The sequence below is a fragment of the Odoribacter sp. Z80 genome (genome assembly GCF_009935865.1).
Classification (GTDB): domain Bacteria; phylum Bacteroidota; class Bacteroidia; order Bacteroidales; family Marinifilaceae; genus Odoribacter.
Genome location: NZ_QWEL01000001.1, coordinates 57,672 through 426,904, shown reverse-complemented (window position 1 = coordinate 426,904; position 369,233 = coordinate 57,672). Strand labels below are relative to the sequence as shown.

The window sequence follows — 369,233 nt, the reverse complement described above, 5'->3', positions numbered from 1 at the left end:
CGTTTTTACGTGGATTTTTAGGTAAAATGCTGTTTTCCGGGGAGGATATTTATAAAAATATAAAGGTGTTGTCCGGAGGTGAGAAGATGCGGTGTATGATAGCCCGGATGATGTTGAATAACGCGAATGTTCTGATTCTGGACTCTCCGGCCAATCATTTGGATTTGGAGTCTATTCAGGCTTTTAACAATACGCTGGTTTCTTTCAAGGGGGTGGTTTTGATGAATTCTCATGACCATGAGTTTATTCAGACGGTTTGTAATCGGGTGATAGAGTTGACACCGGCTGGTATGATAGATAAGCGAATGGATTTTGATGATTATATTACGAATGAAGGCATCAAGGAGCAATTGGAGAAGATGTATCATTGAAACGGGACTAAAATTAAAATAATATGAAAATCAATCGTTTGTTATGGGGTATTCTGTTGTTCCTGGTTAGTTGTCAGGGAGCACCCCGCACTGCAGAGTATGTTGTGATGGCCAGTCAGGAAGTGATGGAAGATTCATCCTGGAATCTGGTGGCAGAGACGTTAAGAGCTAAGCATGAAGCTGTATTGTTGGCGTATCGTCATCATCCGGACGAGTTATTGCCTTCGTTGAAGCAATTGAATCCGCGCTATGTTGCAGTGGTGGAGAAACCGGAAAATCTGGGCCGGGATTATGTTATCGGGTTAAACCGGCTGAGCCGGCAGATAGATGAGGATAAATATGCGGATTTCCTGTGGGGGATTATAACAGGATATGATGCTGGGGCTGCCATGGAAATGGTGAATAACAGTACGGAACCTTTGGTGATTAAAGATGCCGTTGCTTCCATTATGGAGTTACACAGTGGTAAATGGTTTGACCGTTTCGCCTGGGTGGATGACCATCGGATGGGATTGTGGGGAGAGAAGAAAGCAAAAGGGGACAGTGTAGTCACTTATCAGTTGCCGGCAGACAAGAAGAATAATAGCCGGGTAAATCCGGTGGATGAGATGCAGACTTTTTATGATATTTATGCGGAATATGATCCGGATTTGATTGTGACGGCTGCCCATGCAACGGAACGGAACCTGGAAATGCCTTTTTCTTTGGGTAATATCAAGTCTCAGTCTGGAGTATTATACATGGATTTTCCCGGAGCTCCCCGGAACTTGACGGAGAGCGGGAAGCGAAGGGTTTATCTGCCTATAGGAAATTGTTTGATCGCTAATGTAAATAATACGAAAGAGAGTATGGCAGTAGCCTGGATGAACAGTGCCCATGCGGCTACTTTAGTCGGGTATGTGGTAACTACCTGGTATGGCCGTAATGGCTGGGGAGGACTGAAATATTGGTTGACAACGCCGGGCCGTTATACAATAGCCGAAGCTTTTTACCTGAATCAGCAGGATATGATGAATCAGTTGGTGCAATGGAATCCCCGGTTTACTGATCTGGAATATCCTTATGATGCGTCCGATGAATTTCAGGCAGGAACTCAATTAATAAAGGATTCGCTGGGAATAGAAGCGTCACTTGATATGCTGGGATTTTTACATGACCGGGATGTATTGGCTTACTATGGTGATCCGAAGTGGGACGTTCGTTTGCAGGAAATACCGGAAGAACATGATTTTACAGTCGCTTCGGAGATAAAAGGAAAGCAATGTATTGTCACCATTACTACTCAGGAGAATTTTAACCTGGAAAGAATGAAAGGAGATCATTTCAAGGAGGAGCATGTGAAGGATTTGCCGTTCAGTTATTTTTTTCCTGAGCGTTTGAAAAATCCTCGTCTGGCCGACGGACAGGAATGGAAAGTGGCTCTTGACGAGAATTTTCTGTTGGTTTATAATGCGGATTTTGAGCCTGGTAAGACCTATAAGGTGGTGTTGGATATTGACTAACAGGTTTAGTGAGATATAAAAATGCAGGTACTGATGTACTAATTACTAATTTTTATTAGTATATTAGTACATCAGTTATTATATGTACCTATGAAAACAGGAAGAACTTTTGTTGAAAAGCTTTTGAATGCTTCTGCCGGGAGTATTGTATGCCGTGAACCTGATTTGGTATTGAGTCATGATAATTCGGCCCGTATAAAAAAGTTATTCGAGAGGATGGGTGGAAAGGTGGTAAAGTATCCTGAAAAGCTGATGGTCGTACTTGACCGGAAAATGACCGGTACGACCGAAGAATTGATTCGGGATTATAATTCTATCCATCATTTTATGGAGGAGCAGCAAGCCGGCCGTTTTTTCGATTGCGACAAAGGAATTTGCCATCAGTTATTAGCAGAACAGGTAAAAGAGGGGATGTTGATTGCCGGTAACGATAGTCATACTTGTACTGCCGGGGCGTTTAACTGTTTGGCAGTGGGGTTGAATAAAACGGAAACGGCTGTTTTGTGGAAAACAGGGAAGATGTGGTTCCGGGTTCCTGAAACAGTAAAGATTGTCTTGAGGAACAGTTTACCGGAGGGAGTATATGCAAAAGATTTGGCTCTCTGGATTATAGGTATGTTACAGAATGAACATGTGGGGTACACTTGTTTGGAGTATCACGGAGAAGGAGTCCGTACTTTATCCATTGCTGACCGGATGACTATTGCGAATGTATCTGCTGAGATAGGGGTGAAAAGTGCCGTATTTCCCCCTGATGATGCTTTGGCTGATTATTTCGGAGACTATGCAGTACAAGGAGTTTGGGCAGATGCTAATGCTGCTTATAAACGGGAGTTTGAAATTGATTTGTCGGGTGTAATGCCTTTGGCCATGTCAGTAGGTCTTCATACGGAGGTTAAAAGTGTCCGCGAATGGGGAGCATTGTCTGTACAGCAAGGATCAATCGGTGCATGTGGTACCGGAAGGATAGAAGATATGCGGGTTGTAGCCCATATTTTAAAAGATAAAAAGTTAGCCCCGGGATTCCAATTGTCGGTTGTTCCGGCTTCCCGTGAGATTTATATGCAGGCCATAGAAGAGGGATTGGTTGATATGATATTCAAGTCGGGAGCTGCGGTGCTTGGAGCGAGTTGCGGTGCTTGCTTAGGAAGCAGTTCTATGGTTCTGGCTGATACCCGGCGTTATCTGACTTCCACGAACAGTAATTCTCAGCAACGTATGTTTTCGTTTGGGGTAGAAAAATATGTGGCTTCGCCGGCGACTATAGCCATGACAGCTTTGACAGGAGTGTTAACCTCGCCGGCTGAAGAGAGGGAAGCGGTTTATCCCTATTGGTCTGTTCCGGCAGAGCCTGTTTCTGTTCATGATTTCGACAATCGCTTGTTCGGAAACGTATGGAATTATAAGGAGATAGACCACATTACCACTGAGCAGTTGTTTGCTGAGCAGTGGACATATCGTATCTCTTCAGAAGATAAAAAGGGTATGCTTCCACATTTATTAGCAGGGTTGGATGTCACTTTTGCTAGCCGGGTGGAAACAGGACAGATTCTTATTGTCGGAGAGGATTTCGGTTGTGGGAAATTGATCGAACATGCGGCATCCGGGCTTGTTGCTGCAGGAATAGTGGCCGTTATAGCCCGTTCCGTTAACCGGAGATTTTTCCGTATGGCTTTGAATCGGGGATTACCCATCCTTATTGCTCCGGAGATTGTGGATAAGTATCATTCGGGCGATATTCTGATGTTCAATTGGGCTGACAGACGGATATATCTGAACCAGGAAGAGTACAATTTACCCGATGTAGCTCCGGAGTTTGAGGAAGCTTTGACACATTTGCTTTTACCCTAAAAGAGGTTTAAGCACTCCAAACAGGATGCAGGCAATCACCAAAGTGACAATAATATTGAAGGTCTGTGCAGTCAGGAAAGCCCAGAGAATATGACGGTTTTCACGTGATATGATTTCTTTAAGCCTCGTTTCCAGTCCTACGCATACGAAGGCCAGGCTGAAGAACAGAGTACTGAACATTTTAGCCACTCCGGGTTCGAGCAATTTCCCTTTCAGATTTACGTGGAAAAGGCCATTGGTCTGAAGAAGGCTGAACACTAAGGAAGCAGCTACAAAACCGATGATGAATTTGGGAAATTTTTCCCAGACAATGTCTAAGGAGGGTGAATGGCTGTTTTTTTCTCCCCGTGTAGACAGATAAAGCGCAATGAAGAAGGCAACAAAGCCAATCAGTACGTTTTGTGCGCCCTTGATGATGACGGCATGTTGATTGGAAAGCTCGCTGACGATTGCGCTGGAGGCGGCTACGCCGCTGGTGGTGTCGATTGTTCCGCCGATCCAGGCTCCGGCAACTTCCTGTACTACCTGAGGATTATCAAATAAGCGGGGCAAAAGAACCTGAGCCAGCCAAGGCATCAGGTAAATCATCGGAACCACGATAATAAGTACTAAAGACACGATATAAGACAATTTCTTATCGTCTCCGCCGGCCACTCGGGCTGCCGTGATGCAGGCAGAAACACCGCAGATGGAAACACCGCTGGATAAAATCATGGCGGAACGTTGGTCTACTTTCATCCGGCGGGAAATAAAATAAGCGAAAAACCAGACAATACTGACAACCAGAACGGCTTGTATCAGTCCCATTGCGCCCGATTTCATGACATCGCTGAACAGTATAGTCGCGCCCAGACATACTACGCCGATTTTGATGAAAAACTCGCTTTGGATAGCCGGTTTCATCCAGTTGGGAATATAAAAGACATTCCGGATAATCAATCCTAAGATAACGGAGAAAAACACCGATTCGAAACCATAATAAGATACCTGGGGAATAGCTGCAGTAATTTGTGCTATCAGGGAGATGCCGAAAATAGCCAGTAAGGATAAAATCAATCCTTTCAAGGGACGTCCCAGCATAATCCACCCTAAATAGAAGATAATGAGAACAATGACAAATAATTGAATGGCATTACTGAAATCTGTCCATGTGGTTAGCTGTTTGGGAATCTGAGGTAAATGCGAAGGTATGATAACGGACATAGCGAGTAGCAGAATACTGACGGCAACGACTACCCAGTCTTCGTGTTTGAATTGTGTAAGCCAATTTTTCATTTGAAGGATATTGGTTAATTTTATCATGATATATCTGGCACGAAGAAAACGATTTTCTATGATTTTTTATTACGTTTAAATGCTTAATTTTGTATTTGGCTGAAAAGGTCTGAAAGGTCCGGATTTGTTATACCTGTGATGAAAACGGGCAGCTTCAGGAATTGGTATACAGAGAATATCCATCGAATTCGTACTATTGGAATACTTTTGTGTTCGAGTATTGTTATTTGCGGGCAGACTGTCTTTTTGTCATTTTATTCGCTTTGGCACAACTATTGTGAAAATTGTAGCGTAAAATCGAAATTCAATAACTAAAAATACAACACTATGGCTACAGGAAAAATAGGTGTTTCAACCCAGAATTTATTTCCGATTATCAAAAAGTTTCTTTATTCCGATCACGAAATATTTCTTCGAGAAATTGTGTCGAATGCGGTGGATGCAACTCAAAAACTGAAAGTGCTGGCCTCTTCGGGAGAATTTAAAGGAGATGTTTCTAATCTGCGTGTACGGGTAAAAGCTGACAAAGAGGCAGGAACTTTGACAGTTTCCGATAGTGGTATCGGTATGACTCAGGAAGAGGTGGAGAAATACATCAACCAGATCGCTTTCTCAGGTGCGGAGGAATTCCTGGAAAAACACAAAGACGATGCAGCTACGATTATCGGGCATTTCGGGTTGGGATTCTATTCGGCCTTTATGGTGAGCGATAAAGTAGAGATCGTGACCAAATCCTATAAAGAAGGGGCGCAAGCCGTGAAGTGGACAGGTGAGGGGGACACCGAATATACGCTTGAAAATACAGAAAAAGCAGAGCACGGTACAGATATTATCATGTATATCAGCGAGGAAGAGAAAGACTTTCTCGAAGATAGCAAAATTCAGGAGTTACTGACAAAATATTGCAAATTCCTTCCGATAGAAATTGTGTTCGGTAAAAAGAAAGAATGGAAAGACGGTAAACAGGTGGATACCGACGAAGACAATATCATCAACGACACTACTCCATTGTGGACGCGGAAGCCTGCTGAACTGAAAGAAGAAGATTACCTGAAATTTTACCATGAGTTGTATCCCATGGCTCAGGATCCCTTGTTCCATATTCATTTGAATGTAGATTATCCGTTCAACCTGACCGGTATCCTCTATTTCCCGAAAATCGACAACAAGTTTGAAATTCAGAAAAACAAAATTCAATTATACAGCAATCAGGTTTTCGTTTCCGATTCGGTGGAAGGAATTGTTCCCGAATACCTTACTCTATTGCATGGGGTAATCGATTCGCCGGATATTCCCCTGAACGTTTCCCGCTCTTATTTGCAAAGCGACCGGAACGTGAAAAAGATTTCCAGCCATATCACTAAAAAAGTGGCTGACAGCCTGACCGATATTTTTAAGAATAGCCGGGAGGATTATGAGAAAAAATGGGACGATCTGAAAGTATTTATTCAATATGGCATGCTGACGGATGAGAAGTTTGCCGAGCGTGCTAATTCTATTGTTTTGCTGAAAGACACCGAAGGAAAATATTTTACTTTGGAAGAGTATGAGAATCTGGTTAAGGTGAACCAGACGGATAAAGACAATAACATCGTCTATCTCTATGCCACCGATGTTCAGGAACAGTATACCTACATTCAGGCTGCCAAAGACAAAGGGTATGATGTGCTGATTATGGACGGTCAGTTGGATACCCATTTCATCAACCACCTGGAACAGAAAAATGCCAATCATAAGTTTTTACGGGTAGACTCGGATGTAGTGGACAAGCTGATACCGAAGAGCGATGTGAAAGATACAGATTGGAGTGAGGCTGAGCAAGAGGAAATGCGGGATGTTTTCAATGCTCAGCTACCGACAGAGGGAGGGATGTTTATGGTTAATTTTGAAGCTTTGGGAGAAAGTGCTGATCCGGTGATTATCACCCGCTCCGAATTTATGCGACGGATGAAGGAAATGGCGGCTATGAATCCGGGAATGGGATTCTATGGTGCTATGGGGGACCAGTTTACGTTGGTTGTGAATACTGACCACAAATTGGTAAAATCTGTTTTGGCAGATGAACAAAAAAAGATGTCTGTTCAGTTGGAACCAATTGATTTTGAGATTAAAGAAAATGAAAGCAAACGGACTGAGATAGATGAATTGAACAAGGATAAGAAAGAAGAAGAGATTCCTCAGGTAGACAAAGACAGAAAAAAGGAGTATACGGATAAGATAAATGAGTTGAAGAGCCGCAAACAAAACTTACTGAAAGAATATGGCAAGGAAAATAAGATTGTGGGACAACTTATAGACTTGGCTTTACTGGCAAACGGCTTGCTGAAGGGCGAAGCGTTGAATCGGTTTGTAAAGAGAAGTGTGGATTTGATAAAATAAAAGAGAGAATTGATAAACAGGTCCGTTGACTTTAGTAGAGAAAGGGAAGAATTATGAAATACGTAGGAGCTCATGTATCGACAACCGGGGGTGTAGAAAATGCACCGTTAAATGCCCATCGGATAGGAGCCAAGGCTTTTGCTTTGTTTACAAAGAACCAGCGTCAATGGGCTGCGGCACCTTATACGGCGAATAATGTGGAGTTGTTTCATCAGCGGTGCCGGGAGTTGGGATATGATGCCAGTCACATATTGCCACACGACAGTTACCTGATTAATTTAGGCAATCCCGATCCGGATGCCCTGGAAAAATCCCGGGCAGCTTTTTTGGATGAGATGTTGCGTTGTGAGCAACTCGGTTTGAAGTTACTGAATTTTCATCCGGGCAGTTCCCTGAAAAAAATCAGTGATGAGGATTGCCTGAGGTTGATTGCTGAGTCGATAAACCGGACGTTGGATAAGACGACAAGTGTTTGTGCTGTGATTGAGAACACTGCCGGACAAGGATCAAATTTAGGATATAGTTTTGAGCAACTGGCTTATATCATTGAGCGGGTGGAGGATAAATCCCGTGTCGGGGTGTGTATTGATACTTGTCATGCGTTTGCTGCGGGGTATGATTTAAAAAGCGAAAGCGGTTTTCAGGATACTTTCGAGCATTTTGGGAATGTGGTTGGTTTTCAGTATTTGAAAGGCATGCATTTGAATGATTCGAAGAAAGGCCTGGGTTCTCGTGTGGACCGTCATGAAGTGATAGGCCAGGGGGAGTTGGGATTAGACACTTTCCGTTGGATTATGCAGGATTCGCGGTTTGACGATATTCCTTTGATTCTGGAAACGCCGGATGAGGAAAGATGGACGGAAGAAATACGGATGCTTTATCAGTTTGGGAAATCATGAGAATAGGACTTTTGTCCGATACCCATGGTTGGCTGGACGTTAAGATTGAGGAATTTTTTAAGGATTGTGACGAAGTATGGCATTGCGGGGATATCGGCAATATGGCTGTGGCGGAGCGATTGGCTACGGGATTTAAGTTGAGGGCTGTTTATGGAAATATTGATGGTGGGGAACTCCGGCAGATGTTTCCTGAGGTATCGGTTTTCGAAGTGGACGGGGTGAAAGTTTTGATGACTCATATTGGTGGTTATCCCGGGCGTTATGACACTCGTATTCGTGAGCTATTGGATCGGGATGTTCCTCAGTTATTTGTGTGCGGCCATTCTCATATCTTGAAAGTGATGTATGATAAGAAGCTGAAATGTTTGCACATTAATCCCGGAGCTGCCGGTAATTATGGGTTTCATAAGGTGCGTACGGCTGTGCGTTTTACTATTGAGAAAGGGAATATCAAGGATTTGGAGGTAGTTGAATTAAAAAAGGGGTATTGCGGGGAGGTATGAATAAGTAATTTTGAAGATGATGAAGAAGGTTTTGATTTTGAGTATCTTGCTGGGAATAGCCTTGTTTTTCCCGAAGCAAGGAACTGCCCAGAACCGGCAGAATCAGGTTCGGGAACAAAGTGTAAAATATCAGCGCCTGATGGCTTTGATTGACGCTTTTTATGTGGATACGGTGAATTTAGAGCGGTTGACGGAGGATGCTATAGTAAAAGTATTGGCTGAATTGGACCCGCATTCGGTATATATATCCAGGGAAGAAGTACAGGAAATGAATGAACCTTTGGAAGGAGGTTTTTTTGGTATAGGCATTCAGTTTAGTATTCTTAGGGATACTTTAATGGTTGTTGCAGTAGTTTCCGGAGGGCCTTCCGAGAAAGTCGGGTTGTTGGCCGGTGACCGGATTATTGCTGTGGATGGTGAAAATATAGCCGGAAAAAAAATCAGTAATAAGGAGGTCCGTTCTTATTTGAAGGGAGAGAAAGGTACGGCAGTCCAGGTAAAAGTATTGCGGGGAAAGGAGCCTTTGGATTTTAAGATTATCCGTGACAAAGTTCCGATTTACAGTATTGATGCGAGCTATATGCTGGACGAAACAACCGGTTATATTAAAATTTCCCGTTTTGCTGCTACTACTATAGAGGAATTTGAAACTGCATTGAAGAAATTGCAGGCCGAAGGCATGAAAGACCTGATTTTAGATTTGCAGGGGAATGGTGGCGGTTATATGGGGGCTGCCATAGGTATCTCCGATCACTTATTGGATAAAGGCAAGATGGTTGTTTATACGGATGGGTTGTCTTCGGGACGGCGGGAAGAGTATGCGACGGCAGCCGGTTTATTCAAAGAGGGAAGGGTGGTTGTATTGATAGACGGTAATTCTGCTTCGGCCAGTGAGATTGTGTCAGGAGCGATTCAGGATTGGGACCGGGGACTTATTGTAGGACGCCGTTCTTTTGGTAAAGGGTTGGTGCAGCATCAATATCCTTTGACGGACGGTTCAATGGTACGCTTAACAATTTCTCATTACTATACGCCTTCCGGACGTTGTATACAGAAACCGTATGGCGGAGGGGAAGAGGCCTACCGGGCGGAACTCTATAACCGCTACCAGAGCGGAGAGTTACTATCGGCAGACAGTATAGAAGTGAATGACAGTTTGAAGTATTATACTAAATTGGAACACAGGACGGTATATGGAGGCGGAGGTATCATTCCGGATGTTTTTGTTCCAATGGATACGACTGTCAATTATCTGTATTATAACCGCTTGATGGCTAAAAATGTAGTGGGTGAATATGTGACTAATTATGTGGACAAGAACCGGGGTGCATTGCAGAAAAAATATCCCGATTTTGATGTGTTCAATAAGAATTTTAGTGTGACCGATAAAATGATAGAAGAGATTGTGGAAGCCGGAGAGAAAGCCGGTATCTTTCAGGATAAGAAATGGTTTGAAGCGCAGTTACCTGCTTTAAAACGGCAGGTGAAAGCATTAATTGCCTGGGATAGCTGGGGAATGGACAGAATGTTCCAGATTATGAACGGAGACAATGAGTTGTTGAAGCAAGGGTTGAAGGTTCTTCGGGACGGGACATATGAAAGAGAATTGGGAAAGGATAAAAAGAAGGCCTATTGACGGAAAGCAGGTGTAGTTAATGTTTCCGGTTTCAGTAAATGGGAAGGCAGGTATTGGGGATGGGAGGACCGTGAAGGGCAAATGTCAATACCTCCCCGTCTGGTATATAAACAAGTGACAACCAGGATTTCAGGTTGGAAAAGTTCATAAAGTCTTTGGTAGACCATTTCGCAAATTTCTTCGTGAAAGTGGTTTTCGTTCCGGAGGGATACAATGTATTTCAGAAGAGAGGCCGGCGCAGGTGTCCGGTTGGCTTTCAAATGGATGTAGATGGTTCCCCAGTCCGGTTGCGAAGTGATTTTGCAGTTGCTTTTTAATAAATGACTGCCTACTTTTAATTCGCCCGGCACGGTAGTGATGTTTTCACTTAAATAAAGGGGATGTTCCTGGTAGATGGAAAACCGGAGGTCCGAAGTATATTCTTTGTTTTCCAAAATCTCAAATTCGGAGAAATCATTCGGCGGTAGGAAAGGGGTTGTTTTGTGGAAATATACTTTTACCGGAGTCTCCAGCAGGCAACCCAAGTCTTTTTCTATAGTTTGAGTAAATTCAGCAATTCCTTCTTCCGGGTTTTTGCCCAGGGAAGTCATATTATAAGAGCCCAGATAAAGTTTTAGTGACTTGCTTTCGACAATGAATTTGCTGGTAGAAGGGTATACAATTTTCAGTATTCCGGTAATTGGCATGCCGTTGTTCAGTAAGAAACTGGCTTCGTAGGCATGCCAGACATCATAACCACAGAATAATTTATCGGGTTCATAAATACCGTAAATTTCCCGGTTCAGGGAACGGGGGACGGCAACGAGGATTTCCGGAGAGTAAGATTTCGGATAGGATATGGATTTTCCTAATAGTTTGGCTTCTTCTGACATGGGAGTCCCTCTTAAAAATTCTGCATATTATAAAGTTTTGTATATATCCCGTTTTGTTTCAGCAATTCGTCGTGAGTACCTTGCTCAACAATCTGTCCTTCCTGGAAAACACAGATCAAATCTGCGTTTTTAATGGTAGACAGTCGGTGGGCTATGACGATGGAGGTCCGGTTTCTCATTAAGTTGTCGAGTGCTTCCTGTACCAGTTTTTCTGATTCTGTATCCAAGGCTGAAGTTGCTTCGTCCAGGATCATAATAGGCGGATTTTTCAGTACAGCCCGGGCAATACTGAGGCGCTGGCGCTGTCCTCCGCTCAATTTCCCCCCCCGGTCTCCAATGACTGTCTGATACCCGTTTTCCGTTTGCAGGATGAAGTCGTGGGCATTGGCAATGCGGGCTGCGTTTTCTACTTGTTCCTGAGTAGCATTTTCCACCCCAAAAGCGATGTTATTGAAAATGGTATCGTTGAATAGGATAGGGTCCTGATTTACATTTCCCATGAATTCCCGGAGGGTGTTGAAAGACAACTGCCGGATGTTTATACCATCTATGGTAATTTCTCCTTTTTCTACGTCGTAGAAACGGGATAACAAGTCTACAAAAGTGCTTTTCCCTGATCCGGATTGGCCAACCAGTGCTACTGTTTTACCTTTGGATATGGTTAGGGTGATGTCTTTTAGTACTTGTTTGTTTTCATTGTAGGAGAAGCTGACGTGGTTGTATTCAATTTTATCATTGAATTGGCGGAGAGACAGAGGAGATTCGGGTTCTTTTATGGAAGCTTCCGCCGCCAATATAACGTCAATTCGTTCCATGGCTGCGAGGCCTTTCTGAACGCTGTAATAGGCATTTGTCAGATTTTTTGCCGGATTGATAATAAGGTAAAACAGGGCGATATAGGCTATAAATTCTTCGGCAGTAAGGGAACCTTTTTGTTGAAGCACCAATGAACCGCCGTACCAGAGTATAATGACAATAACGATTGTTCCTAAAAACTCGCTCATCGGATGTGCTAAAGAACGTCGGCGCATCAGGCGGTTTTGGATTCGTCTGTAAGATTCGTTTTCTGCAGAAAATCTTTGTTCCATTTTGTCTTCGGCATTGAAGGCTTTGATGATTCTGAGACCGGAGAGAGTTTCTTCTATGAGCGCAAGGATTTCCCCCATTTTAGTTTGTCCTTCCCAGGACCGTCGTTTCAGGTTTTTACCTATTTTTCCGATCAAGGCTCCCATGATGGGTAATAATATGAAGACAAACAAAGTTAGCTGCCAACTCATAATAAGCATGGTTGCCAGATATACGATAATTAGTATCGGGCTTTGAAAGAGCATATCCAGAGAACTCATCACGGAGGCTTCTACTTCCTGAACATCCCCTGTCATGCGGGAAATAATATCTCCTTTCCGTTCTTCAGAAAAGAAGGGAAGGGGGAGGGATAAGATTTTCAGGTAGATTTTACGCCGGATGTCTCGGACTACCCCGTTCCGGATATAGATAAGCTCGTAGGCTCCCAGATAGGCGAATCCTGTTTTCAGTGCTGTTGCCAATACAGCTATGCTTCCTACGAACAATAAGGTTGCAGAAGGACCATATACATGTTTGATGAGGGTCACATAGTAATTGAACATGTGTTTCAGGCTGTGGGAATCCAATGCAAAAGGCACTTTGTCCAATACTTCTTCCTGATTGTTGAATATGATTCCCAGCACAGGAATCAACATGGCAATGGATAGGCTCCCGAACATCGCATGCAGGAAGTTGTATATTACGCTTTTGGCAACCCGGATTTTGTAGGGAGGAATAAATCTTTGGAGTAGGTGGATCAGATCGTGCATAGAAAAAGATTAAAGGGGGACAAAGTAACAGTGGTAACAAAGTCGGCAGGACCGGTTGAGGCTGGCGACTTTGTTACTTTGTGTTATTTAAATCCCAGTATAATTGGAGGGAGTGATTTGTTTTAATTGTTTTTTCAGTTCGCTGGAAATTTCAAGAGTATCGATAAATTCGGCAATGGATTCCTGTGTAATCCGGTTGTTTGTGCGGGTGAGTGCTTTTAGTGTTTCGTATGGGTTGGGATAACCTTCGCGCCTCAGTACGGTTTGGATGGCTTCAGCAACTACTGCCCAGTTTTTTTCCAGGTCTTTCTGGATGGCCTCTTTGTGGATAATCAGTTTGTTCAGTCCTTTCAGAGTAGATTTAATCGCTATGACGGAATGTGCCAAAGGTACTCCTATGTTTCTGAGGACGGTGGAGTCTGTCAAATCCCTTTGCAGGCGTGAAATCGGCAATTTATTGCTCAGGTGGTCGAAAATGGCGTTGGCTATGCCCAGGTTACCTTCCGAATTTTCAAAATCTATGGGGTTTACTTTATGAGGCATAGCGGATGAACCCACTTCTCCGGCTTTGATCTTTTGTTTAAAGTAAGTCATGGAAATATAGGTCCAGAAATCGCGGTCCAGGTCAATGATGATATTATTTAAGCGTCTGAGATTGTCGAACAGAGCAGCAAAGTTGTCGTAGTTGGAGATCTGGGTGGTATAGCTTTCCCGTTCGAGTTGCAGTTTTTCTGAAAGAAATTTGTTTCCGAATTCTGCCCAGTCTATTTCCGGATAGGCAATGTGGTGTGCATTGAAATTGCCGGTTGCTCCTCCGAATTTTCCGGATATGGCGACTTTTTTCAGTAACTCGAGTTGGCGGCGGAGCCGGTAGATAAATACGTTAAGTTCCTTACCCAACCGGGTGGGTGAAGCTGGTTGGCCGTGGGTTTTCGCCAGCATGGGGACTTCTTTCCATTCTTCCGCCAGTTCTTCCAATTTTGTAATCAGGTCTTCTATCACGGGATAGTAGACATCGTGGACGGCGTCTCTGAAAGAACAAGGAATGGCAGTGTTATTGATATCTTGAGAAGTCAGTCCGAAGTGGATGAATTCTTTATATTCCTGAAGGTTCAATCCGTCAAATTTTTCTTTGATAAAGTATTCGACGGCTTTTACATCGTGATTGGTGATTTTTTCAATATCTTTTATTTTCTGGGCATCTTGTAAAGTGAAATTTCTGTAGATTTCTCTCAGTTGTTCAAATAAGGTATGATCGAATCCCGCTAACTGGGGTAGAGGAACTTCGCAGAGGGAGATGAAATATTCAACTTCTACAGTTACCCGGTAGCGAATTAACGCGCTTTCTGAAAAGTAGTTGGCTAAATTTTCGACTTTATCTCTGTATCTTCCGTCTATGGGTGAAATTGCTGTCAATGGTTGCATAATAAATATCTGTATTATATTGGTTTCTGTAACTTGCACATGCCTGTTTTCAGACTGGACAAAAATATAAAAAATCAATGGAATAAACATGGAAAAAGTTTACAAACTCATTGGGGTGTGGTGGTTGATGTTTATAAAAATAGGGTTACATTTGTCTGTTGTATTTAATGATGGGGTTATGGGATTTATCAAAGGAATTCAGGTTTATGGAGAAGCTTGGAAAATTTTATTCAGCCGGCAGTTCCGTTATTTTTTGTGGTTTCCTGTGCTGATATTAGCGGGGTTGTTTTTCGGTGGCAACTGGCTCATCAATGAGTTGGGCAATGGCTTGTATGGTTTGGCAGAGCCTGTGTTGCAGGAGTGGATAAACGGTATTAGCTGGTTGCAGTGGATGGGCCGTGCAACAGAGATTGTGATAAAGGTCATCCTTCGTTTGCTTTATTTTTTCCTTTTCATTTCTTTCGGTGGGTATCTTCTTTTAGTGGTCATGTCGCCGGTGTATTCCTGGTTGTCGGAGAGAGCGGAGGTTTATTTGACCGGCAGGGACTATCCTTTCAGCTGGCGACGGTTGTTCTGGGAAATTTTCAGGGGTATATTGATTACTTTGCGGAATATGTTCTGGCAGTTATTGATTTATCTTTTCTTTTTGTTTTTTTCTTTTATTCCTTTGATTGGATGGATTTCTCCTTTGGCCCTGTTTGTGGTTTCGGCTTATTTCTACGGTTTTTCGTTTGTGGATTATGCCGTTGAACGGAAACGCTATAATGTCCGTCAAAGTGTTCGGTATGTAAACCATCATATCGGGATGGTCACCGGAATCGGAGCTGTTTTCGCACTTGCTTTGATGATTCCCTGGGTGAGTATTGTGGTTTGTAGCTTTGTTTCCTTGCTGTCTGTTATTGCCGGTACGATTGCTGTGAATAAACTTCAATCTCCGCTTCCGGAGAAGCAAGGGGATTGAAGTCCTTTATTTTCAGAATTGAAGCAGCATGGCGCCGCAAGAGTAGCCACCTCCGAAAACGGTGAGTCCCACTAAGTCTCCGGTTTTGATTTTGCCGATGTTTTCCGACAGGGAAATAGCACAACTGGGACTTCCCGTGTTGCCTCTTTTTTCAATATTCGTCAGAAAATGTTCTTCCGGGATTCCGGTTTGTTTGGAAATGTTTTTGATGATGCGTTGGTTGGCTTGATGAGAAGATATCCATTTCAAGTCGTGTATGGTTTTGTGGTAAGTTTTGGTTACTTGTTCCAGGGCTTCCACCATATAATGACAAGCGTTGATAAACACATCTCTGCCTTCCGGCATTCCAATTCCTCCGTTTCGGGGACGTAAATACACTGCTTCGGCTGCTTTTCCGATATGTCCTAAACCGCAGGTATATATATCAATGATTTGTGCATCGTGTCCTGTATAGTTTTTTGCAGAGATAAAGACGGCTACTGCTCCGTCTCCCCATAAATGTCCGCTTTGGGGGTCTGTTTCATTGGCATAAGCTGAATTGTGTTCAGAACCGATCACCAGGGCTTTTGATGCTTTTCCCATGGCAAAATATCCTTGTACTATTTCCATTGCGTTGATAAAGGAAGAGCAAGCTGAAGATACACTGACACATTTGGCTTTTTCAATGTTAAAAAGGCGTTGGACAGTATGTGCCGGTGTTGATACTGTATCATAGGGGGAATAAGTTGCTGCTACAATTAAATCTGTTTCTTCTATGGGATAGGGAAGGTCTTTTGCTGCGAGTTCCACCGCTTTGACAGCCATGGTATTTGTGTTTTCGTTTTCTTCGGCCTTGCTACGTGTTTTTATGCCTGTGCGGGAATAAATCCATTCTTCTTCTAATCCGTTTACTGCTTTGAAATAGGAGTTGGGTACGACGTTTTTGGGCAAGTAATGGGCAATCTTATTGATATACAATTCCATAGGTTAATTAGTATTTTTATTAGCTGTTTCAGGATTATTTCCTGTGCTAACAAGAAATATGCCGAATCAACTTTTGTTTAATATTCCGTTAAATAACAAATCAACATATTCCCGCAAGGATTGGTAATTTCTTTTTCTGTGCCCGATGATGATAAAAGGTTGTTCCAGGCTTTTGAACATAATGAGCAGGTTTTTGGCAAAGGAGGCCGGATCATTGATACTGAAAATGCCTTGTTCTTTACCGTTTTGTAAAATTCTCATCAGCAATTGCCGCTCTTTTATGTCTATTCCTTTTCTTAATTGTTCAACCCGCAGATTGTTAAAAATAAAATCGTAACGAATATATTTATTTTGTCTGACCAGATTATCAATGACATTGAAACGTGCTAAAATGTAAAGTTTCAGTTTGCGGTCGGGAGAAAGAGCTGAATCTGCCGCCTTCTGCAATTTTGCGTTGATGGTTTTTACCTGGTCTTCTACTACGTATTGATATATTTCTTCTTTGCTTTTAAAATGCATGTATAACGTACGGCGGCTCATGTTTGCGGCACTGGCGATATCGTTCATGGTTGCCTTGTATACACTTATTTCTGCAAAAAGAGATTTCGCTACATGGATGATTTTATTTTTGGTTCTACTTAATTTTGTTTTCATAGGGCTGTTGTGAAAAGAATTGCACAATCAGCGAAATTTTGTGCAATAATAGTTATTTTTGAAATATTTTCCTACAAAGATAACTTTATTTTGTCAAACCAGAGGCATTTTGTGGAAGAGATCATTGCCGGAAAAAGGACTTGTTTTTATGACAAAAATCATGTTTTTTGGGAAAACGTTGTGGTATATTTGTACGCTGATCCGGAGGTAAATGTTGCTCTTTCGGGGTTTATTAAAATAAATGACATGAATGTTATGAAAGTTTCTTTTTATAAGGAGAAGATATTTTCAGCCGAGTGGTTTCAGACGTATGCCACTCTTTTTCTGGGTTCTTTAGTGATTGCTACGGGGTATACTTTTTTTATGACTCCTTACAAGATTGTACCCGGTGGAATTTATGGTATATCGACTATATTGAATCATAAAGTGGGGTTTCCGATCGGTATGGCTGCTTTGTGTTTCAATTTGCCCTTGAGTTTGATCAGTATTAAGATTTTAGGCAAGCATTTTGGTTTGAGAACTTTTATTTGTTTTCTGTGGGTGGCTATGTTTGCGGACGGATTGCCCTGGATGTTGGAGCATGTATTCGGATATACGCATGCTTTGGCCATAGACCCGCTTCAATTGGTGCCGGAGGGAATAGACAATCCTGATGCTGCCAAGGAAGGAGTATTGCTGGCCAGTGTTTTCGGTGGGGTAGTCATAGGGCTGGGTGCCGGTTTGATACTGAAAACCCGTTCCTCCAGTGGGGGAACTGATGTGTTGGCTTCCGTTCTTCATAAAGTGACCCGAAAACCTTTGGGGATGATGCAGATGACGGTGGATTCCGTGATTGTGATTCTGGGTTTTATTGCTTTTCCGGACTGGAAGACGCCTTTTTATTCTTTGATAACTATTTTTATCATGGGAAAGGTGATTGATATTGTTCTGGGAGGGTATTCTAGTGATAAAACTTTTTTTATTGTTTCTGAAAAGACAGAGGAAATCAGGAAGTTTATTTTGTCTGAACTGCATCGGGGTGGTTCTATTGTTCCGGTAAACGGTATGTGGAACCGTGTGGAAAAAGAAATGATTATGACTGTGGTTCACCGGAAAGAGCTGTCTACCTTACGAAAGGGAATAGCCCATATTGATCCGAATGCTTTTACTATGATTTTAGATGCCAAAGAGATTCTGGGGCAGGGATTCAAAAGGTTTGAGGAATAATAAACCGGGTTATTTTTTACGGAACGGGGCGGTTACTCTTTCAAAAATGCCTTGGATGTAAGCGAGTGTCATTCCATAATTGCTTACGGGAATACCGGCGTTGATGGCAGGCTGGAGGAGGCAGTGCAGTTGCCGGGTAGTCATCATACAACCGCCGCATTGGATGATCAGGGTATAGTCGCTCCAGGGGGATTGAGGTGTTCCGGAACCGGCAACGAAATCGAAGTTCAGGTGTTTGCCGGTATATCTTTGCAGTAAAGCAGGTATTTTTATCCTTCCGATGTCTTCGCAGGAGACATGATGGGAACAGGATTCCAATAAAAGAATACGGTCTCCGTCCCGGAGCTTGTCAATGGCAGGGGTACCTTCAAGGTATTTTTTAAAGTTTCCTTTTCCGTGAGCTAATACTATGCTAAAGCTGGTTAAAGGGATTTCTGGAGGTATCAGGGCTGCGACTTCTTTGAAAGCCTGGCTGTCGGTGATAACCAGATCCGGCCGAAGGGAGGAACGGGTAAAATAGCTTTCTATTTGTTGGGGTTGCATCACGAGGCTGATGCATTGCCGGTCCAGGATGGTTCTCAGCATCTGGACCTGGGGTAAGATGAGGCGTCCTGTAGGGGCCTCGGAATCAATGGGGGTAACCAACATCACCATATCCCCCGGTTGAGTCAGGCCGTTCAGTAATGATTTTTGTCCGGCGGCGGGAATTATCCGGCTGATGGCTTTAATTAATGTGTCAGACCGGGATTCGTAAGCGGAAAAACGGATGACCGGAACGTTATATTGGGTGGTTAAAAAATTTTCAAGTTCTGTGCTGAGCGGCTGGAGGTCCGATTGGTTATGTACAATCAGAAAAGGTTGTTTGCCGGTTTGAAATTTCCGGATAAGCTCTTTTTCATATTTTCCGAACCGGTTGTGAGTAATAACCAATATCCCTGCATCTGCCTGTTGTATTGCCTCAAGAGTTTTTTCTATGCGTAGGGTTCCCAATGTGCCCTTATCGTCAATGCCGGCTGTGTCGACAAATATAACGGAAGCCACTCCCGGAATTTCATAGCTTTTTTTGACTGGGTCGGTGGTCGTTCCCGGTGTGTCAGACACGATGGCTTTGGATTGTCCCAGAATGGCATTGACCAGAGAACTTTTGCCTGTATTCCTTCTGCCAGTAATGACGATATGAACTTTATCCATGCTATTTGTATAAATTTATTTCATCCTCAGTAATGACAGGACTTCCTAAAATAATCAGGCGTTCGACGACGTTACGCAATTCGCGGATATTCCCGGACCATTCGTAACTTTTTAGTCTCTCCAGGCCTTCCGGAGTGATTTCTTTCCGGGCAATGCCCATGTCCGTGCAGATCGTTTCCAGAAAATATTTTACCAGTTCCGGAATGTCTTCGGGACGGTCTTTGAGAGAAGGGACCTCAATGATAATCACACTTAAACGGTGGTATAAGTCTTCCCTGAATTTTCCTTTGGATATTTCTTCTTTCAGATTTTTATTTGTAGCAGCAATGACTCGTACGTCTACGTTAATGTCCGTATCACTTCCGATCCGGCTGATTTTGTTTTCCTGGAGGGCCCGCAGGACTTTGGCCTGGGCTTCGAGGCTCATGTCGCCGATTTCATCCAGGAAAAGTGTTCCTCCGGATGCCATTTCGAATTTTCCTTTTTTTTGTTTGATGGCGGAAGTGAAAGAACCTTTTTCATGTCCGAATAATTCGCTTTCAATCAGTTCGGAGGGAATGGCGGCACAATTGACTTCTATGAAGGCTTTGTCGTGGCGGTTACTTTTTTCGTGCAGTTGGTGGGCTACCAGTTCCTTGCCGCATCCGTTCGGTCCGGTAATCAGGACACGGGCATCTGACACGGCAACTTTGTCAATCATTATTCTGATGTGTTCCAAAGACTGGGAGGTACCGATCATCTCATATTTTTTACTGACTTTTGTTTTCAGGGATTTTGTTTCCTGAAGCAATTGACTTTTGTCCGTTGCATTTTTTATGGTAATTAATATCCGGTTTAGGTCCAAAGGTTTTTCGATGAAATCGTAGGCTCCTTTTTTGATGGCTTCTATGGCTGTTTCTATCGTACCGTGTCCGGAAATCATGATGACCGGCGTCTCCGGTGTAAATTCTTTTATGCGTTGCAGGACCTCTATCCCTTCTATTTTCGGCATTTTAATGTCGCAAAACACTACTTCCGGTTTATCGGATTTTACGGCAACCAAGCCTTCCATACCGTTTTCGGCCAGTATGACTTCGTGGCCTTCAAAAGACAGGATGTCTTTCATGGAGTTGCGAATACTGCGTTCGTCGTCGATAACAAGAATTTTAGCCATTTGGATTCATTTATGAAATTTACAAAAATAAAAATAAAAGCCCGGAATAAAAATCCGTCAACCTGAAATTTTCCCGATTCCGAAAATGGAAGATTTCCGAATGTACAAATGTTTTCATAAATTTGTACCTATTCAGAACTGTTGTTTTATTTAAAATATGACTATGAAATATATCGGGACTCTGTTACTTGTTTTTTTCTTCCTGATCGGTTCTGACAGTTTGGGTCAGCGCAAGAAGGTCGGACTGGTTTTGAGTGGAGGAGGTGCAAAGGGGGTTGCTCATATCGGGGTTCTGAAAGTATTGGAAGAAGCCGGTATTCCTATTGACTATATTTCGGGTACCAGCATGGGGGCTATTGTCGGAGGGTTGTATGCAGTGGGGTATAATGCCAGGGCGCTGGATAGTATGGTACGGGTTCAGAACTGGCCTTTTTTACTGAGTGATAGAGTATACCGGGATAACCTTCCTTTCTCGGAAAAAGAGATCAATGGGAAATATCTGATTTCTTTGCCTTTGGCTCAGGGAAAAGGTTTGACTGTGCCGGCTGGTTTTGTGAGCGGGCAGAATATTTATAATTTATTTTCTGAGCTGACGATCGGCTATCATGATTCAATAGCGTTTAAAGATTTACCTATTTCTTATGCTTGTGTTGCCGCCAATATGGTTAACGGCAAAGAAGTAGTTCTGAAAAGCGGTAGCCTGCCATTGGCTATGCGGGCCAGTATGGCCATTCCCGGGGCGTTTGCTCCGGTTATTCTGGATTCGATGGTTTTGGTGGATGGTGGTATTTCCAACAATTTTCCGGTGGATGTGGCAAAGGATATGGGAGCTGAAATTACTATCGGGGTGGATTTGAGTATGGGATTAAAAGGAATGGAAGGGCTTAATTCTATTATGGGAATTGTAGACCAGTTGACTTCTTTTATGGGAATGCGGAGTTATAATAAAAACCGGGAGAGTGTAAATTTATATATGAACCCGGATTTAAAAGGATATTCCGCTGCGAGTTTTACTCCCGAAGCAATTGACTCCATGATTCTTCGTGGAGAACGGGTGGCCCGGGCCAATTGGGATAAAATAATGGAATTGAAAAAACAAATCGGGTTAGAGGAAGATGAGAGTGCTTCTCCTCATATCGAGAATCCTTTTTTAAGAACGGATACACTCCGTCTCGGTACTATCTTTATCGAAGGGATAAAAGAAACTGATGAGCGGTGGGTTCGCAGGCAAATCGGTATTCGGGAGTTTTCAACGATTACCTTGAAAGATTTGCACCGGGCCATTGCTTTTTTGTATGGGACCGGTGCTTTTTCGCATGTCAGTTATGTTTTGAACGGGGATGACTTGTATGACCTGACTTTGAAATTGAAGGAAAAACCGGCCAGTTCCCTGAATCTGGGTTTTCGTTTTGATTCGGAAGAGATGGCTTCGATTTTGCTCAATACAACTCTTTCCCACAGAACACTGAGAGGTTCCCGTCTTTCTTTAACCGGCCGTTTGAATAAGAATCCTTATGCTTTGGTGGAGTATTCTTTCGGGAATACCTTTCTGAGGAAGGTGGGCCTTTCTTATATGTATAAATACAATGACATTAATTTATATGAACGGGGAGTAAAGGTGGATAATCTGACTTTTTCCTATCACCGGGCGGATTTAAGCATGTCGGATATTTATTTGCGGAATTTTAAATTTTTGATTGGCTTGCGGTATGAGTATTTTCGTCTGATGTCTAATCTTTATAATTCCGATTATCTGCCGGACCGTATTTCTTCCAAGGGCTTTATCAGTTATTATGCTTCGGCTCATTTTGATACTTACGATAAAAAGTATTATCCGGATAAGGGAGTATCTTTTAAAGCGGAATACTCCTTGTATACTGATAATATGGTGAATTATGAAGGCAGGACTCCTTTTTCTGCTCTGATGGTTGATTTTGAACCTGCTGTGCGTCTGACCCGGCGGGTATATCTGATGCCTGCTGTTTACGGCCGGGTTTTAATCGGCCGTCATGTGCCTGCTCCTTATTTGAATTGCATGGGAGGAGAGATGGCGGGCAGATATTTTAGTCAGCAGTTGCCTTTTTATGGCCTCCGTCATCTGGAGTTGTTTGACAATTCGTTGTTGGTCGGACGTTTGGCTTTGCGTTATCGTCTGGGAGCCCGCCATTATGTAATTTTAACCGGAAATTATGCCCGTCAGTCTGAAAATTTCTGGGATATTCTGAAAGAAGGAAATAATATCTGGGGCGGGGGTGCCGGCTATGCATACAATAGTATTATCGGACCTATCAGTGTGACATTTGGTCTGTCGGATTGGGATACTAAGTTTGGCGTTTATTTTAATTTGGGGTATTATTTTTAATGATGTACGATTATGAAAAAATATATTTTTAGTTGTATTGTGCTGGGGGTGTTGTTGGGAGGTATGGGGTGTAAGAAAGCGGTGACGTATAGATATACCGAAGGGAAAATATACGGTACTTTTTTTCATATATCTTATGCTTCCCAGGAGGATTTAGGGCAGGTTGTGAGGCAGGAGATGGAGAAAGTGAATGAGTCTTTATCTATGTTCAATTCCCGTTCTGTGATTGCCCGGCTAAACCGTAGTGAAAGTGACAGCACTGACATGTTATTTCGCAGGATGTTCGATCAGGCTGTAAAAGTAAACCGAGCAACAGAAGGTGCTTTTGATATTACGATTGCTCCTTTGGTAAATGCCTGGGGATTTGGAGTGGAAAATTTTACTTTTCCGGATTCCGCTCGGATTGATTCTTTACTGCCTTTGGTGGGGATGGAAAAATTGGAGGTCGTGGATGGCAAGTTACTGAAAGCCTGTCCGGGGATGCAGTTGGATGCGAGTTCTATCGCCAAAGGATTGGGTGTGGATGTGGTAGCGGAATTTTTTGATTGTAAAGGGATAGAGGATTATATGGTTGAAATAGGTGGAGAGGTGAGGGTAAAGGGAAAAAGCAGCAAAGGGAGGGCCTGGCGGATAGGCATCGATCGTCCTGAAGAGGGGAACGTTGTTTCTGACCGTCCATTGCAGGCTATTGTGGAAATAACGGCCGGGGCTTTGGCTACTTCCGGAAATTACCGGAATTTTTATGTTCATGAAGGGAAAAAATATGCCCATACTATAAATCCTAAGACCGGTTTCCCTGTTCAGACCGAAGTGTTAGGTGCTTCCGTCTATGCCAGGGAGTGTATGGAAGCTGATGCTTATGCTACAGCTTTTATGGTGCTGGGATTGAAAAAATCGCAGGCTATTATAGAACGGACTCCTGGGATGGAAGGTTATTTGATTTATGAGGAAGAGGGAAAACTGAAGACATGGATGTCGGAAGGAATGAAGAAGCTCATGGAAGGGGCGGATTAGGAGAGAAATGTGCCGGAGGCAAGGGTGAAGAACTATGAAGAGAATCACGATATTAATCATTATACTGTTTGTAGCCGGGAGATTGTGGGCTCTGACCTGGAGTTTGGCGGTGGCGGATTCTGTTGTCAGGGATTCCTTGCAGACCGATTCTTTAGAAAAGAAGGAGGAAATGATATTGCATTCTTATACGGAGAAAGATACCGTTTTCCCCAAACTTTATCCCCTGACTTTTCGTCAAAAAATTCCTTTGGTATATTTGCCGGATAGCCTGATCAGAGATAGTCTGAGGTATGAATATACTAAAATAAAAGATTTTGCCTATCGGGCGAAATGGACCAAGGAATTGTATAAGCTGGTGTTTGTAAATCCCCGGCCCGGGCGTGTCAATGTGATGAGGACAGAGAACAGTGAACAGCGCTTCCGGCATTATGTCGGCAAACGAATCCATGATATTTCAATAAAGGTGTTGCCGCCCTACGGTACAAGTGTTTATGATACGACTTATTCCGAAGAGGATATGGGTTGGTTGAAGACACTGGCTAATAAAACCCATATGCGGACGGCTGAGGGGGTTATCCGGAAACAACTGACTATTAAGCCGGGGATGTTATTGAGGCCTTTTGAGCTGGTGCAAAACGAAATTTTATTACGTCATCTGGATTATATAGATGATGCCAATTTTATGATTTCGGAGGTTGCTTCGGATACGAATTCCGTGAATATTGTTCTGATATGTAAAGACCAGTTGTCCTGGGGGGCTTCGATAGAATCCAATTTCCTGAATTCGTTTGAGTTGGGGCTTGAAAACAAGAACTTTCTGAAATTGGGCCATGTGCTGAATTACGAGTTCAGTTATCGCGGAACGAAAGAAAAGAAGTGGGGAAATATTCTGGAGTACCGGGTGAATAGTATCTGGGGATCTCATATTGATGTCTGGGGATATTATCAGAATGATTATCGGGAAAAAAAGATTTTTGTGAGTGTGGACAGGGAATTTCTGACCTCCCGGATGAAATGGGCCGGCGGGGTGGCGGCGGGTCGGGTTTATTATTCGAATGATTTGCCTGACCGGAATATGAATCGTTTGGAAGAATTATTTAATTATCATTATCAGGATGTGTGGTTGGGAAAATCTTTTTTATTGCCTGTCCGTTATAGTTATAATCAAAACCTCTATTGGACAGCCCGTTTTTTTACGACTTTATTTAATAACAGGCCCGTTGTGACAGATGATACCAATCATCTGTATTATAACCGCCTGGATTATTTCGGGGCTCTCACTTACACTAAAATCAAATATTATAAGGCTAATCTGATTTATGATTTCGGTCGTACGGAAGATATTCCGACCGGTCTTTATTTGAGTGCTATTCATGGTTTTGAAAAAAGTGAATTTGCCAATTACGGTTATCTGGGATTGGAAGGCCGGTATTCGCATTTTAACAGAGTGACAGAACGATTGTATGGTATAGAGGCGGCTTTGGGGTCTTATATCGGAAAAAACGGGTTTGAAAGGGGAACGTTCAGTATAGGAGGTATGCATATCAGCGACCTTTGTGATTGGGGGAGTTTCAGGTTTCGTTTTTACAATGATGTGCATTATATGCGGGGAATCCGACGTTCTCCCGGGGATTATTTGTATATAGAGGAGGCAGATATCCGGGGTTTTTCTTCAGATACTTTGCGGGGGAACCAAAAATTGTCAGTCTCTTTAGCCACTACCTTTTTCCTGCCCTATATCAAGAAAGGGTTCAGGACCTCTGTTTCTTCTTTTGTCGATTGGAGTGTCATAGCTGATGAGGATAGGCATATCGCCCAGAGTAAATCCTACTGGGGAATCGGTGTGGCTTTGAATTTGAGAAATGATAATGTCGTGTTAAAGAATCTGACTTTCCGTTTTACTTTCTATCCGACTATACCCGAAGATGGCAGAAATATTCAGGCGATATTGTCCGGGCGAAGAAGAGGCGGTTTTTATAATTACCATGTAACAAAACCACAGGTGATACGGTATGAATAGAAAATAAATGGATTGATTTATGGGAGAGCTTACCTCGTCCGATATCTGGTTTGGTTTTATCATCACTTCAATAGCTTCCGTATCGACTTTTTTAGGAGCGATAACCTCGTTGTATTTCAGGCGGGTTAATCAAAGTACGTTGGCTGTAATATTAGGATTTGCGGCTGGGATTATGCTTTATACCGCATTTATGAAACTGATGCCTGATGCTGTAAGTATACTTTCTTCCCGTCTTTCGTACAGAGAAACAAAATTGCTTACGACTTGCTGGTTTTTTGTAGGTATCGTGTTGTTGTATCCTTTGGGATATTTGGTCTATATCTGGAAAAGGCAGGAAAAACGGCAGTATGATGAGTCGATGTTGCATTACCGCCGGGTTGCTATTCTGGTGGTGCTGACCATTACTGCACATAGCTTTGTAGAGGGATTGGCTACTTTTTTGTCTTATCTGGCAACTCCTTTGGTGGCTGTTCCGTTGGTGATATCAATTATTGTACATAATTTTCCTGAAGGGATGACTATCGGGGCTTTGTTTAATAAGATCAATACTACGATGGAACGGCGTAAAGCCGTGTATTATAGTATACTTGCTTCTCTTTTTGAACCGATAGGTGCTGTTGTGTCTTATTTTTTTATATTGAAATATTCCACACCGGTATTAAGCGGAATCCTGAAAGCTTTTCTTGCCGGTTTGCTGGTAGCAACGGCTTTAAACGAATTGATTCCTAATTCTCAGTTAAAAGGAAGCCGCCGTATTTCCGTCCAGAGTATTATTGTGGGAATGTTTATCATGGGGATGGTTTTAGTTGGCGGAGCTTACCTTTAATTTTGTTGTATACTGTTTTTTTTGTCTTTTTTGCGTTTGAACAGCCGTTTGAAGAAACCTTCTTTGGGGTTTTCTTCCGGTTCGGAGATGTGCTGTTTTTTTTCAAGTTTATGGTTTGTGATTCGGTCCAGAAGGTTCAGGTGTTCTTTGAATTCCGGTATTTCCATTTCCTTTTCCGTTTCATATACAGCCATAGGGAAGGAAAGGGTTTGCCACCTGCTGTATAGGGGGTCCTGGAGGCATTTTTTCATAAATTCTCCGAAGATGGGTAGGGCCATATTGGCTCCTTGCCCTAAACGGGTACTGTTGAAATGGATATTCATATCATTGGCACCGACTCTTATTCCCACCACCAAATGGGGATGATATCCGACGAACCATCCGTCAACCTGATTTTGTGTTGTGCCGGTTTTTCCGGCTAATTCGTTGCGCAGGCCGTAGGTTGTTCTTAGTCTTTTTCCGGTACCCTCGTTGATGACAGCCGTCAACATGTTGTTCATAAGGTTTGCTTCTTTTCCCGGCAGGGCCTGCCGGGAAGCAGGAGGTGTAGCCTGATAGATTATTGTCCCGTCGGATGTTTTAATGTTTTCCAGATAATAGGGGGATAAAAGTTTTCCGGAATTGGCAAAGCAAAGGAAAGGAAGTATCATTTCTTTTAAGGGAATGTCTGCAACTCCCAGGGCCAGAGATGGATAAGCAGGTAACGAGGAGGTGATGCCCAATTGTCTGGCATGGGAGATGACCGTATCTATTCCGGTTTGCAGGAGTACTTCGACGGCTATGGTGTTGATGGATTTGCTTAAAGCTCCCTTTAAGGTGTAATATCCTTCGTAGGTATTATCGGAGTTACGTGGGGTCCAATTGTCGTATTCCGGATAAGTTTTCTGCTCATTGGCATAATAGGCATCCGAGCGTGCTCCGTGAGCAATGGCTGCACTGTATACGACGGGTTTGAAAACTGACCCGACCTGACGGGGGGCTTCTACCTGGTCGTATTGGAAGTATTTGTAGTCTAATCCACCCACCCAGGCTTTAATTTTTCCAGATTGAGGTTCGACTGCAAGCAAAGCCGGATGCAGGATTTTAAGATAATGTTTAATGGAGTCTACGGAAGAAAACTCTACATTTATTTCTCCTTGGTAAGGGCTATAAATGAGCATTGCCTTTTTTTCATTCATGCGCTGAAGAATTTCCTTGTCGGTAAGTCCCTGATTTTTTAATCTTTTAAAAATGAGGCTATTTTGAATGGCATTTTTTAAAATGTGAGGATGTTTGTCCCAGGGTTCCTTTTTATTGAGGTGTGTGTAATAGCTGTCCTGCAGGTTGCGCATGTGAGCGGAAACGGCTTCTTCTGCATACCGTTGCAGTTGTGCATCCAAAGTAGTTGTTAAGTGGAGACCATCTTTGTACAGGTTATAGTCCGTACCATACGTTTCGTTATAAGCCTGAATGATTTCCTGGGCTTCCCGTCTGATTTTTTCTCTTAAATACGGAGCCAGACCGGAATAGTGGGTAACGACCTGATGCTGGAGTGCCAAGTCCGATTGTTTTAATTCTTCGCCGTTTTCTTCCGGGATAAAATGGTATTTTATCATTTGCTGAATCACTGTATTTCTCCGTTGTAAAGCCCTTTCGGGATGTAGGCGCGGATTGTAGCGTGAAGGTCCTTTCAGCATGCCGATCAAAGTTGCTGCCTGGGGAACAGTTAATTCGGATGCAGAGGTGGAGAAGTATTTCTGAGCAGCACTTTCTATGCCGAAAGTGTTTTCCCCGAAAGACACCGTATTCAGGTAAAGGGTTAGTATCTCATCTTTGGTATAGATGTTTTCCAGTCTGTGGGCGGTAAACATTTCTTTTATTTTTACAATAGGAATGAAGGTGACCTGTTGTTCCTCCCTCGGATAGAGATTTTTGGCCAGTTGTTGGCTGAGTGTGCTTCCTCCGCCTGAGTTGCGGTGACCCAGGAGAAAGGTTTTGAAAAACACCCTTAGCATGCTGATTTTATCTACTCCCTCATGTTCGTAAAAGCGGATATCTTCTGTGGCAATTAAAGCATTGACGGCGTTGGGGGATATGTGTTTAAAATTTACGTTGGTGCGGTTTTCAATGTAATATTTTCCCAATAATTCTCCGTCTTCGCTATAGAGGAGGGAAGCTTCGTCGTTCCGGATGTTTCTCAGTTCATGGTAATCAGGTAATTTGCCCCACAAACCGGAATAAACGGAATAGACCAGTAAAATACCGGTGAGGATTGTTATTGCTATAAGGATGAGAGCATATTTGAAAATTCTTCTGTTTCTGGTGGAACGGGAAGGCTTTTTTTTATTTTTTTTCTTGGGAGGCATAGATTGAAAAATTAGAAAGTTACGGTAAACGCGATGGTCAGATTACTTTACCGGGATTTTTTTTAATGAAATCATTCCAGGATTTACAGGTTTCTCCTTCGGGTAAGAGGGAATTACTGCTTTGTAAATAATGGCAATAGGCAATAGCGATAGCGTCTGTTTCATCCAGCATTTCTGACGTAGTCCGGATTGTCATGAATTTGGACAAGAGCAGAGCTATTTGTTCTTTGGAGGCTGTTCCCGAACCGGTAACGCTCATTTTTATTTTGCGGGGAGCATATTCAAAGATAGGAATATCCCGTTGGAGGGCTGCCGCAATTGCAACTCCCTGAGCACGTCCCAGTTTTAGCATGGATTGTACGTTTTTGCCGTAAAATTGCGCTTCGATGGCTAATTCATCCGGATGGTAGGCGTCAATGACTTGCAAGGTTCTTCTGAAGATTCGTTGCAACTTGAGATAAGGGTCCGTTAGTTTATCCATATCCAATACGCCCGACACAACGAGTTCCGGTTTTTGACGGTTGCCGGTAATTTTTATAATGGCATATCCCATAAAATTTGTCCCGGGGTCTATCCCCATGATGAATCGTTCCATATGCTTATATTTCGGTTAGCAAACTGCTGAAACAAACGTATTGCCCGGTAAAATTCCGGATAACCTTTTCTTCTAATTCTGCCAGACAGTGATGGAGAAAATACTGTTGTTGTTCCGGTGACTCAAACACCATCTGCAGGGAATAGGTTTTGCCTTCCGGTTGGTCTATTGATACTTTGCTGAAAATGATGTCATTACATAGCCTGTAATTCCGAAGAAGGGGAAGATAATCTTCTTTCATGAAAGAGAGCCATTCCTGTTCTATGGTATCGTTTATGATGTAACTGGTATTGTAGATGATTCGCATTTTTTACGTTTTTTACGTCAAGTCATTATAGAATGTTAGGGGATTTCGCGATACCGTTTGCCGGCTTCAATGCTGTATACACTTCCGGAATATTCCGATACCAGCAGTTTATAAAGTTCCCTGGCTTGGGAGAGGTCTTTCTGGCGGACGTGTATATTGGCCAGTTGGTAGATGGCTTCGGCCTGAATATGTGGTTCGTCGGAATGTTTTTTTAAACGGGTCAATAGTTCAATGGCTTCCGGATAAAGATTTTGTTCGCTCAGAATCTGTACTTTCTGTAAGGTTGCCCGGGCTGCAATGCCTGCTGCAGCGTATTGTGCCAGACTATCTAAAACAGGTAAGGCCTGGGCATGCTGATGTTTGTAGATGAGATATTCTGTACGGGCCAGTTGTATGAGTTCACTATTTTCGTCGTTTTCCCGGTAGTTCAGATTGATAAAGTGGGACATCAAAATGGCATCGTTGGAAACAAGTTTGGTGGTGGCTCCTTTCAGTACGTCAAATTGTGCTTTCGCCCATAACAGGTCTCCGGCATAATATGCCAGCCAGGCTTTTTTTAATTTGGCTTCATAGCCTATATCGTTGTTGGGGTTGGCCTTTTCTATCTGGGTGTAAAGAATCGTCGCTTCCCACGGATTGTCCATGAAAGCTAATAAGTCAGCCCGTTTGGATTTCAATTGGTTGAGGGTATTTGTATTGAGGTACCTGACTCCGATGCATTTTCGCAGAATGGCGTCGGCTGTATCGGGTTGTTGCAGCCGGTAAGCATACATATCCGATAACAGGAGGGCTACATCTATGTTGGCAGAGGTATAATGATATTCCTGTAAATAGTTTTCGCAATCCTGGGCAACCTGGTGGAAGAGGGAGGGTTCTGCATGTTCATGTTGGTATTTGGCATATTGGCAATTTAAAATTTCTTTGCGGGCCGAAATATAGAAGTTGTTGTTCTCCTTTCCTTTTTCCAATACTTTTTGATAAGCCTGGACGGCGATGTCGTACTCATTGGCATCGGCCGCATTGCGGCCTACGTTGCAGAATAAATGGAGTTTATTTTCTAATTTCTCATTCAATAAAATGGCATGTTGTAAGGCTGTCGGATAATTTTTCTTTTGTAGGGCATACCATACTGCCAGTTCGTCGAAAATAGGGTTATACTCTTTTTCTTTCAGGATTTCCGCCAATCTTTTTTCAATGGCCTGGTCGACATTGTTGACCATATCATAGGAACGGGCAAAATTGAGTTTGGAAGTGATGTTGTTGATGTTGTCCGGATGGAGTTGTAAATCCTTTAAAAACAAGGTAAGCATGTTTTCATAGTCTCGTTGCATCATGTAACAATCTCCTAATTCATTTGTAAAAGCATCGTGTTGTTGTAGTAATTCCTGTCCTTGGAGATATACTTTTATAGCCCATTCGTATTCGCGGATGTTTCGGAATTTGTACCCTAAGTTCCGGATGTCAGTGGCTTGCGGAATCAGTGCTTTAATTGCTTTTTCGTAATATTCCTGTGATTTTTTTGATTTTCCTTGCTGTTCATAGATGTAACCCAGATTCAGGAGAAAGTCTTTGTTTTTATTGTCTGTTTTGAGGTATTTTTTCAGCACTTCTTCGGCCCGGTTATATTGTTTACCGTTGATTAAGCATATAATGTGATAATCCAGATAGCTGGAGGAACGGGTCCGTTCATAAAGTTGCAGGAATAATTCGGCTGCTTTTTCGTATTCTTTATTTTGATAATAGGAATAAGCTAAGCGGGAATCGTTTTGCTGGGCCTGAACGGAAAATGAAAATAAAGAAACAAGAAGAATAAAAACAAATTTCATATCTCAGTCTGATCTTTTTGCAAAGATAAGTTTTTCATTGAATTCTTCTTTATCAAAAAAGGTAAAAGACCTGAATGCCTTTTACCTTTTTATTTTGCTTTCTGTTGGGATGGTTATTGAATCATGGAAGTGCCCATGAAATTTTGCAAGACTTCCGGCAGGCGGATGCCTTCTTCGCATTGGTTATTTTCCAGCAAAGCTGCTACAATGCGCGGAAGAGCCAGGGAACTTCCGTTTAAAGTATGGCACGTGGTTGTTTTTTTGTCTCCCTTGTCTTTATAACGGAGTTTCAGCCGATTGGCCTGGAACTCCTCAAAATTAGAAACCGAACTGACCTCAAGCCATTTATCCTGTGCTTTCGAATAAACTTCAAAGTCAAAAGTCAGTGCAGAGGTGAAACTGATATCTCCGCCGCACAGACGAACAATCCGGTAGGGAAGTCCCAGTTTAATCAAAATGCTTTCCACATGTTTGACCATACCGTCCAGTGCTTCGTAAGAGCATTCCGGACGGGTAATTTGTACGATTTCCACTTTATCGAATTGATGCAGTCGGTTTAATCCTCGTACGTCTTTACCGTAAGAACCGGCTTCCCGCCGGAAACATGCGGAATAGGCCGTATTTTTAATCGGTAGTTTTTCGCCTTCTACGATGGTATCCCGGTAGATATTGGTTACCGGAACTTCGGCAGTAGGAATCAGGTAAAGGTTATCTTCGTTGATGTAGTACATCTGACCGTCTTTATCCGGAAGCTGGCCCGTACCGTAACCGGAATCGGCATTAATCAATAAAGGCGGTTGTACTTCCTGATAGCCGGCTTTGATATTTTCTTCCAGGAAAAAGTTGATCAGGGCACGTTGTAATTTGGCTCCCCATCCTTTATAAAGCGGAAAACCGGCACCGGTAATTTTTACACCGGTTTCGAAGTCAATCAAATCATATTTTTTCGCTAACTCCCAATGAGGAATGTCATTAGGGGTTTTCCGGGGAATTTGTTCCACTATTTTTACGACAACATTGTCGGCATCCGATTTACCCACCGGAACGGAGTGGTGAGGCATATTAGGCAGACGTAACAGAATACCGTTGAGTTCTGTTCCTACTTCATTCCGACGGTTATTCAGTTCAGCAATAGAGGCCTTCAGTTCGGCAGTTTCTTCCCGGGCTTTTTCTGCCTCGGCTTTCTGACCGGATTGCATAAGTTGGCCGATTTGTTTGGCTATGTTGTTCATTTGAGCCTGCTTGTTCTCTGCTTCTTGCTGGAGTGATTTGCGAAGGTTGTCAAGTTCTATGATTTTTTCCACCAATTCCCGGGCATCAAAATTTTTTACAGCCAGACGCTCAATAACCGTATCCTTATTTTCCCGGATAAATTTCAGATTCAACATAATGTTATGATTTTAGATTCCAGATTCCAGATTATATGCCATCCCCAGGACTGCATGAGATTCTAAATCTTGGAGCATAGATTGTTTTCGGTTGCAAAATTATAAAAAAAACTCCTGTATTCGTGCAGAATACAGGAGTTGAATATGGTTATTTTTTTCAGTTTATTCTGCAATAGCTTCCACTGAAACGAACGATTTGTTGTTTCTTTTCTTCCGGAAAACAACAGTACCATCTATCAGGGCAAACAAAGTATGGTCTTTACCCATACCTACATTTTCACCCGGATTGTGTACGGTACCTCTTTGACGAACCAAAATATTTCCGGCTTTGGCAAATTGTCCGCCCCAAATTTTTACTCCTAATCGTTTGCTTTCTGATTCACGGCCGTTCTTGGAACTACCGACTCCTTTCTTATGTGCCATATCGTATAAATAATTTAGAAGTTACAATAATTAAAATGAAACCAACGAAATTTAAGCGTTGATAGATTCAATCTGAATCTGAGTCAGATATTGACGATGACCATTCTTCCTTTCGAATGTTTTTCTTCTTTTCTTTTTGAAGATGATTACCTTATCCCCTTTCAGGTGGCTCAATACTTTTGCGGTAACTTTAGCTCCTTCAACTTTAGGTGTACCGATTTTTACCTGACCGTCGTTGTCTACTAAAAGAACATTGTCAAATTCTACCTGAGCACCTTCTTCGGCTGTCAGTCTGTGAACGTAAACCTTGCGGTCTTTTTCTACTTTAAATTGCTGTCCTGCAATTTCAACAATAGCGTACATTTGTTTTATTGTTTTGTTGTTAATACCACGGGGTGGGTTCTGACCACTTATTATACCCCTAAGGAAAATTTGTGGTGCAAAAGTACAATTTATTTTGAAGTTGACAAATGATTTACGAATTTATTTTGGGAATTATTACACCCGGAGGATAATGTATGTTTGGGGTGGTGATAAATTTTCTATTTTTGCATAGAAATAAATAAAGTGAGGTTATGAAATATTTAGCAAGGTTTATTATGTGGTTGGCGGGCTGGAAATATAAGGGGGAGTTGCCGACGGAAAAGAAAGCTGTGATTATATCGGTGCCGCATACTTCCAATTGGGATTTTATCTGGGGGGAACTGGCTTTTCTGAGCCAGGGCATACCGGCTTTTATTTTGATGAAAAAGGAGTTTTTCTTTTTTCCTTTGGGGATGATTTTGCGGGCTTTGCGGGTGATTCCGGTGGACCGGGGAAATAAAGACAGCCAGTTGGTGGACCAGATGGTGAAGGAGTTTAAGAGCCGGGATAGCATGTATCTTTGCATCACTCCTGAGGGAAGCCGCAAGAAGCGGAAGAAATGGAAAAAGGGTTTTTTGGTTATTGCTAAAGCTGCCGGAGTGCCAGTGTATTTAGGGCGTATCGATTATAAGGAAAAATTTTGTGAAGTGGGCCCCTTGTTTTGGCCAACGGGACAACCGGATGCGGATTTGGAATATATTATGGGTACTTACCGGGATGCTCATCCGAAATTTCCGGAAAATTTTTCATGTGGAAACTGAAAATTTCGGAAATCCGGTAGCTTTATATGAAAAATTGGGGCGTATTTTGTTTGTTGATGGTGGTCGGCTGTTTCGGGCAGAAAGAGTCGGCAGAAGGGTCTGGGGAAAACAATGAGATTTTTTATATCATTGAAGATTCCGTTATCAGGGAAAAAGATACTGAAACTGAGCGAGGAATGAGGGAGATGGGGTTAGTCGACATTCAGGAAGTGGTTCCTGCAATTCGGGTATCTCTGGTGTATGCTACTTCGGATAATTTTGTCGGGAAGATTTTATACCGGGATATCCGGAAGGCTTTTATGTTGCCGGAAACGGCTTTGCGTCTTGCAGAAGCCCAGAAAAAATTGCACCTTGTCCGACCGGATTTAAATTTGCTGATATATGATGCTGCAAGGCCTATGGGGGTTCAGCGGGAAATGTGGGAAACGGTGAGGGGAACCGATAGGTATATGTATGTCAGCAATCCCCGGAACGGTGGAGGATTACATAATTACGGTGCGGCTTTGGACCTGACCCTTGCGGATTCTGCCGGAGTTCCTTTGCCGATGGGGAGTCCGTTCGATTATTTCGGAGAGGAGGCCCGTCCGGATAAAGAAGAGGAAATGTTAAGAGCGGGGAGAATAGCACCGGAGCATCTGTCTAATCGCCGGTTGTTGCGCAAAGTGATGCAGGAGGCGGGTTTTCGTGTCTTGCCCAGTGAATGGTGGCATTTTAATCTTGTCTCCCGGGAAGAGGCCAGACGGAGGTTTAAGGTGATAGATTAGGCTGTCTTTTCCTTTTCTATGATTGATTTTATATTTTGTACTAAAATTTTCAGGGCAACCGAATTAAAACCTCCTTCCGGAATGATAATGTCGGCATACCGTTTGGAAGGTTCGACGAATTCGTTGTGCATGGGTTTGACGGTAGAAAAATATTGGGTAAGTACAGATTCTATGCTGCGGCCGCGTTCTTGCACGTCTCTTAATAATCGGCGTCCCAGCCGGACATCGGCATCGGTGTCGACATATACTTTTACGTCCATCAGTTCCCGCAGGGCTTTGTTTTCCAGAATCAGAATTCCGTCTATGATGATGACCTGGGCCGGGTTGACTTTTACGGTTTGGTGGGTGCGGTTGTGGTTGACGAAAGAGTACACCGGCCGGTGGATGGGATGACCGTTTCTCAGGCTCAGAATGTCTTGGATCATCATATCCGTATCGAATGCATCGGGGTGATCGTAATTCAATTGGGTTCGCTCTTCGTATTCCAGTTCATCATGGGCTTTGTAATAATAGTCGTGGCATATCGTGATAACACTTTCTCCTTCAAACACTTCCTGTAATTTTTTCACTAAAGTTGATTTGCCGGACGCCGTACCGCCTGCTACGCCTATGATTGTCGTTTCCATGGTATTTATTGTTATTCTGTGGGCAAAAATAATAAAAAGTGGCATTTTTGCTGAGTTTTATCCATTTCAAAATGTAAATTTGTATGGAATAGAATGATTCACGGATGGAGAACTGAAAACAGGAAAGTGATTTATGAAGATTGCGTTGATACAAACTTCCCTGATCTGGGGAAATGTAGAAGAAAATTTACGGCTTTATGCGGATAGAGTGGCGGGTTGTAACGGTTGCGACCTGATTTTGTTGCCGGAAATGTTTACTTTTGGCAGTATGATGGCGAAGGTGCCTCGTGAGGTGGCGGATGTGGAGAAAAAAGAGGTGGCAGGCCGATTTCCGGAAGTACGGCAGAAAATGCAGGAGTGGGCGATGCAGAGGGATGCAGTTGTAGCCGGTTCTACGGTTTATGAGGAAAACGGGATTTATTACAATCGTTTGATTGCAGCTTTTCCGGATGGCCATAGCCTTTTCTATGATAAACGTCATTGTTTCCGTATGGGAGGGGAAAAAGAACATTTTTCCGGCGGTAATCATCATCTGGTATTTGATTTCCGGGGAGTTCGGATAGCTGCTTTCATTTGTTATGATTTGCGTTTTCCGGTGTGGTGCAGGAATACGGGGGGATATGACCTGGCTTTTTTTGTAGCCAATTGGCCGGAAGCCCGGCGACAGGCATGGGAGATTTTGTTGAGGGCCCGGGCTGTTGAAAACCAGGCATATATTGCCGGAGTGAACTGTGTAGGTTGTGATCACAACGGCATTCTCTACGCGGGAGATTCCTTCGTTGCAGATCCTTGGGGAAATATTCAGAAAAAAGCCCGGGAATATGAAGAAGAAACCGTCATGGTGGAGTGTGATATGGCTGCTTTACGGGACTATCGCCGCCGGTTTGCCGTTTTGGAAGACAGAGATGAGTTTGTCATTTGCTAATTTTTTATACTTTTGCAGACGTTTGCTAAAATCGTGGAATAATCAAATTATTGACATATATGAAATATTTATTATTTACAATTATCGGAGTGGCTATGGTATGTAATATGAAGGCCCAGGACAGGGTACTGACTATGGAAGAGGCCATATTGGGTTATGAACTTTATCCGAAGAATCTGTATGTTCAATGGCAGGGCGATAAGAATGTGCTGACTTATATTGAAGGAACGGATTTGGTGGGTGAGACTGCTGTGAATGGAGAGAAAAGTGTTCTGATGAGTGTGGAGGAACTGAACGGGATTTTAGGGGCGCATTTGAAGGGATGGCCGCAATATAGCTGGAAAGACGCTAAAACATTGGTGATTCGCCGTCAGGGAAAGATTTTTGAAGTGGATGTGGAAAAGAAAAAATTGTCGGCGATTTTTACTATAGCCCAAGGGGCAGAAAACGTGACTTCTAACGGTAAGGCTTTGGTGGCTTATACGAAAGGAAACAATCTGTATTATACAGATGCCAATGGCAATGAATTTGCTGTGACGAAAGATGAAAACCCTGATATTGTGAACGGGCAGGCGGTTAGCCGGAATGAGTTCGGTATTCAAGGGGGAATTTTTTGGTCACCGGATGGAAAGAAACTGGCTTTTTACCGGAAGGACGAGAGTGAGGTAGGCACTTTTCCTTTGCTGGATATCAATACGCGTACGGGTTCTTTGCGGGAGATAAAATATCCGATGACCGGCATGAAGTCGGAGCAGGTAAGCCTGGGAGTTTACGATGTTGCTTCCGGACGTACGGTGTTTATGGATGTTACAGATTTCGGAAGGGAACAGTATTTGACGAATATAGCCTGGCATCCGTCTTCTGCGTATGTTTATATCCAGGTACTTGACCGTTCTCAAAAGCATATGCGTTTGAATCAGTATGATGCGAAAACCGGAGCGTTTGTGCAGACTTTGCTGGAGGAAAAGAATGAACGTTATACCGAACCGTTGACACCGGTAGTTTTTCTGAAAGATGCCGGTTCGAAGACATTTATTTATCGGACCAATAACCGGGATGGTTATTTTAATCTGTATCTGGTGGATGCTGCTTCCGGTAAGGTGGTGAAACGTCTGACCGACGTCGATGCGGATGTGGAAATGGTGGGACAGGACGGAAAGTATGTCTACTATACTTCTGCCGAAGTGAGTCCGGTGGAGAACCATTTGTTCCGGGTGGATGTGAAGTCCGGTAAAAAGACCCGGCTAACCCGGGCAGAGGGGTGGCACCGTATTACGATGAGCGGTGACATGACGTATTTTGTGGATAATTACAGTAGTCTGAAAGTACCCCGGGTGATTCATCTGGTAGAGAATAACGGTAAAGTTGTGAAAGAACTGCTGAATGCTGAGGACCCGACTAAAGATTATAACTTTGGTGAGATCACACTGGGAACAGTTAAAACTGCAGATGGGAAATACGATAATTACTATCGCTTGATAAAGCCGATGAATTTTGATGCGACGAAGAAATACCCGGTGATTGTCTATGTCTATGGGGGACCGCATTCCCAGATGGTAAAGAATACCTGGCAGGGGGAATTGCGTCGTTGGGAAATGTATATGGCACAGCATGGTTATGTTGTGTTTGTGATGGATAACCGTGGAACTTCCAACCGGGGGGCTGAATTTGAGAAAGCTATCCACGGGCAATGCGGCCAGGCGGAGATGGCCGACCAGATGGAAGGTATTCGTTTTCTGAAGTCATTGCCTTATGTGGACGCGGAGCGTATCGGAGTACATGGATGGAGTTATGGTGGCTTTATGACCATTTCATTGATTACGAACCATCCGGAAGTATTTAAGGTGGCTGTAGCAGGAGGACCGGTGATTGACTGGAAATGGTATGAAGTGATGTATGGTGAACGCTATATGGATTCTCCCCACACCAATCCGGAAGGTTATGCTAAGGTGAGCCTGATAAACAAAGCCAAGGACCTGAAAGGAAAATTGCTGATTTGCCAAGGTGCGGTGGATAACGTAGTGGTATGGGAGCACAGTTTGAGTTTCATTCGTGAATGCATTAAAAACAATGTACAGGTGGACTATTTCCCGTATCCTTGTGCAGAACATAACGTGTTGGGAAAAGACCGCATTCATTTGATGCAAAAGGTCACCGATTATTTTGAAGATTATCTGAAATAAAACCGGAAAATGAGGACGGGAAAGTTGTTTTGCCCGTCCTTGTTATGTGAAAATAGAGCGTATGCGTATAGATATATTAAGTGTTGTTCCGGAATTGTTGGTGAGTCCTTTGAATCATTCCATTATCAGACGAGCTCAGGATAAGGGAATCGTAGAGATTCATATCCATAATATCCGGGACTGGTCGAAGGATAAATTCCGGAAAGTGGATGATTATCCGTTTGGAGGAGAGGCGGGATTAGTGATGATGATTCAGCCTGTATTTGACTGTATTCAGGAACTGACTTCCCAGCGGCATTATGATGAGATTATTTATACGGCGCCGGATGCTCCGACTTTCAATCAAAAGATGGCGAACGAATTATCTTTGAAAGAGAACATCATGATATTGTGCGGGCATTATAAAGGTATTGACCAGCGAATCCGGGAGCATCTGGTCAGCCGGGAGATTTCTGTCGGTGACTATGTGCTGACGGGTGGGGAGTTGCCGGCTTGCATCATGACGGATGCGATTGTGCGGTTGATTCCCGGGGCCATGAATGATGAAAGTTCGGCTTTGAGTGATTCGTTTCAGGATAATCTGCTGGCGCCGCCGGTTTATACCCGTCCTGCCGAATATAATGGCTGGAAGGTGCCGGATGTCCTTTTATCCGGTAACCATGCCAAGATACACGAATGGCAGGAAAAGATGGCTTATGAACGTACGAAAGCCCTCCGGCCGGATTTATTGGAAGAGTAATTTTTGTTGGAAAATAATTGTAGAACGGATAAATATTCTTACCTTTGCGGCCGATTCAAAATAATGTCTAACTTATTAGATAGGAAACAATTAAATTTATGTCAGAAGAACAAAAAGAGATGCAGGCAGAAGCTGCAGAAAAAAACGTAAAGAAAGTTGCTCCGGTAACAAGTGCTGAACCGGATGAAAATTTTGATTGGGATGCCTATGCTAACGACGCTGTCGTTCCTGCATCCGAAAAAGAGGCGTTGGCTCAGAAATATGCTGAAACTCTCTCCAAAGTGGGAGAAAAAGAAGTTGTTGAAGGAACTGTAATCTCTATGAATAAGAGAGAAGTGGTTGTCAACATCGGCTACAAATCCGACGGTATCATTTCCTTGAACGAATTCCGTTATAATCCGGAATTGAAAGTAGGTGATAAAGTTGAAGTTTATGTAGAAACTCAGGAAGATAAAAAAGGTCAGTTGACCCTTTCACACAAGCAGGCCCGCGCATTGCGCAGTTGGGACCGTGTGAACGAAGCTCTGGAAAATGACGAAATCATCAAAGGTTTTGTAAAATGTCGTACGAAAGGCGGTATGATTGTTGACGTATTCGGTATTGAAGCATTCTTGCCGGGTTCTCAGATCGATGTTAAGCCGATCCGTGATTACGATGTATATGTTGGTAAAACAATGGAATTCAAAGTGGTTAAGATTAACCAGGAATTCAAGAACGTTGTTGTATCACACAAAGCTCTTATTGAAGCTGAACTTGAACAGCAGAAGAAAGACATTATTTCTAAACTGGAAAAAGGACAAGTCCTTGAAGGTACGGTTAAAAATATCACCTCTTACGGTGTATTCATTGACTTGGGCGGTGTAGACGGTTTGATTCACATCACCGACCTGTCCTGGGGTCGTGTAAACCATCCGAATGAAATCGTTCAGTTGGATCAGAAACTGAATGTGGTTATTCTGGATTTCGACGATGAGAAAAAACGTATTGCCTTAGGTCTGAAACAACTGACTCCGCATCCGTGGGATGCTCTGAGCGCGGAACTTAAGGTTGGCGATACCGTTAAGGGTAAAGTTGTGGTGATGGCTGACTATGGTGCATTCGTGGAAATCGCTCCGGGTGTGGAAGGTTTGATTCATGTATCTGAAATGTCCTGGTCACAGCACTTGCGTTCCGCTCAGGATTTCATGAAAGTGGGTGATGAAGTAGAGGCTGTTGTGTTGACACTGGATCGTGAAGAACGGAAAATGTCTCTGGGTATCAAACAATTGAAGGCTGACCCGTGGCAGAATATTGAAGAAAAATACGGTGTAGGAACAAAACATACTGCAACTGTACGGAACTTCACTAATTTTGGCGTATTCGTAGAAATTGAAGAAGGAGTTGACGGATTAATCCATATCTCTGACCTTTCCTGGACGAAGAAAGTAAAACATCCGGCAGAATTTACCCAGATCGGTGCTCCGATTGAAGTCGTAGTATTGGAAATCGACAAAGAAAACCGCCGTTTGAGCTTAGGTCACAAACAATTGGAAGAAAATCCGTGGGATGTATTTGAAACCATCTTCACTGTGGATTCAATCCATGAAGGTACGATTACTGAAATCTTTGACAAGGGCGCTGTTGTTGCTCTGCCCTATGGAGTTGAAGGATTTGCTACTCCCCGTCATTTGGTAAAAGAAGACGGTTCTCAGGCTAAAGTAGATGAGAAACTGGAATTCAAGGTAATCGAGTTTAACAAAGCTGCAAAACGAATCATTGTTTCTCACTCTCGTGTATTCGAAGATGTACAGAAATCTGAAGAGAAAGCTAAGAAGAGTGCAGAAGAGAAGTCTACGAAGAAAGCCGTGAAACAAGTGAAGGATAAGCTTGAAAAAACCACTTTAGGCGACATCACTGAACTGGCTGCTCTGAAAGAACAGATGACTGCTGATGCTGCTAAGGAAGATTAATGGCGGATGGGTGATTTATGGCTGATGGCAGCAAAAGAAAGATAATTTTGACATCAAGACGTAAATCATGAAATTCGAGTTGACCATATTAGGGAGCGGTTCTTCCGTTCCCACTTCCAACAGAAACTCTGCCGCTCAGGTGCTTAATGTACTTGAGCGGCAGTTTCTTATTGACTGTGCGGAGGCTACCCAGCATCAGTTAAGGCGTTTTCATGTACCTTATAATAAGATTAATCATATTTTTATATCCCATCTGCACGGCGACCATTTTTTTGGTTTGATGGGATTTTTATCTACACTTTCTTTACAAGGGAGAAGGGGAGAGATGCATATCTATGCAGACGGGCGTTTGCAGGAGTTCCTGCAGTGCCAGATGAAGATTCTTCACAGCCGTTTTTTGTTTCCTGTTGTTTTTCATGCTTTGGGCAGAAGGGAGGAGACGATTTATGAAGATAAAGTCGTGTCGGTGACTTCCTTTCCTTTAAAACATCATTATGAGGCTCCTGTTTGCGGCTTTTTATTCCGGGAGAAAGAGCGTGAACGGACTATTCTGAAGGATATGGCTTCGGCCTGGCAGGTGCCGTTGTCTTTTATGCAATATTTGAAACAAGGGGCAGATTACATCACTCCGGAGGGAGAGATTGTTTCCAATGCCCGTCTGACGGTGGACCCGCCTCCGTCCCGTTCGTATGCCTATATGACGGATACCTTGTTCCGGGAACGTTTTGCGGCATATGTTCAGGGGGTGGATTTGCTTTATCATGAGGCGACTTATAGTAAAGCAGACGGTTTATTAGCTAAAGAGACTTACCATAGTACTGCAGAGCAGGCGGCAATACTGGCGAAATTGGCTGGGGCGAAGAAATTGCTTTTGGGGCATTTTTCGGCCCGTTATACTGACCCGTCGTGCCTGTTACCTGAGGCACAGGCCATCTTTCCGGATACTTTTATTTGTGCTGACGGTGACCGGTATGAAGTGCCGGCTGTAAAACGAGAAACCTATTTTAATGGATAGGAAATCAAAAATAATTGTAAATTTGAATATTATTAATAGAAAGATATGAATCATCTGGTGATTATGGCTGGTGGGGTGGGAAGCCGGTTTTGGCCGATGAGTACACCTGTCCGTCCCAAACAATTTATAGATGTGCTGGGAGTGGGAAAGACGCTTTTGCAATTGACTGCGGAACGTTTTGCAGGAATTTGCCCGATAGAAAATGTGTGGGTGGTGACTTCCGGAAAATATCGGGAGCTGGTGAGAGAACAATTGCCTGAAATTCCCGGGGAGAATATCTTATCAGAGCCGTGTATGCGGAATACGGCCCCCTGTATTGCTTATGCTGTCTGGAAAATCAAACTGAAAGACCCGCAAGCTAATCTGGTCGTTTCTCCTGCCGACCATCTGGTTATGGATGTGGCGGAATTCAGGCGGGTTATCCGGAAAGGATTAGATTTTATTGCCGAGTCGGACCGGATTCTGACTTTGGGTATATTGCCTGTGAGGCCGGAAACGGGATATGGGTATATCAAGGTAAAAGGAGCAGGAAATCAGGAATCTGAAATATTTGAAGTGGAAGGATTCCGGGAGAAACCGGAATTGGAGGTGGCAGAACAATATTTGAAAACGGGAGGATATTATTGGAATGCCGGAATTTTTTTGTGGAATGTCAGGACCATAGAAAAAGCATTCCGCCGATACCGGCCTTCGCTTGCTTCTTTATTTGATGATATTAGTATGTCTTTTAATACTGACGGAGAACAGGACATCATCAACGCCCGTTACCAGAAATGTGACCATATTTCCATTGATTATGCTATCATGGAGAAAGCGGAGAATATATATGTTTTTCCGGCGGATTTCGGGTGGTCGGACCTGGGAACGTGGGGGACTCTTTACCGGCAGATGCCGAAGGATGAGAAGCAGAATGCGGTTGTCGGAAAATCTGTCCGCATGATTGATTCCGCCAATTGCCTGGTGCATGTCCCGGATGGGAAACAGGTTATTGTTGAAGGACTCGACGATTACATTGTTGCGGAAAAAGAGGGGAACCTCCTGATTTGCCGTAAAATAAACGAACAAAGAATCAAAGATTTTTATAAAAGCGAAGGAGATTATTAAAAAATAAAAAAATGATAAACACGATTGATGTTCAACCTTCTGTACTCAATACTTTTCTGGCGGAAATCAGAAACCGGGATATACAGACAGACCGTATGCGTTTCCGGCGTAATCTGGAACGGATAGGGGAAGTGCTGGCCTATGAAATCAGTAAGACGTTTGCTTATTCTCCGGTGACTGTCCAGACTCCGATTCATTCGTGTGAAGTGATTTTACCTTCGCAGGAAGTAGTCATTGCCACAGTATTGCGTGCCGGATTACCTTTTCATCAGGGTTTCCTGAATTATTTTGACCATGCAGGAAGTGCTTTTGTGTCTGCCCGCCGTGCATATAACCGGACGGACGGCCAGATAGAGATCCGTTTTGATTCCATCTATACTCCTGACCTGACGGGCAAGCAGTTGCTATTGGTGGATCCGATGCTGGCAACCGGTAAATCGTTGGTGATTACTTACCGGGAGTTGTTAAAGCAAGGCGGACAACCTGTGCATACGCATATTGCTTCGGTTATTGCCAGCCGGCCAGGGGTGGAATATGTGGAAAAAGAACTGACAGGGGAGTCGCTGACTTTGTGGACAGCTGCATTGGACGAAGGATTGACGGAGAAATCTTATATCAATCCCGGAATCGGAGATGCCGGCGATTTGGCATTTGGTGAAAAGAAGTAGTTGAATGTAAAAGATTGTCATTTTACTTTTCACTTTTTACATTTTCAATTACCTTTGTAAACTATGGAAATGAACAGGTATTTATTGGCGGCGTTGTATGTCATGGCGGGATGCGCTGTGTCTGTGCCTTTGAAAGCCCAGCAGCATGGTGAGCTTTTGAAAGTGGAACGTTGCCGGCTGGTCATTACCCATACCGTTAAGGTGGTTTCTGTCTGTTTGGATGAAGAAACAGAGGAATCATTCCATTATAGTCTGCCGGCGGACTATTTTCTTTCTTCTTTTTTGCAAGTAGCCGGACAGGTTTATTACTATCCCCGGACGATAGATTCGGCAGTCGGTTCGTTATGCCGTACTTCATATAAAATCAGGGCCCCCGGAGAGTAAAACGGTAACAGAAACGGGCAGGGGATAACCATGTCCGGATGAAGGTACCGGTTATTTCCGGAAGAGAGGTGTCGAATGATTTTTTAATTTTAATTTCAAATTTAAAATGGGTTTTAATGATATTTTGAAAAAACTGTTCGGTAATAAATCGGACAGGGATATGAAAGAGTTGCTTCCAATTGTGGCGAAAGTGAATGCAGAGTGGGAGAAGATAAAAGGGCTGAGCCATGACGAACTTCGTGCGGTGGCAGAAGATTTGAAGAAACAGGTGAGGGAATACATTCGTGAAGAAGAAGAGGAAATTGCTTCTCTGAAACGGAAAGTTGATGAAGAAAAACCGTCGATAGAGGAGCGTGAAGAAATCTATGACCGTGTAGATAAACTGGAAGAGCGGATAGATAAGAAAGTGGAAGAAGTGCTGACTGACATTATGCCGCGTGCTTTTGCGGTTATGAAAGACACTGCCCGTCGTTTTAAGGAAAACAAGGAGATAGAGGTAATAGCTACTCAGTTTGACCGGGATTTGGCTGTGGCACATGATTTTGTTGAGATAGAGGGGGATAAGGCAATTTATTTCAATTCCTGGATTGCAGGTGGTAATGAGGTGACCTGGGATATGGTGCATTATGATGTGCAATTGATTGGAGGTTCGGTATTGCATCAGGGAAAGATTGCAGAGATGGCTACGGGAGAAGGAAAGACTTTGGTGGCTACGTTACCGGTATTCCTGAATGCCTTGAGTGGCCGTGGGGTGCATATGGTGACTGTGAATGATTATCTGGCCAAACGCGACTCGGAATGGATGGGGCCTCTTTATATGTTCCATGGTCTTTCCGTGGACTGTATTGATAAGCATCAACCCAATTCTCCCGAACGCCGGAAAGCTTATATGGCTGATATTACTTTCGGAACCAACAATGAATTCGGTTTTGATTACCTGCGTGATAATATGGCTATCAATCCGGAGGACCTGGTGCAACGGAAGCACAATTATGCTATTGTCGATGAGGTGGACTCGGTGTTGATTGATGATGCCCGTACGCCGTTGATTATTTCGGGTCCTGTGCCTAAGGGAGATGATCAGTTGTTTGACGAATACAAGCCGCGTGTGGAACGACTGGTGAAAATGCAGCAGGAGTTGGTGATGAAGATTTTTAAGGATGCCCGGGAATTGTTAGCCAGCGATGATGCAAAGAAACGCAAAGAAGGGGGAATATTATTGCTTCGGGCCCACAAAGGACTTCCTAAATACAAGCCTTTGATTAAATTCTTAAGCGAAGAAGGAAACAAGGCCATTCTGATTAAGACGGAAAACGAATACATGCAGGAAAATAACCGGAGAATGCCGGAGATTACCGATCCGTTGTATTTTGTGATTGACGAGAAACTGAATTCGATAGATTTGACGGATAAAGGTCACGATACGATTACTGCTGCGGGAGAGGACCCTAAGTTCTTTATATTGCCGGATATTGGCACTGAGATTGCTGAGATTGAGAAAGAAACGGGTGATGAAAAAGAGAAACTGGCTAAGAAGGATGAATTGATCCAGAATTATGCCATGAAGTCGGAGAGGGTTCATACAGTGAGTCAGTTGCTGAAAGCTTATACTTTATTTGAGAAGGATGTAGAGTATGTGGTATTGGATAATAAAGTGAAGATTGTGGATGAGCAGACCGGGCGTATTATGGAGGGACGCCGCTATTCGGACGGTTTGCATCAGGCCATTGAAGCGAAAGAGAATGTAAAAGTGGAGGCGGCTACACAGACTTTTGCAACCATTACGCTGCAGAATTATTTCCGTATGTATCATAAATTGTCGGGTATGACGGGTACGGCAGAAACGGAAGCGGGAGAATTCTGGGATATTTATAAGTTAGATGTGGTGGTTATTCCGACTAACCGGCCGGTGGTCCGGATCGATGCCAATGATTTTGTGTACAAGACCAAGCGTGAAAAATATAATGCGGTCATTGAAGAAATAGTAAAATTAGTAGAGGCAGGGCGGCCGGTGTTGGTTGGTACAACGTCAGTGGAAGTGTCCGAATTATTGAGCCGTATGCTGAAATTACGCGGGATTAAACACAATGTGTTGAATGCCAAATTACATCAGAAAGAAGCTGAGATTGTGGCTGTAGCTGGTCAGTCGAAAACAGTTACCATTGCAACTAATATGGCCGGCCGTGGTACGGATATCAAGTTAAGTCCTGAAGTGAAAGAAGCGGGCGGTTTAGCTATTATCGGTACGGAGCGTCATGATTCCCGTCGTGTAGACCGTCAGTTGAGAGGTCGTTCGGGGCGTCAGGGCGACCCGGGTTCTTCCCAGTTTTTTGTGTCTTTGGAAGATGATTTGATGCGTTTGTTCAGTTCCGAGCGTATCATCCGAGTGATGGACCGTTTGGGACACCAGGAGGGAGATGTGATTCAGCACTCTATGATTACCCGTTCTATAGAACGGGCACAGAAAAAAGTGGAGGAGAATAATTTCGGTATCCGGAAGCGGTTGCTGGAGTATGATGATGTGATGAATTCCCAGCGTACCGTTATTTATAAGCAACGGCGTCAGGCATTGCTGGGTGAGCGTATCGGAGTGGCTGTTGCCAACAATACCTACGACGTGTGTGAGTCTATTGTGATGGAATATCAGCCGGTAAATGATGCGGAAGGTTTTCGCCTGGAAGTGCTGAGGGTGTTGTCCGTTGATTTTGAAGTGGATGCGGAAGAGTTCCAGAAGGCCCGGCCGGATGAATTGACGGAGCAGCTGTACCGGTATGTGCGGGAGGCATATCAACGTAAGGTGGAAGCCATTGCCCAACAAGCTTTTCCGGTGATAAAGAATGTATTTGAAACGCGTGGAGATGTATTTAAAAATATAGTTGTTCCTTTTACTGACGGGGTGAAGATGTATAGTGTGGTTACTAATCTGGAGAAAGCCTATCGTTCCAACGGGGAGGATATGATGCGTTCTTTTGAGAAGTCGGTTATCCTGGCCCATATTGATGACGCATGGAAGGAACATTTGCGGGAGATGGACGATTTGAAACAGTCGGTACAAAATGCGGCGTATGAACAAAAGGATCCTTTATTGATTTATAAGTTTGAAGCCTATAATTTGTTTAAGGCCATGGTAGAGAAAATCAACAAGGGAATGGTATCTACTTTGATGAAAGGACAGATACCGATGCAGGAACCGGAGCATGTGCGGGAGGCGGAGCAGCGCCGCACGGATTTGAGCAGGATGCGGGAAAGCCGTACGGAGGCACAGGCTTCCGGGGCCGGTAACCGGGGACCTGTACATCATGAGCCGGTGAAAGTGGGACCGAAGGTGGGACGAAATGACCTTTGTCCTTGCGGAAGCGGATTGAAATATAAAAACTGCCACGGAAAAACGAGTAAGTGTTTTTAAGTTGCCAACTTTAAACAGACAAGGATGTTATCACTGTTCATTGATTGGGAGGTGAGTCCCGAAATATTTCATTTAGGCGGTATATCCGTTCGTTATTACGGCCTTTTGTTTGCTTTGGCTTTTGTTTTTGGGTACAAAGTAGAGGAAAGAATGTTTAAGTCGGAGGGATTGCCTATTGCTTGGTTGGATAAGTTATGGATATATGTAGCTGTTGCAACCATTGTCGGTGCGCGTTTGGGGCATTGTATTTTTTATGATTGGGCTTATTACAGCCAGCATCCCCTGGAGATGATTTTGCCCGTACGTTTTTATCCGGAATTTGAGTTTACGGGATACCAGGGATTGGCAAGTCACGGTGCTGCTATCGGAATTATTGCCGGATTGTGGTATTATTCCCGTAAGGTGAGTAAGAAATCCATTTTCTGGATTCTGGACCGGGCGGTGATACCCATTGCTTTGGCGGGATTTTTTATCCGGATGGGCAACTTGATGAATTCTGAGATTGTGGGAGCGCCGACAACCGTACCCTGGGGATTTCATTTTTTACACAACAATGATTTGCGATGGCTGGTTGAAAACAATACTATTGAAGAAACCTTGCGTCAGGCATGGGTAGCCAAGTTTGTTGTTCCTTTGGGGGTAGGTACTTCTATTGATGAACTCATGAAAAGCGGGATTGCTTTCCGGGATTCCGGGGGAGTATATTTAAGCCGGCATCCGGCCCAGCTGTATGAGGCTATCTGTTATTTAGTGAGTTTCGGAGTATTGCTGTATTTATACTGGAAGACGCAGGTCAGAAAAAAGATGGGATTTATTTTTGGAATGTTTCTGATACTTATCTTTTCTGCGCGTTTTGTCATTGAGTTTTTCAAGGATGTACAGGAGAATTTTGAGATTACGCAGGTGTTGAATATGGGACAGAGGCTGAGTATTCCTTTTATTCTTGCGGGGGTGTTTATGTTGTGGTATAGCAAAAGATTGCCGGATACCGGAACAAAAATCCCTGAAACAGGGAAGAAAAGTCGTTAATAGAGCTATTCTGATGTACAGGAAGGAATTTATGCAGGAAGCTGTCCGGTTGGCAGTAGAAAATGTGAAAAACGGCACTGGCGGTCCCTTTGGGGCGGTGGTGGTCAGAAATGGAGAGGTGATTGCTGCTGCGGCTAACACAGTTACTCTGGACTGCGATCCTACGGCTCATGCGGAGGTGAATGCTATTCGTGAGGCTTGCCGCAGGTTGGCTACGCATCAGTTGACCGGATGTGATATATATTGCAGTTGTGAGCCTTGTCCGATGTGTCTTGGAGCTATTTACTGGGCTCGTCCTGCTCGGGTGTATTATGCGGCTACGAAGGACGATGCTGCACAGGCGGGGTTTGACGATTCGTTTATATACCGGGAAATTGTGTTGCCACAGGAGGAACGTACCATTCCTTTCCGCAGGGAAAAATTGCCGTTGTCCGGAGAGGAATTCCGTTGCTGGACGCAGGAAGAGGATAAGGTGGCGTATTAATGCTTTGTCGGATAAAGCACTTTTATGATGGATATGATTGGAATTATAGTCGGAATACTGGCAGGCGGGTTATGCGTCTTTTTAGGTATGTACGGTGGCAGGAAGGCTTTATTCATGAAAGTGAATTGGTTGCAGGAGGAATTGGAAAAAACACGCAGGCAGGCCGGGGAACTGGGGGAGCAGCGATTGGCTGCTTTGCAGGAATCGGAGCGTTTGAGGGAGAATTTACGGCTGACTACAGAGAAACTTTTGCTCCAACAGAAAGAGACCGGCGGGATTCAGCAATTGATGGCAGACCAATTCCGGAATCTGGCTTCAGAGATTCTGGAAGATAAAGCCAGGCGTTTTACAGAGACCAACCGTGAAAATATCGAAAAAATACTGCAACCTTTGAATAAAGATATTGAGGAGTTCCGGAAGAAGGTGGATGAAGCTTATCATAAGGAGGCGACTGAACGTACTGTATTGGAACGGAGGATTGCCGAATTGGTTCAGTTGAACAACCAGATCCGCCTGGATGCAGAGAATCTGACCAGAGCTTTGAAGGGCAATACGAAAACACAGGGAGACTGGGGAGAAATGATACTGGAACGTATTCTGGAAAATTCCGGTTTGACCAAGGGGCGGGAGTACTTTGTACAGGAAACCTTGCGGGATGAATCGAACCGGGTGGTGCATGGGGATAGGGGCAATCTGATGCGTCCGGATGTGGTAGTGGTTTATCCTGATAATCGTAGAGTCATTATCGATTCGAAAGTATCTTTGACAGCCTATGTCAATTACTGTAACGCTTCGGGTGAGGAGGAGCGGGAGATGGCGCAGAAGGCTCATCTGCAATCGGTCCGCAAGCATATTGAAGAGTTGTCACAGAAGAATTATTGTGATTGGACGAACGGTTCTGCCGATTTTGTCATGATGTTTATCCCCAACGAGGCTTCTTATGTGTTGGCTATGCAGACGGACCCGGCTTTATGGAGTGAAGCCTATCGCAAACGGGTGCTTTTGCTGAGTCCGGCGAATCTGATTGTTTCCCTGAAACTGACGGCAGATTTGTGGAGCCGTGAATATCAGAACCGGAATGCCCAGGAGATAGCAGACCGGGGAGCCCGGTTGTATGATAAATGTATTGCCTTTCTGGAAAGTTTTACGGTTTTAGGAGACCATATCCGCAAGACACAGGATGTTTACGGCCAGGTATTGAATCGGTTGAAAGAGGGAAATGGGAATCTGATTACCCAGACTTTGAAACTGAAAGAATTGGGTGTGAAATCCCGAAAAAATGGAAAAGATATACCTGCCGGATTGATTTCTGCCGAGGAAAAAGAAGGCTGAAACAGTTTGTTCCGGCACTATGAAAAAATTATTTTTGTAGAAATCCTCAATTTTAAGTTATGGATATTGTAAAAGCAGAGTTTGTTGTCAGTAATTCTACAATGGTTAAATGTCCCCGGCCGGACAGGCATGAATATGCTTTTATCGGCCGGTCCAATGTCGGTAAATCTTCTTTGATTAATATGCTGACGGATAACAGGAAGTTGGCCAAGACAGCTGCGAGACCCGGAAAAACCCAACTGATCAATCATTTTCTGATCAATGATGATTGGTATATGGTTGACCTTCCCGGTTATGGATATGCCCGGGTGGGTGAGTCGCTGCGTCAGCAATTTGAAAAAATGATCCGGGATTATATTTTAAAGAGGGAGAATTTAGTGTGTCTTTTTGTGTTGGTGGATAGTCGTCTGGAGCCTCAGCGGATTGACCTGGAATTTATGGAATGGTTGGGGGAGAATGGAGTGCCTTTTGTCATGGTTTTTACAAAGGCCGATAAATTGACTGCAACGCAGAGAAGGGATTGTATTGCCAATTATCAAAGGGTTATGCTGGACACTTGGGAAACCACACCGATGGCTTTTATGACTTCTGCCGAAAAACATTTGGGACGGGAAGAATTGCTGGATTATATTGATGAGTTGAATAAAACGGTGAAGCTGTGATTTTTATGAAGTATGTGTTTTGTTTTTTGATTTTTTGTTGTCTGGGAGGGTTAGGCTGTTGGGGACAGGAACTCAGAACCGGCACCTATCCGGACGGTTCGGTCCGTTACAAAGGATATTTTTCGGACGGGAGGCCGGTGGGTAAGATGGTTCGTTATTATCCGGACGGGAAGGTGCAAGCTGAAATGGAATATCGTGGAGATACGGTGGAAGCTATCCTGTATAGCCGGGATGGTAAATATATGTCGACCGGAAAATATGTGAATAAGTTAAAGACCGGAGTATGGAAATTCCTGAAAGGAGATGATTTGCTGGCGGAGGAGAATTACCGGAATAATGTTTTGGATGGGGAGAGTCTCAGTTATTTTCAATCGGGGGAAATGGCCGGATGCAAAACCTGGAGGAACGGGAAACCGGATGGTGGATGGAAGTTGTATTATGAGAACGGACAGCTCCGGTTGCAGGCTTGTTACCATTTGGGAAAGATAGACGGTGAAGTGCGGAGTTATGACCAAAAGGGAGTTTTGCGGGTTCAGGGAAAATACCGGAACGACCGGAAAGAAGGGAAATGGGAATTTTATGATGAAAAAGGGGAATTGTTGAAAGTAAAAATATACCATAACGGAGTGGCGGAAGATGCTGCGGAGGAGGAGACGGAAGAAAGCCGTAAGTTGGATGAGATGATGATTTCCGGGAAAGAAATTCCCGATCCGGCTGTTTTTGCAGACGACCCGGAGGCTTATATGCGTTTGACTGGAATGAAGTAATATGGAAGCCTTTACTTTATATGATCTGAACAATCGGATAAAACAGGTCTTGAAAAGGGACTTTGCGGAAGCTGTATGGATTACGGCGGAGATTACTGAGATTCAGTTGAATAGTTCGGGTCACTGTTATTTGCAATTGGCAGATAAAAAGGAGGAGGACAGTAATATTGTGGCAACGGCCAGAGCAACTATCTGGGCTTTTGTTTTCCGTACTTTACGCCCTTATTTTGAGACGGTGACAGGGCGTAGTTTATCGAAAGGAATGAAAGTTTTGCTGAATGTGGAGGTGGTTTTTCATGAGGTTTATGGTTTCTCCCTGAATGTAAAGGATATTGACCCTACTTATACGGTAGGGGATTTGGAGCGTAAAAAGCAGGAGATTTTGTTACAATTGCAGGAAGAGGGGATTATGGATATGAACCGGGGGCTTGCTTTCCCCGCGTTGCCGAAGAATATTGCGGTTATTTCTTCTCCGACGGCGGCCGGCTGGGGAGATTTCAGAAATCAGCTGGAACAGAACCCCTATCATTATCGTTTTCATATCCGGTTGTTTCCGGCTGTCATGCAAGGAGAAAAAACAGCAGAGTCGGTCATTGCCGCTTTGGACCGGATTTATGAATATGAGTCTTTGTTTGATGTGGTTGTCATTATTCGCGGTGGCGGCTCTCAGACGGATTTGGGATGTTTTGACAGTTATGAACTGGCATCGAATGTGGCTCAGTTTCCTCTTCCTGTTATTGCCGGAATAGGTCATGAACGGGATGAGACAATCGTAGACCGGGTGGCTTATATGCGGGTAAAGACTCCGACTGCTGCAGCTGCATTTCTTATTGAGGCTTTTCAGGAGCAGGAAAAGTGCTTGGAGGACCGGAAGCATCGTTTCCGGATGGGAGTGCGGGAATTGATGCATCAGGAAGCAGTCCGGCAATTGACCGGAATGTCCGGATTGAAACGTTCGGTCCAGGCTTTGCTGGCCGGGGAGGGTACTTCGTTGAAAATATTGTCTCACCGGGTGGAGCGTGCCACTCAGTTATATATGGGCACCCGGCAGTCCGGTTTTGAGAAACTGAAAGACCGGTTGGAAAACAGGATTGTATTGTTGTTGGAGCGGCAAAAGGATTGCTTGCACCGTTTGAAGGAAGGGGTAGGGCAAAAAGCAGGCCGGATGCTGGAGGAGCGGCAGAGGCGCCTGGAGATGGTTATGACGATGGTGAAATATGTTGACCCGAACAGAGTGCTGAAACAGGGATATTCTATTACCCGTCTGAACGGTAAGGCTGTGAGAGATGCCGCTTTATTGAAACCTGGTGATTGTATAGAAACGGAAATGGCCCAAGGAAAAGTAAGTAGTAAGGTCATGGAAAAATAGATTTTTATTATGGAAGCTCAGAAATTGAATTACAAAGAAGCAATGGCGGAGATTGAGGGGATTGTAGCCCAGTTGGAGAATAATCAATTGGATATAGATGAATTGAGCAGCAAGGTGAAAAGGGTATCTGAATTGATCGCTTTTTGTAAATCCAAGTTGCATGAAACGGAAGAGGAAGTGGAAAAGATACTGAAAACAATAGATGCCTGAGTAACAAATGTTTGAGAAAATATGGAGTGTTTTGCTGGGAATGGTGTTTATTTTCCCGGTGTATGGGCAGGATGGTTTACGGCGTTTTTTGTCAACTCCGGGCCTGGAGCATGCTGCTGTCGGGATTTCTGTGCGACGCGTTGGAGACGGAAAAGAGGTGGCGGCTTATGCTTCACAGATGGCGTTGACCCCGGCTTCTGTTATTAAACTGATACCTACTTATCTGGCTTTGCAAATAAAAGGTAAACAGTTTCGCTATACGACTACAGTTTGTTATTCCGGAAAGGTACGGAACGGAGTGTTAGAGGGGGATTTGGTTGTTCAAGCCGGTGGTGATCCTTGTTGGAATTCCCGCTATTTTCTGCATCATGATTTGATGGAGACCGTATTCCGGAAAATAGAAGAACTGAAAATTCAGAAGATTCGGGGGAGAATTTTAGTGGAGGAGACTCCAAAAGAAGAGGCAATTCCGGGCTCCTGGTTATGGGAGGACATATCTAATTATTATGGGGCTCTGTGCCATTCTTTTAATTACCGTGATAATACTTATGTTTTGACTTTTCAATCCGGAGAAGCCGGTGAATTGACTCGTCTGACAGGCGTCCGGCCTGCTTTGCCCGGTATAGAGATTTGCAATGAAGTATATGCTTCTCCCCGGAATACGGACAATGCCTGGATATATGGAGGGCCTTACAGTTCCCTGATATGTGTAAAGGGGACAATTCCCTGCCGGAGGGAGGCTTTTCAGGTGAAGGGGGCGATGCATCACCCTGCACGGGTATTTGAACACGAGCTGAAAGAAGAAATGAAAAAACGGGATATTCCGGTTGCTGATGAAATCTTACCGGAAGGTGAGCGAGTGATGCTTCTTTCTTTGCAATCTCCTTATTTGGAAGAAATAGTATACCATACTAACAAATCCAGTATAAATCTTTTTGCTGAGGCGTTAGGTCGGTTAGCTGGAGCAGGGAAATGGCCGGAACAGGTGGAGTTGTCATTCCGGGAGGCAGGAATTTCCACTGCCGGGATGGTTTTAAAAGATGCCTGCGGTTTGTCTGTTCTGAATGCCGTACCGGCCCGGGTCTTTACAGATTTGTTATTGAAGGCTTACCGGGATGGGGAAGAGTCTTTTATACGTTCGTTGCCGGTGGCCGGCCGGGACCCGGGTCTGAACGCTTATTGCCGTCGTTTGCCTCAGCTTCAGGGAAAACTCCGGGCCAAGACAGGCTCCATGTCAGGAGTGCGTTGCCTGGCGGGTTATCTCATGACAAATACCGGAGAGACACTTGTTTTTGCGGTTTTAATCAATCATTATACTTGTTCTTCCTTGCAAGTCTGCGAAGCCGTCGGTCGCTTTTTAGCGGATTTTTTATGATTTTATTGCGGTAAAAACGATTCAGACCAGCAGATAGAGTCGTAAAGCATTTTTCTTTTTTCTTCGCCGCTTAAAGTATTTAATGTCGTATTCAGTGTGATATGCCTCATTTCCCATTGGGCAAGTGCAGTCATTGCTTGTTCTTCGATATTCCAATAGTCATTCAGACGTGTAAAATTACTTTCAGATACATCTCCGTCCAATATGGCATACGTTATATAGTTTTATGATTTAGGCCGCGAAATTATCTAATATTTTATTTGTTGCAAAATATAACTGATACAAATTTTGGACATAGCTTGTCCATTCAAATAATAGTTATACCTTTGCCGATACAAAGAGTTATCTGGCTGCATGGTATTGCAAATCATTTAAATCCGCACGATTGTTAGTTGTTACCTTTGTTTCCCAAATACTCTGCTAAAAGTTTATTTTTCAATTGGTTAAATCAGATCAGTGAAAATCTAAAATATGTTTTTGGAAAGTGCTAACCGGGCTGGCTGGATAGAAGTGGTGTGCGGGTCTATGTTTTCCGGCAAAACTGAAGAACTCATCAGACGATTGAAGCGGGCCCAGTTTGCCAGGCAAAGGGTGGAGATATTTAAACCGAAAGTGGATGTTCGTTATTCGGAGGAAGATGTGGTGTCGCATGATGCAACTGCCATCCGTTGTACTCCTGTTGAAAATTCCGGAACTATTCTGTTGTTGACAGGTGATGTGGATGTGGTTGGAATTGATGAGGCCCAGTTTTTCGATGCGAATATTGTGACGGTTTGCAAAACCTTGGCCGATCATGGTATCCGTGTGATCGTTGCGGGATTGGATATGGATTATCAGGGAAATCCTTTTGGCCCTATGCCTGCCTTGATGGCAGTTGCTGAATATGTAACCAAAGTACATGCGGTTTGTGTCCGTTGCGGGAATTTAGCCAATCATTCTCATCGGCTTTCCGATAGTGATAAGTTGGTGGTACTGGGGGAATTCCAGGATTATGAACCCATTTGCCGTCATTGTTTTAACGAATTGCAGGGGAAAGAGCGGGAGGCTAAAGTAGAGGCAGACGACAGATAAAGAGCTCTCCTTCCCGCTTATACGAAAACTTCCGGTCGGAGCAATATTCATAAATTTTCCGGATATTACTGAAACCTATTCCTAAGGAATCTTTTGCTATGTCGGAACGGGGGTGGTAGGTATTTTCAACGATGAGTTCCTCTTTTTCTTTGTAGATGCGTATCGTTAGTGGATTTTCGCGGGTAATTTCATTGTGTTTGATGGCATTCTCAACCAACATCTGAAGACTCATCAGCGGGATAACGCGTTCTTCTTCCGTTGCTGTTTCTGAGATAATTAATTTTAATTGTTCTCCTAACCGGATTTTTTGCAGAAAGTAGTAGTGCCTGATTAATACAATTTCTTCCCGGACCGGAACGAAGTTTTCTTTTCTTTTTTCGAGGACGTAGCGGTATATTTTCGAGAGTTTGAGTACAAATTCTTTGGCCAGGGCCGGGTTCTCCCCGATCATGGCATTCAGCGAGTTCAGCGAATTAAACAGGAAGTGGGGATTCACCTGGTTTTTTAGTTCCTGCAGATTCAGTTGTATGGTTTCCTGTTCCAGTTTCTTCCGTCGGTCATATTCTTTTCTCCATTGGTATTGTGAAATGGCCAGAAGGAGGCTGAATAGTATGACAGTCATAATAACGATGAAAATAGTATAGCGATGAAATTCGCCCATTTCTTTTTCGGTAATCAGATCGGGGACATTGATGATGACTACCCATTTTTCATTTCCGACGGTAATGGGATAAAAAATGCGTTCCACCGGTAAAAGGAGATACTGAGAATAGCCGGAATCCTGAAGGGGTTTATTGCTATTGAGAACTTCACGGAATTTTTGAAGGCTTTCCGTTTCTGCAACCGATTGGCCTATTTTATTTTCGTCCGGATGGACGATGGTGATGCCGTCACTGTTTACCACATAGGCATAACTTCGGACGGAGGGTTTTCTTGAAGCAAAATAGCTGTGCAAATCTCTTAAAGAGATATCCAATCCGTAAAATATGTTTTGGAGATTGTTGTGTAAGCTCCAGTAAAGAATACCGTTGTCATCGTATAATTTTCCTCCGGTCTGAGGTGTTGATATGATTTTTTCTAACGAGTTTTTTAATGCTGAATCTACCGGGATGGTTCCGCTGGAGTCAATGCAGGTAAAATTTCCCTGTCGGTCGGAATACCAGAGCCGGCTAATTTTGGGGTCCAGTTTTACCAAACCGTGTAATAATGCCTGTAATTCCGTATCGGACAAGTTCTTTTTTTCTATGGAATTTCGGATATGTTCGGATATATTTACAGTTTTCTCAAAGTCGAGGGCCAACAGGTCGGAGCGGTAATTTCCGATTTCCCTCAGCATAGCATTATGCATACTTTTGGCCGTGGTATTGATTTCTTGTCCCACCAACCATACGGCTATGGAGAAAACAGCCAATAAGGATATTCCTATAAAAAGAAGATTTCTTTTATGAAACATACCGGCCTGAGTTTTCATTTATAGTTGATACCAGGAGTAAAGAAGGATAAAAACAAGTGTGGCTAAACCTGTATAAATAATGATTCCGGAAAATCTGAGTTTTTCCGGCTGGAAAATAAGTTGTTTCTCCTGTTCGGTGCCAAATACCGGGCTTGTCCAGGATTGACGGCTTACTCTTCGCAGGAGGGAATAGAGCAGGAGTGCTCCTGTCAATCCGATGACCATGCCTGCCAGTAGGTCGCCGGGAAAATGTACTCCGATGTATGCCCGGGAGTAAGAATTCAGGGCAGCCCACAGAAGAATGAACAAACTTAAGCCTCTTTTTTTGAAAAATAGCAAAAGGAAAAAGGCTAAAGCAAATGAATTGGAGGCATGGCAGGAAGGAAATCCGTATTTTCCTCCCCGGTAGAAATCTCCCGGTTTTCTTTCGTGAAGGCGTATTTTTTCAATGGGATATTGTCCGTTTTTGTCTTTCAATTGCCCTAATGCTTCCATGAGCCTGATAGATTTTTCATTGTTTTCCTGAATCAAGGGACCGAGACGGGAAGGACGTGAACGCTGGACCTGCGGACGAATAAGGGTGGCACATACCTGGTCGGCAAAAGTAATGGTAAGGGCAATTGCAATAACTGCCAGGATGGTATATCGTAAACTAAAGTTTTTGAGCAAGACAAATAAGATGCTGGCATACATGGGAATCCATATCCATTTACCTGTGAATAACCACATGAAATGATCCCAGAAAGGAGCATGAACACCATTGATGGCAAGCAGGGCTTGTAAATCCCATTGCAGTAAATTATCGAGCATACAATGACAGTTGATTTGGCCTGACCCGGAAAAGTTATTTTTTTATTTCCAGTTTTTCCGTAATGATTTGTTCCAATTGTTCCTGAGGCCGTAGTCCGACTATTTTAAAGGGGTGGCCCGTTTTGGGGATGAATACCAGGGTCGGGATGCTGGACGCTTCAAACAACCCTGCCAGTTCCGGTTCTTTATCCACATCTATTTTGTAAATCTGTAATTTTTTTCCGTATTCTTTCTGGATATTTGCAAGAATAGGGGATAGTTTTTTGCAGGGAGGACACCAGGTGGCATATAAATCCAGAATGATGGGTTTATCTCCCGGATATTTGAAAGATTTTTCTTTTTTGAAATCCCAGATTTCTTTTTGAAATTCAGCAGTGGTCAGGGATTTTATTTCCTGTGCATACAGAATTCCTACACTTAAAAAGAAAAATACGAGGGAAAATATCATCCGTTTTTTCATCATGTAGTCAAGTAATTTATTAAAATATTTACGCTTGTTGCTGAGGCGAAGTTACAAAAAAAGAGCAGGTAAAACAATTATTCTTATCTTTGCATCAATTAAATTTGTCAGAAGAAATGATTGTTTTTCCGAATGCTAAAATCAATATCGGATTATTTGTTGTTGAGAAGAGGTCAGACGGTTTTCACAACCTGGAGACGGTGTTTTGTCCTATCGGTTTATCTGATATTCTGGAAATCCAGCGAAAAGAAGGAAAGAGTGGGGAGTATGAGTTTAAGAATACAGGAATCGAAGTAGGAGGGGTTCCGGAGGCGAATCTGATTGTCAAAGCTTACCGGTTGCTTGCTGAGGAGTATTCTTTGCCGGCAGTCTATATTCATTTACACAAAGTTATTCCCTTTGGGGCCGGGTTGGGCGGAGGGTCTTCTGATGCGGCTTTTATGCTGAAGGCTTTGAATGAGTATTTTGAGTTGAATCTTTCGCAGGAGAAAATGATGGAATATGCCTCCCGTTTGGGGAGTGACTGTGCTTTTTTTATAACCGGAAGACCGGCTTTTGCTTCCGGAAAGGGGGAAGTATTAGAGGAATTGTCGCTTGATTTGAAGAAATACCGGATTGTTTTGTTGAAACCGGAGTTCGGGGTTTCCACTCCCGAGGCTTATGCCGGGATTACACCTGCTCCCGCAAGATGTAATTTACGGGAATTGCCTGACTGCCCGTTGGACGCATGGAGAGATAAGGTGGGAAATGATTTTGAAAAAACAGTCGGAGCAAAATATCCTCGTATTATGGATTTGAAGCGGGATTTGTATGAAAGCGGAGCTTTGTATGCAGCAATGACGGGTAGCGGGTCTGCTGTATTTGGAATTTTCGCGCAAGAAATAGAGAGACAGGGCAAATGGGACGATTGTTGGTTTTGGCAAGGAGATTTTATTTAATCGTGAGATATGTTAAAAGCGAATTTAATTGTTATTTTAATCGGCATAGTGGCTGGTTTTACGGGCATTCTTCCCTTACTGAAAAGGAAGGCAGATAAGTATTCTTTGTTATCGGTATTCCTTTTGTTTTTTATGATGCCGTATATTGTGCAACATTTCACATTGCCTTGGGTTGCCTGGTGGTGGAAAGGAATAATTATTTCCTCTGCTTTGGCCTTACCGTTGGTGGTGGCGTTTGGCAGAGGAAATTCCCGTTGTTCATTCCCCTTGTTGGGGGCTTCCGTTGTTATCGGTATTCTTATTTCTTTATTGCAGCATTATTTGTTATAATACCTTTTTAAACTGAATGAATACAGAATGGCTGAAATGCCGCCGAAAATAAAGGCCAGTCCGGTCCAGACAATGATATTGAAAACGCCGAACAAAGGGTGAAAAATAATGAGGAAGGAAAAAATCAGGGTGAGTATGCCTCCGGTAAGTAACCATCCCCAGTTGGGCAGTCTGAGCGCCTGCATTTGGGAGGATTGGCCGATAAATCCGATGCCGGTGAACATGAGGATGAAGCCAACCAGATAGGGCAGTGCATCTATCGTCCACCCGAGATTGAACAGGAGGAAAAAACCGATGACCAGATCTAAAATACCGGCTGCAAGCCCCCAACCCCAGTTCCGATAACGGGTACCGGTGGAAGCAGATATGATTTCACCGATTCCGAAAAGGATGAACATGATACTGAAGTATACAGCCAGTGCAAAATAAGATTCCACGGGATGCCGGAATACCCAGATACCGCAAAAAATGGACAAGATACCGATAATCAGCATGAGCCACCAATACCGATTGCCGGGAATGTAAGAGTCTTTCGTTTCCATAACTTTTTTTTTTAGTATAGTTACTTAAACGGGAAGAAAAAAATAAGGTTCGTAAAAATGTTCTATAATGACATTCTTACGAACCTTAATGGGGCATAAGCCGAAAGGTTTATTTTTCGTTGTACAAGTGAACATCCATTTGCGGGAAAGGAATATTCAGTTTTTCTTCTGCAAATGTCTTGTATACTTTTTCATTCATGTCAAAGAATACTCCCCAATAATCGGAGGCATTGACCCAAGCCCGGACAACAATGTTTACGGAGCTTTCGCCCAAGGAGGTTAAAGCGATAAAGTAGGCGGGGTCTTTCAGGACTCTGTTGTCATTTTCTAACAACCGGACAATTATTTCTTTGGCTTTGTCATAGCTTTCGCCGTAACTGATACCGAATTCCCAGTCAACCCGTCTGGTTGCTTCCTTGGAATAGTTTTTCATGATACCGGTAGACAAGCCTCCATTGGGAATAATAATCACTTTATTATCTGCCGTTGTCATAATGGTGTTGAAAATCTGGATTTCTTTGACGGTACCACTTTGTCCCTGTGCTTCAATGAAGTCGCCGACTTTGAATGGTTTAAACAGTAGAATCATCACTCCTCCTGCAAAGTTTTGCAGGGTTCCGCTTAAAGCCATGCCGACGGCAACACCGGCAGAAGCAAACAGGGCAATGAAAGAACTGGTTTCTATTCCCAAAATACCAATCAGGACAATAACGAAAATAAAGTTCAGGGTGATGCTGACCAAGCTTCTGGTGAACGAGAACAGGGATGCTTCGACTTGCCTTTTTTCCATGATTCTGACCACCAGCCGGTTGATTTTTTTTATCAACCATCTTCCAATGAAGAATACAATCAGTGCAATAACCAGCTTACTCCCTAAAGATACACTGAGGTCAATCAGTTTTGTGGTTAAAGTATCCAGGGATAGTGTAGATAAACTTTCCATATTTTTAAGATTTAAAATGAATAATAGAACTTATTGTTTGAAAGGTTTATTTCCGGGCAAAAGTATAAAAATAACTTCAATGTATATCTATTTATAAAAAAATGCTTGCGAGAAATATAGCCAAGAATTTCTCGTGTTTTGGTGAATAATTGTATTTTTGTAACCGTTGAAAACTATAAAATATAGATATGAGTATAGAAAGTCTGTTGACGGCGAAGGTCATTGAAGCTGTAAAACAATGTTATGATGCTGAGGTGGAAAGTGATAAGGTACAGTTGCAGGCAACGCGCAAAGAGTTTGTCGGTGATTTAACGGTAGTGGTATTTCCGTTTACCCGTTTTTCCAGAAAATCTCCGGAAGAAACCGGTCAGGAGTTGGGTGAATATTTAAAGGAACATATTGAAGAAATAAAGGATTATAACGTTGTTAAAGGATTTCTGAATATTGAAATTGCTTCGGCTTATTGGCTGGAGGTGCTTAATGACGTTTCCCGGAATCCGAAATATGGCTATAGCCTGGAAAAGAGCGGACATTCCTATATGATAGAATATTCTTCGCCTAATACCAATAAACCGTTGCATTTGGGACATATCCGGAATAATTTACTGGGATGGTCCGTTTCTGAAATTCAAAAGGCTAACGGGCATGATGTAAAAATGGTGAATCTGGTGAATGACCGGGGTATTCATATCTGTAAAAGTATGGTGGCCTGGAAGAAATTTGCCAATGGGGCTACGCCGGAATCTGTGGGAATGAAAGGTGATCATTTTGTCGGTGATTATTATGTGCGGTTTGATAAAGAATACAAGGCAGAGGTAAAACAACTGATGGAAAGTCAGGGAATGGAGGAAGAAGAGGCGAAGAAACAGGCTCCTATCTTGCTGGAAGCGCAGGAAATGTTGCGGAAGTGGGAGGCCGGCGATGCTGAAACCGTGGCTTTGTGGAGGACAATGAATGACTGGGTGTTGAAAGGGTTTGATGAGACCTATAAGTTGATGGGTGTCGGATTCGATAAAGTGTATTTTGAATCCCAGACATATAAGAAAGGAAGGGATATTGTATTGAAGGGGTTGGCTGACGGGGTGCTTTACCGTAAAGAAACGGGCAGTATCTGGGCTGACCTGACCGGCGATGGTTTGGACCATAAACTTTTGTTACGGGATGACGGAACTTCTGTGTATATGACCCAGGATATCGGAACGGCTTATGAACGTTTTCAGGAATTTGACATGGATGAGATGGTTTATGTCGTAGGGAATGAGCAAAATTACCATTTTCAGGTTCTTTCCCTGATTTGCGGCAAACTGGGTTTTCCGTGGGCCGGTCAGATTAAGCATCTTTCTTACGGAATGGTGGAATTGCCGGAAGGAAAGATGAAATCCCGTGAGGGGACGGTGGTGGACGCCGATGATCTGATGCAGGAAATGATTCATACAGCCCGTGAGACTTCTCAGGAGTTGGGAAAATTGGAGGGCTATACCACTGAGGAGGCTGAAGAGGTATACCGGAAAGTAGCTTTGGGAGCCTTGAAATATTTTATTCTCAAAGTGGACCCGAAAAAAACGATGCTGTTCAATCCGAAAGAATCCATAGATTTTAACGGAAATACAGGTCCTTTTATCCAATACACTTATGCCCGGATTCAATCTGTCTTGCGGAAGGCCGCTGACTCGGGAGTAGTTCCGCAGGAGATAGATATACATATTTCCATTTCTGAAAAGGAACAGGAACTGATTAAGTTGATAGCTAAATTGCCGGATGTAGTGAAGGAAGCCGGAGTGACTTACAGTCCTGCTTTGCTGGCTAATTATTCCTATGACCTGGCTAAGGAGTTTAATCAATTTTATCATGATTTTTCTATTCTGAAGGAAGAAAAACTGACATTGAAAAATTTCCGTCTGCTTTTAGCTAAGGAGTGTGCGGTAGCTATTCAAAATGCGATGGGAATGTTAGGTATTGAAATGCCGGACCGGATGTAGGATAATGAATCTGACTAATTACCATAGCCATTGTTCTTTTTGTGACGGGAGAGCTCCCATGGAATCTTTTGTGGAATCAGCTGTGAAAGCGGGTTTTACTGCTTACGGTATTTCTTCCCATGCTCCGCTTCCTTTTCCGACCGCATGGACTCTGTTGCGGGAGAGAGTGGACGATTATTTGCAAGAGGTCAACCGTTTGCGAGGATTGTATGGGGGGCAGATTGAGCTGTATGCAGGTATGGAGATAGACTATCTGAATGAAGAACAGCATCCTGCCATTCTTTATTTTCAGCAATTGTCTTTGGATTATCGTATCGGTTCGGTACATCTGGTATATACGCCTGAGGGAAAGATCATAGATACCGATACCAGCGTTGAAAATTTCCGGAGACTTTTGGCAGAAGAGTTTCGCGGAGATCTGAAAGGATTGGTGAGTGCTTATTTTCTGGCTTCTATGCATTTGGTGGAAAAGGGAGGATTCGATTTTGTCGGGCATGCCAATAAGATTTTTTATAATGTGGAGCAATGTGAGCCTGATTTGACGCGTGGAAAGTGGTATCAAAAGAAACTGGAGGATTTGTTTGCGTTTGTGGCAGAAAAAGGGCTTTACATAGAAATTAATACAAAGTGTTATCCGCAAAGGGGATGTTTTTTCCCTTGTTTGGAAGACTGGAAGTGGTTGAAGCGGTGGAAAATCCCGGTTGTAGTAAATTCCGATACGCATTTCCCGGAGTTGGTGAATGCGGGTCGTAGGGAGGCTCTTCAGGCTTTACTGGAAAACGGTTTCCGGACTGTGGCGGAATTTCATGGGGGAGAGTGGCAGGAAGTGCCCATCAGCTTGTAATGCGATATGGAGGAAATAGATAAAAGCGATATGTCAACACTGGATCTGGATAAAACATTGGAACTGGCAGTCCGTTGGGCCCGGGCAGCAGGGAATATACATTTGTGCTATTTTAGGGGGAATGAATTGGATATACATACGAAATCGAATGTATATGACGTGGTTACGCGTGCGGACCGGGAAAGTGAAGCTTTTCTTATCGAAGAAATAGATAAGGCATTCCCCGGTCATGCGGTGTTGGGAGAGGAGAGCGGTGTGCATGCCGGGTGTGCTGAGTATCGGTGGGTGATTGACCCGTTGGATGGGACTAACAATTATAGTCAGGGATTACCTGTTTTTACAGTATCTATCGGTTTGCAATATCAGGGAAAAACGGTGTTGGGGGTGGTGTATGCCCCTTATTTTGATGAATTGTATACGGCTATTCATGGGAGAGGGGCTTTTCTGAATGGCCGGAAGATAGAGGTTTCTGCGAAGACGGATTTGGAACATGCTGTGTTGGGGACGGGATTTCCTTATGATAAGGATGTTAATCCGGATAATAATGCTTCCAATCTGGCTGCTTTGTTGCCTCATCTCAGGGGAATACGGAGAATGGGTTCTGCGGCTTACGATTTGTGTTGTGTTGCAGCCGGCTTTTTGGATGGATATTGGGAGCTGAGTTTGCAACCCTGGGATGTGTGCGCAGGAATGCTGATTGTAGAAGAAGCCGGAGGAGTAATCAAGCCTTTCCGGGAAAACCGGGGTATTTCTATTATTGCGGGAAATGCTGTTATTGTGAGTAAGATTGAAGAGAAAATTAAATAAGCAAATTAAAAGTGTAGCGTTTATGAGAATCAGATTTATTGTTTTGTCGGTATTGTGGCTGATAGGTGCTTCGGGGATGGCTCAGGAAGTTGCCATTTATCCTGTACCACAGTCTGTAATCCTAAAAGGACAAATGCCCTGGCCGGACTCTTATCGGATGGAGGGAGATACAGTTGCTCATTTCCATACGTATAGGCAATTGGGTACTATCCTGAAAAAAGGGAAGCAGCAGCATACGGTTGCTGTCTGTATCGGCAAAAGGGGAGAAAAAGCAGTTAGCAAATACACCCGGATGATACCCCGGCATCCTGAGGGATATTATCTGTCGATTGACAAAGACCGTATCGTATTGGCCGGAAATGATGAGCGCGGATTGTTTTATGCCATGCAAACTCTGAGGCAACTGGCCCAAGGGGAACAGCTTCCTTTGGCGGAAGTGAAAGACTATCCGCTTGTCCGTTTCCGGGGTGTTGTAGAGGGTTTTTACGGTACGCCCTGGAGCCATCAGGCTCGTATGCGCCAGTTGCAGTTTTACGGAGCCAATAAGATGAATACTTATATTTACGGACCTAAGGATGACCCTTACCATAGCTGTCCGGATTGGCGGAAGCCTTATCCTGAAAAGGAGGCCCGGCAATTGAAAGAGCTGGTGAAGGTGGCGAAAGAAAATGAAGTGGATTTTGTATGGGCCATTCACCCGGGACAGGATATCAAATGGAATTCGGAGGACCGGGAGATATTATTGGCTAAGTTTGAGTCGATGTATCAATTGGGCATTCGTTCATTTGCGGTTTTTTTTGATGATATTTCCGGTGAGGGAACTGACCCCCGGCGACAGGCAGAACTTTTGAATGAGATTGATGACCGTTTTGTGAAAGTGAAGAAGGATGTTACTCCCCTGATTATGTGTCCTACAGAGTATAATAAAAGTTGGTCCAATCCTGCCAGGGGGTATTTGAAGACTTTGGGTGAGGAACTGAATTCTTCTGTTCAGATTATGTGGACGGGGGACCGGGTGATTTCCGATATCACCAAAGAGGGGTTGGCTTGGGTGAATCCTCAGATCAGGCGTCCTGCTTATATCTGGTGGAATTTTCCTGTATCTGATTATGTCAGGGACCATTTGTTGATGGGGGCAGTATACGGGAATGACACAGAGGTGAAAGATGAAATGTCGGGTTTTGTTACTAATCCGATGGAGCATGCGGAAGCTTCCAAGATTGCTATATTCAGTGTTGCCGATTATGCCTGGAATCCCCGGCAATTCAATAGTCAGGCAAGCTGGAAGGCTGCTGTAAAAGTTTTATTGCCTCAACAATCGGAGGCTTTGCAGACTTTTGTCAATCATAATTCTGATTTAGGAGTCAACGTACATGGGTACCGACGGGAGGAATCGGTGGATATTCAGCCGGTGGCTGAACGTTTTTTGAAAGATTACCGGCAGGGGAAATATGGTCGGGATGATTTCAAGGCATTGGCAGATGAATTTGAACGTATCCTTGAGACTGCTGATTTGCTTTTAGTTGATGAAGGAAATAAGGAATTAGTAGCAGAAATGACTCCCTGGCTTTATCAGTTTAAGGTATTGGGTGAATCCGGAAAAGAGGCTTTGGCTATGGTGCAGGCAGTTGAAGAGGGAGATAAGGCTGTATTTATGAGGAAATACAAGCATTTGAGGGCTTTGCAGCAAAGAAGTTTTCAGATAGACCAAACATATAACCAGAATCCGTATCAACCGGGGGTAAAGACTGGTTCAAAGGTGATGCAGCCATTGGTTGATAGTATTTTTGTGCTGGCTACGCAGGAATTTAACCGGAAATCCGGTACTGCTTTGAGTAGTGAAGTCTTTACTTCTCCTCACCGTTCTTTCAGTACAGTGGCTCAGTTCAGGCAATTGCCGGTACGGGTGAAGACTACCCGGGTGGTGATGTCTCCTTTGCTGGAAGTGGTGAAGTGGGGGGCCGGAGAGTACCTGGGGGTAGAGTTGGATAAGGTTTATGATTTGCAGGCTTTAGATGCTGATTTCGGGGTAAAAAACAGTGCCGAATGGTTGCAATTGGAAGTTTCGGCAGACGGAGAGCATTGGACAACTCTTCCTGTCACACAGCAAGCTACCCAATTGAAAGCTGCTCTGAATTGTCAGGCCCGGTATATACGTTTGGTGAATAAAGAAGACCGGGTTCGGGAATCTTATTTACGTAAATTCATTGTAGTGACCGGAGGGAAATAGAATTGCACTAATATACAGATTATGTTACGAAAAATCAGAATAACGCTTGCTGCGGTTTGTTTTATACTTATCACACTTTTGTTTCTGGATTTTACAGGAACTCTTCATGCTGTGGTAGGGTGGTTGGCGAAAATCCAGTTTTTACCGGCAGTTTTGGCTTTGCATGTAGGGATTGTGGCGGGGTTGATTGTGCTGACCTTAGTTTTTGGCCGTATTTATTGTTCTGTCATTTGTCCGCTGGGCGTTTTTCAGGACATCATCTCCGGAATAAACGGACGGCGTAAGAAAAAGAAATATCGCTTTTCTTATTCTCCGGCTTTGTCCTGGTTACGGTATTTGGTGTTACTTTTTTTTGTAATCACCCTGGTTGCAGGTATCGGTTCGGTAGCGGCATTGTTGGCTCCTTACAGTTCTTATGGCCGTATAGCACAAAATCTGTTGGCTCCGTTTTGGCAATGGGGCAATAATCTGTTTGCTTATTTTGCAGAACGTGTAGACAGTTATGCTTTTTATGAAACGGAAGTATGGATCAGAAGTTTGCCCACATTTTTGGTTGCTTGTATTACTTTTGTTGTTTTGTTTGTTCTGGCATGGCGTAATGGCCGGACTTATTGCAATACGATTTGTCCGGTGGGGACTGTATTGGGTTTTTTGGCCCGGTATTCTTTGTTTCGTCCTGTTTTGGATCCGGAAAAGTGCAAAAAGTGTGGTCTTTGTTCCCGTTCCTGTAAGGCGGCTTGTATAGACAGTCAAAACTATCATATCGATTACAGCCGTTGTGTGGTTTGCATGAATTGTATGGAAGTCTGTAATCAGGGAGCTATCCGATACGGTTTACGATTGAAAAAAGAAAGAACTCCGGAAAGCAGGAAATCTGAAAAGACGGATGGGAGCAGGCGTGTTTTTTTAACCGGAATGGGACTTTGGGCGGCGTCAGCTGTTGCCCGTGCTCAGGAAAAAAAGGTGGATGGAGGCCTTGCGTTGATTTTGGATAAAAAGATTCCGGAACGGACAACTCCGATTGTACCGCCGGGTTCCCTGGGATTGCGGCATATGACGCAGCATTGCACTGCTTGTCAGCTTTGTGTTTCTGTTTGCCCGAACGGAGTGCTCAGGCCGTCTGCCCGTTTATCTGCTTTCATGCAGCCGGAAGTTTCCTATGAACGGGGATATTGCCGGCCGGAATGTGCGAAATGCAGTGAGGTTTGTCCTGCCGGTGCTATTTCAAAGATAACTCCTGCGGATAAATCTGCTATTCAGGTAGGACATGCTGTATGGATCAGGGAGAATTGTATACCTGTCAAAGAGGGTGTAAAATGTAACAATTGTGTCCGGCATTGTCCGGCAGAGGCGATCCAGATGGTTTTGTCTGATCCGTCCCGTCCGGAGTCTCCCCGGATACCGGTAGTAAACGTTGAGCGCTGTATCGGATGCGGGGCTTGTGAAAATCTTTGTCCCTCTCGTCCTTTCAGTGCCATGTATGTCGAAGGGCATGAAGTTCACAGAACGATCTAAAATATGAACGGATGAAAAAAGAAGATAGAAAACAAGGATTAGGCCGCCGGGAATTTTTGAAGCGTATCGGTATGGGAACCGTAGCTGTAACAGCTACAGTTTCCGGTTGTGATTCCAGGAACAATTCTTTATCCGGAAACCGGACAGTACAGCAAGAAATTCCTACCGATAAAATGACTTACCGGACTAATCCCAAGACAAAAGAACAGGTGTCTTTATTGGGATATGGTTGTATGCGCTGGCCGACTATCCGGAATGCCGGAGCTCCGGAAAACGGTGAAGAAATTGACCAGGAAACTGTCAATGCCTTGGTGGATTATGCCATTGCCCATGGAGTGAATTATTTCGATACTTCTCCCGCTTACTGCCGGGGACGCTCTGAGCGGGCCACCGGAATAGCCCTGAGCCGTTATCCCCGGAATAAGTATTATATTGCTACAAAGTTGTCTAATTTCGCTCCTTCGACCTGGAGCCGTGAGGCATCTATGGAGATGTATCGTAATTCATTTAAGGAATTACAGGTGGATTACATTGATTATATGTTGCTGCATGCTGTAGGAATGGGAAACGGTATGGCCGAGTTTGAGAGTCGCTATATGGCTAACGGTATGCTGGATTTTTTGATGAAGGAACGGGAGGCTGGCCGTATCCGTAATCTGGGATTTTCTTATCATGGAGATATCAGGGTATTTGATTACCTGCTTTCCCGGCATGAGGAATTTAAGTGGGATTTTGTACAGATACAGTTGAATTATGTGGACTGGAAGCATGCCAAGGAAGTGAATGCCCGTAATACCGATGCTGAGTATCTGTACGGAGAGCTTGAAAAGCGGGGTATTCCGGCAATTATCATGGAACCTTTGCTGGGTGGGCGTTTGTCGAATGTGCATGACCATATTGCAGCCAAGTTGCGGCAACGGGTTCCTGAGGCCAGCGTTGCTTCGTGGGCGTTTCGTTTTGCAGGGTCTTTCCCCGGAGTGTTGACTGTGCTGAGCGGAATGACCTATATGGAACATTTGCAGGATAATTTACGGACTTATGCACCGTTTGAGGCTTTGACGGAGGAGGATAAAGAGTTTCTGGAACAGACGGCACAGGCTTTACTCCGTTATCCGACTATTCCCTGTAATGACTGCAAATATTGTATGCCATGTCCCTATGGTTTGGATATTCCCGGTGTTTTGCTGCATTTCAATAAATGCATTAACGAGGGGCGTATGCCTTCTTCTTCACGCGATACCGATTACCGGAAAGCCCGTCGGGCTTTCCTGATCGGGTATGACCGTTCGGTTCCCCGGCTGCGTCAGGCCAATCATTGCATCCTTTGCGGTCAATGTGTGCATCATTGTCCGCAAGGTATAGCCATACCGAAGGAAATGCAGCGTATAGACAAATTTGTAGAGGACTTGAAACAAGGACGTGAATTTTAATGGTGGAAGGTAAAATCTTAGGAAGTCCGGAACAGAACAACCTGATGGAATGTCTGCAGACTGGGCAATGTACGTGTGTGGTCCGGCAGGGTGGAGAAATCCGGATGATGCAGGACCGGGGAGTGGTGGGGCTTTATCAATTGCTGGTGGGGGAACCGGGATTTCTGAAAGGGGCTTCCGTAGCGGATAAAGTGGTTGGTAAAGCGGCGGCGGCATTGATGATTATAGGGGGAGTAAAAGAATTATGTACTCCGGTAATCAGCCGTTTGGCCTGTGAACTTTTAGAACGAACGGAAATAAAAGTGACCTATCTTCGTTGTGTTCCCCATATCATTAATCGTACGCAAACGGACTGGTGTCCTTTGGAAACCCGGTGTGCTGAATTGCAGACACCCGAAGAATGCCTGGAACAAATAGAAGAGTTTATTAAAAATGTGCCATGAATGATGGTTCCGAAGTAAAATGAATTAAAAATAACGTATATGCAAACAACAGTAAGACTTTATTCGTGGGATTATCACCAGGCCAAAACCTATCTGGTTGCTTTCTTGTTTGTGGCAGGTAATCTCCTTTTACCCCAGATATGCCATCTTATTCCACAAGGAGGTGTGCGTTGGCTGCCGATTTATTTTTTCACTCTGATTGGTGCTTATAAATATGGTTGGCGGGTTGGATTGCTCACGGCGGTAGTTTCTCCCCTGGCAAATTCTTTTTTATTTGGAATGCCATTACCGGCTGTATTGCCGGTTATCTTGCTGAAATCCGTGTTGCTGGCTGTTTTTGCCGGATGGACGGCTTCCCGTTTCAAACAATTTTCGTTGTTGTTGCTGACTGTTGTTGTATTGGGGTATCAGGTGGCCGGAACACTCGGCGAATGGGCTATGACCGGTGATTTCCATCTTGCTGTGCAGGATTTTAGGGTTGGTTTACCGGGTATCTTATTCCAGATTTTCGGGGGCTGGGTAATGCTTCGTTTTTTGATGTGTAGATAAAAACGTTTTTCTTGCCCGGATTATGGCTACTTCGAGAGAGATGACTGCGGGGCCGGCATTGCCTCTGATATTTCATTTCACTATGCCTCTTCTGCTGGGAAATTTACTTCAGCAGACCTATTCGTTGGTGGATGCGGCTATTGTCGGGAAATATCTGGGAATAAACGCCTTGGCTTCTGTCGGAGCCAGTAGTTCCGTTATTTTTCTGATTTTAGGTTTTTGCAACGGTTGCAGTTGCGGTTTCGGAATTCCGGTGGCCCAGAAGTTTGGGGCCAGGGATTACAGCATGATGCGGCGTTATGTCGCTGTCAGCCTGAAACTTTCATGGATTTTTTCGGTGGCGATAGCTATCGTTACTGCTGTATATTGTTCAGATATACTGCGTATCATGCAGACTCCGGAAAGTATATTTGAAGGAGCTTATTTGTATTTATTGATTACTTTTTTAGGAGTTCCCTGTACTTTCCTTTACAATTTATTGTCCAGCATCATCCGTGCCTTAGGGGACAGTAAGACTCCATTCTGGTTTTTATTGTTTTCGACGGTGCTGAATGTCCTGTTGGATTTGTTTTGTATTTTGGTATTGGGATGGGGTGTTGCCGGAGCGGCGGTTGCCACTTTGATAGCTCAGGGAGTATCAGCCTTTTTATGCTACGTATATATGTACCGGCATTTCCGGATTCTGAGAAGCTCTCCGGAAGAAAGTCAGTTCCAGGTGAAACTGGCCCGCCATTTAATGAATATCGGGGTTCCTATGGGATTGCAGTTTTCAATTACGGCCATTGGCAGTATCATGTTGCAAAGTGCCAATAATGCTCTCGGTACGGCTTGTGTTGCGGCGTTTACTTCTGGTGTACGCATAAAGATGTTCTTCATTTGTCCTTTTGAAAGTCTGGGGATAGCCATGGCTACTTACTGCGGTCAGAATTACGGAGCGGGGAAGCCCGGACGTATCTGGAAAGGTATTAAGTCCAGTAGTGGAATGATGATGGTTTATGCTATGGCTACTTTTATTCTTTTAAGGTTCGGGGCAACCTGGCTTGCCTTGCTTTTTGTAGATTCTTCAGAGACGGAGATTATCCGGAATACCGAATTGTTTTTGCAGGTATCTTCTTATTTCTTTCCTGCATTGGGATTGCTTTGTATTTTACGTTATACCATCCAGGGGGCGGGCTATACGAACCTGGCTATGTTATCGGGGGTATCAGAAATGATAGCCCGGGCTTTGATAAGTCTTTATGCTGTGCCGGCATTCGGTTACATTGCAGTATGCTATGGAGACCCAACGGCCTGGATGGCTGCAGATGTGTTTTTAATCCCCGCTTTCGTATGGGTCTATCACAGGTTGAAGAAGATGGCATATTGCCCGGGAAGTGATAAGACAGCGGCTGATTGTTCAGGCTGAAACCGGAATTGAATTTTTCAATACGGAACTGTGAAGAATGCGTTGGGCTGTCTGATAGCCTTCATTGTAAATTTCCTGCACATGCTCAAGGTCGAATATGCTGTATTTGGTCATATTTTGAGGGGCAATGAAAATGTCGCACATATTTCTGTCAATATCGGTATTCCGGTCTAAACCCAAATGGAAGGACCGGATAGCCATACCTATCATGTTGGTGATTTTCTCGGAAGTGTCAATGGAGTTGATTTCCACCGCAATAATCTTTTCGCATCTTTTGCGGATAGGCCTTACCGGCAGGTTCATAAAAACCCCGCCGTCAACATATTCGACATGGTCAATCATCCTGGGGGTGAATACAACCGGAATGGAAGAAGAGGCAATAACGCAGGGGAGTAATTCTCCATGCTCAAAATGAACCGGAGTGGCATTCATAAAATCGCTGGCTGTAATCACAAGGGGGATCTTTAAATCTTCAAAGGTTTTTACTTGCAAGAATTCTCTCAGTTTTTCTTCCATTCCGTTGAGAATCATAATGCCTTTCTTAGACATGGTCAGCCGGGCAAAATGAAGTATTTTCTTGCCCAAAAAGAAATGGAGGCATTCTTCCGGTGTATGACCCGAAGCTATCATAGCCCCAATGATTGCACCTGCACTGGTGCCTGAGATAATATCCGGGTAGATACCATTTTCGTGTAAAGCCTGAATCACTCCAAGATGGGCAAATCCTCTGGCACCTCCTCCACTGAGTACCAGACCTATTTTATGTGTCGGTGAAAGCTCCATATGATGGTGAGTTTGAAACGATGATTTATACGGAATCGAAAGTTGTAGGTTCGGGATGGATGAAGCGTAAGAATAACCATTGTCCCGGAATAACAGCCGGGACAAATGGTCATGAGATTTTTATTTCCGGTTCAGGAGGAGCTGACGTTCGTTGGGAGCATTCCATTCCACTATAAGTTGCCGGAAGTCGGGATATTCTTCGGGGGTAATCATCGCTTTTTTTAGTTTCAGTTTCCGGTAAATTTTTACGGTAGAGCCGTTCGGTGTTATTGTTATGAATAGCTCTCCGATTTTATTTTCAATTTTCTTGTTTACAGCCGGAGTGCATACCTGAATCTCGGACGGGAGTTCAATAGTATACTGATATGTTTCTTCCAGGGGGGCAGGCACGTGAAGTCTGTTCCGGCGTTTACTGTTATATCGTGCATAGCCCGAATGATTGATTCCCTGATTTGTTTCCGGTAATGAGAGAATCAGATAACCGTTTTGTTCCTTTGGTTGCCAGTTGCTGTTGCCTTTGATAACTGTTTCCGTGGAGGAGGTATTTACTTCCGGGTCCTGTAGGGATGAGATGAAAGCAGACGGATTGACTTTAAAGTAAGGAATGTAAGTGGGACTGAACCCGGCCTCTATGCTGGCAGTTACCTGTTGTTCCGCAGAGAGGTTAAGGGTGGCAGTATATCGTATGCATTTCTCCCGGGATTGAGGAGTGATTTTTTCTCCGTCAGCTAATCCTGACAGGAATAAAGCGTCCTGAGAGGCATCTGAGGTATTGTGGATGTTTAACCAGTAACTTTTTCCTTCCGCTTCTGCCCGCACAACGAGTTGTTTCATGGTTTTCAGACCGCAGGCATCCGGAGCTATGTTCAATCCGTAAGCAGCAAACGGAGTGGCATGCAGGTTGCAGGCTTTCAGCAAAATGTTCAGCAGGTTTATTTTTTCTGCCTCCGTGCCGTAGGCTGTTTCAAGGACAGCTGACGCTGCCCGGAAGCGATAACCGGTTTCCTCGAGAGGAAGCGGACAGAAGGCAATTTGATTGCGGATATATGACAAAATGGTTTCCAATTTTTCAGTGTCGGAAGTACACTCCTTTGTTAGTTTTTTTGCCAGTTGCGTTATTTCAGCAGAAGGATCGGTATCGAATTGTTGATACAGACTTTGGAGGGCTTCCTGGATGGACGGATAGGTCGAAACGACCATAGCCGGCAGGTCTCCGTTCTGTATGTTCACTTCCGGAGCCTGAGGGCGGGCCGGCAGGTTAACGAATTTCCAGATGCATTCCCTTTGATGTTCTTTAATGACTTCAACCGGTCTTTGGGTGAAGGCTAAAGTTGCGTAGTGTATGGTCTTACTTACAGGAGCCTGAAGGGAGAACGTATATTCTTTTATCGGGGAAGTTTGTTGTAATTCCCGGCAAATATTGATTTCTGGTAAATATCCGGGTTCGGAAAGGATAGAGTAGTCCAGGTAGATGGTAGCTCCTAATTCCAGACCGGTGTGTACGATTACCATTTCTTTCAGGTGATTATAGGCCGGAGCTTTTTCAGCTTGCCGGGGGAGGACTTCTATAAAAGCATTTGCAGGAGTTTGAACAATGGTTCCGTCTTTCTGCTTGGTGTAGGATGCATGTATTTTTAATTTCTGGAACTCCGGATTATAAGTGATAAAAGTCTCGCCGTAAGTGGAATTCATAGCGGTATGGGTAAAGAGGGTCAACTCTTTGTAGCAACGGTATTCCTGACTTCCGTTTTCCCGTAGAATCCAGGTCTCTTTTAAATTCCGGAATTCTGCTTCTGCCGGATCTGCAAAACTTTGTCCGGTCAGAAACAAGCAGATAACTATAAGAAATGATATGGTATATTTCATGTTTTTGTTTTTTTAATCTGACTTATTTTATAATGAGATAGTTGCCAAAAGCCTTGTGTGCTTCTACTGCTTCCCGGAAACCTGTCCAATCGGTGGTCTCATACACTCTTTTCTTCAGGGTCAGTTTTTGATGGATGGCTATTTTGTTCCCTTGCTGGCGGATGTAACCTTCAAAATCGGCGGCAGGGCTTTGTTTTCGGGTTTGTGTGCTGTTCACTAACCGATAGCCTTTGGGGATTTCAATGGTTTCTTCCAGTTCTACCAGTCGCGAACAGGCATCTTTAAAACCATACCGGCGTTCTGGGAGAGAAGTATTGATGTATAAATAGCTCCGGACCTGATTATAAAGGTTGTTCATGGATAAGGGTTTAAAAAGCATTTCCCGGTTACCGGTAATGGTATAATCCGGAATTTCATAGCGGAAGACAATCCGGATAGGCCCGGCCTGATAATCCTTGGGATCCTTTCCCCAGTCCACGCTCAATAAGCGGGCTTTGGGCGATATGGCCAGAAGTTCTTTCTCCATACTGTTTTTCCATTCCGATTGCCATCCTAAGGTGAAGATGCGGCGGATTCTGGAATCAGACTGGCCTTCTGCTGTCACGATGAATTGTCCCGTTAATGTTCCTTGTTTGTTTAATTTTCCGTTGGCTTTGATACGGAAATAGTGATTTTCAGGAGCTGAAACCGGAGTTATACAGAGGTCCGAGCCTTCCGGGACTCCCGGCAGGTAATTCTGTTGTTGTTCTGCGCTGCTCCACAATTCCCGGCAAAAGGGTACCCAGGTGGGGTCCAAAGGCATATAAGTTCCGTTGCTCAACTTGACGACAGCTACACAGTGATTGAAGTGGTCTGCCGGTATACTTTCCACACGACTGCCGGCCATTGTCATTGCCGGGTAGGCTTCAAAGCCGGCCATTCTCAAGAAAGAAATCAGGGTACCGGCAATGTCTTTGCATACTCCGCAACGGTCGGTATAGTTCATCTGGGTATGATGGAGGGTAAACCCTTCGCCTTTCCCCATAGTGATGCCGGCATAGCGGATATTATCGGCTACCCAGTGGGTTAAAGCGGCAATTTTTTCCATTTCGCTTTTTTTGCCCCGAATCAGTTCGTTTACTTTTTTCTGGGCTGCAGGATAGGGGGCGAAACTTCCATAGTCTTCGTTGGTTTTGTGGAACCAGAGGGATTTTTCTTCCCAACGTGGAGTAGAAGACATCATCAATTTTGGGGCTGCATCATAGAAATCCACCATGTTCGATTCCCTTGGAAAAGGAGTCAGGTTATCTTTGGCAAAAGTAAATACTTTCCGGGTGTCATCGTAGCGGACAGAGGAGGAACATTCACCTTGATAGAATTGATATTGCATGTCTTTGTCCCGGGGGATAGATACCTGATAAATTTTGCGGAGGGTGGGGGTACTACACCAGAAAGGTACAATATCATAAAACTGGCCACGCATGGGAGGGATGAAACGTTCTTCTTCATTATTGCCGGTCAATAAAGCATAAGTGAAGCCTTTTTTGTCGATTTCATATTCTATAATATCGCCCGGTTCCAATTTACCGATTTCAAGCATAATTTGCCGGGCTCCCCAATATATGGCCCGTGCCGGTGCCGTGTAATCCTGTGCCTTTTGAATGTCTATGGGGTGGATTGTACCGTCTGCTTTGTGGATATTGGCATATTTAAATTGAGCAAAGGCAGTCAGCGGGTCATAATCGAAACAAATTACACGGTTATTCAGTGCACCCGGGACGGATTGGACCAGGATTGCTTTGTAAATGGAAAATTTACCGGAACCGGTAGGTGCCACGTTTACACTGGTGCTGTCGAGAAGAACTACTTCTGAATAAGTGCCATAAGGCTCTGCTTTTAAAGCTTTTTTTCTCAGACTTTCTTCCTGTTGGGCGTACAGGGAAAAATGAAAAGCCAGAAAAAAGAAGATTCCGGTAAATAGATGTTTCATGTTGAATGATTTTAAAAGATGTAAATTTAGCTACAATAACGATTCCGGCTGGAGCGTTCCGAAACAATTTATGCCGGAAATAAAAAGAAGTTGCCTGAATCCTGTGGAGTTTTCAGACAACTTCCCCAAGGTATGGCAGATTATCGGATTTCTGCTCCCAATAAGTGCTGATAAGCCCCCATCAGCTTATTCATGATTTTATCAATCTGTTTGTCGGTGAGGGTTTTTTCTTCATCCTGAATAGTGAAACTTACAGCGTAGGATTTTTTATCCGTACCTAATTTTTCACCTTCATAAACATCAAATAAACTGACTGATTTCAATAAACTTTTTTCAGTTCGCATGGCAATGTCCCGCACTTCTTTGAAACTGACTTTTTTATCTAGGAGCAAAGCCAAATCGCGTTTTACCGCCGGAAATTTCGGCATGGGAGTAAAACTGATGGTGTGGTTTTTCAATGCCTTCAATATGTTTTCCCAGGAAAATTCAGCATAATAGACTTCCTGGTCTATGTCTAATGATTTTAAAACTGAATGACTTAACATGCCCAGAGTTACGATGTGTTTTCCATTCTGAGAATAAGTCAGTCCTTCGCGGTATATATCCTCAGCCGTTTCTTCCATGTTAAGGAATTCCGGCTTGAATCCCATACGGATAAGAATCATTTCCGCGTAGCTTTTCATATTGAAGAAGTCGGTTTTTTCTTCTTTACTGTTCCAGGAAGCCTGAATTTTGTTTCCGGTGATAAATAAAGCAAGTTTATCTTCTTCCTTATATTGTTTGAGGTGGTTGTCCCCTTCTTTCCGGTGGAAAGTATAAGCCTTTCCGAATTCGAAAAGACGCAGGTTGTTGTTTTTCCGGTTGATGTTGTATGCGATGGTTTCCAATCCTCCGAATAGCAGGCTTTGACGCATAGCACACAAATCTGAGCTAAGCGGATTGAACAGCAGAACAGTTTGTTCGGGGTGATAAGTGCCCAGGTTTTCGAAATAAGAAGCTTTCGTTAATGAATTATTCATGATTTCGTGAAACCCATTGGCCACCAAAAGATCGGCAATTTTATTTTTGAGCTGAAAATCGTCTGGTTTTTCGGAATAACTCAAGGTCGAATTGACTTTTGCCGGAACTTCGATGTTGTTGAATCCATAAATACGAAGAATGTCTTCAATCACATCAGCTTCGCGCCGGACATCCACACGGTAGGGCGGGACCAGCAGAAGTAATCCTTCTTCATCTTCCCGCACAATCTTTATTTCCAGCGAATGCAGGATTTTTTTGATTCGGTCATGTCCGATAGCTTTGCCAATCAGGCGGTCGATGCGGGCATATTTTACCTCTACTTCAAAATCTTTGACAGGTTCCGGATAAATATCTATGATGTCAGAAGTAATCTTACCTCCGCCTAATTCTTTTATCAGTAAAGCTGCCCGTTTTAATGCATAAATAACGATATTCGGGTCGGTACCCCTTTCAAAACGGAATGATGCGTCCGTGTTGAGTCCGTGGCGCCGTGCCGTTTTCCGGACAAAAACCGGATCAAAACAGGCACTTTCCAGAAAGACATTGGTGGTCTGATCGGTGATACCGCTTTCCAGTCCTCCGAATACTCCTGCTATACACATAGGTTCTTCGGTATTGCAGACCATAAGGTCGTTTTCATTTAATTCCCGTTCTGTCCCGTCCAGAGTAGTAAATTTTGTTCCTGTGGGAAAACTACGGACAATGACTTTGTTGCCCTTGATTTTGTCTTTATCGAAAGAATGTAAAGGTTGTCCCAATTCAAAAAGAATATAATTGGTTACGTCCACCACGTTGTTGATGGGGTGCAGTCCGATGGCTTTCAGGCGTGTTTGCAACCATTCGGGGGATTCTTGTATTTTTACTCCTTCGATGCAGATTCCTGCGTAACGGCGGCAAGCTTCCGGACGTTGAACTTCTATGGATATCCGGGCTGTATTGCAGTCGGTTTTGAAATGGTCTACGGAGGGCAGGGTATAGGTAATGTCCTGTTTCTGTCCCAGATAAGCTGCCAGGTCCCGGGCAACCCCTAAATGGGAGGCGCCATCCACGCGGTTGGGGGTAATGTCTATTTCGATGGTATAGTCTGTGGTGATGTGGTAATACTCCGCAGCAGGAGTACCTACTTTTACATCTTCCGGTAAGACTATAATTCCGGCATGGTCATGTCCGATGCCGATTTCATCTTCCGCACAGATCATGCCCTCTGATTCCTGTCCCCGGATTTTTGATTTTTTAATTACAAATTCCTTGTCGCCATCATACAGGACCGTGCCCAAGGTGGCTACGATCACTTTTTGTCCGGCTGCAACATTCGGAGCTCCGCAGACAATGGGAGTGAGACATCCGTCTCCTAAATCTACCGTTGTTATATGCAGATGGTCGGAATCCGGATGAGGTTCACAGGTTTTCACTTCTCCGACAACCAGTCCTTTTAATCCTCCCCGGATGGATTCGAATTTTTCATAACCGCCGACTTCCAGTCCGATACTGGTCAGTATTTCACAGATTTCTTCAACATTTAAGTCTGTCTGAATGTAATCTTTCAGCCAATTTAAAGATATATTCATGGTGCTCTATTTACTCGTTATTTTATTTTTAACATTCTTTCAATCGGAAGTAAAGCTTTTTGCCGGATTTTTTCCGCAACCGTTACGATGTACTGCTCTTTTTCCAAAGCTTCGCATACGTTGGGAAGGGTTATTTTTTTCATTTGTCCACAGATGGTCTGCGGATGAACGGGAATGAATTCTTTTTCCGGATTGTCTTTTTGAAGCTTATGTATTGTCTCTGTTTCAGTAGCAATAATAAACTGTTTGGCAGGAGAATTTGCCGCATGTCTGATCATTCCTGCCGTAGAATACAGATAGGCTTGTGGCAGGTTTAAGATTTTCTCGTCATGCGAACAGCGGGATTCGGGATGAATGAGGATCTCGGCCTGCGGATATTCCAGACTCTTGTTCAGAATCATTTCCGTTGTAATCCGTTCGTGTACACAGCAATTGCCGTTCCATAATTCCATAGGCCGTCCGGTTACTTTGCTGATCCAGGCTCCTAAGTTCCTGTCCGGAACAAAAAGTATTTTTTTATCTGCCGGAATACTTTTAACAACCTCCAGGGCATTGGCAGAAGTACAGCATATATCGGTCCACGCTTTTACTTCTGCTGTGGTATTCACATAGCTGACAATAACTCCTTCGGGATTGTTTTTTTTCCATTCTCTCAGTTCGTATCCCGTAATGCTTTCTGCCAGAGAACATCCGGCCCCCAGAGCGGGTATCAGTACTTTTTTGCCGGGACAGATAATGGCTGCAGTTTCTGCCATGAAATGTACCCCGCAAAATACAATAATGTCTGCATTTGTTTTTGCTGCTTCTTGTGCTAATCCCAGGGAGTCTCCTAAATAATCGGCAATATCCTGAACCTCGGGACGAGTATAGTAATGAGCCAGAATAACAGCGTTTTTTTCTTTTTTCAGCTGTTCAATCCGGTGCATGATTTCTGTATTCGTCATAGTTTTTTGTTTTCGGCTTCAAAGATAACAAAGAAAGGCAAAAAGTAAAAGATTTAATTGTTCTTGATATTCATGCTGATGTCTAATGCCGTGACGGAGTGGGTGAGTGCTCCGACACTGATAAAGTCTACCCCTGTGGCTGCAACCTCTTTTAAACGTGGAATGTTCATATTCCCGGAAGCCTCGGTCTGAGCTTGGCCGGCAATGATTCTTACGGCTTCAGCCATTTCATCGTTGGCCATGTTGTCGAGCATGATGATGTCCGCTTTTACCGATAGAGCTTCCCGTACTTCCTCCAGGTTGGTGGTTTCCACTTCTATTTTTATTCCATCCGGAACATTGGCCCGGACAGCCCGGACAGCATTCGTGATTCCCCCGGCTACTTTGATGTGATTGTCTTTAATCATAGCCATATCGTAAAGTCCCATACGATGGTTGGTAGCTCCTCCGTCCTTGACAGCCATTTTGTCGAGAACCCGTAAACCAGGTGCGGTTTTCCGGGTATCCAGCAGTCGGGTATGGCTCCCATCCAGTTCCCGGACGTATTTAGCGGTTTCGGTAGCGATGCCGGACATCCGTTGGAGGATATTCAAAGAAAGGCGTTCGCCCAGAAGCAGGCAACGGTAGCTGGCTTCAATGCGAAGGATAATATCCCCTTTTTTCACTCGGTCTCCGTCTTGTACAAGCGGGTGCCAGACGATGTCTTTTTCGAAACGTTCATATACCCGGCGGGCAACGGAAAGTCCTGAAATCACACCGTCTGCTTTCATTTTCATTTCCGCTACGGCACGGGAATGAGCCGGAATAATGGAGTTTGTGGTTACATCACCTGTAGCGATATCCTCTTCAATGGCAAGGTCTATCAATTGGTCAATGAGTTGGTCGTATTGTATCATGATGATTTAGTTTTTTTGTTTGTGTGTATTAATGGGTAAGGTCCGGAGTTCCTTGTTTTTTTGTTGTACGATGTGGTAGAGATAAGAATCGTCGGGTTCCGGAAAGTCTTCCCTGAAATGGCCTCCCCGGCTTTCCTGACGGTAGAGGGCCGAGCGGATAATTAATTCGGCGACGGTGATCAGGTTGTGGCTGATCAGGTTGTAATACTCGTTTTCTTCCCGGGGTATTTCTGCTTTGTATAACTGTAATTTGTCTAATCCTTCGCGGAGCAAACCGGCATTGCGGATAATACCGGCATGTACCGTCATCAACCGGGAAATGTTTTTCTTCAACCGGATATAGAAAGAGGCGTGCTGATTGTTGCAATGATAGCGGGGAGAGAAATCCGGCCAGGCGGTTGCCGGTATTACCCGGCGGGAAGCTTCGACGGCTCTTCTTCCAAAGACCAGGCATTCTATCAGAGAATTGGAGGCCAGGCGGTTGGCACCCATGATTCCCGATGATGCCAGTTCTCCGCAAATATACAGATTGTTGATGTTGGTCTGTCCGTTCAAATCCGTCCGGACACCGCCAACCATGTAATGGGCGGCAGGTGCCACCGGTATGCGGTCGCACATGTCAATCCCCAGTTCCCTGCATTTTTCATAAATATTGGGAAAGCGATGTTGTATTGTTTGCTTGTCCAGATGGCGCAGTGACAACCAGACAAAATCCTGATTGTATTTTCTCATCTGACTGTAGATAGATTGGGCCACGATGTCCCGGGGGGCCAGTTCTGCCAGTTCGTGGATGGCCGGCATAAAACGTTCTCCCTGCTGGTTGATGAGATGGGCGCCTTCGCCGCGTACGGCTTCGCTGATTAAAAAGGCTTCTTCTGAGTCGGTGTAAATGGCAGACGGATGAAATTGAATGAATTCCATATCGGCAATTTCGCATCCGGCGTTATAGGCCAGCGCCAGTCCGTCGCCGATGGTTGTATGAGGGTTGGTAGTACGTTTATAGATGGCAGAAGTACCTCCCAGGGTAAGAAAAGTATGGGGGGCACAGAACAATTCTTCCGATTGGGAGACCAGATTCCAGGCCCGGACACCGTAACAGCAGTTGTTTTCCTGTAAGATGCCGATGACCGAATGGTTTTCATAAATGTCTATGTGGGGATTATTGATGACTTTGCTGATCATGAAACTGGTCACCATTCTTCCGGTGGCATCACCGCCGGCATGCAATATGCGTTTCCGGTGGTGTCCTCCTTCCAGTCCTAAAGCAAGGCTTCCGTCTTCCATGTCGAAATGCATGCCTGCTTCAATCAGTTCTTTTATGCGTTGGGGTCCCTCGTTCACTAAAATGTCTACTGCCGGATAATCACAAAGGCCGCGGCCGGCAATGATGGTATCCTCAAAATGCAGGGCCGGGGCATCGTCTTCATCCGTGACTGCTGCTATTCCTCCCTGGGCAAAGTAAGAATTACTTTCCGTAATGCCTGATTTGGTCAATAGAGCAACTTTCCCGTAAGCGGCAGCATGCCAGGCGGTATAAAGTCCTGCCAGTCCGCTTCCTGCAATGATATAATCGTAATGACGCATTTTTAGAATATGTAAATTAGTGCGAAAGTACCATTTTTTTGTAAAAAGGGGATTGCTTTGGGGGTTTTTTTAGGAATACCTTCGGAAAATTTTATTTTCCATTTTCCGGATAGTAAAAAAAATGGACAATGGTGTCAATTAATTATACAGAATATATATGAGAAGGATATATATTGTGTTGATTATTAGTATAATGTATCACTGGTATAGAATTTGTAAAAAGAGGAGACAGAATAAAAAGACAAAAGATGTTTATGAAAAATTATTTTAAGTTTTTTGTGCGCATACTGGCCCGGCATAAAAGTGTTTCAATTATGGCAATCGGTTGTCTGAGTATAGGGATTGCAGTAGTCCTGTTACTCGGCTTGTGGGTATTCAATGAGTTCAGATATGACCGTTTCCATGACAATGGGGAACATATTTTCAGGGTAGTTGAGATAAACAGGGATTTAAAACGGAGTACCGGAACTTTTCGACAAGTAGGCGATCGGATGAAAGAAGGGTTTCCGGAGGTAAAAGCCGTGTGTCGTATAGCAGGAGCAGGACTGGAGATTCGGATAGATAATGAATTGAAAGAGTCGGACCGGATGATTCAAACGGATGATAATTTTTTTACTTTTTTCACTTTTCCTCTGAGAGCGGGAGACCCGAAAACGTGTCTGGATGCTCCCAATAAAATGGTGATCAGTGAAAAAATGGCCCGGATGTGGTTCGGGGATAAAAATCCTATCGGGCAGCCGGTCAATCAGGGGGAATATACCATTTCTGCTGTGATGGAGGACATCCCTTATTTTTCTCATATACAAGCTGATGTTGTCGTTCCGTTTTACGGGAGGTGCCGTGATTTGAATTGCGGGGGTAATGTGTTCAAAACTTATTTGTATGCTCCGTTTTTGACGGACCGCTCGGGGTTGGAAAAAAAACTGACGGATTTATCGGATGAGAACATCCTGATGAAGGAGATGGGGGTTTTGGTCAAACTGGAACCTTTGAAAGATATCCACTTGGGGCCTTGGGGTTCAAACGGATCCGGAAACAAAATTTTGGTTTATGTGTTGGGGGGGATCGCTTTGGCTATTTTACTGGTAGCCTGTATCAATTGTATTAATTTGTTGATTGTTACTTCCTTTTTAAGAGCCCGGGAGATAGGCGTGAAAAAGACATATGGGGCAGACCGCAGAATGTTGATTTGGGGGTCATTGAGGGAAATATCGGGTTTTGTTTTGCTGGCGTTGGGAATAGCTGTTATTCTGGCTTTATTGGGATTGCCGTTATTTAACCAGTTGTCGGGGTGTGAGCTGAAATTGGATTTTACTTCCGGATTTTTGTATGTGTATTTGACTGTCGTTTATATTATTGCGTTATTGGGAGCGGGTTTGTATCCGGCGTTTTATATGACCCGTTTTAATGTTTTGCAGACGTTGAACGGAAAGTTTAGAGGTAAAAGGTTGTCTTTTTTGCAGAATTTACTGATTGTAGTGCAGTTTACGGTGTCCATAGCGTTTTTGCTTCTTATCTTTTTTGTACATAAGCAGGTAAATTACATGATTGATTACGATTTGGGATTTGATAAAAAGAATGTGATTTGCAGTTATGCTCCGATGGACATGGTATCACATTATGAAGCGGTCCGAAATGAGTTGCTGGGTGTACCGGATGTAAAGGAAGTGACAATACGTAATGCTTTACCTATGTATTGGGCCGACGGTTATCCGATTCAAAAGCAAGGTTCAACAGAAAGGGTACAATTTGAAGTGTGTGAGGTAGGTGATAACTATTTCGATATGATGGGAATCGAATGGATTGAAGGAGAAAATCCTTTCCGGAATCGGGAGGCCTATCATGATGCTGTGTTGGATGAAAATGCGGTGAAACAACTGGAATTAAAGGAGCCGGTGGGGAGCGTACTGGTGCTCTGGGGGCAAAATTTTACGGTCAAGGGAGTTGTTCAGAGCGTTTATTCCAAAAAAATGGATCGGAAATCTGATCCTGTTTTTTACATGCCCATATGGGAGTCGGGTTTGAATCGTTATGTGATTATGTGCAAGGTGGAGGGAAATCCCCGGGAAGCTATCCGGGCCATGCAGCGGATATGGGAAAGGTATTTGGGGGACCGGTCTTTTGCTTATCGTTTTTTGGATGACGAATACAGTGAATTGTATAGATCGGAAACCCGTCTTCAGGATATATTTTTTTGGGCGATGATTATCACTTTGCTGTTGAGTGTGACCGGTTTGTTTGCCATGGCTTATTATACGATGCTGGGACGGATGAAAGAAATCGGTATACGGAAAGTGAATGGTGCTACTCTGGGTAGTCTGATGTTTTTGCTGAATATGAATTTTATCCGTTTGACTGCTTTGTCCTTCGGTATAGCTTGTATTTTGAGTTACTATTTTCTGAGTTACTGGCTGGAAAGTTTTGTGGTGCAGACTTCCCTGAGTTGGTGGGTCTTTGCCGGAGCGGGGGGAATCGCTTTTTTAGTGACTTTATTGACCGTGAGTTATCTGACCTTCCGGGCTGTCCGGGTAAAGCCGGTTGAGGTTTTGAAAAATGAGTGAATTGTTGTATTTTTGCACCTTAAACCAATTAAAAATACAAGAATGATTACTAAAAATAAATTCGTCACTGTCAGTTATGAGTTGAGAACAGAGAAAGACGGAGAGTTGCTGGAAACCGCCGGAACGGACCGGCCCCTGGAGTTTATTTGCGGTCAGGGACAGACCTTGGAATATTTTGAATTGAATTTGTTGGAAAAGAAAAAGGGAGACCGGTTTGATTTTAAGATTCCGGCAGCGAATGCATATGGTGAGGTAAATGGAGATATGATTGTTGACCTGCCTAAGGAAATTTTCCAGGAGGTGGATGCTGCTGACATGGTAGTTGGGCATGTGCTTCCAATGATGGATAGTATCGGTCGTCGTCTGCAAGGGAAAATAGAGCAAATCGGAGAGGAAGAGGTGAGAGTGAATTTCAATCATCCTTTAGCTGGCAAGGACCTTTATTTCAAGGGAGAGGTATTGGATGTCCGGGATGCGACGGATGAGGAATTGGAAGCCCTTCACTCTCATAAATGCGGTGGTTGCAGCGGCTGCGGTTCGGATGGCGGTTGCGGGGGCGGATGCGACTCCCATGAAGAGGGATGCGGGTGTTGTCATTGATGTTTTTCTTTTCCTGAATTTTTATTATGTCTGGGAACAGTATCGGGAAAATATTCCGGTTGATGTCATTCGGAGAATCGCATGGCGTTGCTGTTGGGGGAGTAGTGGAAGGCTGTCCTGCGGGGGTGAGATTGTCGGTGAAAGCTATTCAGAGGGAACTGGGCCGGCGCAGGCCCGGACAATCGGATATTTCTACTCCTCGTCATGAAGAGGATGAGGTTGAGATTCTCTCCGGTATTTTTGAAGGGGTTACTACCGGTATGCCCATTGGTTTTTTGGTTCGGAACCGGAATCAGAACAGCCGGGATTATGACCATTTGAAAGGGCTTTACCGTCCTTCTCATGCCGATTATACGTGGGAGAAGAAATATGGCATCCGGGATTACCGGGGTGGCGGACGTTCTTCTGCCCGGGAACATATAGCGCGGGTGGTTGCCGGGGCCATTGCCAGACAAGTGCTTGCCCGTTACGGAATAAGTATTCAGGGATATACCTCTCAGGTGGGACATGTTGTTATGCCCTGGGGTTACAGCGAAGTGAAGCTGGAAGATGCGGAGATGAACATCGTCCGTTGTCCGGATGCCGGTACGGCAGAAAAAATGACCGCTTTGATCCGGAAGCTCCGGGATGAAGGAGACAGTGTTGGCGGGGTGGTCAGTTGCGTTGTCAAGGGAGTGCCTGTCGGTTTGGGTGAGCCGGTATTTGACCGGTTTCAGGCCCGTTTGGCTCATGCTATGTTCAGTATTAATGCCGTCAAGGGATTTGAATACGGAAGCGGATTTGCTGCAGCCGGAATGCGGGGTAGTGAGCATAATGACCCGTTTGTCATGAAAGAAGGAAAAGTCCGGACTGAAACGAACCGTTCAGGAGGAATACAGGGAGGGATCTCCAACGGGGAAGATATATATTTCCGGGTCGCCTTTAAACCGGTAGCGACGATTACCAAACGGCAGGATACAATCACCCGGGAAGGAGAGGAGGTGGAACTGGAAGCACACGGACGTCATGATCCCTGTGTGGTACCTCGGGCTGTACCGGTAGTAGAAGCAATGACTGCAATCGTTGTTCTGGATATGTTGTTGGAATCCCGTGTCTGAATGTGGAAATAATTTTTCCGAAAAAATCAGAATAATCTGGAAGAAAATATCTACTTTTGGAAAAAATTAAATTTTTATTGGATATGGCAAGTATAAGAAGATTAAAGAAGGATATTGATTATTTGACTTTTGCTGTTGTTAATGATAGCCTGAATTGTTTGGCTTATGGAAAAAGTGCGGATGAGTTGGGTGATGTTGTACAGCAAATCATTGATGCCCGGAACGATATGCGTCGCAGGGTAAATGCCGGAAAAGCAATTGCTAAGGGAGAAAGAAAAGCTTATTATCAGTCCATTTGTAAGGACCTTATGGTTAGTGTGGATGGTGCTTTTTCTAAATTGAGCGATCTGGTAAAAAAAGCATAATTCCGGCAGTTTGCTAAAGAATCAGGAAGGAGAGTGCCTTATAGGTGTTCTCCTTTTTTTAGTCGGTTAAATTTTTGTTCGGATGGTGTATGGATGTTATTGAGATACCGGGAATCGGAGAGATTAAGGTGAGACGGAGTGCGAATATTAAGTATTTGCGGATTCGGATGGCTCCGGGACGAGGAGTGTGGGTCAGTGTTCCTTATGGGGTGAGCCGGAAGCAAACCGAGAAATTCCTGAATGACAGCCGGGAGTGGATTTTGCAGAATTGCAAAGACATGAAAGTGTATGAGCAAGATACCGGGGTGGGACTCCGTATCGGTGCGGAAATCAAGACCAAGCTACATATCCTTAAAATAGAAGAGACGGAAGAAGAAAAACCGTTTTACCGGATAGAAAAAGAAGTAATTGCCTTATTTGTGCCGAAAAAGGTGGTGTTTGACCGGGTGGAAAAGGTCGTTCAACAGTTCTTGTTAGAAATATATGCCCTGGAAGCCAGGCAATATTTACCTCAGCGCGTGAGATTCTATGCAGCGAAATACGGATTTAAATTCGGAAAACTGACTTTCCGGAACAATATTTCAAATTGGGGCAGTTGTTCTTTTGAAAATAATATCAGTCTGAATATTAAGTTGATGAAATTGCCGGATGAATTGATTGATTATGTGATTCTGCATGAGTTATGTCATACGAAGGAGAAGAATCATTCGGCAGCTTTTTGGAAGACTGTCAAAAGTGTGTGTCCTGACTATGCTCTTTTGAGGGCCGGTTTGAGGAAGTACAATACCCGGGTGTAAAATACTTTATTTAACTTAAAGCTGTTCGTCTGGTTTTTGTTTTCACCGGATAAATCGTAAATTTGCTACTGATTATTGTTTTTTATTGCGTAAGCGTTTAGCAGAAAAAATATGATACAGGAAAAAATAAAAGAAATCAGGGAAGTATTGAAAGAGGTGAAATATCCGGGTACTTCCAAACATATTGTAGAGTTGGATATGGTTCAGCGTATCCATATTGAGGGCGATAAGGTGATGTTTCGTTTGGTTTTTCAGAACTCTAACGATCCTTTTGTTACTGCCATTGAGAAGAAATGCCGTGCTTTGTTGATAGACTATCCGGAAGTGGAAATTGAGACTGTGTTTATGCACGATCTGGAACGGCCCCTTTCTTTAGAAAAGGTCAGGCAGGTCATTGCGGTTTCTTCGGGAAAAGGAGGAGTGGGAAAATCTACGGTTGCGGCTAATTTGGCAGTAGCTTTAGCACAACAAGGGTATAAAGTGGGTTTGGTGGATGCAGATATTTTCGGACCTTCCATTCCGAAGATGTTTGGTTGTGAGGATGCCCAACCTTATATGCAACAGGTGGATGAACATGATATGATTGTACCGGTGGAAAAATACGGTGTAAAGATATTGTCTATCGGATTTTTTGTAGATCCGGCTTCAGCCACGGTGTGGCGGGGGCCTATGGCTTCAAATGCTTTGAAACAATTGGTGGAGCAAGGGTATTGGGATGAACTGGATTTTATGTTGATAGATTTGCCTCCGGGCACCAGCGATATTCATTTGACTTTAGTGCAAACGGTTGCCCTGAACGGTGCTATTGTCGTGAGTACCCCTCAACAGGTTGCTCTCGCGGATGCCGTTAAAGGTATCAATATGTTTGAATCTCCGGGAATTCTGGTGCCGGTGTTGGGTTTGGTTGAGAATATGGCCTGGTTTACACCGGCGGAATTGCCCGAAAACAAGTATTATCTTTTCGGTAAAGAGGGAGCCAAACGTTTGGCCGAGGAGAGGGGATTACGTTTACTGGGCCAGATTCCGGTGGTGCAGAGTATTTGTGATGGTGGAGATTCCGGAGAGCCAGTGGCTTTGAATCCAGACAGTATAACCGGAGCGGCTTTCATGCAATTGGCCAGAGAGGTAGTGGAAGCCGTGGAGGAAAATCAGGACCAGGCCAAAAGAGTGAGAATAACCAAACATTGATGGATATTGCGGGGAGTAATACCGGTGTGTATGAGATATTTTTTGTATATAATAGTGGTGTCGGTGCTGGTATTGAGCGGTTGTTCGGTGAAAAAGAATAATTTCTTTTCACGGAATTACCATCAAATGACTACGCGTTATAATGTTTATTTTAATGGGAATCAGGCTTTAAAATCTGGTATAAAAGTGATGGAAAACAGGCATAAGGAGGATTATACCAATTTATTGCCTGTTTTTGTCTCTAATAATGAGCAGACGAGGGCGTTGTGTGCTTCGGATATGGACTATGCTACCGAGAAGGCGGCGAAGGCGATAGATAAGCATTCTATTACGGCTAAACCCAGACGGCGCAAAAATAAGGATTCGAAGAGCTACCAGACTTTCCGGAAAAAGAAAGAATTTAATAAACAGCTGGATAAGTGTTATTTGTTGTTGGGAAAAGCTTATTTCTATAAGAAGAAATATGCTATGGCTAACAATACTTTCCGTTTTATTCAACGCCAATATGCTGATGATGAAAAAGTCATGACGGAAGTGGCCATCTGGATGTTCAGAAGTCTGACTGAAATGGGGAGGTATGAAGAAGCAGAGAAGGTGGGGGAACAATTGAAGGGAGCAAAGTTATCCCAGAAACAAAAAGAATTGGTGACGGCTTCCCGGGCAGATTTTTATATCCGTCAAGGCTTGTATGCAGAGGCTATACCGGAGGTGGAAAAGCTGATAAATTTGTGTAAAAACTGGAAACATAAACCTCGCTACCATTTTATTTTATCCCAACTTTATCTGAAAGAAAATCAGGATGCGGCGGCCCGGTTGGCCTTGAAGAAGGTCACTCGTTTTAACTTTAATTATGAGATGGTGTTTAATGCCAAAATTAATATGGCATTGGCTTATGAGCAGGGGAGCGGGATGGTGGAGAAGAAGTTGCAGAAGATGTTGCAGGATGCCAGAAACGAAGATTATCAGGACCGGATTTATTATGCCTTAGCGAATATTGAAGAAAAAAAAGGAAATGAAAAAGAGGCTGTCAGTTTATATTGGAAGTCGGTTCAGGCTTCTGTAAATAATGATAACCAGCAAGCCCTTTCTTACGGTAAGTTAGGGGATTATTATTTTAAGGAACGGGATTATCTGCAGGCCCAGGCGTGTTATGATTCCTGCTTGTATTTCATTGATTCCCGCTATGAGGATTATGAGTTATTGAAAAACCGTTTGACGGATTTGACGGATTTGGTGGGTAGTATACGTACTATTCAGTTACAGGATAGTTTGTTACGTATAGCCGACTTGCCTGAGGCAGAGAGAAATAGTTTGATTGATGATAAAATCCAACAGATTAAGGACGAAGAAGAAAGAGCGAGGGAGCAGGCCCGGCGGGAACAGGCGGAACGTCATTTTTTTGACCGGAATCAAATGCTTAGCCGGGGAGATGCTTTTTCGCAGAATAGTGGTAACGGAAATGACTGGTATTTTTATAATCCGGTGACCATAGCCTTGGGGAAAAACGATTTTAAGCGGAAATGGGGAAGGCGCAAGTTAGAGGACAACTGGAGGAGACAAAATAAGTCCATGGTTGAGTTTAACAGTCTGAATGAAGATCTGGCGGCAGAAGGAGAGCAGAAAAAAGAGAATCTGGATGCGAAGAGCCGGGAATATTACCTGAAAGATATTCCTTTGACTCAGGAAGCGCGTGAAGTGGCTGTAAAAAAAATAGAAGATGCTTATTATCAGGCTGGTGAACTTTATATGTATAAGTTTGATGATCCGGTCAAGGCAATGGAGTGTTTTGATGCTTATATCAGGCGTTCTCCGGCTAATAATAATTTGCCGATGGTATATTATCTGGCCAACAAAGCGGCTCAGAAAGCCGGTAAATTTGTTGAGGCCGAGCAGTATAAACGGCAACTGCTTACCCGTTTCCCGGAAAGTGATTTTGCCCTGGGAATCCAGGACCCTGATCATTTTCAGAAGGTGGAAGATGTGACAAAAGTAGTGGAACGACTCTATGAGCAGGCTTATCATTATTACCAGCAAGTTTTTTACGGTGAAGCTATCGGTATCTGTGATAATATCTTGAAGAATTATCCGGATAATAAATTGAAAGCCAATGTCCTTTTTCTGAAAGCCATGTGTGTGGTGAACACTCGTCCTGCAGAAGAAGGGAAGGCTGCGCTGAATCTGGTTCTGGAAGCTTCTCCGAACCGGGAGATACACTCTGTGGTCAATCAGGTTCTGGCTTCTTTAGCGAGCGGAGAAAGGCCGGTGAGGTATACTTCTTTGGAAATGGCCGAAGCCCGGTCTTTGCAGGCCCACCGGAATTGGCGGTTTGACGAAGAGGTACAAAGCGGAAGGAGCAGAAAGGAGGAAACTACTTATAAATTTGAAAAAGAACAGGCGCATAGTGTGATTGTCCTTCTTCCCCCGGAGTTTAATGTAATCTCTGAAACTCGTTTTAAAGCAAGGATGACATTTATCAATGCTTCCGAGGAGGCAGAAAGGGGAAAGATGGAGATGAAAAAAGAAGAGTTCTGGCACAGGCAGAATGGATTGAAAATAGGTGAGTTTCGGGATGCCAGCGAGGCTTTGAAATACTTGAACCGGATAGCTACCGACAGACATTTACTAAGGATCATCGGCAATGGGGTGTACCGGATGTTTGCTATTGACGAGAAGAACCTGAAGGTTTTGAAACGCCTGAGAAAAACGGATGATTACCTGGATTTCTTTACAGAAAATTATTTTGAAGACCGTCGTGAGGGAGAGATTCTGGCAGGGAAATGGGGTACTGTAGCCCATGTGTTCAGGTATGAAGCGAGGATTTCGCATGATTTTGTTCTGGCTGTCCCTTTTCGGGAAGTGAATATCCAACAGGTTGCTGAATTGCTGCGGAGGATAGAACCGGGCTTTACCCTGGTGAAAGAAGATTATAATAATCAGTTTGAATTGATTGTAGTCAAGAAAATCGGGACTAAAGAGCCAGCCTTGAATTATATGAATGCTGTATTGAAGGATAAAGCTGTATTTGATTATCTGGCCGGTACGAACTATGAGACTTTTATTATCACGGAAACCAATATGAAGGCTTTGACGGAGAATGAATATATGGAGGAGTATTTGAAATTTTTTAATGACAATTACCTGAAAAATGCGGGTGCAGTGGGTATTGAAGAGGGGGATTTTGTCTATAATAAAAGTGTGGCTCATAAATTTGTGCTTATTTATCCCAATACGATAGACCCTTATAAACTAAAGACCGTATTTGAGGACTTTAACTTTGCCGGTTTGGTTTTAAATAATTTGAAGTTTGATGAGAAGAATGATTGTATGGTGATTTCAGGTTTTAATAGTAAAGAGGAAGGGATGCGTTATTTCAATGCGGTGGTGAGTAACCGTAAATTGTTGAAGCCTTTACGAAATATAGATTATACGAATTTTATCATTACTGAAGTAAATTTGAATGCTTTGCTGGAGAAGAAAGGAATGGAATCTTATCTGGAATTTTTTAAAAAGTATTATTTGAATCTCTGAGTATGGAGTGGATTATTAAGGATTTATCGGATATAGAAAGGGTGGCGGAAGAGTTTCTGGCTTATACAGAGGGGAAGACTCTCTTTGCTTTATATGGGCCGATGGGAGTTGGCAAAACCACTTTTGTAAAAGCGGTAGCCGCTTGTTTAGGGGTGGAAGATGATGTAAGTTCTCCTACTTTTGCTATAGTAAACGAATATTTGACAAAAAAAGGGGAATCTGTATATCATTTTGATTTTTATCGCGTAAATGATGTATCAGAGGCACTGGATTTTGGCTATGAGGAATATTTTTACGGGGGTGGCAGGTGTTTTGTCGAGTGGCCGGAGAAGATTGAAGAGTTATTGCCTGAACATATCGTAAACTGCTATTTCTCTGAACATCCTTCCGGTAGTAGAATATTGAGGGTGGAGATGTAGACCTATTCGCATTGATTTGATATGGACACCAAAGGAAAAATGTCGGGAACCATTACTAAACAATGGTTCCTGTATGAGGAAAAAGAACTTTTTTCCGAGAAAAAGCAGAAGAAACTGCTCATCGGGATCCCGAATGAGCTGGATAAGGGGGAAAGCCGGGTTTGCCTGACTCCCGAATCCGTCCAGATTTTAGTGTCTATGGGACATGAAGTGTGGTTGCAGCGGAAGGCAGGAGAGAATGCACATTATACGGATTGTGAATATGCGGAAGCCGGTGCTGTTATTGTTGAGACATTGCCTGAAGTTTACAGGGCAGATATGGTGATTAAGGCTACTTCTGTTACTGTTGCAGATACGGCTTATATGCATGAACAGCAGGTGGTCCTTTCTCCTTTGAAATTGGGGGATTTGCGTAAGGATGCCATAACGGAGATGATGCAAAAGAAGATTACGGCTATCGGGTTTGATATTTTGAAGGATGCTGACGGGTATTTCCCTGTTGTACGGATTATGAGTGAGTTAGCCGGAAATTCTGCCATTATGATTGCCAGTGAATATTTGAATAATTCCAGGGGTGGGAAGGGGGTCCTTCTTGGAGGAGTGAGTGGTATTACCCCGACAGAGATTGTGATACTGGGTGCCGGAACTTTGGGGGAATTTGCAGCCCGTACGGCTTTGGGATTGGGGGCTACGGTGAAGGTTTTTGATCATTCGGTGGCCCGTTTGCGCCATTTGAATGAGGTATTGGGTCAGCGTGTTTATACTTCCGTATTTCATAAGCCCATCGTCGACCGGGCTCTGGCTTCTGCTGATGTGCTGATCGGGGCTTTGCGTTGTTTTGATAATGCATCCAATATCATCGTAACGGAAGAGCAGGTACGTTTGATGAAGAGAGGTGCTGTTATTGTTGACATGTCTATTGACCATGGGGGATGCATAGAGACTTCCGGTCCGACTACCCATGAAAAGCCGGTGTATACTTATGAGGGGGTTATTCATTATTGCGTTCCCAATGTATTGTCACGTGTTGCCCGGACGGCTTCTATTGCTTACAGTAATGTATTTTTGCCTTTGTTTCAGCGTATAGCCGCCCAAGGGGGGATATACAAGGCTATTCGTTATGATATGGGGATGAGGGAAGGGGTTTATTTGTATAATGGAATTTTAACGAAACAAGTTATTGGAGATAAATTCGGATTGTTATCCAGGAATATTGATTTATTAATAGCGTCTTTATAAAATGGTGCGATTTATTGTTTTTTGTTGTACTCTGGGGTGTTTGTTAACGGCCTGTTCGTCTCAATACTATGTCAGGCGGGGAAATAAAATTTATGATACTGGCCGGTTTTATAAGTCCGCAGCAAAATATGAGAAGGCTTATGAAAAAGCCAAACCGAAGGAATATCAGGCTAATGCTGCCATCCGTGCAGGGCAGGCTTATGGGCAGGTGAATCTGTTGAAGGATGCCTGTGCCTGGTACCGGAAAGCCCAACGGGTCCAAAAGGAAAATCCGGAAGTATATCTGAAGATTGCGGAATTGTATGCGCGGATGGAAGATGAGGAAAAGGCGAAGGAGTACTATCAGGAATATGAAACATTATTTGGTGACGGAAAAGGGAATGACGGACTGTATCGTCTCGGGCAGATTAGCCAGGACAGACTTCAGGAAGGAAGATATACGGTTGCTTTAAAGAAGGAGTTGAATTCCCGGAATAGTGATTTTTCTCCCATTTATTTTGCTGGTGATACTTGTACGGTTTATTTTTCCTCGACCCGGAAAAGCGACCCCCTCAGGAAGAAAATCAAGCGGGACCCGATCACGGGGGACGGATACAGCCATCTCTATAAAGCGGAATATGTCCAGGAAGTCCGGACTGTGGGAAAAAACGGCGAGGTGAAGGTGAAAAAATTTAAAGAACCGCGTTGGTTGAAGCCGGAATTATTACGGGATTCTTTGTATTCCAACCGCCATGACGGAAGCATCTGTTTTTCTGCTGACGGTCGTATTGCTTATTTTACCTCTTCCCGGATGATAAAAGGAAGTAACTCCGGCACCCGTATCTACCAGGCCGCTCCGGGAAGCGGAACGGACAGGAAGGACGGGGAAAAAATAAACTGGTCTTCGGTCTGCCTGGCTGGCATTTGTGGTGATTCGGTTTCCATGGGGCATCCGGCTCTTACTCCCGACGGTGCGAGGTTGTATTTTGTTACGGATGCTTTGCCCGGAGGATATGGGGGAAAGGATATTTGGTATGTAGAAAAAGAGGGTGAGAAATGGGGACTTCCGGTGAATGCCGGTGAGTTAATCAATACGGCCGGAGATGAAATGTTTCCGGTTGTGAGGGAAGACGGAACCTTGTATTTTTCTTCTAACGGACGTTATGGTTTCGGAGGATTGGACCTTTATAAAGTGGAGACGGAAGATGGAAAATCCCGGGTAGTACATTTGCCTGCTCCCTTAAATTCGGGTGCCGATGATTTTGGTATTGTTTTCCAAGCCGGAGAGGAGCATGGATTGTTTTCTTCCGGCCGGGGAGGACGAGGTGACAATATTTTCAGTTTCCGTTTCATACCCCAGCAATTGGAAGTGAAATTGCTGGCAGAAAATGCTGCTACGGAAATGCCTGTTTTTAAAGCGGAAGTGACTGTCACAGCAGACGACGGCTCTGTTACCTATCTGGAAACGGATTCTTCCGGAACAACGACTATGCCGGTGGTTGCAGATAAGGAGTATGTTTTTGTGGTTAGCCATCCCCAGTACCTGAAAGGGAAAGGAACTGTTTCTACTTACCGGGAAAAGGCCGACCGTCTTTATGAATTGAGTGTGGCTATGCAACCGATTGAGAAACCGATCGTCATTCCTAATATTTATTTTGATGTGGCGAAATGGGAATTGCGTCCTGATGCCCGTGAAAATCTGGAAGAGCTTTTGCAGATCTTAAAAGATAACCCTAATATTACCATAGAACTGTCTGCTCATACGGATATGGTCGGGAACGCCCGGGCTAATTTGCTTCTATCCGAGAACAGGGCACAGGCTGTGGTGGATTATCTGATAGAGAAAGGAGTTTATTGGGACCGGCTGGAGGCAAAAGGATATGGAAAAATGCGTCCCCGGCAGATCAATGAAAAAGAGGCCAAACAGTATGCTTTTCTGAAAGCTGGTGATGTATTGAATGAAAGACTGGTAGGCCGGTTACGGGGAGAACAGAGAGAGGTGGCTTTACAGTTGAACCGGCGTATAGAGTTTAAAGTAGTGAGGACAAATTATAAACCGGGTCCGAATTCCCAGTATAATCCTCATCGGAAAGCAGTTGCTGCAGAAGAGGGGGTAAAACAAATCGGGAAGACGCAGCTAAAAGACCTGAAAGATATAAAAGGTAAATTTTATACCCTCCAATTGGGAGTGTTCAAAAATATACCTGCTGTCATTCATCAGTTTCAGGTGGTATTTACCGAAAAAGTAAAGGACGGAAGTGTGCGTTATTGTACAGGGATTTATGATACGAGGGAGCAGGCTTCTAAAGCTGCAACAGCTTTGAAGAATCAGGGTACAGACTGTTTTGTGAGAGAATATACTCATTGAGTAGGACCAGGTTTCACGGCATTGCTACTGAGGTGAATAGTTTCAATAGGCTTTGATGGGTTTATTGGAAAAAACAGTTATAAATCTTTTGTATTATGTTTGCATTCTTGTAAAAATAGTTTGTATATTTGCTACGATACAAAGCGTTGTGTCGTTATGAATGAAATGATGTAAAGTTTATTCTTTTTCTATAGTAAAGTCGGCAAACTTTTTAAAGAGCAAGAAAGATGAACTGTATGTCACATATAAAATATGTGGCCGATTAGTTTGTCATTTGCTCTGGGAATTGCCGCCCCCTACTATAGAATGGTGAATAATCGGTCACTTTTTATTGTGTGGGCATACTATGGAAGAAACAAAATTAGTTAACAACACGAATCTGATCACCGAAGTGCTGAATTCAATGGTGTGTGAGAAGAGTGAAGTCATGTGGATTGTTCCGTTTAATGAGGAATTGCAGGAACAAATTGTAGATGATTTGTTTTCCCGTTATCCGGTTTCTGATAATTGAATGTAATAAGATTATCGTAAGACCCGGTGTTTGGGGAAAATATTGTATATTTACATCATGAAAAAAATACAGAAAGACCTCAGTTTGAAGCTTGTGAGATGTTCTGACAACGGGCGCAAGTATATTCTTGATTCAATGATTGCTTCTTTTAGAATAGAGGGTATTTCTATTCCGGAGAAACGGGTCCAGGCTGTTTTTAGCCGGGTGAATGAGCGGCTTAAAAAGCAGATGCAATAATATTCTCCATGTAGTGGTAGTTTTTTTCGCCGGCCTGTTGAACGGCGATTACGTAATCCTTGAAATTGATTTTTTCAAAGCGCAGGCCTTGATAACCTTGTTTGCGCACCATCAGATTTGCCAGTATGCGGGCAGTCCTGCCATTTCCTTCGCGGAAAGGATGGATAAAGAGCAATTCACCATGCACCCGGGCCACGTCCCTGATCAATGCAGTTTTATCCGTATACTGGTCCGGGAGTTGCAGGAGTATTTGATTCTCGAATAATTGCATGCTTTCTGGGATGAATTGAGCTGCCGGAAAAAGAAAACCTCCTTTGGACATATTTACTGTCCGATATTTACCGGCAAAGGAGTATAACTCTTCCAGGGCCAAACGATGTATCTTGCAGATATAAGAACAATCGAAATGTGTAGCAGAGGTCAGTTGTTCGGTGAGCATAATTTCTGCCAGAAGAAATCCTTCAAATTCAGCTTCAGCAATCTCTGCGGGAGATGTTAATCCCAGCAAATTAGGATATAATTGTTTTTCCTCTTCATTGGTGGTGTATCGGCTCATATCTATCTTTCTTACCTGACTGTAAATTTAAGAAAAATTGTTTTAGGGTATACAATATTTATTATGACTGATATTGAAGTGTTCATGTTTGATTTTCGGTTGACGTCTTGGTTGACATTAACTACTCAAAACGACCAAAAATGAAGACAAAAAGAAAAGCAGCTACTTTCGTAACTGCTTTATTTTGAGGTGGTAGCACCTGGAATCGAACCAGGGACACAAGGATTTTCAGTCCTTTGCTCTACCGACTGAGCTATGCCACCAACAACTGCTGTTTTGCGTGTGCAAATATATGGATTTTTAGTGAAACAACAAGAACTTTATGCATTTTTTTAATTATTGTATGTTGTGTTTGTAGTATTCATGGATGATTTGCTTTTGTTTCTGATTTTGGTGCATAAATATATCATGAGTACGATTAAAGAGACAGAGGCCATTGGGACTGCGGGTTGAAGAAGAAACCAGGCGGGTATTGCCGCAATTAGCAGAATAAGGTAAATTTTCAGATAAATCTGAATAAAGCGGGGGAGAATTTTCCGAATGATAAATGGTATGACTACAAGGTTTAGCGGATTGGCCCAGAGGATATTCCAGTTCGGAGCAGTGATGGGATGGGCGGTGAACCCTCCCAAAAATACAATTAAACAGCCTAATATACCGGAGAATAGAAACAAAAGTATGGCTATGGTATTGAGGAAGAAAGTACATTTTAGTTTTTGCAGGAGAAAAATAAGGATAAATGTACTTACGGCAAAGATAAAAATGGGATGTATATACCAGGGATAATCGTTTTTGGCAGGGGGAGCTTCATATAAAATCTCGGCTTTCCCGGCAAGCGGATGCTCACGGATAAAAGCTGTATTTAAACCTTGCATCAGATAGTCCGGAAGAAACATGGTCTGGTAGGTATCGGCCTTCCGGTTTCCTCCTTGTCCTAAAATTGAATGGATGCCCCATTGTACCCATGGAGAGGCTTTCAGGTATTCGTCCAGCAGATTCCAGAAACTTTTGCTCTTGTCTGCGATTTTCCATTCTATGGTGTCATGGATGCTTCGGGCTAAGATATCGCGGCTGCGGGTCGTACAATTGTCCCATAAAAAATTGTAGAGATAAGAGCGGTTTTCAGGGCGATAGTTTTCTAATAAAAGGTCGAACATTTTTTGTTTCTGAACAGAATCCAGGTGGAGTTTCTGGGAATAGACCGTGCGTTGCTCTTCCTTGTAAGAAGCCAAAAAATGAGGGAACTCTCCGACAGTAAGCTGATAGGGCAGTAATCCCTGTGCATATTTTAAATAAAAATGCGGCGTTGAAAAATCGAAAGTTCCGTAATTGAACACCAGGTCGGTGTGATTGCTGGAATCGTATACCCGAATGGCCGTGTGTCCGAAGAGAGAGTATAATTCGGTGCCCGGAGAGCACGTTAGTATACTGATTTCCGCTTCTTTGGAGAGTGGGAAGGCTTTACTTTCTCCATAGCCTATCATTATGACGGATAATAGTAGAGTCAGGTATTTCATCTTTATTTATCGTTTATATTTTCCTGCGGATATTCAATGTTACAAAGGAACAGGGCATGTCCGGGAACAGAAGTTCCTGCATTGCAGCGATTTCTGGATTCAATGATCCGGCGAAAATCTTCCAGGGTCGATTTTCCCTGGCCGATTTCTACCAAAGTACCTACGATGGCCCGGACCATATTCCTGAGGAAGCGGTTGGCTTTGATGGTGAATATCAGTTGCCGGCCGGTGTCTTCCCAATAGGCCTCATGTATATGGCAGAGATTGGTTTTGACGTCTGTATGTAATTTTGAAAAACTGGTGAAATCGGTATAATCGGATAATATACGGCAGGCTTCATTCATAAGCCTGATGTCCGGCAGAGGAAATAAATGCCAGGCATATTCGCAGGTAAAAGGATTTTTTTGTTTGTCAATGTAATATTTGTAAGTCCGGGAAAGGGCAGAGAAACGGGCATGCATATGCTCAGGTACCGGATAAATCCTAGAAGCAGCAATGTCTTTTCCTGTGAGCCGGTTTAGTTTATAAACCAAGTGTCCGGGATTTTCAATGGGAGAATCGGTGTCGAAATGGGCGACATAGAAAGAAGCATGTACGCCGGAATCGGTGCGGCCCGCTCCTGTTACTTCTATTTCCTGGCGTAGCAGGGTTGTCAGTGCTTTGTTAAGGGCTGCCTGAATGGTCGGTTGTCCCGGTTGAACCTGCCACCCGTGGTAATGACGTCCGTTATAAGACAGTTCTATAAAATATCTGTTCATTTTTCTTTTATCTTGGGCGAAGATAAGAAATTTTCTTTTGCGGTAAATCAGAGAAAAGAATTTGGCAACTTTCATCCGGAGAATTCGTTTATTTTAATGTATATTTGTGCAGACATCATTCAGTTAAGAAATATAAAAGTTGTCGGGTATATAGATATGGATATTCGGGAAAACTTAAAGAAAATATTAAATACTTTACCGGAAGGTGTGCAATTGGTGGCTGTTTCTAAAACAAAACCTGTGGAATCTATCCGGGAAGCCTATGCGGCAGGACAACGTATTTTCGGAGAGAACAGGCCCCAGGAAATGGCAGCCAAACACCAGGAGTTACCATCGGATATTCTGTGGCATATGATCGGACAATTGCAGGAGAAAAACGTTAAATATATTGCAGGTTTCGTGGATTTGATTCACTCTGTGGATAGCCTGAAGGTGTTGTCAAGAATTGACCGGGAAGCCGCCAAACATGACCGGGTGATAGACTGTTTATTGGAGTTTCACATTGCACGGGAAGAGACCAAGGCAGGTTTGAGATTGCAGGAGGCAGAGGAGATATTGAAGAGTGAAGTCTGCCGGAATATGAGAAATGTGCGGATTGTCGGAGTGATGGGAGTGGCTACTAATACGGATGATGAAGATATTATCCGGGAAGAATTCCATCATTTGAAAGAGATATTTGATGACCTGAAGAGAAAATATTTTTCCAAGGAAGCAAGTTTTAAGGAATTATCTATGGGGATGTCGGGGGATTATCAGATTGCAGTGGGTGAGGGAAGTACTTTGGTCAGGGTGGGAAGCTCAATTTTCGGTGAAAGAGAATATCGGACAAAATAAAGAAAGTTAATCATAAATATAGGAAAGATATGGCAAATTTGAAAACTATTTTTGTGGGATTGGAGTTGGGCAGTCCTGTTATTGCCGGAAGCAGCGGATTGACTGCTGATGTGAGTAAATTACAGGAAATAGCGGATAGCGGAGCCGGAGCAGTGGTCTTGAAATCGGTATTTGAGGAACAAATCAGACGTGAAGCTGCCCAATGCATCGGAGACAGCTATCCGGAAGAGGCGGATTATATCCAACAGTATGTGAGGGCACATGCTTTGCAGGAGTATATTGATTTGGTGAAGGCGGCCAAATCCCGGTTGAGAATCCCGGTAATTGCCAGCATAAATTGCTTAAAGGATGGGGAATGGGTCAGTTTTGCCCGGGAACTGGAGCTGGCGGGAGCTGATGCTTTGGAGTTGAACGCTTTTATTTTGCCTACTGATCCTTTTATGGAAGCAGCAGAGGTGGAGAACCTGTATTTTGATATTGTGAAACATGTGAAGGCGGTGGTAAAGATTCCGGTTATCATGAAAATCAGCCGTTATTTCACCAATCTGCCTGCCTTTGTCAGTAAGCTGAAAGGTTATGGCGCAGATGCTGTTACGGTATTTAACCGGTTTTATGAACCGGATATTGATATAGAGCATTTGTCTGTGGGGAGTTCTTCGGTGTTCAGTACATCTGCCGATATACGTGCATCCCTGCGTTGGACCGGGATTCTTTCCGGGAAAGATAAGAAACTGGAATTATCTTCCTCTACCGGGGTACACGGAGGAGATGCTGTTGTGAAACTTCTGTTGGCAGGGGCAACGACTGTTCAGGTATGCTCTGCTCTTTATGAACAGGGAATAGGGTGTATCGGTTCGATGAATGATTTTTTGAGTAGTTGGATGGATAAAAAGGGATTTAATACCATTGCAGAATTTCGGGGTAAACTTTCTTATACGGATGCCGAGCATGCAGACCGTTATGAAAGAGCCCAGTTTATGAAATATTTTAGTGATAGAAAATGAAAGCCGTCTTATTATTTTTAGTGGTGTGTGCTTGTGCCTGTTCGGTGAATCCATATTCGGGAGTACCGGAAAAGTACCATACCTTGATTGAACAGGCACTGAGTAAAGCCGGAGAAAACCGGACGGAATTGGAGAAAGCATTGCTGGAGGCTCCGAAGAAGGAAAAGGAAGGCATGGCTTTTTTAATTGCTTATATGCCGGACCGGGATTTGCAGGAGTTGAGTGCTGCTTTTTTGCTGGAGAATACGGAATATGCTTATAAAGCACGGGAAAAATATTCCTGGGCTCGGGCGTTACCGGACAGTATTTTCCTGAACGAGGTGTTGCCTTATGTTAGTTTGAATGAAACCCGGGAAAACTGGAGGAAAGATTTTTACGAACGCTTTGGCCAGTATGTGGATACGTGCCATAACCTGCAGGAAGCCATTGAGGCGGTTAACCGCCATATCCGGGATGAAGTGGGAGTGGACTATAATACCTTGCGGGAAAAACCGGACCAGGCTCCGTTTGAATCCATACGTCAGCAGATGGCTTCTTGTACCGGGCTTTCCATTTTATTGACGGATGCTTTCCGGGCTGTCGGCATTCCTTCCCGGGTAGCCGGAACTCCCAATTGGCACGATGGACGGGGAAACCACAACTGGACTGAAGTCTGGATGGACGGGAAATGGTTTTTTACAGAGTATTATTTCCCCGGACAGTTAGACCAGGCCTGGTTTTTTGCGGATGCCGGCCAGGCTTCGAAAGATGATCCTCAAAAGGCAATTTATGCATCTTCTTTCCGTCCGACAGGGATTTCTTTTCCTTTGGTATGGGACCGCAATATTCAATATGTGCCGGCGGAGAATGTCACGGAGCGGTACAATGAGCTTTATGCTTCACACTTGTCGGCTATTACAACCGGAGGCAATCATGTGCCGGTAAGGGTCAGTATGTTTGCGACCAACCAGTGTACCCGCACTTCTGATAGCCGGGTGGCTGTCAATGTGGATGTTTTTTGTGGAAAAATGCAAATGGGCGGGGGACGTACTTCGGGACCGTTGCAGGATATGAATGATGTGCTTACTTTTATGCTGGAAAAGAACAAGACTTATACCATCTGTTATACGGATGGAAAAGACCAGGCGAAAAGAGTGGAAGTGCAAGTAGAAACACAACCGAAGGATGTGAATTTATATATGCAATAGCAAAAGCGCGGGGAAAGGGATACTGTTCCTTTTCCCCGGCTTATTTCCGTTAAATGAATTGAAGGGTTTTAAATGAACCTTCCAACAAGTCTACCAATAATAATTTTCCGGACAACGTAGTTTTGCTTTCCAGGATGATTTTTAAGGTCTCTGCAGCCTGTATGGAACCGATTGTTCCCGGCAATGCACCAATAACACCCGAAGGTTGCTGAAAGCCAGCTATTTTTTCGTGATAAGGATAGAGATCGCGGTAATTTGGTCCTCCTTGATAATTAAACACGGAAATTTGGCCTTTAAACTCACAAATACTTCCATAAACGAAAGGTTTACCGGTTTCCATACACGCGTCATTAATCAGATAGCGGGAGGATAAATTATCTGTTGCATCTACTACAATATCATATTTTTCTATAATTTTGATTGCATTCTGAGCAGTCAGGCGGTGGGGTATGGCTATAAGGTGACATCCGGGGTTTAACGCTTTCAGTTTGTGTTCGGCGACTTCCACTTTCATTTTTCCTATACTTCCGGTATCATACAGGACCTGGCGTTGTAAGTTACTTTCTGATATGTGGTCATCGTCCATAAACCCCAATGTTCCGATTCCTGCAGCAGCCAGATAAAGAAGAATCGGGGAACCCAGTCCTCCGGCACCAACGACTAATACTTTGGCCTGCTTTATTTTTTCCTGGCCTTTTTCACCTATTTCTTTCAGCAGGATGTGACGGGAATATCTTTCTTGCATAGTTGTTTTTATTACATCCAGTTTTCCCAGTCTTTCCATACCGGTTCATACCCTTTTTGTCTGATGCTGTGGGCGACTTCTTCGGGAGTACGTTCGTCGCTGATATGAAATTGTTCCAGGGCCTGGGGATAGGTAAAATATCCTCCGGGTTCAGTCTTAGAGCCGGCGCTGAGCGAGGTTATTCCCAATGGGAGCATATTGTCCCGGAAGTAGGCTCCTTCCCGGGTAGATATGGAAATGTCCACATCATGGTCAAAGATTCTGAATGCAAAAATCAATTGTGCCAGTGCTTTGTCTTCCAAGATAACATTGGGTTGAAAATGTCCTTCGGAAGGACGCATGCGGGGAAAATTCACACTGTACCGGGTTTGCCAGTAATGTCGTTGCAGGTAGCGCAAATGCCGGGCCATCATCGTTACATCCGTTCGCCATTCTTCCAGTCCGATTAATACGCCCAACCCGATTTTATGAACTTTGGCTTGTCCCATGCGGTCGAATCCGTTTAGGCGCCATTCAAATTTTGATTTCATTCCTTTCGGGTGGTAAACATTATAGCGATTGCTGTTATAAGTTTCCTGGAAGCAGACAACCCCGTGCAGTCCGGAATGGGTAAGTCGTTCATATTCTTCTGCCTTAAGCGGCATCACCTCAATGGAAAGATTAGCGAACAGGGGGCGGGCTATTTGTAACGCCCGTTCCAGATAATCCACGCCGGCTTCTTTGGGATTTTCTCCTGTCACTATCAGGAGATTTTCAAAATCACCGAGTTTCTTGATGGCTTGCAGTTCGTTTAATATTTCTGCTTCACTGAGAATCACTCTTTTTAAAGGATTATTGTGATTAAAGCCGCAATATACACAGTAGTTCGTACAAGAGTTTGTAATGTATAAAGGTATGTACATGGAAATGGTCTTGCCAAATCGTTGCTGGGTGTATTTCTGGCTTAAAGCAGCCATCGGTTCCAGGTATTTTTCTGCTGCCGGGGAGATAAGGGCCATGAAATCCTCTACTTCCAGATGTTTCTTGCCCAGGGCCTTTTCTACATCTGCTGTTGTTTTGGAGTAGATTTCCCGGGTAGTGTCTTCCCAGACATATTTTTTTAGTTCTTCTGAAAACATGATATACGATGCATTTGCTCTTTGGGGTTGATGAATGTTGTTGCCGTTTAACCGAGGAATGTTGTCAGGGGACTGCTGGCCTCGGCGGATGCTTTTCCCGGTAATCCTGCTTCGAAGGCCATACGGCCTGCTTCTACGGCCTGTTTAAATGCTTCGGCCATTTTCACCGGATTGCCTGCGACGGCTATGGCTGTATTTACAAGTACAGCATCTGCTCCCAGTTCCATTGCCTCCATTGCATGACTGGGGGCTCCGATTCCTGCATCCACGACCACCGGGATATTGCTTTGTTCGATAATGATTTTCAGAAATTCCCGGGTTTGTAATCCCTGATTACTGCCGATAGGTGCTCCCAATGGCATGACAGTGGCTGCCCCGGCATCTTCCAGACGTTTACAGAGTACCGGGTCGGCCTGGCAATAGGGAAGAACTATGAATCCCATTTTAGCCAGTTCTTCCGTGGCTTTAAGTGTTTCCACCGGATCGGGCAATAAATAGCGGGGATCCGGATGAATCTCCAGTTTAAGCCAGTCAGTACCGAAAGCTTCCCGGGATAGCTGGGCTGCAAAAATAGCCTCCTTGGCATTTCGTACTCCTGAGGTATTGGGGAGCAATTGTATTCCCGGCCGAAGGATATGTTTCAGCATATCATCGTTTTTATCTTCCGCATGAATGCGTTTCATTGCTACCGTAACCAACTGACTGCCGGAAGCCAGGATAGCCTCTTCCATTTTATCATTGGATGAAAATTTTCCGGTTCCCGTGAATAGGCGGGAGGTAAAAGTATTATTTGCAATTTTTAAAGGTGTCATGAGATGTAGTATTTATGATATGAATAATTTTTTGTGTTTCAGAGTGCATGTTGTCGTTGTTTTTAATCAGTCCGGAAAGGGCAATGCCTTGTATTCCGGTTTGCATCAGAGGAGGGATGTCAGTTTCGGTGATTCCGCCGATGGCAAAGACGGGAAGGAACAGCTTGTTTTGCCGCATACACTCCAATAGTTTGCGGTAGCCTTCCAATCCCAGAACAGGACTGAGTTTTTCTTTGGTGGACGTATAGGAAAAAGGTCCGAGGCCAATGTAATCCACTTGTTGGAGGTGGCGCAGTTGTATGTTTTCCCAGGTGTTGCAGGTGGCACCGATTATTTTATCCGGGCCGAGGATTTTCCGGGCTTCCCGGGGGTCCATATCCTCCAGACCCAAATGGACCCCGTCTGCGTCCAGTTGCCGGGCAATTTCAACATGGTCGTTAATAATGAACAAAGCATTGTAGCGGTGGCAAATCTCTTTGATTAACCGGCCTTCTTTCAGGATTTCAGCGAATGGGGCGTTTTTCATGCGCAACTGAACCCATCGCATGCCGCCCCGGCATACCGCTTCAATTTGCTCACACAATGAAACATCGTTTTTAGGAGCGGTAATATACTGCAAATTCAACTCCATGGGAAAAGGTTTGGGACGGAAAGAGGCGTATGGTATTGTATGAAAGCCTAATTTACTGTCATTGCTTCTTATAACCCGGGTTATGTAAATCTGTGCTTTACTACATGCTTCGGTTAAAGGCAGACCTTGGGCAAGGAACGAAATTAAGGCTGCCGAAAGAATACATCCTGTGCCGTGCTTGCCGTATTTATCCCGGGGAACGGTAAAGCGGACAGTTTCTCCGGGAGTAATCAGGCAATCCGATACTTCCGTGCCGGGAGTATGTCCTCCTTTCCACAAAATATTCAGTCCGTGGTCATGGCAAACGGTTTGAAGGTCTGTTAGGGAAGAAGTGCCAAAAAGTTGATGCAGTTCTTCGGTATTGGGTGTAATCAGATATAACCTTTTCAGGACAGGAGCCAGCGTAAACCGTTCGGCAGAGTGGAAAATGTGACCTGCGGAAGCTTTGAGTATGGGGTCCCAGATGATTTTAATGGTGGGATAAGTGTCTTGCAGCCATGCCGTCAATTGTTCCAGCGTTTCCAGATTTTCAATCAATCCGATTTTAAGGTATTCCGGCAAATGCTTTTCAAATTGCAATTCACATTGTCGTTGAATTTCTGACAGAGGAATCCAGTGGGTGCCGGAATATTTATCTTCCTGTTGAAAAGTGATGGCGGAACAAATTCCCAATCCGTAACTTCCGGTGGCTTCACAAGTTTTCAGGTCGGCTGAAATTCCTGCTCCGGAAGAAGGGTCGAATCCTGCAATGCTCATCGTGAACGGAGTTTTCAGCCGGAGGAAGCGGGAGAGTGCCTCGTCGGGTTGTTCCCAAATATAGCCGAGTGCGGCAATTCCTTTGAATCCGGCCAGACGGCATGCATCTATGCGTTCGGGAGTGATTCCTCCCAAGGCAATGACATCAGCGGAAAGGCCTGACACATCCGGCAGGACGGGAAAACGGCTGTTATAGCCTTTTTTTGAAATGCTGTCGAATACAGGACTCAGGAAACAATAGGCAGGCCGGAACGGGAGATTTTGGATTTCCTCCACACTATGGCAGGAAATGCTGATGGGAACCCGAGGGTAGCGGTGGTAATTTTTTCCGTCTCCTCCCTTTAAATGGATGCCGTGTAAATGATAAGTCTCTGCCAGGTGATAATAATCGTGAAGTACTATCCGGCAGCGGTAGCCGGGCGCTATCTGCCGGATAAATTCTTCATAGCTTTCTGCAGTTGCACCGGGCTTGCGCAAGTGTAAAAGCGACAAACCGTGTGCAAACAGATTGTTGCAGATAACGGCTTCATCTTTCAGCCATTGCGGGGATGTAATAATGATTGTTTGCATCGTGTGCCGGTTGCTATTGTTTTCCGGTATTTATTTTTTCTCTTAGTTTTTTGCTGGCCCGCATGGAACAGAAGTGTTCTCCGCACATAGAGCAGAAATGAGCTTCTTTGTGTCCCTCTTCCGGCAGGGTTTCGTCGTGGAATTTTAAAGCTTTTTCCGAATCCAGGGCCAGGTGAAACTGGTCTTTCCACCGGAATTCAAAACGGGCTTTGCTCATGGCATAGTCATGGTAATAAGCTGCCGGGTGACCTTTGGCTAAGTCGGCGGCGTGGGCTGCCAGTTTGAACGTAATAACCCCTTCCTTGACGTCATCCCGGTTCGGAAGACCCAGATGTTCTTTCTGGGTTACGTAGCATAGCATGGCTGTTCCGAACCAGCCGATCATGGCTCCTCCGATGGCGGAAGTGATGTGGTCGTATCCCGGAGCGATGTCTGTGACTAATGGTCCGAGGGTATAAAAAGGAGCTTCGTGGCAGTATTTCAACTGCAATTCCATATTTTCTTTTATTTTGTGCATCGGGACGTGTCCCGGACCTTCTATAATGGCCTGGACATTGTGTTTCCAGGCTATTGCGCACAATTCTCCCAGCGTTTTCAGTTCTTCGATTTGTGCCGGGTCGTTGGCATCTGCTATACATCCGGGACGCAGGCCATCGCCTAAAGAGATTCCGACATCGTATTTTGCCAGGATTTCACAGATCTCTTCAAAGTGCTCATAGATGAAACTTTCCTGTTTGTGGGTTGTACACCAATGTGCCATAATGGAACCTCCGCGTGAAACAATTCCTGTGAGGCGTTTGAGGGTCAGAGGAACATGCTTCCAACGTAATCCGGCATGGATGGTAAAATAGTCGACGCCTTGTTCTGCTTGTTCTATGAGGGTGTCTTTAAAGATTTCCCAGTTTAATTTTTCGACGTCACCGTTTACTTTTTCCAGTGTCTGATACAGGGGTACGGTTCCGACGGGGACCGGAGAATTGCGGATAATCCATTCCCGGGTTTCGTGGATGTTTTTTCCTGTGGAGAGGTCCATGATGGTATCTGCTCCCCACCGGAAAGCCCATACGGCTTTTTCCACTTCTTCAGCAATGGAGGAGGTGACGGGTGAGTTACCGATATTGGCATTGATTTTTACCAGGAAATTCCGGCCGATAATCATGGGTTCGCATTCCGGATGGTTGATATTGGCCGGAATGATGGCACGTCCGGCAGCAATTTCCTGGCGGACAAATTCGGGCGTAATATAGTCCGGGATCCGGGCGCCGAAAGACTCTCCCTGTTCTTTTTTATATTTTTCACGTATTTGGTCTGCCAATTGGTTTTCCCGGATAGCGACATATTCCATTTCCGGTGTAATGATTCCTTGGCGGGCATAATACATCTGTGTGATTTGTTTCCCTTGTTGTGCCTGGCGGGGATGAACGTTGACATGTTCGAATCGGAGATGGTCCAGACTTTTGTCGGCCTGCCGCATTTTACCGTATTCTGAACTCAATTCTTTCAGTTTGCTGGTATCTTGCCGTTTTTCAATCCAGTTTTCCCGGAGCCTGGGGAGTCCTTTGTGTAGGTTTACCGTGTAGGTTGTATCGGTATAGGGACCGGAAGTATCGTAAACGACAACATCTTCATTTTCAATTTTACTGCCGTCCAGGTCCAGGGTTGGGGATAATTTGATTTTTCGCATAGGAACACGCAAATCAGGTTGTGATCCCGTGACATAAATTTTTTCTGATCCGGGTAACGGTCCCGTTGTTACGTCAAATGTTTCCATGATTGTATTTTATTTTATATTTCGACATTGTATTTTCGCTATCCGCCTTGTACGGCCTTGATGATAAGAATATGGCTGCCTTCACGGATGAAAGTGGTTTCCCATTGTGTTTTTGGGATAACGGTGTTGTCTATGGCTATCGCTATGTTTAGCGGTTGTATATCTTGCAGGGCAAGAAGTTGTGTCAGGCTTATTCCGGACTGGCATTCAACGGGGATGTCATTGATAAAAATCTGCATAAGCAATTCTTTCTTTTTATTTAAAGATTATCCGGGGGAAAGTAAAACGGACAGAAATAAACAGAATTGCTCTTGTTCCCTACGCCGGCATTACCCGGATCAGGTTCGAGGGTATAATCTCAGCCCGTAATGTTAAGGCACCCCTTTAATAATCCGTAGCAAAGTTAAACGAAAAAGATAAACCAGCAAATTTCTTTTATCTTTTGTGCAGAGATTGACATTTCGTTTCCGTACATCTGCATAAAGAAGGGGAAAAGTCCGTTTGATTATTCTTTTTTCCACTGCAACAACAGGAACAGTAAGCCCGGCATAAAAATAATCAGGGCGGCGATTTGAAGGGCAAAAGCAAGTGAAAAAGCATCGTTCAGCCATCCGATGAAAGGAGCCATTACCGCAAAAATCAAGCGGATGATAAAATTCCGGATAGATAAAACAGTGGCTCTCATTTCGGAAAAAGTCTGGCGGTTGATGTAGCCTTTCAGAATGGGAGTGGCAAAGCCCCGGACAATATAGAAAATGAAAAGCAAAAAAAGACTGAAATAATTGAGGCTATATGCAACAGACAAATATCCGCCGACAATAAACAACAAAATGAAAATATAGGTTTTATTTTCCCCCAATCTGGCATTTAAGGCATCTGAATACAGGGCTGCAATTCCGACAGTCAGATTAAGAATTGTCCATACGATTCCGAACCAGGCTGTCGGTAAGGCTATATGTATCAAGACGGGTTGTACGAACCACGCCATAGTGAGAGTAGCTGTGCCGATAATGCCTGAAAATATGATGTTATAACAAAGATTTTTATTGGTAATCAGGGAATAACGGATAATTGCTCCTATGTTCCGGATGGGATTTTCTATGTGTTTTCTGGTATAAAATTCCCGTAGGAACAGGGCTGCCGGGATTCCTATAAAGGCAACACCAACCTGGCAATAGAAAGGCAGGCGTAAAGAAGAGGTTGCCAATAAACCTCCGCATATTCCTGCAAATGCCTCTGAAAAGTTACCCACCATGGTGACTTTCCCTTCGTATTTGAGGTATTCGTCTTCCCGGTTGTATTTTATCATCGTATCGTATAATAAGGCCGAATCTGCACCTGAAACAAGGCTTTGTCCGGTTCCCAGTAAAATTTCAGCCAGAAGAAATGCATAAAAGGTATCTGAAAAGGAATAACAGACAAATCCGCCGAAAGCGATCAGGCAACCGCTTATCAGACAATTACGCCTTCCCCAGGCATCTGCCAGATAACCGGTTGGAATATCCAGACTGACCGAAACGATGGAATATACGCTTTTGAGTAAAAGAATTTCTTTCAATCCGAGCCCGTTTTCTTCGTAGAATAAAACGATAATGGGCATAATCAAGGTAAACCATTTGGATATCTTGACTAAATAAAGAGAAATAATATTTTGCCTGAATGCATTCACGAATAAGGCCTGTTTTATGTGGCAAAGATAAAGAAATGACAATAAAATTGCACATGAATTAAGAAAATGTGCAATTCCGTTTTGATTTTTAATATTAATATCTAATTTTGCTTCAAATTGAAACCATATAATCATTTTATTTATGAAAATTGAAAGGATTAGTGATATATATGAAGTGTTGAAAGGGTACACACATAAAAAACGTTTGGTCGTAGCCTATGCCAACGACAGTCATTCGGTGGAAGCTGTTCATGCAGCAGTTCAGGCTGGTTTGGTAGAAGGTATCTTAGTGGGGGATCGGGAAAGAATCTGTGAAGTTTGTCAGGAAAACGGTTATGATGTGTCCTGTTTCCGGATTGTTCACGAGCCGGCAGAGATGCGTGCTGCTGAAACGGCTGTTGCTATGGTGCGGAACGGAGAAGCTGATGTGATCATGAAAGGATTGGTCAGTACGGATAAGTATATGCGTGCTATCCTGAACAAAGAAAAAGGTTTGGTTGCACCTAATACCATTCTTTCCCATGTCACCGTAATGGAATGTCCGGCCTATCACAAATTGTTGACGATTAGTGATGTGGCGGTTATTCCTTGTCCGGATTTAAGCCAGAAAATGGCTATGATAAAGTATGTGACCAATACGGCAAAGGCCTTGGGGGTGGAGACACCAAAAGTGGCTTTGATTGCTCCGACAGAACAGGTGCTTCCGAAAATTCAGTCGACGGTGGATGCTGCTGTACTATCGAAAATGAATGAAAGGGGACAATTGACCGGGGCGGTGATTGACGGGCCTATGGCGTTGGATGTTGCGGTGGATAAAGAAGCTGCCGATATCAAGAAAATACGGTCGGTGGTGGCCGGTGATGCTGATTGTCTCATATTTCCCAATCTGGAGTCGGGAAATGTTTTTTATAAGACCAATAGTAAACTGGGAGGTTCCAGGCAGGGGGCCGTCCTGATGGGAGCCCAGGTTCCCAGTGTGTTGTCTTCCCGGGGCGATAATGTGGAGACCAAATTAAATTCTATTGCTTTGGCGGCAATTCTTTCTGCCTGAAAAAAATACTGCCATTTCGCAGGAGTGCGGAATGGCAGTATAAAAAATACCGGTATGCAGTTCCGGCTTAATTCAGTTGTCCTGTTTCTGCTTTTCGGATCATATCTTTGTTTGCTGTAATATATACCTCTACGCGGCGATTTTGTGCGCGTCCCTCGGCAGTATTGTTGTCTGCAACCGGTTGGTCGTAGGCAAGTCCTTCCGTTGTGATTCGGGAACGGCTGATACCTTGTCCTACCAGAAAATTGGCAACGGCCTCGGCCCGTTCTTTTGAAATCCGTTCATTCACAGCCCGGCTTCCGGTATTGTCCGTATGTCCGTAAATGGTGATGTCTGTGTCAGGAGAATTTTTCAGGGAATTGGCAAATTTAGTCAATGCCTCGCGGGAGGAAGCACTCAGTTCGCTTTTGTTGGTTGCAAAAAGGATTCCGTTATCAAAGGTAACTTTTATTGCCTGAAGGTTGTTGGCATCCTGTACTGTTTCCACTTTTGCTCCTTCGATAGCTTCCAATTCTTTTTTCTGTTTGTCCATGCGGCGCCCGATTAAAGCTCCTGTTCCGGAACCGACAGCAGCTCCGATAGCCGCTCCGATGGCTGCTCCTTTTCCTTTGCCGGCCAGGGCGCCAATACCAGCTCCTAAAGCTGCTCCGCCTCCTGCTCCGATGGCTGCTCCTTTCCCTGTGTTACTCATACTTGCACAACCGGATAGAAGGGTTTCTGAACAAATAACACTTCCTCCGAGAATGATTACTGTAATAAGATTTCTTACTTTCATATAGCGAATGTTTTAGAGTTTTAAATGATCAGTCCGCAAAGTTAAAAACTATCTTTGTAGTCTGCTGTATTTTAACGTCGGATTTTATACTTTTGTTCTTTAGATTTACAATATTCATATTTGTTTATTTATGGCAGTATATTTTATTAGCGGAATTGATACAGATGCCGGGAAATCAATTGTAACGGGTGTTCTTGCCCGGAGCCTCCGTCGGCAGGGAATCAGTGTAATTACCCAGAAATTTATCCAGACCGGTTGTACCGGTATCTCGGAAGATATTCTCAAACACCGGGAGATTATGGGAATAGAACCCCAGGAGGTGGATAAAGACGGGACTACCTGTCCTTATGTAATGACTTATCCGGCGTCTCCGCATCTGGCCGCTGAGATAGACCATGTGGTGATAGACACCGGAAAGATTCATCGGTCTACCGAGAAACTGGCTTCCCTTTATGATGTGGTGTTACTGGAAGGGGCTGGAGGATTGTATGTTCCGGTCAGCCGTGATTTTCTGACCATGGATTATATTCAGGAATATGCTTATCCTTTGATTTTAGTCTCTTCTTCGAAGTTGGGAAGTATCAACCATACCTTGATGAGCCTGGAATTGTGCAGATACCGGGGAATAGAGGTGAAATATGTCGTCTATAATGATTTCCCTAACGACAGCGAATGGATAAAAAACGATTCCATTACTATTATCCGGAAATACCTGGAAGAACATTTTCCTGCATGCCGCTTGCTGGAACTACCGGTAATAGAAGGAGAGCAATGGCCGGAATTGGAATTAGAAACAGGGAAGTAAGAAGTCCGGAGTGAAAAGAGTTGAATTGTTATCGCCGGCAAAAGACCTGGCTATCGGGATGGCAGCCATTCAGAACGGAGCGGATGCCGTGTATATCGGTGCTCCGGCCTTCGGTGCCCGTAAGGCTGCTGCCAATAGTATCGCTGATATTGCAGAATTGGTCAGATATGCCCATCGGTTTTATTGCCGGGTGTTTGTTGCCTTAAATACGATTTTGTATGACCACGAATTGGCGGAAGCTGAGAAAATGATCCGCCAGTTGTACGGAATTGGAGTGGATGCCCTCATTGTTCAGGACCCCGGAATTTTACGTCTGGATTTACCTCCGGTTTGTTTACATGCCAGTACTCAGATGCACAACTATGACCTGGATAGAATTAAATTTCTGGATCAGGTTGGTTTTCAACGGATAGTATTGGCCAGGGAGTTGTCATTGGAGCAAATCCGGGAAATCCGGAAAGAAGTAAAGGCAGAACTTGAAGTGTTTGTTCATGGGGCATTGTGTGTGAGCCTTAGCGGTCAGTGTTACCTCTCCCAGCACATGTTCGGCCGTTCTGCAAACCGGGGAGAATGTGCCCAGCCTTGCCGGATGAAATGGTCGGTATCGGATCAGTCCGGAAAAGTGATTTTGGACAATAAATATATACTGTCTTTAAAGGATTTAAATGCTTCTTCCTTTATCAAAGATTTAATAGATGCAGGGGTTGATTCTTTCAAGATAGAGGGACGTCTGAAAGATGAGAACTATGTAGCGAATGTAACTCATTACTATTCTTCGCTTATAGACAAATTTCCGGAAGTAAAAAGGATAGGTTCCGGAAAGAGCGTTGTTTCTTTCAAGGCAGCTCCTGAGCGGAGTTTTAACCGGGGATATTCCACCTATTTTTTGGAAGGACGCCCATCCGGGCTGGTTAATCCGGATTCCCCCAAGTCCATGGGAATGTATATCGGCAGAGTTTTGCAAACGAAGGGAAACAGAATCTGTGTAGAAGGAGAAGAGACCATAAATAACGGAGATGGTTTATGTTATCTGGATGGGGGAGAATTGAAGGGGATAAGGGTTAACCATGCAGATGGAAAATGGCTGGTATGTAATGAAGTTGTGAAAATAAAAGCGGGAACGGAATTGTACCGGAATTATGACCGTTGTTTTATTTTGCAGGTAGAAAAAATGAAATCCGTCCGGAAGATAGCTATCCGTATGGAAGTAAATGTTGTTGGGAGACATTTGGAAATTGGTTGTACGGATGAAGACGGGAATCGGGTGGTTGTGCGCTCCGAGGAGGCTTTTGACGATGCGAACCAGGTGGGGCAGTGTGAACGGTTGGTACAGCAATTGAAAAAATGCGGGGAAAGCAATTATGTTTGTGAAGGAGTTGAATATGTGGGTGAAAAGGTTTTGTTTGTACCTGCAGTTGCCGCAAATGCTTTGCGAAGGAGGGTATTGGAAGAGTTGGAGGGTTTGAGGGAGGAAAAGAGGGAAAGGCTGCTTCCCGGGAAAGAAGACAAACGGGCGGTTTATCCTGTTCCGGCCGACTGGCGTTTGAATGTTGTGAATCGGAATGCCCGGGCTTTCTATGCGGAACATGGTGTTGGTGAGGTGGAAGCGGGATTTGAGAAAAGCAGGATTTCAAAAGGGCGGGATTTGATGCATTCGCGGTATTGCATTCTTCACGAATTGGGGCGATGCAGGAAATTCCACCGGAATGCGGATATTCAGTTTCCTTTGTTTCTTTTTAATGCAAAGCACCGTTTTTTGCTGGAATTCGATTGTAAGGAATGTTTTATGAAAATAAAAGGTTCGTAGAAGGTAAAATGGATTCCCGGCATTTGTATATTTTTAATCCGGATTGTGAATTGGCAATTGCTAACGGCAGTTGTTTTTATACACCTTCTGCCAATGTGGTGAAGATGGGGGAAGATTTGGCTTTTTTGCCTGCCTGGTTGGGAAAGCCGGACGATATGGTGTTAGTAAAAGAATTGCCGGATGCTTCTTTCCGGAATTTTTTGTCGGAGGAGTTGCTGTTGAGGTGTTTGCCTGTACGGGAAAGTGAATTGGACCGTTATTCCGGATTGGTGGGCGTTCCTTGGGGAAAAAGTCCCAAAATATGCCATTGGCTGGAAAAAAAAGGACTGGGAGAGGGATGGAGACCGGAGCAGAAAGAATGGTATAGTAGAAAGAAGGCCAGGGAGGGTTTGAAGTTGTTGATACAAAATCTACCTTTCCTTTCGGAGGATATTTTGCCGCATGTCTGTTATTCTCTGTCCGAATTGGAACAAAAAACCGGAGAAGGGTATTGGCTGGTAAAAGCCCCCTGGTCTTCGTCCGGGAAAGGGCTGTTGACTTTAAAAGGAAGGCCTGGCTGTAAGGAAAAAGAGTGGTTGAAGGGAATGTTCAGGAGACAAGGGTATTTAATGCTGGAGAGGATGCTGGACAAGGTGGAAGATTTTGCGATGGAATTTCTGGCTGACGAACAGGAGGTGAATTTTATGGGGTGGTCTTCTTTTACAACAGGAGTGCATGGAGAATATACCGGAAATTATTTGGGCTCCCAGGAAAATATAGAAAACAAATTGGCTGCCTGCTTAGGCAGTGAGAAAATCAAGGCCATCCGGCAGGAGGTTCCCCGGATGTTAAGGAAGATATTGCCGGATTACCGGGGATATTTAGGGGTGGATATGATGATATACCGGGGGAAACAAGGAGATTATAACCTTCAACCTTGTGTAGAAATCAATTTACGGTACAATATGGGTATTGTAGCTTTGTTTTTGGCCCGGAATTATTTGTGTGAGGGAACTTGCGGTGAATTTACGATCCGGTTTTATCCGCAGGCGGGACAGGCATGGCAGAAACATCACCGGATGCTTCGGGAGTTTCCTGTGGTGTATAAAAATAACCGGATCAAGTCCGGTTATTTAAATCTTACTCCTGTGACCGAAGCCACTCATTTCATAGCTTCCCTTTGTTGTTACTGAATTTTGGTATCTTTGAGAATCACGTCATGCGCTCCTCCTTCTACGATGGAAGTGGATGATACAAGTGTAATTTTAGCTCTTTCCTGTAACTGGGAAATTGTGACAGAGCCGCAACTGCACATAGTGGATTTGATTTTTCCCAGGGTAATGGCCAGGTTATCTTTCATTTTTCCGGCATAGGGGACGTAACTGTCTACTCCTTCCTCAAATTTCAAAGCAGCCTTGGCATTGCCTCCCATGTCATAGCGTTGCCAGTTTTGAGCCCGGTTGGAACCTTCTCCCCAGTATTCTTTTACGTAGCTGTTGCCAATGGCTAATTTTTTGCTTGGACTTTCATCAAAACGGGCAAAATAACGGCCCATCATCAGGAAATCCGCGCCCATAGCCAAAGCTAACGTCATGTGATAGTCGTGTACCAATCCTCCGTCGGAACAGATGGGGACATAAATTCCGGTTTGTTCGAAATATTCCTGCCGGGCCTGGCAGACCTCTATCAGGGCGGTGGCTTGTCCGCGTCCTATCCCTTTTTGTTCACGGGTGATGCAGATGGAGCCGCCTCCAATGCCTACTTTTACGAAATCGGCACCCGCTTTTACCAGATACAGGAATCCTTCCTTGTCTACGACATTACCTCCGCCAACTTTCACTTCGTCGTTGTAGGTTTCTTTAATCCACCGGATGGTGTCAAATTGCCATTCGGAAAAACCGTCGGAAGAGTCTACAACCAATACATCTACGCCGGCATCTACCAGAGCGGGTACCCGTTCTCTGTAATCGCGGCTGTTGATTCCGGCACCGACCATGAGTTTTTTATGGCTGTCTAAAAGTTCATTGGGATTTTCCATGTGGTTGTCATAATCTTTGCGGAAGACAAAGTATTGAAGTTTTTGGGCTTCATCTATGATAGGCAGGCAATTCAGTTTATGGTCCCAGATAATGGTATTGGCTTCGCTCAGAGTAATCCCCAGTTTACCGACAATCAGGTTCTCGTAAGGAGTCATGAATTCGGACACGGGTTTATTTAAAGGGTCTGTTTTTAAACGGTAGTCACGGCTGGTAACCATCCCCAGCAATTTTCCGTTGGCAGTACCGTCATCGGTAATAGCAATACTGGAATGCCCGGTTGCCTCTTTCAGGTTCACTACGTCCTGGAGGGTAGAGTCAGGGCGCAGATTGGAATCACTTACTACAAATCCGGCTTTGAATTTTTTCACCCGGCGTACCATTTCAGCTTGATTTTCAATTGGCTGAGAACCGAAAATAAAAGATAACCCTCCGTTCCGGGCCAAAGCTATCGCCAGTCCGTCGTCTGATACAGCCTGCATTACGGCAGATACAAACGGTATGTTTAATTGAATCTTTGAAGTTTCTCCTTGCCGGAATTTTACGACGGGAGTTTTTAAAGAAACATTGTCGGGGGTACATTCTTTGGTTGTAAGAGAAGGAATTAACAGATATTCTCCAAATGTTCTTGATACTTCTTTAATGTAATGGGCCATATTCTGAGGATTTTAAAAATTGAGCGAAATTACTCAATTCTCTTCATATAGCCAAGGGGGGATCGTTATTTTTTCATAAAAGGAAATATGTTTTCATTTTCCTTTTAAAATTTGCTGGATTGCTGGCGTTATATCCTGGTTTTTATGAATGCGGACAGGACGTACGCCGGCCGCTTCTGCGCATTCGACATCGCGGGTGCTGTCACCGATAAACCAGGATAAGTCTTTGTCGATGTGGAATTCTTCGATGGCCCGGTTCACCATATAAGGGGACGGCTTCCGGCAAACACAGGTTTTTACGCTTTCGTGATGGGGGCAATAGTAAATTTTGGTGATGGCAATCCCGCAGGCTGCCAGCTCATCGCACATTTTCCGGTGGACGGCTTCGACGTCTGCTTTGGTATATATCCCTTTGGCTATTCCTCCCTGGTTGGTGATCACAAAGAGTAAATATCCGGCATCCTGAAGTTTTTTCATACCTTCAATCACTCCCGGATTGAAAACAAAATCCTGTGGTTTGTAGATGTAATAGTGTCCTTTATCCGAGTTGATGGTTCCGTCCCGGTCAAAAAAGACAGCTTTTTTTAAAGGTTGGGATTGTCCGAATCTTTTTTTCATGTCCGGTTTTACGTTGTATTCGGATGTTAAGTTTGCCTTTGAGGTCATTTTATTATTTTTTACAGGCAGGGAAGTTACAGATTGAATTAATGCATGATTTTAAAAATCAATTCTTTCAACAGTTCCCCATCTGAAATATTAGCATTACCGACTCCTTTTGCTTTCATGTCATATTCCCGGAGTAAAGAAATGATGCTTGCACATTTTACAGCATTGTATACCCTGCTTCCGTCTGTATAATCTTTCATAAAAAAAGGATGAACCCCAAGCAGGCGGGCCATTTCCTGTACATTGGGAGTGGATTTTTTCTGATAGTGATAGGTCAACAGGTTCAGAAAATAACGAAAAAGGGTCGTGATGGTCATGACCAACGGATTGTTTTTGGGATTTGCCTCGAAGTAATTAACAATGCGGTTGGCTTTGAGATGGTCTTTCCGGATGAGGGCACTCAGCAGTTCAAAGCTGTTGAAATCTTTGCTGATACCGGTATGTTCTTCAACTAAAGCTTCCTGTATTTCACCTCCGCGGGGGAGCAGGAGCACCAGTTTGTCTATTTCGTTGGCTACCCGGCTGAGGTCCGTTCCTAAGCTTTCTGCCAAAATGCCTGCGGCTTTTGTGGTGATTCCGTAGGAATTCTCTTTGCAGTAACTGATGATCCATTCCGGGACTTTGTTGTCATATAGTTTAGCCGATTCAAAATAGACGCAATGGGGGGTATTGCCTAATTTTTTGAATACACCTTTCCGTTTGTCCGGTTTTTTGTTTTTGTAAGCAAATAAAAGAACCGTGGATGGCTGGAAATGGTCGATGTAGGGAAGCAGATTATCAAAATCCCGGATGTTCTGGGCCTCCCGGATGATGATTACCTGATGTTCCGCCATCATGGGAAAACGGCGGGCTATATCAGTTACCGTACTCATATTCACGTCATTTCCGTAGAGTATGGTTTGGTTGAAAGCCTTTTCTTCTTCGGATAATACAGTTGTTTCCACCAAAGTAGTCAAGCGGTCGATAAAAAAAGGTTCTTCCCCGCAGAGAAAATAGATGGGCTTGTATTTTTTGTTTTTAATATCTTTCCTGATTTCGTCGAAAGTCATGGCGGTCATGTGCTAATGGAGTACATTGGTTTCGAATAGGTCAGGCAAAGTTAGAAAAACTTTTAACCTGTCGGCGTTGCGGATTTATTTTTGTTGTATTCTTTGAACGATTTCTTCTATTTCCGCATCTTCTCCATAAGGATCGTAGGCTGCTTTCAGGTTATTGCCGAATAGCAAAGCCAGGGATTGCCAGAAATAAGCGTTGACAGCTCCTTTGTATTCCCGGATATGGGCAAAGGAAGTGTGATTGGTTTCCCGGTATATTAGTCTAACTAAAATGCGGCCTTGGGTAACACTCAATTTCGTAAGCGGAGTTTTGAATGTTTTCATGAGCCGGGCATATTCTTCCCGGATAATGGCTTTCCGTTCTGATTCTTTGGTGGTGTGGGCGAGTTGTTCCTCTATTTCAGTGATTTTAGCTGCTGCCAGAAGAGCATAAGGATATACTTTTCTGACATTGTATTCCAAACGTGTATTCCGGCGGTTATACCTATCGTACCATTTCCGGCTGCGTGTCTTTGCCTGAACCACCACTTCCCGCAAAAATACCTGGGGAAGTGTATCTCCTTGTGTTACAACCGAACGTAAGGTCTGTGACTTTTGAGCCGATAAAGTATTTGCACAAAATATAAAAAGTATGGCGAAGAATATTCTCAGCATCCCAAAATATTTTGCTATTTTTGAAGCGTAAAAATACGAAATAATTGTGGACGAACAGTTTCAGGATTTATTTAAAATCAGAAGGAATCGTAAAAAAACGGAAATCGGTAATATTTTGATTGCCGAACCTTTCCTCCAGGGAAAATATTTTTCCCGTGCTGTGATTTATATAGTTGAGCATGACAGGAAAGGGAGTATCGGTTTTGTTTTGAACAAACCGATGCTTTATTCGGCTTCTGATTTGGTAGATGAGTTAAGTGGCGTTCATTTTCCGGTATATGTCGGTGGCCCTGTAGAGACCAATCAACTGTATTATATCCATACTCATCCGGAGCTTGATGATGCATTGCACATTGCGAATGGTATTTATTGGGGTGGTGATTTTGCCATGTTGACCCGGATGCTGAAAAAACAGCTGATACTTCCGGAAGAAATCCGTTTTTTTGCCGGATATAGCGGTTGGTCTGAAGGTCAGTTGGAGAGAGAACTGGAAGAGAATACCTGGATGGTGGGGGATATTACGCGGGAACAATTTTTTAAATTACAGGATAAACAGATGTGGGAACAGTCGATGAGTGAACTCGGAGGACGCTATCGGATTTGGGCGAACTTTCCGAAGGATCCCATTATGAATTAAAATGAATGTGAATAGCAGGCCGTTCTATCGCTGTCCTTTTGGGAGAGAGGAAAGTCCGGGCAACACAGGGTATCGTGCTTCCTAACGGGAAGATGTTTGTGAGGGCATAGTAACGTAACAGAAAAGAACCGTTCCTCAAGTTCAGATTTTGTTGGAATAAGGGTGAAAAGGTGGGGTAAGAGCCCACCGGTACTCTGGGCAACCAGGGTAGCCGTACGTCTCACGAGTTGCAAGGCCATGTATACCGGCGCATCAGGTTGACCCGACCGATGCCGGGGGGTAGGCTGCTTGAGCTGCAGAGTGATTTGCAGACCAGATAAATGATAGAAACCGCAAGGTACAGAACCCGGCTTACAGGCCTGCTATTTTTTTATTGAACAGATTAAAACGATTAAATATGAAGTCTATTCGCGAAATTTATAATATAGGTTACGGTCCGTCTTCCAGCCATACGATGGGTCCGAGCCGTGCAGCTGAGTTTTTTGATGGGAAACATCCGGATGCTGAGGCTATCAGAGTTTATTTGTATGGTAGTCTGGCTTTGACCGGGAAAGGACATGGTACGGACAGTGCTATCCTGAAAGTAGTGAAAAACCCTGAAAAAGTGGAGGTGCTTTGGTGTCCCAACGAAGTTTTACCGCATCATCCCAATGGAATGGTATTCGAAGCCATCAAACAGGGAAAGGTGGCGGAACGTTGGGAGGTATACAGTGTGGGAGGAGGAGCTTTGTGGGATGAACTTGGAACTTTTGACGGAGGGGATTTATATCCGAAGACAGGCATGACGGAGATTATCCGGTGGTGTCTGGATGAAGGATGTACCTTTGTAGACTATGTGGAAAAATATGAAGGGAAAGCCATTTTTTCTTATCTGGAGAAAGTATGGGAACAGATGCAGGCAACAGTGGAGAGAGGGTTAGATACGGAAGGAGTGTTGCCCGGAGCCTTGAAGCTGACGCGTAAAGCGAGTTCTTATTATATCAAAGCCATGCAATCTTCCGGTTCTTCCCAACCAATAGGCCTTCTTTTTGCTGCGGCTTTAGCGGTATCGGAGGAAAACGCGGGAGGGGGGAAGGTGGTGACAGCCCCGACTTGCGGAGCTTCCGGAGTTTTGCCGGCTATGATGTATTTTTTAAAGCATGACCAGAAAATGCCGGATAGCCGGATTATCCGTGGATTGGCAACGGCAGCCTTAATCGGAAATATTGTGAAAAGCAACGGTTCCATTTCCGGAGCCGAAGTCGGATGCCAGGGTGAGCTGGGGACAGCTTGTGCGATGGCTGCCGGGGCTGCAACACAGATTTGGGGCGGAACTCCCCGACAGATAGAGTATGCGGCAGAAATGGGGTTTGAGCATAACCTGGGGCTCACTTGTGACCCGGTAATGGGATATGTTCAGATTCCCTGTATTGAGCGGAATGCTTTTGTGGCTCAGAAGGCCAGGGAGTGTGCTTTATATGCTTTGTTTTCCGACGGACGGCATATGGTCAGTTTTGATGAAGTGGTCAAGACAATGATGGAAACCGGACGGGATATGCAGGCCAAATACCGGGAAACAAGCCTGGGTGGATTAGCGATGGTATGTACAAAAAGAATGGAAAGCAGAAAACAGAAAAATGAGGAGGGAAGCGCAACTAAAACAACTTTTTGACGTTAATTTATGGGGTCCGGATGACCCGGAAAAATAAAAGGATGAATGGATAAAGTAAGACTAAAAGTTTTGGGTTTGTCATACAGTATGTCGCAGGCGGGAGCCTATGCGTTGATATTGGCGGATGAAGGAGACCATTATCGTGTTCCCATTGTGATAGGAATGCCTGAAGCTCAGTCAATTGCTATTCAGCTTGAACGAATACATTCCCAGCGTCCTCTGACACACGATTTGATAAAAAATCTGGCGGATGCCATGAAAGTAAAGCTCAAAGAAGTATTTATTTACCGTTTTGATGCCGGTATTTTTTATTCGGAACTGTTTTTTGAGTCGAGTAAGAACATGATCAAAATTGATTCCCGGACCTCGGATGCTATTGCTTTGGCTTTACGTTATGGCTGTCCTATTTATTCCACACCGGAAATTATTGAAAAGGCGGGAGTTGTCGTGGTACACACTACGGATGAGCAGGAAGAGGAGGATGCCACTATTGTGAAGACAATAGAAGTCAATAATGAGATGGAGGAATATTCCGTTCAGGAATTGACAAAGATGCTGGAAGAAGCCATACAAAACGAAGAATATGAAAAAGCCTCAAAGATACGGGATATGCTGAGGGAAAAGAATAAATCATGAGGCGTAATGAATAATTAGAATAATCATGGAAAGTGTAAAGTTTGATTACAGCAAGATTTGCCGTTTTATCGGTAAAGAGGAAGTAAGTGTGTTATATCCTCAGGCCCGGCAAGCACAGAAAAGTTTAGAAAACGGAACCGCTAAAGGAAATGATTTTTTGGGATGGGTGAATTTGCCCGTAGATATTACTTCTGATCTTTTGGCGGATATTGAAAAAACTGCGGCTGATTTAAGAGCCCGCACTCAGGTGGTGGTGGTGATTGGTATCGGAGGTTCTTATTTGGGGGCCCGGGCTGTAATAGAAGCACTTTCGGATAGTTTTCATAATTATGGTAATGCTGATATGAAGGTGATTTTTGCCGGACATAATATTGGTGAAGATTATTACCATGAGTTAATGAATTATTTGAAAGATAAAGAATTTGGTATTTGTGTCATTTCGAAATCGGGAACCACAACTGAACCTGCTATTGCTTTCCGTTTGTTGAAGGAATTGCTGGAGAAAAAAGTGGGCCGGGAGGAAGCTGGCAGGCGGATTGTAGCTATTACGGATGCCAGTAAGGGAGCTTTACGGACTTTGGCCGACCAGGAAGGTTATAAGACTTTTGTGATTCCGGATAATGTCGGAGGGCGTTTTTCGGTCTTGACTCCGGTAGGTTTGTTACCGATAGCTATTGCAGGATTTGATGTCCGCGATTTAGTGAAGGGGGCTGTTGAAATGCGTCAAATGTGCCTGGAAGGGGAGCAGAATATAGCCGTTGAGTATGCGGTAGCCCGTACGGCCCTTTACCGGAAAGGATATGCAGTAGAACTTTTAGCCAATTTTAATCCGAAATTGCATTACATTACTGAATGGTGGAAGCAGTTGTACGGAGAGAGTGAAGGAAAAGAACACAAAGGGATTTTTCCGGCAGGGGCCGATTTTACCACGGATTTGCATTCGATGGGACAGTATATCCAGGAAGGAGTGAGAATGTTGATGGAAACGGTGATTTCTGTTGAAAAACCGGAATATAAAGTGGAAATTCCGTCCGATCAGGCAAATTTAGATAAATTGAATTTCCTGGCCGGAAAACGGGTGGATGAGGTGAATAAAATGGCTGAATTGGGAACCCAGATCGCCCATGTGGATGGAGGAGTGCCCAATATGAAGGTTTTAATGCCAGCTTTAAATGCTTTGTATATCGGGCAACTGTTTTATTTCTTTGAGTTAGCCTGTGGAATTTCCGGTTGTATGCTGGGAGTAAATCCTTTTGACCAACCCGGGGTGGAAGCTTATAAAAATAATATGTTTGCCTTGTTGGAAAAACCGGGATATGAAGAGGCTTCCAAGGCAATCAAAGCTAAGCTTTAGTATTTTGTATACAGAAGAAAAAGGGTGTCCGAAGCGGGAATGGCGGGACACCTTTATTTTTCGTGTATTTTTGTGTTAATCATTAAAGAAAATAGGATATGAAGACAATAGCTATTTTGTGTGGAGGAGGTCCGGCACCGGGCATTAATACAGTTGTGGCTACTGTAACCAAAGTTTTTTTGAAGGAAGGATACCGGGTAATCGGGATTCACGAAGGATATAAGGGATTGTTTGCTGAACAACCGGAACTGGAGGAGATGACCTTGGAGAAAGCGGACCAGATATACAACCGGGGAGGTTCTGTTATTAAGATGAGCCGGTTCAAACCGAAAGATGAGGATTTCAATACCCGTTTGTTTGTCCGGGAAAAAATAGAACTCTTAGTGACTATTGGCGGTGATGATACGGCTTCAACGGCAAACAGACTGACTAAATATTTGGCTGCAAACCGGATTAATATCCGTAATATTCATGTTCCGAAGACAATAGATAATGATCTCCCTTTACCGGAAGGAGTTCCTACTTTCGGTTTTCATTCGGCTAAAGAGATGGGGGTAAGTATCGGAAAAATCATTCAGGCGGAAGCGGCTACTACTCAGAACTGGTATTTATTGATGTCTATGGGAAGGGAGGCCGGGCATCTGGCTTTCGAGATAGGAAAGGGAATCCATGCCTCTGCCATTATTATTCCGGAGATGTTTACTCACACCGGAATCACGATTGAAAAGATCATCCGTTTGATTGTTTCTTCTATGGTAAAACGGAGAATTTTAAAACAAAAGTCGGGTGTGGCAGTGGTTAGTGAGGGGATTTTTCATTTTTTGAAAGAGGAGGATATAGCTTCCTCAGGTATTGTTTTCAGTTATGACACTCACGGTCATCCTGAATTGTCGGAAGTCAGTAAAGCCCATGTTATTAACGGAATTTTGAAAAAACGGTTGAAGGAGTTGGACCTGGCCGTTATCTGCCGTCCGGTTGAAGTGGGGTATTCTTTGCGTTGTGTAGACCCTTGTGCTTTTGATTTAACTTATTGTACAACATTGGGAACAGGTGTAAAAAAGTTGTATGAAGCGGGGTATACGGGGTGTATGGTGGCAGTGAACGAGCAGGATGAAATTATTCCGGTATATTTAAAGGATGTGGAAGATGAAAACGGGAAAATTCGTACCCGTTTGGTAAATATGAATAAGGAGTCTGTACGGGAGACTTTCCGGGAAAACATGTATTTCCTGACTTCGCAGGACCGGGAAGCAGCAAAAGAATGGCTTTCCTGTCCGGAAGAATATGAATATGAGCGTATTCTCGGATTGTAAAAAAACAAAGGTATGATATACATTCTTATACTTACCTTATGATTCTTTATTTTTGCGAAGCCCGAAATGTTTCTCATTCCGAAAAACATCCCGGGCTTCGCTTCCGGTTAGACAACATTGAAAGGTTGTATTGACACAAAGGGAATGCTCAGAACATGGGAAGCTGGTAGACGAGACCCAGTTCTATTCGCTGAGGGTTTCTGTCCGGCTGGTTGTAGATTTTTGCCCGGTCGGTAAATTCATACGAACGTCCGATATAATTCAGGAAAAAATGCAGGTTTTCTTCGAGAGGATAGTATTCCAATCCTGCCAGATATCCCCATGAGGTCCGGTATTTCCCTTTTTCCAGTCCCTGATTGGCTTTCAGGACGGAAGCAGTTTCGTACATGCCTTTTACAAAAAAATTCACTTTAGGGGAAAGACGGCAATTCAGATACAGAACCAGAGACAGGTAGCGGGTATTCAAAGCCCGGATGTCTTGGGTATCATCGGAGACAAGTGTGGAAATGATACCGGTTCTGTCTAAATCTTCATTGGAATACATAAAGTCGAAAAATCCGAGGAATTTGGGAGTTGAAAGCTCCGTTCCCAAAGCGTAGTAATACCAGTTTTTTTTCTTTGCTTCGTGAAAGATGGAGGCTGACCAGCGGGTTTTCAGCCGTTCTTCCCAGAAGTTACCGTTCCAGTTTAACGTATATCCCAATGGTGCTTTTGCTTGTTTTACATCCGGAACCTCACCGTAGAGTTCTTCAAAGGAACCGTTTCGTGAATCTACGACCTGGAAACGGAACTCCTGTTCGGGAGTAAGCCAATAGGAGAAATCTATACCTGTCAGAAAGTTAGTCATGTATTCCAGCATATCACAATATTGGTATACTTCTATCGGGTTGAGGTCGAATTCAAATCCACCGAAGGCCGTGCACTGTTTTCCTGCAAATACGGAAAGTTGTTCTGTGAGGTGAAATCCGACTGCCGCATAATCTATAGAAGCCGGCAGGTTATCCAAAGCCTGGGCGGAATTACCCCGGTTCAGTCTTTGACGGTAGCGGTAATAGATCCGGTCGGTGATGTTTCCCTTTATCTCTAACCGTAACTGGTTCATTGTAAAAGCGGTTTTTTCCGGTTTGTCGTAGTCTTTGAGGTAAATGTTGAAAGAACCTTGCATGTTCAGGAATACATTGAACCATTCCGCCTTTTTTTCTAATTTGAGGAGTTTGTCAAACAGGGTGGAAGTGCCGATGGTCGGGTCGGATTGAAACTCCAGATGTTGAGCCCGAAGGGAGAGAAACGGGAATATCAGGAGTCCGGCTATGACTAAAATTTTTTGCATGTTGTTTCGTTTTATGACCGGTTAGTAATTGTTGAAATAAGCCTGAATGGTTTTCGGGTCTTTGGTTTTGGTCAAAGCCAGCATCAATAGTATGCGTGCTTTTTGCGGATTGAGTTCCTGGGAAGCAACAAAATTGTATTGTGCATCGTCGATTTCTGCGTCGAGGGTGGTCGGACCGCTTGGAACCCGGCTGGAGCGGACGACAAGAATGCCTTTTTTGCTGGCATCGGCTAAAGCCGGAAGGAGGTTTTTGTGTATGTTCCCATTTCCGACACCGGCATGTACGATGCCTTGGTAATTGTTTTTTACCAAAGCCTCCAAAGCTTCGGGTTCTACGTTGGAATAACTGTAAATGATGCCGACTTTCGGCAGGCTTTTCAAATTGTTCACATCAAAAACCGATTGAGTGGTATGGAGTTTATCGGTGGTTTGGTTGTAATGGACTTTTCCGTTGAAAACATAGCCGAGGGGACCGGAATTGGGAGCCTGGAAAGTTTGCACGTCAATGGTATTCATTTTGGTGGCGGCATGAGCTCCGAGAATGCTGCCGTTCATGGCAATCAATACACCCCGTCCGGCAGACTCCGGGGCTCCGGCAGTCACTACGGCATTGTACAGGTTCAGAGGACCGTCAGCACTCAATGCAGTGGAAGCCCGCATGGCTCCGACTAAAACAACGGGTTTATTGCTTTTTACAGTCAGATTCAGAAAGAAGGCTGTTTCTTCCATGGTATCGGTTCCGTGTGTAATGACAACTCCATCTACATCCTGACGTTTTAAGAGAATGTTCAGATAATGTGCCAGTTTCAGCCATACTTCGTCAGACATGTCCTGCGAGCCGATTTTGACGATTTGTTCGCCTGTGATGCGGGCGATTTCTTTGAGTTCGGGTACGGCAGAGATGAGTTCGTTGATGGCTATCTGTCCGGCGGAATAGTTGCTGCCGGTGGCACTGTTACCGGCACCGGCAATGGTTCCGCCTGTGGCTAAAATGTGGATGTTGGGTAACCGTTGGGCAACTGCGACAGTCCAACTGCTCCAGGAAAACAAGAAAAAGAGGATAATAAAATGCTTTGTTTTCATAATGAATTGTTTGTTAGTTTGTAATATGGATATTTTCAGAATATGAGCTGGACCAGAAGGAGTCCGGTGGCTACGGCTGTGATGGTAGCAATGAGTCCCGGCATCATGAAAGAGTGGTTGAGTACATATTTCCCGATTCTGGTGGTACCGGTACGGTCAAAGTTGATGGCCGCCACTACAGTCGGGTAGTTGGGAATGAAAAAGTAGCCGTTGACAGCAGGGAACATGGCAATCAGCAGGTAGGGAGAAATGCCCAGGGCAATTCCTAACGGCATGAATGCCCGGACGGTGGCGGCCTGGCTGTATAATAATATAGACATGATAAACAGGGCAATACCGAACAGCCATGGCATTCGGGTGACGAGTTCTTCGATGGAGCCTTTTAGTTCTGTCATATTTCCTTGCAGGAAAGTGTCGCCCATCCAGGCGATACCGAATATAGCCACAACGGCCTGCATGCCGGCGGAGAATACACTCCCCTGGGTTGCTTTCAATACGTTAGCTTTGGTCAGCAATAAGATAAAAGCGGCAGCCGAAAGCATCAGAATCTCTATAATAGCAGACATTTCTACGCGAACGATTTTCCCGTCTATCCAATGGGAGGGACGCAATGTATCGAAAGAACCGAAAATGACAATGAAAACAGTGGCTAAGATGAAAATGACAACGGAAATAAGTGCCCGTTTTTTATGTGTTATATTCTGAGATTCATAGTGTTCTTGGTTTAACAGTCCTTCTTTTAGCCGGCGCTGGTATTCCGGGTCATCCTTCAATTCTTTTCCGATCCGCAGTGAGTACAAGGCTCCCAGAATAACTCCCGCTAAAGTAGCTGGTATAGTCACCATCAGAATGTTCAGAAGTGAGATTTCAAAGCCGCCGAGTAATCCCAACAAAGCTACGGTAGCTGCAGAAATAGGGCTTGCAGTAATGGCTTGCTGGGAAGCAATGACTGATATGCCTAAAGGACGTTCCGGCCGGATTTTAGTTTCCCGGGCAACTTCTGCAATAACAGGAAGGACTGAATAGGCAACATGGCCGGTACCTGCTACAAAAGAGAAAAAATAGGTAACGAGCGGGCTCAGCAGGGTAATCTGTGCCGGCCGTTTTCTCAGCAGGTGTTCGGCTGCTTTTACCATCAAATCAAGTCCTCCGGCAGCCTGCATACAAGCAGCAGCAGTAATAACAGCAACTATCATCAGCATGACGTCTATCGGAGGGGCTGTCGGTTGCAGTCCGAATATAAAAGTCAATATTCCTAAGCCAATGCCTCCCATTACGCCCAGACCGATGCCTCCCAGGCGTGCTCCGACGATAATTGCCGTTAAAACGAATGCCAGTTGTAAAATCATGTAATAAATTTTAGCTTTTTATTGTACTGAAAAATGATGGAAAAGTTTCATTCCAGGGGAATATAGACCGTTTACTTGTAGGATTCAGAAAAAATGCAGATATTCGCATATTATTTATAAAACAGTTGAAAATGAAAATATTAAAAAAGATTAAATGGGGAATTGGAGCCAGTATATTGGTTGTAGTTATGGGGTCTTGTGTCAAAGACCCCGATTTTGGGATGACAAATGCAGTTTGGTATATGCTTCAGAAAAATGTGATTCAGGGTGCGGATACTACAGCTACTTTTGCCCCTTACATCCAGCTTGCTGCGAATGAACAATTGTCCCGGGTGGTGGTAAGTAGTAAATCTTTCCCTCAGGGAGTACCGGGTAAAATTGTAAATTATTATTTCTGGGAATCTAACGTACAGAATTACGAATTTACTGACAAACCAGAAGTTGAGAATTATACCATATCGGCAACAAATGGGAGTGGTGCGGTTGCTTCTCATTCTTTTTCGATGGGTATGAATTTGGATAAAGTGAAACCTTTAGGGTTTCTGAAAACAGAATTTGCATACGATGAAGCAAAAGGATTGACGGTAAAATGGAATGCCGTGCAAGGTGCCAATTATTACGAATTATGGACCTGGTCGATAAAAAAACCGGAGTATAAAGTCCGGGCTTTTACTTTAAACGAGGGTGTGAAGGAACTGAATTTCAGTAATTACGATGCTCAGAGTAAAGGTTTTGAAGCTGGTGGGGCCTATGGTTTTGAGTTAGTGGCCTATATGGTAGTGAACGGACAAATCCAGATCAAATTGGTGCCTGAAGCGGAAAATCGTTATTATGTAGAGAGCTGGAAAAGATTACATTAATTCCGGTATATTTCAATTATACGCCGGAGTAAAGACTGGTATAACAAAAGTCTTTGCTCCGGCGTTTTTATTCCGGATTCCCGTTTTTTCGGTTTATCCTATATTTCCGACAACTGATATTCTCCGGCTTTGTCAAGCACTGCTTGTTGCAGTTCTTTCAAGGCTATTTCCGTTTCAGTAAACTCAATAATAGCCTGCGGAGGGTCTAAAGTAACCGTTGCTTTTACTCCTTCTATGCCGTTTAGGGCATTTTCCACATGGGTCCGGCAGTGATTGCACATCATACCTTCTACTTTAAATGTTTTTTTCATACCTTCAAGATTTATGGATTTTATTTTGTTTATAGGGTCCGGATTGGAAAAATCAGTATTTTTCATCTGAGGACAAGAGGGTAGGGAACTTATCTTTTTCCGTTTCAGCCGCAGGCTGTTGCCTACGACACTTATACTGCTGAGTGCCATCGCAGCTCCTCCTATCATGGGATTAAGCAAAAAACCGTTTACCGGATAGAGAATGCCTGCAGCAACGGGTACTCCGATAAGATTGTAAATAAAAGCCCAGAACAGATTTTGATGGATGGTTTTTACGGTAGCCCGGGACAGGCGGATGGTTTCCGGGATTTTGGTTAGATCCGAAGACAATATCGTTACCATGGCTGTTTCCATAGCTATATCACTGCCTTTTCCCATTGCAATGCTTAAATCGGCTTGTGCCAATGCCGCACTATCATTGATTCCGTCTCCTACCATTGCCACTTTCCGTCCTTTTTCCTGCAATTGTTTGATGAAGGAAGCTTTTTCCTGGGGATAGATACCTGATTTATAATGTCTGATATTGACGTTGCGGGCAATTTCTTTCGCTGCAGCAGCGTTGTCGCCTGTCAACATATAGACCGTTAGCCCCATTTCCTGTAATCCATGAATGGCTTGCACGGAAGTAGCTTTGATTTTGTCGGTGACTCCTATGACTGCAAGCGCCTGGTTGGAATTGGCAAACCAGATGACGGTTTGAGCATTATTGATCCACTCTTCGGCTTTTTCTTTTAATTCTTTTGCCAGAGAAATGCCATGCCCTGAAAGTAATTCTTCCGTTCCGGCGTAATAGGTTTCAGCATCCGAGATGCCCTTTATGCCTTTTCCCGGAATGTTTTCAAATTCCGTTATAAGTTGCGGGGAAGTCCCTTTTTCGAATGTTTTTACTATTGCTTCGGCAAGCGGATGTTCCGAAAGGCGTTCCAGACTGTACAATATCCCCCGGACTTTTTCCGTTTTCTCTCGCCATTCCATATTTACGACTACCGGATGTCCTTCCGTAATGGTTCCCGTTTTATCCAATACGATGGAATCTATTTTCCGTGCCACTTCCAGACAGGCCGCATCTTTTATCAGGATGCCCTGTTCCGCTCCTTTGCCGATACCTACGATAAGTGCCGTTGGAGTAGCCAACCCCAGAGCACACGGACAGGCAATAATCAGGACGGTAACCATGGACAGCAAACCATAAGTAAATCCTTCTGCAGGAAAGAATATCCACCACAGGAGAAAAGATAAAACGGCAATTCCCATAATGACAGGTACGAAAATTCCGGCAATCCGGTCTGTCATTTTCTGGACAGGAGCCTTACTGCCCTGGGCTTCTTGCACCATCTGGATGATCTGCGATAACATTGTATCGGCACCAGTTTTTTCTGTTGTGAAGCGGAAAGCACCTTTCTGGTTGATTGTCCCGGCATATACTTTCTCTCCTGGGTGTTTGTATACGGGAACAGGTTCTCCGCTAAGCATACTTTCATCAACATACGATGAACCTTCCGTAACGGTTCCGTCCACTGCAATGCGTTCTCCGGGTTTGATGACGATCGTGTCTCCTGGCCGGGCTTCTTCTACGGGGATGGTTTGTTCACCTGACGGCCTAAGAACAGTAACTGTACGAGGTTGTAACCCCATCAGTTTTTTGATGGCTGTCGTAGTACTCTGTCTGGCCCGTTCTTCCAGCAACCGGCCTAAAAGGATAAAAGCAATAATTACAGAAGCTGCTTCGAAGTAGAGATGAGGAGTAATTCCCTTATCTAACCAGAAACCAGGGAAAAAAAGATTGAAAACACTGAATAAATAGGCTATTCCCGTACTGGTAGCGACCAGGGTGTCCATATTGGAAGTTCCGTATCTGAGTTGTTTCCAGGCATTGATAAAAAATCTGTTTCCGAAGTGGAAAATGACCACAGAAGAACATATCCACAAAGCGTATTTCAGGTAGGGAAGCTCTGCAAAGAACATGTTGATAACTATGATAGGGAAGCCTAAGAGTAAAGCTCCTCCGGTTTCCCGTTTCAGTTGGCGGTATTTTTTTGCATTTATTTGTTCGGCTTCTTTATTCGCATCCCGGTTTTCGTCAATTAACAGATCATAGCCTCCGTTTTGTATGGCTGTTTTCAGTGAAGAGGCAGAACAGATGTCGGTTTCATAAACGACCTGTACATTCGCAGCTGCATAATTTACATTTGCCTCCCGTACTCCCGGCTGCATTTTCAGGATTTTATCCACCCGAACAGCGCAAGCGGCACAACTCATGCCTACTACCGAAAATATCTTTTTTGTTTCCATATAAACTGAACCAATTGAATGACGAAGTCCGGACTATCTATGATGTGAATACGTTTTTTGGAACGGGATTATTCAGTATATCCGGAAAAAGAAAGGATAAAAAACTCAAAGTCCGAACATCCTGAAAAAGACATTCAGACTTTGAGGAAAAGATTTTAATGGGACAACCGGACGGTTTCCATGGCTATTACCAATTCTTCATCCGTAGTGATAGTCATGACCTTGATAGCGGCATCCGGAGTACTGAGGGTTACGTCAGCACCACGGGTGACGGCATTGATTTTCTTATCTAATTTTATGCCCAGAAATTCCATATTTTCACATACGGCTTCCCGGATGTAAAAATCATTTTCGCCGATACCGCCGGTAAAGATAACCAAATCAACACCGTTCAGGATAGCAGCATAGGCTCCGATGTATTGTTTTACGTGGTAAGCAAATACGTCAAGGGCCAACTGGGCTCTTTCGTTCCCGTTTTCCCATGCGGTAGTCAACTCCCGGAAATCCGAAGAAACTCCTGAAATCCCTTGTACACCGGATTTTTTATTTACCAATGTATTGATTTCATTCAAATCTAATTTTTCCTTCTGTGCAATGTAAATCAAAGCTCCCAGGTCAAGGTCACCGGCACGTGTTCCCATCACCAGACCGGCAACAGGAGTAAATCCCATGGAGGTATCTACAGATTTGCCTTTATCTATAGCCGTGATGGAAGCGCCGTTTCCCAAATGGCAGGTAATGATTTTCTTATCCCGGATATCCCAGCCTAACAGATTACATGCTTTTTCGGCAACAAATTTGTGTGAAGTGCCGTGAAATCCGTATTTCCTTACGCCATATTTTTCATAATATTCGTAGGGAATACCATAGATATAGGCTTTTTTTGGTAAAGTTTGGTGGAAAGAAGTATCAAATACAGCAACTTGCGGGACTGAGGGCAATAATTGTTCCATGGTCTCAATCCCTTTCAGATTGGCCGGATTATGCAGGGGTGCAATTTCTCCCAAAGCTTTGATTTTAGCTTTTGCTTCCTTATCTATTTTCACACTCTCCGGAAAATATTCTCCTCCATGAGCTACACGGTGGCCGACTGCATTGATTTCATTCAGAGAACTCAGTACACCCAGTTTAGGATCCACCAATGTTTTCAGGATTAAATCCATCCCAATGCTGTGGTCCGCTATCGGTTGTTCTATGGCTATTTTATCCCGTCCTTCTGCTTTATAAGTAAAATTCCCGCAGGGAAGTCCGATTTTTTCGACAATACCTTTTGCCAGGATAACCGGCTGGGCGTCCATGCTCAGTAATTGATACTTGATGGAAGAACTTCCGCAATTCAGCACTAAAACATTCATTTTTTTAGAATTAAAATCTTTACGGCCCGCAGGTCGTAAAGATAAGTTAGTATTGGAATTAATTCAATCCGGCAGCCTGATTTACGGTAATGGCTACGAGGTTGACAATATCACTGACAGAGCATCCTCTGGACAGGTCGTTGATGGGAGCGGCCATTCCCTGTAAAACAGGTCCGACAGCTTCAATGCCTGCAATGCGCTGTACCAGTTTGTAACTGATATTTCCAACTTCCAGACTGGGGAAAATCAGTACATTGGCTTTTCCAGCGACAGGACTGCCCGGTGCTTTGCTGGCACCGACAGAAGGAACCAGAGCTGCATCCGCCTGCATTTCTCCGTCAATCATCACATCGGGAGCCATTTGTTTTGCCAGTTCTGTGGCTTTCACTACTTTGTCTACCAATTCATTTTTAGCTGAACCTTTGGTTGAAAAACTTAACATAGCAACGCGGGGTTCAATTTTGGCAATGGCCCGGGCCGTAGCAGCCGTAGATACGGCAATTTGTGCCAATTCCTCTGCGGTTGGGTTAGGCAATACAGCACAGTCTGCACATACAATTAAACCGTTTTCACCGTATTCGGGTTTATTGGTCAGAAGCAGAAAAGCTCCGGACACCACAGATATTCCCGGTAAGGTCTTTACGATTTGTAATGCCGGACGCAAAACATCTCCGGTGGCATTTTTTGCCCCGGCAACTTCTCCGTCAGCATCACCGCTTTTAATCATCAGTGTAGCTAAATAAAGAGGATCTGTTACCAGTTTCAGCGCCTGTTCTTTCGTCATGCCTTTGCTTTTGCGCAGTTCAACCAGTAAATCTGCATATTGTTCCTTTTTGGCGTGGGAGGCAGGGTCTACAATGGTTGCTTTTTCAATATGCTTTAATCCGTATTTTTCTGCCAAAGCTTTGATTTCTGCCGGATTACCAATCAGTATGATTTGAGCAATTCCTTCACCGATAATTTGATCGGCCGCCTGAATTGTTCTCTCTTCTGTTCCTTCCGGAAGTACAATTGTTTTACACTGTTTTTTTGCGTTTTCCTTGATTTGCTGTAAGAGTTCCATATATTTTATATTAAAATAGGATTGTTTCTGTTCTGTTTTGCAAAAGTAAAAATAAAATACCTAAAAAAGAAAAGAGCCGACTTTAAAAGCCAACTCTTTCCGTGTAAAATAGAATGTTTTTATTCACCGTCTTTGTATATGGTGATACAAGTATTGGCGTTACCTATATCCATTCCCACTGCCAACTGCGGATTTCTGAATATTTTTATTTCTTCAGCTTCAATGTTGCTGGGGATGTTATTGCGTGCTGCGCCGGCTTTAATCTTGGAATTCAAGCAATATCCCTGAGATGCGCATTTTTCCGGTTCCGGATAAACAATTACTTCCACTACGTCGCCAAACTCTTCTTTGAAGCAATCTACCAATTCCGTATAAAGTGCTCCACCTCCGACAAGGTACATTTTGGTACATTTGTTGAAATCATCGTCAATAAATGCCCGTCTCAAGTTAGGAGCAATAATTTCCTGATAATACATTCTCAGTACTTTTTCCCGGATGTCCAGGATATTTTGTTTTACCCGGTTGACCGTGATACTGCCTTGTTGGAAAGCCACATCGATCTGATGTTCTGTTTTCAGGTTCAGGTAAAAGTTCTTAGCCAGTTCATTGGCCAGCAGATTGACTGCGTGGCGGATACCGTGGGTACTTACAGCAGAACGGTTTATGATTCCGGCACGGGTAGACACAACAGCTTCACACGTTCCATATCCCAAACTGACGGTGAAAAAGTTCTCTTTTTCCTGCAGTTGTCCTTCACGGATAGCTATGGTACAGCCTAAAATTTCAGGGATAACCTCTACTTTGCCTACATTCACTTCCCGTTTGGTATTGGTCGGACCACCGAAAGTAGATGCATCGTAATTGATGATATGACGTCCCTGTAAAGTCTCCAGGGCTTTATCCCGGTAAAGCATATAGGTGGCAAACGGGAAGCCGGTTGTCAGGTAAATTTCTTCTTCTCCTTTGGGCTGAGTCAGTAATAATCCCGCTTTGCTTAATAATTTATATTCTTCATCGGTCGGAGCTGCATTAATATTTTTATGTGGGGAGTAACCTTCCACTAAAGCCAGGTTTCCGACAATGTAATCGGTATCATCAATATTGATTTTTATACCGTCCAGAATATTTTCCGCCACATTAGAGAGCTCTTGGTTAGTAGCCTCATATACACTGGGAAAATTGTAAGATTTCAGCATATCCTTTTATTGTTTAAGTTTATATTCGTACTTTCCATATAGACCGTACAAATCTATATAAAATATTTTAAACCTCAGTTTTTTAAATTTAATTTTCCTAAAAAAATATTTCTTTTCGCAGGGAATTTACGAATGACTATTATATAGAGGTCATTCTGATAGCGAAAATACGGTGATTTTAGAGTGTATCGCCTCAATTTTCCAGTTTAAAACGGATGCGCAAACGTTGGTTATCGTAGTCTGTACTAATGATTTTAAAGCGGCCTATTTCTGAGGTATTGCTGACGTGTTGTCCTATGCAGGCGCAAGTGTCATAGTCTCCGATCCGGACGATACGTAAAGTTTCGCTTGCACCTTCCGGCAATTTGCTCAAATCGATACCACGGGGCAGTTCGTGGCGGGAGACCAATTCTGCAGTAACAGGCAAATGACAGGATATGACCTCGTTCACTTTGTTTTCTATTTCCAGGATTTGTTCCTCTGTGGGAGAAGCGGTTAAAATATAATCACATTTGCTTTTTTTCCTTTCTATATGGGCATTGCGTGAACGTTCACAGCCAAATAACCGCACCATGGTCTGGTTCAGGATGTGTTCTGCCGTGTGCATGGGCGGATATTCCGTTTTGTTGTGTTCGTTTAAAATGACTTGTTCTTCCATAACGTATAGTAAATATGCGGGGGTGAAAATAGCAAAATATTCAGTAAGAAGAAAGAAGGGGGGAAAGGAATGATGAAAAAGAAAAAAAAATTATGGTATGAGCCTGCAGGATGAAATTAGTTTAGTTATCTTTGTTCCATAGTTAGAGGTGGGAAACATTTGTTAACCATTTCAAGTCTAATGAATTTAGTTTAAGTAAAACTGTAATTATGAAGTTATTAGAAGGAAAAACCGCCCTGATTACGGGTGCTTCCAGAGGTATTGGAAAAGCTGTAGCTCTGGCATTTGCAAAACAAGGAGCAAATATTGCTTTTACTGATTTGAGATATGATGAAAATGCCCAGGCTACGGAACGGGAAATAGAGGCTTGCGGAGTAAAAGCCAAGATGTATGCCTCCAATGCCGCTGATTTTGCGCAGACTGCTGCTACTGTAGAAGAAATAGCCAAGGAATTTGGCAGAATTGACATTTTGGTAAACAATGCCGGTATTACCAAAGATACTTTATTGATGAGAATGAGTGAAGAGCAATGGGATGCAGTAATTAACGTAAACCTGAAATCCGTATTCAATTTTTCCAAAACCGTATCGGCTGTGATGCTGAAACAGAAAAGCGGTTCCATTATCAGCATGAGTTCTGTTGTCGGAGTGAGCGGAAATGCAGGACAGGCGAATTATTCTGCTTCTAAAGCCGGTATCATCGGTTTTACCAAGAGTATTGCCAAAGAGCTGGGGTCCAGAAATATCCGTGCAAATGCGGTAGCTCCCGGATTTATTATTACCGATATGACTGCTCAGCTCCCCGAGGATGTCCGTCAGGAATGGGCGGCTAAGATTCCTTTGAAAAGAGGAGGTACGCCGGAAGACATTGCAGATGTATGTGTATTCCTGGCTTCGGATATGTCCAGATATGTGACCGGTCAGGTAATTCATGTCTGCGGCGGTATGAATATGTAATTAATTGTGGTTTTCTGATTTGTGATTTATGGTGCTTTAACCGTAGATCATAAATCAGAAATAAAAAATCAGATCAGGGTGGTATTTGAACATTCTCTATGGTGGTTATTACCTGCTATCCTCATTTCGTCAGCAGCGGCTTTTTTCAAATATAAAAAACTTACCGGACTACCGGATATTCCCCAAGGAGTAGCTGTTTTACTTTCTGCCTTACGGTTTCTTATTCTTTTATTTTTATCCGGCCTGATTTTAAATCCGGCGTTGTCTTTGTTGAAGCGGACGAAAGAGAAGCCTGTATTGGTGCTGGCACAGGATAATTCCGAATCTTTGCTTAAAAATAGGGATTCTTTGTATTATAACGGGGAGTACAGGGAATCTTTAGAAAAGACTGCGGCAAAATTGGGAGAGCAGTTTGAGGTGGTCCGACTTACCTTTGGAAACCGGGTGCAGCGGAATGGAAAGATTGATTTTTCCGAAAAGCGGACGGATATTGCTGCTGTGACCGATTACGTAAGACAAAATTTTATAAGCAGGCCTCCCCAGGCTATGGTTCTCCTCACTGATGGTATCTACAATGCAGGCATAAATCCGCGTTACCGGCTCCCTTCTTTTCCGGTATATACCGTTGCCTTGGGAGATACCATTTGTTATCCGGATGTTTTTATCCGGACACTGGAAACCGATAAATTCAATTTTGTGGGAACTGTTTTTCCGGTAAAAGCGGAGATTGGGGCGTTAAAACAAAAAGGAAAGCAGCTCAAATGTATCTTAAAAGAAAATGGGAAAGTGATAGCTGAAAAGAAGTTGTCCATTACCCAGGATAATTTTTTGGAAGAAGTCGTTTTTGAGGTGGAAGCAAAGCAGAAGGGAATAGCTCACTATACTGTTAGGGTTGAGACGGATTCTGAAGAACGTACCCTGGAAAATAACAGTTCGGAGACCTGGGTAAACCTGATAGACCATTCTGCCCGTGTTGCTATTTTTACACACTCACCGCATCCGGATATTGCGGCGGTGGTGAATGCTGTAAACGTATCGGGAATTTACCATTGTACCGTACACCAGTGGGAAGAGCGACCAGACACTTTAAAAGCCAATCTGATTATTTTGCATAACCCCGAACCTGGCCGACCGGTTTATGAAAAACTGATAAAGGAAGCGGAGCGCCGCAGACTTTCTCTGTGGTATATCCTGACCACACGGGAAAGTATCGGGAACATGGCCCGTTACAGTAAAGATTATTCGGTAGACTTCCATACGGATATGAACGAATATGCGCAGGTGGCTTTCCATTCTGAATTTCCTTTTTTTGAATTTACGGAAGAGGAAATAGCCGGTTTTGCGGACTATCCTCCTTTGATGGTACCTTTCGGGGAAATACATACAGGCAGTGGACGAACATTGTTCAGACAAAAGATTAAGAATACACCGACTTCGAATGGGGTGATCGGTTTTTATAACCGCAATGACAGCCGTATTTGTTATTTCTGGGGAGAAGGATTGTGGAAATGGCGGTTGTACTCTTACCGGGAAAACGGAAATCATGAGTTATTTAATACCTTGATAAATAAAATCGTAGGGTATCTGGCTGTGCAAAAGGGCAATGAACGTTTTATACACGATTTCAAACCCGTATACGAGGAACGGGAAGAGGTAATTGTTTATTCAGAATTGTACAATGATAGTTACGAGTTAGTCAATACTCCTGAGGTAAAGCTAAACTTGAAGTATGAAGACAAGGAGTTTACTTATTCATTCAGCCGCTATGGCGATAAATATAAAATAAATCTGGGCAATCTTCTTTCCGGAGAATACCACTACCATCTGCAAACCCATTTAAAAGGAAAGTCTTTTGAAAGTAAAGGGACTTTCTATGTCCGGAGTAATAATCCGGAAGGGAATGATGTGGTAGCCAATCCGCAACTATTAAAGGATTTGGCTGATGCTACGGGAGGGCAGACGTATGAAAAGACCGCCTGGAATGAGTTGGTAAACGACTTAAAACAGAACGAAACCCTGAAGCCTGTTTTCAGGAATGAGATAAAATATATTGAATTGGATAAATTGGAAATTTTAGGTTTTATTTTACTTCTGCTGATATGTACCGAATGGTTCCTGTTAAAATATTTCGCAGGTTAGTCTGGGGGAGCATGGTTCTTGCCGGAATATCCTGCAGGGGATACCGGCAATTGTCCGTGGAAGTCCTTCAACCTTCACTTATACCTGTTTCAACGGAAAAGCGTATTGCTTTGCTGGATAGGAATATCTGGCGAAAAGACAGTGTGGTGGTAATGGCAGGAGATATTTTCGGAGAATTGCAGCAAGATGTTTCCCGGGAGTTTTACCGGGGTATGTCGTACATAGCTGCCGGGAATGGTTTTTCCGATACCATCATTCGTTTGCCTCTGTCTTGTCCGGTCATCCTGGAGAAAGGGGAACAGCCGGTTGCTTTGTCCGCCGATACGGTATGGGACCTTTGCCGGAAATTTAAAGCCGACTATATTGTTTCCATAGAATCCTCTGCTTTTGTGGAACCATCCAACCGTTCGTTGAATTGGGAAAGGACAGTATATTTGTATTCTCCTTTTTCAGGCCAATTTTTGGATTCTGTTGTCTTGACCGGAAAATTCCGGGTCATGGAAAATGCCTATACGTTGTATGAGGATATTGTTATTGACAGTTGGGACCAGGGAGAGAATTATGCGAAACGGATTATGCCTTACTGGGCCGAGATGGTGCGAAGGGTGTATGTGAGGGGGAAAGTGCTTCGTCTGGGGTATTCCTATCTGAAAGCAGAAAAGGAAGAGCAGGCGTTGCAGGTGTGGGAAGGTGCTTTAAAACTTTCCGGCAGAATGGCTGTCCGGGCGGCAGTAAATATGGCCTGGGTGTATGAAAGGGCAGGACATTTTTCCCGGGCTATAAAAATATTGGAACAAATCAGCCAATCTGCCCAATCCGGAGGGATAAAATGTGAAGAATTGCAATATGTCAGGGAATATTTAAAAATACTTACCCGACGAATAGAGGATGGCGATTTGCTGGAGTTGCAGGCAATTCCGGCAAAATAAAAGCAGTAAGAGGAGGAGACTATTATGTTGGATATCTATAAAGCTTCGGCAGGTTCCGGAAAAACGTTTGCCCTGACTCTGGAATATTTTAAGATTATTTTTGATACTCCGCCAGAATATAAAAATATTCTGGCTGTCACTTTTACTAACAAAGCGACAGAGGAGATGAAGTCCAGAATAATCAATGAATTGCATTATTTGGCAGAGGGAAAACCGAGCAGTTACAGCACATTTTTGAAAGCAGAATGCGAGCTGACGGATGAACAGTTAAAGCATAAGGCAGCTTTGTTGCGGACCTTGCTTTTACATGATTACGGCCGGATAGCCGTTACTACCATTGACCGTTTCTTCCAACGCATTATTAAAACATTTACCCGTGAATTGGGTATTTTTCCCGGCTATAATGTGGAATTAGACAGTGATTATGTATTAACTAAAGCTGTCGATAAAGTAATGCAGGACATTAAAAATCAACCGGATCTCCGAAGCTGGGTGAGCGAATTGATGAGCAACAGTGTAGAGGAAGGTAAATCCTGGAGTGTGAAAGCTAAAATGGCGGAGTTGGGAGAAGAATTGTTCCGGGAAAATTATATGCTTTTCGATAAGGCCGTCCTGGAGAAATTTAATGATAAAAAGTTTTTAGGGAAATACAGGGATTTTCTGGCTTCTGTTGTTCAGGAATACGAAAACCGTCAAACGGAGATTGCCGGAAAAGCTTTAGCTTTGATACAGGAAAGCCAACTGAAGATTGAAGATTTTAAAGGGGGAAAAAACAGTTGTGTGTCTTATTTTAATAAGTTGGCGAACGGAAATTTTGACCCGCCTACCAAAACAGTCCTGAAAGGGTTAAACGGCATAGAAAACTGGGTCATGGAAAATTCCTCCCGTAAGCCGGACATCGAGAAGATTTTCCCGCATTTGTTTCCTTTGTTGCAAGAAGCCGTCCGTTATTATGAAACGGATTACCGGCGCTATGTTTCTGCCATACAGCTACGTGGAAACCTGTATCAGTTGGGGATTCTGAACGACCTTTACCGGGAAGTCAGAAACTATTGCAATGAGAAGGGAGTGCTTTTGCTGAGTGATACCACTCATTTACTGAATTTATTGATTGCGGATAACGATACTTCTTTTCTTTTTGAGAAATGCGGTAGTTATTTTAAACATCTGATGATAGATGAGTTTCAGGACACTTCGTCTATGCAATGGAAGAACTTTTATCCTTTGATGGTCAACAGCCTGGCGGAGGGATGCCGTGCCATGATCGTAGGGGATGTGAAACAAAGTATTTACCGGTGGAGAAATGGCGATTGGAGATTGCTGGCTTACGGGGTAGAACAACAATTTCAGAAATGGGGAGTAGAAAACCGGATATTGTGTGAAAACTGGCGCAGTGGAGGGGAAGTAGTGGAATTCAACAATACTTTTTTTGAAATTGCTGCCTCCGTTCTGACCGCCTTATATAAAAATGAAGTTGACGCTACCGATAAACGTTTGGGAGTTATTGAAAAAGCCTATGAAGGATTAAAGCAAATCCCCCGTAAAGAAAAAAACGGTTATGTTCATATTTCTTTCGGTCCTGACAAAAAGGCAGAAGAGGGGAATAAAACGATTATGGATAAGGTAGTCGCTACAGTCCGCGACATTGTACAAAGAAAAGGACAACTTAAAGATATTGTCGTTTTGGTACGTAACGGAAAAGAAGGAGCTTGTATTGCAGCCCATCTGATGGAGTATAATAAAGTGGCTGAAGTACCTGTTCGTTTTATTTCGAACGATTCTTTGTATATTTCTTCTTCGCCGTATGTTCAGTTCATTGTAGCTGTATTGAAATACCTGACCTCACCTTACGATATGGTGAACAAGGCGATGATTTTGTATTTTTATTCTGCTTTTGTGCAGGAAATCCACCGGGATAGTTTGCATGAAATTTTCAAAAAAGCCGGTGAAGAAGACCTGTTCGGGACATTGGATGCTGAATTTGGCGCTCATGCCAAACAGATGATGTTGTATTCTTTGTATGAAACAATAGAGACAATCATTGATAAATTCTCTTTGAAAAAGAAGCAGGAGGAGATTCCTTATTTAATTGCATTTCAGGATGTGATTTATGAATACGAACAAAATAATTCCAACAGCATTACCTTATTTCTGGAGTGGTGGGAAAAAGAACAGGGGAAACGGGTACTTTCAACCTCGGAAGAAGTTGATGCTATCCGGATTCTGACTATTCATAAATCCAAAGGCTTGGAATTTAAGTATGTCATCCTTCCTTTTTGTGAATGGGAACTGGACAGCGTCTGGCCGTTGAGAAGAATCTGGTGCAGTAACCATGAGGCCGGATTCAATGAATTGGAGTATGCTCCTTTAAATTACTCTTCAAAATTGTTGCATACCGTTTTTAAAGAGGATTATCTGGATGAACATTTAAAAGCATATATTGACAACCTGAACCTGTTGTATGTCGCTTTCACCCGCGCCAAAACGGAGTTATACGTATTCCCATATACTCCTTCGTTAAACAAGGACGGAAGTGTATCGTCAGGCGATATCGGTGCGTTTATTTATGGTGTAGTCAAACAGATGCCTGTTCAGGATAGTCGTGCGGAACAATCGGAAACCGATTTTTGTTGGGGAGAAAAACAAATACTGGCTACCGGGACAAAAAAAATTTCACAGCCTTTGACTTTACCTCATTATCCGGTATGGCACCCGGGAGACCGTATCAGCATAAAATACCGTTTCAAAGATTATCTGGATTCTGAGGAATCCAAACAACATGCGATTAGTGAAGGAAAGCTTTTACATGAGATTTTTAAATCGGTTATTTCAGCCGGAGATGTGGAAAAAGCAGTTCGTTCAGCCTGCCTGTCGGGGTTGATCCAACACCATGAGTTTGCCCGATATTGTACGACGGTTACCGGTTTTTTATCTACACCCCAGGCTTCTGAATGGTTTGACCCCTCCTGGCAGGTGATTGCTGAAAAAGATATCCTCTTTCCTGACGGCAGAAAAGTACGCCCCGACCGGGTAATTTTTTCAAACGGTCAATTGCGGATTATTGATTACAAGTTCGGCCAGGGAGAAGAAAGCCGGTATGTGAAACAAGTGCGTTTTTATTGCCAGACAATGCGGGAAATGGGGTATACCGATGTGAAAGGGTATATATGGTATGTCAAGTTGGGAAAGATCGTAGAAGTGTGATTATATGAGCAGTTTCAAACCGGAAAAATCCGGTCTGAAACCGCTCTTTCTGTTTATTGATATATCTTTGCCTGAATTTCACCACGCAGGACAAGCAGTCCGTTTAAGGCAAGCGCCCTCAGTTCATCTTCTCCGGCATAGATTTTGACCGGAGCTATGAACTCTACCATTTGTCGGATATAATCGGTGACCGGTTGTGCATAGGCAATGCCTCCTGTCAACAGGATTGCATCCACTTTTCCTTGCAATACTGCAGCCATAGCACCGATCTCTTTACCTACCTGATAAGCCATTGCGTTCTGAATCAATGCATAGTTAGAATCGGTTAAAGCTTTTTCTTTTACTGTAATCATGTTATTGGTACCCAGATAGGCTACCATGCCGCCTTCTCCTTTAATCATTTTTTTCACTTCGTCCTGGGATTTTCCACTGTAACAAAGTTTTATCAAAGCACCGGTAGGAAGACTGCCGGAGCGCTCCGGTGAAAACGGACCTTCTCCGTCCAGGGCGTTGTTGACATCTATTACCCGGCCCATGCAATGGGCTCCCACAGAAATCCCTCCCCCCATGTGTGCCACAATTAACCGGAGTTCTTCATATTTTTTCTTATTTTCCCTGGCATAAGTACGGGCTATTGCTTTCTGGTTCAAGGCATGAAAGATAGACGCCCGCTTAATGGCGGGATGTCCCGAAACCCGGGCAAGAGGAGCTAATTCGTCTACTACCACAGGATCTGCAATATAGGCTTTGATGGTGTTGTGAAGGTCTTCTGCAATACTTCTGGCAATCAACCCTCCCAAATTGGATGCATGTTCGCCCATTACCGGAAATTCCAAATCATGGGCGAGGGTGTCTGTTACTTCATAGATACCGGATTCAATAGGCTTTACCAGCCCACCTCTGCCTACTATGGCATGTAAAGTGTGAATATCTATACCTGCCTCTTCCAGTTCAGTCAGGATAATGTTTTTCCGGAATTGAAACTGTGAGGCTATTGTCGGAAAAGAACTTAATTCCTCTGCCGTATGCCGGAGTGTTTTGGAAAAAATTTCTTTTTCATCTTCAAAGACTGCAATCTTCGTAGAGGTTGACCCTGGGTTGATGGTGAGAATTAAAAATGACATATTTTCTTTGATTAATGAATTGTCTTACAAAAGTTGTAAATTGTAATCAAAAGTCAAAGAAAAATTTAAAATTTAAATCAAATTTCTTTAATTAACGGGTAACTAATAGTTTTTCATGGCAAGTAGATTGCATTTCAAATAAATCCCGCTGCGGCCATTGTCCGACCGTACTCATTGCTTTATCCACAGCCCGTGCTATGTAATTGGGAAAATGTGAACCTTTCCAGCTGCTGGTATTGGTTAAAAACACCCAGGAATATCCGTCTGATTGTTTTTTCATGAGAGCACTGGTACCGGCTAAAGTACCTGTCCGTACCCATTCGCCAGTGTTATTGGTTTCTATCCAGCCAATAGGAAGAGAGTGGGGAATACTTTGGGTCATGTACTGGATGGAGGCAGGAGTAAGTATGTCCTGAATGACCGGATTTCCATCTATAACGGCCAGGAAACGCAATAATTCAGAGGGAGATGCCACCCAGCCCCCGGCACCGTAAAGCTCTTCAATGTTGTTGCCACCATTGCTTCGGGGTACCAATTGTCCGCTTCCGTCACAAGCCGGAATTTCCTCTGCATTGGAAACTTCGTAGTACCTCACTTCATTCGGAAGTTTATCTTCATATAGATTTTTTCCCAAATGCATATCAAAACATCCTGCCGGCACCAGGATATGTTTCCGGATATAGCTTTCATAACTTTCGCCTGATGCTTTTTCTATAATCCGGGACAAGATTCCGTATCCGATATTGGAGTAAGAGGTGGATTCTCCCGGTGTAAATCTTAACCGCCGGGAAAGGACGAAACGAATTATCGTAGTCAGGTCGGCCGGAGGAGTCACATTCATTTTTCTGGCAATGTCCAGAGGACAAAACATGGGATCTCCATAGGTGTTGCTGTAACCTCCCTGATGGCGCAATAAATGCTCCACCGTTATTTTTTTCGTCCGTGAATCTTTGATTTCAGAAAAAATGGAATCGTTTAAAATCCCGGACGGTCCGAAAACAATATCATTGAGATGTAACTTTCCCTCTTCCTGCAGTTTCATGATGCCCACAGCCGTTATCAATTTTGAAACAGAGGCTATCCGGAAGACATGCATGACATCCATGGGTATATTTTGCTCCACATCTGCATACCCGTACCCTTTACAATAAATCAGGCGGTCGTCTTTCATCAGCGCAAAAGAAGCCCCTTTCAATTCCCATTTATCCATGAATTTCTGAATCAAAAGGTCAAATTTGCGGGTGATTTCCAGCTCGGAATCTTTATTGTTAATCACCTGATTCGTAGGTAATAAAATATCAGATGGTGAAGGTAAAAGTGAAGTATCTGACAAAGAATCTGGTTCTAATGCCAAGTCATTGTCTGCCGTATTTAATTCCCAAGGCTTAATAAAAATAGCTAAACCTGTTACAAGAATCAAAATGAGGTATTTCATGATTTTATATAGTCGCTTTTCAAAAATTAATTTTGCAAAACCGTCTTATCGGTCTTGTAGTGAGAGGTTTATTTTGCAATATTATAAAAAAAAAGATTTAAAAAAAAGCACAACTTTTCAAATCTTCTTAAAAATTCATAAAACGTTTCTAAGCATTCAATAAGGCAAAATAGTATTTCATCAGTTGACGTAAAAAAGGATGACTAACGTTGAAAGGTATATCATTTATCCGGTTAATGGGTAAAATAAGAGGAGAGGTACCGGTGAGGAAGGCCGATTCATACTGTTGAATATGTCCGCCGGCTATCCGTTTCTCTTCAACGTGAAGTCCGTATTTTTTACAGATGTCAAAAACCCGTTTCCGGCTGGTTCCGGGTAGTACATAGGCTTGAGGGGAAGTATACAAGGTTGTCCCTTTGATAAAAAAGACATTGGAGCGGGAACCTTCGGTGATATAACCTTCGCGGTCTGTCAATAATATTTCATATACATGGTTTTCTGCCATCAACCGGTTGGTCAGGGTACGTAAATCAGGATTCAGGTATTTTACTTCCGGATTCTCCCGGACAGCCTGGCAGGTAAGGGTTGGAACGCCCTCTGCATAATCCCTGGCGGTAGGATAGGAATGGGGAATCTGAAAAATATATTCATCTGTTTTGCCTGTTGTAAAATGGAGGACATATTTTAAATTCCCTTCCGACATGTTTTCCAGACTAATTAACTGGTCTAATTTAGCAGGAATATTTAAGTTTTCTGCGTCTATCCCAATATTTGATTTTTTTAATGAATTAGATAGTCTTAAGATGTTATCTTTTAAGAAGATGGGTCTTTTGTTGAAAACCCGTATTACTTCGTAGATACTCAATCCTGTTTCCAAAACTTTTTCTGAAAAACCAGAGGAGTCTTTTATTTCATTGTTTAGTAATATCATGATGTTATAAGTTTGTACAAAGATAGAATCTCGATTTCGGATTTTCAATAATTTGCTTTAATTTTGGCAACAGCTATGGAAAATAAAGAGCAAATCAGACGGATAGAATTTTTTTTGGAAGAAATTATTTTCGGAGAGTTGGGGAAATTGCAAAAAGCCGGGCTTTCTTATATGCAATTTGTCTTGATGGGACAGGCCATTGAAGTTTTAGGAAGTTTTCTGGATCACAAACCCATGAAAGCAAAGGGACAGTCTTCCATCCGTTTTGCTAATGGAATCAACCGTTTGTTCGGAGGGAGGTACCGTTTATTAAATGATAATTTTCTATTGTATGATAAACTTCGCAACCAAATGACTCATACTTTTATTCCTTCCCGGGACATATTGTTGTTACCGACAGCAGATGCTTCCGGAGTGTACAGGCATCTGGACTATATGGAAGGAAGGCTGGTATTGGTAGCCGATGTTTTTTATGAAGATATTTGTCTGGCTTGTAAACATTTAATTACTTTGCTGAGAGAAGGTAAGGTAAAACCTAAGAATATTGTTTTTGAATATCATGAGAGATAAAAAGATAGCTTTGATTGGGGCGGGGAATGTGGCTCACCATCTGGCTCCTGCATTACTTAAAGCAGGGGTGAATCTTTGCCAGGTTTACAGCCGGACAATCGAATCGGCCAGGGAGTTGGGCATAAAAACAGGGATAACCTATACGTCGGACGTACTGGCTATTTATCCGGATTGTGATATTTATATTTTTTGTGTCAGTGATGATGCCTTACTCTCTTTGTTTAAGAGTATAAGGATAAATAGGAATGCATTAATTCTTCATACTTCCGGAAGTTTGCCTCTGCAGATTTTCAAAAATCTGGCCGAGCGGTATGGGGTATTATATCCCTTGCAGACTTTCTCCCGGAAACGTGCCTTGAATTTTAATGAAATTCCGTTGTGTATAGAAGGTTCTGATGAGAAAGTTTTACGGGAAATCCGGGTTTTAGCCGGGCTTTTATCGGAACGGGTGGAAGAGATTTCATCCGAGAAACGGAAAACATTGCATTTAGCGGCTGTTTTTGCTAATAATTTTGTGAATCATTTTTATGGCATTGCCGGCAAGATGTTGGAAAAAGAAGAGTTGGATTTCAGTCTGTTGCGTCCTTTGATTTTTGAAACGGCCCATAAAGTGATGCTGCTTTCTCCGGAACAAGCCCAGACCGGTCCGGCCCGGCGGGGAGATGAAGGTATTTTGAACATGCATAAATCATTATTGAAAGATGAGCCAAAATTATTGAAATTATATACTTTAATATCGGATTCCATACGGGAAACCATCCAGAAAACTGCGGAAGCCAAGGTGGAACCGGAAAACAAACCGATGATGTTAACCCTTTGGTAAAATAATAATGATATGGGCTTTTTTAAAGACGATTTGAAAAAAGTGAGGGCTTTTATTTTTGATGTAGACGGCGTTTTATCTCATCAGAGTCAGAATCTCACAGCAGACGGAGAATTAATCAGGACCTCCTGTACAAAAGACGGATATGCCATTATGTATAGTGTCCGCAAAGGTTATATTGTTGCCGTTATTTCTGGCGGAGGAGCACCGGGAATCCGGGAACGCCTCGAAAAACTGGGAGTGAATTCCCGGGATATTTACCTGAAGGTTGCTAATAAAATGGAAGCTTTGGATGAGATACAACAGCGTTACGGCCTGTGTCAGGAAGAAATCATGTATATGGGAGACGATATACCGGATTATAACGTGATGACCCGGGTGGGTTTACCGGTTTGTCCTTTGGATGCATGTGAAGAGATCAAATCAGTTGCCCGGTATATCTCAGACATAAAAGGTGGAGACGGATGTGTGCGGGATGTGATTGGTCAGGTGCTGAAAGCTCGGGGAGATTGGATGGATACGACCTGTTATGTGAAAAGTATGTAATTTCAGAAAAATCGTTTTGTATGTGGGAAGTCTTGCGTTTAATCCGAATACGTACCATTGCTTTTGCTGCATTGACCATGTATACGATGAGATACATGGTGATTCTGCCTATGCTTGAATTAAACGGTTTCACTTTGCAGATGGCTGACTGGGCTTTTACCTTGCTGGTTGTTGCGGTTTGCTGTTTGGTTTCGGGGGCTTATGTGATCAATGATTATTTCGATACGAAATGTGACCGGATTTCCGGTTTCCGCACTGTGGTCGTAGGCAAAAGCATCAGCCGCCGTATGGCCATTACTCTGCATTCTCTCCTGAATGTCATTGCCGTAAGCATTGCTTTTTATCTGGGATTTGCTGTCGGAGTATGGAAAATAGGAATATTGTTTTTATTGGTTTCCGGTATTCTTTGGTTTTATTCTTCTACTTACAAAAAACATTTTATCGTGGGGAATGTGGTGGTTGGCTTATTGGCCGCTTTTATACCGGTAAGTGCCATCATTTACGAGATACCTTTACTTCATATGGTTTATGCTTCCATATTGATAGAAACAGATACCAATTTCCTGTATATGTTTAATTGGATATTTGCTTTTTCGTGGTTTATTTTCCTGAACACCCTGATGTATGAGATCAATAAGGATATTTTTTCAATAGAAGGAGATCTGGAAAACGGCAACCAGACGATTCCCGTAAGACTGGGTATTCCTGCTGCACGCCGGATTATTGTTGCATTGGCTGTTGTAGCAATGATTTCGGCCGGGGTATTTTATTACTGGGAGTTTACAGCTTCCCTGGCTATATTGGTTTATATTGTTGTGGCCATTTTGCTTCCCTACGCTTTCTATATTGCAGCCGTGAAGGGTCGTGTTGACCACCGTTGCCTGCAACTGCGGTTAATCCGTGTGATTATGATATTGTGCTTGGGTGTCAGCTTTTTTTTCAAACATTTTTTTCAACTTATTTTTGCAGACTAATGAAAGAATACAAGCTAATTTTGGCTTCTGCTTCCCCGCGACGGCATCAGCTTTTATGCGAGGCCGGTTTTAAGTTTGAAGTAAAGTTAAAGCACATTGAAGAAATCTGGCCTCAGGAGATACCGGCGGAGCAAGTCCCTGAATACCTGGCGGGCCTCAAAGCGGCAGCCTTCACAGGAGAACTGAATCCGGGTGAGTTACTGATTACGGCAGATACGGTAGTGTGCCTGGATAATGTGATATTAGGGAAACCCCGGGGGCGGGAGGAAGCAATCGATATGCTAAACCGGTTATCGGGACGCAAACATACAGTGGTGACAGGGGTATGCCTGACTACGGTCGAACGACAGCAAAGTTTCTCAGCCTATACCGATGTGTATTTTAAAGAGCTTTCCGAAGAAGAGATAACCTGCTATGTAGATAATTGTAAACCTTTCGACAAAGCAGGTGCTTATGGTATCCAGGAATGGATAGGGTATATCGGTATTCGCCGGATTGAAGGCTCTTTCTATAATGTAATGGGATTGCCTGTACAACAGTTATATGAAGTTTTGAAAAATTTTGAATGAGTAAAAATACATAGAGAAAAGTTCCTGAAATGATTACGCTAAATTTACACTAAGATGAAACAAAGAACACTACTTTTAATCCTGGTATTTTTGCTGGGAGGAATGATATGTCGGGCAGATGAAGGAATGTGGATTCCCATGCTGCTGAAAAAATATAACATCGAAGAAATGCAAAGGCAAGGGTTTAAGTTAACGGCAGAAGATATATATGCGGTTAATCAGGCTTCTTTGAAAGATGCTGTCGTCGGACTGGGATATGAGGAGATGCCTTTCTTTCATTTTTGCACCGGAGAACTGGTCAGTAAAGAAGGGCTGGTCATCACGAACCACCATTGTGCTTTTGATATGATTCAGTCGCACAGTAGCCTGGAACACAATTACCTCCGGGACGGATTCTGGGCCAAAAACCGGGAAGAAGAATTGATTAATCCGGGTATTACAGCCTCTATATTGGTAAGAATGGAAGATGTAACTGATAAAATCAATGCCGGTTTAAAAGAGGGGATAAGTTTATCAGAACAAAAACAAAAAATAGCAGAGATATGCCAGCAATTGGAAACAGAAGCTACGGAAGGTACAGAACTGAAAGCGAACATAAAACCTTATTTTAACGGGAATCAATATCTGATGTCAGTATTCCGGATTTTCAAGGATGTTCGTCTGGTGGGAGCTCCGCCCTCCGCCATCGGAAAATTTGGCGGAGATACCGACAACTGGATGTGGCCCCGCCATACGGGAGATTTTTCTGTTCTGCGTATTTATGCAGGTTCCCGGAATGAACCTGCTTCCTATGCCCCGGAAAATAAGCCTTACCAACCGGAATCTTTTTTTAAGATTTCGATGAAAGGTTTGAATGAGGGAGATTTTACCATGGTGTTCGGTTATCCGGGAACTACCAACGAATATTTAACGTCTTATGCCATTGAACAGATTCAGGAGGTAGAGAATCCTCATAAGATTGCGATTCGTACGGCTAAATTGAATGTTATAAATGCAGCGATGGAGTCGGATGAATTATTGCGTATCAAATACGCTTCTAAAGCTGCGGGAGTGGCGAATGCCTGGAAAAAATGGCAAGGGGAGATAAAAGGTCTGAAACGTTTCCGGACTGTAGCCAAAAAGCAAGAGGAAGAAAAAGCATTCCGTCAATGGGCCGGAACGCAGGAAGAATACGCTACTCTCCTGGAGAAATACAAACACCTTTACGGACAAAGAAAAGATTTGGTGTTGGCTGCTGCTTATGTTAATGAAGCCGGAAAAAAAGGAGCTGAAATTGTCGGATGGAGTGCTAATATCGCCCGGCTTTTAAAAGATTCTGCCGAAAAAGAACAGATTTTGATTTATGCTGACGAGTATTATAAAGATTATGACCGGAATACGGATAAAAAGATTTTATCGGAAATGCTCAGACTTTATAACCGGAATCTTGCCCCTGAATGGATTCCGGAGGAAGTACGTAAGGCTGCCGGAAAAAAAGGGATTGATGTATATGTGGACAAACTGTTTGAAACGTCAGTACTCGCAGACCGGGAAACTTTCGTTCAATTTTTAGAGAACAACCGGCTGAAAGCTTATAAGAAATTGCAGAAAGACCCGGCTTATCGTTTGTATGTTTCAATAGACCAATTGTACAAAAAACAAATTCAACCGGAATTGACGCGGATTGGAAATGAAATGACAGTATTGAATCAGAACTGGTTGGCTGCTTTAATGAAAATGCATCCCGAACGTACTTTTTATGCCGACGCAAATTCTACGTTGAGGGTAGCCTATGGAAAGATACAGGGATATGCGCCTTCGGACGCAGTGGGGTATGAATATTATACCACTTTGAAGGGAATCATGGAGAAAGATAATCCGGAAATTTATGATTATAACGTTCCTGACAAATTACGTGAGATCTACCGTAATCGTGATTTTGGCCCATATACGCAAGATGGGGAAGTGCCGGTATGTTTTATTGCGACTAATCATACTACCGGAGGAAATTCAGGTAGTCCGGTACTGAATGCCGAAGGACACTTGATTGGCCTGAATTTTGACCGTGCGTGGGACGGGGTTATGTCCGATTTGCAGTATGCGCCGGAGATATGCCGGAATATAGCCGTAGATATTCGTTATGTATTGTTTATCATGGATAAACTGGCCGGAGCCCACCATCTGATAGGAGAGATGCTACTTGTGGATGAATAACCGGAGAGTATGCCCGAAAGTTGTCCTGAAATATAAAATCTCAGGACAACTTTTTTTATTATTTCGTCAACACAAAACCGATTTTTAAGGTCTGAATATTATTCAGGATAGCAGATACCTGCATTTGAATGCCTTGCAGGGCTTTTTGTTGCTCTGTGGGCTCCATCTCCCCGAATCCCGGTATCATCTGGTCAGCAAGAAGTCCCGACAACTTATTTTTCAGAGGTGCCGTTTCCCAAAGTGTTCTCACATAGGTCTTGTCCAAATAGACAGTCAATTCTTTTCCGGATAGCAGATAATTGAAACTAATTGCCGGGATCATAGCTGCCCGTTCTCTCATGAAAGCGGCTATATCGTCTTTATCCAGTGAAACTTCCATCAGGTTTTCATTTTTTACGTAGCCGGCATGAATATGCAAAGGTTTACCGGCAGCATTCCGGGCTTTTACCAGTAATTGTTGGTTTGAAACAAACTCTATGCCAGTAAAGTAATTCCCCATTTTTTCTGTGGCCATTTCCAGGAAAAGCTGTTTCATTTCTTTTTCGGCTATGGCAAAATTTCCGAAACGGATGGTATCTGTGGCATATTTGAATTCAAGATAGGGTTGATTGTACTTCCAGTCTCCTATCATTTTATCCTGGCCTTCCGAGTGGGCTCCCTGGGTATCTGAATCATCTTCACATGCTGCAAAATGAACGGTTGTAAAAACCAGCATCATTAAATAAGTTATTCTTCTCATATTGTCTAATTTTAGTTTATTTTCAAAGTAATGGAAGCTCCGAAGCGGGCCGGAGCTCCTGATTGTCCCATGTCCCGGTAGGAGGGAAGTTTATTGCCGACAGGATTATTCAGCATATAGGCAAAAAAAGCTTTGTCCAATATATTTTTCCCCCAAATCCGGAAATCAAAGTATTTGCCGGAGATTCCCAATTCCATGTTCCACAAAAAATAAGGCATTTGTTTTAACAAATTGGCTTCATCGAAATATTGCTTTCCAAATCCGTTGACGGTGGTAGAAGCAAAAAAAGAATTACACCAGGATGTCCGAATGGCTCTATGATACGATAAACCGGTATAAGTTGTAAATTCCGGTGCCATCACAATATGATTGCCTTCATGGCTTTTTTCTTCATTGTTGTAATAGCGGGAATGACTGTAACCGGCAGATAAAAGATAGGTCAGGTCCGGTAAAAACTGCCAGCGAATATCCATTTCTCCTCCGTAACTATGGGCATCCCCGGCATTCTTTATTCCGGGTCCCATCATTCCCATAACGAAAATCTGCTGGTCTTTCCAATCTATAAAAAAAGCTGCCAGATTGATATGAAATTTCCCGTTACTGCTGAAGTATTTCATTCCCAGCTCATAATTCCATAATTTTTCTTCTTTATATCCCAACTTGACCATTTGTGAACTCATATCATTCACAATGATGTTATAGCCTCCCGCTTTATAACCTTTGGAAATACTGAGAAACAGAGAAAGATTGTCCTGACATTTCTGTAATAAAGAAAATTTGGGCAACCAGGCCGTAAATACCTTGCTTTCATCGGATTCATGATATTTTTCATAGGATGTTGCTAAAGTAAAAAGTAAGCTGTCTGCATAATCCAACCGGCTTTTTTCACAATCATATCTTAATCCTGCAGTAAAAGACATTCCGGACCAAAGTTCTTGCAGGGTAATCTGTCCGTAACCGGCCAGACCTGAGGTGACTGTATTGTTCTGGTATTTCGCTTCATCCAGTGCCATAGGTAACAAATAGGCTTTATCTTTTCCAAAAGCAGCCAGGTATTTATTAGTCAAATCTTTATAAAATCCGAAAACTCCGATGGTCCAATTCCAGCGGGATCCTGCTGCAGATTGCAGATTGATTTCCTGTGTGAACAAATTTTGTCCGGACTTTTTATTATTATTGAAAACATCCAGATAGGTAAAGTCTGCATCAAAAATCTGCTGGTCTTTGGTCCACGAATAAGAGGTAACTCCCTGGAAAATAAATCGGTTCCAGTTTTTCTTTACATTGGCATACCCGGAAAAAAGTTCCCGTTTGTAAGACGAAGGTGTATTGTAATTTACCAAATACCTGTTATTCTTCAGTGAATCCGCCACATAGTAAGCATACCCGCCATCAAAAGAATGGCTGAAATTCACCCCGAAAGCTATTTTCCAATCCCTGGCAGCATAAGCTATGCCATGGTAACGGAGGTTATAGGAATCGGAAGGATTGGATTTTCGGTTGTGGTCGTAATGATTTTTAAAATATCCCCCGGATTTTTGATATGCGAAAGATAATTTATTATAGACAATCCGGGAGGGCAGGTTGGCGACAAGTTGGTAGTTCCGGGAATTGTAGCTGGCATAACCGGCAGTTGCTTTCAGGGAAAAATCTTTAGCGGGAGCCTGGGTCGTAATATGAATCAGACCGTTAATACTGTTGCGCCCGTATAAAGTTGTCTGCGGACCGCGTAATACTTCTATACGCGAAATGTCATATAGTTCAAAAACAAAAGCATTTTTATCAAATACCGGAACTCCGTCAACATATAAGCCGACAGGAGGAGTACCGGAAACCGTGCCGACTCCCCGGATATATATGGGGGTAGAGAGCTTTAATCCTCCTTCCTGCATATAAAAATTAGGGACAATACCGGAAATATTCCTGAGGTCAGGCGTATTTTCTCCTGTCATAGAACGGGAAGTGATTACCGTCAGAGCCGTTGGAATATCCAAGGGTTTTAATTCCCTTTTTTCTGCAGTCACGACAACCTCCTGCAATTCCCTGACCGTATTAAAGGTTGAATCACCATTATGACTCACGGCAATATGTTGTGCATATACGCCCAAGCCCTTTATCAGTAATAAAAAAATACTGAGAATATAACGCATTGGAATACAATTTAAAAATGAGCAGAACCTATTTTTCCGGGATAGAAGACCGGAATATCAAATACAGGAAGAAACAGGTGGAGCCCTTAAAGTAAGTGCATTACAGACAATAAAAGCATAAAAGGCAGGAAAGAAGAAAAAGTTCTGACTTTTCCGGACTTCCGGAAAAACTACCGGAATCTTTTCCGGATGGAACTCTTCTTCTTCGTAAATATAGTTTTTTTCCTCGTGGCTGAAAGGAACCGGATATTCACAGACGATAGCCTCCGGGAGCAGGGTGATTCCTTCCGGATTTCCTCTGGTTCCCCTAAAATAAAAGCAAATTACCACAAATAGGGGAATCCAAAGATAGATGAATAAATGAGCCGAAATACTTAAAAAAAACATGTTGCAAAACTAAACATTAATTGAAAACATTAATCCTGAAATCCAAAATTTATTTCATAAAAATAATTTGTTTTTAAATAAAAAAGTATATTTTTGCATTAAATTTAAAATTATAATAATTACAATTTTGTAATGAATACATTTTGTAGTGCCTGCGAATATTTGGAAAAACATGGGATTAAACCTTCTTTACAAAGGATTGCCATAGCAGAATATTTGATGGAAAACCGAACTCATCCGACAGCAGACGAAATATATAATGCATTGTCCGTATCTGTTCCTACGCTTTCCAAAACGACAGTGTACAACACATTGAGATTATTTGCGGAGCAAAATGCTGTTCTTTCTTTAGTGATAGATGAAAAAAATGTACGTTTTGATATAGATACTTCCTGCCATGCTCATTTTCAGTGTTGCCGTTGCGGAAAGTTATACGATATTCCGATAGAGAATCCTGATTTGTTTGAACCATCTCGGTCCCGGGATTTTTTTATTACGGAAACTCATTTATATTACAGAGGATATTGTAAAGAGTGCAGAAATAAAACAATGGGATAAGTCCCCAAATTATATTAATCAATAAAAAAAAGCGTTATGAAAAAATTTATTTGTACGGTGTGTGGATATGTACATGAAGGTGAAGAAGCTCCGGAATTTTGTCCGCAATGTAAAGTTCCGAGAAGCAAATTTAAAGAATTAGTTGAAACAGAAGGGGCTCTAACATTTGTTGATGAACATGTTATCGGTATTGCAAAAGGAGTTGATGCAGAAGTATTGGAAGGATTGAAAGCTCATTTCACGGGGGAATGTACGGAAGTGGGTATGTATCTGGCTATGAGTCGTCAGGCAGACCGTGAAGGCTATCCTGAAGTGGCTGAAGCTTTTAAACGTTATGCTTGGGAAGAGGCAGAACATGCTGCTAAATTCTGTGAATTGCTGGGTGAATGCGTATGGGACACCAAAACAAATCTGAAAAAGAGAATGGAAGCAGAAGCTGGTGCCTGTGAAGATAAAAAAAGAATTGCAACACTGGCCAAGAAACTGAATCTGGATGCAATTCATGATACCGTTCATGAAATGTGTAAAGATGAAGCCCGTCACGGTAAAGGTTTTGAAGGACTGTATAACCGGTATTTCAAAAAATAACCGGTATTTTCGGACTTGAGTGGAACTCTTCTGCTAACGCAGGAGAGTTCTTTTTTGTAACCCTGCAAAAGCATTCACGTACTTATCATATTAAACCAGAACCAGTATGAAAAGGATTGTTTTGCTTCGCCACGGACAAAGCTTATGGAACAAAGAGAACAGGTTTACCGGATGGACCGATGTCGATTTGTCTGAACAGGGTATAAAAGAGGCAGTAAAAGCGGGTAATTTATTGAAAGAAAAAGGTTTTGTTTTCGATAAAGCCTATACATCTTATCTAAAAAGAGCCATAAAAACCTTGAATTATGTGTTGGATGCGATGGATTTGGATTGGATTCCGGTGGAAAAAAGCTGGCGACTGAACGAAAAGCATTATGGAGCCTTACAAGGTTTGAATAAAAGTGAAACCGCAGCAGAGTATGGTGACAAACAAGTGTTAATCTGGCGTAGGAGTTACGATATTCCTGCTCCGGCACTGTCTCCGGAAGATAGCCGGAACCCTCGTTTCGACCGGCGTTACAAACAAGTGCCCCCGGCAATGTTACCTTCTACGGAAGCTTTGAAAGATACCGTAGAAAGGATTTTACCTTATTGGAAAAAAGAAATTTTTCCTTCTTTGCAAGTAACAGACCAGATTTTAGTTACGGCTCACGGGAATAGCTTGCGGGGAATTATTAAATACCTGAAAAATATTTCCGATGAAGATATCGTCAACTTGAACTTACCTACGGCTGTTCCCTATGTATTTGATTTTGATGAAGAAATGCATTTGATCAATGATTATTTTCTCGGAGACCCCGAAGAAATTAATAAATTGATGAATGCCGTTGCCAATCAGGGAAAGAAAAAAGATTGATTCATATTTCTCAGGCAATGGTAATCTCTTGATCCAGATATACATCCTGAATGGCGTGCAATAAATGTATGCCATCCTGCATATTTTTTTGAAAAGCTTTCCGCCCTGCAATCAAACCCATGCCTCCGGCTCTTTTGTTTACAACTGCCGTAATGACTGCTTCCTGCAAATCATTGTCTCCCTGTGAAGCACCTCCCGAATTTATCAGCCCCACACGTCCCATATAACAATTCACGACCTGATAACGGCATAGGTCAATGGGATGGGGAGAGGCAAGCCGGTTGTACATTCGTTCGTCCGTTTTTCCGAAATGTAAAGCTGTAAAACCTCCGTTGGTGACCGGTAGTTTTTGCTTTATAATGTCCGCTTCTATGGTCACCCCCAAATGATTAGCCTGGCCGGTCAGATCGGCCGCTTCATGGTAATCTGTCCCTTCTTTTTTAAATGCAGGATTTCTCAGATAGCACCAAAGAATGGTGAACATCCCCTGTTGATGTGCGTATTCAAATGCCTTCGCAATTTCTGTCAGTTGACGGCGGCTTTCTGGTGAACCGAAATAGATGGTGGCACCGACTCCGATAGCTCCCATATTCCAGGCTTCCCTTACACTACCGAAGAGGATCTGGTCATAGTTATTGGGATAGCTAAGCAGTTCATTGTGATTTATTTTCACAATAAAGGGAATTTTATGTGCATATTTACGGGCTACGCTTCCCAAAACTCCGAATGTGGAAGCAATAGCACTACAACCACCTTCTATGGCTAACCGAACAATATTTTCGGGGTCGAAATAAAGCGGATTGGGAGCAAAAGACGCCCCTGCAGTATGTTCTATCCCCTGGTCCACCGGGAGAATGGAAATGTAGCCGGTACCAGCCAGACGTCCGTGGCTCAACAGACGTTGAAAGTTATTGAGTGTCTGCTGGGAGCGGTTGCTGTCTGCCCATATTCTTTCCACCGTATCCGGGGAGGGTAGATGCAATAAGAATGCAGGGACAGTTTGGCATGTATGCCCTAAATAATACTCTTGTTTCTCTCCCAATATGTCAGTAATCCTTACAGAATTTTCCATGTCCTTTTCTTTCATATTTACCCATTATCTACGTATTCTCTTTTCAAAGAGTTGCTGAAAAATGAAAACAGGGGGTTTGGTCTTTCTGCGTGAATATCAGAAAAAAGTCGGAAACGGTATAAATTTGTAACCTGTGAAAAATCAGCACCGTTTGAAAGAGCGTGGAACGTAAATCAGAAATATGGCAGGACGTTTGTGGATGTCCGGCTGTTGCTTTTTCCATTCCCGGACAGGCAGCGTTTTTATATACTCATTGGGGGTTGTGATATCACAGGCAATGGTCAGTAAAGTATCGGCATGCAGAGTCTGGAGCATTTCTTCAAACAGTTTCCGGTTTCTGTAAGGAGTTTCAATGAAAATTTGTGTCCGGTTTTCTAAAGCCGACTGTCTTTCATAATTTTTCAACGCCTTATTCCGCTCATTGTTTTTGACAGGCAGATACCCCTGAAAAGAAAAATTTTGTCCGTTTAATCCGGATGCCATGAGAGATAAAAGAATAGAAGAGGGGCCAACCAAAGGGATGACGCGATAATCATGCTGATGGGCAAGAGCCACCAGTTCCGCTCCCGGATCTGCAATGCCTGCACAACCGGCTTCAGAAATAATTCCTACATCGTTTTTTTCCAAATAAGCCAATATGGCTTCGGTATCTTTGGCGGAAGAATGCTCGTTTAATTCTAAAAATATCAACTCATCAATAACTATATTTTTGTCTATTTTTTTCAGGTAACGACGAGTGTTTTGGGGATTTTCGCTTGCGAATATCCTAATACTTCTGATAACATCAATTACTTCGGAGGGTATGACTGCCGCAATACTTGTTTCACCTAATGTATTAGGGAGTAAAAACAATTTTCCCATGAATGAATTACAATTTATTTCGTTCAAAGATAATACCAATTTTGCAATAAATATTATCTTTGTTGAGACAATTTAGAAAGCAATGAAATTAACAATTTTGGGAAGCGGGACGTCACAGGGAATACCGGTGATCGCTTGTAATTGTCCGGTTTGTCAGTCTGTGAATAAACATGATAAACGTTTGAGGTCTTCTGCCATGTTGGAAATAAAGGGCCGGAAGCTGATTTTTGATGCGGGTCCGGATTTTCGTTACCAAATGTTGCGTGCAGGAGTAAAAGATATCCGGGCAATTTTGTTGACTCATGGCCACAAAGACCATGTGGGAGGCTTGGATGATGTCCGGGCCTTCAATTGGGTAAAACAAGGCGGGGTGGATGTCTATGGCAATGAGGGTACCAAAGAAGTCGTATATAAAGATTTTTCTTATGCTTTCGCAGCTTTTCGTTATCCCGGAGTACCGGAAATCAATTATCATGTATTGGATGGCTCTCCTTTTTATATAGATGACATCCGGGTGATTCCCATACCGGTTTTACACTACAAAATGCCCGTATTGGGTTTCCGGATTCATCAATTTGCTTACATTACGGATGCTAAAACCATACCTTCAACTTCGATGGATTTATTGAAAGGAGTGAAATATTTAGTCATTAATGCCCTGAGAAAGGAAGAACACCTTTCTCATTTCAACTTGACAGAAGCGTTGAAAGTGATTGAAACCATTCAACCCCAAGAAGCCTATCTGACTCACATCGGCCATCAAATGGGACTGGCTGCGGAAGTAGCAAAAGAATTGCCCGTGAATGTAAAATTGGCCTACGATACTTTCACAACAGAGATTCCGGAAGACTAAAAAATGGAGATAAATTCTTTTTATAACAACTGATTTTATTACATTTGTGTGATTTTTTGGGAAAATGCAATAAAGAGTGCACTTGTCCTATTTATTTAATTGATTAACAGAAATTTAATATAGATGGAAAACGGCGGAGAAAAAATTATTAAAATCAACATTGAAGAGGAAATGAAGTCATCTTACATTGACTATTCAATGTCGGTGATTGTTTCGCGGGCTTTACCGGATGTGCGTGACGGCTTGAAGCCAGTACACAGACGTGTGTTGTTCGGCATGGATGAGTTAGGCTTGACATCCGGAAAACCTTATAAAAAATCAGCCAGAATCGTAGGAGAGGTACTCGGTAAATATCACCCGCACGGCGATAGTTCCGTATATATGGCTATGGTGCGTATGGCCCAGGAATGGTCTTTGCGTTATCCGCTGGTTGACGGCCAGGGTAACTTTGGCTCCGTAGATGGCGACAGTCCTGCGGCAATGCGTTATACAGAAGCCCGTATGGCGAAGATTACTGAAGATATGCTGGTGGATATAGACAAAGATACGGTGGATATGACAGATAACTTCGACGGTTCATTAAAAGAGCCGACAGTACTTCCCACCCGTATTCCTTATTTGTTGGTCAACGGAGCTTCCGGTATTGCCGTCGGGATGGCTACCAACATGCCTCCGCATAATATCAACGATGCCATTGATGCCATTTGTGCTTATATAGATAATAAGGATATCGATATTGAGGATTTAATCAAAATCATCAAAGCACCGGATTTTCCTACCGGAGGTACCATTTACGGGTATAGTGGTGTGCGGGAATCTTACCTGACAGGGCGGGGCCGCATTGTTATCCGGGCCAAAACCTCTGTAGAAGTTCTGCCTAACGGACGGGAAAAAATCATTGTGCATGAGATTCCTTATATGATCAATAAGGCGGAACTGATTTCCCGGATAGCCGACTTGATCAATGAGAAAAAAATAGATGGCATTTCCAATATTAATGATGAGTCTGACCGTGAGGGAATGCGGATCGTTATAGATGTAAAGAAAGATGCCATTTCCAATGTCGTATTGAACACCTTATTGAAACATACGGCCTTACAATCTTCTTTCGGTGTCAACAATGTAGCTTTAGTACATGGGCGGCCGAAATTATTGAATCTCAAAGATATGATCCATCATTTCGTGGAACACCGGCATGAAGTGGTGGTTCGCCGTACGCAGTTTGAGTTGCGTAAAGCCGAAGAACGGGCCCATATTCTGGAAGGTTTAATTATTGCTTCGGACCACATTGATGAAGTGATCAAATTGATCCGGGCTTCCAAAAACCCTGTTGAAGCACAAAGTGCCCTGATGGAACGTTTTAGCCTGACGGATAAACAGGCTGCAGCCATTGTGGCCATGCGTCTGGGCCAATTAACCGGTCTGGAGCAGGAAAAACTGAGGGCGGAATACGAGGAAATTGAAAAATTAATTGCTCATTTAAACGATGTTTTAGCACGGGTAGAATTGCGTATGGAGATCATTAAGAATGAGCTTCTGGCAGTGAAAGCCCAATATGGAGATGACCGCAGGACAGACATTGTTTATGCCTCCGAAGAATTCAATCCGGAAGATTTTTATGCCGATGAAGAAATGGTTATCACCATTTCCCACATGGGGTACATCAAACGCACTCCATTATCTGAATATAAAGTCCAGAACAGGGGAGGAGTCGGATCCAAAGGTTCCGCAACCCGGGATGAAGACTTCCTGGAGCACATGATTATGGCTACCATGCACAACACCATGCTTTTCTTTACTGAAAAAGGAAAATGTTTCTGGTTGAAGGTATATGAAATTCCGGAAGGCACCAAACAATCCAAAGGCCGGGCAATCCAGAACTTACTGAATATAGAACCGGATGATAAAGTGAAAGCTTATATTAATCTACTGTCATTGAAAGATGCTGATTATATAAATAGCAACTATATCGTACTGTGTACCAAGAAAGGAATTATCAAGAAAACGACATTGGAAGCTTATTCCCGTCCGCGTCAGAACGGAGTGAATGCCATTACCATTAAGGAAGGTGACCAGTTATTGGAAGCCAAACTGACGAATGGGGAAAACGATATTATGATTGCCGTTAAATCGGGTAAAGCCATCCGTTTCCCGGAATCTAAAGTGCGTCCGATGGGTCGTACGGCTTCAGGAGTACGCGGAGTCTGGATGGAAGAAACAGACGAAGCTGTTGGAATGGTTTGTGTTGAACCGACTAATGCCAACATTTTGGTTGTCTCTGAGAACGGTTACGGGAAACGTTCTGCCATAGAAGATTACAGAATAACCAACCGGGGAGGGAAGGGCGTCAAGACAATCAACATGACGGAAAAAGTGGGAAATCTGATTGCCTTGATTGATGTGACCGATGAAGATAATCTGATGATTATTAACCGTTCCGGGCTTACTATACGTTTAGAGGTAAGCAGCCTGAGGGTCATGGGACGGAATACCCAAGGTGTAAAATTAATCAACCTGCGGAACGACGATTCGATTGCTGCTGTTGCCAAAGTTTCTGCTTCGAAAGAAGAAAACAGCGAGTTTACAGAAGAAAATACCGGATTAGCTCCGGAGGATAATAATGATTAATGTAACCCGGAAACTCCGAAATTCGTGAAATGAACATAAATTAATATAACATTTTTACGTATGAGAAAATTATCTTTCCTTATGGTTCTCCTTTTTTGTGTAACTGCAATTTATGCACAAAAAGGAAAAGTAATACAAGCAACAAGTTACTTTACTTCAGGTAAGCTGGATCAGGCCAAAAAGTTGATTGATGAAGCAATGCAGCACGAAGCATGTGCAAATTATGACAAAGGCTATTTTACGAAAGGACAAATTTATCAGGCTCTTTATGAAAGCCCGATACCTGATTACCGGAAATTAGCCCCCGGAAATGCTCTGGATATTGCCCTGGAAGCCTACAATAAAGTGATTGAGTTGGATGTAAAGAAAAAATATACGGATAAATTGGAACAACAATATAAAAATCTGATTATTGATTATACCAATAAAGCAATTGAATATTACAATGCCGACAATTTTGCGGAAGCTTTCAATACTTTCGAAAAAGTGTTGGAACTGGAACATTCACCGATTGTGACAAAAGAAAATGCAGCAGTAATAGATACGGCCGTGATCTTTAATGCTGCTATTGCTGCACAAAGATCCAATAATTTTGTCAAAGCAGAGGAATACTACAAGAAAGCTCTGACGTATAATTACAATCTTTCCCAGACTTATCCTTTCCTGGCTGCAGCCTTGAAAGCGCAGAACAAAGAAGAGGAAGCCTTGAAGGTACTGCAAAAAGGATATGAATTGTTTCCTAACAATTCGGCTATGCTGGTGGAACTGATCAACCATTATCTGAATACGGATGCCGAAAAAGCATTTGTATTCCTGGACAAGGCCATCGAGCAGGATCCGACAAATGCATCTTATTACAGGGCAAAGGGATTATTGTACGAAAAACTCCAGCAGATGGAGAAAGCCGGAGAAATGTACCAGAAAACATTAGAATATGACCCTAAGGATTTTATGGCTCAGTATGGTTTGGGAAATGTAAAATTAAGTGAGGTGATAAAATTGGACCAGGAAGTCAGCAATATTGTAGATATCAACGAATATAACAAAGGTATCGAAAAAGTGTATGCCGGATATGCGTCTGTTATTCCTTACTTTGAAAAAGCCCTGGAGCTGGAACCAACAGAACAGAATACACTGGCTACATTAAAACAATTGTATTTCAGGTTGAGAAATACCGATCCCAAATATCAGCAGAAATACGATGAAATCCAGGCAAAATTAAATGCCCAATAACTTAAATACTCAAGGGGGATGCAATACTCCCCCTTTTTTGGAAATCCACTACTTAACATAATATAAATTATAGGACACAATATAGAGGTGGAATAAAAACCCTCTTTCCGATCAGAATGCTACACCAAATAAACAAAAATGATTATCTTTGTCCAAATAATCAGAAAACGATTGACTATGCGGGATAAAGTTGTAATTGTTACGGGTGCATCTTCTGGAATCGGTAAAGCTTTAGTATATGAATTAGCACGTCAGAAAGCGAAGATTGCGATTGCCTCGCGGAACATTGAGGAATTGTTGCGTATCGAAGAAGATTTAAAAAAGCAAGGCACGGACATTCTTCCTGTACGGACGGATGTCACCAAGGAAATTGCTTGTAAAGAATTGATAGAACAAACTTACGCGCATTTCGGACGAATCGACGTATTGATCAATAATGCCGGTATTTCTATGAGGGCCTTACTGCAAGATCTGGATACCATGGTTTTGCATAAAGTTATGGATGTTAATTTTTGGGGAACCGTTTATTGTACCAAATACGCTTTACCCTATTTATTACAAACTAAAGGGAGCGTTGCCGGAATCATCTCGATTGCAGGTTTTATCGGTCTTCCCGGACGGACGGGTTATGCAGCCAGTAAATTTGCCGTGAGGGGTTTTTTGAATACCGTAAGAATTGAAAATCGGAAAAAAGGCCTGCATGTCCTGGTGGCCGCACCCGGTTTTACAGCTTCCAATATACGAAAAACAGCGTTGGATGCAGATGGACGCCAACAAGGTGAAAGTCCCAGAAATGAGTCTGAAATGATGAGTGCAGAACGATGTGCCTCCCTGATTGTAAAAGGAATCCGGAAAAGAAAGAGAGAGATTATCATGACTTTTGTTGAAGGGAAACTGGCTGTATTCCTGAGTAAATGGATGCCTGCTTTAGTAGATTATCTCAGTTATAAGCACATGGCAAAAGAACCCGATTCTCCTTTTAAATAAAACCTGAGACATGAAGTTTTTTTTCCTGTTTTTCTTGTTTTTATCAGGTGTCTCCCCTCTCAGTGCCCAGATAATAGAACCGGATACCATACAGCTCCGGACTCTAAACTCACAGCCTGTCCGGGGAAAGGATTCACTTGCGGCAACCAGTGCTTTTCCCGTCCTGCTGGTAAAAAAGAAACTGGAAAACAGCGATATTGAGAATCCGGGAGTCCGCTATGCCCTTCAAAACCTGAAACAGGAAAAATACACCGATGCTGAGGTTCAGGAAGCCATCCGTGTTCTGGTTAAATATGCCGAAAATGAACGCTTAAAAAAAATGGTTCATTACCTGAAGGAGTACTCAGAATCCTTTGTTCCGCGCCAGGAACAAGCGATACGGAAAATACAGGAACACATTACTTTCGACAGCATTGAATTTTACAAAGCGAATCAGCATTTGCTGACCGGAGATTTTGAGGATTACAAAAATACGGATTTGCAGACTTTTCTCTCTTATGTCCGAAATGATTCCAATTATTTGTGGCTCAGAGATGCGAATCGTGATTCGGTATTGGTGGAAATCATGAATATTACTGAAAATACCCTGCGTTTTTGGATGAATAATGGCCGGACTTCTTTTCATCGGTTTTGGGCCAATACAAAAGCCGGCGATACCATTGGAACCTGGATCGAGGTCATACCGGATGCCAACCGTCTGAAAATTTATGTGGACGAAGATGTCTATCAGGTCCCGACTCCTCAGAAAAAAATGCCGGAAAAAAAAGAAGTCATAGCCAATCCTATTCCGAAAGAATGGTTTGCATTGAGACCGATGCAGCCGGGAGAATTGAAAAGGCGTTACTGGACCTACTATTCCGAAGTGGAAATCAATATGAGCCAGGGCAAAGTGGCCAATTGGGCCAGTGGTGGCGAAAACTCCCTTTCTCTGCTTAGTAACCTCCGCTACTACTGGAATTACAATAAAAATAAAACCAGCTGGGAAAACCGGATGCATTATCGCTTCGGATTCATGAAAACCGGAGAGGAAGATATTCGTAAAAACGAAGACTGGCTTGAGTTAAATTCTAAATTGGGACAAAAGGCTTTTAAACACTGGTATTATACAACACAATTCAATGCTCAGACCCAGTTATTCAACTCTTACGATTATCCCAAAGATGCGGACCGTATATTAGTTGCTAATTTTATGAGTCCCGGTTACTTTACCCTCTCTTTGGGTATGGACTATAAGCCCAATGACAATTTTTCGTTGGTACTCTCTCCCATTGCCGGAAAATGGAATTTCGTACGGGACACTTCCAAAGTGGACGCCCAACGCTACGGCATAGAAGAAGGCAAACGTTCAAAGCGGGAAGCCGGTGCACAATTAAACGTATACAGTAAGATTGTCAATATTTTTAAAATTATGGAAATCACCAACGAAGTGAAACTGTTCATGAGTTATGAAAATAAGGACAAATACCTCAATAAAGGAACGGAAAATGAGGAGAAAAAGCGTATCCCGGTCACCGCAAACTGGAAAATGAGCATAAACTTTAAGATCAATTATTTCATGTCTGCTTCCGTTTATACGGAAACCAATTACGATGAAAATTATTCCCGGAAATTACAATTTAAGGAGAATTTAAATTTAGGTGTCAGATTCAGATTTTAAACCAGAATAATCATGATCAATTTTGAAAATTGTGAGATTGCTAATATTGTCATTCACCATATCGGAAATAAATTTGAAGGAGATTCTCTCTCCTTGTCCGACAACTGTTTTCTTCCGGAAGATACGGATGTGCTTCATTTGCTGAAAAGTTATTTCCTTTCCGCTTTCAAAAAGGATGCTTATTACCATTTCTTACCTTACGAAGGAGAATTGCTGAACAATCCGGTGTACGCTTCCGCAACAGCTGTTTTCAGTGACCAACAGGCATTTTATGAGCAGTCGGTGGAAATGGCACAACATTTATATGAGCAATCTAATAATCCGAATATAAAACCCGGAGAATTGTATATTGTTCATTTCCGGAATTGCAATATAGAAGAAGGAATTTGTGATGCCATCGGTATTTTCAAATCTGAAACCAAAGATACTTTTCTGAAAATAGTACTGAATCAAAATACCTATCAATTAATCGGAGAGTCCGGTATCAACATAAAAAAACTGGATAAAGCCTGCATTATATTCAATATAACCCCTGAAAACGGCTATAAAGTGTGTATCCTTGACAAAACCAATACCAAAGAAGCCGTTTACTGGACCACGGATTTTCTGGGATTGGAACCTGGAGAAGACAGTTATTTTCAAACAGCCAATTACCTGGACCTCTGTAAAAATTTTGTGAAGGATATTTACAACCAGGAAAATGATGTTCCCCGGGCCGACCAAATTGATATGCTCAACCGCTCCATCAATTTTTTCAAAGATGCTGAAGTTTTTTCAGAAGACCGTTTTAAGGAAGAAGTAGTACGTGAACCGGAAGTTATCCACGCTTTTGAAAATTTCAAGTCTCAGTACGAAACGGATAATAACATGAATTTATCCAATGAATTTGCTGTTTCCGACTATGCTGTCAAGGATGAAAAGAAATATTTCAGGCATGTGCTGAAGTTGGATAAAAATTTTCATGTCTACATTCACGGAGAAAAAAAATATATCCGGAAAGGATATGATGCAGAAAGGGATATGAATTATTATACGCTCTATTTCCGGAATGAGGAATAAAATGATAATATAAGCTCTGGTTATGAAAAAGTTCTGGATTTTTCTTTGCCTGATGGTGTTTATTGGCCTGGCCGGTTTGGGATGTGCCTGGTATTACGTGATACAACGTCCCAACTTAACGGTTACCGATGACGGAATCCTATTTATACGCCCTGGTGATTCTCTGGATTCGGTGGTGCAAACCCTGGAAAATAAGGGCTATATCAGAAATAGTCTCACTTTTCGCAAGGTGGCTGAACTCAAAAAATACTCCACCGAAATCAAACCGGGACGCTATCGCCTGGCGAATGGTATGAGCAATAACGAGGCGGTTAATATGTTGCGGAGCGGACAGCAGGCACCCGTTCACTTTACGTTTAATAATATCCGGACCATAGAAGAACTGGCAGGAATAGTTGCCCGGCAACTGAATGTGGATTCCATCGCCTTTGTGCAAATGGCAAAAGCGCCTGGATATGCCGAGAAATGGGGATTTACATCAGAAAATTTCACGGGTATGTTTATTCCCAATACTTACCAGATTTACTGGAATACTTCCATTGAAAATTTCATGAAGCGAATGCATACAGAATATGATAAATTCTGGACACAGGAACGCTTAGACAAGGCTAAACAAGCAGGTCTCTCTCCGATGGATATACTGATTGTGGCTTCCATTGTGGAAGAAGAGACCAACCGCACAGACGAGTATGCAACGATCGCAGGAGTTTACCTCAACCGTCTTGCTAAAGGCTGGAAACTTGAAGCTTGTCCCACCTTAAAATTTGCTTTGGGAGATTTCTCTCTGAAACGTGTCCTGGACAAACACATGAAAATAAACTCTCCCTACAACACATACCAGAATCCGGGACTTCCGCCCGGTCCGGTCCGGATGCCTTCCATTCAGGTTGTAGATGCGGTTTTAAATTATCAGCACCATGATTACATGTTTTTCTGTGCAAAAAGTGATTTCTCCGGCAGACACCATTTTTCCCGTACGTTACGTGAACACAACCGGCATGCAATAGAATACCATAAAGCTTTGAACAAGAGAAAAATATATTGACCTACCCTTCCCTGTCCGTTAATTAGTTGTCCGAATTTTTAAGCTGATTTCTTGTTCGTTTCGGGTGAAAATGTTATCTTTGTGGCCGATAAATTAATTTTATACTAATAATCAATTAATTATGTTGAATCATTACGAGACCGTTTTCATTACAACTCCCGTTTTATCTGAACAACAGATAAAGGAAGCGGTAGAAAAATTCAAAAGTACCATTACTGCAAATGGCGGTACTATTGAACATGAGGAAGCTTGGGGACTTCGCAAGCTGGCTTATCCGATCCAGAAAAAGACGACCGGATTCTATCATTTGTTGCAGTTCGAGGCAGAAGGTGCATTGGTTGACAAACTGGAAACCGCCTACAGACGCGACGAAAGAGTTATTCGTTTTTTAACGTTCAGATTAGACAAGTATGCTTATGAGTATACTTTAAAAAGAAGAAGTAAATACGCTAAACAAGAGGAGAAATAAGCCATGGCACAGAATGAAAGTGAAATCAGATATCTGACCCCCCCAACGGTGGATGTAAAAAAGAAAAAATACTGCCGTTTCAGAAAAGCAAGAATCAAATTCATTGATTACAAGGACCCTGAGTTTTTGAAGAAGTTTTTGAATGAACAAGGTAAAATTCTTCCGAGAAGAATTACCGGAACTTCTGTGAAATACCAGAGAAAAGTTGCAACTGCCGTAAAAAGAGCAAGACATCTTGCTTTGTTGCCCTACGTAACCGATTTGATGAAATAATTAAAAGGAGGACAAGAAATGCAGATTATATTATTGACAGATATTGCAAATCTGGGTCACAAAGATGACGTGATTAACGTAAAACCCGGATATGGCCGTAATTACCTGATTCCTCAGGGATATGCTATTTTGGCAACTGAAGCTGCAAAAAAAATCGTAGCCGAAAACACCAAACAGCGCGCTCATAAAGAAGCAAAACTGAAAGCAGAAGCTGAAGAACTGGCAGCAAAACTGGCTGAAGTGAAACTGACTGTTGGTACAAAAACCAGCAGTACCGGCAAAATTTTCGGTTCCGTAAACAATATCATGATTGCTGAAGCTCTGACTGCTCAGGGATTTGATATCGACCGGAAGAAAATCATGCTGAAAGAAATCAAAGAAGTCGGAACTTATACTGCTGTTATCAAACTTCACCGCGAAGTGAAAGTGGATGTTCAGTTCGAAGTGGTTTCCGAATAATTAACTAAAGTCATTAACGGACTATAAACGTATTTCCAAACATATTCCAAACGCTTAAAAGCACTCCTTGCAGGGGTGCTTTTATTTTTTCTGAATATAACTTTTCATTATCTTTGCCATAGATAAACGGCGCTGTTTTTTATGAATGAACAATATATAGAATTGAAGGGAGTCCGGGTGCACAATCTGAAAAATATTGATTTGAAGATTGGCCTGAACAAACTGATTGTCATCACGGGCGTATCCGGAAGCGGAAAATCTTCCCTGGCATTTGATACTTTATATGCTGAAGGCCAGAGGCGATATGTGGAAAGCCTGTCGGCTTATGCCCGGCAGTTTCTGGGAAGGCTGAATAAACCGGAATGCGATTACATCAAAGGAATCCCCCCCGCTATTGCTATCGAGCAAAAAGTAAATACTTCCAATCCCCGCTCTACCGTAGGCACTTCCACGGAAATCTACGACTACATCAAATTATTATATGCCCGGGCGGGGCAAACCATCTCCCCCATTTCCGGACGCCAGGTAAAGAGAGACCAGGTGGATGACATCACTCATTTTATCCTGAATCATTCCGGGAAAACGGCCATCATCCTGTCAAAACCCGAACACCTGAAAGAGCCGGCAACTTTAAAACTACTGCTTAACCAGGGATTCGTACGAATAAAAGCCGGAAATGAATTTTACCGGATTGATGATGTTTTAACGAAAGCCCTGTCCTTTGATTCCGGTGCGGAGATGTGGCTGGTGATAGACAGAATCCATGTCAATGAGGAAAAAGACACGGTTTCCCGGATATCTGAATCCATAGAGACGGCATTGTACGAGGGAAAAGGAGAATGTTTTATTGAGATAGACGGACAAATTCATTCTTTTTCCAATCGCTTTGAAGCTGATGGTATAAATTTCTCCGTACCTTCGGTTAATATGTTCAGTTTTAACTCACCCATCGGTGCTTGTCCGAAATGCGAAGGCTACGGCCGTATTTTAGGTATTGACGAAGATTTGGTGATCCCGAACAAGTCTCTGAGTGTTTATGAAGATGCCGTTGTCTGCTGGCGGGGAGAAAAAATGAACGAATGGAAACAGGAGTTGGTCCGGAATGCCCATAAAGTGGATTTTCCTGTCCATAAACCTTATTACGAACTCAGTCAAACCGAAAAGAAGGTACTGTGGGACGGATGTCCGGCTTTCAGCGGGATTTATGATTTCTTCTCTTACTTGGAATCTAAGAAATACAAAATACAAAACCGGGTGATGATTGCCCGGTATACGGGAAAGACAACCTGCCCGCAATGTCATGGTACCCGTCTTAAACCGGAGGCGTCCTATGTAAAAATCGGAGGTAAGTCTGTCCCGGAATTGGTGGAAATGCCGGTTTCCGAATTAAAGGAGTTTTTTGACGGCCTGGAATTAACTGCCGGACAGATGCAGATTGCTGAAAGAATTTTACCCGATATTCGGAACCGTCTGGATTTTTTAATGGATGTAGGTTTAGGGTATCTAACCCTGAACCGCCTTTCTTCTTCGCTTTCCGGCGGAGAATCCCAAAGAATAAACCTGGCAACATCCCTGGGCTCTGCTCTGGTCGGTTCGTTGTATATTCTGGATGAACCCAGTATCGGTTTGCATTCCAGAGATACCGAACAGTTAATCCGGGTGTTGAAAAGACTGCGCGACCTGGGTAATACAGTCATCGTGGTTGAACATGACGAAGATATTATCAAAGCCGCTGATGAAATCATCGACATCGGTCCCCTGGCAGGTCGTTTGGGAGGTGAAGTTATTTTTCAAGGGAATATGAAGCAGATGCAAACTGCTGACACTTTAACGGCAGATTATATTTTTGAACGAAGAAGTATAGCCGTGCCTACTCAAAGACGTTCCTGGAATAAAAAAATTACAGTGTCCGGAGCAACGGAAAATAATCTGAAGAACATCACCGTAAATTTCCCTCTGAAAGTGATGACGGCTATTACCGGAGTCAGTGGCTCCGGCAAAAGCACATTAATCAAATCTATACTGGTACCGGCCCTGAAAAAAAATTATGAGGATTATTCCGACCGGGCCGGTAGTTTTGATAAACTTTCCGGAGATTTAAAAGCAATAAAAGGAGTGGAATTCATAGATCAGAATCCGATAGGTAAATCTACCCGTTCCAATCCGGTAACCTATTTAAAAGCCTGGGATGATATCCGGAAAATTTTTGCAGATACACCGGGTGCAAAACATCAAGGTTTCAAACCTTCTCATTTTTCATTCAATGTCCCGGGAGGACGTTGTGAGGAATGCCAGGGTGAAGGAATTATCAAGGTGGAAATGCAATTTATGGCCGATGTATATTTAGAATGTGAACATTGCAAGGGCCGCCGGTTTAAAGATGATGTCCTGGAAGTATTGTACAGGGAAAAAAGCATTTACGATATTCTTGAAATGACGGTAAACCAAGCCCTGGAGTTTTTTTCCGACGGTAATGGCCATAATGAACGTAGCATAGTAGACAAATTGCAAAAATTAGCAGATGTAGGACTTGGATACGTAAAATTGGGACAATCTTCCAGCACCTTGAGCGGAGGTGAAAGTCAGCGAGTGAAACTGGCCTATCACCTGAGCCGCGAAAATGCCGAGCCTACCCTTTTTGTATTTGACGAACCTACTACGGGATTGCATTTCCATGATATACATAAATTGATGGATGCCCTGAATGCTTTGATTGAACGGGGCCATTCCGTCATAATTATCGAACACAACATGGATGTTATAAAATGTGCGGATCATGTGATTGATTTAGGCCCGAAAGGTGGGAAAAACGGAGGTACGATTGTGTTCGAAGGGACACCGGAAGAACTGGCAGCATGCCCAGGTTCTTATACCGGACGCTATTTGCAGGAAAAATTAAAAAAAGATTAATCTATTAAGAATGAAAAAGATAATCGATTTTATCGTACAAGAAAACAAAAAACTGAATGATGACACCTTTCTGTTGGTGCTGTATTCACCCGAATTACCGGAAATCAAAGCCGGTCAATTTGTAAACGTTAAAGTGGAAGATTCTCCCTCCACTTTCCTGCGGCGTCCTATCTCCGTCCATGATGTGGAAAGGGAAAAAGGCCTGCTTTATTTAATGGTAAAAATCGCAGGCAAAGGTACGGCCAGATTAGCTACCTTAAAGGAAGGTGATAACCTGAACATTGTTTTACCGTTAGGGAACAGTTTCACCATTCCTTCCGGCCGTGACAGATGTTTGCTTGTCGGTGGCGGTGTTGGTGTGGCTCCGTTACTGTATCTGGCAAAAGAATTAAAAAACAAGGGAATGGAACCTGTTGTCCTGATCGGAACCCGTACCAGTAAAGACATCGTTTTAAAGGAAGAATTTGAAAAATATGCGGAAGTATACTATACAACCGAAGACGGCTCTTATGGAGAAAAGGGGTATCCTACCCAGCACTCACTTCTCCAGGAATCTTTTCAACACATTTTTTGCTGCGGACCTTCTCCCATGATGAAAGCAGTTGCACAGTATGCTTATTTGAATAAGATTGACTGTGAAGTTTCTTTAGAAAACATGATGGCTTGTGGTATTGGTGCTTGTTTGTGCTGTGTCAACGATACCCAAAAAGGACATCAATGTGTTTGTACAGAAGGACCAGTATTCAATATAAACGATTTGAAATGGCAGATTTAAATATTAACCTCAAGAACGGCTTAGAGCTGAAAAATCCTGTTCTAACTGCTTCAGGTACCTTTGGGTACGGCATTGAATTTCAAGAATTTATAGATTTAGAACGTTTGGGTGGTTTCATCGTAAAAGGCACTACCCTAAAGCATCGGGAAGGCAATCCTTATCCGCGTATGGCAGAAACCCCTTCCGGTATGCTGAATGCCGTAGGATTACAAAATAAGGGAGTGGATTACTTTATAGAGCATATCTATCCGGAAATTAACCATATAAAAACCAATATATTGGTAAATGTTTCCGGTTCTACAATTGATGACTATGCTGCCACTGCAGAAAAAATCAATAGCCTGGAAAATATACCGGGCATAGAACTGAATATTTCCTGTCCCAATGTCAAAGAAGGAGGCATGGCTTTTGGCACAAGCTGCGCTTCTGCAGCAGAGGTGGTTAAAGCTGTCAGAAAAGTATATCACAAACATCTGATGGTAAAACTTTCTCCGAATGTCACTAACATTCAAGAGATAGCACTGGCTGTCGAAGCAGAAGGTGCCGATTCGGTTTCCCTGATCAATACGCTTCTCGGCATGGCCGTTGATGCCCGCAAACGTAAACCCGTATTAAGCACAGTAACAGGAGGACTTAGCGGAGCCTGTGTTAAACCGATTGCTTTACGTATGGTATGGCAAGTAGCTAAAGCCGTGAAGATTCCGGTTGTTGGACTGGGAGGAATTATGTGTGCTACAGACGCTATTGAATTCTTATTGGCAGGTGCATCTGCCGTCCAAATCGGTACGGCCAATTTTATCGACCCGGCCATTACGGTAAAAATAATAGACGGAATTAATAATTATCTGGATGAGAATGATTTTCATTCTGTCAAAGAAATTATAGGATTAATAAAATAAATATGAACAAGGAAAAAATCATACTGACAGCAGACCGTCCAACCGGTAGGTTGCACATTGGACATTATGTAGGTTCTTTGAAAAGAAGAGTGGAACTCCAGGATTCAGGATGTTATAAGAAAGTGTTTATTATGGTGGCGGATGCCCAGGCGTTGACCGATAATGCAGAAAATCCGGAGAAAGTGCGCCAGAATGTCGTGGAGGTAGCTTTAGATTATCTGGCTTGCGGATTGGATCCGAAAAAATCCGTTATCTTTATCCAATCGCAAATCCCGGAGCTTTGTGAGCTGGCATTTTATTACATGAACCTGGTGACCGTTTCCCGGCTGCAAAGAAATCCTACAGTAAAAACCGAGATTCAGATAAGAAATTTCGAAACTTCCATCCCGGTCGGTTTTTTCACTTACCCCATCAGTCAGGCTTCCGATATTACGGCTTTCAAAGCCACAACCGTTCCTGTCGGAGAAGACCAGGAACCGATGCTGGAACAAACGCGGGAAATTGTCCGTAAATTCAATTCCATCTATGGAGAAACGCTGATTGAACCCGAAATTTTATTACCCGACAATGCTGCCTGCCTCCGGTTGCCCGGAACAGACGGTAAAGCCAAAATGAGTAAGTCTTTAAATAATTGCATTTATCTTTCAGAAACGGCGGAAGAACTGCAGAAAAAAGTAATGAGCATGTATACCGACCCGAATCACTTGCGAGTAGAAGATCCGGGACGTATAGAGGGAAATACAGTATTTACATATCTGGATGCCTTTTCCAAAACTGAACATTTCGAAAGATATTTACCGGAATATGCCAATCTGGAAGAATTGAAAGCACATTACCAGAGAGGTGGACTCGGGGATGTGAAAGTGAAGAGATTCCTGAACGCAATCATGCAGGAGGAACTGGAACCCATCCGCAACCGGCGCAAAGAATTTGAAAAGGATATTCCCGCTGTTTATGACATGTTGCAAAAAGGATGTCATACGGCACGGGAAACAGCTGCACAAACGTTAGACGAAGTCAGGAAAGCAATGAAAATCAATTATTTTGATGACCTGGAACTGATTCGCGGACAAGTACAAAAATTCAGTGGAAAATAAAACTACGGCTTTGGAGTTTACGGAAATTTCTATTTTTCGTAATCTTCAAAGCTTCCATCCTCGAAAAACAGGACTATTCTTTTTATATTTTTGCGTTTTCCCGCCTGCTGAACCGGCATTTCCACTTCTTCAACCGTAGTCTTCAAGTCCGGTACAACACTCTTCTCTTCTTTATGTTCTTTATCTCCTTTTTTTTCGTCGTCAGGCTGAAACAGAACTTCCTGCACCGGAGAAACCGGTACTCCATACATAGTTCCCTTTCCCGAAATCAACCAATTCAGATTGAGTTCAGGAAAAGCCTGGGCTATTTTATCCAAAACATCAAAGCCCGGTTTACTGCGTCCATTCAATATATGGGACATCGCAGAAGCATTGACTTTAATCATTGAAGCAAAACGAGTTGCTGTCAATCCTTTTTCTTCCAAAAGTTGCTTGAATCTCTCTTGCATATAGTAATGATTTGCATTACAAATGTAATACAATATCTTCAATCAAACAAATTACATCTGTAATATCATATACTTTAAAGTTGTAATATATATAATTGAATTTCAAAACAACGCATAGTATGTATCTCATTTTTAGATAATTAGATGTATACTTATTTACTAATATTATATAGTATATTGATTATTCATATTTTATCCATTTGCAATTAATTATCCGTGTTCTGTTTTTGCATGATATAATACTTTATATAGTTATATTTAATATACTGGATAACAATGTTATATAAAAACAAATACCCTCTACACCCCTTATTTTACCGGTTTAAGAATAAAACATAAGGCTTTATTCTTAAAGTAAATGAGCTTGATTTTACACATAAGTATCTGGTTGTGATTATTATAGATACAATAAAATTAATACATGTAAATTTTTGTAAACACACCCTTTGACAAAATGAAATATGTACAATACTCTGTAAAATAAATTACAGATGTAAATCACACATCTCTTTGCTTTAATTCAAATACGATGTTACACATGTAATGAGTATGTATTCCCCTATCCTTTTCAAATTTTCTTATTATATTTGAATGCTTTTAATTTTACGAATACGAATTATGACTATTAAGGAAAAACTGGCTACTTTAAGAAAACTCATGGAAAGAGAGGGCCTGGATGCCTACATCATATCAGGAACAGACCCGCACAACAATGAATATTTGCCTGCAGCCTGGCAACAGCGGGAATGGATTTCCGGATTTACCGGTTCTTTCGGGACGGTTGTGGTCTTAAAAGAAGACGCAGGGTTGTGGACGGATACACGTTATTTTATTCAAGCTGAAAAACAATTGCAAGATACAGGAATCCGGCTCCATAAACTTCGGATTGCGGATGCCATTGATTATCCGGAATGGCTGGCCTCCGTATTACCGGCAGACAGCCGGGTCGGAGCCGACAGTTTTTGTACATCCGTCAACGAATGGAAACACCTGCAAGCGATACTTGAAGAAAAAAATATAAAGTTGTTTGACAACAGCTGTTTAATCGGTGAAATTTGGCTCGATCGTCCAGCTCTTCCAGAAGGAAAGATATTCTCTGTTTCTCCTGAAATCACCGGTACTTCTATTTCGGAAAAAATCGGTATGATACAAAATATACTGAAAGACAGAAAAGCCGATTATTTCTTATTCAGTGCGTTGGATGAGATTGCCTGGCTGTATAACATTCGTGGGAATGATATTGCCTACAATCCAGTAGCCATCAGTTATGCCATTGTCGGAAGGGAAAAGTCCCACCTGTTCATCAAACCGTCCAAAGTCGGTAAGGAAACAGCCTTACAGTTAGGACAAGCAAATATTGAAATCCATGACTATCACCATCTTTTTTTGTTTCTTGAGCAATTGGAGAAAGGAAAGCATTTCTGTATCGATACTACAAGCCTGAATTATGCTGTTTTTCACAAACTCACCTCCCTGTTTGTTTTAGAAGAGGTGAGTTCACCTGTCATATTGGCCAAAGCCCTGAAAACTGAAAAAGAAATAGAAGGTTTTCGGAAAGCCTGCTTAAAAGACAGCGTAGCTATGACAAAGTTCTTCTATTGGCTGTATCATAATATAGACAACCAATTGACGGAAACCGAAGTCTCCGGATGTCTGACCGCTTTTCGCTCCCAAAATGAAGGATATGTATCGGATAGTTTCGAGAATATCTCGGCTTACGGCAAAAATGCAGCATTGCCTCACTATTCGGCTACTCCCGGCCAGGACGCTATCCTGGAACCCAGGGGGTTATACCTGGTGGATTCCGGAGCACAATATACACACGGAACTACGGACATCACCCGCACCATTCCTCTCGGAGACCTGACCCGTCAGGAAAAAGAAGATTATACATTAGTATTGAAAGGAATGATTGCTTTAAGTCAATGTATTTTTCCGAAAGGAACCTGCGGATGTAACCTGGATGTTCTGGCCCGTCAGCCTCTTTGGCAGGCCTGCCGGAATTTCGGACACGGAACCGGACATGGCATCGGCTTCTTTTTAAATGTACATGAAGGGCCGCAGGCTATCCGCCAGGACTTAAAGAAACAACCCATTTGTCCGGGGATGGTTACTTCGGATGAACCGGGACTTTACCGAGAGGGAGCTCACGGAATCCGGCATGAAAATATGATACTCTGTGTGCCGGTGACTCAAAATGAATTTGGAGAATGGTACGGGTTTGAAACATTAACCCTTTGTTATTTTGATACTTCTGCCCTCGTCCCTGAACTTTTAAATGAAGAAGAAAAACGTTGGCTGAATGACTATCACAAGAAAGTATACCAAGAAACTATACCTTATTTAACCCAACAGGAAGCAGATTGGCTGGCTGAGAAAACAAAACCGATCTGATACCTGAAAATTCACCACCATGAAATTAACCGGTTTTATTCTGTTCCTGTTGGGACTGTTCGGATGCAGTGAAAAATTTGCAGCAAATCTGGCAGATAAGCATGTCATTCCGGATGTGCCATTATATACTCAGATTGATTTAGGAGTCGGAGGAGAAAGCCACTTGCAGGTTCCCGGCCAGCCCCTTTACCTGACACTGTCCCGGCCTGCCGGAGAGCCTTTAGGATATAATGGACACGGTATTGTTGTGATTCGGCTGAATGACACCGAATTTGCCTGTTGGGATGCCACATGCACCTATTGTGAGGACCTGTCCTCCCACTTCGGTCAGAAAGATTTGGATGGCGAGATTGCAGTATGTCCTGTTTGCCGTACGGAATTTTCATTGCGTTACGGCAGTGCTTTCAACTCCGAAACAAAAATTTATCCCTTAAAATCGTATTCAATCACTCAAAGCGGTAACAGATTGATAATTAGTGGAAAATTGTAGCGAAGAGCCTTGATCACAAAAAAAATAAAGTATCTGCTGTTTTCTATAAAAAATAATACTCTTTTTTTATACCTTTGCAACGAGATACAGATTTTGTGTGTAACAGTAAGCTTCCGAAGTAAATCGGAACAAATTAAATATAATCCGGATGAAAAGAGCATTAATTAGTGTTTTTGACAAAACAGGCATAGTGGATTTTGCCAAATCACTGAATACTATGGGCTGGGAAATCATTTCAACCGGAGGAACTTCCCAAAAACTGAAAGAAGAGGGCATCCGGGTGACGGATATCTCAGATTTAACGAAGTTCCCCGAATGTTTTGATGGCAGGGTAAAAACCTTACACCCCAATGTAGAAGGTGGAATTTTAGCTGTCCGCGATAATGATAACCATAAAAAGCAAATGGCGGCATTGGGAATTGACCCCATTGACATGGTCGTTTGCAATCTTTATCCTTTTAAACAAACCATCCTGAAACCGGGAGTTTCTCATGCAGAAATCATAGAAAACATTGATATCGGCGGTCCTACCATGATACGGGCTGCAGCCAAAAATTACCAATTCGTTACCGTAATCACCGATCCGGAGGATTACCATCTGGTTGTTGAGGAATTGAAGGCCCAGGGAGACACTTCAGCCGCAACAAAGGAAATGCTGGCTGCAAAAGTATTCATTCATACCTCCCATTACGATGCTTTGATTGCAGGTTATTTTTCCGAGAAATTGAATATCCGGTATCCGAAAACCCTGACTCTGACTTATGAAAAGAAACAAGACCTGCGGTATGGGGAAAATCCGCACCAGAGTGCTGCTTTCTATGCTTCGGTAAAAGAGACGGAAGGTTCACTCACAGGGGCTATCCAATTGCATGGAAAAGAACTATCTTACAATAATATCGGAGATACGGACGGAGCTTTGGAAACCTTGAAGGAATTTGATGAACCGACGATAGTTGCCGCGAAACACGCCAATCCCTGCGGAGTTGGAAGTGCCCCTACTTTGGCAGAAGCCTACCGCCGGGCTTACGAAGCCGATCCGGTATCTATATTCGGAGGAATCGTTGCAGCAAACCGGGAAGTTGATGCGGCAACTGCTGCAGAAATGGCTAAAATTTTCCTGGAGGTCGTTATAGCCCCCTCTTTCTCCCGGGAAGCACTGGATATACTTACTCAAAAAAAGAATATCCGTTTATTGCAACTGGAAAATATCGGTCAGAAAAACACTTTGGCCAACAAAGCCAAAACCGTATCAGGAGGTTTACTGATCCAGGAAGCAGACACCCAACTGTTAAATCAGAAGGAAATGCAGGTAGTCACCGAACGCCAGCCTACTGAAGCAGAAATGCGGGATTTGATATTTGCCTGGAAAGTGGTAAAGCATACAAAATCAAATGGCATTGCCATAGCCAAAGAGCTTTGTACTACGGGTGTCGGCCCGGGACAAGTGAGTCGGATTTGGGCGCTTGAGAACGCCATTCGTCAAGGCAGAGCACGCATCGCAGGAAGTGTGATGGCCTCTGATGCTTTCTTTCCGTTTCCCGATTGCGTAGAAGCGGCCCATAAAGCAGGCATCACGGCTATTATTCAGCCGGGAGGTTCGGTTAAAGACCAGGAATCCATAGATGCCGCGAACCGATACGGGATAGCCATGATTTTCACAGGAATGAGACATTTTAAACATTAAGTCCTAAATATTAACAATCATTAAAATGGGATTATTTTCATTTTTAACACAAGATATAGCTGTCGACTTAGGGACAGCCAATACCATTATCATCTGCAATGATAAAATGGTGGTCAATGAACCGTCTATTGTAGCCATCGACCGGAAGACGGAGAAAGTAATTGCGATCGGAGAAAAAGCCCGGCAGATGCAAGGGAAAACACACGATAACATAAAAACGATACGTCCTTTGCGGGACGGCGTCATTGCCGACTTTAACGCAGCAGAACAAATGTTGCGGGGAATGATTAAAATGGCAAGTGTGAACAGCAAATTTTTCTCCCCTTCCCTTCGGATTGTAGTCTGCATTCCCTCCGGAAGTACAGAAGTGGAAGTGCGTGCCGTAAGGGACTCTTCAGAACATGCCGGCGGCCGTGATGTCTATATGATTTATGAACCTATGGCTGCTGCTTTGGGTATCGGTCTTGATGTAGAAGCTCCGGAAGGAAATATGATCGTTGACATAGGTGGTGGTACCACTGAAATTGCCGTAATTTCTCTCGGTGGTATAGTCAGCAACAAATCTATCCGTATTGCGGGAGACGACTTAACGGATGATATACAGGAATACATGCGTCACCAACACAACATCCGTATTGGTGAACGTACGGCGGAACAAATCAAAATACACGTCGGTTCCGCTCTTTCTGAATTGGATGAGCCCCCAGCCGATTTTATCGTCCAGGGACCTAATCAAATGACTTCCCTGCCGGTGGAGGTACCTGTATCTTATCAGGAAATAGCCCACTGTCTGGAGAAATCAATATCTAAAATAGAAATTGCTATTTTAGGTGCTTTGGAACAAACTCCTCCGGAATTATATGCCGATATTGTCAATAAAGGTATTTATCTGGCAGGCGGTGGTGCTTTATTGAGAGGATTGGACAAACGTCTCACCGATAAACTGAACATTCCTTTCCATATTGCAGAAGATCCGCTGAGAGCTGTAGCCCGGGGAACCGGAATCGCATTGAAAAATGTAGACAAATTCTCATTCCTGATCAGATAAAATACATAAGGTTGTGAAAGAAATTATAAAACTGATATTAAAATATCATTTCACTATCATTTTTATTTTATTGGAATTTCTCTCTTTTTCTCTGATAGTTCTGCACAATAACTATCAGAGAACTGTTTTTTCAGGATATACTGCTTCATTTTTCGGGACTCTGTCTTCTATCATCACCGATGTGGACGATTATTTTCATTTACGGACTACCAACCACAAATTAGTTGCAGAGAATACCACCCTTAAAAATGAGATAGAAAAATTGAAGGCTTACCATCATGTGGTAAGTATAGATACAACCTGGTTGATCAAAGATTCAGTAGAAGTCGATTATGTTTATAAGACGGCTGCAATGGTTAACTCCGGTTTTAACAAGACCAAAAATTACATTACAATCAATAAAGGAACAACAGATGGCATTCAAAGGGAGATGGCCGTATGTTCCGGTGAAGGTGTCGTGGGAATCGTACAAAATGTTAGTAAACATTACGCCAGGATTCTGCCTTTGATTAATACCAACCTGAGAGTATCCGGCAAAATAAAGAAAAATGGCTATTACGGTTCTTTACAATGGGACGGCGATGACTACCGGTATTCCTATCTGAATGACATTCCTTTTCACGTCAATGCAGAACCGGGAGATACCATCGTTACTTCCGGCTTGTCTACTATCTTCCCGAAAGATGAGTTAATAGGTTTTGTAGAATCAGTTGACAAGGTTACCGCTAATTTTCTAACCATAAAGGTAAAACTTGCAACTGATTTCAAGAGAATATCAGAACTTTACGTCATTAAGAACACCCGCAAACAAGAACAAGAGGAATTGGAAGCAATAAGCAATGAGTAATATAAAATTTGTCATACACTTTCTGATTTTGTTGTTGATCCAATTAACCATTCTGGACAATGTACAATTGCATTCCTATATGTATATAAATATCTACATTCTGATTATTTATATACTTCCCTACCGTCTACGGAATGCGACCATTTTGTTTTTCGGTTTCTTTTTGGGATTATTTATCGATTTGGCCAATAACACAATGGGAATACATGCAGCAGCGACCACCCTGATAGCCTATATCCGTCCTCGTCTGCTTATGCTGACTTCCAACCGCGAACAGATTGATGACATACAGGGAAAACAGAAAATCAGTGACTTTGGATGGTTCTTCAAATACATACTGATTTCGACTGCCGTATTTAATGTCGTCCTTATTCTGGGTGAAGCTTTCAGTATTCAAAATTTTCTGATTACTTTACTACGCATTATTTGTAGTACCGTTGCATCTATTTTCTTTATTCTGCTGTATTATTTTATAGCTTTAAAAAAGAAACGGAATTAATCGGTTTTCAACAAACGGCGTTAATTGCAGTGCTAAATCTTAAGGGATGAATAAGTACACTCACCGGAAAACGGTTATATCGGCGATTATCATATGCATTTACTGTATATATGCCATTCGCTTGTTTTACATGCAGGTCCTGGATGATTCGTTTCAGGTCAAAGCGATGTTGAATTCCCAGCGGATTGCAACTCAGTATCCGGCACGGGGACTGGTTTTCGACCGTAATGGTAACCTTTTGGTGGAAAACCAGCCGGCCTACGACCTGATGGTCATTCCCCGTCAGGTAAAACCTTTCGATACCACAGAATTAGTCCGCATTCTGGGCATAGAAAAAGAAACTTTAGTGAAAAGCCTGAAAAAATGCCGGAGATATTCTCCTTACAAAGCTTCCATCTTAATTTCCCAGATTACGGCCAACAAATATGCCGTTCTACAGGAGAAACTCTACAAATATTCGGGTTTTTTCATGCAAACCCGTACACTCCGGAAATACAATGTCTCCCATTCTGCCGATGTATTCGGTTATATCGGAGAAGTCAGTCAGGCACAGATCGACCGCGACAGTACCTATACAATGGGTGACTATATAGGAATCAGCGGCTTGGAAAGAACTTATGAGAAAATACTGAGAGGAACGAAAGGTGAAAAGATTTTATTAGTGGATAATTACAACCGGATCAAGGGTTCCTACAAAGACGGGGAATACGATAAACCGGCTGTCGTGGGGCAGAATATCACCACTACCCTGGATATCAATTTGCAGGAGTATGCCTATAAATTGATGAAAAATAAAAGAGGAGGAATTGTAGCCATTGAACCTTCCACGGGAGAAATTTTATTGAAAGTATCCAGTCCGGGCTATGACCCTCAATTGATGGTCGGATTGGAACGCGGTAAGAATTTCAGGAAATTGAATTCCGACCCGAATACTCCCCTGATCGACCGGACAGTATCCGGCTGTTATCCTCCGGGATCTACTTTTAAAACCTTACAGGCCCTTTACGGACTGAAAAAAGGCTTGGTTACTCCTGAGACCTGTTTTGAATGCTTCGGTAAATCCCGGACTTATATCGGCAGCAGTCCGATGGGATGCCATAACCATGCTTCTCCACTAAATCTCTATCAGGCTATCCAACAATCTTGTAATCCTTACTTTGTGAATGTATGGCGCCGGATTCTGGAAGACCAGAAATACAAAAATGTCAGGGATGCCTATATCGACTGGCGGGAATTTATCTGTTCTTTCGGATTGGGATCCAGAATATGCCCTGATTTCACCAATGAAAATAGCGGCTCTGTTCCTTCTCCTTCTCTCTACGATCATAAATTCCGGACAAAAGACTGGCGGTGGAGCTATATTACTTCCCTTTCGATCGGTCAGGGGGAATTGGAACTTACTCCCTTACAAATCACCAATATGGCCTGTGCTTTGGCCAACCGGGGGTATTACATGACACCTCATATCGTTCGGCCTTTGCAAGGAATAGATCATCAGATAACGAAGCATACTATTGATTGTGACAGCAAGTATTTTGACATTGTTATTGAGGGAATGGCAATGGCCGCCACAGGGGGAACGGCACGAGGGGCAGCCATAGATTCTGTCATATTTTGCGGCAAAACGGGGACAGCCCAGAATCCTCATGGGGAAGACCATTCCATCTTTATGGCCTTTGCCCCCAAAGACAATCCCCGCATTGCCATCGGAATTTACATAGAAAACGGAGGATTCGGGGCACAATATGCCGTGCCTATCGGAGGGTTGATTATGGAAAAATACCTGAAAGGAAAAATATCTCCCCGCAAGAAAGCCATTGAAGAAAGGATGATTAATGCCAATCTGCTTTCTCCTGAGAAGCCCCGCCAGGAAAAAACCGCAAATACCCCAGGTAGTACTGAAAAAAAACAATAAACCATGAACAGACAAACCGAATTGCTGAAAAACATAGACTGGCTGTCCGTTTTTTTATATACCATACTGGTTATCATGGGGTGGCTAAATATTTATGCTGCTGTTTATGATGATAATCACAGCAATATTTTCGACTTGACCACAAAGTACGGAAAACAATTCTTATGGATTGGAGCCGCCTCTGTGCTGGCTTTTTTCATTATGCTGACCGACAGTAAGTTTTTCACCGCTTTCTCCTTTGTTATCTATGGGTTAATCATCGGACTCCTGGCAGCAGTATTGGTATTCGGGGTTGAATCCCATGGGGCCCGGTCGTGGTTTGAAATCGGTGGAATCCGGATTCAACCTGCTGAGTTCGGGAAGTTTGCCACCTGCCTCGCCATAGCAAACGTGATGAGCCGGCACGGTTTTAAAATGATGCGTTTCAGTAGCCTGGCTCTCATCGGTCTGTTGCTGATGCTCCCTCTGGGATTGATTATTCTCCAGAATGATACCGGTTCAGCTTTGGTTTACAGTTCCTTTATTCTGGTCATGTACCGGGAAGGCTTGCACGGTTCTCTGTTGTTGCTTTGTTTTATAACAGTGGCCATTTTTATTTTTACATTACTCTACCCTCCGATCACAGTCATCTCACTCATCATAACCGGCACGTTGATTGCTTTTCTCTATTACCGCCAGAATAAACAAGAGTTATACAGAATCATTGCTTTTTTAATAGGGACTTTTGTATTTCTGTTATTTATGAAATGGTTATTTGACCTCTCTGTCAGCAACGAACGGTTACTGATGTATACCTATTTACTGACCTGCATTGTTGGTGTTTATTTTATATACAAGCGGAAAATGCGCCATATCATGTTGGTAATGCTGGCTTCCTGGTTATGTCTGGGAGCAACTGTCGGCGTAGATTATGCTTTTGATAAACTGCAACCCCACCAGAAGGACCGTATTAATAATCTATTGGGTATAGAAACAGACCTCAATGGAGCAGGATATAATGTAAACCAATCTAAAATTGCAATCGGTTCGGGAGGCCTTACCGGTAAAGGTTTTTTGCAAGGGACACAGACCAAATACAATTTTGTGCCGGAACAAAGCACCGATTTTATTTTCTGTACAGTCGGCGAAGAATGGGGTTTTCTGGGAGCAACCACCGTCATCGGACTTCTTATGGCGCTTATCCTGCGTATCATCTATCTGGCCGAACGTCAACGTTCCGATTTTTCACGCATATATGGTTACGGAGTAGCCAGTATTCTGTTTTTCCATGTGACCATCAACATCGGAATGACCATCGGCATGGCTCCCGTAATCGGTATTCCCTTGCCGTTTTTCAGCTATGGAGGTTCTTCTCTTTGGGCATTCACCATCTTGATTTTTATTTTTCTGCGTTTGGACGCCAACCGTTTGCAAGTATTCAGTTAATACAGAATACGGAAAAAGCAGCACAAAGCCATAACAAACGTTTTAAATATAGGTTAAACTGTTTTTATATTCATTTTTTTTAATATTTTCGTTCCCCTGTAATAGATTAAAAAGAATGTATGAAAACATTAGTCATAAACATCAAGCAACTGGTCCAGGTAGAAGATACACCCTGTTCTTGTAAAGCCGGCAAGGATATGGCGCGGGTAGGAATAATCCCGGATGCCTACCTGTTGGTAGAGGATGAAAAAATAGCCGGTTTCGGTAAAATGGAAGACCTGAACAGAGAATCCATTTATGCAAACGGCGATACAATCAAAGAAATTGACGCTTCAGGCAGACTCGTTCTGCCCTCTTATTGTGATTCCCATACCCATCTGGTATATGCCGGAAGCCGGGAAATAGAATATATTGACAAAATACGCGGACTTTCTTATGAAGAAATAGCCAAGCGAGGCGGAGGTATCTTGAATTCGGCCGAACGAATCCGGCATGCGTCGGAAGAAGAGTTATTCCAGTCGGCTTATGAGAGAATACAGGAAATAGCCGGTTTCGGTACCGGAGCCGTAGAGATAAAAAGCGGATATGGCCTGGATACCGAAAGTGAATTGAAAATGCTGAAAGTTATTCGCCGGCTGAAAGCTGAAACTCCCCTCCTCATTAAATCGACCTTTCTGGGGGCACATGCGGTTCCGGCCGAATATAAAGGAAGACAGACTGAATATGTTGACCTGATTATCAATGAAATGATACCGACCATTGCGGGAGAAGAACTGGCCGATTATATTGATGTCTTTTGTGACAAGGGTTTCTTTACCGTAGAAGATACCGACCGTATTCTGAATGCCGGCATGAAATATGGTATGCGCGCAAAAATACATGCCAATGAGTTGGACTATTCTGGTGGTGTGCAGGTCGGAGTAAAATATAACGCCATTTCAGTAGATCATCTGGAATACATCGGTGAAGAAGAAATCAGTGCCCTGCTGGGAAGTGAAACCATGCCGACTGTATTACCGGGAGCCGCTTTTTTCCTGAATATGCCCTATTCTCCCGTACGAAAAATGATAGAAGCCGGATTACCTGTTGCTCTGGCTTCGGATTATAATCCCGGCTCCTCACCTTCCGGCAATATGAAGTTTGTCATGTCCTTGGGGTGCATAAATTATAAGATGTTACCGGAAGAAGTTATTAATGCTACAACCCTGAACTCTGCCTACGCGATGGGCGTGCAGGAGGAAGCCGGTAGCATAGCTGTCGGCAAACTGGCCAATTTTTACATTACCTCCCCGCTCCCCGGTATCGAATACATTCCTTATGCTTACACGGCAAATATCGTAGAGGCCACTTTTTTAAGGGGAAAACAATATTAACCGATTTTATATCAAGTGATTCAAAATAAACGTATATGAAAAAACTTATCGAATGTGTGCCTAACTTCAGTGAAGGAAATGACATGCACATTATCAACCAGATAACGAATGCCATGAAAACCGTGGAAGGCATCAGTGTGATTGACGTAGATCCGGGAAAAGCCACCAACCGTACGGTAGTGACGATGGTCGGTGAACCGGAGCCCATTTGTGAAGCAGCTTTCCGGGCAGTGAAAAAAGCAGCCGAACTGATTGACATGACAAAACACAAAGGAGCTCATCCCCGTTTCGGTGCAACAGATGTCTGTCCGTTAGTACCGGTTTCCAACATCACTATGGAAGAAACGGTGGAATATGCCCGGAAACTGGCCCGGCGTATCGGTGAAGAACTGAGCATCCCCGTATATTGCTATGAAAGTGCGGCATTCGCACCCGAACGCAAAAATCTGGCCACTTGCCGCGCCGGAGAATACGAAGCTTTGGGCGAACGGCTCGGCAGTGAACAATGGCATCCTGATTTCGGTCCCCGTGAACTGAACGAATGGACGGCAAAAACCGGAGCAACAGCTGTCGGAGCCCGCAATTTCTTAGTGGCATACAATGTCAATCTGAACACCACTTCCACCCGCCGGGCCAATTCCATTGCTTTCGATGTACGCGAACGGGGACGGGTGAAACGGGAAGGCAATCCCATTACCGGCAAAAAAGTATTAGACGAAAACGGAAAACCGATCATGGTTCCCGGCACATTAAAATCGGTAAAAGCCATAGGCTGGTTTATTGAGGAATACGGCATTGCCCAGATTTCCATGAACCTGACAGACATTTCGGTTACGTCCATGCACGAAGCCTTTGACGAAGTGTGCCGCAAAGCTGCCGACCGGGGAATCCGGGTAACGGGTTCGGAACTGGTAGGAGTTCTCCCCTTGCAGGCTATGTTGGACGCCGGACGCTATTTCCTGCGCAAGCAGCAGCGTTCTACCGGCGTTTCGGACAAGGAACTTATCAAGATTGCCGTAAAATCATTGGGACTGGATGAACTCTATCCCTTTGAACCGGACAAAAAGATCATTGAATACATCCTGGAGAAAGAAGCCGACAAAGGTAAAAAGAAATTAGTAGACATGACGCTCACCGAATTTGCCAACGAAACGGCATCGGAATCTCCTGCCCCCGGAGGTGGCTCCATTTCGGCCTACATGGGTGCACTCGGTGCAGCATTGGGCAGCATGGTGGCCAATCTTTCCTCCCACAAATGCGGCTGGGACGAACGCTGGGAAGAATTCAGCGACTGGGCGGAAAAAGGCAAAGCCTACCAGACGGAGCTGATGAAATTGGTTGACGAAGATACCAACGCCTTCAACCGTATTATGGACGCTTTCGGTCTGCCGAAGAAAACGGAAGCGGAAAAGGCTGCCCGCCAGCAAGCCGTACAGGAAGCCACCCGCTATGCTACGGAAGTGCCCTTCAAAACCATGCGCCTCTGTTACGAATGCATGTCCGTTGCCAAAGCCATGGCGGAAACCGGTAACCCCAATTCCGTTACAGATGCCGGCGTCGGAGCACTGGCAGCCCGTGCCGGTGTGATGGGGGCTTTCCTCAATGTGAAAATCAACGCCGCCGGACTGGAAGACAAAGCTTTTGCCGCCGACATCATCCGCCAGGGCGAAACCATTGCAGAAAAAGCTTCCCAACTGGAAGCCGAAATCCTCGGAATCGTCAACTCAAAAATCTGATTTTCTTATTTAATATCCCCCCTTCGTTTCAGTATTCAAACTGAATCGAAGGGGGTTATTTTTGGGCATGTGGTATTAAATCTCATCCCATAAAAACCTGCTAAAAGTGCTCCGTAACTCCGGAAAAAACCATAATTTTGGTACTCCTAAACACACAACAAAAACAATGGAAGCAAAACATTACACCGGTTTGAGTAATGCCGAGGTACGGCAAAACCGGGAAAAATGGGGTGCCAATATGCTCACCCCCCCTGCACGGACTCCTCTGTGGAAACTCTTTCTGGAGAAATTCAGAGACCCAATCATCCGGATATTGTTGGTGGCAGCGACCCTTTCGTTAGTGATTTCCATTATTCATAACGAGTATGCGGAGACCATCGGTATCTTTGCCGCTATTTTCTTAGCTACGGGCATTGGGTTCTGGTTTGAGACGGATGCCAACCGGAAGTTTGAACTACTCAATCAAGTAAACGACGATACTCCCTATAAGGTAATCCGGGACGGACATATCCGGGAAGTAGAGAAAAAAGATATTGTGGTCGGCGATATTGTGATTCTTGAAACGGGCGAAGAAGTTCCTGCCGACGGTGACCTGCGGGAAGCCATCTCCCTCCAGGTCAATGAATCGACCCTTACCGGCGAACCCGTGACAGACAAAACCACACACCCTACCGACTCCGAAGCCACCTATCCTTCTCACCAGATATTGAGAGGAACAACCATTGTAAACGGACATTGCATCTATCAGGTCAGCGCTGTGGGAGATCAGACTGAATTCGGGAAAGTTGCTGAAAAAGCAACAGAAATTACCAAAGACAAAACACCACTCAGCAGGCAGTTAGAAAAATTAGCCCGGATGATCAGCATTGCCGGATTTATAGTTGCCGGAACTACTTTCATCGGCTTACTATGTAAAGACATCTTTTCCGGTATATTCACGTCCGACAATCTTTTTACATTAGACACCGCCGGGCGCATCCTGCAATATTTCATGGTAGCCGTCACACTTATTGTGGTTTCCGTACCCGAAGGACTGCCTATGAGTGTAACACTGAGTCTGGCACTCAGCATGCGGAAAATGTTAAAAACCAATAATCTGGTGCGGAGAATGCACGCTTGCGAGACGATGGGGGCAACTACCGTCATCTGTACCGACAAAACGGGAACACTGACACAAAACCGGATGCAGGTCTATGAAACGGACTTCCCCGCCCTTTCAGACCAGCAACTTGGACAGGATGAAACCTCCCTGCTGATACAGGAAGGTATCAGTGTCAACTCAACAGCATATCTGGATTTTACAACCTCCGGAGAAGTGAAACCGCTCGGTAATCCCACGGAAGCTGCTCTGTTGCTCTGGCTGAATAACCAAGGGACGAATTACATGGATTTTCGGGAAAAATCAAGAATAGTAGAACAGTTGACTTTCTCAACCGAACGAAAATATATGGCAACGTGGGTACACTCTGTCACTGGTCAAGAAATACTTTACCTAAAAGGAGCTCCGGAAATGGTCTTCGGAAAATGCAGTCGTATCCTAACCGCAGAAGGCTTGGAACCCGCAGGAGACTACCGCCGAAACATAGAAGATCGGCTGCTACAATATCAGAACCAGGCGATGCGCACACTTGGTCTGGCATATAAACCAGTAAATGGCGGAGAAGACGGCGATATTGAAAAAAATATCGGTGACGATTTTATTTTTCTCGGAATTGTAGCCATCTCCGACCCCATCCGTCCGGACGTTCCGGCAGCCGTAGCCCAATGTCTTCATGCCGGCATCGATGTGAAAATCGTAACAGGAGATACCCCGGCAACAGCCAAGGAAATCGGGCGGCAAATCGGAATATGGCAGGATAGCGATTCCGATGAACAAGTCATAACGGGGGTGGACTTTGAAAAACTGCCGGACGATGAAGCACTGAAACGGGTGGTCAAGCTGAAAATCCTGTGCCGTGCCCGCCCCACCGACAAGCAGCGTTTGGTGGAACTGCTGAAACGTACCGGAGCAGTCGTGGCCGTAACCGGAGACGGCACAAATGATGCCCCTGCCCTTAACTATGCCGACGTAGGACTCTCCATGGGGACAGGCACTTCCGTTGCCAAGGAAGCCAGCGACATCACTTTACTGGATGATTCTTTCCACAGTATTGCTACGGCTGTCATGTGGGGACGCTCGCTCTACCACAACATACAGCGGTTTATTCTCTTTCAGCTCACCATCAACCTTTCCGCCTTGCTGATTGTATTACTGGGTTCGCTGTTCGGCCACGAACTACCTCTGACCGTCACGCAGATGCTATGGGTCAATATGATTATCGATACCTTTGCAGCAGCGGCATTAGCCTCTCTTCCCCCCGATTTACAGGTAATGAATGAACCTCCCCGCAAGGCGTCCGATTTCATCATTTCCAAAAGCATGCGAACCCGCATCATCGGCATAGGACTCTCACTCACCCTGATATTACTGGGCCTGATGTTCTACTTTACCGGTAAATCGGGACTCATTTCACGCTATCATCTGTCTGTATTCTTCACAACTTTCGTCCTGTTACAATTCTGGAACATGTTCAATGCCAAAGCATTTATGACCAAAGGTTCGGCATTCAAAGGATTGTCTAAATGTACCGGTTTCCTGATTGTCATGGCTATTATCCCCGTGGGACAATTCCTCATTGTTCAATTCGGAGGCGAAGTATTCCGAACCGTTCCGCTCAGCGGAACGGACTGGGCCTGGATTGCCGGCTTAACCTCTGTTGTATTGTGGACGGGCGAAGCAATACGCCTGCTTCGGAACAAGTAAAATTTACCATTCAGGACAGGAGACTCAAATTTTGAGTTTTTGGCTTGGGAAAATCTTTTATCTCTTTCTGCAAATCAGGTAAAAAGGATGGTATGTCAGAGGAAAACTGTTTTTCAACAGGTCTTTTTCATAACAACGGGTAAACTGTTGCAATGTTCCTTTAGTCCAATTACGGCCGGAGTGACCTGCATTGACGCCGGTTTTTTTCAGATGGCGCAAAACCTCTATGGCTTCCGGAAAATAAAGCTTATCCACCTGCTCTTCAAAACAAAGAACTTCAAAATCGGAAGACAGGCAAGAAAATAATTCTTCGCGGCTAAGGTAGTTTAAACCATGAGGTGTAAAAGGCCGCAATTCCGTCATATTGCGGGGACCGAACGTACTGAATGCCATCAATCCCCCTTTTCGCAAATGAGAAGCCAACTTCCGGAAAGTCTTACGGGGATTGGAGAACCATTGAAATGTAGAAGCCGACACAAGCAATTCAAATTCTCCCGGAACAGGCATCTCCTCTATATCTCCCACAAAACAGTGCGACACAGGCAAATCATAACAGATAGCCGTTTTTTCACACATTTCCTCCACCAGATCATTCACAAACAAACCACCATTTCCAGCCATACCCTTTATTCTGCGTGTCAGCAATCCGGTACCACATCCGATTTCCAATATTTTGTCCGGTTGGTAATCTAAAATCCCCTGCAATAATTCGAAAAGATGGTCTGCAATCCTTCTCTGGACCGGAGCATTCTCTTCATAACTCTCCACACTCCGTTTGAAACGATATTTTATTTCAGTCTTATCAATCATATATTTACTAATTCTTCCCAACTCCGGAAGGCATAAAACGGATAATGTCCTCCCGGCAGAAAAGTAACGGAAGCCCGGTCCTGCCACCAGCGCATCTGATTCTCCGGTGGGAAAATGAGGTCCTTTCGGGAAATAAAAACTTTATTCCATTTTATACAATTTTTATGCTCAGAGCTCAATCTGTGTATAAAGCACAGTTCTTCGACCTGTTCCGCCAGGATTCGTCGGGGTTTATTCACAGAAAATGACTCGTATTCTGCTTTATTAACAAACATGCGGGAGAAGAATTTTTCCCTTCCCGCCTCTGTCATTCCCCGCTCTGTCAGTTCATAACTCCGCACCGGAATGCCATACTGATTGTCAACCGGCAATTCCGTACCATTCAGGGCAATACACTTATCCGGTTGTACCGGCCAGTGCGGGACCGTATTGGCAGCAGCCCACACACCCATCGACCACGCAACAACATACACTGTATGGTAACCTGAAAAACAGATAGCCTCTTTTCCGGGCTCCAGGGAACGATAATCCGAACAAACCGCCAAGTCATACGATGAAGACAAATGGGCAATTGCCTGTACATCCATGCCCCATCCATTGAAAAAAACAAGCAGCACCCCGTTTCTGTTCTGTTTAATCCAGTCTATTCGCATAGATCACTCCATTCCGTTTAATAAAAAATCGAAAAGACATTCATAATCTTCCAAAGGAATAGAAGCGTTCAATGAGAAACGAATCCGGGCTTCATTTTTAGGAACAGTCGGATATCTCACCGGTAAAGCAAAAAAACCGTTATCCTGCAATAAATCCGCAACTTCAACACTGTTCTCATTCGCACCGCAAACCATAGGGACGATATGTGAACTGCCCCGGGTTTCAAATCCTTTATCGGTCAACACTTCGCGCAAACGCTCCGACACCCGGGCCAATTTTATCCGTAAATCATAGAAATCCGGCATTTTGTTAAGAATAAAACGGGTCCAGGCTACATTTACAGGAGGCAAGGCAGTGGTAAAAATCAGGCTTCTTTGCGTATTGACCAAATACTCCCGGAATATCTCCTCACATACCACAAACGCCCCCATCGAAGCAAAAGCTTTTCCAAAAGTCCCCACAATGAAATCAATATCCTCCGTACAAGCTTGTTCCTCGCAGCATCCCAAACCATTGGTTCCTCTGACCCCGATAGCATGAGCTTCATCCACATACAAAAAAGCATCAAACTCTTTTTTCAATTCACACAATTGCTGCAGGTCGGCCACATCCCCATCCATGCTAAAAACCGATTCCGTCACAATGAACACCTGCTCATACTCCTCTCTATGCTGAGTCAATATACTGCGCAAGTGTTCGTAATCCAAATGGCGGTACCTCAACATCTGAGCATCACTCAACCGTAATCCATCAATAATGCTGGCATGCACCAGCTTGTCTGCCACAACCAAATCGCGTTTGCCGGTCAAAGCCGGAAGAATGCCGATATTGGCATGGTAACCGGAATTAAACACCAAAGCCCCTTCTTTATCATACCAATCCGCCAAATCGTCTTCCAACATTTTATAATACTGATGATTTCCCGAAAGCAAACGGGAAGATGCCGCACTATATCCCAAAGCCATAATATCCGTCTCCGACCTAAAACTCTCTGCCAATTGGGGATTCGTAGACAGACCGAGATAATCATTGGAAGATAAATTCAACATTTCACGCCCCTGGGCATGAATCAGGAAACCATTCTGCTCAATCTCTCTGAGTGTCCGGTAATTACCGGTTGCCTTTATGGTTTCCAGTTTCTTGATATAACGCTCTTTGTTCATTCCGTTTCCTTTACTATCTTCAACAATCCCCGGGTCAAACGGGTTAACTCGGAAGCCGAAATAATATAGGGAGGCATAATATACACCAATCTGCCGAAAGGCCTTACCCATATACCTTCTTCTACAAACTTAGCCTGTAATACCGCCATATCGACCGGTTTCTTCATTTCAATCACTCCTATAGCTCCCAGCACCCTAACATCAGCAACCTGTTCCAGCAGGGCCGCAGGTGCCAATTCTATCTTCAACTGTTGCTCGATATTACCAATCTTTTCTGCCAGATTATAAGTCAGTAAGAGGTCGATCGAAGCACAGGAAACAGCACAAGCCAACGGATTACCCATAAAAGTAGGGCCGTGCATAAATACATAAGGATCTTTTGAACTGATCACCGTACCGACTGCCTCCGTTGCCATTGTTGCGGCAAAACTCATATATCCTCCGGTAATGGCCTTACCGATACACATGATATCCGGGCAGATGCCGGCATGCTCCACTGCCCATAATTTTCCGGTACGTCCGAAACCCGTAGCAATTTCATCACATATCAACAAAATCTCATACCGGTCACACAGAGCCCTCACCTCCCGCAGGTAATCTGCTGAATAAAACCACATACCGCCAGCCCCTTGAACAATAGGTTCAAGTATAACAGCAGCAATATCTGCATGATGGACTGCCATGCATTCCTTCAATTCCCTCAGGTCTTCTTCCCTGCACTCCTGTCCAAAACGGCATTCCGGCCGTGGAATAAAATACTGGATAGGCAGAGAACCGTGAAAGATGCCATGCATTCCGGTCACCGGGTCGCATACTGACATCGCATTCCAGGTATCTCCGTGATACCCTTTGGTAATGGTCAGGAAGTGTTTCTTCTCTGTGCGTCCGGCGGCATACCAATATTGCAGGGCCATTTTCATGGCTACTTCCACCGAAACGGAACCGGAATCACAAAAAAATATTTTATCTATCCCCTCCGGAGCAATAGACAGCACTTTCCGGGCCAATTCCACCGCCGGGCGATGGGTAAAACCGCCAAACATCACATGTGCCATATCCCTCATCTGCTTTTCAAGAGCAGCGTTCAACACCGGATGATTATAGCCATGAATCTCACACCACCAGGAAGACATTCCGTCAATGAGACGGCGTCCGTCTTCCAGTTCAATATATACCCCCTCCGCCCTTTTCACCGGATAGACAGGGAGCGGGTCCAAAGTTGAAGTATAAGGATGCCAGATGTGCTCCCTGTCAAATTTTAATAGTTCTTCTGTTTTCATGTCAATTAAATACTGAAACCTAATTCTTTAACCTTTCTCATATCTTCTTTTACTTTAGACCCTACCGTTGTCAGTAAATCACCCACAATAGCAGCGTTGATACCGGCCTGAATAGCCTCCGTTTCTATATGGGCAATCAACATGCGCCCGCCGGCAAAACGAATATAAGCTTCCGGATGCACAAAACGAAACAAGGCAATGGTCGTCAATATCTCTTCATCCGGTAACCGCCTTGCTCCCTCCAAAGGAGTGCCGGGAATGGGATTCAAAATATTTAAAGGAATGGAACGGATTCCCAGTTCCCGGAGAGTCAAAGCCAGTTCTATCCGGTCGTCCATACTCTCCCCCATACCGATAATACCACCGGAACAGACTTCCATACCTATTTCCTGAGCCGCCCGGATGGTTTCTATCTTTTCCGCATAAGTATGGGTAGTACACAAAAAAGGGAAATAACGTGCAGATGTTTCCAGGTTGCAATGATAACGTGTAATTCCTGCTTCTTTCAGCTTTTGTAGCTGGTTTTTCCTCAACAAGCCCATCGACGCACACAAATGCAAACCTGACTTGGCCCCTATTTTTACTGCAAATTCGCACAAACGACCGATATTCCGGTCGGATAGAGCCCTTCCGCTCGTAACAAACGAAAATTTATCCACTCCGTACTCATCATTTAATTGTGCCATCCGCAAACAAGTCTCCTCATCCACCAACTCATATTCATCTATATGTGTACTGAAAACAGCCGACTGGGCACACCATTTGCAATTTTCAGAACACCTGCCCGAACGGGCATTAATAATGGAGCAAGTATCGAAATGCCGCCCTGCCCGTCTGTCCCTGATTTCACCGGCAGCATGAAATAAAGCCTGCTTATCCCTTTCCTTTGCCAGAAGGAAGGCCTCTTCGCGGGAAACGGCATCCCCATTCAGAACTTTTTCTTTAATCGTCTCAATCATATCATTTCAAATAAAAGAGGGATATATACCACCATATATCCCTCTGCCTATATCATATACACAACATTTTGTCCGGACACACCTCTCCCTTTAAGTTCACAGCCATCTTCTGGAATAGATCGTTTTGTCTGATTTGCATTTCTGCTTCAGAAATCTTATCCGTATTGATAACCACCCCATGGGAAGCGGATTTTAAAAGCACCTTCCGGTACATGCCAACAGTCAGACGGGCAATACGCACTTCCCGTCCCAGCCCGGCAAATATCGAATAGCCTTTCCTCGTCCAACGGGAAAAATACAGATAGTGATGACTCAGATAGCTATGCTCTTTCATACAATTCATTTAGGGAGGCCAAATTACTAAATTATTTGTTCCCATTCTCATTTTAAATCCTAAATTTGCTGCTTCTAAAATACAAACAATGAAATATAGCTTTATTCTTCTTTTTGCTTTGCTCATAGCAACTATTTTTCCATCACAAGCAAAAAATTACGATTTGGGGAAATACGGTTTAAAACCGGACAGCCGTGAAAATTCTGCACTACTACTGTCAAGTGCCATCCAAAAGATCGTACGGGAACACCACAGCAACTCCCCTGTTGTATTACAATTTCCGGAAGGGACTTACCATTTCTACCCGACAGCTGCCTTGGAAAGGGAATATTATATTTCCAACCATGACCAAAATAACCCCAAGCAAGTGGGAATCCCTCTGGAGGGACTGAAAAATGTTATCCTGGACGGAAAAGGTTCGGAGTTTATCTTCCATGGAAGGATGCTGCCTATCAGTATTGTCAATTGTGAAAACTGTACCCTCCGAAATTTTTCAGTCGACTTTGAAAATCCGCACATCACCCAAATGAAAGTAGTCGCCAACGATACGGCCCAAAACCGGATTACCTTAGAAATTGCCCCGTGGGTGGACTATAAAATCACGGACGGGGTTTTCAGCGCCCGTGGTGAAGGTTGGGAACACACTCCCCAGGGTTGTATAGCTTTTGACGGAATAACGCGCCACATCATCTATAACACCAGCGACCAGGGGGTTTATTTAAAACAAGTGGAGGAAATTGCCCCCCGCACCATCATCGCTTCGGGATGGAAACAGCCCAAGCTGGTCCCCGGAACAGTTATTGCAGGCAGAACGTGGCACCGCCCAACACCCGGAATATTTGCTCACCAATCCGATAACACCGAACTGAAAAATATAAAAATACATTATGCTGAAGGTATGGGATTGCTTGCCCAGCTTTGCCATAACATCACCTTAGAGCATTTCGGAATTTGCCTGAAAGGGAAAAACGATCCCCGTTACTTTACCACCCAGGCCGATGCCACCCATTTTTCCGGTTGCAAGGGAAAGATAATCTCCACCAACGGACTGTATGAAGGCATGATGGATGACGCCATTAACATTCATGGTACTTACCTGAAAGTAACGGAACGGGTGGATGACCATACATTGACGGCTGCCTATATGCATTCCCAGAGCTGGGGATTTAAATGGGGAGACCCGGGAGACTCCGTACAGTTTATCCGGTCCAAAACCATGGAAATTCTGGACGCCAGGAATACCATCGCCTCTATTGTTCCGGCAGATGCTCCCACCGACAAGGGGACAAAACTGTTCCGGATTCGCTTCACCAACCCCATAGATGCAACAATCCAGCCGGAAGGAAATTTCGGCATCGAGAACCTGACCTGGACACCAGAAGTACAGTTTACTCATAATATCATACGCAACAACCGGGCCAGAGGAGCCCTTTTCAGTACTCCCCGGAAAACAGTGGTCACCCATAATCTTTTCGACCATACCTCCGGAACCGCCATTTTATTATGTGGAGATTGCAACGGATGGTACGAAACAGGAGCCTGCCGGGATATATTGATTAAAAATAATACCTTTATCAACGCTCTGACCAATATGTTCCAGTTTACCAATGCGGTCATTTCCATCTATCCGGAAATCCCCGACCTGGTCCGGCAAAAGAAGTTTTTCCATGGTCAGGACGGGAAAGCCGGTATTGTGATTGAAGGAAACCGGTTTGAAACATTTGACCGTCCCCTGCTTTACGCCAAATCGGTACAAGGACTTGTCTTCCGCAACAATACCGTCCTGCACAATCAGGATTTCCCGGCTTTCCATTGGAACAAATACCCTTTTTTATTTGAAAAAGTAGCCAACATTATGATTTCAAATAATACCTTTGACATTCCTTTTAACCGGGAGAAAGACATTCGGTTAAACTACACCGACGAAGAAGAAATTCATGTGGAACAAAAACAATGAAAAAAGCTATTGTATTATTATCGGGTGGTCTGGATTCTACCACTGCCTTATATCTAGCCAAAAGTGAGGGATTCGATGAAATTTATGCACTCACTTTCCAATACGGACAGAAACACGACAAAGAATTACAAAGCGCACAGGCCATAGCCCGGGCAGCCCAAGTTAAAGAACACAAGGTAGTAACCCTCTTGCTAAACCAATGGCAGGGATGCGCGCTGACCGATCCGGAAATGGAAGTGGAAAACGGAAAAGTGGACCGCCAGGACATCCCGACGACCTACGTTCCGGCAAGAAACATGGTCTTTCTCTCTGTTGCTGCATCCTGGGCGGATGCATTGGACATCACGGACATCTACATCGGAGTGAGCGAAGTGGATTATTCAGGCTACGTAGACTGCCGGGAAGAATTTATCCGGGCAATGGAACAGGCCATTAACCTTGGCACAGTGACAGGAGCCGAAAAAAAGCACCACATTACCATCCATGCTCCCTTTATGCACATGACCAAAGCAGAAGAAGTAAAACTGGGCCTGAAACTGGGAGTAGATTTCAGTCTCACCTGGACTTGTTACAGAGGCGGTGATTCCCCCTGCGGAACCTGCGACAGTTGCCTGCTCCGGGCAAAAGCATTTGCCGAGGCAGGTGTAAACGACCCGTTAACCGTTCATACAACCAAGTCATGATTATCCGTAAACAATTCAAGTTTGAAGGTGCCCACATTGTCCGCAATTGTACCTCTCAACGGTGCCGGGAAAACATACACGGGCATTCTTATATCGTTGAAGTGTTCATTACCTCCGACCGATTGGACAACGGCTATATGGTCATGGACTTCTGCCGGTTAAAACAAGTGAAAGAATTCATCGAAAGTTTTGACCATTCTTATTCCCTGTGGAACCGGGAAAACCAGGAATTTAAAGACTTTATTTACCGTTATAATAAAAGAGTTGTAGAAATCCCTGTATCTCCTTCTGCCGAAGGATATGCCCTGCTGTTTTTCTATATAATAGACCAGATATTCCGGCATACAGAACGTCTGAACGGAGAAGGCAATATCCGGCTCTACTCGGTGAGGGTACACGAAACAGCCACAGGCTACGCGGAAGCATTCCGGGAGGACCTTTCGTGGGTGAACTTTCGCATGGATGACCTGTTGTTTTCTCCGGATATAACAGCAGGCTGGATAAACCAGGAGTGGTGGGACAAGCTCAAAACTTTTTCTTATGAAAATCGCTAAAGACGGAATTTTTCCCATTACGAAAGACCAACACGGACATCCCCTCCCCATTTCTCCGGCTTCCGGGCTGGACATCCCCGGAACTATACAAGGAGAAGGTAAATTGTGTGGTGTACCTTCCCTGTTTATCCGTCTGGCAGGTTGTAACCTGCATTGTTGCTGGACATTACCAAACAACGTGCAGGTGCCTTGCGACACGTCCTACGCCGCTTATGAGTTGCAGAATGTACAAACCAAATCTGTTAATGACATTTGTTCCCTCGTCCTTCAGAATACAGACTCCATCAGGCATCTTGTCATTACCGGAGGAGAGCCACTGTTACAGGCCCAGGAACTGGAACAGCTATGCGAAAAGTTGAAAAAAGAACGTAAATACCACATTACCCTGGAAACCAACGGCACCCTGTTTGATGAAAAGGTTGCCCGGTACATTGATTTATTCAGTTTGTCGCCGAAATTATCCGCCTCCCATTCCTCCTGTTCCGGCAAACCGCTCTTTTCCGTCACCACCATTCAGAATTTTATCCGGTTTGCCTCCTCCTGCGGGAAAGATTTTCAATTGAAATTTGTCTATTCCTGCAAGAAAGATGCAGAAGAAATCCGGCAGTTGCTCTCCCGACTCCAAGGATGGAAACCGGAAGATGTTTTGCTGATGCCTTTAGGTGCAACCCCCGAATTAATACGAATAAATACACGCGAGGTACTGACACATTGTATCCGGAACGGATGGAGATACTGCGACCGGTTGCATATTTCCCTGTTCGGCAATAAAACCGGTGTTTAATCACCGCTTCAAAGCAAGCACAGTAGGAGATTTATAGAATATCTTTCCTTCTTCCAGCAGATGCCGGATGCGTTCAATCACCATTTCCCGTTGGCCCTCTACCCGATAGACAACCTCTTTTACCTCCCGGTCCTGTTCCTGTAAAACCGCAAGAATGGCCATATCCGTTTTATCTTTCTCTTTCCGGGAAATTTTTTTCCGTCCAAGACAATAATCGCATATTCCGCAAACTTGTTTTTCTTTTTGTCCGAAATATTCCATCAGATAAAGCTGGCGGCACCCCTCCTCTTTTTCTATATATTCCGCCATCTTCTCAATTTTAGAAGCAAAAACATGTTTCCGGTCTTCATAAGCATTCCGGTCAAGATGCAGGTAAGAAGACGGAACCCGCGGTTGATGGTAGACTAAATAAGGACGGTCGTTGCCCGGGATATAACCGATAATCTTTCTTTTAGCCAAAGTCAGCAAACCATGATATACTTCCTGGCGTGTGACTCCTAAACGCTCAGCCAACAATTGTTCATCCACATAGACATACTGCACAAAAACCCCCGAAAAAGTACGCAGAATAAACTCCATCAAATGTTCCAAAAAGGAATCATTCAACTCTATTTTATAAAGCTGGTCACGAATAACGAGAAAACTAATACGCGACCGGGTCCTGACGTCAGTGGTCAATTCCAGATAGCCTGCCACCTGAAGGATTTTAAGAGCAGACACTACCTGACCGTAGTCTAATTTAAAAGTCCTGGCAAATACTTCAGGATCAAATTCAAAAGCATAGCCATTGCCACCGCCTTCCTCCACCCCCAAAAAATCGCCGGCGGCCTGATAAACTTTCCGGATATAGGATTTCTCCGGAAATCCCTGAGTTATCCTTTTCCTAAAAGCCGTCAGGGAAGCCTCATTATATAACAATACTGCATAAGCCCGGCCCCCATCCCTACCGGCTCTACCCGCTTCCTGGAAATAAGCCTCCGGACTATCCGGAATATCAAAATGGACCACAATACGCACATCCGGCTTGTCTATTCCCATACCGAAAGCATTCGTAGCAACCATCACCGGAAAAACATTATTTTTCCAGTCTTCCTGCTTCTTTTCCCGTTGCAAAGCATTCAGACCAGCGTGATAAAAGTCAGCAGGAATCCCTTTCTCCATAAGAAAGCGGGCCAACTCTTCAGTACTTGCCCGCTTACGGACATAGACGATGGCACTGGCCTGCAATTTGGAAAGAATATGAAGTAATTCACCCAATTTATCATTTGCCTTACGCACCACATATGAAATATTTTCCCGACGAAAACTTTTTGAAAGTACATGAAACTCTGTAAACTTCAGATGACGCTGTATATCGTCGGCAACCCGCGGGGTGGCCGTAGCCGTCAATGCCAGTACTACCATCCGGGGAAACCAGGAACGAATTTCAGCAATTCTCAGGTAAGAAGGCCGGAAATCATATCCCCACTGGGATATACAATGAGCTTCATCCACTGCTAATAATGAAAGAGGCATTTGTTTTAAACGGCAGCGAAACGATTCGGAAGCCAACCGCTCCGGCGAGATATACAGGAATTTGACTTTCCCTCCGATGGCTTTGTTTATCGCCGACTCCACCCGCTCAGAAGACATACCCGTATAAATCGCTTCAGCAGCAATCATTCTCTTTTGCAGGCCTTCCACCTGGTCCTTCATTAAGGCTATCAACGGAGTAATCACAAGACAAACTCCTTCCAGCAGAATTCCCGGCACCTGATAGGTTATTGATTTTCCTCCTCCGGTAGGCATCAGGGCAAGGGTATCTTTTCCGGACAGTACCGACAGAATAATGTCTTCCTGCAGGCTGCGGAACTGCTCGTATCCCCAATATTGCTTTAAGATTTGCCGGATTTCTTCCATGCTCATTCCATTTTCCGATTCTCAACATTCCAACGGTTCCCTTCTGAAACCATAAAACAAAGATACAATGAAATTGAAAATAATTTACTACTTTCGCCCAGGTGTAAAAATAAAGTGTAAAATGAAAATCATATCCCTACTCCTTTTTTCTGTTTTACTATATGCCTGCCATCCGTCACAACCGGCCAATCAACCGGCTGCCCGGGTTTTTGAAACAAACCTTTATAAGTCGGAGGTTGCAAATTTTATCCCTCCCGACACTCCTTCGGAGGACAGTATCATCATGGCCCAAAACTATATCCGGAACTGGGTAACCCAAAAACTCCTGCTTCACAAAGCCATTGAAAACCTTTCCGGAGAAGAAATAGATATACAAAAACAAGTGGATGAATACCGGACTACTTTACTAATTCACCATTATAAACAAAAGCTGATTGCCCAACGCTTAGTAGGAGATATTGACGACAAAGAAATTGAAGCATACTACCATAAAAACGAAAATAACTTTATCTTGGCCACTCCTATCGTAAAAGCAGTGTTTTTTATTCTGCCTAAAACAGTATCTAACCTGACCCAGGTGAGAAAATGGAATAAGTCTGATAAAGCGGAAGACCAGGAAAATCTTGAAGACTACTGTCTGACCCATGCCCATAAATACGATAATTTCCAGAATCGGTGGATGGAAGTGAAATACCTGCTGAACTTAATTCCAGGGGATTTCAACACTCTGGCAAAAGAAATCCTGACATTGAAAAACATTGAAAAAGAAGATGATAAAAATTACTATTTTCTGAAAATCAATGAAATCAAAAGAGAACAGACAATCGCGCCTTTGGATTACGTCCGAAATGAAATTACATTAATCCTGAAATATAAAAAGAAGCTCTCTTTTGAGAATGAACTGGAAAAACAAATAAACCAGGAAGGACTTAGGAAGAATTATGTAAAAATTTACTAAACTACAGACCGGACTTCTCTATTTTAAATAAAAATAGTAGCTTAGAGGGCTCAAAAAGAGCCTTCAATTTTGTAAAATCAATTATATGAAAAAGTATTTATTTTTACTTGTCTTCTCATTTCATTTCTGCGTACTCTTCTCTCAGAAAAATGTCATTGACAAAGTAGTGGCTATCGTTGGAGAAGAAATCATCTTAAAATCAGATATTGAAAATGCTTTTTTACAGGAACAGGGACGAGGATTGATTTCTTCTTCGGCCAATTACAGGACTGAATTACTGGAGCAGCAACTTATCCAAAAACTGTTACTGGCACAAGCCCAGGTAGACAGTATATCTGTGACAGAAGAAGAAGTAGAAAATGCAGTAAGCAACCAAATCGAGTACTTCATCAGTAACGCCGGCTCCCAGGAACGCCTGGAAAGTTTCTTCGGCAAACCGCTTCAGGAAATTAAGGACGAAATGCGCGGACAAATACGGGAGCGCTTGATCACAGAGCAAATGCAACAAAAAATAGTGGAAAAAATCCGGGTCACCCCTTCTGAAGTACGAGCTTATTTCAAAAAACTACCCAAAGATAGTCTGCCGGATATGCCCGACAGATACGAGTTACAACAGATTGTCTTACGTCCCAACATCAGCGATGCGGAAAAAGAACGTATACGGGAACAGCTACGGGAATACCGGGACCAGATACAAAAAGGAGAAAAAACTTTTAACACCATAGCTGTTTTGTATTCAGAAGACGGTTCCGCCACCCGCGGAGGTGAACTGGGATATATGACGCGAAAATCGTTAGATCCCGCTTTTGCGGAAGCAGCATTTAGCCTCAAACCGGGGAAAATATCCAAAATCGTTGAATCAGAATACGGTTTTCACATTATCCAGTTGATTGACCGCCAAGGTGAAAAAGTAAATGTCCGCCACATTTTATTACAACCCAAAGTGTCGCCAACCGAGAAAGAAGAAGCAATGCACCGTCTTGATACCATCCGCCAATACATCCAGGACGGTAAAATGACTTTTGAAGAGGCTGCATTTTATTTCTCAACAGACAAGAAAACCCGGAATAACGGCGGACTCTATGCAGCACCCCAGACTGCGGAAGCCAAAATTGCCAGGACAGAGATTCCGGCAGAAATGGGCAGAGTAGTAAATCACCTTAAACCAGGAGAAATCTCAGAACCTTTTGTCAGCTATTCAGAAGGAAGAGAAGAATATAAAATTATCAAAGTAAAGGCATTTTATCCTCAGCATAAGGCTAACCTGGACGATGACTGGCTGAATTTTGAACTCATGCTGCAAAATGAGAAACAAATGGACAAACTGGAAAAATGGATAAAAGAAAAACAAGCCACTACTTACGTCCATATCGACGAAGAATATAAAAACGGAAAATTCCGTTATGACGGATGGATTAAATAAAGCAAACGCCTGTTACTTAATTGAATATCATGGAAGAGCAAGCCAAACTGATCGATCAGCTAAAACTGAAATATGAAGATTTAAAAAAAGAAATATCCCGTAAAATTGTCGGCCAGGAAGAAGTCATCGATAAAATCCTGATTTCCATATTCAGCAACGGCCATTGCCTGCTCATCGGAGTTCCCGGCTTGGCTAAAACTTTAATGGTTACAGCTATCTCTGAAACGTTGGAGTTGGACTACAAACGCATCCAGTTTACTCCCGACCTGATGCCTTCGGACATCATAGGTACGGAGATTCTGGACCAGAACAGAGAATTCCGTTTTGTCAAAGGACCACTTTTCGCCAATATCATTTTAGCAGACGAAATTAACCGTACTCCCCCGAAAACGCAAAGTGCCCTGCTGGAAGCGATGCAAGAACGGGAAGTAACAGCGGCCGGAGCCACCCGCCCATTGGCACAGCCATTCTTCGTACTGGCCACACAAAACCCGATAGAACAGGAAGGTACCTATCCCCTGCCAGAAGCCCAGCTGGACCGTTTCATGTTCAGCGTAATCCTGGACTATCCGACAGAAGCAGAAGAAATAGCCATTGTGGAAAATACCACCGGACAGGAATCCGGAAAACTGAACCGAATTATCAGTGGTGAAGAAATCCTGAAATATCAGGCAGTTATCCGGCAGATGCCTGTTCCCAAACCCATTACGGAATATGCCGTAAAACTGGTTGCTAAAACCCGGCCGGGACGCCCCGGTTCCCACCCTATGGCTGACCAATATCTGAACTGGGGAGCAGGTCCGCGGGCCTCCCAATTCCTGGTTGCCGGTGCTAAAACCCGGGCTGCTTTGCAAGGGAAATATTCCCCCGATCTGGAAGATGTAAAAAACGTGGCAGAAGCCATACTTCGCCACCGTATTTTCAGAAATTATAAAGCAGAAGCTGAGCACCTGCAGGTAGAAAATCTCATCCGGGAATTTATAAAATAAAGAATCAGCAGAATGTGTAGCAAAACACTATTAATTTTCATTTGTCTCGTGATTGGATGCTATCTGTCCGGCAAGGCACAAGACAAAGCGGTTATCTATATTCTGAATTCCGACAGCACCGTTATAGATACCAAGCACCACCTGAACCGTCTGATTGGCCAGGTAGAGCTGCAACATAAAAATATGCTGATGTTTTGTGACAGCCTCCATCAATATCAGGACAGTAATTATGTGGAAGCCTTCGGCAATGTTCATGTGATTCAAAACGATACACTGAACTTGTGGGGCGACTTTATGACTTATAACGGTGATACGGAACTGGCTAAAGTCAGAAACAATGTCATCATGAAAGATCCGCAAATTACCCTGACTACAAATTTTCTGGATTATGATGCTGCCCGGCGTATCGGTTATTATTTTGACGGTGGTACCATCAAAGACACCATCAACACCTTAATCAGCAACATCGGCTATTATTACGTCGCATCCAACGAGATGTTTTTCAAGGACAGCGTCAAGGTCTACACTCCTCAATATACGATGTATTCCGATACACTCAAATACCAGACAGAAACCAAACTGATCACTATATTGGGGCCGACCTATATTTACGGAGACAACCGCACCCTATACTCGGAAAACGGCTGGTATAACTCTTTAACAGCTCATGCGGAACTTTATAAAAACAATAAACTGACTTACGACACTTATTGGGGCTCAGCAGATACCATCGTTGTTGACAGTCTCTCCAGTACAGCCTCTTTACACCAAAATATCCATCTTTACGATACCTTGAACAATGTAATTATCGAGGGAAATTACGGGGAAATTTTAAAAAATAACGATTATGCCTTTATCACCGAAAGAGCACTGCTGATTCTGGTTAATGAATCAGATTCCCTCTTTATCCACGGAGATACTCTGTCCGTCAATAAAGACACCCTGGGACATAATATCATGAAGGCCTACTATAACACCAAATTTTACAGTACCGATTTACAGGGGGTATGTGATTCCATGGTCTTCCCTACAGCAGATTCCACCGTTTTTCTCTACCGGTCGCCTATTGTATGGGCCAGTGGCAACCAATTGACTGCCACGGACATTGATATGCACCTCCGGAACAACCAGGTGGACCTGTTTCATCTGAATAATAAAGCAATGATTATAAACCAGCTGGATTCTGTCATGTTTAACCAAATCAAAGGCAGGAATATGACAGGTCACGTCCAACATAACGAACTTCAACTTGTATTTGTAGATGGCAGCGGAGAAGCCCTCTATTACCCGGATGACAAAGGAGTAATTATCGGATTAGACAAGACTGTCAGTTCCACCATCAAAATCTTTCTGGAACAAAAGAAAGTAAAAGATATTGTTTTCATTACCAAAGTGGAAGGTCAGTTAAACCCCTTGTTTATGGTACAAACAGAAGAACAATTTCTAAAAGATTTCCAATGGCACATTGAAAAGAAACCTCAGGAAAAAGAAGATATATTCAAAAAATAAACGGCAAAAAAACTCCCGGGCAACCCGGGAGTTTTTTTTTATTCTTCAAAATACACCGAATAATTTTTCCAAAAATCCTCATTTGTCTTCCTGTCTTCATAATAAGTCCTTCCCTCTATCGGAGTTGGTGTGTTTACATTCAGACGGGTTGTAATAAACTGCGCTTCCCCTTTCACAGGAATACCCGCTTCCTCATAAGCATACTCGATATTCACCCCACTCAGGAAATACACTGAATTCAGTTTCTTGTAAGTCGTTGTAATCGTCATTTTTACATCCTTCTTGGGCTGTTCCTCCACCGTAACCAGATTCCGGCCCAGGGCATTAAAATCCCGCGAAGTAAGATAAGCTACATTTTTAAGCACAGCCATATCTTTCAGATTAATGTATATTTCTCCATGATAACTTTGTACGGAAGGATCTCCGGCAGTAGAAATAGAAGGTTTCAACCCTTCATAGCCAATGACCTGTACAGAATCGCCCTCATAAAGGAGTTTACCCTTGCTCTTCAGCTTATAGTCCCGGGCATTGACAATATCCAATACATTCCGGGTATTCCGCACAATATCAGCAGTAAGAACATCATCGAAATAAGTCAACCCGTCCCATACGGAAGCAGGCTCCTGACTTCTGCGCACTTCACTGAAATTATAATGCAGGGCTTTAAACGCAGCAGCAACATTGTCCCGGTGGTAACCTTCCGCATCATACACGGTGACAATAGCTTCCTTGACCTTTTCTTCATCTCCGCGTTGGGTGGTATATTTAAAATACCCCTGATAATTATAGGGCTTTGAAATGTAATTCTTTGAAATGGAAGATACTACATTCCGCAACATTTTTTTATAAACCAACAACTGCCCGTAAACATCCACTTCCCCCATCCCATACGTAACCGGCTTCAGTCGGATTTTTAAATCAGGCTTACCGGCTCCTTCATATACCTTGAATTCCATATTGGCATACCCCACGGCTGTAACCCGGATAACATGCGTGGAATATTTATCCGGAACAGTTAATTCAAATATCCCGTCAATATCCGAAGCAGTCCCGGCCACCGTTCCCAACAATCCCAGATTGGCAAAAGCAACCGGTCCCCCCGTATGGCTGTCTATCACCGTACCCTTCACTGTAACTCTCCCATCCTGGGCCGTTGCCGATACACAACAGGAAACAATCACCATCATCAGGAAAAACAATCTTCTCTTCATAGTTATCAATACTTTTAAGTAATTCAAGGTAGTTATACGTTGAGTTTCTATTTAATTTTATATATTTGCCCCAAAGTAAGCAATTATAATGCTTAAAACCAAAAGTGTCTAAAAATAATTAGAACCAGAGTATATGAGAAAAACAGTATTGTATGTCGGAGGATTCATTGTCATTTCGTCCTTATTGGGTTCATGTGTTTCCAAGAAAAAATATGAAGAATTAGCCAGAGCAAAACGGGAGGCAGACCGCCACGTATTGGAACTGAAACGTGAAAAAAGCCGATTGACAAACGATTTGCAGGCAGCAAAGGACGACTTCAATACAATCCGTTATAAACTGACAGAAAATAATGCAATAAAAGATAAAACAATAGACGAATTATATACCAAACTTCGTTCATTGGAAAGCAAACAAGTGGAATTAAAATCCGAACTCAGCAATGTTGCCGACCAGATTAAAACCACCACCCGGTCTTCCAGTGAACAAATAGCATCGCTGGAAACCAATTTGCAGCGAATAACCGCAGAACGGGATAAAATCAGGCAGGAGCTGAATAAAGTACAGACAGATCTGGAATTTGAAAATCAAAAACTGAAAAGCGAACTCCAAACGGTAAACTCCACAGCACAAGGAAAAATAGCAGAGCTGGAAAAACTGAAAACACAAAACGAAGAACTAAATAAAAAATTAGGCTGGATTCGGAAAACAAAAGCAGAAGCCGATGCGGAAATAAAAAAACTGAGCAATCAGGTTAACCTGTTAAAAAAAGAACTGAGCAAATAATTGCAGTATGATTTACCTCATATTGGGAATAATAGGGCTGCTGGTTATAGTTGCCCTATTTACTTTTTTCAGTAAACACAAAAACCGGGAAACAGAAGAAATCGTAGCTCCGCCAGCAGAATGCTGCGGAGCACATGCCGTATGTGAGAAAGGATTAAAAAAGGCCAACAGCAAAATTGATTACTTTGAAGATGAAGAACTGGACCGCTACCACCAGATTCCGGCCAATGCCTATTCCGATACCCAAATCGAAGAATTCCGTGATATTCTTTACACATTGCGCCCGCAAGAAATACCCGACTGGTTAATCAGTTTAGAAAAAAGGGAAATAAACCTGCCGGAAATACTACGGCAAGAAGCGATTGACATGTGCTGAAAAGATTTCCCTCCCGATTCGGCATTCTAAACAGCGATGGCACTCACAATACCTGTGGGTCAACTCAATCAATGCCTGGGTCTGCATGGCCGATACTGCTTTCACACCTGATTTTTCCCATCCGCGGACAATGTAGTTATTTTCAGGCTTACATCCCTCCAGCCATTTCATGGCTTTTACCATATATTTTTCTCCCCCCTGTTCCTTGCCAAACCAAAAGACACCCGGCACAATGGCATTAATCAATAAAGTCTTTTTCATTTGAATGCCTAACCTGCGGACACACTCTCCGGTCGGTCTTCCCAATTGAGAATGTGTTCTCCAATATTCGGAAGTCGTCACATCCAGCCATTTCGCCACCTCTTCCGAAGTCTCAGCTTCCAATACTCCGGACAACAAATTCTCATGTCTCCGGATAAAAGCAGCCAACAAAGCCAAACGAATAACCGGAAAAGCATTGGGACGAATACGCATCAGCTTCCATTGAGCGGGGTTCATCACCTGCAATCCGTGTTTATATTGCAGATACCGGAATTCTTTTTTCAGTAAACCACCATAAGCATCCGATTCGGCACCCTCCAGGAAACCGGCACAGCCCAGCAATAAAGCTTCCAAAGCAAGCTGCCTGTCAGAATACCGCAGCAATAAACGATAAGGAAGGCGTAAAGCCAATTGATAAAACGGCTCTGCATTTACATTCCCGGTCCAATATTTACACAACAACCGATAAAAACATTCGTCCCAATCCTGCCGGGTTTGTTTCAGCAATTGCTGTAACTCCGAGCACTTCCGTTCCAGTCTTTCGACAGCCAACCTCTCCAGATACATATCCAGCAAACCCTTATCTACTTCTGATAAATTCCTACGGCAACCAGGCGTTGAGTCCACTCCCAGCATATACTTATACTCTTCGTACAGGCAATCCGCATAATCCAGAATCACAGTCTCCACCAAACGTCCCTCACTATTATAAATCTCAGCATCCGCCTCCCGTACCACCGACAATATCACATTATTATATGCCGCATCAGACTGATGATGATGCCTCACCCAATCACTGTTCCGTAAATGCACTTCCACATTCCCCACCCACACCACTCCATCCATCCGAAGCCGGGCATTAAAAAAATCCGGTCCGGCATCCCGATTCAATTGCCCGGGGTGCAAAATTTCCACTTTCCGGCCGGAAACCGTAGTGAAATCTTTACTTTTGAACAAGGAATTTACCCAAATATATTGTAAAAATTCTTCCCGCATAAATATGGATTGACTATATACAATAATAAGTTAAAAAAATTAAAAAAGCAAATTTTTCAGAGTTCAATCCGTATAATACAATTCATTATCCTGCTAAATTATACTACCTTTGACAGGTTTAAGAAAAAATAATTAAAATAATAGTATAAATATTATGGAAGGAAATTCATTCATCCGGGACAAAAAAGATAAGGCGTTGGTGATCATCATTACCTCCTTGTCTGTGGCCCTTATTTTATTATTTATTTTCCTTATGGTAGAAAAATCGGAAAACCGGAAACACATTCGTGCCATACATGAAGAAAAAGAACTATTGGAGCAGGAACTAACCGACCTTAGCCAGAATTACGACGACCTGAAAACAAGTAACGATACGTTAAACGAAAAATTATTGCTGGAACAGGAAAAAATCGCAACCCTATTGGACAAGATGAAAAAATTCCGCGATAATTCCTATGCGGAAATCAACCGGTATAAAAAAGAAATCGGGACGCTGAAAACTGTCCTTCGAAGCTATGTGGTCCAAATAGATTCACTCAACCAATTAAATCAAAAACTCACCCAGGAAAATACGGAAGTACGCAAACAAATGAGTTGGGTTCGGGAACGGAATCAAAAACTGGAAAATCAGCAAAAAGACATGAAAGAAGTCATTGCAAGAGCCAGTGCTTTGAAAACCGAAAATTTCGTTGTTTATCCGGTAAATAAAAAAGACCGGGAAACCAATTGGAAGAAATGCTTTAACCTGAAAGCAGAATTTGTTATCACGAAAAATATTACAGCCAAAAGAGGTGACCGTACCATTTACCTCCGCCTGAAACGTCCTGACGATAAAGTCATTGCTTTCAGTGAAAAAGCTTTCTTTAAATACCAAAACGTATCCCTCACCTATTCTGCCAAACGGGAAATCAACTATGAAGGCGAACGGTTGGAAATGTCTATTTATTGGCCTAACGATGGTAGTCTGGTACCCGGAAAATATACCGCAGAACTATTCAGTGACAATGAATTAATTGGTAGTACCGAATTTACTTTGAAATAAACGAACCAAACACAATCCCAAACCATGACAGATATTGAAATAGCCAACACAATAAAGCTAAAACCCATTACGGAAATCGCAAAAAAGATAGGGATAGCTCCGGACGAATTGGAATTATACGGAAAATATAAGGCCAAATTACCTTTACATTTGATTCAACCGGAAAAAATCCGGGGTAAACATCTGATTCTTGTATCGGCTATTTCACCCACTCCAGCCGGCGAAGGAAAAACAACCATTTCTATCGGCCTGAGCGAAGGTTTGAACCGGATTGGTAAAAAAACAACGGTAGTACTGCGCGAACCCTCTCTGGGACCTGTATTCGGAATCAAAGGGGGCGCTACAGGAGGAGGCTATTCCCAGGTATTGCCAATGGAAGATATTAACCTCCATTTCACCGGCGACTTCAATGCTATAGAAAAAGCCCATAACCTGTTAGCCGCTTTAATTGACAATAACGTTCAGAGCAAAACTTCTTCCCTGGGCCTGGACCCCCGGACCGTTACCTGGAAAAGAGTTATGGATATGAACGACCGTTCTCTCCGCCATATCATTGTCGGTCTCGGGGGAACAACATCCGGAGTACCCCGGGAAACAGGCTTTGACATTACGGCAGCCTCCGAAATCATGGCTATCCTCTGTCTGGCAGAAAGTTTTACCGATCTGAAAGAAAGATTGGGAAATATTTTCATTGGCTACACTTACGATAAGCAACCTTTATACGCCCGTGACCTGAAAGCCAATGGTGCAATGGCCGCTTTATTGAAAGAAGCCATCAAACCGAACCTGGTACAAACAATTGAAGGCAATCCGGCAATTATCCACGGCGGGCCTTTTGCCAATATAGCCCAAGGCACCAACTCTGTATTAGCCACTAAAATGGGCCTGTCACTTTCCGATTTCGTGGTCACAGAAGCCGGATTCGGATTTGACCTCGGAGCCGAGAAATTTTTTGACATCAAATGCGTCAAAGCAGGTTTAAATCCCAGTGCAGTAGTGCTTGTGGCCACTGTACGTGCATTGAAATATCATGGAGGAGTCAAACAGGAAAACCTGAAAGAAAAAGATACGGCAGCTTTACGGAAAGGTATGGAAAACCTCGAAAAGCACATCGAAAACATGAAGAAATTTAATATCTGTCCGATTGTTGCTTTAAATAAGTTTGTTTCTGATACAGAAGAAGAAATACAGATTATAGCTGAAAAATGCAAAGAGCTGGGAGTGCCGATGGAAGTGGCCGATGTCTGGGCCAAAGGCGGAGAAGGAGCTGAAACACTGGCCAGATTAACTGCTAAAATTGCGGAACAATGCGAATGTAAGCTACGCCCGCTCTACGACTGGAACTGGGCTATCGAACAAAAAATTGAAACGATAGCCAAAGAAATCTACGGAGCAGCAGCCATCGACTATACCGCACAAGCCAAAACAGACCTGAAAAGGATTAAAAACCTTGGTTTGGAACACCTGCCCGTATGTATGGCCAAAACACAAAAATCACTCTCCGACAACCCTAAACTATTAGGACGTCCAAAAGATTTCATTGTTACCGTCCGTCAGATTGAAATTGCTGCCGGTGCCGGTTTCGTAATTCCCATCACAGGAGAAATTATGCGAATGCCCGGACTTCCGGACAAACCGGCTGCAGAAAACATCGACATTGACGAAAACGGTCGGATCAGCGGATTGTTTTAAACCAATGACCATGAGAAGCAGCGATTTGATTTTAATAACCGGTATTTTTACCATACTCGCCATAGACGGACTCCTGTATTACCAACTCCGCGATCAGTTAAGAAAAAAATGGCAAAAGGGTATTTATTTTTTCCATACTCTGTTTTTTATCTCGCTGCTATTTCTTTTTCAATACTTTATAATCCGTCTGAAAGGTCCTCAAGGATATTTCTGGATTGAAAAAATCATCGGAATCACTTTTCTGTTTTATGTCCCTAAACTTGTTTTTATTGTTTTCCACGGGTTCGGAAGTCTTTTCCGACATTCAGGAATCCGCATAACCCGTTTTTTTTCCTGGACAAGAAACCTTTTATCCGTCGTCTTCTTTCTCCTGTTGCTGTACAGCATCACTTGGGGACGATACGACTACAAAACAGACATCCAGGAAGTTCCTTTCAAAAATCTGCCATCCGGTTTCAATCACTTTAAGATTGTACAACTCTCGGATTTGCATTTAGGTAGTTTCGGGGAAAGCTACCGGGGCATAGAAAAACTGGTCAGAGAAATAAACCGCCTAAAGCCCGATTTAATCGTATTCACCGGAGATATGGTCAACAATTTTGCCGATGAAATGCTTCCCTGGATTAGTGCATTCCAGAAATTAAAAGCCCCGTACGGCAAATATGCCGTTACCGGAAATCACGATTACGGTAATTATACCCATTGGCCCAATGCCAGGGAAAAAAAGGAAAATCAGGAACGCTTTGCCCGGTATATGCAAGAAATGGGATTCCACCTACTCAACAACACTCGGGTTCCACTCACCGCCCATGGCGACACCCTCTGGCTGGCAGGTGTGGAAAATTGGGGAAACCCTCCCTTCCCTCAATACGGAAATCTTGCACAGGCACTGGATTCTTTGCCGGAAGACCGGTTTGTCATTATGCTCTCCCATGACCCCAGCCATTGGCATGCAGAACTATTACACCACTCCATTCCCCTGACCTTATCCGGACATACCCATGCCATGCAAATGGGTATTCGCACAAAAAAATTTCAATGGAGTCCGTCTCAGTACCTCTATCCTGAATATGACGGACTTTACCGGATAGGAGAACAATACCTTTATGTCAGCCGGGGCCAGGGTTATCTGGGATTTCCCGGACGTGTAGGTCTCCGGCCTGTCATCACCGAACTTATTCTTCTGAGAGAACCTTCCCGTTAAGGTTTCATCTCCGCACTGACCGACTGGAGCCACGCTTTCAACAATTCCTGATTCCGGTCGGTCTCTTTTTCTATAAATTGCCCGCTTTGTAGGTTCAGAACACTCTTACCTCCGGGGGTAATCAAACCGGCAGCGTTAGGATAAGAATAGAACGCACAGGGAACTACGGGGTCAGCCAAAAGATTCCGACTATATTTATAGCTGGAGTACTCCAGTCCCAGTTGAGCCAATACGGTAGCCACCATGTCAGTCTGAGAACCCAAAGTGGTAACAACCGTATCTTTTACACTTAACGCCCCGCCGGACAAAATCAAAGGAATATGATAGGCAGCCGGCTCTGCCGGGTCCAAATGTTTGATATGCCGGGTACCGTGGTCAGCCATCAAAATAAACAAAGTATTCTCCCATAATCCGGAAGCTTTGCATTTGGTTATCAAACGGCCGATACAATCATCACTGTAATGAATGGCATTCAGAAATCTATGCTCCGTATCATCCCCTGGTATATACGCTTCTCCCGGAACATCGAAAGGTTCATGGCTACTCATATTAAAAGCCATATACATAAAGGGATGCGGAGCTTTTTGCATATCTTCAAACAAACGGTCAAACATATACTGGTCATGTATACCCCACTTAAAACGATTCTCTACAGCTTCCCCGGAAAAATCATCTTCTGTGACCATACTTTGAAAACTCATCGTAATATAAGAACGAAAACCACCAAAATTAATGTCCCCGGCATAATAAAAACGGGTAGTATATCCGGCTGCTTCCAACTCTTTCGGAAAACGGGAATATTTCATCAGCTTGCCAGGATATTTAATCATGGCTACAGCAGGATTGGAAGGCATTCCACTGATGGCAGCCACTATCCCCCGATCAGAACGGGAGCCCGTAGCATAGATATTGGAAAACAATATACCCTCCTTAGCCAGTGCATTCAAAGCAGGCGTCACATCAGGATAACCACCCAGCACCTCAATTGCATTAGCAGTAAAACTTTCCAGTAATAAAAAAACAATGTTGGGACGTTCGGTCCGCAAAATACGGGGATAATTGTTACCGGTTTGCAAAACACTATCCAGTAACCGGGCAGCCTGCTCTTCAGGCATGAATACATATTGTTTCCCGGCTTTCTTCACATGCGTCAGTTCATAAACAAAATTCCATACCGGATTGATGGCAGCCTGATTGGCATACATATTAGCGGGATGAAAAAATACGAAACTGCTGTTTAACGGAGCCACATTAAATCCTCCCCGTACGGGAATAATCATACTTCCGCCTATAAGCAGAAAAAGAGGTATACTCCACCAATTCTTGCAGGCATCCTTTAACCCGACAACTACCCAACGCCTGTAAACCCATCCGCATACCGCCAGAAATGCCCCCATCAAAAGCAACAAACATACGACCAACCACCCAGGGGTCGAAGCCATCGCTTCCTTCGGAGTTTTCAGATACACCAAAGAAGTCGTGTCTATATGATACCCCCAGTTTTTAAACAATTCCAGGTCGGCAGTCATAACCACAGCAAAAAAAACCAGGCATATCCAGGTCAGAAATGAAAAAATCCTCCGTAACACATGCTCCGGAAAAAAAGGACTGACAGCCATAATCAGGCTTGCAACCATTAAAATATACCCTCCCAAAGACATATCCAAAGGCAGTCCTCCGAAAATAATATGCAATAAATCACGACCCGACAAAAAGGACGTGTCCTGCCATTGATAAAACAGAAATAATATTCTGGCACATAACGATATTCCGACCCAGAACAGATAATACCTGAATAAAAACAATAATTTCTTTTTCATAGCAGATGACTTCGTCCCATTCCGTGCAACGGGCTATGTTTTATGTTGTTTCTTTTTGGCAGCCGGAAACAATACATTGTTCAATATCAACCGATATCCCGCAGACTGCTTATGTAAATCCAGTTCAGTAATAGGGTCCCCTACAAAATGCTGATAATCCTCCGGGTCATGGCCTCCGTAAAAAGTCCAGGTTCCTTTTCCAAACTCTCCGTGTATATACCGGGCTTCACCAGCCGCTTTATTCTCTCCCATCACCAATACGTCCGATTTAATCAACTTTCGGTTATAAGCCGTAGTCTGTCCCATAAATCCCTTAATCATATTCTCATGATTTTGGCATAACATTGTAGGAACAGGGTCCCATTTGGCTGAAAATTCAAAAAGCAGGAAATAATCGTCCCGCTCATTCACCTGCCGGCTTTCCGTCACATCTATATCCGAATATTCATAAACATTGGGATTCAATTCAAGTTTAAAATCCTTAAAAGCAAAAGTCCGGCTGTAATCCAACTTTTCCTGCGCATCAGGATCCACCGGGTCCCCGTCAAACATCACATCACAAATATCCACCTCCATGGCAGCTAAAGCAATGTCATAAGTATCCGTTGCAGAACACATGGCAAACATAAAACCACCATGATCCACATAATCCCGGATAGTACGAACCACAGCTTTCTTTAACTCAGAAATCTTTGTATATCCAAACCGATTGGCTGTCTGCAAATTAGCAGCTTCCTCCGCCTTATACCAATCCATATGACGATAATTGCGGTAGAATTTTCCCATCTGGCCCGTAAAATCTTCATGATGCAAATGCAACCAGTCATAATCCTTCAAACCACCGTCCAAAATTTCGCTATCATACACTACGTCATATGGAATCTCTGCATAAGTCAGAGCCAATGTCACCGCATCATCCCAGGGCTTTTTTTCTTTGGGGGAATAAACGGCTATCTTAGGTGCCTTTTCCAATTTCATGGCATCGGCATTGACCTCAGGCACCGCAATCTCATTCAATATTGCCGTCAGCCGGGAAGGAGGGATAACCTCAAAACTCACTCCTTTCAAAAGACATTCCGTCCGTCCCTCTCCATCAAAAGGCAAAACAAAACTACCTCCTCTGTAATTCAATAGCCATTGAATCTCATACCCTTTCTTCAGGGCATGATAAGCCACTCCATAAGCTTTCAGATGATTCGTTTGCGTTTCATCCATAGGAACCAGGATATGATTGGCATATACGCCACCTGTCCATAAACAAAAACAAAACAAAATCCACACTTTCATCATGGCATAAAGGCTAAAAAGGAACACTTCCGGTATGATCAAAATCTTCCTGCAATTCTCCGAATCCCTGGGCCAATTCCGGCATACCCACCTCTTCGTTCATCTTTGAACCGATAATCTGAGTCACGACCTCACCGGTAGCAGCATTCGAAGCAAAAGGAGATGTGGTATCCAAATCACAAAACTGGGTCAACTCAGCCCGGAAACGCAAGTTCACTTCTCCTACAGCTCCGTTACGGTGTTTGGCTATAATGATACTCGCAATTCCCAGCAGAGAATTCCCTTCATTATCAGTTGTTATCCCATATTTTTCCGGACGATGGATAAAAAGCACCATATCCGCATCCTGCTCAATCGAACCGGATTCACGCAGGTCGGACAGCATCGGTTTTTTGTCGGGACGCGATTCAACACCCCGGTTCAACTGCGACAAAGCCAGAACAGGGATGTTTAACTCCTTGGCAATAATCTTCAACTGACGGGATATCATGCTCACTTCCTGTTCGCGGTTACCACGCATATCTGCACCCGCCGTCATTAACTGCAAATAGTCAATAATCAATACTTTTATATCGTATTTCTGTTTCAGGCGACGGCACTTGGCCCTCAACTCAAAAATAGACAATGCCGGAGTATCATCCACTAAAATAGGTGCTTCCACCAAGGCCTTGATACGGCTATGCAATTGTTGCCATTCCGAATCAGTCAGACGTCCGGTCTTTAATTTCTCGGAACTCAATTCCGTTTCACTGGCAATCAGACGATTCACCAATTGGACGGAAGACATTTCCAGAGAAAATATAGCCACAGGTTGCTTATGTACGACAGCCATATTCCGTGCCATAGAAAGTACGAAAGCCGTCTTTCCCATTGCAGGCCGCGCTGCTATAATCACCAAATCCGAAGGCTGCCATCCCGACGTCACAGAATCCAATGCATTAAAACCTGACGGAAGTCCGCTGATACCGTCCGGTTTCTGGGCTGCAGCCTGTATTCCTTTTATGGCTTCATCAATAATAGGAGCTATTTCCGCAGTATCCTTCTTGATATTCCCGTCAGCAATATCAAATACAGCTTTCTGGGCCTTATCCATCAAATCAGACACATCCGTAGCTTCGTCATAAGCCATAGCCTGCAACTCCGTACAAACTCCGATGAGTTTACGCTGTAAATACTTCTGAACAATAATTTTGGCGTGAAACTCTATATGAGCAGCAGAAGCCACACGGGAAGTCAACTGCGACAAATAATAATACCCACCGACCTGCTCCAGCTCCCCGCTTTGCTTCAATGCTTCACTCACCGTCAATAAATCCACAGGGTCATCATGGATAAACAACTTGTGGATAGCCCGGAAAATCCGTTGATGAGCATCCTTATAAAAAGCATCCGGCTCCAATAAATCTCCCACAATGGAAAAAGCATCCCTTTCCAGCATCAGAGCTCCCAGTACAGCTTCTTCCAAATCTATAGCCTGGGGAGGCATTTTCCCGTACTCAGCCTGTAAATCCTTTACAGTATTCCTGGTATTAAAATCTGATTTTTTAGCCATACTCAACCTTGCAACTACAATTTAATAATCCCTCGTCTATTTAACTCCCAGAAACATCGGGCAGTGGCTGCGACATCAGCCAGCGCATTATGGGCATTCTCAAATCCCACACCAAACAAAATTTGATGCAACTCCGCCAAACGAGGAGATTTAAACCCTTTTTTCCCAGGCAATTGACAATAATCCGTGGAGCCCTTCATCGTACAATATTTCGGTTTCAAAAAAAGAGTGGTCATCATCCTTAAACGTTCAAACTCAGCCCCGACAATACACTCATCAAAACCGATGTTGTGACCGATTAACGCCGCAGCACCATCTATTTTCTCCGCAAACTCCTCCATCACCTCCTTCAATGGTCTTCCCTTTTCCTGGGCCATCGACGTAGTGATACCGTGCAAACGTGAAACTTCCGGCGGTATAGTATACCCCTCAGGATAAATGATTACATCCCGGCTATCCAATACCTTCCCCACGGCATCATATTCCATCCACGCCAATTGTACCAAACGGGGCCAATTTTCAAGGTCAGTTACAGGTGCATTCCATCGCTTGGGCAGTCCGGTCGTTTCAGTGTCAAAAAACAAATACATTCAATCACTCTTTCTCCCCATTTTCAAAACTCTTGTTATACTGATGCATAGCCCTGTAACTCATTCCCATACTTGAGAATCCTCCATCATGATACAAGTTCTGCATCGTAATCTTACGGGTAAGATCCGAAAAAAGGCATATACAATAGTTGGCACATTCATCGGCCGTAGCATTTCCCAGCGGAGACATCCGGTCTGCAAAATCCACCAGAGAATCAAATCCCTTGATTCCGCTTCCGGCAGTTGTCATGGTCGGCGACTGGGAAATAGTGTTTACCCGGATTTTCTTTTCCCGACCATAAATATAACCGAAGCTCCTGGCAATAGATTCCAGCATCGCCTTAGCGTCAGCCATATCATTGTACTCATACATAGTACGCTGGGCAGCCACATAAGACAAGGCCACCACAGAGCCCCATTCATTCAGTACATCCAACTTTTTGGCCGTTTGCAATACCTTATGAAAAGAAATAGCCGATATATCCAGCGTTTTCTGTAAAAAATCATAATCCAGATCGTCATAAGCCCTTTTCTTCCGGACATTCAACGACATTCCTATGGAATGCAATATGAAATCCATCTTTCCTCCAAAATGACGCATTGCCTCATTCATCAGATTCGTCAAATCTTCAACACTCGTCGCATCAGCAGGAATCAAAGGAATATTATGTTTGTCCGCAAACTCCTGAATTCCCCCCATCCGGATGGATAAAGGCGTATTGGTCAATACTATCTCAGCACCTTCTTCCAAGCACTTTTCTGCTACTTTCCAAGCAATTGACATCTCATTCAATGCACCGAAAATAATTCCTTTCTTTCCTTTTAATAAATTATAAGCCATTTTTGTTTTTTTGGTTTAACATCTTTCCGACTTGTTCTTTCACAATACGGAAGTGACAAAAGTACAAATAATTTTATTCCTAATTCCCTGTTTTCACCTGTAAAAGATTACGGGCAGCCTCTTCCGCAGCTTGTGTAATCTCTTTTCCACTAATCATCCCCGCTATTTCGCGAATCCGCTCTTCCTCATTCAGAAGCCGGATCCGGGATATGGTTGTTTCCGGACTATCCTCCTTATATACCTTATAGTGGGCCTCTCCGGCGGCGGCTATTTGCGGTAAATGGGATATGCTAAGCACCTGCATACATTTCGCCATATCCTGCATCATCCGGGCCATACGATGAGCCACCTCCCCTGAAAGACCGGTGTCAATTTCGTCAAATACAATAACAGGCAGGCGTTTGGTTGCAGATAATACATACTTCAACGCCAGCATAACCCGGGAAATCTCTCCCCCCGAAGCAACCTTCGCAATTTCTCCCGGTTCCTGATTTTTATTGGCCGCAAACAGAAATTGCACCCCATCTGTTCCGGTCGGAGTGTACTCCTGCAATGGAAAAATACGTACGATAAAATCAGCATGCCGGATTCCCAAATCCATCAGCAATCTTTTCATCATCTCTTCTAATTTCCCTTTTTCCTCTTCCCTCAGGCAATGCATTTTCGCCGCCAATTTTTGCATCTGCTGTTCCGTCTCCCGCAACTCTTTCCCTGCCGCCTCAATATCTTCCGAACTCACGGACAGACTGTCCAGTTTTTTCTGAAATTCCTGTTTTAATTGCAGTAGTTCAGCTACAGCCTCTACCTTGTATTTAAATAACAAATCATAAATTACATTCAATCGCTGATTGATCGCCTCTATCCGGCCAGTGTTATATTCAATATCCTCGGCCTTCCGCTCCGCTTCATCGGCCAGGTCATTCAATTCTATAACCACCGAATCGAGTCGCTGAACATATTCAGCAGATTCCGGAAAAGCAGAACCAAGAGAAGCCGTTGCATTCCGGACACTTTTTAGAACCTGAATCACAGATTGTTCAGTATCCCTTACATTCCAGGTGATACTCCCCAGGGCGGATTTTATATTTTCAGCATGGGTCAGCATATCCAACTCTCTCTCCAATTCCTCTTTTTCCCCTTCCCGCAAACAGGCACTTTCCAACTGACTGAATTGAAACTTCAGATAATCGCTTTCTTTTTCCGCATCGGCAACCCTACTTTGCATCTCTTTTAAACGGAACTGTAACTTCCGGTGCTTCCTGAACAAAACACTGTATTCTTCCAAAAACGTATTTCCACAAAAAGCATCCAGTATCTCCGTCTGATACTCTGGCCGGGCCAACAATAAAGATTGATGCTGAGAATGAATGTCCACCATAAAATGGCCGAATTCCTTCAACACTTTATTATTCACCGGCGTATCATTGATAAACCCCCGGGATTTTCCCTCCGGGGTCACCTCCCGCCTCACCAAAACATGGTCTGCATAATCCAGATCATTCTCTTCAAACCACTCTTGCAACTGGTATCCCGATATCTCATATTCTATCTCTACAACACACTTCCGGGACTTATCCAAAATAGCCGAAGCATCAGCCCGCTGTCCCAAAGTCAGCCCGATAGCCCCCAAAAGAATGGATTTACCCGCACCTGTCTCTCCGGTAATAACAGAAAAACCTTTTCCCGGCGCAATTTCCGTCTGGTCAATCAAGGCGAAATTATAGATATGGATATGCTCTATCATAATATAAACTTCAATTTGTCTTTTCCTGTATCAGGACATTATATTTCGAATTATTAGCCGCATTTACTTCCGAAACAATATTGTAAACCCTTTTCCGCTCATCTGTGAAAGCCGGTTTATAAATATTGACAAGTTCATCCGCTTTAGCGTCAAAAAATACTTGTAAAATATAAGAATTGGGTTTTGTCCGATGAGCTTTCTGTAACAACTCCAAGCCTTCCAGTATAGCCATCCTGCCGTCCGTAACATTATCCGCCATCACGTCCAGCCCCAGGCGATGATAACGGTAAATACATTCCCGGACAGGAGCATAACTCCTGTCCTGCAGATTGTTGATCAACCAATAACGATTCCGGCGGCTTTCAAAAGATTTCCAACCGGCCTCCCGCGCGTTCTGGCACTGGGCCGCTATATTCTCTGCCCTGTTGTAAAATTCATTTCCTCCCATTAAAGAAAAACTGTCATAATCCACCCCCAAAATAATATTGGCATAAAAAGCCAGCAGATTCACTAAATTACCATTCTGTCCGGATTCATTGTATTCCAGGGGTTCAAATTCCCGGTAAGTAAAATCAATATCGGTATCTTTAAAATTCAGCAATACGGAATTATAAGACGAATTGTAAACGGGCCGGCTCACCCGAATCTGCATGGAACCTTTAAACTGGTCGCTTCCAATCTGCTCATCCAATGTAATCTGAATATTGCACTCCACCCGCTCATCATAGCTGAAAACATTTTCCGACCACCGTTTGTCATTCAAAAATTCATACATATCCCGTTGCATATTACTGAACAATTCACGGTCAGTACCCTGAATTTTTTGTGAAGAAACAGAGATATTACACTTCAACTCCTGAGCATTCAGTCTCCAAGCTAATCCCAACAGCAAAATACATCCCCCAAAAATACATTTTATCATATACACAAACCTTACAGGTAAATATCCCAATAAACATACAAATATAAAGTTTTATCGGGACACTGATAATTTTTGATTCCGCATTTTTCATTCTTCATTTTATTTCCTACTTTTGCGCCGTTAAAATTAACATATCGTACATAGTTCTTCATCAAAATGACCAGCAGGAGATTAATCAGAATCAAAGTTTTACAACTACTTTATGCTTTCAGTAAAAAAGAAAACGTTACGCTTGCTGAAATAGAGCGGGATTTACTCAAAAGCATGTCCAAAAGTACCGATTTATACTACGAAACCTTTTCTTTACTTACCGAAATCCGGCATAAAGCCTTTCTGAAAATTGATGCAGCCCGCAATCGCCACTTGGTTTCCAATATTGAACTGAATCCCAATACCCGTTTTATCGAAAATCCGATTTTCGACCTGATAGAAAAAAATAAGAAATTTCAGACCTACATAAACAGCAATGCCATCTCCTGGGCTGACAATCAGGAAATGATCGTCTATTTCTATAATAAACTATTAGAATGGCCCGCCTATCAAAAATACATGTATCGTAAAGAAATCACTTTTGAACAGCATAAACAACTGGTTCTGGACTTTTTTTCGGAAGTGATTATTCAGGATGACATGTTCTATCAAACCCTCGAAGAAAAAAACATCTTTTGGAATGATGATTTCGAATTGGTATTAAGCATCGTACACAAAACCTTATGGCACATCAAGGAACACACAAAAGAAGACGATGATATTTTTTATCCCATCTATAAACCTCAGGAAGACGCCGAATTTGCACGTACCCTGATGCGAAAAGCCTATATGGGATATGAAGAAAACATTAAATTAATTGATAAATTTACTTACAACTGGGAATTGGACCGGATCTCGGACATGGACAAATTAATCATGGCTTGTGCCATCGCAGAACTGAAACATTTCCCTTCCATCCCCATTAAAGTTACTCTCGACGAATACATCGAGATTTCCAAAACATACAGTTCTTCCAAAAGCAGTGCCTTTATCAATGGAGTCCTGGACAAAGCAGTCTCCCTGCTGAAAGATACCAACGAAGTGATAAAGACAGGACGGGGATTAATGGAATAACAAAGAGGGGATTTTCCCCTCCCTCTATCCCATTACTGATACTTCAACTCCATTTCAGAAATCCTGTAATTTTGTAAATAGTCCCATACTTCCTCTGCCGTATTTACCACAGTATATAAATTATCATAACTTCCGGAAACAAAACCTTCCATCCGGATGCTCTCAATAAACCGGAAAAAAGTATCATAAAAACCCGACGTATTCAAAAATACGATAGGTTTACGGTGAATTCCAAGCTGTTTTAAAGTTATCACCTCCGTAATTTCTTCCAATGTTCCCCATCCACCAGGCAGGGCCACAAATGCATCCGCGTTTTCACGCAACAAATGTTTACGTTCTTTCATATCGGCAGCAACCATGAGGTGGCAAAAACAGCCGGCCGAAATCCCCTTTTCCTGAATACAACGGGGAATAATCCCTATGACTTCTCCTCCATTTTCAAAAGTTGCAACAGCAACTTCATTCATTAATCCTACATTAGTACCACCATATACCAATTTATTTCCAAACCTCCCGATCAAGGCTCCCAGATTCCGGGCAGCTTCAAAAAACTTGTGGTCTATCCGATTGGAAGAAGCACAAAATACAGCAATCTGCATTATCCCTATTTTTAACAGTAAAAGAAAAATCTCCTTAAGCCTATCAGTTCAAGGAGATTTTCATGATTTCAAAATTACGCTTTATCAGGCATCAATCGTCGCGTAAGTTGCATTCTGCTCGATAAACTGCCGGCGGGGCGGAACATCATCCCCCATCAACATAGAAAAAATCCGGTCGGCCTCTGCAGCATTTTCAATAGAAACCTGACGCAAAATCCGGTTCTCAGGAGACATGGTCGTATCCCACAACTGCTCCTTACTCATTTCACCCAGACCTTTATATCGCTGGATATGCAAACCCGAATCTCCCTTTCCGTTACTCATTTCATTGACCAACTGCTCCAGTTCCTTTTCCGTCCAGCAATACCGTTGTTCCTTATTTCCTTTCTTCACAGAATACAAAGGAGGCGTTGCAATATACAAATAACCGTTTTCAATAACAGGACGCATAAAGCGGAAAAATAAAGTCATAATCAAAGTGGCAATATGCGCACCGTCAACGTCAGCATCGGCCATGATCACAATCTTGTGATACCGAAGTTTATCCAGATTGACAGCTTTACTGTCATCATCCGTCCCTATAGTAATGCCCAGGGCCTGGAAAATAATCTTGATTTCATCACTCTCAAAAACCCGGTGTAGCATGGCTTTCTCCACATTTAAGATTTTACCGCGTAAAGGTAAAATCGCCTGAAAACGACGGTCACGCCCCTGTTTGGCCGTACCCCCTGCCGAATCTCCCTCCACCAGGAATATTTCACACTTAGCCGGGTCATTATCTGAACAATCCGCCAATTTACCCGGAAGTCCGGAACCGCTCAAAACGGTTTTCCTCTGTACCATCTCCCTCGCCTTACGAGCCGCATGACGGGCGGTAGCAGCCAGAATCACTTTATCAACAATAGCTTTCGCTTCCTTGGGATGTTCTTCCAGATAATTTTCCAGTAAAGAAGAAACAGCCTGAGCAACTGCAGAACCGACCTCGGTATTTCCCAACTTGGTCTTGGTCTGTCCCTCAAACTGAGGTTCTGCCACTTTCACAGAAATCACAGCAGTCAATCCTTCCCGAAAATCATCACTGTTGATATCAAATTTCAACTTAGAAAGCATACCATGCGTTTCGGCATAATTCTTTAATGTAGAAGTTAATGCACGCTTAAAACCAGCCAGATGAGTTCCTCCCTCTATGGTATTGATATTATTGACATAAGAAAACACATTTTCCGAAAAACCCGTATTATAATGCAAAGCCACCTCTATGGGCACTCCGTTTTTCTCCGTGGTCATGTCAATCGTATCTTCAATCAGCTTCTCCCGCGTATTGTCCAGGTATTCGACAAATTCACGCAAACCATGTTCCGAATAATAAACCTCATGTTTCACTTCATTGGTCTCCGGATCCATCATCCGCTTATCGGTAATGGAAAGCCGAATGCCTTTGTTCAAATAAGCCAATTCACGTAAACGGGCAGACAATATGTCAAAATTATACTCCGTTACATAAAAAATAGTATCGTCGGGCTTAAAAGTAATGGTTGTTCCTGTACGGTCCGTATCTCCAATAATCTGAACATCCCCGGCCGGAATTCCTTTATGATATTCCTGACGCCAGATTTTTCCGTCCCGGCAGATTTCAGCAATCAAAGTAGTTGACAACGCATTCACACAGGAAACCCCGACACCATGCAACCCTCCGGATACTTTATAAGAATCTTTGTCAAACTTTCCGCCGGCATGTAAAACGGTCATAACGACCTCCAGCGCCGACTTATTTTCCTTGCTATGACGGGCCGTCGGTATACCGCGTCCGTTATCTCGTACACTAATCGAATTATCTTCATTAATAACCACCTGAATATGATTACAGTATCCCGCCAGGGCTTCATCAATGGAATTGTCTACCACCTCATATACCAAATGGTGTAATCCCTTGATATTCACATCACCAATATACATGGAAGGACGCATTCTCACCGCTTCCAAACCTTCCAGCACCTGGATACTATCGGCAGAATATTCTCTTTCGTTTTTCTCAATCTCTTCGCTCATATCTTAGTTTAATTGATTATATCACAAAACATGCAAATATAACAACTTTATAGTACAAAACCTAAAAAAAAGAGTAGACAAAAACAATAAAACCAGGAAATCTGTCAGAAGATTTCCTGGTTTTATAAAAGGACAAAAAGGCTGCCTGCTATACTTAAAGCAGACTATAAGCACAAGTCACCCCAGCCATCACGATAGCCACCATACTCATCAATTTAATCAGAATATTCAGACTCGGACCCGAAGTGTCCTTAAACGGATCTCCAACCGTATCTCCGATCACCGTAGCTTTATGCGATTCAGAACCTTTTCCTCCCAGATTCCCTTCTTCTACAAACTTCTTGGCATTATCCCAAGCTCCCCCCGAATTTGCCATAAACACAGCCAGCACAAATCCTGCCCCCAGACCGCCGGCCAAAAGACCCAACACTCCGGAAACACCGAAAACCAATCCCACAACAATCGGGGCGATAATTGCCAGCAAAGAAGGGAAAATCATTTCATGCTGTGCTCCACGGGTGGAAATCTCTACACAACGTGCATAGTCTGGTTCGGCTTTCCCTTCCATAATTCCCTTTATTTCCCGGAATTGCCTTCTCACCTCATTTACCATCTTCTGAGCAGCCCGACCGACAGCATTCATGGTCAATCCACAAAATAAAAAAGACAACATCGACCCAATCAGTACACCGGCCAACACCTTAGGATTCATCAGGGTCACCTGATACCATTCCATGAAATCCGGCAAACTGGCATTTACAATGTCTTCCCTTACCAATCTCAAAGTGCCGATAACCACCTCATGTCCCGCATCCAACATCCGTACCAGACCAATTTTAATCTCTTCTATATAAGAAGCCAGCAAAGCCAATCCGGTCAGAGCGGCCGAACCGATCGCAAAGCCTTTTCCCGTAGCAGCCGTCGTATTACCCAAAGCATCCAACGCATCCGTACGTTTGCGGACTTCTTCTCCCATCTCACTCATTTCCGCATTGCCTCCGGCATTGTCAGCAATAGGACCGTAAGCATCAGTAGCCAAAGTAATACCCAATGTGGAAAGCATACCTACGGCTGCAATTCCTATACCGTACAACCCTTTAGACATCTGAGCTCCTCCCATCATTCCCTTCACATCAAATTCAATAGCAAAAAGATAAGCCAGGATAATTCCGCACACAATAGTAATGACCGGAATTGCTGTGGAAATCATACCAGTACCTATACCCTTAATAATCACTGTAGCAGGTCCCGTTTCTGAACTTTTAGCTATATCCCGGGTCGGTCGATAAGCATGTGACGTATAAAATTCAGTAGCTTTACCGATAATAATACCCGTCAGCAAACCGGTTATTACCGAACCGCAAATCCAATAACTCAATCCCAGCAGATAAACAACCACAAAGCTGGCTACGATAATCAATACGGAACTGGTGTTGATACCCCGGTCCAATGCCCTGATCAACTGCAATTGCGAAGCACCTTCTTTTGTCTTCACCAAAAAGATTCCCAACAAAGACAGGATGACGCCAAAAGAAGCAATCAACATAGGAGCCAGAATAGCATTTACCTGCAAGCCGCTTCCGGCATAAGCAGCAGCACCTAAAGCTGCCGTTGCCAGGATCGAACCGCAATAAGACTCATATAAATCCGCACCCATACCGGCTACATCACCGACATTGTCACCGACATTATCAGCAATAGTTGCCGGATTACGCGGGTCATCCTCAGGAATGCCTGCTTCCACTTTACCGACCAAATCAGCACCTACATCTGCAGCCTTGGTGAAAATACCTCCACCAACACGGGCAAACAATGCCTGTGTAGAAGCACCCATACCAAAAGTCAGCATGGTTGTCGTAATCATAATGGCATTTTGCGCTTCCGAAGCATCCCCGACAAACAAATTCAGGATAAGCCACCATAAAGAAATATCCAACAAAGCAAGTCCCACTACAACCAATCCCATGACAGCCCCGGAACGGAAAGCCACCTTCAGCCCTTCGTTCATGCTCCTGCTCGCAGCATTAGCTGTCCGGGCAGAGGCATATGTAGCCGTCTTCATACCTATAAAACCGGCAAGCCCCGAAAAGAAACCGCCAGTCAGGAAAGCAAACCATACCCAACCGTTTTGTAAATGAGGGCCATAAGCCATCCACGCAAAAAACAGACACAAAACAAGAAAAACCAATCCCACAATTTTATATTGTTGTTTCAAATAAGCCATTGCTCCTTTTCTCACATGGCTTGCTATACGCTTCATGGTATCGGTTCCTTCCGGCTCCCGCATCATGCCTTTAAAAAACAAAAAAGCAAACAACAAGGCAATGACTGAACATACCGGAACAATCCAAAATAACTGATTCGTCATCTTTATTCAAATTAAAATTAAATTATTCTGCCGGAGTACCCATAGCAACACTTTTACTACGCTCAATCGATTGTAAAGCCAGATAATGGTCACCGAATTTCTCCAGATTATCAAGCTCTGTCTCAAATTGATCCTGATGAACTTCCTCTTCGGCAGTCAGAGTTTCGAATAATTTCTTAGATACAGAATCAGCATGGGCAGCACACTCATTCGCCCATTTATTATAAGCATCCACAGTTTCCGTCTCCATTTTTACGGCCTGTTCCAGCATATCCTTCACATTAGTCAGCTTCAGCACTTCTCCGGTCACTTTCATGTCTACCTCTCCCTTTAAAAACAGAATACGCTCAGCTAACTGTTCAACATGCATCATCTCCTGGATGGCTACACGCTTAAATAAGCTGGATACCAAATCAAAACCCATGTCGTCACAACGGAAATGAAAATACATATATTGATGTACAGCCAACAATTCATCATTAACGGCCATATTCAACAACTCAATACTCTTTTCTCTTTTCATAATTTCTTTTTTATAAATATTTTCAGGATAGCGTTACAAAATTAACATTTTTCTTCATTTAATTTACATCAACCTGATAACTTCAATCAGCTTGAGTATATAATATTTTTTCTCTTTGCTCTATCACCCATCGACCGTTCACTTTCCGCACATTGAAAGTATCGTCATCTTCTTCATTCCACACATATTCTCCTCCCGCCAGCTGCCGGCGTTCCAACACCGGATTTTTCGTTTGCCCCGGAACAAATACTTCCGCTTTCAAAGAATCAGTTGCAAATACGACATAAGCAGCCAGGGTAGAATCTTGCCCCGCAGTGGCAGAAAACTGAACTCCGTCTTCAAAAAGGCGGACACACTTCTGGCGAACTTCCGACCAGGTATAGCCTGCAGCAGCATTACATCCGTGTGCGTCTTCCGATACTCCCAGCATACGGGTCGTATCCAACGGAATGTATACTAATTTCAGTTTTGCATCCCCATTTTCCAGAATCAACTCATCTGCCCGGACAGTAAAACTTTTAACCCCTGATAAAGCTTTCATATACCGGTCTTCAAAAGCCATATCCGGACAAAACATCATGGTTGCACCACCGGGAGCAATTTCCATTTGTCCTTTCGCTCCGGCAACATAAGTTCCGAAAAAACGGTTACAGCCGGCCATACCATACACTGCCGTACTGTCGCTGAACAACAACGTCGGCAACTCCTGAGGATTGGCAACCACTTCTCCCGACTCTGTCATGGATTTTAACTGCCATTCATGTCCGCGCAATAAGGCTAAATCCCGATCAGCATTTTTACAACCAACCATAGCTAACAATACAATAAAAAACATTAATTTCAATTGTTTCATAACTTTTCTATTTTAAATTTAAACAAAAACTTTAAATCAATTCAAATCCGTGCAAACAAATCAAAACCATCCGAACCAGAAACAATTACATCATAAAATCTTCCTGTTTCCAGTTTTTCCGGACTGCTGATTATCACTTCAGGGTCCACTTCCGGTGAATCGTGCTCAGTCCTTCCGATATAACTTTCTTCCTCCTCCCGGTCTATCAGTACCCTTATTTTTTTCCCAATCAGAGAAACATTCAAATCCTCAGATACCTGTGCCTGTATTTGCATAATCTTCTCGGCCCTTGCTTTTTTTATCTCCTCAGGGACATCATCCGTATAATTTTTATCACAGTAAGTATCCTCCTCATGAGAATACGGAAATACGCCCAGACGTTCAAATTTCATTTGCCGGACAAATTCACAAAGTTCCTGGAAATCTTCTTCCGTTTCTCCCGGATGCCCTGTCATTAAAGTGGTACGGATAAATATTCCCGGTACTTCATTTCTGATTTTACGAAGCAGGTCCATAGTTTGTTGTTTGGTGATTCCTCTTCGCATTTTCCGGAGCATATGATCACTACAATGTTGCAAAGCAATATCCAGATATTTACAAACATTGGAACGCTCCCGCATAACTTTCAGCACCTCTTCTGGAAAACCGGCAGGATATGCATAATGCAGCCTAATCCATTCCAATCCCTGAATATCGGCCAGACGCTCAATCAACTCCGCCAAGCGGTTTTTACCGTACAGATCCATCCCGTAAAAAGTCAGGTCCTGGGCAACAACAAGGACCTCCCGCACTCCATTCTTGACCAGGTCCCGGCATTCCTGCAATAATCCGTCAAACTCCCTGGACTTGTGCTTTCCCGTCATAATGGGGATGGCACAATAAGAACAAGTACGGTTACATCCTTCGGAAATTTTCAGATAAGCGTAATGAGCCGGCGTAGTTAAAATACGCTGATAGCGAATAGACTCATCAAAATGCCTTCCCATTTTCTTCAACACTTCCGGCCAGTCGAATTTACCAAAGAAACCGTCCACCTCCGGAATTTCTACTTTAAGCTCATCCCTATATCGTTGTGACAAACAACCGATTACATACAATTGTCCTATCTTCCCTTCTTTCTTACGCTCCACCTGTTCCAGAATGGTATTCACTGACTCTTCCTTGGCATCTCCGATAAAACCGCAGGTATTTACAATAACCACTTCGGCGTCCGAATTTTCCACATCAGTTTCGGTTGCATATCCGGCCTTGTCCAACTGCCTCAGCAACATCTCCGTATCCACCAGATTTTTAGCACATCCCAAACTGATAATATTTACTTTTTTCATAAATAAGCCTTATGCGCAATTTGAAGCGCCAAAGGTATAAAAATTAGCTATCTTTGTCATATATTTTGTAAAAATGGATACTCAACATTTAAAATGGTTACCGACTTCTGTAAAAGAAGTAAAAGAAAGGGGATGGGAGCAACTGGATGTAATTTTGTTCTCTGGTGATGCCTACGTAGACCATCCCTCTTTTGGAGCTGCCGTTATCGGACGTCTTTTAGAATCACTGGGATTAAAAGTCGCCATTGTCCCTCAACCCAATTGGCAGGATGATTTGCGGGATTTCCGGAAATTAGGCAGTCCTCGTCTGTTTTTCGGGGTATCGGCAGGAGCTATGGATTCCATGATAAACCATTATACTGCTGCCAAAAGACGGCGTTCTGACGATGCTTATACTCCCGGAGGACGTTACGGAGCCCGGCCGGATATGCCTACCATTGCATATACGCATATCCTGAAACAACTCTATCCGGAAATTCCGGTTATCATAGGAGGAATTGAAGCCTCATTACGCCGTTTAACACACTATGATTATTGGACGGACACTTTAAAACCTTCCATCCTCATAGAAAGCAAAGCCGATATGCTGATATATGGTATGGGAGAAAAAACCATAACGGAGATTTGTAAAATGTTACAAAAAGGAGTCCCTTTTCACGGTTTGACCAATATTCCCCAAACTGTAGTTTTACGTCCCCGGTCCGCACGGGTAGCTACTAACAAACACTGGCAGGTCATCCGGCTTCATTCACATGAAATCTGCTTACAGGAAAAGAAAAAACATGCTGAAAACTTCCGGCACATCGAAGAAGAATCCAATAGCATGGAAGCCGCCCAACTAATCCAGGAAACCGGCTCCGGACAAGTGATAGTAAATCCCCCTTATCCTCCTTTGACCACTGAAGAACTGGATGCCATTTACGCCCTCCCTTTCACCCGCCTGCCCCATCCCCGTTACAAGGGCAAAGAAATACCGGCCTACAACATGATCCGGCATTCAGTTACCCTACACAGAGGATGTTTTGGAGGCTGTGCCTTCTGTACTATATCTGCCCACCAGGGAAAATTCATCACTTCCCGTTCCAAACAGTCCATATTAAAAGAACTGGAACAGATTACCCGAATGCCTGATTTTAAAGGTACCATCTCTGATTTAGGCGGCCCCTCAGCCAATATGTATGCCATGAAAGGAAAAAATCCGGAAATTTGCCGGCATTGTAAAAGAGCTTCATGCGCCTTTCCAAACATTTGCAAAAACCTGAATACCGACCACTCAGCCTTGCTGCATATCTATGAAAGTGCCCGGAAACTTCCCGGCATAAAACATTGTTATATCGGTTCAGGCATCCGTTATGACCTATGCCTGCACAACAGCAATTGTCCAGATACAAACGCAACCAACGTGAAATACCTGGAAACAGTCATCCGTTATCACGTCTCCGGACGGTTTAAAGTGGCCCCCGAACATTCCGCCGGCGAAGTGCTCCGCCTGATGCGTAAGCCTCCTTTTCAGCTCTTCCGGCAATTGAAAAACATTTTTGATCAAACGAACCAGAAATATCATTTATACCAACAAATCATCCCTTATTTTATTTCTTCACATCCGGGATGCCGCACGGAAGACATGGCCGAACTGGCTGTTGCCACCAAACAACTGAATTTCCATCTGGAGCAAGTACAAGATTTTACCCCTACCCCGATGACTATGGCGACCACCATCTACTATTCCGGCTACCATCCGTATTCGCTGAGGAAAATTGACACCGTCAAATCAGAAAAAGAAAAAAAAATACAAAACATGTTCTTTTTCTGGTACAAAAAAGAATACAAAGAAACCATCAGGGCAGTCCTTCAAAAAATACACCGTAATGATTTATTTCAGAAATTATACCGAAGAAATCTTTAATTTGTCACGATGTTTCTTTAACTTTGGCAAATCATTCGGAGCAACTTCCGAGAATATGTATGTTTTTACAGTTTGAAACAATATTCCGATGAAATATTTATGGTTATTTGCCAGTATAATCCTATTTACAGCCTGCAATACAAAAATCAAGCAGGCTAATAAGCGTGGACTGGAATATATGAAACAAAACCTATATGAACAGGCGATTACAGAATTCAACACCATCATCCACAACGAACCGGAATGGTTTCCCGCCTATTACAACCGGGCTATTGCCCATGCCAACAGCAAACATTACAAAGAAGCTCTTCAGGATTTCAATTATGTATTATCCAGTTATCCCGACCATGCAGACTCTTATTTCAACCGGGGAATTGTATACGAAAATTTAGGTATTTATGCCAATGCCATTCAAGATTATTCCGAAACAGTCAAACTACGTCCGGATTTCATTATGGCCTATCACTACCGGGGAATTGCCCGTTTCCGTATGAATGATTTCGACGGAGCTCTGGAAGATTACAACAAAGCCCTGCAGTTAGGACAAAATATAGAACTGGACATTGCTACAGCCAAAGAATTTGGATTAAATTCCAGTGCATTGTATTTTAACCGGGGAGTGGTTATGCAAAAAAAAGGAGATTTACAGCAAGCCGTTCAGGATTATTCACAAGCTATAAACATTGACCCGTCCAGTGCAAAAGCTTACTACAACAGAGCCATCGCCAAAATGGCATTATCTCAGGCAGAAGAAGCTTTAAAAGACCTGGAGATTGCTTCACGGTTGGGATTTACACAAGCCGACCAGGTAATCAGAACTTATTATTAAATCCAGTCCTCAAGACCGGACCCAAAATCATGTGTGCAAGCAACAAAAATGACAGATAAAAGAAATCAGACATGAGAAAATTGTTTTTTCTTTTTATGATCGGTTTGCTTTGGCAAACCGGAATGGTATGTGCCCAAGGATATCACATTAAAGTGAATGTCCCGAAAATGGCTAACCAAAAGTTGATTCTGGCAAATTATTTCGAAGGAAAAGTGTATTCCGTTGATACGGCATTTTTAGATGCCTCAGGAAACGGGGCCTTCCACAAAACCGACAAAAAACTGGCCAGAGGTATGTACCTGCTCCTTTTTTCTCCCAGCAACTATTTTGACCTCATTATCGGGAGTAATCAAAACTTTTCCATACAAGCAGATACCGTACGTCTGCTGGAAACCATACATTTTACAGGTTCCCCGGAAAACCAGGCTTTTCTGGACTTTCAAAGATTCATGACGGCCCAAAACCGGAAGACCCAAAAAATCAATGAAACATTTGAAAAAGACCCGCATAAAGGAGACGCAGCTACAAAACAAAAATATGCAGACCAATTCACCCAAGCCGACCGGGAAGTCCGGGATTATATAGCCAATCTTTGCAAGCAATATCCCGGATCAGCTTTAGCCACTTTTGTGAATTTCACCCTGTCTCCCAAACTACCCGACTTTTCCAAAGAAGTCCCGGAAAGTACAAAAGACCGGGATATGGAAATCCGGCGCAGAGGATATTTTTATATGAAAAATCATTATTGGGATTATACTAACTTTAAAGACAGCACTTTAATCCGTACTCCTATTTTCAAAAATAAACTGGATGACTATTTCAATAACATGGTTCTAACACAACCGGACAGTGTCTTTAAAGAATCTGTAAAAATAATTGAAAAGTCCCGGAGTTGTAAAGGTATGTTTCGCTATTTAGTCAGTTACTGCTTTAACTATGCCCTGGAAAGTAAAATCATGGGCATGGACGCTGCTTTTGTCTATCTGGCTAAAAAATATTATCTATCAGGAGACGCCGACTGGATTGACAAAGAAAACAGGGATAAAATAGAAAGAGAAGTCATCCTCACCCAATACAATCTGATTGGTATAAAAGGGCAGGAACTGAAATTACCAACCTTAGAAGGCGAATACGTCAGTCTGTACGAAACCAAGGCTCCCTTTACCTTGCTTCTGTTTTGGGAATCCGATTGCGGACATTGCAAAAAACAAGTTCCGCTTATAAAAACACAATTACTGGACCGTTTCAAACCTTATGGTTTCAAAGTTTTTGCAGTACACACCCAAAACGAAAAAGAAAAATGGGAAAAATTTGTAACAGATCATGAACTGTTCGATTTCATTAATTGCTGGGACCCTCATAACCAAACCAATTTCAGAGTATACTATCATATTGAATCCACTCCGATACTCTATTTACTGGATAAAGACAAAAAGATTATCGCTAAAAAACTGGACATAGAACAATTGGCAGATATGCTGACCAAAGAATACAAAAGGATGGGGATTACGGTAAAATAAAAGTTTCTTTCTTATCCGTGACTAACCAGACGCGAGAAAAGAAACCGACGGGAATCCTTTGGGAAAACAATAATCCCCCGGAATTTCATCCGGGGGATTATTGTTTTTCTCTTTAAAGAAAGATTTGTCAGGTTATTTCTTTAATTCCGCTTCAACCTGTTTCAGCAAATCCTTGACATCAGCGTTAGCAGCATCCAAAGATTGGGCTTGAATCAGATTTTCTTTCGCTTTCTTGAAATCATTCATGGCTTTTGCCCTCTCAGCATCATATTTAGCCTTATCGGTATTAGCTATCGGAGTAGCATCCTGCAAAATTTTAGCTCCATTGTTAAAATATAAAGTAGCCAGGCTGACATATCCCTGTACCTTGAAACTTTTTGTACTCAAATTAGTAATCTTGGAATAATTTTCTGCTGCTTTGGCCTCATTTCCGGATTTTTGAAACTTCTGTCCTTCTTTCAGAAAATAGGTAGCATACATCGTTTCCAGTTTCATATTTCCCGGACTTGCCTTCATCCCTTCCTGCAGAGTAGCCAGCATCTCTGCATCTTTTTTCTGAGCCTTTAAAGCCTGGGCCTTCCCCAGATAAGAAGTTGCTGTCTTATACTTATTGTCAATAGACATGCTAAAATACTTCTCTGCAGCCGGATAATTTTTTATCTTATTGGCACAATAGGCCGTATTAAAAACCGTAGCATTATCCTTATTATTCACAATCTTCAGGTATTCCTCGTACTTCTTAAAAGCTTCCGCATAATTTTTCGCTTTTAAAGCAACGTTTCCTGCATTCTTTTCAGCAGCCCCCGGGTCTTGAGCAAAAACACCGACAGTCAGCAGTGCACTCAAAAATAATAATACAATTTTTTTCATAATTCTTATTTTTGTATTTGATAATAATTAATTCATTCTTCGATGTGCTAAGATAAAGATGTATCAGAAAATATCAAAAACATTTCCGGCTTTTTTAATCAGCCCTCCTTCCCTATCTGAAAAATCTCAATCATAAAGTAAAGACAAAACTTTCTTCAATCCCTCCTCATCCTCCCGGTCGAAAGCATTCAGACGGTCACTGTCCACATCCAGACAGGCAAAAAGATGTCCTTCCCGGTTCCGGATCGGAATGACAATCTCGCTTTTCGACAAAGAATTACAGGCAATATGCCCCGGAAACGATTCCACGTCCGGAACAATAACAGTTTCACCGCTTTTCATTGCCGCCCAACACACTCCGGTATGATGCCGTAACTTCTGGCAAGCCACCGGGCCCTGATATGAACGCACGATCAGTTCATCTTCCACCAAAGCGTATACTCCCGTCCAGAAGAAAGCCTGCATTTTATGGTGTAAAACAGCTTCCATCGTAGCCAACCGGGCCCAAATATCGTCAGTTGACCCTACATAAGCCTTTATCTGCTCATATAACCGGTCATATTTTTCCAATTTAGAACTCATGTTTATAAGGTTTCCAATATTCTCACCAAATGTTTCCACCACATCTCCACCGTCTTTATATTAACCTTTTCATCAGGAGAATGTACCCCCCTTAAAGTAGGTCCGAAAGAAATCATATCCATATCCGGGTATTTTTCCAGAAATAAACCGCATTCCAATCCGGCATGAATAGACCTTACCACCGGTTCTCTGCCAAATAAAGACTGATAAGACGCTACAGCCAGTTTTAAAATAGCGGAATTCCGGTTAGGAACCCAACCGGGATACCCCTCTCCATGTTCAACCTTTGCACCGGCCAATTCAAATACTGCAGCAACCATGTGAGCAATATTCATTTTTTCCGAGTCCACATCGCTCCGTTGGGAAGTTGTTATTAAAATCTCCGAATCTCCTTCAAAACGGACAGAAGCTAAATTAGTAGAAGTCTCCACCATTCCGGGCATACGGTAGCTCATGGCAAAAACACCATGCGGACAAGCATATAAGGCATTCAGAAGCTTACCGGTCGATTCCGGCGTAAGGGCTTTCTCCGGCAAATCCATCGTCTCCAACTCCATATTCAGTCCCGGTTCCGTCAGCTTCCAGACCCTCTCCATTTCGGCAGCATATATGTTAAAATCAATTCTGATTTTTTCCTTTAACTTCTCATCAAACACCAAAACAGCCACCGCTTCCCGGGCAATGGCATTACGCAGATTACCACCCTCAAAAGAAACTATCCGGATTCCGTATCGTTCTTTCAGGTCCCAAAGAAAACGATTCAGTATCTTTATGGCATTACCTCTCCCCTTGTGAATATCATCCCCGGAATGTCCTCCCTGTAATCCCTTTACCTGTATCCGGACAGCAAACTGATGAGGCTGAACCGCCGTTTCTTCATAAGGCAGACGTACCACCGTATCTATTCCTCCTGCACACCCGATGAACATCTCTCCTTCATCTTCAGAGTCCAGGTTCAATAATATCTTGCCTGTAAAAAAGCCCGGTTCCAACCCGGAAGCTCCCGTCAATCCCATTTCCTCATTAACAGTAAAAAGGCATTCAACAGGACCGTGCTGTATATCCTCAGAAGTGAGTATTGCCAATGCTGCAGCCATACCGATTCCGTCATCGGCTCCCAAGGTAGTGCCCCGGGCCTTCACCCACTCCCCGTCCACATAAGGCTGGATGGCATCCCGCTCAAAATCATGCTTCACTTCAGCATTTTTTTCACACACCATATCCATATGGGACTGCAAAACAACTACAGGCACATCCTCTTTTCCCGGAGTTGCCTCTTTACAAATCAAGACATTGCCAACCTTATCCTGACGAGCCTCCAACTGATGCTGGCGGGCAAACTCCATCAACCAGGCCCCGATTTTCTCTTCTTTCTGCGAAGGCCGGGGAATCCGGCAGATTTCTTCAAAATATTCCCACAAAGCTTCCGGTTGCAAACCTTTAAAAACACCCATGATATTCCATATTAAATGTTTATAAAAAACCGATATGGAATCAGTTCACCATATCGGTCAATTTTTTTAAAACCCACACACAAGATTTTATCTCCTGCGGGGCAATGGTAAAAGTCAAATCTGCATGTACCTGTTCCTCTATCCCCGTCAACACTTTCTGCACTTCCATGCCTTTCTCCGTCAAAACAACAAAATTATTACGCTTGTCCTCCTGACACATTTTCCTTTGTACAAATCCCCGCTTAGTTAGGGTATTCAACAACTTGGTCACATTATACTTGTCTTTCTGCAACCTTTTCGAAATAGTTTGCTGGTTCACATTATCCTCCGCCCACAATACCTGTAATAATTCATACTGCTCCCGGCTAAGGTCATAACCCGCTTTCAAAAAAGCACGGTTCAAAGTTTTGGTGTAGCCCCGTTCAGCTTTACTCAGATAGGCTACCATTTCTCTAATATCATTCATAGTTTATGTTGCGGTTTATACTATATGCAAACATAAACTTTTTTCTTCACAATCACAAGTCAGGCGAGCCATAAAATTATTCCAGACATTTACCGTCTTCATAATAATTTTCCTGCTGCAAATACCGGAAATAAACATCGGAATCCGGATAACCTGCCACTTTTAGAAACTCATAGATAATTTGAGCCACCGCATCCTGTATTTCTTTAGGACGCTCAAAATATTCCACCTCCACGAAAGGCCATTCATTTTCCCCTTTAATAGTTGTATGATGTATAACATTTGAATTCACCGATTCAAATACAATATGTTCGCGGGGACATCCAATCACCTGCTGGATCCGGTCAGCCATTTGCCGGCTAACGTTCGCCAACTTCGAAGTTTCTACAAAATGGAATCTGAAAAAAGGCATACTACAAATAATAAATGCTATACAAGACCTTTGTTCTTTAATAAATCAAAAAATAACGGAACAGTTTCCCATACTTTCCTTACAACCTCTTCTAAAGGAAGTTGCATCTGTCCTCCGGCTGCATTCAAGTGTCCCCCTCCGTTAAACCATTCACGGGCCCATTCATTTACCGGAATATTTCCTTTAGAACGGAAAGACAATTTTACTCGTTCCCTTCTCTCCGTAATCTGGACAGACACACACACATTATGGATTGACAACGGTATATTCACCAACCCTTCCAAATCGCCATCCTTATAATTATACCTTTCCAACTCTTCTAAAGTAATCGGAATAATAGCCACCGGATATGAGGAACTGACCTGCAATTTATTCAGCAAAGCATTTCCGATTAAACGCAAACGGGAAAGATGATTCATCTGATAAATCTGCCGGTGAACAAAAGCTTTATCCAGGCCCAACTCCAACAAATCAGCAATAATCCGGTAAGTCTGCGGACGGGAAGAATTATGGCTCAAACCTCCGGTATCCGTATTAATACCCGTATACAAAGCATTAGCCACGTCCACAGTAATCATCTCCCGCCCCCAGATACGGGTAATGACCTGATACAACAATTCACAGGTAGAAGACACCCGCGTATCTGAAATTACAATTTGCTGACAATCCGGTTCCGGATGATGGTCTATAATAATCCGATCCGCTTTGGCGGCACTCACCCAGGGAGCCAAGTCTCCTTCCCGCTTCACGGTATTATGGTCCAACATAAAAATAAGGTCAGCATCAGCAATCAGGCATTTACACTCTTCTGCCCTTTCCTGGTAAGATATAGTTTCCGGGATATTTTTAAGAAAACGCAAATACTCCGGCATAAAATCGCAAGTCAATATCTGCCGTTGAATACCGCAACGAAACAAAACCTCTGATAAAGCCGAACAAGAACCCGCAGCATCCCCATCCGGTGAGATATGCGGGATAATTACAGCTTTCAGTCCTTTTTCACTCAAACGAATTTTCAGTTCAGCTATCGTTTTATCCAAATCTTCCATATCAAATGCATTCAACAGAATTACAAAGGTAAAATTAAATTACCAGATATCGATTGACAATGGGAAATAAAACATCAGAACAAAAAAGCCAGCTACTCAGCATGTAAGTAACTGGCTTAAACAGATAAAATATACTTTCCCGTAGGCCCTGCCTTTATTCCCACTCAATTGTGGCTGGCGGCTTTGAACTGATATCATAAACAACGCGGTTAATTCCACGTACGTTATTTATAATCCGGTTAGATACCCTGGCCAGAAATTCATAAGGCAAATGACACCAGTCAGCAGTCATTCCGTCGGTGGATTCAACTGCCCGCAGAGCAACCACACTCTCATAGGTTCTCTCATCCCCCATCACTCCCACGCTCTGTACCGGCAAAAGCATCACCCCGGCCTGCCAAACCTGATTATACAACCCTTCTTCCTGAAGCATAGAAATGAAAATATCATCTGCTTCCTGCAACAGACGCACCTTTTCAGGAGTGATCTCCCCCAAGATACGAATAGCCAGACCAGGTCCCGGGAAAGGATGCCTTTGCAGAAATTTATCGGCTAACCCCAGACTTTTCCCTACCCGGCGCACTTCGTCTTTAAACAACAAACGCAACGGTTCCACCAGTTGCAGCTTCATATAATCCGGCAATCCCCCTACATTATGATGGGATTTGATGGTTTGGGAAGGACCGTTTACAGACAAAGATTCGATTACATCAGGATAAATCGTTCCCTGTCCTAACCATTTGGCATCTTTTATCTTTGAAGCCTCTTGGTCAAAGACATCAATAAAGGTGCTGCCTATAATTTTCCGTTTCTTTTCAGGTTCAGTCACTCCGGACAAACGCCCCAGAAACAAATCACCGGCTTCGGCACCAATCACATTCAGGCCCAGTTCCTGATAATTTTCCAATACGTTTCTATATTCATTCTTCCGGAGCAATCCATTATCCACAAAAATACAGGTCAAATGCTTTCCGATAGCACGATGCAATAACATGGCAGCCACCGTAGAATCCACCCCTCCGGACAACCCTAAAATCACACGGTCATCTCCCAACTTTTGTTTTAATTCGGCGACAGTAGTCTCGACAAACGAATCAGGTGTCCAACTCTGAGAACACCCGCAAATATCGACCACAAAATTACGTAACAGTTCTTTCCCTTCTGTACTGTGATACACTTCCGGATGAAACTGAATACCATAAGTAACCTCATCAGCCACTTTAAAAGCAGCATTTTTCACATCTGCCGTACTGGCAATTACCCGGTAGCTCTCCGGTAATCTTTCAATTGTATCTCCGTGCGACATCCACACCTGCGAGTGGTCGCTGATATTCCTGAACAACTCATTTTGTCTGTCTACAAAAGCCAGATTAGCTCTTCCATATTCCCGTTTATTGGAAGCCTTTACCTCTCCTCCGAAATGATGAGCCAGATACTGAGCTCCAAAACACACACCCAATAAAGGTAACTTGCCTTTAATGGCAGTCAAATCAGGCTGAGGAGCTTTCTCATCCCTCACGGAAAAAGGACTTCCGGAAAGAATAACCCCCTTTACAGAGGCGTCCGGAACGGGATAATGATTGTAAGGATATATCTCACAATATACGTTCAGTTCCCGAACTCTTCTCGCAATCAGTTGAGTATACTGCGATCCGAAGTCCAATATCAAAATCTTTTCCTGCATTTTATTATTTTTGGTTTGGCTGCAAAGATAAGTTTTTTGCTTGAAAATCTAAGGTAGGAAACAAGCATTTTAAAAAAAACAAAAACGGCAACCACTTTCCCCCATCATAACCTCCAAAGCAATCAAATAAGCACACTTAAACCTATTATTCGGACAAGCCCGAACCCATAGAACAGACACAGACAAAACCTTTCGGAAAATATAAACGTTAGAAAAAGATTCAGGAAATTATCGTTAACTTTGTTTACTTTAAACAGAAGAATATGCACCATCAACAGACAAGACCTGGTTTTAAATCAAAATTCGGAGCAATAGCAGCCTTGGCGGGTTCTGCTGTAGGACTGGGAAATATCTGGAAATTTCCCTATATAGCAGGAACCAACGGCGGAGGAGCCTTTCTGTTGGTGTATATTTTCTTTACGATAGCCATCGGATTTCCCGTTATGTTGGCTGAATTCTCCCTGGGACGGCATTCTCAGCAAAATGCACTGGGTACTTTCAGAGTGCTGGCACCCGGTACTTCCTGGCTCCTTTTCGGACTTCTGTCCATTTTGTCAGCCACATTGATATTATCATTCTACGGGACAGTTTCCGGATGGACATTGGAATATATATGGCTTTCCCTGACAAATTCCTTCAAAGGACAAAATGCAGAAGACATCAACACCATATTCAATAATTTCATTTCCCATCCTTACAAGGCAGTCTTATGGCAAAGCGGGTTTATGATATTGACCGGAGCCATTATTATGGGGGGTGTACAAAAAGGTATCGAAAGGTATTCGAAAATCATGATGCCCCTCCTATTTCTCATTATTATAGCCTTAAGCATTAATTCCTTAACTCTTAGCGGAGCTGCTGCCGGACTAAAATTTCTATTCCGGCCGGATTTTACCTGCCTGACAGCCGACGGAGTACTGGCTGCTTTAGGACAAGCATTTTTTTCTCTTTCCGTAGGAATGGGCATACTTTTAACCTATGCTTCTTATATCCCCCGAAACGACAGCTTGCCCCATATTTCACTCAAGGTCATCCTTACAGACACATTGGTGGCTATTCTGGCAGGAATGGCTATTTTACCTGCTGTATTTTCCTTTCAGATTAATCCTCAGGCCGGACCCGGACTGGTTTTTCTCACCCTACCCACAGTCTTTCAGAATTTACCGGCAGGAGAAATCTGGGCCGTTCTTTTTTTCATATTACTCACTTTTGCCGCCCTGACTTCTGCCATTTCTCTGCTTGAAGTGCCTGTTGCCTACTTAGTGGAAGAAAAAAAAATGAAACGCCCGGCCGCTACTTTGCTTGCCACCTCAGTAATTACTTTTATCGGAAGTTTCAATACCCTCTCCTTCGGTCCGTTAAGGAATGTACATATCGGAGGAATGAATGTATTCGAAGCATGTGACTACCTTTGTTCCAACATACTTTTACCTTTAGGGGGCATATTAATCTGCATATTTTCCGGATGGTACCTGGATAAAAGTATACTCTTCAACGAAATCAGCAACAACGGAATCCTGAAAATCCGTTTTTTCAAACTCTACATTTTCATTCTAAAATACATTGCACCCGTTTGTATTTTATTGATTCTCCTCCATGCAGTAGGAGTCATCTGACACTCCGGCCCTCCCCCGTTTTCAATTCTTCTGCCAAAAACTTACCGGTCTCAGAATCCCTGTTTTCTGCAACCTCTTCAGGTGTGCCCAAAGCAACCACCCGTCCTCCTTCCTTTCCCCCTCCTGGTCCCATATCGATCAAATAATCGGCCACTTTAATGACATCCAGATTGTGTTCTATAATAATCACAGAATTACCTTTATCCACCAATCTCTGTATAACCTCCAACAAAATGTTTACATCTTCAAAATGCAACCCTGTAGTCGGTTCATCTAAAATATATAAAGTCTTTCCGGTATCTTTTTTAGCCAATTCTGTTGCCAACTTTATCCGCTGTGATTCTCCTCCACTCAAAGTCGTACATTGCTGCCCCAGTTTTATATACCCCAAACCTACATCTTGCAATACCTTTAATTTCTGCTGCAAAAAAGAAACATTTTCAAAAAATTCCACCGCCTGATTAATAGTCATATTCAAAACATCTCCGATGGATTTTCCCCGGTATCTTACTTCAAGGGTCTCTTTATTATAGCGTTTCCCGTCACAGGCCTCACAATGAACATACACATCCGGTAAAAAGTTCATCTCTATCGTTTTAACGCCGGCACCTTTACATTCTTCACAGCGTCCCCCTGCCACATTAAAAGAAAAACGTCCTGCACCATATCCCCTGATCTGGGCTTCCGGCAATTTCTCAAATATTTTGCGTATATCCGTAAAAATACCTGTATACGTAGCAGGATTAGACCGCGGAGTACGGCCCAACGGACTCTGGTCCACCACAACAACCTTATCGATGTTCTCAATCCCTTCTATTGACTGATAAGGCAGAGGAGTCGTTACAGCCCGGTAAAATTTCTCCGCCAGTATCGGATGCAAAGTACCGTTAATCAAAGAAGATTTTCCACTCCCGCTAACTCCGGTCACACAAACCAACATCCCCAACGGAATGGAAACGTCCACCTCTTTCAGGTTATTTCCGGTACACCCTTTCAATCCCAAATATTTACCATTCCCCTCACGACGCTTCACAGGGATTTTTATCTCTTTCGCACCATTCAGATATTGTGCGGTGAGACTGTCACTCTTCCGGATTTCCTCTATCGTACCGATAGCCATCACCTCACCTCCCTTTCTGCCGGCCTTTGGTCCCATATCTACAATATAATCGGCATTTTCCATCATTTCCCGGTCATGCTCCACCACAATCACAGAATTACCGTTATCCCGCAATTGTTGTAAAGAGTGAATCAGCTTCCGGTTGTCTTTTTGATGTAAACCAATACTCGGTTCATCCAGAATATATAACACATTTACCAATTGCGACCCGATCTGGGTTGCCAAACGGATACGCTGAGATTCTCCTCCGGAAAGAGTCATGGATTGGCGGTTCAAAGACAAATATTCCAATCCCACATCCAACAAAAATTTCAGACGTACCCGGATTTCTTTGAATATCTCCCCCGCAATCTGACGTTGCTTTTCCTCCAAATGTTGCTCCGTCTCACATATCCACTGATACAAATCCCCCAACTCCATAGCAGCCAGGTCCGCTATATTTTTACCGGCTATACGGAAATTCAACGACTCCTTATTCAGTCGCTGCCCTTCACAAACATCACATTGTACGACCGAAATAAACTGCTCAGCCCATTTATTGGCTTTACGGGAGGTTGTGTTCTCCTCCTGCATCGTCACATATTTTATGATACCCTCAAAATTATACAATGCATTGGAAGAAACTCCCAACGCCGTATTTTCCAAACGAATTTGTCCCGGATAACCATACAGAATATCCGTTAAAGCTTCTTCGGACAATTCTTTGATGGGAGTATGCAAGGTATATCCATGCTTTTTCAGGACTGTCTCGATCTGCCAAAACAATATGCTGTTTTTATATTTACCCAAAGGTTCGATTCCCCCTTCATAAATGGATAACTTATTCTCCGGAATAATCTTATTCAGGTCTACTGCCGTAACATAGCCCAGGCCCTTACATTTAGGACATGCCCCATGAGGAGAGTTGAAAGAAAATGAATGAGGAGCAGGTTCCCGGTAAGAAATCCCGGTGTCCGGACACATCAGATGACGGCTATAATATTTTATCTCATCACTTCCGGCATCTTTAATCATAATCACTCCCTTTCCGTTTTTCATAGCCGTTGCCACAGATGCCTTCAGGCGTTTCAGGTCCAGATTGTCTACCGCCAGTTTATCCACCACAAGTTCTATGTCATGGATTTTATAACGGTCCACACTCATACCCAAACCTATCTCCCGGATTTCTCCGTCAATCCTCGCAGAAATAAATCCCTTCTTCCTTAAACTTTCAAAAAGTTCTTTATAATTTCCTTTTCGTCCTTTTACAACAGGGGCCAGAAGCAAAATCTTTTTACCGGCAAAATTCTGCTGAATCAATTCAATGATTTTTTCATCGGTATATTTCACCATTTTACTTCCTGTGGCATACGAATAGGCAATTCCAGCCCTTGCAAAAAGCAAGCGTAAAAAATCATATACCTCGGTAGTTGTCCCCACCGTAGAACGGGGATTCTTATTTGTTGTCTTCTGCTCAATGGAGATAACCGGACTCAAACCGGTAATTTTATCCACGTCAGGTCGTTCCATTCCACCAAGGAACTGCCGGGCATAAGCCGAAAAGGTCTCCATATAACGACGCTGCCCCTCTGCATAAATCGTATCAAAAGCCAGGGAAGATTTTCCGCTCCCGCTTAATCCTGTAATCACTGTCAGGCTATTGCGCGGAATGGTAAGATCTATATTTTTCAGATTATGTTCCCTGGCCCCATATATGGCTATTTGTCCTTCTTCCTGTACTCCCATCATGATTTACCTTGTCATAAATTAAATACACAAAGTTAACGGAAATTCTTACTCCAAATACACGATGACTTCATCTTTTAAAGGTCTTTTATCCGTTGCAACCACTTTTATATGATTTTCACCGGTTTTCAAGGGAATATCTTTCCATTCCACAGTAGCGTATGAATCCGTTTTGTGTTTTCCGCAACTCTTACCATTTACAAATAATTCTGCCTCCCGGGCAGTCGTAAAAGCGATAAAATGCTGTAACGGATGCAAACGATGTCTGTTCCGTTTTTCTGCCAGGTAAAGCATAGGCTCCTTTTTGTTCCAATTGGCCTTATAGAAATAAAAAGCATCTTTCCTGACTTTCCGGTCAAAAGTGACTAATCCTTTATCATTGATACCGGGGCGTTCCCCTTCTGTCCGGTGGGCAGCTCCGAAATCAAACATATTCCAGACAAAAGTACCCCAAATATAAGGTCGTGCCGCTATCACCTTCCAATTCTCCATATGATACCAGGTTTGCCAGTTTTCAGGATGCCACCAACTGCCGGGATTGGTTTGTACTAAAGTATCCTGCTGATGGTAAATACTGGCTCCGGCCCCATATTCACTGATTCCGATTTTCAACTCAGGATTGGATTGATGGGTACGATCCAGCCATTTCCCTAAATTAGCCGGAGTACCCCCATACCAACCGTCATAACGATTCCAGGCAATATGGTCCGTAATCAGATTCAAAGCCCCGCCCTGATTGCTGGCAGATGTAGTCGGACGCGTAGGATCTTCCGCATGAGCCAGTTCATTCAATTCTTTTACATATTCTACCGGATTATCCCCGTATTCCTTCAATTCATTAAATAACCCCCAAAAGCAAACGGAAGGATGATTATAATGCTGACGTATCAACTCCTTCAATTGTTCTTTTCCGTTGTACCGGAAAGACGGTAAATCCACAAACCCTTTATCGGCATATCCGCCCGGTCCCACAAACGGAATTTCCGCCCATACCACAATTCCATATTTATCCATTAAATCGTACACCTCGGTCGCGTGAGGATAATGAGCCAGACGAACAGCATTTGCCCCCATTTCCAGTAAAAGAGCCACATCTTCTTCATGATGTTCCCGGGAGAGTGCATTTCCCACCCCTGCCCGGTCCTGATGCCGGCATACCCCGCGGAGTGCCAGATGTTTTCCGTTCAGAAAAAAACCCTCAGCCGGATCTGTCCGGTAATAACGCAATCCCAGAGGCTGAACCACCCGGTCGGTTACCCGTCCTCCCCTTATTACTTCCACCTCTACATCATACATAAAAGGATCTTCCCGGCCATTCCATAAATGAGGATGAGAAATATGCAAAGCTATACTCTCCTGACTATCTTCTCCCTGATTCAGATATATATTCTTTTCTTCCTGGCTAATCACCCGGTGATTGTCCTTCACCACCACCCGAAGTCCTATTTCCTGTGCCTCCCCTTTATTGGAAAGATGAATCCGGGCCAAAACCTCAGCTTCTTTCTCATTTACCACCTGCTGCTCCAGATAGACACCGGACGAAGCGTAATCTAAGGGAGAAACACAAACCTTTTCCGTAACCAACAGATGAACATTCCGATAAATGCCCCCGTAAAAATTAAAATCCCCGACCAACGGCATCACGTCCAACTGTTCCCCATTATTAACCCGTACCAACACCGGATTCTGTTCTCCATATTTAACAAAATCCGTAATTTCAAAAATAAAAGCCCCGTAACCACCCCGATGTTCCCCCACATGTCTGTGGTTTACAAAAACATTTGCAACACTGTTAGCACCTTCAAATCTCAGAAACAACCGTTTCCCCTCCCATTCCGGTTCTATATACAAAGACTTCTCATAATTTCCGATTCCCCGCTTATAGTCAGTCTTTCCCGACAGGGCATCTTCGGTATTCCAGGTATGAGGCAAATCCACCCGACGACTACTATTTTTGTCTACCTGATGAGAAAAACGGAATTTCCAATTTTTATTCAGCAAGATATCCTTGCGCTGGCCAAACACAACATAAACCTGAAACCACAGAATTCCTATCAACAACAAACTGACTCTATTCATAATATTATCTTTATCCCGTATACACGCCAAATTCCAAAAACTCAATCTCCTGACTATGCGAATTTAATTCATCTGAAGAAATAAAAAAAGCATTTATATACTCTTTACATTGGAGGTCGGTATTCTTCTGTCGTTCATCCGGCCGCCTGGTCAATCAGCACAAATCCATTTCCCTTGCATCAGCACAACCCTTCAACGTCGTGCAGATGCAAGTGAAACCCGGCGTGATGGAAGACGGCGGATGTCCGGGCAAAACGAGTTTCACTGGTTAGTTACGGAAGAAATTACAAAAAACAGCCCTGAAAAACATTTCGGGCAGAATGGAAGAAAGAATCATGGAATAAGTGTAAAAAGGTATAGCAATAAAAAAATAAGGGAGACATCTCCGGGTTTCTTTTTGCAGAGGAAATAGCGGGATTAATGAAAAGATGTTATTATATGTGCGTGCGTCTGTGTGGTGTATATGTGCGTGGTGTAATTATACCCATAGAACTACTTCCCAATCTGTAAAGAACTTTTGCCGGAAATCAGCTTGTTGATAAACTTCCTCTCCCTCGTGGTGTGTGCTAAATAATCTTAATCTAAATAACAGCTAAAATAAAATCATCATTTCAATCATCATTCATGGTCTTTTACGCCCCCTCAACCGGAAAGTTATCTTTTTATGTCTTATATTATGTTAAAATTATTAAAACGAGGCCCGTGACAGAAATACATATCTGTCACGGGCCTCGTCCTGCCTGTATAAACAATGTTTAATTCTCTTCTCCTTTCAGATTAGGCAAACTGATATGATATTTAACAGCAAAAATACGTACCAAAATCACAGAACCCGCACTGATAAGCTGGGTTAAAGTGGAATCAAAATTTAAATGGAGGCAGAGATAATAAATAATTCCCCCAACTACGCAAGCCAAAGCATATATCTCTTTCCGAAAAATCAAAGGCACCTCATTTATTAAAGTATCCCGCAATACTCCACCGGCAGCACCGGTCAGCGTCCCCATAATTAAGCCCACCCACATCGGATACCCATGAGCTATACTCTTTTCCAAGCCTACCACAGCAAACAATCCCAAACCAATGGCATCGAAAATAAAAAAAGTATTATTCAGTCTTATCACATATTTTCCGAATATAATGACAAAACCCAATGCCGCTGCCGTAACAACCAAATAAGAAGCCTGCAACATCCAAAAAGGAGGTATGTCCAACAACAAATCCCGGATAGTTCCACCTCCTACCGCAGTTACAAACCCCACCACATAAGCCCCGAACCAATCAAATCTTTTCGCTGAAGCCAGACGAATACCACTAATCGCAAAGGCGAATGTCCCTATATAATCTATTAATGTCAGAAAGTCCATAACAATCTTATTTTTCAGCGCGCAAAAATATAAAATTCATATTAATTCTCTCTTGTTTAGAATTTTTTTCTTGTTTCTTTTAAATATAATTTCTTCCACATTTTCACAAAATTCACTTATTACACTTATTATCAATAAGAAATAAAACAAAAACCGAACAATATAACAATTTTGGATTAAAAAAATGTTATTTTGAAATAAAGAATACAAAATTAAATGTTTATTATATAAAATTGTCATACATTTGTGGTGCAATTAATTCACAAATTACATATTTACAACTGATTAATCCATCCAAGAGATTGGATTATACAATACAAACATCCATTATTGGATGCCATAACACCATACATCATATTTCAAAAACGGTAAAGACAGAACCGTATAATTTCTGTCTGCTTCAAAATTTTTATTTATGAACACAAATGTACCCACTCTGCTTTACAACAATGCAGATGAAATTAAAAAGATCACGAACCTGATCTGTGATGTCCTCCATCCGGAAATGATTGTCCTTTTCGGACAATATGCCGGTATGCCTCCCACCAACATCCTGGGAGGGTATGAATTTCTGATTCTTTGCCGGGAAACATCTCCGGTACTCTTACGGGAATTACGCCATTACATTAATCTTCACTTAACAATGGAAGAAAGACAGGAAAAAAGCTTGTCTCTTAACCTTTTTTCCGTTGATTTGGTCATCCACAAATCTTATCTCAGTTATTTTTTGCTGACTATCCGCCAGCAAGGTATATTATTATATACCAATAACCGGTATAATTTACTGGAAAAAATCCGTTTTCGCCCCCAGCGTATTTATGAACATACTTTAAAACAGACTGCCCGTTGTCTATCCATGGGCAAAGCTTTTCTGGAAAACGCCCGATATAACCGGGAACAAAAAACATGGCCATTAACTGCCTTCCACCTTTATCAGGCCGCAGTCCAACTGATGCAAGCTATTATGTTCGCTCATTTCGGTTTTATCCCTAATGCATCGGAAGATTTGCTCACCTTTTATTCCCACATCCGCTATTGCTCGGAAGAATTAAACGGCCTGTGGGACGGAGACAATAACCTGAGCGGATGGCGTTTTTTCAGCCGTTTGCAACAATTTCACAAGCAGGCACTATCCAGCGGGGAGTTTTATACTTCTCCCGTTCTTTTATCCGACTGTCTGGAAAGAGCTCATCTGCTCCTGTTAGCTGCTGAAAATTTCTGCCAAGAGAAATTATCGTTCCTCAAAAGCTTATAATTTAATCAAGGCTGTCATGAAAACCGAAAAGACTTATACTCTTTCTAAAAATCAGGAAAAAATACAGTCACTGTCACTTGGGCAACTGAGAGACTTGTATGATACTTTGGAAACATTTCTTGTAAAAGAACAACAACCGGTAAAAGTATACGGTCAAAAGGCTTCTGAAATAGAAATCAGCCTCCAAAAGAATATTCTTTTAGATAAAGACGACGATGCTTTTAGGGTATACTATAGCATTACGACCTCTACAGGTGAAATCGAATGGCTTTCTTACCATCAACTGACAAAACTTTCACACATGCTTCTTCTTTTCCTGAAGCATAATCAATTTCCTTTCCCTGCTTTCCTTCGTTCTTCCAAAACGAAAAAAAACGAAATACCTGTGATAACAGAAGAAAATCAGGTATACCAACCCGCCTCCCTCCCGGAAGACATCAGTATTAACAAGTATATCCATTGTTCGAATATGCAACCTTCCCCCCAAGTTTCCTATAGCATATCAGGAAACGGACAATGGATAAACGATTTAAGCCCGGCAGGAATCAGAAAATTCCAACGTCGCCTACGCTTGTTTCTTTTAAAAGAAGATGTATGAAACCCTTTGGAATGAATAAGTGTTTTACCAATAATATAAGCCGTACGTAAAAACAACAAAAGAGAAAATACCCGGTATAAGCCCGGATAAGTATTTTTTTTGCTTTTTTTGCATAACATTTAAGCTATATATAAAGAATAGTCAAGGACCAATCGTACTTTATCATATGGAATACTTGTTTTACAATGACATTGGTGTATTCGCTTTCCCTCTTAATCTGATTGGCGGCCTGTTTCTGGTATCGGGAATCTGGATCTTATATCATTACTATCCTGAAAGTTCCCTCGTACACCGGCTTACAAGCATGCCTGTCACTTTAAGCATTTGCGGTTTACTGATCCTGTTTCTGGTGATAGAAGGGATATGGGGATTGCAACTATTCAAAACATGGATATTCATTCTATTACTACTTTCCCTTCTCATTATCTTAGGGCTGGTGATTTTAAAAAGGCTCTCTTTTTCATCCGGTAGAAACGGTTTATTTCTACTGAATCATGGAGGGTTATGGATTATTCTGACTTCAGCCCTTTTGGGAACTCCAGACCGGGAAGAATATAAAATAATTGTCCCGTTAGGAGAAAAGGAATACTATGCTGTGGACCGGCAGGGGGGGCTACACCCCCTGCCCTTCACTATCCGCCTGGATAAATTTGAACTGGAATATTATCCGGAAACCGAAGCCCATATTCCCAAACGTTTTTGCTCCACCATAACCGTAGAAAACCGGTCACAAACAAAGCAATGCTCTATTGAAGTCAATGCTCCTGCCCGTTTTGAAGGCTACACCCTGTATCAGGACGGATACGACACAAAGGCAGGAAGCACCTCGCAATACAGCATCCTGCTGGTCGTAAGGGACCCCTGGATTTATCCGGTATATTTCGGCATTTTCCTGCTCTTTGCCGGAGCCGGAGGGCTAATGATTTACGGACCCATCAAAAAAACAAATCTATGACGTGGAACAATTTCATATTCTTTGCCATAGGCACCCTTACCTTCTGGAGTGCTGGTTGTTATATGGCCTGGAAGAAAAAATACCATACAGAAAGTTTATGGATATTCGCCGCCGGTATACTCCTGTTGCTGAGTTTTATTCTGGGCTTAGGGATATTCCTGCAACGCCCTCCCATACGGACTATGGGAGAAACCCGTTTGCTTTACTCGTTTTTTACGGCAGTTATAGGCTGGTTGATATTCCTCCGCCGGAAATATGCATGGCTTCTCTCCTTTACTGCCACAATAGCCAGCCTTTTCATAATCATAAATCTCGTAACACCTCAAATTCATAATCAGGCACTGATACCGGCCCTACAAAGCATCTGGTTCATCCCCCACGTAGTTGTCTACATGCTTTCTTATGCTTTAATGGGATGTGCTTTGATATTTTTACTTTATGGCAGTATCTTCCGCTTTCGGGAGCATCGCCTGCAAATTGCGGTCATTGCCGATAATCTTGTCTACACGGGAACAGCCCTGCTGACCACAGGTATGCTCTTGGGAGCCATTTGGGCCAAACAGGCATGGGGACATTACTGGACCTGGGATCCCAAAGAAACCTGGGCTGCCCTCACCTGGCTTTCTTATATATGTTACATACATGTCCGCCACCATTACCCTTTCCGGTACAAAAGCGCAACCATCATACTCACGCTATCTTTTCTGTTCCTGCAAATTTGCTGGTACGGCATACACTATTTACCTGCTGCAATGAAAAGTATACATACCTATCACACTCCGTAAAAACACATTTTTCACTCTCTTGCAACCAAAAAACAACAAGCGCGTATATGAAATACAAAAATTTCATCTATGATGCTACCATTGGCTATCTCCCACACCTTACCGCTCACCGATCCGGTACTGAAATTCCTTATCATTTTAGTCATTATCATAGCGGCTCCCCTATTACTCAATAAATTAAAAATTCCTCATTTATTGGGTCTGATTATCGCCGGAGCTATTATCGGTCCCTACGGGTTGAATCTGATATTGAGGGACAGCAGTATTATCCTTTCCGGTACAGCAGGCCTGCTCTACATTATGTTTCTGGCCGGTCTCGAAATAGACATGGGAGATTTCAAAAAGAACAGTGGCCGCAGCTTCGTATTTGGAATGTACACTTTTTTAATTCCAATGGGATTAGGCATTATTGCAGGCTATTACTTATTACATTTTTCAATGGATACTTCCATATTACTGGCCAGTATGTTTGCTTCCCATACACTAATCGCTTATCCGATTATCAGCAAATTAGGAATTGCTAAAGACAAATCCGTAACCATTACCGTAGGAGGCACCATGATTACAGATATGCTGGCCTTACTTGTTTTAACCGTCATTGTCGGAATGGCTACCGGTCAAATCGGAAAACATTTCTGGACACAATTAAGTATATCCGTTGTCGTTTTCGTATTATTCATCATTCTGCTATTTCCCTTACTCAGTCGCTGGTTTTTCAAAAGAGTACAAGACAGTATTTCACAATATGTTTTTGTATTGATTATGGTATTCCTGGGAGCCTATCTGGCAGAACTGGCCGGCATAGAATCCATTATAGGTTCCTTTCTGGCAGGTCTTTCCTTGAACCGCCTGATTCCCCGTTCTTCTCCCCTCATGCACCGGGTAGAATTTATCGGGAATGCCATTTTCATCCCTTTCTTTTTAATCAGCGTCGGAATGCTGATTGATTACCGGGCTTTTTTTACCAGTTTCGATACGGTCAAAGTAGGGATAGTCATGATTATCGTAGCTACTTTAGCCAAATTCGCAGCAGCATGGCTTACCCAAAAAACATTTCGGATGTCGGCAGACCAACGAAGGATCATTTTCGGGCTCAGCAATGCTCAGGCTGCAGCCACCCTCGCTGCTGTCATGGTCGGTTATAATGTCATTTTGGGTCAGACTCCCGACGGGCAACCCATCCGCCTGCTGAACGAAAGCATTTTGAACGGTACTATCCTGATGATTTTAGTAACTTGTACCATGGCTTCTTTTTCGGCCCAGAAAGGGGCACACAACATCGCCGCCCACAATTCTTCGCAGGAAGAAAAAGAGTCCTCCCGCCAGCAGGAAAGAATTTTAATTCCCATCAACAATGAAGATACCGCCGAAGAGCTGATCAATCTCAGTTTAGCCACAAAATCGAAAAAAAACAGCCAATACCTCTACGCCCTCCATATTTTAGACAATCAGGCCTCTGCAAATGAACAACAATTGAAAAAATCCCATCGTTTACTGGAAAATGCAGCCCTCAATGCAGCAGCTACAGATACCCATTTACAAAAATTAATGCGGTACGACCTGAACGTCACCAACGCCATCTTAAGTACTATTCTGGAACATAAAATAACCGACCTGATCCTGGGACTACATAAAGAAAAAGGCATTCCTGGTTCTTTTTTAGGACGCATCACCGAAGGGGTCCTCGAACACAGCGACGTGACAACTTTTATTTACAAACCCGCACAACCGCTCTCTACCATGAAACGACATCTGATAGTCGTCCCTGCCCAAGCCGAAAAAGAAGCCGGCTTCAACCAATGGGTGGAAAGAATACGGCAGGTCATCCAGAATACGGGCGCCAAAACTATTTTCTATGCCTCCTCAGAAACCGGAGAAAAATTAAAGTCAATCTTTAAAACAGAAAGCGGAAAAACAGAATTTATCAAATTCAGTGAGTGGGAAGATTTCTTGATTGTTTTCCGGGATGTCCACCCGAACGATAACCTGTGGATTATCATGAGCCGCTCCAATGGCATCTCATATACCCAGCAAATGAATAAAATTCCCGTCTATCTGAACAAATATTTCCAGCAAAACAGCTTTATCCTGATTTATCCTTTCCAGGTAAATGCAGTCCCAAACAGATATTTTATCTAACCGCCTTCTGCCCGTCCTCCGGCTTTCTACCAGATAGAGGCCCGTTTCTCCGGAACAAGGTATAACGGATCTCCTTCCCGGACACCAAACGCCTCATACCACCCCTCAATATGAGGCAAAGCAGCATTCACCCGCCAGCGTCCCAAAGAGTGAACATCCATCTGGGTCAAAAAACGAATCTGTTCTTCCCGTATATTTGCAGCCCATACATTAGCATAAGCCAAAAAGAAGCGTTGTTCCGGAGTAAAGCCCTCCGCTTCTCCCAAAGGAGATTCCTCTGTCGCACGATGAAAAGCCTGATAAGCAACCTGTAAACCGCCATGGTCCGCAATATTTTCTCCCAGTGTAAGTTGTCCGTTAGCATACAGACCAGGCAAAACTTCTATATCATCGAAATAATCCACCAACACCTGGGCCCGGGCCTTGAAATTCTCAGCATCCTCTGCAGTCCACCATTCTTTCAGATTGCCATCTTTATCGTACTGCCGTCCTTGATCGTCAAAACCATGAGTCATTTCATGTCCGATCACCACACCAATGGCCCCGTAGTTGAAAGCATCATCCGCATTCATATCAAAAAAAGGATACTGAAGAATACCTGCCGGAAAACAAATTTCATTGGTTGTCGGATTATAATAAGCATTTACAGTCTGAGGAGTCATCAACCATTCCTTTTTATCCACAGGCTGCCCGGCTTTAGCCAGCATATAATCAAAATCAAATTCATTTGACCGGAGAATATTGTTCCAATAAGAATCATTCCGCACCTCCAGGCCGGAATAATCCCTCCATTGGTCGGGGTACCCTACTTTTACATAGATGGCCGCCAATTTTTCCAATGCCCTAGCTTTTGTTTCCTCACTCATCCAGTCCAGTGCTTTTATCCGTTCGCCTAAGGCTTTCTGGAGGTTTTCCACCAACTTCACCATCCGTTCTTTGGCTGCAGCCGGAAAATATTTCTCTACATACATTTGTCCGACAGCTTCTCCCATAGCCCCGTCTACAGTAGCAACAGCACGCTTCCAACGCGGTTTCATTTCTTTCACTCCGGAAAGCACTTTCCCGTTAAACTCAAAATGCTCTGCAACAAATTCATCACTCAGATAAGGAGCTGCCGCATTAATGACCTTCCATTGCAAATAGGCTTTCTGCGCCTCCAGTGGCGAATTGTTCCAAATGCGGGCAACCTCCCGGATAGGTTCCGGTTGGGCTACATTCAATTCCTCTATACCGGGCAGCCCTATCGTTTCAAAGTATACTTTCCAATCCACCCCAGGAATTTCCTTTTCCAATTCCTCTACTGTCATTTTATGATAATTTGCCAGGGGATCACGCAATTTCACTTTCTCATAAGAAGCAGTAGCCAACTGCGTTTCAATAGCCATAACAGCAGCGGCAGCCTCACGGGCTTGCATATTGCTCCAGCCAGCCAACTCAAACATCCTCACCATATGCTCCTCATACTTCGAACGAATTTCCCGATTATGCTCATCTGCCCCCAGATAGTAGTCCCGGTCTCCCAATCCCAGTCCTCCCTGATAGGTCTGCACCAAATTCATGCTGCTGTTCATATCATCCGCCCCCACATATATCCCAAAATAAGGTCCATATCCTTGGCGCGTCATTTCAGCAACCACTTTTACAAGCTCCTGGCGTCCGGTCAAACCCGCAATTTTTTTCAATTGAGACTCGATAGGAAAATATCCTTCGGCATTCAGTTTTGCACTATCCATGGCCAGATTATACAAATCCCCCACCTTCCGGGCTACAGTTCCTTTTTCGGATGGTGCAGCCGCCAATTCTTCTATCAATCCTTTCAATTGCTGACGGTTATTCTCTGCCAATAAATCGAAAGAACCAAAACGGCTGTATTCATCTGTCAAAGGATGCATATTCATCCATCCTCCGCAAGCAAACTGATAAAAATCCGCACTTGGACTTACTGTTTTATCCAGATTCGCAGGCTCTATACCAGCCGTGCTGACTTCCTTTTTATTATCACAAGACATTGCTGCCATAGCAAGTGCCAAAACAGGTAAATAAAACTTTGTATTCATCTTATGTCAATAACTGATTCACTCCATATTTATGATTTGCAAAATAGCAGACAAAGATAAACATTTATTGTTCCCGGAACCAACCATTCCAAAGTAATTCCAACTCTATCTGTCTAATTTGGACAAACATAAAGTCAGAGCCCCATCTCCGGTTATATTACAAGCTGTACCGAAACTATCCTGAAGAGCAAAAATAGTGAGTAATAAAGCCGTACCCGCCTCATCAAAGCCCAAAACAGAAACAACTATTCCCAGGGAAGCGATAACCGTCCCTCCGGGAACCCCAGGTGCCCCGATTGCAAAAATACCCAATAAGACAATGAATAAAATCATCGTAGAAATAGCAGGTAAAGCCCCATAAAGCATTAAAGATACAGTCATCACAAAAAACACTTCCGTCAGAATCGAACCACAAAGATGTATGTTAGACAATAAAGGAACAGCAAATTCCACAACTTCCGATTTTAATACCGGACTCTTTCCCGCACATTTTAAAGCAACTGGTAAAGTCGCAGCCGAAGACATCGTACCAACAGCCGTAAAATAAGCAGGCCCGTAATACCGGATTACTTGCCAGGGATTTTTGCCCGCAAAACCTCCGGCAAATAAATAAAGTAACAACAACCATATAAAATGGGCCGCCAGAACTATTCCCATTACATTCAAAAAAACAGGGAATTGTCTGGTAATTGAACCTTCATAGCTTAAAATACAAAAATTAGCCGCAATAAAAAAAGGCAAAACCGGTATCAGCATCCGGTTGATTAATAACAACACCATTTTCTGGAAATGCTCCAGCAAAGTCTCAAAAATACGGGATTTTGTCCATACAGTTGCCAAACCTAACATTACAGCTAATACAAGGGCAGTCATAACACTCATCACAGGAGGAATATCCAGTCTGAACACCAAAGCAGGCACTTCTTTCAACACCTCTGACAAAGGAGATATATCCAACAAAGGAATAAACCAATAACCTAAAAACAGGGCCATAAAAGCCGCCCCTACAGAAGAAACATAAGCCAGCCCCAAAGCCCACCCCAGCATACGGGAAGCATTCCCTTTCATCCTGGCAATGGAAGAAGCTATAAAAGCCAGAATAATCAACGGAACCATAAAGAAAATCAATTGACCCGAGATATATTTTATTGTCACAGCAATATTCATAAATCCCTCTCCCACCATTTTTCCCAACAAAATACCAATAGCCACCGCTACCATCAGTCTAAAAATAATACTGGACAAAAAATTTTTCAGCATAACGTTAAAATTAATTCACAAAACTTTAACGTATGGAGCAAAGAAAGGTTATATACTCCACGCCCCCTCAGAATCCTACATTCAGATTCATCAATACCTCGCCAAAATCATAACAAAACCGGACAATCCAGTCAGCCAGATTGATACAGACAAAAATGACAATTGTGGTAATGATAATCATCAACAGGGTCTGAATTAATATTTGATTACCTCGCATTCTCATGACTTTTAGTGTTATTCTGTCAAGCAGGGTTTTTGAGTACTTTAAAAATAAACATATTTCCTGGAATTAACAAGTTTTTAACAAATAAAAAATCATTTTTAACACGAAAGATTCTTCTCCGGCAACCAAAGGGTACGCACAATGATTACCTTTGCGGCAAAATAACAAATAGAGATGATTAAACACATTGTACTTTTCAAATTGAAAGCTTCTGAAAATAAAGCAGTAAAAATGCAGGAAATAAAGGAAGAACTGGAAAAATTACCGGATATCATCCGGGAGCTGAAAGAAATCCGGGTTGGCCTGAATATGAATCCGGACGAAAAATGGGATTTGAGTTTGGAAGTCCTGACAGAAAATAGACACGATTTAGAAATATATGCTAACCATCCGGCTCATCAACAAATTGTTAAACATCTGATTGCCCCTTTAAAAGAAGACCGGGCTTGTGTAGATTATCAGGTTTGATTTCTTTATTATTTCATCAACCAGCGCCCCCAATGCGTTGCGTGTGCTTGTCAAACCACGTAAAAAACAAGAAATATGTCATCTAAAACAGTCAGTCTTCCCTTTATGCTTTTGGGAATTCTCTTTAATGTCTGCCTTATCACTTCCAATCTACTTGAAACCAAAGTAATACAGATAGGTCCTGTCACTGCTACAGCCGGGTTAATCGTATTTCCGGTTTCCTACATCATTAATGATTGTATTGCAGAAGTCTGGGGATTCAAAAAGGTCAGGCTTATCATCTGGAGTGGCTTCATCATGAACTTTTTAGTCATAGGCTTTGCCCGTTTAGCTATCTTTTTGCCCTCAGCTCCCTTTTGGACGGGCGAAGAAAGCTTTAACTTCGTCTTTGGGCTGGCTCCCCGGATAGCTTTGGCCAGTCTGCTGGCTTTTCTTGCCGGTTCTTTTCTCAATGCCTATATCATGAGCAAAATGAAAGTGGCTACCCAGGGAAAATATTTCTCATTGCGTGCCATCCTTTCTACTCTGGCAGGAGAAAGCGCAGATTCCCTGATATTTTTTCCTCTGGCTTTCGGGGGCTTGATTCCGGTTCAGGGACTACTCCTGATGATAGGCACACAAGCCCTCCTTAAATCACTCTACGAAATGATCATTTTACCCGTCACCATCGGGGTGGTCCGGTATATCAAAAAAATAGAAAAAACAGACGTATACGATACGAATGTTTCTTATCATCCTCTAAAAATAAAAGACATATAATTCAAGCAACTTCCCACCAACATTTCTATGCCTGCCGGAATCGCCATTTCATCCGGAGACATTTGGGGATTATGCAAAGGTGCCGTCTGCCCCTCCCCTTTCGGGGCTACCCCCAATATCCAGAAAGCTCCGGGCAATTGCTGCAAATAAATAGCGAAATCCTCACCCAAAGTCAAGGGAGCCGGTTCCATTGTCTCTTCCACACAGGAGGAACGCAAAGCCGCATCTTTTACCAATTGCACCAATTCCGGATCATTCACCAAAGGCGGTAATCCGTTATCCGGCATATCCGGTAAAAAACGACAACCGTACAAGTCACAAATTGCCGGCGATTTTTCCCGGATAAGGTTAAAAATACGATGACGCAGACCATTGTCATGCGTCCGCACAGTCCCTCTCACCTCCACGCGGTCAGGAATAACATTATTGGCTGTCCCGCCATGAATGGAAGTAATCGAAAGAACAGCCGGAATCAAAGGATCCCGGAATTTAGTGATAATCGTTTGATAATACTGAATCAAAGCCACTGCTGCCAAAATCGGGTCCGACCCCATCTGCGGCATAGCGGCATGTGTTCCTTTTCCTTCTACGGCAAAGACAATATTATCCGAAGAAGCAAAAAAGGCACCACTGCGAATACCGATTGTCCCGACCGGCAATCCAGGATAGACATGCTGTCCGAATATAGCCCGGGGAACGGGAGGTTCCATCAGGTGAGGCAATAACAAACGTGCGCCTCCCGGCCGTTTTTCTTCACTGGGCTGAAACACCAATTTCACTGTCCCCTTTAATTGCTTCTCCATACCTTTCAATACCAAAGCGGCACCCAATAGCATGGCCATATGCATATCATGTCCGCAGGCATGCATAACACCTTCGTTTTCCGATGCATAAGGCAATCCGGTTTCTTCTGTCACCCCCAACGCATCCATATCCGCCCGCAACGCAACACACTGTTCTCCCTCTCCCACCGTGGCAATAATGCCCGTTCCATACATCCGGAAAGGTATCGAATACTCCCTCAGCACGTCCGCTATATATGCCTGCGTCTGAAATTCCTGTGTGGAAAGTTCCGGATGGGCATGCAAATGCCTCCGGAATTCCACTGCTTTCAAAAAGATATCTTCTTTATTCATTTTAATAATTCTGACAAAGGTACAGCAAAAGGGAAAGCAGACAAATGGCCGGTCAAATATCCCTTAAAGGCCGATATGTCCCAACTCCTGTTTTTTAACTCTTTTTCCATGACCGGGACAATCCGGTAGACCAGATAAAAATCATGAGCAGGACTCCCGGGATAATTCTGCCGGATTAAAACATCTCTGGAATAAACCCGGGGACCATTCCCGAGAATCCGAAACAATTTTCCTGTCACTTTCTCCCCTTTTGTATGCAGCAAAATATACCTGGCTGCAGATTCTTCCCTGCCCAAACAAAGAGCTCCCCGCACATTTCCCATCCTCAGATTATACAACCCGCTCCGCATAATCCAGTCCAAATGCCGGGAATTTTTATAGTAAGCCACCAATACATAAGGTTTATCCTGCGGGTCTGCATACAGACAAAACCCTTCTTCAAATCTATCAATACTCTCTCCCTTCAAAGAATATTCGGACAGCAAATCGAAACCGGGATATGTTTCTCTCAAAGGAATACGATATACCCAGCCATATTCCTTTTTTTCCCGTTTCACAGTATGCCTCAATTCTGTAATACGCTCCATCCGAATCATACGAAGGCTGTCTTCCAACGGCTGTTCCCCTTTTCTCTGAAATACAGCTATAACCGCAGAAAGCCGTGTTGCTTTCTCCATATTGAGATACCTTTCCAAATCTTCTTCGGAAAAAAGGAAATACCGGTGTACTCCCCGACCATAAAAAGAGCGGCATAGAACCTCAACCTCCAGATCTTCTCGATTTCGGATTCCCCAAACACTCCGTCTCACCTCCTTTTGTATGTCCCGGCCATCCATTTTTAAAATCTCCGCATTCCGGCTCTTTTCCTCCAACACCAATCCTCTCTCCCGGGCCATACGTGTAAAAACGGCCCGAGCCCGAAGATCAGCCCGATACCATGCTTCATCCGGACAACCGGAATCCATGAACATCCCAACCTGTTGAGGAGGATTACTACGCTTGCCCTCAAATAAAATAGAGTTTTCATTTATACCTTCCAATTCCACCAATTGCTCTATCCGCTCTACATAAGCATACTTCATGGGAAAATCTTCCGGATGAATAATAACATGATAGCCCATACGCATGCAATTTTGTCCTAAGTTACAAATATTCACACAAACAACCAGAAAATAACAGAGAAAATATGAGCAACCGGATATCATTTCCGTAAGAATACAACAAAAAAACACCGGAAAAAGCAATTGCCTTTTCCGGTGCGACTTTTATTAAAACATCAGTTATTTCTTTTGGTACCTCCCGAATTCATCACCATCACTATCATTCACTACAAGTAAGGAAGAAGAAATGGATTTTACATAATAAACTTCATAATCCCCATCTTCATCATACAGCTTCAATTCAGGATGCTTGTACGTATAGGTTCCTCTCTCTACATCATCATATTTCCCCTCCTCATGCCAGGTCCAAACAAACGTACCGTCACTTTTAAAAGTAATTTCATCCCAATCCCCATCATAGGTGTCACGCCAGGTTCCCACCAACTCGGAATTGCCTTTATCATCATCATCATCCTTGTTACAAGACATCACAGACATACACACCGTTGCAGCCACAAATAACATGGCTAATAATTTCAAAATTCTCATACTTTATATTTTATAATTAAACTTAATAGTCCAAAAGTAAGGTGAAAATTAAAAACAGATAAAATCCGTTATTGCCCAATCCGCAACAAAAGTGTTGTCTATTTGGCAACAAACTCATCTCCATACGCCTGCGAAAAATCATGAAAAAAATCATGCTCCAGAATATCGGAAATACGCCACAAAAGACAAATATCAATGTTCTCTTTGCGGAATATTTTATAAACATTCGGACGGGTACAACACAACCGGTCAGCAAACCAGGTGACAGAGCGACCTTGTTCGCGAAGTATCTGTTCAACAAGTTGTCCGGCATGTAACATAACAGAAAACAGAAAAAGGTTTGCCCCACAAAATGGGACAAACCTCCTGAATGTAGAAATTAAAAGTTATATCCGACACCTATAGAGAAATTGCGATTCCTTATTTTCATATCCGGCCATTCTTTTTTCTCTGCAATATTAGCCAAACCCAAATCATAGCTCAGTCCAATATAAAACTTATTGACAGAAACACCGGCACCCAATGTCAAACCGGCATCAAATCTTTTCAAACCTCCTTTTTCACTTCCTTCCTCATCATAATAGTCATCCTCATCATCCCAGCCAGATGCATAATAATCCCACTCATCATCATAATCTCCCCCTTTAGAAGTTCCGAAGGCCTTTATGTCATATTTTTCGCCATCAGCTTCGAATTTCATTTTACCTCCAAGGCCAACGGCTACATAAGGTCCTGCATTAATATGCAATTTGATATTATCGGTCAGTGTAAAACGATAAGAAGCCAGAATAGGCAGCTGTAAATAATTCAGATTCCATTTTTCTCCATCCACCATTTTAGTTTCATCAATTTTTCCACCCCGCGTAGTAAAATACAATCCGGGCTGGATGTAAAAATTTTCAGTAAACCCATAATCGTAAATTAATCCGATATTAAACCCTACCCGATTTTTAAAATCTGCTTCATAATCCGAACGACTTCCATCTTTGCCATCATACTTATTATTGATGGTCGAAAGATTCATACTGGCTCTTACACCAAATCCAGATTCCTGTGCTTGCACACCAAACACAACCCCAATAGCTACGGCTATCAACATGAAAAATTTTTTCATAATAAAAAATTTAGCACCCTGAATCTCCAGAAAGGTAATTTAATATAAAAAAAGAAGTGTGGAGACTTACTGGTTTATTCACTTTGAGGTTCTGGACAACCCTACATACAAATAAACAGCTACTCCACACTAACCATATATACGTAAAATAGCAATATAAGGCAAGTATGAACGTTTGTACTGCTTATCCCTGTATGTATGAAATTGTCCAGATTTCAAAGCGGGAATAAACTAAACGCTTCTTATAACAATATGTTTGTTGTTACCGATAACAACGTTGCAAATATAGTCATAATTCAGCATCTAACAAACGTTCATCGGAGTAGCTGTATCACAAAAATACTATAAAGTTTACTTCATTTTTCATTTTATAACAAAAACCGGGCTCTCAAACCATCCACCCCCCTCATTCCACAGAAGAAAAACAGATAGTGACATTCATAAATACGCCATAAATGTTACACCGGAACCCCGACAAATTTATTGTCTGAGCTCCGGCGTAATTTTTTTATTATTGCTCCATCCGGCATGCTCCGGCACTAACCCCGCTTTTCAGTTTCAATCCACTTCCGGGCATTTACAAAAGCTTCAATCCAAGGACTTACTTCATCTCCTTCACGACCTTCGGCGTAATAAGCCCAGTTCCAGGGATAAATCGCCCGTTCCAGATGAGGCATCATGGCCAGATGACGTCCGTCCTTACTGCAAATAGCTGCTGTTGCAAACGGAGAACCGTTCGGATTCGCCGGATAAACATCATAACTGTATCGAATAGGTATATGATACTCGCTTTCAGCATAAGGCAAACTGAATTTACCTTCTCCGTGGGCAATCCAGATTCCCAAACGACTACCGGCCAAAGATTTCAGCATCACAGAATTGTTCGGCTGGACAGTAACATTTACAAAGCCAGATTCAAACTTATGGGAATCATTGTGTTGCATCCTGGGCATTTCCTGATGTTCCGGATAAATCAATCCCAACTCCACCATCAACTGGCAACCATTACAAATACCCAGACTCAGGGTGTCTTTCCGTTTATAGAAATTTTCCAATGCCAGCCGGGCTTTCTCATTGAACTTGAAAGCACCAGCCCATCCTTTGGCAGAGCCCAGTACATCCGAATTTGAAAAACCGCCGACAAAAACAATCATATTCACATCCTCCAGCGTCTCGCGGCCACTAATCAAATCCGTCATGTGCACATCCCTTACATCAAAACCGGCCAAATGCAAAGCCCAGGCTGTTTCCCGTTCGCACTGACAACCTTTTTCACGGATAACAGCAGCTTTCACACCGGATTGTTCCCTCCGGTCAAGAGCCAGTCCCAAGTCTGCCAGTTTACCGGAAAAACCTTTCGGAAACTGATATTTGAGCTCACTGCATTTATAACTTTTATATCTTTCCAAAGCTTTCTCTTCTCCACTCTGGCGACGGTCAAGCAAATAAGAAGTTTTGAACCACAAATCACGCAACGAGTGAATATCCAGACTCCAGGCAGCATCTTCTTTTCTGATATTCAGCTTACCGGCCTTACCGGGTTTACCTAAGAATCCGTATGCCACACCAGCCTTATCCAACAATGCTGATACTCTCTTGGCATCTTTATCCGGAATCTGAATCAACACACCGGGATTTTCTGCAAACAATATCTTAATCATATCCTTTTCGGCCAAAAAAGAAAAATCCACATTCAATCCCAAACGGTTATCGGCAAAACACATTTCAAGTAAAGCCGTGACCATACCTCCGGCAGAAATATCATGTCCGGCCAATACCACTCCTTCTTCCACCAACTGCTGTACGGCAGCAAAAGCATTTGCAAAATATTGACTGTCCTGCACATCCGGAACTTCTTTTCCCACTTTATTGAGAACCTGGGCAAAACTGGAACCACCTAATTTCAGTTTATCAAACGAGAAATCTACGTATACAACCTCAGTAGCCGGGTCGTTTTTCAAAACCGGAACCACAATTTTACGGAAATCCGTGACCTCCCCTACAGTAGAAATAATCACAGTTCCCGGTGCATATACTTTTTTATCTTCGTACTTCTGAGTCATGGAAAGTGAATCTTTTCCGGTCGGAATATTCACGCCCAACTCAATCGCAAAATCACTGGCAGCCTGAACAGCCTGATACAAACGGGCATCCTCGCCTTCATTACGACAGGGCCACATCCAATTGGCCGATAAAGAAACACCTTTTAACCCTTTCTCAATGGGAGCCCACACCAGGTTAGTCAAAGCTTCGGCAATAGCCAGGCGGGAACCGGCAGAAGCATCCGCCAGCGCAGCTACCGGAGCATGCCCCACAGAAGTGGCAATACCGCGATATCCGCAATAATCCAAAGCAACTGCCGCAACATCACTTAAAGGCAAATGCAAAGGACCAACCCCCTGTTGACGAACGATACGGCCCGATACGGAACGGTCCACTTTATTCGTCAACCAGTCCTTCGACGCAACCGCCTCAATCTGCAACACCTGTTCCAGATATTCTTCCAGTTTATCGACAGAATATTCCGGATCGGCATATTTTTCTTTCACGGTCCGGTCCTCCATAATAGTTTTAGGAGGATTTCCGAACATATCTTTCAATTCCAAATCAATCGGTTTCTCATGAGTCCTGGCATTCTCAAAAGTAAATTTCATATCCCCGGTAGTTTCACCAATCACATACATTGGAGCACGCTCCCGTTCAGCCACCCGCTGCAACTCCGCCACATCTTTCTCTTTCATCACCAGTCCCATCCGCTCCTGTGATTCATTGCCCACAATTTCTTTTGCTGACAAAGTGGGATCACCGACAGGCAAATTCTCCATGTGAATTTTACCTCCCGTCTCCTCTACCAGCTCGGACAAACAATTCAAATGTCCGCCAGCACCATGATCATGAATAGAAACAATCGGATTCACTTCACTTTCAGCCATGGCACGGATAGCATTACATACCCTTTTCTGCATCTCCGGATTGGAACGCTGCACAGCATTCAACTCAATGGCTCCGGCATAAACTCCGGTGTTAACAGAAGAAACGGCTCCCCCACCCATTCCAATCCGATAGTTATCCCCTCCAAGCAACACCACTTTATCTCCCACTTCAGGAGTTTCTTTCATGGCTTGTTTACGGTTACCGAAACCAACACCCCCCGCCTGCATGATTACTTTATCGTAACCATAAGTACGTCCGTGCTCCTCATGCTCAAAAGTCAGCAAAGAACCGCAAATCAACGGTTGACCGAACTTATTACCGAAATCCGAAGCTCCGTTTGAAGCTTTAATCAGAATGTCCTCCGGAGTCTGGTACAACCACTTGCGGGGATCAATATGCTGTTCCCACAAACGGGAAGCATCCAGACGGGGATAAGAAGTCATGTAAACGGCAGTGCCCGCCAACGGCAAAGCAGCTTGTCCCCCGGCAATACGGTCACGGATTTCTCCGCCGCTACCCGTAGCAGCCCCGTTGAACGGTTCCACCGTAGTCGGGAAATTGTGGGTCTCCGCCTTTAACGAAATGACAGTCCCTATTTCTTTCGTTTCGTAAACATCCGGTTTATCATGCGAATGAGGGGCAAATTGAACAGCCTGCGGCCCATCAATAAAAGCACAGTTATCTTTATAAGCGGAAACAATCCGGTTGGGATTCTCCTGGGAAGTCTTCTTAATCAGCTTGAACAACGAACTCTCCTTCTCTTCTCCATCAATAATAAATGTGCCATTGAAAATCTTATGACGACAATGTTCCGAGTTTACCTGGGAAAAACCGAATACCTCAGAATCAGTCAGTTTTCGGCCCAATTTTTCTGCCAGTCCTTCCAAATAAGCAATCTCATCCGGATTCAGCGCCAGTCCTTCCTGCACATTATAAGTCCGGATATCCTCAATGTAAACAACCGGATCCGGTTCTTTGTCTATGGTATAAATGTGTTGGTCAAGTCCATTGTACAACGCCTGCAACATCGGGTCGAAAAGAGGTTTATCGCAAACTGTCCGGGTAAATTCCTCAATCCGCAGAATACCGCTAATCCCCATATTCTGGGTAATCTCAACGGCATTTGTACTCCACGGCGTAATCATTTCCCGTCGCGGACCAATAAAATAACCTTGTACCGCATCGCCTTTTATTTTATGAGCACCGCTGAACAGCCACTCCAATTTACTGACATCAAGAGGATTTTCAGACGCCTGATACTGTACGGCATATATCGTCGCGTCCTTCTGGTAGAAAACTATTGTCATGCTTTATATAATAATTGATTTCACGTGATTAAAAGCACACAAAGATAATATTTTCGGCAGGAATTCACCGTATAACAAACAGAAAGTTTTATGGAAAGGACACAAACAAAAATGATCGGAAAATCAATCCTTACGACAAGCCGGACAAATTCCCTTGAGAACATAATTTATACTGTGCACTGCAAACCCTTCCGGCAAGTCCACCAAAGGCACATGAATGTGTTTGAAACAGAATGTCCGGCGGCATTGTTCACAATAGAAATGCGAATGCTGGTCTTCCACAGAACAATTACACGAATCACTGCATACAGCATATTTTAAAGCTCCGGAACCATCGTCCACACCATGGATCAAATGCCGGGAAAGGAATAAGGTGACGGTACGGAAAATGGTGGACTTATCAACCGAATCCAATTCATTTTCCAAATCCGTTAAAGACACTGCCCTTTGCATTTTCAACATAGTTTTCAATATCAAAATACGCATAGCAGTAGGCTTTATCTCCCTCAAAGACAATTTATCCAAATAAAATTGCTCGTTTTCCATAAATCTAAAGTAACGACACGACAAAGTTACAAATTAAAATTTTTATACTGTATACGGACAGCATTTCCGATAGCAAGCAACGCCACCCCCACATCAGCAAAAACAGCCTCCCAGAGAGTAGCATAACCTCCTGCTCCCAACAGCAATACAAGCAATTTTATTCCCAAAGCCAAACCGATATTCTGCCGGACAATACGGCGGGTATACCGGGCAATACGAACAGCGGCAGCCACCTTCGAAGGAGAGTCATCCTGAATAACAACATCAGCAGTCTCAATAGCCACATCACTCCCCAGACCTCCCATAGCAATCCCTACCCGGCTCATGGCCAATACCGGTGCATCATTCATCCCGTCACCGACAAACGCAATGCGGGTGCCGGAGACACTTTCCAAACGTTTCAATTCCTCAGCTTTTTCTTCCGGCAACAAATCTCCCGAAGCCGATACAACTCCCAGTTTGACAGCCACATCACTCACTATTGCCTGTTTATCCCCGGATAAAATATGTATATTCGTAATCCCCATTTTCTTCAATCTTTTGATGGCCGGATAGCTATCCTCTTTTATGGTGTCGGCCAATTGTAAATACCCCTGATACCGGCCGGCCCAGGCACAACACACAATAGTCCCTGCTATCCGGTTTACCTCTTCCGGATAAGCCACCCCATATTTTTTCAACAAACGGATATTTCCTGCCAGCAGTTCTTCTCCTTCCCACCTCCCCGCCAGCCCATACCCCGCCCGTTCTTTCAATTCTGAAACAGGTTTCAGGCCAATTTCCTGCCGGCAAGCATATCCAACAACAGCTTTAGCTACCGGATGATTGCTCTGTTGTTCTATGGAAGCAACCATCCGAACCAAATCCACCGCATTCATCTCCCCGGCGGAACAAACCTGCTGTACCTCAAAAACCCCTTTAGTTAACGTTCCGGTCTTATCAAAAACCACCGCATTCACCTGGGCAATGGCATCCAGATAATTGCTCCCTTTAAACAAAATACCCCGTCTGGAAGCCGCTCCGATTCCTCCAAAATACCCCAAAGGAATACTTACGACCAAAGCACAGGGACAGGAAATAACCAGAAAAACCAATGCCCGGTATAACCAATCCTGAAATACAAAATGAAAAGCAGGATTTATCCAGGACACTACCCAGGGAATCAATACCACCAACATTGCCATCCCGGAAACCACCGGTGTATAAACACGGGCTAAACGGCGAATAAAAAGTTCCGCCGGAGCTTTTCGCTCCGAAGCTTCCTGCACCAAACGAAGAATTCCGGATAAAGCGCTCTCTTCATAAGACCGGGAAACTTTAATTCTCACCACTGAGTCTACAACTATCATTCCGGCCAATACTTCTTCCGTTTCTTCCACCCGGCACGGTACACTTTCACCAGTCAAGGCCGACGCATCGAAATCCGCACTTTGATGCAACAATATTCCATCCAAAGCAACCCTCTCTCCCGCTTTCACTTCCATAACATCACCCACACACACAACATCGGGCGCTTTTACCTCCACATACTCCCCCGCAACCACCCGCACAACCTCCGGGCGTTTATCCAATAAAGCCTTTATACTCTTCCGGGCCTTACCGACGGCCTTATCCTGAAAGAACTCCCCAACCGTATAAAATAACATTACAGCCACCCCCTCAGGATATTCACCAATATAAAAAGCCCCCAGCGTTGCGATAACCATCAAGGTAAATTCATTGAAACACTCCCCCTCACGTATACTCGTCCAGGCTTTTTGCACAATCGGAATTCCAACAAAGAAATAAGCAACCGTATACCATAAAACTCTCCAATAGGACTGCTGAAAAAATTCCACTTCCAACCCAGCCCCCATACTCCCTCCCACCAACATAAGGAATGCTGCAATAACCCGCCAATACATCCCCATGCTATCTTCTGTATGCTTCTTCGCATGACAACAACAACCATGTTTCATCATATTCTCCTTTCATTTAAATATATGCCTCAAAAATAGAAACATATCCATGCAACCCGGTTGCAAACCATAAATACCGGAGATTTTACACACACCAAACTTAAAGTTTCCGTCTGATACAGAATAAATCAGACATCAGTTGTTGCAATTACTAAAATTTTGGTACCTTTGTCCGGTGCGCAAAATATAAATCTGATACACCTATTCACAAGCTCCCAATTATAAGTATGTTTTAATTATGGATCTACTATTAGAGACAGCTATAAAAGCAGCTTTAAAAGCCGGCGAAGAAATATTGAAAATTTACAACGGTCCGGCTTCGGATTTTGAAATAGAACATAAAGCAGATCAATCGCCTTTAACCATTGCGGACCGGAAATCCAATGAAATCATCATGGAGTATCTGCTTGCCACCCCTTATCCGGTAATCAGCGAAGAAAACAAAACAACCGATTATGCCATACGCAAGCAATGGCAAACCGTCTGGATCGTAGATCCTCTGGACGGAACCAAAGAATTTATCAAACGTAACGGAGAATTTACGGTAAACATCGCTTTAACAGACAACGGAACTCCCATATTGGGAGTGATCTATATCCCGGTGAAAAAGATTCTCTATTACGGAACGTTAAAAGGAGGAGCCTACCGGATAGAAAATATGACACCGGCATCTGCAACGGACTGGAGTAAAACGGAGCGACAGGCAACCAGATTGCCCCTGCCCCGGACAGACTCCACCTATACAGTAGTAGCTTCCCGTTCTCACCTGAGTGGCGAAACAGAAACGTTCATCCGCCAATTACAGCAACAGCATCCGCAGGTGAAACTCATCTCCATAGGCAGTTCCATTAAAATCTGCCTGGTCGCGGAAGGCTCTGCCGATGTGTACCCCCGTTTCGCCCCTACGATGGAATGGGATACAGCGGCAGGCCATGCGATAGCCCTGGCAGCAGGCAAAGGATTATACCGGGAAGACGGACAAACTCCCCTGAACTACAACAAGGAAAACCTGCTGAATCCCTGGTTTATCGTAAAATAGAATGTCAGATAAAACAAACCTTAATCCAATAACCTACAGTAAAAATATGGCACAAAATATTTATCCGATTTTTGAAAAAATGCTACAACGGGAAGACCGGGAAACTTTATTGAACCAGAAAGGCATCATGATTTGGTTTACCGGACTCTCGGGTTCCGGAAAAAGCACCCTGGCCATAGCCCTGGAAAGGGAATTGCATCAAAAAGGAATCCTTTGCCGGATCCTTGACGGTGACAACATCCGCAGTGGCATCAATAACAATCTGGGTTTTTCGGAAGCCGACCGCACCGAAAACATCCGGCGGATAGCGGAAGTCGCTAAACTATTCGTAGACTGCGGAATCGTTACCCTGGCTGCTTTTATCAGTCCGACGAATGCCATCCGTCAGATGGCAGCGGAAATCATCGGAAAAGAAGACTTCCTGGAAGTTTATGTAAGTACTCCCATCGAAGAATGTGAAAAGCGGGACGTGAAAGGCTTGTATGCCAAAGCCCGGCGCGGTGAGATTAAAGACTTCACCGGTATTTCTTCCCCGTTCGAACAACCGGAATCCCCTTTTATAACGCTTGACACCTCCTGCCAACCTTTAGAAGAATCGGTAAAATCACTGATGGCAAAAATAATGCCCAGAATAAAAAACAATAAGCAGTAAAAATACTGATGTCCGGCATCCCCGATACAAGTAAATTTGCAAAAAATATAAACGTGCCTGTGCCATCCCGTAATTGGCATATCAGCACCTTAGACTAATATTGAAATGTCAGAAGAATATAAATTAAGCCACTTAAAAGAGCTCGAAGCCGAATCCATACACATCATCCGCGAAGTAGTTGCAGAATTCGAAAATCCGGTCATGCTCTATTCCATCGGTAAAGACTCCTCAGTCATGGTACGATTGGCAGAAAAAGCTTTTTATCCGGGTAAAGTACCCTTTCCTTTGATGCACATCGATTCCAAATGGAAATTCAAGGAAATGATTGAATTCCGGGACAAGTACGCCCAAGACAATAATTGGGATTTGATTGTTGAATCCAACATGAAAAGTTTCCAGGAAGGAGTCGGACCTTTCACGCATGGAAGTAAAGTACATACCGACTTGATGAAAACCCAGGCTTTGCTGCAGGCTCTCAACAAATACAAATTCGACGCTGCTTTCGGGGGAGCCCGGCGGGATGAAGAAAAGTCCCGGGCAAAAGAGCGGATTTACTCCTTCCGCGACAAGTTCCACCAGTGGGACCCCAAAAATCAACGGCCTGAATTATGGAATCTCTACAATGCCCGTGTGCACAAAGGAGAATCCATCCGCGTATTCCCGCTCTCCAATTGGACGGAATTAGATATATGGCAATACATCCGGATGGAAAACATTCCCATTGTTCCCCTGTATTTTGCGAAAGAACGCCCCATCGTCGAAATAGACGGTAACCTCATTATGCCCGACGACGAACGCCTGCCGGAACAATACCGGGACAAAATACAAATGCGGAAAGTACGGTTCCGTACTTTGGGATGCTGGCCTTTAACGGGTGCCGTAGAATCGGAAGCCGACACGATCGAGAAAATTGTGGAGGAAATGATGACCACAACAAAATCCGAACGTACGACCCGCGTGATTGACTTTGACCAGGACGCCAGTATGGAGCAAAAGAAAAGAGAAGGATACTTTTAAATGCAAAGTTTAAACCCTTCCGGGCCTGTATATTCTCTGAATCCGATAAAAAAACAAACCATGGAAAAATTAAATATAAAAGAATTTCTCGACCAGGATGAAAAAAAAGACCTGCTAAGACTATTGACTGCCGGCTCGGTAGACGATGGCAAATCAACATTAATCGGCCGTTTGCTCTTCGACAGCAAAAAACTGTATGAGGACCAACTGGACGCCCTGGAAAGAGACACCAAACGATATGGAAATGCGGGAGAAAACATCGATTATGCCCTTTTGCTGGACGGACTCAAAGCAGAACGCGAACAAGGAATTACCATAGACGTTGCCTACCGCTATTTCTCCACCAATAAACGGAAATTCATCATAGCCGACACTCCGGGACATGAACAGTATACCCGGAATATGATTACCGGCGGTTCTACAGCCAATTTAGCCATTATCCTGGTAGACGCCCGTGCAGGAGTAATCACCCAAACCCGGCGTCATACCTATCTGGTATCCCTATTGGGAATCAAACATGTGGTACTGGCAGTGAATAAAATGGACCTCGTGGACTACGACCGGAAAGTATTTGACAAAATTGTGAACGACTACAGACATTTTGCAGAACCTTTGGGTATTCCGGACATCACTTGCATCCCCCTCTCTGCTTTAAAAGGGGACAATGTAGTAGAACGCTCAGAAAATATGGAATGGTATACCGGAAAATCCCTGTTGGACTTTCTGGAAACCGTACACATTGGGAGCGATATGAATTTTACCGATTTCCGTTACCCGGTGCAATACGTACTCCGGCCCAATCTGGATTTCCGGGGATTCAGCAGCACCGTTGCTTCCGGCATCGTCCGGAAAGGGGATGAAGTGGTAGCATTGCCTTCCATGAAACACTCCCGCGTAAAATCCATCGTCACTTATGAAGGAGAACAGGATTATGCCTATCCTCCCGAGGCCATCACAATTACACTGGAAGATGAAATCGACATATCACGGGGAGAAATGCTGGTGCATCCGGATAATCTTCCTTTGGTCAGCCGTACTTTCGAGGCCATGTTAGTATGGATGGACGAAAAAAAGATGAATCCCGACGAACAATTTTTTATCAAACATACTACCAATCTCACCCGGGTACAAATTGACAAAATCAGGTATAAGGTAAACGTCAACACTTTGGAACAATCTCCCTGCGAAGCCCTGGAGTTAAACGAGATTGCAAAGGTTATTTTCACGACAGGAAAACCTCTCTTCTTCGACCCTTACGGGAAAAATAAAAGTACAGGTTCTTTTATCCTGATTGACCCGATTACCAACAATACCTGTGCGGTAGGAATGATCATTGATAAAACAGACAGGAAAGACATGCAGGAATTTGAAATTCCTGAAATTCACCTCTCCCGGCTGGGAATCGGAACCGAACACTGGGAAGCTATCGGAAAAGTGGTTAAAGAATTAGACCGCCAGGGGATTGCTGTAAAACTGGTAAAATAATTAAATGTAAATATTACAATCAAAAAACATGGGCCTGCTGGAATTTCAGAAACTTCCGGTCAACACTTTGGTAGGTGCGGACTGGCAAACATTCAAAGGAATAACGCAAAGACAATGCATAGAAAAAGGGTATAAAACCAAATACCAACTGACCAAAGCCGTCTGCCGCCTGTTAAGTATTTTGAAACCCATCCAGGACCGGAGATACAATAAACGTCTGAAAGATGCAGACATGAATATGGAGCCGGTATTTATTCTCGGGCATTGGCGGAGCGGAACAACTTTTGTACATAATGTACTGGCTCATGACAAACACTTCGGCTATACGACCACTTATCAGACTGTTTTCCCGCACATGATGATGTGGGGACAGCCTTTTTTCAAAAAAACCATGGCATGGCTGATGCCGGATAAGCGGCCAACCGACAACATGGAGCTGAATGTCGATTTACCCCAGGAAGAGGAATTCGCTCTGTCTAATATGATGCCTTGCTCCTACTATAATTTTTGGTTTCTTCCGAAAAATATGCTGGAATATTGTGACCGTTTTCTGACCATGAAAAAAGCAACGCCGGAAGAACATCAGGCATTTAAAGACACTTTCCTGAAACTCATCAAAATTTCCCTTTGGAATACCAAAGGCACTCAGTTTCTCAGTAAAAATCCACCCCACACCGGCAAAGTAAAAGAGATTCTGGAAATGTTTCCGAATGCCAAGTTTATTTATCTGATGCGGAACCCTTATACTGTATTTGAATCTACAAGGAGTTTTTTCAACAATACGATACTCCCGCTACAATTGCAAAAAATTTCTCCGGAAGAAATGGAAAATAATATCCTCGAAGTCTATACCCGCCTGTACCATACTTACGAAGAAGAAAAAAAACATATCCCGGCCGGAAATCTGATTGAAATCAAATTTGAAGATTTTGAAGCTGACGCCTTAGGGACAACCGAAAAAATATACCGGACACTGAATATCCCCGGATTTGAGGCAGCCCAAGCCGACATTACAGCCTACTTGGAGAAGAAAAAAGGTTATAAGAAAAATGCTTATAAATACGACCCCAAAACAGTTGAACTGGTAGAAAAACATTGGGACTTCGCTTTAAAACAATGGGATTATAAGTTATAATCCCTGCATGAATCCGGAACTTCACCAGGTGACAATATTGGTAACTCGGTTTACAGTCACTAAAGTTCCGTATTCATCCCGGATTTCCACCTGAACAACGTGAGTACGTTTTCCTAAATGTACAAATTCTCCCCGGGCAATCACAAATTTGCCTTTTGCCTGTTTCAGATGGTTTCCGTTTATTTCAATTCCAAAAGCCTGAAAACGATGTTCCTCCGGGAGAGACATTGCACTGAGAGCCCCTCCCACTGTTTCCGCTAAAGCCATATTTGCTCCCCCGTGTAATAAACCGTCCGGACGACAGGTACGATGGTCGACAGGCATGCGGGCTTCCAGCCATCCTTCTCCGGCAGCAATAAATTCCATTCCCAGACTTTCCATTAAAGTACCGGGGCATAAACTGTTCAGTTGCTTTAAATATTCTTCCATAAAAAACTAAAAAAACACTTCACTTCATCGCTTTATCCGCTCCATATTCTTTCTTCCGTTTGGGATTCATCGGAAACCAGCCTTTTTTGACCCTTTCCCGTTGTTCGAAGATTTCCAGAATCGTCCACAAAGACGAAAAGGCAAAAACCCCGAGCAAAGAAGACCAAAATACTTCCCGTACATATAGTGCCGCCAAAACTCCCGATATCCCTAACAACAGAAATATCCACCAGCAGCGGGTACCGAAATGATACTCACACTTAATGACCACAGGATGAAAAACACCAATTATCAAAAAGGTACAGATACCTATCAGTAATCCCGTCAAATTGTAATTCTGTACAAACTCCATAAAACAGAAATAAAATAAAACGCAAACCAAAATTATAACATTCTTGTTAAAAAGCAACCAGGGAACCAGGTTAAAAATAAACCTCTTTTACTCTCCAACAAATTGAATCTCATCAATCTTTAAATATAATTGCATTTAATAGCTTCTCCTTCATCAGTATTCTGCAAAATTTTCTTACATTTGTATAAGAACGCGTAAGTGTAAACACAACAAATAACACATTGAAAATCATCATTCCATTATGGCTATATCATTAAAAGAAGGAGACAGGGCGCCTTTTTTCCGGGGCATAAACCAAGAAGGAAAAGAAATCAGCCTGAACGACTACAAAGGAAAAAAAATTATCCTTTATTTCTATCCCAAAGACAATACTTCCGGATGTACGGCAGAAGCCTGTAGTTTGAACGATAATTACGACACACTGACCAAACTCGGTTATGAAGTTATTGGTGTAAGTCCGGATGCTCCCGGTTCCCACCAAAAATTCATCGCCAAATATAATCTCGGCTTTCAACTCATTGCCGACACGGAAAAGAAAATCTTACAGGATTACGGCGTATGGGGAGAAAAATCCATGTACGGACGAAAATACATGGGCGTATTCCGGACCACTTTCCTCATTGACGGAAACGGCATTATAGAACGTGTCTTTACCAAAGTAGACACCAAAAACGCTGCGGAACAGATCATCAAATCACTGGATTAATATTAAATAACTATTGATAAACTATGGCAGAAAAAGAAAAGAATCTTGAAAAACTGAAAGCACTTCAACTGACTCTCGACAAGATTGAAAAGAACTTCGGAAAAGGAAGCATCATGAAGCTGGGAGACAACCAGGTTGAGGATATTCCGGTTATCTCCTCCGGCTCTATTTCCCTGGATAAAGCACTGGGAGTCGGTGGATATCCGAAAGGCAGAGTCATTGAAATTTACGGCCCGGAATCTTCCGGTAAAACCACCCTGGCCATCCATGCCATTGCGGAAGCACAAAAACAAGGAGGGATTGCAGCAATCATAGACGCAGAACACGCTTTTGACCGTACTTATGCAGCCAAATTAGGCGTGGACATTGAAAATTTATTGATTTCCCAGCCCGATAACGGGGAACAGGCTCTGGAAATTGCAGACCAGTTAATCCGTTCGGCAGCTATCGATATCATTGTGATCGATTCCGTTGCCGCCTTAACACCTAAAGCGGAAATTGAAGGCAATATGGGAGACAGTGTCATGGGATTACAGGCCCGTTTAATGTCCCAGGCGCTCCGGAAACTAACCAGCACCATCAGCAAAACCAACACTTGTTGTATTTTTATCAACCAATTGCGGGATAAAATCGGTGTTATGTTCGGCAATCCGGAGACCACAACCGGAGGAAATGCCCTGAAATTTTATGCCTCTGTCCGGCTGGATATCCGGAAAATCGGACCCATCAAAGACGGAGAAGAAATTTTAGGCAACCACACCCGGGTAAAAGTAGTAAAAAACAAGGTAGCACCTCCTTTCCGGAAAGCCGAATTCGATATTATGTACGGTGAAGGCATTTCCATTTCCGGCGAAATCGTAGACTTAGGTGTGGAATGTAATGTCATCAAAAAAAGCGGCAGCTGGTTTTCTTATGGAGAAAACAAACTGGGCCAGGGACGCGAAACGGTGAAACAGTTGATCATGGACAACCCCGAACTGGCAGAAGAATTAAAACAAAAAATCATTGCCACCCTGAACGGCAAAACCGATGAACCTGCTCCGGATTCCATACCGGGAGCAAATGGTGACGAAGATTAAACATGTGCTAAATACGCTATGCAGAGGTGGAAAATGAAAAAATTCATATTTCCACCTCCCGCATTTCAAATAGTTATACTATGAAAAAAACGCTATTACCTTTCTTACTTGCATTCTCTATGATGGCATGTGACAGTAAAAATGCGGCAATTCCTGCCGGCAAGGGATATAAAACCCCGGCCGATTTAAAATTGGCATCAGACATCATGACTCCGGAGATACTCTGGTCATTCGGCCGGATCGGAACTGTAAACATTTCTCCGGACGGGACGAAAGCCGTATATGACGTCACTTACTTCAACAAAGAAGAAGACCGGGGATATACCGATTTATATCTGTTGGATTTACAAAACGGTAACTCCGCACGCCTGACCGATACGGAAAACAACGAATCAGACGCCAACTGGACGCCCGACGGCAAATACATCACCTATTTGTCCCAAGGACAGCTATGGGAAATGAATCCGGACGGCAGCAATCCCCGGCAACGGACCAATATAGAAGGAGGTATCAACGGATATTTATACGCCCCGGATATGTCTAAAATTGTCTATCTGAAAGACGTACAACTGGAACCTACGGTACAGGACCTACATCCCGACCTTCCCAAAGCCCAGGCCCGCATTGTCAACGACCAGTTCTACCGTCATTGGAACGACTGGGTTGATGGATATACCCACCTGTTTATTGCGGATTATCATCCTTCCCGCCCCATTACCCAGGGCCAGGACATCATGCAGGACGAACACTGGGAATCGCCGGTACGCCCCTGGGGAGGCACAGAACAATTAGCCTGGACGAAAGACAGCAAAACACTCATTTATACCTGCCGCAAAAAAACAGGAATTGATTACGCTGAATCCACCAATACCGATTTATATGCATACGACACGGAAAGCGGAAAAACAGACAACCTGACGGAAGGAATGATGGGATATGACAAAAATCCGGTCATCTCTCCGGACGGAAAGTATATGGCCTGGGAAAGTATGGAACGCGAAGGGTACGAAGCAGACAAGGTCCGGTTGTATGTGATGGACCTTACCAATAGACAAAAACAAGATTTTACCGAAGGTTTCGACCAAAATGCAGAGGGCTTGAAATGGGGAGATAATCACACCATCTGGTTTATTTCGGACCGGCACGCTACTGATGAAATCTATTCCCTGGAAATCCCTACTGGAAAAATCACAAAACACACGGAAGGAATACACAACTACACTTCCGTCTTTCCTATCGGTAATACCCTGATTGCCACCAAACAATCCATGAGTAAACCGACAGAAATTTATAAGGTGGATCCCCAAACCGGCAAGGATCAAGAATTATCGTTTGTCAACAAACCCCTGCTGGACCAGTTGACTATGGGAAAAGTCGAAAAACGCTGGGTAAAAACGACAGACAACAAGGATATGCTGGTATGGATGGTCTATCCACCCCATTTCGATGCAAATAAAAAATATCCGGCAATTCTTTATTGCGAAGGAGGACCGCAAAGTACCGTCAGTCAGTTCTGGAGTTACCGTTGGAACTTACAACAATTGGCTGCCAACGGTTATATCATTGTCGCTCCTAACCGCCGAGGCTTACCCGGCTTCGGACAGGAATGGCTGGAACAAATCAGCGGTGACTACTCCGGTCAGAACATCCAGGACTACCTGTCGGCTATTGATGACGCGAAAAAAGAGCCTTACATCGACGAAGAACGTTTAGGCTGCGTAGGGGCCTCCTACGGTGGTTATTCCGTATACTATCTGGCCGGTCACCATGACAAACGGTTCAAAGCCTTTATTGCCCATTGCGGAATCTTTGACCTGAAAATGCAATATTATACCACCGAAGAAATGTGGTTTGCCAACTGGGATATGGGAGGAGCACCCTGGGAAAAAAACAATAAAATTGCCCAACGTACTTTTGCCCACTCTCCGGACCTGTTCGTCGGCAACTGGGACACCCCCATCCTCGTCATCCACGGGCAAAAAGATTTCCGGATTGATGTTTCCCAAGGCATGGCAGCTTTCAATGCCGCCCGCATGCGCGGCATTCCTGCCCAATATCTCTATTTCCCTAATGAATGCCACTGGATAACCGGTTGCCAGGACGGCATCCTATGGCAGCGTACATTCAAAACATGGCTGGATAAATGGCTGAAATAAACTGTTCTCCCTGTCATCCCGGTTTTCGGGACGACAGGGAAAACATCACTTTTATTTTAAAATCAGCCTCTCATTATTCCCGAACATCTCATACCCGGAAGTAATAACCTTTTCCCCCTCTTTCAGGCCTTCTACCATTTGGTAAAATTGCGGATTCTGCTTCCCGATCTTTATCTGCCGGCGATAAGCTTCCGAACCGTCAGGGCTGACTACAAAAATCCACCGTCCGCCGGTACTTTGATAAAAAGCTCCACGAGGTACTAACAACGAACTGTCCGATTCGCCCAATTGCAAATTAATATGATAAGTCTGACCGGTACGAATGTTTTCGGGCTTCTCGCCTTCAAAAACAAGGTCCGTACGAAACTGCCCTCCCTTAACATCCGGATATACTTTCGATACTTTCAACCGGAAATTTCCTCCCTGACGCTCCAATGTGGCGGATAAATCCCTCTTTACACGGTCAATGTAATGCTCATCAATCCGGGCAACCACTTTATAATCATCCAACACGCTAATCATGCCCATGTTGGTCCCTTGAGGCACCTGTTGCCCGGTCTCTACCGCCAACGTACTCAATTGTCCGTCTATCGGAGCCTTCACATTCAGGTTTTCATACCGCTCCTTCACCATCTTTACGTTAGCCTGCATATTACGCAACCCCATCTCCATATTTTCAATTTCTATGCCCTGATAAACAGAATCCTGAGCCTGCTTTTGCAATACCAGCTCATTATTCTTCACTGCCATTTCATAATCCTCTTTAGCCGTAATATAATCCTCTTTGGCTATTAAATCCTCTTCAAATAATTTCTTGTTCTGCTCAAACCTTCTTTTCTTACGTTCTATATCTATTTCATTTTGTAAGCGGGTCTGTAACAAGGTCAACCTTTCTTTTTCTTTTTGCAACAAAAGATTTCTCAAAGCATTTTGTTTCTCTGCCAGCTGGGATTCGTTATCCAACACCGACAATTCCAATCCGGGATTCTCCAACCGTAAAATCACCTGCCCCTTTTTCACCATAATTCCTTCTTCAATCACCTTCTCCACCACCCGGCCGGTCTCCAGCGAAGTCAGTTGTACAAAGGTTTTGGGTTCCACATTACCTGCCAAACGGATATAATCATTAAATATCCCTTGCTTCACTTCTTCAATACTAAGCTTATTCCGGTCTACACGCAAAGTGGATGTATGATTTCCCCAAATCAACCATCCGACAAACACCACAACCAACGCTCCACCCACCCCATAAGGGATATGTTTCTTTTTTAGTCCTTTCTTTTGTTCGATAATTCTATCCATCATTCCTATTATTTATTTTTTTATTCATGCACTTTCGTCTGTAAAGGTACGCCTTTATAAAACTCAACCATTCTTTTTTGCGTAATGTAATTCATCCGGGCTTTCAACAAATCATACCTGGCCTGCAACAAATTATTGGAAGTCGTATTGACATCTATAATCGTTCCCAATCCCTGTTCATATCTTTTTTTACCGGCCTCATACGACAGTTTACTGAATTCCTCCTTTTTTTCTGCCAGTTTATATTGCTGGACTACGGATTCCAAATCCAGCAACGCCTGCCGGATTTCCTTATACACCGACTGCTCTTTTTGCCGGTACACGATTTGGGCATCCTGATAATAATTCTTCGCCCGGCTGACATTTGAGCGCCTTCCCAAACCGGAAAAGACAGGGATATTCATTGTAAAACCAAAACTTTTACCAATCCTGTTTTCGTCTTTCACCTGAGACCAGAAACTCCCATCCGACTGATTGGAGTAATAACCGAATGAGACACCACCGTTCATACTGACAGTAGGATACAAAGACGCCCGGGTTGCATACAGATTCAACTGGTACAAACGAACGTTATACCTGGAAATAATCGCCTCCGGCAAAGTTTCCATCGCTTTATCAAAAATGCTTCCCGCATCGGACAGTTCAGAAACAGGTACCATCTTCAAAAGAGTAGTCACATCCACTTCCAGTTCCCCCTCTTCCTGATAGTTCATGATATATTTTAAATTAATCAATGCGTTGGAACGGTTATTCTGGCAAACAATCAACTGATACTCATTAGAAGCCTGCTGAGCCTGCATATTAAACAAATCACTTTTCGGACGGCGGCCCAATTCATATTCCCGCTGCATTTTTTTTAACTGCAAAGAAGAATTATCCACCTGTTCTCCGGTCACCCGTATACTCTCCTCGGCATACACCAGATTAAAAAAGGCATTCATAATCTGAATAGCCAAATCATTCGCCAGATTTTCCGTTTCTTTCAGCCCCTTTAACTTTGAAATTTTTGCCGACCTGAGCCGGTTTATACCACTGAATCCGGAAAACAAAGTCATGCCGGCATTCACATTAAATCCTCCGACCGTTTTGTTTTCAATATTGGTAAAAGTGTTCGTCTCCGGATCTATACCACGCCCATAATTAAAATTTGCATAAGGAGAAATAGTATTCAAAGAAGGTATCAAACTCAAAGCCGCATCCCTGACACTCAATTGTTCGTTTCTATTTTGAAGCCGTTGCCGCTGCATTTGCAAACTCTGCTCCACCCCGTAATCTATGCACTCTTCCAACGTCCATTTTTTGGTTTGGGCTATTCCCGTCCCCACCCAAAACAATAAAATGATTAAGACATACCTTTTCATCGTCACACTTAATTTAAATATTTATTTCCCTTTTACACCAATTGCATGCCAAAGCAAACAATGTGTTTATTATCAGTACATTAACACCAGACCCCCCTATTGTATCTGTCAATTTATTAGACATGTCTGTCAATTTATTAGCCACTCCATACAATCATTTATTAGCCCAAACTTCTCATTATCAATACAAAGTAAAATATGGCACACAATTGGTTATAAAAAGAATCAAACAATTAACATTATCAGCTATGATTAAAATAGAAAATCTCAGTAAAACATTCCGCACGGAAGAAGTAGAAACTACAGCTTTAAATCAGGTATCGCTTCACGTAAAAGAAGGAGAATTTGTAGCAATTATGGGACCATCAGGATGCGGTAAATCCACTTTATTAAATATAATCGGATTACTGGATAATCCCAGTGAAGGAAATTATTATTTCAACGGCCAGGAAGTCGGTCATCTGAAAGAAAAACAACGCACCCAAGTCCGCAAAGGAAACATCGGTTTCATATTTCAGAGTTTCAATCTGATTGACGAATTAAATGTCTATGAGAATGTAGAACTCCCTTTGGTATACTTGAAAAAGAAATCTTCCGAAAAGAAAAAACTGATTACCGATATCTTAAACCGGATGAACATCAGCCACCGAGCCAAACATTTTCCGCAGCAACTATCCGGAGGTCAGCAACAGAGAGTAGCCATAGCACGGGCCATCGTTGCAGCTCCGAAGTTAATCCTGGCCGATGAACCTACGGGTAATCTGGATTCCAAAAACGGTAGCGAGGTCATGAACCTGCTTACCGAACTCAATCAGGAAGGAACCACCATCATCATGGTAACCCACTCCCAACACGACGCATCTTATGCCCATCGGGTGATTAACCTGTTTGACGGACAAATCCTCACCGAAACCAAAAATGAACAAATCACCAAATCATAATCCTCTCTTCCGACCCGGATATTTTACAGAAAGTTTATTTATAAATACCAAAATAAAAATACAAACGACCTTCATTTATACCAATAATACGTATATTTGAAATTCAAAAGGTTTTGTCATTTTATGAATAAAGAAGGGACTATCTTAGTCGTTGACGACAATAAAGGAATATTGACAGCTTTAGAGATGTTATTATTGGGAACTTTTAAAAAAGTAATCTCATTAAACAATCCCAATCATATACTTTCCACCCTGGAAACTGAAAACGTAGATGTACTTTTACTGGATATGAACTTCTCTGCCGGGATTAACACAGGAAATGAAGGGATTTTCTGGCTGGGGGAAATACGGAAATACAGAAAAGAATTGCCTGTCGTTCTGTTTACCGCATATGCGGATATAGAACTTGCCGTAAAAGCGGTAAAAGAAGGAGCAACGGATTTTGTCGTAAAACCCTGGGACAATGCCAAGCTTGTTGCAACATTGCTGTCGGCTTACCACCTGAACAAATCCCGCACAGAAGTAAAACACTTAAAAGAAAAAGAAAAGATTCTGAAAACTCAGTTCAACAACAACACGGAATTGATTTGGGGAGAATCTCCGTCCATGCAACACCTGCATAATTTAATCCGGAAAGTAGCCATCACAGATGCCAATATACTGATTACCGGCGAAAACGGTACCGGCAAAGAAATGATTGCCAAAGAAATTCATGCCTGTTCGAAAAGAAAAAACGAGATCATGATTTCTGTGGATATGGGGGCTGTTACGGAAACACTTTTCGAAAGTGAGTTATTCGGACATGTCAAAGGAGCTTTTACAGATGCAAAAGAAGACCGGGCCGGAAAATTTGAAGCCGCCAATAAAGGTACGCTGTTCCTGGATGAAATCGGCAACTTATCCTATGCCTTGCAATCCAAACTACTGGCCGCCCTCCAAAGCCGGAAAATCACACGTGTAGGCTCCAATAAACCCATTGAAACGGACATCCGGTTAATCTGTGCCACCAACAGCAATCTTCTGGAAATGGTTGCAAATAATGCTTTCAGGGAAGATTTGTTGTACCGGATTAACACCATTCATTTGGAAGTCCCCCCCCTACGGGAACGGGGCAACGATATTCTGCTGCTGGCCAATTACTTCCTTCAAAAATACAGTAGAAAATACGAGAAATCCGGGTTATTTTTCAAGGGAGAAACCGAAAAAAGATTATTAAATTATAATTGGCCGGGAAATATCCGCGAACTTCAGCATTCCATTGAAAAAGCAGTCATTATCTGTGATGAAACAGCCTTAAAACCGGAAGACTTTTTTTTCAAAGCTACCGGCTCCGCTCCGGCTACCGGTTCTGCAAACCAGACTTTACAGGATATGGAAAAAGATATGATTGAGAAAGCCATAAAACAACACGGGGGAAACATTTCCGCCATCGCTGCTCAATTGGGAATTACACGGCAAACCCTCTACAATAAAATGAAAAAATTCGGATTGTAAGCTTATGACACGCCTGTATTCCCTTCACATTCTGCTTTCTCTTCTTCTCCTCATTCTTTTTTCCCTGACCGGATATCACCTGTTTCAAATCAAGGAATATCTATTGACAGGACTTTCTGTCCTGGGCATTTTTACCTGTATTGCTTTTATATTCTGGCGCATTCATTCCGTTAACCGCAAACTCGGTTATTTTTTTAATGCCTTGAAGAATAAGGACTACACGATACGATTCATTGAAAATGAAGGAAGCTCGTCCGAACGCTTCCTCTATAAAATGTTGAATCAGACCAAAACCATCATCCAAAACACCCAACTGGAAATCCAGCAAAACGAAAAATACTACGAACTTATCCTCTCTAACATTCACACCGGAATAATCACTTTAAATTCCAAAGGCTTTATTGTTCAAAGCAACCCGTTCGCCTTAAAACTCCTGAACTTAGAGATTCTCACCCACCTGAATCAGCTTCGCAAAGTTTCTACCCAACTACTGACTACCATACAAGAAATTCGCTCCGGCGAAACCCGCCGGGTCAGTTACACCAACGAACGCGGAACCATTCAGCTACTGATCAATGCCAATGAGATAAAATTAAAAGGAGAAAATTATATATTATTAGTAATCAATGATATTGAGAACGAATTGGATGAAAAGGAAATCGACTCGTGGATCCGGCTTATCCGGATTTTATCTCACGAAATCATGAATTCCATAGCCCCCATCACTTCTTTGAGTGATACCCTGTACAATATGCATAAAACATCCTCTTCCCTCACTCCGGAGGAACAGGAACAGAGGAAACAAAATACCCTGAACGGTTTACAAGTAATCAGTGAAACCGGCAAAAGCCTGATGTCCTTTGTAGAATCTTACCGGAAATTCACGCGAATCCCCGAACCGGTAAAAGAATCTGTCGACTTCAATGAATTTATCCATCGCATGGTTATTCTCTGCAGTACAGAACCCAATTTCAATCGGATTACTATTGACATCCGGATTCACCCTCACTCCTTAAAAATATATGCCGATCCGAATTTATTCGGTCAGGTCGTACTTAACCTGATGAAAAACGCTATCCAGGCTATGCAAGGACAACCCCAGGGCAACCTTTCCATACTTGCAACAACTGACCCGTTAACAAACCGTGTCCAGGTAAAGATATCCGACAACGGTCCGGGTATTCCTGCCGAAATTATCAATGAAATATTCGTTCCTTTCTTTACCACCAAAAACGAAGGTTCCGGCATAGGACTCAGTATCGCACGCCAAATTATGCGTGCCCACAACGGAAACATCAAAGTCTCGTCCGTTCCCCACCAGGAAACAACTTTCACATTATCTTTCTGACCTCTTTTTGTTACTCCGCTTGTAAGGCTTTTACCGGATTAGCAGCAGCAACTTTATAAGCACAGATATAAACCACGACAACCATTATCACAAGAATGAATAAAACAGTTCCGGCAAAAATCCACCAGTCCATAGAATACTTGACAACAAATCCTTCCAAAACCTGACAACCTACCCAATAAGCACCCGCCAATCCCCATGGAATCCCACCCATAGCAATCCAGCCAAGTTTCAGCAACAACAACTCCATAACCTCACGGGTCTTCGCACCATTCACCTTGCGTATGGCAATTTCCTTGGCCTTACGATTCACTTCATCCGAAGTATATCCTATCAATCCCAGCACAATGATGACTAATACCACCCCGGCCATTCCCAAAACCCAACGGCGCAATTGAAATATAGAACTATAATTTCCCTGCATATAATCCACATAATTCAACAATTCGGCCGACTGTTTACTAACCGTATTTGTCAGAACTTTTTTCACCGCCATGATATTTTCAGGGGTAACAACGGTCAAACGGAAAATAACATTCAAACTGCCATAATACTCATCTCTCTGTATCCGGCTCACCAACAAGGGGAGTTGTTCATTGTACAAACTTCCCAATTGAAAATCCCGGCATATTCCGTCGACAGGAAGATAACCCAGTTCACCAGCAAATATATAATCTTCCGGATTTTCCTCCTTATGCAAAAGTTTCAGCAATTTCTCATTGACAACAATACCCGTTCCGCTCTTCCAGATACTTTTTTCTCCATTCACCGGAATATGCATGACTTCAAAAAACTCCTCATCCACGATAAGCCAGCGAGCCGAGACTACTTCCTCATCTGTTGTCTTATTTTTCACCCTGATGCCCGACAATCCGTCTGCCGGAAGACTTTCAGCAACAGCCACTCCTTCCACAAAAGGCAATTTATTCAACTCTTCCTTCAGTCGGAAAGCCGGAGAAACGTCCTGATTATCCAACACCCTGGTAAAATAAAGCCGCTCAATGTCATAACCGGGGTCCTGGTTCAGCAATATACCTGTCTGTCCTACAACTATCCACAACAAAACCAACAAAAAAGCCACCATCATAAACTGTCCGCCCAACAAAAAAATTTTCCATCGTCTCGCCCCTTCTGTCATCCGATGTTCTATCTGCATAAACGACATAGAAGCCAAAAGACGGGCCGGGAAAAAGCCAGAAAAAAAGAACATTGCCCCCAAAATGAGTAATGCCACCCATAAATTCTGCCAAGTCAGCAAATCAGCCAATGAAATACCCAACTCCTGTTCCGTCCAGGTGCGGAACAAAAGAATAATCACAACAGACAATACAAAAGCCATGGTCAGTAAGATACCCGTTTCCGCCATAAACATCCGGAAAAGATCTTCACCCGCAGCTCCGTTCACTTTATGGATTCCTATTAATTTCGTCCTCCTTCCAATAGAGGATATGGATAAAAGCACATAATTCAATCCGGAAACAAGCAGCATCACCAAAGCCAATACAGACAACAACACCATGCGCTCCACCACATTCTCTCCTGAATATAGCAAATAAAGCTTTTTTAAAGGCTGTAAATGCAGCTCTAATTCGTTCTCCCAATGAATATATTTGCCTAAAAACTGCCGGGAATGACCTTCAATTTTATCCGCTGCCACAGGATCTGTCAAGCGTACATAACAATAGTAGGAAGTACCACCGTCCCACCCTTTGTACCTATTCAAAGCATCCAGAGATTTTACTACCTCATAAAACAGATGGGTATTTTCAGGCAAATCAGCCAAAATACCCGCCACAATCCACTCTTTTCCTTCACTCCACACCCGCTTTCCAATAGCCGCTTCAGTTCCGAATACTTTTTTAGCAATCCGTTCAGAGATAAAAATATTATTTTTGTCCATCAACGCGGCTTGGTCTCCCATGACCAAAGAACAGGAAAAAAACGAAAAAAAAGCTGTATCAGCATATAAAGTTACTTCACGAAATTCATTCCCTTCATACCTGAACATCTCTTTCTGCCAATCTACCCTCACACAAGTCGCTGCTTCCACCTCCGGGAAATCCTGTTTTAAGGCGTCAGCCAAAGGAGCAAACGTATATGCACTTTCATAATCTTCTCCATTCATCCGCCCTAAAAGGCCTACCCGAAAAATACGATCCCCTTGTTTCTGAAAATCATCATAAGTCAACTGATAACTATTATAGGAAAACAGCACTAAACCTATACTCATTCCCAAAGCAAGAGAAATAATCCTGCCTAACGCTTTATTTTTAAACGAAAAAATCTCCCGGAATATCCACAAAAACATGTTCATCTTGACTTAATATTTATCCATTTATAATAACCCCTCACAAGTTTTCCCACCACTTCCCCTCCCTTTCGGACAACAAACATGCCAAAAAAGATAAATAAATAATAATCAACAAACTACACATCACACATCCGGAAAAGTTCTGTCAAAAAAACAGACAATCTTGTAAAATATTTTGACTACTTCATTTTTAAGACCCGCCGGGCAAATCCAAAAGTAGCCTTTTCTACTTCAGGCACAGACTTCGAAGTCAGCCCACAAGCAATGACATGCACTCCCGCTTCGGGAAAAGCCACCTTCTCTTTCCATGCATCAGGAGTACCTAACTCATCAAACATCTTTAAAGCTGCCTTTACCTCTATCGTCTGGTCCTGATGCTCTTTATCCTTGTAGTAATACCCCAGAAAAACCGGTTGCCGGACCTTCTCAAATTCCTTGCGGTTCATCCGCATTTTCAACAATTGCTGTAAATATACCTGGGCTTCCAGACGATAGCGGCAGTACCAATACTTACAGTCCTCACTGTTTCCGGAGTCGGAAACAGCATATTTCCCTCCATGTACAACCCGGGTAATCTGTAATCCCCAGGGACCGCCCAACAAAGGAGACCAAGGATTTTTAATCTTAATATTCGGAGAATATAAAATCAGTCCGTCTACCAAATCCGGAAAATCGGCTGCCAACATCAAAGCCAGCGTACACCCGGTAGAAGTTCCCATTAAAATCACCTTTTCCCCAAGTTTACAGGCAATTCCCAAGGCTTCCCGGGCAGAACGATAAAGATTTTCAGGAGTCATTTCCAATAAAGGCTCGTCCTCCCTCAAACCGTGTCCGGCTAAACGGGGTAAATATGCATTTACCTTAAATTCCTGAACAAAATCACGGGTTACGGGATAACCTTCAAAATGACCGGCCGAAAAACCATGAAGGTATAACAATACAAACGGCGTAGGCCGGCCGATGCTATCTCCCCACAAAATCACACTTTCATTCCCCGGTTTAACTGGATAGCCCGCCTCCTTTGCCTTCACATATTGCTCCAGGTCACCTATGCCGGCCGGAATATCCGGCAAATCCGTTCCCAGAGACGTCTCCGGCAATCTGGGACCCGCCCAATATATAATCATCAAAACCAGGACAAACAGGAAAGGTATCATATAACGCTTCCTCATCATTTCTCAACATTTTCCACTTCCAACATTAACAATTCGAGTGCTTTTGCCGCAGCTTTGGCTATATTCCTCTCTCTCGTAAACGAAAATACAAACTTTCTCGCAAAGGTCCTTTTCGGTGTAGCAATTCCTATCCACACTGTCCCCACCGGTTTCTCCGGGGTACCTCCATCCGGTCCGGCAACCCCGGACGTAGACACGGCATAGTTCGCCTGCATTAACTTCCTGACTCCCTCCGCCATCTGTAAAACGACCTTCTCACTCACAGCGCCTTCTTTCTCTATGTCTTCCGCAGCAACTCCCAGCACCCGGATTTTCACGTCATTGGCATAAGCAACCACGGTTCCTTTAAAATACTCAGAACTACCCGGAACGGAAGTAATCAAACGGGCAATTTCTCCGCCCGTACAACTCTCTGCCGTTGCTATGGTCATTCCTTTCTTACGCAATACCTTCCCCATTTGTTTTTCCAAAGCATCATCTCCCTCCGTATACCTCATACCCGCTAATACCTCTTTCAAACTCTCATATCTTTCTTCCAACTGTTTTATACCCTCTCCTTTTGCCGTCACCCGTAATTTCACCATTCCCGGAGAAGGCAGATAAGCCAATTTCAAACCGTCAGGCAAAGCGTCTTCCCACATCTCTAAATGATGGGCCAATTGCGATTCTGCCACATCATACACTTTCAGCATCCGGTATTCCAATTGCAGGTGCGAATATTTCGCCTTCAATTCGGGAACCACGTACATATCCATCAGATGCTCCATCTCAAACGGAACCCCGGGCATAGAAATCAAAGATTTCCACCCCCTTTCGAACCACATTCCCGAAGCCGTCCCCTTGAAATTACGCAATAAACGGCAATTGTCCGGTAAGAAAGCCTGCGACTTGTTATTTTCATTCATCGGTAAATTCCGGTTCCGAAGCAATTCCTCCAACCACTCCATCGCCTGGGGATTAAACACCAGACGAGAACCGAAATACTCTGCCAGTACTTTCTTTGTTACATCATCTTTCGTCGGTCCCAGTCCGCCGGTCACAAAAATCAAATCCGCCTCCTGCATCGCATAGTCCACTGTTTCATAAATTTCCTCCCTCTTATCCGGAATAGACAGTTCTTCCGTCACTTCAACCCCGATTTCCGTCAATCTACGCGCAATGTATTGCGAATTGGTGTCCAAAATCTGTCCCATCAGAATTTCATCTCCGATGGTTATAATAATTGCATTCATATCACTGATTTATAATTGTTACATTATCCTATAATTCCATAATCGCTTTTATTCTTTTCAATAGAGAAGGATGGGAATAATATACCTGCTCATATACGGGGTGAGGAGTCAGATTACTTAAAGATTTGACTGAAATTTTTTTTAATCCGGAAACCAGCCCTTCTCCCATTCCGTTTACAACAGCAAAACGGTCCGCCTCGTATTCATTTTTCCGGGACCACCTGTTCATAAACAATCCCAACACCATATTCAAGGGAGTATACAGAATCGAAAAAGCTATCAACCCCAATTGAAAATAAACCCGGTCTCCACCCAATGCCAAAGATAGCGACGGAGCATTTACAAAAAACGAAAACAGCCATAAAATAATTCCGGTCTGCACAATGGAAGCCACCATAAACTGTAAAGCATGCTTTTTTTGGTAATGCCCTATCTCATGGGCCAAAACAGCGACAATCTCCTCCTCGGTCAAGTCCTGGAGGAGCGTATCATACAACACTATCCGCTTTTGGGGGCCTAAACCTGTAAAATAAGCATTGGATTTCGTAGAACGTTTAGAACCGTCCATCACATATATATTTTCCAATTTAAAACCTACCTTCCGGGAAAAAGCCTGGATTTTATCCCTCAACGATCCTTCTGTCAATGGGGTTTGCTTATTGAAAAGAGGAACAATCAACCGGGAATAAAACATCGCCATAAAAACGGAAAACACCGTCACACACATCCAGGCATACCACCAGAAAGAAGGTCCGGAACACTCATAAAACCACACCAACACAGCCAGCAACACTCCCCCGAGCAAAACCGATAAAACCATATTTTTTACCATATCCGACAGATAAGTCCTGACGGTCATTTTATTAAAACCATATTTTTCTTCTATGTGAAAGGTCGCATACCAATCAAAAGGGAAACTGATTATTCCGGAAACCAGTGACACCCCCAACATAAATCCTAAGGTTTGCGCTATTGTGTTTTCGGTATAGGAAACCACAACCCTATTCCACCAACCGAACCCTCCCAAAGACAAAAAAAGCAACAGTACCAAAAAAGATACGGAGCCACTAAGTAAGCCCAACCGGTCATTCTCCCGTTTATAATTCTGAAACCGCCCGTATTCTTTTTCATCATATATACCGGACAGAGCAGAAGGCAAAACCGGCGACATCGCCCGCACATTCAGCCAATCCAATACCCGCTCAAACACAAAATCCGCACATACGACCACAACCATCACAATAAAAATCACGCTATTCATATTTCCGTTTTCATATTATCTTCACAAAAATAATAAATTCCCTTCTTTTTTTATATTTTCTTTCCATTTGCCCCTATGATTAAAGAAAAATTTCTGTAAAAGTTTCGACGTTTCATTTATTAATTTTAATTTCGTTGCGGGATATTTCCTTACACTCCTGGAAAGGGAGCCATACTATGTATTTTAAACTTTTAATCAATAAAACTATGGCAGAATTTAAGTATCAGGAACCGTTTCCTATCGAAAAAGATACAACGGAATACCGTCTTCTCACCAAAGACTACGTAAAAACCATTGAATGTGAGGGACGCAAAATTTTAAAAATTGAAAAAGAAGGCCTGGAATTATTGGCTCGTGAGGCTTATACCGACGTCTCCTTTTACCTGCGCGCTTCACATTTACAAAAATTAGCGGATATTCTGAAAGACCCGGAAGCCAGCGATAACGACAAATTTGTTGCCCACACCATGCTCATGAACCAGGTGGTTTCTGCCGAAGGAGAGCTTCCGACCTGCCAGGATACCGGAACAGCAATCTGCATCGGTAAAAAAGGAGAAAACGTATGGACCGGTTGTAATGATGCAGAAGCTATCAGCAAAGGGGTTTTCGAAACTTACCGCGACCGCAACCTACGCTATTCCCAGGTTGTTCCGTTTACAATGACCGAAGAAAAAAACAGTGGCTGCAACCTGCCTGCCCAGATCGACCTGTATGCCACACAAGGCAATAAATATGAATTCCTGTTCATCACCAAAGGAGGCGGATCAGCCAACAAAACCTTCCTTTATCAGCAAACCAAAGCCCTGCTGAACGAAGAAACCCTGACAAAATTCATCTCCCAGAAAGTACTGGATTTGGGTACTTCGGCCTGCCCTCCCTACCATTTAGCCGTAGTGATCGGAGGTACTTCCGCCGAAGCCAACCTGACAACGGTAAAAAAAGCCTCTGCCGGGTATTACGACCACCTGCCCACCTCAGGTAACGAAGGCGGACGGGCATTCCGGGACTTTGAATGGGAAGAAAAAATTCTGAAAATATGCCGGGAAAAAGGTATCGGCGCCCAGTTCGGAGGAAAATACTGGGTACACGATGTTCGCGTCATCCGGCTTCCGCGCCATGCAGCCTCTTGTCCGGTAGGTATCGGTGTTAGCTGTAGTGCCGACCGTAACATCAAAGCCAAAATCACGGAAGAAGGTATATTCCTGGAACAATTGGAGAAAAACCCGGCCCGTTTTCTGCCGGCGGAAACTCCTGCCCTCGCTCCGGCCGTAAATATCGACCTGGACCAACCCATGGAAAACGTACTGAAAGAACTGAAAAAACATCCGGTAAAAACCCGTCTGAATCTGTCCGGAACATTAATTGTTGCCCGGGACATTGCACATGCCAAAATCAAACAGATGTTGGATGAAGGCAAACCCATGCCGGAATATTTCAAAAACCATCCGATATATTACGCCGGACCGGCAAAAACGCCGCAAGGCATGGCTTCCGGTAGTTTCGGCCCCACGACAGCCGGACGTATGGACCCCTACGTAGACTTGTTCCAGGACCACGGAGGCAGCATGATTATGGTAGCGAAAGGCAACCGCTCACAAGCTGTTACCGATGCCTGCAAGAAACATGGCGGTTTTTATCTGGGCTCTATCGGCGGACCTGCGGCCATCCTGGCTAAAAACAGCATCAAATCCGTTGAAGTAGTTGCTTTTGAAGAATTAGGCATGGAAGCCATACGCAAAATCCGCGTAGAAAATTTCCCCGCCTTTATCATTGTAGACGACAAAGGCAACGATTTCTTTGCCGAATGGGCACACTGATCAAAGGCTGACAGACAATCTGTAAATAAAAGGTAAAAAACCGCAACGGTTTTTACCTTTTTCTTTCACATCCATTCTATCCCTGTGCAAAATCTCACCTTTTTTTGCACATCTTTCCCACAATTGTGTAATTATCTCATTTATTGGCAAATAACTATTGTTATTTCATTTTTATATCTTTTCTTTGCAGGACACACACTACAATAATAAAATATTATGTCAATAAATTTATCTTATGCCCACGGAACTTCGGATGTTCCGTTAAAAGGAGAAACCATCGGTCAGCATTTACGAGGAATGGCCTCTGTTTTTCCGCAAAGGGAGGTCTTGGTCTCTCCGTATCAAAATTACAGAGCCACATACAGTGAATTTCTCAACCAATGCGAACAAGCGGCCAAAGCCTTGATGGCACAGGGAATAAAAAGAGGCGACCGGGTAGGAATATGGTCGCCGAACCGATATGAATGGGTCATAGTGCAATACGCGACGGCTTTGATGGGTGCCATCATGGTAAACATCAATCCCGGATACAAGTTGCCGGGACTGCGCTACGCCCTGGAACAAAGCCGTATCGACCTTCTGATAGCCTCCTCCCACTTCCGGAAAACGGACTACGTAAGCATGCTGGAACAACTCAAAGCCGACTGTGCTTATCCGAAACAAACCGTCATTATCGAACAGGACTGGGAAGCTTTTCTGCAATCCGGTCACAATATCAGCGACCAACAACTCGCTGAAAGGGAAGCCTCCCTGCAATTTGACGACCCGGTGAATATCCAATATACTTCGGGTACCACCGGGCATCCCAAAGGAGCTACACTGTCCCACCACAACATCCTCAACAACGGCTTTTTCATCGGGGAACGACTGAAATACACCGAACAAGACCGGGTATGCCTTCCCGTACCTTTTTACCATTGTTTCGGGATGGTTTTAGGCAACATGGCCATCGTCACCCACGGCGCCTGCATCGTCATCTCCGGCGAAGCTTTCGACCCGCACAAAGTCCTTGAAACAGTCGAACAGGAAAAATGCACCTCCCTGTATGGAGTCCCCACCATGTTCATTGCAGAACTGGACCTGCCGGACTTTGACCGCTTTGACCTGAGTTCTCTGCGGACAGGCATCATGGCAGGTGCCCCCTGTCCCATTGACACCATGCGGAAAGTGCAGTCACGGATGAACATGACAGAAATCTGCGTGTGCTACGGCATGACGGAAACCTCTCCCGTTTCGACAGAAAGCTGCACAGACGATCCCCTCGAACTCCGGGTAACAACCGTCGGCACCGTACATCCCCACGTGGAGATAAAAATCATCGACCCGGAAACGGGAGCCATTGTCCCCCGCGGAACTGCCGGAGAATTTTGCACCCGGGGATACTCTGTCATGTTAGGCTATTGGGACAACCCGGAAGAAACCCAGGCTATCATTGACGATAAACGCTGGTTACATACCGGCGACATCGCCATCATGGATGAATGCGGATATGTCAGCATCGTGGGCCGCCTGAAAGACCTCATCATCCGGGGCGGAGAAAACATCTCCCCCAAGGAAATCGAAGATTTTCTGATCACCCACGAATGCGTGTCCGATGTACAGGTTATCGGCGTATACAGCGAACGCTACGGCGAAGAAGTCATGGCATGGGTTAAACCGCGCCAGGGACACCACATCTCAGCAGAAATACTCGATGCCTATTGCCGGGGACAGATTGCCACCTTTAAGATACCGAAATACTGGAAATTCGTCGACTCTTTCCCCATGACCGTTACAGGAAAAATAAGAAAAGGAGAAATGCGGGAAATAGCGGAAAAAGAACTACAACTCAGATAAAACAAAAGCCGGAGAATAACCGGCTTCATTCCATACACGAGCGGAGATAAGACAGAATCTGTTCTTTTTCGCCGGGGTGAAACCAGCAAATCTCACCGTCCCGTCTGAACCAGGAAAGTTGTTTTCTGGCATATCGACGGGAATTGCGCTTTATCAGACGAATAGCCTCCGCTTCATCAATTTTTCCGTCAAAAAAATCAAACCACTCTTTATATCCCACGGTATTCAAAGCATTGCAATCCCGGTAAGGATATAAACCACGGGCCTCCTCCATCAATCCATCTTGCAGCATCTGGTCTACCCGGCAGTTAATACGGTCATACAACTCTTCCTTCTCCCGGTTCAATCCAATCCGGATAATCCGGAAACCACGTTCTTTCGGCGTATTGGTACGTAACGAAGAATAGGGAACACCTGCCATTTTACACACTTCGACAGCATGAAGCACCCGTTTGGCATTATTCAGGTCTACTTGTTCATAAAACAGGGGGTCTAATTCTTTCAACATATTCCGAATCACGTCCAGACCTCCCCGTTCGTAAATCCCCGTCAACTCATCACGAAGTTCCGGAGCAATGGTCGGAATATCGTCAATCCCTTTACAAACAGCATCAATATACAACATAGAGCCCCCACTCATCAAAACCACTTCCCGATGCTCAAACAACTCCCGGATTTTTGCCAAAGCCTCTACCTCAAATTGCCAGGAATTATAATAATCCTGCACAGAAATGGTCTGAATAAAAAAATGAGGAACCGTCGCTAACTGCCGGGCAGTAGGAACAGCAGTCCCGATTCGCATTTCTTTATAAATCTGACGCGAATCGCAAGAAATAACAGAAGTCCGGAAATGTTGGGCCAGCTCAATACTCAAGTCCGTTTTTCCTACCCCCGTGGGACCTAATAATACAATTAATGTTTTCATCAGAAAAGCTACGGCACCATCCACACGTCACCTTAGGCTCTGTTGCTTCGTTTTTCTTTACAATTTATCAATATAATCATCCAAACTTTCATACCGCTCATCATACCCTCCCCCAAAATCATCCTCATATCCATCTCCATAATCGTCCCTGTATCCATCCTCTTCATCCGCACCAAATCCAAAATCATCCTCATCCCCTCCCCGTCTACCGCTTCGTCTGCCGGTTCCTCCGAATTCTTCCATAAAACTGTCATCATAATCCTCATCTTTATCCAGACTCCACTCATCATTTGCATCGTACTCGGTTTGACGAGGCAATTCCCCCCCACAGTAAACACATAAAGGCAAAACATCAGCAGAATCACCTATATATTCACCGGCATATTCCACTTTCAGATAATTATTGGCAAAAAAATCATAAACATATTCCAGCTCTATACAACTGGCATTGACAATCTCCCGAATAGTTGTCACATCCATGACCAGTGTATTATTATCTTCTTCATCCTCTATCGACATCTCCATCAGAGCTATCTCCTTTCCCCGGTTTCCCATTTTATCCAAAGTAAAAAAAGAAGCCATTTGTGAACCGTCAAAATTCAGCGTCTCCACAATTTTATCATGCAACTGCTGGAAGGTCTGTTCCCCGTTAATAGCGATTTCACAACGAAAATCCGTACTATCCGGTTTACTGATTTCAAATCTGTAGTCCATATTGTTCAAATTTTATCTTATATGTCCATTCACGCAACTCAAAAAAACATTTCCATAGATCAATACCTCCCTGGATATTGATAAATAAGTTGAACAAATATGAAATTAATATTATTATCATACAAACAAATCCCATATTTTTTAAAAGTTTGCGCGCGATTTTCCTATCCCCGGAAAACGTCTTCCGATGAATCAGAAACAATAGGCCCGCCGCATTCGGGCATACGATACGAGAACGAAATAACAAGGTTACACAAAAATCGGGATACAAGCCTACAAAACTTCTCCGATAATATCCAACGCTTCTTCCACTAAATCCTGCCGAGCCTGGGTTCCCATATGTCCGATCCGGAATACCTCCCCGGCCAGACAACCATAATTCCCTCCTACAACCAATCCTTTTTCCCGCAAAGCAGCATCAAACTTCTTCCAGGACAAATGCCGCGGAACATACAGAGCCGTTACTGTCGGCGAAGGTACGGCATCAGCAGCCGGATACAATTTTAAACCCAGTTCAGAAGCCCTTTCCCGGCAATATCCGGCCACTTTCTGGTGCCGGGCAATCACTTTACCCAATCCTTCCTCCAGAATCATCTCACAAGCCTTGCACAACTGAGCAGTTCCCTGCCAATAAGGAGTGTAAGGGAAATAAGCGTTCCTCACCGCATAACGAAAAGGAAGCAAGGCATCATAACCAACATATCCGGTTTCCTCTATGATATCCCAGGCTTTTTCGCTAACTGACAAAAACGACATAGAAGCCGGTGCAGATAAACATTTCTGGGAAGCTCCCAAACAAAGGTCGATATGCCACTCGTCAGTTTTCACCACACTACCGCCAATCCCGGACACAGCGTCAACATACAACAAAGGAACCTGGTATTTTTCCTTCAATTCTCCGATCTCTTTCACCGGATTCATAGTACCGCTCGGCGTCTCATTCTGCACCATGGTAATCATCTTGGGACGAAATTCCTGAATCGCTTTTTCTATCAACGCAAAATCCGTGAAAGTCTCATCAAAACCGAAACCGACAGTCTTTACCTCACACCCGATAGCCTCAGCCATCCCCCCCATGCCGTAACCAAACAATCCGGTAGACAAAACCAGAACCTTATCACCCGGTAAAAGACAACTCTTCAAAGCACTCCAAAGCGCCAGCATACCTTCTCCCGTCTGAATCACAATACGATTACGGGTCTGCATGATACGACACAACGCTTTTTCCGTTTTTTTATACAATTCCAGATAATCTCTCTCCAAATCTGCAGATCCGAAATCAACCATCCCGGCTTCCAATACTTCCCTGGATACAGAAACCGGACCCGGCACCATAGGTAAACGATAAGTTTTCATAGGATAACAATTTATTTTATATGTCGTGCGCAAAGCACTGCCGGCACAAAACTATAAAAGAATCATGGAAAAAACGACATGCAAACGGTTTAAATCTTTCGGGAAGACTTTTTAGCAAAGAGAATTAAAGTTTAGTTGATAAATAATGTATATTTGTAGCTTGAAAAGGTATGAACAAAAATGTTAAAAACAGTACAGATTGTAGAGAAAGTAGTAGAAGCACTGGAAGATACCAAAGCGCATCGAATTGTAAAAATAGATTTAAGGAAAATAGAAAACTGTTTTTGTAGTTTTTTCGTAATATGCCACGGAACTTCAAGTACCCATATTGCCGGCCTGACAGATGCAGTAGAAGAAAAAGTCAGGGAGGATTTGAATGAGCGTCCCTTTCATATAGAAGGATTAAACGGTTCACAATGGGTAGTACTGGATTACGGCGATGTCGTTGTGCATATCTTTGATAAAGAATTGAGAGATTACTACCAACTGGAAGAGTTCTGGGGAGATGCACAAATCATACCGGTAGAATCTGTCCCGAATGAAGGACAAAATAAAACGAAATAAAAAACACTTGACTACAGGTTAACAATTATATGGCAGAGAATAACGAAAACAAGAAAGACGGAGGATTCAACTTTCCCCCGATAGGAGGCGGAAAACCAATCAGAACCCAAAAATTCAACGGATATTGGTTATATATCATATTGGCACTTTGCATTATAGGATTCCAATTCTTCAACATGCAAACCGATCCGGTGCGGACAACCTGGCAGGAAATAAAAAGCAAGATGCTGGAAAAAGGAGATGTGGAAGAAATAAAAGTCATCACCAACAAAGGACAGGCATATGTCTATATCAAACCCGAAAAAATTGAAAATTACTCGCAATTGAAATCTCAGGGGTTTGAAAATTCCTCTTCCGGACCACATTTTTATTTCAATACGGGACCGCAGGAAACCTTCTCCAAGGAATTTGCTGAAATTCAGGAAAAAACGCCCGATGCAGCAAACACAAAAATAGATTATGAACAGGAATACGATGGTTGGGGCAATATCATCTCTTTCTTGCTCCCCATTGCTTTTTTCGTGTTCATCTGGTATTTTCTGTTCCGTCGTTTAGGTAAAAACGGAGGCGGCCCCGGAGGAGTATTCAATGTCGGAAAATCCCAGGCCAGGCTTTTCGATAAAGACACAAGCACTAAAGTCACATTTAAGGATGTGGCCGGTTTGGCAGAAGCAAAACAGGAAGTGGAGGAAATCGTATCTTTTCTGAAATCTCCGGACAAATACACCAAATTAGGAGGGAAAATCCCGAAAGGAGCACTATTGGTCGGACCTCCGGGAACAGGAAAAACCTTAATGGCCAAGGCAATGGCCGGGGAAGCTAACGTTCCTTTCTTTTCCATGTCGGGATCGGATTTTGTAGAAATGTTTGTAGGTGTCGGAGCTTCGCGGGTAAGGGATTTGTTCAAACAAGCAAAAGAAAAAGCTCCCTGTATCATTTTCATTGATGAAATTGACGCCATCGGTCGGGCCCGGGGCAAAAATCCCAATATGGGTTCCAATGATGAGCGGGAAAATACCCTCAATCAATTACTGACAGAGATGGACGGGTTCGAAACCAATTCGGGAGTAATCATTCTGGCTGCCACCAACCGGGCTGATATACTGGATAGTGCCCTGCTCCGAGCAGGACGTTTCGACCGGCAGATTTATGTAGATCTCCCCGAATTAAAAGACCGCGAAGAAATCTTCAAGGTACATCTGAAATCGTTAAAACTGGCCGGAGACGTGGATATTCCTTTTCTGGCAAAACAAACTCCGGGTTTTTCAGGTGCGGACATAGCTAACGTAGCCAATGAAGCTGCCCTGATTGCAGCCCGTAAAGACAAAAATGAAGTGGAGAAACAAGATTTCCTGGATGCTATTGACCGAATTGTCGGTGGGCTGGAAAATCGCAGCAAGGTAATCAAAGTCAATGAAAAAAAGGCCATTGCCTACCATGAGGCCGGGCATGCTTCTGTATCCTGGCTGCTCCAACACGCCCACCCCTTGTTGAAAGTAACCATTGTTCCCAGGGGGAAAGCACTGGGTGCAGCGTGGTATTTGCCCCAGGAACGCCAGATTACCACCAAAGAACAATTACTCGACCAAATGTGCTCTATTCTGGGAGGACGTGCTGCGGAAGAAATCACTTTCGGTCAAATCTCTACCGGAGCCCAAAACGACCTCGAAAGAGCCACCAAACAAGCTTATGCTATGGTAACCATATTCGGGATGAGTGAAAAAATCGGTAACCTGAGTTACTACGATTCCACTGGTCAAAACGATTTCAGTTTCACCAGACCCTATTCCGAAAAAACAGCAGAACTGATTGATGCAGAAGTCAAAGAATTGGTCGAAAACGCTTACAACCGGGCTAAAGAACTACTGAAAGCACATCAGGAGCAACACAAACAGGTTGCAGAACTCCTGTTGGAACGGGAAGTCATTTTCAGTGATGACCTGGAACATATCCTGGGAAAACGCCCCTGGAATGACGAGGAAGAAGAAACTGAAACCCGGGAAGAAAAACAGACAACCGAAACTTCCGGCGAAAACGTATAAATCGAGAAGCTAAATCAAAATGGACGACTGGACCACCATTTATGAAACGGCACAACTGTACCAGGCAGAAATAGTGAAGGGTCTCCTCACTTCCAACGGTATAGAAGCCATTGTCATGAACCAGCAGGATTCTTCCTATGTCATGGTCGGAACGATAAAGGTGATGATTAGAAAAACTGATCAGGATAAAGCAACAAAAATCATAAAATCCTTGAATTGTGAATAATCTTGGTAAACGATTCCTCAGCGGATTCCTATTTGTAGCAATATTAACAACTTGTATTTTTATACATCCCATTTGCTTTGGGATTCTGTTTCTTGTGCTGAATCTTATCGGCATTCTGGAATTTGCCAACATGACTAAAATCGCCAATATCAAGTTAAACCGTCTGGTGTGCGTGCTATGTAGCTGGTCTTTATTTACTGCCGGTTTCCTTCACAATTACACCGGATGGTGGAAAGGTTACCTGATTTTTCTCATGTTAACTTTTGTCCTGAGCGTCTCAGAACTCTACCGCAAACAAACACACACTTTTCAAAACCTGGCATTCGGTATTTATGCCCTGTTCTATATCGCCCTGCCGTTCACCCTGCTCATCTATTTCCCTTACTTATGTACAGGGAAATGGCAACCCGGCATTATCTTCCTGCCCTTTTTGTTGGTTTGGGTGAATGATACGTCTGCCTACCTTTTCGGTTCAAAATTCGGAAAACATAAATTTTTCCCCCGGATTTCTCCGAAAAAATCATGGGAAGGAGCTATCGGAGGCGGTATTATCACAATCCTGGTTGGTTTTTTATTAGCCGACTACATAGAAGGACTAAGACCGGCAGACACTATGATCATCTCTGTTTTAGTGGTTGTTTTCGGTAGTTTCGGCGACCTGATAGAATCCATGTTTAAAAGATGCATTGAAATCAAGGATTCCGGCCACATCATGCCGGGACATGGCGGAGTGCTGGACCGAATGGATTCTATCCTTTTTACCCTGCCGGCAATCTTTGTATACTTGGTTTTCATCAGCTAATCCCTTACTCTGCCAATCCTCCTCTGTTTGCGAAGGATAAAAATCTTTATCTGTAAAACTCGGATTTCCCGTGAAAATTGATACCTTTGCAGGCTGAACAAGTATGAAACAAAAAAAAGAAATATCATGACCATACATAAAGCCGGCTATCTCCTGTTATTAAAAGTCCTGCTCATACTGGTAGCACTGAATGTACTTTCTTACTACTTCATCAATAATACGACCGTCTTTAACACCCTTCTTATTGTTAGCAGCATCTTTTATTTATTGATTGTAAATTTCTTCCGCTTCCCCAACCGGGTGATCATCCGGGACGACAACACAATTTTAGCTCCGGCAGACGGAAAAATCGTAGTCATCGAAGAAACAGAAGAAACAGAATATTTCAAAGACCGCAGACTCCAGGTCTCTATTTTTATGAACATTTTCAATGTACATATCAACTGGTTTCCGGTGAACGGAATCATTCGCTATTTCAAATACCACAAAGGAAATTTTGCAGCGGCTTATCTCCCGAAATCTTCCTCCGAGAACGAAAGAACAACCATTGTTATTGAATGTAACAACGGACAAACCATATTAATGCGTCAAATAGCAGGCGCCATGGCCAAAAGAATTGTTTCTTATACCCCTGTGGGAGGGAAAGCCCGCCAGGACCAACACGCAGGCTTCATAAAATTCGGTTCGCGGGTAGACTTGTTTCTTCCTTTGAACACCAACATAGAGGTCGAATTAGGTCAAAAAACAACCGGTTCCCAAACCATCATCGGGACATTCCAATAAATTTCAGAGATACCGTTTATTCTTTCCGGTTTGGGAAAACCGAAAAAAATGACGTATCACAAATTACAAATCCAGTTTATCATGTCAACACAATCAGCAATAAAAGTGGTAACTACCCATGTTTTATCAGAAATGAAACTAAAGGGTGAAAAAATCAGTATGCTTACCTCATATGACTATTCTATGGCCCGGATCGTGGATCAGGCCGGAATAGACGTCATACTGGTCGGGGATTCGGCTTCGAATGTCATGGCAGGTTATGAAACCACCCTCCCGATTACCCTCGACCAAATGATTTACCATGCCGCTTCCGTAGTGAGAGGTGTAAAAAGAGCCTTAGTAGTCGTGGATATGCCGTTCGGTAGTTATCAGGGAAACAGTAAGGAAGCTTTGAGTTCAGCCATCCGCATCATGAAAGAGACTTCGGCTGATGCTATTAAAATGGAAGGAGGAGAAGAAATTCTGGAATCCGTCAACCGCATCCTTTCTGCCGGTATTCCGGTAATGGGCCATTTGGGACTGACTCCCCAGAGCATTCACAAATTCGGGACTTATGCCATTCGGGCTAAAGAAAAGAATGAAGCCGAAAAATTAGTGAAAGACGCTCATCTGTTGGAAGAAGCTGGTTGTTTCGGACTGGTACTGGAAAAAATCCCGTCCACTTTAGCTGTGCGCGTAGCACAGGAACTGACCATTCCCGTTATCGGAATCGGTGCAGGAAGTGGCGTGGACGGTCAGGTATTGGTAGTACATGACATGCTCGGAATCAATCAGGAATTTTCTCCCCGTTTTCTCAGACGTTACCATAACCTTTTCGCTGAAATAAGCGGAGCCGTAAGCAACTACATCTCGGATGTGAAAAGCGGCGATTTCCCCAATGAAAGAGAACAGTATTAATCGGCCAAAAGCATTTTTACATCCCCCATTTCACCATGTTAGAAGTTTTATACGAAGACAATCACATCATTGCTGTCAATAAAAAAATTTCAGATATTGTACAAGCTGATAAAACCGGAGATATACCTTTAGCAGAGGAAGTCAAAGCTTATATCAAAAAGAAATACAACAAACCGGGAGAAGTATTCCTGGGAGTTCCCCACCGTGTAGACCGTCCGGTCAGCGGGGTGGTCATTTTTACCCGTACCAGCAAAGCATTGACCCGCCTGAATAAAATGTTTCAGGAACACGAAAAAGAAATTACTAAAATCTACTGGGCCATCGTAGGTAATCTCCCCTCGGAGGACCATGCGCTACTCACCCACTACCTGGTGCGGGACCAGGAAAAAAACAAGTCCTACGCTTACAACCAACCCAAATCCGGGGCTAAGGAAGCAAAACTGGAATACAAACTGCTGGGAAGTTCCCAGCGGTACTACTTGCTGGAGGTAAAACTTTACACCGGAAGACACCATCAAATCCGTTGTCAGTTAGCTAAAATCGGATGTCCTATCAAAGGAGACCTGAAATATGGTTTTTCCCGTTCGAATGAGGGAGGAGGCATAAGCCTGCACGCACGCTCAATTAGTTTCAAACACCCGGTCACTCAGGAAATGCTAACCATAACGGCCAATCCACCTATAAAAGACCCGCTTTGGAAAGTTTTTTATGAAGGAATGCACTAACTCTGCCTTGTCAGCGATTTAACCATTCCTTAAACTCCCGGACCCGCTCATTACTGACAATAGCTTCAATACTCTCCGGAGGAGCAGGTTGTAATACCACCTTTACCCGGCTATTGGAATAACGGACCATATCTTTAATGGCAGTAAAACCAATCATGAACTTCCGATTGATTCGAAAAAAACGCCGGGGGTCTAACCGCCCCTCTATTTCTCCCATCGTACGGTCAACAATATAAACTGCCCCATCCAGAGTATATAACATCAGATACTTGCCATCGGCCATAAAATAGGCAATATCCTTCACCGGCACCGATTTGATACGGGTACCCATTTGTACCAAAAAACGCTCTTGATAAGAACCCCTGCTGTCCGCTACGACCTCCCTCTCTCTGTTTCCCAGCCAATCGCGGAGCTTTTCCACAACCGCCTTAATCTCCTCCCTATCCAGGGGTTTCAGAATATAATCCAATCCACGGCTCTTAAAAGCCTGCAAAGCATATTCATCATAAGCCGTCACAAAAACAACCGGAATCTTATTTTCCACCTGTTTAAATATCTCAAAAGCATTTCCGTCTCCCAGGTGAATATCGCTAAAAATCACATCCGGACTATTTTCCCGAATCCAGACAATACTTTCCCGGACTGTCTCAAGACGGGCAACCACCTTGAGTTCAGGAGCCAGTTCTTTCAACATCTTCTCCAACTCAAGAGCAGCCAAAGCTTCATCTTCTATGATAACTGCTGTCATAAATCAACGGTTCATCCGGATATATCTTACGTGACGGAGAGCAGTTAGTTTTGCAGTTCCGGATTATTTTCCACCGCTTCTCTTGGAAAAGGAATGATATACTTAGGATCATCTTTTTGTAAAGATACTGATTGAAATTCAAAAAGATTATCCATATAATTCTTGACAATCTCGGGGCGGCTGGTCCGGCGCAAATCAAACCAACGGTGCCCTTCGAAACACAACTCCCGGGCCCGTTCCTTCTGAATTTCTGCCAACAGTTCATCTCGCCCCATACCCTCAATTGCCGCTTTTCTCTCCTTATAATAATTCTCTGTCAAACGATTTTGCAGCAACTCCAGTAAATAACTTTTTGCCGCATTCAGTTGACCTTCCCGCCAGGCTGCAGCTTCCGCAGCGATAAGGTAAATTTCAGCACTGCGGAAAGTCACTTTCTCTTCCTTATTCCCTCCTTTATTGCAGTACCAGTTGGAATAACCGGCCACCAGATAATTTCCCACACGGGCATCTTTATAGCCCTCTTCTGTTTTCTCCAGATTAAACATCCCTAACAAATTCTCCAATACATACATATCCTCTTTCATGACTGTACTGGATATTTGCTCCATGGAAAGGATGGCTTCCCTCGAATCGTAGGTCCAGGGCTTTACCGGATGAGCAAGCAGATTCTCCAGCATACATTGTGGTAAAATGGCCTCGGCAGCTTCCTGTGCAAGCTGCCAGTCCCGGTGATAAAGGTAAACACGGGCACGCAAGGCTTGCAACGATTTTTTCGAAAAACGGTAAAGTTTCGTGCCGGACTGCTCTTCTACCTGCATATACTTTCCGGCTTCCTGCAAATCGCTGAAAATCTGAGCATAGACCTGCTCCACACTCACCGGTTTAAAATCTTGCCCCACATCTACTTTCAGAGCCAACGGAATGCCTCTGTCGGTAGACGCCGTGACCGGATCGTACCATTTAGCATACAGATTCACCAAATCAAAATGAACAAAAGCCCTCAATGCATAAGCCTCTGCCAACAATTGCTCCCGCGTATCCGTATGCACATCAAGCCCGGCATGCATCACCCCGTCAATGACTACGTTGGTATAAAAAGCAATCTTATAAATTTCTGTCCAGGGATAGGACACGGACAAAGGGTCAGGATTCTCATCATTCCAGGTTGCCGGAGCTATATAACTGTCATAAGACAATCCCAAAGCATCCGGAAACACTTCATCCGAACGTACCATCAAAGTACGCCGATAAGCAGGATAAGTGCTGTAAGCAGTGGTGAGCAAAGCCCGATACTCCGAAATTTCATCGGGAATCACTTTCCCCACCGGCTCCACATCAATGTAACTGCATGAAGTCAGAAACAACAGGACAATAAAAATATATTTGAAATTCCTTACCATACTCCTATCAATTAAAAGGTTAAATCAATACCACAAGAAAAAGTCCTTGCCAAAGGCTGCGAATAGATATTTCCATAGGTCTCCGGATCAAAATACCCCTTATAAGCAGTACCCAAAACAAAAGGATTGCGGGCTTCCAGACTCACACGTGCCGAAGAAAATCCTATTTTCTTCAGAGTTTCTGCCGGCAAAGCATACCCCAGACGAATACTGTTTATCCGCATATAGCTCCTTTGTTTAAACCATATATCGTATTTCCGGAAAGAAAGTCCCGGGTCCATTCCCGTTGCTCCCAACCATTGGTAAGCCCAGTTGTCTGCCCCCTCTGTCGTCCGCCCCAATAAACGGGGATACCTGCCACCCGGATTCTCCGGGGACCATACCTCAGCCATCCTCTTTGAATAATTCTGACCCGGAGAAGTCATTACCGGATCATAAAAAGGAGTCTCCTGCACCGTTTGGTCCAGTACAAAAGAGGCCGACACTGTCAGGTCAAAATTTTTATAATAAAAGCGATTAATCCAACCTCCGGTAAACTTCGGTTCCGAAGTACCTTCGTAAGTAAATAAATTCCGGTACTCCGCAGCACTCAAGCGGGATTTTAAAAAAGGAATAAGTCCTCCCATCATATAACCGTATTCCAAACCGTAAAAATCATAAAAAGAAACCTTTTCTCCCTGTTTATTATAAAACATCTGCAAACCATTCTCATCCAATCCCGCAGTTTTTAAAGAAAACAAAGCACCTACGGAATATCCCTCTTTGGAAGGCTCGTATGAATTATCAGAAACCTGAACCCGGTTTACCTTACTCTGATTATGAGCAATATTAAAATTCATGGTCCACTTAAAATCGGACGTTTTCACATTCACTGCCGATAAAGACAATTCATATCCCTGATTCGTCAGTTTTGCCCAATTCATATTGGAAAAACCAAAACCATGTTCACCCGGCAGATTTCTCATACCAATCAAATTATCACTTACACGGTAATAGACATCTGCCGTCAAACTAATCCGGTTATCCCATATCCCGAAATCCAGTCCCCCGTTCCAATTGGTGGTATTCTCCCACCGAAGGTATTTATTGGGCGGCGAACTCACGTCAATCACCGGTTCATTATCCCCCGGAAGAATTTCCGTATCTCCCCAGGTTCCGACCACTTCCGGCGAAGTATTTTTATCCACATTTCCTTGTACACCATAAGAAGCACGCAATTTCAGTTCAGACAACCAGTCCGTTTCCCGTAAAAAAGCTTCCCGATTGATATTCCACGCTCCGGAGACCGACCATAAAGGCAGGTACTTATATTTTTGATCCACCCCAAACATATTGGACCCGTCATAACGCAAGCTTCCGAAAAAAGTATACCGGCTATCAAAGGTATAGGAACCCGTCATATACAACGAAAGAAAACGGTCCTCCACAAACCCCTTGCTGTACTGACGAAAATCAGAAACATTGGTCAGCGTACTCCCCTCAGGAAAGACAAGAGGTTTAGTCGTCAAAGAGTTAGGATCGTACCCGAAGCCCCGGGTCATCAGATCCGTTATTTTACTTTGCCGCAGCTCCACACCTCCCATCACGTTCACTGCATGTCTGCCCCCGTACAATTTATTAAATTCACCTTGCAATTTCCACTGATACTGATTAATATCCTTCGTCATATTTTGAATAATTCCCCCCGGCGGCAAAAAATAATTTCCGTCATTTCCCCGGGTCTTCTCGCGGTACTTACGCACATAATACGTATTGGCATCCGCCACCTTTTCTGTTGCAATATGCTCCAATTGCATGGAAAACTGGGTAGACAACTTTAACCAAGAAGCAACATTGTAATCCAAAGAAATCAATGGCTTCACCGAACGGTTTTTCAATGTATGGCCGGTATTGTTCATTTCCTCCAGATAATTGAAATCCAGATGGCGTCCACTATATCCCTCAATATCCGGATCGTACACATAATCGCCTTTTTCATCCCTGACTAACAAATACGGATTGGCATTCCGGGAATAATTGGAAGGATTAATAAAAGCATCCGCATCGGTTAAATAATTCTCCTTTTTCGAATCCGTAAAAAACAAGGAAACCCCGGCTTTTAAATTCTTGAACAAATCAAAATCCGTTTTCATGGTCAGATTATAACGCTCAAAACCGGTCTTGCGTGTCGTGCCCTGCTCATTGTAATATCCGCCGGAAAAATAGTAGGTAGCCAAATCGGAACCACCGGAAACACTCAGGTTGTATTGCTGATTGACAGCATTCCGATAAATGACATCTCCCCAATCCGTGTTTCCGTTCCGTAGCACATTGATTTCCTGCTGCGCTTCAGGCGAAATGCCGGCAAAACCATCGGTACGCAAAGCGTCCCATTGCCCGTAGCGGGACAAAATCCGGGAAACGCCGCCGTACTCACTCCGGTAATCCAGATCGCTCCGGGAAGCTAAACCTAATTCAAAATCCACTTTTTCCGGGGCATTCATCAAATTTAACCTCCTCAAATCCGGTTTTAAAGTATAAAACACCCCTCCGGACAGATTGACCCGAGGTTTGCCTTTTCTTCCCTTTTTTGTGGTAATGACAATGACTCCGTTAGCAGCCTTAGCGCCATATATAGAAGTTGCAGCAGCATCCTTTAATATTGTAATATCCTCAATATCAGATGGATTTACTCCTCCGATAGACGTATTGTACAACTCGTCCGCCACATCCTTATCCCCTAAGTTCAAAGGAAGGTCATTCCCTTCCAGAATCATACCGTCCAAAACCCATAGCGGATCGGTACTTCCGGACAATGATACCGTACTCCGTACACGCATCTTTGCTGCAGCACCCGGAGCACCGTTCGTAGGGGTAGCCATCAAACCTGCCACTTGCCCGTCCAGCATCTGGTCAATGGTAGAAACCCCAGCCTGCCTGATTTCATCCGCTTTTACGGTAGTAATGGCCGCCGTAGATTTTCGTTTGTCAATCTTTTGGTAACCGGTACTCACCACCATCACTTCTTCCAATTGTTTCACTTCTTCCTTCAACCGGAAAATATATTCCGTTTTTCCGGAAATATCCGCTTTCAAAGCTTCAAATCCAATAAAACTGACAATCACATATTGAACGGAAGCCGGTAAAACCAATTCAAAGCGTCCTTGTCCGTCAGTTACCGTTCCAGCCGGGGTATAATCCTTAGCCACGGAAGCATCCGGGTCAATAAATACCGTAGCCCCCGGCAGAACTTCGCCCGAAGCGGCCTCCACGACCTGCCCGGTAATCTTTCTCATCTCCTGGGCCTTTACCCATAAAGGCAAACTCAAAACAAACAGGAAAAACAATTTTCTCATTCAATATATAGGATTAAATAGGATTAAGTAAAAAAGTACAGGTGTGTCGTGCCATCAAAAAACAGCAAACCACCGGAAACTCAGACAGAATGAGTCTCGAAAAACAGCAAGAAAAAGGAAAAGAATTAAAATATCCTCAACGCTTCCTTTATCCGTAGAATCAAATCTTCATAATGCTGGCGGGTAGCTTCATCTCCCCGGTTGCGGCTTTTCTCCGCCAGTCTCAATACTTTTAACATAGCCCCTCTTTTCACCGACACAGCTTCCGACACCCGGGTCATGGAAGAAAATTGCATGTGATTCAATTGCATTTGCGGAAGTCCGTTTTCCTCTACAACCGGCTGACGGGCAGCAAAACTGCAGCAATTACCGGAGCTCAAAGCCCTTTTGGTTGTTTTCTCCACAGCCTTATTGGAACTCACGATAAGGGCATCTATGTAATTTTTTTGAGTCATCCGCTCATACAAAGATAAATTCCGCTCTTGAAGAGTTCCCTTAAAAACCACCTGATGCAACTCGGCAAACATCTCCTCCGGAGTATACGCACATGACTTCCCCGCCAATACTTCTGCCTCATACATCCGCAGCAATCGGTCATCCTTCATCAAATCATAAAAACAGGCATATTGCAACTCCCGGGCCGTATTATAAGGCGAATATTCCACCAAAGCCGGTGAAACCCTGACCGGAAAAGTTTTATGCCAGATATCAGCACCAAACAGCCACTCCGGTACAGTAAACACTTCCTCCGACAAATACTTCACCGCTTCCATCTGTTTTTCTCTCTCTACAGGTGTATAACGGTTTTTCTGGTCCCCTGTCACAGGATGCTCAATATAGAAACCACCCACATGTGCCGTTACATGCCCGGCATACATTTTCCACTGATTGAGGACAGCCATGAATAACTTTCCGGCTTCCAGATAATCTTTCCCTTCTTCATTTGTCCATTCGAGGATATGAGGAACGATTCTTTTCAAATTAAGTAATCCGTACCGGTTTGCCTTTATCACATCATCCCCCAGGTCCTCATCCAAAGCCCGGGGATCAACGGGATCACGCGGATCCTGCTGCTCTCCGTACCAATACATCTTATCACCTGCATGAACAGCAATCCATTCATTCAATTGAGATAACTCCTCATGAGAATCTTCTACATCCAGCCAGCGATAAGCCCACGAAACAGCATATTTGTCGTAAGCTCCGATCACCGGTGTAATCCTCTCCACGCCGTCTTCCGGCTGAGCCACGTAATTAAAACGGGCGTAATCCATAATGGAACTGGCCGTTCCTCCCATCTGGGACGTAAAAGTCCGGGACCTCAGTGAATCTACCGGAAAAGCAGCAGAAGCTCCCATATTATGCTTCAGACCAAAAGTGTGACCTACCTCATGGGAAGATACAAACCGGATGGCACTGGCCATATGCTCATCACTAAACCGGTTTGCTCGCGCCCGGGCATCTACCGGAGCAGTCTGCACCCTCATCCAGGTATGCAATAAAGTCATGACATTATGCCACCACACGACATCCGCTTCTATAATTTCTCCGGAACGGGGGTCCACAACAGAAGGTCCCATGGCATTAGCCTGCTGAGAAGCAGCATAAGTAATTACCGAATACCGAACATCATCAATATCAAAATCCGGATCATCCAAAGGAACGTCTTTCACCAGCACGGCATTCTTAAAACCGGCAGCCTCAAAAGCCTCCTGCCAATCCAATATACCGGACCTGATTGCTTCCCTCCATTGAACCGGTGTCGCCGGGTCGATATAAAACACAATAGGATTCACCGGTTCGACCAGGCCCCCCTGCTTATATTTCTCTACATCTTCCGGCTTAGGCTCCAAACGCCAGCGATGTACAAACTCCCTCTTTTCCACCGCTTGCTGACGGTCGTTAAAATAATAATGGGGAGTAGAAAAAAAGCCGACCCTGTTATCAGCAAAACGAGGTCTCATCGGTTCCTTCGGCAACAACACAATATTAGTGGTTGTCTCCACCGTAACAGGCAAACTCTCACGGCCCTCCGTCACCTGAGTTGTCAGAAAGGCTTTCACGACAATATTCTGCGGAAAAGCCTTCATGACAGAAATCCGGGACAAATCCTTCTTCACGGAAGTGCCCAAAGAAATACTATTGTACAAATCATTAAAGCTCTTCTCGCTACCATCAAATACTTTGTTTACTTTAATCAAAAGAGCTGTAGAATCATTATTCCAGGATTCTATCGGAAACTGTTCTATCACAGCTTCCCGATAGTTATCCTTCACAGAAAGGGCTATTGCATCCCTTTCAGGCACACTCACACGGGGATTCCATGTCGTCACCCACACCTTCTTTTGCACTGTATCTTTATAAAAGCGTATCAATTTATCCTCATAGGCCATGCCTTTGTTCAACCCGGCATCATTCAGTTCATAAGGAACTCCAGATACTTTATTGACAATCAATAAATCCCGTCCCATCAGGCTATCGGCAATCTCAAAATACCAATCCTTTTCCACACAATGCAGCCGGAACATGCCTTCCTGCGTCTTTGCTTTCCCGGTTAATTCTTCATAATGATTCTTCCGGTTCACAACAGCATCAGCCCCACCCTCTTTCTTCTTACGCTTCCCCCAAGCGAAAGCATCGTTCATACCGGTAACAAAAACAGCTAAAGTGAATACAGCAATTAAAATTATTCTGACTTTCATTTTTTACTCAATAGTTATTCTGTTCGCATCTATATTTATGCTATACACAAGTTTAACGGAAATCCGTCTATATCAAAAGAAAGAGTGAATGAATACCCGAAAATGAGGAGTGAATCCTTAAATTAAAGGAATAAAATCAATCTCCGGGAAAATTAAATGAATTCCAAACCAAACACCTTCTCAAAATAGCAGCAAACCTCTTTTTTTACTTCCTGCATCTCTGCCTTCTTCCCCTTCTCCCGGCAAATGGAAGTAACTCCCTTGTCTACAAAACCGCAAGGATGGATATAATTAAAATAGTTCAAATCGGTATTCACATTCAAAGCAAAACCATGCATAGTAACAAAGCGGGAACATTTTACTCCGATAGCACAGATTTTCCGGGCCCTCGAAGTCTCCGGTTCAAGCCACACCCCGGTAGCTCCCGCCAGTCGTTTCCCTTCTATTCCGTAAACCGCAATGGTCCGGATAACAATTTCTTCCAGCCTGTCCACATATTCTTTCACTCCGATTTCCAGACTCTCCAGGTCTATAATGGGATAAACCACCAACTGGCCCGGTCCATGAAAAGTAATATCCCCTCCGCGGTCCACTTTTATAAATTCAGCCTGCTGAGCCCTTAACTGAAGAGAACCAAGCAGCATATTCGCTTCATTGCCGCTTTTTCCCAAAGTATATACCGGTCCATGCTCTACCAAAAGCAAATAGTTTGTAAAACATTCCCCCCGGAATTTTTTCTCCTTTACTTCCTCCAACAACTGTTCCTGCAATTCCCAGACTTCACGGTACCCTTTCCGGCCTAAATCCAGTAACTTGGTTTTTATTGATTTCATCTTTCAGTTCCGGTAGGCCGGCAATGCCTCTCAGCATGATAACTGGAACGCACCAGGGGACCGCTTTCTACAAAACGAAAACCTTTCGCCAGGCCTGTTTTTTTATACTCTTCAAATACCTCCGGACGGATGTATTCCTTTACTTCTATATTTTTTTCCGTCGGTTGCAGATACTGGCCAATGGTCATCACCTGGCAACCGACAGAGCGAAGGTCATCCATCACTTCCAATACCTCCTCCTTCGTTTCTCCTAACCCCAGCATAATTCCCGATTTAGCCACAATACCACAAGCAGCCACCTGTTGGAGGACTTTCAGAGACACCTCGTAAGTGGCCCGGCTCCGGACACTTCCCGACAAACGGCGCACCATCTCCAGATTGTGGGAAATAACATCCGGCCGCGCTTCTATCACCTGTTGCACCAATTCCGGCCGCCCCTGAAAATCCGGAATCAGCACTTCCATAGTGGTACCGGGATTAACCTCCCGTATCGCACGAATAACTTTTACCCAATGGGCTGCTCCCAAATCATCCAGATCATCCCGGTCAACAGAAGTCAGCACCACATGCTTCAGCTTCAGCAATCTTACCGATTCGGCCACATGACCAGGCTCCCCCGGATCCAGAGGCAAAGGTTTTCCTGTGGTCACATTACAAAACTTGCAAGCCCTCGTACAGATGTTTCCGGCTATCATAAAAGTGGCTGTACCACACCCCCAACACTCTCCCTGATTGGGACACCGGCCACTTGTACAAATGGTATTCAACTGATGTCCCCGGATAGTATTCAATACCTCCACCGACAACTTTCCCATCGGCAGTTTAATCTTCAACCATTCCGGCTTTCTTCTGCTATTCTCCATATTCTTTTCCTTGCAATAAAATATTTTTCCTAAAATATTTACACCATTCCCGGACACCACACTCCTCACATTTCGGCTTACGGGCCAGACACACATAACGGCCATGCAGGATAAACCAATGATGAGCAGTAGAAAGAACCGAAGCCGGAATATTTTTCACCAAAATCTTTTCTGTTTCAAGGGGAGTCTTGGTGCACACCAGGCCCATCCGGTTCGTCACCCGGAAAACATGCGTATCGACCGGCATGGCAGGCTGGTCGAAAGCAACAGCCATAACGACATTCGCCGTCTTCCGTCCCACACCCGGTAAAGTCTGCAATAAATCCATATCGCCAGGCACTACCCCATCAAAATCCGCCATTAACTTCTTAGCCATTTCCGACAAATGCCTGGCCTTATTATTGGGGTAAGAAATGGATTTTATCAATTGATAAATCTCCTCAACACTTCCTTCTGCCATAGCGGCAGCATCCGGGAAACGCCCGAATAAAGCAGGAGTAGTCATATTCACCCGTTTGTCTGTACACTGAGCAGACAAAATAACAGCCACAATAAGTTCGAAAGGATTCTGGTATTGCAATTCAGTTTCCGCCACCGGCATATGCTCAGCAAACCAGTTTAAAATACCCTGATATCTTTCCTTGATAGTCATTATTCCCGGTCATTTATTTTATTCTCTTCAAAAAACGCTCCTTTTTAGATTCCGGACATAAAGTAATGGTATACAAAATCTCTTTCTCTTTATTCCACACCACCTTCTTATCCGCTTTTTCCAGCTTTACGACAGTATTATATTCCTCATTCGAAGAAAGCGTATACAGACTCTGGTCTGAATACTCAAAATAATACCACATCTGATCGTCAAAAATATACATAAAAAATTGATCTTCCGAACGACTTCGCAATATTTCCAGTTTTATATTCATCACCCTTTCCACCGGTCTGCCCTTTACTGCCACAATCCTGACCTGTCCGTTAGAAACATAAGAGCGGGTCTGCGCATTCCAGGTGAATTCCAATGAATCCAACATAAACATTTGGCTCAAAGAATCAGGTACGTGATAAGCCACCTTGCCATATTGTTTTTCAATTGCCGGCATGGCAGTCTTGCCATAAACTTCATATATCTTCTCCTGCAAACCACCATCCAGTTGAATCGTTTTTAACTTCTTATCCGCAAAATCTTTCAGCAACACGACTTCCATTTTCCCCAATATTGAAAAATCAAGCAAACAGAGAACATCCTCCATTTTCAGTTTTTCAGTCTGCAAATGATAACTGATATCTCCGGCCATTCTTTGAACAACTCCCGGCATATTCAAATTTAAATCAAGCGGACCATAAGCAGAAACAACACCGGTTTCCGTATCGTAACGAAAACGATAGTGCCGGTCAGCCAGCGTATCCGAAATAATATATTGTTTTAGCGGAGCCGACCATTCCAGCTTCCCGCTTCCCCCAATTAAAAGATCGTCCTTATAAAACAAACGGTTACTCATAAAAGCGGCATAAGGTTTAAAAGCTTTGTCTGTATTCAAAAACATACCGTTATAAATTCGTTGGTACTTGTCATTCCGGCTTTCCGTCTGTACAGGTATCCGTATACTGCGTTCATCCAGGAAATCATTCACTGCCAGCCAGGTATGTTTCAAATAGGCCTTATCTGCCGTCAAATCCACAGCTCCTGCAAAAAATAAATGAGGTTTCCTGGAAAACAAGGTCACTTTTCCTTTAAAAACCAACCCGTCATTCAACAACAAAGGCTTTTCTTCTGTCAACACAGCACCCGCCATAATCAGCCGGGAAGTATCAACTCCCAATTCCGTAAAACGAACCGGGCTCTTTTTGTTTTCCTCACTGACATACAAAAAATTACCGGCACCCTCAAAATGGTATTTTCCTTTCAATTTCAGGTCAACTTCTGTCAGCACTTTTAAAGAATCCTGGCGTTCACACAGCAACCTCCCGGCCGTAAAATCACGAATATGTCCCGTTGCATCAATAAATACGTCGCCCTTCCCCGGATAAAAGCGTCCGTTTGCCACATCAATATGATTTACCCAATGACAGGCAATATCCCCGTTTTTCAAATCATAACGGGCCTGAGGTGCAACGAAAGTCAGCGAATCAGTCAGGCGGTCCGTAGAGACAAATACATTCCTCCCCTGATTGGGCAACTGTTCCGGAACTTCCATCTTCCACAATTTTTCCAACAAAACCGGGTCTTCCAACCCGATATTCAGATAAGCTTCTTTCATATACCAGATAAAACTCTCAAAAGAGCAACGGTAACGACAAGAGGTGAACTCCACATGGTTGGATGCCGTATTGTTCACAAACTCGCCTTTATTGGCAACCAAATCAATATCCGCCTTGACATTCGAAGTATTCAACTGGATGTTTTTATTCAGGATAGAAGCAATATTCAAAGCCGTTTTTTCCGAATGGATGTCGTCCGCGCATAAACGGAATAAATCCGAACTTAAGGAAGCACCCTCCAGTTCTAACTTTCCGGAAGCATTCATATTGTCGTCATAAACAAATAAAGTACCGGTATGTTTAACCCTCCCGCCATACACATCGAAAGGAGTTGCTGTCGATGTTACTTTCAGATTTCCTTCAGCCGGCAAATAAGCAATCTGTACCTCCTTCCCATAAGCTTCAGGCCGTACCCCCGGAATGGAGTCTATCTTCACCTCAGGCGTTTGCGCCATCATCAGCTGGGGCAACATCAGTATACTATCCGACTGAAAACCGGCCTTATTCAATTCCACCCTGCCGTCTGCCACAAATCCCCGTCGGTCCAATCTCACACGCTCGGTAATAGTCCCTTGACCATACAACTCTATTCCGGTCTCCGGAGTCCGGTAAGACAGTCCCAAAGCGTGGTCAGGCATCAGACGTAAAGTATCTTCTATCGGAGAGACAATATGGGAAATAAGGGTCCCGTCAAAAGCATAACGGAACTTCCCGGCATCATTAATCCCCTTTATGGTATAAGGTTTGATCACATAATAAAAACTGTCCCGTTTATATTTTCCCTCCTGAATTGCCGGATCATCAAAATAAACGTATGACTCTTTGGTAGAATTCAGTACGGGAAATCCTTCTTCTTCTTTCTTACCGGATTTGTTATCAGGCTTGTCAATCACAATCTCTCCCGTAATGTCCCGGATCAGCGATTTTATCTTCTCTCCCCGCAAATGTTTATTTTTCCCGGCCAGATACATACTGGTCGAATCCACCTTAGCCAAATCAATCGTATATCGGTCATACGAAAAAAATAAGTTCTTCCCAAACATATCAAACATCCCGGCCTTTAACTTCCCATTGAACTCCATATCCCGGTTTTTAAGCATAACCACCTGCAAATCAGAAGGCTCTACAGATATATTCCGCGATTCGCTAATAACAAACTTCTCTACCCCCAAAATTCTTAAATTAAAATTCCTCACATCCAGACGGGCATTGGTCCTGGACTTTTCGGGCAAAGAAAAGAAACGGATGTTGTCATAATCCTGTTTTCCAACCCTGGCCTTTGTATAGTCAAACAACCGGGGCTTTAGAGTGACTTCATCCCTGTTTTCATTATAGTCGACAAAATCGTTATAAGACAACAAAATAACTTGCTTCCGTAACTGATCAGCAGGTTTTTTCAGGTATTCGGCATACTCAGCAATCGTAAAGGTTTCCGTTCCACGCTCCATGGAACATTTCAACAGACCGTTCAAAGGATTAACCTCATCCAACCCCTGTAAATTATCATAAAGATTATCACTAAAATAATTTAAAGACTCTATAGTCGCCTTAAACAAACCGGAACGGTTGCTCATTCTCATCTCCATATAGGTACTGTCCAAAGGCCATATAATTTCTTCCATATCAAACAGAATACAATGGTAGGTATCCTTAAAAGGCAGATGTAAACTTTGTTCGCTGATGCGTTTTACCGTCACTGTGTTACGAGGTAGTGCATAGGCAAAATTAATATCCGTATGTGTAATTTCACCGGAATCCAGTTGAATCACCATTTCAGCTTGCCCCGACCTCACCAGCAAAGAATCAAAAGCAAACTGTTTCGCCAGCAACGACATACTAATCGTATCGTTGGGCGCAATTTTCAAAGTAGCCGGGTGTTCCTCCGTACCAACCCCCGAAAACTTATCACCGGCATACGACACCCCACCGCAATATGAAATGGCAGGGTATAAATCCGGAATATAAATGTTAAAATCATAAGAAACAAACTCAGGGAAAGGCACCCCTTTTCCCCGTTCATATTTCAATGCATTGTCTCTCAACTTTCCCGATAAAGGACGGGAATACCTGGAAGGATAATTAAAAAACACCGAATCGGCCGTATAACCGGAAGAAGATAAAACAATCCGGAAAGAAGACAATTCAGCATAACGCTCATCTCCCTCCCGGTTCCAATCCACCTTCCCTCCCACAGCATCCAAGTTGTCGGTTCCCAGCATCCAACTGCCGGAAGTCCCCTTGATAAATATCGAATCCTTCCGGGTACGGCATACCAAATCCCCTTGCTGAAACTCCACCCTTAAAGGCTTGCCCTCCCGCCATATCATCGGACCATACACCAACCACTGATGACTGGACCCCCGGAATAAAAACTGCCCGGCCGCTACCGGAGCAGTCATTTCCAGAAAATCTCTCACCGCCTGCCGTTTTCTCTCTGAAACATTCAACACCTCATCCATCGCTGCCATCCATACCTGGAAATTAGCCTTCTCATTACGCCGGAAAAATCCGTTCACACACTCTATAAAGTTTCTCAATTCAGGACTTACTGCTACCCGCAACCCCTGCAACTCCTGAAAAGTGTTGTCTATCTGCTTTTTTTCCTCCTCTGAAAAAAAAGCAGAAGTCATCGCTTCCACATGCCCATCCACCAAAATTTTTCGGTCTGCAGGACGCAACATCTTAAAAAGCTCCTCCATTTTTTCACTTCGTATTTTCGCCTCCTGAGCCCAAAGCATCGCCGGAAAACAGACCATCAACAACCCTTCCAGAATTATACTTTTCAGATTCATTATCTTAAAGAATAAAATAACACACATTTTTCAACAAAAATTCACACAAAAATAGAATTTCCTCCCCAATAATCTTAAAAAGAATTCGCTATTTTTATGGCATAAATGATAGGCACAAAACTTACACTATGAAAGCACTGGAAAAATCGCAATACCGTCCCCTCATACTCAGCAAATACACATCTGTCCTGAAATCCTGCCGTAATCTTATCTCTTCAGAAGATATACGCCAAATCCGCCAGGCTTTCAAAATCGCCATCCAAAACGAAACCATTTCAGAACAACTCGATTATGGGGAAATCCTGAAAATTCTGGATATTACCCTGATTATTACTCAGGAAATCGGCTTAGGACGTACATCCATCATATGTGCCATGTTGCACAAAACCGTAGAGAAAGAAATGCTCTCACTCCAACAAGTGAGAGAAATGTTCGGGGATAAAGTATGGCAAATCATCAAAGGCCTGAAAGACATCAGCCATATTTATGCCACCCAGCGAATTGTCAATTCAGAAAACTTCCGCAAATTATTATTGAGTTTTGCAGAAGACATCCGGGTTCAGTTAATCTTCCTGGCCGAAAAATTACACGCCCTGCGACAAGCAGACGCTCTTTCCGCCGATGAACAAAAACAACTGGCCATGGAAACCAGCTACATCTACATTCCCTTTGCCCACCGGCTGGGGCTGTATAACATTAAATCCGAAATGGAAGATACCGCCCTGCGCTATTCCAATCCTCACATATACAAAGAAATAGAACAAAAATTAAAAGACTCTAAAAATGCCCGGGAAGCTTATATCGCCGAGTTTATCGCTCCCATCACTACAGAACTCGACCGGCGCGGTATAAAATACAAAATGAAATACCGCACCAAAACCATCGCTTCCATCCTGAATAAAATGCGGAAAAGCCAGGTAGAATTTGAAGAAATCTACGACATCTTTGCCGTTCGCTTTATCATCGACAGTACCGGAGAAAATGAAAAACCCGATTGTTGGAGGGTATACTCTATCGTCACTGATAAATATACCCCAAACCCCCAACGGTTACGCGACTGGATTTCGGTACCCAAATCCAATGGCTATGAATCCCTGCAAACCACCGTTCTGGGACCGCGCAACCGTTGGGTCGAAGTACAAATCCGTACGGAAAGAATGGATGAAATTGCCGAAAAAGGGTTCGCCGCCCACTGGAAATACAAAGGAGGCACTTCAGATTCTGTCATTGAAAACTGGCTGAACGAACTGCGGGAGATTCTGGAAAGCAACAAAGACAACGCCATCGATTTGCTGGACGATATGAAAATCAACCTGCAGGATAAGGAAGTACATGTATTTACTCCCAAAGGAGACCTTATCACCCTGCAAGCAGGAGCTACTCTCCTCGACTTTGCCTATGCCATTCATACCAATATCGGAGGTAAATGTGTCGGAGGTATAGTCAACGACCGCAACGAAACCTTAAAATATGTCCTGAAAAACGGCGATCAGATTTCCATTATCACCGCAGCCAATCAACAGCCGAAAGCAGACTGGCTCAACTTTACGGTCACCTCCAAAGCCCGGAATAAAATCCGCCAGTTTCTGAATGAAGAAATCAACCACCAGGCAGACATCGGCAAAGAAATGCTGATGCGGCGATTCAAAAACTGGAAAATCGAATTTACAGATGAAATCATACGCAAACTGATGCACCACTACAAATACAAGTTTGCGTTGGATTTATATCATGGTGTAGCCATCGGAAAACATGAACCGTCAGAGATCAAGGAAATATTAATCCAACCGGAAGAAAAACCCTCATCAATCACAATCCCTAAAGATATAAAAGTAGAACGTCCCAGAAAAATAGATGAGGATGTCCTGTTGATTGATAAAAACGTAGATAACGTAGACTACAAATTTGCCCGATGCTGTAATCCGGTCTACGGAGACGACATTATCGGATTTGTATCCATAGGAGAAGGTATCAAAGTGCACCGCCGGCAATGTAAAAATGCACAGGAACTGATGAGGCGCTATCCCTATCGCATCGTAAAAACACAATGGACCAACGACGGAGCAACTTCCTATCAGACTATACTGAACCTGACAGGAAAAGGAGAAGGCAACATTATCAACAAAATAACCGAACTGATAGCCAAGGACCCTCACGCTACTTTACGGGCCATCTCCATCAACTCCTCTGAAGGACTTTTTGACGGTAACATTACGGTACTTATCGACAATACCGAGCATCTGGACCAATTAATTTCCCGCCTGAAACACTTGTCAGGAATCCTGAAAGTCAACCGGCACGACTCCATGCTTGAATAACAGTACCCCGTAAACTTAATAATTTGTCTCCAACAGCCAGGCATCGTAGTATTGCGGATATTCACTCCGGATATGGCATACTTCCTGCCAGGCTGACTCATAAGAGTCGTCACAAAGTATGCTCACCCGGAACATCCCGGCCGCATTCCGGTAAATGGAAGCTTCCTGAAAACCTTCCTGCATAAGCTGGTTTCTCAGACGAACCGCATTCTGAGGATAAGCAAAACTGCCGACAATAACACAATAATGCAAAGGCTGGCATCCCTGAGTAAGCGTAACAGTTTCCTGTTTTACCATTTTGACAGGCCATGCAGTTCCCTGCAAAGAATCCCGTACCTCCTCTTTCACTCCTGTATTTACCGGACGGGAAGTAAAATCAAATTTCTGCTCTACCAGTCTTTCGCGGGATTTACAACAAACCAAGATCAAAATTATCCCCCATAAACAAAGTGTTGTTTTCATAGACTTAAAATTATCGTTCAGAAAATGTACGCACATTTCCTTTATAAGTTACGCGGGTTTAACATGTTATTAACTTTCTTTTCTATTAAAAAAAAATACCTTCGCCTTAAATTATTAGTCTTCTGCAAAACCCAAAAAGAATTATAATCCTTAGGTATGAAAAAAAAATTATTGGCCTGTTTTATGGCCATTGCGTTGGGGACACAAGCCCAGGAAGTAAAAGAATGGTTAAGCCTGACTCCTATTCCCATAGAAAAACCAGCTCTCAGTAACTTCAAGAATGTCAAAGGGCAACTCTTTACGGATGCCATGCTTACCGATTATTCCGGCATTAATATTAAGAACCTGACTCCCGATGCCGGAAAAACGGAAAATCACTTTCATCACCTAACCTGGACCGTCACCCCGGCAGAACGAGATACTTTAACAACAATTGCCGGGGAAACGCCTACGCTAAACTATTATGCGGTCTACTTCAGCAATCCGGAATGGATCAGCGGCAAAATAGAAGTCAAACTTTTCGGAAATGCAGAAATCTATATCGACGGTATCAAAAAAGCAAGCGTCAATGACAACATCCCCGCTAACAAAACCATTGCCGGGGAATGGCTTCCGGGAAAACATCTCATCCTGATAAAAGCCCTCACCGAAGGAGGGAAAATTGCTTATGTACGACTGACAACCGACCAGGATTTTACCTCTGTCCCCGTTGAATTTACGACTTCTCCCAAACGAGGCAAAAACATTTATGACATCCTCAACGGAAAACAAGTCGGACAATTAAACGTTTCTCCCAGCGGCCAATATGCTTTGATAGGCATACACAACACGATTGACGGAAAAACGACGTTCAATACGTATGTATATCGCATTTCCGATAAAGAAATCGTTTATACATTTTACGGCAACAACGCTTACTATATTCAGTGGATTCCGGGTAAAGACCAGCTTTCTTTTATGCAAAACGAAGGAAGTGGACGGTCTCTGTTCAGTTATGATATTGAAAAACAAAAACAAACCTGTCTGATTCAGGAAGACACCAAAATCCAATATCACACCTGGTCACCCGACCGCAGTTACCTTATCTATTACGATAATGAAGATTACAGCACTCCCGACTGGCAACTGCGCAAACTCGCCGGCATACAGGACCGTCAAAGCTATTTCCGCAACCGAAGCTATCTCTGCAAATACGACTTTGCAACAGGATTACATTCCCGCCTGACCTGGGGTAACCTGAGTACTTCTCTGATGGATATCAGTCACGACGGCAAAAAATTACTTTTCGCAACTTCCCAACCTGCCTATACGGAATACCCCTACAGTAAACAAAATATTTATTTGATGGATATAACCACCCAAAAAGTGGATACCCTCTGGAAAAACCGCTCATTCAGCATTCACTGCAGTTTCTCCCCCGACGACCAAAAACTACTTATCAGCGGAGGCCCTTCGGCTTTCGGTAAAATGGGAGAAAACACAGGCAAACAACCAATTGCCAACCAATACGACAACCAACTGTACATTTACGACCTGGCAAAGCATGAGGTTGAACCCATAACCCGCAGCTTTAACCCTTCCATAGAAGATGCGGTCTGGCACACAGACGGAAACATATATGCCAAAGTCTCCGAAGCCGATTTTGTCTATTTATACCGCTATGCCAACGGCAAATTCAGTCGGATAACGTGTCTCGGCGACCTCATTCTGCAAACCAGTATTTCTTCCGGAGCAAACAAAATGATGTATACAGCCTCCACCACCAATTATCCGCCGAAAATCTATACTTTAAACCTGTCCTCCGACCAAACTACTCTCTGGGATAATCCCCAGGAAAAACAATATGAAAATATCGTCCTGGGTGAAATGAAAGACTGGGATTACCAATACAACAAAAATACCCTCATAGACGGCCGTTATTATCTGCCTGCAAATTTTGACCCTAAGAAAAAATATCCCCTGATTGTGTATTACTATGGCGGAACAACTCCTGTAGCTCGGAGTTTCGGCGGACGCTGGCCTTTTAATTTGTACACCTCCAACGGTTATGTGGTGTATGTCCCGCAACCTTCCGGATGCATCGGTTACGGACAGGAATTTTCTGCCCGCCACCAAAACAATTGGGGCAAAATCACTGCCGATGAAATTATTGCTTCAACCAAAGCATTTGTAAAAGCCCACCCTTTCATTGACCCTCAGAAAATAGGCTGTATGGGAGCTTCTTACGGCGGATTTACCACCGAATACCTGACAACCCGAACCAATCTGTTTGCTTGTGCCATATCACATGCCGGCATTTCTTCGATTGCCGGTTATTGGGGAGAAGGTTACTGGGGCTATGGCTACAGTACCAACGCTTCTGCCTATGCATTCCCCTGGAACAGGCGGGATATTTACGTAGACCAGAGTCCGCTTTTTCAAGCTGACAAGGTAAAAGTACCCCTACTGCTTATCCACGGCACCAAAGATGTCAATGTACCCACAGGACAAAGCATACAATTATATACTGCCCTGAAATTATTAGGCAAAGACGCAGAATTGGTATTAGTCAAAAATGCAGACCACACAGTCGTAGATTACCAGCAGCGCATCATCTGGAACAATACGATCCTGGCCTACTTTGCCAAATACCTGAAAGAACAACCGGCCTGGTGGGAACACCTTTATAAAGATATGAATCTCTGAACCGGATGAAAAGCATTGAAACCCGTCTGAAAATAATATGAACAGATATAATTACTTTTTTATACTTTTGTGAAACTAAAAAATAAACTCCAATACAAATCATGAATAACATTTCTAACAAAGCGGCGGATAACATCCGGATTCTGGCAGCAGCCATGGTGGAAAAAGCAAAATCCGGACATCCCGGAGGAGCCATGGGAGGTGCCGATTACATCAACATCTTATATTCCGAGTTCTTAAACTTCGACCCGGACGATCCAACCTGGGTCAACCGGGACCGTTTCTTTCTGGACCCCGGACATATGTCTCCGATGCTTTATTCAGTTCTATGCCTCACCGGCAGATACACCCTTGAAGACCTCAAAAACTTTCGTCAGTGGGGAAGTATCACCCCGGGACATCCCGAAAGAGATGTAAAACGCGGAATAGAAAATACATCCGGTCCACTGGGACAAGGTCATACAATGGCAGTAGGAGCTGCTATTGCCGAACGTTTCCTGGTAGCTCGTTTCGGAGAATGGATGGCGCACAAAACTTATGCCTTTATTTCAGACGGAGGTATACAAGAAGAGATTTCACAGGGTGCCGGACGGATTGCCGGAACTTTGGGCTTATCCAACCTCATTATGTTTTACGATGCCAACAACATCCAGCTTTCCACCAAAGTTGAAGAAGTAACTCATGAAGATACGGCTAAAAAATATGAAGCCTGGGGCTGGAACGTAATCACCATCAACGGAAACGACATCGAGGAAATCCGTAACGCCCTCCAAACCGCCCGGCAGGAAACCCAACGCCCCACCCTGATTATCGGTCATACCCTGATGGGAAAAGGAGCCTTGGGACCGAACTCAGAAGATTATTCCAACAAAGTGTCCACTCACGGCCAACCCTTGAGCGCCGCAGGAGCTTCCATTGAAAGAACCATAGAAAACTTAGGAGGCAACCCGGAGGAACCTTTTACCATTTTCCCGGAAGTTAAAAAATTATATGCCGAGGCAATGGAAAGAAAACGGACTTATGTTCAGCAAAAGAAAGCGGAACAGGCTGCCTGGGAAAAAGCAAATCCCGAATTAGCTGCCCGGTTCCATGAGTACATGTCAGGCAAGGCCCCTGAAATCGACTATCAGGCCATTGCCCACAAAGCCAACATCGCCACCCGTGCCGCCTCTGCCAATGTATTGGTTGAATTGGCCAAACAGGTAGACAATATGATTGTCAGCTCCGCCGACTTATCCAATTCAGACAAAACAGACGGCTTCATCAAAGGAGGTGCGCGCAACCTGGTGAAAGGTGATTTTAGCGGAAAATTCCTGCAGGCAGGAGTAGCCGAACTAACTATGGCCACGATATGCAACGGTATTGCTCTCCACGGAGGCATTCATGTCGCCTGCGGAACTTTTTTCGTCTTCTCCGATTACATGAAACCAGCCTTCCGGCTGTCCGCATTAATGGAGTTGCCCGTGAAATATATTTGGAGTCACGACGCTTTCCGGGTAGGAGAAGACGGCCCTACCCACCAACCCATCGAACACGAAGCACAACTCCGTTTGATGGAAAAAATGCAAAACCACTCCGGAAAAATGAGCCTGTTAGCCCTTCGTCCGGCAGATGCCGCCGAAACCTCAGTTGCCTGGAAAATGGCCATGGCTAACACCTCTACTCCTACTGCCCTGATATTATCACGCCAAAATATCAACGACCTGCCTGCCCGGAACAATCGCTACGAAATTGCCGCAAAGGCAGAAAAAGGAGCCTACATCGTTTCTAAAAATGGCGAAAATCCGGATGTTATCCTGATCGCTTCCGGCTCAGAAGTAGCAACCCTGGTAGAAGCTGCCGAACTGTTAACAGAAAGAAAAGGCATTCACTGCCAAATCGTTTCAGCCATCTCGGAAGGATTATTCCGACAACAGCCCTTGACTTATCAGAACGAGGTCATACCGGCAGATAAACCAAAATTCGGGTTGACAGCAGGATTATCCGTTACACTTGAAGGATTGGTCGGCAATAATGGAAAAATTCACGGAGTAAATCACTTCGGATATTCAGCACCGGCTAAAGTACTGGACGAAAAGTTCGGATTCACCGGAGAATTCGTATACCAGGAAATCTGCCATATGCTGGGAAAATAAATAATCATGTCCCTTCACAAAAAGGGTTGGCTTTTGACGGCCAACCCTTTTTCTATATTTCTCCCGTAAATCATAAAAGAGGATTCCATTTCCTGTAAAGTCTTTCCCCCATGGTCAGAAGTGACATAAAAATCTTCCCGTCAAATATTCCAGCCTCTTTTACAACCGGAATGATTTGTCAGAACCTGTCAACCCAGCAACAAAATCCTCCCGCAATCAATGCCGGTAATAAACCTTCTCCTTTATTATTTCTATCTGTTTTTGCAAAACAGCAGTACTTTCAGGACTCCCGTTACCCATAATCCAGAGCGGAAACGGCTTGCCCTCCCCCGTATATGAAGGTTGAAGATATTGCCTGTCCAATATCTGATAACCGTTACGCTGATAATAATGAATTCTGCGAATAGCCATCTCCGTCTCGGCAGGTTCTACTTCCAGAATACACATTTCTTTTAAATATTCCCTCACCCAATCCAGAATATGCTGCCCGATCTTCTTATTCCTCATTTCTGCAAACACAGCCAAATGCTCAATATAATAGAAAGTACCAAAATTCCAATATACCAACAAACCTGCCAGCCTACCCTCATATTCGACAGCATTGAAAAACATAGAATTCTCCTCCTTTAGCAATACTTTCAACTGCTCAATATCACGTCTTTCCTCTTCAGGGAATGCCTCCCTGTATAAATCAACCAAACGCTTGAATTCGTCATTCTCTGCATCTGTTATCCTTCTTAAAACAAGCATAATCACTCCATTTTACTATTAAAAAAAGACCTCCGGATTCTCAAAGGAATCTGCTTCAATTTCAATCCCTCCCTACTATTAGTTAATATAACAAGAGAAACTGCCAGTAAAATAACCAATATTCCCGCAACCTGGCATCCCCCCAACTGCTCACCTAAAAAAAATACCCCCATAACAACAGCCGTCAGAGGTTCCATACACCCCAGAATGGCCGTCGTAGTAGACCCGATATGTTGCACCGATAAAATTAAGGTAAAATCAGAAACCAAGGTCGGTATCAAAGCCAGTAAAACCAAATATATACCTGTACTCCAATCCGGTATACGGTCCAGCATTTCTCCTTTTACCCACAAGTGTACCCCAAAAACAACAGCACCAACCGACAATACATAAAAGGTCAATGTTAATCCCTCCATTCCCCGGACACAAGATTTATTTACGCCAACAATATAAATAGCATAAGTAATCACCGTCATCAATACCAATAAGAACCCTTTAAGATTCATTTCTCCCGAAGGGGCTCCCCGGCTCAACAGAAATACCCCTGAGATAGCCATAAAAACAGCAATCAGCAAAGGAAAAGACACCTTATCCTTAAAGAAAAGAATCATTATCGCAGCCACCACGACCGGATAAAGGAAATGAATGGTTGTCGCAACCCCGCTGGGTATATACAAATAAGAAGTCGTCAATAATAATGCGGTCACAGCATAAAAAAGCCCCAAGCCCAAAAGAGTGAACAATTCCTGGAAATGCACCTTTAAATGATATCGCCGAATCAATAACCAGACTCCCAACATCAACGCGGAAATTCCAAATCTGTAAAACATCACCGAATCTATACCTATCCCCTTCCGCATCACCGGCAAAACAAACAAAGGAATCAATCCGAATGTAGAAGAAGAAATTATCCCATAAATGAATCCTTTCATTTGACACTTATTTGTTTCCATACTTATCAAAAATCAATCTGATATACATGCAAATATATGCAAAAAACTTCGACATCCTGCTATTTTTATAAAATGGGCAAGAATATATACCTTAAAAATTTGATTTATCCAAAATATATCATACCTTTGCACTCGCAATACGGAAGTATTGACTAAGATTGCGGGGTGGAGCAGTGGTAGCTCGTTGGGCTCATAACCCAAAGGTCGTTCGTTCGAATCGGGCCCCCGCTACTAAAAAGGTCAGTGAAAAACTGACCTTTTTTTATTGAGACAAAATAATCATTATCTCATTGGAAATCGTAAAAAAAAATATTATCTTTGCACATGCAATACGGAAGTATTGACTAAGATTGCGGGGTGGAGCAGTGGTAGCTCGTTGGGCTCATAACCCAAAGGTCGTTCGTTCGAATCGGGCCCCCGCTACCAAAAAGGTCAGTGAAAACTGACCTTTTTATTTTTGGCAAGTTTTGATTGTCACCCCCGAAACCCACATCCAAGATTCCCCACATGCCACACTTGCAAACATAAAAAAAGCGCCTTATAAAGGCGCTTTTCCTTATACAAAGAAATATTTATTTCTTCAATACTTCTTTTACCTGGTCAGTGGTAACCATTTGTTCCTTGAACATATAGGCACCAGTCTTCGGAGATTTTACCATTTTGATTACTTTTGCATAACCACGACCATCTCCGGTTTTCAAAGTTGCAACGGTTTTCTTTGCCATAGTTCAATTATTTTATCTCACGGTGTAACGTAACTCTTTTCAAATACGGATTGTACTTTTTCAGTTCCAATCTTTCGGGAGTATTCTTTCTGTTCTTGGTAGTAATGTACCGGGACATTCCTGGTACTCCTGATTCTTTCTGTTCAGTACATTCCAGAATCACCTGCACTCTGTTTCCTTTACTTTTCTTTGCCATCGTCAGTGATTTTAAATAGTTTTAATTAAACCAGCAGCAGTAGCATCTTTCAAACATGCACTCAAACCTCTCTTGTTAATCAGACGAAGACCATCGGCTGAAACATTCAGGCGAATCCATCTGTCTTCTTCAGGCCAATAAAAATTTCTTTTGAACAGGTTGATAGAGAACGTTCTCTTCACTCTTCTTTTTGAGTGAGATACGTGATTACCACCCATCGCTCTTTTTCCAGTTATTTGACAAACTCTTGACATCTCTCAGTATTTTTTATAAACGCTTTCCAAACAGAGTGCAAAGAAAATACTTTTTTTTTACATAAGCAAATCCATTCCAAAAAAAATATCAGAATTTACTTCACTCCTTCAATAGCTTTCGTTATGGAACCAAACACCTCCTCCACAGGACAATTACCTTCCACATCCACATGTACCCCTTTATTCTTGTAATAATTAGCTACATGAACAGTCTTATCATTATATTCACGGAAACGTTTCTGAATCACCTCCTCATTATCATCAGCACGCCCTTCGATTTTGGCCCGTTCCAACATTCGGCGCTTCAATTCTTCAAAAGGCACATGGATACAAATCAAAGCCCTCAGAGGTGTCCCCTCTGCTTCAAGCATCCGGTCCAGGATTTCTGCCTGTGCCACTGTACGGGGAAAACCATCAAATAAAAAACCGTCTACTCCCTTACAAGCAGCCATACTGCTTTCTATTAATTTCACCACAAATTCATCAGACAGCAACTCTCCCCGATTGATAATATCCTGAGCCATTTTTCCCAACTCCGTACCTTCGGCTATTTCTTTACGAATCATATCTCCGGTGGACAGATGGGCCAGGTTATATTTTTCAACAATTTTCTTTGCCTGAGTTCCCTTCCCTGCCCCTGGAGGGCCAAATAACGCGATATTCAACATACACTCCTGATTTTAAATTACGCACTCATTCTCCCCCTCTCCTCTATCCTTTCCCATGGTTTGCAAAGATAGGCTTTTCATCATGATTAAAAACAAGACAATATGAAAAATTAAAAGTTAAAAATTATAAAATACCATCATTTATCCCTCCCATTTTGAAACGTGGCTTACCCCTCTTACGTTATTTCCCTAAATTTTAACCGGACAATCGGACAAAAGGTCATAAACCAGAAACATCAGGTCGGATAACCGCGTATAAATGAACATCCAACAAACTGAGAATAAATAAATGATTTAATTATGAAAATGTTATGAAAAAAGGATTCATGTTAATTATTTTAGCTGCTGGTCTATGTGGAATAGCAAAGGCACAGGGGCAAGTGGAGGAAATCATCATAGAACAGCGCCTCCCGGGTTATAAGACTTCATTTGAAGCAAATCCGTTCTGGCATAACTGGTTTGTATCGGCTAATTTCGGTGCGAATGCTTTTATGGCAGAACATTCTTCCCAGGCTAAATTCAGAAACACCATCACTTTTATGCCGGAATTGGCTATCGGTAAAATGTTTAATCCCTGGTGGGGATTAAGACTCCAGGGAGGAGGAGGTTCTCTGCACGGTTTTACCCCCCATGCACAAAACATGATCCACATGCATTACATGCACCTGAACATTGATTTTATGATGGGATTAATCAATTTCTTTGCCAAATATAAACCCGACCGGGTATTCGACCTGGTACCTTTCTTCGGTATCGGAGGAATGACCCGCAGATACCAGCAATCTTTCACCATTCACGGAGGTATACAAGCCAAATTCAGACTCTCTGAACGTTTTGATGCCAACATCGAATTTCAGGGAATGATTTTCAACGATAAAATGGTTAAAGTCGGCGGATTCCCGAATGACGGACTGGGCGGATTAACCGGAGGTTTCACCTACCGCTTTAAAGGCAGAGGTTTCCGTGTAGCTCCGAAACAGGCTGTTATTGATGAACTCGCTGCTGCCAACCTGGTACTGGCCAACAAGGTCAACCAATTGGAAAACCGGCCGCCAGAGGTCAAGATTGTAGAAAAAGAGGTGATACAGCCGGTAAAAACCAAAGATGTTGACGTATACGAAGTTATGCCTGCAACGATACCTTTCAGATTCAACAGCGCAGTTGTACAGGATACCTATGGACCGCTCATCTACAACATTGGAACGTTCCTCAAAAACAATCCTGACGTAAAAGTCCGCATCATCGGTTATGCCGACAAATTTGGTCCTATCAACGTTAACCTGAAAATATCTCAGGCAAGAGCCGAAGCTGTTGCCCACATTCTTCAAAAAGAATACGGAATCAGTGCAGACCGGATGAAAATCGAATATGTAGGAAAAGAAAGACCTTATTATAAAAACAACAACCAATGGAACCGTTGCGCCATTGTTGAAGTCATACAATAATCCAATACCCGATTGAAAACAGGGGTTTCGTCCGGAAAGAACGAAACCCCTGTTTCTTTTTATGCCTGCAGAGTAGGTATAAACACCACCATCCAATTGGGTATTTACATACATGCTCCACTCCTCCGTTCACTTTACTTTTGTAAGTAATTTAGTATAAAAATAACTATGTCCCATCTAACGGAGCAACTGAAAAAAGACATTCATTACAAAGAAAGCCTGAATAGCTGTATGAACTGCGGAGTTTGCACAGCAATATGCCCCTCAGCTGAATTTTACAATTACGACCCGAGGATCATCGCGGATACGGTTCAACGGGAAGATGAATATGCATTGGAAACCTTATTAAAATCCGACACCATCTGGTATTGTGGCGAATGCATGTCCTGTAAAACCCGTTGTCCCCGCTGCAATACGCCGGGAGGTATTATCATGGCCTTGCGTAAACTGTCCCAGGAAAAAGGCTTGTTTACCTCATCTGAAAAAGGACGCCAGCAATATGCACTAAAAAAAGTATTGGGCAACAACATCCTGAACTACGGTTATTGTGTCACTCCCGATGTCGTAAAACCGGAAATGCACCCGGAACAAGGCCCCGTTTGGGAGTGGATTTATACCCACAGGGACGAAGTATATGAAAAAACCCATTCAAATTACAGAAAAACAGGGGCAGGAACACTCCGTCAGGTAGATAATGATTCTTTAGATGAACTCAGAGCAATTTTCGAGGTGACGGGCGGTAAGGAATTTTTAGACAAAATAGAAGCCTATTCCGTGAAAAAGGCAGAAGAAATGGGTATAGACATGGAAAACTATTTTTTGCATACCTACACCGACAACAACGGAAAACACAGTGAAAAATAAAAAGCTAAGGCAACCATGAACCTGGAAGGAAAACAACAAATCTGGAAAGACTATCAAAAAGAGATAGCAGACGATAAATATTACTACGCCCGAAGTTGCATCCGGCAAACTTTTTTTCCCGGCTCCGAGTGGGCTTATCTCGATATATTGGGCAATAAATTGGGAAAAACCGTTTTGGATGATCCCCGCCATACCACTTGCACAGGAATCGGTTATCATTCAGACGTGGTTCCGATTGAAACCATTATGACAGTGGTAGCCCGCCATTTTGCACTGATGACGGAAGCCGGGTTCGAAAACATGACCCCCTCCTGCATCACTTCTTTCGGCATTTATACTGAAATCCTGCATACCTGGGAAACCCATCCGGAAACAGAAGAAAAGACCAGGGAGTTTTTATGGAAAGCCACGAAAAGGGAATTTCAAAAACCCAAGAACCTGGCACACACCTCCGATATCATCTACAAATTCAGGAACGAGATTGCTGCACAAAAAAAATACAGCCTCAGAGATGTCCATAGTGGCCGGCCTTTACAAATCGTCGATCACATCGGTTGTCATTATGCCAAGATGTTTCCCGACAAAGGCATCGGAGGTGCGGAATTTCCGGCTGTTTTATCCGGAATGGTGACAGCCTGGGGAGGTCAATCGGTCGACTATCCGGAAAGAAGACATTGCTGTGGTTTCGGATTCCGCAACTACCTGATTATGGCCAACCGGGGCTTCTCCGTTGCAAACTCCAAAAAGAAATTCGAATCCATGCAACCCTATGAACCGGACTTTATCATCACCAATTGTCCGGGATGTGCCATGTTCCTGGATAAATGGCAATATACCATCAGTGAAATGGAAGGTACAACTTATGGAAAAAACGGATACGGCATTCCGGTACTAACCTACGAAGAAGCAGCTGCCCTCGTATTAGGATACGACCCGTGGGAAATCGGCCTCCAGATGCATCAGGTCAGCGTAGAGCCTTTGCTGGAAAAAATGGGTATCGATTACGATCCGGAAGCCAAATACAAAAATATAAAAGGGGAAGATATGGGACAGCCCGCCTGCCCTACTTACCTGAAAGTATAAACCACCCTCAGGCAGTAATATAAACTTAAGCTGAATCGAAAACAATGAGTATCATCATCATAGGAGCAGGGCCGGCAGGATGTGAAGCTGCCTATCGTCTGGCTCAAAGCGGAGAACAGGTAGAATTGATCGAAAAAGAAAACGAAACAGGAGGTAACCTGAATAATTGGTACCAGCTGTTTCCGGACCGGAAAAGTGCCAAAGAGCTAAACCGGCTTTTACGTCAAAACCTGAACCATCCCAACATTCGCGTACACCTGAACTGTGAACCGGTAAAAATCATCCGGGAAAACAATTCTTTTTCAATAGACCTGAATGACGGAGCACAACTGCAAGGCGAAGCTCTCCTGCTCACTACCGGTTTCCGGACTTTCAATGCCCGCCGGAAAGAAGAATACGGCTACGGTATCTACGAAAATGTGATGACGTCGGTAGAATTGGAAAATTTTCTCACGAATCATCAGCTTCAAACTTCCACCGGAAAAAAACCGGAACGAATCGGACTCATCCAGTGTGTAGGATCCCGGGATGAAAAAATCTGTAATTTTCATTGCTCCAAAGTCTGCTGCATAACAGCAGTAAAACAAGCCGTTGAAATCCGGGAAATCCTTCCTGACGCTGAAATTCTCTGCTTCTACATGGACATGCGCATGTTTGGACCGGGTTATGAAGAATTATACCGGGAGGCCCAGGAGAAATATAACATCAGATTTATTCGGGGACGATTGTCTGAGGCTTCGGAAAACCTTTCCAAACAAGTAATGATCAAAGCGGAAGATACTTTAGTAGGCAAACCCATCCGTATGAGCTTGGACCTGATGATTTTGATGGTTGGTATGGAACCTTCCGAAGGAACCCGGCAACTGGCAACACAACTGAACCTAAAATTAGCACCCAACGGTTTCCTGCATACAGCGGACCCTCATTACGCCACCAACCTCACCTCTACCCCAGGGATATTCTCGGCAGGCTGCAGCACCTCACCGATGAACCTGACGGATACTCTGACAGATGCCCGCTCCGCAGCAATTGCCATCAAAGAATTTCTGCTCAGCAACAGGGCAAACACACATAAAAAACATTAATACCCTGCCATCATGAACATCTGGGGATTCTCCATATCCGAAGCACGTGTTATAAATTATGACAAAAACGACAAATCCATTGCAGCCCAACTCAGCAAGGAAGTGCCGGACAGCAACCTTTGTATAGGTTGTGGCGGTTGCTCAGCGACCTGTACCGCCGGCAACCTGACAGACTTTAATATCCGCAAACTGCAAATGTCAATAAAACGCGGCGAAACAACCGAAGCAGCCCGGGAATTACATAAATGTATGCTCTGCGGCAAATGCCTGACCGTCTGCCCCCGGGGAGTCGATACCCGGAAAATGATTCTGACGCTGCATAAACTCCTCCACAATTAATCTTTGTTATCCCAGTCATGTATTACGACCCCTTCGTTCTTCCCTTCACCCTCGGTTTGAATATCCTCCTGATATATCTGCTCGCCAGATATACCCGTTGGATTCGTTCTTTCTCCAAGGAAGAAAAACGCATAATCCGAAAAAACATATTTACCCTGAAAACCTGGAAAGCCGGAAAAGAAGTATTTCTGGAAAGCCTGGTACACCATAAAATTTATCGTACCAGTCCTTTTTTAGGATATATGCACATGTGCTTCGGACTCGGCTGGTTCCTGTTGATTGTCATCGGTAAAATAGAATCCCTGGTCTACCATACCAGCCTTTTGAATCCCCCCTATTTTGCCATCTTTTTTCGTTTTTTTCATCCGGCACAAGAAACCTTTCCCTATAGTACCACCTTCGCGTTCTTAATGGACCTGGTACTTTTAATGATTCTCTCCGGATTGACATTAGCCTGGATTAAGCGTTTGTATTCCAAAGCACTGGGAATGAAAAAAACAACCCGGCACCGTCCGTTTGATTTACTGATATTAACCGTACTCTGGTGTATTTTTCCTCTCCGCTTCTTAGCCGAAAGCTTCACCAGCGGTGTCCGGGGAGGCGGGCATTTCTTAACCCACACCGCAGGCGATTTCTTCAGCCGTTTTCTGCCCATCGAATCTTTATCCTACCCCGCCTGGTGGGCTTATTCTTCCGCATTGGGACTCTTTTTCCTGCTCTTGCCTTTCTCCCGCTATATGCACATCCCCACCGAAATTGTCTGTATATTTCTGAAAAACTGGGGAATAAAACAAGGACGAACATTTACAACCTTCAGTCAATTCCAGTTATATTCCTGCTCCCGTTGCGGCATCTGTATTGACCGTTGCCAGTTAGGCAACTCTCTCAAAATAACCGACACCCAGCCCGTATACTTTTTAAAAGCACTCCGGCACAATACAGAACACTCCGTACCCACCGACAATTGCCTGATGTGCGGCCGGTGCGAAGCAGCCTGTCCGGTAGGAATTTCCCTGAACAACCTTCGGCTCAGCCAACGGAAAGATGGTTCCCGTATCACTAAAGCAACCTACGGTTACATCCCTCCCATTACCCCTCCTCAAGCAAAAATCGCTTATTTTGCAGGGTGCATGGGCCATCTTACTCCAGGCATTATCCAGGCTATGTTGACCATCTTCGCCAAAGCAAAGGCAGATTATACCTTCATTGATGAAAAAGGAGGAATATGTTGCGGCCGACCTCTCCTGCTTTCCGGAAATCAAAAAGCAGCCTCGGTCCTCCGGGACAAAAACAATGACCTTCTGAACCAATCCGGAGCTTCCCTGCTTGTCACCTCCTGTCCGATTTGTTATAAAACTTTCAAAGAAGACTATGAATTGAATATGCCGGTGATGCACCACACAGAATACATCCGGCTTTTGCTCCGTCAAGGCCACATACAGCCACATCACAGCGAACTCAGAACCATTTTCCACAACCCTTGCGAACTGGGACGCGGAAGCGATGTTTACGCAGCCCCGGAAGAGGTTTTAAAAGCCGTTAGCCATAAACTGCCCACCGTTTACGATGGCCGGGATTCTCTCTGTTGCGGCGGCTCCTTAGCCAATATTCACCTCACACCCCTGCAACGCACCCAATTAAGTTCAGACGCTTTAAAAGCTTATTTAACTTATCATCCGGATGTCTTAGTCACAGCCTGTCCCCTTTGTAAAAAAACTTTTTCCAAAACGGAGACTTCTGTACCCGTAAAGGACATCGCAGAAGTAGTAGCGGAAAACCTGGGATAAAACAAAAGATTTGTTACCTTTACAACCCGATAAACCTTTTCATTATGCTTTGGACTCCATCACAAAAAGTTTTGATAGACAATTTTATCAACCGGATAAAAACCGTAGAATGGTTCAAGCATGCAGGAGAACCTTCTGAAAAATATTGGGTAGTGGACACCATCTGGGAGGCATGTGATACACATGGCCGGAAAACCCGGGAAGTGTGGGAAAAAAATAGTGAAATCCTCGAACAAAAAGCCCTGCAAAAACTCTCAGACGAACAAATCGACTTTATCTTTGAAACCGTCAGCCTGGCTATCGGCAACCAGGTGGACGAAGCCTTATGCGCATTCGAAGACCGCATCGGTCAGGAGACCGGAGAAGACCAATCAGGCATTGAAGATGAAATCCTGGATTTTATCAAACGCGATACAGCATGGGCCTGTGTCGAACTATTGATGAACGAAAAAGGATTTTTTTCCCGCATCTGTCAAATCAATGAAAGCGGCCGTTGGGCCTGCTCATGGATAGGAAAATACCCCCAGGGAAATTTTATCATCATGTAAATTTCCCCGGAGTTATCTCTCTTATGCTATCAGCATTCCGGCAGCTACTTCCCGGGCTGTCTCTTCCGAACGCAAGTGGGCCAGAACAGTCAATCCAAACTGTACGGCAAAACCGGGCCCCTTACCTGTAATGACTTTCCCGTCAACAACCACCCCTTCCCCGGAGCATTGAAAATTTTCCGGCAAATATTTTTCAAATCCCGGATAACACGTCAAACGTAATTCCCTTCCGGGCTCTAACCGCCCCACCACCAAAGCCGGAGCCGCACATATGGCTGCAATCCGGCAGCCTTCCTCATACTGTCGTTGCATATATTCCCTCAAAGGTTGGCAATCAGCCAGATTCTGAGCTCCGGGCATCCCTCCGGGAAAAATCAGGCATTCCACACCGTCCCGTTCTACCGACTCCAATGTCCGGTCTGCAATTACGGTCACTCCATGCGCACTCCTGACTTCCCTGTCCTTACCAATAGCTACTGTTTCCACATCCACTCCTCCCCTTCTCAATACATCAACGACGGCAATGGCTTCTATATCCTCAAAACCCTCTGCCAAAAAAAGATAAGATTTTTTCATATGATACAACTTTACTGATTCATTCCTGTCTTCAAATTTACTAAAAAAAAGTTTTTTCCCTCCCATGACATCCACAACTTTACAAAATCCGTATACCTCATAAAACCAAAAACAAACCCATTCAATTCATAAATAACCATGACAAATCGCACACTTTCCATCCTGAAACCGAATGTTGTAGCCAAGCATCATACAGGAGAAATCCTTACCTTAATTGAGAAACAAGGATTTCGGATTATTGCTTTAAAAATGCTGCAATTCACCACAATAGACGCAGCAAAGTTCTATTCCATCCACAAAAACCGCCCGTTTTTCAGAAACCTGAACTTATTTATGACCGCCGGGCCGGTTATTGTCATGGTCCTGGAAAAAGAAAATGCCGTAGCAGACTTCCGGAAAATGATAGGCGATACCGATCCGCAAAAAGCAGAAAAAAATACAATCCGCTCCCTATTCGGCGAAAGTAAAACCCGCAATGCCATCCACGCTTCCGACAGTGAAGAAAATGCCCGGCAAGAAATTTCTTTCTTTTTCAGTGAGCGGGAAATCACTGAAAAGCCCTATTTATTGCCTATTCCTGAAAAAGAAATTGATGCTTAAAACAAGTGACGGAATAAATTTACAACAGATCACTGGCCAGATCCGCTAATTTGCTCCGCTCTCCTTTTTCCAGATGCACATGGGCAAAAATATCCTGCCCCTGCATTTTGTCAACCAAATGGGATAGTCCGTTTGATTTCTTGTCCAGATAAGGCGAATCAATCTGGTCTATATCTCCGGTAAATACCATTTTCGTTCCTTCTCCGGCACGGGTGATGATGGTTTTTACTTCATGAGGAGTCAGATTCTGAGCTTCGTCCACAATAAAATATACATCCGACAAACTGCGCCCCCGGATATAAGCCAAAGCCGAAATCACCAGTTTCTCCTCTTTCTGCAAATCTTCAATCAAACGGTTCTCCACGCCATGCATATGAAAACGCCTTTTGATAAACCCCAGGTTATCATACAAAGGCTGCATATAAGGGTCCACCTTCTCTTTCACATCTCCCGGCAAATACCCCAGGTCCTTACTTGACAAAGCGACAATCGGACGCGCAAGATAAATAAATTCATACTTTTTATTTTGATGCAAAGCAGCAGCCAACGCCAACAAGGTCTTCCCTGTCCCGGCTTTTCCACTGATAGCCGCCAACTGAATATCCGGATTCAACAAAGCATCCACGGCAAAAGCCTGCTCGGCATTCTTGGGATAAATTCCGAATACATTCGGTTTCTCTACCTTGCGCACCGTTCTTTTTAAAGGGTCATAGCAAGCCAATACCGAAGCATTTCCGTTGCGCAACACATAATAATTATTGCCTTTTATGTCCTGTCCGGGAAAAATCTTTTCCACCTCCACCCCTCCTGCACTCTCATAAATACAATTAATCAGACTGACATCAAAATCATCTATCTCCCGGACACTGCGATTGATAGCAAGCTCCAGGTCCTCTACCTGGTCGGTTTTGTAATCTTCAGCCTGCAACCCCAATGAAAGTGCTTTCATTCTCAGGTTCATATCTTTCGTGACTAATATCACCGGTCGTCCCTCCATCTTCTTACTGATAAATTCGGTTACAGACAGTATACGGTGATCCGGGGTGTCATCGCTGAAAGAATCCCGCATTCTTTGAGAAAATTTCACACCATGCTGAATAAACAACCGGCCATGTCCCTCTCCTAAAGAAGCCCCCTCATCAAAAAAATCTTTATTGGAAATCCGGTCCAGTTCCCGCGCAAACTCACGGGCATGGTAATGAATCAGGTCATTGCCTTTCTTAAACTTATCCAATTCCTCCAATACTACAATTGGAATGACAACGTCATTATCCGCAAAATTATAAATCGAACGATAGTCGTGAAGAATAACATTCGTATCCAACACAAATACCTTTTTTCCCTTTTCAGCCATGATAGAACAAGTTTAGATTTCTTTCCTAAAATACAAAGATTATACCATAAAAGTTTCCTTATAAACGATTTTTTAGAAAAGAATAAAAAATGTCCCGGATAGAAAACCGCTCATGGTTTCTATCCGGGACATTCAAACCGTCCTCGCTCAATGAACAAACCGGAATAACCGGTGCCAGCGAATCTTATTCAGGAAAGATTTATCCTTATCCAAAGACAACCAAATAAAATAAGCCTTCCCCACCACATGATCCTCCGGAACAAATCCCCAGAAACGGGAATCGGCCGACTGGTGACGGTTATCTCCCATCATCCAGTAATAATCCATTTGAAAGGTATAACTATCGGCAGGCTGCCCATTCACCAATATAACAGAATCCCTTACTTCCAAAGTATTCCCTTCGTAAACACCTATGATTCTTTCATACAACGGCAAAGTCTTCAGATTCAATTCCACCCGCTCTCCTTTTTTAGGTATATACAACGGACCGAAATTATCTACATTCCAGGGATAATTCAATGTATCAAAAGGAAAAATATCCGGATTGATACCTGTCTCTTCCCTCCGGACAATCTCCGTCACATTCGGAAATGCTTTTAATTTTTCCACCATCTCCAACGTCAGGGGCAAATGATAATAAGGAGCCGGCATGCCTATATCAGCCAAAGCAATACCCAAATCCTGCAATTTCATTTTATTTAAAGGTGTCCCGTTCGTCTTTACCAGATAATCATATTGCAAATGTTCCGGATTATCGGCCATCTCGCCATTTACATACAACTGCCCATGTTTCAGCTCCAGGGTATCTCCCGGCATTCCTACTCCCCGTTTAATGTAATTCTCCCGCTTATCCACCGGACGGCTGATAATATCAAAACGTTCCCACATCCGGTCCCGAACCAACTTTTCAGCCTCCTTGCGGGATAAGGCCGCATTCTGCCCCATAAAATAAGCAGCATTGGAACGGATTTGACTGTAATAATCCGGATTCTCTATTCCCACCACCACCGTATCTCCTGTTGGAAAATTAAATACGACAATATCATTCCGTTTAATCTTGCCTAACCCTCCAATACGTTTATAGGGCCACTGAACAGCCTCGGAATAAGCCTTGGCATTAGCGGTAAAAGGTAAGGTGTGATGCGTAAAAGGCACGGCAAGGGGAGTATTCGGCAACTTAGGACCATAAGCAACCTTGCTGACAAAAAGATAGTCTCCGACCAGCATGCTTTTTTCCATCGAAGAAGTAGGTATCGTATAGGCCTCAAAAAAGAACATCCGAATCAAAGTAGCCGCCACCACCGCAAAAATCAAAGCATCTATCCATTCCACCACTTTCGTTTGCTTCTTCACCCCTTTTTTCTTCCAGAAAGCCCAATGCACCCGCTTAGTGATGTAAACATCAAATATCACCGGAACCAGAATAAGCAACCACCAACTCCCGACCCAATAGGCCCAGAGCAAATACAATACGATTACAACACCGAATTTAAACCACTTATTTGTTAAAATATCTCTCATAATCTCTATAATTTCAACATATCTTCCATACCCAAAACTCCTGTCTTTCCTTTCAGAAATTCAGCCGCCAGCACAGCTCCTTTGGCAAATCCTTCCCGGGAAAAAGCCGAATGCCTGATTTCAATCTCATCCACCTCCGAACGGTAATTCACAGCATGTATACCCGGCACCTCCCCAATCCGCTTGGCCGTGACAGGTAAAATATCCTTAGCCACAGTCTCTCCCTGGTTCAATTCCCAGGAAGAATACCCTCCGTGATTTTCCAGAATACCTTCGGCTATCGTTATAGCTGTCCCGCTCGGAGCGTCCAGCTTATGAATATGATGAGTCTCCTCAATAAAAACCTTATAATCATCAAAATCATGCATCAACCTGGCCAGATAGTTATTCAACCGGAAAAAAATATTTACTCCGATACTAAAATTGGAAGCATAAAAAAATCCTCCCCGGTGCTGTTCACAATAAGCCGTCACTTCTTCCCATCTATCCAGCCAGCCCGTGGTTCCGGAAACCACCGGCACCCCCAGGTCGAAACACCATTTATAATTCTCCACCGCCACCGCCGGCATGGTAAACTCAATCGCCACGTCCGCCTGTTTCAGTTGGTCGTCCGTCACCTTACTCCGGTTGGTTTCATCCACAGTGACAACAACCTCATGACCTCGTTCAATGGCAATCCGTTCTATCAGTTTTCCCATTTTACCATATCCCAGTAAAGCTATCCGCATATATTCAATATTAAATTCATATTTATCGCCAAAGTTAGCATTTATTCTGCAAGGTTACCTATCAGTCAAACGTATTTTCTCAATTTCAAAAGCAACGCGGTGACTCTCCAGGCAAGACTCAATTCCTGTCCGTAAATGTCTGCCATCCCCTTCACGTAGTGCTGCTATAAAATCCCCGACAATATTCAAATCCGCACCGCCATGATAATTACACTCTCCGGCATTAGAAGAAAAATCATACCGGCACGCTTCCCTGCCGGGATGAAAATAGCGGACGGTCAGCGTTTTCTCATCTCCGGACATCTCACCTTCACTGCACATGAAATGAGTTTTCCTTCCCGAATCCCGGGTAAAAGCATCAAGAGACAAATTCACAGTAATGTCCTCCTCCATCAACATAGACACAACCTGATGGTCCACCACGGTATTATCACAACGATAGACACAACGTCCATAAGGCCCGGTCTTCAATTCCTGCATAATCACCTCCTCCATATCCGCACCCTGCGGCAAATCAAAATGCCTCAGCCAGCGTTTTCTGCGAAAATACAAATCCAAGGCCGAATAAGGACACTGCCTCTCCACCACACATCCATCCGTACACCTTAACGTACTCCCCTGAGGCGCATTATCTGCCTTAAACCATTTCAAACTGCCGAACGAAGCCACTTGCCGGCATAACTTTCCAGTCAGCCAAACCAACAGGTCCAGGTCATGACAGGCTTTCGACAGAATCAAAGGATTGGTTTCCTCTTCCCGCCGCCACAACCCCCGGACGAAAGCATGGGTCATCCGTTCGATGCCAATCGCCTCAACATGATTAACCGAAATCAATTTTCCCAGACACCCCTCTTCCAACACCTCTTTCATTTTCTTAAAATAAGGATGATAACGCAATACATGCCCGACCCCGACCACCTTTCCCATTTTACGTGCCAAAGCGGCAATATCCAGGCATTCCTGCCAGGACTGGGCAATGGGTTTCTCCAAAAAAATATGATACCCTCTCCTCAAAGCCAACATCGCAGGTTCGTAATGCATATTATCCGGCGTACAGATGAACACAGCATCAGCCATACGGTCCTGAGCCAGGAATTCCTGCCACCCGGTAAAACACCTCTCCTGCGGAATCCCATACTCCCGGGCAAACGACTCCCGCCGTAAAAGATTGGGCTCCACCACAGCGACAATCACCATTTCTTCCGGATGCAAACTGGCATAAGCCCCATACGTAACCATCCGGTTTCCGGCTCCCATAGCAACAACAGAGATCTTCCGTCCTTCCATAATCAATACAACACTAAAAATTGATATGACAAAAATACAAATTCCTCCCGCTTTATCCAGGGAGAAAATCATATTCACCCCCATCTGCACCCTGTATTTTCCATGTAAAAAGTACCTGTACCGAAATTTCCATATTCTCCGGTTCACCGAACCAACGTTACATATCCCGTTTTCACTCTCTCCCCGTCCGCAGTGCGGTAATACAGCCGGAAAAAATAAGTATCCTCAGGAACCTGTCTGCCCTTACAGGTTCCGTCCCAGCCGTTGTCTCCGGCATAAATCCGCAGTCCGTTGCGGTCTATGATTTCAATCCGGTAGTCCGCCATAAAGATATCGTTGACACCGTCACCGTTCGGACTGAACGTATTGACGGGCTTAGGCAGAAAAAGCACCTCTATCCGCAGGCTGTTTTCCGTGATGCAACTGTCCGCATTCATGACCCTGAGCGTAACATCATAGTATTCCCGGGAAGTGGCATCGAACGTATGGATAACACTGTCTCCTTTAGCCGTCGTACCATCCCCGAAGTTCCACACACCCTCCATGTCCGACGGCACTTCCGTCCGAAACCGCACAGTGGGATAGTTCTCATCAATGACCTGCCGGTCGGCATGCACCGGCACGTGCGACAGATAGGACGGCACCTGTTGGACGTGGGAGAAATGATTTTCGCAGCCGCTATCGGTCTCCGTGCGGAGCTGTATGCGGTAAACACCGGAATCCGCATAACGATGGAATCCCTCTTCGGAGCGGTAAACCGTCCCGTCCCCCATCTCCCATTGCCAGGTGTGCAACGGTTGCGGCGGGTCCAAAAAGAAACGGTACTTGTGAGTGCTGCAATCGTCTAACAGAAATCCGATACCGCCCTGTATCTTTTTCTCTTCCGTAAGAGTCAGGGTAACAACGCTGTCGCATCCGTGCACGCTTTTCAAGCGGTGTTGATGCACCCCGGCTTCGGAAACATCAAAATCGTATCCGGTGTATGAACTTCCCTCACACAGCACTCCGGAAAACCGGATATCATATACCGGATGAACCGTCAGGTCTAAATTGTATATGCTGTCACAACCGTGTACGGTCCGCAGTGAATCGTAATAGATGCCGCTTTCGTACAAGCGTCTGCCCCGAAAATCAACAGTATCTCCATAGCAGATATATTCCGTACGGGGATGGAAATAAGTGGGATACACATACAATTCTAAGGTGATGACGCTGTCGCATCCGTGTACGGTTTGCAAAGGCAACCGGAACAAGCCGCTTGTCCTGACGTCGGACAGGTGAAACCCGTGCTTGTCATACCGTTCCGAAGGGCAGACGGAGTCGCGGACAGTAAGATGAAATACCGGCAGGACGGTCAGATACAGAGATAAAATAGAGTCGCAACCGGCCTGAGAAACCAGAGGAAGATGGTATACTCCGTCATTCAGCACCTGTGGTAATTGAAATCCGTATTTATAATAAGGCTCTCCATAGCAAACCGTATCGTACAGCAGCGTATCGTATAACGGATTTACAGTCAGGGACAGGGTACGGATGGAGTCGCATCCCCACCGGGTTTGAAAGGTGTCGCTGACAACTGTATCGGCAGAGACGGCAGAGAGCGTGAATCCGTAGTTATTATAATGGCTGCCGCAACATACCGCATCCGAAAAAGAAAGGTCGTAGGCCGGACAGACGTGCAGATGCAAGGTAACCGTGCTGTCGCACCCGTGTATGGTCAGATAGTTTTTCGTAAATGTGCCACTGCTGGTTTCTTCGGGCAATTGGAATCCGAATCCGTCATAAGCATCCCCCTGACAAATTGTGTCGTAGAAAGTCTCATTATATGCAGGATAGACGGACAGGGACAGGGTACGGATGGAGTCGCATCCCCACCGGGTTTGAAAGGTGTCGCTGACAACTGTATCGGCAGAGATGGCAGAGAGCGTGAATCCGTAGTTATTATAATGGCTGCCGCAACATACTGCATCCGAGAAAAAAAATTCTTGTGGTTGGTGAACATTTAAATGGAGATGAACAATGCTGTCGCAACCTGTGGCTCCGGCATACTGGAAGCGATAGACTCCCGATTCTGTTCCGATGTCAAAAATCGTATCACCCCACAGATAAGGCAAATCTTTTTTACAAATGACAACTGCAGTATCCTTAAGAATGGTATCACAGGGCGACGCTTCCCAATCGGGAACAACACACCGGACAGACATAGCCTCATAAGAGGCTGTGCTAGAAATCTCGAAACTCAAGGAGGACATGGATATATAATATCTATAGAATCTATTAGGTCTCAATGAGCGTGTCCAATAACCTGACGTTGCAGCATGTGCCGTATAGTCTCCATCATATAGAATCATTCCAGCCCGCACTAAAGAAATGCTATTTCCTGAGTAATTGTCCGTAAATTTCCATCCCCAAATGGATCTAAATCCCGTTGGTTGGACTTCGGGAGTGGCAATATCAAAGTAAGTCCTGGTGACTTTCGACCTATCCAATAATTTTTGAAATTCCTCTATGGTAGGCACCCGCCATCCCGAAGGACATGGATCATTATCGACCGTCCATTCATAGAAATGCTCTCCTGACCACCCCCATGTATCCTGCGTTTCCAAAGGCCATGCCTTTTTCTGATTCCACGTGTAGAGCATTCCATATGAAAGGGGAGTAGCAGCAAAGGTACCCGGTTCATCCACGTTACATTCCGCCCAGCATACACCATTAATCACCACTCCGGGGCAAGGTTTAGGGGTGACTTTCTCTCTTTCCTGCGAAAACACTTGCCCGCAGAAAAGAAAGAAAAAACACCAATAAAACAATATTTTCTTTGTGGCAAACATAAAGGTACAAATGGAAATGGGATTCTCTACGGATAGACTACCCAGTTCTTCTTTTCAAGATAGGTAAGAAAAGGATTAACCAAGGCTTTCATGTCGGTGTACAGCCCTCCCTGCCTTACGTTGCCGTACTTGTCCGGCTTTGTCCTGTCCGGCAAACCGGAAGTAAGCAAAGGATACAGATTTGACGAAGATTCCTCAAATGGAGTACCATCTATACGTAAGTCATACAGATTCAATATCTTATTTGGCGTATATATCAGTTCGGTCAATTTGGAGTTACTTGCATTCACAGATGCGATCTCCCCATTGGATATATTCAGTCGGGTGATGGAACCGTCGGAAATATCAAGAGTATGCAAGTCCGGATTGTTTGATATGTCCAATGAAGTAAAGAACGCATAGGAAACATCCAGGTATTCTAATCTGGGAAGGCCCGGAAAACCGATAAAGCTCGAATCAGTGACAGCAAGATGATTAAGCGTTTCTATCGGAAGACGTTCAAGAAGAAGAAAGATAAGTTGCGGGTTATTGGACAGATTCAGCTCTTTTATCGGATTTCTTCCCAGATTCAGCGTATGGAGCATCGGATGGTTGGATATATCTGCACGTTCCAACTCATTGCCTTCTAATTCCAATATTTGCAATTGTTTCAGGTGGCTTACATCAATAGAATGCAACTTATTGTCTATCACTGCAACTATTTCCAATGCGTCACATCCGGTCAAATCCAGTGACTCCAATTCGTTCCCCACACACCTCAAGAGCGTTAACTCTGTATTGTTTGCAATATCCAGATAAATAAGTCTATTCTGGGGTATCCATAATTTTCTCATGGCTGAAGGAAGACCTTCCAAAAAAATAACATGGCACTTTTCATTGTCAGTGTAAGTGTGAGTTTGTATCAAATGATTTAAAGCAGTAGTATCCTGAGAACCATCGCCCCAGTTGATTATCATTCGGCCATTTAACTGTCCTACGATACGAATCGAATCACTCTTAGTCACCATTACAACAGGCATGTTGCCATTGGCCCGTGTTGGCGGCAGCTTGCTCAGTGCCCGTTCAATCAGTTCGGCATTGGAGAGCTGTCCGGACTCTTCTGGAAAGTCGGTTTCCAAATTGTCATCGCTGCACGAAGTTACTCCAGCCAACAGGACTAAACACGCCAACAACATAAAATACCCGGATTTTACACCGCTTAAATACATCATAGCTTTTTTCATATCCAAATGATTTTGTTAACATCGTCAAATATAACCAAAATATATCTGTTTTACAAATAATTTGAAAATTTCCATACACCACTGTTAACAATACACCAAATATGACATAAACGAAAACGGACTGCCTGACAAGTTTCAGGCAGTCCGTTCCTCAGGATATGTTCAGTTCATTTATTTCGCAAATTCCTTTGCTTTAGCAACCACCGCTTTAAAAGCTTCCGGATGGTTCATGGCCAGGTCGGCCAGAACTTTACGGTTCATGTCCACATCCGCTTTATGAATCAGGCCCATAAATTTGGAATAAGACAATCCTTCCAAGCGTACGGCGGCATTAATTCTCTGAATCCACAATGCTCGGAACTCCGATTTCTTTTTACGTCTGTCACGGAACGCATATGTCAAACCTTTTTCATATGTGTTTTTGGCAACCGTCCAAACATTTTTTCTGGCACCAAAGTTACCTTTGGTCTGTTTTAAAACCTTTTTTCTACGTGCTCTTGAAGCAACGGCATTTTTAGCTCTTGGCATAATTTTCGTTTTTTTGAATGTCAGCGTTCCCGCTTGCGGAGAAACTTACGGCATAACATTCCGGTGAATAAAATAAATCTTAAAAAATCTTCTTACATCACAAGCATTTTACGGACAGCAGCCAAATTGTGGCCATCCACCGTCGTAGCATGCGTAAGATTGCGTTTTTGTTTGGTTGTTTTCTTAGTCAGAATATGACTTTTGAAAGCATGTTTTCTCTTGATCTTCCCCGTAGCGGTCAAAGTAAATCTCTTTTTCGCACTACTCACTGTCTTCATCTTTGGCATCTTCTCAAATTTTAATTGTGTTTCAGAAAAATATAACTGATCGGCTTCCGCCGTTATCCTGAGCATCTGACAAACAACGAACAATGTATTTTCATCGTGTTCCGGCAACAACACACCGTTCATCATCAATCAAACATAAAGCCTGAGGCTTTATTTTTTCGGTGCAATCACCACAATCATTTTCTTACCTTCCAACTTCGGAGCGGCTTCCACCTTTCCGCAGTCTTCCAATTCATTAATGAAACGGGATAAAATATCGGCACCCTGGTCTTTGAACAAAATGGAACGGCCCTTAAAAAACACGTATGCCCTGACTTTCGCCCCTTCCTGCAAAAATTCTTTTGCATGCTTCAGTTTGAAATTAAAATCATGGTCGTCGGTCTGAGGCCCGAAACGAATCTCTTTCACTACCACCTTTACGCTTTTCGCTTTGATCTCCTTCTGTTTCTTTTTCAACTGATAAAGAAACTTACTGTAATCTATAATACGGCACACCGGCGGCTCCGCATTCGGGGAAATTTCCACCAAATCCAATCCCGCTTCTTCTGCCATAGCCAAAGCTTCACGCAAAGGATAAACTCCCGTTTCAATGTTTTCACCGACAACCCGCACCTGGGCTGCACGAATTGACTCATTAATTCTATGCTGAGGTTCTTTGTTAACCTGATGTCTTGAGCCTCTGACTTCCATTCTCGTTGCTATAATTAATCCTCCTTTAGTTATTAATAACTGTAAATGGTCTCCAATTGACTATTTACTTCTTCATTTATCTTTTTAATAAATTCCTCAACCGGCATAATCCCCATATCTCCCTGTCCCTGACGGCGCACGGAAACCGTATGGTCTTTCATTTCATTCTCGCCGACAATCAGGAGATAAGGAATCTTTTTCAATTCATTATCCCGGATTTTACGCCCGATTTTTTCATTCCGGTCGTCTAAAACGGTGCGAATATCGGAATTATTTAACAAATCCGAAAGTTTTTGCGCATAATCATTGAATTTTTCACTGATAGGCATGACTACAACCTGGTCCGGAGCCAGCCACAACGGGAACTTTCCTCCGGTATGTTCAATCAATACGGCCACAAAACGTTCCATACTGCCGAACGGAGCCCGGTGAATCATCACCGGACGGTGTTTCACATTGTCCGCACCGGTATATTCCAACTCAAAACGTTCCGGCAGATTATAGTCCACCTGAATCGTTCCCAACTGCCACTTCCGGCCGATAGCGTCCTTCACCATAAAGTCAAGCTTAGGTCCGTAAAAAGCAGCCTCACCCAATTCCACTGTGGTTTGCAGCCCTTTTTCTTCCGCCGCTTCGATAATAGCCCGTTCCGCCTTCTCCCAGTTTTCATCCGTACCGATATACTTTTCTCGGTTATTCGGGTCGCGCAGAGACACCTGGGCGGTGAAATCTTCAAAATCCAACGCCTTAAAAATAGTAAAGATAATATCTATTACTTTCTTGAATTCATCTTTCAACTGGTCCGGAGTACAGAACAAATGAGCATCATCCTGCGTAAATCCGCGCACCCGGGTCAATCCGTGCAACTCCCCGCTCTGCTCATAACGGTATACCGTACCGAATTCCGCAAAGCGTAAAGGAAGATCCTTGTAAGAACGCGGTTTGAATTTATAAATCTCACAGTGATGAGGACAGTTCATCGGTTTCAACATAAACTCCTCGCCTTCCTGAGGAGTGGTAATCACCTGGAAACTGTCTTTTCCGTACTTCTGGAAATGTCCGGAAGTTTTATACAAATTCACATTTCCGATGTGCGGGGTAATCACTTGCTGATAACCGTACTTCTTCTGCACTTTCCGCAGGAAAGCCTCCAGGCGGTCGCGCAACATCGCCCCCTTCGGCAGCCACAATGGCAAACCGGCACCTACAGACTGGGAAAAAGAGAACAATTCCATTTCCTTGCCAATCTTCCGGTGGTCCCGCTGTTTAGCCTCTTCCATCAAAACCAGCCATTCATCCAGCATCTTCTGTTTCGGGAAAGTAATCCCGTATATCCGGGTCAACATCTTATTGTGTTCGTCTCCCCTCCAGTAAGCACCGGCCAGACTGGTAAGTTTGATGGCCTTAATATAGGAAGTGTCCGGTAAATGGGGCCCCCGGCAAAGGTCTGTAAACGACCCTTGACGGTAATAGGTTATCTTGCCGTCTTCCAAATCGTTGATCAACTCCACTTTATAGGTCTCATGTATAGAATCAAAATGAGCCAAAGCCTCTTGCTTGCTGACATTTATCCGGCAAAATTCCTCTTTCTGCCGGGCCAGTTCAAGCATTTTCTTTTCAATGACCTCCAAATCCTTATCCGTCAGGACAACTCCTTCTCCCGGGTCGACATCGTAATAAAATCCGTTTTCAATAGCAGGTCCGATACCAAACTTGGTATTGGGATACAATTGCTGTAAAGCCTCTGCCATCAAATGGGCGGAAGAATGCCAGAATGCATGTTTCCCTTCTTCGTCCTCCCAGGTATGTAATTTTATCTCAGCATCTTCAGTGACAGGCCGTGTCAAATCACGGATTTCTCCATTTACACTGATTGACAACACTTCCTGGGCCAGTCTGGGACTAATTGCCTTGGCAATATCAAGTCCGGTTACACCAGCCTCAAATTCTTTTACACTTCCGTCTGGAAATTTAATCTTTATCATAATATTTAAATTTTACTACGCTACGTACGCAGTTTGTTTCTAATGAAGAACAAAGATAAGTAATAAAACGAAGAACTGAAAATAAGGCACTCTATTTATTCCTGATGGTACAACTTATTAAACAAAATAGCCAGATTCATATAAATTGTCGTGTTCTGAACCACAATGTGCGCCGGCACCTTAATCCGGGCCGGTGTGAAATTCCAGATCGCTTTGATTCCCCAGGCCACCATCAGATCCGCAACGTTTTGTGCATTCTCCGCAGGTACAGTGATAATCCCGATGACAATATTCCGTTCGGCAGCCATCGCCCTGAACTGGTCAATGTGATGAATCCCTATATCATTCACCTTCACTCCTATCTTCGATTTATCCACATCAAAAGCCGCTTCTATCTGCAGGCCAAAAGCCGACAAACCTTTATCCTGCAACAAAGCACACCCTAAGGAACCGGCTCCGACCAGAAAAGCGCTGTCCACCCGGCTGAACCCCAGAAAGTCCTCCAGGACTTTCACAAAACTATCCACCTCATATCCAACCCGCGTTTTTCCGGAAATACCCGTATGGGACAAATCTTTGGTAACCTGGGTCGAATCAATTTCCATATATTCGGCAATGCGGGTCGAAGACACATACTTTTCACCTTGTTTCTGTAAAGTTTTTACAAAAGACAAGTAAGAAGGCATTCGCCTCAGCACCGGTATAGGTACATTATTATCAGATTTCATAAAATATCATCTTCTTTATTTCCTCCCATGAGAATCCACTCCGCAGAAAAAGTTCATTTTCCATGTTCTTCATCTTATAACCCGCAAAAATAATCTTTTTTTCATAGCATCAGAAAAAGATTTTCCAAACTTTTTACTCCGGCGGCAATAAAATTTTCATTTTCCGGCGTCCCTTTTTCATTTGTTTCGTACTTTTGCCCGACACAGGAAAACATAATTCTGCATGCACATGGACTATCAGGAAACCCTTCGCTGGCTATTCGCTCAACTCCCCATGTATCAACGGGAAGGACAAGCCGCTTACAAAGCCAATTTAGACAATACCCTCCTACTGGATAAATACTTCCGACACCCCCACCACCAATTCAAAACCATACATGTGGCAGGGACCAACGGCAAAGGTTCGGTATCCCACATGCTGGCATCCATCCTTCAGGAGGCAGGATATAAAACCGGATTGTATACCTCGCCACATTTAAAAGATTTCCGCGAACGAATCAAAATCAACGGAAAAATGATCAGCGAGCGGTATGTAACGGAATTTATAGAAACCCACCAGCTTGTATTCGCCAGCATCCGCCCCTCTTTCTTTGAAATGACCGTTGCGATGGCTTTCAAATATTTTGCTGACGAAAAAGTGGATATTGCAGTCATTGAAGTCGGATTGGGGGGACGCTTAGACTCCACCAATATCATCACTCCCCTGACCTCCGTGATTACCAATATCTCGTTCGACCATATGGCCCTACTGGGTAATACACTGGAAACAATAGCGGAAGAGAAAGCCGGAATCATAAAACCGGGCATACCGGCAGTGATCGGTACACGCAATCCGGCCTATGATTTTGTATTTGAAAAAAAGGCAGCCCGGTGCAAATCTCCGCTACAATTTGCCAGCGACCACTGGCACCTTGAACCAAACGAAGACGGCAGCTATGATTTACAGCATTCTTCCGGCTGGCAATTCCAAAACCTCTGTTGTGAACTGAAAGGCATTTACCAAAGAAAAAATATTCCGAACGTACTGGAAACCATTCCCTGTCTCAGGCAAAGCGGCCTTTCCCTCTCCGACGAACAAATCCGTCAGGGAATAGCCAAAGTCATTACCAACACCGGTTTGCTGGGGCGTTGGCAGACTTTAAACCAAAGCCCGCTGACCATATGCGACACCGGACACAACATAGACGGAATCTCGGAAATCACCCGGCAATTAAAAACCTGCCATTATAAACGTCTCCACTTTGTCATAGGCATGGTCAGCGACAAAGACATCAGCAGCGTATTGGATATTCTTCCCCGCGAAGCCGTTTATTATTTTTGTAAGGCTTCCATCCCCCGGGCCATGGATGAAAATGCACTTGCCGAAAAAGCGCGGCACACAGGATTAAAAGGATCAACCTATCCCACCGTCGCCGAAGCTTATGCCGCAGCCCGCCGCAATGCAACCTCAGAAGATATGATCTACATCGGAGGCAGCACCTTTGTCGTAGCTGAAGTACTTTAAGGAAATACAAAAGAAACAACCGGGAAGTGAAATCATTTTTTTTCAAATCCCGGCCTTTTAAAAGCCCTGGCTTTCGGAAATTGTTTCTCTATGTCCCGTTTCAACTGTTCCAGGACAACCAAAACCTGACGGATTTCCCGCCGCCATTTTTTCTCGGAAGCATATATTTTTTGCCAGGCTTCAACAGAACGGTCGATAGCCAATAATACCACTTTTACCGAACCGTTATAATTCTCCGCTCCATCCGATAACACCTGTCTTTGATAAACATATAAAGCCCTTTGCATCTTCACCCGCATAAAATGAATATACCAACTGATGACTTCAAAAGCTTCGCTTTTTTCCCGTTCCCGAAGCTTTTCTTCCGGATTGATTCCTAATATTCTCTGCAAATACCTCTCTGCCAAATCCTCATAAATCAGAGTAATCCGAATAATATCCGAATCCTCAGTTTCCTGGTCTTCCTCATCCCCTGTCACCCAAATCTCAAAATCATTTCCCAAAAATTCCCGGTTTATTTTCTCGGCAGCATAAATATCCTCCACTCCTACACCCTGCTCTTCTGCCAATTCGTGCAACACTGCATAAGTAGACTCAAAAACATCCTTCAACCGGGTCCAAAGCCCCTCCCCTTCATGGATGAACTCCTGCTCTAAATGAAATCCGCCCCTCTCCTCCAATTTTTTCCCCATCACATAACTCATGCAGTGTAACCTCTGCTCGCAACGTTCACACCAGTGGTCACAGTAATGGTAGATACCCGGAATAAATCCAATCTCTATATTCTTTTTTATCCTCTTTTTAGACACAACGAAACAATAATTGAATTCATCTGAATTTTCAGACAAAGATAGTCTATATCAATAAAATAAAAAAATTATCTGAAACTTCTGCAAATTATTATAGTTAACGTATATTTCCCTGGCCATCTGAAATTATGTACCTGTTACAAAATAATCATCCGGAAATAATGAAAGAAATATCAACAAAAAGACAAAAAAAAAGTCCGTATACTTTTTCACAAAGCAATACGGACTTTTCCGGTCTGAATTTCAGCTTAGAAATCCAGACTGTCAATCAGTTGGTCATCAGCATAATTGGGCAGGGTCACTTTTAACGCCGGATTGGCTTCCATAGCCCGTTTTATGGCAAATACAGCCCCCGGATTCCTGGCCCAACTACGACGTGCAATTCCGTTATTGACATCCCAGAAAAGCATTCCTTTCAACCGTCGTTCAGCGTCAGCAGAACCGTCCAAAAGCATACCGAATCCACCGTTAATCACTTCCCCCCAACCAACTCCTCCGCCATTGTGCAAGGACACCCAGGTAGCTCCGCGAAAAGCATCTCCGATGACATTCTGTACAGCCATATCTGCCGTAAATTTCGAACCGTCATAAATATTAGAAGTCTCCCGGTAAGGGGAATCCGTCCCCGAAACATCATGATGGTCCCGTCCCAATACAACAGGAGCCGAAATTTCACCCCATTCGATAGCCTTGTTAAAAGCCTCGGCAATCCGCAGACGACCCAACGCATCCGCATATAAAATACGGGCCTGAGACCCCACCACCAGATGATTTTCAGCAGCAGCCTTTATCCACCGGATATTGTCATGCATCTGTTGTTGTATCTCCTCGGGAGAATCGGCAGCCAATTCTTCCAGCACCCGGCAGGCCAAATCATCCGTTTTAGCCAGGTCTTCCGGTTTCCCGCTGGTACATACCCAACGGAACGGACCGAAACCGTAATCAAAACACATCGGCCCCATAATATCCTGAACGTATGACGGATATTTAAAATCACCATTCGGTTTCAATATATCCGCACCCGCACGGGATGACTCCAGCAAGAAAGCATTTCCGTAATCAAAGAAATAGGTACCGAAACGCTCCACACAACGGTTGATAGCAGCTACATGACGGCGCAAGGATTCCTGTACTTTCTGTTTAAACAATTCCGGTTGCTCAGCCATCATCTGTTTGCTTTCTTCAAAACTGAGACCCACCGGATAATATCCCCCGGCCCACGGATTGTGCAAAGAGGTCTGGTCAGAACCCAGCTCCACGACAATGTCTTCCTCTGCCAAACGCTCCCACAAATCCACCACATTTCCCTGATAAGCAATGGAAACCACCTCTTTAGCCGCCTTAGCCTTCCGGACTCGTTCAACCAGAACATCCAGCTCGCCAATCACTTCATCCACCCACCCCTGGGAATAACGCGTCTGAGTGGCTTTCGGATTGATTTCAGCAGTAATGCTGACACATCCCGCAATATTGCCGGCCTTGGGCTGAGCTCCGGACATCCCGCCTAAGCCTGCGGTAACAAACAATTTCCCTGCCAGGCCTTCTCCCCGCTTCGAAATCTTCCTCCCGGCATTCAATACGGTAATAGTCGTGCCGTGTACAATTCCCTGAGGTCCGATATACATATAAGAACCGGCTGTCATTTGACCGTATTGAGAAACTCCCAAAGCATTAAAACGCTCCCAATCATCCGGTTTTGAGTAATTCGGAATAACCATGCCATTGGTCACCACCACCCGGGGAGCATCCTTGTGGGAAGGAAATAATCCCATCGGATGACCGGAATACATCACCAACGTCTGTTCATCTGTCATTTCCGACAAATATTTCATGGTCAGCCGATACTGGGCCCAATTCTGGAAAACCGCTCCGTTTCCTCCGTAAGTAATCAATTCATGCGGATGTTGGGCCACTGCTTTGTCCAGGTTATTGTTAATCATCAGCATAATAGCTGCAGCCTGCAAACTCTTGTGCGGATAATCTTCGATCGGACGGGCGTACATCTCATAATCAGGCCGGAAACGATACATATAAATACGGCCGTATTTTTCCAATTCTTCGGCAAACTCACGAGCCAGGACAGCGTGATGCCGGGGCGCAAAATAGCGTAAAGCGTTCCGGACAGCCAGTTTCTTTTCTTCTGCAGTCAATATATCTTTCCGCTTGGGAGCATGGTTTATCTCCGGATCATACGGTTTCGGTGCAGGCAACTCAGCCGGAATCCCTTCCCGGATAGCTTGTTGAAATTCCTTCAGATTCATAAGGACAAATATTAAAATATCATTTCAATAGTAAACTTTTTTGCCTGCTAATATAATAAATTAAAATGATTATAGGCTAAAATATTTCAATTAATCAAAAAGATATCACCCGTCAAAATATACTTACAGAATGAGGTTTTATCATAAATCCGATGCGTAAATAGCGACAAAAACGATTATACTCGAGCATCCTTTCCCCATAACCGTTATAGAACTGCAAATACAAAAACTGGTTATCTCTCCGAAACAAACGATAGGCTATGCCCAAACGCCAGTTTGCATTCAGATTCCAGCCTCCCCTCTTTATCATCAGGACCGTCCCCTGAAAACGGTTGCGGCGGTTGACATACGTCATCCCCACATGGCCTATGCCGGCATATTGCGTAAGATGAGGATTATAACGGGAAAACATCATAGCAATCCAAGCCTTCACCTGAAAAGAAAAATTCGCATCGGGCATATAAATTCCTGTAAAAGTAAGCCGGTTCCAACTTCTGGACTGAATACTGTCCCGGCCGTTAGACTCATGTTCAAATTGTATCATTCCGATGCCCTCGATCCGGCCTCTCCGGATAAAATTCCGTCCCACCCCCAAGGTCGGATTATAATTCGTCTCAGCAAAAGGCGCCGACTCCCGGTAAATATTCCAAAAAGAAAGTTGAGTGTAAGTCAAAAAGACATACAGCCGGAAAGGCAATAAATTCCGGAACAACCGATGACGTAAACTAATCTGAAACTTAGCATCTGAATTGTATTTGGTGATTTTGCCTCCCTTAAAACTCGTTCCGGTCACCACATAATTATCCTTATAAATAGTAAATGCAGGTATCGTACCCAACGCTTCCATCAAAGAATCCTCCGACTGAACGCCAACCGCATTTTCCGCCTGCCCATTTAACTGTCCCCACAACACACTCCTACATACCAACAAAAACAAACATATCCAAAAATTCTTCCGGACCATAAATCTATTTTGATATTTTTAAATTGTACGGGCCTCCCCCTCCAAGGTTCGCCGGAGAAAGACAAACTTTTTCCTGATTCACCCCGTATTTAATATTAACCTATCACCGTTAATTTAGGAAATGATGAATACCGAAGAAATCAATACCCCGCCTCTCCGCATCGGAGATCAGGCACCCGTTTTCGATGCTGTCACCACCCAGGGAAAGATTCACTTCCCCGTAGACTTCAACGGCCAATGGATCATTCTGTTCAGCCATCCCTCTGACTTCACACCGGTATGTACTTCAGAATTTATCGCTTTCGGAAGTATGGCTAAAGAATTTGAAGCATTAAATTGCCGGTTGATAGGACTTTCAGTAGACGGATTGTATAGTCACATCGCCTGGTTAAGAACCATTAAAGAAAAAATTGAATACAAGGGGATCAAAAATTTAGATATCCGGTTTCCGTTAATTGCCGATTTAAGTGCCGAAATTGCCCAATTATACGGGATGCTGCAACCCGAAGAAAGCACTACCCAGACAGTGAGGGCCGTATACTTTATTGACCCTCAGGGCATCATCCGCGCTATCATTTATTATCCCATGGCATTGGGAAGAAATTTCACCGAACTGAAGCGGGTTCTAATCGGACTGCAAACCATCGACCAATATGGCGTGGCCCTGCCTGCCGACTGGATCCCCGGAGAAGAAGTCATCCTCCCCAACCCTGCCACTTACGACGATGCCGAAAAAAGAATGCAATGCAATACTTCTGACAATCATTGTTCAGACTGGTTTTTCTGCCTGAAAAAATTACCGGAGAAATAATCCTTTACAATTAAATTGTATCTTTGCATCAAAATCCGTTCTACTATGAAAATAGCTATCCCAACCCGCAACCAGTCGGTAGATGACCATTTCGGTCACTGTGAATATTACACCATTTTCACCATCAGCGAAGACAAACAAATCGCAGACAGGGAAACTCAGGCCTCTCCCGAAGGCTGCGGTTGTAAATCAAATATCGCAGGCGTGCTGGAAGAAAAAGGAGTAAGCCTCCTGCTGGCAGGCAACATGGGAGAAGGAGCAAAGAATGTATTGGAAGCCCACCACATCCAGGTTATCAGGGGTTGCAGCGGACCTGTCGAAGCGGTTGTAAAAGATTGGCTCCAGGGAAAAATTAAAGATTCCGGAGAGACCTGCAATCACCACGATGAACAGCACGAATGCAGCGGACACCACCCCCAAAAACCTTTAAGCTTTAAAGTACTCTGACAAAAAGAACATAACTGCCTGCATCTGTATGAATATCCGAATAGGTGATATGGTCAGATTTCTGACCGAAAAATTAGAAGGAAAGGTAACCGCAATCGTGGACCATTCCACCGTAAACGTATATGTGGATGAATACGGATTCGAAATCCCGGCATCCGTCAACGACCTGGTCGTCATCCGTACGGATTTTGAAAAAGCTCCCCTTTCCGGACAGGCAGTGCCCGGTCAAAAAGCAGTGCCTACCGTTTCTTCCGATACAATCTATCTGGCCCTGGTTCCCGATAATTTTCACAATCTGACAGAGTCCCGATATGATTTATACGTTGTCAACGACACGGAACAAACATGTCTGTTCTCCGTATCTTTTTGTAAAGACAATCAATACACCGGAATCCTCGCCGGCAACTGTTCCCCGGATTCCACCTGCCCCATCGGAACCTACTCCCTGAAAGAAATAGATACAAACATCAAAAGCATAAACATTCAGGCCATATTCTTCCGGAAAGGAAAAACAGCCTTAAAAAAAGCCGTTGAGACAGAAATAAAAATTAACCCACCAATGCTTTGCAAATCGGGTTCATATAAACATTCCCGTTGGTTCGAAAAAATTTCAATACTGAAACCACTGGAACAAAAACACCTCATCATAACAGAGGAAATCAACGAAAAGGAACTGGAAGAGGCTATCAAAGAAAAGAAAACAGCGGAAAAACCTGCTCCTTCCCGGAACTCCCGGCCAACCAACAGCAACCTGATAGAAATAGACCTTCACTGCCGGGAATTGCTGGAAACAACTGCGGGAATGGATAATAAAGACATTCTGGAATACCAACTGGAAACTTTCCGCAAAACGATGGAAGAATACAAACTACGCCGCGGACAAAAAATAGTGTTTATTCATGGAAAAGGAGATGGCATTCTAAGGCAAAGAATACAATGGGAACTTCAGACAAAATACAAACGCCATCACCATCAGGATGCTTCTTTCAAGCAATATGGCTACGGCGCAACCCTGGTTACCATAAAATAAAAGCCACCGCTTACAGCACACTACCCATATACAAAAATAACCTCGTTTAAAATCTGAAATTGCGGTTACAACCAGCAGAGAATCCCGGTTGTAACCGCAACATTTAAATTAATTGCTCTCCAGTTCACCAATATAACGTTCTGCATCAATAGCAGCGCGGCAGCCCATACCGGCAGCAGAAATTCCCTGACGATAAACCGGATCCATGATATCACCGGCAGCAAAAATACCAGGCACATTCGTACGCGTTGAAGCACCTTCCGTAAGAATATAACCTTGCTCATCCACATGTACATATTTGCGGAACACCTCAGAATTCGGATGGTGGCCTATCGCCAAAAAGAAACCGTCGATCTTGATGTCCTTTTCAGCTTCATCCGGTTCTCCCTTACGGTACAACAAACGGGCTCCTTCTACTCCCATATCCGACCCGTACAATTCCAGCGTATTATGTTCAAACAACACTTCAATGTTAGAGGTGTTGAACACCCGCTGCTGCATCGCTTTTGAAGCCCGCAGGTAAGGTTTGCGTACAATCAGATAGACCTTACGGCACAAACCGGCCAGATAAGTGGCTTCCTCACAAGCCGTATCACCGCCTCCGACAACAGCAACGTCTTTTCCACGATAGAAGAAACCGTCGCACGTAGCACAGGCACTGACACCCATTCCCCTGAACTTCTCTTCGGAAGGCAAACCCAGGTATTTGGCCGAAGCTCCCGTTGCAATAATCACAGCATCTGCCTCAATCTGCTTCTCCCCGTCAATGGTTAGTTTATGAGAACGACCGGAGAAATCCACATCCGTCACAATGCCAAAACGAATATCTGTACCAAAACGCTCTGCCTGTTTGCGCATATCCTCCATCATCACCGGCCCCGTCACACCTTCCGGATACCCCGGGAAATTTTCTACTTCAGTGGTAGTGGTCAATTGTCCTCCCATCTGGAGTCCTGTATAAAGAACCGGTTTCAGATTAGCCCGGGCCGCATAGATAGCCGCAGTATAACCGGCAGGACCCGAACCCACAATAACACACTTTATCTTTTCTACTGTATTATTTTCTGCCATAACTATTAAATAATATTATTAACTCGATACAAAACTATTAATTTTAATGAGCGCATCCTATCTTTTTTCATATACCGGCGGTTAAAAAAAAGTTAATTTACCGACGGTCATTTTTCCCCTGAACCGACCCAATAAAATATCATAAATTATCCGTATATTTGTGTACAGGCAAAATGGAAAAGATATATTACTTTTGCAACCAAAATGATAAACTATGGAATTAACCCCTGAAATTCAAAAAAGGCTTCTCCACTTCATGAAGCTCAAAAAAGAAACAGGATATACAATTCATCAAAAAACAGGAATTTCTGCCACTACCATAGGCAATTACCTGAATGGAAAAGTAAAAAAGGCAGATAATACCAAAATAAAAGTAATCTGCGAACTCCTGGAGATTAGCCTCGAAC

314 protein-coding genes, 3 tRNA genes, 1 other RNA gene and 1 riboswitch (1 of these 319 only partly in view) are annotated in these 369,233 nt (G+C 43.5%); of the genes, 171 read left to right on the top strand and 147 right to left on the bottom strand.

Annotation, left to right across the window (positions count from 1 at the left end):
* The 3 genes from D1136_RS01800 to D1136_RS01790 form a co-directional block, all read left to right on the top strand.
* The coding region (locus tag D1136_RS01800; RefSeq protein WP_161875901.1) for an ATP-binding cassette domain-containing protein at window positions 1–371 on the top strand (371 nt) is incomplete at its 5' end.
* A 23-nt stretch (window positions 372–394) separates the two neighbouring features.
* Entirely contained in the window at window positions 395–1,873 is a 1,479-nt protein-coding gene (locus D1136_RS01795) for a hypothetical protein (RefSeq protein WP_161875900.1), read from the top strand.
* A 90-nt stretch (window positions 1,874–1,963) separates the two neighbouring features.
* A complete protein-coding gene (locus D1136_RS01790) occupies window positions 1,964–3,724 on the top strand; it encodes an aconitase family protein (protein WP_161875899.1) in 1,761 nt (586 codons plus the stop codon).
* On the opposite strand, the gene D1136_RS01785 is transcribed toward D1136_RS01790, so the two are convergent.
* On the bottom strand, window positions 3,716–4,999 hold the full coding sequence (locus tag D1136_RS01785) for a YeiH family protein (RefSeq protein WP_161875898.1): 1,284 nt from the start codon (window positions 4,997–4,999) through the stop codon (window positions 3,716–3,718). The two genes, D1136_RS01790 and D1136_RS01785, sit on opposite strands and share 9 nt — an antisense overlap.
* A 327-nt stretch (window positions 5,000–5,326) precedes the next feature.
* On the opposite strand from D1136_RS01785, the gene htpG reads away from it, so the two are divergent.
* From htpG to D1136_RS01765, 4 genes are read left to right on the top strand one after another with little or no spacing between them, the layout of a single operon-like run.
* Window positions 5,327–7,378 (top strand): molecular chaperone HtpG, encoded by a 2,052-nt coding sequence (gene htpG, locus D1136_RS01780; RefSeq protein WP_161875897.1) that lies wholly within the window; start codon window positions 5,327–5,329, stop codon window positions 7,376–7,378.
* 53 nt (window positions 7,379–7,431) lie between these two features.
* A complete protein-coding gene (gene nfo, locus D1136_RS01775; RefSeq protein ID WP_161875896.1) occupies window positions 7,432–8,277 on the top strand; it encodes a deoxyribonuclease IV in 846 nt (281 codons plus the stop codon).
* The gene (locus D1136_RS01770) at window positions 8,274–8,780 is read left to right on the top strand and encodes a metallophosphoesterase (RefSeq protein WP_202623030.1); all 507 of its coding nucleotides are present in this window, start codon (window positions 8,274–8,276) and stop codon (window positions 8,778–8,780) included. The genes nfo and D1136_RS01770 overlap by 4 nt, the downstream gene beginning before the upstream one ends.
* A 19-nt stretch (window positions 8,781–8,799) precedes the next feature.
* Window positions 8,800–10,416: a S41 family peptidase gene (locus D1136_RS01765; protein ID WP_161875920.1), complete on the top strand. Its 1,617-nt coding sequence runs from the start codon at window positions 8,800–8,802 to the stop codon at window positions 10,414–10,416.
* Here the strand turns inward: D1136_RS01765 and D1136_RS01760 are convergent.
* The 3 genes from D1136_RS01760 to purB form a co-directional block, all read right to left on the bottom strand.
* On the bottom strand, window positions 10,410–11,288 hold the full coding sequence (locus D1136_RS01760) for an NADPH-dependent 7-cyano-7-deazaguanine reductase QueF (RefSeq protein ID WP_161875895.1): 879 nt from the start codon (window positions 11,286–11,288) through the stop codon (window positions 10,410–10,412). The two genes, D1136_RS01765 and D1136_RS01760, sit on opposite strands and share 7 nt — an antisense overlap.
* An 11-nt stretch (window positions 11,289–11,299) precedes the next feature.
* Window positions 11,300–13,123 (bottom strand): ABC transporter ATP-binding protein, encoded by a 1,824-nt coding sequence (locus D1136_RS01755; RefSeq protein ID WP_161875894.1) that lies wholly within the window; start codon window positions 13,121–13,123, stop codon window positions 11,300–11,302.
* Between the two features lie 87 nt (window positions 13,124–13,210).
* A complete protein-coding gene (gene purB, locus D1136_RS01750) occupies window positions 13,211–14,548 on the bottom strand; it encodes an adenylosuccinate lyase (protein ID WP_161875893.1) in 1,338 nt (445 codons plus the stop codon).
* 88 nt (window positions 14,549–14,636) lie between these two features.
* Here purB and D1136_RS01745 point away from each other — a divergent pair, with 88 nt between their 5' ends.
* Window positions 14,637–15,509, top strand: coding sequence for an EI24 domain-containing protein (locus D1136_RS01745; RefSeq protein ID WP_237566952.1), 873 nt, complete (start codon window positions 14,637–14,639; stop codon window positions 15,507–15,509).
* 12 nt (window positions 15,510–15,521) lie between these two features.
* Here the strand turns inward: D1136_RS01745 and D1136_RS01740 are convergent, their stop codons facing one another.
* Window positions 15,522–16,472, bottom strand: coding sequence for a 3-oxoacyl-ACP synthase III family protein (locus D1136_RS01740; RefSeq protein ID WP_237566951.1), 951 nt, complete (start codon window positions 16,470–16,472; stop codon window positions 15,522–15,524).
* Between the two features lie 66 nt (window positions 16,473–16,538).
* Window positions 16,539–17,126 (bottom strand): TetR/AcrR family transcriptional regulator, encoded by a 588-nt coding sequence (locus tag D1136_RS01735; protein WP_161875892.1) that lies wholly within the window; start codon window positions 17,124–17,126, stop codon window positions 16,539–16,541.
* A gap of 246 nt (window positions 17,127–17,372) precedes the next feature.
* Here D1136_RS01735 and D1136_RS01730 point away from each other — a divergent pair, with 246 nt between their 5' ends.
* Entirely contained in the window at window positions 17,373–18,332 is a 960-nt protein-coding gene (locus D1136_RS01730; RefSeq protein ID WP_161875891.1) for a YitT family protein, read from the top strand.
* 9 nt (window positions 18,333–18,341) lie between these two features.
* Here the strand turns inward: D1136_RS01730 and hydF are convergent, their stop codons facing one another.
* Both hydF and D1136_RS01720 read right to left on the bottom strand, forming a co-directional pair.
* Window positions 18,342–19,523, bottom strand: a complete 1,182-nt coding sequence (hydF, locus tag D1136_RS01725; RefSeq protein WP_161875890.1) for a [FeFe] hydrogenase H-cluster maturation GTPase HydF — start codon at window positions 19,521–19,523, stop codon at window positions 18,342–18,344.
* 1 nt (window position 19,524) lies between these two features.
* Window positions 19,525–20,676: a sigma-54 dependent transcriptional regulator gene (locus D1136_RS01720; protein ID WP_161875889.1), complete on the bottom strand. Its 1,152-nt coding sequence runs from the start codon at window positions 20,674–20,676 to the stop codon at window positions 19,525–19,527.
* A gap of 157 nt (window positions 20,677–20,833) precedes the next feature.
* Here D1136_RS01720 and D1136_RS01715 point away from each other — a divergent pair, with 157 nt between their 5' ends.
* The 4 genes from D1136_RS01715 to D1136_RS01700 are packed head-to-tail and all read left to right on the top strand — an operon-like array spanning window position 20,834 to window position 26,898.
* A complete protein-coding gene (locus D1136_RS01715) occupies window positions 20,834–23,038 on the top strand; it encodes a patatin-like phospholipase family protein (RefSeq protein ID WP_370461304.1) in 2,205 nt (734 codons plus the stop codon).
* Window positions 23,039–23,050: 12 nt separating this feature from the next.
* The gene (locus tag D1136_RS01710) at window positions 23,051–24,052 is read left to right on the top strand and encodes an FAD:protein FMN transferase (protein ID WP_161875887.1); all 1,002 of its coding nucleotides are present in this window, start codon (window positions 23,051–23,053) and stop codon (window positions 24,050–24,052) included.
* 34 nt (window positions 24,053–24,086) lie between these two features.
* Complete coding sequence (locus D1136_RS01705) at window positions 24,087–26,072, top strand: hypothetical protein (protein WP_161875886.1); 1,986 nt, start codon at window positions 24,087–24,089, stop codon at window positions 26,070–26,072.
* Between the two features lie 19 nt (window positions 26,073–26,091).
* Window positions 26,092–26,898, top strand: a complete 807-nt coding sequence (locus D1136_RS01700; RefSeq protein ID WP_161875885.1) for a ZIP family metal transporter — start codon at window positions 26,092–26,094, stop codon at window positions 26,896–26,898.
* On the opposite strand, the gene D1136_RS01695 is transcribed toward D1136_RS01700, so the two are convergent.
* The 7 genes from D1136_RS01695 to rplU all read right to left on the bottom strand — a co-directional run bounded on the left by D1136_RS01695 (window position 26,895) and on the right by rplU (window position 34,145).
* Entirely contained in the window at window positions 26,895–29,243 is a 2,349-nt protein-coding gene (locus tag D1136_RS01695) for a penicillin-binding protein 1A (RefSeq protein WP_161875884.1), read from the bottom strand. The two genes, D1136_RS01700 and D1136_RS01695, sit on opposite strands and share 4 nt — an antisense overlap.
* A gap of 37 nt (window positions 29,244–29,280) precedes the next feature.
* Window positions 29,281–29,838 (bottom strand): crossover junction endodeoxyribonuclease RuvC, encoded by a 558-nt coding sequence (ruvC, locus tag D1136_RS01690; protein WP_161875883.1) that lies wholly within the window; start codon window positions 29,836–29,838, stop codon window positions 29,281–29,283.
* A 4-nt stretch (window positions 29,839–29,842) separates the two neighbouring features.
* Window positions 29,843–30,145: a DUF4286 family protein gene (locus tag D1136_RS01685; RefSeq protein WP_161875882.1), complete on the bottom strand. Its 303-nt coding sequence runs from the start codon at window positions 30,143–30,145 to the stop codon at window positions 29,843–29,845.
* Window positions 30,146–30,180: 35 nt separating this feature from the next.
* Complete coding sequence (locus tag D1136_RS01680) at window positions 30,181–31,971, bottom strand: tetratricopeptide repeat protein (protein WP_161875881.1); 1,791 nt, start codon at window positions 31,969–31,971, stop codon at window positions 30,181–30,183.
* A 113-nt stretch (window positions 31,972–32,084) separates the two neighbouring features.
* Window positions 32,085–33,359, bottom strand: coding sequence for a serine--tRNA ligase (gene serS, locus D1136_RS01675; protein ID WP_161875880.1), 1,275 nt, complete (start codon window positions 33,357–33,359; stop codon window positions 32,085–32,087).
* Between the two features lie 162 nt (window positions 33,360–33,521).
* Window positions 33,522–33,782, bottom strand: coding sequence for a 50S ribosomal protein L27 (gene rpmA / locus D1136_RS01670; protein WP_161875879.1), 261 nt, complete (start codon window positions 33,780–33,782; stop codon window positions 33,522–33,524).
* A gap of 51 nt (window positions 33,783–33,833) precedes the next feature.
* The gene (gene rplU, locus D1136_RS01665) at window positions 33,834–34,145 is read right to left on the bottom strand and encodes a 50S ribosomal protein L21 (RefSeq protein ID WP_161875878.1); all 312 of its coding nucleotides are present in this window, start codon (window positions 34,143–34,145) and stop codon (window positions 33,834–33,836) included.
* A gap of 212 nt (window positions 34,146–34,357) precedes the next feature.
* Between rplU and D1136_RS01660 the strand changes: the two genes are divergently transcribed.
* A complete protein-coding gene (locus D1136_RS01660; protein WP_161875877.1) occupies window positions 34,358–34,906 on the top strand; it encodes a 1-acyl-sn-glycerol-3-phosphate acyltransferase in 549 nt (182 codons plus the stop codon).
* 26 nt (window positions 34,907–34,932) lie between these two features.
* Complete coding sequence (locus D1136_RS01655) at window positions 34,933–35,670, top strand: M15 family metallopeptidase (RefSeq protein WP_161875876.1); 738 nt, start codon at window positions 34,933–34,935, stop codon at window positions 35,668–35,670.
* On the opposite strand, the gene udk is transcribed toward D1136_RS01655, so the two are convergent.
* Window positions 35,667–36,296 (bottom strand): uridine kinase, encoded by a 630-nt coding sequence (gene udk, locus D1136_RS01650; protein ID WP_161875875.1) that lies wholly within the window; start codon window positions 36,294–36,296, stop codon window positions 35,667–35,669. The two genes, D1136_RS01655 and udk, sit on opposite strands and share 4 nt — an antisense overlap.
* A 133-nt stretch (window positions 36,297–36,429) precedes the next feature.
* On the opposite strand from udk, the gene D1136_RS01645 reads away from it, so the two are divergent.
* From D1136_RS01645 to dacB, 17 genes are all read left to right on the top strand, one after another.
* A complete protein-coding gene (locus D1136_RS01645; protein ID WP_161875874.1) occupies window positions 36,430–37,221 on the top strand; it encodes a nitrilase-related carbon-nitrogen hydrolase in 792 nt (263 codons plus the stop codon).
* Window positions 37,222–37,280: 59 nt separating this feature from the next.
* Window positions 37,281–39,404, top strand: a complete 2,124-nt coding sequence (locus D1136_RS01640) for a DPP IV N-terminal domain-containing protein (protein WP_161875873.1) — start codon at window positions 37,281–37,283, stop codon at window positions 39,402–39,404.
* A gap of 61 nt (window positions 39,405–39,465) precedes the next feature.
* On the top strand, window positions 39,466–40,143 hold the full coding sequence (gene trmD, locus D1136_RS01635) for a tRNA (guanosine(37)-N1)-methyltransferase TrmD (protein ID WP_161875872.1): 678 nt from the start codon (window positions 39,466–39,468) through the stop codon (window positions 40,141–40,143).
* Window positions 40,144–40,241: 98 nt separating this feature from the next.
* A complete protein-coding gene (gene rpsA / locus D1136_RS01630; RefSeq protein WP_237566950.1) occupies window positions 40,242–42,092 on the top strand; it encodes a 30S ribosomal protein S1 in 1,851 nt (616 codons plus the stop codon).
* 67 nt (window positions 42,093–42,159) lie between these two features.
* Entirely contained in the window at window positions 42,160–43,107 is a 948-nt protein-coding gene (locus D1136_RS01625; protein ID WP_161875871.1) for a ribonuclease Z, read from the top strand.
* Window positions 43,108–43,152: 45 nt separating this feature from the next.
* Complete coding sequence (locus tag D1136_RS01620; RefSeq protein ID WP_161875870.1) at window positions 43,153–44,211, top strand: mannose-1-phosphate guanylyltransferase; 1,059 nt, start codon at window positions 43,153–43,155, stop codon at window positions 44,209–44,211.
* Window positions 44,212–44,222: 11 nt separating this feature from the next.
* The gene (gene upp, locus D1136_RS01615; protein ID WP_161875869.1) at window positions 44,223–44,879 is read left to right on the top strand and encodes a uracil phosphoribosyltransferase; all 657 of its coding nucleotides are present in this window, start codon (window positions 44,223–44,225) and stop codon (window positions 44,877–44,879) included.
* A 69-nt stretch (window positions 44,880–44,948) separates the two neighbouring features.
* On the top strand, window positions 44,949–45,263 hold the full coding sequence (locus D1136_RS01610; RefSeq protein ID WP_161875868.1) for a hypothetical protein: 315 nt from the start codon (window positions 44,949–44,951) through the stop codon (window positions 45,261–45,263).
* Window positions 45,264–45,369: 106 nt separating this feature from the next.
* Window positions 45,370–48,669, top strand: coding sequence for a preprotein translocase subunit SecA (gene secA / locus D1136_RS01605; protein ID WP_161875867.1), 3,300 nt, complete (start codon window positions 45,370–45,372; stop codon window positions 48,667–48,669).
* A gap of 24 nt (window positions 48,670–48,693) precedes the next feature.
* Complete coding sequence (lgt, locus tag D1136_RS01600; protein ID WP_161875866.1) at window positions 48,694–49,698, top strand: prolipoprotein diacylglyceryl transferase; 1,005 nt, start codon at window positions 48,694–48,696, stop codon at window positions 49,696–49,698.
* 13 nt (window positions 49,699–49,711) lie between these two features.
* Window positions 49,712–50,182 (top strand): nucleoside deaminase, encoded by a 471-nt coding sequence (locus D1136_RS01595; RefSeq protein ID WP_161875865.1) that lies wholly within the window; start codon window positions 49,712–49,714, stop codon window positions 50,180–50,182.
* A gap of 24 nt (window positions 50,183–50,206) precedes the next feature.
* Complete coding sequence (gene rmuC / locus D1136_RS01590; RefSeq protein ID WP_161875864.1) at window positions 50,207–51,514, top strand: DNA recombination protein RmuC; 1,308 nt, start codon at window positions 50,207–50,209, stop codon at window positions 51,512–51,514.
* Between the two features lie 59 nt (window positions 51,515–51,573).
* Window positions 51,574–52,176, top strand: coding sequence for a ribosome biogenesis GTP-binding protein YihA/YsxC (yihA, locus tag D1136_RS01585; protein ID WP_161875863.1), 603 nt, complete (start codon window positions 51,574–51,576; stop codon window positions 52,174–52,176).
* A gap of 5 nt (window positions 52,177–52,181) precedes the next feature.
* The gene (locus tag D1136_RS01580) at window positions 52,182–52,943 is read left to right on the top strand and encodes a toxin-antitoxin system YwqK family antitoxin (protein ID WP_237566949.1); all 762 of its coding nucleotides are present in this window, start codon (window positions 52,182–52,184) and stop codon (window positions 52,941–52,943) included.
* 1 nt (window position 52,944) lies between these two features.
* On the top strand, window positions 52,945–54,312 hold the full coding sequence (gene xseA, locus D1136_RS01575) for an exodeoxyribonuclease VII large subunit (RefSeq protein ID WP_161875861.1): 1,368 nt from the start codon (window positions 52,945–52,947) through the stop codon (window positions 54,310–54,312).
* Between the two features lie 9 nt (window positions 54,313–54,321).
* On the top strand, window positions 54,322–54,522 hold the full coding sequence (xseB, locus tag D1136_RS01570; protein WP_161875860.1) for an exodeoxyribonuclease VII small subunit: 201 nt from the start codon (window positions 54,322–54,324) through the stop codon (window positions 54,520–54,522).
* A gap of 7 nt (window positions 54,523–54,529) precedes the next feature.
* On the top strand, window positions 54,530–55,897 hold the full coding sequence (gene dacB, locus D1136_RS01565) for a D-alanyl-D-alanine carboxypeptidase/D-alanyl-D-alanine-endopeptidase (RefSeq protein WP_161875859.1): 1,368 nt from the start codon (window positions 54,530–54,532) through the stop codon (window positions 55,895–55,897).
* Between the two features lie 2 nt (window positions 55,898–55,899).
* On the opposite strand, the gene D1136_RS01560 is transcribed toward dacB, so the two are convergent.
* A complete protein-coding gene (locus D1136_RS01560; RefSeq protein ID WP_161875858.1) occupies window positions 55,900–56,100 on the bottom strand; it encodes a hypothetical protein in 201 nt (66 codons plus the stop codon).
* A 268-nt stretch (window positions 56,101–56,368) separates the two neighbouring features.
* On the opposite strand from D1136_RS01560, the gene D1136_RS01555 reads away from it, so the two are divergent.
* Complete coding sequence (locus D1136_RS01555) at window positions 56,369–56,968, top strand: thymidine kinase (RefSeq protein WP_161875857.1); 600 nt, start codon at window positions 56,369–56,371, stop codon at window positions 56,966–56,968.
* Here the strand turns inward: D1136_RS01555 and D1136_RS01550 are convergent.
* From D1136_RS01550 to D1136_RS01540, 3 genes are read right to left on the bottom strand one after another with little or no spacing between them, the layout of a single operon-like run.
* Window positions 56,943–58,421 carry a histidine kinase gene (locus D1136_RS01550; RefSeq protein ID WP_161875856.1) on the bottom strand — a complete coding sequence of 493 codons (1,479 nt, stop codon included), beginning with the start codon at window positions 58,419–58,421 and terminating at the stop codon, window positions 56,943–56,945. The two genes, D1136_RS01555 and D1136_RS01550, sit on opposite strands and share 26 nt — an antisense overlap.
* A gap of 18 nt (window positions 58,422–58,439) precedes the next feature.
* Window positions 58,440–59,231 (bottom strand): phosphatase PAP2 family protein, encoded by a 792-nt coding sequence (locus tag D1136_RS01545; RefSeq protein ID WP_161875855.1) that lies wholly within the window; start codon window positions 59,229–59,231, stop codon window positions 58,440–58,442.
* A gap of 34 nt (window positions 59,232–59,265) precedes the next feature.
* A complete protein-coding gene (locus tag D1136_RS01540) occupies window positions 59,266–59,694 on the bottom strand; it encodes a co-chaperone YbbN (RefSeq protein WP_237566948.1) in 429 nt (142 codons plus the stop codon).
* A gap of 86 nt (window positions 59,695–59,780) precedes the next feature.
* Here D1136_RS01540 and ispE point away from each other — a divergent pair, with 86 nt between their 5' ends.
* The gene (gene ispE / locus D1136_RS01535; protein ID WP_370461303.1) at window positions 59,781–60,629 is read left to right on the top strand and encodes a 4-(cytidine 5'-diphospho)-2-C-methyl-D-erythritol kinase; all 849 of its coding nucleotides are present in this window, start codon (window positions 59,781–59,783) and stop codon (window positions 60,627–60,629) included.
* A gap of 9 nt (window positions 60,630–60,638) precedes the next feature.
* Complete coding sequence (locus tag D1136_RS01530; protein WP_161875854.1) at window positions 60,639–60,959, top strand: hypothetical protein; 321 nt, start codon at window positions 60,639–60,641, stop codon at window positions 60,957–60,959.
* Here D1136_RS01530 and D1136_RS01525 read toward each other — a convergent pair.
* Together D1136_RS01525 and D1136_RS01520 are read right to left on the bottom strand one after the other, a co-directional pair.
* On the bottom strand, window positions 60,947–61,501 hold the full coding sequence (locus tag D1136_RS01525; RefSeq protein WP_161875853.1) for an HdeD family acid-resistance protein: 555 nt from the start codon (window positions 61,499–61,501) through the stop codon (window positions 60,947–60,949). The genes D1136_RS01530 and D1136_RS01525 overlap by 13 nt on opposite strands.
* Window positions 61,502–61,610: 109 nt before the next feature.
* Window positions 61,611–62,444, bottom strand: a complete 834-nt coding sequence (locus tag D1136_RS01520) for a mechanosensitive ion channel family protein (RefSeq protein WP_161875852.1) — start codon at window positions 62,442–62,444, stop codon at window positions 61,611–61,613.
* A gap of 188 nt (window positions 62,445–62,632) precedes the next feature.
* Here D1136_RS01520 and argS point away from each other — a divergent pair, with 188 nt between their 5' ends.
* From argS to D1136_RS01475, 9 genes are read left to right on the top strand one after another with little or no spacing between them, the layout of a single operon-like run.
* The gene (gene argS, locus D1136_RS01515; RefSeq protein ID WP_161875851.1) at window positions 62,633–64,423 is read left to right on the top strand and encodes an arginine--tRNA ligase; all 1,791 of its coding nucleotides are present in this window, start codon (window positions 62,633–62,635) and stop codon (window positions 64,421–64,423) included.
* 4 nt (window positions 64,424–64,427) lie between these two features.
* The gene (locus tag D1136_RS01510) at window positions 64,428–65,267 is read left to right on the top strand and encodes a histidinol-phosphatase (RefSeq protein WP_161875850.1); all 840 of its coding nucleotides are present in this window, start codon (window positions 64,428–64,430) and stop codon (window positions 65,265–65,267) included.
* Window positions 65,268–65,297: 30 nt separating this feature from the next.
* Window positions 65,298–66,074, top strand: a complete 777-nt coding sequence (locus D1136_RS01505; RefSeq protein ID WP_161875849.1) for an inositol monophosphatase family protein — start codon at window positions 65,298–65,300, stop codon at window positions 66,072–66,074.
* Window positions 66,075–66,096: 22 nt separating this feature from the next.
* Window positions 66,097–68,304, top strand: a complete 2,208-nt coding sequence (locus tag D1136_RS01500; protein ID WP_161875848.1) for a beta-N-acetylglucosaminidase — start codon at window positions 66,097–66,099, stop codon at window positions 68,302–68,304.
* 21 nt (window positions 68,305–68,325) lie between these two features.
* Entirely contained in the window at window positions 68,326–69,819 is a 1,494-nt protein-coding gene (locus D1136_RS01495) for a 4Fe-4S binding protein (RefSeq protein ID WP_161875847.1), read from the top strand.
* Between the two features lie 11 nt (window positions 69,820–69,830).
* The gene (locus D1136_RS01490; protein WP_161875846.1) at window positions 69,831–71,249 is read left to right on the top strand and encodes an aldo/keto reductase; all 1,419 of its coding nucleotides are present in this window, start codon (window positions 69,831–69,833) and stop codon (window positions 71,247–71,249) included.
* Complete coding sequence (locus D1136_RS01485) at window positions 71,249–71,692, top strand: DUF1893 domain-containing protein (RefSeq protein ID WP_161875845.1); 444 nt, start codon at window positions 71,249–71,251, stop codon at window positions 71,690–71,692. Before D1136_RS01490 ends, D1136_RS01485 begins: the two co-directional genes overlap by 1 nt.
* Window positions 71,693–71,731: 39 nt before the next feature.
* Window positions 71,732–72,241 (top strand): ECF transporter S component, encoded by a 510-nt coding sequence (locus tag D1136_RS01480; RefSeq protein WP_161875844.1) that lies wholly within the window; start codon window positions 71,732–71,734, stop codon window positions 72,239–72,241.
* Window positions 72,242–72,263: 22 nt separating this feature from the next.
* On the top strand, window positions 72,264–73,646 hold the full coding sequence (locus tag D1136_RS01475) for an MATE family efflux transporter (protein ID WP_161875843.1): 1,383 nt from the start codon (window positions 72,264–72,266) through the stop codon (window positions 73,644–73,646).
* On the opposite strand, the gene D1136_RS01470 is transcribed toward D1136_RS01475, so the two are convergent.
* The 7 genes from D1136_RS01470 to nadB all read right to left on the bottom strand — a co-directional run bounded on the left by D1136_RS01470 (window position 73,638) and on the right by nadB (window position 84,276).
* Window positions 73,638–74,429 (bottom strand): patatin-like phospholipase family protein, encoded by a 792-nt coding sequence (locus D1136_RS01470; protein ID WP_161875842.1) that lies wholly within the window; start codon window positions 74,427–74,429, stop codon window positions 73,638–73,640. The two genes, D1136_RS01475 and D1136_RS01470, sit on opposite strands and share 9 nt — an antisense overlap.
* Before the next feature lie 120 nt (window positions 74,430–74,549).
* Entirely contained in the window at window positions 74,550–76,295 is a 1,746-nt protein-coding gene (locus tag D1136_RS01465) for a DUF3857 domain-containing protein (protein WP_161875841.1), read from the bottom strand.
* A gap of 22 nt (window positions 76,296–76,317) precedes the next feature.
* A complete protein-coding gene (locus tag D1136_RS01460; RefSeq protein ID WP_161875840.1) occupies window positions 76,318–78,264 on the bottom strand; it encodes a DUF3857 domain-containing protein in 1,947 nt (648 codons plus the stop codon).
* Between the two features lie 140 nt (window positions 78,265–78,404).
* On the bottom strand, window positions 78,405–80,852 hold the full coding sequence (gene pheT, locus D1136_RS01455) for a phenylalanine--tRNA ligase subunit beta (RefSeq protein WP_161875839.1): 2,448 nt from the start codon (window positions 80,850–80,852) through the stop codon (window positions 78,405–78,407).
* Between the two features lie 17 nt (window positions 80,853–80,869).
* Complete coding sequence (gene nadA / locus D1136_RS01450; protein ID WP_161875838.1) at window positions 80,870–81,796, bottom strand: quinolinate synthase NadA; 927 nt, start codon at window positions 81,794–81,796, stop codon at window positions 80,870–80,872.
* A 53-nt stretch (window positions 81,797–81,849) separates the two neighbouring features.
* The gene (gene nadC / locus D1136_RS01445) at window positions 81,850–82,692 is read right to left on the bottom strand and encodes a carboxylating nicotinate-nucleotide diphosphorylase (protein WP_161875837.1); all 843 of its coding nucleotides are present in this window, start codon (window positions 82,690–82,692) and stop codon (window positions 81,850–81,852) included.
* A gap of 6 nt (window positions 82,693–82,698) precedes the next feature.
* Window positions 82,699–84,276, bottom strand: coding sequence for an L-aspartate oxidase (gene nadB / locus D1136_RS01440; RefSeq protein WP_161875836.1), 1,578 nt, complete (start codon window positions 84,274–84,276; stop codon window positions 82,699–82,701).
* Between the two features lie 254 nt (window positions 84,277–84,530).
* Here nadB and D1136_RS01435 point away from each other — a divergent pair, with 254 nt between their 5' ends.
* From D1136_RS01435 to D1136_RS10860, 12 genes are all read left to right on the top strand, one after another.
* Window positions 84,531–86,837 (top strand): ABC transporter permease, encoded by a 2,307-nt coding sequence (locus D1136_RS01435; protein ID WP_161875835.1) that lies wholly within the window; start codon window positions 84,531–84,533, stop codon window positions 86,835–86,837.
* Between the two features lie 42 nt (window positions 86,838–86,879).
* Complete coding sequence (locus D1136_RS01430) at window positions 86,880–87,437, top strand: peptidylprolyl isomerase (protein WP_161875834.1); 558 nt, start codon at window positions 86,880–86,882, stop codon at window positions 87,435–87,437.
* A gap of 26 nt (window positions 87,438–87,463) precedes the next feature.
* On the top strand, window positions 87,464–88,534 hold the full coding sequence (aroC, locus tag D1136_RS01425) for a chorismate synthase (RefSeq protein WP_161875833.1): 1,071 nt from the start codon (window positions 87,464–87,466) through the stop codon (window positions 88,532–88,534).
* An 83-nt stretch (window positions 88,535–88,617) separates the two neighbouring features.
* The gene (locus tag D1136_RS01420; protein WP_161875832.1) at window positions 88,618–88,899 is read left to right on the top strand and encodes a hypothetical protein; all 282 of its coding nucleotides are present in this window, start codon (window positions 88,618–88,620) and stop codon (window positions 88,897–88,899) included.
* 89 nt (window positions 88,900–88,988) lie between these two features.
* Window positions 88,989–89,696 carry a M48 family metallopeptidase gene (locus tag D1136_RS01415; protein WP_161875831.1) on the top strand — a complete coding sequence of 236 codons (708 nt, stop codon included), beginning with the start codon at window positions 88,989–88,991 and terminating at the stop codon, window positions 89,694–89,696.
* Between the two features lie 111 nt (window positions 89,697–89,807).
* Window positions 89,808–90,884 (top strand): Mrp/NBP35 family ATP-binding protein, encoded by a 1,077-nt coding sequence (locus D1136_RS01410; protein WP_161875830.1) that lies wholly within the window; start codon window positions 89,808–89,810, stop codon window positions 90,882–90,884.
* Window positions 90,885–90,914: 30 nt separating this feature from the next.
* Window positions 90,915–94,412, top strand: a complete 3,498-nt coding sequence (locus tag D1136_RS01405; protein WP_161875829.1) for a hypothetical protein — start codon at window positions 90,915–90,917, stop codon at window positions 94,410–94,412.
* Window positions 94,413–94,414: 2 nt separating this feature from the next.
* A complete protein-coding gene (tsaE, locus tag D1136_RS01400; protein ID WP_161875828.1) occupies window positions 94,415–94,831 on the top strand; it encodes a tRNA (adenosine(37)-N6)-threonylcarbamoyltransferase complex ATPase subunit type 1 TsaE in 417 nt (138 codons plus the stop codon).
* A 21-nt stretch (window positions 94,832–94,852) separates the two neighbouring features.
* The gene (locus D1136_RS01395) at window positions 94,853–96,070 is read left to right on the top strand and encodes an alanine dehydrogenase (RefSeq protein WP_161875827.1); all 1,218 of its coding nucleotides are present in this window, start codon (window positions 94,853–94,855) and stop codon (window positions 96,068–96,070) included.
* 1 nt (window position 96,071) lies between these two features.
* A complete protein-coding gene (locus D1136_RS01390; protein ID WP_161875826.1) occupies window positions 96,072–98,417 on the top strand; it encodes an OmpA family protein in 2,346 nt (781 codons plus the stop codon).
* A gap of 346 nt (window positions 98,418–98,763) precedes the next feature.
* The gene (locus D1136_RS01385) at window positions 98,764–98,928 is read left to right on the top strand and encodes a hypothetical protein (protein ID WP_161875825.1); all 165 of its coding nucleotides are present in this window, start codon (window positions 98,764–98,766) and stop codon (window positions 98,926–98,928) included.
* A gap of 57 nt (window positions 98,929–98,985) precedes the next feature.
* Window positions 98,986–99,165, top strand: a complete 180-nt coding sequence (locus D1136_RS10860) for a hypothetical protein (protein WP_237566947.1) — start codon at window positions 98,986–98,988, stop codon at window positions 99,163–99,165.
* Here the strand turns inward: D1136_RS10860 and D1136_RS01380 are convergent.
* From D1136_RS01380 to truA, 4 genes are all read right to left on the bottom strand, one after another.
* Entirely contained in the window at window positions 99,146–99,721 is a 576-nt protein-coding gene (locus D1136_RS01380; RefSeq protein ID WP_161875824.1) for a Fic family protein, read from the bottom strand. The two genes, D1136_RS10860 and D1136_RS01380, sit on opposite strands and share 20 nt — an antisense overlap.
* 190 nt (window positions 99,722–99,911) lie before the next feature.
* Window positions 99,912–99,984 (bottom strand) — tRNA-Phe (locus D1136_RS01375).
* A 69-nt stretch (window positions 99,985–100,053) separates the two neighbouring features.
* Window positions 100,054–101,238 carry a DUF4105 domain-containing protein gene (locus D1136_RS01370; protein ID WP_161875823.1) on the bottom strand — a complete coding sequence of 395 codons (1,185 nt, stop codon included), beginning with the start codon at window positions 101,236–101,238 and terminating at the stop codon, window positions 100,054–100,056.
* Window positions 101,239–101,240: 2 nt separating this feature from the next.
* Window positions 101,241–101,996, bottom strand: a complete 756-nt coding sequence (gene truA / locus D1136_RS01365; RefSeq protein ID WP_161875822.1) for a tRNA pseudouridine(38-40) synthase TruA — start codon at window positions 101,994–101,996, stop codon at window positions 101,241–101,243.
* A 156-nt stretch (window positions 101,997–102,152) separates the two neighbouring features.
* On the opposite strand from truA, the gene D1136_RS01360 reads away from it, so the two are divergent.
* The 3 genes from D1136_RS01360 to D1136_RS01350 are packed head-to-tail and all read left to right on the top strand — an operon-like array spanning window position 102,153 to window position 105,021.
* Window positions 102,153–102,830, top strand: a complete 678-nt coding sequence (locus tag D1136_RS01360; RefSeq protein ID WP_161875914.1) for a YggS family pyridoxal phosphate-dependent enzyme — start codon at window positions 102,153–102,155, stop codon at window positions 102,828–102,830.
* Window positions 102,831–102,859: 29 nt separating this feature from the next.
* A complete protein-coding gene (locus D1136_RS01355) occupies window positions 102,860–103,834 on the top strand; it encodes a dihydroorotate dehydrogenase-like protein (RefSeq protein WP_161875821.1) in 975 nt (324 codons plus the stop codon).
* Entirely contained in the window at window positions 103,831–105,021 is a 1,191-nt protein-coding gene (locus tag D1136_RS01350) for a transglutaminase family protein (protein ID WP_161875820.1), read from the top strand. Before D1136_RS01355 ends, D1136_RS01350 begins: the two co-directional genes overlap by 4 nt.
* A gap of 49 nt (window positions 105,022–105,070) precedes the next feature.
* Here D1136_RS01350 and D1136_RS01345 read toward each other — a convergent pair whose 3' ends face one another.
* The 7 genes from D1136_RS01345 to D1136_RS01315 all read right to left on the bottom strand — a co-directional run bounded on the left by D1136_RS01345 (window position 105,071) and on the right by D1136_RS01315 (window position 113,024).
* Window positions 105,071–105,805 (bottom strand): HesA/MoeB/ThiF family protein, encoded by a 735-nt coding sequence (locus D1136_RS01345; RefSeq protein WP_237566946.1) that lies wholly within the window; start codon window positions 105,803–105,805, stop codon window positions 105,071–105,073.
* Complete coding sequence (thiH, locus tag D1136_RS01340; RefSeq protein ID WP_161875818.1) at window positions 105,778–106,884, bottom strand: 2-iminoacetate synthase ThiH; 1,107 nt, start codon at window positions 106,882–106,884, stop codon at window positions 105,778–105,780. The genes D1136_RS01345 and thiH overlap by 28 nt, the downstream gene beginning before the upstream one ends.
* Window positions 106,885–106,931: 47 nt before the next feature.
* A complete protein-coding gene (locus D1136_RS01335) occupies window positions 106,932–107,696 on the bottom strand; it encodes a thiazole synthase (protein ID WP_161875817.1) in 765 nt (254 codons plus the stop codon).
* Window positions 107,671–109,653: a thiamine phosphate synthase gene (locus D1136_RS01330; RefSeq protein ID WP_161875816.1), complete on the bottom strand. Its 1,983-nt coding sequence runs from the start codon at window positions 109,651–109,653 to the stop codon at window positions 107,671–107,673. Before D1136_RS01330 ends, D1136_RS01335 begins: the two co-directional genes overlap by 26 nt.
* Before the next feature lie 13 nt (window positions 109,654–109,666).
* Window positions 109,667–111,424, bottom strand: coding sequence for a phosphomethylpyrimidine synthase ThiC (thiC, locus tag D1136_RS01325; RefSeq protein WP_161875815.1), 1,758 nt, complete (start codon window positions 111,422–111,424; stop codon window positions 109,667–109,669).
* 38 nt (window positions 111,425–111,462) lie between these two features.
* Window positions 111,463–111,663, bottom strand: a complete 201-nt coding sequence (gene thiS, locus D1136_RS01320; protein ID WP_161875814.1) for a sulfur carrier protein ThiS — start codon at window positions 111,661–111,663, stop codon at window positions 111,463–111,465.
* A gap of 59 nt (window positions 111,664–111,722) precedes the next feature.
* Window positions 111,723–111,818: riboswitch (TPP riboswitch) on the bottom strand.
* Window positions 111,819–111,929: 111 nt separating this feature from the next.
* Window positions 111,930–113,024 carry an MFS transporter gene (locus D1136_RS01315; protein WP_237566945.1) on the bottom strand — a complete coding sequence of 365 codons (1,095 nt, stop codon included), beginning with the start codon at window positions 113,022–113,024 and terminating at the stop codon, window positions 111,930–111,932.
* 211 nt (window positions 113,025–113,235) lie between these two features.
* Here D1136_RS01315 and D1136_RS01310 point away from each other — a divergent pair, with 211 nt between their 5' ends.
* A complete protein-coding gene (locus D1136_RS01310) occupies window positions 113,236–114,144 on the top strand; it encodes a bifunctional enoyl-CoA hydratase/phosphate acetyltransferase (RefSeq protein WP_161875812.1) in 909 nt (302 codons plus the stop codon).
* A 67-nt stretch (window positions 114,145–114,211) separates the two neighbouring features.
* On the opposite strand, the gene D1136_RS01305 is transcribed toward D1136_RS01310, so the two are convergent.
* On the bottom strand, window positions 114,212–114,919 hold the full coding sequence (locus D1136_RS01305) for an OmpA family protein (RefSeq protein ID WP_161875811.1): 708 nt from the start codon (window positions 114,917–114,919) through the stop codon (window positions 114,212–114,214).
* 130 nt (window positions 114,920–115,049) lie between these two features.
* On the opposite strand from D1136_RS01305, the gene bioD reads away from it, so the two are divergent.
* The 3 genes from bioD to D1136_RS01290 are packed head-to-tail and all read left to right on the top strand — an operon-like array spanning window position 115,050 to window position 118,703.
* Window positions 115,050–115,724, top strand: coding sequence for a dethiobiotin synthase (gene bioD, locus D1136_RS01300; RefSeq protein WP_161875810.1), 675 nt, complete (start codon window positions 115,050–115,052; stop codon window positions 115,722–115,724).
* A gap of 10 nt (window positions 115,725–115,734) precedes the next feature.
* Window positions 115,735–117,531, top strand: coding sequence for a U32 family peptidase (locus D1136_RS01295; protein WP_161875809.1), 1,797 nt, complete (start codon window positions 115,735–115,737; stop codon window positions 117,529–117,531).
* Window positions 117,504–118,703 carry a hypothetical protein gene (locus D1136_RS01290; protein WP_161875808.1) on the top strand — a complete coding sequence of 400 codons (1,200 nt, stop codon included), beginning with the start codon at window positions 117,504–117,506 and terminating at the stop codon, window positions 118,701–118,703. The genes D1136_RS01295 and D1136_RS01290 overlap by 28 nt, the downstream gene beginning before the upstream one ends.
* On the opposite strand, the gene D1136_RS01285 is transcribed toward D1136_RS01290, so the two are convergent.
* From D1136_RS01285 to D1136_RS01270, 4 genes are all read right to left on the bottom strand, one after another.
* Complete coding sequence (locus D1136_RS01285; RefSeq protein WP_161875807.1) at window positions 118,697–120,202, bottom strand: IMP dehydrogenase; 1,506 nt, start codon at window positions 120,200–120,202, stop codon at window positions 118,697–118,699. The genes D1136_RS01290 and D1136_RS01285 overlap by 7 nt on opposite strands.
* A 93-nt stretch (window positions 120,203–120,295) precedes the next feature.
* Entirely contained in the window at window positions 120,296–120,820 is a 525-nt protein-coding gene (locus D1136_RS01280) for an HAD-IIIA family hydrolase (protein WP_161875806.1), read from the bottom strand.
* Window positions 120,821–120,906: 86 nt separating this feature from the next.
* Entirely contained in the window at window positions 120,907–121,926 is a 1,020-nt protein-coding gene (gene holA, locus D1136_RS01275) for a DNA polymerase III subunit delta (protein WP_237566944.1), read from the bottom strand.
* A gap of 75 nt (window positions 121,927–122,001) precedes the next feature.
* Window positions 122,002–122,577, bottom strand: a complete 576-nt coding sequence (locus D1136_RS01270; RefSeq protein ID WP_161875805.1) for a DUF4294 domain-containing protein — start codon at window positions 122,575–122,577, stop codon at window positions 122,002–122,004.
* A 46-nt stretch (window positions 122,578–122,623) separates the two neighbouring features.
* On the opposite strand from D1136_RS01270, the gene D1136_RS01265 reads away from it, so the two are divergent.
* The 6 genes from D1136_RS01265 (at window position 122,624) to D1136_RS01240 (ending at window position 128,168) form a co-directional block, all read left to right on the top strand.
* Window positions 122,624–123,214: a YqgE/AlgH family protein gene (locus tag D1136_RS01265; RefSeq protein WP_161875804.1), complete on the top strand. Its 591-nt coding sequence runs from the start codon at window positions 122,624–122,626 to the stop codon at window positions 123,212–123,214.
* A gap of 11 nt (window positions 123,215–123,225) precedes the next feature.
* An RNA gene (rnpB, locus tag D1136_RS01260) (RNase P RNA component class A) lies at window positions 123,226–123,584 on the top strand.
* 27 nt (window positions 123,585–123,611) lie between these two features.
* On the top strand, window positions 123,612–124,865 hold the full coding sequence (locus D1136_RS01255; protein ID WP_161875803.1) for an L-serine ammonia-lyase, iron-sulfur-dependent, subunit alpha: 1,254 nt from the start codon (window positions 123,612–123,614) through the stop codon (window positions 124,863–124,865).
* 45 nt (window positions 124,866–124,910) lie between these two features.
* Complete coding sequence (locus D1136_RS01250) at window positions 124,911–125,501, top strand: bifunctional nuclease family protein (protein ID WP_161875802.1); 591 nt, start codon at window positions 124,911–124,913, stop codon at window positions 125,499–125,501.
* A gap of 25 nt (window positions 125,502–125,526) precedes the next feature.
* Window positions 125,527–126,855 carry a glucose-6-phosphate isomerase gene (locus tag D1136_RS01245; protein ID WP_161875801.1) on the top strand — a complete coding sequence of 443 codons (1,329 nt, stop codon included), beginning with the start codon at window positions 125,527–125,529 and terminating at the stop codon, window positions 126,853–126,855.
* A 98-nt stretch (window positions 126,856–126,953) separates the two neighbouring features.
* Window positions 126,954–128,168 carry a 6-phosphofructokinase gene (locus tag D1136_RS01240; RefSeq protein WP_161875800.1) on the top strand — a complete coding sequence of 405 codons (1,215 nt, stop codon included), beginning with the start codon at window positions 126,954–126,956 and terminating at the stop codon, window positions 128,166–128,168.
* A gap of 148 nt (window positions 128,169–128,316) precedes the next feature.
* Here the strand turns inward: D1136_RS01240 and D1136_RS01235 are convergent, their stop codons facing one another.
* The 3 genes from D1136_RS01235 to D1136_RS01225 are packed head-to-tail and all read right to left on the bottom strand — an operon-like array spanning window position 128,317 to window position 131,930.
* Window positions 128,317–129,498, bottom strand: a complete 1,182-nt coding sequence (locus D1136_RS01235; RefSeq protein ID WP_161875799.1) for a porin — start codon at window positions 129,496–129,498, stop codon at window positions 128,317–128,319.
* Between the two features lie 21 nt (window positions 129,499–129,519).
* Window positions 129,520–130,581: an L-asparaginase 2 gene (gene ansB, locus D1136_RS01230; protein WP_161875798.1), complete on the bottom strand. Its 1,062-nt coding sequence runs from the start codon at window positions 130,579–130,581 to the stop codon at window positions 129,520–129,522.
* A gap of 35 nt (window positions 130,582–130,616) precedes the next feature.
* Complete coding sequence (locus D1136_RS01225) at window positions 130,617–131,930, bottom strand: anaerobic C4-dicarboxylate transporter family protein (RefSeq protein ID WP_161875797.1); 1,314 nt, start codon at window positions 131,928–131,930, stop codon at window positions 130,617–130,619.
* A gap of 131 nt (window positions 131,931–132,061) precedes the next feature.
* On the opposite strand from D1136_RS01225, the gene D1136_RS01220 reads away from it, so the two are divergent.
* The gene (locus D1136_RS01220; protein WP_161875796.1) at window positions 132,062–132,790 is read left to right on the top strand and encodes a hypothetical protein; all 729 of its coding nucleotides are present in this window, start codon (window positions 132,062–132,064) and stop codon (window positions 132,788–132,790) included.
* Window positions 132,791–132,888: 98 nt separating this feature from the next.
* Here the strand turns inward: D1136_RS01220 and D1136_RS01215 are convergent, their stop codons facing one another.
* The 5 genes from D1136_RS01215 to D1136_RS01195 all read right to left on the bottom strand — a co-directional run bounded on the left by D1136_RS01215 (window position 132,889) and on the right by D1136_RS01195 (window position 139,665).
* Complete coding sequence (locus tag D1136_RS01215) at window positions 132,889–135,393, bottom strand: heavy metal translocating P-type ATPase (protein WP_161875795.1); 2,505 nt, start codon at window positions 135,391–135,393, stop codon at window positions 132,889–132,891.
* A gap of 155 nt (window positions 135,394–135,548) precedes the next feature.
* A complete protein-coding gene (locus D1136_RS01210; protein ID WP_161875794.1) occupies window positions 135,549–136,748 on the bottom strand; it encodes an acetate/propionate family kinase in 1,200 nt (399 codons plus the stop codon).
* Window positions 136,749–136,806: 58 nt separating this feature from the next.
* Window positions 136,807–137,811 carry a phosphate acetyltransferase gene (gene pta / locus D1136_RS01205; RefSeq protein WP_161875793.1) on the bottom strand — a complete coding sequence of 335 codons (1,005 nt, stop codon included), beginning with the start codon at window positions 137,809–137,811 and terminating at the stop codon, window positions 136,807–136,809.
* Window positions 137,812–137,930: 119 nt separating this feature from the next.
* Complete coding sequence (locus D1136_RS01200; protein WP_161875792.1) at window positions 137,931–139,007, bottom strand: ParM/StbA family protein; 1,077 nt, start codon at window positions 139,005–139,007, stop codon at window positions 137,931–137,933.
* Window positions 139,008–139,200: 193 nt separating this feature from the next.
* Window positions 139,201–139,665 carry a hypothetical protein gene (locus D1136_RS01195; RefSeq protein WP_161875791.1) on the bottom strand — a complete coding sequence of 155 codons (465 nt, stop codon included), beginning with the start codon at window positions 139,663–139,665 and terminating at the stop codon, window positions 139,201–139,203.
* Window positions 139,666–139,874: 209 nt separating this feature from the next.
* Between D1136_RS01195 and fabG the strand changes: the two genes are divergently transcribed.
* From fabG to D1136_RS01175, 4 genes are all read left to right on the top strand, one after another.
* Window positions 139,875–140,621 (top strand): 3-oxoacyl-[acyl-carrier-protein] reductase, encoded by a 747-nt coding sequence (gene fabG, locus D1136_RS01190; protein ID WP_161875790.1) that lies wholly within the window; start codon window positions 139,875–139,877, stop codon window positions 140,619–140,621.
* Window positions 140,622–140,699: 78 nt separating this feature from the next.
* Window positions 140,700–142,760 carry a hypothetical protein gene (locus tag D1136_RS01185; RefSeq protein WP_161875789.1) on the top strand — a complete coding sequence of 687 codons (2,061 nt, stop codon included), beginning with the start codon at window positions 140,700–140,702 and terminating at the stop codon, window positions 142,758–142,760.
* Window positions 142,721–143,689 (top strand): DUF6340 family protein, encoded by a 969-nt coding sequence (locus D1136_RS01180; RefSeq protein WP_161875788.1) that lies wholly within the window; start codon window positions 142,721–142,723, stop codon window positions 143,687–143,689. The genes D1136_RS01185 and D1136_RS01180 overlap by 40 nt, the downstream gene beginning before the upstream one ends.
* 24 nt (window positions 143,690–143,713) lie before the next feature.
* Window positions 143,714–146,893 carry an exodeoxyribonuclease V subunit beta gene (locus tag D1136_RS01175; protein WP_161875787.1) on the top strand — a complete coding sequence of 1,060 codons (3,180 nt, stop codon included), beginning with the start codon at window positions 143,714–143,716 and terminating at the stop codon, window positions 146,891–146,893.
* Window positions 146,894–146,946: 53 nt separating this feature from the next.
* On the opposite strand, the gene buk is transcribed toward D1136_RS01175, so the two are convergent.
* From buk to D1136_RS01160, 3 genes are all read right to left on the bottom strand, one after another.
* Window positions 146,947–148,017 carry a butyrate kinase gene (gene buk, locus D1136_RS01170; protein ID WP_161875786.1) on the bottom strand — a complete coding sequence of 357 codons (1,071 nt, stop codon included), beginning with the start codon at window positions 148,015–148,017 and terminating at the stop codon, window positions 146,947–146,949.
* A gap of 91 nt (window positions 148,018–148,108) precedes the next feature.
* Window positions 148,109–149,452, bottom strand: a complete 1,344-nt coding sequence (locus D1136_RS01165) for a serine hydrolase (protein WP_161875785.1) — start codon at window positions 149,450–149,452, stop codon at window positions 148,109–148,111.
* A 148-nt stretch (window positions 149,453–149,600) separates the two neighbouring features.
* The gene (locus tag D1136_RS01160) at window positions 149,601–150,383 is read right to left on the bottom strand and encodes an aminotransferase class IV (protein WP_161875784.1); all 783 of its coding nucleotides are present in this window, start codon (window positions 150,381–150,383) and stop codon (window positions 149,601–149,603) included.
* A gap of 75 nt (window positions 150,384–150,458) precedes the next feature.
* On the opposite strand from D1136_RS01160, the gene D1136_RS01155 reads away from it, so the two are divergent.
* Genes D1136_RS01155 through D1136_RS01130 form a run of 6 tightly spaced genes read left to right on the top strand, consistent with a single transcriptional unit; the run spans window position 150,459 to window position 156,058 of the window.
* The gene (locus tag D1136_RS01155) at window positions 150,459–150,953 is read left to right on the top strand and encodes a hypothetical protein (RefSeq protein WP_161875783.1); all 495 of its coding nucleotides are present in this window, start codon (window positions 150,459–150,461) and stop codon (window positions 150,951–150,953) included.
* Window positions 150,943–151,776, top strand: coding sequence for a Rossmann-like and DUF2520 domain-containing protein (locus D1136_RS01150; protein WP_161875782.1), 834 nt, complete (start codon window positions 150,943–150,945; stop codon window positions 151,774–151,776). The genes D1136_RS01155 and D1136_RS01150 overlap by 11 nt, the downstream gene beginning before the upstream one ends.
* 12 nt (window positions 151,777–151,788) lie before the next feature.
* The gene (locus D1136_RS01145) at window positions 151,789–152,322 is read left to right on the top strand and encodes an HAD family hydrolase (RefSeq protein WP_161875781.1); all 534 of its coding nucleotides are present in this window, start codon (window positions 151,789–151,791) and stop codon (window positions 152,320–152,322) included.
* Between the two features lie 20 nt (window positions 152,323–152,342).
* Window positions 152,343–153,296, top strand: a complete 954-nt coding sequence (locus D1136_RS01140; protein ID WP_161875780.1) for a geranylgeranylglycerol-phosphate geranylgeranyltransferase — start codon at window positions 152,343–152,345, stop codon at window positions 153,294–153,296.
* Complete coding sequence (locus D1136_RS01135; protein ID WP_161875779.1) at window positions 153,296–153,865, top strand: Maf family nucleotide pyrophosphatase; 570 nt, start codon at window positions 153,296–153,298, stop codon at window positions 153,863–153,865. Before D1136_RS01140 ends, D1136_RS01135 begins: the two co-directional genes overlap by 1 nt.
* A gap of 54 nt (window positions 153,866–153,919) precedes the next feature.
* Window positions 153,920–156,058, top strand: coding sequence for a S46 family peptidase (locus D1136_RS01130; RefSeq protein WP_161875778.1), 2,139 nt, complete (start codon window positions 153,920–153,922; stop codon window positions 156,056–156,058).
* A 58-nt stretch (window positions 156,059–156,116) separates the two neighbouring features.
* Here the strand turns inward: D1136_RS01130 and D1136_RS01125 are convergent, their stop codons facing one another.
* From D1136_RS01125 to D1136_RS01115, 3 genes are read right to left on the bottom strand one after another with little or no spacing between them, the layout of a single operon-like run.
* Complete coding sequence (locus tag D1136_RS01125; RefSeq protein ID WP_161875777.1) at window positions 156,117–156,797, bottom strand: hypothetical protein; 681 nt, start codon at window positions 156,795–156,797, stop codon at window positions 156,117–156,119.
* A gap of 11 nt (window positions 156,798–156,808) precedes the next feature.
* Window positions 156,809–158,947 carry a TonB-dependent receptor gene (locus D1136_RS01120; protein WP_161875776.1) on the bottom strand — a complete coding sequence of 713 codons (2,139 nt, stop codon included), beginning with the start codon at window positions 158,945–158,947 and terminating at the stop codon, window positions 156,809–156,811.
* A 57-nt stretch (window positions 158,948–159,004) separates the two neighbouring features.
* Window positions 159,005–159,334: a hypothetical protein gene (locus D1136_RS01115; RefSeq protein WP_161875775.1), complete on the bottom strand. Its 330-nt coding sequence runs from the start codon at window positions 159,332–159,334 to the stop codon at window positions 159,005–159,007.
* Window positions 159,335–159,466: 132 nt separating this feature from the next.
* Between D1136_RS01115 and D1136_RS01110 the strand changes: the two genes are divergently transcribed.
* The 3 genes from D1136_RS01110 to gpmA all read left to right on the top strand — a co-directional run bounded on the left by D1136_RS01110 (window position 159,467) and on the right by gpmA (window position 161,336).
* On the top strand, window positions 159,467–159,892 hold the full coding sequence (locus D1136_RS01110) for a Fur family transcriptional regulator (RefSeq protein WP_161875774.1): 426 nt from the start codon (window positions 159,467–159,469) through the stop codon (window positions 159,890–159,892).
* A gap of 36 nt (window positions 159,893–159,928) precedes the next feature.
* Entirely contained in the window at window positions 159,929–160,480 is a 552-nt protein-coding gene (locus D1136_RS01105; protein ID WP_161875773.1) for an NADH peroxidase, read from the top strand.
* A 106-nt stretch (window positions 160,481–160,586) separates the two neighbouring features.
* Window positions 160,587–161,336: a 2,3-diphosphoglycerate-dependent phosphoglycerate mutase gene (gene gpmA, locus D1136_RS01100; RefSeq protein ID WP_161875772.1), complete on the top strand. Its 750-nt coding sequence runs from the start codon at window positions 160,587–160,589 to the stop codon at window positions 161,334–161,336.
* A 10-nt stretch (window positions 161,337–161,346) separates the two neighbouring features.
* Here the strand turns inward: gpmA and D1136_RS01095 are convergent, their stop codons facing one another.
* Window positions 161,347–162,423 carry a class I fructose-bisphosphate aldolase gene (locus D1136_RS01095; protein WP_370461302.1) on the bottom strand — a complete coding sequence of 359 codons (1,077 nt, stop codon included), beginning with the start codon at window positions 162,421–162,423 and terminating at the stop codon, window positions 161,347–161,349.
* A 126-nt stretch (window positions 162,424–162,549) separates the two neighbouring features.
* Window positions 162,550–163,269, bottom strand: a complete 720-nt coding sequence (locus tag D1136_RS01090) for an SAM-dependent methyltransferase (RefSeq protein WP_161875771.1) — start codon at window positions 163,267–163,269, stop codon at window positions 162,550–162,552.
* A gap of 82 nt (window positions 163,270–163,351) precedes the next feature.
* On the opposite strand from D1136_RS01090, the gene D1136_RS01085 reads away from it, so the two are divergent.
* The 14 genes from D1136_RS01085 (at window position 163,352) to trpS (ending at window position 179,613) form a co-directional block, all read left to right on the top strand.
* A complete protein-coding gene (locus D1136_RS01085; protein ID WP_161875770.1) occupies window positions 163,352–164,122 on the top strand; it encodes an MBL fold metallo-hydrolase in 771 nt (256 codons plus the stop codon).
* A 123-nt stretch (window positions 164,123–164,245) separates the two neighbouring features.
* The gene (gene gyrA / locus D1136_RS01080) at window positions 164,246–166,750 is read left to right on the top strand and encodes a DNA gyrase subunit A (RefSeq protein ID WP_161875769.1); all 2,505 of its coding nucleotides are present in this window, start codon (window positions 164,246–164,248) and stop codon (window positions 166,748–166,750) included.
* A 60-nt stretch (window positions 166,751–166,810) separates the two neighbouring features.
* Complete coding sequence (locus tag D1136_RS01075; protein WP_161875768.1) at window positions 166,811–167,983, top strand: tetratricopeptide repeat protein; 1,173 nt, start codon at window positions 166,811–166,813, stop codon at window positions 167,981–167,983.
* Between the two features lie 177 nt (window positions 167,984–168,160).
* Window positions 168,161–168,970 carry an SDR family oxidoreductase gene (locus D1136_RS01070; protein ID WP_161875767.1) on the top strand — a complete coding sequence of 270 codons (810 nt, stop codon included), beginning with the start codon at window positions 168,161–168,163 and terminating at the stop codon, window positions 168,968–168,970.
* Window positions 168,971–168,980: 10 nt separating this feature from the next.
* Window positions 168,981–170,627, top strand: a complete 1,647-nt coding sequence (locus tag D1136_RS01065) for a DUF3078 domain-containing protein (protein ID WP_161875766.1) — start codon at window positions 168,981–168,983, stop codon at window positions 170,625–170,627.
* Between the two features lie 12 nt (window positions 170,628–170,639).
* Window positions 170,640–171,686, top strand: a complete 1,047-nt coding sequence (locus D1136_RS01060; RefSeq protein WP_161875765.1) for a nucleoid-associated protein — start codon at window positions 170,640–170,642, stop codon at window positions 171,684–171,686.
* A 22-nt stretch (window positions 171,687–171,708) separates the two neighbouring features.
* On the top strand, window positions 171,709–172,731 hold the full coding sequence (gene mltG, locus D1136_RS01055) for an endolytic transglycosylase MltG (RefSeq protein ID WP_161875764.1): 1,023 nt from the start codon (window positions 171,709–171,711) through the stop codon (window positions 172,729–172,731).
* A 121-nt stretch (window positions 172,732–172,852) separates the two neighbouring features.
* On the top strand, window positions 172,853–173,200 hold the full coding sequence (gene rpsF / locus D1136_RS01050) for a 30S ribosomal protein S6 (RefSeq protein WP_161875763.1): 348 nt from the start codon (window positions 172,853–172,855) through the stop codon (window positions 173,198–173,200).
* 3 nt (window positions 173,201–173,203) lie between these two features.
* On the top strand, window positions 173,204–173,473 hold the full coding sequence (rpsR, locus tag D1136_RS01045) for a 30S ribosomal protein S18 (RefSeq protein ID WP_161875762.1): 270 nt from the start codon (window positions 173,204–173,206) through the stop codon (window positions 173,471–173,473).
* Window positions 173,474–173,491: 18 nt separating this feature from the next.
* The gene (gene rplI / locus D1136_RS01040; RefSeq protein ID WP_161875761.1) at window positions 173,492–173,932 is read left to right on the top strand and encodes a 50S ribosomal protein L9; all 441 of its coding nucleotides are present in this window, start codon (window positions 173,492–173,494) and stop codon (window positions 173,930–173,932) included.
* Between the two features lie 141 nt (window positions 173,933–174,073).
* Window positions 174,074–176,842 carry an excinuclease ABC subunit UvrA gene (uvrA, locus tag D1136_RS01035; protein ID WP_161875760.1) on the top strand — a complete coding sequence of 923 codons (2,769 nt, stop codon included), beginning with the start codon at window positions 174,074–174,076 and terminating at the stop codon, window positions 176,840–176,842.
* 10 nt (window positions 176,843–176,852) lie between these two features.
* Window positions 176,853–177,617: a dihydroorotate dehydrogenase electron transfer subunit gene (locus D1136_RS01030; protein ID WP_161875759.1), complete on the top strand. Its 765-nt coding sequence runs from the start codon at window positions 176,853–176,855 to the stop codon at window positions 177,615–177,617.
* Window positions 177,605–178,516: a dihydroorotate dehydrogenase gene (locus tag D1136_RS01025; RefSeq protein ID WP_161875758.1), complete on the top strand. Its 912-nt coding sequence runs from the start codon at window positions 177,605–177,607 to the stop codon at window positions 178,514–178,516. Before D1136_RS01030 ends, D1136_RS01025 begins: the two co-directional genes overlap by 13 nt.
* 2 nt (window positions 178,517–178,518) lie before the next feature.
* A complete protein-coding gene (trpS, locus tag D1136_RS01020; protein WP_161875757.1) occupies window positions 178,519–179,613 on the top strand; it encodes a tryptophan--tRNA ligase in 1,095 nt (364 codons plus the stop codon).
* Window positions 179,614–179,642: 29 nt separating this feature from the next.
* On the opposite strand, the gene D1136_RS01015 is transcribed toward trpS, so the two are convergent.
* On the bottom strand, window positions 179,643–180,062 hold the full coding sequence (locus tag D1136_RS01015) for a helix-turn-helix transcriptional regulator (protein ID WP_161875756.1): 420 nt from the start codon (window positions 180,060–180,062) through the stop codon (window positions 179,643–179,645).
* A gap of 618 nt (window positions 180,063–180,680) precedes the next feature.
* Here D1136_RS01015 and D1136_RS01010 point away from each other — a divergent pair.
* The 11 genes from D1136_RS01010 to D1136_RS00960 all read left to right on the top strand — a co-directional run bounded on the left by D1136_RS01010 (window position 180,681) and on the right by D1136_RS00960 (window position 196,276).
* Window positions 180,681–182,456: an aminopeptidase P family protein gene (locus D1136_RS01010; RefSeq protein ID WP_161875755.1), complete on the top strand. Its 1,776-nt coding sequence runs from the start codon at window positions 180,681–180,683 to the stop codon at window positions 182,454–182,456.
* 19 nt (window positions 182,457–182,475) lie between these two features.
* Complete coding sequence (locus D1136_RS01005) at window positions 182,476–182,946, top strand: hypothetical protein (RefSeq protein WP_161875754.1); 471 nt, start codon at window positions 182,476–182,478, stop codon at window positions 182,944–182,946.
* 148 nt (window positions 182,947–183,094) lie between these two features.
* Window positions 183,095–184,630, top strand: a complete 1,536-nt coding sequence (gene purH / locus D1136_RS01000; protein WP_161875753.1) for a bifunctional phosphoribosylaminoimidazolecarboxamide formyltransferase/IMP cyclohydrolase — start codon at window positions 183,095–183,097, stop codon at window positions 184,628–184,630.
* 25 nt (window positions 184,631–184,655) lie between these two features.
* Complete coding sequence (locus D1136_RS00995; RefSeq protein ID WP_013611048.1) at window positions 184,656–185,678, top strand: rod shape-determining protein; 1,023 nt, start codon at window positions 184,656–184,658, stop codon at window positions 185,676–185,678.
* A gap of 13 nt (window positions 185,679–185,691) precedes the next feature.
* Window positions 185,692–186,525, top strand: coding sequence for a rod shape-determining protein MreC (gene mreC, locus D1136_RS00990; RefSeq protein WP_161875752.1), 834 nt, complete (start codon window positions 185,692–185,694; stop codon window positions 186,523–186,525).
* Window positions 186,518–187,024 carry a rod shape-determining protein MreD gene (locus D1136_RS00985; protein WP_161875751.1) on the top strand — a complete coding sequence of 169 codons (507 nt, stop codon included), beginning with the start codon at window positions 186,518–186,520 and terminating at the stop codon, window positions 187,022–187,024. Before mreC ends, D1136_RS00985 begins: the two co-directional genes overlap by 8 nt.
* Window positions 187,025–187,070: 46 nt before the next feature.
* A complete protein-coding gene (gene mrdA, locus D1136_RS00980; RefSeq protein WP_161875750.1) occupies window positions 187,071–188,939 on the top strand; it encodes a penicillin-binding protein 2 in 1,869 nt (622 codons plus the stop codon).
* Window positions 188,940–188,942: 3 nt separating this feature from the next.
* On the top strand, window positions 188,943–190,364 hold the full coding sequence (gene rodA / locus D1136_RS00975; protein ID WP_161875749.1) for a rod shape-determining protein RodA: 1,422 nt from the start codon (window positions 188,943–188,945) through the stop codon (window positions 190,362–190,364).
* Window positions 190,365–190,483: 119 nt separating this feature from the next.
* Window positions 190,484–191,737: an imidazolonepropionase gene (gene hutI, locus D1136_RS00970; protein ID WP_161875748.1), complete on the top strand. Its 1,254-nt coding sequence runs from the start codon at window positions 190,484–190,486 to the stop codon at window positions 191,735–191,737.
* A 35-nt stretch (window positions 191,738–191,772) separates the two neighbouring features.
* Window positions 191,773–193,473 carry a glutamate formimidoyltransferase gene (gene ftcD / locus D1136_RS00965; protein WP_161875747.1) on the top strand — a complete coding sequence of 567 codons (1,701 nt, stop codon included), beginning with the start codon at window positions 191,773–191,775 and terminating at the stop codon, window positions 193,471–193,473.
* A gap of 106 nt (window positions 193,474–193,579) precedes the next feature.
* Complete coding sequence (locus D1136_RS00960; protein WP_370461301.1) at window positions 193,580–196,276, top strand: calcium-translocating P-type ATPase, PMCA-type; 2,697 nt, start codon at window positions 193,580–193,582, stop codon at window positions 196,274–196,276.
* A 57-nt stretch (window positions 196,277–196,333) separates the two neighbouring features.
* Here D1136_RS00960 and bioC read toward each other — a convergent pair whose 3' ends face one another.
* From bioC to D1136_RS00930, 6 genes are read right to left on the bottom strand one after another with little or no spacing between them, the layout of a single operon-like run.
* Window positions 196,334–197,086: a malonyl-ACP O-methyltransferase BioC gene (bioC, locus tag D1136_RS00955; RefSeq protein ID WP_161875745.1), complete on the bottom strand. Its 753-nt coding sequence runs from the start codon at window positions 197,084–197,086 to the stop codon at window positions 196,334–196,336.
* Window positions 197,083–197,739, bottom strand: a complete 657-nt coding sequence (locus D1136_RS00950) for a DUF452 family protein (RefSeq protein WP_161875744.1) — start codon at window positions 197,737–197,739, stop codon at window positions 197,083–197,085. Before D1136_RS00950 ends, bioC begins: the two co-directional genes overlap by 4 nt.
* Before the next feature lie 3 nt (window positions 197,740–197,742).
* Entirely contained in the window at window positions 197,743–198,903 is a 1,161-nt protein-coding gene (locus tag D1136_RS00945; RefSeq protein WP_161875743.1) for an 8-amino-7-oxononanoate synthase, read from the bottom strand.
* Window positions 198,900–200,183 (bottom strand): adenosylmethionine--8-amino-7-oxononanoate transaminase, encoded by a 1,284-nt coding sequence (bioA, locus tag D1136_RS00940; protein ID WP_161875742.1) that lies wholly within the window; start codon window positions 200,181–200,183, stop codon window positions 198,900–198,902. The genes D1136_RS00945 and bioA overlap by 4 nt, the downstream gene beginning before the upstream one ends.
* A 5-nt stretch (window positions 200,184–200,188) precedes the next feature.
* Window positions 200,189–201,142, bottom strand: a complete 954-nt coding sequence (gene bioB, locus D1136_RS00935; protein WP_161875741.1) for a biotin synthase BioB — start codon at window positions 201,140–201,142, stop codon at window positions 200,189–200,191.
* 52 nt (window positions 201,143–201,194) lie between these two features.
* Window positions 201,195–201,476 carry a hypothetical protein gene (locus D1136_RS00930; protein WP_161875740.1) on the bottom strand — a complete coding sequence of 94 codons (282 nt, stop codon included), beginning with the start codon at window positions 201,474–201,476 and terminating at the stop codon, window positions 201,195–201,197.
* Window positions 201,477–201,564: 88 nt separating this feature from the next.
* Here D1136_RS00930 and D1136_RS00925 point away from each other — a divergent pair, with 88 nt between their 5' ends.
* From D1136_RS00925 to D1136_RS00910, 4 genes are read left to right on the top strand one after another with little or no spacing between them, the layout of a single operon-like run.
* Window positions 201,565–203,433: an alpha-1,3-galactosidase B gene (locus D1136_RS00925; RefSeq protein WP_161875739.1), complete on the top strand. Its 1,869-nt coding sequence runs from the start codon at window positions 201,565–201,567 to the stop codon at window positions 203,431–203,433.
* On the top strand, window positions 203,430–204,116 hold the full coding sequence (queC, locus tag D1136_RS00920; protein ID WP_161875738.1) for a 7-cyano-7-deazaguanine synthase QueC: 687 nt from the start codon (window positions 203,430–203,432) through the stop codon (window positions 204,114–204,116). Before D1136_RS00925 ends, queC begins: the two co-directional genes overlap by 4 nt.
* Window positions 204,113–204,670 (top strand): 6-pyruvoyl tetrahydropterin synthase family protein, encoded by a 558-nt coding sequence (locus D1136_RS00915; RefSeq protein ID WP_161875737.1) that lies wholly within the window; start codon window positions 204,113–204,115, stop codon window positions 204,668–204,670. Before queC ends, D1136_RS00915 begins: the two co-directional genes overlap by 4 nt.
* Entirely contained in the window at window positions 204,657–205,454 is a 798-nt protein-coding gene (locus D1136_RS00910) for a 7-carboxy-7-deazaguanine synthase QueE (RefSeq protein WP_161875736.1), read from the top strand. The genes D1136_RS00915 and D1136_RS00910 overlap by 14 nt, the downstream gene beginning before the upstream one ends.
* Here D1136_RS00910 and D1136_RS00905 read toward each other — a convergent pair whose 3' ends face one another.
* Window positions 205,455–207,353 (bottom strand): ATP-dependent DNA helicase RecQ, encoded by a 1,899-nt coding sequence (locus D1136_RS00905; protein ID WP_161875911.1) that lies wholly within the window; start codon window positions 207,351–207,353, stop codon window positions 205,455–205,457. It lies immediately after the preceding gene.
* Window positions 207,354–207,474: 121 nt separating this feature from the next.
* Between D1136_RS00905 and D1136_RS00900 the strand changes: the two genes are divergently transcribed.
* The 4 genes from D1136_RS00900 (at window position 207,475) to D1136_RS00885 (ending at window position 212,232) form a co-directional block, all read left to right on the top strand.
* Window positions 207,475–208,311, top strand: a complete 837-nt coding sequence (locus D1136_RS00900) for a peptidylprolyl isomerase (RefSeq protein ID WP_161875735.1) — start codon at window positions 207,475–207,477, stop codon at window positions 208,309–208,311.
* A gap of 85 nt (window positions 208,312–208,396) precedes the next feature.
* Window positions 208,397–209,734 carry a peptidylprolyl isomerase gene (locus D1136_RS00895; protein ID WP_161875734.1) on the top strand — a complete coding sequence of 446 codons (1,338 nt, stop codon included), beginning with the start codon at window positions 208,397–208,399 and terminating at the stop codon, window positions 209,732–209,734.
* Window positions 209,735–209,763: 29 nt separating this feature from the next.
* Entirely contained in the window at window positions 209,764–210,723 is a 960-nt protein-coding gene (locus tag D1136_RS00890; protein WP_161875733.1) for a MoxR family ATPase, read from the top strand.
* A 48-nt stretch (window positions 210,724–210,771) separates the two neighbouring features.
* Window positions 210,772–212,232, top strand: coding sequence for an OstA-like protein (locus D1136_RS00885; RefSeq protein WP_370461300.1), 1,461 nt, complete (start codon window positions 210,772–210,774; stop codon window positions 212,230–212,232).
* Window positions 212,233–212,270: 38 nt separating this feature from the next.
* Here the strand turns inward: D1136_RS00885 and D1136_RS00880 are convergent, their stop codons facing one another.
* Complete coding sequence (locus D1136_RS00880) at window positions 212,271–213,443, bottom strand: carboxypeptidase-like regulatory domain-containing protein (protein WP_161875731.1); 1,173 nt, start codon at window positions 213,441–213,443, stop codon at window positions 212,271–212,273.
* A gap of 133 nt (window positions 213,444–213,576) precedes the next feature.
* Here D1136_RS00880 and D1136_RS00875 point away from each other — a divergent pair, with 133 nt between their 5' ends.
* Together D1136_RS00875 and D1136_RS00870 are read left to right on the top strand one after the other, a co-directional pair.
* Window positions 213,577–214,227, top strand: a complete 651-nt coding sequence (locus D1136_RS00875) for a hypothetical protein (protein ID WP_161875730.1) — start codon at window positions 213,577–213,579, stop codon at window positions 214,225–214,227.
* 7 nt (window positions 214,228–214,234) lie between these two features.
* Complete coding sequence (locus tag D1136_RS00870) at window positions 214,235–214,603, top strand: hypothetical protein (protein ID WP_161875729.1); 369 nt, start codon at window positions 214,235–214,237, stop codon at window positions 214,601–214,603.
* Here D1136_RS00870 and D1136_RS00865 read toward each other — a convergent pair.
* Window positions 214,574–215,860, bottom strand: a complete 1,287-nt coding sequence (locus D1136_RS00865) for a DUF2851 family protein (RefSeq protein ID WP_161875728.1) — start codon at window positions 215,858–215,860, stop codon at window positions 214,574–214,576. The genes D1136_RS00870 and D1136_RS00865 overlap by 30 nt on opposite strands.
* A gap of 154 nt (window positions 215,861–216,014) precedes the next feature.
* On the opposite strand from D1136_RS00865, the gene D1136_RS00860 reads away from it, so the two are divergent.
* From D1136_RS00860 to D1136_RS00850, 3 genes are read left to right on the top strand one after another with little or no spacing between them, the layout of a single operon-like run.
* The gene (locus D1136_RS00860; protein WP_161875727.1) at window positions 216,015–216,902 is read left to right on the top strand and encodes a hypothetical protein; all 888 of its coding nucleotides are present in this window, start codon (window positions 216,015–216,017) and stop codon (window positions 216,900–216,902) included.
* A 24-nt stretch (window positions 216,903–216,926) separates the two neighbouring features.
* Entirely contained in the window at window positions 216,927–218,594 is a 1,668-nt protein-coding gene (locus D1136_RS00855; protein WP_161875726.1) for a formate--tetrahydrofolate ligase, read from the top strand.
* Window positions 218,595–218,604: 10 nt separating this feature from the next.
* On the top strand, window positions 218,605–219,798 hold the full coding sequence (locus D1136_RS00850) for a metallophosphoesterase (protein WP_161875725.1): 1,194 nt from the start codon (window positions 218,605–218,607) through the stop codon (window positions 219,796–219,798).
* Here the strand turns inward: D1136_RS00850 and D1136_RS00845 are convergent.
* The 7 genes from D1136_RS00845 to D1136_RS00815 all read right to left on the bottom strand — a co-directional run bounded on the left by D1136_RS00845 (window position 219,795) and on the right by D1136_RS00815 (window position 228,554).
* Window positions 219,795–221,618, bottom strand: coding sequence for an LTA synthase family protein (locus D1136_RS00845; RefSeq protein ID WP_161875724.1), 1,824 nt, complete (start codon window positions 221,616–221,618; stop codon window positions 219,795–219,797). The genes D1136_RS00850 and D1136_RS00845 overlap by 4 nt on opposite strands.
* A gap of 33 nt (window positions 221,619–221,651) precedes the next feature.
* Window positions 221,652–222,908: an asparagine synthetase B gene (locus tag D1136_RS00840; protein WP_161875723.1), complete on the bottom strand. Its 1,257-nt coding sequence runs from the start codon at window positions 222,906–222,908 to the stop codon at window positions 221,652–221,654.
* Window positions 222,909–222,918: 10 nt separating this feature from the next.
* Complete coding sequence (gene dnaB, locus D1136_RS00835) at window positions 222,919–224,457, bottom strand: replicative DNA helicase (protein ID WP_161875722.1); 1,539 nt, start codon at window positions 224,455–224,457, stop codon at window positions 222,919–222,921.
* Between the two features lie 14 nt (window positions 224,458–224,471).
* Complete coding sequence (locus D1136_RS00830; protein ID WP_161875721.1) at window positions 224,472–225,047, bottom strand: 3'-5' exonuclease; 576 nt, start codon at window positions 225,045–225,047, stop codon at window positions 224,472–224,474.
* 4 nt (window positions 225,048–225,051) lie between these two features.
* Window positions 225,052–225,888 carry an enoyl-ACP reductase gene (locus D1136_RS00825; RefSeq protein ID WP_161875720.1) on the bottom strand — a complete coding sequence of 279 codons (837 nt, stop codon included), beginning with the start codon at window positions 225,886–225,888 and terminating at the stop codon, window positions 225,052–225,054.
* 79 nt (window positions 225,889–225,967) lie between these two features.
* The gene (gene recN / locus D1136_RS00820; protein ID WP_161875719.1) at window positions 225,968–227,632 is read right to left on the bottom strand and encodes a DNA repair protein RecN; all 1,665 of its coding nucleotides are present in this window, start codon (window positions 227,630–227,632) and stop codon (window positions 225,968–225,970) included.
* A 10-nt stretch (window positions 227,633–227,642) separates the two neighbouring features.
* The gene (locus D1136_RS00815) at window positions 227,643–228,554 is read right to left on the bottom strand and encodes a DUF4835 family protein (RefSeq protein WP_161875718.1); all 912 of its coding nucleotides are present in this window, start codon (window positions 228,552–228,554) and stop codon (window positions 227,643–227,645) included.
* Window positions 228,555–228,710: 156 nt separating this feature from the next.
* Here D1136_RS00815 and nusB point away from each other — a divergent pair, with 156 nt between their 5' ends.
* Complete coding sequence (nusB, locus tag D1136_RS00810; RefSeq protein ID WP_161875717.1) at window positions 228,711–229,658, top strand: transcription antitermination factor NusB; 948 nt, start codon at window positions 228,711–228,713, stop codon at window positions 229,656–229,658.
* 32 nt (window positions 229,659–229,690) lie between these two features.
* On the opposite strand, the gene D1136_RS00805 is transcribed toward nusB, so the two are convergent.
* The 6 genes from D1136_RS00805 to rimO all read right to left on the bottom strand — a co-directional run bounded on the left by D1136_RS00805 (window position 229,691) and on the right by rimO (window position 237,378).
* Entirely contained in the window at window positions 229,691–230,257 is a 567-nt protein-coding gene (locus D1136_RS00805; protein ID WP_161875716.1) for a TIGR00730 family Rossman fold protein, read from the bottom strand.
* An 84-nt stretch (window positions 230,258–230,341) separates the two neighbouring features.
* Complete coding sequence (gene gyrB, locus D1136_RS00800; RefSeq protein WP_161875715.1) at window positions 230,342–232,306, bottom strand: DNA topoisomerase (ATP-hydrolyzing) subunit B; 1,965 nt, start codon at window positions 232,304–232,306, stop codon at window positions 230,342–230,344.
* Between the two features lie 154 nt (window positions 232,307–232,460).
* Entirely contained in the window at window positions 232,461–234,674 is a 2,214-nt protein-coding gene (locus tag D1136_RS00795) for a sodium-translocating pyrophosphatase (protein ID WP_161875714.1), read from the bottom strand.
* Window positions 234,675–234,696: 22 nt separating this feature from the next.
* On the bottom strand, window positions 234,697–235,197 hold the full coding sequence (locus D1136_RS00790) for a ferritin-like domain-containing protein (protein ID WP_202623029.1): 501 nt from the start codon (window positions 235,195–235,197) through the stop codon (window positions 234,697–234,699).
* 82 nt (window positions 235,198–235,279) lie between these two features.
* Window positions 235,280–236,050: an META domain-containing protein gene (locus D1136_RS00785; protein ID WP_161875713.1), complete on the bottom strand. Its 771-nt coding sequence runs from the start codon at window positions 236,048–236,050 to the stop codon at window positions 235,280–235,282.
* Window positions 236,051–236,091: 41 nt separating this feature from the next.
* Entirely contained in the window at window positions 236,092–237,378 is a 1,287-nt protein-coding gene (gene rimO / locus D1136_RS00780) for a 30S ribosomal protein S12 methylthiotransferase RimO (protein ID WP_161875712.1), read from the bottom strand.
* A gap of 73 nt (window positions 237,379–237,451) precedes the next feature.
* Between rimO and D1136_RS00775 the strand changes: the two genes are divergently transcribed.
* From D1136_RS00775 to D1136_RS00765, 3 genes are all read left to right on the top strand, one after another.
* On the top strand, window positions 237,452–239,284 hold the full coding sequence (locus tag D1136_RS00775; RefSeq protein WP_161875711.1) for a YgiQ family radical SAM protein: 1,833 nt from the start codon (window positions 237,452–237,454) through the stop codon (window positions 239,282–239,284).
* A gap of 88 nt (window positions 239,285–239,372) precedes the next feature.
* Window positions 239,373–240,113, top strand: coding sequence for a tetratricopeptide repeat protein (locus D1136_RS00770; protein ID WP_161875710.1), 741 nt, complete (start codon window positions 239,373–239,375; stop codon window positions 240,111–240,113).
* A gap of 71 nt (window positions 240,114–240,184) precedes the next feature.
* On the top strand, window positions 240,185–241,633 hold the full coding sequence (locus tag D1136_RS00765; RefSeq protein ID WP_161875709.1) for a TlpA family protein disulfide reductase: 1,449 nt from the start codon (window positions 240,185–240,187) through the stop codon (window positions 241,631–241,633).
* Between the two features lie 132 nt (window positions 241,634–241,765).
* On the opposite strand, the gene D1136_RS00760 is transcribed toward D1136_RS00765, so the two are convergent.
* The 7 genes from D1136_RS00760 to guaA form a co-directional block, all read right to left on the bottom strand.
* Window positions 241,766–242,503, bottom strand: a complete 738-nt coding sequence (locus D1136_RS00760) for a hypothetical protein (RefSeq protein WP_161875708.1) — start codon at window positions 242,501–242,503, stop codon at window positions 241,766–241,768.
* Window positions 242,504–242,629: 126 nt separating this feature from the next.
* Window positions 242,630–243,085: a GAF domain-containing protein gene (locus D1136_RS00755; RefSeq protein WP_161875707.1), complete on the bottom strand. Its 456-nt coding sequence runs from the start codon at window positions 243,083–243,085 to the stop codon at window positions 242,630–242,632.
* 2 nt (window positions 243,086–243,087) lie between these two features.
* Window positions 243,088–244,539: an aminoacyl-histidine dipeptidase gene (locus tag D1136_RS00750; protein WP_161875706.1), complete on the bottom strand. Its 1,452-nt coding sequence runs from the start codon at window positions 244,537–244,539 to the stop codon at window positions 243,088–243,090.
* A gap of 40 nt (window positions 244,540–244,579) precedes the next feature.
* Window positions 244,580–245,005 carry a MarR family winged helix-turn-helix transcriptional regulator gene (locus D1136_RS00745; RefSeq protein WP_161875705.1) on the bottom strand — a complete coding sequence of 142 codons (426 nt, stop codon included), beginning with the start codon at window positions 245,003–245,005 and terminating at the stop codon, window positions 244,580–244,582.
* Between the two features lie 76 nt (window positions 245,006–245,081).
* On the bottom strand, window positions 245,082–245,417 hold the full coding sequence (locus tag D1136_RS00740; RefSeq protein WP_161875704.1) for a DUF1904 family protein: 336 nt from the start codon (window positions 245,415–245,417) through the stop codon (window positions 245,082–245,084).
* Window positions 245,418–245,434: 17 nt separating this feature from the next.
* Window positions 245,435–246,466, bottom strand: coding sequence for a bifunctional oligoribonuclease/PAP phosphatase NrnA (locus D1136_RS00735; protein ID WP_161875703.1), 1,032 nt, complete (start codon window positions 246,464–246,466; stop codon window positions 245,435–245,437).
* 154 nt (window positions 246,467–246,620) lie between these two features.
* A complete protein-coding gene (gene guaA / locus D1136_RS00730; protein ID WP_161875702.1) occupies window positions 246,621–248,150 on the bottom strand; it encodes a glutamine-hydrolyzing GMP synthase in 1,530 nt (509 codons plus the stop codon).
* A 263-nt stretch (window positions 248,151–248,413) separates the two neighbouring features.
* On the opposite strand from guaA, the gene D1136_RS00725 reads away from it, so the two are divergent.
* Window positions 248,414–249,766 carry a sodium-dependent transporter gene (locus D1136_RS00725; protein WP_161875701.1) on the top strand — a complete coding sequence of 451 codons (1,353 nt, stop codon included), beginning with the start codon at window positions 248,414–248,416 and terminating at the stop codon, window positions 249,764–249,766.
* On the opposite strand, the gene uvrA (D1136_RS00720) is transcribed toward D1136_RS00725, so the two are convergent.
* The 3 genes from uvrA (D1136_RS00720) to D1136_RS00710 form a co-directional block, all read right to left on the bottom strand.
* Window positions 249,759–252,611: an excinuclease ABC subunit UvrA gene (uvrA, locus tag D1136_RS00720; RefSeq protein WP_161875909.1), complete on the bottom strand. Its 2,853-nt coding sequence runs from the start codon at window positions 252,609–252,611 to the stop codon at window positions 249,759–249,761. The two genes, D1136_RS00725 and uvrA (D1136_RS00720), sit on opposite strands and share 8 nt — an antisense overlap.
* A gap of 48 nt (window positions 252,612–252,659) precedes the next feature.
* Window positions 252,660–254,690: a glycoside hydrolase family 2 TIM barrel-domain containing protein gene (locus D1136_RS00715; RefSeq protein WP_161875700.1), complete on the bottom strand. Its 2,031-nt coding sequence runs from the start codon at window positions 254,688–254,690 to the stop codon at window positions 252,660–252,662.
* Window positions 254,691–255,445: 755 nt separating this feature from the next.
* Entirely contained in the window at window positions 255,446–256,057 is a 612-nt protein-coding gene (locus D1136_RS00710; RefSeq protein WP_161875699.1) for a trimeric intracellular cation channel family protein, read from the bottom strand.
* A gap of 415 nt (window positions 256,058–256,472) precedes the next feature.
* On the opposite strand from D1136_RS00710, the gene D1136_RS00705 reads away from it, so the two are divergent.
* The 5 genes from D1136_RS00705 to D1136_RS00685 all read left to right on the top strand — a co-directional run bounded on the left by D1136_RS00705 (window position 256,473) and on the right by D1136_RS00685 (window position 261,789).
* Window positions 256,473–257,312, top strand: coding sequence for a HEPN domain-containing protein (locus D1136_RS00705; protein ID WP_161875698.1), 840 nt, complete (start codon window positions 256,473–256,475; stop codon window positions 257,310–257,312).
* 16 nt (window positions 257,313–257,328) lie between these two features.
* On the top strand, window positions 257,329–257,910 hold the full coding sequence (locus tag D1136_RS00700; RefSeq protein WP_161875697.1) for a hypothetical protein: 582 nt from the start codon (window positions 257,329–257,331) through the stop codon (window positions 257,908–257,910).
* Window positions 257,911–258,076: 166 nt separating this feature from the next.
* A complete protein-coding gene (locus tag D1136_RS00695; RefSeq protein ID WP_161875696.1) occupies window positions 258,077–258,865 on the top strand; it encodes a cytochrome c biogenesis protein ResB in 789 nt (262 codons plus the stop codon).
* Window positions 258,862–259,650: a cytochrome c biogenesis protein gene (locus D1136_RS00690; protein ID WP_161875695.1), complete on the top strand. Its 789-nt coding sequence runs from the start codon at window positions 258,862–258,864 to the stop codon at window positions 259,648–259,650. Before D1136_RS00695 ends, D1136_RS00690 begins: the two co-directional genes overlap by 4 nt.
* 69 nt (window positions 259,651–259,719) lie before the next feature.
* On the top strand, window positions 259,720–261,789 hold the full coding sequence (locus tag D1136_RS00685) for a cation:proton antiporter (protein ID WP_161875694.1): 2,070 nt from the start codon (window positions 259,720–259,722) through the stop codon (window positions 261,787–261,789).
* A 26-nt stretch (window positions 261,790–261,815) separates the two neighbouring features.
* Here the strand turns inward: D1136_RS00685 and D1136_RS00680 are convergent, their stop codons facing one another.
* The 3 genes from D1136_RS00680 to D1136_RS00670 all read right to left on the bottom strand — a co-directional run bounded on the left by D1136_RS00680 (window position 261,816) and on the right by D1136_RS00670 (window position 265,323).
* Window positions 261,816–263,846: a M13 family metallopeptidase gene (locus D1136_RS00680; RefSeq protein ID WP_161875693.1), complete on the bottom strand. Its 2,031-nt coding sequence runs from the start codon at window positions 263,844–263,846 to the stop codon at window positions 261,816–261,818.
* Window positions 263,847–263,951: 105 nt separating this feature from the next.
* Window positions 263,952–265,103 carry a dicarboxylate/amino acid:cation symporter gene (locus tag D1136_RS00675; protein WP_161875908.1) on the bottom strand — a complete coding sequence of 384 codons (1,152 nt, stop codon included), beginning with the start codon at window positions 265,101–265,103 and terminating at the stop codon, window positions 263,952–263,954.
* Between the two features lie 70 nt (window positions 265,104–265,173).
* On the bottom strand, window positions 265,174–265,323 hold the full coding sequence (locus D1136_RS00670) for a hypothetical protein (RefSeq protein WP_161875692.1): 150 nt from the start codon (window positions 265,321–265,323) through the stop codon (window positions 265,174–265,176).
* Between the two features lie 180 nt (window positions 265,324–265,503).
* Here D1136_RS00670 and D1136_RS00665 point away from each other — a divergent pair, with 180 nt between their 5' ends.
* Window positions 265,504–265,797: a Dabb family protein gene (locus D1136_RS00665; protein WP_161875691.1), complete on the top strand. Its 294-nt coding sequence runs from the start codon at window positions 265,504–265,506 to the stop codon at window positions 265,795–265,797.
* Window positions 265,798–265,872: 75 nt separating this feature from the next.
* Window positions 265,873–266,556: a queuosine precursor transporter gene (locus D1136_RS00660; protein WP_161875690.1), complete on the top strand. Its 684-nt coding sequence runs from the start codon at window positions 265,873–265,875 to the stop codon at window positions 266,554–266,556.
* Here the strand turns inward: D1136_RS00660 and D1136_RS00655 are convergent.
* From D1136_RS00655 to D1136_RS00620, 8 genes are all read right to left on the bottom strand, one after another.
* Entirely contained in the window at window positions 266,529–267,692 is a 1,164-nt protein-coding gene (locus D1136_RS00655) for a M20 family metallopeptidase (protein ID WP_161875689.1), read from the bottom strand. The genes D1136_RS00660 and D1136_RS00655 overlap by 28 nt on opposite strands.
* Window positions 267,689–268,813, bottom strand: coding sequence for a hypothetical protein (locus tag D1136_RS00650; protein ID WP_161875688.1), 1,125 nt, complete (start codon window positions 268,811–268,813; stop codon window positions 267,689–267,691). The genes D1136_RS00655 and D1136_RS00650 overlap by 4 nt, the downstream gene beginning before the upstream one ends.
* Window positions 268,814–268,972: 159 nt before the next feature.
* Window positions 268,973–269,341, bottom strand: a complete 369-nt coding sequence (locus tag D1136_RS00645) for a lipocalin family protein (RefSeq protein WP_161875687.1) — start codon at window positions 269,339–269,341, stop codon at window positions 268,973–268,975.
* 98 nt (window positions 269,342–269,439) lie between these two features.
* On the bottom strand, window positions 269,440–269,661 hold the full coding sequence (locus tag D1136_RS00640; protein ID WP_161875686.1) for a hypothetical protein: 222 nt from the start codon (window positions 269,659–269,661) through the stop codon (window positions 269,440–269,442).
* 59 nt (window positions 269,662–269,720) lie between these two features.
* Entirely contained in the window at window positions 269,721–270,455 is a 735-nt protein-coding gene (locus D1136_RS00635) for a porin family protein (protein ID WP_161875685.1), read from the bottom strand.
* 539 nt (window positions 270,456–270,994) lie between these two features.
* Window positions 270,995–274,696 carry a phosphoribosylformylglycinamidine synthase gene (purL, locus tag D1136_RS00630; RefSeq protein WP_161875684.1) on the bottom strand — a complete coding sequence of 1,234 codons (3,702 nt, stop codon included), beginning with the start codon at window positions 274,694–274,696 and terminating at the stop codon, window positions 270,995–270,997.
* Window positions 274,697–274,819: 123 nt separating this feature from the next.
* Window positions 274,820–275,242, bottom strand: coding sequence for a Fur family transcriptional regulator (locus tag D1136_RS00625; protein WP_161875683.1), 423 nt, complete (start codon window positions 275,240–275,242; stop codon window positions 274,820–274,822).
* 26 nt (window positions 275,243–275,268) lie between these two features.
* Window positions 275,269–277,200, bottom strand: a complete 1,932-nt coding sequence (locus D1136_RS00620) for a heavy metal translocating P-type ATPase (protein WP_202623033.1) — start codon at window positions 277,198–277,200, stop codon at window positions 275,269–275,271.
* A 238-nt stretch (window positions 277,201–277,438) separates the two neighbouring features.
* Here D1136_RS00620 and cysQ point away from each other — a divergent pair, with 238 nt between their 5' ends.
* The 5 genes from cysQ (at window position 277,439) to D1136_RS00595 (ending at window position 282,528) form a co-directional block, all read left to right on the top strand.
* A complete protein-coding gene (gene cysQ, locus D1136_RS00615; protein WP_202623027.1) occupies window positions 277,439–278,239 on the top strand; it encodes a 3'(2'),5'-bisphosphate nucleotidase CysQ in 801 nt (266 codons plus the stop codon).
* Between the two features lie 46 nt (window positions 278,240–278,285).
* Window positions 278,286–278,891, top strand: coding sequence for an adenylyl-sulfate kinase (cysC, locus tag D1136_RS00610; protein WP_161875681.1), 606 nt, complete (start codon window positions 278,286–278,288; stop codon window positions 278,889–278,891).
* 105 nt (window positions 278,892–278,996) lie between these two features.
* Window positions 278,997–279,908 carry a sulfate adenylyltransferase subunit CysD gene (gene cysD, locus D1136_RS00605; protein WP_161875680.1) on the top strand — a complete coding sequence of 304 codons (912 nt, stop codon included), beginning with the start codon at window positions 278,997–278,999 and terminating at the stop codon, window positions 279,906–279,908.
* A complete protein-coding gene (gene cysN / locus D1136_RS00600) occupies window positions 279,909–281,393 on the top strand; it encodes a sulfate adenylyltransferase subunit CysN (protein WP_161875679.1) in 1,485 nt (494 codons plus the stop codon).
* 28 nt (window positions 281,394–281,421) lie between these two features.
* Window positions 281,422–282,528 carry a sulfotransferase gene (locus tag D1136_RS00595; protein ID WP_161875678.1) on the top strand — a complete coding sequence of 369 codons (1,107 nt, stop codon included), beginning with the start codon at window positions 281,422–281,424 and terminating at the stop codon, window positions 282,526–282,528.
* Between the two features lie 21 nt (window positions 282,529–282,549).
* On the opposite strand, the gene D1136_RS00590 is transcribed toward D1136_RS00595, so the two are convergent.
* Window positions 282,550–282,957 carry a PaaI family thioesterase gene (locus D1136_RS00590; RefSeq protein WP_161875677.1) on the bottom strand — a complete coding sequence of 136 codons (408 nt, stop codon included), beginning with the start codon at window positions 282,955–282,957 and terminating at the stop codon, window positions 282,550–282,552.
* 19 nt (window positions 282,958–282,976) lie between these two features.
* Window positions 282,977–283,309, bottom strand: coding sequence for a DUF4491 family protein (locus D1136_RS00585; protein WP_161875676.1), 333 nt, complete (start codon window positions 283,307–283,309; stop codon window positions 282,977–282,979).
* A gap of 241 nt (window positions 283,310–283,550) precedes the next feature.
* On the opposite strand from D1136_RS00585, the gene bcp reads away from it, so the two are divergent.
* The 3 genes from bcp to D1136_RS00570 all read left to right on the top strand — a co-directional run bounded on the left by bcp (window position 283,551) and on the right by D1136_RS00570 (window position 287,250).
* A complete protein-coding gene (gene bcp / locus D1136_RS00580) occupies window positions 283,551–284,015 on the top strand; it encodes a thioredoxin-dependent thiol peroxidase (protein WP_161875675.1) in 465 nt (154 codons plus the stop codon).
* A gap of 23 nt (window positions 284,016–284,038) precedes the next feature.
* On the top strand, window positions 284,039–285,094 hold the full coding sequence (gene recA / locus D1136_RS00575) for a recombinase RecA (protein WP_161875674.1): 1,056 nt from the start codon (window positions 284,039–284,041) through the stop codon (window positions 285,092–285,094).
* Between the two features lie 80 nt (window positions 285,095–285,174).
* The gene (locus D1136_RS00570) at window positions 285,175–287,250 is read left to right on the top strand and encodes a S9 family peptidase (protein WP_161875673.1); all 2,076 of its coding nucleotides are present in this window, start codon (window positions 285,175–285,177) and stop codon (window positions 287,248–287,250) included.
* Between the two features lie 51 nt (window positions 287,251–287,301).
* On the opposite strand, the gene D1136_RS00565 is transcribed toward D1136_RS00570, so the two are convergent.
* The gene (locus tag D1136_RS00565; RefSeq protein WP_161875906.1) at window positions 287,302–288,552 is read right to left on the bottom strand and encodes an efflux RND transporter periplasmic adaptor subunit; all 1,251 of its coding nucleotides are present in this window, start codon (window positions 288,550–288,552) and stop codon (window positions 287,302–287,304) included.
* 20 nt (window positions 288,553–288,572) lie between these two features.
* Entirely contained in the window at window positions 288,573–289,913 is a 1,341-nt protein-coding gene (locus tag D1136_RS00560) for a TolC family protein (RefSeq protein ID WP_161875672.1), read from the bottom strand.
* Between the two features lie 248 nt (window positions 289,914–290,161).
* On the opposite strand from D1136_RS00560, the gene D1136_RS00555 reads away from it, so the two are divergent.
* From D1136_RS00555 to D1136_RS00545, 3 genes are all read left to right on the top strand, one after another.
* A complete protein-coding gene (locus D1136_RS00555) occupies window positions 290,162–290,854 on the top strand; it encodes an ABC transporter ATP-binding protein (protein ID WP_161875905.1) in 693 nt (230 codons plus the stop codon).
* A 123-nt stretch (window positions 290,855–290,977) separates the two neighbouring features.
* Window positions 290,978–292,348, top strand: a complete 1,371-nt coding sequence (locus tag D1136_RS00550; protein WP_161875671.1) for a sigma-54 dependent transcriptional regulator — start codon at window positions 290,978–290,980, stop codon at window positions 292,346–292,348.
* 4 nt (window positions 292,349–292,352) lie between these two features.
* Window positions 292,353–293,696, top strand: a complete 1,344-nt coding sequence (locus tag D1136_RS00545) for a PAS domain-containing sensor histidine kinase (RefSeq protein ID WP_161875670.1) — start codon at window positions 292,353–292,355, stop codon at window positions 293,694–293,696.
* A gap of 10 nt (window positions 293,697–293,706) precedes the next feature.
* Here the strand turns inward: D1136_RS00545 and D1136_RS00540 are convergent, their stop codons facing one another.
* From D1136_RS00540 to D1136_RS00525, 4 genes are all read right to left on the bottom strand, one after another.
* Window positions 293,707–296,010 carry an ABC transporter permease gene (locus tag D1136_RS00540; protein WP_161875669.1) on the bottom strand — a complete coding sequence of 768 codons (2,304 nt, stop codon included), beginning with the start codon at window positions 296,008–296,010 and terminating at the stop codon, window positions 293,707–293,709.
* 176 nt (window positions 296,011–296,186) lie between these two features.
* The gene (locus tag D1136_RS00535) at window positions 296,187–297,182 is read right to left on the bottom strand and encodes a carboxylesterase (RefSeq protein ID WP_161875668.1); all 996 of its coding nucleotides are present in this window, start codon (window positions 297,180–297,182) and stop codon (window positions 296,187–296,189) included.
* On the bottom strand, window positions 297,179–298,414 hold the full coding sequence (locus D1136_RS00530; protein ID WP_161875667.1) for a competence/damage-inducible protein A: 1,236 nt from the start codon (window positions 298,412–298,414) through the stop codon (window positions 297,179–297,181). The genes D1136_RS00535 and D1136_RS00530 overlap by 4 nt, the downstream gene beginning before the upstream one ends.
* 28 nt (window positions 298,415–298,442) lie before the next feature.
* A complete protein-coding gene (locus tag D1136_RS00525) occupies window positions 298,443–299,675 on the bottom strand; it encodes a M48 family metallopeptidase (RefSeq protein ID WP_161875666.1) in 1,233 nt (410 codons plus the stop codon).
* Window positions 299,676–299,881: 206 nt separating this feature from the next.
* Here D1136_RS00525 and D1136_RS00520 point away from each other — a divergent pair, with 206 nt between their 5' ends.
* Window positions 299,882–301,492: a fumarate hydratase gene (locus tag D1136_RS00520; RefSeq protein WP_161875665.1), complete on the top strand. Its 1,611-nt coding sequence runs from the start codon at window positions 299,882–299,884 to the stop codon at window positions 301,490–301,492.
* A gap of 216 nt (window positions 301,493–301,708) precedes the next feature.
* Complete coding sequence (locus D1136_RS00515; protein ID WP_161875664.1) at window positions 301,709–303,328, top strand: AMP-binding protein; 1,620 nt, start codon at window positions 301,709–301,711, stop codon at window positions 303,326–303,328.
* 25 nt (window positions 303,329–303,353) lie between these two features.
* Here the strand turns inward: D1136_RS00515 and miaA are convergent, their stop codons facing one another.
* From miaA to D1136_RS00500, 3 genes are all read right to left on the bottom strand, one after another.
* A complete protein-coding gene (gene miaA, locus D1136_RS00510; RefSeq protein WP_161875663.1) occupies window positions 303,354–304,253 on the bottom strand; it encodes a tRNA (adenosine(37)-N6)-dimethylallyltransferase MiaA in 900 nt (299 codons plus the stop codon).
* A gap of 57 nt (window positions 304,254–304,310) precedes the next feature.
* Entirely contained in the window at window positions 304,311–304,967 is a 657-nt protein-coding gene (locus tag D1136_RS00505; RefSeq protein ID WP_161875662.1) for a hypothetical protein, read from the bottom strand.
* Between the two features lie 273 nt (window positions 304,968–305,240).
* Window positions 305,241–306,323 (bottom strand): alanine--glyoxylate aminotransferase family protein, encoded by a 1,083-nt coding sequence (locus tag D1136_RS00500; protein WP_161875661.1) that lies wholly within the window; start codon window positions 306,321–306,323, stop codon window positions 305,241–305,243.
* Between the two features lie 180 nt (window positions 306,324–306,503).
* On the opposite strand from D1136_RS00500, the gene rsfS reads away from it, so the two are divergent.
* From rsfS to D1136_RS00465, 7 genes are all read left to right on the top strand, one after another.
* Window positions 306,504–306,887 carry a ribosome silencing factor gene (rsfS, locus tag D1136_RS00495; RefSeq protein WP_161875660.1) on the top strand — a complete coding sequence of 128 codons (384 nt, stop codon included), beginning with the start codon at window positions 306,504–306,506 and terminating at the stop codon, window positions 306,885–306,887.
* Window positions 306,888–306,916: 29 nt separating this feature from the next.
* Window positions 306,917–308,929, top strand: coding sequence for an ATP-dependent zinc metalloprotease FtsH (gene ftsH / locus D1136_RS00490; RefSeq protein ID WP_161875659.1), 2,013 nt, complete (start codon window positions 306,917–306,919; stop codon window positions 308,927–308,929).
* 19 nt (window positions 308,930–308,948) lie between these two features.
* Window positions 308,949–309,155, top strand: coding sequence for a DUF2007 domain-containing protein (locus D1136_RS00485; RefSeq protein ID WP_161875658.1), 207 nt, complete (start codon window positions 308,949–308,951; stop codon window positions 309,153–309,155).
* Window positions 309,148–309,957: a phosphatidate cytidylyltransferase gene (locus D1136_RS00480; RefSeq protein ID WP_161875657.1), complete on the top strand. Its 810-nt coding sequence runs from the start codon at window positions 309,148–309,150 to the stop codon at window positions 309,955–309,957. Before D1136_RS00485 ends, D1136_RS00480 begins: the two co-directional genes overlap by 8 nt.
* 126 nt (window positions 309,958–310,083) lie before the next feature.
* On the top strand, window positions 310,084–310,740 hold the full coding sequence (locus tag D1136_RS00475) for a phosphatidylserine decarboxylase family protein (RefSeq protein WP_161875656.1): 657 nt from the start codon (window positions 310,084–310,086) through the stop codon (window positions 310,738–310,740).
* 81 nt (window positions 310,741–310,821) lie between these two features.
* Window positions 310,822–311,637, top strand: coding sequence for a 3-methyl-2-oxobutanoate hydroxymethyltransferase (gene panB / locus D1136_RS00470; protein ID WP_161875655.1), 816 nt, complete (start codon window positions 310,822–310,824; stop codon window positions 311,635–311,637).
* Window positions 311,638–311,672: 35 nt separating this feature from the next.
* Window positions 311,673–312,362: an RluA family pseudouridine synthase gene (locus D1136_RS00465; protein WP_161875654.1), complete on the top strand. Its 690-nt coding sequence runs from the start codon at window positions 311,673–311,675 to the stop codon at window positions 312,360–312,362.
* 10 nt (window positions 312,363–312,372) lie between these two features.
* Here D1136_RS00465 and D1136_RS00460 read toward each other — a convergent pair whose 3' ends face one another.
* The 8 genes from D1136_RS00460 to D1136_RS00425 all read right to left on the bottom strand — a co-directional run bounded on the left by D1136_RS00460 (window position 312,373) and on the right by D1136_RS00425 (window position 327,294).
* Entirely contained in the window at window positions 312,373–313,110 is a 738-nt protein-coding gene (locus D1136_RS00460; protein ID WP_161875653.1) for a LytTR family DNA-binding domain-containing protein, read from the bottom strand.
* Window positions 313,111–313,154: 44 nt separating this feature from the next.
* The gene (locus D1136_RS00455) at window positions 313,155–314,510 is read right to left on the bottom strand and encodes a RagB/SusD family nutrient uptake outer membrane protein (protein ID WP_161875652.1); all 1,356 of its coding nucleotides are present in this window, start codon (window positions 314,508–314,510) and stop codon (window positions 313,155–313,157) included.
* A gap of 11 nt (window positions 314,511–314,521) precedes the next feature.
* The gene (locus D1136_RS00450) at window positions 314,522–317,845 is read right to left on the bottom strand and encodes a SusC/RagA family TonB-linked outer membrane protein (protein WP_161875651.1); all 3,324 of its coding nucleotides are present in this window, start codon (window positions 317,843–317,845) and stop codon (window positions 314,522–314,524) included.
* Window positions 317,846–317,970: 125 nt separating this feature from the next.
* Entirely contained in the window at window positions 317,971–320,547 is a 2,577-nt protein-coding gene (locus D1136_RS00445) for a zinc-dependent metalloprotease (RefSeq protein ID WP_161875650.1), read from the bottom strand.
* Between the two features lie 152 nt (window positions 320,548–320,699).
* Window positions 320,700–321,371: a lipoyl(octanoyl) transferase LipB gene (lipB, locus tag D1136_RS00440; RefSeq protein WP_370461305.1), complete on the bottom strand. Its 672-nt coding sequence runs from the start codon at window positions 321,369–321,371 to the stop codon at window positions 320,700–320,702.
* Between the two features lie 5 nt (window positions 321,372–321,376).
* On the bottom strand, window positions 321,377–322,243 hold the full coding sequence (gene lipA / locus D1136_RS00435; RefSeq protein ID WP_161875648.1) for a lipoyl synthase: 867 nt from the start codon (window positions 322,241–322,243) through the stop codon (window positions 321,377–321,379).
* Entirely contained in the window at window positions 322,233–322,895 is a 663-nt protein-coding gene (gene nth / locus D1136_RS00430; protein WP_161875647.1) for an endonuclease III, read from the bottom strand. The genes lipA and nth overlap by 11 nt, the downstream gene beginning before the upstream one ends.
* Before the next feature lie 13 nt (window positions 322,896–322,908).
* On the bottom strand, window positions 322,909–327,294 hold the full coding sequence (locus tag D1136_RS00425; RefSeq protein WP_161875646.1) for a hypothetical protein: 4,386 nt from the start codon (window positions 327,292–327,294) through the stop codon (window positions 322,909–322,911).
* A 128-nt stretch (window positions 327,295–327,422) separates the two neighbouring features.
* On the opposite strand from D1136_RS00425, the gene D1136_RS00420 reads away from it, so the two are divergent.
* Complete coding sequence (locus tag D1136_RS00420) at window positions 327,423–329,612, top strand: bifunctional (p)ppGpp synthetase/guanosine-3',5'-bis(diphosphate) 3'-pyrophosphohydrolase (protein WP_161875645.1); 2,190 nt, start codon at window positions 327,423–327,425, stop codon at window positions 329,610–329,612.
* A gap of 15 nt (window positions 329,613–329,627) precedes the next feature.
* Here D1136_RS00420 and D1136_RS00415 read toward each other — a convergent pair whose 3' ends face one another.
* Entirely contained in the window at window positions 329,628–330,074 is a 447-nt protein-coding gene (locus D1136_RS00415) for an SPOR domain-containing protein (RefSeq protein ID WP_161875644.1), read from the bottom strand.
* Window positions 330,075–330,230: 156 nt separating this feature from the next.
* On the opposite strand from D1136_RS00415, the gene D1136_RS00410 reads away from it, so the two are divergent.
* Window positions 330,231–332,759, top strand: coding sequence for a prolyl oligopeptidase family serine peptidase (locus D1136_RS00410; RefSeq protein WP_161875643.1), 2,529 nt, complete (start codon window positions 330,231–330,233; stop codon window positions 332,757–332,759).
* A 101-nt stretch (window positions 332,760–332,860) separates the two neighbouring features.
* Window positions 332,861–334,894, top strand: coding sequence for a transketolase (locus D1136_RS00405; RefSeq protein ID WP_161875642.1), 2,034 nt, complete (start codon window positions 332,861–332,863; stop codon window positions 334,892–334,894).
* 216 nt (window positions 334,895–335,110) lie between these two features.
* Here D1136_RS00405 and D1136_RS00400 read toward each other — a convergent pair whose 3' ends face one another.
* Together D1136_RS00400 and D1136_RS00395 are read right to left on the bottom strand one after the other, a co-directional pair.
* Window positions 335,111–335,644, bottom strand: coding sequence for a GNAT family N-acetyltransferase (locus D1136_RS00400; protein WP_161875641.1), 534 nt, complete (start codon window positions 335,642–335,644; stop codon window positions 335,111–335,113).
* 2 nt (window positions 335,645–335,646) lie between these two features.
* Window positions 335,647–336,576 (bottom strand): DMT family transporter, encoded by a 930-nt coding sequence (locus D1136_RS00395; RefSeq protein ID WP_237566942.1) that lies wholly within the window; start codon window positions 336,574–336,576, stop codon window positions 335,647–335,649.
* Between the two features lie 180 nt (window positions 336,577–336,756).
* Here D1136_RS00395 and D1136_RS00390 point away from each other — a divergent pair.
* Both D1136_RS00390 and D1136_RS00385 read left to right on the top strand, forming a co-directional pair.
* Window positions 336,757–336,828, top strand: a tRNA-Met gene (locus D1136_RS00390).
* Between the two features lie 120 nt (window positions 336,829–336,948).
* A tRNA-Met gene (locus D1136_RS00385) sits at window positions 336,949–337,023 on the top strand.
* Window positions 337,024–337,169: 146 nt separating this feature from the next.
* Here the strand turns inward: D1136_RS00385 and D1136_RS00380 are convergent.
* The 4 genes from D1136_RS00380 to D1136_RS00365 all read right to left on the bottom strand — a co-directional run bounded on the left by D1136_RS00380 (window position 337,170) and on the right by D1136_RS00365 (window position 338,440).
* A complete protein-coding gene (locus D1136_RS00380; protein WP_013611172.1) occupies window positions 337,170–337,322 on the bottom strand; it encodes a DUF4295 domain-containing protein in 153 nt (50 codons plus the stop codon).
* A 7-nt stretch (window positions 337,323–337,329) separates the two neighbouring features.
* Complete coding sequence (gene rpmG, locus D1136_RS00375; RefSeq protein ID WP_013611173.1) at window positions 337,330–337,518, bottom strand: 50S ribosomal protein L33; 189 nt, start codon at window positions 337,516–337,518, stop codon at window positions 337,330–337,332.
* An 11-nt stretch (window positions 337,519–337,529) separates the two neighbouring features.
* Window positions 337,530–337,772 carry a 50S ribosomal protein L28 gene (gene rpmB / locus D1136_RS00370; protein WP_161875639.1) on the bottom strand — a complete coding sequence of 81 codons (243 nt, stop codon included), beginning with the start codon at window positions 337,770–337,772 and terminating at the stop codon, window positions 337,530–337,532.
* Window positions 337,773–337,867: 95 nt separating this feature from the next.
* The gene (locus tag D1136_RS00365; protein ID WP_161875638.1) at window positions 337,868–338,440 is read right to left on the bottom strand and encodes an adenylate kinase; all 573 of its coding nucleotides are present in this window, start codon (window positions 338,438–338,440) and stop codon (window positions 337,868–337,870) included.
* Between the two features lie 311 nt (window positions 338,441–338,751).
* Here D1136_RS00365 and D1136_RS00360 point away from each other — a divergent pair, with 311 nt between their 5' ends.
* From D1136_RS00360 to D1136_RS00330, 7 genes are all read left to right on the top strand, one after another.
* Window positions 338,752–339,885, top strand: a complete 1,134-nt coding sequence (locus D1136_RS00360) for an OmpA family protein (RefSeq protein ID WP_161875637.1) — start codon at window positions 338,752–338,754, stop codon at window positions 339,883–339,885.
* Window positions 339,886–340,053: 168 nt separating this feature from the next.
* Window positions 340,054–340,749 (top strand): 4Fe-4S dicluster domain-containing protein, encoded by a 696-nt coding sequence (locus D1136_RS00355; RefSeq protein WP_161875636.1) that lies wholly within the window; start codon window positions 340,054–340,056, stop codon window positions 340,747–340,749.
* Between the two features lie 15 nt (window positions 340,750–340,764).
* Entirely contained in the window at window positions 340,765–341,832 is a 1,068-nt protein-coding gene (locus D1136_RS00350; RefSeq protein WP_161875635.1) for a heterodisulfide reductase-related iron-sulfur binding cluster, read from the top strand.
* A gap of 44 nt (window positions 341,833–341,876) precedes the next feature.
* Entirely contained in the window at window positions 341,877–342,917 is a 1,041-nt protein-coding gene (locus tag D1136_RS00345) for an FAD-dependent oxidoreductase (protein ID WP_161875634.1), read from the top strand.
* Between the two features lie 12 nt (window positions 342,918–342,929).
* A complete protein-coding gene (locus D1136_RS00340) occupies window positions 342,930–343,256 on the top strand; it encodes a 4Fe-4S dicluster domain-containing protein (protein WP_161875633.1) in 327 nt (108 codons plus the stop codon).
* 17 nt (window positions 343,257–343,273) lie between these two features.
* The gene (locus D1136_RS00335; RefSeq protein ID WP_161875632.1) at window positions 343,274–345,043 is read left to right on the top strand and encodes a (Fe-S)-binding protein; all 1,770 of its coding nucleotides are present in this window, start codon (window positions 343,274–343,276) and stop codon (window positions 345,041–345,043) included.
* 44 nt (window positions 345,044–345,087) lie between these two features.
* Complete coding sequence (locus D1136_RS00330) at window positions 345,088–345,591, top strand: hypothetical protein (RefSeq protein WP_161875631.1); 504 nt, start codon at window positions 345,088–345,090, stop codon at window positions 345,589–345,591.
* A gap of 21 nt (window positions 345,592–345,612) precedes the next feature.
* Here D1136_RS00330 and D1136_RS00325 read toward each other — a convergent pair whose 3' ends face one another.
* Window positions 345,613–346,167: a DJ-1 family glyoxalase III gene (locus D1136_RS00325; RefSeq protein ID WP_161875630.1), complete on the bottom strand. Its 555-nt coding sequence runs from the start codon at window positions 346,165–346,167 to the stop codon at window positions 345,613–345,615.
* Between the two features lie 138 nt (window positions 346,168–346,305).
* Between D1136_RS00325 and ndk the strand changes: the two genes are divergently transcribed.
* Complete coding sequence (gene ndk, locus D1136_RS00320; RefSeq protein ID WP_161875629.1) at window positions 346,306–346,767, top strand: nucleoside-diphosphate kinase; 462 nt, start codon at window positions 346,306–346,308, stop codon at window positions 346,765–346,767.
* Window positions 346,768–346,786: 19 nt separating this feature from the next.
* Here the strand turns inward: ndk and D1136_RS00315 are convergent, their stop codons facing one another.
* From D1136_RS00315 to D1136_RS00265, 11 genes are all read right to left on the bottom strand, one after another.
* Window positions 346,787–348,121, bottom strand: a complete 1,335-nt coding sequence (locus tag D1136_RS00315) for a PhoH family protein (RefSeq protein ID WP_161875628.1) — start codon at window positions 348,119–348,121, stop codon at window positions 346,787–346,789.
* A gap of 147 nt (window positions 348,122–348,268) precedes the next feature.
* Entirely contained in the window at window positions 348,269–349,642 is a 1,374-nt protein-coding gene (locus D1136_RS00310; RefSeq protein ID WP_161875627.1) for a S26 family signal peptidase, read from the bottom strand.
* Between the two features lie 5 nt (window positions 349,643–349,647).
* Window positions 349,648–350,370, bottom strand: a complete 723-nt coding sequence (gene dapB, locus D1136_RS00305) for a 4-hydroxy-tetrahydrodipicolinate reductase (RefSeq protein ID WP_161875626.1) — start codon at window positions 350,368–350,370, stop codon at window positions 349,648–349,650.
* Between the two features lie 54 nt (window positions 350,371–350,424).
* Window positions 350,425–351,741: a Gfo/Idh/MocA family protein gene (locus D1136_RS00300; RefSeq protein WP_237566941.1), complete on the bottom strand. Its 1,317-nt coding sequence runs from the start codon at window positions 351,739–351,741 to the stop codon at window positions 350,425–350,427.
* Between the two features lie 59 nt (window positions 351,742–351,800).
* Window positions 351,801–354,488: a PKD domain-containing protein gene (locus D1136_RS00295; protein WP_161875625.1), complete on the bottom strand. Its 2,688-nt coding sequence runs from the start codon at window positions 354,486–354,488 to the stop codon at window positions 351,801–351,803.
* A 26-nt stretch (window positions 354,489–354,514) separates the two neighbouring features.
* Complete coding sequence (locus D1136_RS00290) at window positions 354,515–355,711, bottom strand: leucine-rich repeat domain-containing protein (RefSeq protein ID WP_161875624.1); 1,197 nt, start codon at window positions 355,709–355,711, stop codon at window positions 354,515–354,517.
* Between the two features lie 171 nt (window positions 355,712–355,882).
* Window positions 355,883–356,239 (bottom strand): 50S ribosomal protein L20, encoded by a 357-nt coding sequence (gene rplT, locus D1136_RS00285; RefSeq protein ID WP_161875623.1) that lies wholly within the window; start codon window positions 356,237–356,239, stop codon window positions 355,883–355,885.
* A gap of 92 nt (window positions 356,240–356,331) precedes the next feature.
* Entirely contained in the window at window positions 356,332–356,526 is a 195-nt protein-coding gene (rpmI, locus tag D1136_RS00280) for a 50S ribosomal protein L35 (protein WP_161875903.1), read from the bottom strand.
* Between the two features lie 150 nt (window positions 356,527–356,676).
* Window positions 356,677–357,216: a translation initiation factor IF-3 gene (infC, locus tag D1136_RS00275; protein ID WP_161875622.1), complete on the bottom strand. Its 540-nt coding sequence runs from the start codon at window positions 357,214–357,216 to the stop codon at window positions 356,677–356,679.
* A gap of 32 nt (window positions 357,217–357,248) precedes the next feature.
* On the bottom strand, window positions 357,249–359,201 hold the full coding sequence (gene thrS, locus D1136_RS00270) for a threonine--tRNA ligase (protein WP_161875621.1): 1,953 nt from the start codon (window positions 359,199–359,201) through the stop codon (window positions 357,249–357,251).
* 95 nt (window positions 359,202–359,296) lie between these two features.
* On the bottom strand, window positions 359,297–359,929 hold the full coding sequence (locus D1136_RS00265; RefSeq protein WP_161875620.1) for a redox-sensing transcriptional repressor Rex: 633 nt from the start codon (window positions 359,927–359,929) through the stop codon (window positions 359,297–359,299).
* 229 nt (window positions 359,930–360,158) lie between these two features.
* On the opposite strand from D1136_RS00265, the gene D1136_RS00260 reads away from it, so the two are divergent.
* Window positions 360,159–361,433, top strand: a complete 1,275-nt coding sequence (locus D1136_RS00260; protein ID WP_161875619.1) for a folylpolyglutamate synthase/dihydrofolate synthase family protein — start codon at window positions 360,159–360,161, stop codon at window positions 361,431–361,433.
* Window positions 361,434–361,465: 32 nt separating this feature from the next.
* On the opposite strand, the gene D1136_RS00255 is transcribed toward D1136_RS00260, so the two are convergent.
* The 3 genes from D1136_RS00255 to D1136_RS00245 form a co-directional block, all read right to left on the bottom strand.
* Window positions 361,466–362,242, bottom strand: coding sequence for a hypothetical protein (locus D1136_RS00255; RefSeq protein WP_161875618.1), 777 nt, complete (start codon window positions 362,240–362,242; stop codon window positions 361,466–361,468).
* Window positions 362,243–362,490: 248 nt separating this feature from the next.
* Window positions 362,491–364,503, bottom strand: a complete 2,013-nt coding sequence (locus D1136_RS00250) for a urocanate hydratase (RefSeq protein WP_161875617.1) — start codon at window positions 364,501–364,503, stop codon at window positions 362,491–362,493.
* Window positions 364,504–364,615: 112 nt separating this feature from the next.
* The gene (locus D1136_RS00245) at window positions 364,616–365,467 is read right to left on the bottom strand and encodes a phospholipase A (protein WP_161875616.1); all 852 of its coding nucleotides are present in this window, start codon (window positions 365,465–365,467) and stop codon (window positions 364,616–364,618) included.
* 124 nt (window positions 365,468–365,591) lie between these two features.
* On the opposite strand from D1136_RS00245, the gene D1136_RS00240 reads away from it, so the two are divergent.
* Genes D1136_RS00240 through D1136_RS00230 form a run of 3 tightly spaced genes read left to right on the top strand, consistent with a single transcriptional unit; the run spans window position 365,592 to window position 367,755 of the window.
* The gene (locus D1136_RS00240) at window positions 365,592–366,278 is read left to right on the top strand and encodes a peroxiredoxin (protein ID WP_161875615.1); all 687 of its coding nucleotides are present in this window, start codon (window positions 365,592–365,594) and stop codon (window positions 366,276–366,278) included.
* Window positions 366,279–366,323: 45 nt separating this feature from the next.
* Entirely contained in the window at window positions 366,324–366,725 is a 402-nt protein-coding gene (locus tag D1136_RS00235; RefSeq protein WP_161875614.1) for a NifB/NifX family molybdenum-iron cluster-binding protein, read from the top strand.
* Between the two features lie 28 nt (window positions 366,726–366,753).
* Window positions 366,754–367,755: a DUF2027 domain-containing protein gene (locus tag D1136_RS00230; protein ID WP_161875613.1), complete on the top strand. Its 1,002-nt coding sequence runs from the start codon at window positions 366,754–366,756 to the stop codon at window positions 367,753–367,755.
* Between the two features lie 108 nt (window positions 367,756–367,863).
* On the opposite strand, the gene trxB is transcribed toward D1136_RS00230, so the two are convergent.
* The gene (gene trxB, locus D1136_RS00225; protein ID WP_161875612.1) at window positions 367,864–368,826 is read right to left on the bottom strand and encodes a thioredoxin-disulfide reductase; all 963 of its coding nucleotides are present in this window, start codon (window positions 368,824–368,826) and stop codon (window positions 367,864–367,866) included.
* 214 nt (window positions 368,827–369,040) lie between these two features.
* Between trxB and D1136_RS00220 the strand changes: the two genes are divergently transcribed.
* Window positions 369,041–369,233, top strand: partial view of a helix-turn-helix transcriptional regulator gene (locus D1136_RS00220; RefSeq protein WP_161875611.1) — the 5' end (the start) only. The gene runs 212 nt beyond the window's last position; only the first 193 of its 405 coding nucleotides appear in the window; its start codon is at window positions 369,041–369,043; the stop codon falls past the right edge of the window.

Coding starts and splice junctions, on each gene's coding strand:
- cysD (WP_161875680.1), top strand. CDS start 278,997: ATGTCAGAAGAATATAAATTAAGCCACTTAAAAGAGCTCGAAGCCGAA.
- D1136_RS00450 (WP_161875651.1), bottom strand. CDS start 317,845: ATGAGAAAATTGTTTTTCCTGTTTGTTTTGAGTTTGCCTTTATGGGTA.
- D1136_RS01195 (WP_161875791.1), bottom strand. CDS start 139,665: ATGGAAGAACAAGTCATTTTAAACGAACACAACAAAACGGAATATCCG.
- nadB (WP_161875836.1), bottom strand. CDS start 84,276: ATGCGTCATTACGATTATATCATTGCAGGAAGCGGACTGGCAGGACTT.
- D1136_RS01520 (WP_161875852.1), bottom strand. CDS start 62,444: ATGGAAAGTTTATCTACACTATCCCTGGATACTTTAACCACAAAACTG.
- purH (WP_161875753.1), top strand. CDS start 183,095: ATGAAAAGAGCATTAATTAGTGTTTTTGACAAAACAGGCATAGTGGAT.
- D1136_RS01460 (WP_161875840.1), bottom strand. CDS start 78,264: ATGAAACATCTATTTACCGGAATCTTCTTTTTTCTGGCTTTTCATTTT.
- truA (WP_161875822.1), bottom strand. CDS start 101,996: ATGAACAGATATTTTATAGAACTGTCTTATAACGGACGTCATTACCAC.
- D1136_RS00475 (WP_161875656.1), top strand. CDS start 310,084: ATGACCATACATAAAGCCGGCTATCTCCTGTTATTAAAAGTCCTGCTC.
- D1136_RS01290 (WP_161875808.1), top strand. CDS start 117,504: ATGTTTTATGAAAATAAAAGGTTCGTAGAAGGTAAAATGGATTCCCGG.
- mltG (WP_161875764.1), top strand. CDS start 171,709: ATGAAAAAGTTCTGGATTTTTCTTTGCCTGATGGTGTTTATTGGCCTG.
- D1136_RS01765 (WP_161875920.1), top strand. CDS start 8,800: ATGAAGAAGGTTTTGATTTTGAGTATCTTGCTGGGAATAGCCTTGTTT.
- rplT (WP_161875623.1), bottom strand. CDS start 356,239: ATGCCAAGAGCTAAAAATGCCGTTGCTTCAAGAGCACGTAGAAAAAAG.
- rpsF (WP_161875763.1), top strand. CDS start 172,853: ATGTTGAATCATTACGAGACCGTTTTCATTACAACTCCCGTTTTATCT.
- yihA (WP_161875863.1), top strand. CDS start 51,574: ATGGATATTGTAAAAGCAGAGTTTGTTGTCAGTAATTCTACAATGGTT.
- D1136_RS01545 (WP_161875855.1), bottom strand. CDS start 59,231: ATGCTCGATAATTTACTGCAATGGGATTTACAAGCCCTGCTTGCCATC.
- D1136_RS01120 (WP_161875776.1), bottom strand. CDS start 158,947: ATGCGTTATATTCTCAGTATTTTTTTATTACTGATAAAGGGCTTGGGC.
- D1136_RS01405 (WP_161875829.1), top strand. CDS start 90,915: ATGAGATATTTTTTGTATATAATAGTGGTGTCGGTGCTGGTATTGAGC.
- D1136_RS00585 (WP_161875676.1), bottom strand. CDS start 283,309: ATGGAGTTTGTACAGAATTACAATTTGACGGGATTACTGATAGGTATC.
- D1136_RS01125 (WP_161875777.1), bottom strand. CDS start 156,797: ATGAGAAGAATAACTTATTTAATGATGCTGGTTTTTACAACCGTTCAT.
- thiC (WP_161875815.1), bottom strand. CDS start 111,424: ATGGAAACATTTGACGTAACAACGGGACCGTTACCCGGATCAGAAAAA.
- D1136_RS00695 (WP_161875696.1), top strand. CDS start 258,077: ATGGAATACTTGTTTTACAATGACATTGGTGTATTCGCTTTCCCTCTT.
- D1136_RS00365 (WP_161875638.1), bottom strand. CDS start 338,440: ATGTTGAATATCGCGTTATTTGGCCCTCCAGGGGCAGGGAAGGGAACT.
- D1136_RS01465 (WP_161875841.1), bottom strand. CDS start 76,295: ATGAAATATACCATATCATTTCTTATAGTTATCTGCTTGTTTCTGACC.
- D1136_RS01270 (WP_161875805.1), bottom strand. CDS start 122,577: ATGCTGAGAATATTCTTCGCCATACTTTTTATATTTTGTGCAAATACT.
- D1136_RS00625 (WP_161875683.1), bottom strand. CDS start 275,242: ATGGAAAACGAGCAATTTTATTTGGATAAATTGTCTTTGAGGGAGATA.
- D1136_RS01785 (WP_161875898.1), bottom strand. CDS start 4,999: ATGAAAAATTGGCTTACACAATTCAAACACGAAGACTGGGTAGTCGTT.
- D1136_RS01360 (WP_161875914.1), top strand. CDS start 102,153: ATGGATATTCGGGAAAACTTAAAGAAAATATTAAATACTTTACCGGAA.
- D1136_RS01740 (WP_237566951.1), bottom strand. CDS start 16,472: ATGGAATTGTATATCAATAAGATTGCCCATTACTTGCCCAAAAACGTC.
- D1136_RS01485 (WP_161875845.1), top strand. CDS start 71,249: ATGGTGGAAGGTAAAATCTTAGGAAGTCCGGAACAGAACAACCTGATG.
- D1136_RS01235 (WP_161875799.1), bottom strand. CDS start 129,498: ATGCAAAAAATTTTAGTCATAGCCGGACTCCTGATATTCCCGTTTCTC.
- rimO (WP_161875712.1), bottom strand. CDS start 237,378: ATGAAAAAAGTAAATATTATCAGTTTGGGATGTGCTAAAAATCTGGTG.
- D1136_RS01165 (WP_161875785.1), bottom strand. CDS start 149,452: ATGAAATACCTCATTTTGATTCTTGTAACAGGTTTAGCTATTTTTATT.
- D1136_RS01395 (WP_161875827.1), top strand. CDS start 94,853: ATGGACACCAAAGGAAAAATGTCGGGAACCATTACTAAACAATGGTTC.
- upp (WP_161875869.1), top strand. CDS start 44,223: ATGATAAACACGATTGATGTTCAACCTTCTGTACTCAATACTTTTCTG.
- holA (WP_237566944.1), bottom strand. CDS start 121,926: ATGACCGCCATGACTTTCGACGAAATCAGGAAAGATATTAAAAACAAA.
- ansB (WP_161875798.1), bottom strand. CDS start 130,581: ATGAAAACAAAGCATTTTATTATCCTCTTTTTCTTGTTTTCCTGGAGC.
- D1136_RS00595 (WP_161875678.1), top strand. CDS start 281,422: ATGGGCCTGCTGGAATTTCAGAAACTTCCGGTCAACACTTTGGTAGGT.
- D1136_RS00805 (WP_161875716.1), bottom strand. CDS start 230,257: ATGCAGATTGCTGTATTTTGTGCTTCTTCCAATCGGATAGACCACAAG.
- D1136_RS00310 (WP_161875627.1), bottom strand. CDS start 349,642: ATGAGAGATATTTTAACAAATAAGTGGTTTAAATTCGGTGTTGTAATC.
- D1136_RS01720 (WP_161875889.1), bottom strand. CDS start 20,676: ATGGCTAAAATTCTTGTTATCGACGACGAACGCAGTATTCGCAACTCC.
- argS (WP_161875851.1), top strand. CDS start 62,633: ATGAGTATAGAAAGTCTGTTGACGGCGAAGGTCATTGAAGCTGTAAAA.
- D1136_RS00860 (WP_161875727.1), top strand. CDS start 216,015: ATGGAAGGAAATTCATTCATCCGGGACAAAAAAGATAAGGCGTTGGTG.
- rpmB (WP_161875639.1), bottom strand. CDS start 337,772: ATGTCAAGAGTTTGTCAAATAACTGGAAAAAGAGCGATGGGTGGTAAT.
- D1136_RS10860 (WP_237566947.1), top strand. CDS start 98,986: ATGAAAAAAATACAGAAAGACCTCAGTTTGAAGCTTGTGAGATGTTCT.
- rsfS (WP_161875660.1), top strand. CDS start 306,504: ATGTTAAAAACAGTACAGATTGTAGAGAAAGTAGTAGAAGCACTGGAA.
- D1136_RS01680 (WP_161875881.1), bottom strand. CDS start 31,971: ATGAAATTTGTTTTTATTCTTCTTGTTTCTTTATTTTCATTTTCCGTT.
- bioB (WP_161875741.1), bottom strand. CDS start 201,142: ATGATTGAGACGATTAAAGAAAAAGTTCTGAATGGGGATGCCGTTTCC.
- D1136_RS00905 (WP_161875911.1), bottom strand. CDS start 207,353: ATGGAAGAAATCCGGCAAATCTTAAAGCAATATTGGGGATACGAGCAG.
- D1136_RS01315 (WP_237566945.1), bottom strand. CDS start 113,024: ATGCCCATTATCGTTTTATTCTACGAAGAAAACGGGCTCGGATTGAAA.
- dnaB (WP_161875722.1), bottom strand. CDS start 224,457: ATGGCTAAAAAATCAGATTTTAATACCAGGAATACTGTAAAGGATTTA.
- D1136_RS00745 (WP_161875705.1), bottom strand. CDS start 245,005: ATGAATGATATTAGAGAAATGGTAGCCTATCTGAGTAAAGCTGAACGG.
- D1136_RS01510 (WP_161875850.1), top strand. CDS start 64,428: ATGAATCTGACTAATTACCATAGCCATTGTTCTTTTTGTGACGGGAGA.
- D1136_RS01010 (WP_161875755.1), top strand. CDS start 180,681: ATGACTATTAAGGAAAAACTGGCTACTTTAAGAAAACTCATGGAAAGA.
- D1136_RS01095 (WP_370461302.1), bottom strand. CDS start 162,423: ATGAAAGAAAAGGACATGGAAAATTCTGTAAGGATTACTGACATATTG.
- D1136_RS01695 (WP_161875884.1), bottom strand. CDS start 29,243: ATGCCTCCCAAGAAAAAAAATAAAAAAAAGCCTTCCCGTTCCACCAGA.
- D1136_RS01215 (WP_161875795.1), bottom strand. CDS start 135,393: ATGGAAACAAAAAAGATATTTTCGGTAGTAGGCATGAGTTGTGCCGCT.
- D1136_RS00765 (WP_161875709.1), top strand. CDS start 240,185: ATGAGAAAATTGTTTTTTCTTTTTATGATCGGTTTGCTTTGGCAAACC.
- D1136_RS01745 (WP_237566952.1), top strand. CDS start 14,637: ATGGAAAAAGTTTACAAACTCATTGGGGTGTGGTGGTTGATGTTTATA.
- D1136_RS00705 (WP_161875698.1), top strand. CDS start 256,473: ATGAACACAAATGTACCCACTCTGCTTTACAACAATGCAGATGAAATT.
- D1136_RS00325 (WP_161875630.1), bottom strand. CDS start 346,167: ATGAAAAAATCTTATCTTTTTTTGGCAGAGGGTTTTGAGGATATAGAA.
- D1136_RS00870 (WP_161875729.1), top strand. CDS start 214,235: ATGATTTACCTCATATTGGGAATAATAGGGCTGCTGGTTATAGTTGCC.
- D1136_RS01790 (WP_161875899.1), top strand. CDS start 1,964: ATGAAAACAGGAAGAACTTTTGTTGAAAAGCTTTTGAATGCTTCTGCC.
- D1136_RS01655 (WP_161875876.1), top strand. CDS start 34,933: ATGAAAAATTGGGGCGTATTTTGTTTGTTGATGGTGGTCGGCTGTTTC.
- rplI (WP_161875761.1), top strand. CDS start 173,492: ATGCAGATTATATTATTGACAGATATTGCAAATCTGGGTCACAAAGAT.
- aroC (WP_161875833.1), top strand. CDS start 87,464: ATGTCTGGGAACAGTATCGGGAAAATATTCCGGTTGATGTCATTCGGA.
- D1136_RS00460 (WP_161875653.1), bottom strand. CDS start 313,110: ATGACAGCAGTTATCATAGAAGATGAAGCTTTGGCTGCTCTTGAGTTG.
- D1136_RS01210 (WP_161875794.1), bottom strand. CDS start 136,748: ATGAATGTTTTAGTGCTGAATTGCGGAAGTTCTTCCATCAAGTATCAA.
- D1136_RS00650 (WP_161875688.1), bottom strand. CDS start 268,813: ATGGGCTATCATGTTATTATTCATCCGGAAGATTTTCCCATGAAGTAT.
- D1136_RS00345 (WP_161875634.1), top strand. CDS start 341,877: ATGAGTATCATCATCATAGGAGCAGGGCCGGCAGGATGTGAAGCTGCC.
- rplU (WP_161875878.1), bottom strand. CDS start 34,145: ATGTACGCTATTGTTGAAATTGCAGGACAGCAATTTAAAGTAGAAAAA.
- D1136_RS00925 (WP_161875739.1), top strand. CDS start 201,565: ATGAAATATAGCTTTATTCTTCTTTTTGCTTTGCTCATAGCAACTATT.
- D1136_RS00995 (WP_013611048.1), top strand. CDS start 184,656: ATGGGATTATTTTCATTTTTAACACAAGATATAGCTGTCGACTTAGGG.
- D1136_RS01410 (WP_161875830.1), top strand. CDS start 89,808: ATGATACAGGAAAAAATAAAAGAAATCAGGGAAGTATTGAAAGAGGTG.
- D1136_RS00910 (WP_161875736.1), top strand. CDS start 204,657: ATGAAAATCGCTAAAGACGGAATTTTTCCCATTACGAAAGACCAACAC.
- D1136_RS01710 (WP_161875887.1), top strand. CDS start 23,051: ATGAAAAAATATATTTTTAGTTGTATTGTGCTGGGGGTGTTGTTGGGA.
- D1136_RS01160 (WP_161875784.1), bottom strand. CDS start 150,383: ATGATATTACTAAACAATGAAATAAAAGACTCCTCTGGTTTTTCAGAA.
- D1136_RS01470 (WP_161875842.1), bottom strand. CDS start 74,429: ATGGAGCTTTCACCGACACATAAAATAGGTCTGGTACTCAGTGGAGGA.
- rpmA (WP_161875879.1), bottom strand. CDS start 33,782: ATGGCACATAAGAAAGGAGTCGGTAGTTCCAAGAACGGCCGTGAATCA.
- hydF (WP_161875890.1), bottom strand. CDS start 19,523: ATGGATAAAGTTCATATCGTCATTACTGGCAGAAGGAATACAGGCAAA.
- D1136_RS00235 (WP_161875614.1), top strand. CDS start 366,324: ATGAAAATAGCTATCCCAACCCGCAACCAGTCGGTAGATGACCATTTC.
- D1136_RS00530 (WP_161875667.1), bottom strand. CDS start 298,414: ATGAATGCAATTATTATAACCATCGGAGATGAAATTCTGATGGGACAG.
- D1136_RS00415 (WP_161875644.1), bottom strand. CDS start 330,074: ATGAAAACAACACTTTGTTTATGGGGGATAATTTTGATCTTGGTTTGT.
- dacB (WP_161875859.1), top strand. CDS start 54,530: ATGTTTGAGAAAATATGGAGTGTTTTGCTGGGAATGGTGTTTATTTTC.
- D1136_RS00640 (WP_161875686.1), bottom strand. CDS start 269,661: ATGTTACATGCCGGACAACTTGTTGAACAGATACTTCGCGAACAAGGT.
- thrS (WP_161875621.1), bottom strand. CDS start 359,201: ATGATAAAGATTAAATTTCCAGACGGAAGTGTAAAAGAATTTGAGGCT.
- D1136_RS00335 (WP_161875632.1), top strand. CDS start 343,274: ATGTATTACGACCCCTTCGTTCTTCCCTTCACCCTCGGTTTGAATATC.
- D1136_RS00945 (WP_161875743.1), bottom strand. CDS start 198,903: ATGAACAAAGAGCGTTATATCAAGAAACTGGAAACCATAAAGGCAACC.
- D1136_RS00420 (WP_161875645.1), top strand. CDS start 327,423: ATGAAAGCACTGGAAAAATCGCAATACCGTCCCCTCATACTCAGCAAA.
- D1136_RS01240 (WP_161875800.1), top strand. CDS start 126,954: ATGAAGACAATAGCTATTTTGTGTGGAGGAGGTCCGGCACCGGGCATT.
- D1136_RS01620 (WP_161875870.1), top strand. CDS start 43,153: ATGAATCATCTGGTGATTATGGCTGGTGGGGTGGGAAGCCGGTTTTGG.
- D1136_RS00735 (WP_161875703.1), bottom strand. CDS start 246,466: ATGGAAGATTTGGATAAAACGATAGCTGAACTGAAAATTCGTTTGAGT.
- gyrA (WP_161875769.1), top strand. CDS start 164,246: ATGGAAAACGGCGGAGAAAAAATTATTAAAATCAACATTGAAGAGGAA.
- D1136_RS01580 (WP_237566949.1), top strand. CDS start 52,182: ATGAAGTATGTGTTTTGTTTTTTGATTTTTTGTTGTCTGGGAGGGTTA.
- xseA (WP_161875861.1), top strand. CDS start 52,945: ATGGAAGCCTTTACTTTATATGATCTGAACAATCGGATAAAACAGGTC.
- D1136_RS00565 (WP_161875906.1), bottom strand. CDS start 288,552: ATGGATAGAATTATCGAACAAAAGAAAGGACTAAAAAAGAAACATATC.
- D1136_RS01335 (WP_161875817.1), bottom strand. CDS start 107,696: ATGACACCTTTAAAAATTGCAAATAATACTTTTACCTCCCGCCTATTC.
- gpmA (WP_161875772.1), top strand. CDS start 160,587: ATGAAAAGGATTGTTTTGCTTCGCCACGGACAAAGCTTATGGAACAAA.
- D1136_RS01005 (WP_161875754.1), top strand. CDS start 182,476: ATGAAATTAACCGGTTTTATTCTGTTCCTGTTGGGACTGTTCGGATGC.
- htpG (WP_161875897.1), top strand. CDS start 5,327: ATGGCTACAGGAAAAATAGGTGTTTCAACCCAGAATTTATTTCCGATT.
- rmuC (WP_161875864.1), top strand. CDS start 50,207: ATGATGGATATGATTGGAATTATAGTCGGAATACTGGCAGGCGGGTTA.
- D1136_RS01770 (WP_202623030.1), top strand. CDS start 8,274: ATGAGAATAGGACTTTTGTCCGATACCCATGGTTGGCTGGACGTTAAG.
- D1136_RS01245 (WP_161875801.1), top strand. CDS start 125,527: ATGGAAAGTGTAAAGTTTGATTACAGCAAGATTTGCCGTTTTATCGGT.
- D1136_RS00685 (WP_161875694.1), top strand. CDS start 259,720: ATGATGCTACCATTGGCTATCTCCCACACCTTACCGCTCACCGATCCG.
- infC (WP_161875622.1), bottom strand. CDS start 357,216: ATGGAAGTCAGAGGCTCAAGACATCAGGTTAACAAAGAACCTCAGCAT.
- D1136_RS00740 (WP_161875704.1), bottom strand. CDS start 245,417: ATGCCTTTTTTCAGATTCCATTTTGTAGAAACTTCGAAGTTGGCGAAC.
- D1136_RS01705 (WP_161875886.1), top strand. CDS start 24,087: ATGAAGAGAATCACGATATTAATCATTATACTGTTTGTAGCCGGGAGA.
- lipA (WP_161875648.1), bottom strand. CDS start 322,243: ATGGAGAATAGCAGAAGAAAGCCGGAATGGTTGAAGATTAAACTGCCG.
- D1136_RS01380 (WP_161875824.1), bottom strand. CDS start 99,721: ATGAGCCGATACACCACCAATGAAGAGGAAAAACAATTATATCCTAAT.
- D1136_RS00380 (WP_013611172.1), bottom strand. CDS start 337,322: ATGGCAAAGAAAACCGTTGCAACTTTGAAAACCGGAGATGGTCGTGGT.
- D1136_RS01115 (WP_161875775.1), bottom strand. CDS start 159,334: ATGTTTTTTTTAAGTATTTCGGCTCATTTATTCATCTATCTTTGGATT.
- D1136_RS00930 (WP_161875740.1), bottom strand. CDS start 201,476: ATGAAAGAGCATAGCTATCTGAGTCATCACTATCTGTATTTTTCCCGT.
- D1136_RS00755 (WP_161875707.1), bottom strand. CDS start 243,085: ATGAGTTCTAAATTGGAAAAATATGACCGGTTATATGAGCAGATAAAG.
- buk (WP_161875786.1), bottom strand. CDS start 148,017: ATGTCATTTTTAATTCTCACCATCAACCCAGGGTCAACCTCTACGAAG.
- D1136_RS00290 (WP_161875624.1), bottom strand. CDS start 355,711: ATGAAAAAAGCTATGATGTATTTAAGCGGTGTAAAATCCGGGTATTTT.
- tsaE (WP_161875828.1), top strand. CDS start 94,415: ATGGAGTGGATTATTAAGGATTTATCGGATATAGAAAGGGTGGCGGAA.
- cysQ (WP_202623027.1), top strand. CDS start 277,439: ATGGATCTACTATTAGAGACAGCTATAAAAGCAGCTTTAAAAGCCGGC.
- D1136_RS01625 (WP_161875871.1), top strand. CDS start 42,160: ATGAAATTCGAGTTGACCATATTAGGGAGCGGTTCTTCCGTTCCCACT.
- mrdA (WP_161875750.1), top strand. CDS start 187,071: ATGAATAAGTACACTCACCGGAAAACGGTTATATCGGCGATTATCATA.
- D1136_RS01090 (WP_161875771.1), bottom strand. CDS start 163,269: ATGGGAAAATTGTTTTTACTCCCTAATACATTAGGTGAAACAAGTATT.
- rpmI (WP_161875903.1), bottom strand. CDS start 356,526: ATGCCAAAGATGAAGACAGTGAGTAGTGCGAAAAAGAGATTTACTTTG.
- lgt (WP_161875866.1), top strand. CDS start 48,694: ATGTTATCACTGTTCATTGATTGGGAGGTGAGTCCCGAAATATTTCAT.
- guaA (WP_161875702.1), bottom strand. CDS start 248,150: ATGCAGGAAAAGATTTTGATATTGGACTTCGGATCGCAGTATACTCAA.
- D1136_RS00900 (WP_161875735.1), top strand. CDS start 207,475: ATGAAAATCATATCCCTACTCCTTTTTTCTGTTTTACTATATGCCTGC.
- D1136_RS01030 (WP_161875759.1), top strand. CDS start 176,853: ATGAAAAAGATAATCGATTTTATCGTACAAGAAAACAAAAAACTGAAT.
- fabG (WP_161875790.1), top strand. CDS start 139,875: ATGAAGTTATTAGAAGGAAAAACCGCCCTGATTACGGGTGCTTCCAGA.
- D1136_RS00795 (WP_161875714.1), bottom strand. CDS start 234,674: ATGACGAATCAGTTATTTTGGATTGTTCCGGTATGTTCAGTCATTGCC.
- D1136_RS01475 (WP_161875843.1), top strand. CDS start 72,264: ATGGCTACTTCGAGAGAGATGACTGCGGGGCCGGCATTGCCTCTGATA.
- D1136_RS01430 (WP_161875834.1), top strand. CDS start 86,880: ATGATTACTAAAAATAAATTCGTCACTGTCAGTTATGAGTTGAGAACA.
- xseB (WP_161875860.1), top strand. CDS start 54,322: ATGGAAGCTCAGAAATTGAATTACAAAGAAGCAATGGCGGAGATTGAG.
- D1136_RS01145 (WP_161875781.1), top strand. CDS start 151,789: ATGGGCTTTTTTAAAGACGATTTGAAAAAAGTGAGGGCTTTTATTTTT.
- D1136_RS00315 (WP_161875628.1), bottom strand. CDS start 348,121: ATGGCTGAAAAGGGAAAAAAGGTATTTGTGTTGGATACGAATGTTATT.
- D1136_RS00505 (WP_161875662.1), bottom strand. CDS start 304,967: ATGGACTACAGATTTGAAATCAGTAAACCGGATAGTACGGATTTTCGT.
- D1136_RS01610 (WP_161875868.1), top strand. CDS start 44,949: ATGAACAGGTATTTATTGGCGGCGTTGTATGTCATGGCGGGATGCGCT.
- D1136_RS01140 (WP_161875780.1), top strand. CDS start 152,343: ATGTGGGAAGTCTTGCGTTTAATCCGAATACGTACCATTGCTTTTGCT.
- trpS (WP_161875757.1), top strand. CDS start 178,519: ATGAACAAGGAAAAAATCATACTGACAGCAGACCGTCCAACCGGTAGG.
- D1136_RS00455 (WP_161875652.1), bottom strand. CDS start 314,510: ATGGTAAGGAATTTCAAATATATTTTTATTGTCCTGTTGTTTCTGACT.
- D1136_RS00715 (WP_161875700.1), bottom strand. CDS start 254,690: ATGAATAGAGTCAGTTTGTTGTTGATAGGAATTCTGTGGTTTCAGGTT.
- D1136_RS01525 (WP_161875853.1), bottom strand. CDS start 61,501: ATGGAAACGAAAGACTCTTACATTCCCGGCAATCGGTATTGGTGGCTC.
- D1136_RS00825 (WP_161875720.1), bottom strand. CDS start 225,888: ATGGCTTATAATTTATTAAAAGGAAAGAAAGGAATTATTTTCGGTGCA.
- D1136_RS00340 (WP_161875633.1), top strand. CDS start 342,930: ATGAACATCTGGGGATTCTCCATATCCGAAGCACGTGTTATAAATTAT.
- D1136_RS00535 (WP_161875668.1), bottom strand. CDS start 297,182: ATGATGAGGAAGCGTTATATGATACCTTTCCTGTTTGTCCTGGTTTTG.
- D1136_RS00410 (WP_161875643.1), top strand. CDS start 330,231: ATGAAAAAAAAATTATTGGCCTGTTTTATGGCCATTGCGTTGGGGACA.
- D1136_RS00590 (WP_161875677.1), bottom strand. CDS start 282,957: ATGGAAGAATATTTAAAGCAACTGAACAGTTTATGCCCCGGTACTTTA.
- D1136_RS01250 (WP_161875802.1), top strand. CDS start 124,911: ATGGATAAAGTAAGACTAAAAGTTTTGGGTTTGTCATACAGTATGTCG.
- D1136_RS01110 (WP_161875774.1), top strand. CDS start 159,467: ATGAATACATTTTGTAGTGCCTGCGAATATTTGGAAAAACATGGGATT.
- D1136_RS01660 (WP_161875877.1), top strand. CDS start 34,358: ATGAAATATTTAGCAAGGTTTATTATGTGGTTGGCGGGCTGGAAATAT.
- rpsR (WP_161875762.1), top strand. CDS start 173,204: ATGGCACAGAATGAAAGTGAAATCAGATATCTGACCCCCCCAACGGTG.
- D1136_RS01305 (WP_161875811.1), bottom strand. CDS start 114,919: ATGAAAGTAAGAAATCTTATTACAGTAATCATTCTCGGAGGAAGTGTT.
- D1136_RS00400 (WP_161875641.1), bottom strand. CDS start 335,644: ATGCTTGTTTTAAGAAGGATAACAGATGCAGAGAATGACGAATTCAAG.
- nusB (WP_161875717.1), top strand. CDS start 228,711: ATGACCAGCAGGAGATTAATCAGAATCAAAGTTTTACAACTACTTTAT.
- D1136_RS01015 (WP_161875756.1), bottom strand. CDS start 180,062: ATGCAAGAGAGATTCAAGCAACTTTTGGAAGAAAAAGGATTGACAGCA.
- D1136_RS00770 (WP_161875710.1), top strand. CDS start 239,373: ATGAAATATTTATGGTTATTTGCCAGTATAATCCTATTTACAGCCTGC.
- D1136_RS00350 (WP_161875635.1), top strand. CDS start 340,765: ATGAACCTGGAAGGAAAACAACAAATCTGGAAAGACTATCAAAAAGAG.
- nfo (WP_161875896.1), top strand. CDS start 7,432: ATGAAATACGTAGGAGCTCATGTATCGACAACCGGGGGTGTAGAAAAT.
- D1136_RS01480 (WP_161875844.1), top strand. CDS start 71,732: ATGCAAACAACAGTAAGACTTTATTCGTGGGATTATCACCAGGCCAAA.
- D1136_RS01225 (WP_161875797.1), bottom strand. CDS start 131,930: ATGATTTTACAACTGGCATTCGTTTTAACGGCAATTATCGTCGGAGCA.
- D1136_RS00635 (WP_161875685.1), bottom strand. CDS start 270,455: ATGAAAAAATTTTTCATGTTGATAGCCGTAGCTATTGGGGTTGTGTTT.
- D1136_RS01065 (WP_161875766.1), top strand. CDS start 168,981: ATGAAGTTTTTTTTCCTGTTTTTCTTGTTTTTATCAGGTGTCTCCCCT.
- D1136_RS01285 (WP_161875807.1), bottom strand. CDS start 120,202: ATGGCCCATTACATTAAAGAAGTATCAAGAACATTTGGAGAATATCTG.
- D1136_RS00570 (WP_161875673.1), top strand. CDS start 285,175: ATGAAAAAAACGCTATTACCTTTCTTACTTGCATTCTCTATGATGGCA.
- D1136_RS01085 (WP_161875770.1), top strand. CDS start 163,352: ATGAAATTAACAATTTTGGGAAGCGGGACGTCACAGGGAATACCGGTG.
- D1136_RS01645 (WP_161875874.1), top strand. CDS start 36,430: ATGAAGATTGCGTTGATACAAACTTCCCTGATCTGGGGAAATGTAGAA.
- D1136_RS00660 (WP_161875690.1), top strand. CDS start 265,873: ATGTCATCTAAAACAGTCAGTCTTCCCTTTATGCTTTTGGGAATTCTC.
- D1136_RS01385 (WP_161875825.1), top strand. CDS start 98,764: ATGGAAGAAACAAAATTAGTTAACAACACGAATCTGATCACCGAAGTG.
- D1136_RS01730 (WP_161875891.1), top strand. CDS start 17,373: ATGAATGTTATGAAAGTTTCTTTTTATAAGGAGAAGATATTTTCAGCC.
- D1136_RS01735 (WP_161875892.1), bottom strand. CDS start 17,126: ATGAAAACAAAATTAAGTAGAACCAAAAATAAAATCATCCATGTAGCG.
- D1136_RS00840 (WP_161875723.1), bottom strand. CDS start 222,908: ATGATGAAAGTGTGGATTTTGTTTTGTTTTTGTTTATGGACAGGTGGC.
- D1136_RS00395 (WP_237566942.1), bottom strand. CDS start 336,576: ATGAAAGGATTCATTTATGGGATAATTTCTTCTTCTACATTCGGATTG.
- D1136_RS00890 (WP_161875733.1), top strand. CDS start 209,764: ATGGAAGAGCAAGCCAAACTGATCGATCAGCTAAAACTGAAATATGAA.
- D1136_RS00545 (WP_161875670.1), top strand. CDS start 292,353: ATGACACGCCTGTATTCCCTTCACATTCTGCTTTCTCTTCTTCTCCTC.
- D1136_RS00295 (WP_161875625.1), bottom strand. CDS start 354,488: ATGTTTGCCACAAAGAAAATATTGTTTTATTGGTGTTTTTTCTTTCTT.
- queC (WP_161875738.1), top strand. CDS start 203,430: ATGAAAAAAGCTATTGTATTATTATCGGGTGGTCTGGATTCTACCACT.
- recA (WP_161875674.1), top strand. CDS start 284,039: ATGGCAGAAAAAGAAAAGAATCTTGAAAAACTGAAAGCACTTCAACTG.
- D1136_RS00750 (WP_161875706.1), bottom strand. CDS start 244,539: ATGGGTGTTTTTAAAGGTTTGCAACCGGAAGCTTTGTGGGAATATTTT.
- ftcD (WP_161875747.1), top strand. CDS start 191,773: ATGAAAAAACTTATCGAATGTGTGCCTAACTTCAGTGAAGGAAATGAC.
- D1136_RS01495 (WP_161875847.1), top strand. CDS start 68,326: ATGTTACGAAAAATCAGAATAACGCTTGCTGCGGTTTGTTTTATACTT.
- D1136_RS00265 (WP_161875620.1), bottom strand. CDS start 359,929: ATGAAATCTGATAATAATGTACCTATACCGGTGCTGAGGCGAATGCCT.
- D1136_RS00710 (WP_161875699.1), bottom strand. CDS start 256,057: ATGGACTTTCTGACATTAATAGATTATATAGGGACATTCGCCTTTGCG.
- D1136_RS01150 (WP_161875782.1), top strand. CDS start 150,943: ATGAGAGATAAAAAGATAGCTTTGATTGGGGCGGGGAATGTGGCTCAC.
- ndk (WP_161875629.1), top strand. CDS start 346,306: ATGACAAATCGCACACTTTCCATCCTGAAACCGAATGTTGTAGCCAAG.
- D1136_RS00555 (WP_161875905.1), top strand. CDS start 290,162: ATGATTAAAATAGAAAATCTCAGTAAAACATTCCGCACGGAAGAAGTA.
- recN (WP_161875719.1), bottom strand. CDS start 227,632: ATGATAGAGCATATCCATATCTATAATTTCGCCTTGATTGACCAGACG.
- D1136_RS01135 (WP_161875779.1), top strand. CDS start 153,296: ATGAAAGAATACAAGCTAATTTTGGCTTCTGCTTCCCCGCGACGGCAT.
- D1136_RS01175 (WP_161875787.1), top strand. CDS start 143,714: ATGTTGGATATCTATAAAGCTTCGGCAGGTTCCGGAAAAACGTTTGCC.
- uvrA (WP_161875760.1), top strand. CDS start 174,074: ATGAATGAACAATATATAGAATTGAAGGGAGTCCGGGTGCACAATCTG.
- D1136_RS01500 (WP_161875848.1), top strand. CDS start 66,097: ATGAGAATCAGATTTATTGTTTTGTCGGTATTGTGGCTGATAGGTGCT.
- D1136_RS00525 (WP_161875666.1), bottom strand. CDS start 299,675: ATGAATAGCGTGATTTTTATTGTGATGGTTGTGGTCGTATGTGCGGAT.
- pheT (WP_161875839.1), bottom strand. CDS start 80,852: ATGAATATATCTTTAAATTGGCTGAAAGATTACATTCAGACAGACTTA.
- D1136_RS00865 (WP_161875728.1), bottom strand. CDS start 215,860: ATGCGGGAAGAATTTTTACAATATATTTGGGTAAATTCCTTGTTCAAA.
- D1136_RS00915 (WP_161875737.1), top strand. CDS start 204,113: ATGATTATCCGTAAACAATTCAAGTTTGAAGGTGCCCACATTGTCCGC.
- D1136_RS00655 (WP_161875689.1), bottom strand. CDS start 267,692: ATGAATAAAGAAGATATCTTTTTGAAAGCAGTGGAATTCCGGAGGCAT.
- D1136_RS01075 (WP_161875768.1), top strand. CDS start 166,811: ATGAGAAAATTATCTTTCCTTATGGTTCTCCTTTTTTGTGTAACTGCA.
- D1136_RS00760 (WP_161875708.1), bottom strand. CDS start 242,503: ATGAAAAAAATTGTATTATTATTTTTGAGTGCACTGCTGACTGTCGGT.
- D1136_RS01685 (WP_161875882.1), bottom strand. CDS start 30,145: ATGCGAATCATCTACAATACCAGTTACATCATAAACGATACCATAGAA.
- D1136_RS01355 (WP_161875821.1), top strand. CDS start 102,860: ATGGCAAATTTGAAAACTATTTTTGTGGGATTGGAGTTGGGCAGTCCT.
- panB (WP_161875655.1), top strand. CDS start 310,822: ATGTCAACACAATCAGCAATAAAAGTGGTAACTACCCATGTTTTATCA.
- D1136_RS00260 (WP_161875619.1), top strand. CDS start 360,159: ATGGACTATCAGGAAACCCTTCGCTGGCTATTCGCTCAACTCCCCATG.
- nadA (WP_161875838.1), bottom strand. CDS start 81,796: ATGACGAATACAGAAATCATGCACCGGATTGAACAGCTGAAAAAAGAA.
- D1136_RS01555 (WP_161875857.1), top strand. CDS start 56,369: ATGTTTTTGGAAAGTGCTAACCGGGCTGGCTGGATAGAAGTGGTGTGC.
- D1136_RS00815 (WP_161875718.1), bottom strand. CDS start 228,554: ATGATAAAATGTATTTTTGGGGGATGTATTTTGCTGTTGGGATTAGCT.
- gyrB (WP_161875715.1), bottom strand. CDS start 232,306: ATGAGCGAAGAGATTGAGAAAAACGAAAGAGAATATTCTGCCGATAGT.
- D1136_RS01540 (WP_237566948.1), bottom strand. CDS start 59,694: ATGATGAAAAAACGGATGATATTTTCCCTCGTATTTTTCTTTTTAAGT.
- D1136_RS01640 (WP_161875873.1), top strand. CDS start 37,281: ATGAAATATTTATTATTTACAATTATCGGAGTGGCTATGGTATGTAAT.
- D1136_RS01755 (WP_161875894.1), bottom strand. CDS start 13,123: ATGCACGATCTGATCCACCTACTCCAAAGATTTATTCCTCCCTACAAA.
- D1136_RS00620 (WP_202623033.1), bottom strand. CDS start 277,200: ATGAAACATGGTTGTTGTTGTCATGCGAAGAAGCATACAGAAGATAGC.
- D1136_RS00775 (WP_161875711.1), top strand. CDS start 237,452: ATGGATACTCAACATTTAAAATGGTTACCGACTTCTGTAAAAGAAGTA.
- D1136_RS00850 (WP_161875725.1), top strand. CDS start 218,605: ATGAGAAGCAGCGATTTGATTTTAATAACCGGTATTTTTACCATACTC.
- D1136_RS01105 (WP_161875773.1), top strand. CDS start 159,929: ATGAAAAAATTTATTTGTACGGTGTGTGGATATGTACATGAAGGTGAA.
- D1136_RS01330 (WP_161875816.1), bottom strand. CDS start 109,653: ATGCAAACAATCATTATTACATCCCCGCAATGGCTGAAAGATGAAGCC.
- D1136_RS00785 (WP_161875713.1), bottom strand. CDS start 236,050: ATGAAACAATTGAAATTAATGTTTTTTATTGTATTGTTAGCTATGGTT.
- D1136_RS00680 (WP_161875693.1), bottom strand. CDS start 263,846: ATGAATACAAAGTTTTATTTACCTGTTTTGGCACTTGCTATGGCAGCA.
- D1136_RS01595 (WP_161875865.1), top strand. CDS start 49,712: ATGTACAGGAAGGAATTTATGCAGGAAGCTGTCCGGTTGGCAGTAGAA.
- D1136_RS01025 (WP_161875758.1), top strand. CDS start 177,605: ATGGCAGATTTAAATATTAACCTCAAGAACGGCTTAGAGCTGAAAAAT.
- D1136_RS01700 (WP_161875885.1), top strand. CDS start 26,092: ATGGGAGAGCTTACCTCGTCCGATATCTGGTTTGGTTTTATCATCACT.
- D1136_RS01370 (WP_161875823.1), bottom strand. CDS start 101,238: ATGAAATACCTGACTCTACTATTATCCGTCATAATGATAGGCTATGGA.
- serS (WP_161875880.1), bottom strand. CDS start 33,359: ATGTTGAATCTGAAATTTATCCGGGAAAATAAGGATACGGTTATTGAG.
- D1136_RS00725 (WP_161875701.1), top strand. CDS start 248,414: ATGCACCATCAACAGACAAGACCTGGTTTTAAATCAAAATTCGGAGCA.
- secA (WP_161875867.1), top strand. CDS start 45,370: ATGGGTTTTAATGATATTTTGAAAAAACTGTTCGGTAATAAATCGGAC.
- D1136_RS01795 (WP_161875900.1), top strand. CDS start 395: ATGAAAATCAATCGTTTGTTATGGGGTATTCTGTTGTTCCTGGTTAGT.
- D1136_RS01505 (WP_161875849.1), top strand. CDS start 65,298: ATGTCAACACTGGATCTGGATAAAACATTGGAACTGGCAGTCCGTTGG.
- D1136_RS00560 (WP_161875672.1), bottom strand. CDS start 289,913: ATGAAAAGGTATGTCTTAATCATTTTATTGTTTTGGGTGGGGACGGGA.
- D1136_RS00670 (WP_161875692.1), bottom strand. CDS start 265,323: ATGCGAGGTAATCAAATATTAATTCAGACCCTGTTGATGATTATCATT.
- D1136_RS00645 (WP_161875687.1), bottom strand. CDS start 269,341: ATGAGAATTTTGAAATTATTAGCCATGTTATTTGTGGCTGCAACGGTG.
- D1136_RS01180 (WP_161875788.1), top strand. CDS start 142,721: ATGTACCGAATGGTTCCTGTTAAAATATTTCGCAGGTTAGTCTGGGGG.
- cysC (WP_161875681.1), top strand. CDS start 278,286: ATGGCACAAAATATTTATCCGATTTTTGAAAAAATGCTACAACGGGAA.
- D1136_RS01550 (WP_161875856.1), bottom strand. CDS start 58,421: ATGTTTCATAAAAGAAATCTTCTTTTTATAGGAATATCCTTATTGGCT.
- thiH (WP_161875818.1), bottom strand. CDS start 106,884: ATGTTTTCAGAAGAACTAAAAAAATATGTCTGGGAAGACACTACCCGG.
- rpsA (WP_237566950.1), top strand. CDS start 40,242: ATGTCAGAAGAACAAAAAGAGATGCAGGCAGAAGCTGCAGAAAAAAAC.
- D1136_RS01435 (WP_161875835.1), top strand. CDS start 84,531: ATGAAAAATTATTTTAAGTTTTTTGTGCGCATACTGGCCCGGCATAAA.
- D1136_RS01350 (WP_161875820.1), top strand. CDS start 103,831: ATGAAAGCCGTCTTATTATTTTTAGTGGTGTGTGCTTGTGCCTGTTCG.
- ruvC (WP_161875883.1), bottom strand. CDS start 29,838: ATGGAACGATTCATCATGGGGATAGACCCCGGGACAAATTTTATGGGA.
- D1136_RS00500 (WP_161875661.1), bottom strand. CDS start 306,323: ATGAAAACTTATCGTTTACCTATGGTGCCGGGTCCGGTTTCTGTATCC.
- D1136_RS01530 (WP_161875854.1), top strand. CDS start 60,639: ATGTTAAAAGCGAATTTAATTGTTATTTTAATCGGCATAGTGGCTGGT.
- D1136_RS01255 (WP_161875803.1), top strand. CDS start 123,612: ATGAAGTCTATTCGCGAAATTTATAATATAGGTTACGGTCCGTCTTCC.
- D1136_RS00405 (WP_161875642.1), top strand. CDS start 332,861: ATGAATAACATTTCTAACAAAGCGGCGGATAACATCCGGATTCTGGCA.
- D1136_RS01280 (WP_161875806.1), bottom strand. CDS start 120,820: ATGAAAAAAAGATTCGGACAATCCCAACCTTTAAAAAAAGCTGTCTTT.
- pta (WP_161875793.1), bottom strand. CDS start 137,811: ATGGAACTCTTACAGCAAATCAAGGAAAACGCAAAAAAACAGTGTAAA.
- D1136_RS01420 (WP_161875832.1), top strand. CDS start 88,618: ATGGCAAGTATAAGAAGATTAAAGAAGGATATTGATTATTTGACTTTT.
- D1136_RS01200 (WP_161875792.1), bottom strand. CDS start 139,007: ATGCTGAAATCTTACAATTTTCCCAGTGTATATGAGGCTACTAACCAA.
- hutI (WP_161875748.1), top strand. CDS start 190,484: ATGAAAACATTAGTCATAAACATCAAGCAACTGGTCCAGGTAGAAGAT.
- thiS (WP_161875814.1), bottom strand. CDS start 111,663: ATGCAGATTTTTATCAATGACATCCCCGTTGAATGCCAGTCCGGAATA.
- bioD (WP_161875810.1), top strand. CDS start 115,050: ATGGCAGTATATTTTATTAGCGGAATTGATACAGATGCCGGGAAATCA.
- trmD (WP_161875872.1), top strand. CDS start 39,466: ATGCGTATAGATATATTAAGTGTTGTTCCGGAATTGTTGGTGAGTCCT.
- D1136_RS00330 (WP_161875631.1), top strand. CDS start 345,088: ATGCTTTGGACTCCATCACAAAAAGTTTTGATAGACAATTTTATCAAC.
- D1136_RS01760 (WP_161875895.1), bottom strand. CDS start 11,288: ATGTCAGAAGAAGCCAAACTATTAGGAAAATCCATATCCTATCCGAAA.
- D1136_RS01070 (WP_161875767.1), top strand. CDS start 168,161: ATGCGGGATAAAGTTGTAATTGTTACGGGTGCATCTTCTGGAATCGGT.
- D1136_RS00230 (WP_161875613.1), top strand. CDS start 366,754: ATGAATATCCGAATAGGTGATATGGTCAGATTTCTGACCGAAAAATTA.
- D1136_RS00425 (WP_161875646.1), bottom strand. CDS start 327,294: ATGAATCTGAAAAGTATAATTCTGGAAGGGTTGTTGATGGTCTGTTTT.
- trxB (WP_161875612.1), bottom strand. CDS start 368,826: ATGGCAGAAAATAATACAGTAGAAAAGATAAAGTGTGTTATTGTGGGT.
- D1136_RS00950 (WP_161875744.1), bottom strand. CDS start 197,739: ATGCGAATAGACTGGATTAAACAGAACAGAAACGGGGTGCTGCTTGTT.
- D1136_RS00465 (WP_161875654.1), top strand. CDS start 311,673: ATGTTAGAAGTTTTATACGAAGACAATCACATCATTGCTGTCAATAAA.
- D1136_RS01490 (WP_161875846.1), top strand. CDS start 69,831: ATGAAAAAAGAAGATAGAAAACAAGGATTAGGCCGCCGGGAATTTTTG.
- uvrA (WP_161875909.1), bottom strand. CDS start 252,611: ATGGGAGTACAGGAAGAAGGACAAATAGCCATATATGGGGCCAGGGAA.
- D1136_RS00985 (WP_161875751.1), top strand. CDS start 186,518: ATGAGTAATATAAAATTTGTCATACACTTTCTGATTTTGTTGTTGATC.
- D1136_RS00250 (WP_161875617.1), bottom strand. CDS start 364,503: ATGAATCTGAAGGAATTTCAACAAGCTATCCGGGAAGGGATTCCGGCT.
- D1136_RS00855 (WP_161875726.1), top strand. CDS start 216,927: ATGACAGATATTGAAATAGCCAACACAATAAAGCTAAAACCCATTACG.
- D1136_RS01220 (WP_161875796.1), top strand. CDS start 132,062: ATGAAAATATTAAAAAAGATTAAATGGGGAATTGGAGCCAGTATATTG.
- D1136_RS00445 (WP_161875650.1), bottom strand. CDS start 320,547: ATGAAAGTCAGAATAATTTTAATTGCTGTATTCACTTTAGCTGTTTTT.
- D1136_RS00245 (WP_161875616.1), bottom strand. CDS start 365,467: ATGGTCCGGAAGAATTTTTGGATATGTTTGTTTTTGTTGGTATGTAGG.
- bioA (WP_161875742.1), bottom strand. CDS start 200,183: ATGAAAACAGAAGAACTATTAAAATTTGACAGGGAGCACATCTGGCAT.
- D1136_RS01060 (WP_161875765.1), top strand. CDS start 170,640: ATGATCAATTTTGAAAATTGTGAGATTGCTAATATTGTCATTCACCAT.
- D1136_RS00520 (WP_161875665.1), top strand. CDS start 299,882: ATGGCAGAATTTAAGTATCAGGAACCGTTTCCTATCGAAAAAGATACA.
- D1136_RS00700 (WP_161875697.1), top strand. CDS start 257,329: ATGAAAACCGAAAAGACTTATACTCTTTCTAAAAATCAGGAAAAAATA.
- udk (WP_161875875.1), bottom strand. CDS start 36,296: ATGGAAACGACAATCATAGGCGTAGCAGGCGGTACGGCGTCCGGCAAA.
- D1136_RS00360 (WP_161875637.1), top strand. CDS start 338,752: ATGAAAAAAGGATTCATGTTAATTATTTTAGCTGCTGGTCTATGTGGA.
- miaA (WP_161875663.1), bottom strand. CDS start 304,253: ATGAAAACATTAATTGTATTATTAGGTCCCACGGGGGTAGGAAAAACG.
- cysN (WP_161875679.1), top strand. CDS start 279,909: ATGCAAAGTTTAAACCCTTCCGGGCCTGTATATTCTCTGAATCCGATA.
- D1136_RS00515 (WP_161875664.1), top strand. CDS start 301,709: ATGTCAATAAATTTATCTTATGCCCACGGAACTTCGGATGTTCCGTTA.
- D1136_RS00550 (WP_161875671.1), top strand. CDS start 290,978: ATGAATAAAGAAGGGACTATCTTAGTCGTTGACGACAATAAAGGAATA.
- D1136_RS00300 (WP_237566941.1), bottom strand. CDS start 351,741: ATGGGGGTGAATATGATTTTCTCCCTGGATAAAGCGGGAGGAATTTGT.
- dapB (WP_161875626.1), bottom strand. CDS start 350,370: ATGCGGATAGCTTTACTGGGATATGGTAAAATGGGAAAACTGATAGAA.
- purL (WP_161875684.1), bottom strand. CDS start 274,696: ATGACAATAGTTTTCTACCAGAAGGACGCGACGATATATGCCGTACAG.
- D1136_RS00875 (WP_161875730.1), top strand. CDS start 213,577: ATGAGAAAAACAGTATTGTATGTCGGAGGATTCATTGTCATTTCGTCC.
- D1136_RS00540 (WP_161875669.1), bottom strand. CDS start 296,010: ATGAACATGTTTTTGTGGATATTCCGGGAGATTTTTTCGTTTAAAAAT.
- D1136_RS01715 (WP_370461304.1), top strand. CDS start 20,834: ATGACTATGAAATATATCGGGACTCTGTTACTTGTTTTTTTCTTCCTG.
- D1136_RS00240 (WP_161875615.1), top strand. CDS start 365,592: ATGAATACCGAAGAAATCAATACCCCGCCTCTCCGCATCGGAGATCAG.
- D1136_RS00845 (WP_161875724.1), bottom strand. CDS start 221,618: ATGAAAAAGAAATTATTGTTTTTATTCAGGTATTATCTGTTCTGGGTC.
- D1136_RS00830 (WP_161875721.1), bottom strand. CDS start 225,047: ATGTATTTGTTTTTTGACACTGAAACGACCGGACTGCCCAAGCGATGG.
- D1136_RS00895 (WP_161875734.1), top strand. CDS start 208,397: ATGAAAAAGTATTTATTTTTACTTGTCTTCTCATTTCATTTCTGCGTA.
- D1136_RS01415 (WP_161875831.1), top strand. CDS start 88,989: ATGGATGTTATTGAGATACCGGGAATCGGAGAGATTAAGGTGAGACGG.
- nadC (WP_161875837.1), bottom strand. CDS start 82,692: ATGATACAATACGACCAACTCATTGACCAATTGATAGACCTTGCCATT.
- D1136_RS00690 (WP_161875695.1), top strand. CDS start 258,862: ATGACGTGGAACAATTTCATATTCTTTGCCATAGGCACCCTTACCTTC.
- D1136_RS01390 (WP_161875826.1), top strand. CDS start 96,072: ATGGTGCGATTTATTGTTTTTTGTTGTACTCTGGGGTGTTTGTTAACG.
- rodA (WP_161875749.1), top strand. CDS start 188,943: ATGAACAGACAAACCGAATTGCTGAAAAACATAGACTGGCTGTCCGTT.
- ftsH (WP_161875659.1), top strand. CDS start 306,917: ATGGCAGAGAATAACGAAAACAAGAAAGACGGAGGATTCAACTTTCCC.
- D1136_RS01345 (WP_237566946.1), bottom strand. CDS start 105,805: ATGGAAAGACTGGGAAAACTGGATGTAATAAAAACAACTATGCAAGAA.
- D1136_RS01310 (WP_161875812.1), top strand. CDS start 113,236: ATGAAAATTGAAAGGATTAGTGATATATATGAAGTGTTGAAAGGGTAC.
- D1136_RS00790 (WP_202623029.1), bottom strand. CDS start 235,197: ATGAAAAGAGAAAAGAGTATTGAGTTGTTGAATATGGCCGTTAATGAT.
- D1136_RS00355 (WP_161875636.1), top strand. CDS start 340,054: ATGTCCCATCTAACGGAGCAACTGAAAAAAGACATTCATTACAAAGAA.
- bcp (WP_161875675.1), top strand. CDS start 283,551: ATGGCTATATCATTAAAAGAAGGAGACAGGGCGCCTTTTTTCCGGGGC.
- bioC (WP_161875745.1), bottom strand. CDS start 197,086: ATGATTGATAAGACTGAAATAAAATATCGTTTCAAACGGAGTGTGGAG.
- nth (WP_161875647.1), bottom strand. CDS start 322,895: ATGACTATCAAGGAAAGATATCAGGGTATTTTAAACTGGTTTGCTGAG.
- D1136_RS00880 (WP_161875731.1), bottom strand. CDS start 213,443: ATGAAGAGAAGATTGTTTTTCCTGATGATGGTGATTGTTTCCTGTTGT.
- rpmG (WP_013611173.1), bottom strand. CDS start 337,518: ATGGCAAAGAAAAGTAAAGGAAACAGAGTGCAGGTGATTCTGGAATGT.
- D1136_RS00485 (WP_161875658.1), top strand. CDS start 308,949: ATGGACGACTGGACCACCATTTATGAAACGGCACAACTGTACCAGGCA.
- D1136_RS00665 (WP_161875691.1), top strand. CDS start 265,504: ATGATTAAACACATTGTACTTTTCAAATTGAAAGCTTCTGAAAATAAA.
- D1136_RS01155 (WP_161875783.1), top strand. CDS start 150,459: ATGGAAAATAAAGAGCAAATCAGACGGATAGAATTTTTTTTGGAAGAA.
- purB (WP_161875893.1), bottom strand. CDS start 14,548: ATGCAACCATTGACAGCAATTTCACCCATAGACGGAAGATACAGAGAT.
- D1136_RS01130 (WP_161875778.1), top strand. CDS start 153,920: ATGAAACAAAGAACACTACTTTTAATCCTGGTATTTTTGCTGGGAGGA.